Here is a 456,997-nt window from a genome sequence, read left to right on the forward strand (position 1 = left end):
GTCCTGAGTCAGGAATCCTGTTCAGATATGAGGTGAGACGTTCGAGGATCGTCGGCGGTTTTGGTCCACACGTAGGGCTTGGGATCGGTGTTCCACTGAGCGATCCAGGCTCGAATGTCCTTCTCCAAGTATAGAATCGACTTGTGTACGCCGCGGCGGATCTGCTTGGTGGTCAGTTCGGCGAACCACCGCTCGACGAGATTGAGCCAGGACGACCCGGTCGGGGTGAAGTGCAGAGAGGAACCGTGGATGCGCCAGCAGCCAGGTCTTGATCGCCGGAGTCTTGTGGGTGGCGTAGTTGTCCAATACCAGGTGAAGGTCGAGACCGTCCGGCGTCTGCCTGTCCAGAGTGATGAGGAACTTCTTGAACTCGTCGGCGCGATGCCGGCGGCACAGCGAGCCGATCACCTTGCCCGACGCCACGTCGAGGGCGGCGAACAACGTGGTGGTACCGGCCCGCACGTAGTCGTAGGTCATCCTCTGCGGCACCCCGGGGCATCATCGGCAATACCGGCTGTGACCGTTCCAGGGCCTGGATCTGCGACTTTTCGCCCACGCAGAACACCAACGCTCGCTCCGGCGGATCCAGGTAGAGGCCGACGATGTCGTGGACCTTGTCGACGAAGAACGGCTCGGTCGACAACTTGAACCCCTCGGCGGGATGCGGTTGCAGCCCGAACGCCCGCCAGATCCGCGAGACCGTCGACTGCGACAGGCCCATCTCGTTGGCCATCGTCCGCGTGGACCAGTGCGTGGCGCCCTTCGAGGTGGTCTCAAGCGCGCGTGTGACCACCTCGGCGACCTGCGCGTCGGTCACCGACCGCGGACCACCCGACCGGACATGTCCCGAGCCCGGCGATCCGACGCTCGATGAAACGAGACGCCACCGCCCCACCGCATGCGGCGTCGCGCCCAGGCGGGCGGCTACGTCCTTGTTCTACGCGCCCTCCGCACAGGCGAGGATGATCCGGCACCGCAGCGCCCATGCCTGCGGGGTCGATCGGCGCCGCACCCATCCCTTGAGGGCAGCCCGTTCGTCGTCGGACAATCTCAGCGCGGCCTTCGGCCGCCCGGTACGGGCCATCCGCCGATTCGACATTTCTGAATGAGACTTCTGACTCAGAACACTAGCCGCGCGCCGCCTCGGCTGCGGGGCGAACCGTCTTCATGGCCCGTTCGACCTCCCAGAAGGCGCGCAGCGACGCGATCCGGCCGTCGTCGTCCACGCGGTAGACGAACACCCCCTCGGCGTCGATCACGTTGCCGCCGAGGGTCGTGCGGATGGTGCCGATGTTGACGCACTCGTCGCCGCACACCAGCACGTCGTCGACGAGGAACTCGAGCTTGTCGGTGTTCGCGATGGTCATGTCGTAGAACCGCGAGATCGCCTCGCGGCCGTGATGGCCCTTGCCCTCCGGATCGAATCCGGACGGACCGACCGGGTCCTCGACGACACCGTTCTCGGCGAACAACGCGAGCCACTCGTCCTTGCGTTTACCGCTTGCCGCCGCCTGCGACGCCCGCGCGGCGACCCGGGCCGGGTGTTCCTCGCTCATGCCGATGCCTTTCCGTGGATGTACCTGTCGGCGAAACGGTGCAGGGACTCCTGCTTCGCCTCGAGGGGACTGTCGAAGCCGTGCCCGTCGAAGATCCACGGCACCACGATGATGTCGGTGACGCCGGCATCCTCGAGCTCGGCGTACCCGGCACGGCCGAACCGGTCCACGCACACCGCCTGGATCTCGAACGGATCGTCGGCGCGGCCGTGTTCGGCGCGCAGCTCCCGCAGCCGGGCGATCACCTGCACGAGGTCGTCGAACCGGATCATCGCCGAGGTCCAGCCGTCGCCCACGCGCGCCGCCCGGCGCAGCGCCACGTCGGTGTGGCCGCCGATGTAGAACGGCACGGGTTCGGTGGGGGCGGGGCTCATCTGCAGCCGGTCGAAGTCGAAGAATTCGCCGTGGTGCTCGACCATGCCGCCGCCGAGGATGAGCTTGATGACGTCGATCATCTCGTCCACCCGCTTGCCGCGCCGCGCGTACGGCACCCCGCACCACTCGAACTCCTCCGGGGCCCAGCCGATTCCCACTCCGAAGCCGAAGCGGTTACCGGTGAGGTTGGCCACCGAGCCGACCTGGCGCGCCAGCAGCACCGGGTTGCGCGAGCCGAGCTTGAGGACCTGGGTGTAGAACCGGAGTGTCGACGTGACCGCCCCCATCGCGGCCGCGGCGATCAGTGGGTCCGCCCAGGGCGTGTCCTCGGTCCACATCCGCGACCCGTCGGGGGTGTACGGGTAGTCGACGGTCTGCTTCTCCATGTAGAACAGGGAGTCGGGCAGCGCGATCGACCGGAACCCGCACTCCTCGGCGGTGCGGGCGAGGCCGGTGAGCTGGTCGAGGGGCGTCATCGCGACGCCGACGGTGAAGTCCACCACGGTCCGTGCCTATCGTTCCGGTCGGTCCGAGCCGACGACCCACATCGAGAAGTACTGCGAGCCGCCGCCGTACGCGTGCCCGAGTGCCTTGCGTGCGCCGTCGACCTGATGCTCCCCGGCGCGCTGCATCACCTGCATCGCGGCCTCGGCGAACCGGATCATGCCGGAGGCGCCGATCGGGTTGGAGGACAGCACACCGCCGGACATGTTGACCGGCAGCTGACCGCCGATGGCCGTCTCCCCGGCCTCGGTGAGCTTCCAACCGGAGCCCTCCGGGGTGAAGCCGAGGTTCTCGAGCCACATCGGCTCGAACCACGAGAACGGGACGTAGATCTCGGCGCAGTCGATCTCGGTGAGCGGGTCGGTGATACCCGCGGCCTGCCACAGCGCCGCCGCGGCCATCCGGCCTGCCTCGGGGTTGACCTGGTCGCGTCCCGCATACGTGGTCGGCTCGGTCCGCATCGCGGTGGCGTGGATCCACGCGACCCTCCGGCCCTGCGCCTCGACCGCCGCGGCCGAGTCCTCGTCGCCGATCACGACGGCGCACGCGCCGTCCGACGACGGGCACGTCTCGTCGTAGCGGATCGGATCCCACAGCATCTGCGACGCCTGCACCGACTCGAGCGTGATGTTCGGCTGCTTGAGGTGCGCGTACGGGTTCTTCGCGCCGTTGAGCCGGTCCTTCACGGCGACCATCGCGCCGATGTGCTCGGGTGCGCCCGATCGGCGGATGTAGGAGCGCACGTGCGGGGCGAAGTAGCCGCCGGCGCCGGCGCCGACCGGCATGGTGAACGGCACCGGGGTGGACAGCGCCCACATCGCGTTCGACTCGGACTGCTTCTCCCACGCCACGGCCAGCACCCGCCGGTGCACGCCGGCCTGCACGAGGCTGGCGGCGACATTGGCGGTGGACCCGCCGACCGAACCGGCGGTGTGGACCCGCAGCATCGGCTTGCCGGTGGCGCCGATCGCGTCGACCATGGTCAGTTCGGGCATCATCACGCCCTCGAACAGGTCGGGGGCCTTGCCGATCACGACCGCGTCGATGTCGTCCCAGCCGACGTCCGAGTCGGCCAGGGCGCGGTCGATCGCCTCGCGCACGAGGCCGGACATGGACACGTCGTGCCGTTTGGCGACGTAGTGGGTCTGCCCCGTGCCGAGGACAGCCGCGAGTTGCTTGGCCATGTCAGTTACGTCCCTCCAGAACGGCTACCAGATTCTGTTGCAGCACAGGACCGCTCGTCGCGTGTGCGAGGGCCCGCCCGGCCCGCCCGGCCATGATCGCCTGCGCGGCGCAGCCGATGCGCTCGAGGCCGCCGGAGAACATGGGGTTACCCGTGAGCGGGCCGCCGGTCGGGTTGACCGCCGTCGCGTCGGAGAGGCCGAGGGCCTCGCGCAGGATCAGCTCCTGATGGGTGAACGGCGCGTGCAGTTCGGCGACGTCGAACGCGGTGTCACCGCCGGTGACGGCCCGCGCGGCGGCCGACGCGGACGGCGCGGTCGTCAGGTCGCGGCCGCCGAGGTTCGGCGAGTCGATGCGATGCTCGATGCCCGTGATCCAGGCGGGGTTCTCGCACAGTTCACGGGCCCGGTCGCCGGCGGCGAGCACGATCGCGGCGGCGCCGTCGGTGACCGGCGCGCAGTCGTGCCCCCGCAGCGGATCGGCGACGTAGGGCCGGGCCAGCAGCTCCTCGACGTCGAAGTCGCCGCTGATCTGGGCGTTCGGGTTGTCCTTGGCGGCGGCCCGCGCGCGCACCGCGACCTGTGCCATGTCCTCCGCCGTCCACTTGCCGGCGTCGAGCCCGAACCGGGCCTGCAGCCCGGCGAGGGACACGGAATCGAGGCCGAGCGGGGCGACGAGGTACGGGTCGAGCTGCAGGCCGAGGACCTGACGCAGGGTGCCGGCCGACGACTTGCCGAAGCCGTACACCAGGGCGGTGTCGACCTCCCCGGTGATCAGCTTGACCCACGCCTCGTACAGCGCCCAGGCGGCGTCCATCTCGACGTGGGATTCGTTGATCGGCGGCACCGCGCCGATCGCGTCCACGGCCGAGATGAACGAGAACGCCCGGCCCGCGAGGTAATCGGACGAACCGGAGCACCAGAAACCGATGTCCGACTTGGTGATTCCCAGTTTCGAGTACAGCTCCCGGAAGCAGGGGACGAGCATTTCGACGCCGTTGGTGGTGCCGGTGGTCTCGCGCACGTGGGGTGCCTGCGCGAAGCCGACGACTGCGATGTCTGTCATGGTGGGCGCGGCTCCCTTACAGGTGGTGTTTGAAGGTCTCGTAGTCGGCGTCCGGTTCGCCGGTCGGCCGGAAGTACTCGATGTTGCGCAGCGTGTAGTCCCACTCCTCGCGCGGGCGCCACTTCGCCTCCACCCGCATGCCCATCCGGACGTCGGCGGCGTCGCACTCGAGGATCAGGTGCAGGAACGGGATGTCCGCACCGTCGAGCAGCACGTAGGCCGCGACGTACGGCGGCGTGATCTGCTGGCCGAGGAACGGCACGTTGACGATGCAGAACGTGGTGACGATGCCCTTGTCGGACACCTCGACCTGCTCCCGGGTGGGGATGCCGTCGGTGGGGTTCGCGCCGCGCGGCGGGATGTAGACCTTGCCGCCCGGTCCGGTGCGGCCGCCGATCAGCTTGCCCTCGGCCAGTGCGCGCAGGTAGTAGGACTCCTCGTAGGACGCGCTGTGCGTGTAGTGCAGATCCAGCGGCGTGATCATCATCGTCACCGGCTCGCCGGAGGCGTCCGTCCGGACCGTGACGGTCTCGGCCTCGCCCGGTTCGAAGGCTGCGATGTCACGAATGTGACCGGCGCGGTCGTCGGCCCACCGCACGCGTACCCGCATCCCGGTGCTCATGTCCTCGGGACCGGGGACGTCGACCGCGTGCAGCAGCGTCGTGTCGGCCCCGTCCAGCTGGATCAGCGCCCACGCGAACGGCCGGTCGAACGGCTGGCCCGGCAGCGGCTCGGGGTTCCACGTCCAGCTGCGCACCGTGCCGGACTGCCCCACCTCGACGAAGTCGGTGAGGGGTTCGTGGGTGACCGCGTCGAACTCCGGGGGCGGCACGAGGACGCGCCCGTCCGAGCCGCGGGCGCCGAGGATGCGCCCGTCGCGCAGGCCCGTGACGAACGCGCCGACGGTCGGCCCCGTGGATCGGGTGTAGTCGAACTTCAGGTTCAGTGGTGCGCTCAGCGGCTTCTCCGCGATCGCGCTCTTTCCCAGGCTCACAACTTCGAGTAGAACAGGTTCTAGAGACGGTGGCAAGGGTACCGTCCGAGCAGCGGTGTCCCCGGTCCGCCCCGAAAGGAATGGTGTGCAATGAAACTGGGTCTGCAACTCGGCTACTGGGGGGCGCAGCCGCCCGCGAACGCCGGCGAGCTCGTCGCCGCCGCCGAGGCGGAGGGTTTCGATGCGGTCTTCGCCGCGGAGTCGTGGGGCTCGGACGCGTTCACGCCGCTCGCGTGGTGGGGCTCGGGCACGCGGCGGGTGCGGCTCGGCACGTCCGTCGTGCAGATCTCCGGCCGCACCCCCACCAGTTGTGCCATGCACGCGATCACCCTCGACCACCTCAGCGGCGGGCGGCACATCCTGGGGCTCGGCGTGTCCGGGCCGCAGGTCGTCGAGGGGTGGTACGGCGAACCGTTCGCCAAGCCGCTCGCCCGCACCCGCGAGTACGTCTCGATCGTGCGCAAGGTGCTGGCCCGCCGGGAGCCGGTGACCAACCCGGGCCCGCACTACCCGCTGCCGTACGACGGACCCGGCGCCACCGGGCTCGGCAAGCCGCTCAAGCCGATCACGCACCCGCTGCGTGCCGACATCCCCATCTGGATCGGCGCCGAGGGGCCCAAGAACGTCGCGCTGACCGCCGAGATCGCCGACGGCTGGCTCGCCATCTACTACTCCCCGCGCCTGGCCCCGATGTACGACGAGTGGCTCGACGAGGGCTTTGCCCGGCCCGGCGCCCGGCGCACCCGCGACGACTTCGAGATCGCCGCGACCTGCCAGGTCGTCGTCACCGACGACCGCACGGGGACCATCGCCGGCCTCAAGCCCGTCACCGCCCTGTACGTCGGAGGCATGGGCACCCCCGAACTCAACTTCCATGCCCAGGTGTACCGGCGCATGGGCTACGGTGACGTGGTCGACGAGGTGACCGCCCTGTTCCGCGCGGGCCGCAAGGACGAGGCCGCCGCCGCGATTCCCGACGAGATGGTCACCGAGACGATGATCATCGGCGACCGCGACGAGGTGCGCGCCGGCGTGAAGCGCTGGTCCGACGCCGGCGTGACGATGCTGCTCGTCAGCTGCCGCGACGCCGAGCACGTGCGCTCCCTGGCGGACGTCGTGCTGCGGTAGGCGCCCGCTTCCCCCGAGCGAATGTATCGTTCACCTCCTCAGATCGACGGGATGCCACATTCGCTCGGTGGGGAGGTTGTCCACAGTCGGCGAGTTGCTCCACAGATTCGACGAATGCACGCTCCGCGGCCACACGAATCCGATCGAGCGGCGCACTGTAGGTCCATGAGAAGGGGTGAGTGGGCGGGGGATCCGGAGGCACTGGGCCGGCTGGGCGACAGCGGTGTGGTTCGCGACGCCGTGCTTCGTCGTGTCGGAGTGTCGGGGTCGGCAATTCACGAGCGGTGCCGTCCGGGTGGTCCCTGGCAACGGCTGCTGCCGGGCATCGTGATGCTCGGAAACGGACCGGCGTCGGCTCGGCAACGCACGATCGCGGCCATGAAGTACGTCGGCGACGACGCCGTACTCACCGGACGATCGGCGCTCGGAGAACATGGACTGGCGGGAGAACAATACGACGTCCACGTGCTGCTCCCGGCGAATCGTCGCGTGCAGTCGGCCGGATTCGTCCTCGTCGAGCGGACAACCCGAATTCCGGACCCTTTGATACGTAATGGCATCCGGTGTGCTCCCATCGAACGTGCCCTGCTCGACGCCGCGCGCCGGTGCACCACTCTCGATGCGACGCGGTCGTTGATCGCCTCGGCCGTCCAGCGTGGAGCGGTGTCGGTGGCAGCGCTGCAGGAGGAACTGGCGGAGGGGAGCGGGCGGGGTTCGGCTCTGCCGCGGCGGGTGCTCCGGGAGGTGGATGCCAACGTCCACTCGGTGGCGGAGGCGAAGGCCCGGGAGCTGTGGGAACGCAGCGGTCTGCCCGAGATGGTGTTCAACCGCGATGTTCTCGACTCCCGGGGCGGGTTCATCGCACGACCTGACGGCTGGATCGACGACGTCGCGATGGCCTGGGACATCGACTCCCTCGCGTGGCACCTGTCGCCCAAGGCGTACAAGGACACGATCGAGCGCCGGACCCGCATGCAGAACGCGGGCATCATCGTGCTGCCGACGATCCCGAGTGCGGTGGAGCGGTCACCGAGGCGTGTCGTCGACGACCTGCGCCGGCACTACGAGCTCGCGGCCTCTCGGCCGCGGCCCGACGTGCGACTACGGACGGTGGCACCGGGCTGAGCGAATGGACCATACCGTCGGACTACGGAGGTGAGCGATACATTCGCTCGGCCCGGGCCTCCGGCCCGTCAGGCGCCGGTGAACTTCGGGGTGCGCTTCTCGGTGAACGCGCGGGGGCCTTCCTTGGCGTCGGCGCTCTTGAAGACCTCGGCGCCGAGTTTCGCGTCGATCTCGAAGGCTTCCTCCTCGTGCATGCCCTCGGTGTCGCGGATGGTCTTCAGGATGGCCTGGACGGCGAGGGGGCCGTTGGCGGCGATGGTCCCGGCGATCTCGAGGGCCTTGGCGAGAGCCTGGCCGTCGGGGACGACGTGGCCGATCAGGCCGATCTCCTTGGCCTCGGCGGCCTTGATGTGGCGGCCGGTGAGCAGGATGTCGGCGGCGATCGTGTAGGGGATCTGGCGGACGAGCCGCACCGCCGAGCCGCCGAGGGGGAACAGGCCCCACTTGGCCTCGGAGACACCGAACTTCGCGCTCTCCCCGGCGACGCGGATGTCGGTGCCCTGGAGGATCTCGGTGCCGCCGGCGATGGCCGGGCCCTCGACCGCGGCGATCAGCGGCTTGGTGAGGCGACGGCCCTTCAGCAGTGCGGGCAGCCTGGACAGATCCCAGCCACCGCCTTTGCCCTTCCCGTCGCTTCGCTCGCCCTGCTCGAACTTGTCGCCCGGGGCCGACCGGTTCATCGCCTTGAGGTCGGCGCCCGCGCAGAACGCGCCGCCGGCGCCGGTCAGGATGGCCACCCGGATCTCCGGATCGTTGTCGACGCGGTCCCACGCCTCGGCCATGATCGCCATCATCTCGCCGGACAGGGCGTTGCGGGCCTCGGGCCGGTTCATGGTCACGATCAGGACCGAGCCGCGCTGCTCGACGAGGCAGTGCGGGGCGTCTGCCGAAATGCCGGAAACTTCCGATGCGGTGGTGGACACTGAGGACTCCTGAGGGGTTGTGAACTGGATCTCATCCGGGTCTTGTCAGAAACGGTAACACGTTCTACTTTTGTGACGTGGCCCTTAACATCGCAGACCTCGTAGAGCACGCAATCGACCTCGTTCCCGACCGCGTCGCGCTCGCGTCGGACGGACGTGAGGTCACCTACGCGCAGGTGGAGGAGCGCGCCAACCGGCTCGCCCACTATCTGCAGGAACGGGGCGTGAAGCCCGGTGACAAGGTGGGTATCTACTCCCGCAACACCATCGAAGCGATCGAGGCGATGGTCGCGGTGTTCAAGATTCGTGCCGTGATGGTGAACGTCAACTACCGGTATGTCGAGAACGAGTTGCAGTACATCTTCGACAACTCGGACATGGTCGCGCTCGTCCACGAGCGCCGTTACTCCGACAAGGTCGCCGCCGTGCTGCCGCACTGCCCGCAGATCCGCACCGTCGTCGTGGTCGACGACGGCACCGATCTCGACTACGCGAGCTACGGCGGCGTCGACTACGAGTCCGCGCTGGCTCAGGGCTCACCCGAGCGCGACTTCGGCGAACGCAGCGCCGACGACCTCTACATCCTCTACACCGGCGGCACCACCGGCAGCCCCAAGGGCGTGATGTGGCGGCAGGAGGACGTGTGGCGCGTACTCGGCGGCGGCATCAACTTCATGACGGGCGAATACGTCGCCGACGAATGGGAACTCGCAAAGACCGGTGCCGCGAGCCCGCCGCTGGTCCGATTCCCGATCCCCCCGCTCATCCACGGCGGTGCCCAGTGGGCGGTGCTGCAGTCGCTGTTCAGCGGCGGCAAGGTGATCATGCATCCCGAGTTCGACGGCCACGAGGTGTGGCGCGTCATCGAGGAGCACAAGGTCAACGTCATCTTCATCACCGGCGACGCGATGGGCCGCCCGATGCTCGACGCGCTCGAGAGCGGACGTCCGGGAACCGGTGAGAAGTACGATCTTTCGTCCCTGTTCGCGATGGCGTCGAGCGCCGCACTGTTCTCCCCGGCGCTGAAGGAACGCTTCCTGGACCTGATGCCCAACACGGTGATCACCGACTCGATCGGCTCGTCCGAGACCGGCTTCGGCGGACTCGGCATCGTCGCCAAGGGCCAGGCCCACTCGGGTGGCCCCACCGTCAAGATCGACGCCTCCACGGCCGTGATCGACGACGACGGAAATCCGGTCGAGGCCGGCTCCGGGCAGGTGGGCGTGCTCGCCCGCAAGGGCCACATCCCCATCGGCTACTACAAGGACGAGGTCAAGACCAAGGCGACCTTCCGCGAGTACCACGGCGTCCGCTACTCGATCCCGGGCGACCATGCGCGGGTCGAGGCCGACGGCACCGTCACCATGCTCGGCCGCGGGTCCGTCTGCATCAACACCGGTGGCGAGAAGGTGTTCCCCGAGGAGGTCGAGGGCGCCCTCAAGGCCCACCCGGACGTGTTCGACGTCCTCGTCGTCGGCGTGCCCGACGAGCGCTGGGGGCAGCGGGTGTCCGCCGTGATCGCGCCCCGCGCCGGTACCCGCCCGACGCTGGCCGACCTCGTCGAGGTGGCCCGCACGCAGATCGCCAGCTACAAGATTCCGCGCAGTGTCTGGTACGTCGACGCCATCAAGCGTTCGCCGGCCGGCAAGCCCGACTACCGCTGGGCCAAGGAACAGACCGAGCAGCGCCCAGCGGACGACCACCACACCAACGGCTCCGCCGCGGCGAGCTAGAAGGGACCGGGATGCACACCGATCTCAGCAGGAAATTCGGCATCCAGTACCCGATCTTCGGGTTCACCCCGTCCGAGCACGTCGCCGCCGCGATCAGCCGGGCCGGTGGTCTCGGCGTCCTCGGCTGTGTCCGGTTCAACGACCCGGACGAGCTCGACGCCGTGCTCACCTGGATGGACGAGAACACCGACGGCAAGCCCTACGGGGTCGACGTCGTGATGCCCGCAAAGGTTCCCACCGAGGGCACCGCCGTCGACCTCGACAAGCTCATCCCCGCCGAGCACCGTGCCTTCGTCGAGCGCACCCTCGCCGAGCTCGGCGTGCCGCCGCTCGACGAGTCCGCCGAACACGCGGCCGGCGTCCTCGGCTGGCTGCACTCGGTCGCCCGCGCACATGTGGACGTCGCCCTCGAGCACCGGCCTGCGCTCATCGCCAACGCGCTCGGCTCCCCGCCGAAGGACGTGATCGACCTCGCCCACGAGAAGGGGGTGCCCGTCGCGGCGCTCGCCGGGGCGGTCGAGCATGCCCGGCGGCACGTCGAGAACGGCGTCGACATCGTCATCGCCCAGGGGTACGAGGCGGGCGGGCACACCGGCGAGGTGGCCTCGATGGTGCTCTGGCCCGAAATCGTGGACGCCCTCGGCGATTCGGCGGCGGTGCTTGCCGCCGGCGGTATCGGCTCCGGGCGGCAGGTCGCGGCCGCGCTCGCGCTCGGCGCGTCCGGGGTGTGGATGGGTTCCTACTGGCTCACCACCTCCGAATACAAGCTCGGCGCTGCCGCCGACGGCCCGTCGTCGGTCCAGCGGGCCCTGCTGGGCGCGACATCGTCGGACACCGTCCGCTCGCGGATCTACTCCGGCAAGCCCGCCCGCCTGCTCAAGACGAAGTGGACCGAGGCATGGTCGAAGCCCGATGCCCCGTCGCCGCTGCCGATGCCGTTGCAGAACCTGCTCGTGAGCGAAGCCCACCAGCGGATCGCCGCCGCGGACGATCCCGAGGTCGTCGCGATGCCCGTCGGGCAGATCGTCGGCCGGATGAACGAGATCCGGCCGGTCGCGGAGATCATGGCCGAGCTCGTCGAGGGGTACGAGCGGGCCGTGGACCGGTTGAACGCAGCACGGTGACGGACCGGTGGTGACCGTCTACGATCCCTTCGATCCGCAGTTCCTGGCCGACCCCTACCCGGCCTACCGGATGCTGCGGGACGAGGACCCGGTGCACCGCCACGTCAGCACCCGGAACGGCATTCCGCCGTTCCGGGTGCTGTCCCGTTTCGAGGACGTGTGGAACGCGGTGCGCGACACCGAGACCTACTCGTCCGCTGGGGGATTGACGTTCGTTCCCGACGAGATCGGCACACTGGGTCTCGCCCCGACGATCGTCATGCTCGACCCCCCGCGGCACGGGCAGCTGCGCAGCCTGATCGCGAAGGGGTTCACGCCCCGGCGCGTCGCGGCGCTCGAGGACGCCGTGCGCGGGTTCGTCCGCGGCCGGCTCGATTCGTTCGCCGGGCGGCGCGAGGTCGATCTGCACCGCGAATTCTCCTCGACCGTACCGACGTTCGTCCTGGCGGAGATGCTCGGCGTGCCGGCGGCCGACCGGGCCCGGTTCGATCCGTGGGTCGCCGCGCTGACGGCGTTGCAGGACAGCGGATTCGACGTGGCCGCCATGAGCGCACCCGACGCCGTCGCCGAGATGTTCGAGTACTTCTCGCGCCTGATCGGCGAGCGCCGCCGCGAACCCGGCGACGACCTGATCAGCGCCCTGACCACCGTCGAGTCCGACGGCGAACTGCTCACCGACTGGGAGATCCTCGGGTTCTGCTTCGTCGTGGTGGCCGGCGGCAACGACACCACCGGAAACCTGATCTCGCACGCCGTGATGCTGCTCGACACCGATCACCGCCAGCGCGACCTGCTCGTCGACGAGCCTTCCCGGATCCCGGGCGCGTTGACGGAGACGCTGCGGCTGGAGGGATCGGTGCAGGGACTCGCGCGCACCACCACCCGTGACGTCGAGTTGCACGGGGTGACGATTCCGGCCGGGGAGAAGGTGATGATGCTCTACGGCGCCGCCAATCGCGACGAACGCGAATTCGGCGACACCGCAGAGAAGTTCGACGTCACCCGGCCGATTCCGCGGCACCTCGGATTCTCCAGCGGTCCCCACTTCTGCATCGGCTCGCACCTGGCGAAGCTGCAGTCCCGGGTTGCGCTCGAGGAGTTGCTGGCCCGGTATCCCCACGTGTCGGTCGATCCGGCATCGGGGGTGCGTCTGCAGTCGTCGTTCACCCGCGGCTGGGTGAGCCTGCCCGCCCTCCTGCGTCAGCCGAGCGTGAGGTTGTGGCGGTGAGCGGGAGTATGTCGCGGCATCGTGCGGGTGCGTCGACCAGGATCCTCCCGCTCGGAACGAGAACCTCCCTGTCACGACCCACGGACACGCCGCGCGTTCGCGACGATCGCGTTGTGGACGAACCGCGGCAGCCCGGGCGCCAGCTCCTCCCACTCGGCGGTGGCGGCGTCGCCGGAGATATACAGGGCCGCGATCTCGCAGTGCTGCTGCGGACTGCACGGGCCGAACCAGCGTTCGAGGTGGCGGCGGTGCTGCTCGGCGGCATCCATCGCTACCGGTCCGTCCGCCGGCTCGCCCGCCGCGATCGCCTCGACGAACGCTCGGATGTCGGCGGCGGCCTCGGCCTTGATCGTCTCCCAGTCCTCCCTGGTGTGCCCCGCGGCGCGGTGCGCCGCCCGCTCCCACTGGTCGTGATTCGGCCAGTCCGGCTCGGTGGCCGCGAATCGTTCGGCGAACCGGTCGGTTCCGAAGATCTCCAGTTGCTCCTCAGGGGTGAGCGATACACCCGTGCGCCGCGCCTCGAGCTCGCGATCGAGCGCCGCGAGCAGACCGATGAGGTGGTCCCGGCGCTGTTCGAGAAGCCGCCGCTGGCGGCGGAGGTGATCGTCGACGGTCGCGCCCGGATCGGCGAGCATGTCGGCAATGGCATCGAGGCCGAAGTCGAGCGCGCGATAGAACAGGATGCGTCGCAGCCGCTCGACGTCGGCGGCCGAGTAGAGGCGGTGGTTGCCGGCGCTGCGTCCATGGGGCACGAGCAGGCCGATCCGGTCGTAGTGGTGGAGCGTGCGCACCGAGACGCCGGCCATCCGCGCGACGTCCCCGACCGTGTACTCGCCGTCCACACGTCGATGATGCGCCGTCACGGCCGGTGTCGTCGCGCCGCCCGGGCGTGGGCGACGGCGAGCAGGCCGGGGACCTGTGCGGCGGTGCGCACGCCCGGGTTCAGGATCGACACCCACCCCTGCGGCGCGTACACGGGATGGGGAAGCAGGAGATCGAGGGCGGTGTAGTCCACGGCGGCGCCGTGCCGCGCGTGCCCGGCCGGCGGGTAACCCAGCAGGTCGCGGAACTCGTCGCGGCCGACCGCGACGTTGAGCCGGAACACCCCCGTCCGGTAGAGGTGGGACGCGGTGTCGAAGCCGTCGTAGTCGTGGACGACGACCGTGGCGAACGGGAACCTGCGGTCGGCGGGGGTGGTGCCGTCCGGATCGAAGAACAGGAAGGTGTCGCCCCACGCCTGCCGGGGCGCGCCGTTGTCCTCCCCGGCCGTCGTCGCCACCACCCCGGGCAGGGCCGCCGCGACGTCGATGATGTCGTCCACCGTGAGGGATCGGGGTTCGTTCGTCGTCATGGGGCGGACGCTACGACCTGACGCAACGTCAGGTTCAAGTCCTCGTGCCGGATCGCCTATCGGCCCGATCCGGTGACCTGCGGCTGCAACTCGGCAGCCAGGTCGTCGGTCAGCGGCGTGAACTCGCGCTCGCCGCGGCGGCGGACCCATACCGGGTCGGCGCAGTGCCACCGCTCGGCACTGAGCGTGCGGGTGAGGATCTTGAACGTGGCGGTGCGCGGGAAGTCCCGGCACACCCGGATCAGCGTCGGCAGCTGCTTGGGGCCGAGATCGCCCTGCGCGTCGAGGAACCCGGCGAGTGCGCCGGGGTCGAACGCGGAATCCGCGGTCGGGATGACCGCGGCCATCACCCGGTCGCCGACCTGCGGATCCGGGACCGCGTAGACCGAGACCTGCGCGAAGCCCGGGTAGCGGAGCAGGGCCCGCTCGATCGGAGCGGCCGCGATGTTCTCGCCGTCGACGCGCATCCAGCCGGAACTGCGGCCGGCGAAGTAGACGAACCCGTCGGCGTCGGCGTAGCCGAGATCGCCGCTGTGGTACCGGCCGTCGCGCACCCGCTCGGCGTCGGCCTCCGGGTTCTTGTAGTAGCCGGCGAACAGGCCGGCCCCGGCGACGTTGACGAGCTCACCGGTCGCGACGTCGGCGTTGAGGATGCGGCCGTCGGCATCGAACTCGGCGACCGGACAGGGCGATCCGGTGTCCGGGTCGAGGATCCGCACGCCCTCGGGCAGCCGTCCCAGCGCCCCGGGCGGCGCATCGGGCGCCGCGGAGATCGAGATGCCGCCCTCGGTGGAGCCGAACCCGTCGACGACCGTCGCGCCGAACCGCCGGCGGAACTCGGCGATCGCGGGTGCCGTGCCCTCGTTGCCGTACATGATGCGCAGGGGATTGTCCGCCTCGCCGGGCTCCTCCGGGGTGGCGACGATGTAGGACAACGGCTTTCCCACGTAGTTGGCGTAGGTGACGCCGAAGCGGCGCACGTCCGGCAGGAAGCCGGAGGCGGAGAACCTGCGCCGCAGGGCGATCCCGGCCCCGGCCGCCAGCGCCACCGCCCAGCCGGCCATCATCGCGTTGGAGTGGAACATCGGCATCGACACGTACACGACGTCGTCGGCGCCGAGACCGAACCGTTCCGCGAGCATCACTCCGGGGCCGGTGATCTTCTCGTGGGTGCAGCACACGGCCTTCGGGTCGCCGCTGGTGCCGGACGTGAAGATCAGCATGAACAGATCGGTCGCGGCGACGGGCGCCGGCGCGGCGGTGGAACCGGTGTGGGGAGCGAGCAGATCGGCCCACTCGGCGGAGTCGACGTCGATCAGCCGGACGCCGCCGAGGTCGAGTCCGTCCAGCAGCCGCGCGTTCGCGGCCTCGGTGAACACCACCTGGCAGTCCGCGAGCGCGATGTCGCGGGCGAGGGCCTGCCCGCGACGGGTGGTGTTCAGCCCGACCACCACCGAGCCGGACAGCGCCGCGGCGCCGAGCAGCATCGAGAACTCCGGCACGTTGTCCATGAGGATCCCGAAGTGCCGGGGTCTGCGTGGGTCGAGCAGTTCGTGCAACAGGGCGGCCCGGTCCCGGCCGGCCTGCACGTGCTCGCGCCACGACAGTGACATGTTCTCGAACTGCAGGCCACGATCGTCGACGGTGGCGAGCCGTTCGAGGAGCGCGGTCACGGTGGGGACGTCGGTCATGCCGGCATCCTGGGGCATCGCCGCGGCGGGTGGGGTGCCGGTTCCGCTGATCGGGACGCTCACGCCGGCGCCTCCGCGAGGGACGCGCCGAGGTGCCGCAGCTGCGCGGTGGCCGACCCGAGGTGGAACTCGTGGTGTTTGGCGGCCAGGAAGTACCGGTGCACGGGGTGGTCCTCGTCCAGGCCGACTCCGCCGTGGACGTGTACGAGTGTGTGCGCGACGCGGTGCCCGGCGTCGGCGGCCCAGAACGCGGCCGTGCGCAGCTCCCCGGTGTCGGGCAGCCCGGCCTCCGCGCGGAAGGCCGCCTGCCACAGGGTGAGCCGGGCGCCCTTGACGTCGATGTAGGCGTCGGCGAGCCGCTGGGCCACCGCCTGGAAGCTGCCGATGGGCCGATCGAACTGCACCCGCTCGCGGGCGTACCCGGCGGTGAGTTCGAGCGCCCGGTCGAGCACCCCGTACTGGTATGCGGCCGAGCCGAGCAGCCCGCGGTCGCGCAGCCACACGGTGACCGCGTGGCCGTCGGTGCCGAGCGCGCGGTCCCCGGGCACGGAGGCCGCGGCGAGGGTGAGCGTCCCGAGGCAGCCGAGGCCGGTGTCGTACTGGCGGGTCACGGTCACGCCGGGATCGCCGGGACGGACGAGGAGCACGGTGACGCCGTCGGGGGTCGAGGCCGGCACGAGGAACAGGTCCGCGGCGGGCGCGGCGTCGACGAGGATCTTGGTGCCGTCGACGATCCATCCGCCGTCGGCGCGACGTGCCGTGGTGGTCGGCGACGTGGGGTCGTCGTTCAGTTCCTCCTCGAGGGCGGCGGTGAGGATCTTCTCGCCGGTGGCGGCGGGTTCGCCCCAGTCGCGACGCTGCGCGTCGCTGCCGAACTCGGCGACAGCGGCGGCGGACACGACGATCGAGGACAGGTAGGGGACGGCGGCGACGCCGCGGCCGAGTTCGGTGAGGATGCTCGTCTGTTCGAGCGGTCCGAAGCCGTCGCCGCCGACGGACTCGGGCAGTGCCGCGCCGAGGATGCCCGAGGAGGCGAGCGCGTCCCACAGGGTGTGGTCGATGCGGTCGTCGGCGGCGTCGAGCCGGCGCAGGTGGTCGTTGGTGACGATCTCGGTGACGATGCGGCGGGTGAGGCCGGCGAGGTCCTGCTGCGCCTCGGTGAGGGTGAAGTCCACGGTTTGTCCCTTCCGGTGGAGTGTCAGCGCTTGGCGGGTGGCTGTCCGAGGGCGGTCATCGCGATGATGTCGCGCTGGACCTCGTTGGTGCCGCCGCCGAAGGTGAGGATCAGGGAGCTGCGATGCATCCGTTCGAGCCGGCCCCGCAGCAGCACGCCCGGGGAGTTCTGTCGCAGCGTGGCCGACGGGCCGAGGATCTCCATCAGCAGGCGGTAGGCCTCGGTGGCGAACTCGGTGCCGAACACCTTGTTCGCCGACGCCGGTGCGGGTCCGAGCGGCGCAGTGCTGGAAGCGATCTCCCAGTTCATCAGCTTCAGGTACTCGGCCTTGGCGTGGACCCGGGCCAGGTTGATCTGCACCCATTCCTGATCGAGGACGCGGCGGCCGTCGGGCAGGCGGGTGTGCTGCGCCCACGCGCGCACTTCCTGCAGCGCGGTGAGGATCGGGCCCGCGGAGGTGAGCGCGACGCGTTCGTGGTTGAGCTGGTTGGTGATCAGCGCCCAGCCGCCGTTCTCCGCGCCGACGAGCGCGGACGCCGGGACGCGCACGTCCTGGTAATAGGTGGCGCTGGTGTCGGGGCCGGCCATGGTGTGCACGGGCGTGTAGGAGAACCCCTCGGCGGTGGTGGGCACGATGAGGACGCTGATGCCCTTGTGCTTCCGGGCATTCGGATCGGTGCGGCACGCGAGCCACACGTAGTCGGCGTAGGCGATCAGGCTCGTCCACATCTTCTGGCCGTTGATCACCCACTCGTCACCGTCGCGCACGGCGGTGGTGCGCAGCGACGCGAGATCCGTGCCCGCCTCGGGCTCGGAGTAGCCGATGGAGAAGTGCAGCTCGCCGGCGGAGATCCTCGGCAGGAAGAACTCCTTCTGCTCGGGCGTGCCGAAGTGCATGATCGTGGGCGCCACCGAGTTGACGGTGAGGAACGGGACCGGCGCGCCGGCGATCGCGGCCTCGTCGGTGAAGATGAGCTGGTCCATGGCCGAACGGTTCTGCCCGCCGTACTCCTCGGGCCAGCCGAGCGTGAGCCAGCCGTCCTTGCCCATCTGCTGGACGACCTCCCGGTACACGTTGCCGGCGCCGTACTCGCCCGTGGTCGCGGCGAGCGCCTCCCGTCGTTCGGGGGTCATCAGGTCGGCGAAGTAGGCGCGCAACTGCGCGCGGAGTTCCTCTTGCTGCGGGGTGTACGCGATGTCCACGAACCGCTCCGTTCGTCGGGTAGGCAGCTGGTCGACGGCCGAGGACCGGGACCGGCTCGGCGATGTTCCCGAATCATTGCACAGAACTGAAACGCGTTCTAGCCTGGTTTTCGAGCCGTCGCGCCAGCCCGCGCGTCCGGCGCCCGATCGGTCGAGCAAGCGAGAAGCGAGGTCTGTTCATGGAGGTCAAGGTCGACTTCGATCGTTGCGAGGCGAACGGCGTGTGTGTGGGAATCGCGCCCGAGGTGTTCGATCTGAACGACGACGACGAGCTGGTCGTCACGCACCCCATCTCGCCGGAGCGGGAGGAGGACGTGCGCACGGCAATCGCCCAGTGCCCGCGTGCGGCGCTGAGCGAGGCCTGACGGCGCCCCTTGTCAGAAACGAGAACACGTTCTACATTTCCGGGGGTCGCCGGAATCCGCGGCGACCAGGAGCGCGGCGGCCCCGGGTGGGCCGCCCGATATCGCTAGGGAGAGCGCGTCCATGAGTGCAACCGGCAACGGTCTCGGCCCCGCAGGAAACGGTGCGACGGACGAGGGGGGCCTGGGTCTCGACGGCAAGGTCGCCGTCGTCACCGGCGCCGGTGCCGGGCTCGGCCGGGCGGAGGCCGTCGCGCTGGCCCGGGCCGGCGCCGCGGTGGTCGTCAACGATCTCGCGGCGACCGATGCCGTCGAGGACACTCTCGCCGAGATCCGCGACCTCGGCGCCGATGCGGCGTTCGTCGCCGGCAGCGTCGCGGAACGTGCCACGGCCGACGCGCTGCTCGCGACGGCACAGGAACGCTTCGGCGGCCTCGACATCGTCGTCAACAACGCCGGAATCGTGCGGGACCGCATGCTGTTCAACATGTCCGACGAGGACTGGGATGCGGTGATCGCCGTGCACCTGCGCGGCCATTTCCTGCTGTGCCGCAACGCGGCGGCGTACTGGCGTGGCGAGTCCAAGAAGGCCGGCGGTCCCGTCTACGGCCGGATCGTCAACACGTCCTCCGAGGCCGGCCTGCTCGGCCCCGAGGGGCAGGCCAACTACGGCGCCGCCAAGGCGGGAATCACGGCACTCACCCTCTCCGCCGCGCGGGGCCTGTCCCGGTACGGGGTGCGCGCCAACGCCATCTGCCCGCGGGCCCGCACCGCGATGACGGAGGGCGTCTTCGGTGCCGCGCCCGAGGGGGAGGTAGATCCACTGTCGCCCGAGCACGTCTCGGCACTGGTCGCCTACCTGGCGTCGCCCGCGGCGGACCGGATCAACGGCCAGGTCTTCGTCGTCTACGGCCCGATGGTCGCGCTCATGGCCGCGCCCGTCGTCGAGCAGCGCTTCGACGCGGACGTCCGGTGGACCCCGGAGAGCCTCGCCGAACGGGTCGGCGGCTACTTCGGCGACCGGGACCCCGCCCGTAACTTCTCGGCCGCGCAGGCGCTCGCCCTCTGACGTCCCACTAGGCGGTACCCGAAGTGACATGCAACGTTGTCCTTCGGTAATATCGCGCCGTCCGGGGCCGATCCGGCTAGTGTCGGCCCGACCCCGGGCTCGCGTGTCGTCCGGCGATGCGGGCGCGTGAACGCGCGGCCGGAGGCCGCTCGGAGATCGTGTAGTACCTGTTCTAGTTTTGCGTCCCGCGACGCGGTTCGCGAAGGGGCGGCCGGCGCGGTTCCCGACCGAGTTCGGTCCCGTGGACGGGCGGCGGATCCGATCTCGCGGTCCACTGAATTCCCATTTCGAACCCCGATTTTCCGCTCGACGCGAGCGCCGCCGGTTCGGTCGGTGCGGCGGGGCTCCCGCCCGCAGAGGTAGCCGTGTCACGCCGCGCCGCAGCGGTCTTTGACACGTGAACACGTTCTAGTTAGTATGACGCGGGTCACAAGCTGACCCCTCGCCGGCCTCGGCCGGCGAGCGAACCAACGGAGGAGGAGACGGTGGTAGACCTCCTCGAGGTACCGCTCCGCGCGGTCGGTGGATTCTTCGCGATGACGGGCGAGACCGCCCGGGCCGTGTTCTCCCGGCCCTTCCAGCGACGCGAGTTCGTCGATCAGGCATGGTTCGTCGCGCGGGTCTCCCTCGTGCCGACGGTCCTCGTCGCGGTGCCGTTCACCGTCCTGGTCAGCTTCACCCTCAACATCCTGCTGCGCGAGATCGGTGCCGCCGACCTCAGCGGCGCCGGCGCCGCACTCGGCGCGGTCACCCAGGTCGGCCCGATGGTCACCGTGCTCATCGTCGCCGGTGCCGGCGCCACCGCCATTTGCGCGGACCTCGCCGCCCGCACCATCCGAGAGGAGATCGACGCGATGCGCGTGCTCGGCATCAACCCGATCCACCGCCTCGTCGTGCCCCGGGTCCTCGCGTCCACCGTCGTGGCGCTGCTGCTCAACGGGCTGGTGTGCACCATCGGCATCCTGGGCGGCTTCGCGTTCTCCGTCTTCCTCCAGGACGTGAACCCCGGCGCCTTCGTCAACGGCATCACCCTGCTCACCGGCTTCGGCGAACTCGTGATCTCCCAGGTCAAGGCCGGCCTGTTCGGCATGATCGCCGGCCTCGTCGCCGCCTACCTCGGCCTCAACGTCAAGGGTGGCGCCAAGAGCGTCGGCGACGCCGTCAACCAGACGGTCGTGTTCGCCTTCATGGCATTGTTCGTGGTCAACCTTCTCGTCACCGCCGTCGGCATCAAGCTGACGGGCGGGTGACCGGCACGGCGGTGATGTAGATGGCAGTGATCTCCTGGCGCTTCCCCCGCGTGCGGCGCCGTATCGCCCGCGCCTCCGACTCCGTGGACCGGCTCGGCGAGCAGGCGCTCTTCTTCGGCAAGGCGCTCGGATACGCCCCGCGCGCGATCACGCACTACCCGAAGGAGACGGTCCGGCTGATCGCCGAGATCAGCATGGGCACCGGTGCGCTCGCCGTGATCGGCGGAACGGTCGTCATCGTCGGCTTCCTGACCCTGTTCACCGGCGGGATCATCGCCGTGCAGGGCTTCAGTTCCCTCGGCAACATCGGCGTCGAGGCGCTCACGGGCTTCTTCGCCGCCTTCATCAACGTCCGCATCGCGGCGCCCACCATCGCGGGCATCGGCCTGGCCGCCACCATCGGCGCCGGCTCGACCGCCCAGCTCGGCGCCATGCGGGTCTCGGAGGAGATCGACGCGCTCGAGGTCATGGCGATCCCGTCGATCCCGTATCTCGTGAGCACCCGCGTGATGGCGGGGATGATCGCGATCGTCCCGCTGTATTCGCTGGCGGTGATCGCCTCGTTCATCGCCAGCCGCTTCGCGACCGTCGTGCTCTACGGCCAGTCCGCGGGCGTGTACGACCACTACTTCGACACGTTCCTCATCCCCACCGACATCCTGTGGTCGTTCGTGCAGGCCATCGTCATGGCGGTCGCCGTCATGCTGATCCACACCTACTACGGCTTCAACGCCGGTGGCGGCCCGGTCGGTGTCGGCGTCGCCGTCGGCAACGCCGTGCGCGCATCCCTGATCGCCGTGGTGACCGTGACCCTGCTCATCTCGCTCGCGGTGTACGGGGCGACCGGCAACTTCAACCTGTCGGGATAGGCGCATGGACACACCTTCCTGGAAGAAGAAACTCGCGGCCCTCGGTCTCGTCGGGGGACTCACCGTCGCCGTCGCGCTGGCGCTGCTGATGTTCGCCGGTGCCTTCACCGCCACCACCCCGGTCACGGTCACCTCGGCGCGGTCCGGCCTGGTGCTGGAGCCCGACGCGAAGGTCAAGCTCCGCGGTGTCGAGGTGGGCCGGGTCCGGTCCGTCGAGCACACCCCCGACGGCGCGCTGCTGCAGCTCGCGATGGATCCCGGCCAGCTGCACCTGGTGCCGTCCAACGTGCGCGTGGCCATCGAGTCCACCACCGTGTTCGGCGCGAAGTTCGTCAATCTGCTCATGCCGGACGATCCGTCGCCGGTGCCGCTCCAGGAGGGCGCGATCATCGCGGCCGAGAACGTCACCGTCGAGTTCAACACGGTCTTCCAGCACCTGTCCGACGTGCTCGCGCAGGTCCAGCCGGAGAAGCTCAACGCCACCCTCGGGGCGATCTCCCAGGCCCTCAACGGTCGCGGCGACACCCTCGGCGCCACCCTCGTCGAGGCCGACGACTATCTCGCGACGATGAATCCCTCGCTGCCGCAACTGCAGTACGACCTCGCCGTGGCCGCCGACGTCACCAACCTGTACGCCGACGTCGCGCCCGACGTGATGAACCTGCTCGACAACGCCACCTCGATCGGCAACACCGTCGTCGACGAGCAGGCCAACCTGGACCTGATGCTGATGAACGTCACCGGCCTGGCGAACACCGGTCGCGACGTCCTCGGCGAGAACGAGGCGCAGCTGACCTCGGCGCTGGACCTGCTGACGGAGACCACGACGCTGCTCGGCGAGTACTCGCCGGAGCTGACGTGCTTCATCATCGGGCTCAACGACGCGCGAATCGCCTTCGAGCCCATGGCCGGAACCGGCAAGTACCCGGCCCTGATGCTGAGCACGAACTTCCTGGGCGGCGCCACCATGTACGACCACGAGAAGGACCTGCCGGTGGTGGGCGCGACGGGTGGGCCGAACTGCCACGGGCTGCCGGCCTTCGATCCCAAGCGCGACGGCCACGCCCCCTTCGTCGTCGCCGACACCCATCCCGTGCCGTTCCACCCGAACACCGAGACGTGGGTGCGGTACCCGACGATCTTCGGTTTCCTGTTCGGCGACATGCTCCCGGGAGGCGAGTGAGATGCCGGAGTCGCAGAGGCGGACGTGGACGCGCCCGGTGGGCCGGGCGCCGCGGGGAAGCGGGGTGATCCGGTGAGGGCCACCACGGTCAAGTTCCTCGCGTTCACCGTCGTGATGGTGCTGATCTTCGCGGCACTCGCGATCGTGTTCAGCCAGGTGCGGTTCACCGGCACGCAGACCTATCACGCGACGTTCACCGACGTGTCCGGGCTGCAGGCCGGCGACAAGGTCCGCATCGCCGGGGTGCCCGTCGGGTCGGTCGACAGCGTCGACATCGGTCGCGGCAACCAGGCCGAGGTGTCCTTCGACGTCGACGCCGAGCACACGCTGCTGGCGAGCACCAAGGCCACGGTGCGGTACGAGAACCTGGTGGGCGACCGCTACCTCGAGCTGCTCGAGGGACCGGGTACCGGCGAGACGCTGCCGGCCGGCGGCACGATCCCGGTGGCGCAGACGGAACCCGCGCTCGACCTCGACCTGCTGCTCGGCGGATTCAAGCCGCTGTTGCAGGGCCTCGACCCGCAGCAGGTCAACGACCTGTCCGGCGCGCTGCTCCAGGTCTTCCAGGGGCAGGGCGGCACCCTGGTGTCGCTGCTGGGCAACACCAACTCGTTCACGAACTCCCTCGCCGACCGGGACCGGCTGATCGGCGACGTCATCGACAACCTCAACGCCGTCCTCGCCACCATCGACGAGAACGACCAGCAGTTCACCGAGACCGTCGACCGGTTGCAGACCCTGGTGAGCGGGCTCGCGCAGGACCGCGACCCGATCGGCACCGCCATCCCGCGGATCGCGGCCGGCACCGGGGATCTCGCCTCGCTGCTGCAGAACAACCGGCCGGACCTGCAGTCGGTGATCGCCGAGACCAACCGCACCATGACGCAGCTCGACCTCGGGCGCGACGACATCAACCGGACGCTCGAGCGGCTGCCGAACGACTACAAGAAGCTCATCCGGGTGGGGGTGTACGGCAACTTCTTCCAATTCTTCCTGTGTGCCAACACGTTCAAGTTCTCGGGACCGGACGGGACCACCATCCGTTTCACGTCGGCCGAGCAGACGACCGGAAGGTGCGCGAAGATCGAATGAGTCCGATCCGTGAACGCAATCCCGTGCAGGTCGGCATCGTCGGCCTGTCCGTCGCGGCCGCGACGGTGCTCGCCGGCCTGCAGTACGACCAGCTGCAGTTCCTCTCCGGCGGCCTGACCTACTCGGCGTACTTCGCCGACGCCGGCGGTCTCGTGCCCGGCGACACCGTCACCCTCGCCGGTGTCGACGTCGGCGAGGTCACCGACGTCCGCCTCGACGACCAGCAGGTTCTCGTCGCCTTCACCGTCCGCGACGGCATCGCGCTCGGCGAGGACACCGGGGCCGACATCAAGACGAACACGGTGCTCGGCCGCAAGTCCCTCGCGGTGCAGCCCTACGGTTCGGGGACGCTCGACCCGCGCGAGCCGATCCCGCTGGCGCGCACCGACTCCCCGTACTCGCTCACCGACGCCCTCGGCGACCTCACGACATCGGTGTCGGATCTCGACACGGAGCAGATCAACGACTCGCTCAACGCGCTGTCGGATTCGCTGCAGGACACCCCACCCGAGTTGCGCGGGGCGCTCGAGGGAATGACCAGGCTGTCCCGGTCCATCAACGCGCGCGACGAGTCGCTCGAGGACCTGCTGGCCCGCGCCGAATCGGTGACCGGCATCCTCGCCGAGCGCAGCGACCGGATCAACGCCCTCGTGGTGGACGCCAACGCCCTCTTCGGGGAGCTGAGCGTGCGCCGCGACGCGATCACCGAGCTGATCGCGAACATCTCCGCGGTCTCACGGCAGCTGTCGGCGCTGGTGCAGGAGAACCAGGCGCAGATGGCTCCCACCCTGGAGAAGCTCAACGCGGTGACCGCCAACCTGCAGGCGAACAAGGAGAACATCGCCGGCGCCCTCGACGGTCTCGGCCCGTACATCAGCGCGCTCGGCGAGTCCGTGGCGAGCGGTCCGTTCTTCAACGCGTACGTGTCGAACGTCCTGCCCGCGCCGTGGTGGAAGGCCTTGGTCGACAGCACGGTCGCCCCCGAGCTGCTGCAGCAGGACCTGCAGGACATCATTCCGAAGAACCCGCCGTCGATCACGAAGGATGGCGAATGAGCACCCACACCCTCGAGGCCCCCGGGGGGCGGCCCGGAAAGCGCCGCCGCCTGCTGATACCGGTGATCGCCGGTGTCGCGGTGGTGGCCCTGGCCCTCGTCGCATTCGCCGTGGTGCTGCCCGGCTGGGGGAAGCGCACGATCAACGCCGAATTCGTCTCCACGAGCGGCCTGTACGAGGGCGACGACGTGCGCGTGCTGGGCGTGAGCGTCGGCACGATCACCCGCATCGAGCCGGGCGACGACCTGGTGCGCGTGCAGATGCAGGTCGACGACTCCGTCGACATCCCGGCCGATGCCAAGGCCGTGATCATCGCGCAGAGCCTCGTGTCCGCGCGCTTCATCCAGCTGACCCCGGCGTACTCGGGCGGCCCGCAGTTCGCCGACGACGCGACGATCCCGGTCGAGCGCACCGCCTCGCCGGTCGAATGGGACCAGATCAAGACGGAACTGATGCGCCTGTCGGAGGCGCTGGGCCCCCAGGGCCTCGACCCCCAGGGCTCGCTCGGCCGCTTCATCGATACCGCCGCCGAGAACCTCGACGGCAACGGCCTGACCGTCCGTGCCACGCTGCGCGAACTGTCCGACACCATGCACACCCTGTCGGAGGGGCGCACCGACCTGTTCGGCACCGTCCGGAACCTGCAGGCGTTCGTGTCGGTGCTCTCGACCAGCAACGAGCAGATCGTCCAGCTCGGTGGCCGGCTGGCGTCGGTCTCGGACGTCCTCGCCCAGAGCTCGGGCCAGCTCGGCACCTCGCTCGCGGACCTCGACCTCGCGGTCGGCGACGTGCAGCGGTTCGTGCAGGACAACCGGGCAGCGCTGACCGAGTCGGTGCAGCGCCTCGCCGACGCCACCGAGGTGCTCGCACGCAAGCGGCCCGAGATCGAGCGGGTCCTGCACTCCGGCCCGACGGCGCTGGCGAACTTCTACGACATCTACAAGCCCGCCCAGGGCTCGCTCACCGGTGCGCTGGCGATCAGCAACCTCGCCAACCCCGTCGAGTTCATGTGCGGGTCCGTGGCCGCCGCGGCGAACGCCACCTCCGACCGCAGCGCGGAGCTGTGCCGCCAGCAGCTCGGGCCGGTCCTCCAGTCGCTGGCGATGAACTACCTGCCGATCATGACCAACCCCATCGCCGCGGTGGAGGCGTTCCCCGACCAGATCGTGTACACCGAACCGGGTCTCGAAGCGGAAGCCGAGGCGGCGGGCCGGGGCATCGCACCCGCGGACGCCACTCCGCCGCCGGCCGGGCCGCTCTCGGATCTGCCCACCGTGACGGTTCCCCCCGACCTCGGTGCGCTGTTGCAGCCGGGAGGAGGACGATGAGCACCCGAACCCGGCACACCCGCCCGGCACGGCGGTACGCCGCCGCCGCGATGGTGGTCGCGGCGTCCCTGACGTTGACCGGATGCGAATGGGAGGGGCTCAACTCCCTCGCCCTGCCCGGCACCGCCGGGCACGGCGAGGACGCCTACCAGGTACGGATCCAGATGCCGAATGTGACCACCCTGACGCAGAACTCGCCGGTGCGGGTCGACGACGTCCAGGTCGGCAGCGTCACGAAGATCGAGGTCGAGGACTGGCACGCGCTCGTGACGGTGGCCCTCGACGGCGACGTCGAACTCCCGGCGAACGCCACCGCCAAGATCGGGCAGACCAGCCTGCTCGGCTCGCAGCACCTCGAACTGGCGTCGCCGGCGGACGAGCCGCCGCAGGGCCGGCTCGAGGACGGCGACCTGATCCCGCTCGAGCGGGCCGGGGTGTACCCGACCACCGAGCAGACGCTGTCGTCGCTGTCGGTGGTCCTCAACGGCGGTGGACTCGCGCAGATCAACGACATCACCACCGAGCTGAACGCGGCGCTGAACGGGCGGGAGGACTCGATCCGGAACCTGCTGCCGCGGCTCGACGAACTCGTCGGCACCCTCGACCGGCAGCGTGGCGACATCATCGCCGCGATGGAGGGCATCGATCGGCTCGCGTGGACGGTCGACGCGCAGAACGCCACCCTCGTCCGTGCGCTCGACGAGATGCCGGCCGCGCTGAACGTGCTGGTGGAACAGCGGCAGGACCTGACCACCGCGCTCACCTCGCTCGGCGAGATGAGCACCGTCGCCAGCCGGCTCGTCGAGAACAGCGGCGACGACCTGCAGACCAACCTGCAGGCGCTGGCTCCGACACTGCGTGCGCTCGCCGACTCGGGCAACGCGCTGACCGAGGTGCTCGGCGTGCTGCTGACCTATCCGTTCCCGCAGGCCGGCATCGACCAGGTGATCCGGGGCGACTACGCGAACCTCGCCATGACCATCGACCTCACCCTCGAACGGCTGGACCTGAACTTCCTCACCGGCACCCCGCTCGCCGGGCGCCTCGCCGGCCCGGAAGGCATCCTCGGCCGGGACGCCGGGCTGGCGGCCCAGTCCGCGGACCCCTTCCAGGCCCCGCTCCAGCAGCCGGCCGCGCAACCCGCGCCCGGCCCGGCCGCAACGCTGTCGGTCCCCGGTCTGGGGGAGATCACCGTTCCGGGGCTGCCCCCGCTGGGGGTGCCCGCGCCATGATGCTGTCGAAGTTCGTCCGGATCCAGCTCGCCATCTTCTCGGTGCTCACGGTGGTCGGGTTGCTGGTGATGTCGCTGCAGTACGTGCGGCTCCCGCAGCTGCTCGGCGTCGGCCGGTACACGGTGATCGTGGAACTGCCCTCCACCGGCGGGCTCTACCCGCACGCCAACGTCACCTACCGCGGCAACACCGTCGGGGTGGTCGACAAGGTGCAGCTGTCGCCGGCCGGGGTGGAGGCCATCCTGTCGATCGACAGCGACCGCTCGATCCCCGCCGACGTCGACGCAGCGGTCCGCAGCGTGTCCGCCGTCGGCGAGCAGTACGTGGACTTCGTTCCCCCGCAAGATGGTTCGAACGGGGAGTATCTGTCGGACGGCGACGTGATCCCGGCCGACCGGACGTCGGTGCCGCAGGAGGTGGGCGAGCTGCTCGACCAGGCCGACGTCCTGCTCGCCAGCATCAGCGACACACGGCTGCGCACCGTCGTCGACGAGTCGTTCGACGCGTTCAACGGGTCGGGGCCCGACCTGCAGCGGCTGATCGACTCGACCCGCCTGTTCGTGCAGGAGGCGAGCGCCGGCAGCGAGCAGACGAAGGCATTGCTCGATCAGCTCGGTCCGCTGCTCGACACCCAGGTCGTCACCAGCGACGCGATCCGCTCCTGGACGCGGGACATGCTGACGTTCACCGACGGGCTGCGGGCCGCCGACACCGACCTGCGGGCGGTGCTCGCGAAGGGGCCGGGCGCCGCGGCCGAGGCCGAACAGCTGCTGCAGGACCTGCGGCCGACGCTGCCGCTGCTGCTGGCCAACATGGTCGGCGTCGGGGAGGTGGGCGTGCTCTACAACGCCGGCATCGAACAGATCCTGGTGCTGTACCCGCCGATGACCACGGCGCTGATCACCGCGGCCGGCAGCGGACCGGCCGAGGACGGCGCGGTCGTCGACTTCCACCTGCAGCTGCACGATCCGCCGCCGTGCCTGTCCGGCTTCCTGCCGCCCGAACAGTGGCGCAGCCCTGCGGACACCACGATGGTGGACACCCCCGGCGAGGTGTACTGCAAGCTCCCGCAGTCGGATCCGAACGCCGTGCGAGGCGCGCGGAACCTGCCGTGCATGGAGTTCCCGGGCCGGCGCGCCCCCACCCCGGAGGCGTGCCGCAACGGGTACCAGCCCGAATACCTCGACAACCCGTGGCGCGGCGCCCCGACGCCCGTGCAGTCGGAAGGCGACATGCCGGTGCCCGCCTCGCACGCGAGCGGGACGGGCGCGGCCGCGCCCGCCGGGGTGACGGCGCGCGGCATCGACCCGGCGACGGGAACGTACATCGGTCCCGACGGTACGGTGTACCGCAACGTCGACACCGGCCCCGAGACCAGTTTGGAGACGTACATGAAGGCGCAGCAAGGCTGATGGCGGACGAAGAGACCCCCACGACATCGACGCCGGAGACCGGACCCGCCCGGCAGAGCCGGGTGCTCCCCGCGGTCGCAGCCCTGATCGTCCTCGCCCTGGTGGGCGCCGGAGTGTGGCTGTGGCTCGGCGCGACGGCCGACCGCGACCACGACGCCCGGCGGGCGGCGTACCTGCAGGCCGCGCGGCAGACCGTGCTGAATCTGACCACCATCCACCCGCAGAGCGCGGCCGAGGACGTACAGCGTCTGCTCGACGGGGCGACCGGTGACTTCAAGGCCGAATTCGAAGGACGCGAAGGGCCTTTCGTCGATGTGGTGACCAAGGCGAACGTGGACACCACCGGTGAGGTGATCGAGGCCGGAATCCAGGCCGAGGACGGCGCCTGCATGTCCTCGCTCGTGGCCGCGCGGTCGATGGTCAGCAACGCGGAACAGCCCGAACCCGAGCCCCGCGACTTCCGGCTGCGGGTGACGATCTGCGACGAGAACGGTCGGCTGCTGGCCTCGAAGGTGGATTTCGTACCATGACCGAGCATTCGAAGGACGAGGCCGTGACCCTCGAGAAGACCGACGACGCCGCGGGCGTGGAGGGCGCGGAAAGCGCTACGGCGCAGCCCGGCTCCGGGGGAGGTGCGCGCCGGATGCTGCTCGCGGCCCTCACCGCCGCGGCGATCGTGCTCGCCGGCCTCGTCGGCGTGGGCGTGTACGACAAGGTCGAGCGCGACGGCGCCGAGGCCGCCCGGACCGAGGCCCTGCAGGCCGCCGAGGAGCAGGCCGTCGCGATGCTCGCGTACGACCACGCCACGGTCGACGAGCAGGTCGCCGCCGCCTCCGACGGGCTCACCGGCGACTTCCGGGACGAGTACACGAACCTGATGAAGAACGTCATCGCGCCCGGCGCCAAGGAGAAGGCGATCACCGTGCAGGTGAGTGTGCAGGCGTCGTCGGTCGTGTCGGCCGAGGCCGATCGGGCGGTGACCCTGTTGTTCCTCAACCAGATCACCACCAGTTCCGTCAATCCCGAGGCGGTCAGCAGCGGCAGCCGCGTCCGCGTCGAACTCGAGAAGCACGACGGCCGTTGGCTGGTGAGCCGCCTGACCCCGATCTGAGCCGGGCGGACGGTCAGCGGCCGGGCAGGCGCACCATGTGCACGAAGAACCGGTCGATGTGCCGCACGGTGGCGACGAACCGGTCGAAGTCCACCGACTTGGAGACGTAGGCGTTGGCCCGCAACCGGTAGCTGCGCACCACGTCCTCCTCGGCGGTGGACGTCGTCAGCACGACGACGGGGATGGACGCCAGGTCGGGATCGGCCTTGACCGCCTCGAGCACCTGCCACCCGTCGTACTTCGGCAGGTTCAGATCGAGCAGCACCAGCACCAGCGCCGGCCGCACGGCGCCGGCGTGGGCCCCGCGCCGGTACAGGAAGTCGAGAGCCTCCGCGCCGTCCCGCACCACGTGCAGCGTGCTGCCGATCTCGTTGGCCTCGAACGACTCCCGGATGATCAGCTCGTCCCCGGCGTCGTCCTCGACGAGCAGCACGTCGAGGGAATCGGCGGGCGTGGGCATGCGTGGTGCCGGCGTCCCGGTCGTCGCCTCCTCGACGTTGCGCTCGGACGACGACCGGACACCGTAGGCTTCGCGGTCCGGTGTGCTTGTCACTCGGGCTCGCCGACCTCCGCCGGCGCGATCAGCGCCGGACCGGCCGCGCCCTGATGCGCGAGTGCGTCGAGGAAGGAGCGCGCCCACCGGTCCACGTCGTGGGCGAGGACCTGCCGGCGCAGTGCCCGCATGTGCCGCCGACCGTCCTCGCGGGACTGGTTCAGCGCCGCCTCCATCTTGTCCTTGACGTCCTCGAGGTCGTGCGGATTGCACAGGAATGCCTGGCGCAATTCCGCTGCGGCCCCGGTGAATTCGCTCAGGACGAGGGCGCCGCCGAGGTCGCTGCGGCAGGCCACGTACTCCTTGGCGACGAGGTTCATGCCGTCGCGCAGCGGCGTCACCAGCATGACGTCGGCCGCGACGAAGAACGCGATCAGCTCGTCGCGCGGAATGGGCCGGTGGATGTAGTGCACCACGGGCCGGCCCACCTCGGCGTACTCGCCGTTGATCCGGCTGACCGTCTGTTCGATGGCGCCGCGCATCTGCACGTACGACTCGACGCGCTCGCGGCTGGGGGTGGCCAGCTGCACCATCACCGTCTCGGCCGGATCCACCCGGCCCTCGGCGATCAGCTCGAGCAGCGCGTCGAGCCGGACGTCGATGCCCTTGGTGTAGTCGAGCCGGTCGACGCCGAGCATGATGTGCTTCGGGTTGCCGAGCTCCTTGCGGATCTGCTTGGCGCGGTCGCGGATCGACTTGCGGCGGGCCCGCTCGTCGAGCTGTCCGGAGTCGATGGAGATGGGGAACGCACCGACGCGCACCGCACGGAACCCGACCTGCACCACCCCGAGCTTCGAGCGCACACCCACGGTGCCGCGGGAGGTCTGATGACCGGCCAGCCGGCGCGCGAGGTACAGGAAGTTCTGGGCACCGCCGGGCAGATGGAAGCCGATCAGATCGGCGCCGAGCAGGCCCTCGACGATCTCGGTCCGCCATGGCATCTGCATGAACAGCTCCACCGGGGGGAACGGAATGTGCAGGAAGAAGCCGATGGTCAGATCCGGCCGCAGCATCCGCAGCATCTTCGGCACCAGCTGCAGCTGGTAGTCCTGCACCCACACCGTCGCGCCCTGTGCCGCCGCCTTCGCGGTCGCCTCCGCGAACCGGCGGTTGACCTCGACGTAGGTGTTCCACCACTCCCGCCGGTACTCCGGCCGGACGATGACGTCGTGGTACAGCGGCCACAGCGTCGCATTGGAGAAGCCCTCGTAGTAGTCGGCGATCTCCTGCCCGCTCAGCGGCACCGGATGCAGCTCGAGGCCGTCCTCGACGATCGGGTCGAGCTCGGCGTCGGCGACACCGGCCCAGCCGACCCACGCTCCGCGGTTGTTGCGCAGGATCGGCTCGAGCGCGGTGACGAGGCCACCCGGGCTGCGCTTCCATCGGGTCGAGCCGTCCGGAAGACGCTCGAGGTCGACGGGCAGGCGGTTCGCGACGACCACGAAGTCCGAACCACCCACGTGCATCGACTCCTCACCTGCAGCCACGTGGTGCTCCTCTGTCCTTGTTCGCCGGTATCCGCTCAGTCCGTCTTCGGGTTCGGCCCGATGCCGAGCATGGACAGCAGCATGCGGCATTCGTCCGCATCCTCCGCGTAGGCAGCGACGACACGCTGTGCCTGACGGGCCGTCTCGTCCGCGACGGGTTCGAGTTCCTCGTCGGGGATGTCGTTCTCGGTGGTGGCGTCCGCGGCCATGGTGGTTCCTCCCGGGCTGGCTGCTCCGTTCGAGCAGGTCATTCGTAGTGCGACTCTATGAGAACCGGCGACTCCGACGCCAGCCGCTCCACGAGTTAGGGTTGGCTCACTTCTGGGAGCGGGGACGGGGAACGGAGAGTTTCGTGTGGTGGGAGGCATGAGCAGCGACGGTGATCGCCGGATCGATCAGGGGAAGGAGCCGGGTCTGCGGCTGCTGCGGCACACGATTGCGAACCAGCGGGTCGCGCTGGCGATCGGCACCGCGCTGGTCTCGCTGCACCAAGTCATGGAGACCCTCGTCCCCGTCGCGATCGGGGCGATCATCGACGGACCGGTCACCAGCGGCGACGTCCCGACGCTGGTCGTCGCCCTCGCGGGCCTGGCCGCGTTGTTCGTCGTGCTCACCTACTCGTGGCGTTTCGGCGCGCGCCGGCTCGTCGCGGCGATCGAGGCCGAGTCGCACCGGCTGCGGGTCACGGTGGCGCGCCGGATCCTCGATCCGCGCGGGGTGCGCACCTCCCTGCGCATCGGGGAACTCCTGGCGGTGGCGACCACCGACGCCGGGCGGGCCGCGCAGATCCTGCACGTGGTGCCCGCCACCGCCGCGGCGATCACCGCGGTGGCCGGGGCCGCGGTGGCGCTGCTGCTCGTCGACGTCCCCCTCGGTCTGCTGGTGCTGCTGGGCACGCCTGCGATCCTCGTCGCGCTCGACCGCGCCACCCCGCTGCTGACCCGGCGGATGACCGCACAGCAGGAGGCGGTGGCGCGGGCGTCGGGCCTGGCGACCGATCTCGTCACGGGGCTCCGACCGCTGCGGGGCCTCGGTGCCGAGCCGGCCGCCGCCCGCCGCTACCGGGAGGCCAGCGCGGACGCGCTCGCCGCGACGCTCCGCGCGACCCGCGCCGCCGGCGTCTACACCGGCACCTCGGCGGCGGTGAGCGCGCTGCTGTCCGTCGCGGTCGCGGGCGTCGCGGGCTGGGCCGCGCTCGCCGGCCGGATCTCGGTCGGCGAGCTCATCACCGTCGTGGGCCTGGCCCAGTTCGTCGTCGAACCCCTCGGGACGCTCGCCGCCCTGCCGTCGTCGTGGGCCGCGTCCCGCGCCTCCGCCGACCGGCTGTCGCTGGTGCTGCACGCGCCGCCGCTGCTGCCGGCCGGAACCGGGACACCGTCGGACGGCCGCCTCGTGTTGCGCGGACTCGGCTACCGGTCGCTGCGCGGGATGGACCTGACCGTCGCGCCGGGGGAACTGCTCGGTGTCCTCGCCCACCGGCCGCAGGACGCGGAGGCCCTCGCCGACGTGCTGTCCGGGCAGGTGCCGCCGGAGGACGTCCGCGGCGAGCTGACCGTCGGGGGAGTCCCGCTCGGCGCGCTCGACCCCGTCGCCGCACGCCGGACCGTCCTCGCCGAACCGCACCACAGCGACCTGTTCGCCGGCACGCTCGCCGGCAACATCACCGCGGGCATGTGCGACCCGTCCGGGGGCATACCCCCGGAGGTGCTCCGCGCCTCCGCCGCCGGGCAGGTCGCCGACACCCACCCCGACGGTCTCGACCAGCGGATCGTCGACCGCGGCAGCAGCCTGTCCGGCGGGCAGCGACAGCGGGTGGCGCTGGCGCGGGCGCTGGCGCGGCGCGCCCCGGTACTGGTGCTGCACGAGCCGACCACCGCCGTCGACGCCGTCACCGAGCAGGCCGTCGCGGAGGGGATCGCGCGCGTCCGGCACGACGGGGGCGAGCACACGACCGTCGTCATCACCTCGAGCCCGGCGCTGCTCGCCGTCGCCGACCGCGTGGTCGTGGTCGACGACGGCAGGATTGTCGCCGCCGGCACCCACGCCGAACTGGCCGCCACACACCCCACCTACCGGGCGGCGGTGCTGCGATGACGGCGTACGAGTCCGAGCTGTTGCCGATCGCCTCCGCCGGACGGTCGTGGCGCTGGCTGGGGGCGCAGCTGCGCGCCGCGCCGGGCCGGGTCGCGCTCACCGTGGCGGTGTCCGTCGGGGCCGCGGTGGCCTCCGTGGTGCCGGTGCGCGTCCTCGGCATCCTCGTCGACCGGGTGCGCGAACAGGCGCCGATGGCCACGCTCGGGTGGGTCGTCGCGCTGATCGCAGCCGCGGCGGTCGTCGGCGGGGTGCTCGACGGCGCCGGCCTGCACCTCGTTGCGCGACTGGGCGAGACGGTGCTGGCCCGGCTGCGCGAGACGGTCCTGGCGCGGGTGCTGCGCCTGCCCACCGAGACCGTCGAACGTGCCGGGCACGGCGACGTCCTCTCCCGTGTCGGCGACGACGTCGCGGTGCTGGCAAAGGCGCTGGTCTCGGTGGTGCCGCAGCTGGTGGCGGCGCTGATGCTGGTGGTGGTCAGCGTCGCGGCCATGGTCGGGATCGACTGGCGGCTCGGGCTCGCCGGGCTCGTCGCGCTGCCGCTGTATGCGCTCGCCCTGCGCTGGTACCTGCCCCGGTCGGCGCCGCTGTACGCCGCGGAGCGGGTGGCGATGGGAGAACGGTCGCAGGCACTCGTCAGCAGCATGCACGGTGTGCGCACCGTCCGCGCCTACGGGCTCGACCCGGCCCACCTGTCCGGCATCGACGCCGCGTCGGGCCGCGCCCGCGACCTCACCGTCGGCGTGTTCGGCCTGTTCACCCGGTTCGCGGGCCGCGCCAACCGGGCCGAATTCGTCGGTCTCTCGGCGCTTCTCGTCGCCGGGTTCGTGCTGGTGCGGGCGGATGCGGTGACCGTCGGCGAGGCCACCGCGGCGGCACTGCTGTTCCACCGCCTGTTCTCGCCGCTCGGGCTCCTGCTCTTCACCTTCGACGACGTCCAGTCCGCGGGCGCCAGCCTGGCCCGCCTCGTGGGCGTCGCCGAGCTCCCGGCGCAGCCGCCGGAGCGCGACGCTCCGCGCGACGTCCGACGCGACGGTCCGCCGGCGCTGGAACTGGCCGGGGTGCGGCACCGGTACCTGCACGGGCCGGAGGTCCTGCACGGCGTGGACCTGAAGGTCGGGCCGGGGGAGACGGTGGCCCTGGTCGGGTCGACCGGCGCCGGGAAGTCGACGGTCGCCGCGGCCGCGGCCGGCGTCGTCACGCCCGCCTCGGGGGAGGTCCGTATCGACGGCCGGTCGCTCGGCGAACTCGGACCGCGGCTGCGTCGCAGCGTCGTGATCGTCAGCCAGGAGGTGCACGTGTTCGCCGGGCCATTGCTCGACGACGTGCGGCTGGCCAGGCCCGGCGCCACCGCGGACGAGGTGGAAGCGGCACTCGACGCGGTCGGGGCCGGCGAGTGGGTCCGCGCGCTCGGCGACGGCCTGCACACGGTCGTCGGCGAGGGCGGACATCCCCTGACCGCGGCCCAGGCCCAGCAGCTCGCGCTGGCGCGGGTGCTGATCGCCGATCCACCGGTGGTGGTGCTCGACGAGGCGACCGCGGAGGCCGGCAGCGCGGGCGCACGGGCCCTCGAAGCGGCCGCGGCCGTCGTGACGCGGGGACGCACCGCCCTGGTCGTGGCGCATCGGCTGACGCAGGCCGCGGCGGCGGACCGGGTCGTCGTGCTCGAGGCGGGCCGGGTCGTCGAGGAGGGACCGCACGCGGCGCTCGTCGCCGCCGGGGGCCGCTATGCGCGGCTGTGGCGGGCCTGGCAGGCCGGCGGCTGAGATGTGCTGCCAGGGCCGCGACCTGCGGTGCAGGGTAGTGTGGATCGGTCCGTTGTGCCCGTGCGGCCGTACGGCCGCACCCGTGCCACCCACCTCAGGAAGGTTTTCATGCCCATCGCGACAATCAACGGCATCCCGCTGAACTACCAGGTCAAGGGGACCGGCGACCTCGTCGTGCTGATCATGGGGACGGGCAGCCCCGGCCGGGTCTGGGACCTGCACCAGGTCCCCGCGCTGGTCCAGGCCGGCTACCGCGTCGCCACCTTCGACAACCGCGGCATCGCGCCGTCGGGGGAGAGCCTCGGCGGCATGACCATCGACGACCTGGTGGCCGACACCGCCGGACTGATCGAGCTGCTCGGCGGTCCCGCGTACGTGGTGGGCACCTCGATGGGCGCGCGTGTCGCGCAGGAGCTGACGCTGGCGCGCCCGGACCTGGTGCGCAAGGCGGTGTTCCTGGCCGGGCACGCGCGCATGGACCAGTTCCAGCTCACCCTGACCGAGGGCGAGCGGCAGCTGTACGACAGCCGTGTCGAGCTGCCCCCGAAGTACCGGGCGGCGGTCACGGCCGTGATGAACCTGTCGCCGGCGTCGCTGGCCGACCCGCACACCGCGCGGGACTGGCTCGACGTGTTCGAGTTCACCGGCGGCAAGACGTCGCCGGGCGTGCGGGCGCAGCTGGGAATGGACCGCGAGTTCGACCGTCGCGCGGCCTACCGGGCGGTGCGGGTGCCGTGCCTGGCCGTCGGTTTCGCCGACGACCGGATGATCCCGGCGTACCTGTCGCGGGAGGTCGCCGACGCGATCCCCGGCGCGAGCTACCAGGAGATCCCGGACGCCGGGCACTACGGCTACCTCGAGCAGCCGGAGGCCGTGAACAAGGTGCTGCTGGAGTTCCTGGCGAGCTGAACCTCGCCGTGGCCGGGATCGCGGCCCGTGGCGTGCCGGGTTTCACTCGCCGCCACGGCATTCCGCCGCGTGACCGAGATCCTTCGTGGGCGGTGGCGGACTCGTGAACCGGTGACACGGGTTCGGTGTCACCGGTTCACGGGTGAAAGAGGTGATCGTGTCACCTCGGTTCCGGCGGGACGCCTGCCGGGAGGGCGGGGTGCCGGGCTCGGCGTTCCGCTTCGGTGGTGCCGCCCCAGACGCCGTACCTCTGCCGGCTGTCGAGTGCATAAGCACGGCACGGGATTCGGACCGGGCAGGTGTGGCAGATCTGTTTCGCGGTGCGTTCCCGTCGTAGGCGGGCACCGCGTGGCTCGGCGTCCGGGCCGAAGAACACGGACGGCTCGACGAACCGGCAGTCGGCGCGGGCGGTCCAGTCCTCCCGCTCGTCGCGGGACGGCACGGCGAGTTCCGCGGAGGCGCGGGCGGGCGGTGTGCTCATGGTCGTCGGTGGGTGCGAGTCGACACCGCACTGTCGTGTGAGTGCACGGTCTCCCTGCCGCGTGCGCGGTGAGGAGGTGCGGGGCCGTGTCTGTCGGTAGTTGTGAACCTGTCCGGGCACGGATCCCGGCGGTCAGTGCATGTGGCTGCCGCCGTTGATGTCGACGGTGGTGCCGGTGAGGTATGCGGCGTCCTCGGAGGAGAGGAACGTGATGACCGAGGCCACTTCGCGGGTGCCGGCGGTGCGGCCGAGCGGGATGTCGCGGCAGATGGCGGCTTCCTGCTCGGGGGTGCTGCCCACCCGGATGCCGGTGTCGACCGCTCCGGGGGTGACGGCGTTGACGGTCACTCCGGTGTCTCCGAGTTCGCGGGCGAGGGACTTGGTGAAGCCGAGGACGGCGGCCTTGGCGGAGGAGTAGGGGACCTTGCCGAAGACGCCGCCGCCGCGCTGGGCGGAGACGGACGACATGTTGACGATCCGGCCCCAGCCGTTGTCGATCATCGCCGGCAGGAAGGCGCGGGTCACCAGGTAGGTGCCGGTGGCGTTGACGGCCATGACCTTGTTCCACAGTTCGAGGGTGGTGTCGAGGAACGGCACCGGTGACGTGATGCCCGCGATGTTGGCGAGGGCCCCGACGGGCGGGAGGGTTCCTGCGGCGACTTCGGCGGCGACGGCGTCGTGCGCGCGCTGGACGGAGGCCTCGTCGGCGACGTCGATGTCGTGGCCGAACGCCGGGACGGAGTAGTCGCTGCCGATCTCCGCGGCGACCTTGGCGGACTTTTCACCGTCCAGGTCGAGGACGACGACGGCCCAGCCGTCTTCGGCGTAGCGGCGGGCGGTGGCGATGCCGATGCCGCGCTCGGAGGTGGCGCCGGTGACGACGGCGGTGCGCTGGGTGGAAGACATGGGTTTCTCCTTGATGGCTGTTGATGGCTGGGTCAGGGAATGAGGGGGGAGATGAGGCGGGCCGCCTCCGCGGTGCCGGCGGGGCGCTGCGCGTCGGTGATGTCGCGGGTTTCGAGTTCGAGGCTGAAGTGGCCCGCGTATCCGAAGGCGGTGAGGGCGTCGATGCCGGCGGCGAAATCGGCGGCGCCGTTGCCGATGCCGAGATTGATGTTCCCCGGGACGGCGTCGCGCAGGTGCACATGGGTGATGCGATGGCCGAACAGGTCGACGAAGCCGACCGGGTCGCCGCCGGAAGCGACGATGTGGCTGAAGTCCATCACGATCCCGATCTCGGGGGAGAGTCGGGCGGTCAGTTGCGTGGCACGTGCGGTGTCGCAGCACAACCGGTACACGTGCAACGACTCGGTCCACAGGGCCACGCCGAACGTGTGGGCCGTGTCGGCTGCCCACTCCAATTGGGCGGCAACGGCATCGAGGTCCTCGTCCAATGACCGGACCGGGGTGTGGTCGAGGGCTCCGCACGGCAGGACCAGCGCCCGGGCCCCGACACCGGCGGTGAGGGTGAGCAGCCGATCGAGGTGACGTCTCCGCTCGTCGCGCTGTGCCGGGGTCAGGGGCAGGTTGAGGTCGCCGATGTCGCCGTTGACGCTGCGCACGCGCAGGCCCGACGCGGCCACCTCCTTGGTCACCTGTTCGACGCCGGCGGTGTCGAGCCCGAAGGGGACGTGGTCGCACACTCCCGGCAGGGCTCCGAGATCGATTTCGGCGAACCCGAGTTCGGCGATGGTGGAGAGCGCGTCGCTCAGCCCGAGGTGACGGAAGCTGATCGACGAGCAGCCGAGCCGGTCGTGGACCACGAGAACTCCTTCGAGGAAGCGGGGTGATGGGGACCACGGTAGAACGATTCACTGTCAACAGTCAACGGTCGAAGATTGACGGTTGACAGGGGCTGGTGGCGGCGGTCACACTCGGTGCACACTGTTGACAGTCGACATCCACTGCCCGATCCCCACCGGTCCTCCCGGTTCGAAGAGGAGATGTTCATGAGCACCGATGCTCTCCGGATGCGTGGTCCCGTCCACGGCACGAAAGACGCGAAACGCGTCGCGATCGGCTCCTCGGTAGGGGCGGTCATCGAGACCTACGACTTCATCGGCTTCGGCACCGCCGCTGCCCTGTACTTCGGTACCGCCTTCTTTCCCAGCGGCGATCCGGTCATCGGTACCCTCGCCGCCTTCGCCACCCTCGGTGTCGGATTCGCGGCCAGGCCCCTCGGCGGCATCCTCGGCGGACACCTCGGGGACAGGATCGGGCGCAAGCCCGTCCTGGTCGCCTCCCTCATCGTCATGGGCCTGGCCACGTTCGCGATCGGCCTGCTACCGACCTACACCCAGGTCGGACTCGTCGCCCCGGCCCTGCTGGTGACGGTGCGGATCGTCCAGGGTCTGGCCTTCGGCGCCGAGTGGGGCGGGGCGATCCTGATGAGCTACGAACACGCCCCCTGGAAGGCCAAGGGCCGCTACACCGGCATCGTCCAGGCCGGCTTCCCGGTCGGACTGCTGCTGGCGAATCTCGTCTTTCTTTTCAGCGTGCACCTCGACGGTGACTGGGCGTGGCGCGTACCGTTCCTCGCCAGCATCGTCCTGGTTGCCGTGGGCCTGATCATCCGGTCCAAGGTGCCCGAGTCGCCGGTCTTCGAAGACGTCAAGGACAGCGGCGAGATCGCCGCGTCCCCGGTGCTCGAGTCGATCAGGAAGGACTGGGGCGACATCCTGCGCGGCATCGGGCTGCGGGTCGCCGAAACCGCCGGATACGCCGTCTCGATCACCTACATGATCTCCTACCTGCACACCAACGACCTGGCCGGAAAATCCGAAACGCTCCTGGCGCTGTGCGTCGCCTCCGCGATCGGCATCGTCGCCACCTTCGCCTGGGCCGCCCTGACGGACCGCATCGGGCGGCGCCCGGTGTACCTGGGCGTGTGCGCCTTCGCCGCCCTGTTCGGCGTGCCGATGTTCCTGCTGGTCAACACCGGCCTGTTCGTCCTGATCGTCGCCACGATCGTCATCGCCTACGCGGTGTGCCAGAACGCCCTCGCCGGCGCCCAGGGTGCCTGGTTCCCCGAATTGTTCCAGGCGGCGCGGCGCGCGTCGGGCGCCTCCCTGGCCTACCAGATCTCGGCCATGGTCTCCGGCTTCACCCCGTTCGTCACCACCCTGCTCTACGTCTCTCTCGGCTGGGTCGGCCCGGCCCTGCTGTTCAGTGCCTTCGGGCTGATCGGCTTGATCACCGCCCTGCTCACCCGGGAGACCTGGGGTGCGGCCGAACGTCGCCTCGCCGACGAGGCCACCCGCTCAGAAGAACACGCCTCCGGCCCCGGCGGCGCAACGCTGCGCCACCGGTCCGGGACGGCATCGAGCACCAAGGAAAAGGAACTGCTGTGACCACCACTGCGCACGCCGGCGCCGTCCATCGCGACCGCCGCCTCGCCGCCGTCGACGAGTTCGCCTACCGTCTCAGGCACAATGTGCTCGACATGGGCCAGGAACAGGGCCAGGGCTACGTCGGACAGGCCCTCGGCGCGGCCGACATCCTGGCCACCGTCTACGCGGAGCACCTCCGGTTCCGTGCCGACGACCCGGACTGGGCCGGCCGCGACCGGTTCCTGCTCTCGACCGGCCACTACGCCATCGGCCTGTACGCAGCGCTCGCCGAGGCCGGGATCGTTCCCCGCGACGAACTGCTGACGTACGGCTCGGACGATTCCCGCCTCCCGATGTCGGGTATGTCGACCTACACCCCCGGCATGGAGATCTCCGGAGGCTCGCTCGGGCACGGTCTCCCCATCGCCGTGGGAATGGCCCTGGGTCTGCGCCACCAGGACTCGCAGGCACGGGTGTTCAACTTCCTGTCCGACGGTGAGCTCGACGAAGGTTCGACCTGGGAAGCGGCGATGAGCGCGCACCACCACCAGCTCGGCAACCTGATCGCGATGGTCGACATCAACGCCCTGCAGGCCGACGGCCCGACCGCCGGGGTACTGAGCACCGAACCCGTGCACGACAAGTGGACCGCCTGCGGCTGGCGCACCTACCGCGTCGACGGCAACGACACCGGCGCCCTGCTCGGCGCCTTCGACGAGGCCGCGGCCGGTGCCGCCGTGCGCGGCGCGCCGGCGGTCGTCCTGTGCGACACGCGAGTCGGCAAGGGCGTGCCGTTGCTGGAGACCAGGGAGAAGGCCCACTTCATGCGCATCGACGAGCACGAATGGCAGATCTGCCGCGACCAGTTGACCGCCGGATACGACCTCGAGGATGCTCGATGACCACCACCGCCCCCAAGCTCAAGACGTCGGCGATGATCGCCTCCTTCGTCGACCCCGGCCAGAAGACGACCGCCGCGCCGTTCGGCCACGCACTGGTCGCGGCGGCACGGGAGAACGACAAGATCGTCGGACTGTCCGCGGATCTGGCCAAGTACACCGACATGCACATCTTCGCCGAGGCGTTCCCGGACCGCTTCTTCCAGATGGGCATGGCCGAGCAGCTGCTGCTCGGCGCCGCCGCCGGCATGGCCGAAACCGGACTGGTGCCGTTCGCCTCGACCTACTCGGTGTTCGCCGCCCGTCGCGCCTACGACTTCCTGTGCCTGGACATCGCCGAACCGAACCTCAACGTCAACATCGTCGGCGGCCTGCCCGGCCTGACCACCGGCTACGGCCCGAGCCACCAGGCCACCGAGGACATCGCCATCTTCCGGGGCATGCCCAACCTGACGATCGTCGACCCGTGCGACTCGGTCGACATCGAGCAGGCGGTACCACAACTGGCCGCCTGCGAGGGGCCGACCTATCTGCGATTGCTGCGCGGCAAGGTCGCCACCGTCCTCGACGAGTACGACTACACCTTCGAGCTCGGCAAGGCCAAGGTGCTGCGCGACGGCAACGACGTGGTCTTCGTCGCCAGCGGCCTGATGACCATGCGGGCACTGCAGGCGGCGCAGGAGCTGTCCCGGCACAACGTCGATGTCGCCGTGGTCCACACCCCGACGATCAAACCGTTCGACGCCGCCACCGTGCTCGCCGAGATCGACACGGACCGCCTCGTGGTCACCCTCGAGAATCACACGGTCGTCGGAGGGCTGTTCGAAACGGTGGCCGCTGCCGCCGCCGAGGCGGGCCTGGGCCGGAAGATCACCCCGATCGCGCTGCCCGACCGCTTCCTCGACGCCGGTGCCCTGCCGACGCTGCACGATCGTTACGGCCTGAGCACCGACCGCATCGTCGCCCGCGTCCTGGACGAGCTGAGCTGAGCTGACGCAGTGTGGACGGGCCCGCGCCGCCGCCGGCGCGGGCCCGTATCATTGTCGACAGACTGCTGTCGACAGTCGCCCGCTGACACCGCCTGGAGGCATCAATGGCCGCACAACCTGCCGCGCTGCTCGGACTGGAGAAGACCAGTTTGCGCCAGCAGGCCGTCGCGGCTCTGCGCAGCGCGATCACCAGCGGCGCCCTCGCCCCCAGCAGCCCGCTCGTCGAAACCGAGCTGTCCGAGATGCTCCAGATCAGCCGCGGCACCTTGCGCGAGGCCATGCGCCAGCTCCAGCAGGAAGGCCTGATCTCCGCCGGCGCCCGGGGCCGGCTCTACGTGCGCCACCTCGACGCCAAGGAGATCCGCGACATCTTCGCCGTCCGCGCGGCCCTCGAAGCCCTCGCGGTCCGGGAGCTCGCCGAGCTTCCCGACCGCTCCACCGTGGTCCCGGCCCTGCGCGCGGCGCTCGACATCATGGCGCGTGCCGAGCACGATCTCGATGCGCGCATCGAGGCGGATCTGAACTTCCACCGCATCCTCTGCCGTCTGACCGGCAACGAGACACTGATGCACTCGTGGCAGTCCCTCGAAGGGTCGATCCGCATGTCCATCATGTTCGCCGGCCTGGAAAAGGCTGTCGGCAACATGGACGTCGGACGGCACAGCGCCATCGTCGACGCCATCGAAACCGGCGACTCCGACGAAGCGGCCGCCGCCGTGCGTTCCCATATGAAATGGGCTGCAGCCAACCTCGTTTCGTAGCCGGTTTCCCTCCGGTGCCGCCGGTCCGGCCGTCGTGGCGCTTCTCCGCGCCCGTTCGGGCGGTGGAGTGGTCCCCGCGCTTCGACAGGCCGCCGACGCATCCCCGCGACGAGGGGCGCGCCGGCGGCCTGTCCTGTGCGCGCGGGTGATGAATATGGGCATATGTCTTGACATATACCGGGGCTATGTGTGAGGGTCGTCACTACGGATTAGCACGTGCTAAACCGCTCGGATTACATCTGCAGACTCTTCCCTCCATCACGGTGTCGTCACGGTCGTAGAAACCGATCTCGGCGAGGCCCCCGAAGAACTCGTCCCAGTCGACGTCGCCGTCGCCGATCTTCAGGTGCTGGTGGACACGGACCGCGTTGCCGGGGGGATTGGTGATGTAGCGAAGGCCGTGCGAGGCGTGATGGTCCATCGTGTCCGCGACGTGCACCAGGCGGAGCATGTCGCCGGCGGTCCGCATGATCTCCAGCATGTTGCCGCCCATGTGATAGGTGTGGCAGGCGACGTACACCAGTCCGAAGTTCTTCGAATTGATACCGCGGATCATCCGGATGGCGGCCAGTCCGTCCTCCACGAAGTCGTCCGGGTGCGGGTCGATCCGGACGTCGATGCCCTCGCGTTCGATGATCGGGACGAGTTCCTCCATCGACCGGTAGAACGCCCGCTCGGACTCCTCGGCCTTCTCCGGCCGGCCCGAGAATTCGGTGTTCATCACGTTCACACCCAGGTCGACCGTGATCTGGATGGCGCGCTTCCAGTACCGCACCGCGGCTTCACGCGCATCCTCGTCCGGACCGGACCAGCGCAGCACGGGGAGCACGGAGGCGATGCCGACGCCCGCGTCGGCGCACGCCTTGCGGAACTTGGCCACCAGCGCGTCGTCCGCCTTCGGATGGTTGAAGAACGGGATCATGTCCACGTGCGGGGTCAGTTGCAGGTATTCGTAGCCGAGTTCGGCGACGACCCCGGGCAGCTCGAGCAGCGAGTGGGAGTGGTGGAACGGGGTGGGATCCAGTGCGATCTTCACGGCGGTCACGCTCCCGGGACGGACGCGCGGTCCACCATGTCCACGGCGACCCGCTCACCGGTCTCGAGCGAACGGACGCCGGCCTCGCACACCGCCGCGGCGGCGTAGCCGTCCCAGGCGCCGGGACCGTCGACGTAGCTGCCGGTCTCGGCGCCCGACCGTACCGCGTGCACCCAGCGCTGGATCTCGGCGTCGTAGGCGGCACCGAAACGCACCCGGAAGTCCGGCGTGATGGTGCCGCCCCAGACGCCGGGGCGGGTCTTGCGGACCAGTCCCACGTCCAGGCCGATCATCGCGGAGCCGAGCTCGCCGACGACCTCGGTGCGCACCTCGTACGCCAGGCCGGTGGTGACGAACGCCTCGACGTCGACGTGGCGGCCGGTCTCGGTGGTGAAGATGGCGATCTGCGGATCCTGCAGATCGGAGCCGGAGAGCGTGTTGGCCGTCGGCCTGATGATCTGCACGGAGGTGATCTCCTCGGCGAACAGGAACCGGGTGACGTCGACCTCGTGCACGATCGAATCCTTGACGATCATCGCGCTGTCGAAGTACGGCGGGACCGCAGGGTTGCGGTGCGCGCAGTGCATCACGAGCGGCTGCCCCAGCTCGCCCGCGACGAGGGCGGCCTTGAGCTGTTCGTACTCCGCGTCGAACCGGCGCATGAACCCGACCTGGATCAGCGTCCTGCCGAGCTGGGCCTCGCGCTTGACGATCTCGAGGGACGTCGCGGCGTCGGTGGTCAGGGGCTTCTCGCACATGACGGGCTTGCCGGCGTCGAGGCAGGCGAGCAGCTGCTTCTCGTGCGTGGGTCCCGGGGTGGCGAGCACGACGGCATCCACGTCGTCGGCGGCGATCGCGTCGAGCGGATCGGCGACGACGCGGGCGCCGGGCACGGTGGCGGCGACCTGCTCGGCCTTCTCGGTGAGGTAATCGTTGATCACGGTGACGCGCGCGCCGCTGATGCGGTCGGTGATGCGGGCGACGTGGTCGGCGCCCATCATGCCGACGCCGAGCACGGCGATGCGGAGATCGGTGTTGTCGGACATTCTCGGTGGCTCCTGACGTACTCAGACGAAGCGGACGGCTGGAATCCCGCAGGACCCCAGGTACTTTCGGGTACGCTGTGCGATCGGCAGCGGGGCGTCGACCGGGCAGGGGTACATGTCCTGCTCGACGATGGCGAACACGTCGATCCCGAGCTGCTCGACCGCCTCGAGCAGGGGCGGCATGTCCGGGATGCCGCGTGGCGGTTCGGTCATCGCGCCGAGGCGCACGGCTTCGCCGAACGGCAGGTCCTCGGCCTCGACCTTGGCGCGGACCTCGGGATCGACCTGCTTGAGGTGCAGGTAGCCGATCCGGTCGGGGTGCTTGGCGATGATCGCCAGGTTGTCGCCGCCGCAGTAGCTGATGTGACCGGTGTCGAGGCACAGGTTGACGAACTCGGGATCGGTGCCGTCGAGGAACCGGTAGACGTTCTCTTCCGTGTCGACGTGGCTGTCGGCGTGCGGATGGTACTGGGCACGCACGCCGTACTTCTCGAACATGGCCTTGCCGAGCTCGTTCATGCCGCCGGTCTTCTTGCGCCACTGCTCCGGCGTCAGGTTGCGGTCCTCGAGCACCTCGCCGGTCGCGGGATGCCGCCACATCTCCGGGATCACCACGACGTGGGTGCCGCCCACCGCGGCGGTGAGCTGGGCGACGTCCTCGATCTGGGACCACACCGCGTCCCAGGAGTCGTCCTGGTGGAGGTGCTCGAACACCGTGCCGGCAGAGAGCTTCAGGTCGCGGGCCGCGAGCTCGTCGGTGAGCTGCTGCGGCTCGGTGGGCAGGTAGCCGTAGGGGCCGAGTTCGATCCACCGGTAGCCGGCCGCCGCCACCTCGTCGAGGAAACGGGTGTAGGGCGTCTGCTGCGGGTCGTCCGGGAACCAGACGCCCCAGGAGTCGGGAGCGGAGCCGACGCGGATGGTGCTCATGTGGTGGGTGTCCTTCTCTTGGTGGGGGTCAGTTGTCGGTGGAGGACGATTCGGGCGCGGGTTCGGACGGGCGCAGGTAGGGACGCTGGACCCTCTTCCACGCCTCGTACACCTCGCGGGCCTGCTGTGTGGACTCGAGCGTCGAGGTCTCCGATACGGGTACGTCCCACCAGGATTCGCTGTCGGGTGCGCCGATGAGCGGGTCCGTCTCCACGTGGACGACGGTGGCGCGGTCGGACGCCTTCGCGGCCTCGAGGGCGTCGGCGAACTCCGCGGCGGTCGTCGCCCGCAGGACGTCCACGCCGAGGCTGGCGGCGTTGGCCGCCAGATCCACCGGCAGCACGCCGCCGTCCAGCCGGCCCCGGTCGCTGCGATAGCGGTACGAGGTGCCGAAGCGCTGCGAGCCGAGCGATTCCGACAGCGAGCCGATGGAGGCGAATCCGTGGTTCTGCACCAGCACCACGATCACCTTCACGCCCTCCTGCACGGCGGTGACGAGTTCGGTGGCCATCATCAGGTAGGAGCCGTCCCCGACCATCACGAAGACGTCCCGGTCGGGGCATGCCATCGCCACGCCGAGCCCGCCGGCGACCTCGTATCCCATGCACGAGTAGCCGTATTCCACGTGGTAGCCCTTGGGATCCCGGGTGCGCCACAGCTTGTGCAGGTCGCCGGGCATCGACCCGGCGGCGCACACCACGACGTCCCGCGGTTCCGAGATGGCGTTGACGAGCCCGATGACCTCGTTCTGGGTGAGGGCTTCGGCACCCGTCGCGACGTTCGTGCCGTGCACGCCGGGGGAGTAGACGGCGTCGACGGTCGCCTCCCAGTCGGCGGCGAGCTGCGCGACGAGGGCGCGGTAGCCGTCGGAGACGGCGTAGCCCGCCAGCGCCTCGTCGAGTGCCTCGATCGTCTCGCGGGCGTCGGCGACCACGCCGACGGCGCCCTGCTTGACCGCATCGAACGACGCCACGTTGATGTTGACGAACCGCACGTCGGGGTCGGTGAACGCGGTGCGGGACGCGGAGGTGAAATCGCTGTAGCGGGTGCCGATCCCGATCACCAGGTCGGCCTCGGCGGCCAGGGCGTTGGCGGCGGTGGTGCCGGTCGAGCCGATCGCTCCCACCGACTGCGGGTGGTCGTAGGGCAGCGAGCCCTTTCCGGCCTGGCTCTGCCCGACCGGAATCCCGGTGCGCTCGCAGAACCGCGCCAGCGCGTCCGTCGCGCGGCTGTAGACGACGCCGCCACCGGCGACGATCAACGGCCGGCGCGCCGACCGGATCGCCTCGGCCGCACGGGCCAGCGCTGCGCGCTCGGGCAGCGGGCGGCCCACGTGCCAGGTCCGTTCGGCGAACAGGGACACCGGCCAGTCGAACGCCTCCGCCTGCACGTCCTGCGGGATCGCGACGGTGGCGGTGCCGGTCTCGACCGGGTCGGTGAGGACCCGCATCGCGCCGAGCAGGGCCGCGGGCAGCTGCTCCGGCCGCCAGACCCGGTCGAAGAAGCGCGACACCGGACGGAAGCAGTCGTTGACGGTGACGTCCCCGGAGTCGGGACGTTCGAGTTCCTGCAGGACCGGAGCGCTGGCACGGGTGGCGAACGTGTCCGCCGGCAGGAGCAGCACGGGCAGGCGGTTGATCGTCGCGAGGGCGGCACCGGTGACCATGTTGGTCGAGCCCGGTCCGACGGATGCGGTCACGGCCCAGGCCTGGAGGCGGTCCTTCATGCGGGCGTAGGCGACGGCGCTGTGCACCATGGCCTGTTCGTTGCGGCCGAGCACGTACGGCAGGGAGGGCTCGCGCCCGGCGTCGAGGTCCTCGGTCTCGGCCTGCAGCAGAGCCTGGCCGAGGCCGGCGACGTTGCCGTGTCCGAAGATGCCGAAGCAGCCGGCGAAGAACGGGGTGCGCTCGCCGTCGCGTTCGACGTGCTGGGCGGCGAGGAACCGCACGGTCGCCTGCGCCACGGTCAGGCGCACGGTCTGCTCGGTGTCCGGCGTGCGGATTCCGGTGACCGCGCCGTCGCGGTCGGAGTTGATGGGCGCCACTGGTCTACTCTCCTGAGCTCTGGGGCGGGCGGCCGGTGTGGAGCGGCAGTCGGGGATCGATCTCCTGGTGTTCCCAGCTGGTGCGGAGCCAGGTGTGGGCGGGGTCGTCGCAGATGCGCCAGGCCCGTTCGGGGCCGGGTCCGGCCATCACGTTGAGGTAGTACATGTGGTAGCCGGGGGCCGCGATGGACGGGCCGTGGTAGCCGTGCGGGACGAGCACGACGTCGCCGCTGCGGACCTCCTCGAGCACCTCGATCGGCCGCTCGGGCGTGCCGTAGACCCGGTGGAAACCGAATCCTGTTGTGCCCGTCTCGCCTTCGTCGATCTCGAAGTAGTAGATCTCCTCGAGCTCGGACTCGGCGTCGGTGTTCTCGTCGTGCTTGTGGGCGGGGTAGGACGACCAGTTGCCGCCCGGGGTGATGACCTCGCACGCGATGATCGAGTCGGCGTCGAAGACATCCGCGGTGCCGAAGTTGTGCACCTGACGGCTGCAGTTGCCCGCGCCGCGCAGTTCGACGGGAACGTCGGCGGCCGGGACATACCGGAACGGCATCCGGCGGGTGGCGCGGGCACCGCAGAGCGCGAAGCGGCCACCGGCCGCGCTCGCGACCCGGAAGGAGCTGTCGACGCCGACGTAGGCGAAGTCGGTGGGGCCGTCGAAGACGCTCCGGCGGCCGGCGAGCGTCACCGTCTCGTCGGCGCAGCGCACCTCGGCGGAGCCGGACAGCGGCACGACGAGGATCTCGTCGTCGCCGGACCGGTGCTCGACGTGCTCGCCGGGGCCGAGTTCGACGACCCACAGGCTGGATTCGGACCACCCGGCGGTCTCGGGGGTGACGGCCACGGTGAACGGGGCCTCGCCGGTGGAGCGGGCGGGCAGGTAGTACTTGCTGTTCACGGCGCTCACCGCACCAGCGAGACGGCGGTCGCGACGGCGCCGGCGACGTCGTCGTCGTGCGGGTACAGCAGGGTGCGCCCGACGACGAGGCCGCGCACGGACGGCAGGCCCAGCGCCTTCTCCCAGGCGGCGAAGGCGGCGTCGGGATCGCTGGGGTCCCCGCCGAGCAGCAGGGTCGGCAGCGTGGTGGCGTCCATGACCCGCTCCATCTCGTCGACCACGGGCAGTTTCATCCAGGTGTAGGCGGAGGTGGATCCGATGCCCTGCAGGATGTGGATCGACTTGATGACCGCGTCGGGCGACAGGTCGTTGCGGACCTTGCCGTCGACGCGCCGGGAGAGGAACGGCTCGAGCATAGCGATCAGGCCGTGGTCGGCGAGTTCGTCGACGGCCCGGGCACACTCGGTCATCATCGACAGGGTGCCGGGATCGTCGAGCGCCACCCGGCAGAGCATCTTCGCGCCGTTCATGCGGTACCGGGCGGTCGACGCGGCGGTCGCGCCGGTCATCCGGTCGTCGAATTCGAAGGTGGCGCCGGCGAGCCCGCCGCGGTTCATCGAGGAGAAGACCACCTTGTCCTCGAGCGCGCCGAGCAGCACGAGGTCGTCGAGGATGTCGGAGGTGGCGAGCACGCCGTCGACGCCCGGGTCCGCCAGCGCGGTGCGGAGCCGGTCGAGCAGGTCGGTGCGGCTGTTCATGGCGGTGGGCCGGTCGCCGACGGCCAGGGCGCCGCGGGCGGGGTGGTCGGCGGCGACGATCATCAGGCGCCCGTCGCCGCGCGTCGCGGGCCGGGTGGCCCGCGCGGCCCAGGCCCGTTCGATGGCGCCCGGATCCTCGGCGCGCAGCTCGGTGATCTCGCCGTAGGTCCGCTGGGGCGGGGTCGACGGCAGGGTGGAATTCTCAGACATTGACGGCCTCCGTGGCGGTCGCGTCGGCGAGGTGGGCGACCTCGTCCGCGGTGGGCATGGCGGTGGAGCATTCGAGGCGGGAGGCCACGATGGCGCCTGCGGCGTTGGCGTAGCGCAGGGTCTTCTCGAGCGGCCACCCGGCGAGCAGTCCGTTGATCAGCGAGCCGCCGAACGCGTCGCCCGCACCGAGGCCGTTGACGACGTCCACGGGGTTGGGCGCGACGGTCACCGACTGCGAGCGGGTCTTGCCGAGCACGCCTTTCGGGCCCTGCTTGACGATCGCGAGCTCGACGCCGAGGTCGAGCAGGGCGTCGGCCGCGCGGTGCGCATTGGTCTCGCCGACGGCGATCTCGCACTCCTCACGATTGCCGACGGCGACGGTGACGTGCTGCAGTGCCCGCTGGACCTGCTCGGTGGCGGCCGCCGGGGAATCCCAGAACATCGGCCGGTAGTCCAGGTCGAGGACCGTGTGCCGGATTCGGCCGCGCGCCTCCCAGGCGGCGAAATGTGCACTGCGGCTGGGTTCTTCGGACAGTCCGGTCACCGTCGCCCAGAACAGCCGCGCGGTGCGGACGGCCTCGAGGTCGAGGTGTTCGGGCTGGATCTGCAGATCGGGAGCCGACGGACGGCGGTAGAAGTAGAGCGGGAAGTCGTCGGGCGGGAAGATCTCACAGAAGGTGACCGGGGTGGGGTAGCGGCCGTCGGTGATCAGGTGCCGGGTCCGGACGCCGAGCCGCTCGAGTTCGGCGCGGACGAACCGGCCGAACGGGTCGGCGCCGATCCCGGAAATCAGGGCGCTGCTGCGCCCGAGCCGGGCCGCGGCAACGGCCACGTTCGCGGCGCTGCCGCCGAGAAACTTGCCGAAGGTCGACACGTCCTCCAGTCCGACGCCGGTCTGGAGCGGGTAGATGTCGACGCCGCTGCGTCCGATGGCGAGCACGTCCAGCGGGCGCTCGGTCTGCGTCTGCGTGGTGGTCAAGGCTGCACTCCCGAAAGATGATGGTGGCAGTCCGCGGGGATCGCGGCGTCCACAGAAACTGTGCGCCATGTCACCGGCGCGTGTCAATGCTTTGTCCTGACATATTGACTTGCAATCAAGCGTATGTCCGTGTTCACATACACTTCAGCTGAATCCGCGGTCCGCCGGGCCGCCTCGCTGGAGATCGGAGTGGTCCGTGAGTGCACAGCTCGCAGTCGAGCTCGACCGTTCGAGCCCGGTACCGCTGTACTTCCAGCTTGCCCAGGCCATCGAAAAGGCCATCCTTGGTGGGGATCTCGCCCCCGGCGACCGGTTCGAGAACGAGCTCGCGCTGGCGCAGCGGCTCAATCTGTCCCGCCCGACCACCCGGCGCGCCATCCAGGAACTCGTCGACAAGGGTCTGCTGGTACGCAAGCGCGGGGTCGGCACGCAGGTCGTCCAGAGTCCCGTCCACCGTCCCGTGGAGCTGACCAGCCTGTTCGACGACCTCGCCCGCGCGGGGCAGACCCCCACCACGAAGCTCCTCGACTATCGGGTGGGCCCTCCGGCCGAGGAGGTCGCGCTCGAACTCAATCTCGGGCCGGACGCGGAGGTGGTGTCGATCCGCCGGCTGCGGTGTACCAACGGGGAACCGCTGGCGATCATGAACAACCACCTACCGGTCGCGATCGCGCCGGATGCGGACGAACTCGAGGATCACGGCCTCTATCAGTCGCTTCGTGCGCGCGGCGTGCACATCCGGCTGGCCCGCCAGCGCATCGGAGCGCGAGCGGCCACCCGCGAGGAGGCCGGCCTGCTCGACGAGAAGACGGGCGCGCCCCTGCTCACCATGAACCGCACCGCGTACGACGACTCGGGAACCGCCGTGGAGTTCGGTAGTCACTGCTACCGCGCGTCGCGCTACCACTTCGACACCACCGTCGTCGACCGCTGAGAACCCGCGGGCGCCTCTCGTGATGTCGTCGCGGCCGTCGTGGTGAACGCGGCAATCTCGGCGCATCTCCTCACGCTCGCGGCGCCGGCATCGGAGTCGCGGTCGCCGCGCTGACCGTCACCGTGTGCGGGGCAGCGGGGGCTGTGCGGCACCTGCCCGCCGGCGCGGAGTACTCGCTCGCCTCCGTCGTCCTGGCTCTGCTACGGGCACCGACGGTGTTCGAGAGTGCGCGGATGTCCCGCGCGCTCGGTGCCGCGGTGACCGGTTCGGCTCCCGAGCGGGTTCACCGATGACGTTCGGAACCGTTGCCGAACAGTATCTTTCGATTCCTATTCGGGCCTGGAGGCATGCGCACACCGAGGTCGAATCCGACAGCGACAGCGACGGGATCGCCCTCATCCTCGCCAACCCGGACGCGCTGGCCGCCGCCTTATCTCGGAGCGAGGGGACATTCGCACTTCAAGCTCTGTCCCGCATACCCGGTCGACCGCGTCGCGCGCCGGCCGGCGCGCGACAGGGCCCCGGACACGCGTTCGGGCGGAGGCGATCGTGTCGCCTCCGCCCGAACGTGACGGTCCTCGACGGATCCTCGAGGTCGCGGGTCCTACGCCTTGGGGACGCGGACGATGAGGGCGTCGCCCTGGCCGCCGCCGCCGCACAGGGCCGCGGCCCCGACACCGCCGCCGCGGCGGGCCAGTTCGAGCGCCAGGTGCAGCACGATCCGGGCCCCGGACATCCCCAGCGGGTGGCCCAGCGCGATGGCGCCGCCGTTGACGTTGATCCGGGCCGGGTCCAGCCCCAGCTCGCGGCCGGAGGCGATCCCGACCGCGGCGAACGCCTCGTTGATCTCCACCAGGTCCAGCCCGGCCGGGTCCAGGCCCTCCCGGGCGCAGGCCTTGGCGATCGCCCGGGCCGGCTGGGACTGCAGCGTCGAGTCCGGGCCGGCGACCACCCCGTGCGCGCCGATCTCGGCGAGCCAGGACAGACCCAACTGTTCGGCCCTGGCCCGGCTCATCACCACCACCGCGGCCGCCCCGTCGGAGATCTGCGAGGCCGACCCGGCGGTGACGGTGCCGTCCTTCGCGAACGCCGGCCGCAGCGCCGCCAGCGACTCGGCGGTGGTCTCCGGGCGGATGCCCTCGTCGGCGGTGACCACGACCGGCTCGCCGCGGCGCTGCGGGATCGACACCGGCACGATCTCCGCGTCGAACAGCCCGTCCTTCTGCGCGCGGGCCGCCCGCTGGTGGCTGGCGGCGGCGACGGCGTCCTGCTCGGCGCGGGAGACGAACCGGGTGCCGGTGTTGGCGGCCTCGGTGAGGTTGCCCATGGCCTGGTCGGTGAAGATGTCGTGCAGCCCGTCGAAGGCCATGTGGTCGCGCAGGGTCGCATCGCCGTACTTGAACCCGGCCCGGGAGTGCTCGAGCAGGTGCGGGGCCTGGCTCATCGACTCCTGGCCGCCGGCGACGACGATGTCGAACTCGCCGGCGCGGATGAGCTGGTCGGCCAGCGCGATCGCGTCGATCCCGGACAGGCACACCTTGTTCACGGTCAGGGCGGGCACGTCCATCGGGATGCCGGCGGCCACCGCGGCCTGCCGGGCCGGGATCTGGCCGGCGCCGGCGGTGAGCACCTGACCCATGATCACGTACTCGACCTGCTCCGGGGCCACCCCGGCCTTGGCGAGGGCGCCGGCGATGGCGACCCCGCCGAGGTCCGAACCGGAGAGGTCCTTCAGGGCGCCCTGCAGACGCCCCATCGGGGTCCGGGCTCCGGCAACGATGACAGAACTGGTCACGATGGGGTCTCCGATCTTGTTGTCGAGCAGTGGTATTCGACTACTTCTCTCAGACGAGCTCGTCGATGCGGATCTCGAGCGGCGCCGCGGTGGCCGCAACGACGTCGTCGACGGTCACGCCCGGCGCGAGCTCGCGCAGCGCGAGGGTCCCGTCGCCGACGACGTCGATCACCGCGAGGTCGGTGATGATCCGGTCGACGACACCCTGGCCGGTGAGGGGCAGGGAGCACGTGTCGACGATCTTCGAATTGCCGTCGCGGTCGGTGTGTTCCATGACCACGATGACGCGGCTGGCGCCGTGCACCAGGTCCATGGCGCCGCCCATGCCCTTGACCATCTTGCCGGGAACCATCCAGTTGGCCAGGTCGCCGGTCCGGGAGACCTGCATGCCGCCGAGCACGGCGGTGTCGATGTGCCCGCCGCGGATCATGCCGAACGACAATGCCGAATCGAAGAATGCGGCACCGGGATTGACGGTGACCGTCTCCTTGCCCGCGTTGATCAGGTCCGGGTCGACGTTCTCCTCGGTCGGGTACGGGCCGGTGCCGAGGATGCCGTTCTCCGAGTGCAGCGTCACCTGCACGTCCGGCGGAAGATGACCGGGGATGAGCGTCGGCAGCCCGATGCCCAGGTTGACGTACTCGCCGTCGATCATCTCCGCGGCCGCGCGGGCCGCCATCTGGTCTCGGGTCCATCCCCTGGTGCCGGTCATCGTGCCGCCCCTTCCGTTGCCTGGACTGTCCGCTTCTCGATCCGCTTGTCCTGCGGACCGGTTTCGACGATGCGCTGCACGAAGATTCCCGGCAGGTGCACCTGCGCGGGATCGAGCTCGCCGGGCTCGACGAGTTCCTCGACCTGCGCGATCGTGACCTTCCCGGCCATCGCGGCCAGCGGGTTGAAGTTCATCGCCGTCTTGTCGAAGATCAGGTTGCCGGCGGTGTCGCCCTTGACGGCGTGCACCAGCGCGAAGTCGGCGGTGATGCCCTCCTCCATCACGTACCGCTTGTCGCCGAAGGCCCGGGTCTCCTTCGGCGGGGAGGCCACGGCCACCGAGCCGTCGACGTGGTACCGCCACGGCAGTCCGCCGTCCGCGACGGGGGTGCCGACACCCGCCGGGGTGAAGAACGCGGGGATGCCGGCGCCACCGGCGCGCAGCCGCTCGGCGAGGGTGCCCTGCGGGGTGAGCTCGACCTCGAGCTCACCGGCGAGATACTGGCGGGCGAACTCCTTGTTCTCCCCGACGTAGGAGGCGGTGACCCGGCGGATCTGGCGCGCGTTCAGCAGCAGGCCCAGGCCGTGGTCGTCGACGCCGCAGTTGTTGGAGAACACCTCGAGATCGCCGACGCCGGACTCGACCAGCGCGCGGATCAAGGCGTCGGGGATGCCGCACAACCCGAACCCGCCGACGGCGATCGTCGCGCCGTCGGACACGTCCGCGACGGCGGCCGCGGGCGTGTCGAACACTTTCGTTCCCATCACAGACCCCTTCTCGAGACTTCGGTCCCTCCGGACCCCGGTGCAGGATGCGTTCATTCAATGGACGATGACGCATCGGTCGAGTACCACTACATGCTCTGTGTTTGCCGATTTCAAGGCCTTGCGAGCGGCGCATTCGAGATTGCTCGCCCATCGGAACGTCGATTTCGACGGCGTTCACTGAGTGGACGTATTCTCGTGTCATGGAGGAGGCACAGAGACCCCACGTGATCGGCCGCGTCAGCGCGCTGCTGCGCGCGATCGCCGGGCACGAGCCCACCGGCTCGTCGACCTCGGATCTGGCCCGGGCGACGAACCTCGCGCGCCCGACGGCGCACCGCCTGCTGACTTCGCTCACCGACGAGGGCCTCGTCGACCGCGACCCGAAGACCGGTCGATGGTCGCTGGGGCCCGAGCTGTACCTGCTCGGCTCGCTGGCGGCCGGCCGTTACGACATCACCGACCTCGCCCGCGACATCCTGCGCGACCTCGCACGGGAGACCGGCGAGAGCGCCTTCCTGTCCGCCCGGCGCGGGGACGAGACCGTGTGCCTCGCCAGCGAGGAGGGCAGCTTCCCGCTGCGTTCCCACGTCCTCCACGTCGGGATCCGGCTGCCCCTCGGTGTCGCGTCCGCGGGGCTCGTCATCCTGTCCCACCTGTCCGACCGCGACATCGACGAGTACCTGTCCCGTACCGACCTGACCGCCGGGTGGGGGCCGGACCACAGCCGGCAGGCCGTCGAGGAACGGATCGCCGCGACGCGCCTGGCCGGCTACTCCACCAATCCCGCCCTGCTCGTGGAGGGAAGCTGGGGGATGGGGGCCGCCGTCTTCGACCACCGGGACGCGCCGGCCTGGGCGCTGAGCATCACCGGGGTGGAGAGCCGTTTCCGCGCCGACCGTCGTCCCGAACTCGGGGAACTGCTGCTCCGGCAGGCGCATCGTCTCACCCAGTTGCTGCGCCACCGCCCCCGGCGGTCCGGGTGAGGGACGATCGTCCGGACGCGCACCCGGATCGGGCCGCCGCACCGCCCGCACTCGCGTCGCGTCAGCCCGGCCCTCGCCCCGTGAGCACCGCGCGGGCCATCTCGGCCAGCTGCGCCGGACGCTGTGCGAGGGCGTCGATGTCGACCTCCTGATCGCCCATCGCGCCGGCGCGGAACCTCGCCGCCACACCCTCCGCGATGGCTGCGAGCTTCCACAGCGCGAAGCCCTGGTGATAGCGCAGGTCGTCGAGGTCACGGCCGGTCGTGTCGGCGTACCGGGAGGCGACCGTGTCGACGTCGAGGAAACCGTCGGCGGGATCGGGCGCCCAGCCGATCACGTCGGCCGACGCCCAGGTGGCGGTGAGCCACCCGAGGTCGGCCATCACGTCGCCGATGGTCCACAGCTCCCAGTCCAGAACCGCGCGCACCTGCCCGTCGGTCCCGATCAGCAGGTTGCCCGGCCGGAAGTCGCCGTGCACCAACCCGGTCCACCGTTCGGCGGGCAGCTTCCGGGTCAGGAGCTCGTGGACGTCCCACACGGGCCCGGGACCGACACCGCCGGCGGTGAGCTGACGGCTCCAGCGCCGCAATTGGCGCTCGAGGTAGCTGCCCGGTTTGCGCAGTTGCGCCAGCGGTCCGGTCGTGGTGTCCACCGCGTGGATCACCGCGAGGGTGTCCACGATGCTGCGGGAGGCGGTCGGTCGGTTCGGCCGGGGGATCGCGGCGACCGTCTCGGCATCGTCGAGGACGATGCCCTCGACGTGCTTCATGACGTAGAAGTCCGCCCCCGTCACCGACGGGTCGGCGCAGCAGCCCGTCACCGGCGGCACCGGCACCGGGCCGCCGGCGAGCAGGTCGAGGATGCGCCACTCCCGCACGACGTCGTGGGCGGAGGAGAGCAGTTCCCCGGTCGGCGGCCGGCGCAGGACCCAACGCGTCCCCGCCTCGTCACGGACCCGGTAGGTGAGGTTGGACCGGCCTCCGGTGATCAGTTCGAAGTGCAACGGGGGTGCGACGTCCGGGAGGTGCTCGACGAACCACGCGGTGACGCGCGCTGCGTCGAGGCCGATCGGCTCGCTCGCGGCATCCACCTGAGCCATCGCGCCCTCTCTGCTCGTTCGGATCCGGTGCGGATCCCTCATGCTTACTCGCCTCGCGCACCGATCGGTACGTGCCGTGCCGGACCACCGGGGAAATTCGGGGCGCGGTCCACGCGCCCCAGACGCCGTCGGGCCCTGACCGGGTCCTCCGCCCGCCGGCGACCCGGGACTCGGGGATCGGGCAAGCCCCGTCGAGCCCGCGCCGACCGTGGCCCGGGCCGCCTGCCCCGGTCACATCCGGATGGCCCGAGCGATTGACATCACACCGCCTCGGGCGCAAACTATGCGAGCGCTCAGCAACTTGAATCTGACGTCAAGTTACGTGACTCCCTGCTGTGAAGGAGCACCCGGATGACCGACGCACCCGCCGCGGCGACCCGCGGCGTGGCCACCACCGACGACCTGGTCCTGACCGAGCGGCGCGGCCCCGTCGCCCTGCTCACCCTCAACCGGCCGACCAAGCTCAACGCCTGGAGCAACGCGCTCGAGGACCGCTACTTCGACCTGCTCGCCGAGGCCGACGACGACCCGCAGGTGCGGGCCGTCGTCGTCACCGGTGCCGGCCGCGGATTCTGCTCCGGCGCCGACCTCGACGACCTGCGCCACGTCGCCGACGCGTCGGACGACGACCTGATGCGGCCACGCCCGCGCGACTTCCCGCTGCGGGTCCGCACACCGCTCGTCGCCGCGATCCGTGGACCCGTCGCGGGACTCGGCCTGGTCGAGGCTCTCTACTGCGACGTCCGCTTCGGCGACCCGACCGCCCGGTTCACCACCGCGTTCGCGCGCCGCGGGCTCATCGCCGAGTACGGCATCAGCTGGCTGCTGCCCCGCCTCGTGGGCCACAGCCGCGCCACGGACCTGCTCCTGTCGAGCCGTATGGTCGACGCGGACGAGGCCCACCGGATCGGCCTGCTCGACCATCTCGTCACCACCGGCGACGTCGTCGACGCCGCCGTCGCCTACGCGACCGACCTCGCCGCGCACTGCTCGCCGCGGTCGATGGCGACGATCAAGCAGCAGCTGCGCGACGACGCCGACCGGTCCTACCCGGACGCGCTCGCCGCCGCGGACCGCCTGATGCGCGAGGCCTTCCGCGGTCCCGACGTCGCCGAGGGCGTCGCCAGTCACCTCGAGCGGCGCGCCCCCGCGTTCGCCGCCCTGCCCGGGAGTGCCCATGCCCCTGCGTGAAACCGTCGGCATCGACCCGGACGCGATCCTGCGCTGGTTCGGCGACCTCGGCATCGAGCACACCGCGCCGCTGACCTTCGACCGCATCGGGCTCGGGCAGTCGAACCTGACCTACCTGGTGCAGGACGGCGACGGCCGCCGGTGGGTGCTGCGGCGACCGCCGCTCGGGCACCTACTGGCGTCCGCGCACGACGTCGCGCGCGAGGCCCGCATCCTCTCCGCGCTCGAGGGCACCGACGTGCCGACGCCGAAGGTGTTCGGGCTCACCGACGATCCGGCATTCAGTGACGTGCCGCTGGTGCTCATGGAGTTCGTCGACGGACAGGTGGTGGACCGGATGTCCGTCGCCGAATCCCTGACGCCGGAGCGCCGCCGCCGGATCGGGCTGTCGCTCGCGCGGACGCTCGGCCGGATCCATGCCGTGGACCTCGAACGTACGGGGCTCGACGCCCTCGCCCGCCCCAAGCCGTATGCGGAGCGGCAGCTGCACCGCTGGGCCGGCCAGTGGGAGAAGTCGAAGACCCGCGAGCTGCCCGAACTCGACGACCTGACCCGCCGGCTCCTGGCCGCCGTGCCGCCACAGCACGAAATCACCTTGGTGCACGGTGATTTCCACCTGCGCAACGTCATCACCTCGTGCGAGAGCGGTGACGTCGTCGCCGCGCTGGACTGGGAACTGTCCACCGTCGGCGACCCCCTCGCCGACGTCGGGTCGTTGTTCGCGTACTGGCCCGAGCCGGGGGAGGACACCGGCGGCGACTTCCCCGCCTCCACCCTCGAGGGCTTCCCGAGCCGCGCCGAACTCGCCGCCGTCTACCTGGACGAGACGGGCCGCGACCCGGCGGCGCTGAAGTTCTGGCACGCGCTGGGGCTGTGGAAGGTGGCGGTGATCGCGGAGGGTGTGATGCGCCGCGCCCTCGACGAACCGCAGAACAAGGCCGCGGCCGGCACTCCCACGGTCGCGCGCATCGACGCCCTCGTCCACAAGGCCCGCGAGATCGCCGACGAAGCCGGCATCTGACGCCCCCACCACCCTCGACACGCAGGAGACGACGATGTCCCCCGACGAGCAGACGACCTCGCGCGACCTCTCCGGGCGCGTGAAACATCTTCTGGACCAGTATGATCCGAGCACGACCGGGCCGGAGGACTTCCTCGGCGCTCGGTTCGACGCGGGTCTCGCCTGGGTGCACTTCCCGCCGGGCCACGGCGGACTCGGCCTGCCGCAGAGTCACCAGGCGCAGGTCGAGGCCGAACTGGCCGCCGCCGGAGCACCCCGGCCCGCCGCGGGCCGCAACGGCATCGGCCTGGGCATGGCCGCGCCCACCATCGCGGCGTTCGGCACCGAGGAGCAGAAACGCCGGTTCCTGCGTCCCCTCTACACCGGACGGCACATCTACTGCCAGCTGTTCAGCGAGCCCGGCGCCGGCTCCGACCTGGCCGCCGTCGCGACCCGCGCGGTCCGCGACGGCGACGACTGGATCGTCAACGGCCAGAAGGTGTGGACGTCGGGCGCGCAGAACGCGCAGATGGCGATCCTGGTGGCCCGCACCGACCCGAGCGTGCCCAAGCACGCCGGCTTGACGTACTTCCTGCTGGACATGAGCGATCCGGGCGTCGACGTGCGACCCCTGCGGCAGATCACCGGCGAGGCCGAGTTCAACGAGGTGTTCCTCACCGACGTGCGGGTACCCGACGCCAACCGGCTCGGCGACGAGGGGCAGGGCTGGCGCGTCGCCACGACCACCCTCAACAACGAACGCGTCGCGATCGGCTCCGGCGCGCCCCGCGAGGGCGGCATGATCGGCAAGGTCGCCGCGACGTGGCGCGAGCGTCCCGAGCTGCGCGACCCGGCGCGGCACGACCAGCTGATGCGGCTGTGGGTGGAGGCGGAGGTGACCCGGCTGACCGGAGAACGCCTGCGCCAGCAGCTCGCCGCGGGCCAGCCCGGTCCGGAGGGCTCCGGCATGAAGCTCGCGTTCGCCCGCCTCGCCCAGACCGTGTCGGGATTCGAGGTGGAGTTGCACGGCGAGGACGGCCTCCGATACGACGACTGGACCCTGCGCCGGCCTGAGGCGGTGGACTTCACCGGCCGTGAACCCGGATACCGGTACCTGCGCGCCAAGGGCAACTCGATCGAGGGCGGCACGTCGGAGATCCTGCGCAACGTCGTCGCCGAGCGGGTGCTCGGGCTGCCGCCGGAACACCGTGTGGACAAGGATATTCCGTGGAAGGACCTGGCGCGATGACCGACCTGCTGTACTCCGACACCGAGGACGCCCTGCGGGACAGCGTCCGTCGCGTGCTCACCGATCGCTGCCCACCGTCCGTCGTGGTGACCGCGTACGACGCCGCGCCCGCCGACTTCTCGGGCGTGTGGAAGACGGTCGCCGCCGAACTCGGGCTGGCGGGGCTGCTGGTGCCCGAGTCGCTCGGCGGCGCCGGCGCGAGCACCCGCGAGGCCGCGGTCGTCATGGAGGAGATCGGCCGGGCCGCCGCGCCGGTGCCGTACCTGTCGAGCGCGGTGCTCGCCACCGTCGCGCTGCTGCGCGCCGGCGACACCGGGACCGTGCCGGCCCTCGCGGAGGGCGCCGCGACCGGCGCCCTCGTCGTGCCGTTGTCGACGGCGCCGGACGCCGCGATCACCGGGGTGCATCGCACGGCCGACGGCCTGACCGGACGGGTCACCAGCGTCGCCGGGGCACACGAGGCCGATGTGCTCGTCGTCCCCGTCGCGGGGCCGGACGGCCTCGAACTGCACACCGTCCGGTCGGACGCCGCCGGCGTCACGGTGACCCCGGTGCTGTCGCTGGACATGACCCGGCCGATCGCCGACGTCGAGTTCGCCGGGGCCGCCTCCACCCGCGTCGACGGCGGCGACGCGGCCGCCGCGGTGACCGAGGCGCTGCAGTGCGGGGCGGTGCTGCTCGCCTCCGAGCAGCTCGGGGTGGCCCAGTGGTGCCTCGAGACCACCGTCGCCTACGTCAAGGAGCGCCGCCAGTTCGGCCGCGCCGTCGGTTCGTACCAGGCGATCAAGCACCGGCTCGCCGATCTGTGGCTCGAGGTGGGCGCGGCGCTGTCGGCCGCCCGGTACGCGGCCGACGCGTACGCACGCGGCGACGACGACACCGCGATCGCGGCGGCGGTCGCCCAGTCCTACTGCAGCGACGTCGCCGTCCACGCTGCCGAGGAGTGCATCCAGTTGCACGGCGGCCTCGGCATGACCTGGGAGTACCCGGCGCATCTCTACCTCAAGCGGGCCAAGGCCGATCAGCTCGCGCTCGGCGTCCCGTCCCGGCACCGCGCCCGGCTGGCGGACCTCGTCGGCCTGCCGGTCTCGTGACCGAAACGATTGCGCTGCAACAACACACGAAAGGACAGGTGCCGCCACGATGAGCTGGTACGACGACAGGCCCTGGATGGCCCAGTACGATCCCCGCGTGACCGAGGTCGGACCCGTCCCGCGACGGACCACGCTCAAGGTGTTCGCCGACGCCGTCGCCGCCGCGCCGGACGGGCCGGCGATCACGTATCTCGGTGCGACGCTGACCTATCGGGAAGTCGACGAGCTGACCGACGGCGTGGCGGCCTACCTGCTCGAACACGGCTTCCGCAGGGGCGACCGGCTGGCCGTGTACCTGCAGAACGTGCCGCAGTTCGTCCTCGCGCTGTTCGGCGCGTGGAAGGCCGGCGGCGCGGTGGTGCCGCTGAACCCGATGTACAAGGACGAACTCGACCACATCCTCACCGACGCCGGCGTCGTCGCCGTCGTGTGCGGCGAACAGGCGTGGGCGGACCGGGTGGCGGAGCGGGCCGCCGGGGCGGGCGTGACGATCGCGCTGACCGCGAGCGAACTGGACCTGCAGACCCGGAACGACGAGCGGCTCTTCGCGGGCGTCGAGCGCCGCCGTACGCCGGGCGTCCCCGACCTACTGGAGGTCGCCCGCGAGTGGGCGGGCCGCCCCGTCCCCGATCCGGGCCTGATCCCCGACGACATCGCGCTCGTCTCCTACACGTCCGGGACGAGCGGACTGCCCAAGGGCGCCACCAACACCCACGCGAACCTCACCGTCAACTGCGTACTGCTGCGCCTGTACGACGAGATTCCGGCGGGTTCGCCGATCTTCGCTCTCGCGCCGCTGTTCCACATCACCGGGATGGTCGTCCAGTTGCTCACCGCGGTGGATCTGGCCGGTCCGCTGGTGCTGGCCTACCGCTTCGACGCCGGGGTGGTGCTCGACGTCCTGAAGCGGGAGCGGCCCGCGTTCATGGTCGGCCCGTCGACCGCGTACATGGCGCTGCTGGCGCATCCGTCGTTCTCGTCGGACGCGTTCGAGTCGCTCCTGACCCTCAACTCCGGTGGCGCGCCGCTGCCACCGGCCATCGTCGAGCGCTTCCGCGAGCGGACCGGCCTCTACATCCGCAACGGTTACGGCCTGACGGAGACCAGCGCGCCCTGTGTCGTCGTGCCCTCCGGCCGCGAGGCGCCGGTGGATCCGGACTCGGGCACGCTGTCGATCGGCCTGCCGCTGCCCACCGCGATGGTGCGCATCGTCGACGAGGACGGCAAGGACCTCGGACCGGGCGAGGTCGGGGAGATCGCCGTCGAGGGTCCCATGGTCGTCCCCGCCTACTGGAACCTGCCCGAGGCCACCGCCGAATCCATCCCGGGCGGGCGGCTGCTGACCGGTGACGTCGGCTTCATGGACGCACAGGGCTGGGTGTACGTGGTCGACCGCAAGAAGGACATGATCAATGCCTCCGGGTTCAAGGTCTGGCCCCGCGAGGTGGAGGACGTGCTCTACCGGCATCCGGCGGTCCGCGAGGCCGCGGTCGTCGGCGTGCCCGACTCCTACCGCGGCGAGTCGGTCGCTGCGTTCGTGAGCCTGCGCCCGGACCAGGACGTCGACCCGGACGAGCTGGTGGCGTGGTGCCGCGACCGGCTGGCCACCTACAAGGCCCCGCGGTCGGTCGAGATCCTGGACGAGCTGCCCAAGACCACCAGCGGGAAGATCCTGCGCCGCGAGATGCGCAGGGTCGCGTCGTCCTGACCCGAGGAGGGAAACACGTGCCGAGCATCGACGAGGTTCTGGGCCTGCGCGAAATCGCCCCGGCGACGTTCCGCGCCGACCCGGTGCCGACCGAGATGGAGCGGACCTTCGGCGGCCAGGTCGCCGGGCAGGCGCTTTCCGCGGCGGCACGGACCGTGCCGCCCGAGTTCGGCGTGCACTCGGTGCACGGGCACTTCCTGCGCCCCGGCCGGCCGCTCGACCCCACCGACTATCGGGTGGACGCCGTGCGGGACGGCGGCAGCTTCCGCACCCGGTACGTCACCGCGGTCCAGGACGGCGAGACGGTGTTCACCCTGACCGCCTCGTTCCACCGCGGCGACGACGGGTACACCCATCAGGCGGCCATGCCGGCGACGGCCGGACCGGAAGAGATCGCGGAGAACGGCCGCCCGTGGGCCGCGTGGTACGACTTCCCGGAATGGGACGACTGGGAGCGCCGCTGGCTCCCTGCGGACGAGGCCACGCCCGACGTGCCGTCGCGCCGGCGGTTGTGGATACGGCACCGCACCCCCCTGCCGGACGACCCGGTCCTGCACGCCTGCGCCCTGACGTACTGCAGCGACATGGCGCTGCTCGACATCGCCGTCCTACCGCATCCCGACAGGCCGATCCAGGGAGCGTCCCTCGATCACGCCGTGTGGTTCCTGCGGCCGTTCCGGGTGGACGAATGGCTGCTGTTCGATCAGGTGTCGCCGTCGTCCGAATCGGGGCGCGCCCTGATCCAGGGACAGATCTTCGACACGGCCGGACGACTTGTCGCCGCCGTCGCGCAGGAGGGCATGGTGCGGTTCCACACCGAGCGCGCCGCGGCGGTCGGCGCCAGACGCGCGGAAGGCCGGGCGGAATGAACCTCGCTGCACCCATCTCCGAACGCACCGCCGTCCTGGTCGACTTCGGCGGGGTGATCACCACGAGCGTGTTCGCCGCGTTCGAGGAGTTCGGCGCGACACTCGGCGATCCGGGACTGCCGCTGCGGCTGCTCGGCGGCGACCCGATCTCGCGCGGGCTGCTCGCCGAGCACGAGTCGGGGCGCATCGACGCGGAGGAGTTCGAGCAGGGCTTCGCCGAGCGGTTGCGCGCCCACGGGGCGGCCGTGACCGCGGAGGGACTCGCCGCCCGGATGCAGGCCGGGATGCGGCGCGACGACCGGACGGTGGCCCTCGTCGACGACCTCCGGGCGGCCGGCGTGCCGGTCGCATTGGTGTCCAACGCCTTCGGCCGGGACTGCTATGCCGGCTTCGACCTGGCCGCGCTCGCGGACGAGGTGGTGATCTCCGCCGAGATCGGCATCCGCAAGCCGTCGCGCCGCATCTACGCCCTCGCGTGCGAGCGGCTGGGGGTGGCGCCCGAGCAGGCCGTGATGGTCGACGACCTGCAGCAGAACCTCGACGGGGCGGCGCGGATCGGCATCGCCGGCGTGCTGCACACCGACGCCGACACCACGCGCCTCGAGCTCGCCGAGCGGTTCGGCTTCGTGACGGGACGAGTGCCCGGTCAGGTGTGAGCCGTCGGCGCGCGGGTACCCGCCACCCATGACCAACGCACAGCCCCACAGCCCCGACGCCGCGACGGTCGACGTCGCGGGTTCGCCGGACGAGTCGGTCAAGGAGACCCAGCTGCTGCAGGTGCTGACCAAGGCGGCGAACACCCTCAACGAAGCCGGGGTGCCGTTCGCGGTCGGCGGTGGATGCGCGGTGTACGCGCGCGGTGGGCCCGCGTCCGACCACGACGTGGACCTGTTCGTCCGCCCCCGGGACGTGGACGCCGCGCGGGAGGCGCTCGTCGCCGCCGGCATGCGTCCGGTCGATCCGCCCGAGAACTGGCTGAGCAAGGTCTACGAGGGGGAGCATCTCGTGGACCTGATCTTCCGCCCCAACGACCGGGACGTCGACGATTCGATGCTCGCCCGCGCCCAGTGGATGCGCATCGGCCCGACCGCGGCGCCGGTGATCAGCGGCACCGACCTGATGAGCGACAAGCTCAATGTGCTCGACGCGCACCGCTGCGACTTCGCGCCGCTGCTGCGCATCGCCCGCGCCCTGCGCGAGCAGGTGGACTGGGCCCAGGTGGCCACCGCCACGGCGGCGTCGCCGTACGCCCGCGCCTTCCTCGGCCTGCTCGCAGACCTGGGCATCATCGAACCCGGCTCGGAGGTCCGGCGATGAGTCACGAACACCCGGAGCAGGATCACCCGCAGTATGTGGTGGCGCACCTGCACCGCGCCCTGGCCGAGGATCCCCGCACCGCCGAACAGGGCGTGCGCGTCACGATCCGCGGCACCGACGTGTACCTGACCGGCGAGGTCGCCAGCGCCGCACGCCGCGACGCGCTGACCGTGGTGGTACAGGAACAGCTACCGGACGTCACCGTCCACAACGACGTGCACGTGGTCGACTCGCGCGACCCCGGAACCTCGGTGGAGGAACTGCGATGAGGATTGCCGCCGTCGGCGACGTACACCTGGCCGAGGACGCCCGCGGCCATCTGCGGCCCGCCCTCGAACACGTGCACGAGCATGCCGACGTGCTGCTGCTCGCCGGTGATCTCACCCGGCACGGCACCGTCGACGAGGCGCGCGTCGTCGCCGACGAGTTCGGCGACCTGCCGGTGCCCGTCGTCGGGGTGCTCGGCAATCACGACTACCACAGCGACGCCGCGGACGAGATCACCGAACTGCTCCGCGACCGGGGCATCGTCATGCTCGAGGGTGAGTCGGTCGTCCTCGAGGTGGGCGGGGCGCGGCTCGGTGTGGCGGGGACCAAGGGATTCGGCGGGGGTTTCGCGGGCAAGTGCGCGAGCGCGTTCGGTGAGCCGGAGATGAAGCAGTTCGCCGGGCACACCGTGGAACTGGCCGACAGGTTCCGCAGCGCCGTCGCCGAGCTCGACGGTGCCGACGTCCGCGTCGGGCTGCTGCACTACTCGCCGATCAGCGACACCCTGCGCGGCGAACCCGCCGAGATCTACCCGTTCCTCGGGTCGTATCTGCTCGGCGAACCGGTCGACGAGTTCCACCTGGACCTGGCCGTGCACGGGCACGCGCACGCCGGGTGCGAGCGCGGCACCACCCCGGGCGGCGTGCGGGTCCGCAACGTCGCGCAGCCGGTCATCCGCACCGCCTACGCGGTCTACCGGTTCGAGAACTGATCGCTGGGGCCGGTCGCGGGGTGGCGGGCCCGACACTCGACCACCCCGCGCGAGCCCTCAGGCGTCGTCGGTCATCTTCAGCACGAGCTTGCCGGTGTTCGCACCGTCGAACAGCATGTTGAGCGTGCGCCCGAAGGCCTCGGCGCCGCCGCTCTCGACCTGCTCGCGGGTGACCAGTTCGCCGCGGCGGATCCACTCCGACACCGCGGCCATGCCCTCGGGGAAGCGGTCGAGGTAGTCGAAGACGATGAACCCGGCCATGGAGGCCCGGTTCACCAGCAGGGACAGGTAGCGTGACGGCCCCGGCTGCGGGTCGGTCGCGTTGTAGCCGGAGATGGCACCGCACAACACGACTCGCGCATTCTTGCGCAGCACGGCGAGCGCCGAGTCGAGCGTCTCACCGCCGACGTTGTCGAAGTAGATGTCGATCCCGTCCGGCGCGGCGGCGTGCAGCGCCCGGCCCACGGAACCGGCCTTGTAGTCGATGGCGGCGTCGAAGCCCAGTTCGTCGGTGAGCCACGCGCACTTGTCGGGCCCGCCGGCGATGCCGATGACGCGACACCCGCTCAGTTTGGCGATCTGCCCGGCGATGCTGCCGACGGCCCCGGCGGCGCCCGAGACGAGCACGGTGTCGCCCGGCTTCATCCGCCCGACGTCGACGAGGCCGAAATATGCTGTCATGCCAGGGAATCCGAGGGCGCCCAGCCACACCGGCGGGGCCGCAAGGGATTCGTCGACCGGGACGACGCCGCTACCGTCGGAGACGGCGTAGTCGCACACCCCGAAGTGTCCCGAGACGAGTTGCCCCTCCTTGTAGTCGTCGTGCCGGGATTCGTGTACCCGGCCGACGGCATGGGCGCGCATGATCTCGCCGATCGCGACCGGCGGGATGTACGAACGGACGTCGTTCAGCCACCCCCGCATGGCGGGGTCGAGGGAGACATACTCGACGCGGACGGTGAACTCGCCGTCGGCGGGCCGCGGAACGGGTGCGGTGGTGATGTCCCAGGTGGACTCGTCGGGGCGGCCGACCGGTCGTCGCGCCAATCGGACCTGCTTGTTCACGGACGCCATGCGTATTCCTTTCGGCAGCGGAACGTCTACTGCGGTGCGGTGATTCGGACTCCTCGCGAGAATTCCGGGCAGTTGAATCCGACACCGGATTCAACTATACATGGCGGGTGACCGGGATCACCCCGGCCGTCGCGGATGCCCCGAGAAACGGAAGGTCGACATGACACGCCAGCTCGACACGGTCCCCACCGATTCCGATGCGCTCGAGGCCGCGCTCGCCGAGATCCGGCGGGTGCAGGAGGCCCACTGGCCGCCGGAGGTGCCGCGCACGGTGGAGTACCCGATCGAGGGTCGCGGGCTCGTGGACTACCTGCGGCACTGGGCGAGCGTGCGTCCCCACGCCCCCGCGATCGAGTTCTACGGTCGCACCGTCGGCTATGCCGAGTACGACGACCTCTCCGACCGGTTCGCCGGCTGGCTGCTCGCCCGCGGCGCCCGGGCCGGCGACCGCGTCGGTGTCCACCTCGGCAACTGCCCGCAGTTCCACGTCGCGATGCTCGGGATCCTCAAGATCGGCGCCGTCCACGTGCCCGTGAACCCGATGCTGCGCGAGCACGAACTCGCCCACGAGCTCGCCGACGCCGGCGTCACGATCCTGCTCACGCAGCCCGAACTGCTCCCGCTCGTGGAAGCGGTCCGGCCGCGCACCCCTGTGCGGCACGTCGCCGTCACCGCCCTCGGCGACATGCTCGCCGGTGTGGCGCCGGGGGAGGTGCCACCGCCCTTCCCGGTCGCCGATCCCGCCGTCGGCGACTGGGCGGGCATCGTCGACAGCCCCCGCGCTCCTGCCGTCGCGACCGATCCGGACGCGCTCGCCGCGCTGAACTACACCGGTGGCACCACCGGCATGCCGAAGGGCTGTGAGCACACCCAGTGGCACATGGTCTACACCGCCGCCGCGGCCACCGTCGGCGGCGGCCGCCGGGTGGGGGAGACGACGGTGGTGCTCAACTACCTGCCCATGTTCTGGATCGCCGGCGAGGTTTTCGGCATCCTCAATCCCCTCGTCAACGGCGGCACCGTCGTGCTGATGACCCGGTGGGACGCGGACGCCGCGCTGGCCCTCGTCGAGCGGCACGGAGTCACCAGCACGGTCGGCACCGTCGACAACTACGTGGAGCTGTTGGAGGCGCCCGGCTTCGACGGCAGCCGCGCCGCCAGCCTCGACAACGCCATGGCGGTGTCGTTCGTGCTGAAGCTGGATCCGGCGATCCGCCGGCGGTGGCGCGACGCGACCGGCCACACCCTGCGGGAGGCGAGCTACGGCATGACCGAGACGAACACCGCCGACACCTTCACCCTCGGCTTCCAGGACGGCGACGTCGACCTCCAGAGCGAGCCCGTGTTCTGCGGCCTGCCGGTGCCGGGCACCGACATCCTGATCGTCGACGAGACGGGCGTTCCGGTGCCGATCGGCGTGACCGGGCAGATCATCGTGCGCAGCCCCTCGGTGACGACCGGGTACTACCGCAACGCCGAGGCCACCGCGGACTCGTTCCAGGGCGCCTGGTTGTGCACCGGTGACGTCGGTCGGTTCGACGAGCGGGGCGCGCTGCACTACCTCGCCCGCAACAAGGAGATGATCAAGACCAACGGCATGAGCGTCTTCCCCGCCGAGGTCGAGGCGCTGCTGCGCATGCATCCGGACGTCGCGACGGTCGCGGTGGTCCCCAAGTCCGATCCGGACAGGGGACAGGTCGCGTTCGCGTTCGTCCAGCCGGTCCCCGGCACGGCCGTCACGGCCGAGGGGCTCGTGGCGTGGGCGCGGGAGAACATGGCCGGCTACAAGGTGCCGATCGTCGAACTCGTGGCTGCGCTGCCCATGACCGCCACCGGCAAGATCCGCAAGGGCGACCTGTTCGCGCGGGCGGAGGAGCGCAACTAGGGCGGGCCGGAGCCGGGCCGGGAGGGGTGCAGCGCAGCCTCCCCAGCCGACCTCGATGATTGGTAGGCTAACCAAACCAAGGATAGCCTGAGCTATCTTCTTGTGCGATCGATCCATCCGCGGCTGCGGCCCCAGAGCACGGAAGAGCGACCAATGACCGACCGATCCTGCAACGACAGCGGTGACTCGCCGTCGCCGGACGGCGAACCACCGGAACTCCTCGACCTCGTCGGGATCGGATTCGGGCCCGCCAATCTCGCTTTGGCGATCGCCGTCGAAGAACACAATGCCGACGCCCCGCACGATCCCGTACGGGCACGGTTCTTCGAGCGGCAACCCGCCTTCGCGTGGCATCCCGGCATGCTCCTCGAGGGCGCCACCATGCAGATCGCCTTCCCGAAGGACCTGGTCACCTTCCGCAACCCCACGAGTCCCTACACCTTCTTCGCCTACCTGCACGACCGGGGCCGGCTCGTAGACTTCGTCAACCACCAGACGTTCTTCCCGACGCGGCACGAATTCCAGGACTACCTGCAGTGGGCGGCCGGCCGCGTCGACGCCGACGTGCGCTACGGCACCGAGGTCACCGCGGTCGAGGCCGTGCACGACGAGGCAGGCATCGCCGACCGCCTCGCCGTCCACACCGCCGACGGCACCGTCGTGCACGCCCGGAACGTCGTCGTCGGCGTGGGGTTGCGGCCCCGCATCCCCGCGTGGGCCACCGAGACCGCGCGCTGCTTCCACAACCACCGGTTCCTGTTCCATCTGGCCGAGATGCCCGCGCCCGTGCACCAGCGGTTCGTCGTCGTCGGCGCCGGCCAGAGCGCCGCCGAGGTGGTGCAGTACCTGCACGGCCACTATCCGCAGGCCGAAGTGCACAACGTCTTCGCCCGCTTCGGCTACAGCCCCGCCGACGACAGTCCGTACGCCAACCGCATCTTCGACCCGGCCACCGTCGACGAACTGCACGCCGCACCCGAGGCCGAGCGGGCACGACTGCTCGCCCTGCACCGCGGCACCAACTACTCCGTCGTCGACCCCGACCTGATCACCGCGCTGTACGCGGCCGAGTACCGCGAACGCGTCAGCGGACGGCGGCGGCTGTTCATGCGGCGCGCCTCCGAGATCGCCGCGGTCACCGAGTCGACCACCGGAATCGAGGTGGACGTGCGCAGCACGATCGACGGACTCACCGACACCCTGATGTGCGACGCCGTCGTCCTCGCCACCGGGTTCGAGCCCGCCCCGCTGCCGCCCCTGCTCGGCGCCCTCGCTTCCGCGTCGTCGCCGCTGCGCACGGTCGACCGGGACTACCGGCTGCCCACCGCCGGCGACGTCCGTGCCGGGATCTATCTGCAGGGCGGCACCGAGAAGACCCATGGGTTGACGGCGTCGCTGCTGTCGAACGTGGCGATCCGGTCCGGGGAGATCCTCGGATCCGTCCTCGAGCGGCGCGGAGGAAAACTACCAGCGGGTCATGACCGGACCCCCGGGCTTGCTAGGGTACGAAAGCAGCACACCTATGCGACAAGTGAGGCGAGATGAGCACGAATCCTTTTGACGACGAAGACGGCCGCTTCTACGTCCTCATGAACGACGAGGAGCAGTACTCGCTGTGGCCGACTTTCTCCGAGGTGCCGCAGGGGTGGCGCGTGGTGTTCGGGGAGGAGTCGCGTGCAGCATGCGTCGAGTACGTGGAGAAGAACTGGACCGACATGCGGCCGAAGAGCCTGCGTGACGCCATGGAGGCAGACGAGAAGGCCCGCAACGCGGGCGCCTGACCTGCCGCGGTAACCGCGTCGACCGAGAGTCACGCCGTGGGTGCACCACCCGCGGAGTGACTCTCGTGGCGTTTCGAGCCCCGGTACGGACGCACCCGCCGGACGCGGCGCAACTGCGGCCGGCGAAGCGACCCCGCCCGCAGCACGCTCCGCGGATGCCGGACCGTGCGGGCCAGCCACTCGCCGAGCGTCACCCCTGCCGCCAGCGCGCACCCGATGCCGAACGCCGAGAACAGCGCGGTCAGCCCGAGCAGCAGTTCGCTGCCGATCACCGCGTACAGGCCCCGATACAACGACAGGCCCGGCAGCAACGGGGTGATACCGGCGACCGCCACCACCAGCGGCGGGGTCAGCGCCCGTCGCGCCATCAAGCCACCGGCGAAGCCGACCACCGTCGCGGCGGTCGCCGACGAGATGATCGGACCCACCGCGAACTCCATCGACATCAAGAACACGAGGCTGCCCACCGCACCGCCGAGCGCGGCGGCCGTCAGCGCCCGTCGCTCGGCGTAGCACGCCAGCGCGTAGAACAACGCCGACGCCGCACCGGCGAGCACCTTCACCGGCAGCGCGGTCGCCGTCGGCAGCGCATCGTTGCTGATCACCGGCAGCTCCGCGCCGAGCGCCTCCATCACCTTCAGCGCCGTCGCCACGCCGGCGATGATTCCGCCGGTCATCATCACCAGCTCGAAGAACCGCGCCGACGCGGTGATCGGTGCCCCGGTGATCGCGTCCTGCACCGAACCGACCAGCGACAGTCCCGACAGCAGCACCGTCACGCCGGCCGCGATGATCAGGCCCGGCGGCACGTCGACACCCAACGGTTCGCGCAGGTTGAACAACAGGATCGCGGGCGTCGCGGCGATGATGCCGCCGACCACGTGCTGGAAGAAGAACGGCAGGCCCATGCCGTTGAGGACGCGGTTCGTCCGGTCGATGACCGCCGTGGATGCGAACGCCATCACCGCCACGAGCGCGCCACCGCCGAGCAGGACCGAGATCGACGCGGCCATCGCCGCCCACGCGAACGTCGCCACCCAGCGGTGATACGGGTGCGGCGCCGTCGTGATCGCCAGCAGATCCTCGCGGGCCTGCGCCGGCGAGATCGCCTCCCGTCGGATGCGCCGGGTCAGCCGGTCCACCGCGGCGAGCCGCGTGAAATCCATCGACCGGTACTGCACGACGCGCATCGTGCTCGCCGGCGGCATCGTCGGCCCCCGGTACGCCGAGAGCACGATCGAGTTGTAGGTGACGTCCACGTCGCACTGGGCCAGGCCGTACGTCGCGGCGACGAAACGGACCTGCTCGGAGGTGTCGATCGCACCCGTGCCCGCGGCCAGCAGCACCTCGCCGACGCGGACGGCGACGTCGAGCGCCTCGGCGACCGTCGCGTCGTCGGTCAGGTCGATCGGCTGCAGCGGCGCCGGCGCCTCGGTGATGGTGTCGAGGGTGGCGCGACGGTCGAGGACGAGCTTCCCGAAGGCGGTTGCCAGCGTCCCCACCGTTACGTGCTCCCGTCCGTCCGGTGTTCGGCGATGCGCGCGGTAACAGCAGCCATGGATCCACCGTAACGAACCCGGGCGGTCGCATGTGGAGCGGGCGCTACCGATATGATGGGGCCGCTCGACTGCCTCCTTAGCTCAGTGGTAGAGCACTCGCCTTGTAAGCGAGCGGTCGTCAGTTCAATCCTGACAGGGGGCTCAAGACGAAGGGCTCTAGCCAGCGGAAACGCCGGCCAGGGCCCTTTGTTGTTCCGAAGGCTCACGCCACGTTGTCACGAGTTGTCACAACGGGTTGGCGGGACTGCTCACGAACTGCCAGGGCGAATGCGCCGGTTGGTGCCGTATAGGAAGTAGAACTGCGCTTCCGTCGCCTCTCTTACCGCCGCACGCTGCGCCAAGATGGACCTCGCAGCGGCTAGTCCGCCGCCCCCCACCGTTGCCGCAGCGCCTGTGAGCATCAGCGCGACCGCCGCCGGAATGCCCGATGCCGGTCCGACTGCGACTCCCAGTGCCGCCAGTCCCCCAGCCGCCACTTGGCCCCCAGGATCTAGAACAGTCCGACGAACGAGGTCGCTCAGCGACGTGTTCTCGTTGATTGCGTTCTCTATCTCATCCAGCGCAGGAGCGACCTTGATCGTCCACGCGTCTTCAATCTCATGGGCAAACTGTGGATCCTCGGGGGCGGTGTCGATATCCTTGGTGATCTCTCGGACGCCCTGCCGAAACCTGTGCAGAGGCGCATGCAACTCCTGCCGGATGTCGAGGATCTCCGACATAGTTGCGTGTTCGAAATTCGGGAGTCGGTCAAAGAGGCCGTTCGCGAGAGCGGCGTCTCGACCTCGCCGTCGAGCGGCCGGCACAGGACTGAAGATGCCGGCTTCTACGCCGAGATTCACAAGGTTGCTCGTGGCGTGATCGAACAGCGGGTACGTGACTCCTGATGTCAACGCCTCTCGGACACGAGCGAAGTAGCGGTTAGCGATACCTACGTCTTCGTCGGGACGGTTACCGACCTGGCCCACATCGACGTCGGGTAGAGGATCAAGTGTCAGCAGGCCAGCCCGCATTGCTAAGGCGAGTTCGTGGTAGCCGTACTCGGCCATGCCCTCTCGGACGCGATCTTGCAGTTCGTTGATAGCTGGCCGCATGCCATCGAACATTTGTTCTATCGCATTGCGCCGCTCTCGACGTTGAGGGCTGGTCAGTTGATTCCCTGCAGGGTAGGAACGGATGGTCCGCAGTAGGCTGTCTAGCGGCTCTACGGCGTTGGGGGCGTAGACGGGGGCCACCTGCACTAAGAGTTCAAGCATATCTAGGTCAGCGGCGTCTTCGAGAACGGCGATCGAGTGAACAAGGCTGGCCCGTGGGCTTATAAGCGTGACGGAGTCGGCATACAGCAAGGCCGCCTGTGACTGGCGGATTTCTCCCTGAAGGTGTAGCACGCCGATACTCGGCGCTGTTGCTACAGACATGTGGAGGCTTGTCTTCACGGCCTTCTGCTTCTGCCGACTTCGCCTGCGTCTGTTGCTCACCGATGGCCCCTCTCTGCTGTGTAGTTACCAACATGATGCTGAGGCCGCACTACGGACGGCTCTCTGCAGCGTTCCATGAGACAACGCCTTGCAGGCTGTGGGCGGCAGCCTTAAGAGCATCGTCCTGCGAGTGCATGTACGTACGCATCGTGAAGGCCGCGTCGGCGTGACCCAGCCATGCGGAGATCACGACGATTGGCACGCCCTGTAGGTGCATGAGGGTGCCGCAGGTATGTCGCGCGTCGTGCAACCGGATCTGCGACACGCCCGAGCGTGTGCATATTTCTCGCCAGAAATCCGAGATCGTGTCCGGGTGGTAGGGGCGGCCGGCCTCGTCGCACACCACGTACGTGCCGGGCCCGTACGCCTCACCCAGGCGGAGTCGCTCCTTGGCTTGCCGGGTGCGTGCCGCCTTCAGCGCTGCGGTCAGGGCTGGGGTGAGTGGCAGGGTGCGTGCGGAGCGGGTGGACTTGGGTTCGCCCTCCGACACCTTCCCGTTCACCGACACGCGGTTGTTGGCGATGGTGATGGTGCCGGCTTCGAGGTCGAGGTGCTCCCATTTGAGGCCGGCGATCTCGCCGCGGCGCAGCCCGGACAGGGCGAGGTGCCAGGCGTGCTCGTTGCGGTCGGTCGCCGCGACCTCGAGCAGTGTGCGGACCTCGTCCTCGGTGAAGGTGCGCATCTCCTTCTTCTGCCGTGGCACCCGGTCGACGAGGGCTGCGACGTCCCGGACGAGTTGGCCTTGCTTCACGAGCCCGGACAGCACGGAGGACAGGACGTTGAGCATCGGGTTGACGGTGTTCGCGGTCCACGCCTTGCGTGGGGTGCCGTCAGGTTTGGTGACGGTGCCGGCGAGGAGTGCGGAGACCAGGTCGTCGATGTGTCGCTTGGTCAGCTTCTGTACCGACAAGTCCCCGTACGTGTCGCGCACGGGTTGGAGGGCGTGGGTGTAGGCGCCGAGGGTGGTGGGGCGGATGCGGCGGCCGGCGAGCCAGTCGGCGCAGGCCTGCTCGACGGTGAGGGTCGAGCGGTGGACGTGGGTGCCGCGGGCTACGTCGTTCTGCAGCTCGGACAGTTTCTCCTTCGCGTCGTCGAGGTTGTCGAACCGTTTGCGGTACTGCTTGCGTCCACCGGTGACGGGGTCGGTGCCGATGTCGACGGTGAGTTGGTAGCGGACGACGGGGCGGCCGCGGACCTTGCGGGCGAGTTCGATTTTCTTGATCTGCGGGGGTAGTTGTTGGCGGGCCACGGGTGGCTCCTAGTTGTTCCAGGGCTGGCGGCGGGCCAGCTCGCGGTTGAGATATGCGCGTTCGGCCGGCGTCAGGTTGTCCAGGCGTACGGCGATCGCGTCGACGTCGACCCATAGTTCTTCGGCGAGCTCGTGATGGTCTTGTGTCCATACGAGTGCGTCGACAAGCTGGGGGAGTGGGATGAGCTTACGCGCGGACAGGATGTCCACGATGCGCTCTTCGATTGCGGACAGATAGGGGTCGGCGGGGACCGGTCCGCGTTCGATGTGGTGGATTTCGTGGGTCAGGACCCACCGTCTACTGGCTTGTCCGAGGCTCGGATCGAGGTAGACGGTGTCGCCTGTCCATGCGCCCTCGAGTCCGTCGGGAAGTACGTCTCTGCAGGTTACGCGGATGTGGGGGTGGTGCTTTCCGATGTGTCGCCACGGATGCCACCGCCGACCCTTACGTTTTCTCCCCATGTCCGAATTAGAACATGCGTTCGAACCTACCGACAGGTTTTCTACTACTGCGTGTCGGACTTCTTTCCGCGCTTGGCGGCCAGCACCTTCGTCGGGTCGAACGGCGGAGCATCATCCCCATGCTCACTGGCCACGTGTGTAGTAAGCGGATTGCGCGAGGAACAGTCGTCATCAAGCTGTGAATCTTGATCTTGACGTTTCAAGGCTGTGACGTTGTCGTCGCGACTCTCCTCCGGCTCATTCATGGGGGCTCCTGGCCGGCCGCGATCCGCGCCAGTCTTGCGGCCGTGCTTCGTGCTGCCCTCTTTCGTCCGCGGTTCCGGGACTTCTTCGATGCCTGCTCCATGCTCGTCCTCCAAGTTCGGGCGCCGCATTTGGCGCACTAGTCCGAGGAGCATCGTCCGGTTGTGAACCGAGATGGAGGAGTCCATCTTGATCACGGTCTCGAGGTCGAGACCCCCGAGGTCCGGCATGTCGATGCCCATGCTCACCAGAGCTGCTCGCGCGATCTCGGTCTCGGGGACTCCGAGGCCGGCCGCGAGTCCCTTGATCGTGGAGGCGGTGAGTGAGACGACGTCGGTGTTGCGGACTCGCGAGATGTTCGACTTGCTGAGCTTGTGCCCGCGGGCTTCTGCTCGTCGAACGACGTCGCTGTCGGACCAGTCGTTCAGCTCCCGGACTCGCTCGATCAGGGCTGCGAGTTCGTGTCTGGGCTGTTGCATGGCTTGAGCATCATTCCTGGTCGGCGTGGCGTCGAATCTGGTGGACATTGGCGAGACGATTTTGGTGGACACCTAGAACTTTCCAGATTCTCTCAGGTCTAGCCACCACCTGCGGAGCGATTCAGATTGGAGGGCTTGCGCGGTGGACACCAAGCAGCGCATACTGGCCACAATTACTGGACACAGGAGGCACAATATGAGTACAGTTGCCATGCCAACGAAGATCGGCCGGATCGGAGACCTCTACATGGAGATCAAAGACCGTGACCTGCTCGTCGAGCTGATGGAAGAGCGGGGCATCTCGCAGCGTCAGTTGGCGAAGGTTGCGGGATGGAAGTCCCACACCTATCTGCAGCGACTGATTCGAGGGGAGGTGAAGACGCTGAACACGGACCCGGCCCTGCGGATCGCCTACTACTTCGGCATCCCGGTGCACCGTCTTTTTTTCACTCGGGTGGACACAATTTCAGAACTCGAAGAACCTAAATCGAGAACCAGGGTCGCATAAGACGGCCCTTCACCTGTTGGAGCAGGTGAAGGGCCACGACACGAAAGGCATCTCAATGTCAGACCTCACTGTACCGGGCACTTACCCATCGGGTCAGTCCCCGTTCGACTCCATCCGCCAGGTCCGCGCCGACGGAATCGAGTTCTGGTCCGCACGTGATCTCATGCCGCTCCTCGGCTATGACAAGTGGGAGCGCTTCGAGGACGCCATCGACAGGGCAATCGCCTCGATGGTCGCGCAGGGCCACAGCGCCCACACGAACGCTTCCCGGCTCCGGGAACCGATCGCCAAGACGTATCGCATCAACTTCCATCTCTCCCGCTTCGCCTGCTACCTCGTCGCGATGAACGGCGATTCCCGCAAGCCTGAGGTGGCAGCCGCGCAGGCCTACTTCGCGATCCGCACCCGTGAAGCCGAGACCATGGCGCCGGCGCTCACTGGCCCCGAGCTACTCGCGCACGCAGTTCTCGAAGCGCAGCAGATGCTCGCATCGAAGGACAAGGAAATCGCTGTCCTCGACGCTCACGTCGCAGAGTTGGCACCGAAGGCTGCCTACGTCGACGAGTTCGTCGCCGACGAAGACATGCTCCGGTTCGCCACCGTCGCGTCCACGCTGGGCATGCAGGAGTCGAAGCTGCGCGAGCTGCTCATCGCAAAAAAGTGGATCTACTCCGAGACCTCGACCCGCTGGTCGCACTCGAAGGGCCGCAAGGTCACAGTCAATCGGTACTCGGAGTACGCCGACAAGAAGCGCTACTTCCAGCGCGTCGAGAACCATGAGGCCCCGCGATTCCGTGGCGAGGTCATGCACACCTTGAAGATCACCCCGGCTGGCGCCGAGGCGATCGCCCGACTGGTGCGGCGCGGCGGCGACAACGTGGTCGACCTCTTCGACGGCGGTGCAGCATGAGTGCCCAGATCGGACCGAAGCTGCTCCTCAACGCCGCCGAAGCGGCCGAGCTGCTCGGGGTCTCCGAAACCACCATCCGCGAAATGTGGAAACACGACGAACTCCCGTGCATCCGTATCGGCCGCGGCCGCAAGGTCACCCGCCAGTGGCTCGAGGACTACATCGCTGCACACATGGAGGTGGCATCGTGACCGCGCGTCTGGTGGCTGACCGTGTCGAGACGGTGGTCGAGGTCCTGGACTACCACGAGCACGGCAGCGAACGGTTCGCGCACGTGGTGATCGACGAGGCCTCGTATGGAGATGGACTCGGGGACGCCGAGTTCTGTGTGTCGCTCGACGAACTGTCGGTGATCGGCGGTGCGTCGTGACGTTCGCTCTGTGCCCGATCGTGACTATGGAGAAGATCGCCGATCATCCTGCCTCCGGCCACATGTGGTTGATGGAGCTCGCCAACGGGCGCACGCAGGTGGGGTTCGGCTACGAGATCAAGGTGCGTGCCGCATGAGCATCCGAGACGAACTCGCCCTCGCAATCTGCAAGGCGCAGTGCAACGGAGGCCGACCAGCTGGGATCGACTACGCCGCCGCCGACGCGATCCTCGCTCGCTTCGGTGTCGTCGAGCTGGATGACGACAGCGTTCCGGACGACGACGGGCAGGAATGGTTCAACGACTACGAGATCCGGGTGGACCACACTGGCCTCTACGGGCCTGAGGTCTGGATCGGCGGTCACCAGACAACTCCTGAGCAACTACGCCGGATCGCCGTCGCGTATCTCACCGCTGCGAAGCACGCGAAGGCACAGTCGTGACGGGCCCGTTCCGCGGGATCGTGTTCGCGCTACCGCCCGCGCTGCTGCTGTGGGCCGCCGGTATCGCCGCCCTCGCGCTGCTCCTCGCCCTCATCCCATGACTCCGGTTGCGCCGCTGTGGGGATGGCGGCGCAACCGGCACCAACTTCTGACAAGGACCTTCGAATGAACCTTCCGATCTACGAGCAGACGCGACGCACTGTGCCGTGCGCGCTGCTGTGCGACAACACCCCGGTGCCGGCCGACGAGCTCGAGGAGCTGGACGTCGATGTGGAGCTCGACCACCTGCCCGTGTTCGTCGGCCGTCCGAACGAACTTCCGAGCGTGTGGTGGTCCATCCTCGCGATGGTCGGCCTGGTGGGGATGCTCGCGTTCATCATGTACGCCGCGGCGGTGTCCTCATGAGCATCGACTTCGTTCCCGAACTGATCGCCCGTCCCGGCACGCGCCGCGCCACCCATGCGAAGCCGGCGATGACTGCGGAACGTCGCGCCATGCTTCGCCGCATCACCCGTCGGCATCTGAGCCACGCGGAACCCGCCGAGCAGTACGCCGCCCGCCAGTTCGCCGCAGCGACTCGTGACCACGAGATGACTGTCCTGCACGACGACGGGGTGTACAGGCACGTCCGGTTCGCGAAGCCCGGCACCGGAATGTGGTCGTGGACGCTCACCACGTGGCCAGGGCATCTGTGCATCGACGGCGACCTCGAGTCATTCACGTTCGCCCGCGAACACGACATGTTCGAGTTCTTCGCCTACGACGGCGCCCGGATCAATCCGCACTACTGGGCGGAGAAGATCACGAACGATGCCGCACGGCGGGGAACCCACACGTTCTCCGAATCGAAAGCCGTATCTGCGGTCGTACAGGACTTCCTCGCACAGCGGCACTACGTCGACGGCCCGGCGGCCGATGCATGGCTCGACCTGCGTAACCAGGTCATCGACGAGATCCACTCCTACGACAGCTCACTGTTCCATGAGGCCGTCAACCGCTGGAACTACGACGGTTACCACTTCACCGAAACCTACGAATGGGACGTGTCGGACTGGGATCACCACTACCTGATCGCCTGTCACGCCATCGCCTGGGGAATCGCCCGGTACCGCAAGGTGGTGCAGCCATGAGCGACAGGTGCGGAACGATGGCCGGCTACGCGGACCACCGCAAAAATAGCACGCCAACGTGCCGGGCATGCAAGGACGCCCGCAACGACTACCAGCGGCGCTACCGGATGTACGGGCCGCAGAAGCACGGCATCCACGGCACCTACGGCGGATACAAGCGGCACCTCAGGAACCGAACCCAGCCGTGCACCGAGTGCCTCGAAGCCCACAACGAATACCAGCAGCGGCGGCGCGCACTGACCGCCCGAAACGTGCTCGTCCCGACCGAGCTGCTCGTCGAGCTGTACCTCAGCTCACCGCCTGAGGTGCAGGTCAAGACCGAAGACATGTTGGGAGCCAAGCGCCTCGAGGTGCTGGTGCAGCGCGTGGACGAGGCCGCGGCATGAGCGGCTGGAACGATCCGGGCGCCGACCCGGCCGACGCATGGGCTGTGACGACACCGCCGCCGATCACCATCCACGACGACCGACTCATCTGGCGGCTGCGCACCGGAACCCGCATCCGCGAAGAGTCCGGTCGCACCTTCGCCGTCACCGTCAACGGCCACCTCATCAACACCGGCACCGGCACCTGGTGCGCCGTCGCCGACCTCGAACTCCCCGTGGAGGTACTCCCATGACCACCCACTACATCGCCCCGCCGCGAAACCTGTGGCAGTGCAACACCTGCAACGCGATCCGGTCCGCGAAATGCGCCCCCGCCTGCCTCGCTGGCGACCACTACGACCCGCGTGCGCACCGCGAGGCCGCCGCGGTCGCCGGGCCCGTCGAGGAGGCCCTGTGAGCCACCCCGGATGGGATGACACCGACCGGCCGAGGTTCCTTGAGTTCGATGCCGGCGCTTATGCCGACCGTCTCCACGAGGCGCAGGTCGACCGCGAGATGGGAGTCGATCTGTGAAGATGCCGAAGCTTGAGCCCGGATCGCCCGAATGGGTCCGCACCGTCACCGCCTCGAAGGTCCCTGCCATCCTGGGGATCTCGCGCTACCAGTCGCAGTACGCGCTGTGGCACGAGATGGCCGGACTCGTCGACGCGGCGCCGCTGGGGGAGCAGAAGCAGGACCTGTTCGACTACGGGCACGCCGCGGAGCTGGCCGCCGCCGAGTATTGGAAGTACCGCACCCCCGGCTGGCGTATCTCCACCGGCGAGGTGCAGTTCACCCTGCCCGATCTCGGGTTCCCGAACGCCGCAACCATCGATCGCCGCGCCTCCCGCGGCCGGGCCCGCCGCATCGTCGAAGTCAAGACCGCCCGCTCCCTGGAGGAATGGGGCGACGACGGAAGCGGCGAGGCCCCCGCCGACTACGCCGCCCAGGTCACGTGGCAGATGCTCGTGTCCGGGATCCACGAGGCCGACATCGTTCTGTGGCCCACGTACGGCATGCCGCGCATCTACCCGATCGAATGGGACCGCGAGTTCGCCGACGCAATCCTCGACCGTGTCCGAACATGGGTGGCGTCGCTACAGGCCAGCACCCCGCCGGAGCTGGACAACAGCATCACCACATACGAGTGCCTGCGACGTCTACACCCGGACATCGACCGGGACACCGAGGTCGAACTCAACGAGGACCTGGCCGCCGCATATCTGCGGGCTGTGGCCGATCAGAAGCTGATCGACGCCAAACTGCGTGCCGCGAAGATCCGTGTCCTCGACGCAATGGGCCGCGCCCAGTACGCCACCTGCCGCGGTCGCAAGATCGCCGACCGACGCAACGGCCGCGGCGACTCCATCAGCTTGTACGCCAACACCAAGACCGACTTCCTCGAAGGAGTAAGTGCATGACCACCAACGACATCGCGCACCTGGACGAGGGCGACACCGTTCCCTCGGGCGCAAGCTTCGCTGCGACCACCGACTCGAGCAAGGCGATCGACACTCTCATGTCGCACGCCAAGGCGATGGACATCGCGTACTCGCTCGCCGAAGGCATGTGCAAGACCGCGCTCGTGCCGAGCATCTACCGCGGTAAGCCCGCTGACGGCACGGCGGCGATCCTGTACGGCGCCGAGCTGGGCCTCAATCCGATCCAGTCCCTGCAGCAGATCTTCGTCGTGCACGGGGCGCCGGCGATCTACGCCCGGACGATGGTCGCCCTATTGAAGGTGAAGGGCTACCACATCTGGACCGAGGAGAGCACCGACGAGTCGGTGACGGTCTGCGGGCAGGCGCCCTCCGGCATCACCGAGTCCTCCACGTGGACGATGGACCGCGCCCGCAAGGCCGGATACGTGCCCGAGGTCGATGAGCGCACCGGGAAGTTCAAGACGAACGACAAGGGCAACCTCATCGGGAACGAGAAGTACCTCAAGGACCCGCAGGCAATGCTCTACGCCAAGGCCGCTTCCGAGGTTTGCCGCAAGATCGCACCGGACGTCCTCCTCGGTATCGCGCACACACGCGAGGACCTCGAGCTCGACCCGCCGGAGGAGGCGACCCTACAGCGCAGCGCCCCGAAGCAGCGCGGTGTTGCCGGCGCCCGGGCTGCCCTGGGCATCGCCTCGAAGCAGGGCGAAAAAGCGGACACCCCGCAGGCCAGCGAACCGCCCACGGCAGAGAAGACACCTCCGGCCGCTACCCCTGCGGACCTCAAACGCCTCGATGCCGCACTCACCGACGCTGGGATCCTCGACCAGGAGGAGCGCCGCACGTTCTTGTCGGCCCGCGTCGGCCACGAACTCCGGGCTGCTCGAGAGCTGACGCGCGACGAGGTGGCCTCGATCATCCGGTTCGTCAAGGAAGGCGAGCCAGCCGAGGCCGGTGAGCCAGCATGACCGGTCACGCAGAGAAGGCCACCGCCCTGCTGCAGGTTGCGCAGACACAGCTCGGGTCCGGGTCACGGTTCGAGGCGGTGTCGGCGGCGAGCGTGCACGCGCAGCTCGCCCAGGTCGAAGCCACTACCGGCCTCGCCACCGCCGTGCGTGACCTGACCGCGGCGCTCGTCGACGAGGAGAAGACCGTCGACCAGATCAGCACCGACGCCGTGGCGCGTGATGTGGCAGCGATCGGGGACCGCCCATGACCGGCCGCCAACTGGCCGTGTTCGCCCTCGCCGTCGGTGTGTCGGCGGCGGGGGTGGCGGTCGCCATCTTCCTGGCCGGCGACTCGATCGTCGGCGCCATCGAGAGGTCGTTCCCTCAGCGCTGGAAGGCCCTGCCATGAAGCGCCTCGCCATCGCGGCTGAAGCGATCGGCCTCACCGCCGCCGGCCTCCTCACTGCCGGCGCCCTGATCATCACCATCCTCACCCCTACCGGAAGGGGACTCATCCCATGAGCCTCGGACTCGAGAAGGCCCGCGCCGCGGCCGGCGGCTACGGCATCGCCGCCGCCTACGACGACATCGACACCGTCCTCGCCGAACGCGACTCCCTCCGCAAGGCCCTCGCCAAGGCCGACGCCGGCAAGGACGCCGCTACAGCCGAAACCGAACGCCTCGCCGGGCAGCTCGGCACCGAACAGTTCCGCACCAAGGGCTGGCGCGACCGGGCCCTGGCCGCCGAAGACCTGTCGCGGCAGCACGCCCAAGACCTGTCCGCCGCCCGAGCCGACGTCATGCGCCTGACCGCGCTGCTCGGACAGGGACTCGACCTGATCGACACCGCAACGAACGGACCCCTCGACACCGTCGACGAGGATCTTCTCGACGCACTGCGCACCGCCCTCACTGTCGCGCCCGGGGAACGGAACATCACAGCCGATGGAAAGTGCGGGCGCAACGGCGGCCAGGGAACCGGCGCCGGCCACGTCTGCGTCTGCGTCTGCATCCGAGGGATGAACCATCCATTCGACTCGGAGCGACCGCACGGATGCAGCTGTGGCGCGCTGTGGGCGGACGGTGACCGATGAGAGTCACCGACGCCAACGCTGCCATCCGCATCGGCCGGTGGGCACTCGACAACCGCGAGATCCTGCCCGACCAGGTCCGCCTCGACATCGCGCATATCGCCGAACGCGGCAGCCAGAAACTCATGGCCGGCCTCCGCGACGACGAACTCGCCACCCTCCGAGGAGCACCACGCTCATGACCTGCAAGACACCAGGCTGCAGCCGCGGCGGACAAACCCGCCGCGGCATGTGTCGCGCCTGCCACGAACGCTGGCGACTCCGCCAGCACGCATACGGACGCTTCCAGCCGCTCGTCGTCGACGCCGAACCAGCACGACGACACATCACCGCCATGCGCGACATCGGTCTCACCTGGCGCACCATCAGCAACCTCAGCGGAGTCGACCGCAAACAAGTCGCCGACCTCTGCCGAGGCGCCAAGATGACCAGCCGCGATGTCGCCGACCGCATCCTCGCCACCCGCATCCCCACCGCGGCACACGAAGTCGCCCCCGACGACGGACGCGTACCCGCCATCGGCACCACCCGCCGCATCCAGGCCCTCGTCGCGAACGGCTGGACCCAGTCCTACATCGCCGAGCAGGTCGGCATCACCGTCGCCAACATGGTGCCGCTCACCTTCGGCCGGCAGCACATGGTGCAGGCCGCCAAGGCCCGCACCGTCGCCGCGCTCTTCGAACGGCTCCAACTCGAACAGGGCCCATCTACCAGGGCCCGCAACATCGGCCGCAAGTACGGGTGGGCGTTGCCACTCGAATGGGACGACGACGCTATCGACAACCCCGACGCTACACCGATCGTGTCCCGCCGCACCAAGCGAGACGACTTCCTCGGACCCGTCATCGAACGCCGCGAGAAAGTCCTCGAGCTCACCCGCAACGGACTGTCCATCGCGCAGATTGCCGACCAGCTCGGCGTCGACCCACGGACGATCACCCGCGACAGGGGCGCCGCGGCATGACCGAATCCATCACCAGCCGAGTGGAGCCAGCGGCCGCCATCAAGGCCGCCGAACACCCACATCGACCACCATCACGTTCATGCAAGGTCTGCGACGCCCCGGCCGGCGCCGGCTCCTACTGGTGCCGTGACCGCAGGAGGTCAGGCTGAATGGGGCTCCCATGGGCGCGGCTCGACACGAACCTGCCAACGCACGACAAGGTGCTCGAGCTCGTCGGATCAAGCCCGAAAGGCAAGGCTGCGGCATTCGTTTACGTCTGTTCCCTCGCTCACGCGGTCGCAAATGGCACGGACGGCATCATCCGAAAGGCTGCTCTGCCGTTCATTCACGGCACGCCGGCCGAGGCGAAGTTGCTCGTAGTAGCGGGGCTCTGGGAAGTCGTCGAAGGCGGTGCGTACCGCATCAAGAACTACGGCACGCGACAGGCCGTCGGGTTCGCTCAACAGGCATTACACGAAACGAGGTCCGCTGCAGGGCGGAAGGGGGCAGACGTGAGATGGAACGGCTGACACCAGTTTTGCCATATGGCAAACGGCATGGCAAAACGATGGCAAACGCTGATTTGCCATTTCGACTTGACAATGGCACTAACGTACGGACGAACGGACGGACTTACGTAGATAGCTACTCACCGACAATTTCGTCTTACGAAAGCAACGCGCGCGCCCGCATACCGAAAATTTCCCCCGATGTGAGCCGATCTCGCGTACCAGTCGCCGCTTCGCGCGACCACCACACCGGCCTCCACACAGTTTTCCACAGCCTGGGGGAATCCTGATGGCCCGCAATCGCGCATCCGCCCGCAAGGCCGGCACCGCGTTCGAAACCCTCATCGCCCAAGCCCTCGCACACCACCTCGACGACGACCGCATCGAACGCCGCGCCCGCAACGGCGCCAAAGACCGCGGCGACATCGCAGGCGTACGAATCAGGGGCCAGAGGCTCGTCCTTGAGCTCAAATCCCCTGGGAAGGGTCAGCGGGTGGATCTGCCCGGCTGGACGCGTGAGGCGGCGATCGAGGCCGGTAACGACGATGCCCTCTGCGGACTGGTCGTCCACAAGCGCCACGGCACCACCAACCCACTCGAGCAGTGGGTCACCGGAACTGTCGCCGACCTCATCGCACTCATCACCGGGCACCGACCACAGGAGGACCAGCAGCCGTGACCGAACTCGACCGACCAACCCGGGCACGGCTCCTCACCGCCCTCGACAACATCGCCACCTGGCTCGCCGACGAGCTCGACACCACCATCGCCAAGCTCACCGCCCAACCCGACATGGTCGGCGGCCCAAGTGCTGACACACCACTACCCATCAACGCCGACGCCTTCGACGCCGCACTCGACCTGACCGGCACCCTCGACGACTGGATCAACCAGGTGTGCCTCACACACCACCAAATCGCCTATCCCGGACGGCTACGCATCCAGCCCGCCGCGACATGGCTGTACGACCACTACCTCGACCTAGCCCGCCACGAACGCATCCAGCAGGCCGCCCGCGAGATCATCGAAGCCCACGACCGCGTCTACCACCTCGTCGAACAGAAACGCGACCCCGCATGGAAGCAAGCTGACCCAATCGCAGCAGCAGCAACAGAACTCAATCCGAGCGGACTCGAAACGCTAGGCCGCGAACTAGGCGGCGACTACTCCACCCTCACCCGAGAACGAGTCGAATCCCTACGACGGAACGGCCACATCACACCCGTCCGCGCCATCGAAGGAATCGGAAACCTCTACAACACAGGAGATGTGCTGATCGCGCATCTGACAATTCCGATAAGGAAACGGAAGCGAGCAGCGTAAACGTTCTTAACCGACCCGCTGTGATACGCTTCGCGCGAAGCCGAGTGTGACCGCCAAGGTCCCTCGGCTTTCGTCGTCGAAAGGGGAACCGATGCAACTTCGAACCCACATCCGCATCCTGCTCCTCATCGCCACCCACCTCGGCCTCCGCCACTGACCCACACACGTCCACCCTCGACGCAGCCACAGGCGCTCGGGTGGGCACGCCCCGCACCGTCCATTGGATGGTGGCGGTGCGGGGCCACAAACCAAGAAGGACGCATGGCCACAACCACCGAACGCGGACTCGGATGGCAACACCAGAAGCAACGCGACCGACTCCTCAAAGCACACATCGACGGGACGCCGTGCTGGTGGTGCGGACTCCCGATGTACCGCGACCGCACACGCAACTGGGACCACGACCCCACATCACCTGACCGCGCATCCGGATCACTCGCAGCCGACCATAGCCACGCACGAGCCCACGACGGAACACACGCCGACCGGCTCCTCCACGGCATCTGCAACAAACAACGCCAGGACGGGCGCAACGACCACCTACGGCCCGCTATCACCGGACTCGACCCCACAACCACGGCAGACAGCGACGACCCACTCGGCATCCGCCTCCTGCCCTGGCCCTGACCAGCGCAAACACACTCAGAACCCCACCCCCGAAAATTCTCGAGGGGGAGGGGGTCTCCTGACTGGCCGCCTCAGTCAGGACTTTTTTTACGGACCGGAATTTTCTACCGGGATCGAGGAGGTGATCGCGTGCCAGACCTGGACAGTCTCGCTTCGGCCGGCCGTCGCCTCTACGCCGAGTTGCACGACGACGCCGATCCCTACTCGCTGACGGCGCTGATCGTCGAAGCTGCCCGCATCAAGGACCGTCTCGACCAGTTCGACCGAGTTCTCTGCGGCGACGTCGACTGTTGGGTGAGCCTCGTCGACGCGCGTGGCGCGGACGGCATCCTCGAGATCCGCGTGGATGGCGCACTGCAGGAGTCGAGGCAGCAGGCCAACGCACTTCGGCAACTGCTCGCCGAGATCCGCCGACAGAAGGACTCCGAGCCTGCCGGTGATGACGATGACGGCCTCGCTGATCTGTGACGATTTCCCCACCCTGACCGGCCGGCAAGAACCGCACAACCTGTCTGTCTTCAACGGTGACACCACACACGGCGAGAAGGCCGTCGAGCTCGGTCGGCGCGCTGGATCGATCGCGATGCCGTGGCAGATCAAGGCACAGCACGCAATCCTGTCGACCACGCCATATGGGCGGTGGACACACTCGACGTGCTGCCTGATCGTCCCGAGGCAGAACGGCAAGTCCGAGATCCTCATCCAGCGATGCCTGTACGGGCTGTTCAAGCTGGACGAGACCATCATCTACACCGCGCAACGGTGGAAGACCGCCCGCGACGGGTGGAAGCGGATGATGGCGCTCATCAAGAGCCGACCATGGCTGCGGAAGCGCGTCATTCGAGCTACGTGCTCGCAGGGTGAGGGCATCATCGAGCTGACATCGGGCGCGACGATCTCGTTCGGCACCCGATCGAACGACACCGGCCGCGGCCTGACCGATGTCGACTTGGTCGTCTACGACGAGGCATACAACCTGACGCCGGGCGAGATCTCCGCGATGTCGTTCGTGCAGATGGCCGCGAAGAACCCACAACGGATCTACGCCTCGTCTGCAGTGAATCAGGATGAGCACCCCAACGGAGATGTGCTTGCGTCGGTCCGTCAGCGTGGCCTGAAGCGAGAGCCGGGCCTGTATTTCGCTGAGTACATGGCGGCTGAGGGAATGCCGCGAGACTCGGAAGAAACATGGCGCTACGCGAACCCCTCGTACGGGGTCATTCAGACTGACGAGAAGATCCTCGACATCATGAAGAACCTCGCGACCCCGGCGGGACGCAAGGGGTTCGACGTCGAAGCGCTCGGCCGCGGCGATTGGCCGGCCACCGACGACAAGGCGGAGACCTGGCAAATCGTCGCCGAAGATCACTGGTCCGGGTTGCTCGACTACGCGCCGGATCTGATCGGAACGACCGGGATCGGTGTCGCGCGTGTCGGAAGCCAGTGGGCGATCTCGGCGGCCCGCCGCACCGTCGACGAGCGGATCCACGTCGAGGTCGGGTACCTGCCGATTGCACCGAACCCGGAGATCGTCGCGCTTCTCGCTCGCGTTGATGACGCGATCGAGCCGTGTGCGATCGCCACGGACAGTCGCTCGCCGGCCGCCGTGATTGAGCCGCTGATGAAGACTGCCGGGATCGAGTTGGTCAAGTCGACGACGAACCAGGCCGCGCTGATGTGCGCCGGGTTCGTCGACGACGTCGAGGACGGGCTGATCTGCCATACCGGGCAGCCGGCACTGCAACACGCACTCGAACACGCCATCAAGCGTGAGTTGCCACGAAAAGACTGGGTCATCGACCCGAACGGTGATCCGGGCGTCGCGTCGCTGCAGGCCGTCGTCTTGGCGCGGTGGGCGCTACTCACATTCGAATCCAGGGTCACTGGTGCTGCCGCGGCCCCGAGAGCACAACAGCCCACGGGCAGGGATGTCGACGAGCAGGACTCGTTCGATGCGCTGACTGTCGCATTCTGAGGAGGTTCCCATGGTCGATACGCAAACTGCGCGGCCGGTGACCGAAGTCGGGTACGTCAACGGCGACGGAACCGACTGGCAGCAGTGGGACCAGAACGAGAAAGTCCCGGAGCTGCAGTGGCCGGAGTCGGTGAATGTCTACAGTCGCATGGCTAAAGAAGACGGCCGGGTGTCGTCGCTGCTGCAGGCGATCAGTCTGCCGATCCGCGGCACAACGTGGCGAATCGACCCGAACGGCGCCCGCGACGAGGTTGTCGAGTTCATCGCCAGCGACCTCGGCCTCCCGATCGTCGGCACCGAGGCGAAACCCAGACGCACACGAGGCCGGTTCTCCTGGTCCAACCACCTGCAGCAGGTACTGCTCATGCTGCAGTACGGGCACAGCTTCTTCGAGCAGGTGTACCGGATCGACGAGAATGACCGCACCCATCTGCGCAAGCTCGCCCCCCGGCCGCAGAAGACCATCTCGAAGATCACTGTCGCCCTCGATGGCGGACTCGAATCGATCACGCAGGCACCTCCCGTGGGTCCTCTGACGGTCGCGTCGATGCTGCCGGACGGGTTCACGATCCCCGTCAACCGGCTCGTCGCATACGTCCGGGACCCGGAGGCCGGCCAATGGCAGGGCAGCTCGATTCTCCGTCCCGCGTACAAGCACTGGATCCTCAAGGACGAGTTCATGCGGATCCAGGCCGGGGCGGCTCGACGCAACGGCATGGGCGTCCCGGTCGGTACCGCATCGAAGGCCGACGACCAGGTAGAGGTCGACCACATGCACGAAATCGCCTCGAAGTTCCGGGGCGGCATGAACTCCGGTGTCGGCCTTGCCAACGGTCAGAAGCTGGAGCTGCTCGGCGTACAGGGCAACCTGCCCGACATACAGCAGGCGATCGACTACCAGGACAAGCAGATCGCACTCGCGGGTCTCGCACACTTCCTGAACCTCGACCGCGGCGGCTCGTTCGCGTTGGCCTCCGTGCTGGCGGACCCGTTCGTGCAGTCCGTGCAGGCCTTCGCCGAGACGATCGCCGATACCGCGAACGCGCACATCGTCGAGGACCTCGTCGACCTGAACTGGGGTGAGGACGAACCTGCGCCGCGGATTGTGTTCGACGAGATCGGGTCCCGGCAGGACGCCACCGCATCCGCGCTGGCGATGCTCGTGCAGGCCGGTCTGCTCGACGCCGACGACATCGTCAAGATCACGGTCCGTCAATCGCTCGGCATCCCGACCACCCCTGAATCAACCGCCGCCGGCGATCCGCGCGGCGCCACCGAAGGAGCTGGCTCGTGACTCGAGCAGCCACACCGGAGAACCAGCACCGCGACTGGTACTCGATCCGCAACGAAGACACGACAGAATCGCCGGTCGAGATCCTCATCTATGACCGCATCGGCGAGAGCTACTGGGACGACCGCACGGTCAGCGCACGCGCATTCGTCCGGGACCTGACCGCACTCGACGTCGATGCGCTGACCGTCCGGATCAACAGCCCGGGCGGAAACGTCTACGACGGCATCGCGATCCTCAATGCTCTGCGCGCGCACAAGGCCACGGTCACCGTCTACATCGACGGCATCGCCGCCAGCGCGGCGAGCTTCGTCGCGATGGCCGGCGACGAGGTCATCATGTCCCGCAACGCGGAGATCATGATCCATGACGCATGGAGCTACGCCAGCGGCGACGCCGAGGACCTACGGAAGGTCGCCGACGACCTCGACCGGGTCAGCGACAACATCGCCCGCATCTACGCCGAACGAGCAGGCACGGACGTCGAGGTATGGCGCGCCGCGATGCGCGCCGAAACTTGGTACTCCGATGCCGAGGCCGTTGAGGCAGGACTCGCTGATCGCGTCACCGCGAAGTCCGACGATGGCGATACCGCCGCCGCGAAGGCGTCGTTCGACCTGTCTGTCTTCAACTACGCCGGACGCAACGCTGCGCCGGCGCCCAGGATTCTCGCCCCTGTGGCGAGTGCCGCGCCCGAATCCTCGGCCGCGGACATCACCACCGAAAGAGGAGGTTCGGACGTGGCATTCACGGACGAGCAGACGAGCGAACTCCGTGAGGCTCTGAGCCTCCCCGAGGACGCGACACAGGAACAGATCTACGAGGCGCTGCTCGAGCGCGCCACCGCACCCGCCCCCGTCGCCGCAGCACCGTCGCTTCCCGATGGTGTCGTCACCGTCGAAGCATCTGTGCTCGACGAACTCCGCGTAGCGGCGGAGCGCGGTGCGCAGGCTCGCGCCCAGCAGGAGACCGAAGCGCGTACCGCGCTGGTCTCCGCCGCCATCAAGGATGGCCGCATCGCCTCGGCGCGCCGAGATCACTGGCTTGCGGCACTCGCCGCGGACCCCGACGGCGCCGCAGCCACCCTCGCCTCCCTCGCTCCCGGCCTCGTTCCGGTCGACGAGATCGGGCACGGCGTCGGAGTCGAGAACGCGAACCAGGACCTCGGCTGGTTCGACAGCACTTCCACGAAGGAGGCCTGATCATGGCGAACGAGAACATCGGCGTGTACGAGCCCGGCCAGGACATCTCCGGTCGTGCGTCGGCTGCCATCACCGGCAAGCGATTCCTGAAGATCTCTGGCGACCGATCCAACGGCAACGTTGCCGTCGCACACGCCGACGCCGGCGGTCGGATCTGCGGGGTCTCCGGACGCGACACCGCGGTCGGCAAGCTCGTCGACGTCAAGCGCGGCAAGGACCGGGTCACCTTCGTTACCGCCGGAGCGAACATCGCAGCGTTCGCGGAGGTCCAGGTCGGAACCAACGGTCAGGCAATTCCGAAGGACACCGGCGTGGCCGTCGGCTACGCCGTAACCGCAGCCACTTCCGGCGGCGACGCCGAGATCAGCCTCTACTGAAAGGGCAGTCACAATGACTTCTCCCGCACCCGTGGCGTACCCTCTCGGCGCGCCCACCATTTCCGGCAACAAGCTGACGGTAGACACCGCGCTCAAGCAGCCCGGTCGTATCACCAAGCGTCTTGCCGACCTGACCCTGCAGAAGTTCATCGTCGATCGGATCTTCGCGTCCAGCGGCACGTCGGTTGCCTCCGGTGCGGTGATCTACGACCAGGTCACCCGCAACGAGCTGTACACCACCCGCGACGTTGAGGAGCGCGCCGAAGGAGCGGAGTACCCGGTCGTCGGCGGCGAGCGCGGCGAGCCGAAGGTCGCGGAGGCCGAGGACTGGGGCGGCAAGTTCTGGATCTCGGACGGCGCGATCCGCCGCAACGACAAGGTGTTCTTCGACAATCAGGTCACGCAGCTCGCGAATACCATCGTGCGGAAGGTGAACTCCCGCGCCGTGGCCACGCTCGAGGCTGCGATCACCGCGCTCGGCGGTGCCGGTGTCGTCCCGGGCAACGACTGGTCCGATGTCACCCTGACTGGCACCTCGCCGACCCCGAACAACCAGCGCCCGTTCGCGGACTTCGCGAAGGTGCAGCTCGCAGCGGACATCGAGGAACTCGGCGTCACCTACGACCTGTGGCTGATCAACCCGCAGGAACATCACAACCTGCGGATCGCCTACGGCCCCGACCTCGACGAAATCCTCAAGGAGGCCGGCCTCGAGCTGTTCTCGTCGAACCGTGTCACCGCGGGCACCGGGTACGCCGTCGCGCGCGGCCAGGTCGGGTTCCTCGACTACGAGCAGGGTCTGACCACCGAGACGTGGCGCGAACAGAAGACCCGCAAGAACTGGATCCAGTCCTCGGTCATGCCGATCATGGGCGTCACCAACCCGTACTCCATCAAGAAGCTGACCGGATTGGCGGGCTGAGATGGCACGTAAGAAGATCCGAGTCGCGGTCTGGGAGTACCGCACCGATGAGGGGAAGCGGCGTCTCGCGTACTTCGGTGACACCGTCGACCTCTCAGATGACGAGATCGAGCGTGGTACCCGGGCTGGCGTGTTCGACCAACCCGAGCCGCCGGCGTCCGCCGCAGACAAGCCGGACGAGGCACCGAGTGATCCGCCCGCGGACGACCCCAAGGAACCGGAGTCGACGTCGAGCCGGCCCACCAAGCCTCGACCTACCGCGACCGCGGCGAAGTGGGCTTCGTACGCGAAGGCGATCGGAATCGACGAGGACGAGGTCGAGGCTGCACAGTCCGACAAGGACTCGCTCATCGCTCTCGTCGATGCGTTCGAGTCCGACAACTGACGTAAGGAGGAGCCGTGGCTGACTTCGTCAACACCGACGACATCGAAAGCGGCTGGCGGCCTCTCACCTCGACCGAGAAGATATGGGCAGAGCAACTGATCGCCTCCGCCTCGAAGTGGATCCGCAACCGCAAGCCCGATCTCGCCGAGGACGATCCAGACGCGCAGTTCGTTGTCATCGAGGTTGTGCGTGCTGCGCTGACAGCCGCCAAGTACGCCGGGCACGCCTCCTATGCGAAGACTGTCGGTGGGGTGACACGATCCGGCACTCTCGTCAATCCGGGCCGGTCTCTGGTGTTCACTGAGTTCCATTACCAGCTACTGGGAATCTCGCAGGTCGCGGCCCCCAAGTTCACCTTCGGGGACTGCCATGAATGAGCTCGGCAACCAGACCATCCGCGTGACCGTCCGGGAGCGCGGTAAACGGGGTGTGATGACCGAGCGGCCCGGAGGCGAGTACCCGGGCTGCTCGGTGCAGCCGGAGTCGTCTACCGAGGGTGTTCCACTCGAGCGACACGACCGGTGGGTTCTCTACGCGCCTCCAGGGTTCCCGAAGTCCACCGAGAACGTGCTCGACGTCGACGGGATCGGTCCGCGCCTGCACGTCGACGGTGAGCTGCAGACGTGGTTCGACGACGACGGGGTCCCGGATCACGTGTGGGGCTATCTCGAAAGGTGGGAGGGCAATGTCTGATCGGAAACCCGGCACGTTCCGTTTTTCGTCGAAGGACGCGAAGGCGATCATGGCGTCGAGGTCCGTTCAAGCGGCCACGGCGGGGGCAGCGAGGGTCGGTCTCGAGGCGTTCCGTCGCGAAGCTCGCCGGCACGCGAAGACTGGTCAGCTTGCTGCCCGGGTGCGTATCGAGCGGGCGCGAGGCTGGGACGGGCGGCCCGGTCACCGCATCGTCGCCTCCCGGGCCGGTAACCAGTACGCGTTGTTCGGCACCAGGCGTTCGAAGCCGGCGCGCGCGACCGAGGCCGCGATGCGCGCCATGAACCAGCGGCGGAGGTACTGATGGTTGTCGAGCTCGACGAGACGCTGTTCCCGGATATTCAAGAGGTGCTGATGGCGTACCTCGCCCCGCTGGGGGAGACGGACACCGAACCACCTGTCGAAGACGGCATCGGCATCCAGATCAACCGCACCGGCGGCGGCAACGACGGGATCAGCGACTACCCGCGCGTGCAGATCACCTGCCATCACCCGGACCCGCGTGGCGCGTCGCTCCTCGCGCGGCAGGTCGCGAACCGGATGGAGAACATCCCCGGCGTTGCGATCGACGTCGAGGGTGAGCCGAAGCCGATCTGCGTCGACTCCTGCCGGGTCGACACCCCACCGGAAGCAGAGCCGTACGACAACCCCGACGCTCGACGCGAGGTCGCGTACTACGCGCTCAGTCTGCAGAAACCCTGGCGGCGCTGACACCCCAGGTCACCCCCCATTCCTTCCTGGCTCACGACATACACGTCGTGGGCCTTTCTCATGCCCAGGAGGCATCATGGCCACATCTGTTGGCGAACTCGAGGTCGCGCGGCACCAGCGTGAGCTCATCCTCAAGCCCAACCGCATGCACATCTTCGGGATGGGCATGGACGTCGACCCGATCGAGTACATCACCGAGGGTGCGAACTCTCAGCTCGCCGAACTCCCGGATGGTGCGTGGGACTTCGGTCTCCTGCTCAAGGACGATGCGATCACGCTGACTCGTGAGATGGAGAAGTCCGACATCATGGCGGTCGGCTACTCGAATCCGATCCGCTCGGACTTCACGTCCGACATCGCGGGCCTGCAGTTCACCGGTCTCGAGGCGAACCGGTACAACATCGAGAACAACCTCGGTATGGATCTGTCGCAGATGGTCGCCGATCCGGAGACCGGTGAGATCGCGTTCGATCAGTCGGCGATCGCGGAGATCCGCCAGCAGCGTTACCTCTGCGTCGCCCAGTTCAACTCCGGGGTCGATCGGATCTACCTCGGACGCCTGTTCTATGCGGGTGAGGTCGCCGAAATGGGGGAGCAGACCCTGTCGGACGGTGAGGGGTCGCTGACGTGGCCGACCACCGTGAATGCGATGGTCGACACCGAGCACGGCGTGTCGGTGCGGCACTACTTCGGTGGCGAGGGCTGGAACCGTGTCCTCGAGGACGCGGGCTTCAAGCGTGGCGGTCTGTCGATCACCACTGCTTCTCTGCCTGCCGGCACCGTCGGCGTGGCGTACTCGCAGACCCTCGCCGTGTCTGGTGGTACGGGCACCAAGACGTGGACGCTGTCGACCGGCAACCTCCCTGCTGGTTTGACGCTCGCCTCGTCGACCGGTGGCATTTCCGGTACCCCGACCGCGGCCGGCACGTCCAACTTCACCGTGCAGGTTGTCGACAGTGCGACGTCCGGCAGTGCCCTGAAGCCGCTGTCCATTGTCGTAAACCCTTAGTAGGCCCGGGGGTTGACGAAGATCCGCCTGGCGGCGGGCTGTTCACGCTCAGTCCGCCGCCGGTGGAGTCCACTGTCACATGACCGCCCGGGCCGTGGGTGTGGAGTGAATGGAACCACGGCACGGTTCGGGCGACAGCCTCGGTTCACGCCCGCAGGCGCGCACCCGAACTGTGAACCGAATGCCAGCGATCCCAAGGGGACTAGGGGACAATCCCCTGGCTGTCCACCCACTTCACAAGGTGCCTGTCCAGGTGCTCCGCCAGCCGCTTCGCGAAGGTTCGCCATTTCCTCACGTTATCCAAGGAAAGGGAACCGTCGGTTCGGCCCGTATGTGCCACTGTTCCGCGAATCGAAACCAAATCGGCGAGCCGCCTGAGGACGTCGGCATTGCTTGCTTTGCTCCACCTGCATTTGAGAATAAGGTGATCGCCGAATAGTTCCTGGTGGAGCTTTTTCACTTGATTGGGGCCGGCGGTATTGATTCCGAAAGGTGATCCTCCGCCGGTTCCATAAATGCGGTCCCGAACGGTGTCAACCACGGTCTGTCGCCAGTCTTCTCCTGCGAGTGACCATGGGTCGGACTTGGCAGGACTGCGACTAGCCACGAACGTCCGCAACGAATTCGGGAGTTGGTCGTGAGTCGTTGCCCGCTTCACAACTTCCTCGGTTGCCCAGAGCGCACTGTCTTCCGCATAGACCTCCCATGCGGCGTAGGTGAGCAGGATGCAGGATCGAAGCAGCGGACCCTCATCGGAGCCTGGATGACCTGGTCCCGGTTGTGTTGCCTTCGGGTGGTGCGTTATGAGGTTGTCAACATCGGCGAGCGCACGTTCGATCGTCTCTAGAGCAGGTGTTTGCACATTCCCGTATCGCCACAGTTTTCTGGTTGGTTACAACACCAGGGCACTGGGTCGGACTCGCAGATCCAGGTTTGGTGTTCACCCGCCGGCGTCCCCGCATAGCGCCCATAACGCATCACTATCGGCCGTCCGAGCGCCTGACGCGAGAAGGCCCCGCCAGGGCTGTGCAATCCCGGCGGGGCCTTCGTCGTAGCCACCTCGGGGAAGGCGGCACCCCGACCCTATCGGCGCCCAATATCGCGCGCAGCAGGAGGCCCCGCCGGTGATCTCTGTGAGGAGCCGACCGGCGGGGCCGGGCCGCCGGACGGGGGGAGAACGGCGACCAAGATCAACCCTATGCAGACATCGTGAGGTCTGCAGACCTTCTGCCCGCAGCTGCTCACCATCTCCCGCACCTGAGGTCGCCACTCCCGTGGCGACCTCAGTCGTTTGTCCCCAGATTCTCCGGCGGCGTGACGTCCCGCAGACCCCGCCACGCCGCCGGTCTCTATCCCCGGGTCTGCAACCACCAGAAGAAGGGTCTGCCATGCCCACCATGAGAACCATCCGCAAGGACGACTGGAAGCCGACACCACTCGTGTCCCCCGAGGGTCGCCCCTACACCCCCGGCTCGTTCCGCGAGGATCGCGAACTCCGCAGCAAGGGGTACGTCCCCGCGCCGGTGGTCGACACGGCCACCGCAGCGCCCGACAGCGCCGCCGCAGACACAGAGGCCACCCCGGTCCCGGCGACCGATGCCCCGACCGAGACCCAGGCCAAGACCACCCGACGCAACGGAGGCGCGAAGTGAGCGCGGACAACCTCGACACCATCACCTCGATCGACACCCAGGACGTTCGCCGGTACGGCGGAGAACAGCGCGAGCCGAAGAAGCCGTTCAAGTTCCAGATCGGCGAATCGCCGACCTTCTACGTCCAGGAACCGGACGCCGACACCGTCATGGACATCGAGGAAGCCCGGACCTCCCGCAGTGTTCTGAAGCTGTTCCTCGGTGACCAGTACGACGATGTCGCCGACTTCCTCGGTCCGCAGGACCCGGACGTGCTGATCGACCTCGCGCGCGACCTGTCCAAGCACTTCGGGCTGTTCGATGCAGAGCAGGCGGTGAACCGCGCCGATCGACGGAGCCGGGATCGGCGCCGCAGCGGTCGTCGCCGCTGACAGGTGAGCGACGATAACGGGTCGGCGGCCTCGTTCTTTCGAACACTCCTCGTTGAGGCTGCCGGCCCGTTCGTCGTACATCTAGACGATGACGGGCCCGAGCTCGTCATCGAGGCGCCCGAATCGGCCGACGTCGCCTACCTCGACACCACTGTCTCCGTCCATGACCAGCTCGATCTCCTCGTCGGCGATGAACTGGCCGATGTCATCGCCGACCACTACGCCCGCCGGCCGTTCTCCGAACTCGCCGACCTCGTCGACGACATTCGCGAGCACTTCGGGATCCTCATCCCGCCGGACGCCGGATGGGCGTACCTGGTGCACGAGATCGACCGCTACGGCGCAGGGATCGAAAAGGACCTGTTCACCCTGCCCGGCGACGAAAGTCTGTACGACTGGGTCCGCGACCACCTGAACAATCCCTGGAACCGGCTGCTTCGACTGTTGCCGACGTTGCCTGAGGGCGGCTGGTACTTCGCCGCACTGGGCAATGACGACGAGCGTGCCCAGAAGATCCTCGAGATGGAGCAGCGCGGCGAGCTGCCTCCTCCGTCGAAGCGGCCGTCTCTGGTCGGTTGGACATACGAGCGGGCGAAGCTCACCGATCTTGTCGACTCGGCTCGCCGCATCGAGCATGCCGTGTGGGGAGCGTCCCCGAAGTTCAAGGGCAAGGGCGGCAAGCCGCCGCGGCCATCACCTCGTCCGCAGACTGCGCGCGATCGCGTCGAAGAGTTCCAGGCCCTCGTCGAACACGACGACATTGCCTCACAGCTCCTCGGCAGCCGCTACACGCGGCGCTACACCCCACCGGAGGTAAACGATGGCTGACCTGCAGGGTGGACAGACCTACATCAACGTCTTGCCCTCGATGGCCGGCTACTTCAAGCGGGTCCGCGCCGAGATCAAGGGCCACCCGGTCGACCACAAGATCGGCGTGGAAGTCGATCAGCGCAAGCTCGTGAAGGCGAAGTCCGATCTCGACAGTGCCACCAAGGCTGCGGCTGACGCACGACGCCGGGAATCCGCGGCGACCAAGGAAGCTGCCGATGCCGAACGGCAACTACAGGCCCTTCGCAGCAAGGGCGTCACCGACGCGAGTCGGCTCGCAGCCGCCGAAGCAAAGGTCGCCAAGGCCAAGCGCGACAGTCAGGCCGCGGCCGCGGCGCTCAATGCTGCCGAGTCGAAGCGCACATCAGCTGCGAACCGGGTCGTGCACATCGAGACCCGGATCGACGACAAGCGTGCCGAAGCCGACAGCGCGTCGCTCCTGCAGCGGCTCACCCAGCGGTTCGGTGCCGGGGGCCAGGCGGCCGGTGCTCAGTTCGTCAGCGGCGTGAGCGCCTCCATGAACTCGCATGCTCGAGGCAGCGAGGAAGGACGCAGTTTCGTGGCGGGATTCTTCTCCGCCATCGGCAGTGGCATGCGCGCAGCAGTCGCGGGTTTCGCGATCCTCAGCACCGCGGCCACCTCGGTGATCAGGAACGTCGGTACTGCAGCCACTGTGCTTGGATTCGCTGCACGTGCTGTCCGAAACCTCAGTGTTGGGTTGCTTGCAAGTACCTCGCTGCTGCGGATGATGACTGGCGCGGGCGTCGCCCGTCTTGCGGGTGCGCTGCGGCTCGCCGCCACTGCCGCCGGCATCCTCGCCCGCGATATCGGCCGGGTGACCGCCGCCCTGCTGGTGATGGCGGGCGTGGCCAAGCTGGTCGGGATCTTGACGCGCATCGGCCGTGCTCTCGGCGTGGTGACTGTCGGGTCCGCCGTTGCACTCGGTGCGGTCTCGGCGCTCGGCTCCGTGGTGGCGACCTTCGCTACCGGCCCGATGGTGTCGGGTCTGATGGCGATCGCCGCGGCTATGGGAACGGTTGCGGCGGCCGCGGCAGGCATCCTCGGGCCCGCCATCGGCGTGGCGAAGTTGGCGTTCGCTGGCCTGTCCGATGGGGCGAAGGCCTGGACCGACTCGCAGAAGAATGTGGGCGCCGCTGCTTCGAAGAGTGCGTCCGCGCTCAAGGCCGTCGAGAACGCCAAGAAGGCTCAGGCGCGCACCGCCGAGCAGGGCAACCGCCAGATCGTCTCTGCTGAGAAGCAGGTCGTCAAAGCGCAGGAAGCGGTAAAGGAGGCACAGGACGAGGTCAACCAGGCCCGCAAGGAAGCCAAGCGTGACGCCGAGGGCTACGCGCGGACCCTCGCCGGGTTGGCTCTCGACGAGGAAGGCGCCGCCCTGGCGCTGGCCGAAGCCGAGAAGAACCTACGCGAGACACGGGCCAATCCGGATGCGGACGGTCTCGACCGGTGGCGAGCGGAGCTCGGTGTCCGCGAGGCGAAGCAGGCGTTCGAGGAGATCAAGGCGACAAACGCCGAGCAGCGCGCCGAGATCGCCGACGCACAAGCCAAGGGCATCGAAGGCTCCGACCGGGTCGTCGAGGCCAAGGAGCGTGAGGTCGACGCTCAGGAGCAGCTGCGCGAGGCCCAGTCCGATCTGGCGCAGACACAGAAGGATGTGGCCCAGGCCAACATCGATGCCGCCGAGGCCGTGGCGGACGCGTACCAGAGCATGGCGGATGCGCAGCAGTCGGCAGCAGGAGACGATCCGTTCGCGGCGATGATCGGACAGCGGCTGGCACCGCTTCTGCAGGCATTCAAGAACCTGCGCGAAGAACTCACCGATCGATTCAGCTTGGCGATGGTCGGCTCGTTCACCATGCTCGGTGGGCTGCTGGACCGGTTGAAGCCGAACCTCGGTGGACTGGCCGCCACCCTCGGCACCATCGGGGCGCAGATCGCCACCTCGATCTCGAGTCCGGCCGCCGTGGCCGGCTGGGATCGGATGATCGCAGGCTCGAGAACCTTTTTCGACAGCCTCGCTCAGGGCGAAAACGGTCTGGGATCGGTGTTTTCCGGCCTGATCAGCGTTCTCGGGACCGCGGCGGAGACGTTCGCCCACACCGGAGCAGGGCTCAATGAGTGGCTGCTGGGGCTTGGTGAGAAGCTGCGGAACCTCACCGCCGACGATCTGCGCTCGTCGCTGGACGGTGTCCGGCAGACGTTCGAGAACATCGGCGCGGTGGTCGGTCCGCTGTTCGAGCTCTTCCGCGGGTTCGGGGCGGAAGCAGCGGCCGGCCTGGCACCCGGATTCGTGGCGCTGGGGCAGTCGATCAAGGACTCGATCCCGGGTCTGATGGACATGGCACGAGTGCTGATGCCTGCCCTCGGGCAGGCGCTCGCCAACCTCGCTCCGGTACTGCCCGGTCTGGTGGAGGCATTCCGTCCCTGGTCGGACGTCCTCGCCGCGGTGGCGCCGCACTTGGGCACGATCATCGAGAAGCTGGCGCCGCTTGCGCCGATGCTCCTCGCCGCTGTCATGGCGGTGAAGGTCATCGGTGTGGCGATGACCGCGTGGAATGCGGTCATGTTCGCCTCGTCCGTGGCTCAGGGTGTGTTCGCTGCCGCGACCGGGCGGTCCGCGATGTCGCTGCGTCGAAACACGATCGCCCTCGCGGCCCATCGTGCCGCGCTCGTCGCGGGTGCGGTAGCGCAGTGGGCGCTCAACGCGGCGATGAGCGCGAACCCCATCACGCTCCTCGTAATCGCGATCGCTGCTCTGGTCGGGGCACTGGTGTGGTTCTTCACCCAGACCGAGGCCGGAAAGCGGATCTGGGAGACGGTGTGGTCCGGGATCCAGGCGGCACTGTCGGCGGCGTGGGAGTTCATCCGGCCGATCTTCGAGGCGATCGGTGCAATCTTCGTGTGGCTGTACGAGAACGTCGTGCAGCCGGTGTTCACCGCCATCAAGGTCGCGCTCGCTGTGGTTGCTGCAGCGTTCATCCTGATGGGCCAGGTCGTAATGGGGATCTGGAACACCCTCGTCACGTTCTTGAAGGCGTACTGGGACAACGTCGGATCGAAGATCTTCGACGCCATCAAGGTCGCTCTGCAGGCGGTCGGCGCCTTCTTCGGCTGGGTGTGGAACTCGCTGATCAAACCTGCCTGGGAGGCGGTCGGCGCCGGTATCGCCTGGGTGTGGGAGAACGTCATCCGGCCGGCGTGGGAGGCACTGAAGGCTGCCCTCGGCGCGGTCGGTGAGTTCTTCTCGTCCGTGTGGAATTCGGTGATCAAGCCCGTGTGGGACGCCCTTGGCGCAGGCATCAAGGCGGTGATCGACAACGTCGTGACGCCTGCATGGGAGGCGATGAAGACCGCCCTCGGGAAGGTGCGTGACTTCTTCAGCGAGGTCGTGAAGGGCATCGGCGAAAAGTGGGACAGCCTGAAGAGCGTCCTCGCGAAGCCGATCAACTTCATGATCAACACGGTCTGGAACGAGGGCATCCTCAAGGCATGGAACAAGGCCGCAGGTCTCCTCGGTCTAGGACCGGCCGAACCGCTCGCAGGCATCCCGGAGCACGCCACCGGTGGTGCGATCCGCGGCCCCGGCACCGGCACGTCCGACGACGTCCTGATGTGGGGTTCGAACGGCGAGCACATGGTCACCACCGCCGAGGTCAAGGCAGCCGGCGGCCACAACGTGCTCTACGCCATCCGCGACATGATCCTGCGCGGCATCCCGTTCCAATGGAACGGCGGGCGGATCATCTCGCAGATCGGCCGCGACAACCTGAGCGCCTACGGTGCCCAGGTTGCGGCGAAGGGTCTGGGGAACGTTGATCCGCAGGGCATGTTCGACGGGATGCTGCCCGGCTACAAGGACGGCGGTGAAATCCGTCCGATGTGGCAGACGCAGCTCGAGAACGGCCACCGCGCCGCGAAGAGCCGCAACGGCAACCCGTACACCTGGGGATTCGAGGACTGCTCGGGCCTAATGTCGATGATCGCCGACGCCATCATCAACGGCGGCAACGGTTCCCGGAACTGGTTCACCGGATCCTTCCCCGGCACCCAGCCGTGGACGCCCGGCCTCGGCCAGGGCTTCTCGGTCGGCGTCTGGGACGACCCGGGCGGACCGGGTGGCGGCCACACCGCGGGCACCTTGACCGGTGTCGGGCCGTACTCGACGGTCAACGTCGAGTCGAGCGGCTCGGGCGGGGTCATGTACGGCGGCGGAGCGATCGGCGCGGACTCCCCGTACTTCGCCGGCAAACACCCCGGACTGTTCCACCTTGCGATCGGCGCGGACGGCGCGTTCGAGTCCGGCGGTGCAGGTGGCGGCGGTGGGCTGTCCCCCGAGGGGAAGCAGTCGTTCGTGCAGCGGAAGGTCGCTGACATCTTCGATTTCTTCCTCAACCCGATCAAGGCGGGTATCGGCGCTGCGATCGGAACACCTCCGCCGGAGTGGGTCGGTGTTCCTCCGGCATACCTGGACAAGGGCCGCGACATGACGTCGAGCTTCCTGTCCGACAAGGTGGCCGGCCTGGGCGACCTGCTCGGATCGGTTTGGGACAAGGCCAAGAACATCGGTGGCCTGTTCCGAGACAAGGGCGGTTGGATCCCGAACGGGCTCTCGCTCGTCCGCAACGAGACAGGCCGTCCGGAGGCGGTGCTGAACTGGGATCAGATCAAGCTCATCAAGGATCTGCTTCTGGGCGGCGACATTGCCGGTGCGCTGTCTGCAATGGGCATGCTGAACAACGCCCCTGCAGCCGAATCCGCTCCCGCAGCCGACTACAGCCAGTACGGCTACGAGCAGGACAAGGTCGAGGTCGGACCGGCGGCTGCCGCGAAGTACGCGGCAGAGATCGACTGGCTCGGCGTCGGCGCACAGATCGGAACCTCACTGCTCGCAGAGTGGGGGAACGACCTGCTCGGAATCGCCGGTTTCTCGAGCCAGTTCGAGGGACTCAACCTGGTCGACGACCGTGGTCGGGGCCGCTCGGACGAAGCTCAGGCACGCAGCGAAGCCACCTACGACGACTACAAGACCGACACGCAGGCCCCGGCCGCCACCGAACCCACGGTGGCGGCACCCACCTCCACACCCACGGAGACGGAAACGGGAACCGGTCCGGAGTCAGTTGTCGACGCGGTGAAGCGGGCCTTCGCTCCGTACGGCTGGAACGAGGGCGAGCAGTGGGCCGCCGCCGACTGGATCATCCAGAAGGAATCGAGTTGGAACCCGCTGGCACGCAACCCATCCTCGGGGGCGTTCAGCCTGTTCCAGTTCCTCGGGTCGACGAAGGACGCCTACCTGCCGGACGAGAGTCCGGATCCGTACACCCAGGGCGTGGCGGGAGCGAAGTACATCCGCGACCGCTACGGCGACCCGATCCGGGCGAAGTCGTTCTGGGAGAAGAACGGCTACTACGACCAGGGCGGCATCGCATCCGGTCGCGGTTTCATGCTCAAGGACGTCATCCGTCCGGAGCGTGTCCTCTCGCCGCGGCAGACCGAGGCGTTCGAGGCGCTGGTGCCGATGCTCGACCGAGTCCAATCGGCAGCCTCCTCGCCACGCGAGGTGATGTCGGCGGCCGAACGGTCGGCGCTCGAGCTGGCGCCGGTCGGTGGCGGCGACAACTGGAACTTCAACGGTGAGTTGTCGCCGGCGATGCGGAGGGAGATCGAGATCATGTTCAACCAGCGTGAACGCGGCAGCGGACGTAGCTCCGAGTCCAGGAGGCGCTGGTGATCGACTCGATCAGCATGGTCGGGTGGAACGGGTCGCGGCACAGGTACGGCGGCCCGTCTCGCGGGGCCCAGGACTCATGGATCCAAGGTGGTCTTGACGGTCTCTGGGTCCCCGCGCCCCGCACCCCGACCCGCACCTCCCGGGCCTACCAGCACGGTTCGACACCGAAGGTGACGAAGATCGAGGAACGCCTCCTCGACTTCCAGCTTCGGATCGAAGGACGAACACGCCGTGACTTCGAAAGGGAGTTCGCCGAACAGATGGCCGTGTGGTCGTTCGACCACGACAACGAGGTCACGACGAAGACCGCATCCGGCCGGCGCACGATCAGGCTTCGGCTCGACCGGGATCCGAAGATCGTCGGTCGGATGTCGATGCAGACCACCCGCATCGACGTCGAGATGGTTGCGGTTGCGTGCTGGCCGTACCTGACGTCGGGAACGAAGGTCATCACGTGGGAGGCCGGGCCCGGCTCCCACGTGGGGACCTTCCCGGTCTCGAATCCGACCGACGTGCCGTTGTGGCTCAAGTTCGAGGGCACCCCGGCAACGAAGTGGCTACTGCCGGACGGTCTGTCGGGTCGGATGGTGCCGATCAAAGATCAGACCTCGGGGTGGCGGGTGCAGACCCGTCAGGACTTCCAGACCCTCCGCGCGGCCGGTGCTGGGTTCGAAGTATGGAAGGCGATGCGGGGCGTGAGCTTCCTGCACGAGATCCCACCGCGCACCTCGCAGGTGTTCCTGCCCGTCGAGGTCCAGGGGTCCGCGGTTCCGGCCGAGTTGCGTATCCACATGCCGCGCTACCACGAGATGCCCTGGGGGTGATTGCCTGTGAGTTACGACCTCGACGCCGACCTCGCGGCGATCGACGCCCAGGAGCATGAGGAGGCGGCGCTCGCGCTGCTCCGCACCCGAGTCACGATCCACGATCGGAATCTGGAGCTCGTCGGGGAGGTCGAGGGCGAGTACGACGCCGACTGGGAGACGATGTGCAACGAGGTCGGTGAGGCCTCGGTCGGTCTCGATGGCCGCGACGACCTGGCGCAGTGGCTGATCGACGGTCTCTCTCTCGAGCACGACATGTTCCTGGTGTTCCGGTCGCCGTGGAAGAAGGCGTGCTTCAAGGTCTACGACATCGAGTACGACGAGGACGAGCACGGCGAAGCGATCGTGCGGCCGATGGCCCGGCACATCCTCGACGAGATGAAGCACCTGCAGTGCTGGCCCAACACGTTCGCTCCTCTGGCGGTGCAGGCCCCGAAGGTTGACTTCCAGTGGGGCAACTCGATCAAGGTGATCAAGGGCTACGCACACCGGAATCTGCTGCGTGAGCAGCAGCCCGGATGGCTGCCGGCCTTCGACATCTGGGATGCGGCGAACTGGCAGGCGAACTTCGACAACGCGAAGTGGCCGATGGTGATGGTCCCGTACATCGAGTCGCGTGACGGTGTCGGTCCGTGGTGTGCTCTCGGCTCCCGCATGGACGAATTCTGGGATCTGGTGCTGCCGACGCTCGAGGACGGTGGTCTGCAGCTGACCGCGGACTTGTGGGAGGTCGGTGATCCGCAGCCGTGCCCGTCGCACTTCATCCTCGATCGGCCGACGTTCGTGTTCGACGTGAAGAAGCGGGCCACGATCCCCGGTGTCACCGGCACGATCGCCGACCCGATCCTGGACCTGCTGCGCATCTTCGGATCCGACGGCACCTCGGACACCGTCACGATCGCTGATCCGAACGACGACCCGGACAACGCTGATCCGAACGGACCCTGGGTGATCCTCCGCCGCGGTCAGCATCGCGGACTGAAGTCGAAAATGGTGATCCACAAGCCGATCGAGCACACGATCATGACCGGCGGGAAGTCGCCGGATGCGATCAACCAGGGCGCCAAGCTCCTGTCGAACATCCTGCTCGGGTTGCTCGGCACCCTGATCGGCATGCCGTGGCTCACCCTCGGCATCTTCGACAAGGCAGTCGAAGATGTCATCTTGGCGTGGGCGAGCCTCACGAACTATCAGCGCAAGGCGAACATGGGCCGGTTCGCGCACAAGTCCGGCTTCGAAGCCGGCGGTGGCGTGGCGGTGTCCCCGTCCGGGCTGCAAACCATCCGCGTGGGGCTGCATAAGGCTCGCGGGTACGTCTCGTTCGCTGCCGAGATCGATGATGCCGCGCCCTACAGGGTGGGTCTGCATATCGATGACGGCCTGCGCTGCGGGTTCGAGATCGGAAACCGGATCTGGCTTTCGCACATCGCATCGGTACGCCAGTCCTGGTCGCGGGAGAACCCGGACCAGCCATGGGAGATCAACGTCGGCGACTACCGATCCGAGGAACTGTCCGGCACGCGCGCATTGCGCGGACTCGAAGCCATCAGCGGCGCGCTGCGCCAGCACTCGAGCGCTACCTAGACCAGGAGGTCGCATGACACCCGAAGAGCTGCAGAAGGCTCTGCCGCCCGGGATGCATCCGTACGCGTACGTGTTCATGCATCCGCCCACAAACGGGGAGGGATCGCCGGTTGCGACGTTCGAGCCGGACGAGATCAACTCCCTCGCCAGGCACATCGAACGCCTCGGATTTCGCCTGGTCGAGGAGCCTCTCGATCGGTACAACCCACCGATTACCGGGCCCATCCACCCTCACAATCCGGGGCAGTGGCAGTCGAAGAAGCTTCCGCCGCCGAACCGTCCTGACCCGTACGCGCACCTCCGCGCTCAGCTCGCCGACGCGCCGGCGCACGTGCGAGCCGAGCTGCTCCGGGAGGCGACCGACGACCCCGCGCCCGATGTCCCGCCAGAATCGAAGGAGGCGACGTGACCGAGAATGTGCTGCCGTACGACCGCAGCATCGTCCCGCAGGAGACGTTCTTCAACTGCGGCCCGGCGTCGACGCAGGTGGTGCTCAACAGCCTCGGTATCCACGTGCCCGAGCAGCAGCTGGCGCGTGAGATCGGCACCCACATCGGCGGCACCGACCACATCGGTCTGATCACCCCGATCCTGAACCGCTACACCAACGCCGGCTACTTCGCGGTGCAGATGCCGCAGGACCCGCCCACCCCGGCGCAGGTCGATCGACTGTGGCGCGACATCGTCGCCTCGATCAATGGCGGCCGCGGCGTGGTCGTGAACTGGGTCGCGCCGCCGTCGAACTACCCTCGCGGTGTGAAGGGCTCGGTGTCGCCGCGTTATCACTCCGGCACGGTCTACCACTACGTCGCGGTCATGGGATACGACGACGAGGTCATGGCGGTGTGGGTGGCCGACTCTGGGTTCCAGCCGCAGGGGTACTGGCTGTCGCTCGCGCAGCTCGCCACGCTCATCCCACCGAAGGGCTACGCCGCGGCACCGGGCCCGGTCGCACCGCCACCGGCGGCGCCGCCGCAGTCCGGGATGGATGCGAAGGTGCTCGCCCGGGCGATGGGCGATGCTGTGTCGGCGGAGCGGTACGCGAAGCTGGCACCGGCGTTCATCTCGGCGATGGTGCAAGCGAACTGCACGACGATCGAGCGGGCCGCGATGTGGTGCGCCCAGCTCGGTCACGAATCCGTCGGGCTGCGGCATATGGAGGAGATCGCCGACGGCTCCGCCTACGAGGGGCGTGCCGATCTCGGCAATACCCAGCCTGGCGACGGGCGCCGGTTCAAGGGCCGCGGTCCGATCCAGGTCACCGGACGCCACAACTACACGAAGGTCAGCGAGTGGGCACACAGCAAGGGGTACGTGCCTACGCCGACCTACTTCGTGGACAACCCCACCGCACTCGCCGACGACCGGTACGGGTTCCTCGGCGCCGTCTGGTACTGGACTGTCGCACGTCCGCAGATCAACGAGCTGTGCGACGAGCGCGACATCGTCGGGGTCACCCGCGCCATCAACGGCGGTACCAACGGTCTGCCGGATCGCACGCTGCGCTGGAACCGCTGCCTCGAGATTGGCGCAGCAGTGCTACCCACCACAGGAGGTGATGCGCCGATGAGCGCAGCCGAAGTACAGGAGATCAAGGACTTCATCGTCGCGTTCTGCGGCCCGATCGGGGCAGACGTGAAGGACAACCGGCAGCAGCTCACCGGTGCCCGCAACGACCACGAGGGCTACCCGGGCTGGCCGCAGCTCGGCGGCCGCACCGTCGTCGACGCGCTGTCGCAGGTGCTGCAGAACCAACGCAATCTGTTCGAGCAGATCGAGCAGCTGAAGAAGGGTGGTGCGTGATGACGTTCGCTGAGATCCGCAAGTTCGCTGTCGCTGCGCTCACCGCGGTTGCGGCGATCATCCCTCAGGTCCTCGGCACCCTGGCGGGGGTGATCCCGGATAACGTCGCCTCGGCGCTGACGATCATCGCAGTGACGGCCGGCGCGATCCTGGTGTGGCTGGTGCCGAACGCCCCGCAGGACCCGGTCGCGAAGGTGCGGTCGAGCATCGACAAGCTGGGCCCGCTGCTCGAGGTGATCCAGGACCGTGTGCGCCGTGAAGTGAGTGCGCGCCTGCCGCAGACCACCGCCGACATCTACCAGCCGAACGTGAACAGTACTTACCCGTCTCTGCCGCAGATGGCCGAGCCTGATTCAGGGGCGCAACCGGAACCAGACCCGTTCGTCGTGCCTCCAGTCGGTCGGTGACCCCGTGGAGGAGATCGCCGGAGTCGCCATCGCCGACCTCGGCCTGTCCGGCCTGCTGACCCTCGCCGTCCTGCTGATCCTGGCCGGCGGCCTGATCCCACGCACCCTGCACCGCACCATCGTCGCAATCCAACAGCAGCGAATCGACAAACTCGAAGAGCTACTCGGCAAGCGAGACTCACAGCTCGACCGGTTGATCTCCGGGGCCGAGAAGTCGGCGGATGCCCTCGAGAAAATCCAGGTCTCGACTGACCCGGAGAGGGACGGTGATGGGTGATGTGGTGGTTCGGGCACAAGCTTCGGCGTGAGCGCCAGCAGCTCGAGCACGCCGACGTCGCGCTCGCCCAGGAAGCCGAGCGGGAGCGCCGCGTCAATGACGTTGTGGCGCGAATCGAGGAGGCCTACCGAAGGAACCACTTCGGGGAAGCAATCGAACGGGCCATGAGCAGAAAGAGGAAGCCTGCATGATCAGGACCAGCATCGCGATCGCTGCGCTGCTCGGTATCGGCGCGATTATCGTCCTGGAACCCGAACCGGAGGCACGGCTTCTGGTCACAGCGATGACCATCCTCGCGTGGATGTTCGCGCTCAGCTACGCGGTCCGCTCCCATTGGCGCATCACCCAGGCCGGCCGATCGGTCATGGCTACCACCGTGTGCCTGGCGCTGCTAGGGACGCAGTTGATGTCGCGGTGGTGGTTCGGGCCCTACCCCGGGCACCACGAGGTGCGCGCCGTCATTCTGCTCGCCCTGGTCTTGACCATCCTGCACCGGCTTCTCGTCCTGTGGCGGATCCAGCGCGAAGGACGACCGATGGAACAGAGTGAGGATGCACGATGACCTCACCTGACGGATTCATCCCCGGCAGCACCAACACCGGCTGGGGCGACATGTCCGATATGGCCGGCGAGTTCGTCCAGGGCGGCCTGCTCGGATGGGTGATCGATCTGGCGATCCAGTGGATCAACAACATGATCGCTTCTTTGCTGGACGCGCTCGACGGAGTAACCGGAGGGATCTTCAACCTTGACGACATGGCGGACCGCTTCCGCGGGACCGAGCGCACTCTCGCGAACGAGGTCCCGCGTCTGGACAACCGCATCGACGAGATCATCATCGGCAACATGCAGGCCCAGCTCGCCACCTTCTCGGCATCGGGCACCTGGTACAAGCCGACCGACGCGAAGTACGTCACCGTCGACATCCTCGGCGGCGGGTCCGGCGGTGGGCGCTCGAACAATGGTGGCAACGGCGGATCCGGTCGAGGCGGCCGCGGCGGCTACTCCGGCGGATGGGCGCGCCTTGAGTTCGACGCCGCAGACCTCCCCAGTGAAGTGGCGATCACCGTCGGCGCCCCCGGATCAGGCGCCACATCGGACGGCGGACACGGAACCGACGGTGGCCCGTCCTCATTCGGCTCGTTCGGATCCGCAACCGGCGGCAGCTCGTCCGGTCAGGCATACGGATCCGGCGGTGCCGCCGACCGCACCTACAAGATCCGCGGCGGCAACGGTGCGTCTCTGATCTACGCCGGTGGTAATGGCCTTGCCGATCCGGGTGGCGAAGGTCCGTTTGCACCCGGCGGTGCCCGCCCCTCGGAGCAGGCCGACGGTACGGATGGAAATCCGGGTGTCAGCGCAGGGGTAGGGCAGATCGGACCCGGTTCCGGTGGGTCAGGTGGAGCTGGGAAGAACGGAACTGGCTCCGGCGGCCGTGGCGGCGCTGGCGGTTGGCCGGCCGCACCTGGAGGCGGGGGCGGTCATTACGAGACGTTCGGCTTCGCCGGCAACGGCGGCAACGGCGCAAGCGGCGCCGTCTTTGTCACCACTCGTTTCTACTGACAGGAGAGTCCCTGATGGGCACCGCAACACAGGTTGCCACCGAGGTCGGCGGATTCGCCGCCCCCGCAACGTTGTACCGGATCGACCCGCCGATGGCTGGCGCCGATCACCTGCTGATCTACACCCAGCCCAGCATCGCAGGGCAGGCCGCTCAGGTGGTCGTACTGCTGGCCACAGAGACGGGCGCGGTGGTAGGGCGTGAGGTTCGACCTCAGCCGGGTTCACATGTCTCGGGTAACCCCAGTGACGAGACGGCCCTCCAGTTGGCCGGATACATGCTGGGGAAGTGACATGGCATTGATCGACGGGCGGTACCGCATCGCCGCAGAGGACCTGGCTGTCGCACTAAATGGCAACCCTGACGACGTGTGGCTCCTCCACAAGGACGGGCGCACATCCACCTCCAGCGCCTCCGAGGTGTTGCAGGTGGACGGGTGGCCTCGGCCGCTGGTCAGAGTCAACGGTGCGCTGCAACACGTGAACACCTTCCCTGGGGGTCTTGACCAGGCTGCCGCAGTGCTCAACAGGATCATCGGCAGGTGGCTACCGATATACGGGGAGGCGCCGTAATGCTCGGTTGGAGCACGCTATACGACGACATCGAACTCAACGGCGGCGACTGGATCTTCGAACGCACCAACTCGAAAGGCGTCTTTCCATCTGACACGACCGCCGAGGTGAAGTGGGCGAACGGCGTCACCTGGGATGCCACGATCGACGGCGCCGACATGAAGTGGCGCATCGAATCCGAGGACTGCACCGCCGCGATCATCCCCGACGGCACCGGATTCGTGATCTGGGTGCACTACCCGAACTCGACGACCAGCACGACCGATGACTACCCGTGGATGCGTGGCCGCGCATACCGCACCGACATGGAGGACTGACCCATGACACTGACCGCACCCGCAGCGACCGCCAATGCGATCGCCGACTTCATCGCTGCCCGGGGGAACACCTTCTCCCTGCACACCGCCAATCCCGGCGCGGCCGGCACCGCCAACGAAGCGTCCGGCGGTGGATACGCACGGCAAACCGGCACCTACCCGGCAGCATCGGGCGGGGAGACCACGACCGACGAGATGGTATTCGACGTGTCCGCGGGCACGTACACGCACGCCTGCCGCTGGAACGGATCGACACTGATCGAGGTGATCGACAACCCGGATATCACCATCAGCCCGGCGGGTGAGGCGAAGCTGACACACAAGGTCAAGGTCAACTACACCGCGCCGGCCTGACCATGAACGGGGGTACGAGCATGGCCGTATTTCCCGGTCCCGACCGCGGCACAGCCGTGTTCCCGAGCGCCGACAGTGGAACAGCGGTGTTCCCTGGGGCCGACCGCGGTGCGGCCGCGTTCCCTCCGTACCCGAAGGCTCGTGCTGCCGCGGCCATCACGCTCGTCGACATCATCTCGACCATGGCCGCCGCCGCGGTGCTCGCCGAGGCTCACGCCGAAACAACCGTCGACGTCGAATCGACGAGCGCAGTGCTCGGCGCCGCTCACACGGTCACGGTCGTCGACGTCGAATCGAGCATCACTGCACGGACCGACGTCGCGGTGGCCACCGCGACCGTCCTCGACCTCGACTCCGCGACGACCCTCACGGCCGCGGCAGTCGCCGAGCTGGTGTCGACGATCGAGGTGAACTCCACGCCCATGGTGACGGGCGTGGCTGCGCGCGCAGTCCTCGAGAGCATCGTCGATGTCACCTCCACCGGGCGACTGGCGGGCGGGGTGACCGAGGCCGAGACGGTCGTCGACGTCACCTCGTCGATCGAGGCGGTCGCAGTGACGGCAGTCGCCGCGGCCACCGCCGTGGACGTTGCCTCGAGCATCATCCTCGCGGCCCCGTCCGTGGATGCTGCCCCGGAGACGATCGTCGACATCGACTCGACCACCACGGTCACCGGGGTGGCGGCGAGCGCGGCCGCCGTGTCGACGGTCGATGTGGAGTCGACCGGCACCGTCAAGCAAGTTGTCCCGCCGTTCCCACCGTCGGGGATGAACAAGTCCGGCAACTACACGCTGCCGTCCACGAACACCTGGCACACGGTGCCGGCGTGGGCGATCCGCAGCGGGTACCCCGACACGATCATCGCGGGCAATGGTATCGAGGTGCCCGCCGGTGTCGAGGTCGCGATCGCCGGGAAGTTGACGTTCGGATACTCGGATTCCTTCTCGGGGAACGGCATGCGCATGCGCGTGATGGCCGGAGCCACGCAGATCGGTGCGGTCGCCGGTACACCGGGCAACGGTACGGTCGCGACGCTGACGCCGTTCACGTGGAAGAACGAGACGGGTGCGACGCAGCTGATCACCGTGCAGGGCTACTCGACGTCGTCGTCGTTCGGCCGGAACATCGTCCAGGGTGGGGTGAACAGCTACCTCACGCTGGTGGCGGTGGTGCCACTCGTCGAACGCGCCGCGGACAACTTCGACGACGGCCCGGGCGGTGTGACCGGACCACTGTCCGAGGAATGGGTCACCACCGGGGGCGGAACCCTCGGCCGGGTCAACGGCCGTCTCAACGGTGTCGGTACCCCGTCGGTGCCGCTGTCGTACGCGTGGTGGCATGAGCCGATGCCGTCGGACACGCAGGTGGTGCGGACGGTGATGCGGTGGGACGGCTACGACCCCGAGCACTCCGCCTGCGGCCTGGTCGTACGGGCGAATCCGTACCAGGATCCAGTGACGAATCCGGGTGCGCAGTTCGGTGTGCAGTTCTCGTGGACGCGTTCGATCATGGCGCTGTACTACGAGGACTACGACGCGACGAATGGTTTCGTGCCGGTGACCGGCGTGGCGCAGTACGTGTCGACGTCGAAGTTCCCGGAGGGCGCACTCGTCGAGCTGCGCGCCGAAGGGAACCTGTACACCGCCCGGGTGAACGGCACGATCATGTTGCAGGGCACCGTGGAGAACAGTGTGATCCCGTTCTCCAACCGGTACGTCGGACTGACCATCCAGGACGACTCCGCTGTGCAAAACGGCGGCGGGCCCCCGGGGCGCCTCGACGACTTCCAGGCGCTCACCCCGTAGCCCCGGACGCGACTGGACGCCGGTCTGTCACAGCCCACTCCAGTGGCACCGACGTGTGCTCAGCTTCCTGGCATGGGATCGGCCCAATAGCGTTGCGCCCCCGCCCTCGTCGACGGTGGCGGCGCTTTTCGTATGTCAGGGCCTGGAATGCACCGGCGGCAGCATTGAACGGGTAAAGTCTCGGCCTGGAGCACCGGGCCGAAACCAGCTGAGCCTATCCGCCGGCAATGAGGAGAAAGACGAGAACGGTCACCACGCCGACGGACAACGAGATCACCAGCCCGCCGGTCGGTGATCTGGCATCGCCGAAGAGTGGTTCGTCGGGATCCCATTTCCACCGCCACCTGCCCACACCGTCATAGAACCGTACTGTCCGGTATGTCTGCAATGAGTAGATCTACGCACGTGGCTACGAGCGATCGTGCATTCGCACCGGCTGCCCCTGTAACGGTCGAACCAATGCCGCCGACACCACCGGTGGTGACCGCGAGTACCCCGACGCTCGACGTTGCCGCAGCAGAATCGGCCCCGCTCCAATGCCTCCGGAGCGGGGTCGATTCGTCGTGTCACCGATCTTTCAGGTCCGTCCGCGCGCCGCGGCCCGATCGGCGAGCGTTCCACTCGTCGATCGTCTCCGGCAGCACCGTGCCGCGGCGGACGGTGCCGTCGGCATTGACCGGGCCGATCACCACGTTCGGGGATGGCAGCTTGCACCGGGACAGCGTGCCGGTCTCGACACCGATGAGCTCGGCAACCTGGACACGCGACAGGTACGCCCGCGGCTGGTGGGAAAGTGGCCGGGCGGGGCCTGGATACTTGGGATATCCCGGCCCCTTCTGCTCACTTCTTACGGTGCTTTCCCGTGCGGGGCGGCTTTCGGATCTGCAGCGAGTGCCCCGGGGAGTGCGCCCGGGGCACTCGCTGGGAGATGGTCAGCTGATGTTGACGGTGACTCCGCCGGAGAACATCGAGTCGTGCAGTTCCACGGACTTCGGTTGTGCATCGACCGGCACGTCGAACACGACGATTACCGAGGCGGTGTTGCCGGGGTTGATGTCACCGACGGTGAAGTTCTCGTTGGCGTAGATCTCGGCTGCGGTGTCGTTGTTGAACTCGCGGCCTTGGGTATCGATGAGTTTCTGGTTGGAGCCGAAGTAGCCCTGTGGCTTGTCGCTGATGTTCTTCACATCGATGTGGACAAAGATGAACTGTCCCTGTGGGATCTTGTTGACGTACGGGTTTTCGCCGGCCTGGGTGATGCCCTGCTCGACGTTGGTGACGGTGAAGGCGAACTTGCCGTCGCGGGCCTCGGTGCCGATTCCTGCGGTCGGTTCGTCAGCTGCCTGCTCGGCGGTGGCGGGGCTTCCACCGGAAGCGCTGTCGCTGTTCGACGAGTTGCTTCCCGTAGTGGAGGTGGGCTTGTCCTCGTCGCCTCCGCTGGCGAGTCCGATGACGACAAACAAGGCCACTACGGCGCCGAGGATCCACGGCCACTTGCGGGATTTCTTCGGTGGCTGGGCCGGCTGCTGAGCCCCCCACTGGGGCTGAGACTGTGGGCCCGGGTGCGGCTGCTGACCATAGGGCTGCTGGGGAGGTTGAGTCATGTCTGGGTTCCGTTCAGCGAGAGAGGAGTGAGATCAGTTGGCGGACTGCCAGCGGTTGCGGCCGTCGGATCCGGGTGCGCAGACCATCGGGGTGCCCTTGCTGGTGACGCCGGTGCCGCCGCTGCAGAACGCGCCGGGGTGTACGACGTTGCCGTTCGGAGCCGACTTCGGTGCCGGCGCAGGGGCCGGTGCGGCAGGCGCAGCCGGCGCGGGGGCCGGTGCGGGAGCAGGTGCGCCACCGCAGGTCCACAGGCCGGCGCGGTTGGTGCGTGCTTCGTTCTCGGCGGTGACGAGGCGGTCCGCGGTGCGCAGTGATCCGACGGTGTAGGCGCGACCGGCGCCGTTGCGGACGGCCTTGACGGCGTAGTCGCCGTCCATGTCGTTGTCGAGGGCGACGTACCGCAGCAGATGCCCGGCACCGTCTGCGTTCGGCTGGCCAGGCTCGGGCGAGAGCTGCACGGCGATGCCGAGCAGGGCGGTGCGGGCGAAGTCCGTGGACTGGACCGACCAGCAATCGGATCCCTCGGGGGCGTCCATGCCGAGGACGCTGATAGTCAGCGTCTCACCGCTGTCGGGATGCCGGGTGACGATGGTGTCGCCGTCCAGGACGTCGACGACCTGGGTGACGCCGGGAATCTTGTACGGCTCGGCGGGGCCGGCCGAGGCTGGTGCGGCTGCCAGGGTCGCGAGTGCGGCGGCGGCCGCGGCTGTCGCGGTGGCCGCGATGATATGGGTCTTCAACTTTCGGGCTCCTAGCCTTTCGGGCTCCTAGCTGGGTACACAGTGGTACGTCGCGAACCGAGGCAGGTGCGCGTCGATTCATGATCGGGGAGACTGGTTGGTTCGTTACGTTTGCCTTTGGTGAAACTGCAGGTGACGGACAGTTAGGGGTATATGGTCCCTGGCGATGTGGGGCGAAGGTCCCGACACCCTCCGTCCCGCCCGGTAGTTCAGCCAGCCACGACGGCGGCCTCGCCCGTGCCGGCGGCCGCCACGACCGTGACGACGGAAGCGAACCGCGCCTTTGACGAAGCCGAGCGGGCACAGACGATCGTCGACGACGCCGCCAGCGTGGTCCCGAACAACTCCGTCACGGCGGCGAAGATCGTCGACGGCTCGATCGCCGACGTCGAGATCTCCGCATCGGCCGCGATCGCGCAGTCGAAGATCTCAGGGCTGACAACCGATCTCGCCGGGAAGGCGCCGACGTCGCACATGCACACGGCGGCGCAGATCGATGACTCGACGACCGTCGGGCGCGGCGTGCTCACCGCGGCGACGCAGTCGGCGGCCCGGACGGCGATCGGCGCTGGCACGTCGAGCCTGACCCTCGGCACAACCGGGACGACGGCGTGCGCTGGGAACGACGCTCGGCTCGCCGATCAGCGCGTGCCGACGGACAACTCCGGACGAGCGCGAAGATTGTCGACGGGACGATCGTCGACGGCGATATCTCGGCGGCGACCGTGATCGTCGACAACGAGCTCCAGGCCGACGGAGACGGTATGTGGGATCTCGCCGTCGCGATCACGCAGCAACACATCGAGCGGCTCGGGCGTTCGCGTGTCGCGGAAGCGGATCGGCGACGGTGGCTATACCGTTCTTCAGTCGTTCTCGACGTCGGGCTCATTCCATACCGGTGTGTCCGGGACGATCACGGGCGTCGTCGTAGAGACCGGCGATCCCTATCGGGTCGAAGCGATGCACGCGAACTTCTCGACGCGCGACATCACCACGACGACACTCACTGCGGCGTCTTCCTGAAAGTGCCAACCAGAGAGCGCGTTCCCGCCCGCGCGTGGAATGGGGCGTTCTTGATGTTCCAGTCGCGGGATCCGCTTGCAGGGCTGTCCGCGCCGATGCCTACTCTTCTATTACATGACAACTTCGACATGCCCGCATTGCCATCAGACTGTCGAAATGCGGCACGACGGCACGGAGCAGACGACAGACGAGCGCACAAGCCCGCAGGTCTTCGTGGACCATACCTTCCAGGACTTGCGGGGAGACACCTACTTTGAGAAGCCGTGCCCTGCATCCGGCAGAAACCGATTCAGCGCTGAGCACGGCTGGTAATACCCGGGGAATCAGGTCCGCGAGTCGAACGTGACAACATAAGTGCGCCCCACCCTTCAGAGGGTGGGGCGCACGATCCTTTAGGCACCATCCAGTAGGTTGAGGTGATAGCCCACGGGACAGCTAATTTCCTCCTCTCCCCACTTGTTCGGTTCCACGTGTATGACTACGTTATCCGGCGAGCTATTGAGGTCGACCTCTCTAACCACGAACTCAACCTCTTGTCCCGCATGCAGGAAGTTCGCAATATAGATGCGATAGCCGGGCTTAAGCTGCTGCACTGCGATCGGTGTCATTGCCATACCACAGGAAAGCACAACGACCGGTCTGCTGACTCCGGAATGGTTCGGCTGAGTTCGCGCCCTTACGAAGATGATGGAAGCCCAGCGGGTCTCCGGGGCGCTCGCGTGGCCGGGCATTCCCTGCTGGGGCCGCAGTTTGCGTGTGCAGCTACCGATTCTTGACCGGCTTCGCGACGGTTGACACAGTCAGGCATAACGCTGCAGCGGAGATCGCAACCATCCACAGGCCCCACCCGGCCTGAGCACCTATATCGCGGCCGAACGACTCAGTCGTTCAGGAGGTGACGTCCACGATGTCAACGATCGCGATGACTAGGCATGCAACCCCAACGGCAGTACTCAGCCATCGGTGAAGGAACCCTGCCTTGCCCCTCCGCGCGAGCCGAGTGAACAACGAAATCCTCGGAACGGAAAAGTTAGACTACACGGCTCGCAATGTAAAATCCTGCCCAATTTCGGGGATGCTTGAATACCTGCGTATTTTCATCAAATCCGACCATGCCGCCTGGACGATTCCAGCGCATGCCAAACTCTGCATAGAGCTGCTCAATATCTGAGATCGTTGCAGCTCGCATCCAAGACTGCGCTTCGCGAAGTGCGTGGCTCACGCTTTCGATATCAATGAATGAGCTATGGGCAAGGTGCCAATGAAATCGCGCCATCAACGATGGAGCCGAGGCGTCCAGCACCGGCCAGAGGGATCCAACCACAAACCTGCTTCCCGCATATAGAAAACCGGTCTGTATTCCTAAGAATTCGTCCGGAATTGTGACAGTATTTGTTTGGGCAGACTGGCAAGAGCTAAGAACTGTCAACGAACTCATCGCGTGAACCTCGTTGAGTAGATCCCGGACGGATACAGACTTGTCATCCAGTGCGATAGTCGATTCTCGAGGGTCCCAGTTATGGGCGTGGGAGTGGCCGGAGAAGTGGAGAATATCTGAATTTTCGGCCGATTCTAGGAACGGCCTCGACCTCGCATCGGTTGAATATTTGACAGAATTTTTGACTTCCCGCCAAATGTTTGCAACCAGTTCAATTTCCGAATCTGCATTCGGTAGTGTCTCCTCGTTCTCGACATTGGCGGCGCTGAACAAGGATACGGATGCATCACTTGGGGACTTTCTCAAATTATCATTGCGCAAAGTTCGGAAACTAGGTATAACAGCGACAAACGAATGCTTGTTACTGCGCGCTGAAATCGCAGAGGTGATTGGTAGAGTAGCGTAAAGCCCGCCGGTTACAATCAACAGCCCAGTCCGATCGACTGCGATCTCTTCCATCGAAGCTGCGATCTGGTTAAGCGCGGCCATCGAACGTTCGATTGAACGTGACAACTGCCCCTGCGCTCCTGGCTGCTGCGCATTCAAAAGGCCGAATTCATCTTGGGAAAACGAGCTCACGAGCCGAACGAGGTACTTCCCGCTAAATTCCTCGACGCGTCTGCCGGAAAATTTGGGACCTACATCTGTAGTCGTCCGCGCAATAATATAGGTTGCATCGGGGGAGTGAGTGAGATGCAATACAGATATATCGTTCCGCTGGAGCTCTCCGCTCGCCTCCGGGGCACGGCTCGTCAATAGGGGTGCATGAAGGACAAGACGCGTTGCTTCTAATAGGAAGAATGCCTCTTCCCACAGACCGTGATCGCACAGCTGGCACGCAATGAATCGAATTTGTGGGGGCCGCGACCGGATGAAAGGCTCAAGGCGATCCAAGTCGCGACCTGCAATAACGGAGGTGTAGTAACTGGCGATCGTGCGCAGGGCGTTCAGCGAAGGGGGGCGCTGCAGGTGTCGATTTCCCTGCCAGGCGAATTCGGTTCCAAAATAGTACCTAGATTCTGGATCTGTATCGTGGGAGTTGAGTAGCTCGTTTTCAAGAGCATTGTAATTCGCTGCGCTTTTTTCGATCACCCAGTTTAATTTCGCTCGTATGAGCCGGGCGCCTGACGCGGTTGACCAGTCAACCGACGGGTCGCGATCGATGCGGTCCGCCAGCATTTCAAGAAAATCAGTAATCTGAGCTTTGGTATTATCGTCCGCCGTCTCGCACTCGTCGACGTCGTACCAGTCCGGGCAGTTGGCGAGACCGAGGGCGGAAGGATTTGATTCCAAAATTCCTGCCACGTCGAGGGGGGAGTTCTCGGCAATGGCCCAGATGTTGTACGGTAATTCATCGATGTGATTACGGATGACCTCCTCTTTGCGTAAGGCAACTACCGCCTCGTATAGAAAAAACTCAACTTGGCCCAGCGCAATCGCTGCAGATAGGTGTTGGTACTCTCCGTGATTTTCCAGGAACGTCATGGACCGGGTCATTAGGTCTTTTGCCCGGCGTAAATTGTCCGACCGGGCTTCATTATCCCTGGTTCTTAGGCGCTTGTAGTAAAGCCCCAGGTTAAATTCGGAATGCGCCCAGTCCACTGTGTGTGGGATTTTGTGTATGAAACTGAAATCAAGGCATGACTTCGCCTCTTCAAGGTCTTCATCTGTGAGGAAGGTCTTTTCAAGTATGCAAACAGCTGCATTTGTTCGCTCGATTGCAGATTCTCTCATCAGCCCAATTCTGGCGAAGATATATGACGACTTTAATAATTGTTTTGACGCTGCATCTTTGGATTTGTCGGTGTCGGCGGACGCGTAGTTGTTCATTGCCATGCCCAAGAGGGACAAGACCTCGGCTTGGGGTGCATGCATCCGTTGTCTATGCGCATATTCGAATACGGCGCCAAGGGATCGTGCCGCGGCTTCCAGGTCGGAATTCCCTGACGCTGCTTTGATTAGATTCTTGGCCTCATCCAGTTTCTTCTTTGCGGATTCGAGTTGGCCTCCTCGTCGTGGTCGGTTTAGTTTTGTCGTGCGGCCTTTCGCAAATTGCTTCTGAAGCTCTTCCATCACACTCCCAACCTATGTCGCTCGGAGAACTTCGGACTACTTGGAGTCAGCCACTTTGATCATGCTTACGCTGAGGGCAGGTACCGTCGTCGAGCCCCCAAGGATCGTGTCGTAGGAGGAGTTCGTCAACCTGCGCTTACATGTGACGAGGTCGTCCTCGACGTTTGCGATGGCCGGCAGGGGAGTGGGCTGTGGCCGGTCCAGATCGGTAGGACGGTAGCGGCCGGCCGTACGCCCCGGCGTCCTTGTTTTCGAGGAGGAGCGCGTGCTCACGGTCGGCCCGTGCAGCCGGTTCAGCCGCCTGATCCGACGTGTCTTCACCGTGCTACGCACTGCGTGCCATGCCCACAGGACGGCGCCAGCGAGGACTAGCCCCGCGAGGGCGCCGAGGATGGTCTTCCAGAAGGTGAGGACCAAGCCGACGAGCAGGACGATCGCGAGCACCGCTATCCACTGCATGTGCACAACTCCTGTGAGTAGTTGTCGCGGCTCACGCGCCGGGGCACTTCCCGGTCGATTCTCCGTCAACCTCGAGGTCGGCGGACCAGTTGAATGACGAACCGAGGATCGTCCCGGAGGCAGCTGGGAGTGCGACGGAGATGGAGGCATCGTTCCAGCGTGGGGGGATGGAGATGTTCTCTTGGCGCGCGCCCGAAAAGACGTAGTTCGCGATGACCTCACCGTCGATCAGTTTGACTCCGCGGGTGATCGGCTGACCATTTGGGCCGGACATGGTTGCTGTGAAGGCGACAGTTCCAGTGCTGATGTCGCCGTCCCAGTGCCACGTGATGGTCTTGGCACCTGAGGGGTGGCCGGTGGCGCCGTCCTGGACGTCCACCTCAGTCAGCCCCGGATACGCCATCGGGGTGACGGCGCACTCGCTCGCATTGCCAGAGTGCTGGACCTTGCCAGGTGCGGGCGCGAGCTGCGTGGCGGCTGTCGTCGTGGTCGTCTGCGCCGCCGCCCGAGTGGTGGTGCTGGCAAGTGCGCTCGACACGGTTGTGGTTGCCCCGATCGTGGAGTCGTCGCTTTCGTCTCCGCAGGCGACAAGTAAGACGAGGGCCGGTGCGATCGCAAGGACGCGGAGTCTCATGCCCGGATCATCCCATCCGGTCTGTTTCGTGTTACCTCCTGACCTGCCCGTGCCCACCGTCGCACCGACGTGTCGGTGACACCGACCTCCTTCGCGACGGCACGGAAGGACATGGTCGTGGTGGCGAGCAGCTCAAGTGCACGTGCTCGCCGATCTTCGGGCGTCTCGACTGCCACCTCCGGTTCGACGGGCGGTGCAACCACCTCCGCGGGTATCGCGTCGTGGGCTGTGTCGACGTCGCGACCAGGTCGCGACTGTGCGTCGCGGGCAAGTTGCACCGCGAGGTGCGGTGCGACCAGCAGGCACAGCGGTGGCACTACCGACACTGCCGCGGCCGCGACCGGAGGGAGTGGTCCCGGCGGAAGGATCTGGCTGCCGACGGCGGCGGTCATCGACACTCCGGTGCCGGCGGCGAGGAGGGTCCACGCGTAGCGGCGGGATCCGGTCAGGCGGAGGACGCCGCGGGTGGCGACGATGGTGATGCCGTCGACGATGAGCGGCCACACGTGCGCGGCGTAGTCGCCGTATCCGGCGCGGAGCGCGAGGTCGACGAGCTTGGTGTACGAGAGCAGGAATGCAAGGGCGGCGATGGTGATGGTCAGGTACGCGTCGGTGCTGTGGACACGTTTCATGAAGGGATTCCTTCCGGGGAAGTGCGAACGGAATCGAGTTCGACAGGGCACGCGCGGGCGAAAGTTGTCACACAGTTGTCACAACTCGCGCACCGATGCACGGTCCTGTGCGGTGGCAGGCGCGGTAAATGCGCAGGTCACGGTGTCGCACGATGACTACCGTTGACCGCATGTTCGCCTTGTAAGCGAGCGGTCGTCAGTTCAATCCTGACAGGGGGCTCCACCAGCGGAAACGCTGCACGGCAGGTCAGGGGCCGGTTCCGGGAACGGGAGCCGGCCCTGTTCTGGTTCTTGCCCACATTCTCTCGCTCGACGCCGTCGTGGCCGGCCTGCAAGCCCGCGGGCGCGAAGCTCGTCGCGGCTCCCGTGGCGCCGCAGAGTGCGCGGTGTCAGGAGGATCGCCGGGAAATGTCGCGGTGGGATGTCGAGATCCCGAGCACGGCTCCGTCCCTGAGGTGAACACGGCCACAATGGGCTGTACCGCATCAAGGAGAACACGATGGCCAAGTACCTGCTGCTCAAGCACTACCGTGGCGCGCCCGCACCGGTCAACGACGTGCCGATGGACCAGTGGACGCCGGAGGAGATCTCCGCCCACATGCAGTACATGAACGACTTCGCCGCTCGGCTCGAGGGCACCGGAGAGTTCGTCGACGCGCAGGCGCTGTCCCCGGAGGGGACGTTCGTCCGGTACGACGGCGAGGGGCGGCCGCCGGTCACCGACGGCCCGTTCGCCGAGACCAAGGATCTGATCGCCGGCTGGATGGTGATCGACGTCGACAGCTACGAGCGGGCGCTGGAGCTGGCCGGCGAGCTGTCTGCGGCTCCGGGGGCGGGTGGGAAGCCGATTCACGAGTGGCTCGAGGTGCGCCCGTTCCTGTCCGCGCCTCCGACCGTCACGGAGTGAGGCACGGTGGATGAGACCCTGCTGCGGACCCTCACCCCCACGGTGATCGGGATCCTCGTCCGCCGCGGAGCCGACTTCGCGGCGGCCGAGGACGCCGTGCAGGACGCCCTGGTCGAAGCGGTGCGCGTGTGGCCGGACGATCCGCCGCGGGACCCGAAGGGCTGGTTGGTCGCCGTGGCCTGGCGCAGGTTCCTCGACGCCACCCGCGCCGAGTCCTCCCGGCGGCGGCGCGAGGTGCTCGTCGAGGTCGAGCCCGGGCCCGGCCCGGCCGAGGCAGTGGACGACACGCTTGCGCTGTACTTTCTGTGCGCGCACCCGTCCCTGACGCCGGCCTCGGCGGTCGCGCTGACACTGCGCGCGGTCGGCGGTCTGACCACGCGACAGATTGCGCAGGCCTACCTCGTGCCCGAGGCAACCATGGCCCAGCGCATCAGCCGGGCCAAGCGGACCCTCTCGGGTGTCCGGTTCGACCGGCCCGGTGACGTCGCCACGGTGCTGCGCGTGCTCTACCTCGTTTTCAACGAGGGCTACTCCGGCGACGTCGACCTCGCCGTCGAGGCGATCCGGCTCACTCGCCAGCTGGCGGCCATGATCGAGCATGAGGAGGTGGCGGGCCTGCTCGCGCTCATGCTGCTCCACCACGCACGGCGCCCGGCGCGGACCCGTACCGACGGCAGCCTCGTGCCGCTGGCCGAGCAGGATCGCAGCCTGTGGGACACCCGTCTGATCGCCGAGGGCGTCGACGTGCTCCAGGCAGCGCTCGCCCGCGACCGACTGGGGGAGTTCCAGGCCCAGGCCGCCCTCGCCGCGCTCCACGCCGATGCCCGCACGGCCGAGGAGACCGACTGGGTGCAGATCGTCGAGTGGTACGACGAGTTGCTGCGGTTCACCGACAACCCGGTGGCCCGCCTCAACCGCGCCGTCGCGGTCGGCGAGGCCGACGGCCCGCGGGCCGGTCTGGCCGCCCTGGCGGGGCTCGACCCCGCCCTGCCCCGCCATGCCGCCGCCGCGGCGTACCTCCACGAGCGTGCCGGTGACCTGGTGACCGCAGCACGGCTCTACACCGAAGCGGCCCGATCGGCGCCCAACCTCCCCGAACGCGACCACCTCACGCGTCAGGCTGCACGGCTGGGCGCAGAGCTCCGCCGTCGAGGCGGCCGTTCGAATCCCGGAAACAGGACCGCCAGGGTCCCCCACTACTGACACCGTGTATGCCTCTGATCGGTGCATATGGGCGTTGGAGACATCGGCCCGCCGCGGCCCGGAGGGACGTGGTCGTGACGAGCATCACTGTCATATGTGCTTTCGGGCCCTAAAATTCCCGGCGTGCTTCCCGAACCGAACGATCGTATTCTCACGTCCGTCCGAAAAGGCGCCGTGCGGCTCGGCATCGTGTGTGGGTCGCTCGCCCTCGCAACCGGACTGGCACCTCTGGCTGACGCGGATCCGGGTACCGCGGACCCACATGCCCGCCCTGCCGGGCCCGAATTCGCTCCGATTCCGAGGATCGTGGCCTCGCCGCTCATAGACACCGCCGACGAGAGGGGCGGGGACAACTACCGCGCACCGGCTCCGGCGACCCCCTTGGTGCTGCGTGCGGCCGACGACTTCGATCGCCCGGACGGCCCGCTCGGCCCGAACTGGATCACCTGGGGTGGAGGCACACTGAAGATCGTGAACGGTCATCTCGACGGCCGGGGGACTCCGTCGACTCCGTTGAGTCTTGCGTTCTGGAGTGAGCCGATGCCGAGCGAGACGCAGGTGATGCGGTGTGTGGTCCGCTGGAACGGACGCGAGCCGGAGCACTCGTCGATCGGTCCGGTGGTGCGCGCCAATCCCGGTGTCGACACCGGTGTGCAGTTCGCGTTCACCGACAGCATCATGGCGTTGTACCACGAAGATCCTGCCAACCCGAACGGGTTCACCCCCGTGGCGGGGACTCCGCAGTACGCGTCCACGTCGAGGTTTCCCGAAGGCGCAGTGATCGAGCTGCGGGCCGAGGGAGACCTGTACACAGCCCGGGTCAACGGCAAGATCGTGCTGCAGGGGACCGTGGGGGCCGACAAGATCCCGTTCACGAATCGGTACGTCGGCACGGTGATCCAGGACGACAGCCGGGAACGCGGCGGTGGCCAGCCCCCCGCTCAGCTCGACGATTGTCGGGCGTTGACCCCGTGACGTCGCATTCCTGTCTCCTTCAGCACAGGCCACGATGCCGCAGCCAACCCCTGCGCGCCGAGTTGCCGCTGTCCAACGCCCGGACGCCGCCCGGCTGTGCGAGCGGATCCGCGGCCAGCCGGAAATCGTCACCCGGGATGAGCACATGGCCCGGACAGCTCGCTCCAACGCCCTCGAAGCCACCCGCCAGGCCGACACCACCGCGGTAGCCGAGCCACTCGAGCCGCTCACCGTCGCAGCAGCTGGAAAGCACCGTCGGGTCGCTCGCCGACCGCTGCCACTCGCAACGATCGAGGGTTGATCCGGCTCGGAGAGATCATCCAGGACACGGTCGAGCGGAAAATGCACGACCCGGCCCTCATCGGCCGCGAACTCGATAGCGTCTCAGGCACCGGTCCCGCCGAGACTGGACCGATGCACCCCATCAGGTTTCGGACGGCCTTGTCACCTGTCGATAATGCTAGCCTTCGGTTCGTCGACAGCTGACGGTCCGGCACGCTGATACCGAATGCCATATCAGCGTGTCGAGTCTGCCACCGCCACTATGCCGGTTCGGCTTCGTCGCCGAGGTCGGGCGCGTGGCATGGCAGCTCGTCTCTTCCGCTTCGGTGCCGGCATCGGTGTTGGGGCCGGTCTCGTTGCGCTGGTGTGCGGCGAGTGCTTCGCCGACGGTGCGCAAGTAGGCGGTGCCGGCAGTGCGCAGTGCGTCGTATAGTCCCGCCCGCCCGGTGTCCTGCCCGACCGGCGCTATTTCCCCAGCGGTGTGCTGTGCGGAGGCTGGCGGGTCGAGGGGCACGGTCGGCTTGCCATACGCCGTGTCGGCCTTGTTCGTGGGTCATGGCAACCTCCCTGCTCGAAGCGCCGGACTGGGCGACCTGCTTGTTCTGCCCTTCTGGCGCAGGGAATGTGGACCAGCATGAGGACCGGGGAGTGCCATCTACTCACGGGAACGTAGGTTCGACATCGGTAATGCCCCGGGGCTGGCGGCCGCGTACACCGGTCCCCGGTGCGGCTGCGGTGTGTCCCCGACATCGGATACTGGGCTGTCCAGCGCGACAGCCGGAGCACACACACGGCCGTGGGTGTGGGGCGTACCGGGGCGGCGTGGCTACTCTCCGAGATATGACCCTGTGCCCCAACATATTACGATGTTCAGGCAATTGGTGCGGTGGGAGGATTGTGCCATGATCACCCCCTGGTCGGAAAGAGCAGGGCATCAGCCGGGCGACCGCGCAGTTGTGTGGGGATTTCCCCGTATCCTCGTACACCGACGTCGAAGCCGTAGTCCAGGAGATCAGGGCGCGACTGTAGATCGTGCGCTCGATGGTTGGGGTGCAGGCCTGGACCTTCGGACCCGAAGTGGAGTTCCAGGCCGCAGGCATACAACGAATTCCCCTTTTCGATCACCGGGGAAGAATTCGGCATGCTGGTGGTGATCGGGCAGTTCGCCGCGCAATTGTGGGTGGGATTACGGGTGGCGATGGGTTCGGCTGATCCGTTCCTGTGCATGCTCGCCGCGGTGGCGACGATGTGGATCATGTTCCAGACGTTCGTCGACATCAGCTGCACGGTGACGGCGGTGTTGCCGCGCTATTCTGAAACTGTCCGCAGAGGTGGCACATGGCATTGAAGGAACGGCGAACAAGCCTGATTGTTGCGTTGAAGCGGTCGAGCCGACACGCTGGAACAGGTTGCTGCGATGGCAGGCGGTGATCCGCGGGCGACTCAGCGCGACGACGCGACGGCCATCGGTGCCGAACTCGGGGCAGCGGGTTTCGAGGACGCCGAGCAGATCGGACGCGGCGGCTTCGGCATGGTCTACCGCTGTCGGCAGCGGGCCTTGGACCGTACGGTCGCCGTCAAGATCCTCACCGTGTCATTGGACGAGGAGAACCTTGCCCGGTTTCTGCGTGAGCAGCGGGCCATGGGCCGGTTGACCGGGCATCCCAACATCGTCCATGTCCTGCAGGTCGGGACGACCGACAGTGGCCGGCCCTATCTGGTGATGCCGTACTACCCCCAGACTTCCCTCGACGCATGGATCCGCCGCCAAGGTCCGTTGTCGGTCGACGACGCCCTGCGGATGGGGGTCCGGCTTGCCGGTGCCTTGGACACGACCCATCGGCTGGGAGTCTTGCACCGCGATGTCAAACCGGCGAATGTCCTTCTCACCGAGTACGGCGAGCCGGTGCTGACCGACTTCGGGATTGCCCACATCGAAGGGGGCTTCGAAACCGAAACCGGGGCGATCATCGGGTCGCCCGCATTCACCGCGCCGGAGGTGCTCAGCGGCGAGCGTCCCAGTGTGGCCTCGGACATCTACGGCCTCGGAGCGACGTTGTTCGCAGCTCTGACCGGGCACGCTGCCTTCGAACGCCGACAGGGTGAGCAGGTGGTCGCCCAATTCCTGCGGATCACCACCCAGCCGGTCCCGGATCTACGCGAAAACGGATTTCCGGATGACATCAGCCGCGCTGTTGAACGCGCCATGGACGCCGATCCCCGCCGACGCCCGAGCACTGCAGCAGCCTTTGGGCACGAGCTGCAACAAATCCAGGTGAGTCGAGGGCAGCGAGCCGACGAGATGGCGCTGCTCGAGTACAGCGGCCGGCTCCGGCCCGGATTACCCGATGCTGTGAGACCTGTCCGCCGAGTGGGGAACCTGCCCGCCGAATCGACCACCTTCGTGGGGCGCCGGCGAGAAGTTTCCGCCGCGAAGAAGAGATTGACGGCCTCCCGCGCGCTGACGCTGACCGGGATCGGTGGGGTGGGTAAGACGCGGCTGGCGCTGCGGGTCGCGACGGAGCTGCAGCCGAGCTACCGCGACGGTGCGTGGCTGGTCGAGTTGGGAGAACTCAACGACGAGGCGCTACTCGTCGATGTCGTGGCCGAGGTACTCGACGTCCGAGATTCGCCGGGTCGATCGCTGGAGGATGCAGTAGTCGACTTCGTGGCCTCGCGACAGCTTCTGCTGGTACTCGATAACTGTGAGCAGATTGTCGACGCTGCGGCGCGGCTGGCGGACCGGTTGTTGCGACACTGTCCGGATCTACGCATTCTGGCCACCAGCCGTGAACCCCTCGGTATTCGCGGTGAGGTGGTCATGCGGGTATCGCCGCTGTCGGTGCCGCCCTTGGATCAATTGGGATCGGTCCGGGAACCGCGCCGATTCGATGCGTTGAAGCTGTTCGTCGAGCGGGCAGCAGCCGCCGTGCCGGACTTCGAGTTGACCGAGTACAACCGTGCCGCTGTGGTGGAGGTCTGTACCCGGCTCGACGGACTGCCCTTGCCCATCGAGCTGGCGGCGGCCCGCATGCGGGTGATGTCTGCCGAGCAGCTCCGGCAACGCTTGGCCGAGCGGTTCACCGTCCTGACCACGGCGGAGCGGCACGTGCCCACACGACAACGGACGCTGCGTCTGTCGATCGACTGGAGCTACGATCTGTGCACGCCCGCCGAACAGCAACTGTGGCAACAGTTGTCGATCTTCGCCGGCAGTTTCGGCCTCGAGGCGGTCGAGTACCTGAGTGGCGGCACCGCGACCTCTACCGACGTTCTCGACCGGGTCACTGCGCTGGTCGACAAGTCGATCATGATTCGAGAACAGCACGATGATCAGGTTCGCTTCCGGATGCTCGAGACGATCCGGCAGTACGGTCGCGAGAAGGCTCAACAGTGTGATGAGTACCTCGGGTGGCGCCACCGCCACCGGGAGTGGTTCGAGCAGATGGTCCTGCGGGCAGAAGCGGAATGGATCAGTCCCCGGCAGCTGGACTGGATCACCTGCTTGAACAGAGAGTTGCCGAATCTGCGTGAGGCCCTCGAGTTCGCTTCGACCGAACCGGCCGCGTCCAGATCGGATCCCGCATTACGGATGGCCACCGCGCTGTTTCCGTACTGGCTGGCACGGGGGCTGCTCAACGAAGGCCGCCACTGGCTCGGACGTATGCTCATGCATCCTCTCGCCTCCAGCAATGACAGGATCGACGCCCTCTATGCCCACAGTGTTCTCGCCGAACTGCAGGGCGATTTGGCTACCGGGGCTGAGTTGGTCGAGCAGTGCAAAGCCCTGGTCCAGGGCGCGAACGACCCGCTCCTGGATGCCCGCGCCGATCACGCCGCCGGCCTTCTCGCTTTGTACAGCGGTGATCTGGTCCAGGCCTGCACGCATTTGGAGCGTGCACTCGCGGTCTTCGATGCGGAACATCACCTTTCGCGGCACGTCTGGATTCTGGTGATGCTCGGTCTCGCATACGAATTGCGCGGCGATACCGACCGAGCGATCGAGTGCCACCGGAAGGTGCTGGCCATCACCGAAGCGCACGGTGAGTTCGTGTATCGGTCCTACTCGCAGTGGGCCTTGGGTGTTGCGCTGTTCCAGGAGGGCGATCACCATGAGGCTCGGGTGATGCTCGAGCAGGCGCTCGGTGTGATTCGGCGTGTCGGCGAACCTCTGGCTGCTGCGGTATGCCTCGAGGCGCTGGCGTGGACCGAGGACGTTGAGAACCGTGCCGAACGCGCTGCCGTACTGATGGGCGCAGCGGAGTCGTTGGGACGTGCGACCGGAAGCTCATCGCTACTCTTCCGTGCGCTTGACCGCAATCATGCGGAATGCGAGAAGTCCGCGCGGATTACTCTCGGTAACAACGAATTCGAAGCCCGACTGCGCCACGGGAGAGGACTCGGGCTCGACGATGCCGTCGACTACGCTCTGGATGGCTGATCGCCTCGTCGACGGACCATCCCTTCATCTCGTTCGTGAAGCCCCCAGGTCTGTCGAGACGCGGTGGTGGATAACCGAACACCCTGCCGAGGAGGAGGCAGGGCGCTCGGCTCCGGCCGATCGCTCAACTGAGACCACGACCACCGACAGGGGAGAGGCAACCGTGGGGATGGTGGGTAGTCCGGCATCGGCTGGATCGGTCGGACCTTTCGCCAGCGGATCGACGGAGGGGCGCATCGACCAACTCTGGACGCGCTGTCAGATGGCGTGGCAGTGGCCGCCGTCGACGTGGACGGCGGTGCCGGTGATGTAGCCCGCTCGGGGCGAGAGCAGGAAGGCGGCGGTGTCACCGAACTCGTGAGCTTCGCCGACCCGACCGAGCGGGATCCGCATCCGGTCGGCCATCGTGTGTAGGTATTCCTCGACGTCGCGGCCCGCCTCGAGTGCGGGGCGCTGGATCTGGCCGCTGCGGATGACGCCGACGAGGATTGCGTTGACCCGGATCCCGTCGGGCCCGAGTTCGGTGGCGAGCGCATTGGTCATGCTCAGCCCGGCGGCGCGCAGAGGGGCACTCGGCATGGCTTTGCGTCCGGGAGTGCGGGCGCCGGTGCTCAGGACGTTGACCACGGCCCCGCGGCTGGCTCGCAGGTGCGGAAGGGCGAGGCGGATCGTCCGGGCGGCGGCGAGGAACTTCAGTTCGTAGTCCGCGATCCATTCCTCGTCGGTGATGTCTTCGAACCGGCCGCCGGTATGCACGCCGGCGGCATTGAGCAGTCCGTCGACGCGGCCCCACCGGTCGGTGGTGGCGTCGATAAGGGTGGTGAGGTCGTCGATGCGGGTGACGTCGGCGGGGACCGCGTGCACGTCGTGACCGAGGGCGGTGACGGCGTCGTCGAGTCGACGCTTGTCGCGGCCGCAGATGGTGACGTGGGCGCCTTCGGCGAGCAGCGAGCGCGCGGTCGCCAGACCAAGGCCGTCGGAGCCGCCCGTGATCACGAACGCCTTACCGTGCACACCGAGATCCATCCGTCTGCCCTTTCTCCTCGAGTTTCGCGCCCCGAGACCCGGGGTCGACGTAAGCGGTCAAACCAACTCGGAGGCGCGTCGACTCCTCTGGGACAGCTTTGCTGCGCACGCTTCGGCCAGTTTGCGCTTTGCCGTCAGCCCCAAGCCGAGCGTCGGACGTGACTGCAGCAGGGTGTGCAGTCGTAGGTAGAAGGTGTACGGCGTGACGCCGAACTGGGGAAGAATGTATTCGTCGCCCCCGCCGAAAGGGAGCCACTTGGTTGCGAAGTCGATAAACTCTTGGTCTTCGGTGGTCATCGATCTCTCCTTTCGTTCACGTTGTGCCTCGGGGCGCAACGGACCGGACGGGAAGTACTGATCCGTAGATGGATCGGCCCAGTGTGAGAAGTTCGGGCGTTCCGGCATCCAGTGGGCTGGTCTCCAGTGTTGCAAACAATCATTTGTTTTTCAATACTGCGGATTGATTCCCCTGGGTGCACTCGGCCGACGCAGGGGCGCCCTTTCGGACAGCTGCCGCTGATCGACGGGCGGATGCACAACGCGACTGTTCGCACACACTGCAGCGCAGGACTATCGCGGCGTGTCCTGCGGTCCCGCCCTCGAATCGAAGGCCCGTGCAGTGTCTGCATTGACGTGTTCAAACCCTGCTCTTCCGCCACAGGACTGACTCCCGCCGTGACCGCACCGCCGTTGCGAGGTGGGAGATCAGCGTGTCGAGGTGTCGTGCACCTTGACCACTTCCAGCATCGCCTTCACATTGGTGATCTTGATGCGGGGACGTCCGTGTTCCCTGCCTTGCTTGCGTTCGGCAGCGTCGATGGCCTGCCATCCTCGGTAGTCGACGACCTCCGGCTGTCGTTCGGTGACGAGGGCGCTCAGTTGTTCCCTGCTGCAGTCGGAAGCGGGTCCCTCCAGTGTGCCGGCGAGGAAATCCTCGAGCAATACCTTGACGGTCTCCTGGGCGCACTTCTTGTTGGTTCCGATGACGCCGGAGGGTCCGCGCTTGATCCAGCCTGCGGTGTACACACCGGTCAGGGACTCGCCGGTCTGCGGGTCGATGACCCGCCCGTCTCGATGGGGGATCGTTCCTGTGGCGTCGTCGAAGGGGACGCCGGGAACGCCTGCGCCGCGATATCCGATGGAACGCAGCACAAGACCCGTCTCTATGGTCTCCGTCCGGTCGGTGAGGCGGGCTTTGAGAGAGCCGTCGGCGGCCCGATAGAGTTCATTGTGTGCGATTTCGATGGCTTCGACATGGCCGGCGCCGAGCACCGCGGTCGGTGAAGCGAGATAGCGCAGCACGATTCGCTTGCGCGTCGGGTCGGGGACTCGGGTGGAGTACTCGCGGGCGAGCTCGGTCTTGAGCACAGTCGAGGGCTCGGCCGCGGGGTCCTCCAGCGCAGCTCTGCTGTGCTCGTCCAAGATCAGATCCTGAGAATCGACCACCACGTCGACCCCCTCGAGCGCTCCGAGAGCCAACAGCTCCGGGGTAGTGTATGCGGCTTGAACCGGTCCGCGACGACCGAGCACCAACACCTCGCGAATACGGCTGTGTCGCAGAGCGTCCAATGCGTGATCGGCGATGTCGGTTCCAGCGAGATCGTCCGGGTCGGAGACCAGGATACGTGCCACGTCCAAGGCGACGTTGCCGTTGCCGACGACGACGGCACGTTCACCGGACAGATCGAACTGCAGGTCGGCATAGTCCGGGTGACCGTTGTACCAGGCCACGAACTCGGTCGCAGCGTGACTGCCGGGCAGGTCTTCACCCGGAACGCCGAGACGACGGTCGCGTAGCGCGCCGACCGCGTAAATGACGGCGTGGTGGTGCGACATCAGCTCCGGGTGGCTCAGGTGCTTGCCGATTTCGACGTTGAGGTGAAACTGCAGAGCCGGCTTGGCTGCGGCGTTTCGGAAGAGATCGGTGACAGCCTTGGTGCGCTGATGGTCGGGAGCCACACCCGCCCGCACGAGCCCCCAGGGGGTGGGGAGCCGGTCGAACATCTCGACCTCGACGGCCCCGTGAACGTTGGTGAGCAGATCATCGGCCCCATAGCAGGCCGCCGGGCCTGAGCCGACAATCGCAACCCGCAACGGTTGGTCCTGCTCGGGCAATGCGATCGTCGATACCGAAATGTTCGGCATGCCCTTGGACTGGAGCGGGTGCTTGTCGAAATAGTCTGCGTTGATGCTGGCGTACCGCACGTCGGTCCCGGTGAGGTCCCACTCCGGGTAGATGGCGCCGACCGGGCATGCGTCCATGCACGCCCCGCAGTCGATGCACGTCACGGGATCGATGTAGAGCATCTCCGTGTTCAGGTATTGCGGGTCCCCCGGGGTGGGGCGGATGCAGTCCACCGGGCACACCGGCACGCAGGAGGCGTCGTTGCAACACGGTTGGGTGATCACATAGGCCATGACAAGTGTCCTCGGTACAACCCTGCAGAAGGGGATGGAAGTGGCGATGGATGGCTGGTCGCCATCGATGAAAGCGTGGTCGGTGACGAGTGAGTGTGTCGGAGTAGCCGGGTCAGCGCTGGAAGGTAGAGGGGGCGGGCGCGGAGACGTTGCCTTTGCTCCGCGCCCGCCCGTGTGTCCCGTCCTAATTGTCGACGAGGGCGATCGCTCCCTCGGGGCAGTTTCGCATCCCGAGTTCGGCGGCTGCCTCCTGGCCGGGCGCCACTTCGATGGTGGAACCGCGGTCGGCGTTGTAGCCTTCGTCGTCGAGTCGGTACACATCCTTGGCGAGGATGAAGCACCGTCCATGACCTGAGCACAGTGTGCCGTCGATCTCTACCTTCATCGTGATCCTCCATCACGTCGTTCATGCGTGGTTCACTACATCCACGACCGAAGTGTCCGGTCGCGCCACTGGTCGGCGCGTCTACGCCCGGAGCATGCTGGTCAGAAGACCAGGTGCAGATCCTTCATCGTGCGCAGAATTCCGGTCTCGTAGCTCGGCTCGGTTCCCGGCTTGATACCGAAATCGGGGATCCGCTTGAGCCACTCGTCGAAGGTGGCACGCAGTTCCAGTCGTGCCAAGTTCGACCCGATGCAGCGATGCTGGCCTACGCCGAAAGCGGTGTGGAGCACCGTCTGCCGGGTGATATCGATCTTCCCGGGATTTTCCACCACACGGGGATCGCGCGATGCTGTGCTGTAACCGAGCAGAACAAAATCCCCTTCCTTCATCGGCGTGCCGGCGACCTCGGTGTCTCGGGTGCAGGTGCGCCCGAGGGCAACCACCGGTGGGAAGACCCGGACGAATTCCTCCACCGCCCGTTCGATCATGTCGGGATTGTCGACAAGGGCTTCACGATCCCCCTGATGCGTGGCCAGGTGATGGATGGCACCCGCCATGACGTAGGTGGTGGTGGCGATGCCACCGAAGGTCAGGTCGACGAGAATGCTGACCCGGTCCTCCCACGGTGCAGGCTGACCGTCCTCGTACTCCACGCCGGCGGCGATGACGTCGACCAGGTCACCGCGCGGGGGCTGGTTCTTGCGGATCTCCAGGTATTGGCCGAGGTACTCGAAGACCTTCGCCATGTGTCCGGGCCGTTCCTCCGGCGGAGCGAAGGTGCCGTTCTCCACGCCGGTGACGAGCATGTCGAGGTCGTCGATCGGCACGCCGAGCACGTTCTTGAAGAAGGCCCATCCCGGTAGCTTCGATCCGAATTCGCTGACGAATTCGCATTCGCCCTTGTCGATGAATCGGTCGATGAGGGTGTTCACGTCGGCGCGGATCTGATCCTCGTACCGGGCGACGGTGGTCGGGCTCAGGTACGGGTTCAGGACCTTCCGCCATGCCGTGTGCTTGGGCGGGTCCGATTCCTCGGGCATGAGGTACGGCAGCCCCTCGGGGCGGTTCGGCATGTATCCCTTGGCGCTGCTGAAGGTACGCCAGTCCTGGCCGACCTTCCGCACGTCTTCTTGACGGGTGACCATCCAGTACCCGTTGCCGACGTTGCTGCGCACAACCGGGCACTTCGCGACCATCTCGTCGAGGATGTCGAAGAAGTGCTCGTTGAACTTCGGGTCGTCGATATCGAAGTCGTTGAACATGTCTCGTCCGAAGCGTCCCTTGAGGGACTCGACGTCCGGGGTGGTGCGCGTCTGCTCTTGAGTCATGCCTCGTTGCCTCTCTGGGTGGACTTGGCCCGACGGTCCGGGTCAAAAAACAAGTGTCTGTTTTTTCCAAGGCTAGATGCCGATCGGTGTGACGTCAACCACCCTTCGGTCAGGGTTGTGAGTGCCGGCACTCTCGGCTGCTTCTGGCGGCGCCACCATCCCTCCTCGGCCTGACGGGGTAAAGGCGGCTTCATCGTCGTCTACCCGGCTTGTGCCGAAACCTATTGACGCTGTTTGCCCCCCGCGTTACCGTCTCTGGAAACGAATGATTGTTTTCCACGGTCGTTCACCCGATGCGAGGAGGAAGAAATGTCCGGAAGGCTGGCAGGTAAGGTCGCCGTCATCAGCGGAGCGGGATCGGGAATCGGAGAGGCGACAGCGGAGGTCTTCCATCGGGAAGGTGCCAAGGTCGTGGTGGCCGATATCTCCGGAAAGCAGGAAGAGGTGGCCAAGCGCCTCGGCGAGGGCTGTATTCCGGTCCACGTCGACGTCTCCAAGTCGGCCGACGTCGAGGCGATGATCCAGGCAGCCATCACCCACTTCGGCCGTCTCGATGTGCTGTACAACAATGCAGGCATCGACGGCGACCAAGCGGCCACCGGTGAATACACCGAGGAGGCGTGGGACCAGGTGCTGAATGTGAACCTCAAAGGTGTATTCCTCGGCATGCGGCACGGCATCCCGGCAATGATCAAGAACGGTGGGGGCTCCATCATCAGTACGGCCTCGATGGCCGCCAACGTCGCCTTCGCGAACATGCCCGCCTACTGCGCGAGCAAGGCAGGCGTCGTTATGCTGACCAAGACTGCTGCCGTGGAGTACGCCAAGGACAACATTCGCGTCAACGCCATCCTGCCCGGCGTGATCGGCACCGGAATGACACCCCACCTTCCGGCCGATCTCATCCAAGGCATCAAGGACGCCACCCCGTTGAATCGCATCGCCAGTCCCTCCGAAGTGGCGAACCTTGCTCTGTTCCTCGCCTCCGACGAGTCCTCGTTCATCACCGGCGACGACATTCTCGTGGACGGCGGCTACACCCTGGTCTGAACGCGTCAGCGTCGTGACAGGGCGGCCGGGACAAGCCGTGACCCGGCCCATTGAAGGGAATGGGGCTCGGCATGCAGGCTGTGCTGCCGTCGATGATCGGTTCCGGTGGCGGGAAGATTGTCAATGTCTCCTCGGTCGCCGCGCTGATCGGCATGCAGAACACGGCCGCGTACGCCGCTGCGAAGGGAGGCATCCTCGGCCTCTCCCGCCAAGCTGCCATCCAGGACGCCTCCGAGAAAATCCGGGTCAACGTCCTCGCGCCCGGCACTATCGAGACTCCCATCCTGGGCGATATCCCGAAGGAGCTGTACGACGTGATGATCGCCGGTACCCCGGCCGGCCGACTGGGCAATCCCGACGACGTCGCATCCATGGCTTTACACCTGCACGGCTCCGGTGGTGACCTCGTCACCGGACAAACCTTCGTGGTCGACGGAGGTGGGACCGCCCACTGAGCCTGTAAATCGGCAAATGCGACGCGGTGCGCCGTGTCGGATAACGAAGTGCTACAGCGTTATCCGACACGGCGCATGGTGTCCGCGACATTCCCACCCAGGAGAACGCGACGACACACTGCGTGCAGGACCCGTCCAGAGCCAAGTTATCGAGTACGAAGTGAACGCGATGTGTACGCCCATGGTAACGAGGCCGAAGACATCACCACTGACGTCGGCAACCTGAACCACACCGGAGACCGCTGCCCCCGCGTCACATGCAGTGAGAACCAGGACCAACGAGATCCATGACTAACCGGGCGCCAAGACCAAGATCAGTCCGATGGTGAATCCTCTGCTTTCCTACGCCCGCGTGGAGTTCCGGCGCTTCCTCCAACTCAGTCGTCAGGACGGGTGAGGCAGACCCACGCGCAGGGTCTGCCTCACGTGCTCCGGCCCAAGGGGCGGAACCTGAGGGACGGTCACGGTCGCCACGGCGTGGCGATGCGTGTCGACAGCGTGGGCACTTGTGGCTGCGAACGCTATTGCAGGCCGTCGAACGCACGTCGGGCACGATTCCACAAGAATCGGTCCGGCGGGGGTACCCCCGGGCATGCGTCAGCGCGGGTACCGGGGCTTGGCAACGCACATCCCCATCCGAAAAAGCGTGCGACGAGAGGGCCGATCGGGACGGCCACGCCTGAATCAGCATCCCACCCGTGCCGTGCGGAACGGTGGAAGTCGGCGTTCCTGCCCGAGGACCGAGAGTGCAGCGACGAGGCTGGCAGCCCCCATCGCCAACCAGGCAAACGAGTACGAAGCGGTCGTGACGAGAACCCCCATTATCGAGAGTCCTACGACACCACCGCCGAAGTATGCACCTTGGACCACACCGGAGGCCGGTGCCACCGCATCGCAATACCGGCTCGTGACCCCGTGTACGAGCAGCGGGATCCACGACCAGCCGGGCACCAAGACCAAAATCAGTCGGGCGACAAATGCTCCGGGAATCCCTGACGCCAACAGAACGAAACCCCACCGCCGCCGGCCACCATCATCATCCAGGCCACGGGGAACGGGTCCGATCCCCGCCGGTCGACTATCAGAGCACACGTCAGACGGAACAGGATCGATCCACAGGCACAGGCGGCAACGACGAACGAGACGGACGCGATGTCCAGGCCGGCAGTGGGAGCGGCGATCACCACGAAGGCCGTGGCGCCGCCCAATGCCACGTTGCCGGCCAGGACCCCGGTCATCATCACCACCAGAGGGACGCAACGACACCTTCTCCAGAGCAGCGGCCGGGACGGAACGCGTCCGTTGCGATTGTGCCCCGCGTAGCCACAGCACGATCAGCGCGGCGACCAGACCCCCGATGCCGAGGGCGGACCGCCATCCGATCAGTCTCTCCAGCACCGGCGCGGTTGCTCCGGCCACCATCAGCGCCGTCACGGGACTGGCACTTGCCGCCGCGAACGCAAGCGCGCGTCGTTGGACGCGCACACCCGACATGATCACCACGTTCACTGCGGGTGTGGCCAAGGCCGGAGCGAGTCCGACCACCGCGAGTGCGAGTACCAAACCCGCACCGGAGTGCGCGGCCCAGGTGAAGACAAGACCCAGGGCGAACGCACCGAGGCCGGCGGCGCGCAGTGCTCTCACGGCGCCCATCGGTCTGCGAGTACGGCCCTCGGAAACGCGGCAACGGACGCCACCAGCCGATAGCCGGAGAACGCGAACCCGAGGACAGCTTCGTCGAGGTGCAGATCGGATGTTCTCGCCCATCGCGCTGACCAGAAGCTGGGCAGAATGCGCATGGTGTTCAGGGAGATCGCGTCCACTATGTGTCTGCTACGAATGCTCGCCGGCGACTCTACCGATACCGGAGTGTCGTCCGTGCTGCCCTCGATCAGGATTTCTTCTCGCGCCTGTGCGGGGCTTCCGCCCTCTTCGTCCAACTCGTCGTCCTTTTCACGACGGTGAGGCAGACCCGCATACAGGGTCTGCCTCACCCGGTCCCGCCGGCGGAGCTGGGGCATCCGAGCCCCGTCGGCGTGACGCTCCGCGCTGACGGGCTCGATCTCGGCGCAGTGACTCATCGCCCGTGGTGGAGGCGGGCGTGGCTGTCTCGCCGTCGCTCGCGGACACAACTCGAGATCACGAGGACCGCGGGTTGCCCGCACGCAGGGTCTGCCGCCTCAGTTGTACTTTCCGAGATAGCCCGCATCGACGGGGATAGTGGCGCCGGTGACGTACTTCGCATCGTCCGACGCCAACCATGCGACCGCACCCGAGATCGCCTCCGGCTCCATCCACGGCACCGGCAGCAGGTTCATGGCGGTGAAGGTGTCACCGAAGTCGTCGAACGTGGGATTCTCCACTCCCGGTGCGAAAGCGGACCAGATCGCGTCGTTCTGGATCATCTTCGTGTCGACGGAGCTGGGGTGGATGGTGTTGACGCGAATGAACTGGGGTGCAAACTCGTTCGCCAAGGTCCGCATGAGTCCGACGACGGCGTGCTTGCCCATGTTGTAGTGCACCTGGTTGGGGAAGCCCCGCATCCCGGCGGTCGAACTGATGATGATCACCGAGCCGCCGCGGCCGCCGTCGACGATGTGGGGAAGGGCGGCACGACACGTGTTGTAGGGTCCGTGCATCTGTACATCGATCATCTCGTGGTACGTCTGTTCGGGCATGTCGAGGAAGGGAGCGCTGGACCAGATCCCGGCGTTGGCCACGACGATGTCCAGGCGGCCGAACTCCGCGACCCCGGCATCGACGGCGGCGCGCAGAGAGTCGAGGTCCCGCACGTCTGCCGTTCGCGCCACGATCCGTCCACCGGCTTTGTCGACGAGCCGGGCGGTTTCGGCGAGGTCGTCCTGGGTCGCCAGGTCGTACGGGACGCTCGCCATGTTCGCGCAGAGATCGACGGCGATGATGTTCGCGCCCTCCTCGGCCAGGCGCACGGCGTGTGCGCGTCCCTGCCCGCGGCCGGCTCCGGTGATGAAGGCGACCTTGTCCTGCAGTCTGTTCATGTGGATCTCTCCTGGGACGATTGCTCGATGGGTGGTGTTGTTGTGAGACTGATCTGGGTGGTGACGGCGTCGTCGGCGGCTCAGCCGCCGAGGCGTGAGGGATCGATGGTCAGCGGACGCTGATAGGAGATGTCCGAACGGTCTCGGCGAGGCTGGGGACCCGTCCGCATGAGGGTCTTTGTCCGTTCCGGAAGGTTTTTCACCACTGTCATCGCGACCTGGTCGAGTTGGTCGGGGATCGAGTCGAGCGGTGCCCAGTCCCGGATGCAGGCGCGCGCGGCGATCGCCCAGTGGCCGTCGCGTTTTTCGAATCGGTCGAGGTAGCGGCCACCGCTCATGGTCAGGGGTGTTCCTTCACGGTTGAGCCCGACGAACATGTAGTACGTCTCGGTGTGGGCGACATCGCCGTCGAGCTCGCAGGTGATGTTGAAGATGGCATGTTGGTGGGACAGGTGGGTCCGGGTGTGCATGTCGATCGCCCAGTCGGCGAACTCCTCCGGGCTTCCGACGAAGACGCCGTGGTCGTCGATGGCGTCGGGATGGTAAACCGACAGCAGCAATTCGCGATCGAGCCGGTCCACCGCCCGTGAATAGGTCATCAGGCAGTCGCGGATGCTCTGCCTGTCCTGCAGCTCTCGAACCGAGGCGGCCAGCTCGGTCAGGGACGGGGTTTTCTCGATCTCGGGATTGGCGGTCATCACTGCTCCTTGTCGTCCAGCGGGGCGCATCAGGCGATCGGGTGGTCCTCGCGTACACAGGCGATGTAGTCCCGCCACACGATGCGGCCGGCGAGGACGTCCTCGCAGGTGTAATCCTGGGTAGGGGTGTCCCACCGCAGATCGGTACTGACGAACTGGAGCAGCGCTCCGAACGTGACTCGAGGCGAGAGGAACGTTTCGCTCCAGGCCGATAGGCGGGTGTCGGTGTCGATGGGTTCGCACCCGTCGGTGCGCAGGGCCTCGACCGTGCGCGGGATGTCGTCGACCAGGAACGTCATGTGGTGAAAACCCGGGCCGCGGCGGCGCATCGCTTCGGAGATGAGCGAATCGCTGCGCAGCGGCTGCATCAGTTCCAGTTTGAACCCGGGCAGCATCCAGTGCGTCAGCCGGATCCCGGTCTCGTCGTTGTCCCCGCCGCACAGGAACGTCCCGCCGATCACGTCACGGAAAAACGTTGCGGCTTCGGCCATCGACGAGACCGCGAAGGCGACGTGGTCCACCTTGGTGATCCGCTCGGCGGTCCGGCCGCCACAGACCGTGGGATCGTCACCTGTCGAGGACATCGTGGTTCCTTCCGTCGAGTTGTGGGGATCGAGTGCTGTGCCGGTTATTCCGGGGCGGGCTCTGCGGATCGTCTGGCCCGAGGACGTGTCGCCTACCGGACGGCCGTACGCGATTCCGTGTCCAGAGTCTGCGCCGCCTCGTGTAGCGCGGCTGCGTCCGCGAGTTCGGCGGTGAACTGGGTACGGGTGATCGACCACAGACGCAGAGCGGCCAGGGCCGAGATCGCGAGCGGGATCGAGGCCGCCAGGAAGATGTACTTGGGGGCAACGGATTCGGAGGCGTAGCCGGCCAGGATCGGGGTGATGATCGCGCCGATACGGCTGATACCGACCATCAGGCCGTAACCCCGAGCGCGGGCGAGCGCCGGGTACATCGGTGGTGCCATGGCGGTGTAGGAGGACACGGACACGAACACGGCCAGTCCGAGTGCGGTGGCCATGACGAGGGCGAGGGGTCCGCCCATGGTGAGGGTGAAGAGCACCAGGCTGACCACGGCCAGGCTCAGTGCCATCCAGGCGATTCGGGTGGCGAGGAATCTCAGGCCGATGAGCCCGAAGACGATCGATCCGGCGAGGCTGCCGATGCTGATGATCGTGCCGGCGATGGCGCCGTCCTGAGTGCTGCCGCTGGCGTCGGCGATCAGCTGCGGCGTCCAGGTGCCGACGAAGTAGTACGCCGCGGTGAGGAAGGCGTAGCCGATCCACAGCAGTACGGTGCGCTCGCGCAGTTCGGCGCTGAGCACCCGAGGCTTGCCGGGGGCGGGGGGAGCGACGGTGGTCGACGACTGCGGTTGCTGCTCGGTGGGGGTGTAATCCAGGCCCAGTTTCGTCGCGATGCGAGCGACCTTGTCCTGTGCCCCCGGCTTGTCGGTGGTCAGCAGGAAGGTCAAGGTCTCGGGCAGCAGAGCGGCGACCAGGACGAGTCCGAGGAAGCTGACGGCGGCCCCCACCCAGAACATCGCCTGCCATGCCCCGCCGAAGATCGACATGAGGGACACGCCGGTAAGGCCGGCGAGGGTGCTGCCCAAGGGAAATCCGACGGTGACGATGCCGATGGCGAAATTGCGGCGCGCGGCCGAGGAGTACTCCTGGGCCACCACGATCATGGTGGCGCTGATGACGCCGACACCGATGCCGGTGAGGAAGCGGCCGCCGAGCATGACCGCAGAGTTCGGTGCCAGGGCGGTCGTGACCATCGAGACGATGTTCAGGGTCAGGCCCGCCAGGATCAGAAGGCGCCGGCCGTAGCGATCTGCCAGAGGAGCGACGAAGATCGCCCCCGCCGCCATGCCGAGGAGTCCGGCACTGATCAGGTATCCCTTTTCGCTGGGGGCGGCGAAGTCTGCCGGTAGATGAGGCAGCACGAAGCCCATGGCGAAGAAATCGAAGCCGTCGAGCATGTTGCAAAACATGCACAAGACAACGATGAGCCACTGATAAGGCCTCATCTTCGTTGAATTGATCTTGCTGATGACATCCATACCTTCTGCTCCCTCGTGGAACGGTGACGGGATGATGGCGTCTACCCAGCGCGCCGTGCCCGCCGGCTCGGCGGGCACTGGGTCGGTAGCTGCGGGCCGACGGAACCGATGGGACACTGACCTCGATCGAGGTGCGCCCTGACGTTCCGTGCCCGGACGGATTCGTCCTGGACGACGGTGCTTCCACCGTGGCGGGCATCGGCCGAGCCGGACGAACGCCATAAAAAACGATTGATTGTTTTCTGCGTCACACTGTGCGCTCCCACTCGGGGAATGTCAAGAAGTTTCAAAGCGATCTGTCGACTCGGTCACCGTCCCGGAGCGGATCTCAGCGGTTCCGGATGGCGGGGTTCGAAGAGGTCCCTGCCCTTCGGCCATCGTGCTCAGCACCTCCCGGACGAGAACGGCCATGTCGTGAGCCCACACGGAGGTCAGACCGCCATCGACGGTGAGAGATTGGCCGGTGACGAATCCGGAGCGGTCACCAGCGAGGAACACTGCCACGTCGGCGATGTCCTGGACTGTGCCGGCACGACCGAGCGGGTGCAACTCGCCCAGCCGTGGGGCCAGTCGGTCGAGGAACTCGTTGTGGCGTTCGCGGCCGAGGCGGGTGGCCTGGGCGAGGATGGGGGTCAGGATGACACCGGGAGTGATGACGTTGGAGCGAATCGCGTAGCGGCCCAGTTCGTGGGAGGCGGCGCGGGCGATCTGCTCGATTCCGGCCTTGACGGCCGAGTAGGACACCGATCCGATGCCGGCCAGTGTCGTGGCGATACTCGATATCGAGACGATGCTTCCGCCGGTGCCCTGGGCCTTCATACGCTGCCCGGCATGCTTGTGCCCCAGCAACACCGATCGTAGTAACAGATCGCTGGTGCGGGTGAAGGAGTCGGCGTCGACGTCGAGCAGGCGACCCTGGCCGCCGAGTGCGCCGGCGTTGTTGACCATGATGTCGATCCGGCCGAACGTGTCGACTGCGGCGGCAACGAGAGCCTGGATGTCGGTCTCGCAGGTGACGTCGGTGTGGTGGAACACGATCGAACCGGGATGGGTGTCGGCTACTTCGGCGCCGCGGTGGTCATCGATGTCTCCGACGAGCACCACGGCGCCGTTGTCGACGAACGCTTCGGTGACGGCGCGGCCGATCCCGCCCGCGCCACCGGTGACGACGGCTACCTTGCCGTTCAGTTCTCTGCTCACGAATCCCTTTCCGATCACTCGGTCCCGCAGAACCGTCCGTATGGGCGATGTCGGCCCCCGACGGCCGGTGGCGGATCGGCGGTGCGACCTACTCGCCGACGATGATCGATTCGGTGGGACAGCCGTCGGTGCGCGACGCAGATCCTCTACCGACACCCCAGGTCACAGGCCCGCGAACAGTCGGATCCAATACCTGAGCCGAGGGCCTCATCGCCAATGCTCCATGGGCATTCCCGCTACCGGAGACCACAACACCTGCACCTCTCGATTGCCGAGCCCACCCAAATAGAGCGTCTTCAGATCCGGTCCTCCGAAAGCGATGCTGGACAGGTTGGACACACGAGACCCACGGCTGTGCGAAATCTGATCCCAGGTCAGGCGCCCCTCGGCATGGGCCGAGGCGATCGCGTCCAGCTCACTGCGATTGACGTCTTCGAACACGACGGTCCAGGTCATATCCGGTGCGATGCGGATCAGGCGGTTGGAGATGACACAGACGATCCAGAGCGCGCCCTCCGCATCGACGGCCATGCCATCGGGGAAGGTGTCTTCCGGGTAGGTGATCCGGACAGGATTACTCAACAGGCCGTCTGCCGCAACGTCGTACCGGGTGGTGCGGCAGGCAAAGGTCTCGTTGACGAAAAGGTACTTGCCGTCGGGCGAGAGCCGTAGTTCGTTCGTCCAGTTCAGCCCATCTGCCGCAACAGTGACCTTGCCATCGTGCACCAGCAGGATCTGCCCGGTGTTCTCTTCCGCGGTGAAGTGGTCGTGCTTGCGTCTCAACGAGCTGATGGTGATCCAGGCCCGGTCACCGTCCACCAGCACGAAATTGGTGCGCGGTATAGCGGTCCCGTCGAGCTCGGTCGCGAAGGGGCGGGCCTCACCACGCCGTCCGACCCGCCAGACACCCCCCGCCTTACCCATATTGGCGAACAAGAAGTCACCGTCTGCCGTCAACGCGATACCGTTCGGCCGAAAGCCCTGCGCAATCAGATCTGCCTCGACGGCGGGGCCAGTGGTCCCGTCGGGCGCGATCCGCGCGATACCGAGCGTCCAATCGCCGGTGTAGATCGAGCCATCGCTTGCTGCCAGCACGCATTCCGGCCGGTTCAGGCCACTGCCGATCTGCGACAGATCCGCCGGCTGAAACGGCTCGATTTCGGTCAGCACCATTTGTCTTCTCTCCTGATTGCAATGGAGTCAGGCCGCGATCGGAGTGCGGTCGGGATCTCCGATCGCGGCGACTCTTTGGGGGCTCAGCGGTTGCGTCGGCGTGCACCAAGCGTGACGCTGCCGCTCACAAGGCCAGGTAACCGCCATCGACGGGAATCGTGACTCCTGTGACATACGAGGACATATCGGAAGCGAGGAACACCGCCGGGCCGGCGATCTCCTGTGTCTCGCCGACACGACCGAGCGGTAGTCGTTGGAGGAACTTCTCGCCCGCTTCACCGGTCACCGTCATCAGGTCGCTCTTGATCCTGCCCGGTGCCAGTCCGTTGGCTCGACCACCTGTCGGGCCGAGCGTTCGGGCGAAATACTGGACCAGTGAGCGGACGGCAGCCTTGGACGCGCCGTAGGCGGCACTCGATCTCGGCGCCGTGAATCCGGCAATCGACGAAACGAAGATCACGCTTGCGCCCGCATGCTTCAACGTGGGCAGCAGCGCGACTGTAATGTCCCATTGCGCAGTGAGGTTCACGCCGATGACCTGATCCCACTTCTCCGCCTGATCAGGATCGTTCGGTCTGATGCGGGGCGCGATGCCCGCATTGTTCACCAGCACATCGATATTTCCGTATTGCTCGGCCATCCGAGCGCCGAAGGCATTGACGCCCTCACGGTCGCTGATGTCCAGGATCTCGGCAGAGGCCGAACCACCCGAAGCCTTGATGTCCGCAACCACGACATCTGCTGCTTCCTTGTTCCTGTCAACCACCAGGACGTGTGCGCCTTCCGAGGCCAGAGCGGTCGAGATGGCCGAACCCAGGCCGCGGCCACCTCCGGTCACTACCGCCGTCTTATCGGACAGTCGTGTCATCTGCTTCTCTCCTTTCGCGAATCAACCGGCCGGTGTGGCAAGTCGATCGATTTCTGTGTGCATTCGGTGCCTTGGCCAGCTGTAAATCCGAGACGTCGCAGGATCACGACATGACGTATCCCTTGTAGCCGTTGCGGGTCACGTCCTCGCAGTACTCCCGGAACCTGGGATTGCCCCCAACGAAGAGCAACACCTCGCGTTTGTCGCGCCCCTCGATGTTCTTGTTGATGCCGGTGAACCAGGAGTTCGTCTGCCCAAGGAGCAACTTGCCCATCAACTTCGTGCAGTAGAGCGTATAGCTTTCGGCTGCATCGGGTTCCGGCTCTATGCGTTGGACATGGTTTTCCTTTGCATGGGCCATCATTTCGCTCAGCCAGTCGACGGCGAGCGCCGAGCAGCGCGGAATGTTGCAGAAGGTGGCCCCGCTCTGCGGTCCGACAAGCAGGAAGAAGTTGGGGAAACCGGGGCATTGCATACCCATGTAGGTGGTCACGCCATCAGCCCACGCATCCTTCAGTGCCACACCGTCCGTGCCGCGGATGTCGATACGGTTCCACGCTCCCTTGACTGCATCGAAGCCCGTGGCGTAGATGATGACGTCGAATTCGTGCAGGGTCTCGGTGGTCTGGATGCCATCGGGTGTGATTCTGGTGATCGGCGTCGTGTTCAAGTCGACCAGGGAGACGTTGTCCTGGTTGTAGACCTCGTAGTAGTCGGTTTCGAGAGGCACCCGCTTCATGCCGAAGCCGTGATCTTTCGGGATCAGCAGTTCGGCGGTGCGGGGGTCCTTGACCCGCTCACGAATCTTCTGGGCCACGAATTCCGAGACGTACTTGTTGGCTACCGGATCGGACAGCACGTCCTGATACGCACCGAGCCACAGCGAGAATCCCGGGCCCTTGTACAGTTCTTCCAGCTTGGCATCGCGCTCCTCCTTCGGAACGTCGAACAGGTTCTTCGGAATGAACTCGTGCGTATAGCCGGCAATGGATGCGTCGCACTTGGCAATGAACTCGTTGTAGTGCGATTTGATGTAGTCCATCCGCTCCTGGGTCATGGGACCGTTGCCCAGAGGCGTGCACCAGTTCGGTGAGCGCAGGAACACCGTCAGGTTCTTGGCGACCTTTGCCATCTCCTGAATGACCTGCACACCCGTTGAACCCACGCCGATCACGGCTACGCGCTTGTCGGAGAAATCCAGATCGGCGGGACCGAATCCGTTCGGGTCATGCGGCCAGTTCGCGGTGTGGAAGCTTTCGCCCTTGAAGGTGTTGATGCCGGGGGCGTTGGGCATCTGGGGCGCGGACAGCGGTCCGAGGGCCGAGAAGACGAAGCGTGCAGTCACCGGAGCGCGATACTGTTGTTCGAACTCGAGTGTCCAATAGTTGTTCTCGTCGTCGAAGACGGCCTTCTTGACCCGCGCGTTGAAGATGTAGTCCTTGCGGATGTCCATGAGGTCGGCCGCGCGGTGGATGTATTCGAGTACTTCCGGTTGGGCGGCGAAGCGCTCGGACCAGTTCCACTCCTGCATGAGCTCTTCATTCCAGAAGTAGCCGTACACTTCGCTCTCCGAGTCGACCCGAGCGCCCGGATAGCGGTTGTGATGCCACACACCGCCGATGTCGTTTGACCCTTCGACGCCCAGGACGGAGTAGCCCATCTCGCGCAGTCGATAGGTCTGGTACAGACCGGTCAATCCCGCGCCGATCACCACGGCGTCGAAATCGAGTTCTTTCGTCATTGCACTTCCTCTCGTTGGCCTGGGGGCGAGCGTTCCGGGCGGCCGAACAGGCGAGCCGCTTCGCTGCGTCGATCGAGCCCCGGACCAATAACAATCGTTTGTTTTTCATGCGCCGCACGTATCCACGGATATGTGTCACGCGTATGGGGCTTGCAGGGAATTCGAGGCCGGTCAGAGCCCCATCTGCTTGGCGATGATGCTGTGCTGGATCTCGTTGGTGCCACCGCCGACCATGCCGTGCTTGGCCTCGCGGAAGTAGCGCTCCATGTCGTACTCGGGCAGCGTCGCGTAACCGCCGAGGGCCTGCATGCCGTTGGTGGCCACCCGGAAGGCGGTCTTGGCGGCGAAGACCTTGGCCATGGAGACCTCCTTGAGCGCCTTCTCTCCACGGGCCAGCTTGGTGGCGGCGCTGTAGACCAGCAGGCGTGCCGCCTCGACCTCGCACTCGTCCTCGGCCATGCGGTGCTTGAGCACTTGGAAGGACGACAGTGGCCGGCCGAACTGGGTGCGGTCCTTGGTGTAGCGGATGGTGTCGTCGAGGGCGGTGCGGGCGTTGCCGACGTAGGTGGCTGCCAGGCTCAGGCGCTCCCATTCGAGGTGGCTGCCGACGACGGTCCAGCCGTCGCCCGGCTGGCCGATGATGTTCTCCACTGGGACGCGGGCGTCGGTGAAGAAGATCTCCGTCGTGCCGAGGCTGCGGCGGACGATGGTGTCGAGTTTGCGGACGTCGACGCCCTCGGTGGTGTTGGGCACCAGGATCATGCTCAGACCCTTGTGCTTGTCCTCGGACGTGCGGGCCATGACGGCGATGACTGTGCCCGGGAGGTGGGCTCCGGAGCAGAACACCTTGTTGCCGTTGATGATCCACGAGTCACCGTCTTGAACGGCGCGGGTGCGCAGGCCGGCGGCATCGGAACCGGCATTGGGTTCGGTGATGGAGATGCTGAACTTGATCTTGCCTTCCATGAAGTCCGGCAGGTACTTCTGGCGCTGCTCGTCGGTGCCGTGGAACGCAATGTTGGTGGCGGTGAACATCGAGGTCATGATCGCCGCGGCGAAGTCGAGGCTGTACTTGGCGATGGCTTCGCAGAAGATCGCGTACATCACCGGGTCGGCTTCGAGGCCGCCGTACTGCTCCGGGATGAGCAACCCGAGCCAGCCGCGGTCGGCGATCTTCTGGTACGCCTCCTCCGGGAACTCGCGGGCCTCGTCGTGCTTGCGGATGTACTCGATCCCGACCTCACGCTCCATGAAGGCGTGGACGGTCTCGTGCCACATCTGCTGCTCGTCGGTGAAACGGAAATCCATGAGTTCTCCTGGGGTGTGACGGGGGTGATATTCGGAGGACGCTGTGGTCTTGACCACCTTAACCGCATCTGATAGCAATAAACAAGTGATTGTTTTTTCAGCACCGTCCGCCCCGGTGTTCTCAGTCGGGCACCATGGAAAGATGTGAGCGTAGATGGGTCTGCAACACACGTACCAGGGCATACGAGTCCTCGACCTCAGCGAGAACATCGCCGGTCCCCTCGCGTGCATGATCATGGCCGACCTCGGCGCCGACGTGATCAAGATCGAACGCGCCGTCGGTGGCGATTCCACCCGGCTGCTCCCGCCGCAACGGGAAGGCACCGGAACGGTGTTTTCCACAGTCAACCGCAATAAGCGCAGCGTCGCCCTCGACCTCGCCACCAGGCAGGGGCGAGACGCCGTCCTGCGCCTAGCCCGCGACGTCGATGTGGTGGTCGAGTCGTTCCGGCCCGGTGTCGCCGAGCGACTGGGCCTCGGATTCGACGACGTCACCGCCGTCAACGACCGAGTGATCTACTGTTCGATCAGCGCCTTCGGCCGCGGACGACTCGGCCATGACCGCCCCGGCTACGACGCGCTGGTCCAGGCCTTCACCGGGATCATGAGTCTGACCGGTGACCCCGATGGCCGCCCGGCCCGCACCGCCCCCTCCCTCGTCGACATCTCCACCGGGATGTGGGCCGGCATGTCGATCATGGCCGCGCTGGCCAACCGGCCCCGTCAGGACGGTCCGGTCCGCCTCGAATCCACCCTGATCGACAGCGGCCTGTTCATGATGTGCCACCAGATCATCGGCCTCGTGGCCGCCGACTTCCACCCGCAACGACTGGGATCGGCCGCCCCCAGCACCGCGCCCTACCAGGAGTTCCCCACCTCCGACGGATCGATCATGGTCGCCGCCGCCACCAACCGACTCTTCCAAAAACTCTGCTCTGCAATGGAAGCCGAGGAACTCGTCGACGATCCGCGATTCGCGACCGTCACCGATCGGGTGCACCACCGCGAGGACCTCACCACCGAACTCGAGAAGGTGTTCGTCACCCAATCGTCCGGCTACTGGCTCGCGCGCATCGCAGCCGCCGGGGTGCCGGTCGGTCCCGTCCACTCCCTCGAGGAGGCCCTCGCCCACCCATTGACCAAGGAACGCGCACTGGTGGTCGACGACCCCGCTGCCGCACAGGTGCGCCTGCCGCTCGACCAAGACCGCGACCTGCCGCTCGTCTCTCCACCGCCGCTCGGCCAGCACACCGAGGACATCCTCCGTGAGGCCGGCTTCGCCCCCGAAGAGATCCGTGCCCTCGTATCCGCCGAGAACACCCTCCCGTGAACCGGAGACCCGCCGAGATGAATCCTGACACTACGACCGAACGCCGCTTGGCGCTGGAGCAACGGTACGCCCCGTGGCGGCCGCGTACCACCGCCCAACTGTTCGACGAGGTCGCCGCCGAGTACCCCGAGCGCCCCTTCGTCCTGACCGACGACCGCACCTACACCTACGCCGACATGCACCGGTGGACCCTTCGACTCGCCGCCGGACTGATGGCGGTCGGCGTGCGGCCCGGCGACCATGTCGCCGTGGACATGGCGAACTTCGCCGACTTCATCGCACTCAAGCTGGCAATCGCCCGGATCGGCGCGGTGTCCGTCGCGGTCAACTACCTGCTCCGGCACGAAGAACTGGCCTACGTGCTGCGCCAGTCCGACGCGAGCGTGCTGATCACGATGGACGAGTTCAGAGGGCTCGACTATCTGGACTGCCTCGACCGGATCGCTCCGGGCTGGGAGGACAACGGTGGGGGAGAGGCCCTGCCGCGGCTGCGGCACGTCTTCGTCCGCGCCGTGACCTCGGACCTGCCCCGCCGCGGCGCTCCGCTGTCCTGTATCGAGGCCGCCGGTGCCTCGATCCCCGACGAGCAGGTGCTCATGGTCACCCGCGGGGTCGGCGCGCGGACCGTCTCGGACATCCTGTACACGTCCGGGACCACGGGCAAACCCAAGGGGGTCATGCTCGTTCACGATGCGGTGACCCGCACCGCCTACAGCTCGGCCTATACGCGGGCCTTCCAGGACGGGCGTCGCATCGGCTACGCCCTGCCGATGTACCACGTCTTCGGCTACATCGAGGCGATGGTGGCGGCGATGTTCGTCGGTGGTGCCGTGGCACCACAGGTGACGTTCGATCCGGCGGCCATGCTCGCGTCGGTCTCACGCCACGACATCGACGAACTCATCTGCGTGCCGACGATGACCTCCCGGCTGCTCGACGCGGCCGCCGACGGAACCTACGACCTCTCACCCCTGTCGACGATGTTCTCCTCGGGCACCGCCCACAGCCCGGAGATGTGGCAGCGCATGCTCGACGTGCTCGGCGTCGAGGAACTGTTCACCGCGTACGGGCAGAGTGAGACCACCGCGTCGACGATGTGCACGCTGCCGGGAGACGCGCTGATCCGGTTCCAGACCACCAACGGCACCGTCAAGCCCGCCGGCGCCGCCGGCGACCCCGGCCTCGGCGCTGCCGTGGCGGTGTACAAGGTCATCGCGACCGACACCGGCGCCGATCTGCCGGTGGGAGAGATCGGTGAGCTCGTGGTGCGAGGCCCGGCGGTCACCCCCGGGTACTACAACAAGCCCGCCGAGACCGCGGCGCTGTTCACCGCGGACGGGTGGATGCGCACCGGCGACCTCGGTCGCCTCGACGCAGACGGTTACCTCACGCTGACCGGTCGGATCAAGGAGTCGTACCGCTGCGGTGGTGAGCTGGTGCTCCCGTCGGAGATCGAGGCCGTGCTCAACCGCCACGAGGCGGTGAAGGTGGCACACGTGGTCGGCGTTCCGCACGAGCGCATGGGCGAAGTCGGATGTGCCTTCGTCGTGCCTGCCGACGGCGCCTCGATCCAAGAAGACGAGTTGATCGCCTATTGCAGCGATCTGCTCGCCCGATTCAAGGTGCCGGCCCATGTCCTGGTGGTCGCCGAGCACGAGCTTCCGGTCACCGTGACAGGCCGGGTGCAGAAGTTCCGCCTGGTGCAGCGGGCGACCCAAGTGCTGGCCCAACGCGTCGAAACGGTGAGATGACCATGGCCCAACCCTCCAACGACATCGTCATCGTCGGCGGTGGCCTGGCCGCCGTGCGGACCGCGCAGGGGCTGCGGACCCTGGGCTACGACGGGCCGATCCGTCTGTATTCGAACGAGTCCGAACCGCCGTACGACCGCCCGCCGCTGTCGAAGGACTTTCTGACCGGTGAACTCGACACCGACGGCCTGCATTTGCTCCACGACAAGGCCCTGGCGAGACTCGACCTCGACATCCATCTGGATTCGGAAGTCGTCGCGCTCGATCCGGCCGGCCGCCGTCTGGCCCTTGCCGACGGCACCACCGTGCCCTACGGACGCCTCGTGGTGGCCACCGGGGCGCAGGCCCGCCGATTGCCGGGGTTGTCGCCCTCAGCGCGCATCCACTACCTGCGTACCGTCGACGATGCCCGTGCGCTACGCACGGCGTTGGCCGACGCCTCCCGGATCACGGTCGTCGGAACCGGCTTCATCGGGCTCGAGGTGGCCTCGTCGGCCCGCCACCTCGGTCTCGAGGTCGACGTCGTGGCCGCCGACGAAGGACCGATGATCGGCATCGTCGGTCGCCGGCTGTCCCAGTGGCTGACAGAGCTGCACACCGCGCACGGGGTGCGCCTGACCAATTCGGTCGTGGTGTCGTCGGTGGACGAGTCCGCCACGGGGGTGACCCTCACCCTCGACGACGGCACCTCCCGCTCCTCGGACATCGTGGCCGTGGGGGTGGGCGTCGGCCGCGAGCTGCAGTGGTTGCGCGAGGCCGGGCTCGAGGTGGACCGAGGCCTGGTGTGCGACGTCGACGGCCGCACCAGCGATCCGTTCGTCTTCGGTGTCGGGGACATCGTGTGCATGCACATCGGTCCCGAGCACGAGGACCTGCAGCACTGGACGGCCGCCGCCGACAGCGCCCGCCGCACCGCCCACGCATTGATGGAGGCCGAGCACTCCCACGACCCGGGCGACGGGTTCTTCTGGACCGAGCAGCACGGCCACCGATTGCAGTTCGTCGGTGCCGGCGGCACCGACGCCGAAGTGGACGTGCTCAGTGGATCGATCGACGAGGGGAAGTTCGTCGCGCACCTGCGCTGCGGGAGCACCGTCACCGGGGTGTTCGCCTCCAACAGTCCCCGCGAATTCCTCGAGGCGCGTCTGGCCTTTCAGAAGCAGGCCGCGGCCGGCGCCGTCGGCTGACGGCGAATTCTTACGATCAGGAGGTACCTGTGAGCATCGATATCGAACGCACCCTCCCCGTAGCGGACCGGGTGGCGATCACCGAGTTGTACGCGCGCTACTCGACGTCCTTCGACACCGGGGACGTCCCAGGATGCATCGAATTGTTCACCGAGGACGGCACATTCACCGTTACGGGGCGGGAACCGGTGGCGGGCACAGCGGCACTGGCGCAGTTCTTCGCCGCCGCGGCCCAACGGTCCGCCGGCACCCATCACATCGTCAGCAACATCCTGGTGGAGAAAATGTCCACGGATCGGGCGCGGGGCAGCGCGCGCGTGCTGGCACTGCGGGTCGACGGCGAGACCGTGCGTCTGGCCGCCCTGGGGCGGTACCGCGACGAGTTCGCCAAGGTCGACGGCCGTTGGCTGATCCACACCCGGTGCGTCGACTCCGGTGTGCCGGACTCGCTCGTCGGCGCCGTCGTCGTCCGGCCCGACTAGGCGTGGGCTGCGCCGTGGCCGACGCGCACGCTCGCCAGCACGATCTCGGCCACGCCCGCAGCGACCGCCTCGGCCGGCTCCGAGCCGTCCGCGGGCAACCATTCCGGGCACCAGTTCACCATGCCGAGGACGGCGCGTACGGCGGTCGGACGATCGAGGTCGGGGGCGAATTCGCCGGCCGCTACCCCGGCGTCGATGATGTCCCGGAGCCGGTGTTCGTAGGCGTAGCGCTTGGCCACGATCCGGGTGCGCTCCGGTGGTTGGATGTGGCGCCACTGGTGGTAGACGACTCGGGCGCGGTTGACGTCTTCGGCCACGACCCGCACGTGGGCCTCGACGAAGTGCCGCAGTTGTTCGGTCGGAGTGCCGGGCAACTCGGCCACAGCGTCGAGGTACTGGTCGATGCCGCTCTCGACGAGACTGACCAGCATCGTGTGCTTGCTGTCGATGTGGGCGTACACGCTGCCCGGCTGGATTCCCAGCGCCTCGCCGAGGTCGCGCACGGAGGTACCGGCATAGCCTTGCCGGCTGAACAGACGCACCGCTGCCGCCATGAGCCGTTCCTGCTTGGTCGGTTTCTTCGGTGCCGAAGCGCGGGCACGGGACTGCCGGGGCATGGCGCCTCCTTTCGAACGGGTGGCCGTGCAGTGCGGACACCACGGCATGACACCTGATTGTTCTCTACCCGGTTTCCGACGAGTACAGCGGTCTTGTTACCGGCCTCACCTGATGTTACATTCAAAAAACAAATGATTGTTCACCGCTCCTCGGTGACTCGAACGGAGGAAGTTCGATGAAGCAATTGGCCACCCCCTTCCAGGAGTACTCACAGAAGTACGAGAACATCCGCCTCGAACGAGACGGCGGCGTCCTCCTGGTCACCGTCCACACCGAAGGCAAGAGCCTGGTGTGGACCTCAACCGCACACGACGAGCTGGCCTACTGCTTCCACGACATCGCGTGCGACCGGGAGAACAAGGTCGTCATCCTCACCGGCACCGGCCCCTCGTTCTGCAACGAGATCGACTTCACCTCGTTCAACCTCGGCACCCCGCACGACTGGGACGAGATCATCTTCGAAGGCCAGCGTCTGCTCAACAACCTGCTGAGTATCGAGGTGCCGGTCATCGCGGCGGTCAACGGACCGGTGACCAACCACCCGGAGATCCCCGTCATGTCGGACATCGTCCTCGCCGCGGAGTCCGCCACCTTCCAGGACGGACCGCACTTCCCTTCCGGCATCGTGCCCGGGGACGGCGCCCACGTGGTGTGGCCGCACGTGCTGGGCTCGAACCGTGGACGCTACTTCCTGCTGACCGGCCAGGAACTCGATGCTCGCACCGCCCTCGACTACGGCGCGGTCAACGAGGTCCTGTCCGAGCAGGAGCTGCTGCCCCGCGCCTGGGAGCTCGCCCGCGGTATCGCCGAGAAACCGCTCCTGGCCCGCCGGTACGCCCGCAAGGTGCTGACCCGTCAGCTGCGGCGGGTCATGGAAGCCGACCTGAGTCTCGGCCTCGCGCACGAAGCGCTCGCCGCCATCGATCTGGGAATGGAGTCCGAACAGTGACCAGCACAGCACCCTCGACCGTAGCCGAGACGGGGACTTTCCACGTCGACCGCTACTTCGAGGACTTCCCGGTCGGCACGGTCTGCGTCACCGGCGGTCGCACCGTGGACATGTCCGACATCTCGATGTTCGCCGGCCTGACCGGCGACCACTATCCCCTGCACACCGACGAACAGTACGCCAGCCGAACCCAGTTCGGTACCCGAATCGCGCACGGGCCCTTCACCTTCTGCATCGCGGTGGGTCTGGTGGCCCTGGCCGGCTTCTACGGCGAAGCCATCGTCGCGATGCGCGAGGTCCAGTCGATCCGTGCCCTCAAGCCGGTGCGTCCCGGCGACACCGTGCACGTCCGGGTCGAAGTGGTGGCTGCCGAACCCGCACGAAAGCCCGACCAGGGCATCCTCTCCCTCGATTACACCGTGGTCAACCAGCACGACGAGACGGTGATGACCGTCCGAATGGTGTTGCTGGCCAAGCGACGTAGCCCCTTGGAAGGCTGACACATGACACTCTCTTCGACCGATCTCGGTTTCAACCCCATGGCGGGAAGCCCTCTCGAAGCAGCTTTCGTGGGTATCGCCGAAATCCCCTCCGGGCGCTATCCGAACCGCCCCTTCATCGGCTCCCTCGTCGAGGTCGCGGTCGCCGCGGTCCGCGACGCCGGCATGCAGATCTCCGACATCGACACGGTGCTGCTGATCCCGTGCCTGCACTCCGCGGACGATCAGGCCGACCTCATCTTCTCCCGTGTGGTGGAGGAACTCGGCCTGCACGGCCGCGCCAAGGCCAGCGCCATGCTGCACTCCGGCGGATCGACCAGCGACAACATCACCCGCACCGCCGCCGGCCTGATCGCCAGCGGACAGGCCAAGAACATCCTGGTGGTCCAGGCCGACAAGTGGGGCTCCGCCCCCGTCGCGGACATGGTCGACATGCTCAGCGGCTACGGCATCCCCCGCGAGTGGGAGCGCCCCACCGGCCTGACCTTCAACGCGGTCGGCGCCCTGATCACCCAGCGATACATGGCAGCGTCCGGCTCGACTCCGGAAGAGATGGCCGCGGTATGCGTCGCCCTGCGCCAGTGGGCCCGACTCAATCCGAATGCGATGTACAAGGACAAGGACCTGACCGTCGAGCAGGTGCTCGGCTCGAAGATGGTGTGCGATCCGATCCATGCCATGGAGTGCCCGATGTTGGCCGACGGCGCCACCGCGTACGTGATGACCAGTACCGAGAATGCCCGCAAGACGCATGACCGGTGGGTCCGGATCGCCGGCTCGGGCGGCTGCGTGTCGCACTACAGCATCGGTCAGGAGAACGACCTGGCCACCATGGGATGGCGGCGGGCCGGTGAACGCGCCTACGAACAGGCCGGCTGGGGCCCCGACGACGCCGACATCGCGCAGGTCTACGACTCCTATGCGGCCGTGCTGACCATCGGCCTCGAGGGCCTGGGCCTGTGCAAGCTGCATGAGGGCGCCCGGCTGTTCGCCGCCGGGGAGTTCTCTCCCGGCGGCCGCCTGCCGGTCAACACCAACGGCGGTCTGCTCTCGGCCGGGCACACCGGCGTCGGCGGCGGCACCGCCCTGCTGGTGGAGGGCATCCGCCAGCTCCTCGGCCGCGCCGAGGACGCCCGCCAGATTTCCGATTGCCGGCGTGCCGTCTGCGGCGGCTCCGGCGGCACCTATATGGACAGCCAGGTGCTCCTGCTCGAGCGCGTGGACAAGTGAGGGACAACATGACGACTTCTCTGACCGACGAGTACTACGCCGCGCTGAGCCGAGGCGAACTGGTGATCCAGCAGTGCGGTGGATGCCACAACCCCATCATGTACCCGAAGTACGTGTGCCCCTCCTGCGGCAGCACCGATCTCGGATGGACGCCCACTCCCGGCGCGGGACAGCTGCACAGTTTCGCGATTCAGCGAGTGGGGGCTCCAACCGGATTCGAGGACGACCTGCCGTACGCCGTCGGCGTGGTCAAGCTCGATGAGGGCGTCCAGCTCCTCGCCCGTCTCCGTCCCGATGCGAACGGCGGCTGGGACGCCTATCGCTGCGACATGCGGGTCCAGTTCGACACCACCCCGGACGAAGGCCGCCATATCGCCTGGTTCCGGGCGGAATAGGAAGCCGGTGCCGTGTCTATCCCCGAGATGAACATCGCGACCTTCCTCGCCAAGTCCGCAACCCACCACCCGGATCACCCGGCCATCGTGGCCGGGGCCCGGACCGTCACCTACCGCGAGTTCTACCGTCGTGCCCTGAGCATCGGCGGCGAACTGCTCGCCCGCGGGCTGCGTCGCGGAGACCGGGTCGCCTTCGCGCTGCACAACAGTCCCGAGGTCCTCGAGACCGTCTTCGGGTGCCTGGCCGCCGGGCTGGTCGCCGTTCCGATGAACGCCCGGCTGCACCCCAAGGAGATGGGCTACATCGTCCGCTCCTCGGGAGCGAAGGTACTCATCCACGGCACCGCCTTCACCGCCCAGATCGACGAGCACCTGGGCGAATTCGACGGCATGCAGTGGCGCTTCGAGGTCGGGGGCACCGCGGGCATCGAACCGTACGACCGCCTCCTCGACTCCGGCACGCCGCTCGAGGCGCCTGTGGAGGTGACCGCCGAGGACGCGAGCTGGCTGTTCTACACCTCCGGCACCACCGGACGCCCCAAGGGCGCGACCTGGACCCACCGGACCGGCCGCGTGGTAGTGATGAACTACCTCGCCGACGTCTACAACATCGACCATGACGATGTCGTGCTGCACGCCGCACCCCTGTCGCACGGTAGCGGAATCGTCGCTCTGCCCACCATCGCCCGGGGCGCAACCAACGTCATCCTCGATGCGCTGAGCTTCTCCCCGGAACTGCTGTTCGACACCGTCGCCCGGCACAAGGTCTCCCACATCGCCTTCCTCGCCCCCACCCAGATCGTCGCGATCCTCGACAAGTACGACCCGGACCGGTTCGATCTGAGCACCGTGAAGGCAGTGTGCTACGGGGGAGCCCCGATCTACCTCGAGCACCTCAAGGCCGCTGTCGAAACCTTCGGCCCGATCTTCGCGCAGATCTACGGCCAGGGGGAAGCTCCGATCACGGTCACCGGACTGACCCGGGAGATGCACGCCCGGTTCGCGGCCACCGACGATCCCCGCCTCGGATCGGCCGGCATAGCCCGCACCGACGTCGAGGTGCGGGTGGTCGATGCCGACGGCACTCCCGTCGCTCCCGGCCAAGCCGGCGAAATCATCGTCCGTGGCGACGTCGTCATGCGCGGGTACTGGAACAATCCCGAGGCCACCGCCGAGGCGCTGCGCGACGGATGGCTCTACACCGGCGACGTGGGCACCTTCGACGACCAGGGCTACCTCTACCTTCTGGACCGGACCAAGGACATGGTGGTCTCGGGCGGCAACAACGTCTACCCCCGAGAGGTCGAGGAAGTGCTGATCACCCACCCTGCGGTGGCCAGCGTGGTGGTCTTCGGCATCCCCGACGAGTACTGGGGCGAAGCCGTGCATGCCGTGGTCGTGACCGAACCGGGCCACCAGGTCACCGCCGAGGAGCTCATCCGCTTCTGCGGGGAGAACCTGGCCGGATACAAAAAACCCAAAGCCGTGGAGTTCGTACCGGAACTCCCGGTCAGTGCCTACGGGAAGATCCTGCGCCGCGAGGTCCGCGACCGCTACTGGGCCGGCCACGACCGCAAGGTCGGCGGCGGCGCACGCGGCGTGGCGACCGCGACGCCGTAACGACCTTGGCATGCCGGGCCGCCGCGACGGCGCCACGACCCTCGCGGTGGCCCGGCCGCCTCACAGAACCAGGAGTTTGCCGTGGACAGAGTTTTCATCGCCGGCGTCGGCATGACACCGTTCGTCAGCCGCACCGACCAGACCCTCGGCGAGATGGCAGCCGCGGCCGCCGCGCAAGCCTTGACCGACGCCGCCATCGAGCCCCGCGACGTCGGCCGGGTGTATTTCGGCAACGGCGCCGCCGGCCTGCTCACCGGCCAGGAAATGATCCGAGGCCAGGTGGCGCTTCGCCACACCCCCTTGGCTGGAATACCCCTGGTCAATGTGGAGAACGCGTGCGCCTCCGGCAGCAGCGCGGTGCTCGGGGCATACGACGCCATCCGCGCCGGCCGCTGCGACGTGGCCGTGGCCATCGGCGTCGAAAAACTCTCCCACAGCGAGAAACACCGCACCTTCGCCGCCATCCGCGGCGCGACCGATGTCGCCGAACTCGACACCGATGCTGCTGCCCAGGAACTGAAGAGTTCGGCCCTGCTCGACGTCTACGCCGCCGAGGCCCGCGAGTACATCGACACCTACGGCGCCTCGGTCGAAGACTTCGCCGCCGTGGCGGTCAAGAACCGCACTCACGGCGCCCTCAACCCCCGGGCCCAGTTCGGCACCCCGCAGACGATCGACGACGTGCTCGCCGCCCGCATGATCGTCGACCCACTGACCCTGCCGATGTGCTCACCGACCACCGACGGCGCCGCCGCCGTCGTGCTCGTGTCCGAGCGCTACCGCAACCGCAACGGGGCAGGCACGTGTCAGATCCGGGGAATCGACCTGGCCTCCGGCCACGGCGCCGGCTCGGAACCGGTCGCCCGCGCTGCCCGCGCCGTCTACGACGCCACCGGCATCGGCCCCGACGACCTCGACGTCATCGAGGTTCACGACGCCGCAGCACCGTCGGAGATCCTGCAGTACAGCGAAATCGGATTGTGCGAGGACGGGGAAGGACACCTGCTGCTGCGCAAGGGTCAGACCGCCCTCGGCGGCCGTACCCCCGTCAACGTCAGCGGCGGTCTGCTCAGCCGGGGACATCCCCTCGGCGCCACCGGCTGCGCCCAGATCGTCGAACTGTTCGACCAGCTGAGCGGACGAGCCGGAGCCCGGCAGGTCGAACGCGCCGGCGTAGGGCTGGCAGTCAATGCCGGCGGATGGCTGGCGGGCGCCTACGCCACCACCGTCGCCACCCTCCTCACGCGGTGACCGTCGTCGGCACCGTCCATCCAGCACCCAAGGAGACACCAGTGCGGCAAGACCTGGAAACGCTGTACTACGAGCAGGCCGACGACGGCGTCGTCGTACTGACACTCAACCGCCCGGATCGGGGCAACGGGGTCGTGCCGGAACTGGTCCGGGACTTCGTGGAGACCTTGACGCGGCTCGAGGCCGACAAGAGTGTCCGTGCCCTCGTCCTGACCGGCGCCGGGAAGCAGTTCTCCGCCGGTGCCGATCTGAAGGCGATGAAGGACTACCTCGAACATCAGCACCGCGTCGAGCACGAACCCTACAACGCCCGGGTACTTTTCCCCCTGACCCAGCGTGTCGTCGCATCCCGGCTGCCGACGATCGCGGCGATCAACGGGGGCGCCACCGCCGGGGGCCTCGACTTCGCCCTGGCATGCGACATCCGCATCTGCTCCACCAGAGCGAAAATGGGGGAGACCTACATCAACATGGGTCTTCCCCCTGGCAACGGTGGCTCCTACTTCCTGCCGCGACTCCTCGGATCGGGCATGGCGGCGGAATTGGCGCTGACCGGGGACGTCATCGACGCGCAGCGCGCTCTCGAGATCGGGCTGGTCAACCGTGTAGTCGAACCCGAGGACCTGCTCCCCGAGGCGGTGGCGCTGGCCGGCAAGATCGCAGCCAAGTCCTGGCGCGCGGTCGAGGCCACCAAACAAGCCTTGCGCTCGACGTGGCAAGTCGACCTGGCCACCTCGATGACCAACAGCTTCTGGGCGGTCTCGGCCCTGCACTACGGGCCGGATCTGCTCGAAGGGGTCTCGGCCTTCCTCGACAAGCGTCCACCACGCTTCAACGAGGATCGGACACACGCCGCGGATTCGCCCACCGCGGATCCGGCGGCATCGGCGCCCGCTCACGCCTCACTACAGTGACGCCTCACTACAGTGACACTGTGAGCACTTCGGAACGGGCACCTGCCGCCGCCACGCGCGAAACGATCCTCGCCGCGGCGACGGCACTGTTCGGTGACCTCGACTACCCGGCCACCTCCATCCGCGACATCGCCCGGGCGGTCGACATGCTCCCGGGCAGTATCTACGCCTACGTCGAGAGCAAAGAGGCGATCTTGTACGAGATCGTCTCCACCGGGATCGACCGGTTCGTCTCTGCGGTCGAATCCATCGACCCCGCCACCGCACCGGACGAACGACTCGAACAAGCCATCCGTGCCCACATCGACATCGTCGCCGAAAACCCGCAACGGGCCCTCGTCGTCTTCCATCAATGGCGGTATCTGGGCGACGAGTCCCGTGCCCAGGTGATCGCAGCCCGGCGCCGTTACGAAGAGTTCTTCCGCACCACCATCCGCGAGGGCGCCGAGACCCAGGTATTCCGCCCTGACCTCGACGTTCGCTACGCAACCTTGACGGTTCTCGGCGCGCTGAACTGGGCGCCGGAATGGATCCACGCCGACGATCCAGCGCGTGCGGACAGCGGGCGGAAGCTGGCATACATCCTTCTCGCCGGGCTGCGTCCATTCGACGAGAATGCACCGTAGCGGTCGATGTCGCAGCAGCCGGGAAGCGGCACGAACCCGATGCTGTCGCCTTGGTAACGACTGTTTGTTTGGGTTACATTCGTAAGAAGAACTGACCGTCCCGGACGGGGAAGGGGGAGGCATGCCACCGAGACAACGGCGTAACAACAGCCGTTCCGCAAAGAGCGGCCCGGTTTCGGCTGCGGAGATCCGTGCAGCCGCCTTGGCCTTGTTCAGCGAGCGGACGTTCCCCGTCATCGGGATGCGAGACATCGCTGAGGCGGTCGGGCTGCTGCCCGGTAGTCTGTACGCCCACATCAGCAGCAAGGAAGAGTTGCTCGCCGACATCGTCACCGAGGGCATCACGAACTATCTGGTAGAACTCCGCCCCTTCCTCGAATCCCAGGATCCGGCTCCCGATCGGATGCGCGGCGCCGTCAAGGCCCACGTGAAGGTGCTGGCGAAGACCCTCGAACAGACCCGGGTCGCCTTTCATCAATGGCGGTTCCTCGGTGACGGTGCCCGAGAGCAAGTAGTCGAGCTGCGTAAGCAGTACGAGAATGTATTTCTGCAGATCTATCGGGCGGGGGTCGCGGAGGGCACCTTCCGGAAGGCGCGCAGCGAGCGCATCGCAGTGCTTGCGGTGATCGGCATGCTCACCTCCGCATCGGAGTGGTATTCACCCGAAGGTCGGCTCGGTGCCGACGAGTTCGGTGAAGCCCTGGCCGAAGCCGCAGTGGACGGGCTCGTCGCGACGAGCTGACCGGCCGAGGACGGGTTCCAACTCCGTGGTGCATATTGAGCGACACTGCTAGTCGGGTCGCGACCGAGCGCCGGCACAGCGCACCGGGCCGGCACGCCCCGACGGGAGTGCACCACGGGACCGCCGCCGAGGTGCATCGTCGGCAGCCGCTCGGCGAGTACTGGGCTGCACACTCCGAGCGGTTCCGCCGCCCCACGGCGCCGGCCCTGTCCGGGCTCACTGGCCGCAACACCCGCCTGTCTCGAGCAGAGTGGCAACTACCGGCTTGATCATGCGCATGACCGTCAAAGCGTGGGAATGTGCTCGGCTCAGGTCTCGCTGTCCGGGTGGATCGGTGACGTGCGCAGCTCGCTCTCGTCGCCCTCGGAGACCTCGAACACCTGCAGGGGCGTGTTCGGGGGAGGGGTGCCCTCGTTCCGTCCGGGCGTTGCCGCCGCGGAGGGGGCCGTCGACGACTCGATCCGCCGGCGGAGCTCGGCGAGAAGCAAGTCGGTAGGCACCCGGGTGAGATCGGGCCCGGCACCGTCTTCCGGGATCTTTGTCACCGTGACCACCCCGGCACGCTCGTGGAAACGCATCGACCGATGCGATTGTCTCAGAGCGCGTGACGGCGAGTCATCGGTTTGCGGGGTCGGTGCGACGCATCGCGCGCCGGGCCTGCTCCTCGGTGAAGTTCGGTGTCAGGCGCAATTCCTCCAGGGGGACTTCACGTTCGGTGCTGCGGACCTCGACGCGCACGGGGTCGCCGGTGGCGTCGTCGGACAGGCCGAGGGGGCCGCCGCGCTCGCCCTGGAGGTACTTGTCGCCCCACTGCATCAGCGCGAGCACCGCAGGCAACAGGTCGCGGCCCTTCTCGGTGAGGATGTATTCGTACCGTGTCCGCTGCCCGGGCTTCTTGTAGGGCCGGCGCTCGAACAGGCCCTCGGCGGTCAGTTCGCGCAGGCGTGCGGCCGCGACGGCCTCGGTGATGCCGACGCGGCGCGCGAAGTCGTCGAACCGGGTGGTGCCGTAGTAGGCCTCGCGCAGGATCAGCATCGCCGAGCGGGTCCCCACCACGTCCATCGCCTTGGCGATCGAGCACTGGGAGGCCTGCCAGGCGTCGCGATCGGCGAGGAAGCCGTCCAACCGTGCCGCATGCATGCCCCCATCCTATCTGACTTGCCAAGGCCATAGTCAGCTTCTAACCTATCTGGCTATGGAAAGCCAAAGTCAGGCCTCGGTCCGGATCGGCCCGCTCCTCGCCGTCCTCTCGGGAGCGCCCTTCGTCGCGAGCCTCGATCTGTTCGTCCTCAACGTCGCACTGGGCGACATCGGGACCAGCTACCCCGGCAGCTCGCTGGGAGAGCTCAGCTGGGTGCTCAGTGGCTACGCGATCGTGTACGCGGCGCTGCTGGTCCCGCTCGGTCGCTGGGCCGACCGCATCGGCCGCCGGCGCGGCTTCCTCGCCGGCCTCGGGCTGTTCACCGTCGCGAGCGCGGCATGTGCGCTGAGTCCGTCGCTGTGGGTGCTCGTGATCTGCCGGCTGTTCCAGGCCGTCGGAGCCGCGGCGCTGACGCCGGCCAGCCTGGGGCTGCTCGTGAGCGCGGTGCCGGAGGCGCGACGTGCCGGTGCCGTGCGGATCTGGGCGGCCACGGGTGCTGCGGCGGCGGCGTTCGGCCCGGTGGTCGGCGGGCTTCTGGTCGAGGTCTCGTGGCGCTGGGCGTTCCTGATCAACGTCCCGATCGGGATCCTGCTCCTCGCCGTCGCGCGGCGCGTCGTGCCGGACATCCGCCCGGTCGATTCCGGCACCCGCCTCGACCTGGCCGGCGCCGCTCTGCTGACGCTGGGCATCGGTGCACTCGCGCTCGGACTCGTCCAGGGGCCGGAGTGGGGCTGGGCCGACGTCCGCATCCTCGCCGCGTTCGTCGTCGCCGCCGGGGCCCTGCTGCTGTTCGCGCACGTCAACGCCCGGCACCCCGCGCCGCTGATCGAGCCGAGTCTGCTTGCGGTGCGCTCCTTCTCCTGGTCGAACGTGACCGCCCTGATCTTCAGCGCGACGTTCGCGGCCGGTCTCCTGGCCAATGTGCTGTGGGTGCAACAGGTCTGGGGATACTCCGCCCTGCGGACGGGTCTGGCCGTGGCTCCCGGGCCGCTGATGGTGCCGCTCTTCGCCGCCGTCGGGCAGGTGCTCGCGCGACGTTTCACCCCCGGCACGATCGCCGCAGCGGGATGCGTGCTGTGGGGCGCAGGCGCCGGCCTGGTCCTCGCGACGGTGGGGCCGGAGCCGGAGTATGCGACCGCGCTGCTGCCCGGCTGGCTGATCGGCGGCGTCGGCGTGGGGCTGGCCTTGCCGACCATCCTCTCGGCCGCCACGGCGCAACTGCCCCCCGCACGCACCGCCACCGGCAGCGCGATCGTCACCATGAGCCGGCAGCTCGGCACCGTGCTCGGGATCAGCGTGCTCGTCGCGATCCTCGGGGCCGGTGACGATGCGGTGTCCGCCTTCCGATTCTCCTGGTGGACGATCGCGGCGGTTGCCGTCGTCGCCGCCCTCGCCGCCGGAGGTATGACCCCCCGCCCGTCCACACCGGAAGTGAAGGTCCTGGCATGACCCATCTCGCCCCCGCCCCCTTCCCGATCGAATTCGATTCCAGCTGGCTGGGATTCGGTGGCGTGCACGGCGGACTCGTCGTCGCGGCCCTGATCCGCGCGGCCGCCGTGGAAACCGGCGCAACGCCGCTCGCCGTCTCGGCGCACTTCACCGGCCCTGTGCAGCCCGGCCCCGTCGACGTCGCGGTCGACGACGTCCGCGGCGGCCGGACCGTGAGCGCCCGGGCATCGATGCCGGACTCGGTCACCGCCCTCGTCAGGCTCGCCCGGACGGTGGGTGAAACGACCTGGCCGCGTACGGGAAGCGATTTCGGCGGCACGGATCCCGTGACGCTGCCGCCCCTGGAGATCCCGGTCGACTTCGTGCCGTTCTCGCAGTACCTCGACATCCGGCCGATCAATGCGGCCCGGCCCTTCGGCCGGGGCGACGACCCGGAATTCGAGGTGTGGATACGGCTGATGTCCGCGGTCGGGTTCGCTCCGGTCGAGCGCGCCGCGATCCTCCTCGATGCGCTGCCGCCGGGGTTGTTCGCGACGATGTCCGCACCCGTCCCGGTTCCCACGGTGGAGTTCGCGGCGCATTTCGCCCCGTCGCGTGCAGCTGCCGACGGTTGGTATCACCTGCGGCACCGAACGGTGTGGGCCACCGAGATGCTGTGCGTCGACGAGGCGGAGCTGACCGACGGCGACGGCCACCTCGTCGGTCAGGCCCGGCAGCTGCGCCGCATCCTCGGAGGCTGACGGAGGCGTCGGTGATGCACATCACGGAGTGGGACGTCGAACCGCGGGTAACACCTAGAACGTACCGCTCGATGATCTTGATGGCGTCCCCAGTGGTGCACCCTGCTGCTGCGGGAGCGTCGTTCGTCCCCGCTCATGCGAGGACGGAAGGATCGTCACTCGACACAACGGAGGTAAACATGGTTCTCGGTTCCCTCGCTGCAACGCTGTTCACGCTGCTCGCCGGTCTCGGCATCCTGCTCTGACCCACGCTCGACCCACGCCGCAAGCGCTCCGCCTCGAAGCGGGAGCGCTTGCGGCGCGCGGTCCCGGCTCGTGCCGGGCCTGTCTCGACGGCCGACGGTCAGCGGCCGTTGCCGCCTCCATTGTTGCCGCCTCCATTGTTGCCGCCCCCGTTGTTTCCGCTGTTGCTGTTGTTTCCGCCGCCGTTTCCGTTGTCGTTGCTGGGCTTTTCGGGCTTGGGAGGCTTCTCCTCCGCCGGCGGTTGCGCCGGCGCCGGGGCCGGCACGGGAAGGGTGGTGAAGACGGGCCCGGTGTCCACGGCCGAGGGGGTGGGCGAACCCACGCTGCCGACCGGTGTCGGGGCGGTGGCGGGAACGCTGCTCGTCCCCGGCGTGGCGACCGGCGGTGTGTCGCCGCCCTGACCCCAGGCCAGCAGGAGGAGGGCGACCACCGCCGCGGCGGTGAGGCCGATTGCGAGCAGGATCCGGCGGCGACCGGAGTCGGGCGCCGCGTCGAACGTCGACCGCGTCGGGACGGGTGCCGGCACGGGCGGCCCGGCAACGGTGAACCCCCGGGTCGGCGCGTGGATCACCTCGGTCACCGGATCGGCGCGGTGCGGTTCCCGCAGTGTGGCCAGGTGCGGTTCCCGCAGTGCGGCCAGGTGCGGTTCCCGCAGTGCAGCGAGCATGTCCCGGGCGCTCCCGAAGCGGTGCTCCGGTTCGCGTGCCATCGCACGCTCGATCACGGCCACGAGTGCGGGGTCGACGTCCGGTCGCGCGGTGGCCAGCGGCGGCGGCGGCCCCTGCGTGATCGCCCGCGCCAGGGCCAGCAGGTTGTCGTAGTCGTAGGGTTTCCGCCCGGTCAGCGCCTCGTACCCCACGGCCCCGGCGGCATACAGATCGTCCGTCACGCTCGCCGGTGTGCCGGAGAGCCGATCGGGGCTCAGGTAGGCGACGGTGCCGACGAGTTCACCGGTACGGGTGTAGTCCTCGCCGGCGCTCTTGGCGATACCGAAGTCGGTCACCTTCACCGTTCCGGTCTCGGTGAAGAGGATGTTGCCGGGCTTGATGTCGCGGTGGAGAATCCCGGCGTCGTGCGCCGCGGCGACCGCAGCCACCACGGCGATCAGTATCGCGCGCACTCGGTCCTCCGGCATCGGGCCGAGGGCGATCTCGTCGGCGAGGGTGCGGCCGGGCAGGCGTTCCATCACGATGTACGGAACTCCGGCGTCCTCGCCGCTGTCGTGCACCGCGACGATGTGCGGATCGGTGAGGTTCGCGGCGGCTCGCGCCTCGGCTTCGAAGCGCCGGCGCACGTCGGGCTGGCGGCCGAACTCGCCGCGCAGCACCTTCACCGCGACGGGCCGCCCCAGCCGCGTGTCCCAGCCGTCGTGGATCTCGCCCATGCCGCCGCAGCCGAGCAGGCCGCGCAACTCGTAGCGGCCGGCGAGCAGTTCGGGAACGGGCATGGTTCCAACGCTAGTGCGGTGCCGGGGGTGGTACCAGGCAAGCCTCGCCGGACGGCCGTCGTCATGCGGTCCGAGTCGTGTGGCGCGGCGGGACGCCGCCGTCCCGTGACCGGTCAGGTGGGGGTGCCGGCCGCGGCCGCGCCGCATCCGGCTGCTGCGGCGTCCCGCAGGTCGTCGACGGATACTCCCGCGACCGCCGCTGCGGCGGCCACCCCACCGAACAGGGTGCCGACCAGCCCGTGCGACGGGCGCACCCCCGCACCGGCGTGGAACAGGCCCTCGACCGGTCCCGTCGCGCCGAGGCGGGTGAACGTCTGGCTCGGGGTGAACGCCGGGCCGTACGACACGCCGCCGGTGCAGCGCATGAAGCGTTCGTCGGTGACGGGAGTCCCCGTCTCCTCGTGGACGATGGCGTCGGCCAGGCCGGGAACCGTGCGTTCGGCCGACCTCACGAGCCGGTCGCGAAGCTCGCGTCGTCTCGCGTCGTAGCGCGCTGTCGAACCGCTTCCCGGTGTTATTCCCCACCAGGTGTGCTGTGCCGGGGCCGGGCCGATCAGCTGAACGTTGGTCTGCCCGGGCGCGCACAGCCGGGGGTTCTCCGGGTCGGCGAGGCTCGCGATCCACAGGCCGGCGGACGTGGACGAGGGAAGCTCACCCGCACGGAGCGCGGCGTACTCCGCATCGAAGTCGTCCGTGTCGGTGACGAGACGGGTCGCGTTCGGATAGCCCTCGGCGGCGAGGTCCCGGTCGAGAATCAGATAGACGACGGCGAGCGGCAGGGCCAGTTCGTAGCTGCGTACCCGCCGGAGGAGCCGGGAAGGCACACGATCCGGCGGCAGCAGCGACAGATACGTCTGCTGAATATCGACCGCCGACACGACCGCGGGGGCGAGAATCTCGCGTCCGGCCCCCGGAACGGTGTCGAGCGATGCGTCCTGTGTTCGTACGCCGCGAACTCTGCCGTCGTCGACGAGAATCCGGCTCACCTCCGTGCCGAGCAGTACGTCGCCACCATGGCCGCGCACCACCTCTGCCAGGCCCTCCGAGACGACCCGCGATCCGCCTTGCGGGTACGACAGGCCCTCGAGATAGGTGTGGATCATCCGGGCCGCCACCGGCAGCGACAGCCGCGACGGCGCCACGGCCAGACTGCCTGTCGTCCAGCCGAGAAGTGCGGTGGTGAGTTGCGGGGAGGCGTGCAGATGGCGCAGGTAGCCACCGGCGGTCGCGCGTCCGTAGCGCAGCAGGCCGCGTAGCCGCCACGGCAGCTGTGGCAGCTCACGCAGGTGCGGCCGCTCCGCGATCCGTCCCAGCTCCTCGGTGAGCAGCTCGACGGTGGTGAGGAATTCGTCGATCGTGTGATGCTCTGCCGGAAATGCCTCGTACAGAGTGGCTTTGAAGGCATCCATGCCCTTCGGGACCGCCAGTTCGCGGTCGCCGTTCAGCAGCCGGAACATTCCTGCGGGATCGAACTCCCGGAACGTCACGTCCACACCCAACGGTCCGAGTGCGTGTCGCACCGGCGCCTCGGAGGTGTAATGCAGCCCGATGTCGAACTCGTATCCGTCGTGGGTGAAGGCGGACATGTGCCCACCCGGCTGGTTGCGGGCGTCGGCCACCAGTACCCGGCGCCCGGCGGCCGCCAGATATGCCGCGGCCGTGAGCCCACCGGGTCCGGCCCCGATGACGATCACGTCGTAGTCGTAACGCTCTTCCATGCTGACCTCCGGATTGCGGGGAAATCGCCGGTTCGGGGCGCCGTTCAGTGGTGCCGGATCTCGCGGGTGGACGGGTGGCCCGCCACGTTGCGGACGAAGGTGACGAACGCGGCGACGATTCCGATGATGCTGCCCACGATTCCCAGTCCCAGCGCAATGCGCACCACGAGCGGCCAGTCGAACGAGGCGTCGCCGAAGTCGAACGGGAACACCTGCCAGATCCGCAGCAGCGCCAGCAGCGCGACCGCAGTGGTGACCACGTCTCCCAGCGCCTTGAACCAGACGGGATCCCACACGAAGTACAGGAGATTGGCGATCAAGCTCGCCAGGATCGAGGCATTGACGAAGCCGATGACCGACCGGGTGCCGTCGGTGAGGAATGGTACGGCTTCCCAGCCCGGCCACACGTTGGCGGCGTACAGCACCGCCGCATTGAGGAGCACCGCGACGAGATACCCGAATCGCCGGGCGGCGACCGGGGAGCGCGGACGGGTCGTGGTGGGTGTCATGGCGACCTCCCTCGGGCAGGACCGTCTTCCACGCTAGCCCCGGCGTACGGATCCGCGTCAGGGAAGAAGGTCCCCGGCCGGCCGATGAGTTTGCCGTCGCTCGGCGGTCGGAACAGGTGCAGCATCGTTCGCAGCGGAGGAGTGAGCACCATGTTCGACCGTTCCCCAGCCTTTTCCGGCTTCGCCGTCGACGACGTTGCCGCGGCCGCGAAGTTCTACGGCGACGTCCTCGGCGTCTCCGTGTCCGAGGAGCACGGAATGCTCCACCTGCACCTCGACGGCGGCCGCGACACGTTGATCTATCCGAAGGAGGACCACACCCCGGCCACCTACACGATCCTCAACTTCCCGGTTCGCGACATCGAGAAGGCGGTGGACGAACTCGCCGCGCGCGGAATCCGGTTCGAGCGCTACGAGGGTGTCGACGGCAAGGGCATCTTCCGTCGGGTGGGCCCGCCGATCGCCTGGTTCCGGGACCCGGCGGGCAACATCCTCGCCGTCCTCGAGGTGGACGAGGCCCCGGCCGACGAACAGATCCGCGCGCTGATCGAGGAACACACCGCGGCCCGCAACGCCAAGGACGTCGATCGGCTCGCCGCGTGCTATATCCCCGGTGCGACGGTGTTCGATCTGGCGCCGCCGCTGCGCAAGTCCGCTCCCGACCCGCAGGCCTGGGCGTCGTGGTTCGCGGGGTTCGACGGCCCTCTCGACTGCGAAGTGCGGGATCTGCGCGTCGAGGCGGCCGGCGACGTCGCGTTCTGCCACGCGCTGTCGCGGCTGGGAGCGACACAGCTCGGTGGACCGCGATTCGACATGTGGTTCCGTGTCACGTTCGGTCTACGCCGCGTCGAGGGGTCGTGGCGGATCGCGCACGAGCACGAGTCCACCCCGTTCCATATGGACGGTTCCTTCCGGGCCGTCACGGACCTGCAGGAGTGACCGGCTCAGTCCGGTGGCTGCAGTTCGTGCCTGCCGCTGTTGCCCGTGCCGCCCGAGTTGCTGCGCAGCCACCGACCGGGCAGCTTGCCCGCGAGGTCGCCCAGGGGGCCCACCGCCCCGCGGAGCAGTTCGACGGTCTCCTGCAGCACGTCGATGCTGGTGCTCATCCGCAGGATGCTGGGGGTGAGCTGCGCCAGCGTCTCGGACAGCGACACGATCTGATCGAGCGGACCGCCCTTGGCGAGGAGGCGCTCGAGGGCGCCCTGTTCGGCGAGGAGGGTGTCCAGCACTCCACCCCGCTCGAGGGCCCGCTCGAGCAGGCCGCCGGGCTGGAGGGCGATGTCGACGATGCCGCCGGGGGCGGTGAGGCGTTCGACGGGCCCGCTCTCGGCGAGCAGGCGCTCGAGCGGGCCGCTGGGTGCGGTGAGACGGTCGAGGAGGCCGCCGTTCGACAGCAGGCGGTCCAGCGCCCCGTCCTCGGCGAGGATCTTCTCGAGCGGACCGCCGGGGGCGGTGACGCGGTCGAGGGCGCCGCCGGGCTCGAGGAGGCGGTCGAGGGGGCCGCCGGGTGCGGTGAGCCGGTCCACCGGCCCGCCGGGGGCGAGGAGGCGGTCCAGCGGTCCGTCGGGGCGCAGCGCCTGGCCGAGAGGACGGTCGTCGGCGGCGAGCACGGAGACCTGTTGCAGCAAGCCCAGCGGTCCCCGCGGATTCGCCACGCCGACCGCGCTCAACCCCGCGTACGTCCGGGGGGAAATCGCCAGGCGGACGGTGGCGATCGCGCCCTCCGCCACGCCCAGGGCCGAGTCCGCTGCGGCGAATCCGAGGCGGACGGGAAACGCGAGCGCGGACGCCAGACTCATGCCTGTCACTGTAACCGGCACAACAGTCCGGCTCGGCGGGACGAGCCGTTACCGAAGGTCGTCAGGAGACGCGGAGCGTTCCGACCCGTACGTACGTCTCGGTGCATCCGCAGCCGTGGGCGAGGTCGGAGCAGTCGACCACCAGCATGTGCCGCACGCGGGAGGTGTCGAAGCAGTCGGGTTCGGTGCATTCCACGGGCACCGTCGCGTGCACGACGAGGGTGCCGTGACAGTGGTCGAGATCGGATCGGCACGCCCGGCACGTCATGGGCGGGACCTCCTTCGCGGTGGCTGTCTTCGTCCCGTAATAGCATCACGCGCCGACAAGGTGGTGGACGTGCGGGGCGTGTTACGCCGGATCAGCGCCGCCTGCGCCGGGCGACGAGGGCGACGGCCAGCGCGCCGGCGATCACCCCGATCCCGGCTGCGACCCACCAGCCGGGTGTGCTGTCGGATCCGGGAACCGTCACGGCGACGGGTTCGGATGTCGCGCCCGCCGCGCCGGGCGCGCCCGAATAGACCGCCGTGATCGTGTGGCTCCCGGCGCCGGAGACGCGGTGCTCGGTGGTGGCGCGGCCGTCGACGACCGCCACCGGTGGACCCAGGTCGGTGCCGCCGTCCCGGAACAGGATCGTGCCGCCGTCGACGTCCGGTGACACCGTCGCCGTGAGCGTGACGACCGTCCCGTCGTCGACCACGTCCGGGGCGTCGACGGTGACCGTGGCGGGCACCTCGGCGGTGTCGGAGATGGTGATGGTCGCCAGCGGGCCGGCGCCGGCGTTGAGCGGACCGGTCATGGTGTCCCGCGGCGAGCAGCGGGTCGGTCCCCACTGGTTGGTGCCGAGGAACGTGGCCTGGGTGAGCGAGGTGTTGTAGTTGGCGTCGTCGTCGACCAGGCCCGCGGCACCGGCCGTGCGGAGCATCGGCGTGATCACGCCCGCGTCGCCCGCGATCATGGTCACCTCCACCGCCGGCAGCCGGAACCAGCTGTCGCCGACGGGGCTGGGGGAGCCGTCGAGCTGCAGCTGCGTCTTCGGCGCCCGGATCCCGGCCTCGCTGTCGGCACCGGACGTGGGGCTGTTGCCGATGACCTCGTTGTTTCCGGACAGGCGCAGGATCGTGCCCGCCGGGTCGGGGACGCCGTCCTCGTTCACCCGCAGCACACCGGGCGGCACGTTGTCCAGGTTGAAGGCGGTGCCGGGTACGACAGCGGCGTCGACGAACGTCGCGTTGGCGGGAATGGCGAAGTCGTTCTTCAGGCGGGAGACGCTGCGGGTGGTGGCGCCGCGGCTCGAGTCGGGGTACGCGACGGGCGCCGTCTGGATGCGGTAGGTGAACCGCTCGCCGGGACGAACCCGGGCGGGCGCGTCCACCGTGGCCGACGACCCGAGCAGCTCGTCGACGTCGATCACCGACCGCACCCGGCACGCGATGCCGAACGAGACCTCGACCTCCTCCGCGGCCGCGGGCGGGCAGACCGCGATCAGGGACACGGCGACGGCTGCGGCCGACGCCGCCCCGCGGCGCACCCACTTCGGCGACACGGCGGCTCCTCCCGGTGCGGACACGTCCATGATCCCCGATCGCCGTACTCCGACGGCCCGAATTCGGCAGGGCCGGCATACAGGAAGTTCCCAGGATTCTCGCAGCGGCATGCCAGAGCTCTCCGGGAGAATCGACGCCGTGACCGACAAGACCCCCGAAGCGCGGATCCTGATCGTCGACGACGAGCCGAGCATCGTCGAACTGCTCTCGGTGAGCCTGAAGTTCCAGGGTTTCGAGGTCGAGACGGCGGGAAACGGCGCCGAGGGACTCGACCGGGCCCGGGCCTTCCGGCCGGACGCGGTGATCCTCGACGTCATGATGCCCGGGATGGACGGGTTCGGGATGCTGCGCCGGCTCCGGGCCGACGGTTCGGACGCGCCGGTGTTGTTCCTGACGGCGAAGGACGCCGTGGAGGACAAGGTGTCCGGCCTGACCCTGGGTGCGGACGACTACGTCACCAAGCCGTTCAGCCTCGAGGAGGTCATCGCCCGGCTGCGGGTGATCCTGCGGCGGGCCGGCAAGGTGTCCGAGGACGAACGCTCGTCCCGCATCACCTTCGCCGACATCGAACTCGACGACGACACCCACGAGGTGTGGAAGGCCGGCAGGCCGGTGTCGCTCTCACCCACCGAGTTCACCCTGCTGCGGTACTTCATGGTCAACGCGGGCACGGTGCTCAGCAAGCCGCGGATCCTCGACCACGTGTGGAGCTACGACTTCGGCGGGGAGGTCGGCGTCGTGGAGTCGTACGTCTCCTACCTCCGCCGCAAGGTCGACACCGGGGACAAGCCGCTGATCCACACCCTGCGCGGGGTCGGGTACGTCATGCGGGAACCCCGCGAGTGAGCCGCATGCGGGCGCTGCCGCTGCGGTTGGCGCTGGTCGCGGCGCTGGTGTCGTTGTCGGGGCTGGGGCTGCTGGCGTCCGGGGTGGCGGTGACGTCCGCTTTGCAGGGTTCGCTCCTCGCCCGCACCGATCAGGATCTGCGCACCGCGGCGCAGACGTGGGCCAAGCCGCCCGGTGCCGGCCGCGAGCTGCCGCCGCCGGACGCCCCGAGTTCGAATCGCCCGCCGAGCCCGTTCTATGTGCGGGTCGTCGGCCCCGACGGGGTGGAGCGGTTCGTCGTCAACGACGAGTCCACGTCGCCGGCGCTGCCCGGCGAGCCGGCGGGGGAGCCGGTGACCGTGGGTTCCGTCGACGGTTCCGACGTGCGCTGGCGGGTGGTGTCGACCCGCAGCGCCGCGGGCATCGTGACCACCGTCGGGGTCACGCTGACCTCGATCGAGGAGACCGTGGATCGGCTCGTCGTGCTGCAGGTCGGCATCGGCGCCGCGGTGCTGCTCGTTCTCGGGGTGGCCGGCTACTTCGTGGTGCGGCGCAGCCTGCGGCCCCTGGTGGAGGTCGAGCGCACCGCCGTGGCGATCGCGGGCGGGGATCTGCACCGGCGGGTTCCCGAACGGGATCCGCGCACCGAGGTCGGCCGGCTGTCGGTGGCGCTGAACGTCATGCTCAGCCAGATCCAGTCTGCGTTCGCGGCGACGGCGTCGTCGGAGGAATCCGCGCGCAGATCCGAGGAGAGGATGCGACGGTTCGTCGCCGACGCCAGCCACGAGCTGCGCACCCCGCTCACCACGATCCGAGGATTCGCCGAGCTCTACCGCCAGGGCGCGAGCAGCGACACTGCGATGCTGATGGACCGCATCGAGAGCGAGTCCCGGCGCATGGGGATCCTCGTCGAGGATCTGCTCATGCTGGCCCGCCTCGACGCGCAGCGGCCGCTCGAGCGGAAGCCGGTGGACCTGCTGGCCCTGGCCGCCGACGCCGTGCACGATGCGCGGGCCGTCGCGCCCGATCGCACCGTCGGGCTCGAGGTGGTCGACGGTCCCGGTACCCCGGAGGTGCTCGGCGACGACGCGCGGCTGCGGCAGGTCCTCGGCAATCTCGTCACCAACGCCCTCACCCATACCCCGGCCGACGCCCGCATCACCGTACGGGTGGGCACGATCGGATCCGATGCGGTGCTCGAGGTTCTCGACACCGGCCCCGGCCTGAGCGAGGCCGACCGTGCCCGGGTCTTCGAGCGGTTCTATCGCGCCGACACGTCGCGCACCCGATCGTCGGGCGGCAGCGGTCTCGGACTGTCGATCGTCGCGGCGCTGGTGGCGGCCCACGGCGGCCGCGTGGAGGTGGAGTCGGCCGTGGGCGCCGGTTCCACGTTCCGGGTGCTCATCCCGCGGATGCCGGTGGAGTGACGATCCGGCCCTCGGCTACGGTGACGTAACTGACTTTCGAGTAAGGAGACGTCGCGTGGGACTGTCGGGGACGGCGCAGCGCGCCCTGCGCAACGCCTGGGCGCTGTTCGTCGGCGACGGAATCGAACCGCCGCACGCCACCGCGTCGGCCGTCGTCGCCGACGGACCGCACCGTACCCTGCGCCGCTACGGCGAGCCCGACGCGGGTGCCCCCGTCCTGCTCGTGCCCCCGCTCGCCGCGCCCGCACGCTGCTACGACCTGCGGCCCGGGCAGAGCCTCGTGCAGCACCTCGTCGACGCCGGCCGCAGCGTCCACGTCCTCGACTTCGGCACCATGGACCGTTCCGACCGGCACCTCGGCTTCGAGCACTGGGTCGACGACATCGTGCCCGAGGCGATCGCGCGGGTCTCCGAACTGTGCGGCGGCCGCGACGTCGACCTGGGCGCCTGGAGCCTCGGTGGGACCCTGTGCCTGCTCACCGCGGCCGCCCACCCCGGGCTGCCGATCCGCTCGATCACCGCGTTCGGCACGCCGATCGACTACGCGCGCATCCCCTTCCTGGGGCCGGCCCGCCACCTCGGACGCGCCCTGGGCGAGCCCGCCCTCACCGCCGTGACCCACCTGCTCGGCGGCGTGCCCGCCCCGCTGGTGCAGATCGGCTACCGGGCCACCGCCCTCGAACGCGAACTGACCCGGCCGTGGTTCGTCGCCTGCAACCTCGCCGACGCCGACACCCTGGCCCGGATGGAGGCGATCGACCGGTTCCAGGCCGACATGCCCGGCTACCCCGGCAGGCTGTTCCACCAGATGGCGATGCGCATCACGGTCGCGAACGATCTCGCGACGGGCCGGGTCCGCTTCGACGACCGGACGATCGACCTCGCCGACGTCTCCGTGCCCGTGCTCGCACTCGGCGGCAGCGACGACGTGCTCGCGCCCGTCCCGGCGGTCGAGGCGATCCGCCGGGTGCTGCCCGGCTCGCCCCACGTGCGGTTCGAGGTCGTGCCCGGCAGTCACCTCGGGCTGCTCGCCGGCCTCACCGCCCGCGGCACGTCGTGGGCGCACTTCACCGCGTTCCTCGACGACCCGTCGGCGCCGGTGCCGACGGGTCCCGGCGCGTCAGTCGGGGACGTTGTCCGCGTACCCGAGTTCTCGTAGCGCGGCCTTCAGCTTCGCCTGCGCCTCGTCGAGCGACTCCGGCGACGGGTCCTTCTCGGCCTTGCTGATGTCGAAGTCGCCGAGGTCGTACGCCGGGAAGACGTGCAGGTGCAGGTGCGGCACCTCGAGGCCCGCGACGAGCAGGCCCGCGCGCGGCGCGTCGAACGCCGAGCACACCGCCCGGCCCATGATGCGGGCGACGTCGCCGACCTTGCCCCACACGTCGGCGTCGACGCTCTGCCAGTGGTCCACCTCCTGACGCGGCACCACGAGCACGTGGCCCTGGTTCACGGGGTTGATGGTCAGGAAGACGACGACGTCGTCGTCCTGCCACACGAACCGGCCCGGCAGGTCGCCGGCGATGATCATGCTGAACACGGAAGCCATACCGGGGAGAATAGGCGGACCGCCGCGCGCGCCGCCTCTCGTATCCTCGTCGCATGTCGTCGCCGCAGCCGCCCCGGACGGGCCCGCTGCGCGCGCTCGTCGCCGACCTGATCGACCGGCACCTGCGCATCGTCGCGGCGGGGGAGCGGCGCGTGGTCGGGCTCTGCGGCCCACCCGGCGCCGGCAAGAGCACCGCCGCCGACCTGCTCGTCGGCCTCCTCCGCGACGCGGGCATACCCGCCGCGGCCGCGCCGATGGACGGCTTCCACCTGTCGAACCACCGGCTCGACGCCCGCGGCACCCGATCCCGTAAGGGTGCGCCGGAGACGTTCGACGTCGCCGGGTTCGCGGCGCTGCTGCGCCGCATCCGCGACGACCGCACGGAGACCGTCCACGCCCCCGAGTACTCGCGCCGCCTCCACGAACCGATCGCCGCGTTCCACGAGATCACCCCCGAGACCCGCGTCGTCGTTACCGAGGGCAACTACCTGCTCCTCGGCGACGGCGGGTGGGAGCGGATCCGCCCGCTGCTCGACCTCGTCGTCTACCTCGACGCACCGGGCGACGAGCTCGCCGCCCGGCTCATCCGGCGCCATCGGGCCACCGGATCCACCGCCGAGCAGGCCGCCGAGTGGGTCCGCACGGTGGATATGCCCAACGCGCGCACCGTCGCGCGGACCCGCGACCGCGCCGACCTCGTGTGGTGCCCGGTGGAGGGGAACGACCGAGGCGCGGGAGCGGCCCGCTGGAGCCGCGCGGATGCGTCGGTCCGAGGCCCCGGACCGGTCCCGTAACCTGTGCTGCGTGCGCGTACTCGTTATCGGCTCCGGTGCCCGTGAACATGCCCTCGTCCTGGCCCTGACCCGCGATCCCGGCGTGACGGCCGTGCTGGCAGCCCCCGGCAACGCCGGCATCGGCCGGATCGCCGAGCAGTTCCCGGTCGACGCCGCCTCCGCCGAGGAGGTCGTCGCGCTCGCGAAGGAACAGAACGTCGACCTCGTGGTCATCGGCCCGGAGGTTCCGCTCGTCCTCGGTGTCGCCGACGCCGTCCGCGCCGCGGGCATCGCCTGCTTCGGCCCGTCCGCCGCGGCCGCCCGCATCGAGGGCTCGAAGGCCTTCGCCAAGGACGTCATGCAGACCGCCGGGGTGCGCACCGCGCACAGCGAGGTCGTCGACAATCCGGCCGAGCTCGACGAGAAGCTCGACCGCTTCGGACCCACCTGGGTGGTCAAGGACGACGGGCTCGCCGCCGGCAAGGGCGTCGTCGTCACCACCGACCGGGCCGCCGCCCGCGACCACGCGGCGGAGATCCTCGAGAACGGGCACCCGGTGCTGCTCGAATCGTTCCTCGACGGCCCCGAGGTCTCGCTGTTCTGCCTCGTCGACGGCGAGACCGTGGTGCCGCTGCTGCCCGCGCAGGACCACAAGCGTGTCGGCGACGGCGACACCGGCCCCAACACCGGCGGCATGGGCGCCTACACGCCGCTGCCGTGGCTGCCCGAAGGCATGGTCGACACGATCGTCGAGGACGTCGTCCGGCCCGTCGCCGCCGAGATGGTCCGCCGCGGATGCGGCTTCTCGGGCCTGCTCTACGCGGGCCTGGCCATCGGCAAGGACGGCCCGGCCGTCGTCGAATTCAACTGCCGCTTCGGCGATCCCGAAACCCAAGCCGTGCTCGCCCTGCTCGAGTCGCCGCTCGGGGAGGCGCTGAACGCGGTCGCGACCGGCACCCTGGCCGAGCTGCCGCCGCTGCGCTGGCGCGACGGCGCCGCCGTCACCGTGGTGCTGGCCGCCGAGTACTACCCGGCCAGCCCGCGCACGGGCGACGTCATCACCGGGGCCGACGCCGACGGGGTCCTCCACGCCGGCACCAGGCTCGCCGACGGATCGCTGGTCTCCGCCGGCGGCCGCGTGCTCAGCATCGTCGGCACCGGCGCCGACCTGACCGCCGCCCGCGACGAGGCCTACGCCACGCTCGCCGGCATCAAGCTGCCGGGCGGGCACTTCCGCAAGGACATCGGCCTCGCCGCCGTCGAGGGCCGGATCACCGTCTGACCGTCCCCGGCCGCCGGTCGCCCCCGGGCCCGCGACTACCGTCTGGTGACGTGCGGAGCGAATCGCAGCGATCCCGGATCCAGACCTTCCACGTCATGGACGTGTGGAAGGCCGCCACCGAGCGGCAGCGCACCCACGGCGACGTGCTGAGCCTGGCGGCGGGTCAGCCGTCCACGCCGGCACCCGCCCCGGTGCTGCGCGCCACCCACCGCGCGCTCGACGACGAGCTGCTCGGCTACACCGAGACGTTCGGGATCCTGCCGCTGCGCGCGGCGATCGCGGGCTACCACCGCGACCGCTACGGCATCGACGCCGACGCCGACGACGTGGTCGTCACCACCGGATCCTCCGGGGCGTTCACCCTGCTGTTCCTGGCCGCCTTCGACGTCGGCGACACGGTCGTCGTCGCCCGGCCCGGCTACCCCGCCTACCGCAACACCCTCGCCGCGCTCGGCTGCACGGTCGTCGAGCTGGACTGCGGGCCGCACACCCGCTACCAGCCGACCGTCGAGATGCTCGAGGCCCTCGACGGTCCGATCGCCGGACTCGTCGTCGCCAGCCCCGCCAACCCGACCGGCACCATGATCGAACCGGCCGAGCTGGCCGCGCTGGCCCGCTGGTGCGACGACCACGGCGCGCTGCTCATCTCCGACGAGATCTACCACGGCATCGAGTTCGGAACGCACGGTGCGCCCGCAACGAGCTGCGCGTGGGAGACCTCCCGCGAAGCCGTGGTGATCGGCTCCGTGTCCAAGTACTTCTCGATGACGGGATGGCGGCTCGGCTGGATGCTCGTGCCGGAGGGACTGCGCCCGCCGCTGCAGCGGCTGGCCTCCAACATGACGGTGTGCCCGCCGACGATCTCCCAGTACGCGGCCGTCGACGCGTTCGGCGCGGAGGCCCGGGCCGAACTCGACGGCCACGTCGCGCGGTACGCGGCCAACCGCGAGCTGCTGCTCCGGGGCCTGCCGGAGCTGGGGATCACCGAGCTTGCGCCCGCCGACGGCGCCTTCTACGTCTACGCCGACATCGGTCACCTGCTCCCGGCCGGCGAGAACTCCACCCGCTGGTGCGCCCGGCTGCTGCAGGAGACCGGAGTGGCGCTCGCGCCCGGCGTCGACTTCGACACCGTGCACGGCGACCGGACCGTCCGGCTGTCCTTCGCCGGTTCCACCGCGGACGTGCGGGCGGCGCTGGAACGGCTGCGCGCCTGGTTGCCCACACCGTGACGAAACCCGACAGATAGGTCCTACCTGCGAGTATTCGGGCCGTTTCCCTCAGGCGTGACCACCGGGACTGGCACCATGACAAGGGTGTCGATCGCAGCCACCCCGAAGGGCGAACGGCGCCGCCAGGCGCTCGTCGAGGCGGCGGCCGACCTGATCCTCGAGGGCGGGATCGATGCCGTCCGGCACCGCGCCGTCGCGCACCGCGCCGGACTTCCGCTCGCCTCGACCACCTACTACTTCCATTCCCTCGACGACCTGATCGCGAGCGCGGTGCAGCACAACGGGCGGCGCGAGCTCGACGCGATGCGCTCGCGGGTGCAGTGCGTCCCGCCGAGCGACCGCAGCCCCGAGTCCACCGCGGACCTGATCGTCGACCTGCTCGTCGGCCCCGGCGGGGTCGGCGAGATCGAACGCGAGCGCCTCATCGCCCGCTACGAACGGTGCGTCGCCACCGCCCGGCACCCCGAACTGCGCGACGTCCAGCATGAGTTGCGCGTGCAGATCGATCAGCTGCTCACGGACCTGCTGCAGCGGTGCGGGCGCTCGGTGCACGAGCCGCAGTTGCGGCGGCTCGTCGCGGTCGTCGACGGGGCCGTGCTCGGCGCGCTCGGCGATCTCGAGCCCGATCCGCGGGCCCTCGCGCGGGGCATCCTGCCCGACGTCGTGGAGCGGGTGGCACCGCCTGCCGAACAGGAGGCGTGACGGGGCGCCGTAAACTGATGTCCTGTGAGTCGCATCCCGAACGTTCTTGCCACCCGTTATGCCAGCCCGGACCTGACAGCGCTGTGGTCGCCGGAGCACAAGATCGTGCTCGAGCGCCAGCTGTGGCTGGCGGTCCTCCGGGCGCAGGCGGAACTCGGGATCGACGTCCCGCAGGAGGCCCTGGCCGACTACGAGCGGGTGCTCGAGCAGGTCGACCTCGAGTCGATCGCGGCCCGCGAGCGCGTCACCCGCCACGACGTGAAGGCCCGCATCGAGGAGTTCAACGCCCTCGCCGGCCACGAGCACGTGCACAAGGGCATGACCAGCCGCGACCTCACCGAGAACGTCGAACAGCTGCAGATCCTGCGCTCCCTCGAGCACGTGCACGCCCACGGCGTCGCGATCGCCGCGCGGCTGGCCGACCGCGCCGCCGAGTACTCGGCGCTGGTGATGGCGGGCCGGTCGCACAACGTCGCCGCGCAGGCCACCACCCTCGGCAAGCGGTTCGCGTCCGCCGCCGACGAGCTGCTCATCGCGCTCACCCGGTTGCGCGAGCTGATCGCCCGGTACCCGCTGCGCGGCATCAAGGGCCCCATGGGCACCGCGCAGGACATGCTGGACCTGCTCGGCGGCGACGCCGGCAAGCTCGCGCGTCTCGAGGCGACGGTCGCCGAGCACCTCGGGTTCGCGAACGTGCTCACCAGCGTCGGTCAGGTCTATCCGCGCTCGCTGGACCACGACGTGCTCTCCGCGCTCGTGCAGGTCGCGGCCGGGCCGTCGTCGTTCGCGCACACCGTCCGCCTGATGGCCGGGCACGAGCTCGTCACCGAGGGCTTCCAGCCGGGCCAGGTCGGCTCGTCCGCGATGCCGCACAAGATGAACACCCGTTCCTGCGAGCGTGTCAACGGCCTGCAGGTGGTGCTGCGCGGGTATGCGTCGATGGCCGCCGAGCTCGCCGGCGCGCAGTGGAACGAGGGCGACGTGTTCTGCTCGGTCGTGCGGCGCGTCGCACTGCCCGACGCCTTCTTCGCCCTCGACGGCCTGATGGAGACGTTCCTGACGGTCCTCGCCGAGTTCGGCGCGTACCCGGCGGTGATCGAGAAGGAGCTCAACCGCTACCTGCCGTTCCTGGCCACCACCAAGGTGCTCATGGCGGCGGTGCGCGCGGGCGTGGGCCGCGAGACGGCCCACGAGGTCATCAAGGAGCATGCGGTCGCCGTGGCGCTGGCGATGCGCGAGCAGGGCCGCGAGCCGGACCTGCTGGACCGGCTGGCCGCCGACGAGCGGCTGCCACTGGATCGAGCGGCTCTCGACGCCGCGCTGGCCGACCGGTCGGCGTTCGTCGGGGCCGCGGAGGCGCAGGTCGCCACCGTCGTTGCGGCGGTGCAGGACCTCGTCGAGCAGTACCCGGACGCCGCGAAGTACACGCCGGCGCCGATCCTGTAGGGATCGTCCGGAACGGGCTGCCGGGGGATTTGTCAGATGGGGGTAGCCGAAGTGCAGGGGAGAAGATGTTGGCTGGGAAGCCGGGTAATTCCGTACGAATTCGGGATGCGGTGCGGACACGAGCCGCGCTGCTCGACGCCGCGACGGAGGTCTTCCTCCGCGACGGATACGCCGCGGCGGCGACCGAGGAGATCGTCGCCGTCGCGGGCGTGACCCGCGGGGCGCTCTACCACCACTTCGCGAACAAGCGGGACCTGTTCCGCGGCGTCGTGGAACGGATGCAGGTGGAGACCGAGGAGACGCTCGCGGCGATCGAGGGGAACGATCCGTGGGACTCGTTCACCGCGGCGGTGCTCGCCTCGCTCGACGTCGTGTACGACCCGGCGATCCGCCGATTGCTGCTCATCGAGGCTCCCGCGGTGCTGGGCTGGGCGGAGGTGCGGGAGGGGCACCGCAAGAACACCATCATGATCACCGAGCGCGCGCTGCGGGCCATCGCGCGGCGCAGCGGTGAGCCGGCCCCGCAGTCCTCGGCGCTGGCGCACATGATCGTCGCGGCCGTGGAGGAGGCCATGCTCTACCTCGCCCACAGCGACGACCCGGTCCGCGAACGGCCGGAGGTGCAGGCGCAGCTGCTGCAGCTCCTCGAGGGCGTCCGGCGGCCGGCACCCGTCCAGGAGAGTGCGTGAGCGACTGCGTGTTCTGCGCGATCGTCGCCGGCACCGCGCCGGCGAGCATCGTGCTGGACGAACCGGACGTGTTGGCGTTCATGGACATTCGCCCGTTCACACCGGGACACCTGCTGGTGATCCCGAAGCGTCACGCGTCCGGTCTCGCGCACCTCGATCCGCAGGACGGCGCGCGGGTGTTCGACGCGGGCCGGCGCATCGCCACCGCACTGCGCGCGAGTTCGCTCCCGATCGAGGGGGTCAACCTCTTCCTGGCCGACGGCGTCGCCGCCGGCCAGGAGGTGTTCCACGTACACCTGCACGTCGTTCCGCGGCGTCGCGGCGACGGGTTCGGGCTGCGGGCGGTGCCGCGCACGCCGAACCGCACCGTACTCGACGGGACCGCCGAGACGATCCGCGCGGCGCTGAGTGTGGGTTCCGATTGAGGCCGGGTGAATCCTCCGGACTCACCCGGCCAGATCGTCCGGGCCCACTTCGTCGTCACGCCACGCCGACGCGCTGACGCCCTGGCCCGACCGCAGCCACAGGATGCCAACGGTCAGGGCCGAGGCGAGCGAGCCGACGAGGACGACAGCGCGGCCGGAACGTCCGCGCCTGCGGAGCCGGCTCACCGGGGAACGGGAGGAATCGGTCACCGCACCATCCTCCCTCATCCCTGATGCGGCGGACATGTGCCCGATGGGCGCCTGCCCCGGCCGGCGACTGCATTGCCCTCGTCTCCCGGGCGCGGGAGACTGTCTGTGGACGGCGACCCGGCGAGTCGCAGGCGTTCGAGGAGGCGGTCGTGGAGTTGCAGATCGTGGCGGTCGACGAGTCGGACGACATGAACCTCGTCGGGAGATCGCCGGGATGATCGACGGGCGGCCGCCTGCCCGCGTGGAGTCGAGTTCCGACGTCGCCGACCGTAAAGCCCTGCTGCGCACGATCGGCTACAAGCTGTGAGCGGCCCCGTGCCGGACCGTCGGTAACCGGGTGCCGAGCCCGCGCGAGAGGAGACGACCGTGTCCGCTCGAAAGTCCGTACATCCGGGGATTCACGGATACGCGCGCAGCGACTTCGCGGCCGTACGGCAGGCGTTTGCCGAGAACTTCGCCCGCCGTGGGGAGTTGGGCGCTGCCTGCTGCGTCTACTACCGCGGCGAGAAGGTGGTCGATCTGTGGGGCGGGGTACGGGACAAGGCGACCGGCGAACCCTGGGAACGGGACACCATGGCGCTGGTGTTCTCCGCCACGAAGGGGATGGCCGCCATGACCGTCGCGCTGGCCCATTCCCGTGGATGGCTCGATTTCGACGAGCGCGTCTGCACCTACTGGCCCGAGTTCGCGCAGAACGGCAAGGAACGGATCACCGTCCGCCAACTGCTGGCCCACCAGGCCGGGCTGTTCGGTTTCGACGAGCCGGTGGATGTCGGGGTCATTGCCGATCCGGACCGGCTGGCCGCGATCATGGCTCGCCAGAGACCGGAGTGGGAGCCGGGGGCGCGGCAGGCCTACCACGCGATCAGCCTCGGCTTCTATCAGGGTGAACTCGTTCGCCGGGTCGACCCGCAGCACCGCACGCTGGGGCAGGTCTTCCAGGACGAGATCGCGACCCCGCTGGGGCTGGAGTTCTACATCCGTCTCCCGGCCTCCGTTCCCGACGCCCGACTTGCCCCGCTGGTGATGCGGAACCCCTTCCTGAACCTCGCTGAGCTGTCGCCGCGGCTGTTTCCGGCGTTCCTGAACAAGCGGTCGGTGTTCTACCGCTCGCTGGTCGCCAACCCGGGAACGCTCGTGGCACTGGACGCGGACACGATCTACGCACGCGATCTGGAGGCACCGTCCGGCGGAGGTGTGGGCACGGCACGCGCCCTGGCGCACGCCTACGGCGTCCTGGCCACCGGCGGTGCGGAACTCGGCATGCGCCCGGACACGCTGCACGAACTGACGGCCCCGCCGGTGCCGCCCCGGAACGGATTCCACGACGCGTGCATGCTCGGGGACATCCGGTTCTCCCTCGGTTTCATGCGCCCGAGTCCCGACTGGTCTTTCGGCGGGCCCCGGTCGTTCGGCGCGCCCGGTGCCGGCGGCTCCTTCGGCTACGCCGATCCGGATGCCGGGATCGGCTACGGCTACGTCTGCAACCGCATGGGCAAGTCTCGAAACGATCCGCGCGACGTCGCTTTACGTGCCGCGATGACCCGCGCCGTAACGTCGACCTGAGCCGGGGCGGTCGCGTACCCGGCCCCGGGGGTCGATCGAAAGACCCCTCCGGAGAAGGTGTTCGGCGGATGTCAGGCCTTCGACAGCGCCGTCGGGTGGGGTTCGGTGTCGACGCCGGGGATGCCGCGCCCGCGCAGGGAAGCCCCGGCCGTCTCTGCCACGAAGTACAGCGCGACGAGGCCGACGACGCATGCCCCCATCATGTAGAAGGCGGGCACCAGGTCGTTGCCGGTCCGTTCCACCAGCCACTCGTTGACCGCCGGTGCGGTCCCGCCGAACAGCGACGTCGAGACGTTGTAGGCGATCGCGAAGCCGGCGAAGCGCACGTGGGTGGGGAACATGGCCGGGAATGTCGCCGAGATGGTCGACAGCTGCAGGACGTACAGCAGACCGAGGACGGTGAACGCGACGATCGCCCACCCGAAGCTGATGCTCATGAGCTTGTACATGGGAACCGCGAAGAGCAGCAGGCCGCCCATCGAGATCGTCCACATCGGCTTGCGGCCGATCCGGTCGGACAGGGCGCCCGCGAACGGGATGACGGCCATCATCGCGAGCTGGCCGATCACGACGAGGAACAGCGACGCGGTGCTCGACAGCCCGATGCGGTTCTCGAGGTAGGTGGGCATGTAGCTCAGCAGGGTGTAGTTGCAGACGTTGAGGGCGACGACCAGGCCCATCAGGGTCAGGATGGGCCGCCGGTACTGCACGAGCAGGTCCTTGAACTGCGTGCCGGTGTCGTGCTCGACGGCGCCCTCGGCTTCGAGTTCCCGGAACACCGGGGTGTCGTCGAGCCTGGACCGCAGGTACAGGCCCACCAGGGCGAGCGGTCCGGCGACGAAGAACGGCAGACGCCAGCCCCACGTGCTCATGAACGCGTCGGTGGAGACCAGGTCGACGAACAACACGATGAGCGCGCCGAACGAGAACCCGCCGAGGGTGCCGAACTCCAGGAAGCTGCCGAAGAACCCGCGCTTGCGGTCGGGGGAGTACTCGGCCATGAACGTCGCGGCGCCGCCGTACTCGCCGCCGGTCGAGAAGCCCTGGATCATGCGCAGCAGAACCAGCAGCAGCGGCGCCCAGAACCCGATGGACGCGTACGACGGGACGGCGCCCAGCAGGACGGTCGCGGTGCCCATCAGGATGATCGTGAGCGCGAGCACCTGCCGGCGGCCGAGGCGGTCGCCGAGGGGGCCCCACACCAGCCCGCCGAGGGGACGGACGAGGAAGGACACGGCGAAGACGCCGAGGGTGAGCAGGGTTGCCGACTCGAGATCGTCGGGGAAGAACGCGCCGGCGATGTAGGTGGCGGTGTAGGCGTACACGCCGTAGTCGAACCACTCGGTGAAGTTCCCCATGGCAGAGGCGCTGATGGCGCGCCGTAGATGCCCCGGTGGGACCTCCTGGGGCTCACCCTTCCGGCCGGCGTTGGTGGTGCTCACGACACTTCCCTTCGTTCGGACAACCGTCCCTGCGTACCCACAGAGCGCACGCGGGATCCGGTCGATGCGACGATGGAGAGAGTTCGTTACTGTTCCGTAATTGTTCTTCTGGGGTTTCCCGCATGGTGGACGCCGCCGCGCACGGGGGTGGGGGGTGCGAGCGGTTCAGTCGTGGTGCAGCGCGCCGGCCTTCAGCGCCGCGGCGTTGATGCGGGTGAGCACGTCGTGCAGTTCCTCCAGCTCGGCCAGGCTCACGCCGAGCTTGCGGACGACCGTCTCCGGGACCGTCGCGGCCCGCGCCCGCAGGGCCCGGCCTTCGTCGGTCAGGTCGACGACGAGTTGCCGCTCGTCCAGCGGGCTGCGGGTGCGGGTGATCAACCCGGTCGACTCGAGCCGCTTGAGCAACGGCGACAGGGTGGGGGAGTCCAGCTGCAGGGCCCGGCCGATCTCCTTCACCGACATCGGGGCGTCGCCCCACAGGGCCAGCATCACCAGGTACTGCGGGTGGGTCAGGCCGAGCGGCTCGAGCACCGGCCGGTACACCGAGAGCACCGCCCGGTTGGCGACGGCGAGCGCGAAGCAGACCTGACGGTCCAGGGCGAGCGGGTCGTCCGTCGCCCTCGCCGACCCGGCTTCGACCCCGGCCGACTGCGGGCGGGCCTCCGTGCTCATGGTCTCGATGCTACCCAACCGGTGACCTGCCCATTGCCGTCGCCTCGCACCCGCTGCCGCGCACCCTCCCGGCGGCGGTGTTACGCGGCGATGACGGGATTCCGGCCGATGTGAGCTCCACGAAATGCGGCGTTGTTCCAGGGATGACCAACGCGAAATCGACTGCACGTCTACTGATTGCAGGCCGCAGCCGGGCGAGATCACCGGCGCGCCCGCCGAATCCACCGATCTCCGAGGAGAACTCAGTGACCGACATCGAGCAGACCATTGCCGACAACATCGCCAGGTCCCTGGCCGAGATCCCCCATCCGGCACTGCCCAAGGGCACCAACCTCTACGGCTCGACCAAGATCTTCCCCGACTATCGGGCCGAGGACGGCGAGTGCTACTTCACCCTCGTGCACGGCATCGCCCACGAGTCGTCGGTGAGCTTCGTCGCGGTCCTGCAGGCCACGCGCGCGCTGCGCAAGGGCTTCGAGTCGGCCATCTACTTCTACGGCACCGGAGCGATGAATGCCGTTGCCACACGCGGCTTCCCGACGACAGGTGACAACGGGTTCCCGGGTGAGCAGAACATCAACGACGCGCTGACCACCTTCATCACGGAGGGCGGCAAGGTCTTCGTGTGCCGGTTCGGCCTCGCGCTGCACGGGCACCGGGAGGAGGACCTGATCGAGGGCGCCATTCCCGCCCACCCCCTGGACGTGCAGGACGCGATCATCCACTACGCCCGCAAGGGCGCCATCATCAACTCCACCTACATGGTCTGAAGGGTGACACCATGAGCGGTCTCTCGACCCGGGTCGACCTGGCCGTCCGCGGCATCCGGTCCCTCGAGGCGCCGGTGCACAGGCGTTCCGGCGCCGGCCCGAGCGACGACGGGCACGTCCTGATCGGCGGGGTGGGCGGCGCGATCCCTATCCGGTCCGACAGCCCGTACACGGTGGACGGCACCCGGCTGCTGCTGGACGGAACGGACATGGGCCTCGACGTCGAGCCGGTGCGCCGGCCCAGGTTCTACGACCTGCAGACCGCGGACGGCGTCTCCTACGAGAAGATCGCCCGCCTGCACGGCGCCGACGTCCTGGCCACCACCGTGGTGCAGACCTGTATCCGGTACGACCCCGACCAGCGCTGCCGCTTCTGCTCGATCGAGGCGTCGCTGGCGGCGGGTTCGACGGTCGCGGTCAAACGTCCCGAGCAGCTCGCCGAGGTCGCCGCGGCCGCGGTCCACCTCGACGGGGTCACCCAGATGATCATGACCACGGGCACCTCCGCCGGGACGGACCGGGGCGCCCGCCACCTGGCCCGCTGCGTGCGCGCGGTCAAGGCGGCCGTGCCGCACCTCGCCGTCCAGGTGCAGTGCGAACCGCCCGGCGATCTCGCCACCCTCACCGACCTGCGCCGGGCGGGCGCCGACTCGATCGGCATCCACGTCGAATCCCTCGACGACGGCGTGCGCCGGCGCTGGATGCCGGGCAAGGCGACGGTTCCGCTCGCCGAGTACCGGGCGGCGTGGGCCGAGGCCGTGCGCGTCTTCGGGCGCAATCAGGTCTCCACCTACCTGCTCGTCGGACTCGGCGAGGACGCCGACGAACTCGTCGCCGGCGCAGCCGAACTCATCGCGATGGGGGTCTACCCGTTCGTGGTGCCGTTCCGGCCCCTCGCCGGCACCCTCGCCGTCGACGTCGACGGGGCGACGGCCCCCGACGCGACGCTGCTCGAGGACGTCACCCGGCGCGTCGCCGCGCAGCTGCGGGCGGCGGGCATGGCCGGCTCCGACCAGAAGGCCGGATGCGCCGCGTGCGGCGCGTGCAGCGTGCTGCAGAACGCGGGAGGCTGACATGACATCCGAATCCGGTTCCCGGACCACCGAACTGTTCGACCCCGCGGTGCTCGCCGGTCCCGCACCGGCGCCGCCGCCCGGCTTCCTCGTGCGCGCGGCGGCCCACGCCGGCGACGTGGCCGCCTACCACCGGCTGCGCCGCGAGACGTTCGTGCTCGAGCAGGGACTGTTCGCGGGCAGCGACCGGGACGACCTCGACGACGATCCCCGCACCGTCGTCCTGGTCGCTGCCGCACCCGACGGCGCCGTCCTCGGCGGGGTGCGGCTCGCCCCGGCCACCGACGGCGTGGACCTCGGCTGGTGGACCGGCAGCCGCCTGGTCGTCGACAGCCGCAGCCGCCACGGCGGCGGCATCGGCCGGGCCCTCGTCCGCGCGGCCTGCGCGTACGCCGAGTCCCACGGCGTGCTGCGCTTCGACGCGACCGTGCAGGCACCCAACGAGCCGATGTTCACCCGACTCGGTTGGGTCCGCCGGGACGACGTCGTCGTCGCCGGTGCCCCGCATGTGCTGATGCAGTGGCCGCTCGACCGCATCGAACGGCTCGTCCGGTCCACGAAATCGGTCCTGGCGCAGGTCTTGGCGCCGTTGGACCGGGATCCGGACGGGCTCGGTGGCAACGGGTTTCGTGGTGACGACGGTGCGCCCGTCCCCGGCAGCGACCTCGTCGCGGCGTGCGACGCGATCGTGCCGGCGATGGTCCAGCGCGATCCCGAGTGGGCGGGCTGGTGCGCGGCCCTGGTCAACCTCAACGACCTGTCCGCGATGGGTGCGACGCCGGTCGGGATGCTCGACGCCGTCGGCGCCCCCAACCGCTCGGTGCTCACCCGCGTGCTCCGCGGGCTGGCGCACGCCGGCCGGATGTGGAACGTGCCGATCCTCGGTGGCCACACCCAGCTCGGCGTCCCCGCCGCGCTGTCGGTCACCGCGCTCGGCGCGGCGGCCGAGCCGATCCCGGCGGGCGGTGGCTCCGCGGGCCACGACCTCCGCCTCACCGTGGACCTGCGCGGCCGGTGGCGACCGGGATACACCGGACAGCAATGGGATTCCACCTCGACGTGCACGTCCGAGGAGCTCGCGCTGCTCGGGTCCTTCGTCCGCCGCGCGCGGCCGGCGGCGGCCAAGGACGTGAGCATGGCCGGACTCGCCGGCACCGTCGGGATGCTGGCCGAAGCGAGCGGCGTCGGCGCCGTCCTCGACGTCGCGAGGATTCCCCGGCCGGCGGGCGCGACGATGGGCGACTGGATGGCGTGCTTCCCGGGCTTCGCGATGGTGACCGCGGACCGGCCCGGACGCCCCACGCCGCCGAGCGGACCGGCTGTGTCCGCGGTGTGCGGGGAACTGACCACACGACCGGGGGTCGGCCTGCGCTGGCCCGACGGCATGATCACGAACGCGGTGCACGGCACCGTCACAGGATTGGGAAGAGCATGAGCGAGATCGGAATCTCGGTCGCGGCGGCGGAATTCGGCCGCGACATGGAGCAGTCCTACGCGACGATCGCGGCACTGATCGACCAGGCCCGCGCCCGCGGCAGCGACCTGCTGGTGCTGCCCGAAGCGTGCCTCGGCGGGTACCTGCCGAGCCTCGGCGGTGGCGACGAGAGCGAGGCGGCGCGGGAGCGGCGCCTGCGCGCGCTGCCGCCGGCGCTCGCACTCGACGGACCGGAACTGCGGCGGGTCGTGGACCTCGCCGGCGACCTCGTGGTGACCCTGGGCTTCTGCGAGGCCGACGGGCCGACCCGCTACAACGCGGCCGTGACGCTGCACGGCGACGGCATCCTCGGCTCCTACCGCAAGGTGCACCAGCCGCTGGGCGAGAACCTCTGCTACGACGCCGGCGACCGCTACGCGGCGTTCGACACGCCGATCGGCCGGATGGGCATGCAGATCTGCTACGACAAGGCGTTCCCCGAGGCGGCCCGCGCCCTGGCGCTCGACGGCGCGGAGATCGTCACGTCGCTGTCCGCCTGGCCGACGGCCCGGACCGCGCAGGCCGCGGCTCTCGCGGACGATCGGTGGACGCAGCGCTTCGACATCTACGACCGGGCCCGGGCCACCGAGAACCAGGTGGTGTGGGTGGCGTCCAACCAGGCCGGCACCTTCGGGTCGCTGCGGTTCGTGTGCAGCGCCAAGATCGTCGGGCCGGGTGGGGAGATCCTGGCGACCACCGGCACCGACCCCGGCCTCGCGTCCGCCCGGCTCGACGTGCGCGCCGAACTCGACGCGATCCGCGGCGGCGGCATGTACAACCTGCGGGACCGGCGGCCCGAGGTCTACGGCGACGTGGTGGCCCCCAACCTGGTGACCGGGACGCAGCTGAGCCGCGAGCAGCGGCCGGCGTCCCTCCGCGGCGCAGGTGTGCCGGCCCATGCCTGAAATGACCTGCACGGTGCGGTGGCCCGACGGCCGCGCCGGCGAGTACTACTCGCCGTCCCTGGTGATGCACGACCATCTGACCGCGGGCGCGGAGTACGCCGTCCGGGACTTCGTCGACCGCACTCGCCTGGCCCTCACCGAGGCGAGCGAACGCGTGCGCGTCAAGTTCGGCATGTACTGCACCTCCGCGGCCGCGACACTCGCGGAGATCGAGGCGGCGGCCGGTCGTTACGAACCCGATGCCGTCGTGCGGGTGCTGGCCCTGGATCCGCCCACCGTCGACGCCGCGCCGGGCGGCGCCGGCGCAGCCCACCGACCGGAAGGAACAGTCCGATGATCGAGAACCGTGACGTCGTCGTCGTGGGCGGGGGCCAGGCCGGTCTGTCCGTCAGCTGGCACCTCGTGCAGCGGGGCATCGACCATGTGGTGCTCGAACGGGACGGCATCGCCCACGAGTGGCGCGACAGCCGGTGGGACAACTTCACCCTCGTCACCCCCAACTGGCAATGCAACCTGCCCGGCTACAGCTACCGCGGCGACGATCCGGACGGGTTCATGACCCGCGACGAGACGTACGCGTTCGTCCGCGGCTACGCCGGCACCTTCCACCCGCCGGTGCGCGAGGGCGTCGCGGTCACGTCGGTGACGCAGGCGGCCGGCGGCGGCTTCGATGTGCAGACCACCGCAGGCCCGATCCGGGCGCGGCAGGTCGTCGTCGCCACCGGCGGCTACCACGAGCCCGTGGTGCCGCGGTACGCGGAGAAGCTGCCCGCGCACCTCACCCAGCTGCACTCCTCGCGGTACAGGTCGGCGTCCGCGCTGCCGGACGGTGCGGTGCTGGTGGTCGGCAACGGGCAGTCCGGCGCGCAGATCGCCGAGGACCTCATGCTCGCCGGCCGGCAGGTCCACCTGGTGACCGGGAGCGCACCGCGGGTGGCGCGGTTCTACCGCGGGCGGGACTGCGTGGCCTGGCTGCACGACATGGGCACCTATGACGTGCCCATCGCCGAACACCCCGGCGGAACCGCCAAACGGGAGAACACCAATCACTACGTCACGGGCCGCGACGGCGGTCGCGACATCGACCTGCGGTCCTTCGCCCTCGAGGGGATGCGCCTCTACGGCAGGCTGCTCGGTGTGGACGACGGAGTGCTGCGTGTGGCGCCCACCCTCGGCGCGTCGCTCGACGCGGCCGACGCCGTGGCCGAGAGCATCAAGGACATGATCGACGACCACATCGCGCGGGAGGGCATCGACGCCCCGCCGGAGGAGCGGTACGTCCCGGTGTGGCGACCCGCCGAGGAACCCACCGGCCTGGACCTGGACACCGCCGGGATCGGCTCGGTGATCTGGTCGATCGGATTCCGGACGAACTACCGCTGGCTGCACGCCGGGGTCTTCGACGGTGCCGGTCTGCCGTGCCACAATCGGGGCGTGACCTCGGTGCCCGGCCTGTACTTCCTGGGCCTGCCCTGGCTGCACACGTGGGGATCGGGACGGTTCGCCGGAATCGCGCGCGACGCCGAACACCTCGCGGACCGGATCGAGCTCGAGGCCGGACTGCGGGCCTCGATCGGCGCCCCGGCCTGACGGGCGCCGCATGACGCGCATCGCCGCCCTGGCCGGTCACTTCGGACGCGACGTGCCGCGGGCCCTGCTCAAACTGGAGACCCTGATCGAGTCCGCGCGACGGGACCGCATCGAGCTGCTGGTGCTGCCCGACGCGTGCCTCGGCGGGTACATCTCGGACCTGCGCCGGCCCGACCCGGACGACCTGCCGCCCGCACTGTGGCGGGACGGACCCGAACTCGACGCGCTCGCCCGGATGGCGGGCGAGATGACCGTGTGCGTCGGCTACACCGAACGGGACGGGGATCTGCGGTACAACGCCGCCGCCTGCGTCACCGGCGACGGGATTCTCGGCACCCACCGCAAGGTGCACCAGCCGGCCGGGGAATTCCTCGCCTACGCGCCGGGCGACCGGTTCGAGGCCTTCGACACCCCGGTGGGCCGCATGGGGATGCTGATCGACTACGACAAGACGTTCCCCGAGTCCGCCCGCACGCTGGCGCTGGACGGCGCACGGATCGTCGCCGCGCTGTCGGCGTGGCCCGCGAGCGTCACCGACCGGGCGGCCCGGCTGCCGCAGGACCGGCAGTCCCGGCTGTTCGACCTGTACGACGCGGCCCGCGCCGCCGAGAACCAGGTCGTGCTCGTCTCGTCCAATCAGACCGGGATGCAGGGCGGCATGCGCTTCCTCGGGCAGGCGAAGATCGTCGGCCCGGGTGGCGAGGTGCTCGCCCGCACGGGCACCAAGGGCGGGCTCGCCGTCGTCGACATCGACGTCGAGGTCGAGGTGGAACGGGCCCGCCGGGTGCTGCACCACCTGGCCGAGCGGCGCGTGGACACCTATCGGGGACTGCTCGACGAGAAGGGGGACATCGGGTGAGGATCGCTCTGCTCACGTACTCCACCAAGCCGCGCGGCGGTGTCGTCCACACCCTCAATCTTGCCGAGGCCCTGGCCCGGACGGGCCACGACGTCGCCGTGTGGACGCTCGGGCGCGGCGGCGACGACGGGTTCTTCCGCGCCGTCGACCCGGCCGTGCGGGTGCGCGTCGTCCCGTTCGCCGGGGTGGAGGGGGAGGGGGTCGGGGAGCGCATCATGCGTTCGATCGCCGCGCTCGGCGCGGCGTTCACCCCCGGCAGGTACGACGTGGTGCACGCGCAGGACTGCATCAGCGCCAACGCCGTCGGAAACCGGTGCATCCGCACGATCCACCACCTCGACCGGTTCACCACGCCGCAGCTCGCCGCCTGTCACGAACGGGCCGTCGCCGAACCGTATGCGCGGATCTGCGTCTCGCGTGCGGTCGCCGAGGAGGTCCGCGCGGGCTGGGGTTTCACGCCCACGGTCATCGCCAACGGCGTCGACGCGCACCGCTTCTCGCGCGCCGAGCACGACAGGGCGGCGCGGGCCCGGTGGCGGGCGCAGCTGGGGGAGTACGTGCTGGCCGTCGGTGGCATCGAGCCCCGCAAGGGCAGCATCGATCTGGTGGAGGCGTTCGCCCTGCTGCGCCGTGAGCGGCCCGGGATGCGGCTGGTGTTCGCCGGCGGCGAGACGTTGTTCGACTACCGGCCGTACCGAGCCGAATTCGACCGTCGCTGCACGGAACTGGACGTGGATCCGACGATCCTGGGGACGGTGGCCGAGGACGCGCTGCCGGCGTTGGTCGCGCAGGCGTCGGTGTTCGCGTTCCTGTCCACGAAGGAGGGCTTCGGGCTCGCCGCGATGGAGGCCCTGGCCGCCGGAGTGCCCGTGGTGGCGCGGGATCTGCCGGTGCTGCGCGAGGTGTTCGGCGACACCGTCCGGTTCGCGTCGACGCACCGGGGGATGGCCGGCGCCCTCACCGAGCCGCCCGACGCCGCGCGGACACACCGGGGGCGGGCGCTCGCCGCGGCCCACACCTGGGACGACGCGGCGGCCGCGCACCTCGCGTTCTACCGCTCCGTCGTGCACCTGCAACCCGCGGAACACTCACGGGATGCGGCCCGGGGTCAGTGCCCGGCGGGCCGGTAGCGGCGGACCGGCCGGCCGGTGCCGCCGTATTCGAGACGCAGTTCGAGCAGGCCTGCGTCCAGGTAGTGCTCGAGGTAGCGGCGCACGCTCACCCGCGACAACCCGGCCAGCTCCGCGCACTCGGTGGCGGACAGTTCGCCGCGGGCGCGGACCGTGTCGAGGATCAGCCGGCCGGTTTCGGCGCTCAGTCCCTTCGGCAGCCGTACGGGTTCGGCGGCCTTGCCGCCGGCACCGAACAGGGAGTCGATGAACGTCTGGTCGGCGCTCGTCTGGGTCGCGAGCTCGTGCGCTCGGCGCCGGAAGTGCTCGAGCTTCTCCCGGAGCTGCGCGTACTCGAACGGCTTGACCAGGTAGTCGGTCGCTCCGCCGTGCAGGGCGCGACCGACGGTATCGATCTCCCGGGCGGCGGTGATCATGATGACGGCGACGGCGTCGCCCTCGGCGCGCAGCCGCTGAAGGACGTCGAGTCCCGACATGTCGGGCAGGTAGACGTCGAGCAGGAGGAGGTCGGGTGCGGTGGTCCGCGCGGCGTCGAGCGCCTCCGCGCCGCTGTGTGCCACCGCAACCGTGGTGAATCCCTTTGTCCGGTCCACGAATCGACGGTGGATCTCCGCGACCATGAAGTCGTCGTCCACGACGACGACCTTGTGCGTCGCCGCCTCGTCCGATCCTGGACGGTCGTGCATGGTCAGCCATCCTTACTGCGCGGGATGTGGACGGTGAACAAGGCGCCGCCGGTGACCGGGGCATCGGAGACGGTAGCCGATCCGCCGTGCTGGGCGCTGACCAGTCGCACCAGCGCCAGTCCGACCCCGCGTCCCCCGGGCGTGTCGGGTTTGGACGTGACGCCCCGGGCGAAGATCTCCTCCCGCAGGGAATCGGGCACGCCGGGACCCGAATCGGCGACCTCGACCGTGATGCCGTCGGAGTCGGTGATGCGGACGGAGATCCGCGCGTCCCGCCCGCCCTGCGACACGTCGACGGCGTTGTCGACGAGATTGCCGAGGACGGTGATGACGTCGGTGGCGAGTTCGGGGTCGAGGGCCCGCAGGCGCGAATCGGGCTCGAGGACCAGGGTCACTCCGGTCTCCGCGGCGAGCGATGTCTTCGCGATGAGCAGGGCGGCCACGGCGGGGTCGGAAATACGCTGCGTCACAGCGTCACTGATTTCCGCTCGGCGCCTGGTGAGAGTTCCGACGAAGTCGGTGACGGCGTCGTAGTCGCCGAGTTGGGTGAGCCCCGAGATGGTGTGGAGCTGATTGGCGAATTCGTGGGTCTGGGCCCGGAGGGTGTCGGTGACACTCTTGTGCGACGACAGCTGGCTCTGCAGCGACGCCAGCTCGGTGCTGTCGCGCATCGTGGTGACGGTGCCGATCCGCTGTCCCCGGCTCGTCGCGGTCCGGCGACTGAGCGCCAGCACCCGGGACGCCGTCGACAGCACGACGTCGCCGCTGTCGTCCCCGCTGAGCAGGTACTGACGGACCGCGGGTTCGAGGTCGACGTCGTCGACGCGGCGGCCGACGGCGTCCGCGGTGAGGTCGAGCAGCTCCTGTGCGCTGTCGTTGAGAACGGTGATGACGCCCTCGGTGTTCACCGCCACCACGCCCTCGCGGATGTTGTGCAGCAGCGCCTCGCGGTGGTCGGCGAGGTTGGCGATCTCGGCGATCTCGAGCCCCCGGGTGTGGGTCTTGATCCGTCGCGACAACAGCCACGAGCCGAGGAGCCCGAGCCCGGCGCCGATGCCGAGATACAGCAGCAACCGGGCTCCGGCGCTGCTGAGGAGGTCCCACAGGGACGGGTAGTCGTCGCTCACCGCCACGATCGCGAGCACGGACCCGGCCGGCGACAGGATCGGGACGTGTCCCGCGATGGCCCGACGGCCGTCGACGACCACGTCACCGGACCAGGCCCGGCCGCTTGCCACGTCGCTGGCCCCGAGTTCCGCAGCCGCGCCGAGCCGGGTCGGGTCCGACGACACGAGGACCGTGCCGTCGGCGGTCACGATCTCGGCGAGCGTCGCCCCGGACAGGTTCACGGCGCGGTCCACTTCGGGCGCGAGAACCGTGCCGGCGGACGGTGCGGACAGCAGTTCCCGCACCACGGGCGTCGAGGCCACGTTCTCGGCGACCGCGATCATCCGCTGACCCTGCAGGTCGCGGAATCCGACGGTCGACTGGTGCACCGACACCGCGGCGACCGCCAGCAGCACCACCGCCACGACGGCGAGCTGAAGGAGCAGAACCTGCCCGGCGAGGCTGCGGATACGGAGGGGACGTGGTGACCACAATGAACTCAAGTTCCGTTTCGTACTCAAGAGTGACGTGACTCACTGACGGGTTCAGTATTGCCGAAGGTCACATTTTTCGGCGAAAGAAGGAACGATGTCCAGGACAGCCGGCGGAGGCCGCGTACGTGCGGTCCTACTGCTCGTGCTCGCGGGGATTCTCGTTGCCGGATGCGGCGTCACCCGCGGCGAGGACGAGGGTCTGCACCGGGTGCGGATGATGGTTCCCAACAGCCCCGGCGGAGGCTACGACCTCACCGCCCGGACGGCGGTGAAGATCATGGAGGACGACGGCATCACCGGCCGCGTGGAGGTCTTCAACGTCATCGGCGCAGGCGGAACGGTGGCGATGGCCCGGCTCATGAACGAGGCGGGCAACGACGACCTCATGATGATGATGGGCCTCGGGGTGGTCGGCGCCGGCTACACGAACGGCTCGACGGCCCGGGTGTCCGACGCTACGGCCCTGGCCAGGATGGTCGAGGAGCAGGAGGGCATTCTCGTCCCCGCGGACTCGCCGTTGCGCACCGTCGACGACTTCGTCGCCGCGTGGCGCGCCGACCCGTCGGCGATCACGATCGGCGGTGGATCGTCACCCGGAGGTCCCGACCACCTGTTCCCGATGGAGACGGCACGTGCGGTGGGAGTGGATCCGAAGGCAGTGAACTTCGTGTCCTACGACGGCGGCGGTGATCTGCTGACCGCGCTGCTCGGCGAGAAGATCACCGCGGGCACGTCGGGGCTCGGCGAGTACGTCGACCAGATCGAGGCGGGCCAGGTCCGGGTCCTCGCGGTGTCGGGCAACGAGCGCGTTCCCGGCATCGACGCACCGACGCTCCGTGAGGCGGGCATCGATCTGACCTTCACCAACTGGCGCGGAATCCTTGCGCCGCCCGGAATTTCGGACGAGGCCAAGGCGGCAATGGTGGAGGCGCTCGCGAAGTTGCACGACACCCCGGCATGGAAGGAGGCTCTGGTGAAGAACGGGTGGAGCGACGCGTTCGCGACCGGACCGGAGTTCGAGCGGTTCCTCGAAGAGCAGGACGAGCGGGTTTCGTCCACGCTGTCCGAGCTGGGGCTGGCATGAGTACGCGGGCAGCGGCCGATGCGACGCCGGCCCGCCGGATGAAGGATCCGGCCCAGTTCGTCGTCTGCGGTGTGCTCGTGGCGGTGGGAGTCTTCCTGATCGTCGACGCGCTCACTCTGACAGCGGGTTTCGTCAAGGTCGACCCGGTGGGGCCTCGGCTGTTCCCGATGGTCGTCGGCACCGGACTCGTCGTCTGCGCGGTGGCGCTCGCAGCGGCGATCCTGTGGGGATCGACCGGCGAGGAGGACGGCGGAGAGGACGTGGACCTGTCGTCGCCCGGGGACTGGCGCACGGTCGGGCTGCTGGTCGCGTTGTTCGTCGCGACGATCGCCCTCGTCGGCCCGCTGGGGTGGGCGATCACCGGAACCCTGTTGTTCGCCGGCGCCGCGACGGTCCTGGGAAACAGGCACTACGTGCGCAGTCTCGTGATCGGGGCGGTCCTCGGGTTCGGCAGCTTCTACGCATTCTACGTCGGGCTCGGAATACCGCTGCCCGCAGGCATTCTGGACGGAATTCTGTGACATGGACACATTGACCTGGCTGCTGCAGGGGTTCGAGCAGGCGGCGACCCCGATGAACCTGCTCTACGCGTGTCTCGGTGTCCTGCTGGGGACCGCGGTCGGAGTACTGCCGGGCATCGGGCCCGCGATGACGGTGGCGCTGCTGCTGCCCGTCACCTACAACGTGAGCCCGAGCGCCGCGTTCATCATGTTCGCCGGCATCTACTACGGCGGAATGTACGGCGGGTCGACGACCTCGATCCTGCTCAACACCCCGGGGGAGTCGTCCTCCGTGATCACCGCGATCGAGGGCAACCGGATGGCGAGAGCCGGGCGCGCGGCGCAGGCCCTCGCCACCGCCGCCATCGGCTCGTTCGTCGCCGGATCGATCGGCACGATGCTGCTGGTGCTCTTCGCTCCCGCGGTGTCGCGCTTCGCCGTGACTCTCGGTGCGCCGTCGTATCTGGCGATCATGCTGCTCGCGCTGGTCGCCGTCACCGCCGTCCTCGGCAGTTCCAAGCTCCGGGGCTGCATCTCGCTGTTCCTGGGCCTCGCGATCGGACTGGTCGGAATCGACTTCCTCACCGGGCAGCCCCGCGCCACCTTCGGCATTCCGCAGCTGTCCGACGGCATCGACATCGTCGTCGTCGCGGTCGCGGTGTTCGCGGTCGGTGAGGCGCTGTGGGTGGCCGCGCACCTGCGCCGCCGCCCCGCCGAGGTCATCCCGGTCGGCCGTCCGTGGATGGGCCGCAGCGACTGGAAGCGGTCGTGGAAGCCGTGGTTGCGCGGCACCGCATACGGATTCCCGTTCGGCGCGCTGCCGGCGGGTGGTGCCGAGCTGCCGACCTTCCTCTCGTACATCACCGAGAAGAAGCTGTCGAAGCACAAGGACGAGTTCGGCAAGGGCGCCATCGAAGGCGTCGCGGGACCGGAGGCGGCGAACAACGCCTCCGCGGCGGGCACCCTCGTGCCGATGCTGTCGCTGGGTCTGCCGACCAATGCGACCGCCGCGGTGATGCTGACCGCCTTCGTGTCGTACGGAATCCAGCCCGGGCCGACGCTGTTCGAGAAGGAACCGCTGCTGATCTGGACGCTGATCGCGAGCCTGTTCATCGGCAACTTCCTCCTGCTCGTCCTCAACCTTCCCCTTGCCCCGCTGTGGGCCAAGCTGCTCCGCACGCCCCGGCCGTATCTGTATGCCGGCATCCTGTTCTTCGCCGCGCTCGGCGCGTTCGCCGTCAACCTGCAGTGGCTCGACCTCGCCCTGCTGCTGACGTTCGGCCTGCTCGGGCTCATGATGCGCCGGTTCGGTCTTCCGGTCCTGCCGTTGATCATCGGGGTGATCCTCGGGCCGCGCATCGAACGCCAACTCCGCCAGAGCTTGCAGCTCGGGGGCGGCGACTGGGGCAGCCTCGTCACCGAACCCGTCGCCATCGTCGTCTACATCGTCATCGCACTGCTGCTCGTCGCGCCGCTCGCCGCCCGGTTCGTCCACTCGCGCCGGCCTGCCGTGATTCCGGCCGGCACCCCCGGTGACGACTCCAGCGAGACCCGAGAGAAGGCCCACGCATGATCGTCGTCGGATTCACCCCGGACCGGTACGGCGGAGCCGCCGTCGACCACGGCATCGCCGAGGCCCGGTTGCGCGGCACCTCACTTCTCGTGATCAACACCTCCAGGGGCGATGCCCTCGCCGACCGGTCGTTCGCCGCCCGGGCACAGCTCGAGGCGCTGGAGGAGAAGTTGTCCGGAAGCGGCGTCGAGCACGAGATCAGGCAGACGGTCGGCGACGAGACCGTCGACGTGATCCTGGACGCCATGGAGCCCGACGAGGCGCAACTGCTGGTGATCGGGGTCCGCGACCGCACACCCGTCGGCAAGTTGCTTCTCGGCAGTACCGCCCAGCGGCTGCTGCTGTCCTGCCGCAAACCGGTGCTGGCGGTCAAGCCCGAGGAGGGGTGAGGCTCCTCGCCGCTCCGGGTAGCTCACCCGCCGAGCCCGGTGACCCGCATCGTGAGGTTGAGCCGGCCCCGCGTCATCCCCGACGCGGGGTCGGCCGTGCCGGGAAAGACTTTGGGCACACCGTGATACGCGAGTCGCGACGGACCGCCGAACACGAACAGGTCGCCGGATTCGAGCCGGACGTCGCGGTGGGGCCGGCCGCGGCTCTCGGTGTTGCCGAACCGGAAGGTGCACGCGTCGCCGATGCTGAGCGACACGATGGGGGCGTCGCTGCGTTCGTCCTTGTCCTGATGCATGCCCATGCGGGCGTCGCCGTCGTAGAAGTTGATCAGCGCGGTGTCGGGGGTGTAATCGTCGCCGGCGTGCGGGTCGTCGTACGCGGCGACGAGGGCACGCCGCCCGAGGTCGCCCAGCCGGTCCGGGAAAGGGGCGACGGGAGCGTCGTTCACGTCCACCGCGGTGCGGGTGTAACGGTACGGCGACCAGTGCCACCCGAGGCAGACGGTCTGCACCGACATCCGGCCCCCGCCAGGCAGGGCGGTGTGACGGATCGGCACGGGCCCGCGCGCCCAGTCCCGGCAGGCGGCGACGAGGCGGCGTTGCTCGTCGACGTCGAGCCAGCCGGGCACGTGCACGGCGCCCGGGGCGATCTCGACGCGGGCGCGCGGCACGGGGAACAGGGCGTCGCTCACGGGTGCCGCCTCGTCTGCCATTCCCGGTAGCGCCCCGGAAGGCACACCGCGCACGGGCGGTATCCGGCTGCGACGGCATCGGATTCGTCGGCGAAGAAGACCCGGTCCCGGACGTACCCGCCGCGGGCGATCGCCCGCAGCGCCGCGCGGCAGTCGAGGCGACCGTAGATCCGGCCGCGCCGGTGCCCACCGACGGATCCGGGGGTCGGGCTGCGGTAGGGACGCCCGTCCGCGCCGAGCAGCGTGTAGCCGGTCATCGGGCGTCGTGCAGGACGAGGCCGAGGGTGTGGCGGACGCCGGCGCGGACGGTGCTGACCCCCGTGCCGGACGGGGGAGCGGGTCCAGCCGCGCGCGGAGGGGGTGGGCCGGTCGCGGGTGGTGAAGATCAGTCCGTGACCCTGCTGCAGCACGGTGGCGGTGCCGCGGGACTGCGCGCGGGCGCGTTGCTCGACGAGGAGGAACTCGCCGCCGAGGTGGTCGTGGCCGGGCCGGTCGAGGCCGATCACCACCTGCAGCGGGAACACCAGGTCGCCGTATAGGTCGCGGTGCAGGGCGTTCCAGTCGCCGGTCGTGTAGCGCAGCAGGATGGGCGTCGGCCTGGCCTGTCCGGCGGCGTGGCAGGCGTCGAGCCAGTCGCCGAAGTCGTCGGGCCAGGGCGCCGGGTCGCCGAGCCGCTGCGCCCAGCCCCGTGCGACGGGCAGCAGCCGGTGGTAGAACGCCGCGCGCAACCGGGTGATGCCCTCGGGTACGGGGTCGCCGAAGTAGCGGTAGGTGCCCTTGCCGAAGCGGTGCCGTTCCATGTCGATCGTGCTGCGGAAGCGGCGGTCGTCGTCCCACATCGCGGCGACGCGCGCGCACTCGTCCGCGGTGAGCAGCGGCCCGGTCTGCGCGCACCCCGTCGCGTCGAGTTCGGCGACGAGCGCCGGCCAGTCCTGAGCATCGACCCGCGCGGTGAGCGAGTCGGTCCGGTTCCCGGTGGTCATGGTTCCTCCTCCGCCCGGGCTGTCCCACCCGGCCCACCGGGTAGACGTCCGTCGGGCGGGGAACGTGAGATCCGAGCGGGAGGTTGTCGCGCCGAGGGGGCGGTTGTCGGGCACGCCACTCGCACGTTGCCACAACAACCTCCCCTTCGTCGCGGGAGTCACCCGTCGGCGAGCTTGGTGAGGAGGCGGGCCAGTTCGGTGCGTTCGGGGCCGTCGAGGTGGGCGAAGAACTCGGTGGCCTCGGCGTCGCGGGCCGCGTCGAGTTCGGCGGCGATGCGACGGCCCTCGTCGGTGAGGTGGACGCACACGGCGCGACGGTCGGCGGGGTCGGCGACGCGACGGGTCAGGCCCCGGGCCTCGAGCCGGTCGATCACCTCGGTGGCCGATCGCGGCGCGATGCGCAGCGCCTTGGCGACGTCGCCGAGGCGCAGCGGCTGAGCGGAGTGGCCGACGACGTGCAGCGCGCGGTGCTCGTGCGGGGACAGTTCCCACGGGACGAGGGTGGCGTGCCAGCGGCGTCGCAGCGTGCGGGTGGCCGTCATCAGCAGGTCGCGCAGCGCCGGGTCGGTGGGGGCGTCGGACATGATGCGGATCATACCTCACTTGACGGCTGCCTCTTAGTGAGGCAACCTCAACAAGTACGTTTCGTGCCTCACGAAGGAGGTGATGGGCATGATGCAGCCTCCGCCCGGCGGCGGGCCGGGACCGATGCGGCACGCCAAGCCCGACCCGCGCGACCGCGCCCAGCTCGAGGAATCCCCCGTGAGCGTGCGCCGCATCGGCGCGCTCTTCGCGCCCTACCGCTGGCAGGTCGCGCTCGTCGTCGCGCTCATCGTGGTGTCGTCGGTGATCACGCTCGCCAACCCGTTCCTCGTCCGCACCCTCATCGACCACGCGATTCCCGACCAGGACGTGCCGTTGCTGCTCGGCGCCGTCGGCGCGATGCTCGCCGTCACCGTCGTCGCCTCGATCCTCGGGGTGGTGCAGACGTGGATCTCCACCACGGTGGGCCAGCACGTCATGCACGACCTGCGCACCCGCGTGTTCGACCACCTGCAACGGCAGTCCCTCGGCTTCTTCACCCGCACCCGCGGCGGGGAGATCCAGTCACGCCTGACCAACGACATCGGCGGCATGCAGAACGTCGTCACCTCCACCGCCACCTCGATCGCCGCCAACGTCACCACCGTCGTCGGCACGGCCGTCGCGATGGCGGTGCTCAGCTGGCGGCTGTCGCTGCTGTCCCTGCTGGTGCTGCCGCCGGCGATCTGGCTCACCCGCAAAGTCGCCCTGATGCGCCGCGAGATCACCGCCGTGCGCCAGCGTCGCCTCGCCGACATGCAGACCCAGATCGAGGAGAGTCTCTCGCTCAGCGGCGTCCTGCTCGGTAAGACCCTCGGCACCGGCCCGGCCATGTCGACACGCTTCGCCCGCACCTCCACCGAACTGGCCGACCTCGAGGTCCGTTCCCAGCTGTCCGGTCGCTGGCGCATGGCCACGATGAACATCGTCTTCGCCGCCATCCCCGCCCTGCTCTACCTCGTCGCCGGCCTGCCCGCGACGTCGGGCGGGATGACCATCGGCACCCTCGTCGCCTTCACCGGCCTGCAGGCCACCCTGTTCCGGCCGCTGATGAGCCTGCTCGACGTGGGCGTGTCGGTCACCGGTTCGCTGGCGCTGTTCAGCCGCATCTTCGAATACCTCGACCTGACCGTCGAGATCGGCGAACCCGCGAACCCGGTGCGGCTCGACCTCGACCGGATCGCCGGCGCCGTGCGGTTCGACGACGTCCGCTTCCGCTACGACGGCGCCGACCGGGACGCGCTGGCCGGCATCACCCTCGACGTGCCCGCCGGCTCACACGTCGCTCTCGTCGGCGAAACAGGTTCGGGAAAGACGACTCTCGGGTCGCTCGTCGCGCGGCTGTACGACCCCACGTCGGGGCGGGTGACGATCGACGGCGTCGACGTGCGCGACCTTCCGCTCGCCGACATCGCGAGCCTGGTCGGGGTCGTCTCCCAGGAGACGTACCTGCTGCACGCCACGGTCCGGGAGAACCTGCGCCACGCCAAGCCCGACGCGACGGACGCCGAGATCGAGCAGGCCGCCCGCGCCGCGCACATCCACGAGCTCCTGTCCTCGTTGCCGGACGGCTACGACACCGTCGTCGGGGCGCGCGGACACCGCTTCTCCGGCGGCGAGAAGCAGCGCCTCGCCATCGCCCGCACCCTGCTGCGCGACCCGCGCATCCTGGTGCTCGACGAGGCGACGAGCGCGCTCGACAACGAGACCGAACGCGCGGTGCAGCAGGCCCTGGACGCGGCCCGCCGCGGCCGCACGACCCTCACCGTCGCGCACCGCCTCTCGACGATCCGCGACGCCGACACGATCGTCGTCCTCGACCGCGGCCGCATCGTGGAGCAGGGCAGCCACGACGAACTGCTCGCCCGCGGCGGCAGATACGCCGCGCTCGCGGCCCGCACGGAACCGCAGGAAGTCGGCGTGTAAGCGGCGCTCCCCGCGGATCAGCCGGACACCGAGAGGACGCCGGTGCGCAGGCGCCGCACCGCGTCCGCCGCCGGCACCACGGCGGCGCACCGCGCCGCGAGGTAGTGCAGCGCCTCGGTGTGCTCGCGCCGGGAGAAGTCCGCGACGCCGTCCGCGACGACGAAGACCTGCACGTCCTGCATGAATCCGTCCAGCGCGGTGCTCAGGCACCCGATGTGGGCGTAGACGCCGGTGACGACGAGCTGGTCCCGGCCCCACGCGCACATCCGCTCCCGCAGGTCGGTGCGGATGAACGCGCTGTAGCGCCACTTGGTGAGCTGCACGTCGTCCTCGCGCGGCGCGAGGTCGGCGACGACGGACGTCAGGGCCGGATCGTCGGCCAGGCCGGGACCCCAGAAATCGGTGAGCAGCGCCCGCTCGGCCGGATCCTGGTCGCCGGGCTGGGCGGTGTAGACGACGGGAATGCCCGCCTCGTACGCCGACCGCCGGATCGCGTCGATGTTCGGGACCACCGTCGCCAGCGGATCCGCCGCGCGGTCGAAGGCCCGCACGAAGTACTCCTGCATGTCGTGCACGAGCAGTACCGCCCGCCGCGGGTCGATGGTCCAGTCGACGGTGTTGGCGGGCAGGTCGGTCGGCAGGGGATAGGACACGGACTTCGGCAGGGCCATCGCAGGATTCGCTTTCTGTGGTCGAGCGGAGTCGGGATCAGTGCTGCAGGGTGGCGGCGAGCGCGCGACGCAGTCCGGCGCGGCTGGTCTTGCCCACACCGGTGCGGGGGAAGGTGTCGACGAAGACCACCTTGTCGGGGATCTTGTACGCGGCCAGGCCCCGCTCGCGCAGGAAGGTCCTCAGCGCCGGGGCCTTCGGGGCCTCGCCGTCGGCGACGACGAACACACACGTGCGCTCCCCGAGGTAGGCGTCGGGCACGGCCACCACCGCGGCGTCCAGGACCCCGGGGTGGGCGAGCAGGTGGTTCTCCACCTCCTCGGCGGCGATCTTCTCGCCGCCCCGGTTGATCTGGTCCTTCGCGCGGCCCTCGACGACGACGTAGCCGTCCTCGGTCAGCCGCACGAGATCTCCGGTGCGGTAGAACCCGTCGGCGGTGAACGCCGACGCGTTGTGCCCGGGCGCGTCGTAGTAGCCGCGGATCGTGTAGGGACCGCGGGTGAGCAGGTGGCCCGTCGCGCCCGGGGCGACGGGACGGTCGGCGTCGTCGACCACCCGGATCTCGTCGTGCGGGCTGATGGGCCGGCCCTGGGTGCCGACGATGGTGGCCTCGGGGTCGTCGAGCCGGGTGTAGTTGACCAGGCCCTCGGCCATCCCGAACACCTGCTGCAGGGTGCAGCCGAGTTCGGGCGTCACGCGCGCGGCCGCCTCGGCGCCGAACTTCGCGCCCCCCACCTGCAGGACCTGCAGCGACGACAGGTCCCGGTCGATACGGGGCCGCGCCGACAGCCACGCCAGTGCGAGCGGGGGCACGAGCGACGCCATGGTGACCCGCTCGCGCTCGATCAGCGCGAAGGCGGTGTCGGGGCTCGGGTCCGGCGCCAGCACGATCGTGCCGCCGGCGTGCAGGACCCCGAGGATCCCGGGTGAGCTCATCGGGAAGTTGTGCGCCGCCGGCAGTACCACCAGCATCCGGGTGCCGGCGTCGACGCCGCAGATGCGGGCCGACTCGCGCACCGAGTACAGGTAGTCGGTGTGGGTGCGCGGGATCAGCTTCGGGGTTCCGGTGGTGCCGCCCGAGAGCTGCAGGAAGGCGACGGATTCCGCTTCGACATCGGCGAATTCGCCCGGCTCGTGCTCGCGCAGCGCGTCGAGCGGGGTGAACTCCTGGGCGTCGCCGGCGACGACCACGACCGGCGGACGGTCGAGGTTCGTGCACACCTGCCGGGCCAGGCCGCGGTAGTCGAATCCGCCGTGCTCGCCGGCGATCACGTACGCGGCGGCGTCGGTGAACCGGCAGAAGTACCCGATCTCGGCGCTGCGGTGCGCGGGCAGCGCGAACACCGGCAGCGCACCGAGCCGGAACACCGCGAAGACCACCTCGGTGTACTCGACGATGTTGGGCAGCTGCACCAGCACCCGGTCGCCCGGCCGGACGCCCGCGGCCGCGAGCCCGGTGGCGATCCGGTCCGCGGCGCCGGTGAGTTCGCGGTAGGTGAGGCGGCGTTCGGTGCCGCGGGCGTCACGGCCGACCACGGCGACGCGCTCGCCGTGGCGGTCGGCCCGCACGGACAGGAACCGGACGAACGTCTCGTCCGTCCAGTAGCCCGCGGCGCGGTAGAGTTCCGCGAACTCCTGGGGGTAGCCGGCGGTGGCAGCCAGGGGAGTCCGGGTGGCGGCGATCGTCACGGAGTTCCTTTCGATCCGGTTCAGGCGCGCAGCGTGGCGCCGCCGTCGACGTACAGGGTCTGCATGGTGATGTGGCGGGCACGGTCGGAGAGCAGGAACTCGACGGCGTCGGCGATGTCGGCAGGGTCGGCGATGCGGCCCAATGGAATCCCCACCTTGAACGAGGCGGCGTCGCCGTCGATCGCGGTGCGGGCGCCCGCGTCGTCGGCCGGATCCGGCCACAGGGACCGTTGCATCGCCGTGTCCGTGGAGCCCGGGGCGACGACGTTGGCGCGGACCCCGAACCGGGCCAGCTCGAGGCCGAGCACACGAACGATCATGTGGGCGGCGGACTTCGACGCGCCGTATGCGCCCATTCCGGCGCGGGGCACACCCGCCGAATTGGAGCCGACCGTGACGATCGCCCCGCGGCGACGCTCGCGCATCCCGCGACCGACGACGCGCAGCACGTTGATCAGGCCGGTGACGTTGACGTCGAACATCCGCTGCCACTCGGCGGGATCGGAGTCGAGCACCGACCCGGTGGTGAAGACGCCCGCGACGTGGGCCAGCGCGTCGACCGGCCCGTGCTCGGCCTCCACTCGTGCGACCGCCTCGGCGACGCCGGCCGCGTTGCACACGTCGAGACCGTGCACGGGGGCGGCCACGTCGAGCAGCGCGGCGGTCTCGGCGAGGCCGTCGACATCGCGGTCGGCGAGGACGACGCGGTGCCCGGCCTTCGCGAGGGTCAGGGCGGTGGCGCGGCCGATGCCCTGGGCGGCGCCGACGACGAGGGTGACGGACCGGCTCACCGCCGCACCCCCAGCGCCTCGAGCACCGTGCCGAACTTCGTTGTGGTCTCCGCGAGTTCGTCGAGCGGATCCGACCCGGCGACGATGCCGCCGCCCGCGTGGGTCGTGAGCGTGGTGCCGTCGGCGTCGAGGACGGCGCAGCGGATCGTCACCATCCATTCGCCGTCGCCGTCCCGGTCGGCCCAGCCGACGGCGCCGGCGTAGAAACCGCGGTCACCCTCCAGTTCCTGGATCAGCGCCCGGGCGGGGGCGGTCGGCGTGCCGCAGATTGCGGGGGTCGGATGCACGGCGAGGGCGAGGTCGAGGGCGGTGACCGACCGGTCCCGCAACCGGCCCGAGATCGGGGTGCCCAGGTGCCAGAGCTGCCGGGTGGTCGTCAGGGTCGGCGAACCGGGGATGTCGAGGTCGGTGCACAGCGGTTCGAGGCTCGCGCGCAGGGCGTCGACGACGTGGGCGTGCTCGGCGAGGTTCTTCTCCGACGCGGCGAGGCGCCGGCCGGTGCGCCGGTCGACCTCGGGGTCCGGGTGCCGGGGCGCCGAACCGGCGAGCGGATGACACGTGACGAGGTCGCCGCGGCGCCGGACGAGCACCTCGGGACTGGCCCCGACGAGGTGCCGGCCGGTCCACGGTCCCCCGGCGGCGGTGAGGTCGACGACGAATCCGTTGCCGGAGGGGTCGTTTCCGGCCAGGCGGGCGAGCAGCGACGCCGGGTCGACGGGTGCGTCCGCCCGCAGGAGCAGCGCGCGGGCCAGCACCACCTTCGCCAGGTCGTCGGCCGGGTCGCGCAGTTGCCGCAGCGCCGTGGCCACCCGGTCGAGGTGTTCGTCCTCGGTGGGCAGCGTCGCGGCGATCCGCACCGGCGGCAGCGCGACGGTGACGTCCCCGACGGGGTCCGGCTGGTGCCGCAGCGCGACGGGCGCGGTGAGGGCGGCGTGGTGGTCGGGTGCGAACGGCAGCGCGCCGACGACGGCGGCCACCGAGCCGGCGCGCAGCGCCGCCGCGGCCTCGCCGGCCGAGTCGAACCGGGCGTCGACGCCCTCCGCCACGACGGTGCCGTGCGGACGCGACAGCACGAACGGGGCGGCGGACCCGATCTGCCGCGGGGCGGCGGTGCCGATCTGCCGCGGGGCGGCGGTGCCGTGCGCGGCGACGGCCGGTGCTTGCATGTGCGCAGACCTCTCGTAGTGGTGACAGGGACGGTCGCGGTGCCGTGCACCCGACCCAGCAGAACATATACGGTTAGCCTAACCTTTGGTATCGTCACGTTTCGCGCCGGACCGGCTTCACCTCTCGTGATGCGATACGGCACAGTCGAATTCGACCGTAGAAAGGGGATCGATCGTGCCCACGTCCGGCCCGTCGACCTCGGCATTTCCGCTGACGCGGGCCCAGTCCGGCGTATGGTTCGCCCAGCAGCTCGACCCCGCGAACCCCGTCTTCAACACCGCGGAATGCGTCGAACTCCGCGGCGACGTCGACGTCGCCGCGGTGACGCGGGCGGTCCGGGAGGCCGTCGCCGAAGCCGAGGTGCTCACCGCGGCCTTCGCCGTGGAGGCCGACGGATCGGTCCTCATCCGTCCCGGCGCGCACGAGGCGCCGGAGCCCGCCGTCGTCGATCTGCGCCGCGAGCCCGAGCCGGAGGCGGCCGCCCGGCGCTGGATGGCCGGCGACCACACGCGCGTGCTGGATCCCGCCCGCGAGCCGTGCCTGCGCGTCGCCGTGCTCCGCCTCGGCGACCGGCACGCCGTCCTCTACCTGTGCATCCACCACCTGGTGATCGATGCCTACGGCTTCGGCCTGCTCACCCGGCGCATCGCCGAGCGCTACACCGCCGACGTGCTCGGGCTGCCGGTCCCACCGGCCAGGTTCGCCCCACTCGCCCCCGTCGTCGCCGAGGAAGCCGCCTACCGTGCGTCCGCGGACTTCGCCGCCGACCGGGACTTCTGGGCCGGCTACCTCGACGGCGCCGAGGACGCCGTGACCCTCGCCGACGGTCCCGGCGGCATCGCCGTCCGCTGCCGCGGCGTGCGCCTGACCCTGACCGCCGAACAGCAGCAAGGGCTCTCGCGGATCGGCAAGGCCACCGGCGCGAGCTGGGGCGACGTCGTCACCGCCGCCGTCGCCGCGTTCCTGCGCGCCGCGACGGGACGCGGCGACGTGATCGTGGGATTCCCGGTGATGAACCGGCTCGGCAGCGCCGCGACGACCGTGCCGATGTCCGCGGTCAACGTCGTGCCGCTGCGCCTGCGTCCCGAACCCGCCCGCACCCTCGCCGATCTCGTCGCCGAGGTGCGTGCCGCCGTGGCGGACTGCCGCCCGCACCACCGCTACCGCGGGGAGGACATCCAGAACGACCTGCGCCTGCCCGCGGGCTCCCGGGGCGTCGTGGGGCCGTCCGTCAACGTCAAACCGTTCGGCGACCGGCTGCGCTTCGCGGACCTGCACGCCGCGGTGCACTCCGTGGCCCGGGGCCCGCTGCAGGACTTCATGGTGACCGTGCGGCCGCTCGACCACACCGGCGGCCTCGAAGTCTGGGTGGACGCGGATGCCGACGCCTACACCGCCGACGACCTCGCGCGGCACGCACGCCGTCTCGAACTGCTCCTCACCCAGGTCGTCGCGCTCGCCGATCCGCACCGGCCGCTGGCCCGGCTGCAGATCCTCGGCGCCGGCGAGCGCCGCCGCCTCCTCGTCGAGCGCAGCGGCGACGACCTGCCGGTGCCGACGGACCTCACGCTGCCGGACCTGCTGGCCGCGCAGGTGGCCCGTGACCCGGACGCACCCGCGGTGCGCGATGCCGCCACCGCCCTGACCTTCGGTGAACTGGCCGCGCGCTCGCGCCGCCTCGCCCGTCACCTCCTGAGCCTCGGGCTCGGCCCACAGCGGCGCGTCGCCGTCGCGCTGCCGCGCCGCGCCGACACGCTGGTTGCGCTGTTCGCCGTCCTCGAGGCCGGCGCCACGTGCGTTCCGCTGGACCCCGACCATCCCGCCGAGCGGCTCGCCCACGTGCTCGCCGAGACCGCACCCGGTGTCGTGCTCACCGGCGGCGACGGCGCCGCACGTATCGCCGAGATCTCCTGCACCGCAGGCCTACCCGATCCGGTGAACCTCGACGGGCTGGACCTGTCCGGCTACGACCCCGAGCCGCTGACCCGCGCGGAACGCGGCCGCCCGCTGCACGAGCTCGACGTCGCCTACGTCATCCACACCTCCGGTTCGACCGGCCGGCCCAAGGGCGTGGAGGTCCCGCACCGCGGCGCCGTCAACCTGTTCCACAGCCACCGCGAGCGCGTCTTCTCCCGTGCCCGCGCCGAGGCCGGCCGCGACCGCCTGCGGGTCGGGCACGCCTGGTCGTTCGCGTTCGACGCCTCGTGGGGCCCGCACCTGTGGCTGCTCGACGGACACGAGCTGCGCATCGTCGACGAGGCCACCCAGCGGGACCCGCACCGGCTCGCCGAACTCGCCGGCAGCGAGGGCTGGCACTTCGTCGAACTGTCGCCCGCGCAACTCGAGCAGATCGTCGAGGCCGACCTGCTGCCCGCCGGTACCGTGCCGACGCTCGGCTTCGGCGGCGACGCCGTCACCGACGCCCTGTGGCGGCGTCTGCGTGAGCGCGACGGCGCCGCGTTCAACTTCTACGGCCCCACGGAGGGCACCGTCGACGTCCTCGTCGCCGAGGTGGGGGACGCGGCGGAACCCGTGATCGGCCGGCCGGTGGCGAACCTGCGCGCCTACGTGCTCGACGCCGCGCTGAACCCGGTCCCGGAGGGCGTGGACGGAGAACTGTACGTCGCCGGCCCCGGCGTGGTGCGAGGCTACCTCGGCGCGCCCGGCGCGACCGCGGCGCGGTTCGTGGCGAACCCGTTCGGCGACAGCGAAAGCCGCATGTACCGCACCGGCGACGTGGTGCGGTGGACCGCGGACGGCCACCTCGTCTACCGCGGCCGCCGGGACGACCAGGTCAAGATCCGTGGCTTCCGCGTCGAACTCGGCGAGGTCGAGGCGGCGCTGCAGGAGCTGCCCGGCGTCGCGCGGGCCGTCGCCGTGGCGCGTCCCGACGCGACCGGCACCGCGCGGCTCGTCGCCTACCTGGTGGGCGGCGACGGTGACCCCGCGACGGCCCGCGAGCTCGTGGCGCGGCGGCTGCCGGCGCACATGGTGCCGTCGGCGTTCGTGTTCCTCGACGCGCTGTCGCTCACCTCCAACGGGAAGGTGGACCGCACGTCGCTGCCGGAACCGGACTTCGGGGCCCTCGTCGGCGGCCGCGCGGCCGCCACCGAACGCGAACGCGTGCTGTGCGCGGTGTTCGCGGACGTCCTGGGCCTCGACACCGTCGGCGTCGACGACGACTTCTTCCTCCTCGGCGGTCACTCCCTCGCGGCGGCCAAGCTGATCGCGAAGGTCCGCGACGCGCTCGGCGTGGAACTGCCGATCCGCACCGTCTTCGACCACCCGACCGTCGAGGGGCTCGCCGCGCAGTGCCCCGACGGTGCCGCGGCCCTGCGGATCCCGCTGCGTCCGGTCGAACGCGGCGACCGTGCACCGCTGTCGGCGGGGCAGCAGCGGCTGTGGTTCCAGTTCCGGCTCGAGGGCCCGAGCCCGACCTACAACGTCCCGCTGACGCTGCGCCTGCGCGGCGTCCCCGATCCGGCGGCGCTGCACGAAGCGGTGCGCGCGGTGCTGGACCGGCACGAGGTCCTGCGCACCGTGCTCGAGGACCACGACGGCGTCGGCATGCAGCGCGTGCTCGCCGCACCCGGCGTGCCGTTCACCGCCCGCACCGTCGAGGGGGCCGACCTGGACGCGGCGGTGGCGGCCGCGGCGCGGCACGTGTTCGACCTCGAACGCGAGATCCCGATCAAGGTGATGCTTTTCGAGGGCGGATCCGCGGAGGCCGTGCTGCTGGTGCTCGTGCACCACGTCGCCGCCGACGAGTTGTCCGCCCCGATCCTGCTGCGCGAGCTCGGCGCGGCCTACGCCGCCGCGGCCGCCGGGAGTTCCTGGACGCCGGCGCCGCTGCCGGTGCAGTACGCCGACTTCGCGGTGTGGCACCGCGAGATCCTCGGCGACGGCGACGGACTCGCCGCCCGCCAGCTCGACTACTGGCGCGCCCGGCTCGACGGGATGCCGGAGGAACTCGACCTGCCCACCGACCGGCCCCGCGGCGCGACGGCCACGTTCGCGGGCGGCACGGTCGAACGGCTGGTACCGCCGCACGTGGCCGATGCGCTGCGGGCCGTCGCGCGCGGTGCGGGCGCCACGATGTTCATGCTCGTGCACACCGCGGTCGCCGTCGCACTCGCGCGCAGCGGCGCGGGGGAGGACATCCCGATCGGCTCGCCCACCGCAGGCCGCCCCGCCGCCGAACTGGACGACCTCGTCGGGTTCTTCGTCAACATGGTGGTTCTGCGGACGGACCTGTCCGGCGATCCCGCGCTCGCCGAACTGCTCGCCCGGATCCGCAGCACCGACCTCGACGCCTACGCGAACCAGGACCTGCCGTTCGACCGGCTGGTCGAGGCCCTGAACCCCTCCCGCAGCGCCGGCCGGCACCCGCTGTTCCAGGTGCTCGTGCAGCACCGCACCCCGCCGGTCGTCGACGCCTTCGCCGGCCTGGAACCGCGGGTGTCCACCGTCGACACCGGCGCCGCCCTGTTCGACCTGACCTTCGACGTGGTCGAGGACGCGGGCGTCGGCCTGCGAGTGCGGGTGGAGTACGCGCGGGACCTGTTCGACGCGGCCACCGCCGATGCGCTCTCCGCCCGCGTGGTGCGCGCCTTCGCGGCGCTCGCGAGGGATCCGCGGACCCGGCTGTCCGCGCTCGACCTGCTCGCCGACGACGAGCGCGACCGTCTCTGCTCCGGCAGCCCGTACGTATGTATGGACGACGTCGAAGACGTCGGCGTGGATACCCTGGGTGAGCTGTTCACCCGCCAGGGGCGGCGCACCCCGACCGCGACCGCGCTGGTCACTGCCACCGGGACGCTCACCTTCGGGGAACTGCACGCCCGTACCAGTCGGCTCGCGCGGCACCTGATCCGCCGCGGCGTGGGACCCGAGACGGTGGTCGGGCTGATGCTGCCGCGCGGCACCGACGCGATCGTCGCGGCCCTCGCGGTGTGGCAGGCCGGCGGCGCCTACGTCCCGATCGATCCCGGGTACCCGGCCGAGCGCATCGAACACATGCTCGCCGACTCGAGGCCCGTCCTCGTCCTCGACGAGGCCGCGCTCGCCGCGGTGGACCCCACGCTCCCGGACACCCCGCTCGAGCCGGGCGAGCATCTCGGCGCAGTCTCCGGCGACGGGGCCGCCTACGTCGTCTACACCTCCGGCTCGACCGGGCTCCCCAAGGGCGTCGTGGTGCCGCACCGCGGCGTCGTGAACCTGGTCGCGACCCAGCGGCGCCGGACCGTCGGCCGCGCGGAGGACCGGCCGCTGAGGGTGCTGCTGACCTACGCGCTGTCGTTCGACTCCTCGATCGACCCGCTGCTGTCCATGCTCGCCGGGCACACCCTGTACCTGCCGGACGCCGACCTGCTCGCCGACGCCGCCGCCACCGTCGCCTACGTGCGCACCCACCGCATCGACGCCGTCGACTGCGTACCGCTGCTCATGACCGAACTGCTCGCCGCCGGCCTGTGCGAGCCCGCGGCGCCGCACCGTCCCAGCCTGCTCGCCGTCGGCGGCGAGGCCGTGTCCGCGGACCTGTGGTCGGCGCTCGGCGCGTTCGACGGGGTACGGGCGCTGAACATGTACGGCCCCACCGAATGCACGGTCGACGCCACGGTCGCCGAGATCCGCGGGGCGCGCCCGCACATCGGGGCGCCGATCGACGGCGCCCGGGTGTACGTGCTCGACGACCGTCTGCGCCTCGTCGCGGCGGGCGTGGCCGGAGAGCTGTACGTCGGCGGGCCCGGCGTAACCCGCGGCTACCTGAACCGCCCCGGGCCGAGTGCGGCCCGCTACGTGGCCGATCCGTTCGGCGCTGCGGGCGCCCGGCTCTACCGCACCGGAGATCGGGTGCGGTGGATCGACGCGGGCGGCGACCGTCCGGTGCTCGAGTACCTCGGCCGCAGCGACGATCAGGTCAAGATCCGCGGGTTCCGCATCGAGCTCGGCGAGATCGAGGCCGCGTTGTCGGCGCACCCGGCGGTCGCGGGCTGCGTGGTCGTGGCCCGGGAGGACGAGCCGGGCCGCCGCCGGCTCGTCGGCTACGTCACCGGCGCCGGAGCAGATCCGGAAGTGGTGCGGCAGCACGTGTCCCGTAGTCTGCCCGAGCACATGGTGCCGGCCGCGATCGTGGTGCTCGACGAGTTCCCGGTCACCCCCAACGGTAAGGTCGACCGGCGGGCGCTGCCCGCCCCGGTCTTCGCGCCCGCCGGGGCGTCCCGGGCCCCGGCGAACGACCTCGAGCGGCGCCTGTGCGCGGTGGTGGCGGAGGTGCTGCGCCTGGACACGATCGGACCCGACGACGACTTCTTCTCCCTCGGCGGTGATTCCATCGTCTCGATCCAGCTCGTGTCGAGAGCCCGGGCGGCGGGACTGCGCTTCGCCGCCCGCGACGTCTTCGAGCACCGCACCCCGGCGGGCCTGGCCCGCATCGTGCAGGTCGACACGGCACCGGACGAGACGGAACGCACCGCCGCCCTGGGTCTCGTCCCGGCGACCCCGATCGTGCACGACCTCCTCGACCGCGGCGGCCCCTACCGGGGATTCGCCCAGTCCCGCCTCCTGCACGCGCCCGTCGGGGTCGACCTCGGCACCCTGGTCGCGGCGGTGGGCCGGGTGCTCGCGGTGCACGACGCCTTGCGTGCCGTGTTCGATCCGGCGGCAAGGACATTCGACGTCCGTGCCGCGGACACCGTCGATCCGGCCACGCTCGTCACGCGGGTGGACGTCCGGGGACTCGACGAGCGGTCCCGCTCGACGGTGCTGTCCGAGGAGACCGACGTCGCCTGTGCCGCCCTGGATCCCGAGACCGGTGACATGATGCGGGTGGTCTTCTTCGACGCCGGCCCAGGGCGTCCGGGCCGGATCCTGGTGGTGGTGCATCATCTGGTGATCGACGGGGTCTCGTGGCGGATCCTGGTCCCGGACCTGGCCGTCGCGTGCGAGGGCACCGAACCGGCCGGCGGGGGAACGCCGCTGCGGACCTGGGCGCGGGGGCTGCTCGACCAGGTTCCGGCGCGGCGCGGCGAACTGGGGTTGTGGCGCCGCGCCCTCGAACCGGCCGGATGCGTGCGGATCGCGGGGCGGCGGGTGGATCCCGCGCGCGACACGATGGCGACGGTCTCGCGGGTGCAGGTGCAGGTCCCGGCGTCGGTGACCGAGGCGCTGCTGACGACGGTGCCGGAGCGCTTCCGCGCCGGCGTCGACGACGTGCTGCTCACCGCGCTGGCGCTGACGGTGGGCCGGGTGTGCGGCGGTGGGGCGGTCCCGGTGGACCGGGAGGGGCACGGACGCGAGGAGCAGGTGGTGCCCGGCGCCGACCTGTCCCGCACCGTCGGCTGGTTCACCAGCCTGTATCCGGTCCGCCTCGACGTCTCCGGGGTGGATCTCGCCGAGGCGTTCGCCGGCGGCGACTGCGCCGGGGTGGCGCTCAAGCTCGTCAAGGAGCAGTTGCGGGAGATCCCGGACAACGGAATCGGGTTCGGCATGCTCCGCCATCTCGATCCCGAGTCCGGGACCGAACTCGGGGCCGCACCGGCACCGGAGATCGGGTTCAACTATCTCGGCCGGCTGACCCTCGGCGAGGGGGACGGCGGACCGTGGACGGCCGCTCCGGAGGCCGGCGTGCTCGGCGGCACCACCGACGAGGCGATGCCGGTGAGCCACGCGATCGAGGTCGGCGCCGTCACCGAGGAGACGCCGGCCGGACCGGTGCTCCGCGCGACGTGGGGTTACGCCACCGGGGTCGTGCCGGCGTCCGTCGTCGCCGAGTTGGCGCACGGCTGGGTCGCGGCGCTGTGTGCGCTCGCCGACCACGCCGCGCGCGACGACGCCGGTGGCTTCACTCCCTCCGATCTGACGCTGAGCGACCTCGACCAGTCCGAAATCGACGATTTCGCACTGGAATTCGGGTGAGTGCCTCGGCGCTGGGCCCGGAGGTGCGCCGCATCATCGATGCGGACCGTCGACAGCGGAGTAACGACGTGTTCTTCGATCGGGACGGACAGGACACCGTCCTTCCTGGGGCGTCGGTACGCTCCGGACCGCGTAGGCCACGGAGCAGTGGTCGGGGTCCTACAGGGGCAGGGGACGGTTGTCTACCACGCTTTTCATGACGAGAGTGGAGCTGAGGCGCCCGACGCCGGGGAGGGTGGCGAGGGATTCGTCGTAGAGCTTCTGGAAGGCGGGCAGGTCGCGGGTGATCACCCGCAGGAGGTAGTCGGGGTCGCCGAACAGTCGTTGCGCTTGCAGGACATGGGGTATGGCGGCGACGGCCGGTTCGAATGCCTCGAGGGTGTCGCGGTCGACGGTGCGCATGGTGACGAAGACGAGCGCCTCGAACGTCAGGCCCAGGGCGCCGGCGTCGAGCTGGGCGCGGTAGCCGGTGATCGCGCCGGAGCTCTCCAGCGCGCGTAGGCGGCGGTGGCAGGGCGAGATGCTGAGTTGGACCCGATCGGCGAGTTCGGTGACGGTGAGCCGCCCGTCTTGTTGGAGCTCGGCAAGGATCTTTTTGTCGACGTTGTCCATGTGGAAGATTTTCCCCCAATTACACGGTTCTTGTGAAAACTATGGGAACGAATTCCAGGTCGATCTCCCTAATCTCTCTATCGGGAACCGCCAGGCGTCCTGGCGGTCCGAGAGTGTGAAGGATGAGTGAGGTCATGGCGGGCGGTACCGTTGCTGCGTTCTGGGCGGTGTCGTTTCTGTTCGTGCTGACGCCGGGGGCGGATTGGGCGTACGCGATCGCGGCGGGGCTGCGGCACCGCACCGTGGTGCCCGCGGTCGGTGGGATGTTGTCGGGGCATCTGGCAATGACCGCGGTGGTGGCGACCGGCGTCGCGGCGCTGGTGGCCCGTTCGCCGTTGGTGCTGACCGCGTTGACGGCGGTCGGGGCGGCGTACCTGGTGTGGCTGGGGATCGCGATGCTCGTCAAGCCCTCGGCTCTGCCGCAGGCCGGGGCGGAGCAGGCGCCGGAATCGTGGGTGCGGCAGGCGGTCAAGGGTATGGGGACCAGCGGGCTGAATCCGAAGGTGCTTCTGCTGTTCCTGGCGCTGCTGCCACAGTTCACCGACACGGACGCGCGGTGGCCCCTCGCGGTGCAGATCGTGCTGCTGGGTGTGGTGCACACGGTCAGCTGCGCGGTGGTCTACACGGGGGTGGGGACGGGGGCGCGGGTGGTGCTGCGCACCCGCCCCGCCGCGGCGCGGGTGGTGACCTGGATTTCCGGTGCCGCGATGATCGGAATCGGTGCGGTACTGCTGATCCAGCGGGTGGTCGGATAGGACTCGGCGACAGCACGCGTTCACGTGCGGTCCGGAACGGCGCGTGCGCGCGACGCCGACCATTTCCGGGGAAACGGCACCTGCAGCGTTCCCGGCGTGACCGGGATGTGTTCGGCGGCGGCATGTAGTCGATTGTTCCGCGCGACGACGGCGCCGCCGCGGATCATCGTCTCGACCAGTTCGGCGGCGAGCGCCTCGGGTGTGAGGCACAACAACCGTGCGGCGTCGGTCAGCCAGGCGCGTGCATGCAGGTAGGGCTCGACCTCGTCGGCGGGAATGCCGCCTCGAATCATCAACGCGAAGACGAAAATTCGACGTGCGCCGTACCGCACCGCGCCGTCCGGGTCGTCGACGTGACGCTGGCCGCGACGCCGTGCACTGGCCAGTGCTCCGTCGGTGTCGGCGGGAATCGGTCCGTGCGCGGGCAGCAGCACCCGTGGCCGAAGGTCGGTCAACCGGTGCAGCGATTGCAGGGCCGTGCGGGCCGCGTCAGGGCCGTCGAGGGCACTGTCGACCCAGCCGACGTCGTAGTCGGACAGCGCGTCTCCGACCACCAGTAGTCGCTCCTCGGGCTGCCACAGCGCCAGGTGGCCGGGTGTGTGGCCCGGGGTGCGGACACCTCCCAGTCGGTGTCGCCGAGCCGGAGCACCTGCCCGTCGTCGAGCGGTTCGTCGACGGTGTACGGGGCGACCGGCTGGTCGAGGTATTCGGCGAGACAGCAGCCCGGGTCGCGTCGGGCGACGGCGTCGGCGTCCGGGGCGCCGGCCGCAATACCGGCACCCCTCGCCTGCGGTAGCGCGTTGCCGCCGACGTGGTCGGCGTGCCAGTGCGTGTTCACGACCCGGGTGAGATTGTCGCTGTGCGCGTGCACCCATTCGGCTGTCTGCTGCGCATGGCCGACGAAACCGCTGTCGACGAGCGCCGCTTCCCGCCCGTCGAGCAGAAGCAGGTTGGTATCGGGAAACGGCCGCTGCCGCCAGATCACCCAGGCGGGCAACTGCTCGTCCGCGCCGCCGTCCACCCTGGTCACCATCCCGCGGGGCGGCCCTTGAGCTGTTCCCAGTACCGACGGTGGGCGCGCCGGGACGGCTCGCTCGTCATGCCGGCGGCCAGCTCCTTGCGGTCGAGCGGGTCGCACAGGTCCGCGATGTCGCGCAGGGCGGGGGCCTGCAGGGCGCGCTTGGTGTAGGCGTAGTTCTCGATGCAGTCTTCGGGGGTCAGTTCGGCGATGGCGACGGCGCGGCCGAGCAGTTCCTCCGCCGGTACCAGCTCGTGCACGATGCCCATGGCGTGCGCCTCGGCCGAGGTGAAGATCTCGCCCTGCAAACAGGTTCGCGAGGCCACCGGTTCACCCCAGGCGTAGGCCAGCATCCGCAGATATACCGCGGGCATCGGGATGCCGATCGGCACCTCGTTGATCCCGAACCGGGCCCCGTCGGGGACGGCGACCCGGCGGTCACACACGGCGGCGGTGATCAGGCCCCCGGCGAATGCGTGCCCGTTCACCGCGGCCACCGTCGGCCGTGGATAGGTGAACAACCGCATGTTCGTCGCCCGGTAGTCCTGGAACCACGACGCGACCTCTGCCTCGTCCCCGGCGAAGAGCGGAAAGTGCTCGGCGAGATCGAGTCCGGCCGAGAACCGGGTGCCGGTGCCGGTCAGCACGACCGGGGACTGTGGGTGGTCGCGTTCGAGTCGATCGAACGCCTCGTGCAGGTCTGCGAAGAAGGCGCGGTTCTGTGCGTTGACCGGATTGGTGTTCATCGTCACGACGGCGACGCGTCCGCGGCGTTCGATGGTCCAGCTCATGTCGGTTCCTCCGTATCGAAGGTGAGTGTGTCTCGTGGTGTGGGTTTCAGGCTTCGAGCCCGAGCATGTCGATGGCGTGTTCTCGCATTTCCACCTTGCGGATCTTCCCGGTCACGGTCATGGGGAACTGGTCGACGCAGTGCACGTACCGGGGGATCTTGTAGTGCGCGAGCCGGCCTCTGCAGAATTCGCGGAGCGCCGCCGCGTCCCAAGGTGCGGCACCGTCACGCAGCCGCAGCCACACCATCAGCTCCTCGCCGTACTTGGCGTCGGGCACCCCGATCACCTGGGCGTCGAGAACGTCCGGATGGGTGTAGAAGAACTCTTCGATCTCCCGCGGGTGGATGTTCTCGCCGCCGCGGATCACCATGTCCTTGATCCGCCCGGTGATGGCGACGAAGCCCGCTTCGTCCATCACCGCCAGGTCACCGGTGTGGATCCAGCCGTCGGCATCGACCGTCTCGGCGGTCTTGTCGGGCTGGTTCCAGTAGCCGAGCATCACCGAGTAGCCCCGGACGCACAGCTCCCCGGGTTGCCCGGAGGGCACGGTCTCACCGGTTGCCGGGTCGACGATCTCGAGTTCCACGTGCGGGTGGGCCCGCCCGACGGTGGAGACCCGTCGGTCCAGGGAGTCGTTCGCCCTGGTCTGGGCGGAGGCGGGGGACGTCTCGGTCATCCCGTAGGCGATGGCCATCTCGGGGGCCCATTGGGTGACCTGCTTCATCACTTCCACCGGGCACGGCGAACCGGCCATCGCCCCGGTGCGGATCGAGGACAGGTCGTAGGAGTCGAAGCCCGGGGCATCGAGCAGGCTGATGAACATCGTCGGCACCCCGTACAGGGACGTGCATCGCTCCTCGGCACACGCGCGCAGCGTCGCCACCGGGTCGAACGCCGGGGCCGGGATGACGACACACGCGCCGTGCGTGCTGGCCCCGAGGTTCCCCATGACCATGCCGAAGCAGTGGTAGAACGGCACCGGCACGCAGATCCGGTCCTGTTCGGTATAGCCGAGGAGTTCACCGACGAAGAACCCGTTGTTGAGGATGTTGCGGTGGGAGAGGGTCGCGCCCTTGGGAAAACCGGTGGTCCCCGAGGTGTACTGGATGTTGATCGGATCGTCGGGGGTCAACCCGTCCTGCACCTCGGCGAGCCGGTCCGGCGAGGCCTGAGCGCCCCGGCGCAGCAGCGCCGCCCACTCCTCGCCGCCCAGGTGGACCACCTTCTCGAGACTCCGGCACCGGGGCGAGACCTGCACGATCATCGCCGCGTAGTCCGAAGTCTTGAACGACGGGACCGCGAACATCAGCCGGATTCCCGACTGGGTGAGGACGTACTCGAGTTCGTGGGCGCGATAGGCGGGGTTGACGGTCACGAGGATCGCGCCGACCTTCGCCGTGGCGAACTGCACGATCGTCCATTCGGCGCAGTTCGGGGCCCAGATCCCGACCCGGTCACCGAGGGTGATTCCCTCCTCGAGCAGCGCTCGTGCCAGAGCGTCGACGTCGGCCCGAAGGTCGGCGTACGTCCACCGCCGCCCGGTAGGTACGTCGACCAGAGCCTCGCGGTCGGGAAACCTCGCGACGGTCCGGTCGAAGTTGTCACCGATCGTCATCTCGAGCAGTGGCTGCTCGGCCGGACCGACGGTGTGGCTCAACCTGGTGTTCATGTGTGTTCCTCCGTTCTCGAGGAGGAATATGGCCTGGGAGAGGACCGGTGCGGGACCCCCGAAGGTAGGTCCGGCGGCCCGGCACCCACCTTCGGGGGTACGACGTTGCCACGGTGTGACGGCACTCACTAGCTTCAATGGCAGATGCGTAGTTGGAGGCCCACATGATCACGTCATTCGAATCAGGTACGCCGGTCGAACGGCGCATCCTCGCGCGCTCGCTGGAGACTCTCCGCAAGCACGCCGGAATGGACATGGTGTTCGGCGGGCCGGTGCAGCACGGCGCCGTGGCGATGGAGATCACCGACCTGACCGGCGTCCGCACCCGCTCGGCGGTGAACCTGGTGGTCCGCAACGGTGAGGGACTCGGCGGAAAGGCGCTGATGCTCGCCCGCCCGGTCTCGGTGGCCGACTACTTCTCGGCCCAGGGCATCACCCACGTGTACGACCACGCCGTGCGCCCGGAGGCGATCGAAACCCTGGCCGCCTTACCGATCATCGTCGACCGGATACCTCGCATCCTCATCTACCTGGCGGCCCGTACCCACGTGCGCCTGGGCGACCGCTGGTTCGACAGCTTCACCCCACTCGTCCGGCGACTCGAGCGCGACATCGCCGTCGAGGACGAGGTAGGGCGGCGTCTCAGCTTGATGCGGACCGATATCCAGGCCGACCGGCCGGCGCTCAGCCGCGCCGACCTGCACGACATCGCTCAGGAACTGGCGGACCTGGCCGGGCAGATCGAGGACGACGTCCTGCGTGCCCGGATCGAGGCGGTCGGGAACCGGTTCGCGCCCGTGCTGACGCCGGCTGCATCGCAGGAACCACCCACTGTGCTGCGGCCCCGCGAGATCGACGTGCTCGAACACGTTGCGCCGGGTCTGAGCAACCGGGAGATCGCCGAGACCCTCGGCCTGTTGCCCAACACGGTCAAGTCCTACCTCAAGAGCGCCATGCGCAAGCTGCACGCGAGCAACCGCGTGCAGGCGATCCTCGCCGCCCGCGAGCGCGGCCTCATCCGCTGACCCCTCTCCGCCCGCAGCCCCGCACCTCCAGCGGACATTCCCTGCCCACGACGTACCCACGAAAGCAGCTACCCGGCAACACAACCCACTTTGGGGGGTGTAGCGGTCGGTGTAACGGCGCTCACACTGCTCGTCGTACCCCAGCCCCTCCGCCAGCCGGACGGGCCCACCGAGCAGGAGATCACGATGTCCCGAACCGTCGACACGGTGACGAGCCCACCGACCACCCCGATGCGCCGCGTCGCCATTGCAAGCTGCACCGGCACCACCATCGAGTTCTACGACTTCTTCATCTATGGCACCGCGGCAGCGCTGGTCTTCCCGAAGGTCTTCTTCCCCGCCCTCGGTACCGCCGCCGGCACCGTCGCCTCCTTCGCCACCTTCGCCGTCGCGTTCGTCGCCCGCCCCCTCGGAGCCGCGATCTTCGGCCACTTCGGCGACCGGATCGGCCGCAAGAAAACGCTGGTCAGCACCCTGCTGCTGATGGGTATCAGCACCGTGCTCATCGGACTGCTCCCCGGCGCCGCCACGATCGGCGTAGCCGCACCGCTCGCGCTGATCGCACTGCGGATCACGCAAGGCCTCGCCGTCGGCGGTGAATGGGCCGGGGCGACCCTGCTGGCCACCGAATACGCCCCCACCGACAAACGGGGCCTGTACGCGGTATTCCCACAGCTGGGACCGTCACTGGCCTTCGCGTTGTCCAACGGCACCTTCCTGGCGGTCAACCTCTTCGTCGGCGAGACCTCGCAGGCGTTCCTCGACTACGGCTGGCGAATCCCCTTCATCGCCAGTGCCCTCCTCGTGCTGATCGGCCTCTACGTCCGGCTCGCGGTCGAGGAAACACCGATGTTCGCCCGGCGATCCACCCAGGCCCGCCGCGCCGGCGCCGGACCCCTCCTCGGAGTCTTCAAGAATCAGCCCCGTGAGCTGCTCCTCGCCGCCGGATCCTTGGCGATGATGTTCGCGTTCTTCTACATCGGCACCGCCTACCTCACCTCGTACGCCACTGCCACCCTCGGCCTGAGCCGCACCACAGTGCTCTCCCTCGGCCTCCTCGCCGCCGCCGTCTTCTGTGCCGCGATCATCCTGTCCGCCATCCACTCCGACCGCATCGGCCGCCGAAAAATGGTGCTCGCCTCCTGTCTCGTGGCCATCCCCGGAGGACTGGTGCTCTTCCCCCTCCTCGACACCGGCTCCCCGGTCGCGTTCCTCGCCGGCCTGGCCCTCACCCTGGCCATCATGGGCGTCTCCTACGGGCCCGCGGGCGCACTGCTGCCGGAGATGTTCCACACCGAGTACCGCTACACGGGCGCCGGCATGGCCTACGCCATCGCCGGGGTCATCGGCGGCGGCACCGCTCCCATGCTGGCCGCGCACCTCACCTCCCAGTACGGCAGCGCCGCCGTCGGGTGGATGCTCGCGGGCTTCGGTCTCCTGAGTCTGTTCTGCGCACTCATGCTGCCCGAAACCCGGCACCGCGACATGGAAGAGACCGGAACCGACGAGGACAGCCGAGCGGCCCACCCCGTTCCCGAAACCGCCTGATCCGACACCACCGACACGAGAAAGGGAAAACGATGACAGACACGATCGATGCCTGGATGCAGCACCCGACCCAGCGATGGCTGGACATGCCCTTCCTGGACTCCCTGCGCCGCTGGTCGAAGGGAACCATCCCCGAGGCCGAACCGCCGGTGTTGTGGACCCTCGACCGCATGGACGAAGCGGGCGTCGAACTGGCATGTTGAGCGCCCGGTACGCCCCGGCGGGACCGCTGATCAGCAACGACAAGGTCGGCGACATCGTCGAACGTCACCCGGGTCATCGTGGGTCACATCGGCGTGCCATGGACACATGAAGCCATTTCACTGGCCACGAAGTACCCGAACGTCTACATCGACACCTCCGCATACAAGACCTCCCGCTATCCGGCGGAGATCGTCGACTACCTCCGCGGACACGGCCGGCACAAGGTGCTCTTCGGTTCCAACCACCTCGCCTGGCCGGCACCCGACTGCCTGTCCGGGTTGGACAAACTCGAGTTCGACGAGAAGACCCGTACGGCGTTCCTGCGCGAGAACGCGATTCGCGCATTCAATCTCCCGTTCTGACCGAAGCAGACATCGCTGAGCAGTCCGGTCATCCGCCAATCGGCGGTCAACCCACACCGAGGAAGCATTTGTTCACCAATATCTTCACCGAGACCTTCGGGATCGAGCACCCCATCGTGTGCGGCGGCATGACCGCCGTCGGCACCGCGGACCTGATCAGCGCGGTGGCCAACGCCGGAGGACTCGGGTTCCTCACCGCCCTGACCCAACCCACCCCTGAGGCGCTGATCAAGGAGATCGCCCGCTGCCGCGACCTCACCGACAAGCCGTTCGGCGTCAACCTGACGATCCTCCCGACCATCCGGCCGGTGCCCTACGACGAGTACCGGGACGCCATCGTCGACAGCGGCATCACCATCGTCGAAACCGCAGGCGGCAACCCGCGACCGCACCTACCTGCGTTCAAGGCCGCCGGTGTGAAGGTGATCCACAAGGCGGTCTCGGTGAGGCACGCCCTCAAAGCCGAACAACTCGGCGTCGACGCGATCAGCATCGACGGCTTCGAGTGCGCAGGGCACCCCGGCGAGGACGACGTCCCCGGGCTCGTGCTGATCCCCGCCGCGGCCCGGGCACTGTCCATCCCGATCATCGCCAGCGGCGGAATCGCCACCGGCGCCGGTCTCGTCGCCGCCCTCGCGCTCGGCGCCTCCGCGGTGAACATGGGCACCCGTTTCATGGCGACCACCGAGGCACCCATCCACGACAACGTCAAACAGCAGATCGTCGACAACACCGAACGCGACACCGTCATCGTCTTCCGCGAGTTCCGCAACTCCGCCCGCGTCGCACGCAACTCGGTCTCCGAAGAAATCGCCACCATCTCACGCCGAACGGGTGCGACCTTCGACGACGTCGCCCACCTGGCCAGCGGTGCCCGTGGCCGCGAACAGGTGTACGGCAACGGCGACGTCGAAGGCGGACTCTGGTGGGCCAGCCAGGCCCAAGGCCTGATCCACGAGGTCGCCAGCTGTGAGGAAGTGCTCGGCTCGATACTCACCGAAGCCCGGCAGATCATCGCCGAGGAATTGCTCGGCCAGATCACCGGCTGAACCACCTTCACGATGGACCGAAGGGCGAGCGCGCCTTTCCGAAACTGCTACGAAGGCGCACGGACCGGCTACGGACCGTGCGCCTTCGTGGCCCCCTCATCCGGAGCGACGAAAGCTGTCCTCGCGTGCTGTCCCTCATGGGGCACGAGGATCGGCGCAGACAACTGTGCGCAGGACCGGGGACGTAGCGCTTGGCGCCCGCACCGAGTTCGGTTAGCCTAACCAATCAGGTCCGGGCGGGTGCCCGGCGAACAGACATGTGGGAGTAAGCGATGCGGGTTGAGGGACGGGGCCGGCTGCGCCGCGCAGCGGTGTTCGGCGCGACGGCGGTGCTGGCCGTGGGCCTGGTGGGGTGCGGCAGCGACGGTGGCTCCGGCGAGGAACCGGCCGCGGACGCCACGCGCACGTTCGAGGCGCAGAACGGGCCGATCGAGATCCCGTCCGACCCGCAGCGCATCGTCGCCTGCGGCTACGCGGTGCTACCGCTGCTCCAGGCCGACGCGAATCTCGCCGCCGCCTGCGAATGGACCCGCGAGCTCGACAACATGGACGCGGAGACCAAGGCCGCGTACGAGGCGCTGCCCAAGGTGGCGCCGGACGGGGCCGTGAGCGAACTCGACTACGAGGCCGTCGCCGCCGCCGCGCCCGACCTGATCATCATGGGCGTGCCCGCGCGCGTGCAGTCGCAGCTCGACACGGCCAAGCTCGAGGCCCTCGCTCCGGTGGTCTTCCTCGGCCTGACCAACCCCGGTGACTGGCGCGGCCTCGGTGAGCAGTACGCCGACGCCGCGAACGTGTCCGACGCCTACGGCGAGTACAAGGAGCAGTACGAGGCACGCGCCGCGGAGATCGCCGGGAAGTACCGCGGCACCCTCGGGAACCTGACCTTCGCCGGCGTCTGCAACGTGTGCGGCACCGAGCCCGGTGAGTTCTTCCGCGAGTACGCCTCGTCGTACACCACCAACCTGTTCGAGGACCTCGACCTGCAGTTCCCCGGTCAGCCCGCCAACCCCGAGGACGTGCACGGCGAGTACCTCTCCGTCGAGGAGATCGGCCGGAACCTCGGGAACGTCGACGTCATCGTCTACGGCGTCGAGGCCGACGGCTCGGTCTCGCCCGAGCTGCAGGAGCTGATGGCCTCCCCGCTGTGGCAGTCCCTGCCCGCCGTGCAGGCCGGAAATCTGGTTCCGGTCAAACATTCCCACGCCGCGACCTACGAGACCGCGCTGCTCGCACTCGATTCCATCGACGAGGCGCTCGCCGCGCTGCCCGCGAACCGGCAGCAGTAGCCCTCCCGGCACCCACGGCCCCCGCGTCCGGCGACCCGGGGGCCGTGTTCGTCGCACCTCGCACCCGTTCGTTAGGCAGATATGACCCGCACCTCCGCGCTCGAAGACATCGTTCCCCTCTCGCCGCTGCAGCAAGGCCTGCTATACCTCAGCACCGTCGCCGCGCCCGACGACACCGCCCGTGCCGCCGGAGCCGTCGAACCGGACGCCTACACCGTGCAGTCCGTGCTGCGCCTGACCGGGCGGGTGGACGAGGACACCCTGCGGACCTCCGCGCAGGCGCTGCTGGACCGGCACCCCGCCCTGCGCACGTGCTTCCGCCCCCGCAAGGACGGCCGCACCGCCGGCCTCGTCGTGCGCGGCACCGAAGCCCCCTGGCGCAGCGTCGATCTGACCGGTCTCGAGCCGGACGTCGCGGAGCGTCACCTCGCGGACCTGCTCGCCGAGGATCTACGCGACTGGTTCGACCTCACGCGGCCGCCGCTGATCCGCTGGCTGTTCGTGCGATTCGGGCCGGACGACGTGCGGCTCGTGCTCACCGCCCACCACATCGTCGTGGACGGCTGGTCCACCCCGATCCTGGTGCGCGAACTCCTCGAGATCTACGCCGCGGGCGGTGCCACCACCGGCCTGCTTCCGGTCCGGCCCTACCGCGACTACCTCGCGTGGCTCGGCAGGCAGGACCACGACGCCGCCCGCGCGTTGTGGCGCGAATCCCTCGACGGGCTCACCGAACCGAGCCTCGTCGCCCCGCCCGGCGCCACCCGGGCCACGACGCCGACCGCCGCCGTCGCCGTCGAGGTGCCGGCCGGACTCGGCGACCGGCTCACCGGCCTGGCCCGCGACGCCGGCGTCACCCTCAACACCGTCCTGCAGACCGGGTGGGCGCTGCTGCTGTCCGGGCTGCTCGGCCGCGACGACGTCGTCTTCGGCGCCACCGTCTCCGGGCGACCGCCGGAACTGGCCGGCGTCGAATCCATGGTCGGGTTGTTCATCAACACCGTGCCCGTGCGGGTGCGCCTGGATCCCCGCGCCACCGTCACCGAGCTGCTGCGGCGCGTGCAGCTGGCGCAGTCCCGCACCGTCGACCACCAGTACCTCGGCCTCGCCGAGGTACAGCGCGACGTGGGACTGGGGGAGCTGTTCGACACCCTCACCGTCTTCGAGAGCTATCCCGTGGACCGCGACGCGCTCGACCGTGCCCAGCGCGCCGGCGGGGTCACGATCGCCGCCGTCGAGGGCCGCGACGCCACCAACTATCCGCTCGTGCTCACCGCGGGCGTCGCCGACACCCTCGTCATGACCCTCGACTACCGGCCCGGCCTGTTCACCGCGGACGACGCCGCCGCCCTCGCCGGCCGCCTCGTCCACATCCTCGGTGCCCTCGCCGCCGCGCCGGACCGCCCGGCCGCCGCGCTGGACCTGCTCACCGGCACCGAACGCGGTCGCGTCCTCGGCACGTGGTCCGTCGCGCCGGCCGCGCCCTCGGACGGCACCGTCGCGGCGCTGCCCGCCTCGGCGGGTCCGGACACCCTCGCGGTGGTGTGCGGCGCCGAAGAGCGCACCTTCGCGGAGCTCGGGGCGAACTCGGCGCGGCTCGCGCGCCTGCTGATCGGGTTCGGTGTCGGACCCGACGTGCTCGTGGGCCTGGCTCTGCCACGCTCCGCCGCCACCGTGGAGGCCGTCCTCGCGGTGCTCGCCGCCGGGGGTGCCTACCTGCCGCTCGATCCGTCGTACCCGGCGGAGCGGTTGGCGCACATGGTCGCCGACGCCCGCCCCGGTGTCGTGCTCACCACCCGTGCCGTCGCCGACGAACTCGGAGCGACCCTCACCGGCAGCGGCGCGCGCCTCGTCGTGCTCGACGACCCGGACCTGCGCGCCCGGCTCGCCGCGCTGCCCGCCGCCGCGGTGGCCGACGCCGATCGTCTCCGCCCGCTCCGCCCCGGTCACGCCGCGTACGTCGTCTACACCTCCGGCTCCACCGGCCTCCCCAAGGGTGTCACCGTCACCCACGCCAATCTCACCGATCTCGTTGCCGCGCAGCGAGAGACGATCATGCGGTCGGCGTCCGGCACGTGGCGGGTGCTGCTGACCTACCCGTTCGCCTTCGACTCGGCCGTCGCCGCCCTGACCTGGCTGCTGTCCGGGCACACCCTGCACGTGCTGCCCGACGAGCACCGCACCGACACCGCGTTCGTCGTCGACTACGTGCGGACCCACCGCATCGATCATGTCGACTGCGTGCCCGTGCTGATGAGCGGACTGCTCGACGCCGGTCTGCTCGACGGTGACCGCCCCCGGCCCGCCAAGGTGACCGTCGGCGGCGAGGCAGTCGGATCGGCGCTGTGGCGGCGCCTCGGCGCCGCGGACGGCGTCGAGGCCTACAACTGCTACGGCCCCACCGAATGCACGGTCGACGCAACCTGCTCCCGTATCGCGGGAGACACCGTGACCATCGGCGGACCGACCCCCGGCACCCGGCTGTACGTGCTGGACCGGTGGCTGCGACCGGCACCGCCCGGCGTGGCCGGGGAACTGTACGTCGCCGGCGGGGGTGTCGCCCGCGGTTACCTGGGACAACCCGGCCGGACGGGGGAGCGGTTCGTCGCCGACCCGTTCACCGGCCGGGGCGAGCGGATGTACCGCACCGGCGACGTCGTGCGATGGTTGCCGGACCCGGTCGACACCGAACGCGGTGCCCTCGAATACGTGGGCCGCGACGACGACCAGGTCAAGATCCGCGGGTTCCGCGTCGAACTCGGCGAGATCGAGGCCGCGCTGGGTGCCGTGCCGGGGGTGCGTGCCGCCGTCGTCGTCGCGCACACCGACGCCCGCGACGTGCGCCGCCTGGTCGGCTACGTCACCGGAACGGCCGAGCCCGTGACCGTCCGCACCGCCGTCGCCGCCCACCTGCCCGAGTACCTGGTGCCCGCCGCGATCCTGCGGGTCCCGGAACTGCCGACCACCGCGAACGGCAAGGTGGACCGGAAGGCCCTGCCGGAGCCGGACTTCGGGGCGCTCGCCGGATCCGGTGCGCCACGCACCGCGACGGAGTCGGCGCTGTGCTCCGCGTTCGCGGAGGTCCTCGGCCTCGACCGCGTCGGCGTCGACGACGACTTCTTCACCCTCGGCGGCGATTCCATCGTCTCGATTCAACTGGTGTCCCGCGCTCGCGCCGCCGACGTCCGGATCACCGCGCGCCAGGTGTTCGAACTGCGCACCGTCGCCGCGCTCGCCGCGGCCTGCGAGTCCGACACCGGTGACGAGCAGCCGGCGCGGCCCGCCGGCGCGGCCACCGGCCCGGTGCCGCTCACCCCGATCGTGCGCGAAACCCTCGACCACGGAGGGGATCTGCGGCGCTTCGCGCAAGCCCGCCTGCTGATCGCTCCGCCCGGGCTCACCGAGGCGCACCTCGTCGCGGCCGTCGACGCACTGCTGCGCACCCATCCCATGCTCCGCTCGCGCCTGACCGTCGCCGGAGGCGACGCGGACTGGGTGGTGCCCGAGGGTATTCCGGACGCGGCGACGGCGGTGCGCCGGGTCTACGCGGCAGGTCTCGACGACGCGCGGTGGCGCGCCCTGTTCGAGGCCGAACGCGACCGCGCGCTGGCTGACCTCGACCCCGCGGCCGGGCAGATGATCCGCGTGGTGCTCCTCGACGCCGGCCCCGACGTGGCGGGCCGCGTGTTCGTCGCCGTGCACCACCTCGTCGTCGACGGTGTGTCGTGGCGGATTCTCGTGCCCGACCTCGCGGCCGCCGTCGATCGGGTGCGCCGCGGCGCCGCGCCGGACCTCGAGCCGGCCGGCACCTCCTTCCGGGACTGGGCGCTCGGGCTCACCGAAGCCGCCACGTCCGATCGCATTGCGCAGTCTCTGCCGCGCTGGCAGGAGATCGCCGAGACCACCGAACCGCCGCTGGGCGCCCGCCCGCTGGATCCGGCGCGCGACACCGTCGCCACCGCGCGGTCGCGCGAGGTGCGGGTACCCGTGGCGGTCACCGAGCAGATCCTCACCACCGTGCCCGCCGCGTACCGGGCGGGCGTCGCGGATGTGCTGCTCACCGCCCTCGCGCTGGCCGTGACGTCGGTGCGCGGCGGCGACGTGCTGCGCGTGCACCTCGAGGGCCACGGCCGCGCCGAGCACGCCGTGCCCGGCGCCGACCTCACCCGCACCGTCGGCTGGTTCACCACCCTGTACCCCGCCGTCCTCGACGTGTCCGGCATCGACCCGCACGAGGCCCTCGCCGGTACCGCGGCAGCCGGAACCGCTCTGGCCCAGGTCAAGGAGTCGCTGCGGGCCCTGCCCGACGACGGCCTCGGATTCGGGCTGCTGCGCCGGCTCGCTCCCCAAGGAACGCGGCACTTCCCGGGGTACCGGGCCCCCGACGTGATGTTCAACTACCTCGGTCGGATGACGCTCGGGGAGAACGCAGGTCAGGCGTGGACCGCCGCGCCGGAGGCGGGCGCCCTCGGCGGCGCCGTCGATCCCGGCACACCCCTCGACCACGTCCTCGACGTCAACGCCGTCACCGAGGACGGCCCCCGCGGCCCCGAGATCGTCTGCGAATTCACGGCGGCGGGCGTCCTCGACGAGGAGACCGTCGCCCTCGTCGCCGGCCGGTGGGTGGAGGCGCTCGCCGCGCTGGCCCGGCACGCCGGCACCCCCGGCGCCGGCGGACCCACTCCGTCGGACCTGACCTACCGGGGGCTGGCGCTGCCCGAACTCGCCTCGCTCACCACCGAACTCGGCCCGATCGACGACGTCGTGCCGCTCACGCCGCTGCAGCGCGGCATGTTCTTCCTCGCCGGTCTCGACGACGGCACCGGCACCGACGTGTACTCGATGCAGACCGTCCTCGATCTGCGCGGCGACCTCGACCGGGACACGTTGCGGCGCAGCGCCGTCGCGCTGCTGGACCGGCACGCGACCCTGCGCACCGGATTCCGCACGACCGCAGCCGGTGACCCCGTCGGCGTCGTTCTCCGGGATCCCGGCCTGCGGTGGACGGACGTCGACCTCACACACGACCCCACCCCCGTGACCGAATGTCACACCGCTTCGGTCAGATCGACGCGATGTGACATTCGGCCCGTCGAGGAGCGCAGCGACGACCTCGTCGCCGCCGACCGCGCCACCCGGTTCGACGTCGCGGCCGCGCCGCTGGTGCGGTTCACCCTCGTGCGCGTCGCACCGGACCGGCACCGGCTGATCTTCGCCGCCCACCACCTGCTGCTCGACGGCTGGTCGTCGCCGCTGCTGATGCAGGAACTGTTCACCCTCTACGGCGCGGGCGCCGACCCGGCGTCGCTGCCCGCGGTCCGCCCGTTCACCGACTACCTTGCGTGGCTGGGCGACCGCGACACCGACGAGGGCTTGCGCCGCTGGACCGAGGCGCTCACCGGCGTCGAGGAACCCACGCTGCTCGCCCCGGCCGGCTCGTCGCTCGACGCCACGCTGCCCGCCGAACTCTCGGTGCCGGTGCCGGCCGGCCTGGCCGCGCGGCTGCAGCGCCGCTGCCGCGACCTCGGCGTCACCGTGAACACCGCGGTGCAGACCGCGTGGGCGGTTCTCCTCGGCGCCCGGCTCGACCGCACCGACGTGACCTTCGGCGCCGTCGTGTCCGGCCGCGTCCCGGACGTTCCCGGCGTCGAGACGATGATCGGCCTGTTCATCAACACCGTGCCCGTGCGCGTCGCGCTGCGCCCCGGCGAGCCCGCCGCCGAACTGCTCCGGCGCGTCCAGGACGAGCAGAACCGGCTCCTGGATCACCAGTACGTCGGCCTCGCCGACATCCAGCGCGCCGTCGGCCTCGGCGAACTGTTCGACACCCTCATCGTGTTCGAGAGCTACCCGATCGACACCGACGCCCTCGCCCGCGCGCAGCGCTCCGGTGGTCTCGATGTCACCGACGTCCGCGGTCACGACGCCACCAACTTCCCGCTGGTGCTCGTCGCCGCACTCGACGACGAGCTCGCCCTCACCCTCGAGTACCAGCAGGCGTTGTTCACCGCCGCCGACGCCGGCGCACTCGGCCGGCAGCTCGTGCGCCTCCTCGACCAGCTCGCCGGGGAACAGTCGCTGCGCGTCGCCCAGCTCGACGTCCTCGGTCCGGCCGAGCGAGGGCGGCTGCCCGAACTCTCGTCGACCGCCCCGGCACCGTCGAACGGGCACCGCACCGTGCCCGACCTGCTCGCGGCGCAGATCGCCCGCACCCCGGACGCGGCGGCCGTCGTGTGCGGCGCCGTGCGGCTCACCTTCGCCCAGCTCGGCGCCGCGTCGGCACGTCTGGCACGACGGCTGATCGACGAGGGCGTCGGACCCGAGACGCTCGTGGGCCTGGCCCTGCCGCGCTCGGCGGACATGATGGTCGCGCTCTGCGCCGTGCACGCCGCCGGCGGCGCCTACGTGCCGATGGACCCGGCGTACCCCGCGGAGCGCCTCGCGCACATGGTCGGCGACGCGCGGCCGCGGGTCGTGGTCACGAACGGTGCCGTGGCGCAGACGCTGCGACCGGTGCTCGGTGGGGTGCCGGTGCTCGACCTCGACGACGAGACGGTCCGTGCCGACGTCGGGGCCCGCCCGGCCGCACCCGTCGCCGACCACGAGCGCACCGCACCGCTCCGACCGGAGCACCCCGTGTACGTCATCTACACGTCCGGCTCCACCGGGTTGCCGAAGGGCGTGGCGATCACCCACGCGAACCTGCTCAACCTGTTCGACAGCCACCGCGCCGACCTGTACGTGCCCACCGTGGCGGGGGCGGGCCGGACGAGCGTGGGCGTCGGGCACGCCTGGTCGTTCGGGTTCGACGCCTCGTGGCAGCCGATGCTGTGGCTGCTCGACGGCCACGCCGTGCACGTGTTCGACGAGGACACCCTGCGCGATCCCGAGGCGATGGTCGCGTACGTCGCCGAACACGAACTCGACTTCCTCGAGGTCACCCCGTCGTTCCTCGACCGCATGGTCGCCGCCGGGCTGTTCGACGGCGGACACCGGCCCGCCACGGTCGGGTTCGGGGGCGAGGCCGTCAACCCGGCGCTGTGGCGGCGGTTGCGGGAGCTGACCGACGGACGTGCGTTCAATCTCTACGGGCCCACCGAGTGCACCGTCGACTCGCTCGTCGGACAGGTCACCGACGCCGACACCCCGTGCCTGGGCCGGGCCGTGCACGGCGCCGCCGCCTACGTCCTCGACCGGATGCTGCGCCCCGTGCCGGTCGGCGTCGCGGGTGAGCTGTACGTCGCCGGATCCGGCGTGGCCCGCGGCTACCTCGGCCGCCCCGACCTGACCGGCACCCGCTTCCTGCCCGACCCGTTCGGTCCGCCGGGAACCCGCATGTACCGCACCGGCGACGTCGTGCGCCGGGCCCCGGCCGGCGACGGCCGTGTCACCCTCGAATTCCTCGGCCGCGGCGACGACCAGGTCAAGATCCGCGGCTTCCGGGTCGAGCTCGGCGAGGTCGAGGCGGCCCTGACCGCGGTGCGCGGGGTGCGCGACGCCGTCGCCGTCGCCCACACCGACGAACGCGGCGTGCGCCGGCTCGTCGGCTACGTCGTGCCCGACGGCGACGTGGACCCGGCCGTCGTGCGGGCCGTGCTCGCCGAGCGGCTCCCGGACTACATGGTGCCGGCCGCGGTGCTCGTGCTGGCCGCATTCCCCGTCACCGCCAACGGCAAGGTGGATCGGAAGGCGCTGCCGGAGCCGGACTTCGGGGCACTCGTCGGCTCGGGTGCGCCGCGCACCGAGCGGGAGGCGGTGCTGGTGGAGGTGGCCGCCGAGGTGCTCGGCCTCGACCGGGTGGGCATCGACGACGACTTCTTCGCGCTCGGCGGTGACTCGATCGTCTCGATCCAGTTCGTCTCCCGCGCCCGGGCCGCCGGGCTCCGGCTCACGGCCCGGCAGGTGTTCGAGCTGCGCACCGTCGCGGCCCTGGCCGCGGTCGACGAGACGGACACGGCCCCGGCGGCGGTGCCCGCGGTCGCCGCGACGGGCGACGTGCCGATCACCCCGATCGTGTGGGAGGCCCTCGCGTGGGGCGGCGACCTCGCCCGGTTCTCGCAGGCGCGGTTGCTCGTCGCGCCCGTCGGCCTCACCGTGGACACGCTCGGGAAGGCCGTCGCGGCGCTGCTCGACACCCATCCGATGCTGCGGTCCCGGTTCGCCGTCGCCGGGGGCCGACCCCGCTGGACCGTCCCCGAGACCGCACCGGGCATCGAGACCCTGGTGCGCCGCGTCGAGGTCGGTGAGGTCGACGACGAGCAGTGGGCGGATCGGTTCGCTGCCGAACGCGAAATCGCCTACAGGGCACTCGATCCGGAATCCGGAGTGATGGTGCAGGCGATCTTGTTCGACTTCGGGCCGCACCGCCCCGGCCGCGTGTTCGTCGCCGTGCACCACCTGGTGATCGACGGTGTGTCGTGGCGCATCCTCGTGCCCGACCTCGCCGACGCCGTCGAACAGGCCGGACGCGGCGAGACCGTCGCGCTGACGTCACCCGGCACGTCCTTCCGGGCGTGGGCGACCGGCCTCGCCGTGGCCGCGCGCTCCGAGCGGATCAGGGCCTCGCTGCCCGCCTGGCAACCCGCGGTCGACGCGGTCGAACCACCTCTCGGCGTCCGGGCCCTCGACCCGGCACGCGACACGGTCTCGGCGCTGCGCTCGACGCACGTGCGGGTTCCCGCGCCGGTCACCGAGGACGTCCTCGCCTCCGGGGCCGTGAACGACGCGCTGCTCGCGGCGCTCGCCGTGGCGGTCGCCTCGGTCCGCGGCGGCGACGTCGTGCGCGTCGAACTCGAGGGTCACGGCCGCGAGGAACAGGTCGTGCCCGGAGCCGACGTCGCGCGCACCGTCGGGTGGTTCACGTCGATGTTCCCGGTCGCGCTGAACCTGGCCGGTATCGACCCCGAGGACGCCCTGACCGGCGCGGCCGCCGCGCGCGAGGCCCGCGCGCGAGTCGCGCACGCGCTGAACGCCGTGCCCGACAACGGCATCGGCTTCGGACTGCTGCACCGCCTCGCGCCGGACCACGTCTTCGACCGCTATCGGCGGCCCCAGGTGGTGTTCAACTACCTCGGCCGGATGACGCTCGGCGAGGACACCGGCGCCCCGTGGTCGGGCGCACCCGAGGCCGTCGCGCTCGGCGGTTCCGTCGACCCGGCCACGCCGCTCGACCACGTCCTGCACGTCGACGCCGTCGTCGAGGACACCCCGGAGGGGCCCGTGCTCGACTGCGAATTCGCCGCGCCCCACGAGGTGCTCGACGAGCACACCGTCGCCGTCGTGGCCCGGCGCTGGGTCCAGGCCCTCACCGCGGCCGCCCGCATCCCCGAACCCGTTGCAACCGAGAAGGAGTGACCTCATGTCAACACAGTCCGGCATCCTGGACCGCGAGACGATCCGCACCGATATCGCACGGCTCCTCGAGATCGAGGCCGACGAACTCGACCCCGCGCTCAGCCTCGTCGACCAGGGCCTCGACTCGGTGCGTCTGATGGCGCTCGTGGAGCAGTGGCGCGGCGCCGGCGCGGATGTCGACTTCGTCTCGCTGGCCACCGAACCGCGGCTCGAGGCGTGGTACGACCTGCTCGCCCCGCGGTGACCCGGCCGTGGCCCTGATCGACAAGCTGGTCCTCGACGTCGACCCCCTGCGCACCAGCCGCGAATTCCGCTACATCTTCACCGCCCGGGTCGTGTCGCTGTTCGGCCTCGGCTTCCTCGTCGTCGCCGTGCCGCTGCAGGTGTACCGGCTTACCGGGTCCACCGCGCAGGTCGCCGCCGTGTCGGCGGTGCTCGGCGTGACCACCTTCGCCGCCACGTTCGTCGGCGGGGTGCTCGCCGACCGCTACGATCGCCGGCGCGTCATCGCCGTCGCCCGGGGCACCGCGGGCGTGGCGTTCGCGGTGCTCGCACTCAACGCGTTTCTGCCCGACCCGAAGATGTGGGTCGTCTATGTGGCGGCCGTGATCGACGGCGCGTGCGGCGGCATCTCCGCGACCGCGCTCATGGCCGTCACCCCCAGCCTGCTGCCGCGGGAGAAGATGGCGGCGGCCGGTGCGCTCATGGCCCTCACCGGCGACCTGGGCGCGATGGTCGGACCCGCACTCGGCGGGGTCGTCATCGCCGCCGGCGGAGTCGGGGTGGCCTACGCTCTCGCGGCATTCACCACCGCCGTGACCACGTTCTGCATCACCCGGCTGCCGTCCCTGCCGCCGACGCACGTCGCCGACGAGTCGCCGCTGCGCTCGGTGCTCAGCGGCTTCCGCTACGCGTCGGGGAACCGTGTCATCGGCGGCGTGCTCGTCTGCGGATTCGTGACGATGCTGCTCGCCGGCTGGTCGGTGCTCGTCCCCGAGTACGCCACCGAGGTGCTCGGCGCGGGACCGTCGGTGGTGGGGCTGCTCTACACCGCCCCGGCCGTCGGCGCGGTGATCGGCTCGCTCACCAGCGGCTGGACCGGCCACCTCCGCCGATCCGGGCAGGTGGTCTTCCTGCTCATGGCCGTCTCCGCCGCCGGGCTCGTCGGGGCGGGCCTCACCGCGACCGTCGCGGTGGCGCTGCTGGGCCTGGCCGCGCACGGCTTCGGCGACGCGCTCACCGACATCGTCCGGTACGCGACGGTCCAGAAACACACCCCCGACGAGTACCGGGGGCGCATCGCCGCGGTGTGGGCGGCGCAGGTCACCGCCGGTGCCTCCGTCGGCGCGGTGGTCGCGGGCGCAGTGGCGGCGCTGGTGCCGATCTCGGCGGCGCTGCCCGCGTACGGTGCCGTCGGGCTGGTGATCACCGCGCTGCTGTGGGCCACCTTGCGCACGCTGCGCCGGCTCGACGAGGGGACCTCGCTCGAGCGCGTCGCCTGAGCCCGTCCTGCCGAACGCCGCTGCGCCGGCACCCGTGTGCGGGTGCCGGCGCGGGCCGGTTCCGCTCGGTCGAACACGATCACGCCGCGGATGTTCTTGCCGGCGTGCATGTCCTCGTATGCCTCGGCGACCTGGTCGAGGGTGTAGCGGGTGGTGATCAGCGCGCATACCCCCGAGATCGTGAGCTACGCGGTCCGAAGGCTCGCACCGGCGTGAGACCCGCCTCGTCGTACCGCTGTTTCCGGACTCCGGCGAGGGGAATCCCGACGGCATGTCCACCAACGAACCGTTCGTGCCGTTCGAGCGCACACCCGGAGAAGAGATCGATGCTGCGCACCCCTCTGCACGCTGGATGACGAGTGACGCAGCGCAGGCCCGGGACTACGACACCTGGTTCGCCAGCCCGTGGGGCGCCCACGCCTGGGCCGTGGAGCGTGGCGCGATCGATGTGGCCCTGCCGGAGGTGGCAGGCCGCACCGTGGTCGAGATCGGCTGCGGGACCGGACGGCTCGTGTGCCATCTTGTTCACCGTGGTGCCCGTGTGCTCGGTGTGGACCTGTCGGCGGGCATGCTGGCCGTCGCGGCCGGCCGGGCACCCGGCCGGGTCGTGCGCGCCGACGCCGCCCGCCTGCCGGTGCCGGACGCTGCGGCCGACGCGGCCGTCACCGTCGCGACCCTCGAGTTCACCGACGCCGCGGCCGTGCTCACCGAGATGGCTCGCATCACTCGTCCGGGCGGGCGCATCGTCGCACTCACCCTGAACCCGACCAGCCCTTGGGGGTGGCTCGATCGGCCCACCCGCCGAGCGCCGTACTCGGACGGACGCTTTGTCACGCGGCGAGAGCTGCGCCGTCTGGGCGCTCGACACGGCCGAGCCCGGGTGCAGGGCCGGTTGTTCACCGCGGCGCATCCGCGGTTCGGGCACCGGCTCGAGCCGCCGGCGGCCCTGATCGGCCGGATCGTCCCGCAGTTCGGTGCCGTCCAGGCGCTGGTCGTCGACCGGACGCGATGAGAGGTGAGTCGCCGTCGCGACAACCATATTTCTGCAACTGGGGGGTTGCAGTCGAGGAAGAAAGGTGCAACCCTGGAGTTGCACAACCCCTACCCGAACTGGAGGCGATCATGGCCCCGCTCGACATCACCCGCACCATCGACATCGCGGCACCGGCCACCAAGGTGTGGTCCGCCCTGACCGAACCCGCACTGATCGCGCAATGGTTCGGCGACAGAATCGAATTCGACGCATCGCCCGGCGGTACCGGCACGTTCGGCTGGACGGGCCACGACGCCGGACCCTTCCGGGTGCTGGTCGAACACGTGGACGAGCCGAAGACACTGATCTACCGCTGGGCACGCGACGCGAATGTGGACCCGGTACCGGGCAACTCCACGGTCGTGCGGTTCGACCTGGCCGAGATCGACGGCGGCACCCGGTTGACGATGGTGGAGACCGGCTTCGAGGAACTCGTCGACCCGCAGTCGGCCCACGACGGCAATGTCGACGGCTGGCGTGCCGAACTCGGCGATCTGGTGGAGTTCCTGGAATCCCGGTGAACGATGTGCCGAAGGGCGTTCCAGCGGTGCTCGCGGTACTGGCCGACGAGACCCGCTGGAACATCCTCACCGCGATCGGCGCCGAGGACCTGTCCGCCAGTGCGCTCGCGGGGCGGCTGCCGGTCAGTCGTCAGGCGATCGCCAAGCACCTGACCGTGCTGGCCGACGCCGGGCTCGTGGAGTCGGTTCGGGTCGGACGGGAGATCCGCTACCGGGCGGTCGGTGCCCGGCTCGGCGAACTGGCCGGCGAGCTGGAATCGATCGGACGGCAGTGGGACCGCCGGCTCGAAGCGATCAAGCGCATCGCCGAACGTCCCTAGCCGCACGGGCGGCCGGAGCGCGGCGAGGCCCGAGCGGCGACGCGCTCGGCGAGGAGGGTGGAGCGCCGTCCCGAGGGGTTGTCCATCGACACCCTCGGGGTGGTGGTGCCGGTCGCCGCCGGCACCGACCCTGTAGTGGTCCGAGGAGAGATTCGCCTCTCCGATCGAGTACCACTGGAGGGCAGGTCGATTCATGGCGGCGAGTGGAGAGCGCAGGACCCGGGACCGGGTCCTGCGGTTCGTGACCGCAACGGGAGCGGCGACGGCACTGATCGTGGGCGGGTTCACGTCTCCGGTCGGCGCGGCCGGCTTCGCCTCGGCGGCGGGGGAGATCCCGCCGGGCCTCGAGCCCTTCTACACCCAGCAGCTCCAGTGGGGCTCGTGCGACGGCTACAGCACCGACGGATCGGACCTGGCCGGGGCCGGGCTCGAGTGCGCGCGGGTGACCGTGCCGATCGATTACGAGAACCCCCAGGGCGATACCGCGCAGATCGCCCTGTCCCGATCACGGGCGACGGGGGAGAAGGTCGGGTCGCTGCTCGTCAACCCGGGTGGACCGGGAGCGTCCGGCCTCGGGATGGCCGTCGTCGGCGCCGGCACCGAGCTCGCCGAGCGGTTCGACGTCGTCGGATTCGACCCGCGCGGCATCGGTGCGTCGACACCGCAGATCGACTGCCTGACGCCCGAGGAGACCGACGCGTGGCGGCAGGACCCCGCGGTGGACATGACCCCCGAGGGGATCGCCCGGGCGGAGCAGAACCGCCGGGAGTACGCGGCGCGCTGCGCCGAACGCACGGGCACCGACGTGCTGGCGCACGTGGGCACCCGCGACGTGGTGCGGGACATGGACGTCATCCGGGCCGTTCTCGGCGACCCGAAGCTGAACTACCTCGGCTACTCCTACGGAACCCGGCTCGGTTCGGCCTACGCGGAGGCGTTTCCCGGCAACGTGCGGGCGATGGTGCTCGACGGGGCGCTCGATCCTCAGCAGGACCCGGTCGAGGAAGCGGTGCGGCAGGCCGCCGGTTTCCAGCAGGCCTTCGACGCATTCGCCACGGAGTGCGCGACCCGCGAGGACTGCCCCCTCGGCTCCGATCCCGCGGTCGCAGTCGAGCGGTTCCGCTCGCTGGTCGATCCCCTGATCGATCGGCCGGCCGCGACGGAGGATCCGCGGGGGCTGAGCTACGCGAACGCGATCAGCGGCGTCATCGCGACCCTGTACTCGCCGGAGGGCTGGGAATACCTGCGGGACGGGCTCGCCGAACTGGTGCAGGGCCGGGGCGACACACTGCTGGTGCTGTCCGACATGTACGAGGGCCGGTTCGCCGACGGTTCGTACTCGAACTCTGCCGAGGCGATGGCGGCGGTGCGGTGCGTCGACGACGCCGCCGTGACCGACCCCGCCGTGGCCGGTGAACTCGACACCCGGTCCCGGCAGGCGGCCCCGTTCCTCGACGACGGCCGCGGCACCGGCAACGCGCCGCTCGGTGCGTGCGCCTTCTGGCCCGTGCCGCCGACGGGAGATCGGCACGCCGTGGAGGTCGACGGTCTGCCCCCGATCGTCGTGGTCTCCACCACCGAGGATCCGGCGACGCCGTATCAGGCGGGTGTGGACCTGGCGAAGCAACTGGACGCGGTGCTCGTCACGTACCGCGGAACCCAGCACGGCGTGGTGCTGAGCGGCCAGTGGTGCGTCGACCTGCCCGTCGCGCGTTACCTCGTCGATCTGGCTGTGCCGGAGGGGGATACGACATGCTGAGCCGGACCGGAGCCGATCCGTCGTGACAGACGTTCGGGGCGCCCGCGGTGGTCACCGCGGGCGCCCCGCGAATTCGGAGCCGAACGGCAGGGTTTCCCAAGGCTGCTGCCAGCTGCGCGGGTCAGTGTGGAGTCGTCCAACGGGCGGGGAACCACCTCGCCCCCGACGAGAGGACTGCGAAGTCGTGAAGGTTCTGAACACGAAGCTGGGCAAGGTCGCGGCGACGGGGACGATCGCGTTGGCCGCAGTGGGCGCCGGCGCCGGCGTCGCGAGCGCCGCACCCGGTTCGTCCCCGGTTCAGCAGCAGCCGGCGCCGCAGCACCAGCCGGCCCCGCAGCATCAGCAGCCCGGGCCGCAGGGGCACGGGTTCTGGCTGTTCGACCAGTGGGTGCCGCTGCCGTGGTGACGACTGCGCCCGTCCATCCCGGCTGAGGGTGCGCGGCGACCGTGCCGCTCCGGCGCGGTCGCCGCGTGCCGCCCTCACGCTCGTCACCGCGGCTCCGGGTCGGCGCCGGGCCGCACCCTCGGCCGACCTGGCAGACTCGATCGGGAAGGCGATGAGGAGACAGACGGTGACGGAAACGGTGGACGGCGCTGACGACGTGCAGCTGAGGCAACCACGAGTCGAGCCGGCGCAGCTCAACCTGGACCCGCCGCAGATCGCGCTCCAACGGGAGTTCCGCCGCGTCCTGATGGTCTACAAGTTCGGTATCGACGAGATGATGACCAAGATCAACATCCTCCGGGAGGAGTTCGGCTTCGCCCACGACCACAACCCGATCGAGCACGTCAAGTCGCGGCTGAAGACACCGGAGTCGGTCGTCGAGAAGGCCGTCCGCAAGGACCTGCCGCTCACCCTCGACGCGATCCGCGAGAACATCTACGACATCGCCGGCATCCGCATCACCTGCAGTTTCATCTCCGACGTCTACCGGATCTTCGACTTGATCACCGGGCAGCGCGACGTCCGGGTCGTCCAGGTCAAGGACTACATCGCACATCCGAAGCCCAACGGGTACCGGAGCCTGCACGCGATCGTCGAGGTCCCCGTGTTCATGTCCGACCGGGTGCAGCCGGTGTTCGTCGAACTGCAGATCCGCACCGTCGCGATGGACTTCTGGGCCAGTCTCGAACACAAGATCTTCTACAAGTACGACAAGGCGGTGCCCGTCGGACTGCTCGACGAACTCCGGGCAGCGGCCGCGACCGCCCGCGATCTCGACGTCCGGATGGAGGCCCTGCACGACCAGGTGCACGGGCCCGACTCGTCGCCCTGACCTCCTGCGGGGCGAGCGAATGTATCGCTCGCTACCGCTGAGGAGATGGACGATACATTCGCTCGGCCCGGGGCGGCCCGGGGCGGCGCGTCGCGCGTCGCTCGGCCCGGCTCAGGCGTCGTGCTCGGTGAAGTCCCGGTCGTGATCCGTGGTACGGCCGTACCCGGTCTCGGTCATGCCGTGCCGCCAGTAGCCGATGACGAGGGTGGACCTGCGGTCGAAGCCCGCCTCGTTCCGCAGGTACCTGCGCATCCGCAGCACAGTCGCGGATTCGGCCGAGACCCACGCGAACCGCTTCAATTCGCCGTCGGGGATCGGCACGGCGGTCGCCGCGTCGGCCAGGTGTGTGGTGGTGCCCGCGGGCGCCCCGTCGCGGTGCACCCAGCGGATCTCGATGTCGGCGGGGGAGCGCAGATCCTGCCGTTCACCCTCGTCGGCGACCTCGACGACGGCGGTGCCGCGGGCGCCCTCGGGTAGGCGTTCGAGCATGCGGCCGATCGCCGGCAGCGCCGTCTCGTCGCCGACGATCAGATACCAGTCGGCCGGGGGCGCGACGATCCCGCCGCCGCCGGCCGCCGCGATGCGGTCACCCGGACGGGCCCGCTCGGCCCAGGCGCTGGCCAGCCCTTCGTCGCCGTGCCGGACGAAGTCGATGTCCATCTCGGAGGCCGCGGGATCGAGCCGCCGCACGGTGTAGGTGCGGACCTGTGCCTTGAGCGTGGGGTCGGGCCACTCGAGGCGACGGCCGCCGGTGTTGACCGGCAGGTCGAGGTCGCCGTTCTCCCGCGGGAAGATCAGTTTGATGTTGGGCACGCGGGTCGGGTCGCTCGCGTAGACCTCGACCCCGCGGCCGGCGAACGTGACGCGGCGCATGCGGGGGGTGATGTCCTCGACCTTCGCGACTTCGATGACGCTGGGCAGCAGCCCGTCTTCGTTCGACATGACCCACACCTTAGGTGAGCCTTTCCAACCTAAGGGGTGCTGGGTGGTTCGGCGGGCCGGTTCGGCATCGTCGCGGCCGTCACCGCCAGGCCCACCGCGGCCACGAGAAGGGCGACGAACACCGGAGCCACCGCGTCGGCGAGCCGCTCCGGCTCCAAGGGGCCCGACCCGGCGACCCCGTCCGCGGCCAGCGCCGAGTTCGCCAGCGCGCCGAACACCGCGACCCCGACGGCGCTGCCGATCGATCGGGCGAACGAATACGCCCCCGTCACCACGCCCCGCTCGGCCCACGTCACGCTCGACTGCGCCGAGATCAGCGCCGGGCTCGCGATCAGGCCCATCCCGAGACCGACCAGCACGCAGCACACCGCGACGTGCCACACCGGCGATTGCTCGTCGAGCAGCGTCAGCAGACCCGTGCCGGCCAGCACCGGCACGGACCCGATCATCGCGGTGTTGCGGAACCCGATCCGCAGGTAGAACCAGCCGGAACGAGCCGCCGCGAGCGGCCAGCCGATCGTCATCGTCGACAGGGTGAATCCCGCGACCAGTGCCGTGGTGCCCAGCGACCCCTGCACGAACGCGGGCACGTAGGAGGTCAGCCCCAGCACCACGGCGCCGACGAGGGCAGCGACCGCGCTGCTGGTCAGCACCACACGACGGGCGAACACCCACGGCGGCAGGATCGGCTCCGGCGCCCGCCGCTCGACCCACACGAACAGCAGTAACAGCGTCGTGCCGGCCGCGAACACCCCGGCGCTCGGCGCCGATGCCCACGCCCACGCCTGCCCGCCCTCGAGCAGACCCAGGATCAGCAGACCCGAACCCGTGGCGAGCGTCGCGGCGCCGGCCAGATCCACCCGCCGCCGGGCGGCCGGGGGCCGTGGCTCGGCGAACGCCCGCAGCAGCACCCCCGCGGCCAGCGCACACAGCGGCAGGTTGACCCAGAAGATCCACCGCCACGACACATAGTCGGAGAACACGCCGCCGACGGCGGGGCCGACGATCGCCGACATGCCCCACACGCTCGCGAGGTAGCCCTGCGCCTTTGCGCGCTCGGCGACGGTGTAGATGTCGCCGGCGATGGTCTGCGCCATCGGCAGCACGGCCCCCGCCCCGAGACCCTGCACCGCGCGGAAGGCGATCAGTGCCGGCATGCTCCACGCCAGCGCGCACAACGCCGAGCCCAGCGCGAACAGCGCGATGCCGAACAGCAGCACGGGTTTGCGCCCGTACACGTCCGACACCTTGCCGTAGACCGGCACGAGCACGGCCTGCGTGAGCAGGTAGCTCGAGAACAGCCACGGGAACTGCGTGAAGCCGCCGAGGTCCGCGACGATGGTCGGGACGGCGGTGGCCAGGATGGTGCTCTCGAGTGCGACGAGCGCGGTGGCGAGCATCAGAGCCGCGAGAATCGGTCCGCGTTCCGAGCGCAGACCCACGTCGATCCGGGGTGCGGCCGACATCACGCTCCTGTTCGGGGTGGGGTTCCGGTCACGATCATTGTCATAGTGAACGATCCGGCGATCGGACGGGGGTGCGGTGCAGGTCGGCGCGGCGCACTAGGGTGGCAGCGTGCGTCCATCACTCCAGTCCTACCCCCACCTCGCCGGCGGCAAGGTCCGGGACCTGTATGTCATAGACGACGAGCACCTGCTCCTCGTGGCCAGCGACCGGATCTCGGCATACGACCACGTGCTCGACACCCCGATCCCCGACAAGGGCCGGGTGCTCACCGCGATGAGCGTGTTCTTCTTCAACCTGCTCGAGGTGAACCACCACCTCGCCGGGGAGCCCGACGACGAACGCATCCCCGCCGAGGTTCTCGGCCGCGCCCTCGTCGTCAAACGGCTGAAGATGGTGCCGATCGAGTGCGTGGCCCGCGGCTTCCTCACCGGGTCGGGCCTGCTCGACTACCGGAAGACCGGCGCGGTGTGCGGCGTCCCGCTGCCCGAGGGCCTCGTGGAGGCCAGTCAGCTGCCGGATCCGATCTTCACCCCGGCGAGCAAGGCCGAACTCGGCGACCACGACGAGAACATCACCTTCGAGGAGGTCGCCGACAAGGTCGGCGTGGATCTCGCCGTGAAGCTGCGCGAGGACACCCTCGACATCTACGGCCGTGCCGCGATGTACGCGGCGGACAAGGGCATCCTGCTCGCCGACACGAAGTTCGAGTTCGGCCTCGACGACGACGGCAACCTCATCCTCGCCGACGAAGTGCTCACCCCGGATTCGTCACGCTACTGGCCCGCCGAGGGCTACGAGCCCGGCAAGGTGCAGCCCAGCTTCGACAAGCAGTTCGTGCGCAACTGGCTGACGGGCCCCGAGTCCGGCTGGGACCGTGCGTCCGACACCCCGCCGCCGCCCCTGCCGCAGCACATCGTCGACGCCACCCGGGAGCGCTACATCGAAGCCTACGAACGGATCTCGGGCCTGTCGTTCGCCGACTGGTGGGGGCCGAGCGCATGACCCCGCCGATCGCCAAGCGGGTCCCGTCCGAGCGGGTCCATCACGGACACACCTTCGTCGACGAGTACGAGTGGCTCCGCGACAAGGAGAATCCCGAGGTCATCGCCCATCTCGAGGCCGAGAACGCGTGGACCGAGAAGCAGACCGCGCATCTGGCGCCGCTGCGGGAGCGGATCTTCGAGGAGATCAAGTCCCGCACGCAGGAAACCGACATGTCGGTGCCCACCCGCATGGGGGACTGGTGGTACTACGCCCGTACCGTCGAGGGCAAGCAGTACAGCATCCAGTGCCGCTGTCCGATCGCCGACCCCGACGACTGGAATCCGCCGGAGCTGGCGCCGGGTGTGGAACTGCCGGGCGAGCAGGTGCTGCTCGACGGCAATGTCGAGGCGGCCGGGCACGAGTTCTTCTCCCTCGGCGCGTTCTCGATCAGCCACGACGGGACGCTGCTCGCGTACTCGGTCGACGTCGTCGGCGACGAGCGCTACACGCTGCGGTTCAAGAATCTCGGCACCGGCGAGCTGCTCGCCGACGAGATCCCCGGGACCGCACCCGGCGCGACGTGGGCGATCGACCACAGCCACATCTTCTACCTCACCGTGGACGAGTCGTGGCGGCCGGACACAGTATGGCGGCACCGTCTCGGCACGTCCCACACCGAGGACGTCAAGGTCTTCCACGAGCCCGACGAGCGGTACTGGGTGTCGGTGGGTACCACCCGCAGCGAGAAGTATCTGATGATCTGGGTGGGATCCAAGATCACCACCGAGGGCTGGGTGCTCGAATCCGCGGATCCCACCGGCGAATTCCGGGTGTTGCTGCCGCGCCGCGAGGGCGTCGAGTACGGCGCCGAGCATGCCGTCATCGGCGGCGAGGACCGGTTCCTGGTCATGCACAACGACGTCGTCGAGGTGGTGAACGACGCGACGGGGGAGATCACTCGCGAGAAGGCGGAGAACTTCGTCCTCGCCGAGGCGCCCGTGGACGATCCGTCGGCGCTGCGCACTCTCATCGGGCACCGGCACGACGTGCGTCTCGAGGACGTCGACGCGTTCGCCGGGCACCTCGTTCTCGGGTACCGGCGGGAGGCGCTGACCCGGCTCGCGGTGTGGCCGCTGACCGCCGACGGCTACGGCGAGCTGACCGAACTCGAGTTCGACGAGGAACTCTTCGCCGTCGGCCCGGGTGCGAATCCGGAATGGCACCAGCCGATGCTGCGGCTCGGCTTCACGTCGTTCATCACCCCCAGCCGGGTCTACGACTACGTCGTGGATTCGGGAGAGCTGTTGCTGCGCAAGGCCCAGCCGGTGCTCGGTGACTTCGACCCGTCGAACTACGAACAGCGCCGGGACTGGGCGGTGGCCGAGGACGGCACCCGTATCCCGCTGTCGATCGTGACCCGCAAGGGCACGCCCGAGAACTCGCCGGCGCTGCTCTACGGTTACGGGTCGTACGAGGCCAGCATCGACCCCGGTTTCTCGGTGGCGCGGCTGTCGCTCCTCGACCGGGGCATGGTCTTCGCGGTGGCGCACGTGCGGGGCGGCGGCGAGATGGGCCGGCACTGGTACGAGAACGGCAAGACGCTGGCGAAGAAGAACACCTTCACCGACTTCGTCGCCTGCGCACGGCACCTGATCGACGCCGGTGTCACCGGCCCGGACCGGCTCGTCGCCGACGGCGGCAGCGCGGGTGGCCTGTTGATGGGCGCGGTGGCGAACCTGGCGCCGGAGCTGTTCGCCGGGATCCTTGCGAACGTGCCGTTCGTCGACCCGCTCACGTCGATCCTCGATCCGTCGCTGCCGCTGACGGTGATCGAATGGGACGAGTGGGGAAACCCCCTCGACAACCCCGAGGTGTACGAGTACATGCGCTCGTACAGCCCGTACGAGAACGTCGAGGCGAAGGACTACCCGGCGATCCTCGCGATCACCAGCCTCAACGACACCCGGGTGCTCTACGTCGAGCCGGCCAAGTGGGTGGCCAAGCTGCGCGCCACCAAGACCGGGGACGCCCCGTTGCTGCTCAAGACGGAGATGAGCGCCGGCCACGGCGGCGTGTCCGGCCGGTACGAGAAGTGGCGCGAGGTGGCCTTCGAGTTCGCGTGGGTGCTCGAGACCTCCGGGGCATACCGCGGCTGAGAACCGCCGGGGCCGAATGTCACATGCGTTCGATGTAAACGACACGGTGTGACATTCGGCCACAACGGCCACCGCTCAGCGCGGGGCGTAGCGGATCTGCGGCCGGCCGGCACGGCCGTACTCGGTGTGCCGGGAGGCGACGCCGTCGTCGGCCAGGCGCTCCAGGTACCGCCACGCCGTCACCCGCGACACGCCCACCGCGCTGCCCACCTCGGCGGCCGTCAGCGGGCGCGACGCGTCCCGCAGGCACCGGGCCACCGCATCGAGGGTTTGCGGCGCAACGCCTTTCGGGGACGAGGCGCGCGGATCGGAGGTCCGCAGCGCAGCCATCGCCCGGTCGATGTCGTGCTGGCCGGTGGCCGTGCCCGACGCGCCGAGCGCGTCGCGGTAGGCCAGGTAGTGGTCGAGCTTGTCGCTCAGGGCCGCGAAAGTGAACGGCTTGAGCAGATACAGCACGATGCCCCGGGCGACGGCGGTGCGGACGACCTCGAGGTCGCGGGCGGAGGTGACGGCGATGATGTCCGGGCTCGGGCGGATCCCGCTCATCGCTGCAGCCACGTCGAGGCCGCTCATGTCGGGCAGGCCGATGTCCAGCAACACCAGATCCACCGGCTCGGCGGTCCGCGCGGCGTCGGCGACGGCGCGCAGCGCGGCCTGCCCGGTGTTGGCGACGGCGACGACCCTGAACTGCGGCAGCCGATCGACGTAGGCGCGGTGGGCGTCGGCGATGCGTGGCTCGTCCTCCACGACGAGGACGCGAATCATCGTGCGCCGCCTCCGTGCTCGGCCTGCAGGGGGATCTCCGCGACGACCATCGAACCCAGCGACGGTTCGGTCCGCAGAGTGCCGCGGTGCCGCGCCACCACCTGCGCGACGAGGGCCAGGCCCAGGCCGTGGTGGTCCGCCTTCGTGGAGTAGCCCCGCGCCATGGCACGGGCGAGGGTTTCCGGCGACATCCCCGGCCCGCTGTCCGCCACCTCGACGATCATGTTCGAATCATCCTGCCGTATCGTCACTTCCACCCAGGGCTCGTCGACGGCCCGCGCGGCGTCGATGGCGTTGTCCACCAGGTTGCCGACGAGCGTCACCAGGTCCCGGGTGCCGAGCGGCGTCGCGCCCAGCGCGGTGTCGTCGGTGACGGTCAGCTCCACGCCGCGCTCGGCGGCGTCGTTGATCTTCCCCAGCAGCAGGGCGACCAGCGCGGGTTCCTGCACCGACGCGGTGAGCCGGTCGATGAGCTGCTGCGACAGGCGCAGCTCCTCCGTCGCAAACGCGACCGCCTCCTCGGGGCGTCCCAGTTCGACCATCGTGACGATGGTGTGCAGCCGGTTCGCCGACTCGTGCGCCTGCGCGCGCAGCGCGTCGGCGAATCCGCGCACCGAGTCCAGTTCGCCCAGCACCCTCCGCAATTCGGTGCGATCCCGCAACGTCATCACCGTGGCGATCCGTCGGCCCTCCCACTGCACCGGGCTGCGGTCGACGACCAGGACGCGGTCCTCGGTGAGAAGTACGTCGCCGCGGGCGTCCAGGTCCGAGCCGGCCACCCGCAGCGCCTCGGGCAGGTCCTTCGTCGTGACCGGGCCGTCGCCGAGGCCGAGCAGGCGCCGCGCCTCGTCGTTGACGACCTCCACACGTGCGGGCTCGTCGGTGCCGAGCACGATCAGGCCCTCGCCGATCGCGTGGAGGACCGCGTCGTGGTGCTCGTAGAGCCGGCGCAGCTCGTCCGGTGCGAGTCCGAGGGTCTGGCGGCGCAGGCGCCGGCTGACGAGCACGGCGCCGGCGGCCGCGACGGCCAGGGCCGCGGCCGACAGGCCCAGGAGGGCGGGCAGCCCACGGGCGAACTGGTCGGCGACCTTCGCGCGGGTGACGCCGACGGCGACCAGGCCGACGACGCGTTCGTCGTCGAGGATCGGCGCCACCGCCCGGATGGACGGGCCGAGCGAGCCGGCGTAGGTCTCGGTGAACGCGGTGCCGGCGAGGGCCGGTTCGATGTTGCCGCTGAACGGCAGACCGATCATCGCGGGGTCGGTGTGGGTGTACCGGGTCCGGTCCGGCGCCATCACCACGATGAAGTCGGTGCCCGTCGCCTCCCGGATCCGTTCGGTGCGCGGTTGCAGCACCGCGGTCGGGTCCGGCGTGCGCAGCGCCGCGGCCGTCGAGTCGGACCCGGCCAGGGATTCGGCGATGGCGAGGACGGTGCGGCGGGTGGCGTCGTCGCTGTCGCGGCGCTCGTCGATCCCGACGAGGACGGTACCTGCGGCGATGACCAGGGCGAGCACAGCCAGCTGCAGCACCAGCAGCTGACGTGCCACGCTCATCGACGGCCGGTGCGCGGTCGGCGGCACGGACGTACTCCTTCCGGATGCCGGTGGGTCCGCCTCGTGAGCGCGACATCACCTGAACGAAATGAACGCAATCTTCACCGGGTGAGGCTGCGCTACCACCATTTCTATCAGGAACGTGACCGCGATCACGAAGTCCCCCGAAACGTCCCATCCGAGAGGATCCGCCATGAGCACGTCCACAGACTCCCGGCCACCCGGTGCCAAGTCGCCGGCCAAGCGCAAAGACCGGACGCACTGGCTCTACGTCGGTGTCATCGTGGCGGTGGTGGCCGGCGTCCTCGTCGGCTGGCTCGCCCCGGACGTCGCCAAGTCGTTCGGCGTCCTCGGTACGATGTTCGTCGATCTCATCAAGATGATGATCAGCCCGGTCATCTTCTGCACGATCGTCCTCGGCATCGGCTCGGTGCGGGCCGCCGCCAGCGTCGGCAAGGTCGGCGGCCTGGCGATGGTGTACTTCCTCGGCATGTCCACCGTCGCGCTCGCTATCGGCCTGGGGGTGGGTAACCTGCTCGATCCGGGCAGCGGCCTGAACCTCTCTCCGGAGACCGCCGGCACCGGTGCCGCGCTGGCGGACAAGGCCCACGCCGCGGGCGGGACCATGGACTTCATCGCGTCGATCATCCCCACGTCGCTGCTGTCGGCGCTGACCGAGGGCAGCGTGCTGCAGACCCTGTTCGTCGCACTGCTGGTCGGCTTCGCGCTGCAGGCCCTCGGGAAGACCGGCGAGCCGGTCCTGCGAGGCATCGGCTACGTGCAGAAGCTCGTGTTCAAGATCCTGTCGATGATCCTGTGGCTCGCTCCGATCGGTGCCTTCGGCGCCATCGCCAACGTGGTCGGGCAGACCGGTCTCGGCGCGGTCGTCCAGCTCGGCACCCTCATGATCGGGTTCTACCTCACCTGCGTGCTGTTCGTGTTCGGTGTGCTGGGCTCCCTGCTGCGCATGGTGTCCGGGGTGTCGATCTTCAAGCTGGTCAAGTACCTGGCCCGCGAATACCTGCTGATCTTCGCGACGTCCTCGTCCGAGTCCGCGCTGCCCCGGCTCATCGCGAAGATGGAGCACGTCGGTGTCGAGCGCACCACCGTCGGCGTCGTGGTCCCCACCGGCTACTCGTTCAACCTGGACGGCACCGCCATCTACCTGACGATGGCCTCGCTCTTCATCGCCGATGCGCTCGGTTCGCCGCTGTCCCTGGCCGAGCAGCTCTCCCTGCTGGTGTTCATGATCGTCGCGTCGAAGGGCGCGGCCGGAGTGAGCGGCGCGGGCCTGGCCACGCTCGCCGGCGGCCTGCAGAGCCACCGTCCGGAGCTGCTCGACGGCGTCGGCCTCATCGTCGGCATCGACCGGTTCATGTCCGAGGCGCGCGCGGTCACCAACTTCTCCGGCAACGCCGTCGCCACCCTGCTGGTGGGAACGTGGACCGGCACCGTCGACCGCGGCCGCGTCCGCGACGTCCTCGCCGGCCGCATCCCGTTCGACGAGGAGACCATGGTCGACGACGGCCACGGTCCGGTCGCCGAGCCGAAGCCGGCCGTCGCCGCCGAGCCGGAAGAGAAGGTGCTGGCACGCGCCTGACCCGCCTCCGCGAAACCCCTTGTGGCCGAATGTCACACCGGTTCGATTAGATCGAGCCGGTGTGACATTCGGCCACAGGCGTTCGGTCAGACGTGCGTCCGGGACAGCGCGGCGAGGTGCGCCCCGACCCGCTCGACGAGGTGGTCGAAGAACAGCGGCGGGTCGGTGGCGACGACGATCTCGGCGTTCGGTTGCCGGCCCCACATGCCGGACCAGTCGGCGACGGTGGTGCCGCGGGTGAGCCGGCCGTCGAGTTCGACGTCGACCGTCGCCGGACGGGTGGTGACGGGCACCGCTCCCAGGGCGACCGCCGCCGCGAACGGATCGTGGACGTGTGCCAGGAAACCCTGATCCTGATCGCGGTGGAATTCCATGTAGAAGCGCAGGGCGTCGGACAGGTACCGCACGACCGGGTGGGACGCCTCCGAGCGCAGTCCGCGCGGATCGTCCGGCGAGAGGATTTCGGCCGGCACGCTCCCCGCGGTCTCGGCGAGCCGTCGCAGGTGTTCCGGTCGCATCGCGATGGACTCGGTGGTGTCGAGCGAGCACACGATCGGCCGACGGCCGGGCTCGACCGCGGAGAACGCGTCGAACACCGCCTTCGCGGCCTCGGGGTCCACCGCGACGTTCCACTCGGAGGTGGGTGTGGTGTTGCCCGGGTAGTTGAACGCCCCGCCCATCACGACCAGACGACGCAACCGGTGGGGGAGTTCCGGGTCGAGCCGGACCGCCAGTGCGAGATTGGTGAGCGGACCGGTGACGAGCCCGACGAGTTCGCCGGGGTGGGCGCGGGTCAGCTCCACCCATGCCTCGGCGGCGCTGCGGCCCGACGGGCCGCGTCCGGGGGCGGGCAGGTCGGCGTAACCGACGCCGCGCGGGCCGTGCGTGTCCTCGGTGGTCATCAGCGGCGCGACGAGCGGGGCCTCGGAGCCGACGGCGACCTCGATGTCCGGCCGGCCGCACACCTGCAGCCACGCCAGGTTGTTCGTGGTGACCTGCTGCACGGGCACGTTCCCCGCGGTGGAGAGCACCGCGACGATCTCCGCGTCCGGACTCGCCAGCAGGTAGAGCAGGGCGAGTGCATCGTCGATGCCGGTGTCGACGTCGGCGACGAGGCGGGTGGGTTCGGGCACCCGCCCATCCTGCAGTACGCGGCCGCGGCCCGGAACGGTCGGGGCGGGCCGGATGGGTGTGGATGCCGACCACACCGCGGACGGACGGCCGATCGCGGCTCGGGCAGTGCGAGTGCGGTCTCAGCCGACGATGCGCCGCAACTCCTCGCGGCAGCGGCGGTAGACCTCCACCGGTTCCGCGGCCTCGCCCGCGAGGGCGAGTTCGCCCCAACGCTCCCAGCTCGTGCGCCACACGGCCACGGCCGTCTCGGCGACCAGCAGGATCGTCGCCGGGTCGTAGTGCGGGAGCTGTTCGGTCAGGCGGGCCCGGAGGCGGGACGTGAGGACCTGCTCCTGCGATGCGGCGAGCGCCTGCAGGTCGGGCTCTTTCGCCAGCAGGCGCGCGACGCGCCGGTGTTCCTCCAGGTCGGGGTCGGTCTCCCGGCTCATCACCGCCTCCGCGGCGGCCTCGACGCTTCTCAGGACGGCGGCGGGATCCGGGCCGGAGACCTCCAGGGCGTCGATCACCAGGAGCAGGCGGCGCTGTCCGGGCAGGGCGGCCTGCTCCTTGGAGGTGAAGTACCGGAAGAAGGTGCGGGCCGAGATGCCGACCCGGTCGGAGATCTGCTGGACGGTGGTCTCGCGGACGCCCTGTTCCTCGAACAACTCGAGGGCAGCCCGGTGGATCTCCTGGTGGGTGTCCAGGCGGCGCCGGGTCCGCAGATCGCGGGGGATGTCGACGTTCATGCGGTCCTTCCTCAGCCGGTGTCCTGCGATTATGACCACCTCCGTCGATGCCGGCGTGCGGGCGGCGACCCGGCCGTCGCCTCGGGTTGCCGGCTCAGGAGGGCGGTGTCGTATCGACCAGGCCGGCGGGGAGCTGGCGGAACATCTCGGCGAGCTGAGGCAGGAAGTCGCGGAAGCCGCTGCTCTTGCGCCAGAACATGCCGATGCGGCGATGCGGGACGGGATCTTCGAAGCGCAGCAGCCGGATGTCCGGCGGCTGGGTGACCGGGGTGGTGACGGCCAGGCGGGGCAACAGTGTCACCCCGACCCCGGCGATCACCATCTGACGCAGGGTCTCCAGGCTCGTCGCCCGGAAGCCGTTGCGTTCGGCGGCTCCGGTCAACCGGCACACCTCGAGGGCTTGGTCCCGCAGGCAGTGACCGTCCTCGAGCAACAGAAGGCTCTCGTCCGCGATCACCGACATAGGGGCAGGTTCGGCCGTGGCGGCCAGCGGATGCGTGGCCGGGACGGCGAGCACGAAGTCCTCGGAGAACAGGTACTCCTGGTGCAGGTGTTCGTCGTTGACCGGGAGCGCCAGCACGGCGACGTCGAGGTCGCCGCCGCGGAGCCGCTCGAGGAGGTCCTCGGTCTTCTCCTCGATCAACAGCAGTTCGAGGTCGGGGAACCTCGCCCGCACCTTCGGCACGACATGGGGGAGCAGGTACGGCGCGAGGGTCGGGAACAGGCCGATGCGGAGCGTGCCCGACTCCGGGTCGGAGGACTGCCGGGCGATCTCGCGAATGTTCGCCGTCTCGCTCAGAATGATCCGGGCCCGCTCCACGATCTGCCGGCCCGCGTCGGTCAGGGTGATCTGACGCGGGCTCCGCTCGACGAGTTCGACGCCGAGTTCCTGTTCGAGCTTGCGGATCTGGGTCGACAGCGTCGGCTGACTGACGTAACAGGCCTCCGCCGCCCGGCCGAAGTGGCGGTGATGCGCCACCGCGGCCAGGTACTCGAGATCACGCAGGTTCACGAGGGACGAACTATCGGACGACCGCGGCGACCGAGTCCTCGGCCGGGGCGCTGGTGCGGATGAGATGGTCGAACGCGCCGAGCGCTGCCGTCGCTCCGGCGCCGGCGGCGATGATGATCTGCTTGTACGGCACCGTGGTGCAGTCGCCGGCGGCGAACACGCCGGGCACCGAGGTCTGGCCGCGGTCGTCGACGACGATCTCGCCGCGCGGCGACAGCTCGATCGTCCCGGTGAGCCACTCGGTGTTGGGCAGCAGGCCGATCTGGACGAAGATGCCCTCCAGTTCGAGCGTGTGCGCGGTCTCGGTGGTGCGGTCCTGATAGGTCAGGCCGGTGACCTTGTGGCCGTCGCCGAGGACCTCGGTGGTCAGCGCGCTGACGACGATGTCGACGTTCGGCAGGCTGCGCAGCTTGCGCTGCAGCACCTCGTCGGCGCGCAGCGCCGAGTCGAACTCGAGGAGCGTGACGTGCGCGACGACGCCGGCGAGATCGATCGCGGCCTCGACGCCGGAGTTGCCGCCGCCGATCACGGCGACGCGCTTGCCCTTGAACAGCGGTCCGTCGCAGTGCGGGCAGTAGGTCACGCCCTTGTTCCGGTACTCGGTCTCGCCGGGCACGTTCATCGAACGCCACCGTGCACCCGTGGACAGGATCACGCTGCGGGCGAGCAGGGAGGCGCCGCTCTCGAGCTCGACCTCGACGAGGCCGCCCTCGGTCGCAGGCACGAGCTTCGCCGCGCGCTGCACGTTCATGATGTCGACGTCGTACTGGCGGACGTGGTTGTCGAGTGCGGCGCCGAGCTTGGGGCCTTCGGTGTAGGGCACGGAGACGAAATTCTCGATCGCCATCGTGTCGAGCACCTGGCCGCCGAAGCGCTCGGCGACGACACCGGTGCGAATACCCTTGCGGGCGGCGTAGATCGCGGCCGCGGCACCGGCCGGGCCGCCGCCGACGACGAGCACGTCGAACGGGTCCTTCTCGTCGATCGCGGCCGCCGCCCGGTCCGCGGCGCCGGTGTCGAGCTTGCCGATGATCTGCTCGAGGCTCATGCGGCCCGAGTCGAACAGCTCGCCGTTGAGGTACACCGTCGGCACGGCCATCACCTGACGTCCGTCGACCTCGTCCTGGAACAGGGCGCCGTCGATCGCGACGTGCTTGATGCGCGGGTTGAGCACGCACATCAGGTTCAGGGCCTGCACGACGTCGGGACAGTTCTGGCAGGACAACGAGAAGTAGGTCTCGAAATGCAGCTCGCCGTCCAGGTCTCGCACCTGCTGCTGCAGCTCCTCGGGCTCCTTCGACGGGTAACCGCCGACCTGGAGCAGTGCAAGCGCGAGCGAGGTGAACTCGTGGCCCAGCGGGATGCCGGCGAAGCGGACCTCGATGTCGGTGCCGACGCGGCGCACCGCGAAGGACGGGCGACGCGCGTCGTCGTCGCGACGCTCGTAGGTGACCTTGTCCGACATCGCCGCGATCTCGGTGAGCAGTTCGGCGAGTTCGGCGGACTTGGGTCCGTCGTCGAGGGAGGACACGAGCTCGATCGGCAGGGTCAGCCGCTCGAGGAGGGACTTCAGTTGGCCGGCAAGCGAGGCTTCGAGCATAGGGATCTACTCCATCGACGGGGCGGAACGGTGATCGGGGCGAAGGGAACTGCGCCGGGTGGTTCGGCGCTCCGGGGGTGGCGCGGGGTCCGGCGGACCGGACCCCCGCGCCGCACTACCGGGGTGTCGAATCCGGGTGCGTCAGATCTTGCCCACGAGGTCCAGCGACGGGGCGAGGGTGTCGTCGCCCTCTTCCCACTTGGCCGGGCAGACCTCGCCCGGGTGCGACCGGACGTACTGGGCGGCCTTGACCTTGCGGACGAGTTCGGCGGCGTTGCGGCCGATGCCCTCCGCGGTGACCTCGGTGAACTGGATGATGCCGTCCGGGTCGACGAGGAAGGTGCCGCGGTCGGCCAGGCCCTCGTTCTCACGCAGCACCTCGAAGTTGGTGCTGATCTGCAGGGTCGGGTCGCCGATCATGGCGTACTTGATCTTGCCGATGGTCTCGGACGAGTCGTGCCACGCCTTGTGCGTGAAGTGGGTGTCGGTGGAGACCGAGAAGACCTCGACGCCGAGCTTCTGCAGCTCCTCGTAGTGGTCGGCCAGGTCGCCGAGCTCCGTCGGGCAGACGAAGGTGAAGTCGGCCGGGTAGAAGAAGAAGATCGCCCACTTGCCCTTGATGTCCTCGTCGGACACGGAGACGAAGCCGCCCTCCTGGTAGGCGGTCGCGGAGAAGGGCTTGATCTGCTTGTTGATCAGGGCCACGTTGAACCTCTGTTCGGTCGATATGGGTTTCTGACGTTGTGAACACTAACGACTTTCGATAGATAATGCCAATCGACCGGTCTGATTCGATTGATAGTCTGCATCTATCGGTATGATTGGTCGCGCCCGTCACCGCACCATGAAGACGGCGAGAGTTGTTCTCTCCGCTGCCGAGCGGGGCCGGCGCAGCCCTGAGGCTCAGCCCGCCTGCAGGAACGGCAGGAACGGGTAGTCGGTGTAGCCCTCGGCGCCCGGCGAGTAGAACAACGCCGGCCGCAGCTCGTTCTCCGGGTGCTCGCCGTGCCAGCGCTCGACCAGATCGGGATTGGCGATGAGCGCCCGGCCCACCGCCACGGCGTCGGCATGGGCGGCCTCGATCAGCTGCACCGCCTCCGCACGGGTGGTCGGCGACGCGAAGCCGCTGTTGGCGATCAGCCTGCCGCCGAAACGCCGGCGCAGCTCCTGCACCAGCTCACCGGCCGGGTCCGCGTGCAGCACGGACAGGTAGGCCAGATTCAGCGGGCGCACCTGCTCGAGCAGGGTGCCGTAGGTGGCCAGGACGTCGTCCCGGTCGGTTTCGTAGGCGTCCTGGATGTTGTGCTCCGGCGAGATCCGCAGCCCGACCCGGCCGGCGCCGATGGCCGATGCCACCGCCGTGACCACCTCCACGACGAAACGGGCCCGGTTCTGCGGCGAACCGCCGTACTCGTCGGCGCGCTGATTGGCGGCCGGGGAGAGGAATTCGTGCAGCAGGTAGCCGTTGGCGCTGTGGATCTCCACGCCGTCCAGCCCGGCCTCGATCGCCCGGCGGGCCGCGGCGACGAAGTCCCCGATGATCGCCCGCGCCTCCTCCGTGGTCAGCGCGTGCGGCACCGGGTACGGCTGCTTGCCCTTCTCCGTGTGCCCCACACCGTCGATCGCGATCGCGCTCGGGGCGACGACCCGCCGGCCGCCGTTCACGTCGGGGTGCGTGACCCGGCCGCCGTGCATCACCTGCAGCACGATGCGGCCGCCGCGGTCGTGCACCGCCTCGGCCACCCGCCGCCAGCCGGCCTCCTGCTCGCCGGTGACGATCCCCGGCTGGCCGACGAAGGCCTGCGATTCGTGGTTCACATAGGTGCCCTCGGCGATGATCAGCCCGGCACTCGCCCGCTGCCGGTAGTGCTCGACCACCAGGTCTCCGGGGACGCCGGAGGCGCCGGACCGCAGCCGGGTCAGTGGGGCCATGACAACGCGATTGGCGAGTTCGAGGTCTCCGAGGGTGACGGGTGTAAACAAATCCATGTCGGGCGCAACCGGGCTGGCGTACCCGCGATTCCCGAACGTGACCGACTGCGACCGGCGTCACGCCCGCCGCGACGGTTGTGCCGGGTCATGCTGCGCGCGAAGATGGTCCGATGACCGGCCACGTCGAGGTCCGGGCGTACGCCGAGCTGAACGACTTCGTGGCGCCCGAGTCGCGGGGCATCGCGGTGCGGCGGCCGTTCCGTGCCCATCAGACGGTCAAGGACGTCGTCGAGGCGATGGGCATACCGCACACCGAGGTCGATCTGATCGTGGTCGACGGCGAGCCGGTGGATTTCGCGTACCGGCCGCGCTCGGGCGCCCGCATAGCGGTCTATCCCTTGTTCGAGGCGCTCGACATCGAGCCGATCACCCGGCTGCGCCCGGTTCCCCTGCGTGACCCCCGGTTCGTGGTCGACGTCAACCTGGGCCGGCTGGCGCGTCTGCTCCGGTTGCTGGGGTTCGACGTGATCTGGACCTCCGATATGGACGACGCGGAGCTGGCGAGGATCGGGCGTGCGGATCAGCGGATCCTGCTGACCCGCGACCGGGGACTGCTCGAGCGCCGGGAGATCACCCACGGGCTGTTCGTGCACGCCGACCGCCCGCTCGAGCAGATCGTCGAGGTCGTCCGCCGGCTCGATCTCGCGGCGCGGTTCGCCCCGCTCACCCGGTGCCTGCGCTGCAACGGCCGGCTCGACCCGGTGCCCAAGGACGAGGTCCTCGATCGGCTCGAGCCGCTCACCCGCCGCTTCTACGACGAGTTCTCCCGGTGCACGGACTGCGGCCGCATCTACTGGGCCGGGTCGCATCACCGGAAGCTGGTCGCCCTCGTGCGGGAGATCGCGGCGGAGGTCTGACGTCCTCAGATGCGCACCTCGACGTCAGATGCGCAACCCGACGTCGACGATCGCCTGCGCGACGGCGCGCACCGGCGCCTGATGGCGGCGCGCGTAGGCGCGGATCAGCTCGAACGCCGCGGCCGGCGTGACGCCGCGGGCCTGGGCGGTGATGCCCTTGGCCTGCTCGACGACGATGCGGGTGTCGAGCGCGGTCTGCAGTTGCGCGGAGAGCTGCTCCTGCTGGCGCAGCTTGTCCGAGTTGACGATGTAGCCGGTGGCCATGTCGGCGAACACCTGCGCGGCGGCGAGCTCGTCGTCGGCCCATTCCCGGGGCTCGCGGCAGTAGAGGTCCAGGGCGCCGACCTTGACCTCGCCGAGCTGCATCGGGACACCGGCGACGGCGGCGATCTCCCGCCGTCGCGCCTCGGCGGCGAACTCCGGCCACAGATCGTCGCGGCGGCGCACATCGGAGACGGCGATGGTCTCGCCATGGGCGAAGGCGTGCGCGCACGGTCCGGCGGCGAATCGCTCCTGGCACCGCTCCATCGCTTCGATCTGTTCGCCGGCGGCGGTGACGAACCGGAGCCGGCCGTCGATGTGCAGAGTCACTCCCGCTCCCGACAGCTCGAGCACGGTGGTCACCTTGCGGACGACTGCGTCGAGGGCGGCGTCGACCTCGTACGGGGTGAGGAGGCGCTGCGCGAACTTCGACAGCGCAGCGACGAATTCCCTGTGCCGGTAGGCCATCACCACCCCCTGTGCCGCGCGGACGGGCCCAGTTTCCGTCGTCTGTACCGGAGTGTTCCCCGAAACGCCGAGATAATGCCGCGAAAGTCCGGATCCGGCCCGCTCCACGTCGCCGAGTGGCGTCGAGCGGCCGGATCCCTAGGATTCGATCACGCGATCCGGGCGCCGCGAGGGCGCGGACGACGGAGAAGGAGGCAGCGCGATGACCGACGAAGCCGGCGCTCGGGACGTCCCCGTCCCCGCGGCGAGACCCGAGTTCCGGTCCAGCTACCGCCACGGCTTCCTGCGGGTCGCGGCCTGCGCGACGCCGACGACGATCGTCGATCCGGCGGCCAACGCGGCGGCGGTGCTGCGGGCCGCCCGGGTCTGCCATGACGACGGGGTCGGGCTGGCGGTGTTTCCCGAGATGACGTTGACCGGGTACTCGGTCGAGGACCTGTCGATGCAGGACACCGTGCTGGAGGCGGCCGAGCGGGCGCTGGCGGAGATCGTCGCCGGCTCGGCCGGCCTGCTGCCCGTCCTGCTGGTGGGCCTGCCGCTGCGGCATCGGCACCGGATCTACAACGCCGTCGCGGTCGTGCACCGCGGCCGGGTCCTGGGGGTCGCCCCCAAGTCGTATCTGCCGACGTATCGGGAGTTCTACGAGCGCCGGCAGATCGCGCCGGGGGACGATGCGAGCGGCACGGTCCGGGTCGCCGGTCACGACGCACCGTTCGGTCCCGATCTGCTGTTCGAGGCCACCGACGTTCCCGGTCTGGTGCTCCACGTGGAGATCTGCGAGGACATGTGGGTCCCCATCCCGCCCAGCGCGGAGGCCGCCCTGGCCGGCGCGACGGTGCTGGCGAACCTGTCGGGCAGCCCGATCACCGTCGGCCGCGCCGAGGACCGTCACCTGCTGGCTCGCTCGGCGTCGTCGCGGTGCCTGGCCGCCTACGTGTACTGCGCGGCGGGATCGGGGGAGTCCACCACCGACCTGTCCTGGGACGGGCAGGCGATGGTGTACGAGAACGGGATGCTGCTCGCCGAGACCGAGCGGTTCCCGCGCGGCGAACAGCACGCGGTGGCCGACGTCGACCTCGAACTGCTGCGCAACGAGCGCACCCGCATGGGCACCTTCGACGACAATCGGCGTCATCACGCGGCCCGCCTCGACGCGTTCCGCCGTATCGCGTTCACCCTCGCGCCTCCGCTCACCGACATCGGGTTGCGGCGCCGGGTGGAGCGATACCCCTTCGTGCCGTCCGATCCGGCCCGCCTCGAGCACGACTGCTACGAGGCGTACAACATCCAGGTCGCCGGGCTCGAGCAGCGCCTGCGTGCGCTGAGTGGTCCGACGCGGGGCGGTCCGAAGGTCGTGATCGGCGTGTCGGGCGGACTGGACTCCACGCACGCGCTCATCGTCGCCGTCAAGGCGATGGACCGCCTCGGCCGTCCGCGCGAGGACGTGCTCGCCTTCACCCTCCCGGGGTTCGCGACGAGCGACCGGACCCGGGAGAACGCCCGCCGGCTGTGCCACTCGCTCGGGGTGACGCTCGAGGAAATCGACATCACCCGTGCCGCGCGCGTGATGCTGGAGGACCTGGGTCACCCGTTTGCGCGCGGCGAGCGGGTCTACGACATCACGTTCGAGAACATCCAGGCCGGGCTGCGCACCGACTATCTGTTCCGGGCCGCGAACCAGCGCGGCGGCTTGGTGCTCGGGACGGGCGACCTGTCGGAGATCGCGCTGGGCTGGTCCACGTACGGCGTCGGGGACCAGATGTCGCACTACAACGTCAACGCCGGGGTGCCGAAGACGCTCATCCAGCATCTGATCCGCTGGGTCGTCTCGTCCGGGCAATTCGACGACGAGGTCGGCGCCACCCTCGAGGCCGTGCTGGGCACCGAGATCAGTCCCGAGCTCGTCCCCGTCGAGGAGGGGGAGACGCCGCAGAGCACCCAGGCCACGATCGGTCCCTACGACCTGCACGACTTCTTCCTGTTCCAGGTGCTGCGCTTCGGGTTCCGGCCGTCGAAGATCGCCTACCTCGCATGGCAGGCCTGGCACGAGGCCGGCGCCGGGGAGTGGCCGTCCGGCCATCCCGGGCATGCCCGCCGCGAGTACGACCTGCCCGAGATCCGGCGGTGGCTGGGTGTGTTCGTCCAGCGGTTCTTCGCCTTCAGCCAGTTCAAGCGGTCCGCGATGCCGAACGGGCCGAAGGTCGCCGCCGGGGGGGTCCCTCTCACCGCGCGGGGACTGGCGTGCGCCCTCCGACGCGTCCGCGCGCATCTGGCTCGACGAACTCGATCGGGAGGTGCCGGAGGACCGGGGCGGATCAGGTTCCGAGGAACTCCGTCAGCGGTGAGACGGCTCGTCGCCCGCGCATCGCCGCCGAGATGCCGTCGAGGATGTGCTCGAGGACAGCCGCCGACGTGGCGAAGTTGATCCGCACGAATCCCGCTGCCGCGCTTCCGAAGGGTCTGCCGCCGTCGACCAGCACCCGGCCGAGGTCCCGGATCCGGCGGATCGGATCGTCGACGGGCGCGGCCGAGACATCGACCCAGCTGAGGTAGGTGGCTTCCGGCAGATGGTGGCGGGCTTCCGGCAGGTGCTCGCGCAGGACCGTGTCGACACGTCGCCGGTTGCGGTCGAGCACTCGGAGCAGCGTGTCCTGCCAGCTCTGGCAGCGTTGCCATGCGGCCAGTGTGCCGAGCACCGCCGGGGTCGATACGGTTCCGTACAGGTCGGGCGGTTCGCCGTCCCGCACGGCGAGCAACTGCTTCGACCCGTAGTGCGCGACGGCGCAGCGCAGTCCGGCGATGTTGAAGGCCTTTCCGGCCGACGTGACGGTGATCGTCCGAGCTGCCGCCTCCGGACTGATCGACGCGAACGGGATGTGCCGGTGCGGCGCGTAGATCAGCTCCGCATGAATCTCGTCGCTGACGACGAGAAGGTCGAACTCGACGGCCAGTTCGGCGATGCGGGTGAGTTCGGAACGGGTGTGGACGCGTCCGGTCGGGTTGTGCGGATCGACCAGGACGAGCACTTTCGGGCGCTCGGCGGCGAGCGACGCCCTGAGCGTCTCGAAGTCGAGCCGCCACCCGTCCTGTGTGTCGGCGAACGGGAATTCGACCGTCCTGCGGCCCATGGCCGCGATGGTGGCCAGGAACGGCGGGTAGTTCGGAGTCTGGATCACGACGGCGTCGCCGCGCTCGGTGTGCAGGTGCAGGATCAGTTGCAGGGCCTGGATGAGATCGGTCTGCTCCCGGACGTCGGCGGGGTCGACCGTCCATCCGTATCGGGACTGCATCCGCCGGGCGAATTCCGCACGCAGCGGGGTACCGCCGAGCCAATCGGGGTAGCCGAGTTCTCCCGACCGGGCCGACTCGCACAGCGCGTCCCGGATCTCGGGGGCGATCGGGAAGTCCATGTCGGCCACCCAGGCCGGTAGGGCGCCCGCGCGGACGGCACGTGCCCACTTGACCCCGGTGCGACGGACGAGATCGCCGATCTCGATATCGTCGAATCCGGGATACCGGGCCTCCGATGCCGGAGGCAATCCGGTCATCGGACGGTCCCGGAACGGGGGTCCCCCGAGCAGTCCATGCAGTGAGTGTGCCCGTGCCGCGTACCGGACGGAAGCGAACCCGAAATCCGATCCGCCTTCGTCCGCAGCTGCCCGTGCACTCCGCGAGTGGTCGATCGACGTTCGAAAGCGCCTGCCTGCCGTGCCCGTCGCGCAGCACCTGGCACGGGGTGTGGTTGACGGCGCCTGCGTGATGGGTGGAGCCTGACGACATGGCGAGGCGGTTGCCGGAGTGGGAGTTGCTGGTACCCGGGGAGGGGCCGTATGTCGGCACGATCCGGATCGAGGACGAGGCGGGGCGGCCGGTGCCGATCGCCGGCGGCGTTGCGGTGGGGGCGTGCGCGTGGCGGGCGGAGTGTCTGCATTGTGACTGGCTGGGCAGCACGGCGGTGCGGGTCGGTTCGGGCGAGGCGTTGCGTCCGGGGCGCCTGACGCGGGAAAAGCTCGAGGAGGAGTGGGTGCGCCACATCTATCGGGTGTCGGCGAAGGCGGCGGTGCTCGATGCGCTCGAGCAGCTCGACCGGTTGGCGGCCGAACAGCAGGCCCTGACCGAAGTGGTGGACGAGGGGGTACGGCGCCTGCGCGCCGAGGGTGCCTCGTGGGCGCAGGTGGGGGAGCTGGTGGGGATGACGCGTCAGTCGGCGTGGGAGCACTGGGCGGACTCGTCGGCGGCGCGCCGGCACCGCCGATGACGATTGAAGAGTGCGCGCGCCGTAATCGGGGCTGTCAGCCCCTCCTGACCCCTGACGTTGATGTGGCGGCGTGAACAGTGGAGTTCTGCGCAACGGTGAAGTGCCGGTCGGTGCCGGGGCGCTCGATTTCGTCCAGGGCGGCCACGGCGAGGTCCTCGGCGGTGATGCGGGAGGTGCCGTCCGGCTCGGTGAGCAGGGTGGTGGTTCCCCGGCGGTACGTGCCGGTGCGGGTACCGGGTTCGAGGATCGCGGGCGGGCTGAGATAGGTCCAGCGGTGGTTCGGGTGCTGGACGCAGGTGCGGAGTTGGGTGGCGCTGGCGTCGGCGATCGCTCGCCATTCGATCGGCACATAGTTCGGATCGTCGATGACCAACAGGTCGCCCTTGTGCGGTGAGCGTAAGGGCCCGGCCCCGCCGATGACGAGTAGACGGGCGCCGGCCCGGCCTGCCGCGTCCAGAACTGCGGTGGTCAGCGGTGCGATCGTCTGCTCCTGGCCGGGAGCGGCACGGACGGCGAGGATCGCGGCGTGGGCGTCGGCGAGTGCGGCCTCGAGTTGCCCGGGTGCGCCGGCATCGACAGCGAGGGGAGTGACGGCGGGGGTCGGGTGTGTACCGGGGTGCCGGGCGGCGGCGGTGACGCGGTGCCCGCGGGCGGCGGCTTCGGTGACGAGGCGCGAGCCGACCATGCCGGTGGCGCCGATGACGGTGATGTTCACGACGGGAGTCCTTTCCTCGTACGGGGACGAGGGATGACCTGTCCGGCGCCCAGCGCTGCGAGGGCGAACGCGAAGCCGACAAGTTGGAGTGCGCTGAGGGTTTCGCCTGCCACGACGACGCCGAGGACGGCGGCCACGAGTGGGGAGAGCAGTCCGAGCAGAGCCGTCGCGGTGACCGGCAGGGTGCGCAGGCCGTTGAACCAGAGGGAATAGGCAAGAAGCCCGCCGACGATGCCGAGCCAGAGGTAGCCCGCCACGGCGGGGGCGCCGATTCGGCTGGGAATCCCCTCGAACAACAGCGTCGGGGCCAGCAGCACCAGGCCTCCGGCGGTGAGCTGCCAACCTGCGAAGCCGATCGCGCTGACTTCCTCGGGCCGGCCCCACCGTTTGGTGAGAACGACGCCGATTCCCATCGCAGCGGCACCGGCCAGACCGGCGATGATGCCGGCGGGGTCGAACATCGCTCCGGGGCCCAGCACCACCAGCCCCACCCCGACCACGCCGACGACGCCCCAGCCCAGGCGCCAGAGCGAGAGGCGTTCGGACAGAACGATCACGGCGAGGACGGCGACGAGGATCGGCTGGGTCGCCCCGAGAGTGGCGGCCACTCCGCCGGGCAGTCGTTCCGCGGCGAGGAACAGCAGCGGGAAGAACAGGCCGATGTTCAAGGCGCCCAGCACCGCGGCCTTCCACCACCATGCCCCGCGCGGAAGCGTGCGGGAGAGCAGGAGGCCGAGTGCGCCTGCGGGCAGAGCGCGCATGAGCGCGGCGAACAGGGGGTGGTCAGGCGGCAGCAGTTCGGTGGTGACGAGGTAGGTCGTGCCCCACACCACCGGGGCCACGGCGGTCGCCGCGGTGAGCGCCGCACGATTCGTCACCGGGCCGGGTGACGTGGGCGGAGAAGTGGTCGTCGTAGTCACCCCACCACTGTCGTGCCCTTTCGGTTGATGAGTCCAACACATGCTTTTCATCACAACGATCGCGATGCACGATAGATGGATGGAGTTGCAGCAACTGCGGTATGTGCTCGCCGTGGCAGAGAAGAAGAACTTCACCCGAGCGGCCGAGCAGTGCTTCGTCGTCCAATCGGCGCTCAGTCACCAGATCAAGGCGCTCGAACAAGAGCTGGGCGTGCCGCTGTTCGCCCGGACCAGCCGTCGGGTCGAGCTCACTGATGCCGGGGCGGCGTTCCTGCCCGCGGCGCGGGCGAGTCTGGAGGCCGCCGAGCGTGCCGCCGCCGACGCGGCCGCGACCGTAGGGCAGATCCGTGGCCCGTTGACGATCGGTGTCATCCCCACCGTGACCGCCATCGACATTCCCGCTGCGCTGGGCGAATTCCACCGCGCTCACCCGGCGGTGAGCATCGCGCTTCGAAACGGCGGCAGCGACGAACTCGTGACCGCGATCCGCGCGGGCGAGGTCGACATCGCCGTGCTGGGCCTGCCTGACGCGACCACCCCTCACCGTGTCCGGTTCATCGAGTTGGCCCGCGAACGTCTCGTTGCCGTTCTCGCCGCTGATCATCGACTGTCGGGGCGGCGCCGCCTGCGCCTACGCGATCTGGCAGACGAGACCTTCGCGGATTTTCCCGCCGGGACGCAGGGGCGCGCACAGAGCGACCGGGCCTTCGATGCTGCCGAACTCCGGCGCGAGGTGACCTTCGAATCGATGTCTACCGATCTGATCCTCGACCTCGTGAAACAGGGCCTCGCCGTCGCGCTGCTGCCCCCCGCCTTCGTCCCCTCGAACCCGAACCTGGTCCAGGTGCCCGTCAGCGACGGGCCGACCCGAGTCGAATACCTCGTCTGGAGCGACTTCGACCCCGCGCCCGCCGCGGTGGCATTCCTGGACGCATTGCACTCTCAGATGGCATCGAATCGACTGAATTCCCAACCTATTCCGATGCGACCATCGTCCTGGGAGTCGGATGCTCAGGCGAGGACGTTGTCGCGCAGGTAGTTCGCCAGCTGGGTGCGGGACCGGACGCCGAGTTTCCGGTACAGCCGTCCCAGATGCATTTCGATGGTCTTGACGCTGAGGAAGAGCTGCTCGGCGATCTCACGGTTGGTGCCGCCGCGGGCCGCGAGCCGGGCCACCTGGAGTTCCTGCGGGGTGAGCCGGTGTCCCGCGGCAGCGGCGGGCGCGTCGACCGGCCGGCCGACAGCGCCCAGTTCCGTCGCGGCCTGTGCGGCCCACGTGCGGGCCCCGATGTGCCGGAACGCGTCGAACGCCACCTCCAGATGCTTGCGGGCGTCGCGCCGGCGCCCGGCGCGGCGCAACCGTTCGCCGTAGCACAGCGCGGTCCGGGCGGTGTCGAACGGGGACGGCGAGCGTGCGTGCAGTTGCAGGGCTTTGGTGAACCAGGTGTCGTACTCCGCGTCGTCGCCGATCAGTGCCCGGCCGCGGCAGATCAGGGCTCCGAGGGCATCGGGCAGCGCGAGTTCCGTGAGCAGCCGCAACTGTTCGCGAACCGCGTCCGGCACGTCGCGTCCTGTTCGGACGTACGCTTCGATCAGGTCTGCGGACGACGCTCGCGCGACGAGGAGACCGTCCGCGTACCCGGACGGTCGCCGGTTGGCCTCCTCCAGATGGTCGACGGCACGGTCGGGCCGATTCAGGCTCAGTTCCAGCAGCCCGAGTCCGTCCAGGGCGTCGCGATGCATCTCGCCCAGACGGGTCCTCTCGCGGATCCGCAACGAGTCGGCGGCGTGCGCCCGGCAGGCCTGTTCGTCACCGAGTTGCGCCTCGAGTTCCGCCAGGCATCCGAGCGCCGCGCAGAGCGCGAGCAAATCGTCTGTGTGGGTGGAGAGTTCGACGGCCTCGGTGGCCGCGCGACGACCGGAGTGCAGGCGTCCGAGGCGGCTGTCGGCCAGCGCCGTGACGTACAGCGCCAGGGGCAACTGCCCCCAGGCGCCCTCGGCCCGGAGCCGGTGGACCAGCGGGTCGAGCACCTGCCGCGGATCGCCGTCCTCCCCGTGCCAGGCCACCGCGCCCAGCTCCGCGAACAGGACCCATTCGACGTCGGCGTCGGTGCCCCACCGTGCGAGCGCCGCCGCATCCTGCAGCCAGCGCATCCCGTCGGAGGGGTTGCCGGACAACGACAGCGCGTTGCCGATGACGAGCGAGCCGAGGAGCGTCGTGTCGGTGTCCCGGGGCGGCGCCGATCGGATCGCCCGGCGAGCGAGCCGCAGTGCCCCCTCGGGCTCGCCGGCGACGAGTGCTCCCTCGGCCGCCATGGCCAACAGGTGGGCGCCTCGCGCCGGGTCTCGTCGACCGATGTCCGCGGCGCCCGTCTCCCACACCCGGCGTGCGATACACGCTGCGCCGGTGTGGAGTTCGACCCGTCCGCGGACGCCGGCGCTGGCGGCCCGCAGGGCCGGATCGGTGGTGTGGTCGTCGGATCGGTCCAGCAGCCGCAGCGCGGTCGTGCTGCGGCCCGCGCGCCGGGCCGCGTCGGCCGCCGCGCAGAGACGCCGGGCCGTACCCGCCTCGTCGGCGGAGAACGCGGCAGCCTGCTCCATGACGACCGCGGCGGCCGCGTACCCGCGCCGTTCCGACGTCAGCCGCGCGGACTGCTCCAGTTCCCGGGCGGTGCCCTCGTCCGGGGCGAGGGTGGCTTCGGTCAGGTGCCACGCACGTCGGTCCTGCTGCGCCGGATCGGTGAGCATCTCGGCCACTGCGCGGTGCAGCGACCGCCGCCGCGTCGGCGGGAGATCGGATACCGCGGCGCTGCGGATCAACGGATGCGGAAAGGACAACCGGCCGCCCGCGAACGACGTCAACCCGGTGTCCTCGAGCGTTCCCAGGGCACCGCCGGCGATCCCCAGGTGCGCCAGGACGGCGGACACCACCGGCAACCCGTCGTCGGCCGCCACCGCCGCGACCTGGAGGGCTCGGCGTGTCGCGTCGTCGAGCGCGGCGATGCGCGCGCCGAAGATGCGGGTCGCGGCCGACCCGGCGCGTACCGGGAGGCGCAGCGGACGGGTTCCGGTGAGTTCGTCGCACGAGAGAGTGCCCGCCAGCTCCAGCAGCGCCGACGGGTTGCCCCCCACCTGTGCGGCCGCCGCCGCCACCACGTCGTCCGGCGGGCGCCGGCCCAGGAGGGCGGCCAGCAGCTGACCGGCCGCCTCGTCGTCGAGACCCCGCACCACCGACGTCTCGACGCCGGCCGGACCCTGCGGCTCGCGGGTGGCGACCAGAATCCCGATCCGCTCGGTGGTGAGCCGCCGAGCGGCGAAGGCGACGGCGTCCAGGGTCGGCCGGTCCAGCCACTGGGCATCGTCGATCACCACCAGCAGTGCCGCGCTGCGTGCGGCCGCTGTCAAAATCCGGAAGAATCCGGCGTAGATCGCGAATCGGTCCTCCGGCCCGGGAATTTCGCGCGCGGTGGAGCCGCACAGCGCGCGCACCCTGGGCAGCGACGCGATGGGCCCCGGCACCGGCGCCAGCAGGCGTTCGAGCGCCGCGAAGGGGAACGGGGCCTCGGCTTCCGCACCCGTCACCGACAGCACGCCGAGCCCGGAGGCATGCTCGCGGGCGTAGTCGAGGAGGGCGGTCTTGCCGATTCCCGCTTCCCCGCTCAGCACCACTGCTCCACCCGCTCCCTGCCGGAGTGCGGCAAGCAGCCGATCGATGCGTGCGCATTCCGGTCCCCGCCCGAACAGCACAGCTTCACCGTAGCCCCCGGGCGGGGGCCGGGACCCTCTTCTCAACCGAAATGGAAGCATCGGGGCCGGCCTCGACCGAAACGAGACCCGTCGGTACGTGGTCATGCCCGAGTCGTCGCGATGCAGGGTTTTCCCCGTCGCCCGGCGTCGGGTTCTTCGGCGATGCTGATACACAGCCGATCCATTTCCGTGCCGTGGGCGCGTACCGGTCGCGGCACGCGATGCGAGGAGAAACACCATGAGCAGGAATACGTTTCGCGCGGCGGTAGCGGCGACCGCCATGGCCCCCATGATCGCCCTCGGCACCGGCGCCGCGACAGCGGCCCCCGCCATCCCCACCGCGCCTGCCCCGATCGCGGAATCCGTCCAGCCGGCGGTCCTCGGCCCGTTCGGTGTCGTGTGCGTTCCGTTGCTCTTCGTTCCGGTCGTCGGAGTGCCGCTGTTCGTGGTCTGCCTCGTCTGACACCGGGTCGACCCCTCGTTGCGGCGAGCCGGCCCGGCCGGCCCGCCGCAACGAGACACCCGTACCTGCCGAGATGCGCAGCCGGCATCTCGGCGGCCCCTCCCTACCGTGACGGTCGTGTACCGAGGCGACCGGTGGGTATCCCGAAGGACGGATCGCCGGCATCGGCAGGGCGCCCGGCACGGACCACGGGAGGAAACGAACAGTGACCGACTTCGGCTACACCATGCTCTGCGAGCAGTCCCGGCCGGACCACCTCGTCCGCGACGTGCAGATGGCTGAGAAGGCCGGCTTCGACTTCTCGGTGATCAGTGACCACTACAACCCGTGGCTGGAGGAACAGGGGCATTCCGGCTACGCGTGGTCCATCCTTGGGGCCGCGGCCCAGGCCACCGAGCAGATCCCGCTCATGACCTACGTGACCTGCCCGATCCTGCGGTACCACCCGGCGGTGGTGGCGCAGAAGGCGGCGACGATGCAGATCCTGTCCGGGGGCCGGTTCCGCCTCGGCCTGGGCGCGGGCGAGAACCTCAACGAACACGTCGTCGGCAAGGGCTGGCCCGCGGTGGGCACCCGTCACGAGATGCTCGCCGAGGCCGTGGAGATCATTTCGGCGCTGTTCGACGGCGGCAACGTGAACTTCCGCGGCGACTACTTCGACGTCGAGTCCGCGCACCTGTACGACCTGCCCGAGACCCGGGTGCCGATCGGCATCGCCGTGTCCGGTTCGCAGTCGTGCGCCCTCGCCGGGGAGAAGGCCGACCTGATGGTGGCGACCGAACCCGAGCCGGAGCTGACCCGGATGTTCGACGAGGCCGGGGGAGCGGGCAAACCGCGAGTCGGGCAGATCGCCGTCTCCTACGACACCGACCGCGACGCGGCGGTGCAGCGGGCGCACGAGCAGTTCCGATGGTTCGGCCTCGGCTGGAAGGTCAACCCGGACCTGCCCGCGCCGTCCTCGTTCGCGGCGGCCACCCGGTTCGTGACGCCCGAGCAGGTCGGGGCGCAACTGCCGTGCGGCGACGACATCGACGAGTACGTGGACAAGATCCGGCCGTTCGTCGACGCGGGATTCACGGAGGTCGCCCTCGTCCAGATCGGAGGTGACCGGCAGGGGCCGTTCATCCGGTGGGCCGAACAGGAACTGCTACCGGCGCTGCGCAGCCTGTTGCCGGGCTCATGAAGCGCAGCCTGTTGCCGGGCTCATGAAGCGCAGCCTGTTGCCGGGCTCGTGAAACGCCGCGCGCTCGCGGCGCGATGGTCTCGGTAGTAGTCAGTTTTCGCTGACGCCGCAGACCTCGGACCCGCATGCCGCCGCGAGCGCACCCGACGGTCGCCGGCGTCGAAGGGTGCCGAGATGAACGTCGAACCGCGGATGGCCGGGTTGCGCCAATGGCGCACCGATCGCCTCGAGGATCTCGTGGCCCAGCTCGAACGCACGACCGATCCCGCGCTGCCCTGCTTCGCGCGCGACGTCGCGCGCACCGAGCTGGCGCTGCGCCGGGAGGGCGGAACGGTGGACTGGGTGTGCCGTGTCAGGGCACAGCCGAGGTCCGACGGTCGTTCCGTGCTGCTGACCCTGGCGTTGCCCACGACGCTGTCGGAGCCGGAGGTGCGCGACGCGGCTCTGGTCCGCGCCCGCGAACTGTTCGGGTCCGACGTCGTCGTCGACAGCGTGCAGTTCGGCGACTGAGGGGTTCGCCGAGCCGGTCAGGGTCCGAGCCGGACGGCCGAGACCAGGCCGGACACCGTGGCGACGGTACCGACCGCCACGAAGCCGGTCACCATGGTGGCGACGGCCCCCGCGGAGACGACCGTGCCGAGGACGGTGCCCACGCGGGGACGCAGGCCGGAGGCCGGACGGATCGGGGCCGGCTCCTCGAGGCGTATCGAGTGGGGCGCCGCCGGAATCGTCGCGGCCGGCAGAGCGAAGAGGGGGTCGGGTCGGTGGGCGATGTTCTCGGACATATCAGTGTTTCCCCGTCCGTCGTTGACACCTTGTGCCTCCAGTGTCGCGGCGGCGGGTCTCCGGCAGATGGCCGCATTTTGAACTCTGGGTTTCGTGGAGTCGGCGTCGTCGGTCCCGGTTCCGGGGCACCGCGGGCGAGGCAGCGGCGTGGCAGTACGGTGATCCGCCCGAGTGTGCCGGCCCGCACGCGCCCGGATGCCGGTCACCGCCCCCTGCGCGGTGACCGGCCCCGCCGGTCCGCAGCATCACCCGACGTTCCGGCGCGTTGCTCCTCGGAAGAGGGGCCGGTGGCGACGCCCCGGCCGCACGAGGGCGCAGCCCGTTCGACAGCCACCATCAATCGGAACGCACCGGGGATCGTCGCGGTTCCGGAGCCGAGGTCGCGAACGGGGTGAAAGTGAGGGTGAAAACCGGGGGAGGGCGGCGGACGATGGAACGGCGCTCCGGGTGGCCGTCCCGACGGACCCGCGCACCGGTGGCCGGCCCTGCGATGCGGGCCGGCCGCCGACATGCATAATGGCCGCAGCGTTGCTGACGCCCGTGCAGGGAAAGTCCGGTCCGAGTCCGGCGCTGACCCGCAACGGTAGGCCGTCCATCCGACGGTGAGCCCGATCGCCTGCACGGGGGTGCGCGACTCCGGTATTTCGTCGTGGTCTACGAGATGGAGTCCAGCAGGGTAGCCGGTGCCCGCTGTCCGGGGTCGCTGCCGTGCCGGAGTCTGCCTCGTGCCACCTGAGCAGAGCACGAGGTCCCATGCCCGTCGACTTCCGCCGTCCCGTGCGAGACGCCGCCGCGGTTCTCGCCGCCCTGACCGTCGCCACCGCGGCCCTGTCGGGTTGCTCGCGGGGCGCAGACACCGGCGCCACCCCGCCGGCCGCGGCCTTCGGTGAACCGGTGACGATCACCAACTGCGGACGCACCGCGACCTACGACGCGCCCCCGCAGCGGATCGTGTCGATGAACGACCACGTCACCGAAACCCTGATCCAGATGGGCGTGGGGGATCGCATCGTCGGTATGGGCTACGGCGAGAAGGACGACCCGCTGCCCGAGACGGCCGAGCAGTTCCGGGCGATTCCGTCGCTGGCTGCCGAGTACCCCACGTACGAGCAGATCCGCGACCTCGACCCGGATCTGGTCGTCGGCGGGATGCGCAGCGCATTCGACGACAAGACCGGACGCGGGCGGGACGCACTCGAGCAGGCGGGTATCCGCACGTTCCTGTTCTCCGAGTACTGCGGTGCCGGCTTCTCCGATATCGCGTTGCTGGAGAACGACTTCGCCCAACTCGGCGCCCTCCTCGGTACCGAGGAACAGGCCGCGGCCCTGACCGAATCGATCACAGCGGAACTCGACGCGGTACGCGCCCGCCTGGAGCGGGCCGCCGTCGCGCCGGTGCGCACCTTCTTCTACGACTCGGGCGAAGCCGAGCCGCTCTCGGTCGGCGGCGTGGGCATCGGCAACCTCATCGCCGAATACGCCGGCGCCGACAACATCACCGCCGAAGGCCCGAAACCGTACTTCACCACCGGCTGGGAGGTCGTCGGCGAGCGCGCACCCGAGGCGATCGTCGTACTCGACTACGGCGCGACCAGCGCGGAGGACAAGATCGCCTATCTGAAGAACCAGCCGATCGTGGCCACCACGCCCGCCGTGCGCAACGATCGTTTCGTCGTCGTGCCGCTCGACGACTTCTTCGAGAGCTCGCGCATGGTCGACTCGGTCGCGACGATCGCCCGCGGACTGCACCCGGCCGCATTCACGGATCCGGAATGACCCCCGCCGGTACCCTGGCCGACGCATCGGCGCCGCACGCCGGCGCCGCGGCGCCGGCCGCGCGGGGACGGGACGGGGGCGCGGCGCGTCGTTCGCTGTGGCTGATCCTGCCGCCGCTGCTCGCCGCACTCGTGCTGGCGCTGGCGGGCGCCGTGTCGCTGGGCACGGTGAACATCCCCTTCGGCGACGTGTGGGCGATCGTCGCGCACCGCCTCGCACCGGGGGCCTTCACGCCGTGGTGGACCGCGGCGCGGGAAGCGATCGTCGTCGAATCACGCCTGCCCCGGGCGTTGACGGCCGCCGTCGTCGGTGCCGCGCTCGCGATCGCCGGGGTGGTGGCGCAGGCGGTGACCCGCAACCCGCTGGCCGACCCCTACCTGTTGGGCGTGTCCTCCGGTGCCGGGTTCGGGGTGGTGCTGGTGACGGTCCTGGGTGTCGGCAGCGGCGCACTCGGAGCGTTCACCCTGCCGTTCGCGGCCTTCCTCGGAGCCCTGTTTCCGCTCGCCGGCGCGATCGCGGTGAGTCTGCGCGCCCATGCCGTCACCGCGATCGTCCTCGTCGGCGTGGCGATGTCGATGGTGTTCTCCGCGGCGACCACCTTCACCCTGCTGGTCCTGGGTGACGACCGTCAGATCGGTACGGTGATGCGTTGGCTGGCAGGAGGATTCGGGGATGCGACGTGGTCGATGCTCGCCGCGCCGGCGCTGGTCCTGCTCACCGTCGGCGGCGGCGTCCTGCTGTGCGGCCGGCAGCTGAACCTGCTGCTCGTCGGCGACGACGGGGCGACCGCCCTGGGAATGGACGTGCGGCGGTTCCGCATCCTGATCCTGCTGGCGGTCTCTCTGCTCACCGCCGCGGCGGTGGCCGTCTCGGGGACCGTCGGATTCATCGGACTGCTGATCCCGCACATCGCCGGCCATCTCGTCGGCCGCAACACCGTCCGGCTGATACCCGTGGCGGCGGTGGCCGGGGCGCTCGCGCTGGTCCTGGCCGACATGGTCGCCCGTTCGGTCAGCGGCTCGACCGAGCTGCCGGTGGGGGTCGTCACCGGTCTGCTCGGTGCGCCCGCCTTCCTCGTCATGCTGTGGCGCAGCTACGGGCGGGCACGATGACCCGCCTGCGCGCCACCGGGGTCCGCGCGCGGCTGGGCGAACGCACCGTACTCGACGGGGTGGACCTCGACGTGGCCCCGGGCCGGGTGCTCGCCCTCGTCGGGCCCAACGGCAGCGGCAAGACGACCCTGCTGCGCGCCTGTTACCGCGCGGTGCGGGTCGGGGCCGGCGCGATCACCGTCGGCGACGAGGACGTCACGGACCTGAAGCGCCGCACGCTCGCGCGCCTCGTCGGGGTCGGCGTCCAGGAGCCGGTCTCGCTCGGTGGGACGACCGTGCGCGAATCGGTGCAGCTGGGACGCACCGCCCGGCGGGGATGGCTCGAACCGTTCGGTGACGACGACCGGGTGGTCGTCGAGGATGTGCTCGGCCGGCTCGGGCTGCTGCACCTCGCCGATCGCGACGTGCTCGCCCTGTCCGGTGGGGAACGCCAGCGTGTGTCCATAGCCAGGGCCCTGGCCCAGCAACCCCGCGTGCTCCTGCTCGACGAGCCGACGAATCATCTCGACCTGCGCCACCAGCTGACCGTGCTGGAGTTGCTGCGCAGCCTCGCCGCGGACGGGCTCGCCGTGCTGGTGACGCTGCACGACCTGCGGCTGGCGACCGCGTACTGCGATCGCATGGCGGTACTGGACCACGGATCGGTGGTCGCTGCGGGAACCCCGGAAGACGTCCTGCATCCCGCCGTGCTGGCGGGGGTCTTCGGAGTTCGTGGCCGGGTGGCTGTGGACGGCGACGGACGACGCACGCTCGAGGTCTGGGGGCTCGCCGATGCCTGACGGGCACGCCGACGCCGCGGCGCGTGCCTACGCCGCGGCCCGAACCCTGCTCGGCGACTTCGCGCACACCGTCGACGTCGGGACCGCCGTCCTTCCGGGCACGGTGACGACCGATCCGCAGTGGCTGGCCGGACGGGTATCCGACACCGGCCGCAGGTGGGACTGCAGCGACCCTCGGGTCAACGGCACGCTCTGGTGGTACTCGGCCAGTTCGACCCTGGTGGCCGGACCCGTCGCGATGCTCCTGGCCACCGGCCACGCTCCCGATCCCGACCCGGCCCGGTTGCGCTGCGTGCTGCGGGAGGACGGCTACCTCGGCGCGGTGCGTTCCTCGCGCCTGCTGCCCGGGCGCGATGCCTTTGCGCGCGCTCTCGTGCCGGCGCTGTCGGCGATCATCGCGCCGCTCGCGCGGGTGTCGGGTGCGCCGGAGCGGGCGTTGTGGGCCGTCGCGTCCGACTCGATCGCCAACCGTGCCCTCGACGCCGGGCGTGCCGCCCACCGCGTCGACGACGGGTGCACCCTCGCCGCCGCGCTGTCGCGGCCGCCGCTGCTGCCACCGCGTTTCGTCGACGTCGATCCCACCGGCAGCGTCACGGCGGCAGCTCCCGGATCGCCGGAACCGGCGGACGGGCGACGCTTCGTGCGACGCAGCTCCTGCTGCCTGATCTACCGGGCGACCGACAGCGGCAAGTGCACGAGCTGCCCGCGCCGGTCACCGGCCGACCGCGCCGCGGCGCTGGGGCGGTACGTCGCCGCGCAGGAGTAGCGGATCAGGCTGCCGCGAGCGCGATCAGCGCGATCGCCGGTGGCGTGCACTGCGCCGCGGCACCCCCGAGCCCGGCGCCGCGGGGCCGGCTCATGGCCATGCGGTCCGAGACGAACAGGGCGATCCCGGCGAGCAGCATGAACGAACACGTGTAGAGCACGAGCGCGCGTCCGACCGTGTCCTCGCCGGCCCGCCACAGGGCCACCCCCATCAGCGCGCCGGTGCCGAGGAACAGGTTGTAGAAGCCGACGTTGAACGCCCACATCCGCACCGCTGCGACGTCGCCGGTGGGGATGCGGAACAGGTCTTCGTGTATCGACGGCCGCCGGAACAGCAGCGTCTCCCACACGAAGGCGAGCAGATGCACGGCCGCGCCGACCAGCGCGGCGACCTGCGCGAGAACGATCACGACGCACCTGCCTCCGCTGCGAGCGTGACCCCGTACCGGTCGGCGACCTCTCGGAGAATCCGACCCGTCTCGTCCGGTGGACGCTCGTGCCCGAGGGCGTCGACCGCGCCGAAGAAGCCGCCCATCGAGGTCCCGGCGGCGATCAGCAGGAAGGTCGCGGCGTCGGTCAGGACGGTGAAGGAGTTCACCGTTCCCGGCGCGAGGGTGATCGTGTCCCCGGCCGCGAGCTCGTGACCGGTCGCTGCGGCACGGACCAGGATCCGGCCGCTCAGCACGTGATACGACTTGGCCCACGGTTCGGCGTGCAGCGGCGCCGGCTCGGTGCGCGGGGCCTCGACGAGGAAGAGCTCGTAGGCTCCGCCGGCGTGTGCACCGGTGGACAGGACCGTGACGGTTGCGTCGGGCAGGGTGAGGCGACGGCCCTCGCCCATCCTGCAGAGTTCGATGTTGTCGGACATGTCTGTCACGTTAGGAACCGCCCGGCCGGTGGCCCATCCCCGAAAACGGGGATGGGTACAGGTCCGCCACCAGCGCATACTGGGTTCATGCTCGAGATCCGGGCGGAGAAGGTGGGCCGCGAGGTGGTGGCGCTCGCGGCCGCGGGCGCCGATGTGACGCAGGTGCACGGGCGCGCCATCGAACTCGTCGGCCGGACGGTGCGCAGCGACCTGACGTGCTGGGCGATGATCGATCCCCGGTCCCTGACGATCGGTTCCATGACGAGCGGACCCGACCGGGTTCCGCCGGAGTATGAGCCGCTGCTCGCCGAGAGCGAGTACCGCGGGCGGGATCCCGGCACTTTCGCCGAGCTGTTCCGCAACGGCCGCAGTGCGGCCCGGGGATCCGAGCTGCCCCCGGACGAGGTGGCCCACAGTCTTCGCCACGCCGAGGTGTGGCGTCCGCTCGGGTTGGACCACGAACTGCGCGTGATCTTCCGCATCGGCGGACTGTGCTGGGGTGCGGCCGGATTCGTTCGGTCCGGGGCGGACTTCACCGACTCGGAGGTCGAGTTCCTCACGCGGGTGGCGCCGGCGGTGGCGTCGGCGACCCGCGCCGCCGTGTGCGCCACCGCCGCCTCGCGCCTGGGCGACCCGGGTCCGGCGGTCGTACTCACCGGGACCGCGGGTGAGCCGCTCGCGCTCACAGCGGCCGCCCGCGACTGGCAGGACCGATTCGACGAGATCGCGCCCGGACGGCTGGCCGTCATGGTGCGCGCCGCCGCGTTCGGGGCGCGTGCGAGCGGTTCGGGTGTGTTCCGAACGCGGATCCGCGACGCCACCGGCGGGTGGATCCTGATGCGGGCCACCGCGCTGCTGGGCGGTGCCGAACCGCAGACCGTGGTCACCATCGAGCATGCGACCGGCCTCGAACTCGCCGAGTTGCTGCTCGCCGCATACGCGCTCACCGCCCGCGAACGGGACGTGTGCCTCGAGGTGATGGCCGGATACTCGACCGCCGAGATCGCCGACCGTCGCGGTATCACTCCGAACACCGTCCACGATCACCTCAAGGCGATCTACACGAAGACCGGAGTCCGCAGCAGGGCCGAACTCACCGCCCGCCTGCGGTCCGATCGGGACCTGCGCCGAACCACAGCCGCCGGGCCGGAGTGATCGCACCGGCCGAGCGCATCTGCCAAGATCAGGCATGCCCCTGAACCGGCGGATCCTGTCCGTGCTGTGCGCACTCGGCCTCCTGACCGCCTGCACGTCGACGGACGATGCCGCGCCCGGCCCGTCCGGATCCGCCGACACCGCGGCCGCGTCGGGGACCGCATCGTCGGCCGACCTCGCGCAGGCCGAGGCCGTGGACCGGATCGTGCGCGACACCATGGCGGAGACGCACCTGAAGGCGGCGGTCGTGCGCGTCACCGTCGACGGCAGGGAGATCCTCACCCGCGCCTACGGCGAATCCACCACCGGCGTGCCGGCGACGACCGACATGCACTTCCGCAACGGCGCGGTGGCCATCTCCTACGTCGCCACGCTGCTGCTGCAACTCGTCGACGAGGGGAAGGTCCGCCTCGACGACAAGGTCTCGACGTGGCTGCCCGACATTCCGAACTCGGACCGGGTCACCCTCGGGCAGCTCGCCCAGATGACCTCCGGCTACGCCGACTACGTGCAGAATCCCGAACTGTCGGATGCGATCTACCAGGACCCGTTCCGGAACTGGACGCCCGACGAGCTCATCGCCTACGGCACCTCCCAGCCCCTCTTCTACGAGCCCGGCACCAACTGGAACTACGCGCACACCAACTACGTGATCCTCGGCCTGGCCCTCGAGACGATCACCGGCCGGCCGGTGGCGGAACTGCTGCAGGAGAAGGTACTCGACCCGCTCGGGCTGGACGGCACGACGCCGTCGCAGACGCCGGCGATCCCGGAGCCGGTGCTGCATGCGTTCAGCTCGGAACGCCGGGAGGCGCTCGGGATCCCCGCCGCGACACCCTTCTACGAGGAATCCACGTTCTGGGACCCGTCCTGGACCATCACCCGCGGCGCCGTCCAGACCACCGACATCCACGACCTGCACGACACCGCGGTCGCCGTCGGCACCGGCACGCTGCTCTCCCCGGAGTCGTACCGGGCGATGGTGTCGACGGACCTGCGCGGCCGGACCACCGCGCTGCCCGGCTGCCCCACGTGCTTCCCGCAGTCCGAGGGCTACACCTATGGCCTCGGTGTGGTGGTCACCGGCAACTGGCTGATGCAGAACCCGTTGTTCGGTGGGTACGCCGCGGTCGAGGCATACCTGCCGTCGCGGAAGATCGCCGTCGCCGTCGCCGTCACCTTCGACCCGGCGGCGTTCGACGACACCGGTGCGTACCGGAACGAGGCCGACACGCTGTTCCGTCGGATCGGTGCGCACCTCGCCCCGGACGACGCACCCCCGCCGCGGCCCACCCGGTGACGAACCCCGCCGCGGCCCACCCGGTGACGAACCCCGCCGCGGCCCACCCGGTGACGAACCCCGCCGCGGCCCACCCGGTGACTCACGCCGTCACAGCAGCCCCGACAGGCGTGCCGAGCCGTCGAAGAGGAACCGCACGAGCACCGCGTCGTCCGGGGTGACCCGCGACGCCGACCCCTGCAGGTAGAGGCCGCCGACGACGAACGCCGAACGGTCCCGGATCGGCACCGCCAGCGCGGCCCGCCCGGTCCGGCACTCCTCGCCCTCGTACGCGTAGCCCGCGGCGGCGACGGCGCGCAGTTCCTCGGCGAGGACGTCGTGGTCGCAGATCGTGTGGTCGGTCAGGCGCCGCAGTTCCGGATCGGGACGCACGTGCGGATGGTGCGCCAACATGAGCTTGCCGAGGGCGTTGGCGTGCAGGTTCTTCGCCAGCACGCCGATGGCGATGATCTCGTGGTCGGGGTCCTTGTCGACGAACCGCAGCCGCCCGGCCGCGAACGAGGCGACGTGCACCCCGAATCGGGTGTGGGTGCGCAGCTCCTCGACGACGTCGTGCAGCGTCGGCGACGGGCTCGTCTCCGCGGCCGCCTGTGCGAGCTCCGCGGTGCGACGACCCAGCGCGAAGCCGGACAGGTCCGGCACGCGGACGAGGAATCCGTCGGCCACGAGCAGGTTGAGCATGCGGTACGCGGTGGTCGGCGGCACCCCGGCGAACCTGGCGATCTCCTTCGCGGACGTGCCGGGGCCGAGCTGCGCGACGGCCTCGAGCATCCCCAGCGCCTTCTGCACCGCGCGCGGCTGCTGTCCGCTGAAGTGCGAATCGTCCGCGTGCACGGACACGTGCGCGGTCAACCCGGGTTCCCGTCGCGGGGACGGGCGTCGTCGCCGGGGTGCGGGACGTCCGGGAGGATGCGCCGCCGCCCGTCCGCGCCGATCACGAGGGTCCCCGCCCCGGGGAGGATGTCCCCGGTCTCGACCGAGTCGAACGCACCGATGGTCGTCAGGCTGCCCGGCCGGACCCGGCGCAGCACGTACTGCCACACCGTGCCGGACGCCGCGACCGCCGAGAGTGTCGCGGGCACGACCCATACGCCGTGCGCGGTGCCGTCGACGGCGATGTAGCCGAGCAGGCCCATCCCCAGGACCGAGACGAACAGCGCGGCCGCCCGCGTCACGACGGTGTGCTCGCCGATGCGGTGCAGGAATCGCAGCGACGCGACGGCCACCAGCGTGTAGGCTACGACGAGGCCGATCTCCACGACGCCGTCGAACGCCCCCGAATCCGCCCCCGCGAGGGACGCGTACAGGCACGCGCCGGCGAAACCCGCGGCGGTGAAGGAGAGCACGCCCACGTGCGGGGTGCGGAACCGGTCGTGGACACGGGCGAGGGCGCTCGGCAGCACCCGCTCGACACCCATCGAGTACAGCAACCGGGAACCCGCCTGCGCGCACCCCAGGGTCGACGCGAGCCACGAGCACGTCATGCCCGCCTGCACCGCGAGCACCACACCGACGCTCGCGCCGGACGCCGTGCCGTCGAAGTACGCGCCGACGACGACGGCGCCGTGGCCGGACAACGCGGCCCACGCCGCGAACACGAACAGGACACCGACGACGACGGGGGAGATCAGCACGGTGCGAGTGACGGTCACCAACGGCCGCTTGGCCTCCGGGCCGAAGAACGCGGCGCTCTCGAAGCCCGCCATCGACAGCACGGTGAGCATCGCGAGGAACGGCATGAGGCTCAGGGGTGCGTCCGGCAGTTCGGTGGTGGCCGTGCCCGCACCGGCCGGGGTGCCGAGCATGAGCGCCACGATGAGCACGAGCGAGCACGCCTCGACGAGCAGGATGGCGCGCGTCGCGAACCGCACGCCGCGTACCGTGATCACCGCGACGCCAACCGCCACGAGACCGATCGTGACCGACCACGGCGCGGCGCCGGGCACGTGCATGCCGAGCAGGTCTGCGATGCGGAGCAGGCTCTGTGCGGCCTGCGACATCACCGAGATCGAGATGCCGAGATAGCCCAGCAGCAGCGCCGCACCCGTGGTGAGGGTCGCGCGGGCACTCAGGCCCTGGAACACGAAGCTGTAGAGCGACCCGGCCGCGGCGAGGCGCCGCGTGAACTGCGTGATGCACAGCGCCACCAGCACCACCACGGCGGTGGTCCCCGCGATCGCCAGCAGACCGCCGACGCCCGGCCGGTGGGTCACCATCCACAGCGCGATGAACACCATCCCGGTGGCCGGCGCGATCGTCGACAGGGACTGGCCGAGCAGATCGATCGGGGTGAGCTGACGGCGGCCGAGGGCGCGCAGCGGCGAATACACCGGATCCCGATGGGTTTCGGCGTCCCGTGAGCGGGCAATCGCGGCCCGGAGTGCGGTTGTCACGATCGTCGTATCCCGTCTGTGCGTCCGTGCAGCCGGCGGTGCCGGCACCTCGGGCGGTGAAACGCCTCAGGGCGAGGGACAACGTAGCGCCGCGGTGTTACGCGACGGTTACCTCCGCGAACGACATGTGGACGGCAAGTGGGAATCCGCCCGGCGCGGCGCTGTGGCCCGCGCCACCGCACGGCCCCGTGCCCCGTGCGGACACGGTCCCCCGAGCGCCGGAGACCGTGTCCCACCTGCAGTGTCCGCATGGGGCGCGCCGCCACGGCCGGTTCCACTCGCGGTGCCCCCGGACGTTTCCCCGACGACCCGTTCGCGACGCATCCGGTGCGCACGATTGACCGGCACGATCACTCGACTGCGAAGGGGACGACCATGATCTGGGCGGTGGTTGCGGCGCTCGTCGGCGGGACGTTGTTGCTCGCCGGGGTGCCGAAGGCCGGCGATCACGAGGGGCTGGTGCGCGTCGTCCGCGGCTATCGGCTGCTGCCGCCCGTGTTGGAACGGGCGGTCGCGCGGGTGCTGCCCGCCGCGGAGATCGCCGTGGGTGCCCTGCTGGTGCTCGGTGTCGCCGGCAGTGCCGCCGCGGCTGTCGCGGCGGTGCTGTTCCTCGGCTTCTTCGTCGGTCTCACCGTGAACCTCGCGCGGGGCCGGCGCGAGCTCGACTGCGGCTGCTTCGCGTTCGGCGGCCACGGCGAGGCACCGCGCATCGGCTGGTTCCACTCCGTGCGGGCCGGTGCGTTCGCCGCCGCGTCGATCGTGCTGGCCCTCAACGGACCCGCGACGATCGCCGCGCTCCAGCAGGTGGCGGCAATCGCGCTCGCGGCGCTCGCGCTCGCCGCCGGGCTCGCGGTGGCCCAGTTGCGCTCCGTGGTCCACGTCGGGCGCCGGCCCGTCGACGAGCACCTGACCGGCGCGTCCATCGAACTGCGCGCGGTCTCTGCCGTGTCGCGCTACGGGGCCTGAAACCATTTCTTCCACAACATTTTCCGAGACAGGACGACAGATGGACACCATATTTCTCGTTGCGATCATCGTGCTGGTGGTGGCGGTCGCCGTGTTGTTCCTGATGGTGCTCGCGCTGGCCCGCGAGATCGGCCGGGTGCAGGTCCGGCTCGGCCCCCTCGGGGCCCGCATGATGGACACCGGTCCGAAAATCGAGCAGGCCGGTCCGTCCTTCCGGGGCCTCACCGACCATGTGGGCCGCACCGTCGGCGTCGGCGGCCACCGCGACAGGCCGCAGCTGCTGCTGTTCACGGCGCCCACCTGTTCCACCTGCAAGAGCCTGCTGCCCGGCATCCGGGCGATGGCCAAGGCGGAGAAGGACCTCGACGTCGTGATCGTCTCCGACGGCACACCCGAGGAACACCGGCAGTTCCTCGCCGGAAGCAACATCGGCACCGAACTGAGCTACGTCGACGGCCGCGACGTCGGCATCGCCTACCAGGTCGGCACCACCCCCTACGGGGTGATCCTCGACGAGCACGGCAAGATCCGCGCTAAGGGGCTGTGCAACCACATGGCCCAGGTCGAGAGCCTGCTCAACGCCCTCGAGACCGGCACCCCGTCGCTGCAGCACCTGCACGAACAGGCCAAGGCCCGCGCCGCCGCGAGCGCCTGAATCCCGCCTTCCCCCTGGACGAACGGAGAGATGCGTTGGAAGAGATGTACGAGAACCGGTATCCGGTCGACGAGGAGACCGTCAAGGAACAAGCCGCCTGGATGGCAGGCAAGGGCGGCTCGTTCATGAGCCGCACCGGACGCCGGATGTCGGAACAGGTGTCGCGCCGCTCGATGATCAGCCGCCTCGGCCGCTGGACGATGGGCGTGTCGGGGGTGGCGCTCATCAGTTCGCTTCCGGTGACGCGCACCGCGTTCGCGCAGGAACCCGCCCCCGAGCCCGGCCCGGAACCGCTCGTGCCCGTGTACGACGGCAAGGATCCCGCCGAGTGCGAGTACTGGCGCTGGTGCAACATGGACGGCACCTCCTGCGCTGCCTGCAACGGAGGCGGAGTGACCACGTGCGCGCCGGGCAGCAAGCCGGGCGCCGAATTCTGGGTGGGCTGCTGCACCAACCCCGACACCGGCAAGACCTACCTGATCGCCTACTACGACTGCTGCGGCGCACCGTCGTGCTCCAACGCCTTCTGCGGCGAGCCCGACATGCAGGCCGTCATGTACAACCCGGTCTCGGGCAGCTACGACCAGGAGATCATCTGGTGCGTGTCCGACGAATCCCAGTCGTACACCTGCACCATGGCCCCCATCATCGGCGAGGACTGTCAGGCCCGTCCCGCCGACCGCCCGAAGGTCGGTGCCGGATCATGACATCGCGTTCCCGCCGCCTCGTGCGTCCCGCCGCGGCCGTCGTTCCGCTCGCGCTGCTCGTCACCCTCGCCGGTTGCGGCTCGTCCGGCGACGACGCGAACACCGCCGGCGACGTCACCTATCCCACCGTCGAATTCAGCACCCCCGGCGAGGGCATCTCGCTCGGCCACGACGACCAGGAGATCGGCGACACCATCCCCGAACCGCTGCACGTCGCCGAGATCGACCCCATCCGACGTGACCAGCTCGTCGCCGTGGCAGGCGGATTCGGCAAGCTCGAGCTCGGCGTCAACGTCCTCGACCCGAAGACGGGCGTCGCCGGCAGCCGCATCGTCGTCGGCCCCGGCATCTGGGACCCCGTGATCCACGGCTTCGTCGGCGAGACCCCGTCCGATCCGGCCGTTCTCGCCGCCGAGGTGTGGCGCCCCCGCGGCTCGCGGGGGGCCGCGGACTTCACCGTCAGCACCTACTCCGGGAATCTGCTCGAGCCGGCCGAGGCGCTGCTGCCCGACGTCGCGCGCGTGCACTCGCGGCCCGGTTCCAACGCGGTCACCTCCGACGGGCGGTACTTCGTCACGTGGGACGACGGGCTCTACGGCGTCCGCGTCGTGGACCTCGAGACGAAGCAGCAGAGCGGGGCCGTGCAGATCGTCGGCTGCGGACCGTTCACCTGGACCGTGGACCACGAGATCTACAGCGTGTGCGAGGAGACCGGCGAGCTGATCCGGATCTCCGTCGGCGACGACGGCGTGCCGGCCGAGACCGCCCGGGCGAAGGTGCTGCCGGAGGACTTCGTCAGCGCCCGGAAGGTCGGGTGGGCCGCCGAGGCGCGCAAGGCCCTGCTGGTCGGGGAGAACGGCGACGTGTACGTCTTCGACTTCTCGAACGGCCTGCCGCAGGGCGCGGTGACGCCGATCGGCAACGCCGGTCAGCCCGACGGGCGGTTCGCGAGCGACGTCATCGACAACACCGGCACCCGGATCGCGATCGCCTACACCGACTCACCGATCCATCCCAGTTCCGCGCGCGGCGGCGACCTGGCCCGCATCGTGCTGTCCGACGCCGCGAACCTCGCCCCGATCCGGTCGCTGAGCCTGCAGGACCTGGGGCTGACCGACATCGCGAGCATGGCGTTCTCCGTCGACGGCGCGACGTTCTACGTCCTCGGTGGCAATCCGGAGGGTCAGGGCGAGGCGGCACAGCGCATCGTCGGGTTCGACGCCGCGACCGGGCAACAGGTCTCCTCGGCGGAGATCAGCGGCAACGTCGAGGATTTCACCGACCTGCTCACCCCCGAGGTGATCGGATGAGACAACCCGACAACGGGTTGGGCCGGCGCCGATTCCTCGCCCTGGGCTCCCTCGGAGCCGGGGCGCTGGGAATGAGCGCGCTCGGGTTCGGTGCCGCCGGCTGCGCTACCGCATCGTCCGGTACGCAGCCGGCGGCCGCCGGCTCGGACACACGATCGGCGGCGTCCGATCTCGACTACATTTCCCCGGCCGATCCGGAGATCGCCGCCGCCGAGGCCGCCCGCGGGTGGAACGGCACCGTGGCGTCGTTCGCGCTCGCCGCCGGATTCTCCACCGTCGACCTGGGCGGACGCCTGGTCGACACCTGGACCTACGGCGGGCACGCCGTCGCCCCGGAACTGCGGGTACGCAAGGGCGACCGGCTCGACGCCGTGGTGCGCAACGACCTGGACGCCGACACCACGCTCCACTGGCACGGCATCCGGATCCGCAACGACATGGACGGCGCAGCGCCCGTCACCCAGGCGGCGATCGCACCGGGCACGACGTTCGACTACAGCTTCGTCGTCCCGGACCCCGGCACCCACTGGTACCACTCGCACAGCGGCCTGCAGGCCGACCGCGGCCTGTTCGGCGCCCTGATCGTGGAGGACCCCGACGACCGCACCGGCGCCGACGCCGACGCCGTCCTGGTCCTCGACGACTGGGTCGACGGCCTGGGCACCACGCCCGACGCCGTGCTCACGGCGCTCAACCCCGCGATCTCCGGCGGTCACGGCGGCCACGGCGGGGGTGCGGCACCCGGCGCGCACCCGGCCGGCGACATGGACGTCGCCCGGCGGCTGGTGAGCGCCGGGCACGGCGACTCCGCGCCCCTCGGCGGGATGACCCAGCACATCGCGTATCCGTTGCACCTGATCAACGGTCGTCCTCCGAATGATCCCGCCCCGGTCGTCGCCGCGGCGGGACAGCGGTTGCGGCTGCGGATCGTCAACGCGGCGGCGGAGACCCCGTACCGGTTCGCGGTGGCCGGGCACGAACTCACGATCGTCGCGGCGGACGGCTTCGACGTGCAGCCCACCGTCGCCGACACGATCGTCGTCGGAATGGCGCAACGCTACGACGTCCTCGTCACCGTGAAGTCGGGCGTGTGGCCGATCGTCGCGAAGGTCGAAGGGCGGCAAGGGTATGCCTCGACGGTGCTGCGCACCCCGGATGCGGTGCCGATGGCCGACGCCGACGTGGGCGATGCGATCCCCGAACTCGGCGGCCGGCTCGTCGCGGAGAACGCGTTGCGGCCTGCCGACACCGTGCGGCTCGACCCGCGCGAGCCCGACCGGGACTACCGGATCGAGCTGATCCAGGCAGGGGACCGCTACGTGTGGGGCATGGCCGGCGCCGACGCCGGCCGCCTCGTCATGAAACAGGGTGAACGCGTGCGGATCACGATGAAGAACTCGTCCACCATGTGGCACCCCATGCACACGCACGGACACACCTTCGCGATCGGCGCGTACGGCGGGTTGCGCCGCGACACGGTCAACGTGCTGCCCGGCACCGAACTTGCGATCGAATTCGATGCCGACAATCCGGGCGAATGGATGTTCCACTGCCACAACGCCTACCACTTCGAAGCCGGCATGACCGCGAACCTGCGGTACATCCGATGAGAGGAATCGCCATGAGAAGGTCCGTCACCCTGCTCGCCGGCCTGCTGACCGCGGCGAGCCTGTCCGCGTGCGGCAGCGCCGGAGGTTCGGCCGAGCCGGCCGTCGTCGTGGAGGTGAAGAACATGGCCTACAACCCGGAGTCGGTGACGATCGAGAAGGGGCAGACCGTCGAATGGCGATTCGACGACGGCGGACTGCCGCACGACGTCGTGGGCGAGGGCCCCCTCGAGGGGGAGCTGAAGAGTGAACTCCTCACCGAGGGAACGTATTCCTACACCTTCGACGAAGCCGGCACGTTCACCTATCACTGCACGCCGCACCCGATGATGGTCGGCACCGTGATCGTCCGGGAATGACCCGGCGGCCGGGGTGGGCTGCGGCCCTGCTGCTTCCGCTCGTCACGGCCTGCGGCCCGTCCGAGCGGCCCCCGGACGCGGTGGTGGTCGTCAGCAACGTCCACTTCGCTCCGCCCGACGTGACCGTGCCGGCCGGCGGCACCGTCGAATGGCGGTTCGAGGACGGCGGGGTGCTGCACCAGGTCACGTCGGAGGGGCGGTTCGACAGCGGGATCACCGGGGGAGGCACGTACTCCCACACCTTCGACGAACCGGGAACCTACGAGTACACCTGCTCGGTCCACCGGTACATGACCGGCACCGTCACCGTCACCGAATCCTGAACCAGTCGTCCGAATCCGGAGAACACCGACCCCCTTGGAGGAAGTCATGACAGCAGTACTCACGCACGAGCCGCTGACGACGGACGTGCCGGACATTCGTCCCACCCTGCAGAAGGCCGTGCCGTCGCGCACCCGGGCGGCGCTGATCGCCGCCGCCGGCGTCGCCGGTGCCGGGGCGGCGGCGCTCCTCACGCCGTCGGGACCCGCCGCGACGACCGCCGCGGTCGTGGGTGCCGGCGCCGTCACCGCCCTGGCCGCGAACTGGTCGACGTGCGGCATGTCGGTCGCCGGCGTCGTCGCGGCTCCGAAGCAGCCCGACCGCGCGGGCTCGTCGACGCCGGTGCGCCGGCTCGGCTGGCACGCGCTCGGGTCGGTCGCGACCGGCGCCCCCACCGGTGCGCTCGTCGGCGCGCTCGGTGCGCTCGTCGCCGGATCCGTCCCGGTGACGTGGGCGCTCGTCGCGTGGGGCGTCGTCGCGTTCGCCTACGGTCTGCACGAGCTGGGTCTGGTGACGCTGCCGACGCCGATGCGCCGCCGGCAGCTGCCGCGGCACCTGCGCCGGTCGATGGCCCCGTGGAAGGTCTCGCTGCTCTTCGGCGCCATGATCGGACCCGGCTTCGTGATCTTCATCCGGTCGAGCGCGTACTACCTGCTGGTGCTCGGCGTCGCCGTGGTCGGCTCCCCGGCGCTCGGCGCCGCCCTGTTCACGCTCGTCTCGCTCGGCCGGTGCCTGCCGAGCCTGCTGGCGATCCTGCACACCCGCGGCGGCGGGTCGATGCCGGGCTTCCTGTCGGCGATGTGCGTGGTCGACCGCCGCGTGCAGACGCTGACCGGCGCCGTGCTCGTCGCCCTCGGCGCGTTCGCGGTCGTCGCCGCACTCTGACGTGCCGGTTCGCGGCGGTTTCCGGGCGCACTACCGCACCCGGGACCGCCGCGACTAACGTCGGGCGGCATGACGACTTCTCTGCAGAACATCGGCATCAACACCCTCGGCGGGGTGCCCACCTCCCTCGCCGAGTTCGACGGCCGCGCGGTCCTCGTGGTCAACGTCGCCTCCAAGTGCGGCCTGACCCCGCAGTACACGGCGCTCGAGAAGCTCGCCGTCGAGTACGCGGACCGGGGCCTGACCGTGGTCGGTGTGCCGTGCAACCAGTTCATGGGCCAGGAGCCGGGCACCGCCGAGGAGATCCGGACCTTCTGCTCCACCAACTACGGCGTCACGTTCCCGCTGATGGAGAAGATCGACGTCAACGGCGAGAGCCGGCACCCCCTCTACACCGAGCTCACCCAGCACCCCGACGCGAACGGGGAGGCCGGCGACGTGCAGTGGAACTTCGAGAAGTTCCTCGTCGCGCCGGACGGGAACGTCGTCGCCCGGTTCCGGCCGCGCACCGAGCCCGACGCCCCCGAGGTGATCGCGGCCATCGAAGCCGCGCTGCCCCGCTGACCGCGATGACCGACACCATCGATGCGCGGGCGGCCCTGTACGACGTGATCCGTGCGCGCCGCGACGTCCGCGCGGAGTTCACCGGCGAGCGCGTCGACGAGCAGGTCCTGTGGCGGGTGCTGGGTGCGGCGCACGCCGCGCCCAGCGTCGGCAACACCCAGCCGTGGGACTTCGTAGTGGTCCGCGACCCGCAGCGGCTCGCCGAGTTCGCCGACCACGTCGCCGGATGCCGTCGCGCGTTCGCGGACTCGCTGCCGGAGGAGCGGCGGCGCACCTTCGACCCCATCAAGGTCGAGGGCATCGCCGAGTCCGGCACCGGGATCGTGGTCACCTACGACCCGTCGCGGGGCGGGCAGCACATCCTCGGCCGGCACACGATCGACGACGTGGGCGTGTTCTCGGCGGTGCTGTCGATCCAGAACCTGTGGCTCGCGGCGACCGTCGAAGGACTCGGTGTCGGCTGGGTCTCGTTCTACGACGAGGCGTTCCTCGCCGACTTCGTCGGGGCGCGGACCCCGGTGCGGCCGATCGCGTGGCTGTGCGTCGGCCCCGTGACGCGGTTGCAGGAGGTGCCGGACCTCGAACGGTTCGGGTGGCGGACCGGCCGGCCCCTCGCCGACGCCGTGCATGCCGAAACCCTTCAGGTCCGCGACGCCTGACGTTCACCCGGCCCTGGCACCGTGGAGCCCATGAGCGGCCAGCTGATCGTGTCGGTGTCGGGCATCAGGGACGAAACCCGCCCGGCGGTGGACGACTTCGCCCGGGAGATGGACGCCCGCGGCGTGCCGCTGTCGCTGCTCGTCGCGCCGCGACTGAAGGATCACTACCGGCTGGCGCGCGACCCGCACACCCAGGAGTGGCTGCTCGAGCGTCGCGAGGGCGGCGACGCCATCGTGCTCCACGGCTACGATCAGGCCGCGACCAAGCGGCGGCGCGCCGAGTTCGCGGTCCTGCCCGAACACGAGGCGCGGCTGCGGTTGCTCGCCGCCGACCGGGTGCTCGAGGAGACGGGGCTGCGGACCCGGCTGTTCGCGCCGCCGCGCTGGCTCGCCTCGCCCGGGGCCGTCGCGGCGCTGCCCGCCACCGGTTTCCGGCTCCTGGCCGGCGCCGCCGGAATCCACGACCTCGACCGCGATACCGTCACCCATGCACGGGTGTTCGGCATCGGCGAGGGCGCCAAGGCCGAACCGTGGTGGTGCCGGGCGATGGTCATCGGCGCCGCCCGGGTCGCACGGCGCGGCGGGCTGCTGCGGCTGTCGATCTCCGGCAAGCAACTCGACCGGCCGGGGCCGCGGCAGGCGATGCTCGACGCGATCGACCTCGCCCTGCACCTCGAGGCGCAGCCCTCCGTCTACCGCTGGCCGCCGCGCCTGCGCACACTCGGCGCGGCCTGAGCCCGAAGATCCGCCCACACGAACCTACCCTGCAGTAGGTTGGCGGGCATGGACGCAGACGTGATCGTGGTGGGCGCCGGCCTGGCCGGGCTCGTCGCCACGGCCGAACTCATCGACGCCGGGCGCACCGTGGTGCTCGTCGACCAGGAGAACTCGCACAACCTCGGGGGACAAGCCTTCTGGTCGTTCGGCGGGCTGTTCTTCGTGGATTCCCCCGAGCAGCGCCGGCTCGGCATCCGCGACTCGTACGACCTGGCCCTGCAGGACTGGATGGGCAGCGCCGCCTTCGACCGGGAGGACGAGGACTATTGGCCGCGCCGCTGGGCGCAGGCCTACGTCGAGTTCGCGGCCGGAGAAAAGCACGCGTGGCTGAAGGAACGCGGGCTGAAGCTGTTCCCCATGGTCGGCTGGGCCGAACGCGGCGGCTACGACGCCGGCGGTCACGGCAACTCCGTGCCGCGCTTCCACATCACGTGGGGCACCGGACCGGCCCTCGTCGAGATCTTCGCCCGCAGGGTGCTCGACGGCGTCGAGCGCGGCCGGGTGATCCTGCGGAACCGGCACCGCGTCGACGACCTCGTCGTCACCGGCAACGCCGTCACCGGGGTGCGCGGAACTGTGCTCGAGCCGTCGTCGGCGGCGCGGGGCGTGGCGTCGTCGCGCGTGGCGACCGGCGAGTTCGAACTCTCGGCCGGCGCGGTGATCGTCACGTCGGGCGGCATCGGCGGCAACTACGACCTGGTGAAGAAGAACTGGCCGAAGCGGCTGGGAGACCCGCCGAAGCACATGCTCACCGGCGTGCCGGCGCACGTCGACGGGCGGATGCTCGAGATCACCGAACGCGCCGGCGGGCGCGTCGTCAACCGCGACCGGATGTGGCACTACACCGAGGGCATCACCAACTACGACCCCGTCTGGCCCAACCACGGCATCCGCATCCTGCCCGGCCCGTCGTCGCTGTGGCTCGACGCCACCGGCAAGCGACTGCCGGTGCCGCTGTTCCCGGGCTTCGACACCCTCGGCACGCTCGAGCACATCGTGCGCAGCGGCCACGACCACACCTGGTTCGTGCTCGACCAGAAGATCATCGAGAAGGAGTTCGCGCTCTCCGGCCAGGAACAGAACCCGGACCTGACCGGACGCGACATCCGCAAGGTGCTGCAGCGGGTCAAGCCCGGCGCACCCGGACCGGTGGAGGCGTTCAAGCGCCGCGGCGTCGACTTCGTCGTCCGCGACACCCTCGCCGAACTGGTGGCAGGAATGAACGAGATCACCCCGGATGCGCCGCTGGACTACGCGACGGTCAAGCAGGTCGTCGAGTCCCGCGATCGCGAGATCGCGAACAAGTACACCAAGGATCTGCAGGTCGCGGCGATGCGCGCGGCCCGCGCCTACCTGCCGGACCGGATCACCCGCATCGCCGCCCCCCACCGGCTGCTCGATCCCAAGGCCGGACCGCTGATCGCGGTCAAGCTGCACCTGCTGACGCGCAAGACGTTGGGCGGTCTCGAAACCGACCTGTCGGGCCGGGTGCTGAAGGCCGACGGCTCGGTGTTCGAGGGCCTGTTCGCCGCCGGTGAGGTCGCCGGATTCGGCGGCGGCGGGGTACACGGCTACCGCTCGCTCGAGGGCACGTTCCTCGGCGGCTGCATCTTCTCCGGCCGCGCCGCCGGGAGGGCCGCAGGCCGCTGACGCGGCCGGTGCGTCCTTTGGGCGGCTACTGCAGCCCAAAGGACGCACCGGCGGTTACGCCTCGACCGAATCCTCGGCGGGCAGCACCCGGAACTCGGTGCCCTCCGGCGCCATCTCGGAGTAACGGCCGTAGAAGATGCCGGTGGCCTGCTCCGCGACGATGCCCTGGTGGATCGGCACGGCCACCCGCGGATTGACCGCGCGCAGATAGTCCACCGACTCCCAGATCTTCAGCCACGGTGCCGCGGCGGGCAGCGCGAGCACGTCGACCTCTTCGTTCGGGATGTACAGCGAATCGCCCGGATGCAGCAGCCGCGCCGGGTTCTCGGCGTCGCCGAGCAGATAGGCGGTGTTGTCGATGACCGGCAGTTCCGGGTGGATGACGGCGTGCCGGCCTCCGGTGCCGCGCACGCGCACGTCACCGACGGTGAATGCGTCGCCCGGGAGCACGGCCTTCCAGCCGCCGCCCAGCTGAGCGGCGGTCTGCGGGTCCGCGTACAGGGCGGCCCCCGGGTTGGCCTCCACCAGCGCCGGCAGTCGCGCCGGGTCGGCGTGGTCCGGGTGCTGATGGGTGACCAGGATCGCGTCGAGCCCCGTGATGCCCTCGAAGCCGTGCGAGAAATTCCCCGGGTCGAACAGGATCGTCGCGCCCAGGTGCTCCACGAGCAGGCAGGAATGTCCGAAGTGGGTCAGTCGCATGCACCCGAGTATGGACCGTCGCGTGCCGCGGCGCGCCGAGCGATCTCGCGTCCGGGTTGCGCCGAGCGAATGTATCGTTCCGTCGGCCTACGGAGATGAGCGATACATTCGCTCGGCCCGCGGGCGGGTCAGCGCAGCTCCTCGGACCCGCTCGCTGCCTGCTGGGCGAGCGAGCGGCCCCACTGCTCGGCCCGATCCTCCTCGCCGGGCTCGAGCTTCGACTGCTTGTCGACGAGGAAGCTCTCCGGATCGGCGACGAGTTCGAACCCGTGCTTGCGCAGCTTCTTGGCGATGCCCTTGCCGGCGCGCCCGGTCAGGACGGCCGCCATGTCGATGCGCGTGTCGAACGATGCGGCCTTCCCGCCGCCGGCGGGCAGCGAATCGAGCCACTCGCGGACGCCCTCGCTCTCGGCGTCCGGCTCGAGCGTCAGCCCGCTGTCGGGTTTCTCGGCCTGCTCGACCGCGCCGTGGCGCGTCGACTCCCGGCTCATGCCGTGCGCATGCGTCGGGCCGCCTACGACCACCAGGTCGTATTCGGACAGGTTCTCCTCATGCGCCTGCGTCACGGGGACCGTGCGCACCGCGTCCGCCGGTCCCAGCCCGCGCGCGACGGCTTCCGCCACGTGACGGGTGTTCCCGAACATCGATTCGTACACCACCAGTGCTCGCATGCCGCGCCTCCTCGGCTGGGCGGAAAGTCGACGACCGTCCAACTCAGCATAGGAGCCGTCGGACCGAGCGAATGTGACTTTCCGTCGGCCTACGGAGATCAGCGATACATTCGCTCGGGTGGGTGGCGTTGTGAGGAGCTGCGAGGAGAGGATCGGGGCATGACGGATACGGTGCAGACGACCGGGGGAACGGTTCGGGGCACGCCGACCGACGGAGTGTGGGCCTTTCTGGGCATTCCGTACGCGGCCGCCCCGGTGGGGGCGGTGCGGTTCGCGGCCCCGGGCCCGGCGCCGCGTTGGGACGGTGTCCGCGACGCCACCGCGCCCGGCCCCACCTGCCCTCAGGCGCCGTACGCCGCTCCGGCGGCCGCATTGCTCGGCAACGTCATCGCACCCGGCGACGAGTGCCTGAATCTGTCCGTGTGGACACCCGATCCGGGCGCCTCCGGGTTGCCGGTGATGGTGTGGATCCACGGTGGCGCGTTCACCCGCGGCTCGAACCGGATCGACAGTTACGACGGACGCGCCTTCGCGCGCGACGGTGTGGTGCTGGTCGGCATCAACTACCGGCTCGGCGTCACCGGGTTCCTGTCGCTCGACGGCGCGCCGGACAATCGTGGCCTGCTGGATCAGCTCGCCGCGCTGCGCTGGGTGCAGGACAACATCCGGGCCTTCGGCGGCAACCCGGACAACGTGACGGTGTTCGGCGAGTCGGCGGGCGGGATGAGCGTGGCCACGTTGCTGGCCTCGCCCGCCGCGAGCGGACTGTTCCACCGCGCCGTCGTGCAGAGCGGCAACGCCACGGCCGCCTCGGACCTCGAGGACGCGCGCCGGGTGGGGGCTGTCCTCGCCGACCGCCTGGGTGTGCCGGCCACGGCCGAGGCGTTCGGGGCCCTCGCCCCGGACGTCCTGCAGGCGGCCCAGGACGCTCTCGGGCTCGACCTCGCCCAGAATCCGGACCCGGCCCGGTGGGGCGGGTCGGTGGTGCAGCGCGGCTTGGGCGTGATGAGCATGTTCCCGACGATCGACGGGGAGATTCTGCCGTCGTTGCCGATCGACGCGATCGCCGCCGGAGCGGGCACGGGTGTGCCGGTGCTGGCCGGCACGACCACGGACGAGTTCCGCTTCTTCCTGGTGCCGACCGGTATCGCCGCGGCGATCACCGACGACAACCTGCCGTTCGTCCTGCAGCGGTACGGGATCGATCCCGCGCTCGCCGACCTGTACGCGGCCCACCGGCCGGGCGCGACTCCCGGCGACGTGCTCGCCGCCGTCCTCACCGATTACGCCTTCCGGTCGGGCACGGTCACCCTGGCCGACGCGGTCGCCCGCCGCGGTGGCACGGCGTGGTTGTACGAGTTCGCCTGGCCGAGCCCGGTGCAGGATCTGCGGGCGTGCCATGCCCTCGAGATCGCGTTCGTCTTCGACCGCCTCGACGTCTCCCACCGGCTCACCGGCGATCGGCCCCCGCAGGCCCTCGCCGACGAGATGCACCGCGCCTGGGTGCAGTTCGCGACCACGGGAGGTCCGGGATGGGCGCCGATCGGTGCCTCGCGGCCGGTCCGGGTGTTCGGCGGTGAGGGTGATCCGGTGGTGGCCGATCCGCGCGCCGACGAGCTGGCGTGCTGGATCGGGTGACGTCGCAGCGGAATCCGTGACGGCAGCGCCCGCGGCGGGTAGGGCGGCCGCACGGTATCCCGGTGCCCGGAGGCGTCGCCCTCCGGGCCTTCGTCGAGTGCACCGGGCTGTGATGATGCATCGTTTCACCGAGCCGACTCCGATCGGTGCCCGGGTCGGTAACGACGGGAACACTGCTGCGCCCTCGGGTCCGCTCGCTCGGGTGCCGGCCGGTCGGCGAGGGTGGCGGGCGTGAGGATCTGGATGCTCGTCGACCTCGAACCCAGCTACGAACGGCTGCACGTCGGGGACACGATCGAGGGCACGACCGAGTGGTGCCTGCCGCACATGCTGCCGCCGGAACTGATCAGCCGGAACCTGCCCGCTCACGTCGAGCGGGTCCCGGCGAGCACGCCGGGTGGGTTCGACCGGGTCGCGCACCTCGGCGACGGGGTGTCGGCGCTGCTCCCGCCCGGATATCCGGAGGACGGGCGGGACACGGTCTCCGGCTGCCTGCTCTACGACCGCTACCTCGGTGTGTTCCACCGCACGGTGCCGACCGCGCGGGGCCGGATCGTGCGCCGGGGCTGGATCACCCAGCTCGCGAATCGCACGCCGACCCGGTATCCGGGCTGGTATTCGGTGCACCCGTCCGGGCCGCCGACGCTGTGGGAGGGCGGTGGCCGCATCCCGGCGGAGCGGACCGTCACGTGGGACTGTGTCCTCCTCGACACGCAGGGGTGCTGAGCGGCCGGGGCTACGGCTCCGGGCCGGCGACGATCTGCTCGACCCGATCGTGGAAGATCCGCCAGCGCCGCTCGTTCTCGTGCGTGAGCACCGCGCTCTGCGCCGCGAGATCGGCGGCGTGGTCGATCATTTCCGCGGCCGAGAAGACGTAACGTGGCGCGATGCGGTCCCCGGCGAGGTCCGCGCGCAGGGCGGCTGCGGTGAAGTCGATGCGTCCCAGGATCGCGACCGCCCGGTCGAGGTTGCGGGCGACGAGTTGGGCCGTCGTCGCGCACTGCCAGTCGTTGGTGACGATGCGGTGCCGTTCGGCGAGCAGGTCCGCCAGGCCCGGGTAGGCCAGCAGCGCCTCGAGCACGTCCCAGGCGGTCGCCATGGCGTCGGCGAGCCACTGCCCGGTCGTCCGGTTCGCCTCGGCGAGCGCCCCGAGGTCGGCCTTCAGTCTGGTGATCTCGGCGGGTTCGTCGCCGCTCTCCATGAACAGGATGCCGAGCGTCTCGGTGGCCCGATCGTCGTTGAGGTCGGGCGCGCCGGCGAACGGGCTCGGCGACGTCCGTTCGAGTGGTGCGACGACCGACCACCGCTCGGCGAGCGCCTTCAGGGCACGTGAGCTGCGGTGCAGCCGGATCACGTCGTGGAACGGCGATTCGGAATAGAACTTCTCGTGCTCGCGGTGGAACCGGGCGAGGTTACGCACCGTGAGCAGCAGCTGGTCCCGCTCCGCCTCCATGGCACGAGCGTGACACAGCACGACGACGCGCTGCCGGCGAATCGGAGACCTTCCGCCGGCAGCGCGTCGTGGGTGCGGGCCTCAGCGGGGGCTGAACCGCCGCAGCCGCAGGCTGTTGCTGACCACGAACACCGAGCTGAACGCCATCGCCGCGCCGGCGATCAGCGGGTTGAGCAACCCGAGCGCCGCGAGCGGCAGGGCCGCGACGTTGTAGGCGAACGCCCAGAACAGGTTGCCCTTGATGGTGCGCAGGGTGGCGCGGGCGAGCCGGATCGCGTCGGGAGCGGCCCGCAGGTCGCCGCGCACGAGCGTCAGGTCGGAGGCCTCGATCGCGACGTCGGTGCCGGTGCCCATCGCCAGTCCGAGGTCTGCCTGGGCGAGGGCGGCCGCGTCGTTGACGCCGTCGCCGATCATGGCGACGACCCGGCCCTCTTCCTGCAGCCTCTTGACCACGTCGACCTTGTCGGCGGGCAGGACCTCGGCGATGACCTCGTCGATGCCGACCTGCTTCGCGACGGTCTCGGCGGCGCTGCGGTTGTCGCCGGTGAGCAGCACCGGCCGCAGGCCGAGTTCGCGCAGATCGGCGATCGCCGACGCGGAGGTGTCCTTGATGGTGTCCGAGACGACGACGATCGCCCGGATGCGCCCGTCCCAGGCGATCCACACCGGTGTGCGGCCCTCGGCCTCGGCGGCCCCGGCGCTCCGTCGCAGCGATTCGGGCGCGGTCAGCGACCACTCGTCGCGCAGCCAGGACAGCCGGCCCGCGAGCACGGCGTGTCCGTCGACGACACCGGAAACCCCTCGTCCACCGTGGTTTTCGAAGCTTTCCACCGGCGAGAGAGCCCCGGTGGCCGCGGCCCGGTCGGCGACGGCGCGCCCGATGGGGTGCTCGGAGGCGTGCTCGAGCGACCCCGCCAGGTGCAGCGCCTCGTCCTCGGAGCCGCCGTCCGCCGCGTGCACCGCGGCCACGGCCATGCGGCCGGTGGTGACGGTGCCCGTCTTGTCGAGCACGACGGTGTCGACGCGGCGGGTGGATTCGAGGATCTGCGGTCCCTTGATCAGGATGCCGAGCTGGGCGCCGCGGCCGGTGCCGACGAGCAGTGCGGTCGGGGTCGCGAGGCCCAGCGCGCAGGGGCAGGCGATGATCAGTACTGCGACGGCAGCGGTGAACGCCGCGGTCACCGAGTTGCCCGTGAGGAGCCAGCCGGCGAGGGTGAGCAGCGACAGCCCGATGACGATCGGGACGAACACCGCCGACACCCGGTCTGCGAGCCGCTGCACCTCGGCCTTGCCGTTCTGCGCCTCTGTCACCAGCCGCGCCATCTGAGCGAGCTGGGTGTCGGCGCCGACGCGGGTCGCGCGGACCACGAGCCGGCCGCCGGCGTTGACGGTCGCGCCGACGACGGGGTCCGCGGGCCCGACCTCGACGGGCACGGGTTCGCCGGTGAGCATCGACGCGTCGACGGCGGAGGTGCCGGAGACGACGACGCCGTCGGTGGCGATCTTCTCGCCGGGACGCACGACGAACCGGTCGCCGACGGTGAGCCGGCCGATCGGGATCCGGGTTTCGGTGTCACCGTCGCCCAGCACGGCGACGTCCTTGGCGCCCATGTCGAGCAGTGCCCGCAGGGCCGCGCCCGACTGCCGCTTGGCGCGGGCCTCGAAATAGCGCCCCGCGAGAATGAAGGTGGTGACGGCGGCGGCGACCTCGAGATAGATGTGCGGCTCGGAGCTTCCGGTGGGGAGCAGGTCGAACGTCATCCGCATCCCGGTCATGCCGGCGTGGGTGAAGAACAATGCCCACAGCGACCAGAGGTACGCGGCCGTGACGCCGACGGAGATGAGGGTGTCCATCGTGGCGGCGCCGTGGCGGGCGTTGGTCCAGGCGGCGCGGTGGAACGGCAGTGCCCCCCACACCACGACGGGGGAGGCGAGGGTCAGGGTCAGCCACTGCCAGTTGTCGAACTGCAGCGCCGGGATCATCGACAGCAGTACCACCGGCACGGTGAGGACCGCGGAGACGGTCAGGCGCTGACGCCAGGCGGCGGCCTCGTCCGGTTCGGGGGCGGCCTCGGTGGCCTCCTCGGCCCGGGGCGGGGCGGGGAGCGCGGCGGTGTAGCCGGTCGCCTCGACCGTCGCGACGAGGTCGTCGGGGGCGACCCCGTGCGCATAGGTGACCTTCGCCTTCTCCGTCGCGTAGTTGACGGTGGCGGTCACGCCGTCCATCCGGTTGAGCTTCTTCTCGATGCGCGCCGCGCAGGAGGCGCAGGTCATGCCGCCGATCGAGAGTTCTACCTCGTGCACCATCTCACCCGTGGTCATGGGCGGGTCCCTTCTCGGGTCGGCGGGTCACTGCGGGGCGAGGCGGTAGTCGCCGGCCTCGTCGAGCGCGGTGGCGACGGCCTCGTCGTCGATTCCGTCGACGCTGGTCACCGTGACGGTGGAGACGCCGCCCGCGACCAGTTCGACGTGTACGTCCTCGACGCCGGGCAGGGCGCGCAGTTCCTCGGTGACGGCGCCGGCGCAGTGGCCGCAGGTCATGCCGACGACGGGGAAGGCCTGGGTGTTCATTCGGGGGTCCTCACTGCTCGGTCCGGTCGGTTCGGTGGGGTGGCTGCCGCAGCGGCAGCCGCTGGCCGTGTCGGTCAGGGGCAGGAGCCGGGTCATCGCGATTCTCCTCTGCGTGGGTGCACCCCATTTATACCCCCTAGGGGTATTGAACCGCCAGGGCGGGACGTGCTCTTCATCGAATCTTCAGGAATGCCGCGTGCCGTCGGGGCGGGACAAGGCCCGGAAAGCGGCGGGCCGGCCCGCCTTATCCTGAGAACCTCCGACAGGACCGACGGCAAGGATGTGAGGCGACACCGAGGTGAACGACGAGACTTCGGCCCGCGCCCTGTTCCCGGAATCGGATCCCACCGCGACCGCCCACCGCGCCGCCGACTGGGCGTCGACCGCGCTGGGGCCGATCGACACCTGGCCTCCCGAACTGACGGCGGCCGTGCGGACCGTCGTTCCGTCGCGGGTGCCCATGCTGCTGTGCTGGGGCCCCGAACTGGTGCAGATCTTCAACGACGCCTTCCGGCCCCTCCTCGGCGAGAAGTTTCCGGCGGCGGTCGCCCAGCGGGCCTCCGAGTGCTGGGGCGAGATCTGGGACTTCGTCGGCGCCCTCTTCGCCCAGGCGCAACGCGGGGAGCCGACCTTGTCGGAGCGGATGCAGTTGTTCATGCACCGATTCGGCTACACGGAAGAGACGTACTGGACGTTCTCCTACAGCCCCGTCCGGGCCGCCGACGGCACCGTCGCGGGCATCTTCGTCGCCACCACGGACGTCACCGAGCAGGTGCTCGCCGAGCGCCGGGCCGCCGTCCTGCGGGAACTCGGCCAGCTCTCGATGACGGAGACCGATACCGCCGACGATGCCTGCCGGGCTGCGCTCGGCCTGCTCGCCGGCCACGAGGACGATCTGCCGTTCGGCAGTGCCCACCTGTGCCGCGACGAGGTGACGGTGACGGTCGCCGAGTTCGGCACCGCTCCCGGCGCCGCGTCGGACCTGCCGGAGGTGATCGCCCGGGTCGCCGAGTCCGGCAAGGCCGAGACCGTCGCGGACCTCGGCCGCGACGGCGACACCGCGGTGGTCCTGCCGCTCCCGGTCTCCGCTGGTGGCCCGGCCGGCTCCCTCGTGCTCGGCATCAGCCGGTTCCGCGAGCTGAACGAGCAGTACCGGGTGTTCCTCGATATGGTCGCGGTCCGCGTGTCCACGGCTCTGTCCGATGCGCAGGCCTACGAGGCCGAACGCCGGCGGGCGGCCGAACTCGCCGAGCTCGACGCCGCCAAGAGCCGGTTCTTCGAGAACGTCAGCCACGAGTTCCGCACCCCGCTGACGCTGCTCCTCGGGCCGCTGCAGACCCTGCTCGACGAGCACGCCGCCGCGCTGCCACCCGCCCAGGTCGACGCCGTCGCGGCGGCGCGGCGGGCCGCCCTGCGCCTGCAGCGGCTCGTCGACATGCTGCTCGACGTTGCGCGTGGGGACGCCGGCCGGCTCGACGCCCACACCGAGCCCACCGACATCGTCGCGGTGACGCGCGAGGCCGCCGAACTGTTCCGCGACGCCGCGGACCGCGCGGGGCTCGCGCTCCTCGTCGACGTCGACAATGTGCCGACCCGGTACGTGGCGACCGACCGGGCGATGTGGACGCACATCGTGCTGAACCTGCTGTCCAACGCGATGAAGTTCACGCCGGAGGGATCGGTCGCCGTGTCCCTGCGGGGTGACGGGGCGAACCTGGTGCTGCGTGTCGCCGACACCGGCACAGGCATCGCGGAGGCCGAGCGGGGCAAGATCTTCGACCGCTTCTACCAGATCGGCGACCGGTCCGGCCGCAGCCGCGAGGGCTCGGGCATCGGGCTGTCTCTTGTCGCGCAATTCGTTGCCGCCCTGGGTGGTTCGGTGTCCGTCGACGCCGTCGCCCCGCACGGCTCGGTGTTCACGGTGACGGTGCCCGCGGTGCCGAGCGCGCAGCCGGCACCACGCGCCGCGGACGACGTCGTGGCGTCCGCCGGCGCGGCGTATCTGGGGGAGGCCGAGGCGTGGCGGCCCGTCGCGACCCCCGGCGCCGGACCGCGCGAGGGGCAACCGCGCCTGCTCCTCGTCGAGGACAACGCGGACATGCGTGACCATCTCGTCGACCTGCTCGCCGCGCAGGGTTGGCACGTCGACGTCACCGCCGACGCCGAGTCCGCGCTCGAGCGGATCCGGACGGAGGTTCCCGACCTGCTCCTCAGCGACGTCATGCTGCCCGGACGTAGCGGGTTGTCGCTGCTGCAGGACGTGCGGGGCGACGAACGGCTGGTGCGGCTGCCGGTGATCCTGCTCACGGCCCGGGCCGGATCGGAGTCCGCCGTCGAGGGGCTGCGGGCCGGTGCCGACGACTACGTCGTCAAGCCGTTCCATCCCAGCGAGCTGATCGCCCGGGTCCGCGTGCACCTGGAGATGTCGCGGCTGCGGGAGGCGTTGCTCGCCGCCGGCGAGCGCGAGGCCGCCTCGCTCCGGACCGCCTTGGACACACGGAGTGTCACGAGCCGGGCCGTGGGCCTGCTCATGGCAGCGCACCGGGTCGACGCGGACACCGCGTTCGCGCAGCTGTCGGCGATGTCGCAGGCGACGAACGTCAAGGTCCGCACCCTCGCGGCCGAGATCGTCGAGAACTTCACGGCGTCGCTCGCCGAGCCGGGGCCGCCACAGCCGTGACGGGGCCGCCGGCGTCGGGCCCTGCCGATTCCGGACCGGCTCGGGTCGGCCGGTAAACTGCGGGCTGTCCGGTGTCCGTCCCCGGGCGCCAGCACTACTACCGAGGAGCAGCACGTGGCTCGTGTCGTCGTCGAAGTCATGCCCAAGGCCGAGATTCTCGATCCTCAGGGCCAGGCCATTGTCGGGGCGCTGTCGCGACTGGGCTTCGCGGGCGTGTCCGACGTCCGTCAGGGAAAGCGCTTCGAGCTCGAGGTCGACGGCAGCGTCGACGACGCCGAGGTCGAGAAGATCGCCGAGGCTCTGCTCGCCAACACGGTCATCGAGGACTGGACCGTGCGGCGGATCGACGGTGACGCATGAGTGCCCGCGTCGGAGTCATCACCTTCCCGGGCACGCTCGACGACATCGATGCGGCCCGCGCCGTCGAACTCGCCGGCGGTGAGGCCGTCAGCCTCTGGCACGGCGACGCCGACCTGAGGGGAGTCGACGCGGTCATCGTGCCGGGTGGCTTCTCCTACGGCGACTACCTGCGCTGCGGCGCCATCGCGCGGTTCGCCCCGGTCATGGGCAAGGTCGTCGAGGCCGCTCGGGGCGGGATGCCGGTGCTCGGCATCTGCAACGGCTTCCAGGTGCTGTGCGAGGCGGGTCTGCTGCCGGGGGCCCTCACCCGCAACGAGGGCCTGCACTTCATCTGCCGCGACCAGTGGCTGAAGGTGGAGTCGAACACCACCGCGTGGACCACCCGCTACGAGGCCGGGGCCGAGATCCTGGTGCCCCTCAAGTCGGGTGAGGGCCGGTTCCAGGCCTCGGAGAAGGTGCTGGACGAACTCGAGGGTGAGGGCCGCGTGGTGTTCCGCTACGCCGGCGACAACCCGAACGGCTCCCAGCGCGGCATCGCGGGCATCTCGTCGGCGAACGGCCGCGTCGTCGGCCTGATGCCGCACCCCGAGCACGCCACCGAAGCGCTCACCGGTCCCAGCGACGACGGGCTCGGCATGTTCTACAGCGTTCTCGACGCGGTCGTCTCTGCCTGATTCCCGTTCGTGGGCAGGGTCAGGTCGAAGCGGGCACCGCGCCCCGGCCCGTCGCTCGCGGCCGTGAGATTGCCGCCGTGGGCGCGGGCGAGACTGCGCGCGATGGTCAGGCCCAGGCCGCTGCCGCCGGGGCTGCGGGCCGGATCGATCCGGTGGAACCGCTCGAACACCGCGTCGAGCTGATCCGCGGGGATGCCGTCGCCCGTGTCGCGGACCCGCACCCGCACGGCCGCCCGGTCCGCGCGCTCGCACGTGACGACCACCCGGCCCCCGGCCGGCGTGTGACGCAGGGCGTTCTCGAGCAGGTTCGCCAGGATCTGCGCCACTCGCTGCGAATCGAACCGGACCGGCGGCAGCGCCTCGGGCAGCTCCGTCCCGAGCCCGACCTGCTTGTCGGCGAACCGCGGTGCCGCGGCCGAGACCGATGCCGTCACCGCCGCGGCGAGGTCGCCCTCCTCGGGGTGCAGGGCGAGCGCGTGCTCGTCCGCGGCGGAGAGGTCGGACAGGTCCGACACGAGACGCCGCAGCCGGTCGAGCTGGTGGTGCATCACCTGCCACGAGGTGGCGTCGGCGGGCAGTACGTCGTCCTCGATGCCCTCGAGGTAGGCCTCGAGCGTGGCCACGGGTGTGCGCAGTTCGTGGGCGAGATCGTCGAGCAGCCGGCGTCGTGAGAGCTCCGTGCTGTGCAGGCGGCCCGCCATGTCGGCGAAGGCGTTCTCGAGCCGGGCGAAGTCCGCGTCGCCGGACCGGGTGATCGGCACGTCGTAGCGGCCGCGGGCGACGTGGCCCGCGGCCTCCACCAGCCGGCCCACCGGCGCGGTGATGCGGCGCACCAGGACCACGGACGTGATCGCCGCGGCACCGAGCGCGACGGCTGCCCCGGCGGCGAGCGCGACCGCCCCGGCCTGCGCGAACGCCTCCTCGGTGTGAAGGCGGACCTGCGTGTCCTCCACGCCCGCGTGGGCGAGGTGGTAATGGAACAGCGGGGCGGCCACCAGCGTCGCGACGACGGTGAGCGTCGCGGCCCCGACGAACAGCACGAGCAGTTGCGCGATCAGCAGCCGCCCGCGCAGTCCCAGCCGGTTCACCGCGCGGCCTCCATCGCATACCCGACCCCGCGCACGGTCCGGACGAAGCGCGGGGCGGCGGCATCGTCGCCGAGCTTGCGGCGCAGGGCGCGGATGTGGACGTCGACGATGTGCTCGTCGCCGAACCAGTTCGGCCCCCACACCTCGTCGATGATCTGCCGGCGTGAGAGCGCCGCCGAAGGTCGATCCGAAAGTGCCAGCAGCACATCGAATTCCGTGCGTGTCAGCTCCACCGGCGCGTCGTCGACCGAGACGGTGCGCGACACCGGATCGACGACGAGCCCGCCGATCCGGCGCGGTGCCTCCGCCGCGGTGCCACTGCGGGGCCGGCGCAGCATGGCACGCACCCGGGCGACGAGCTCCCGTGGCCCGAAAGGCTTCACGACGTAGTCGTCGGCGCCCACCGACAGGCCGATCACCTTGTCCACCTCGTCGCCACGGGCGGTGAGCATGAGCACGTACGCGTCCGAGAAGGTCCGCAGTTGCCGGCACACCTCGATGCCGTCGAATCCCGGCAGCATCAGGTCGAGCACCACGAGCACCGGGTCCGTCTGCCGAGCCAGCGCGACGGCCGTCGGTCCGTCGTAGGCGAGCGCGACCTCGAAGCCCTCCCGTTCGAGATAGCTGGCCACCACCTTCGCCAGGGCGGCTTCGTCGTCGACTACGAGGATGCGGGGGCCGGGGGTGTGCACGCGGCCAGGGTACCCAGCACTCGCGGCCGTCCGTTCCCTGTCGCGGGTCGGGTGTACAACTGGGTGGCCCTGTCCGCCGACCGAGGAGATCCCATGCCCAGCGCGGACAGTGTACGCGCGATGATGCTGGCGCTGCCCGAGGCACGTGAAGTGGTGGTGGACAGCTGGGGTGACCAACCCACGTACCGGGTGCGGAACAAGATGTTCGGCCTCCTGGGTTACGGTGCGGCCACGGTCTGCCTCAAAGCCACCGTGGACACCCAGGCGGCCCTGCTCCACGAGGATCCGGACGTGTTCCGCGCGGCCCCGTTCTTCGGGCGCTACGGCTGGATCGACGTGGTTTTCGCCGCGGTCGACACGGTCGAGTTGGCGGAACTGATCGAGGATGCGTGGCGGCTGACCGCGCCGAAGCGGGTCGTCGCGGCGTTCGATGCCCGCCGGGAACATCGCTGACGAGCGAGTGCCGCAGGGTGCCGACCATGCCTCGGGTGACCATGCCGCGGGGGACGAGGGCCGGGCGCCCCCGGCTGCCCGCCACTCGGGTTGCGGCAGAGAATTGTTCGGCGACCCGTCGACGACGGATCGGATCGCGGTGACCCCGTGAACGTGCTGCATCGCGTATCGAGCAGGCGGATCTATCGACGCGTCCGTCGTCGGGGCCGCGCGTCCAGTTCGTCGCGCAGAGTCCGGTAGGTTGCGACGTCGATCTCGCCGGAGGCGAGCCGCCGGTCCAGGATCCGGCGGGCGTCGTCGCCGGGATCCGGTGGCGCCGCCGCCCGGACCACCGCCCACACCACCACCCCGGCGAGCAACAGCCAGAACACACCCATTGCGAGGGCGGCGGCCCAGCCTGCGCCGCCGTACCAACCCATCATCGCGCACCTCCTACGACGAGTGTGCGCGCCGCCGCGTGTGGGCGGGCGTTGCGGCCGATGAAGTTTCGATGAAGGACCGGCCGGGGCGGGGCTGCGGCCCCGGACTCGGCCGATACGGCGGGTACCGTCGAATCATGTTGTGGAACAAGAGAGTAGTAGCGGCAGCGGCGGCGGTTCCGCTCGCCCTGATGATCGTGGCGTGTGGCAGCGACGAGCCGCAGCAGCAGGCGGGGACGGCGACTCCGGGCACGTCCCAGACCTCGGTGCCGGCCGGGCAGGCGCAGTTCGTCGACGCGGACGTCGAGTTCCTGCAGGAGATGTATCCCCATCACGCGCAGGCCGTGCAGATGGCCCAGGCCGTGCCCGAACGCAGCGAGGATCCGCAGCTCATCGACCTCGCCGCCCGCATCGAGGCCGCGCAGGAACCCGAGATGGAGCAGATGGTGTCGCTGCTCGACAGCTGGGGGCGGGAGGCGCCGGACGAGGACGGGATGGGTCACGGCGGCATGGGCATGCCCGGCGGGATGCCGGGAATGATGTCCGACGACGAGTGGGACTCCATGATGGGGGCCCGCGGCATGGACTTCGACCGCATGTGGCTGACCATGATGATCGTCCACCACGAGGGCGCGATCGAGATGTCGCAGACCGAGCTGGCCGAGGGCGTGAACCCGGAGGCGCGGCAACTCGCCGAGTCGATCATCGCGACGCAGCAGGCGGAGATCGACGAGATGCGCGCCATGCTCGAGCGGTAGTCGGTGCCGTGACCGGATCGTGACCGTCCCACCCCTTCCATTTATACCCCCAGGGGGTATCAATGGAGGGGTCCACGGAAACGGAAACGGATCGAGGCGGGAGCCATGACAGAGCTCGCACACCACGGACACGCTGCCCACACCACGCCGCCCGGAGCGCGCGACGCCCACCGCGCCCGGGACCGGCACGCCGGGCACGGGCCGCACGGTGAGATCTTCCGTCGCAGATTCTGGGTGAGCCTGGTCCTCGCGGTTCCGATCGTGGCGTTCAGCGCCATGTTCGCCGACCTGCTCGGCTACGCGCTGCCCGACGCCGCGTGGGCCGGATGGGTCTCGCCCGTCCTCGGCACGGTCGTGTTCGCCTACGGCGGCAGCCCCTTCCTCGTCGGCGGGTGGAACGAGCTGCGGGACCGCCGGCCCGGAATGATGCTGCTCATCGCCATGGCCATCAGCGTCGCGTTCGCGGCGTCCTGGGTGACCACGCTCGGGCTGGGCGGGTTCGACCTCGATTTCTGGTGGGAACTGGCGCTGCTGATCGTGATCATGCTGCTCGGGCACTGGCTCGAGATGCGGGCGCTGGGCTCGGCGTCGCGCGCGCTCGACGCCCTGGCCGCGATGCTGCCCGACACCGCCGAGAAGGTGACCGCGGACGGCGTCGTGCAGGTCGCCCTCGCCGACCTGGCCGTCGGCGACGTCGCGCTGGTGCGCGCCGGTGCGCGCGTCCCGGCCGACGGCACGGTCGTCGACGGGCGCGCCGACGTGGACGAGTCGATGATCACCGGCGAGTCCCGCGCCGTGCCCCGCGCCGTGGGCGACACCGTCGTCGCCGGCACGGTCGCCACCGACAGTGCACTGCGCGTCCGCATCTCCGCGGTGGGGGAGGACACCGCGCTCGCCGGCATCCAGCGCATGGTCGCCGACGCGCAGGCCTCGTCCTCGCGAGCCCAGGCGCTCGCGGACCGGGCCGCCGCCTTCCTCTTCTACTTCGCCACCGTCGCCGGCGTCCTCACCTTCGCCGTGTGGACGCTGCTCGGCAACGTCGACGAGGCCGTCGTCCGTACCGTCACGGTCCTGGTCATCGCGTGCCCGCACGCGCTGGGCCTGGCCATCCCACTCGTCATCGCCATCTCGACCGAGCGCGCCGCCCGCGCCGGCGTGCTCGTCAAGGACCGGCTGTCGCTGGAGCGGATGCGCGGCGTGGACGTCGTCCTGTTCGACAAGACCGGGACCCTGACCCAGGGGCGGCACGTCGTCACCGACGTCGTCGCCACCGCCGGCACCACCGAGGACGACCTGTTGACCCTGGCCGCCGCGGTCGAATCCGACAGCGAGCACCCCGTCGCCCGCGCCGTCGTCGCCGCCGCGGGAGGGCGAGTCATGTTGCCGACGAAGGATTTCCGCTCCCTGCCCGGCCGCGGGGTGCGGGCCGTGGTGGACGGGGCGACCGTGTTCGTCGGCGGTCCGGCCGTGCTCGCGGACCTGCGGGCGCACGTGCCCGCCGACGTCGCGGCCGCGACCGACCGCTGGGTCGCCCGCGGGGCGTCGGTGCTGCACGTCGTGCGCGACGGCACGGTGCTGGGAGCCGTCGCCCTCGAGGACGCGGTGCGCGAGGAGTCGCGGCAGGCGATCGACGCCCTGCACGCGCGCGGGGTGAAGGTCGCCATGATCACCGGGGACGCGCGGCAGGTGGCCGACGCCGTCGCCGCCGACCTCGGTATCGACGAGGTGTTCGCGAACGTGCTGCCCGAACACAAGGACGCGAAGGTCGCCGAGCTGCAGGCCCGCGGGCACCGCGTCGCGATGGTCGGTGACGGGGTCAACGACGCGCCGGCGCTGGCGCGGGCCGACGTCGGCATCGCGATCGGCGCGGGCACCGACGTCGCCGTCGAGTCGGCCGGCGTGGTCCTGGCCGCAGACGATCCGCGCGCCGTGCTGTCGGTGATCGCACTGTCGCGGGCGAGCTACCGCAAGATGTGGCAGAACCTGGCCTGGGCCACCGGGTACAACGTCGTCGCGGTGCCCCTCGCGGCCGGTGCGTTGGCCTTCGCCGGGGTGGTCCTGCCGCCTGCGGTGGCTGCCGTGCTCATGTCGGTCTCCACGATCGTCGTGGCACTGAACGCGCAGTTGCTGCGCCGGCTGGAGCTGGATCCGGCGAAGGTCGCAGCCCGGAGCTGAGACGACCGTCGCCCGACGCGACGAAAGGGGCCCCGCCGCCGTCCCGATCGGCGGCGGGGCCCCTTCTCCTGCGGTCCGGAGCGCGGCCCCCAACCGGCTCCGGCGGGCACCGCCGAATCCCCCGATCGGCCGTGCCGGGCACCACTATGCCGCACGTCGTCGCCGTTGTCTCGAGTAGCATTACGCATCTTTGCCGGGGCCGTTCGGCCGTCCCCTTCCCGGGCCGGGAAGCGCGTGAGCGCGACGGCTCACCGTGAATTCCGCCTTTCACCGGCGCGGGCGCGTCCCGGCGTGTCACGCTCGAACGATGAAGACCAAGACTGCTGTGGTGGCGGCGGTCGCCGCCCTCTTCCTGCTCACCGCCTGCGGATCCGACGACGAGACGTCCGCGCCCGAGAGCACGACCCGCCCGGCCGGCAGCGTCGCCTCCAGCGTCGTCCAACGTGCCGTCGACGCAGCGAAGTTGGGGACCTTCGTCGCAACCTTCCGGACGGGCTACCCGAACCTGGCCGACGGTCGGGACGACGCCTCCATCGAGGCGATCGTCACCGAAACCTGTCCCCTGATCGACGACGGGGCGAGCGACGAGGAGATCAACAGCCAAGTCGCGGAGCTGTCCGCCAACGGGGCGGTCACCCCCACCGATCAGCAGGTGGACCGCATCACCCAGCTCGTCCGCGCCGCCTGCTGACGGCGAACTCGGTGCCGTGGCGGCACACTCGTGTCGGTCCCGTCCGCTACCGTCCCGGCCATGGCACTGAACATCGGCATGATCACCTTCGACAGCGCCGACCCCGGCCCGCTTGCCACGTGGTGGGCCGAGCAGATCGGCGGCCGGATCGAGCAGGACAACGACGGCTGGTTCTACATCGTCGGAATGCCCGGCACCGCACAGAAACTCGGTTTCCAGAAGGTTCCGGATCCGACCCCGGGCAAGAACCGGGTCCACCTCGACCTGGTGGCGCCCGATCTCGACGCCGAGGTGCGCCGGCTCGTCGAGGCGGGCGCGGGTGAGGTGCACCGCCAGGACATGGGCGGGTTCCGGTGGGTGACGCTCACCGACCCGGACGGCAACCAGTTCTGCGTGGCGGGAGGGCACTGAGCGACGGCGGCAGCGCGGCCCCGGGGGCGGGATTCGATCCCGCCCCGTCGGCGCGGTCGCCGGCGACGCGGTGCGCTCGCGGAGACACTCCCGGTCGTGCATCACGGACGTGCCGGGGTGCGGGGTGGCGCGGCCGGGGTGTGTCGAGGCGGGTGCGGTGCGAGGATGCAGCCATGCCTACGACCACGCCCGCCGACGCACAGGGCCTGTGCAACTTCGTCGATCTGTCGCCGTCGCCGTTCCACGTGTGCGCGACCGTCGCGGCCACCCTCACCGACGCCGGCTTCACGCAGCTCACCGAGACCCAGGTGTGGCCGAGCGAGCCCGGCCGCTACTACCTGCTGCGGGGCGGCTCGTTGATCGCGTGGAGCACCGAAGGCGCCGACGGCGACCCCGCCCGCCCGTTCCGGATCGTCGGCGGCCACACCGACAGCCCCAACCTGCGGGTCAAGCAGCACCCCGACCTCGCCTCGGCAGGCTGGCAACTGGTCGGTCTCGAACCGTACGGGGGAGCATGGCTGAACTCGTGGCTGGACCGCGATCTCGGCGTCTCCGGCCGGCTCACGGTACGGGCCGGCAACGGTGCCGAGGACGTGCTCGTGCGCGTCGACCGGCCGATCCTGCGTGTCCCCCAGCTCGCCATCCACCTCTCGGAGGACCGCAAGGGCGTGCAACTGGATCCGCAGCGCCACGTCAACGCCGTGTGGGGGGTGGGCACCGCGCCGCGGTCCTTCCTCGCCTTCCTCGCCGAGGCGGTCGAGGTCGAGGCCGACGCGATCCTGGGCTGGGAGCTGATGACCCACGACCTGGCCCCGTCCACCCTGGTCGGGGCGGACGCGGACCTCGTCAGCGCGCCACGGTTGGACAACCAGGGCACCTGCTACGCCGGGACCGCGGCGCTGCTCGCCGCCGTCGGCCACGTCGCCGAGCACGGCGGCCCGGTGCCGCTGCTCGCCCTGTTCGACCACGAGGAGGTCGGCAGCATGTCCGACCGCGGCGCGTTCTCGGACCTGCTGAACACCGTGCTCGAACGGGTCGTGCTGGCCCGCGGCGGGAGCCGCGAGGACTTTCTGCGGACCATGGCCGGCTCGGTGGTGGCCTCCGGCGACATGGCTCACGCCACCCACCCGAACTACCCGGACCGCCACGAGCCCGCCCACCGCATCGCGGTGAACGGCGGCCCCGTGCTCAAGGTCAACCAGAACCTGCGCTACGCCACAGACGCCGCCGGCGCCGCCGCGTTCGCGCTCGCCTGCGATCAGGCCGGGGTGCCGCTGCAGCGCTACGTGCATCGCGCCGACCTGCCGTGCGGCTCGACGATCGGCCCCATCACCGCCTCCCGGACCGGGCTGACGACCGTCGACGTCGGGGCTCCGCAGCTCGCGATGCACTCGGCGCGCGAGCTCATGGGAGCGAAGGACGTCACCGCGTACGCCCGCGCTCTCCGGGCGTTTCTCACTCCGGCGAACTGACCGGCACGGCCCGGCATCCGGTGCCAGACTGAGGGGACAATTCGCCCGACCGCGAACGGTGGTGATCCTGTGACCGGCCCGTCGTTCCCCGACCATCTGCTCACGCTCGCCGAATGGACGGAACTGCCCGAATACGAGCAGTTCCACGTCGAGGTCTGCGAAGGGGTGCTGTCGGCGTCGCCGCGGCCCGGATACCTGCACCAGCACGTCGCGTTCGGGCTCGTCGCTCAGCTCGCCGATCAGCTGCCGAAGGAACTGGCCGTGCTCGGCGACGTGGAGGTGCTGCTCACCGAGTCCCCGCTGACGGTGCGCTGCCCGGACGGCATCGTCGTCGACCGGGCGCTGGTCGACGCCGACCCCGACCGCGCGACGGCCGCCGACGTGCGGTTGGTGGTGGAGGTCATGGCCGAGGGCAGCGTCCGCACCGATCGCGTCACGAAGTTCTCCGAGTACGCCGAGGCGCGCATCCCCGCCTACTGGATGATCGACCTCGTCGAACCCGCGACGCTGGGGGTGTTCGTGCTCGACGACGGGTGGTACCGCTACGAGGGGGAGTACACGGGCAAGGTGCTGCTTCCGGCCGCGGGTCACCGGGTGAGCGTGGATCTCGACGCGTTGACGGCGGTGCGGCCGCCGCGGGGCGTCGCACCGGTGGACGGCGCCGGGCGTGCACCCGGATAGACTGGCCGCGGCAGCGCGCGCCCGGCCTGCCGTTTCGATCCCAGAGTGAAGGGACCCGACGCCCAGTGTCACCGCAGGTGGATACCGTCACCCACGCCGCCGAAACCCCCGATGTCGCCCAGCCCTCCCGCGAGCTGGGGCTGAAGGACGACGAGTACGCCCGCATCCGCGAGATCCTGGGCCGTCGTCCCACGGACGCCGAGCTGGCCATGTACTCGGTGATGTGGTCCGAGCACTGCTCCTACAAGTCCTCCAAGGTGCACCTGCGGTACTTCGGGGAGACCACCACCGACGAGATGCGGGCGTCGATGCTCGCGGGTATCGGTGAGAACGCCGGCGTCGTCGACATCGGCGACGGCTGGGCGGTCACCTTCAAGGTCGAATCCCACAACCATCCGTCCTACGTCGAGCCGTACCAGGGCGCCGCGACCGGTGTCGGCGGCATCGTCCGCGACATCATGGCGATGGGCGCCCGCCCGATCGCGGTCATGGACCAGCTGCGCTTCGGCGCCGCCGACGCGCCCGACACCCGTCGCGTCGTCGACGGCGTGGTCCGCGGCATCGGCGGCTACGGCAACTCCCTCGGCCTGCCCAACGTCGGCGGCGAGACCGTCTTCGACGCCTCCTACGCCGGCAACCCGCTCGTCAACGCGCTGTGCGCCGGCGCGATGCGCAAGGAGGACCTGCACCTGGCGTTCGCGTCGGGCACGGGCAACAAGGTCATCCTGTTCGGTGCGCGCACCGGTCTGGACGGCATCGGCGGCGTGTCCGTCCTGGCGTCGGAGACCTTCGAGGGCGACGAATCTTCTTCCGGCCGGAAGAAGCTGCCGGCCGTGCAGGTGGGGGACCCGTTCACCGAGAAGGTGCTCATCGAGTGCTGCCTCGACCTCTACCGCGAGAAGCTCGTCGTCGGCATCCAGGACCTCGGCGGCGCCGGCCTCGCCTGCGCGACCTCCGAGCTGGCCGCCGCCGGCGACGGCGGCATGCACGTCGCACTGGAGCGGGTCCCGATGCGCGCGAAGGGAATGACGCCCGCCGAGGTGCTCTCGAGCGAGTCCCAGGAGCGCATGTGCGCCGTCGTGACCCCGGAGAACGTCGACGCCTTCATGGCCGTGTGCAAGAAGTGGGACGTGCTCGCCACCGTGATCGGCGAGGTCACCGACGGCGACCGGCTCGTCATCACCTGGCACGGTGAGACCGTCGTCGACGTGCCGCCGCGCACCGTCGCGCACGAGGGCCCGGTGTACCACCGTCCGGTGCAGCGCCCGGAGTCCCAGGACGCGCTCGTCGCGGACACCACCGCCGGACTGCAGCGCCCGCAGACTCCCGAGGAGCTGAAGGCGACCCTGCTGAAGATGATCGGCTCGCCGCAGCTGTGCAGCCGCAGGTGGATCACCGAGCAGTACGACCGCTACGTCCGCGGCAACACGGTGCTCGCCGAGAACGCCGACGCGGGCGTGGTCCGCGTGGACGAGAAGACCGGCCGCGGCATCGCGCTGGCCACCGACGCGTCGGGCCGCTACACCCAGCTGGACCCGTACGCCGGCGCGCAGCTCGCCCTCGCGGAGGCCTACCGCAACGTCGCCGTCACCGGTGCCACCCCCAAGGCCGTGTCCAACTGCCTCAACTTCGGCTCGCCCGAGGATCCGGGCGTGATGTGGCAGTTCCAGCAGGCCGTGCGTGGTCTCGCCGACGGATGCGCGCAGCTCGGCATCCCCGTCACCGGCGGCAACGTCAGCTTCTACAACCAGACCGGGGCCACCCCGATCCTGCCGACCCCGGTCGTCGCCGTGCTCGGCGTGATCGACGACGTGCACCGGCGCATCCCCACCGGCCTCGGCCTCGAGCCGGGCGAGACCCTGATCCTGCTGGGGGAGACCCGCGACGAGTTCGACGGCTCGATCTGGGCGCAGGTCGAGCACGACCACCTCGGCGGCGTGCCGCCGAAGGTCGACCTCGAGCGGGAGCGGCTGCTCGCCGAGATCCTCACCGCCGGTTCGCGCGACGGCCTGATCTCCGCCGCCCACGACCTGTCCGAGGGCGGCCTCGCACAGGCGGTCGTGGAGGCCGCGCTGGCCGGCGAGACCGGCTGCCGGATCCTGCTGCCGGAGGACGCGGATCCGTTCGTGACCCTGTTCTCCGAGTCCGCCGGCCGGGTGCTGGTGGCGGTGCCGCGCACCGAGGAGACCCGCTTCACCGGCATGTGCACGGCGCGCAACATGCCGTGGGTGCGGATCGGGGTCGTCGACGAGGGCTCCGACTCCGTCGAGGTGCAGGGCCGGTTCTCGGTCTCGATGGCCGAACTGCGAGAGGTCTACGAGGGCACACTGCCGGCATTGTTCGGGTGAGCGATGGTCGGATCCCAGGTCGATCGGCTGGCGTTGATCGAGGCCCGGCAGGGCCGGATCATCGACGCGGTCACCGAATTCGGTGACCGTCATCCCCACACCGCTCAGGCGTGGGGACTGCTGAGCCTGGATTTCACCGGCATCGCCTTCGCGGCCCTGTTCTTCTGCTGGTCGCTGACCCCGTCGCTGCTGCCCCGCGACTGGTTGTTCCAGGGCATCATCGGCGGCATCAACGTCGCCATCGGCTACGGCGTGGGGTGTGCCGTCGGCTGGGCCGGGTACCGGCTGCTGCTGGCGAACCGACCGTGGTGGCCGCCGCCGCTGCCCGTGCTGCGGGCGATCAAGGTCGCGGTCCCCGTCGCGGCCGTGCTCGCGTCGCTGGTGGCCCTGGTGTTCGCCTCGCGGCAGCAGCGTCAGCTCGCCGCGCTGATGAATGCCGAGGGCACCACCACCAGCGGGTATCTGCGGACCCTGGTGCTTGCCGCCGCCGTCGCGATCACCCTGATCGCGACCTGGCGGGGGCTGCGCGAACTCGCGGGAATCGTCGCGTGGCAACTCGTGCGGCGCCTGCGCATGCCGCCGGGTGCGGCTCGCTCGCTCGGTGCGCTGCTGGTGGTGCTGGTGGTCTTCATGCTGATCGACGGTGTGCTGGCCCGGGGTGCGTACGCGGGACTCAACGTGGTGTTCGGTCTCCAGAACAGCGAGACCCGCCCCGGGATCACCCAGCCGCTCGTGCCCGAGAAGTCCGGGAGCCCGGAGTCGTTCGCGGCGTGGGACACGCTCGGTTACCAGGGCCGCGACTTCGTCGGCCGGGGACTGAGCGCCGCGGAGCTGACCGCGATCAACGGCGCCCCGGCGAGGGAACCGATCCGGGTCTACGCCGGGCTCGAGACCGCCGACACCCCCGAGGCGCGTGCCGACCTGGTGATCGACGAGCTCGAACGCACCGACGCGTTCGACCGCGAGGTGCTCGTCGTCATCCCGACCACCGGCACCGGATGGGTCAATCCGACCGCGGCGATGATGATGGAACTGGTCCACAACGGCGACGTCGCCCTCGTCGCGTGGCAGTACTCGTACATGCCGAGCTGGATCTCGTTCCTCGCCGACCGCGAGAAGGCCGCCGCCGCCGGCGACATGCTGATCGACCGGGTGCACAACCGGTGGCTCGCCCAGGCCGCCGAGCATCGCCCGAAGCTGTACCTGTACGGGGAGAGCCTCGGAACCCAGTCGGGGGAGGGCGCTTTCGACACGCTCGCCGAGATCCGCGACACCGTCGACGGTGTCCTGTGGGTCGGTCCGCCCAACTCGAACCGCCTGTGGCGTCAGCTCGTCACCCGGCGCGACCCGGGCACCACCGAGGTCGAGCCGGTGTACGCGGACGGTCTGGTGGTGCGCTTCGCCGACAACCGCGCGTCGATCGGCGAACCCGACACTCAATGGTTGTTCCCCCGGATCCTGTACCTGCAGCACGCCTCCGATCCGGTGGTGTGGTGGTCCCCGGACCTGATCTTCAGCCGGCCGGACTGGCTGTCCGAACCGCCCGGACCCGATCGGCTGCCGCAGATGCGGTGGTTCCCGTTCGTGACGTTCTGGCAGGTCTCGGCGGATCTGACCAACGCCGCGGGGGTACCCGACGGTCACGGCCACAACTACGGCACCACGGTGCTCGACGGGTGGCTCGCGATCGCCCGGCCCGAAGGCTGGGCGGAGACCGACACCGAGCGGGTGCGGTTCGCGCTGAGCGTCATCGACGACCTGCAGGGACCGGAGAAGTGAGCCGGCCGGGACGGGCTCGCCGCCGGCCGTGGCTCGGTCCGGTCGTCGCCGCGGCGGTCGTCGGCTGGGGTGCGGTGCTGCCGGCCACGCGCCTCGGGCCGCGGGGGCGGGCCGTGCTGTCCGCAGCGGTCGGCGCCGCGGCGGTGGGTGCGGCGCGGGCCTCGGGCCTGGAACGGGCGACGCTGGGACTGGACCCGGTGCACCTGGTGTCCGGCGCCCGCTGGGGTGCGGCCGCCGCGACCGTCCCGCTCGCCGCCTACGGGGTGATGCTGGCCGTCCCGTCGCTGCGTGCCCGGCTCGTCGACGAGGCCCGTGCCGAACGTGAGGACTTCTACGAATGGGTGGGCCTGCACATTCCCTTCGGCACCGTCGCCGCCGAGGAACTCCTGTTCCGCAGCGTGCTCGCGGCGCTGCTCGGTCCGGGTGGGGCGGGGTCCGGCCTGCACGCGGCGGCCTTCGGGCTGTGGCACGTGCGGCCCGCGAGGGACGCCGGTCACCACGTGCTCGGAACCGTGCTGGTCACCGGACTCTCGGCGGTGGTCTTCGACGGGCTGCGCCGGCGCAGCGGCAGCGTCCTCGCGCCGGCACTGCTGCACCTGGCCCTCAACGCCGGCGGCGCGGTGGCCGTCCGCCTGGCCGGCCTGCCGCCCGAGGAGGACGCCGCCGCGCCGCGGCGGCGTTAGGCTGGCTCGCCGTGGCACCGCGCAGACCCGTCGACCCCGCCGAACTCCGCGCCGCCCTGCTCCGGGTCGGTCCGTGGCTGCGGGCGGAGACCGACGACGCGCCCGCCCGCACCGACCTCGCGACGGCCGTGCGCCTGAGCGCCCGTGCCCTCGAACAGGTGGCGCCCGGATCCGGCGTCGAGGTCCGGGTGCCGCCGTTCGTGGCGGTGCAGTGCATCGAGGGACCCCGCCACACCCGGGGCACCCCGCCCAACGTGGTCGAGACCGACCCGCGGACGTGGCTGCGGCTGGCCACCGGTCTCGTCGGCTTCGCCGACGCGGCCGCCGAGGGATCGCTGGACGCGTCCGGCAGCCGGGCGGGGGAAATCGCGCACTGGATGCCGCTGCTGCGGTTGTGAGTGGGGGGCTACGGGACGCCGGATGGGGCCCCGGCGGCCCGTCGGGGCGGGGCACCGTCGCGCGACCCGTAGAATGGTGTTGCCTCTCTTCTGTCCAGCCCCCAGGGAGCACCCCGGTGACCAGTGCCGATCTGTCGGTCCACACACGTAATCTCCTCGCAGCCGAGGAACCTGAGAACGAACCTCGCGAGGAGTGCGGAGTCTTCGGAGTGTGGGCTCCGGGCGAGGATGTGTCCAAGCTCACGTACTACGGCCTCTATGCGCTGCAGCACCGCGGCCAGGAGGCGGCCGGCATCGCCGTCGCCGACGGCTCGCAGGTTCTCGTCTTCAAGGATCTCGGGCTGGTGAGCCAGGTCTTCGACGAGCAGACGCTCGCCGCCATGTCCGGTCACATCGCGATCGGGCACTGCCGCTACTCGACCACCGGGTCGACCACCTGGGAGAACGCCCAGCCGATCTTCCGCACCACCGCGGCCGGCACCGGCGTCGCGCTCGGCCACAACGGCAACCTGGTCAACACCGCCGAACTCGCCCAGCGCGCCCGCGAGCTGGGCCTCGGCGAGGACCGGCGGGCGGTCACGGCGACCACCGACTCGGACATCGTCGGCGCGCTGCTCGCGCACGCCGCCGCCGACAGCACCGTCGAGCAGGCGGCCCTCGAGCTGCTGCCGACCCTGCGTGGTGCCTTCTGCCTCACCTTCATGGACGAGCACACGCTCTACGCCGCCCGCGATCCGTGGGGAATCCGGCCGTTGTGCCTGGGTCGCCTGGACCGTGGCTGGGTGGTGGCCAGCGAGACCGCCGCGCTCGACATCGTCGGTGCGTCCTTCGTGCGCGACATCGAGCCCGGCGAGCTGCTCGCCATCGACGCCGACGGCGTCCGCTCGACCCGCTTCGCGAACCCCGAGCCCAAGGGCTGCGTGTTCGAGTACGTCTACCTCGCGCGTCCGGACTCGACGATCGCGGGCCGCTCGGTGCACGCGACCCGCGTCGAGATCGGCCGGCGCCTGGCCAAGGAACACCCGGTCGACGCGGACCTGGTCATCCCGGTCCCCGAGTCGGGCACCCCGGCCGCCGTCGGCTACGCCCAGGGCTCCGGCATCCCCTACGGTCAGGGCCTGATGAAGAACGCCTACGTGGGCCGCACCTTCATCCAGCCGAGCCAGACCATCCGGCAGCTCGGCATCCGGCTCAAGCTCAATCCGCTGCGCGAGGTGATCCGCGGAAAGCGGCTCGTCGTCGTCGACGACTCGATCGTGCGTGGCAACACTCAGCGCGCCCTGATCCGCATGCTCCGCGAGGCCGGTGCGCTCGAGATCCACGTGCGGATCGCGTCGCCGCCGGTGAAGTGGCCCTGCTTCTACGGCATCGACTTCGCGTCCCCGGCCGAGCTGATCGCCAACGGCGGCGGCACCCGCGACGCCTCCGAGCTGACCGGGCACGACTTCGACGAGATGGTGGAGATGGTGCGCCGTTCGATCGGTGCGGACTCCCTCGGGTACATCTCGATCGACGGGATGATCGGCGCCACCGAGCAGCCCGCATCGCGCCTGTGCGCCGCGTGCTTCGACGGGCACTACCCGATCGCGCTGCCGAAGGAGCACGCCGTCGGAAAGAACGTGCTCGAAGGCATGCTCGGCGGGGCCGCGGGCACCGCGCCGGTGCTCGACAACGACAACGCGGACGCGTTGAGCCGCCCCTAGACCCACCCGCCGCCGCGATGGCGGCGGCCACGGTTTCGCGTCGTCGCGCGTCGGCGGTCCGACCCGGTCAGGTACCTTGAGGTGCGCGATCGGCGGGCTTCGGCGTGCGTGCGCGCGCCCGGCAGCGATGCCGACACACCTGTTCACCACAACTCGAGGCTGGAGCCGACAACCCATGACCGAGGACACAACCCCCGGAGCTTCCTACGCAGCGGCGGGCGTGGACATCGAGGCCGGCGATCGAGCCGTCGAACTGTTCGCACCGCACGCGAAGAAGGCGACCCGCCCGGAGGTGCTCGGCGGCCTCGGCGGATTCGCGGGTCTGTTCGCGCTCAAGGGTGACTACAAGGAACCGCTGCTCGCGGCGTCCACCGACGGCGTCGGCACCAAGCTCGCCGTCGCGCAGGCCCTCGACAAGCACGACACGGTCGGTCTCGACCTCGTCGCGATGGTCGTCGACGACCTCGTGGTCTGCGGCGCCGAACCGCTCTTCCTGCAGGACTACATCGCGGTCGGTCGCGTGGTGCCCGAGCGGGTGGCCGAGATCGTCGGCGGCATCGCGGCCGGCTGCGTCCAGGCCGGTTGCGCGCTGCTCGGCGGCGAGACCGCCGAGCACCCCGGCGTGATGGCCGACGGGGACTACGACCTGTCCGCCACCGGTGTCGGCGTCGTCGAGGCCGACAGGCTGCTCGGACCCGACCGGGTGCGCCCGGGCGACGTGGTCATCGCCATGGGCTCGTCGGGCCTGCACTCCAACGGATACTCGCTGGCGCGCAAGGTCCTTCTCGACATCGGCAAGATGAGCCTGACGGCACACGTCGACGAGTTCAGCCGCACCCTCGGCGAGGAACTGCTCGAGCCGACCCGGATCTACGCGAAGGACTGCCTCGCGCTGGCCGCCGAGACCGAGGTCCGTACCTTCTGCCACGTCACCGGCGGGGGACTCGCGGGGAACCTGGCCCGCGTGATGCCGAAGGGACTCGTCGCCGAACTCGACCGCACCACGTGGAGCCCGGCTCCGGTGTTCGGGCTCATCGCCCAGCGCGGCCGCGTCGAGCGGGCCGAGATGGAGAAGACCTTCAACATGGGCGTCGGCATGGTCGCGATCGTCGCGCCCGAGGACGTCGACCGGGCCCTCGCGGTGCTCACCGCGCGGCACATCGACTGCTGGACCCTGGGCACCGTGCGCAAGTCGCAGGACCAGGACGACGTGCGGGCCGTGCTGGTGGGCGACCACCCGCGGTTCTGACCCGGCGCCGGCCCGAGTCCGGCATCCGGGAACGCCCCACCCCGGAACCTCTCCATACCCGAAACACGCAGCGCCCGGGCCGTTCAGGACGGCCCGGGCGCTGCGCGTCGTGGTGATGAAGAAGTTTTCGGGATCGCCTCACCGCCCGACCGGGTCCGCAGAGCTGTGCGGGATCCGGGCGGAGGGGAGGGGTGCCCAGCGGGAGGGGGGAGTCGGTGGTCCGACTCCCCCCTCCCGTGCGTGAGGCTCGGGTCAGCGACGCCAGTCGTCGTCGTAGTCGTCGTCCCAGGCGGAACGACCGTCCGGGCCGGAACGCTGGTCCGCGAAGACCTCGTCCCGGTGCGAGTTGGGTGTACCGCCAGACAATTCCCGCTGGAGGCTCTCGAAGTCGGTGGCCGGTGAGCTGTACTTGAGCTCCCGTGCAACCTTGGTCTGCTTTGCCTTAGCCCGGCCGCGGCCCATGGCTAACCCCCTCGCGCCTTGACGGGGCGGCCTGGGGAATTTGGCGGCCCCGGTTAATTGAGTATTTTCCTGGCCACCACTCTAGCGTGCAAAAGTCGGTTCCGCCTCCACACACCTGGTTGCGGCAGTGTCCGATTGGTCTCACCCACAGGCGACCTGGGCAAATGCGGTGCCGGTGGCGCTCAGAGCACCCCGGGGATCGCCCGCACCGTGCCGACCCGGATGCCGCCGCCGAGCACCGGCTGCGAGGCGAGCTCCGCGTGGTCCTCGGACCATGTCACGCCGAGGTGGTGCAGCAGGGCGGCCGTGAGGGGGAGCCGGGCCCGCTCGTGGCCGTCGTCGATCTTGAGGGCGAACGCGGTGCCGTCCGGCAGGGCGCCCGCGTGCACGCCGTCCGCGCCGGCCTTGCACAGCAGCCCCGGCACCGCGGGCATCAGCCGGGCGTCGTCCTTGCCGCTGCCCGAGACGAGGCGCGGATGACGCCGGATCGCGTCGGCGACGGCCCGTTCCGGCGTCCCGGGCGCGGCCGTCGCCAGCCGCGAATAGGCGCGGGCGAGGTTGAACAGCGGTAGCGGCACGATCGGCAGTCCGCACCCGTCGATTCCGAGATCGGTGTCCTCCACGTCCCCGGCGAGCTCGAGGATCGTCTCGAGCACGGCCTGCTGCAGCGGATGGGCGGAGTCGAGGTAGCCCGGCTCGTCCTGCTCGGCGCGGACGGGCCAGCCGTTCGCGGCGCACGTCGCGAGCATCGCCGCGTGCTTGCCGGAGCAGTTCATGTACACCGTCCGCCGTGGGCGGCCGGCCGCGACGATCGTCGCGCGGGCCGGTTCGTTGCCCGGCAGGTCCGGCGGGCACTGCAGGTCGTCCTCGGTGAACCCGTGCCCGGCGAGCAGCGCGTGCACGAGCCGGACGTGATCCTCCTCGCCCTCGTGGGAGGCCGTCGCGATGGCCAGTTCCTCCGTCGAGCTGGGCACGAATCCGTGGCGCAGCAGGGCCACCGCCTGCAGCGGCTTGTTCGACGAACGCGGGTAGACGGGCGTGTGGATCTCTCCGAGGGCGATCCGCACCTCACCGTCCGGCCCGACCACGACGAGCGAGCCGCGGTGCACGCATTCGCGGAATCCGGACCGCACCACTTCCACGAGTTCGACGCTCAATACTCCACCTGCACCTCTCGTCCGGCGACTCGTCTGCGAGCCTTGTCGGCGACACTAGGGGACAAGTCGGCCTGCCGTTCGAGCATCACCGCGATCCGCGCCGGGTCCCGGCCGGTGAACAGCTCCCGCACGGTCACCCCGTGCTCGGGCACGTGCACGACGGTGATCCCGTCGCCCGCCTCGACCGGGCCCTCGACGATCACCTTCAGGTACGCGCCGGTGTCGCCGCGGGCCGCGAACCGCTTCACCCAGCCCGGTTCCTGCGCCCACACCCCGAACGTGCCGCACGGGGTGCGCGGTCCGGTGACCTCGAGGAGCAGGCCGGCGGAGCCGATCCGCCAGCGCTCGCCGATCACGGCATCCGACGTGGCGATCCCGCTCACGCGCAGGTTCTCGCCGAACCAACCCGCGGGCAGTTCGCGGCCGAGCTCGTCGGCCCAGCGGCGCACCTCGTCCTCGGCGTACGCGTAGACGGCCTTGTGGCGGCCGCCGTGGTGGGCGGTGTCGCACTGCCGGTCGCCGTGCAGGCCGAGCTGCCGGACCGGCACGGGCCCGGGCACGGGCCGCTTGTCGATGGCGGTGTACGGAACGCGGCGGGTGCCGCTGTGGCGGACGGCGTGCACCACGCAGACCGCCTCGACCCGGCCGGTCGGGACGTACGGGTGGCTCACCGCCCGCGGAGCCGTTCCACGGCGAGCCGGCCGGCCTGCACGGCGGCGTCGTCGGGCACCGAGTCCGGATCGATCGCCGCGGCGCAGGGTCCGGCGACGAGCGCCGTACCGACGGGAACGTTCCGCTTGACGAGGGCCAGCGCGACGGGACCGAGCTCGAAGTGGTCGACGACGGTGCCCACCCGGCCGACGGCGCGACCGTCGGCGGTCACCGGGTCGCCGGGTTCGGGCCGGCCCTCGGCGGAACCGTCGAGGTGCAGCAGGACGAGGTGCCGGGGCGGCTTGCCGAGGTTGTGCACCCGCGCGACGGTCTCCTGCCCCCGGTAGCAGCCCTTGTCGAGATGGACGGCGCCGCGCTCGGCCGGGCCGCCGATCCAGCGGGCCTCGTGCGGGATGGTGCGCTCGTCGGTGTCGAGGCCGATGCGCGGGCGCAGCGAGACGACCCGCAGCGCCTCGAACGCCCAGGTGCCCGCCGGGCGGGCACCGGCGTCGACGAGGGCGGTGAACACGTCGGCGAGCCGTTCCCGGGGTACGAGAAGGTCCCAGGCGTCGTCGGTGGGCCAGGGCATGCGCCGGACGAGCCCGCCCCCGGGCAGCGCGGCCGCGGCGTAGACGTCGGCGGGCAGGGCGTCGATGCCCAGCGCGGCCAGGACGGCGGCATCGCCGGCGTGCGGACCGAGCAGGGTGAGCACGGCCAGTTCGTTGCCGTCCCGCGGCTCGGCCTTGGACCAGAACACCATCTTGGTGAGGAACGCGAGCAGGTCCGGTCCACGCTGCGGCTCGGTGTCGATCCAGGTGACGCCGTCGAGATCGGTCTGCACGAAGTGGTGCTCGACGCGGCCCTGCGCATCGAGGCTGAGGTTCTCCGCCGAGGTGCCGTCGCGCAGCTGCGCGACGTGCTGGCTCGAGATGGTGTGCAGCCAGCTCAGGCGCTCCTCGCCGGGAACGGCGACGACGAACCGGGTCGAGCGGTCGACGACGGCCACGCCGGTGAGGGCGGCGCGCTGTTCACCGAACGGGTCGCCGTAGTGCCACGGCAGTCCCGCGTCGGGGGTGCCGGCCGGCGCAGGGACGGCGCCGGGGCGGGCAAGGAGTGGGCTGTCGGTCACGGAGGGAGTGTCGGCCACGACACCAGTCTAGGAGCGCGGGTCTGTACCGGGAGGAATGGATAGGGTGTGCGCATGGCTGAGCGGGTGCTGGTGACGCTGGACGGCGAGGTTCGGGACGCGGATGTGCCGCTGCTGCACGCGGACGACATCGGGGTGCTGCGCGGCGACGGGGTGTTCGAGACGCTCCTCGTGCGTGGCGGGCGGGCACGCACCGTCGAACAGCACCTGAGCCGGCTCGTGTCGTCCGCCGCGGCGGCGGGACTGCCGGCCCCCGAGCGCGACGACTGGCGGCTGGCGATCGAGGTCGCGATCGAGCAGTGGGACGCGGAGCGGGAGGGGGCGTTGCGCCTGGTGTACACCCGCGGCCGGGAGGGCGGGAGTGAACCGACCGCGTTCCTGTTGCTGACGCCGGTGGCCGAACGGGTGTACAAGGCCCGCAAGGACGGGGTGTCCGTGGTGACGCTCGAGCGCGGCTACTCGGTGGATCTCGCGTCGAAGGCGCCGTGGCAGCTGCTCGGGGCCAAGACCCTGTCCTACGCGACGAACATGGCGGCGCTGCGGCACGCCGAGTCGCTCGGCGCCGACGATGTGATCTACATCAGCAGCGAGGGGTACGTGTTGGAGGGGCCACGTTCGTCGGTCCTCATTGCGCGCGGCCGCACGCTCATCACTCCGCCGCCGGAGCAGGGGATCCTGCCCGGCACCACGCAGCAGGCGCTGTTCGACGTCGCGGGCGACCACAATTTCGTGGTGCGGTACGAGCCGGTCCGTCCTGCAGATCTTGTTGTGGCGGAAGGTGTTTGGCTCGTCTCGAGCGTTGCTCTGGCGGCGCGGGTGCACACCCTCGACGGGCACGCCCTGTCCCGCCGTGCCCTGGTCGGTGAGGTAGAGGCGTTGGTGGACGCCGCGGTCGAGTGAGCGCCGCCGCGGCCCGGCCGGGGGCGTGCCGCTCGCGCGATCGGAAGCATGTGTCGGTCGACACCGTCGACGCTTCTGTCCACTTCTACTACTGTTAGTAGTAACAAGGTCTCCGGCGCGTGCGGCGGATGGTCCCTTGTGCACAGAGTCCGAGGCCCCGAGCCCGCGCCCCGGATTCGGAGCCTGTCCCTGGGCGTCACCTCGGAGTAGCCATGGATGTGTTGGACCTGTCCCGGTGGCAGTTCGGCATCACCACCGTCTATCACTTCATCCTCGTCCCGCTGACCATCGGTCTCGCCCCGCTCATCGCGATCATGCAGACCATGTGGGTGGTCACGAAGAAGGACCACTGGTACCGCCTGACGAAGTTCTTCGGCAAGCTCTTCCTCATCAACTTCGCTCTCGGCGTGGCCACCGGCATCGTCCAGGAGTTCCAGTTCGGCATGAACTGGAGCGAATACTCCCGCTTCGTCGGGGACGTCTTCGGCGCCCCGCTGGCGCTCGAGGGCCTGGTGGCGTTCTTCCTCGAGTCGACCTTCCTGGGCCTGTGGATCTTCGGATGGGGCCGGCTGCCGAAACTGCTCCACCTGGCGACGATCTGGCTGGTCGCGATCGGCGTGAACGCCTCCGCGTACTTCATCATCTCGGCCAACTCGTTCATGCAGCACCCCGTCGGTGCGACGTACAACCCCGAGACCGGGCGTGCGGAGCTGACGAGCATCTGGGAACTGCTGACCAACAACACCGCGCTCGCGGCGTTCCCCCACACCGTCGCCGGGGCGTTCCTCACCGCCGGCACCTTCGTCGCGGGCATCGCCGGCTGGTGGATGGTGCGCAACATGCGGCGCGCCGCGCAGGCCGAGCCGGTCGAGGCCGACCGGCTCGAGGGTGAGGCCCGCGGGATGTTCCGCCCCGCCGCCCGCCTCGGCATGCTGGTCATGATCGTCTCCGGTGTCGCGCTCTTCGTCAGTGGCGACATCCAGGCGAAGCTCATGTTCGAACAGCAGCCGATGAAGATGGCGTCGGCGGAGTCGTTGTGCCACACCGAGACGGACCCCAAGTTCTCGGTCCTGACGATCGGCACGCACAACAACTGCGACGGTGTCATCCACGTCCTCGAGGTGCCGTTCGTGCTGCCGTACCTCGCGCAGGGCGAGTTCACCGGCGTCACCCTGCAGGGCGTCGAAGACCTGCAGGACCAGTACGAGGAGCAGTTCGGCCCCGGCAACTACCGGCCCAACCTGTTCGTCACCTACTGGTCGTTCCGCGCCATGATCGGCCTGGCCGCCGGTTCGGCCGCGCTGGCCCTGGCCGGGCTGTGGGTCACCCGCCGCGGCCGCGTCCCCGACCAGAAGTGGTTCGGCTGGTTGAGCATCCTCGCCATCCCCACGCCGTTCCTGGCCAACAGCGCCGGCTGGATCTTCACGGAGATGGGACGCCAGCCGTGGGTGGTGCACCCCAACCCGACGGGCGTGGACATGATCCGGCTCACCGTCGACCAGGGCGTGTCGAACAACTCGTCCGGCGCCGTGATCGCCTCGCTGGTGGCCTTCACCGTCGTCTACGGCGCGCTCGGCGTCGTGTGGTTCTGGCTGATCCGCCGCTACACCATCGAGGGCCCGTTGCCGCACGACGCCCACCCGCCGGGTGAGCACGACGACGAACCCGACGACACCGGCCGGCCCAAGCAGCTGTCCTTCGCGTACTAGGAGATCGGTCATGGGACTTCAAGAGGTCTGGTTCGTCCTGATCGCGGTGCTGTTCACCGGGTACTTCGTGCTCGAGGGTTTCGACTTCGGTGTCGGCATGCTGATGCCGGTGCTCGGCCGGGGCCGCACCGAGACGGCCGACACCCGCCGCCGGGTGTTGCTCAACACCATCGGACCGGTGTGGGACGGCAACGAGGTGTGGCTGCTCACCGCGGGCGGCGCGATGTTCGCCGCGTTCCCCGAGTGGTACGCGACCCTGTTCTCCGGGTTCTACCTGCCGCTGCTGCTGATCCTGCTCGGCCTCATCGTCCGGGTCGTGGCGATCGAGTACCGCGGCAAGATCGACGACCCCACCTGGCGGCGGCGCTGCGACTGGGGCATCGTCTTCGGCTCCTGGGTGCCGGCCGTGCTGTGGGGCGTGGCGTTCGCGAACATCGTCCGCGGCGTCGCCATCGACGAGAACAAGCAGTACATCGGCGGCTTCTTCGACCTGCTGAACCCGTACGCGCTGCTCGGCGGCGCGACCACCGCACTGGTGTTCGCGCTGCACGGCGCGGTCTTCATCGCCCTGAAGTCCGCCGACGAGGTGCGCGAGGACGCCGTGAAACTCGCCGCCCGGCTCGCCGTTCCGGCGGTCGTCGTGGCCGGTGCCTTCGTGGTGTGGACGCAACTCGCCTACGGCAAGACCTGGACGTGGCTCGTCGTCGGCGCCGCGGCGGCCGCGCTGCTCGCCGTCGTCGCCCTCACCCGCGCGGAGCGCGAGGGCTGGGCGTTCGTGTTCACCACCGTCGCGATCGTCGGCACCGTCGTCCTGTTGTTCGGCTCGCTGTTCCCGAACGTCATGCCGTCCACGCTCGGCGACACCCTGTCGCTGACGATCGAGAACGCGTCGTCGAGCCCGTACACGCTGAAGGTCATGACGTGGGCCGCGGTGATCGTCACCCCGGTGGTCCTGATCTACCAGGGGTGGACGTACTGGGTGTTCCGCCAGCGCATCTCCACCAAGCACATCCCGAAGTCCATCGGCCTGTCGCTCGGGACGAAATGACCGCGCCCGCCGACGCCCCGGTGCGTCCGTTCGGCTCCGCCCCCGGAGCGTCGGACGCGCCGCGGCGTCGCGGGCCGATCGACCCACGGTTGTGGCGTTACTCCGCCACCGCCCGCGGCTATCTGGCGCTCGCCGTCGTCACGGCCTCGATCAACGTCGCGATGATCGTCGTGTCCGCACTCGCGATCGGTGCGGTCCTCGCCGGGGTGCTCACCACCGGCTCCACCGACCTCGGCGCATGGCGGACCGAACTGCTGACGCTGGCCGCGGCCGTCACCGTCCGGACCTTCGTCACGTGGGTGCAGTCCCGGTTCGCGCACCGCTCGGCGAGCCGGGTCGTCGCCGAACTCGAGCACGAGGTGCTCGCGGCGGCGACCCGGTTGCCGCCGCGCGAACTCGAACCACGCCGCGACGAGATCGCCACCGTCCTCACCCGCGGGCTCGGCGGGCTCTCCGAGTACCTCACCGGGTACGTGCCGGCCCTGCTGCTCGCCGTCACGCTCACCCCGATCACCGTGGTGGTCATCGCCTTCCAGGACCTCACCTCGGCGATCATCGTCGTCGTGACGCTGCCGCTCATCCCGGCGTTCATGATCCTCATCGGGCTGCTGACCAAGGGCAAGGCCGACCGCACGCTGCGCACCATGACGACGCTGTCGGCCCAGCTGCTCGACCTGATCGCCGGTCTGCCCACGCTGCGCGCGCTCGGCCGCGAGCAGGGGCCGGCGCAGAAGGTGCGCGAACTCGGCGACGACCACCGCCGCACGACCATGTCGGCGCTGCGCGTGGCCTTCCTGTCCGGCACCGTGCTCGAATGGCTCGCCACCCTGTCCGTCGCGCTGATCGCGGTGAGCATCGGCCTGCGCCTCGTCTACGGCGACATGGCCCTCGAGGCGGGCATCGTCGCGCTGATCCTCGCCCCCGAGGCGTATCTGCCGCTGCGCACGGTGGGCGCGAAGTTCCACGCTGCCGAGGACGGCAAGGCCGCCGCCGAGCGCGCCTTCACGATCCTCGACCGTGCCCCCGCGACCACCGCGGTGTCGGAGAGCGCCGAATTCGATGCCACCGCAGCCGAACTGACGTTGACCAGCCTCAGCGTCGCGAGCCGCGACGGCTACGCCCCGTTCCGGCTCGACGCCGTGTGCCGGCCGGGCGCCGTGACCGTGCTGACCGGAGCGAACGGCTCGGGCAAGTCGACGGCGCTGCTCGCCGTCCTCGGCCTCGCCGCGCCGGTGGAGGGCCGCGTCGAGGTCGGTGGCCGTCCCGTGGTGGCCGACGACGCGTGGTGGGGGCAGGTGGCGTGGCTGCCCCAGCGGCCCGTGCTGCTCCCCGGCACGCTGGCCGACAACCTGCGCCTCACCGGCGTGGACCTCACCACCGCCGGGATCGACGACATCTGTGCGGCAACGGGATTCGACGAGGTGCTCGAGGAGCTCCCGGACGGCTGGAACACCGTCGTCGGCGCCGGCGGCAGCGGGCTGTCGCTCGGGCAGCGGCAACGGCTCGCCCTCGTCCGCACCCTCGCCGCGGACCGGCCCGTGCTGCTGCTGGACGAGCCGACCGCCCACCTCGACGACGCGACGGAAACCACGGTCCTGGCGACGGTGCGGGACCTGGCCCGTCGCGGACGCACCGTGGTGATCGTCGCGCACCGCCCGAGCATCCTGGCGGTCGCCGACACCGTCGTCCGGGTCTGCTCCCACAGCGACGCGACCTCCGGCACGGGGGAGCGGTGATGAACGATCTGCGTCGCGCGATGGCGCTGCTCGAACTGCGCCCCGGCCGGGTCGCCGCCGCCGTCGCCGCCGGCGTCGCCACCCTGGGCAGCGCCCTGGCGCTGGCGGGCCTGTCGGCCTGGCTGATCATCCGTGCGTGGCAGATGCCGCCGGTGCTGGACCTGACGGTCGCCGTCGTCGCGGTGCGGGCCCTGGGCATCTCCCGCGGCCTGTTCCGCTATCTCGAGCGGCTCGCCGGCCACGACACCGCGCTGCGCGGCACCACCGCCGCTCGCACCCGGCTCTACCGGCGCCTCGCCGACGGCGACCCGGTCGCCTCCGCCGGCCTGCGCCGCGGGGACCTGCTCGCCCGCACCGGCGCCGACGTCGACGCCCTCGGGGACGTGGTGGTCCGGGCGCTGGTGCCCATCGCCGTCGCCGCGGTCCTCGCCCTCGCCGCCGTCGGCTGGCTCGCCCTGATCTCCCCGGCCGCGGCGGCGGTCCTCGCCGTCGCGCTGCTCGTCACCGGCGTCGCGGCCCCGTGGCTGTCCGCCCGCGCCGCGGCCCGCGCCGAGGCCGACAGCGCCGCCGCCCGCGTCCGGTTCTCCCGCGACGCGGTCACCGCGCTCGACCACGCCGCCGAGCTGCGGGTCGCGGGCCTGCTCCCGCAGGCCGTCGGCCGGGCGCACCGCGCGGGCGTGGACGCGGTGCGGGCCACCGACCGCGCGGCCGTCCCCGCCGCGTACGCGGAGGCCGCCACCCCCCTCGCGGTCGGGGCGAGCGTCCTGGGGTCGCTGCTCGTCGGCATCGCGGTCTTCGCCGAGGGCGGGATGAGCCCGATGTCCCTCGGGATCCTCGTGTTGCTGCCCCTGTCCGCGTTCGAAGCCGGCGCGGCGCTGCCCGGCGCGGCCGTCACCCTCACCCGCGCCCGGATCGCGGCGCGCCGCGTCGTCGACCTGCTCGACCGCGCCGACCGGCCGGTGCCGCACGGCACCCGGCCCGTCGCGGAACCGTGCCACCTGCGTGCCGTCGATCTGCGCAGCGGCTGGCCCGGCGGACGGGACGCCGGGCCCCTCACGCTCGACCTGCCACCCGGCGCGCGCGTCGCCCTCGTCGGGAGCAGCGGCAGCGGCAAGACCAGCACACTGATGACCCTCGCGGGGTTGCTCGAGCCCGTCGCCGGGACGGTCACCCTCGGCGGCGTGCCGCTCGCCGAGCTCGAACCGGCTGCCCTGCGGCAGAAGGCCGGATTCTTCGCCGAGGACGCCCACCTGTTCGAGACGTCCGTGCTGGAGAACCTGCGGGTGGCCCGCGGCGACCTCACCGAGGCCGAGGCGCTGGACGTGCTCGGCGACGTCGGGCTGGGGGAGTGGGTGGCCGGGCTTCCCGACGGACTGCACAGCACCCTGGCCGGCGGTGCGCGGGCTGTCTCCGGGGGCCAGCGGCGCCGGTTGCTGCTCGCGCGGGCCCTCGTGTCCCCCGCACGGGTGCTGCTGCTCGACGAGCCGACCGAGCATCTCGACGCCGTCGACGGTGCGCAGTTGCAGCGGCTGCTGCTGGACCGGGACGCCGGCTTCGTCGCGCCCGAGCGCACCGTCGTCGTCGTCACGCACCAACTGCCCGGCGACACCGCGGCCGACCTCGTCGTTCGCCTGGGGAAAAACTCGTTGCCCGCGGTCTGAGCGGGGCGTACTTTCGGGCGTACACGAGAAAGGAGGTGGTCTGAATTGAAGTATCGGACACGTGAGGTGGCTGCGCGCTAGCCGCTGTCATCGACGACGGGATTGTCGACCGCTGCAGCGGCCGGCGAATACCACGCAGTCACCCGGCCCCCGAGCCTCCCGGTCCGTCCGACCGGGAATCGCCGAGACGATCCGTCCCGGCGTAGCGCTCGGGGGCCGTTCGCGTCCGTCGCTCGGGGGCCGTTCGCGTCCGTGGGCGGAGGCCGTGCGCGGGCCGCGCGACCACGTCCCTCGGCTCGGGGACCGGCGGAACGGGCCGCGTGCCCGGAGGGCGGTTCCGAAGGAGTGCCGGGCGGTCAGCCGATGTAGCGTGCCAGCCGCGCGGACATGTGCGGCTGCAGTTCCCCGTCCGCGGTGACGCGTTCCTCGACGTAGGCGAGATCGCCGCCCTCGACGATGCCGTACAGGCGCTTGGCGCCGCCGACCACCTCGCCGGACTGGCTTCGGATCACCACGTCGGTCGCCAGCTCCCAGGACGACTGGGTCAGGGCGGTGCCGTAGTACAGCTCGACGACGCCGGAGCTGTGATTGAGGAGCAGCTCGAGGGTTTCCGGATCCTCGCTGCCGGGCGCGCCGGTGCCGGAGACCCGCCAGAATCCGCTCTCCCGCCGGTCCGGGCCGCGGTAACCGCCCTCCTCGTCGAGGCGCCACGAACGGGCCTCCCACACGAGGTAGTTGCCGCCGTCGTGGGTGACCACGATCTGCTGGCCGAAGCGGTAGTCGCCGGTGCGGGGATCGTTGCCCTCGCCCTCGCCGCGCCACACGCCCACCATGGGCAGCAGCGCCAACAGCTCCGGATGCATGTCCGGGCCGAGGCGCAGGTTTGCGGTGTCGTCGGGGACGGGCAGGCCGCTCAGGATCGGGACGTTCTTGTCGGCAGTCGCCTTGGCCCGTTCGAGGGCGTCCGCGACCGCCTTGTCGCCGCTCCCGCGGACGACCTCCCGTTCCTCACCGGACTCGGCACTCACGGCTGATCGGTCACCAGACGGTAGAGGACGTACACCGCGAACCACGTGATGAGCACGGCCGCCAGGACAAGGAGAGCTTCGAAGAAGATGACCACGGCCATATCCTAGACGGCGCCCGGAGAGCGCGAAAACCGACGTCCTCACCGGGCGCGCAGTGCGGCGCGCGGGATAGTACCGTGCAGTGGGCCGTGTGGGCCCTTTCGTCCGGAAAGTCCGACTCGGAGGTCGTGTGCGCCCCATCCGTCTGCTGCTGCCGGTTGTTGCGGCGCTCGCGACCCTGTCCCTGACCGTGCCCGTCGCGGTCGCCGCCCCCGGGACGGGGTCGAGCAGCGGTTCGTCCGGGCCCGCCGTCCACCCCGACAACTACGCCCTGGAGTGCCCCGACCTGCTGATCGTCGCGGTCTCCGGCGCCACCGACTCCGAGGCCGGCCGCGATCCCGTGGTCGAGGAGTCGCGGCAGCTGTGGTCGAACTGGGTGGGCAACGTGACGGTCCCGGCCGGCGAGGCCACCGCGGACCGTCCGGGCTCGATCGGCTGGATGTACGTGCCGTACCCGGCCACCTACGGCCTGGGCCTGTTCGAGGACGTGCCGACCTATCAGGACTCGGTGGCGGCGGGCGTCGCGTCGACCAACCGCATCCTCGACGAACGCAAGAGCGCCTGCGGGGAGCGCACCCGGTTCGCGCTCGTCGGCTACAGCGTCGGCGCCGAGGTGATCGAACGGGTGAGCCGCGAACTCGGGCACCGGCCCGCCGACGCCCACGTCGCGCCGGACGACATCGCCGGGGTCGTCCTCGTCGGTGACCCGTACCGGCCGGCGGGGGTCGACTCGATGGGCGAGCCCGGTCCGCCCGGTGGCGGGTTCATGTCCTCGGAACCCGCCGACTACGGGGCGCTGGCCGACCGGGTCGTGTACTCGTGCCGGCGTTACGACGTCGCGTGCGACGCACCCGAGGACATCGCGGTGCTCGAACTGGTCCTCGGCGTGCTCGGACAGATGCGGTTCACGCTGCTGAACCCGTTGCAGACCGTCGGCGACCTGGGCGGTGCGCTGGCGGTGACGGCGGCCCGCGCGGCCGCCCACATCGTCACCCGCGACGACTGGTGGGAGTCCGACGAATCCCTCCTCGACGTGCTGCGCAAGGTCGTCGACACGACGTACCCGGTGGACCCGAGCGTCGACGTGAGCCCCGAACGGATGCGGGAGATTCTCGACTGGGCCTTGGGACCGGGCCGGCCGGTCGTGGTGGAGAAGCTGCGCGCCGAGGGAGCCGGCTTCGCCGACGACAACAGCGGCATCGTCGACCTGTTCCTCGAGCCGTACCTCCTGCTGGGCTTCATCCAGCACATCGGCTACTGGAACACGAACCCGCACGATCCCTGGTACTCGGACAGTGAGCGGATCGTCGACTGGATCGTCGCGCTCGCCGACGCCGAACGGACGGACCGGCAGCCGCAGAACTGACCACGGACGACGGCGGGCCCGTTCCCGGAGGAACGGGCCCGCCGAACGGTCTGCTACTTCGCGACCGTGACCTCGACGTGGTGGACGCCGGGGGCGGCCGGGCTCACGGCGACGTCACCGTTGCCGCGGCCGGACAACGCGCGGACCTTCCAGTCGCCGGGTGCGGCGAAGAAGCGGAAGTCACCGGTGCCGGAGGCGACGACCTCGGCGGTGAACTCACCGGTGCCGTCGAGCAGGCGCACGAAGGCACCGCCGACCGGCTGGCCGTCGGCGTCGACGACACGGCCGGTCAGGACCGTCTCCTTCTCGACGTCCACGCCCGCGGGCAGGGTCTGGGACTGAACGGGTGCACCACACATGGTCAGCGAACCTCCAACTCGATCGGGGCTCCGACGAGCGAGCCGTATTCGACCCAGCTGCCGTCGTAGTTCTTGACGTTCTTCTTGCCGAGGATCTCCTGCAGCACGAACCAGGTGTGGCTCGAGCGCTCACCGATCCGGCAGTAGGCGATGGTCTCGCGGCTGTCGTCGAAGCCCTTCGCCCGGTAGAGGGCCTCGAGGTCGTCGTCCGACTTGAAGGTGCCGTCCTCGTTGGCGGTGGTGCTCCACGGGATGTTGATCGCACCCGGGACGTGGCCGCGCTGCTGGGCCTGCTCCTGCGGCAGGTGGGCCGGGGCGAGGATCCGGCCGGAGAACTCGTCGGGGGAGCGGACGTCGATGATGTTCTTGGTGCCGATCGCGTCGATCACCTCGTCGCGGAAGGCGCGGATCGAGTAGTCCGGCTCCTGCGCCTTGTACTCGGTGGCCGGGCGGGTGACCTCGTCCTTGGACAGCGGGCGTCCGTCGAGCTCCCACTTCTTGCGGCCACCGTCGATGAGCTTGACGTCCCGGTGCCCGTAGAACTTGAAGTACCAGTACGCGTAGGCGGCGAACCAGTTGTTGTTGCCGCCGTAGAGCACGACGGTGTCGTCGTCGGCGACGCCCTTCGCGGACAGCAGGGCGGAGAACTGCTCCCGGTTCAGGAAGTCGCGACGGACGCCGTCCTGCAGGTCCTTACGCCAGTCGAGCTTGATCGCGCCCTCGATGTGCCCGCCGTCGTAGGCTGCGGTGTCCTCGTCGACCTCGATGAACACGGTCTTCGGTGCGTGAAGGTTCTGCTCTGCCCAGTCTGCTGAGACCAGGACGTCGGAGCGAGCCATGGAGTTTCCTTTCGGTGTTGACACTCTCGGTCGAGTGGAACGGTGCGGAGGGAACGGTGGTCAGGCGGCGACGGCCCGGAACCTGGCCACGAGCGGGTAGATCGCGCAACCGAGGCACACCCCGAACGCGGCGTTGAGCAGCGCGGCGAACAGCGCGAACCCGGTGGCGACGAGACCGGCGAGGTCGGCGCCGAGGAGGAATCCGAAGGTGCCCACGGCGGCGAACACGAACCCGACGAGCTGCGCGAACCGCAGCGGGGCGACCGGTTCCTTCTCGGTGGGCGCGCCCAGCCGGGGCGCGACGAGCCGCGCGAAGAGCAGGCCGTAGGGGCTGCGGCGCGGGCCGAGGGCCGCACCGGCCGCGAACACCGCGGTCTGGACGGCGAGCAGCACGCCGGCCACCGTCGTCGAGACCGTCGCGACGGCCAGGACGACGACGAGGACGGCGGTGGTGATCCACGCCGCGAACCGGGGGCCGCGGACGTCTACCTGCTGACCCTGGCGGGCGGCGGGGGCGGTGGTGGACATGAGGGGTGCTCCTGCTGGGAGGGGACGCATGGGGGCGAACCGTCGCGGTGGCAACCGCGGGGATCACACCGGTGACGGCAGCGGATGCCGCGGAGACGGTCGGGCGTCTCGGCCGGGGTGATCAGCAGCAGGTACAGCAGAAGCCGCCGAGGCGGCACAGATCGACTGTGCGGCGTCGGGTGAGCATGAGCTCTCGGCAGGTCGACACGGCAGGCAGCTTAGCCGACGTCTCGACGGATCGGGGCCCAGGGGGTGCGCAGCGGCACCAGCGCGGCCCGCAGGTCCGCCGCGGCCGGCACCCCCGAAACCCGGTACCTTTCGGTGCCGGCGGCGTCGAACAGGAACGTCGTCGGCAGCGACAGCACGCCGAGTTCCCTTGCCAACTGCGGGTTCTCGTCGATGTCCAGTTCGAGGTCGCGGGGTGCCGGCAGCCCGTCGCCGGTGGCCGCGAGGTCGGCGACCACCTGAGCGACGACCCGGCGCACCGCGGCGCACGGTCCGCACCAGTCGGCGGAGAAGTGCAGCACCACCGGCGCACTGCCGGTGCCCACGCCCACCGCGGCCAGCAGGGGGCCGGGCCCCGGCGCGGGGGCGGCCGCGACGGCGCGGACCTTGCCCGCGCGGGCCCGCAGGACGGTCCCGGTGATCAGGGCGGCAGCCACCACCACCAGCAGTACGACGACGGCGGTCACAGGCGCTGAACCTCCTCGAGGTCGATCGTGGTCTGGTGCGCCTCGCCCTCGATCACGATCGTCGAGCCGCGGGCTTCGACCGCGGTCGGGCGCACCCCGAACGGCAGGTTCTGGGGTTCGATCGTGGTGGTGAACAGGCCCAGCACCGCCGGCTTCAGCGGATCCGGCACGGTGAAGTCCGCCTGTCCCTCCGGGCCGAAGTACAGGTCCGACGCGACGATGCGCACCGTGTCGCCCTCGAGCAGCAGGTCCGCCTGGACGCTGACCTCCGCGGAGACCGGGCCGACCGGAACCGTGCCGGTGAGGACGACCCCGCCCGCGGTGGTGCGTCCGGAGCCGCCGGACCCGCCGGTGCCGTCGGACTTGTCGGCCGGGGGAGCGGACACCTGCAGGTCGGGAATGCCGTAGAGCTGACCGAGCTCGGTCGCGTCGATCATCACGCGCCCGTACAGCAGGTCCACCGGCACCGAGCGGATCGAACCGTCGAGCAGCTCGCCCGCGGCCGCATGGGCACCGATCAGGTTGGCCTCGATCGTGATGTCGCCGAGCGTCCCGCTGGGCACGCCCTGCGCCCGGATCTCCACGTTCTCGTAGCGGCCCGCCCGGGCCTGGGTCAGGAACGGGAATCCGTGGATGGTCACTGCCGGGTCCGCCGTCAGCGCCCCACCCTCCCGCAGCGACCGCGAGACCCGGTACTCGGACCACGCCGCGGCGCCGAAATCGATCAGGAGCGCGACTCCGACGAGCGTCACGAGAGCGAGGATGAGTTTGCGCACCGCACCATTGTGACGGACGGCTCGCGCCGCTTCCCGAGTGCGGTTGCCCGGTGAACGCCGTCGTGGCGTTAATCTGTAGCGCGTCGTTTACACGAGTTTCGCGCAGCCCGCGAAGAATGGAGGCACGGTGGAGCTGTTGCTGCTGACCTCCGACCCCAACCCGGACGCGGTCCTGCCCTCGCTGTCGTTACTCGCGCACTCGGTGCGCCCGGCACCGACCGAGGTGTCCTCGCTCCTCGAGGCCGGTTCCGCGGACATCGCCATTGTCGACGCCCGCACGGACCTGGCCGCGGCCCGCGGCCTGTGCCGGCTGCTCGGCAGCACCGGGTCGGCGATACCGGTCGTCGCCGTGCTCACCGAGGGCGGCCTGGTGGCGGTGAACCCGGAGTGGGGGCTGGACGACATCCTGCTGACCACCACCGGCCCCGCCGAGCTGGACGCGCGGCTGCGATTGCTGGTCGGCCGGTCCGGCGGTGCGGCGGGCCCCGAGAACACCGGCAAGATCACCCTCGGGGAGCTCTCGATCGACGAGGGCACCTACACCGCTCGCCTGCGTGGCCGCCCCCTCGACCTGACGTACAAGGAGTTCGAGCTCCTCAAGTACCTCGCGCAGCACGCCGGCCGGGTGTTCACCCGCGCGCAACTGCTGCAGGAGGTCTGGGGTTACGACTTCTTCGGCGGCACCCGCACCGTCGATGTGCACGTGCGGCGCCTGCGCGCCAAGCTCGGCCCCGAGTACGAGTCCCTGATCGGCACGGTCCGCAATGTCGGCTACAAGGCGGTGCGGCCCACCACCAAGACCGGGAAGGGCGGCTCCACCACCATCGAGTTCGAGGACGCCGAACTCGCGGACTAGGCTCGCCGTCGTGGAATTCGTCAGCCGACTGTCCGCCGAGCAGGCCGCCGAGGTGCGGGCGCTCGTCGCCCGCGCCCACGCCGCCGACGGAACGGCCCCCGTGTCCGAGCAGGTGCTGCACTCCCTCACCGGCGACGGCGACGTCCGGCACCTGGTGGCCGTCGATGCCGCCGCGATCGTCGGCTACGCCAATCTGGTCCCCGGTCACGGGGAGCACCCGGCGATGGCCGAGGTGGTCGTCGATCCGCCGCACCGCCGCCGCGGCGTGGGGTCGCGGCTCGTCGCCGCGGCCCTCGACGCCGGTGGTGCCGGCACCCGGGTGTGGGCACACGGCGACCTCGAGTCCGCGCGGGCGCTCGCGGCGCGGCTCGGCCTGACCCCGGTCCGGGAACTCCTGCAGCTGCGGCGCCCCCTCGGGGAGCCCGAGCTGCCGGCCCTGCAGGTCCCCGACGGGCTGATCCTGCGGACCTACCGCGGACCCGAGGACGACGCGGAACTGCTGCGGGTCAATGCCGCCGCCTTCGCGTGGCACCCCGAGCAGGGCCGCTGGACCGAGCGCGACGTCGCGCAGCGCCGCAGCGAGTCCTGGTTCGACCCGGCCGGGGTGTTCCTCGCCTTCGACGAGCAGGACCCGGACCGGCTCCTCGGCTTCCACTGGACGAAGGTGCACGCCGCCACGGCGGACCAGCCGGCGATCGGGGAGGTGTACGTGGTGGGCATCGATCCCGGGGCGCAGGGGCGCGGTCTCGGCCGGCTGCTCACGCTCGCCGGGTTGCGGTATCTGCGGGAACGCGGGCTCGGCGCGGTGCTGCTGTACGTCGAAGGCGACAACGACGCCGCGCTGCGCACCTACGGCCGGCTCGGATTCGAGCGATTCCACGTGGACCTCGCATACGCGAGAGCGTGAGCGGAGCACGTACCGAACGAGTCCGGCCCGTGAATGTCGTGTGACGTCGACCATACGGACTGCAGGTGTACTTTTCGCGTTCACGTCGCGTTCACCTTCGGGCGCCCAACCGTCAACCCGTCCTCATTAACTTTCCATTACGGGCCGCAGCATGCCGGTCCGGCGCCGGGATCACCCCGCGCCTGATGCCGCCGCCCGTGTCGCGGGCGTGCCGGTCGCGAATTCCGGAGGAGTACGAGTGAACCTCAAGCGCAATGGCGCCCTGCTCGGTGTGGTGGCTGCAGGTGCCCTCACCCTGGCCGCATGCGGCAGCGACAACAATGCCGCCTCGACGGACGTGGACGCGTCCGCATCGGCAGCGACGTGTGAGGGCAAGGAGACGCTGTCCGCCGCCGGGTCGTCCGCGCAGAAGAACGCGATGGACCAGTTCGTGTCCACCTACATCGCGGTCTGCCAGGAGAAGGGCAAGAACGTCAACGTCGCCTACAACCCGTCGGGTTCCGGTGACGGCCGCACCCAGTTCATCGCGAAGCAGATCGACTTCGCCGGCTCCGACTCCGCCATCAAGAGCGAGCAGGCCGCCCAGGCCGCCGAGCGCTGCGCCGGCAACCCCGCCTGGAACCTGCCGCTGGTCTTCGGTCCGGTCGCCGTCGCGTACAACGTCGAGGGCGTCGACAACCTCGTGCTCAACGGCGAGACCGTCGCCAAGATCTTCAACGGCACCATCAAGCAGTGGAACGACCCGGCCATCGCGGCTCTCAACGAGGGTGTGAGCCTTCCGGATTCGGCCATCACCCCGATCGTCCGCTCGGATTCGTCGGGCACCACCGACAACTTCCAGAAGTACCTCGAGGCCGCCTCGAACGGTGCCTGGACCACCGGCGCCGGCTCCGACTTCACCGGCGGTGTCGGTGAAGGCGCCAAGGGATCGGCCGGTGTCGCCCAGGCCGTCGCCAGCGCCCCCGGCGCGATCACCTACGTCGAGAAGTCCTTCGCCGACCAGAACAACCTGAACGTCGCACAGATCGACAACGGATCCGGCGCGGTGGAGCTGACCGACGAGACCGCGTCGAAGGCCATCGAGGCGGCGACCTTCGCTCCGACCGGTGAGGGCGACCTGACGCTCGACCTGACCTCGATCTTCGGTACGAAGGAGGAGGGGGCCTACCCGATCATGCTCGCGACCTACGAGATCGTGTGCTCCGCCGGTTACGATGCCGACACCTCCGCGGCCGTGAAGTCGTTCCTCGTCAGCGCCGCCAACGAGGGCCAGGAAGGCCTCGCCGAGCAGGGCTACGTGCCGCTGCCCGAGTCCTTCAAGGCGAAGCTCACCGAGTCGATCAACGCCATCGCCTAGCCGATGAGCGCCGCGGACCGTACCGTCAATCCCCAGCAGAGAGAGATCGCGAGCGCAGATGAGTGACGCGCCCACCAAATCCGCACCTCGCACTCCCGGGTCCGGCAGCGATGCCGGGCCCGGGGCGGGCGGTCCGCACGGCAACACCCCGGAGGCCACGATTACCACTCCAGCGCGCGGCGACAGCAAGCCGCTGACCAGGCCGGGCGACCGGATCTTCCGTTCACTGGCCTCCGGGTCCGCCGTTCTCATCTCGGTGATCATCGCGGCCATCGGCGTGTTCCTCGTCTGGCGTGCGGTGCCGGCGCTGCAGCGCAACACCGTCAACTTCCTCACCAGCCGCGAGTGGGTCACCCAGGACATCGCCGCGATGGCGTTCGGCGTCCTCGACCTGTTCCAGGTGACCGTGCTGGTGTCGTTCTTCGCGCTGGTGCTCGCGATGCCGGTCGCACTCGGCATCGCGATCTTCCTCACCTCGTACTGCCCCGAGCGCATCAAGAAGCCCCTGGCGTACGTCATCGACCTGCTCGCCGCCGTGCCGTCCATCGTCTACGGCCTGTGGGGCCTGCTGGTCCTGGCCCCCGCGATCCGGCCGCTGGCGACGTGGCTCAACGAAAGTCTCGGCTGGTTCCCGCTGTTCGCGTCCGGCTCGGGTTCCATCCTCGGCGGCGGCACCATCTTCACCGCGGGCATCGTGCTCGCCGTGATGATCCTGCCGACCATCGCCGCGGTGAGCCGGGAGGTGTTCGTGCAGACGCCGACGTCCCATATCGAGGCGGCGCTCGCTCTCGGTGCGACGCGCTGGGAGGTCGTCAAGACCACGGTGATCCCGTTCGGCAAGTCGGGCTACATCAGCGGCTCGATGCTCGGTCTCGGCCGCGCACTCGGCGAGACCATGGCGCTGTACCTGATCCTGCGCACCACGTCGCAGCCGTTCTCGTGGTCGCTGTTCGACGGCGGTGCCACCATCGCCTCGAAGATCGCCCTCGGTTACGCCGAGTTCAACAACGACATCCAGGCCGGCGCCTACATCGCCGCGGGTCTGGTGCTCTTCGTGCTGACCTTCGTGGTCAACGCCGCGGCGCGTGCGGTCGTCGCAGGAAAGAAGGACTGAAGCCATGACGACCACTCTCCTCGAGACACCGGTCAAGGGCCCCACCTTCCGGGGCGTCGGCACCCGTCGGCGCGTCTCGGATCTCACCGCCACCGTCCTGGTCACCGTGTCGGTGCTGATCGCTCTCGTGCCGCTGGCATGGGTGCTGATCACCGTGATCGTCAAGGGTCTTCCCGCCCTGACCAGCGCCACCTGGTTCACGAATTCCTTGAGCGGTCTGTCCGCGTCCGCGATGGGCGGTGGCATCTACCACGCCCTCGTCGGGACCCTGCTGCAGGGCCTGGTGTGCGCGGTGATCTCCATCCCGATCGGCATCTTCGTGGCGATCTTCCTCGTGGAGTACGGCGCCGGCACGCGACTGGGCAGGATCACCACCTTCATGGTGGACATCCTCAGTGGTGTCCCCTCCATCGTTGCCGCGCTCTTCATCTACGCACTGTGGATCGCCACCTTCGGCTTCCCGAAGTCCGCCTTCGCGGTGTCCCTGGCGCTGGTCCTGCTCATGGTTCCCGTGGTGGTGCGCAGCACCGAGGAGATGCTCCGGATCGTGCCGCAGGATCTGCGCGAGGCCTCCTACGCCCTCGGTGTGCCCAAGTGGAAGACCATCGCGCGCATCGTGATTCCGACCGCGCTGCCCGGCATCATCACCGGCGTCATGCTGGCCCTGGCCCGCGTCATGGGCGAGACCGCTCCGCTGCTGATCCTGGTCGGCTACGCGCCGTTCATCAACTTCAACCTGTTCGGCGGCGAGATGGGCAGCCTGCCCGGCGTCATGGTGGCGGAGATGAACAACCCGACCGACGCAGGCACGATGCGGATCTGGGGCGCTGCCCTGACCCTCATCCTCGTCATCGCCATCCTCAACATCGTTGCCAAGGTGGTCGGCCACTTCTCCCAGGTGCGCACCAAGTAGGTCACCTCATGTACACACCCTTCGATTTCGATACACCAATAGGGAGCCGGTAATGGCCAAGCGTCTGGACCTCAAGGACGTCAACATCTTCTACGGCAAGTTCCACGCCGTCTCCGACGTGACGCTGTCCGTGCCGCCGCGGAACGTCACCGCGTTCATCGGACCGTCGGGCTGCGGCAAGTCGACCGTGCTGCGCTCGCTCAACCGCATGCACGAGGTGACCCCCGGTGCCCGCGTCGAGGGCTCCGTGCTGCTCGACGGCGAGGACATCTACGACTCGTCCGTCGACCCGGTCGGCGTCCGCAAGACGATCGGCATGGTGTTCCAGCGCCCCAATCCGTTCCCCACCATGTCGATCCGCGACAACGTCGTCGCCGGCCTGAAGTTGCAGGGCGTGCGCGAGAAGAACAGGCTCGACGAGATCGCCGAGCGGTCGCTGCGCGGCGCGAACCTGTGGAACGAGGTCAAGGACCGCCTCGACAAGCCCGGCGGCGGCCTGTCGGGTGGCCAGCAGCAGCGCCTGTGCATCGCCCGCGCCATCGCGGTGCAGCCGGAGGTGCTCCTGATGGACGAGCCGTGCTCCGCTCTCGACCCGATCTCCACCCTCGCCATCGAGGACCTGATCGCCGAGCTGAAGCAGGACTACACCATCGTGATCGTCACGCACAACATGCAGCAGGCCGCGCGCGTGAGCGATCAGACCGCGTTCTTCAACCTCGAGGCCACCGGCAAGCCGGGCCGGCTCGTCGAGATCGACGACACCGAGAAGATCTTCTCCAACCCCACCCAGAAGGCCACGGAGGACTACATCTCCGGTCGCTTCGGCTGAGCCGGCTGCGACTTCGGCACCGCGGACGCGGAAAGGCCCCGCCCGGAAACTCCGGGCGGGGCCTTATGCCGAGTCGGGTTACTGGTCCTGCGGGTACACCGTGAGCTTGTCGACGCGCTCACGCATCGCCCGGAAATCCTCGTCGGTGGGGAGCTTGCCGGTGACCAGGAAGATCACGCGACGACCCACCTCGACGGCGTGGTCGGCGAACCGTTCGTAGAACCGGCCCAGCAGCGTCACATCCACAGCCGCGGCCACGCCGTGCTTCCACTCCCGGTCCATGAGCACGGTGAACAGGTGACGATGGAGATCGTCCATCGCCTCGTCCTCCTGGTGGAGCCGGGCCGCCCGCTCGGGGTCGCGCGTCTCGAGGATCTCCCTGGTCGCTGCGCCGAGCGAGACTGCGATGCGGCCCATCTCGGCGAAGTAGCCGTTGACCTCTTCGGGCAGAACATGATTGGGGTGCCGACGTCGCGTCGCCTTGGCGACGTGCAGTGCCAGCGCACCCATCCGGTCGATGTCGGCGACGATCTGGATGCCACTGACCACGGAACGCAGATCACCGGCGACCGGCGCCTGGAGGGCGAGGAGCGAGAAGGCCTTCTCCTCGCACTGGGTACTCAGGTCGGTGATCTTGTCGTGCTCGCCGATGACGGTCTCGGCGAGCGCCAGATCCGCCTGGAGCAGCGCCTGGGTGGCCCGCTCCATCGCAAGGCCGGCAAGGCCCGCCATCTCTCCGAGGAGATCGGCGAGCTCGGTCATCTGTTCGTGGTATACGACGCGCATAATGGCACAGACTACGGCGCAGACAAAGCCGAGTCACGAGCAGCGGGTGAACGCCGGGTGAATGGACGGGCTCGAGGTGCTGCTCAGGCGCAGGAATCGTCGCCCGCGTTGGTGATCGACAGGTCGACCGGCAGCTCGTTCTCCTCGGCGGCCTGGATCGGCACCGTCGGCAGGACCGAACCCACCTCGGTCGGAGCCGCGATGCTGCCGACGAACCCGGTGCCGAGGACGAGTTCCACGATGCCGCCGAGGTCCTGGGACTCCTGCAGCACGGCCCCCGGAACTGCGGAGGCCAGCGTCAACGCCTCGGCCTCCTGCCCGGGCGAGAAGCGGACGACGGTCTCCTTGCTCGTCCCGGAGTAGTTGCCGACGCTGTAGATCGGGAAACCGTAGGCGCCGAGTTCTTCCGCGGTCCGGGCCGCGAGGCCGGATTCGCCGGAGGCGTTGGACACCTGCACCGACACCGTCGAGGGGTCCACCGCGGTCTGTGCAGGCAGCGGGGCTGCCGGCGGCGCTGACGATTCCGGCTCGGGAACATCGCGTTTCTCGCCGGGGAGCGGTTCGTCGTCGATGATCGCGTTGAAGATCGCCTTGATGTCGTCGAGACGCGGAATCTCGTTGCCCCACTCGTTGGTTCCGGCCGTCGGCACGGTGAGGAAGGTGACGGCGCCGGCTTCGACCCGCTGCAGCGAGCGGCCGAGCCGGACGAGGGACTCGGTGTCGACGTTCTCGACGAACGTGGCGCGGGTGAACGCGTTGATGAACCCGTTCAGCTTGCCGGGGTCGAACAGGACCTTGTTCGACATGGCCGAGCGCAGCAGTGACGACAGGAACTTCTGCTGCCGGGTGATACGCCCGTAGTCGCCGTTGCCCTCCGACTCGACCTTGCGGGCCCGCACGTAGTCCAGGGCCCGGCGGCCGTCGAGGGTGTGGGTGCCCGCCGTCTCGATGATGGTGCCGAGTTCCCCGTCGACCAGGGGGGTGGGTGTGCACACCTCGACGCCGCCGACCTCGTTGACCATGCTCTCGAAGCCCGCGAAGTCGATTCCGACGAAATGCCCGATCTTCAGGCCGGACAGCTTCTGGATCACCTTCACCAGGCACTTGGGCCCGCCCAGCGCGTAGGTGGCATTGAGCTTGTCGCCCTCGGCTGCGGGGAACGTCTCCGACGTGTACTCGCCGGTGGTGCTGTCCCAGCCGCGGCACACGGGCCGCGTCACGTCCAGGTCGCGCGGAAAGGAGACGGCGACGACGCGACTGCGGTCGGCGGGGATGTTGACGAGGATGACGGTGTCGGCGCGTGCGCCCTCGGCGTCGGCGACGGTGCCGGCGCCGACCGCGCCGCTCGCCCCGGCGCGGGTGTCGGTGCCGATGATCAGGTAGGTCTCGTCGCCGGTCTGCCCGCCGGGGTCGACGATGTCGGTGGATTCGGTGTCCAGCGCCGCGATCTGGGCGAATCCGGCCTCGGTGGAACGCACGTAGCCCCACACCAGGCCGCTGCCGACGAGGGTCAGCACGGACAGCAGCGCCAGAACGGTGCGGCCCACGGTCGCGAGGCGCCGGCGTTTGCGGCGCTTGTTCAGAGCCAGCCTGCTCAGGCCGTCGCCCCCGACGGCCTGGGGCAGCGCGGGCGGCTGGTCGGGGTCGTCGCTCCGCCGTCCGGCACGGTCGTCGCGCGGGGGTGGGGGCGGCGGGCCGGTCGGCGGGGCCGCGGCCACGGGCGGGATCTTCTCGGTGGGGTCGTCGTCGACGGCCGGCGTCCGCCGCGGCCGGCCCGGCTGCGGGCCCGGCACGGCCGGTTCGGGTTCGGGGTGCCGCCCGGGCGGGCTGTCGCGCCCGACCTTGTTCATCAGCGCGGCGACGGTGACCTGATCGGGATTCTCGTCGGGGGCGGCCGAGCGGCGGGGGCGGCCGGTATCGGCGCCCCGGCCCGACGGCGCGGGTCCGGCGTCGGCGGGCGGCGCAAGACCCTCCGGACGTCGTCGCACCCGGCCGGAATGTGAGCTGCGATACCCGGAGTCGGCGATAGGACGTTCCCAGGGAGCGCGACTGTCGGGCAGGCCCGACTCGTGCTCCTCACCCACCGATTCCCTCGCCTCTCCGCGGATGTTCCGCTCTCGTACGCATCCGCCACCACGGCGATTCCGTCATGATACTGGCGGCCTCGATCCGGATCGAGGCGTCCGCCGAGCACCGGTCCGGTTCGTCCGGCCCGCACGGCGGACCCTGCGGTCAGCCGCCCGAGTGCATGACGTCGGCGCCCGCCGGCACCATGCAGTCCTCCGGGTCGTCGAGCCAGCCGTCCGGCAGTGCGACGGTACCGGGGGAGCCCTGGCGACCGCGCGGGCCCTCCGCGTCCTTCGGGAAGGGCACGGTCGGATCGAGCCGGCCGAGCAGGTCGTCCAGCTCGGCGAGACCGGACACGCGCGCCAGGGCGTTGCGCACGTCGGATCCGGCCGGGAAGCCGCGCAGGTACCAGGCGATGTGCTTGCGAATCTCACGCATGCCGCGGTCCTCGCCGTGGTGGTCGGCGAGGAGTTCGGCGTGCCGGCGCATGATGGCCGCCACCTCGCCCAGGTTCGGCGGGGTGGGCATGGGGGTGCCGTTCAGTGCGGCGCTGAGTTCGGCGAACAGCCAGGGCCGGCCGAGGCATCCGCGTCCGACGACGACGCCGTCGCAGCCGGTCTGCTCTATCATCTTCTGGGCGTCCTCGGCGGCGAAGATGTCGCCGTTGCCCAGCACCGGCACGTCGGTGACGTGCTCCTTGAGGCGGGCGATCTCGTTCCAGTCGGCCTCACCCGAGTAACGCTGCGCGGCCGTGCGGGCGTGTAGCGCGACGGCGGCGGCGCCCTCGGCCGCCGCGATCCGGCCCGCGTCGAGGTGAGTGTGATGATCGGCGTCGATGCCGATGCGGAACTTCACGGTCACCGGGATGTCGGTGCCCTCGGTGGCGCGGACGGCGGCCGCGACGATGTTGCCGAACAGCCGCCGCTTGTACGGCAGCGCCGAGCCGCCGCCCTTGCGGGTGACCTTCGGCACGGGGCAGCCGAAGTTCATGTCGATGTGGTCGGCGAGGTTCTCGTCGACGATCATCTTCGCGGCCTGGTACGTGACGTCCGGGTCGACGGTGTACAGCTGCAACGATCGCGGCGTCTCGGTGGGACCGAACGTCGTCATGTGCATCGTGACGGGGTGGCGTTCCACGAGTGCCCGGGCGGTGACCATCTCGCACACGTACAGCCCCGACGTGCTCCCCGACCGCTCGAGTTCGAGTTCGCGGCACAGGGTGCGAAAGGCGACATTGGTGATTCCCGCCATCGGCGCGAGTACGACCGGGCTGTTCAACTCGAGCGAGCCGATGCGAAGGGGTGACATGAAAAAACCTCGAAGACGGCGTGAAGAAGAAGGGCGTGCAACTGTGCCCGGCACCGAATCCGGTACCGGGCACAGGATAGCTGTTCGGGGCCGCTGCTCCCGAATCACGGAACGGCCTGGATCAGGACGCGGCCTCGTTGCGCTCGCGGCGGGCGGCCTCGCGGGCGAGGGACCGATCGCGCATCTCCTCGAACTTCACCGCCTGCTTCTCGAGATCCTCGAGGAAGGTGCCGAGCTCGTCGAGGATGCGGGCGCCCTCGGCACCGAAGTCCTCACGCTCGAAGATGCGCCACTTGCGGAGCACCGGCATGACCACCTCGTCGAGGTGCTGACGCAGGTCGTAGATGCCGTGCTTGGCCATCAGCACGCCGTTGCGGCGGAAGTTGGGCATACCGGCGCCGGGCATCTGGAAGTTCTTCAGCACGTCTGTGATCGCCGCGAGGGTCTGGTCCGGGGCGACGTCGAGGGCCGCTTCGCAGATGTTGCGGTAGAAGATCATGTGCAGGTTCTCGTCGGCGGCGATGCGCTGGAGCATCTTGTCGGCGATCGAGTCGTGGCACGCCCGGCCGGTGTTGCGGTGCGAGACGCGGGTGGCCAGCTCCTGGAAGGTGACGTACGACACCGAGTGCAGCATCCCGACCTCGTTGGGCGAGGCGAACCCGTTGGTCATGTGCTCCATGCGGGCGTTCTCGAGGGCGACGGGGTCGACACCGCGGGTGACGACGAGGTAGTCGCGCATCACGATGCCGTGGCGGTTCTCCTCGGCGGTCCAGCGGCCCACCCAGGTGCCCCAGGCGCCGTCGCGCGAGAAGCTCTCGGCGATCTCGCGGTGGTAGGACGGCAGGTTGTCCTCGGTGAGGAGATTGGTGATCATCGCGGCCTTGGCGACCTCGTCGAGCTTCGACTGCTCGGGCTCCCAGTCCACGCCACCCATGGCGGCGAAGTTGCGCCCCTCGTCCCAGGGCACGTAGTCGTGGGGGTGCCAGTCCTTGGCCATCGAAAGGTGGCGGTTGACGTTCGCCTCGGCGACGGGCTCCAGCTCGCGCAGAAGCTCCAGCTGAGTCAGAACTCGCGTCATTCCGTTTACCTCTCCATAACTGTGCGTGTCACGTACGAATTACAGCCTACGGCACCGTAGGTTCGGCACCCGTTTGTCTGTTACCTGTTCCAAGTTCGGCCGACCGGGGCCTACCCGCCGATGGGATCACTCACAGACGGCGACGTCGTTATCATACCGGGGCGCGAACGGCGTCCCGGGGCGACGCGCGGGGGCAATCCATATCCCGCCGTGACCTCAGCGCTTGCCGGCGCCGAGGAGTCCGCCGAGCAGCTCGCCCAGGCCACCCCCGTTGCCGCCGAGAACGCTGCCGAGCACTCCGTCGAGACCGCCGCCGCTTCCGGTGCCGTTCGTCGCGCTGCGCAGGAGCCCGCCCAGCAGCTCGCCCAGGCCGCCCTGGCCGCCGGAACTTCTGCCGACCTGCTCGGCCAGGTACGTCAGCACGATCGGGGCGAGGATGGGCAGCAGCCGTGCGACGAGGTCGTTGCCGCCCGCGCCGTCGGCTCGGCCCAGCGTCTGCACGACCCGGTCCTTGTGGTCGCCGAACACGTTCGCCACGATCCGGTCGCCGTCCGCGGTGTCCACGTCGGTCACGTCCACTCCACCGTCGAGCAGGGCCGGGCTCCGGTGCTGGTCGAGCGCGGACAGCAGGGACGAGGCGCCGTCCGGATGCCGTGTGTTCGCCTCGAGGCCGCCGACCAGCGTGGGCAGGGCGGCCCGCACCGCCGTCGCCGCCGTCTGCTCGTCCACGTCGAGCCGGCGGGCGATCTGGTCGACCGGAATCCGCGAGAGGAGATCGTCGAGGGAAGGCATGGGAACCGAGGGTAGCCACCGTGGTCGCCCGCTCCGGGATCCCGCGTCGGCGTTTCGGCTACGCGGACGCCCGCCGCCCCGCGATCACCGCGCACAGCAGGGCGACCCCCAACCCGCTGAGCAGTAGCACGAACCCCGTCTGGTTGGTCAGCGCGGTAGCGTGGTTGACCTGCACGTAGTCGCCGAACCGCTGATAGACCCGCACCGCGAAGGCGCCGGTCGCGACGAGGCCGATCACCACCCCGGCCCAGCCGGCCACCGCCGAGTCGAACAGGGCGGCCAGGAGCAGCAGCACGGCGGCGAGCACGAGCGGCGCCGCCAGTGTCTGATGGACGGGCAGGTCGGCTGCGCCGAGGGCGGAGACGTCGCCGGCCGCGATCCCGTCGCGCAACTCGGTCAGCGGGACGTCGGTCGGCCGGGTCCCGGCCAGCACCGGGAGAAACGAGCCGATCCCCAGGGCGACGGCGGACAGGAACAGACCCAGGTCCACGAAGCTGCGCACGCCACTCCCATCGATCGTCGGATCGGTTTTGTGAGCGACCACACCCTAACCGCAATTCGGGTGCGGCAGCAGCGCGGAACCGACGATTCGGGCGCCGTGTCGGGCTTGCGGGTACGTAATCTGAGGGGAGCGGCACACCCGGACCCGGAAGGGGAACAACGCAATGGTGGGCAACGAGACGGTGCAGCGGTCGGGGCTTCCGCCGTGGGCCAAGAAGGCCCTGTGGAGCGTCGGGGCCCTGCTCGCGCTGGTGGTCGCGTACTTCGTGCTGGCGGCATTCGTCCCCCGGTGGTGGGCGCAGCGTATCGCCGGGCTGGCCGATGCCGGCTTCGCCCGCGGGATAGCCTGGGGCCTGCTGTTCGGCCTTGTGTGCACGTTCGTGCCGTTGGCCCTGTTCGCCGCCGCATGGCGGATCAGGACGTGGCGCCGGCACCGCGTCCTGCAGGTGGTGTTCGCCGCCGCCGCCGTGGTGGTGGCGATCCCCAACCTGATGACGTTGAGCATCGTGCTGGGCAACGGGAACGCGGCCCATGCGGGGGAGCGGATCCTCGACGTCGACGCCCCCGGCTTCCGGGGCGCGACGCTCGTCGGTGCCGTCGTCGGCGTGATCGTGTTCCTGGTGTTCGCGGCCCTGAGTTACACGTACCGCAAACGCGGTCGCGACCTCGAGCGGGAGCGTGACGGGCGGGGCCGGCAGGAGCCGGAGCTACGAAGCGACCGGCCGGGCAAGGTGGCCGGCGCTCCGGAGTAACGGGCGACGACGAGCCGCCTCGTGCCGGGGCGCTCCCGTCCTTCCGGACGGACGAGGGTGTGGTGCCCCCACCAGGGCTCGAACCTGGGACCTGCGGATTAAAAGTCCGTAGCTCTACCAACTGAGCTATAGGGGCGTGGGCGCACAGTCTAGCTGCATCGCGCCGGACAACAGTATCGGACGCGCGGGCCGTTCGAAGGCTCGGGTGCGCACCCCCTGCGGCGCACCCGAGCCGCGCAAAAGCATACCACTTGGTGTGTTCTCTGCGAAGGCCGGAAAACGCCTGGTTGCGGGCGTGGGGGCCGGACGGCGGCTACAGTGGCGTCCGGGGGGGACTGCCGGTCACGTACGGAGGCACGAACCCCCCATGTCACGTCAGCAAGAGCGGGCGCGGCGCACACGCGCGGCGATCGTCGAATCCGCGGCGATCGAATTCGCCCGGCGCGGATACGGCGCCGCCTCGGTCAACGCGATCCTCGAGCACTCCGGGGCCACCAAAGGTGCGATGTACTTCCACTTCGATTCGAAGGAAGCGCTCGCCCGGGCGGTGCTCGCGGAGGGCCTCGAGCGCTACCGGGTGATCGCCGACCGGTGGCTGGACGCGCCGGGGCTCGATCCGTTCGAGCGGCTGTACGGCCTCGTCGGAGATCTCGCCGATGCCCTGCACGGCGACGTCATCATCCAGGCAGAGTTCAAGCTCGTGACCGAGCCCGAGTTCGACGCGGAGGCCAAACTGCGCGGCAGCTCGGTGTGGGGGAAGGCCGGTCACCGGCTCGCCGTCGAGGCGCAGGAAGCGGGGCTGTTCCGTGCCGGGGTCGACCTCGAACGGTTCCTGGGTGTGCTCAGTGCGTGCCTGGCCGGGCAGCGCTACTTCCACGACCTCACCGCGGAGGACGTCGACGTCCGGGCCCGGTTCGCGGAATGCCTGGACGTCTGCCTCGAGGCGACGGCTGCGCCGCAGTGGCTCGAGCGGCGGCGTGGTGCGCCGGAGTTGCGCCTCGAAGGCGAACAACCGGCGTGACCTGCTGATTTGTGAATCCGGAAACCCGTGTCCTAAGCTATCCACGCTCCCAACGGAACGCGAACCCGTTGAGGGTGCGGGTCGGAGTAATCCGGCGGGCCCCCTTCGTCTAGCGGCCTAGGACGCCGCCCTTTCAAGGCGGTAGCGCGGGTTCGAATCCCGTAGGGGGTACGCTTGCGGAAGCAGTATCACCGCATGCAGTACGGTTTGACCACAAGTGAAGAGCATGGCCCTGTGGCGCAGTTGGTTAGCGCGCCGCCCTGTCACGGCGGAGGTCGCGGGTTCGAGTCCCGTCAGGGTCGCAGAGTTGGCAATTGGCATTCGGTTCGGGTGCCGTCCGGCCAGGTAGCTCAGTTGGTACGAGCGTCCGCCTGAAAAGCGGAAGGTCGCCGGTTCGATCCCGGCCCTGGCCACCACACAATTTCATACGGTAGACCCACCGCTCGGCGGTGGGTTTTCTGTGGAAACCCCTTCGGGGGTGCACACGGCCCTGTGGCGCAGTTGGTTAGCGCGCCGCCCTGTCACGGCGGAGGTCGCGGGTTCGAGTCCCGTCAGGGTCGCTTCACGGCGAAGGCCCGGTCCCGAAACGGACCGGGCCTTCGCCGTCCCGACCGGTTCAGCCGCGGGCCCGGAGTTCCTGGCGAAGAAGCTTGCCGGACACGGTCTTCGGGATCTCGTCGATGATCTCCACCAGCCGCGGGTACTTGTACGCCGCCATTCTCTCCCTGGCGAAGGCGATCAGTTCCTCCGCGGTGACCGAATGCCCCGGACGGAGGCTGACGAACGCCTTGACCGTCTCGCCGCGGTAGCTGTCCACCACCCCCACCACCGCGGCCTCGCGCACCGCTTCGTGCTCGTAGAGCACGTCCTCGACCTCTCTCGGCCAGACCTTGTACCCACCGGCGTTGATCTGGTCCTTCTTGCGGTCGACGATGTAGAACCAGCCGTCGGCGTCCGTGTACCCGACGTCCCCGGTGTGGAGGGCACCCCCGGGCAGTGCGGTCGCGGTCTCCTCGGGCTTGTTCCAGTAGCCGGCGACCACCTGCGGGCCCGACGTGACGAGCTCGCCCACCGCACCGACGGGAAGGTCGTTGCCGTCCTCGTCGACGATCCGCACGACGGTGTCGAAGGTCGGGACTCCGACCGACAGGGCGCCGGACGCCTCGTCCACCGGAGCCCGGGTGCCGAACGGAACCGCATGCGAGGGGGAGGTGGTTTCGGTGAGGCCGTAGATGTTGTGGATGTACGTCCCAGAGAATCTGTCGAATGTGATCGAGCCGACCGCGAAGGTCGCCTGTTCCACGGCCACCGTTTCGAGGGCGACAGCGATGTGTCCGACGAGCCCGGGGCGTCCCGGCGGGTCTTCGACGGCGGAACGGCTCGCTACCCTGTACGTTCAGTTTGCACTGGACCTGGTGCGGTTCCGGCGCTGATCCGCAGGGCTGCGCCGGGTTGCACGTCGGACGAGAACATGTTCTAGAGTGAGTTCGATCTTCTGGACGGACCCGCTCCGGCGACACGACGAACGAGGTGATCTGTGCGAATAGCTCTGCTGTCGTACCGCAGCAAGCCGCACTGCGGTGGTCAGGGCGTGTACGTTCGACACCTCAGCCGCGAGCTCGCGGCGCTCGGCCACGACGTCGAGGTGTTCTCCGGCCAGCCGTACCCCGAGCTGGACGACGGGGTGACCCTGGTGAAGGTGCCCAGTCTCGACCTCTACCGCGAGGACGATCCGTTCCGCTTTCCGCACCCGCGCGAGATTCGCGACGCGATCGACCTCCTGGAGCTGGGCACGATGTGGACGGCGGGTTTTCCGGAGCCGCTGACCTTCAGCCTGCGCGCCGCCAGGCTGCTGCGGGCCCGGGCCGCCGAGTTCGACGTCGTGCACGACAATCAGTGCCTCGGCTACGGCCTGCTCCGCATCGCGGACGCGGGCCTGCCACTGGTCGCGACGATCCACCACCCGATCACCCGCGACCGGGAACTGGACCTCGCGAGCGCGCCGACGTTGCGCCGCAAGCTCACCCTGCGCCGTTGGTACGGGTTCCTGCGCATGCAGGCCCGGGTGGCGCGGCGCATCCCCACCCTGCTCACCGTCTCGAAGTCCTCCGAGGACGACATCCGTACCGCCTTCGAGATCCCCGAGGGGCGGCTGCGCACGATCCCGCTGGGCGTCGACACCGAGGTCTTCGCCCCGCCGACGGCCGAGCGCGTGCCCGGCCGCATCGTGTGCGTGGCCAGCGCGGACGCGCCGCTCAAGGGCGTCGCCAACCTGCTCGAGGCGGTGGCGAAGCTGCGCACCGAACGGCGGGTCGAGCTGGTGCTCGTCACCCGGCTCGCGCCCGGCGGGGTCACCGAGAAGCTGATCGAGCAACTGGCCATCGGCGACGCGGTGCGCACCGTCTCCGGGATCGACGACCGCGAGCTGGCCGAGCTGCTCGGTTCGGCGCAGGTGGCTGTGGTCCCGTCGCTCTACGAGGGGTTCTCGCTGCCCGCGGTCGAGGCGATGGCCTGCGCCACCCCCTTGGTCGCGAGCCGCGCCGGCGCGATCCCCGAGGTGGTCGGCGACGCGGGCATCCTCGTGCCTCCGGGGGACAGCGAACAGCTGGCCGCGGCGCTGGCGCGGGTTCTCGACGATCCCGCCGAGCAGATCCGCCTCGGGTCGGTGGCACGGGCACGCGTGCTCGAGCGATTCAGCTGGGCGGCCGTGGCCGCCCGGACCGTCCGGGCCTACCAGGACACCGTGGCGGCGCAGGCAGGAAGGACGAACACCTGATGCTGACAGTCGATTTCGACCGGCTCGGGGTCAAGCCCGGCGACCGTGCCATCGACATCGGGGCGGGCGCGGGCCGGCACTCGTTCGAGCTCTACCGTCGGGGCGCCGACGTGGTGGCGTTCGACCGCAGCGCGGAGGACATGAAGGCCGTCGGCGACATGTTCGCGGCGATGGAGCTCGAGGGCCAGGTTCCCGAGGGTGCCCTAGCCCGGGCCGAGGTGGGCGATGCCCTCGCCCTGCCCTACGACGACGAGACCTTCGACGTCGTGCTGATCTCCGAGGTGCTCGAGCACGTGCCCGAGGACGACCGTGCCATCGCCGAATTCGTGCGTGTGCTCAAGCCGGGCGGCGTCGCGGCCGTCACCGTGCCGCGGTGGCTGCCGGAGAAGATCTGCTGGGCGCTGTCCGACGCGTATCACGAGGTCGAGGGCGGGCACGTGCGGATCTACAAGGCCGACGAGCTCGCGGCCGAGCTGACCTCGGCAGGCCTGACGGTGCGCGGCCGGGAGCACGCGCACGCCCTGCACTCGCCGTACTGGTGGCTCAAATGCGCTGTGGGCGTCGACAACGACGACAACCCCCTGACGAAGGCGTATCACCGGCTCCTCGTGTGGGACCTGATGCAGGGGCCGTGGCTGACGCGCACCGCCGAGTCGTTGCTGAACCCGGTGCTCGGCAAGAGCGTCGTGTTCTACCTCGAGAAGCCGACGGTTCCCGTTGCCGGCCGCTGACTTCCGCCCCGGCGGGGCACGGCCGGCGGTTCCGGCCGTGCCGGGAGTGCTGTCCGAGGAACAGTGCCTGCACACCGCCCGCGCGATCGCCGACATGCAGGAGTCCTCCGGAGCGATCCCGTGGTTCCCCGGTGGTCACACCGATCCGTGGGACCACATCGAGTCCGCGATGGCTCTCACCGCCGCGGGGTTGCTCGAAGAGGCGGAGGCGGCCTTCGACTGGTCCCGTCGCACCCAGCGGCCGGACGGCTCGTGGCCCATGCAGTTCCGCGAGGACGCCGTCGAAAACCACGACGCCGACTCGAACTTCACCGCATACATCGCGGTGGGGGTGTGGCACCACTACCTCGTCACAGGCGACGTCGACCACGTGGAACGGCTGTGGCCGACGGTGCGGACGGCCCTCGACCATGTGCTCGAGTTGCAGGCGCCCGGCGGTGAGATCTACTGGGCACGAGGAGAACACGGCGCGGCCGACGAGGCCCTGCTGACGGGGTGCTCGAGCATCCACCACAGCCTGCAGTGCGGCCTGCGCCTCTCGGAGGTGGTCGGCGATCCCCACCCGGACTGGGAGGTCGCGTGGTATCGGCTCGGGCACGTGCTGCGCCGGCACCCGGAGGCGTTCGCGCCCAAACCGGAGTACTCGATGGACTGGTACTACCCGATCCTCGGCGGCGCGGTGCGCGGTGCGCCGGCCCGGCAACGGATCCGGGAACGCTGGGACGATTTCGTGGTCGGAGGTCTCGGAATCCGCTGCGTCGACCATCGGCCGTGGGTGACGGGGGCCGAGACCTGCGAACTCGTGCTCGCATTGGACGCGATCGGTGAGGCCACGACGGCCCGGGAACTGCTCGCGGCCATGCAGCATCTGCGCGATCCGGACGGGTCGTACTGGACCGGAATGGTTTTCACGGACGGTAAGCGCTGGCCCGTGGAGAAGAGCTCCTGGACCAGTGCCGCCGTGATCCTTGCCGCCGACGCGCTCTCACGCAGCACCGCGGGCAACGGTGTGTTCCGCGATGCCGCCGCACCCTCCGGATGGGTCGCGACCGAGAACTGCCACGAGGACTGCCGGGTGACGGTTTGAGCCGTCAGCCCGGCAGCACTCCGACGGTGCCACCGGTGCGTTCGAGCACCCGCAGCGACCCGGTCACCGACACCTCGGCGAACTCGCCGCTGCCGAGCGCGCGCAGGTAGACCTCGTACGGGGGTCGTCCGCCGTCCTTCGGGTCGGGGAACACGTCGTGGATGATCAGGGCCCCGCCGACACGCACCCAGGGAGCCCAGCCCGCGTAGTCCGCCTGCGCCGCCTCGCTGCTGTGACCGCCGTCGACGAACACGAACGCCGCCGGGGTCCGCCAGAACGCCGCGACCTGGCCCGACCGCCCCAGCACCGCGACGACGTGGGATTCGAGGTCCGCGTCGGCGAGGGTGTGGCGGAACCGGCCCACCGTGTCGAGCCGGCCGGTGTGCGCGTCGACGAGGGCCGGATCGTGGTACTCCCACCCGGGCTGGTGCTCCTCGGACCCGTGATGATGGTCGATCGTGACGATCGTGCCGCCGGTGGCCTTCGCGGCGGCACCGAGATAGACGGTCGAGCGCCCGCAGTAGGTGCCGACCTCGACACCGACACCGTCACCGAGGTAGCGCACCGCGGCGTCGTGCAGGGCCGTGCCCTCGTCGATCGGCATGAAACCCGGTGTCGCCTCGGCGAGTTCGATCATCTCCCGGGGTAGGGTGGTACGGGTCATGACGGCGGTCTCCGTTCGCTGCGGTCCGGTGGCGGGTGCTGAAGCGGCGTGTACTGACGAGCACATTACCCATCGCCGGTTCCGGTGCGGTACCCCGCGCACGGTGGGCGCCGGTCACGCGCCGTAACCGCCGTCGACGTCGAGTGTCTGCCCGGACACGAAATCCGCGCGGTCCGAGGCGAGGAACGCGACCGCCTCGGCGATGTCCTCGGCGTCGCCGAAGCGGCGCAGCGGAATGTTGTTCCGCGCGAACGACAGTGCGTGCTCGTCGAGATCGCCGGACCCGATCAGCCGGGCGGCCGTGCCGTCGGTGAGCATGCCCGGCCCCACCGCGTTCACGCGCACACCGAACCGTCCCTCCTCGGCCGCCAGGCCCCGCACGAGGGCCTCGATCGCACCCTTGGGTCCGGCCGACAGACCGTCCCGGACGGGGAACCGGCGGGTCGCGGCGGTGGTCACGGCGACGATGCTGCCCCGCGACTCCCGTAGCCGGGGCAGGGCGGGACGGACGAGGTTGAAGAACGCGCCCGCGTCGCCCACGAGCTGGTCGCGGAACTGCGCGGGCGTGACCCGGCTCAGGTGCAGCATCGGTACGTGCGGTCCCGCCGCGTAGACGAGAGTGTGCAGCGCACCGAAGGATTCGATCACCGCGTCCACGCCGCCGGCGGCCGCGGCACTGTCGCCCAGGTCCACCTGCAGCGACAGCACCTTCGCGCCGAGCGCGGACAGTTCGGTCGTCAGGGCTGCGGCGGCCGCCCCGCTGCGGCGGAACATGAACGCGACGTCGCTGCCGCGCTCGGCCAGCACCCGGCACACCGCTCGGCCGATCCCGCCGGTGCCGCCGGCCACGAGGGCCGCGCCCGGCCGGTCCGCGAAGTCCTGCACTCGTCACTCCCTGTGTTCTCGTGCCGCACGGTGAGCCGGTGGCAGGCTCACTTCGCCGCCTTGCGGCGCTCGGCGAGCACGCCGCCGATCATCGAGTCGAGCTTGGTGCCGAGCGGCCACCCCACGTAGTGGCACAGGAACAGGGCGATCTCCTTCAGCTGCTGTTCGTCGAGTTCCTCGTTGTGGAGGGCGGCGCCGACCTGGATCTCGGCCACGTCGATCAGTCCCTGTGCGGTGAGCGCACCGAGCAGCAGCAGCCGCCGGTCGCGGATACTGAGCCCGGGCCGGAACCAGATGTCGGCGAACAGGTGGTCCGCGGTGACGGCGAAGTGGTCGCCGGGCCCGTCCTGCATCTCCCAGCCGTACACCTTCGACATCATGTCCAGGCCGCGGCGGCGGCGATCGTCGGTCATATGCGTTCCTCCTGTCGGTTCCGGCTCTCGACGTCTCCGGTGCCGACGCCGAGTCCGGGTCCCAGACCGGTCAGTGCCCGCGTGGCCAGGGGCAGGTCGACGCCGAGACGGGCGCCGAGGCCGAGGGCCAGCGACAGGTCCTTCTCGCCCAGGGCGCGGACGTGGTCGAGGATCGGGAACCAGAAGTCGTCCGGCGGGATCGGTGCGGTGGTGTCCCGGAGCATGATCGCCCCGGCGCCACCGGTGATCGCGTCGGTGTGGCGGACCACCTTCCCGAGCGCGGTGATGTCCAGCCCGGCCGCCTCGGCGAGGCGCTGCGCCTCCGCGGCCGCGGTGAACGACACGAAGTGCAGTAGATTCCGGGCCAGCTTCATCCGGGTGCCCGCGCCGACCGGACCGGCGTGCACGACGAGGTCGGCGAACCGCGAGAACGGCTCGCGTACCGCGTCGAACGCCGCGTCGGAGGCGCCGACCATCACCGCGAGCCGGCCCTGCTCGGCGCCGGGGGCCCCGCCGCTGACGGGCGCGTCGACCAGTTCGACGCCGCGGTCGGCGCATTCGGCGGCGAGCTCGACGGCGGTGGTGTCGGCGATGGTCGAGTGGACCGCGATCACCGTGCCGGGCCGGGCCGTGTCGAGCAGCCCGGCGACGACGGTGCGGACCTGCGCGTCGTCGACCACGGTGACGCAGACGACGTCGCAGTCGCGCGCCAGGTCGGCGGGGTCGCCGGCGACCCGGGCGCCGGCCGCGGTGAACGGCTCGACGGCCTCGGGCCGGGCGTCGAGGACGGTGAGCCCACCCGGCCGGTCCAGCAGCCGCTTCGCCATCGGCGCGCCCATGTTGCCGAGGCCGATGTAGCCGAGCCTGGTCACGAGCGGATCACCTGGCCGCCGTCGACGTTGAAGATCTGCCCGGTGATCCAGTTCGCCTCGTCGGAGAGCAGGAACAGGCACATTCCCACCAGGTCCCCGGGCGTACCGATCCGCTTCAGCGGCAGTGTGGAGACCATGTCCGCCACCATGTTTCCCGGCGTGACGGTGCGGGTGGCCTCGGTGTCGATCGGACCCGGGGCGATCGCGTTGATGCGGATGTTCGAGCCGCCGAGTTCGACGGCCAGCTGCTGGGTCAGGCCGTTGACACCGACCTTGGCCAGGCCGTAGAAGCCGGAGTACACCCACGCGGCGGTCGACGACTGGTTGACGACGGAACCGCCGCGGTCCGTCATGTGCGGCCACGCCGCGCGGGTGATGTTGAGCGCGCCGTCCATGTTCACGCTCATGAACTTCTTGTAGTAGTCCCACGGGACGGTGAGCAGCAGGTCGAGCTTTATGCCCCCGTAGATGGCGGCGTTGTTGACGACGTGGTCGATGCTGCCGAACGTCTCGACCGTGAAGGCGGCGAGCTCGGTGGCCGAGTCGGGATCGGAGACGTCGACGGTCTTGAAGACGGCGATGCCGCCGTCGGCGACGATCTGCTCGGCGACCTGCTCGCCGCGTTCGGTGTCGATGTCCGCGACGACGACGGAGGCGCCCTCGGCGGCAAGAGCTCTGGCGTACGCCTCGCCGATTCCCTGCGCCGATCCGGTGACGATCGCGGTGCGGTCGGCGAAACGCGTTGTGCTGCGGGTCATGTTCGTCAGCCTCTCTGCTTCGCCGCCGGTTCGGCGACGAGCTTGGTCTCCAGGTATTCCTCGAATCCGGCCACACCCATCTCGCGGCCGATTCCGGACTGCTTGTAGCCGCCGAAGGGAGCGTCGGCGGCGTACCAGATGCCTCCGTTGACGCCCAGGGTGCCGGTGCGGACCCCCTCGACGACCCGGCGGACCCGGTCCTCGTCGGTGCCCCAGACGGCTCCGGACAGGCCGTAGGGGGAGTCGTTGGCGATGCGGATCGCCTCGTCGTCGCCGTCGTAGGGGAGGACCACGAGGACCGGCCCGAAGATCTCCTCCCGGGCGACGCGAGCGGTGTTGTCGACCCCGGCGATCAGCGTCGGTTCGAGGAAGAAGCCACGCCGGTGCTCGGCGGGACGGCCGCCGCCGACGACGATCGTCCCGCCCTCCTCGACGGCGAGCCGCAGGTAGCCCTCGACCCGTGCGCGCTGGTGCTCGGAGATCAGCGGACCGCACACCGTGCCGGGCTCGTTCGGGTCGCCGGGCCGGATGCCGCGCAGGGCGTCGGCGGTGACGCGGACCGCCTCGTCGTAGCGGTTCCGGGGGACGAGCAGACGGGTCGTGATGGCGCAGCCCTGCCCGGCGTGGGTACACACGGTGAAGGCGGCCATCGAGCATGCGGCTCCGAGGTCGGCGTCGTCGAGCACGATGAACGCCGACTTTCCGCCGAGTTCGAGGAACACCTTCTTCAGCGTCTCCGAGGCGGCGCGCATCACCGACCGTCCGGTGGCGGTGGAGCCGGTGAACGACACGAGGTCCACCCGCGGGTCGGTGGCGAGCAGGGCGCCGACGGCATGGTCGCTCGACGTCACGATGTTCACGACGCCCGGCGGGATGTCGGTTTCCTCGGCGAGGATCCGGCCCACGACCGCGGCGCACCACGGGGTGTCGGGCGCGGGCTTGAGCACCACCGTATTGCCGGCGGCGAGCGCGGGACCCAGCTTGGCGAAGTTGATCTGGTGCGGGAAGTTCCACGGTGTGATCGCCCCGACGACACCGACCGCCTCGCGGAGCACGTAGCGGTGGGTGGGGATGCCCATCGGCGCGGCATTGCCGAGATCCTGTTGCCACGGGTAGTTCTCGGCCAGGTCGGCGAAGTACCCGAGATCGTCGACGGGGCCCTCGAGATGGGCGGCGGAGGTGAGGAACCGGGGTGCGCCGACCTCGGCGATGGTGATCGCCCGCAGTTCCTCGATGTGGCCGCGCAGCGCATCGCGGAGCTGACGCAGGCAGCGGGCGCGGAAGGCGTGCTCGCGGGACCAGCCGGTGGTGTCGAAGGCGCGACGGGCCGCCTCGATCGCGGCGTCCATGTCGGCGGCGGTGCCGTCGGCGGCGGTGCCGAGCACCTCCGCGGTGGCCGGGTTCACGACCTCGAACGTGCCGCCGGAGCCGGGAACCAGCTTGCCGTCGACGAGCAGAGCCGAGCTGTCGCCGGGAATCAGGGACATCGGACGTTTCCGTTCTGGAGATTGGAAAGTGTCAGGTGTAGTAGGAGATTCGGATGCGCACATGGCGGGGACCGGTCGGTACGCGATGCTGACGCCTTCGCTGCGTGCCTCGGGTGCCCCTTGTCTGGACAGTTGTCTGGACTATAGTTCGGACAAGTGCGTGACGCAATGCCCCGCGTCGCCCGGCGAAGCGGCACGCGTGCGGAGGGGCCGGACGATGGGACTGGGCACGAGTCGGCGCACGGCACGACGGTCGGTCCCCGGCGTGGGTACGCCGCGGCCCCGGGCCTCGGCGGCTCCTCCGGAGCCGGCTCCCCACGGGGTCGAGTGATCGGCCCGGAGCGGGCGGGGAACGCCCGATCGCGCGGCGTGGATGGGGAGTGGTGGTCCCGCGGGGTCTACGGGCGGGCGAGTAGCGACGGCACGACGAACGCGTACAGCTTCGCCCGCAACCGGTCGAGCGAGCCCGCACTGGCGCCGAGCGCACTGATGTAGTTCATCTCGATCTCCGACAGCCATTCGTAGAGCAGGTCCAGATCGACATCGGCGCGAAGCTCTCCGGACTCCCGGGCCTCGAGCAGAATCGGCTCCCACAGTTCGCGGGTGAGTTGGACGGCACGGCCCGAGGTCGCGAGCAGGGTTGTGGCGAGTGTTGCCTCGGCGGGGGAAACGAGGAGATGGATCATCGGGTCGCGGAGGCCTCGGCGGATATTGGCGCACAGGCCCTCGACGATCCGTTCGCCGAATGTCGGGTAATTCCGGATGCGCACTCGCCACGGCTCCATGTTCATCCGTGCGCGGCGGACGATCGACGCCACAATGAGCGATTCGCGGTCCGAGAAGTAGCGGTAGACGGTCGCCCGGGACATGTTTGCAGCTCGCGCGACGTCGGCCATCGTGGTCTTCGTGATACCGAACTGTTCGAAGCATGATTCGGCGGCGACAAGGATCGCTGCGCCGACGTCCGTGGTCTCGGTGTCCGTCTTGTGTGCCACGCATGCACCATACCGCCGGGTAATCTGGATAAGACACTAGACGCCACATGTCTCATGTGCCACGCTGGGGTCATGCAGCGTGAAGACAAGATCGACCTCACTCGGCGCCTGATCGCGCACGTCGACAACAACAGCACCGACTACGCGGACGAGATGCTTCGTGTTCCGTTCTCCGTGTTCAACGACCCCGAACTGGCGAGCCTCGAGCGTGACGCCGTGCGCCGATTTCCGCACATCGTGGCGCACATCGACGAGCTGAAGAAGACCGGCGACTTCGTCACCACCGAGCTCATCGGCACGCCGCTGCTGGTGATCAGGCAGTCCGACGGCAGCGTCAAGGCGTTCTCCAACGTGTGCCGGCACCGAGGTTCCAAGGTCGAATTCGAGGAATCGGGATGCAAGCGCCTCTTCAGTTGCCCCTACCACAACTGGGCGTACGGCCGTGACGGTGCGCTGCGGGGAATGCCTCACGCCGAAGGGTTCGACGGCCTGGATCGATCGCAGTACGGGCTGGTCGAGTTCCCGTGCGAGGTGCGGCACGGGCTCGTCTGGGTCGTGCCGACGGTCGGTGCCGAACTGGACATCGCGAGGGTGCTCGGTGAGAAGCACGACGCCGAGGTCGCCGACACCGGTATTGCCACGTCGTTCCAGGTCCGCAAGGAGACCTGGAAGCTCGACATGAACTGGAAGATCGCGGTCGACGGCGTGCAGGACTCCTACCATCTGTGCCAGCTGCACACCAAGACCGTGTGCAACTTCCTCGAGGGCAACATCACGGCCTTCGATCTCGTCGACAGGTCGTGGCGAATCGTTGTGGCGCGCAAGGCGATCACGGAGGTTCGCGATGCGGATCCGGATTCCTTCGATGTCCGCGACTACTCGCTCGCGAACTACACGATCTATCCCGGCACGATGCTGGTCACCGAGCCGAATCACTTCGAGGTCTGGACCATCGTCCCCGACGTCGACGATCCCAACGTCTCGTACTGCACCATCCGGTTGCTGTCTCCGGCCGAACCCACGACTCCCCGGGAGAAGCGGGTACTCGAGAAGAACTGGGAACTCCTGATGGAGACTCTCCACGCGGAGGACTGGTTCGTCACGAAGACGATCACCGACAACGTCGCGCACGGCCAGGTGGACGAACTCGTCTACGGACGGAACGAACTGCCTGGGCAGGTCTTCCACAAGATGATCTCGGGCGATGCCGCTGCGATCGCGGAGGAGCGGCGGAAGAAGGCCGGCGTGACGACATGACCTCGCGTGAGTTGCTCGAATCGTCTCCCGCACCGGGTGTACTGCAACTGACGTTGAATCGTCCGGAGGTACACAACGCGATCTCGCTGTCGCTGCAACGGGCACTCGACGAGACGCTGACCCGTGCAGCGTGCGACGACGCCGTCCGGGTCGTGGTGATCGCCGGGTCCGGTGAGCGCGCCTTCTCTGCAGGGTACGACCTGCAGGAACTCGCGGCACTGTCGTCGGACGCGAACCTGGAGGCGATGCTCGAGCGCGAGGAACTGCTCTGGCGGTATCTCGAATTCGCCAAGCCCACGATCGCGGCAGTTCAGGGCGTGTCGTACGGCGCCGGGACACTGCTCGCTGTCTGCTCCGACCTACGGGTCGGCGGATCGTCGACACAATTCACCGTGACTGCGGCGAAGTACGGTGGTGCGAACCTGACCTGGGTGCTCGACACCTTGATCGGGGCCGGACAGACGCGAGATCTGCTCATGACCTCGCGTCCCGTCGCCGGCGACGAGGCATATCGGATGGGCCTGCTCACCCGATACGCAGGTGACGGTGACGTTCTCGGGACCGCGCTGGAGGCCGCGGCGCAGATCGCAGCGCAACCGCCCGAGGCGGTCCGGGAGATCAAATCGCTTCTGCTCGCCGGGCATGGTAAGGATCTGCGCAGCCGCTACGACCGCGAGAACGCGGTCGCACGCACCGCGCTGCGCCCTCGCCCCATCGGCGACATGTTCACGGAATTCTTCGGTGCCCGTGCGGGAACCGACTGAAAGGGGCATCATGGACGTCTCGCTACGCCCGAACGCACCGATCGATATCTGGAATCCGGACTGGAACGATCCGTTCGATCCGACAGTCGAGGCCGGCGACGAGTTCGCCGAGCTGGTCGCCGCAGTCCGTGCGGTACAGGAGGCTTTCACGCGGTCGCGTCCCGACCCTGCCGCCGCGTCGGGTATCGCCGGGACACTGCGTTCTGTTGCACAGCGATTGGAAGAACTCGAGGTAGGCGAGGACGATCAGATCGCGGGTCATCGCTGGGATCTGGCCGGTCGGGGACAGGCCCTGGCGCCGCCGCTGCACATCGACGCGGTGACGGAAACGACCGCTCGTGGGCGGGTCACGGTCGGGCGCTTCCATGCCGGTCGTTACGCGATGAACGGTGGTGTCACACCGCTGATCTTCGACGAGATCATGGCCCGGCTGGCCAATGATTCCGGACGTCCCTGGGCGCGTACGGCTTATCTGAACGTGAACTTCCGGGCGCCTGCCCCACTCGACGTCGAACTCCGTGTGGAGGCGGAGTACCTGCGACAGGACGGACGCAAGCGGTTCATGCGCGGAACCATGTACAACGGCGATGTGCTCGTCGCCGATGCGGACGGACTCTGGGTGGAACTGAAACCCGAACAGACGCTCAATATTTCCGAAGGAGGAGACGTATGAGTGGTTACTCGTTGCTCGAGGGCATGCGCATCCTCGAGGTCGCACAACTGGCGCCCGCATCGGTCGGTGGGCACCTTGCCGACCTGGGTGCCGAAGTCATCAAGATCGAATCAGGGCCGCTCGGCGATCCGGTGCGCATCGGCGGCAGCCGCGCGATCGGCGACCAGGACGGTCCGTCGTTCATGCATCTGAGGTGGAACCGGGGTAAGAAGAGCGTTGCACTCGACCTGCGGTCCCCCGAAGGCGCGCAGGCTTTCCTCGATCTCGCCCGGACGTGTGACGCGGTCGTCGAGGGCATGCGCAGCGGTTACCTCGACTGGCTCGGTGTCGGCTACGACCAGCTGCGAGAGGTCAATCCGAAGATCGTCTTCTGCACGGTCTCGGGTATGGGATCCGATGGGCCCTACAGCCGGCTCGGGACCGGGGGTCCTGTGTTCGATGCGTACGCGGGGCTGCGCGACGTGCGCACACCGGAGGAACCGCCGACCGACGGGATCGCGGGGTCCACGACTGCGCCGATCGCGATGTACGCGCTGGGTGCCTACGGCGCGATGGGCCTGCTCGCAGCGGTACATCGTGCCGATCGCACCGGTCGCGGCTGCAAGCTCGAGGTGGCGGGCATCGACGTGGCCGCGTCGTGGATGCCGGACCTGGTCGATGCCGAACTCAACAAGGATCGATCCATCCATCGCCCCACGTGGCTGCCGGACGGACGGCTGCCCGATTGGCCGCGACTCGAGGCGTACCGCACGAAGGACGACGAGGCCGTGCTGTTCGGCTCGCACGTCGACAAGTTCTGGCGCAACTTCTGCATGGCCGTCGACCGGCCGGATCTGCTTGAGATCGATCTGGCGGGTACCGATCCGGAAGCGCCGGCGCGCGCCGACCGTGTATACCGCGAGCTTCGCGAGATCTTCCTGCAGCGCACCCGCGACGAGTGGGTCGCGCTGTTCCTCGCGCACGACATCGCGGGTGGACCGGTGAACAGCGTCCGGGACATGATCGCCGATCCACACTTCGCCGGTCGCGCGAACACGTACCGCGTCGAGTACGAGGGAGTGGGTGAGCTCGAGTTCGTGGTGAGCCCGGTCCGGGTGCAGGATGAGAAGTTCGCGCCGTCGCTACCGCCGGAGCTCGGGGCGGACACAGCGGAAGTCCTCCGAAAAGTGTTAACACGCAGTGTATCCGACCATTCCGACGCGATAGGACCGATCTCGCGCGGGTAGGGGCGGCAAGGTCGGAATCCCCGCATTCTGTTGTGCCAACTATCTACAGATGTTAGATTAACTGCGACCTCGGTGACGGCGATCACACACCGCCTCGGTGGGTGATCCGGCCCGACGGTCGCGCAGCAACTCCAGACGCGCCGCCCGACGGAGGCGCGTCCGAATCGGGTGGACGGGCCCGGCGCGGGCCGCACCCCCACCGCCGTGAGCGAGAGCGGGGTACGCCGCCACGGCGAGCATGAGGAGACGACAATGAATCTGACCGATCTGGTTCGATACTGGGGCAAGACTCGTCCCGCCCAGCAGGCGATCGTGTTCGGCAACACCTCCCAGACGTGGTCCGAGGTGGACGCAGTCACCGACGCGCTGGCCCGTGGCCTCGCCGCCCGGGGCGTTCGTAAGGGTGACCGCGTCGGGGTGATGATGCTCAATCGACCGGAACTGGCGCACGTCATCCTCGCGACACTCAAGCTCGGTGCGATCAGCGTCCCGCTCAACTTCCGACTGCTCGGCAAGGAACTGGCTCCGATGCTCGTGGATTCGGCGCCGCGGGTCGTGATCGTGGAGAACGAGCTGGCTCCGTTGCTCGAGGAGGCAGCGGCCGAAACCGAGTTCGAGATCTTCGCGATCGGGGGAAGCGACCACCGTGCATACGAGACGCTGCTCGACCCCGGAAACGTGCCGGACGTTCACATCGAGGCGTCCGATCCGGCATTCATCTGCTACACCTCGGGCACCACGGGTATACAGAAGGGTGCGCTCGTCACACATCGCAGCGCACTCGCGCCCGGTATCGCGCAGGTGCTCAGCCACGGCATTTCCCGCCGCGACCGCGTGATGTGCTCGGCGCCCCTCGTCTACACCGGCTCGGTCCTGTCGATCTTCATGCAGCTCGTGGTGTTGCCGGGATCGACGATGGTGCTGCTGCGCGAGTTCGATCCGGCGATCGCCCTGGACACGTTCGAGCGTGAGCAGGTCACCGCGACCACAACAGTGCCGGTGATCTGGGAGCGCATGGCCCAGCTCCCGGACTTCGGAACCCGCAAGCTCGCGAAATTCACGTTCGCCGGCGCCGGTGGCGCACCCGTGAGCCTGGACCTGCTCGACTTCTACAACAGCCGCGGCGTGCCGCTCACCCAGGCATACGGACTGACCGAGGCCTCGGGAATGGTCTCGACGCTGTACTACGAGGACGCTCGTACCCGGCCGGGCTTCGCCGGCCTGGCCCTGGCCGGCACCCAGGTGCGCATCGGCAGCATCGCCGGTGGCTTCGCCGCACCGAACGAGGTCGGCGAGATTCTGGTGCGCGGCGAGCACGTCATGCGGGAGTACTGGAACAAGCCCGAGGCGACGGCGGACACGCTTGTCGACGGCTGGTTGCGCACCGGCGATCTGGGCCTGCAGGACGAAGGCGGCTTCCTCAAGGTCGTCGACCGCCGCAAGGACATGCTCATCTCCGGTGGACTCAACGTATACCCGGCCGAGATCGAGAAGGCGCTGCACGGCATCGACGGCTTGGTCGACCTCGCGGTGATCGGCGTCAAGGACGACCGATGGGGTGAGGTCCCGATGGTGGTGTTCCACAGTCAACGGCCGGCGGACGACATCGTCACCGACATCGCGTGCGTCGCGAGCGGGAACCTGGCCAGATTCAAGCGCCCCGCGGTGGCGCTCGCGCTCGACGAACCGCTGCCGCGCACCTTCTCGGGCAAGCTTGCGAAGGCTGTTCTCCGAGAGCGCTTTCAGACGCCGCCGGCCCATGCGATCCCGGTACCCCGAGAGGCGCAGTCGGCGGATGCCGCGACGTCCCGGTCCTGAGGTTCATTTCCCCTTCTCCGAGAGGACACGCACCGTGAGCAGTACCCGCGATGTGGACATCACCAAGATCATCGACGACTCGCCCCTGTCATCCCTGCAGAAGCGTGTCCTCGCCCTGTGCCTCGGTCTCGCGATCCTCGATGGCATCGACGCACAACTCATCGGGTTCGTCATTCCTGCCATGTCGGCGGACTGGGGACTGTCGCCCGCGTCCTTCGGCTTCGCGCTCGCGCTGAGTACCGGCGCGATGGTCGTGGGCAGCCTGCTCTTCGGGCCGCTGGCCGACCGCTACGGCCGCCGCAGGATCATCATGGTGTGCACTGTCATCTTCGCGGTGTTCACGCTCGCCACCGCGCTGGTGACCTCCATGACGGCGCTGATCGTGCTGCGCGTGATCGCGGGTCTCGGCCTCGGCGGTGTGACACCGAATCTCATCGCGATGGTGAGCGAATACAGTCCTGCCCGGATGAGGGCGACGATGGTGACCGTGACGGTCGCGGGCATGTCGCTGGGTGGCTTCGTCGGTGGTTTCGCGGCCGCGTTCCTCATCCCGAAGTTCGGGTGGCAGGCGCTGTTCGTCGTCGGTGGCGTGTTACCGCTGATCTTGATGGCTGTGGCGATGCGGTGGCTGCCGGAATCCGTGAAGTTCCTCGTTGCCCGAGGCCGCAACGAGGAGGCCGCGCACATCGTCGACGAGATCGCGCCCCACGCACGCGTCACCGCCACGGCCAGGTTCGTGCAGGACACGTCGACCGTGACGAAGTCGCCGGTGAGCGTCCTGTTCCAGGGCGGCCGCGCGGTCGACACGGTCCTGTTGTGGGGCGTGTTCGTCATCAACTTCCTGGTCATCTATTTTCTGCTCAGCTGGATGCCGACGCTGTTCGGCGAAGGCGGTCGGAGTGCATCGACCGCGTTGCTCGCCGCGTCGCTGTTCAACCTCGGCGGGATGACGGGTGCGCTGACATTCGGCCGGATCACCGACCGGATCGGCAACGGCTTCGTCGTGGTGATGGCGGGCTACACGCTCGGAGCCGTGTTCACTGCGCTGGTCGCGATGCTTCTCGGCAGCGGATGGTTGCTGCTGCTGGCGGTCTTCTTCGTCGGATTCGGCATGTCCGGTAGCTCGGCCGGCATCATCGCGATCGCAGCCACGGTGTATCCGGTTGCGGTCCGCGCGACGGGTGTCGGCTGGGCAATGGGCATCGGGCGAATCGGCTCGATCGCGGGTCCGGCGGTCGGCGCGCTTCTGATCGCGGCGGGGTTGGGTGCGCAGAGCATCTTCCTCCTCACGATCGTGCCGACGCTGCTCGCTGTCGTGACTCTCGGGGTCATGTCCATCCGGAATCGCCGAGTGCAGAGCAACCGCCGTTCCGAGACCGCTACGACACCCCACACCATGGCTGCAGCCGAATAGCCCTACGCGGTTGACGGTTATTCACCGCATGGAGTTCTGCTGGTGAATAACCGTTTGCCGTTCGTGGCCGCCGCAACAGGCTCATGTTGTGCCATTTACCTACAGATGTTAGATTGCGATGACGTCGGTGACGATCATCACATCCTGCAGAGCCCATCGCCTCTGCCGAACAGCGGACGGAGCGGACAGTGCCGGTGAAGTTGTCCTATTGCCGCCTGTGCCCCGCCTCGTGCGGGGTGCGGGTGGAGGTCGACGGCGATCGGATCCTCGGCATCGTCGGCGACGGACTGCACCCGTTGTCGGGCGGCTACTCGTGTCCGAAAGGACGTCGTGGTGGCGACTTCCATCAGGGGCCGGATCGGCTCACCACCTCGATGCGCCGCACCCCCGGCGGCAACTTCGAGCCCATCCCGGTGGAGGTCGCGATCGCGGAGATTGCCGAGCGCCTCGAAGCGATCACGGGGGAGCACGGTCCGGACGCACTGGCATTGTTCATGGGAACCCAGCAGAACTTCGCGGCGCTGACCGGCCCGATGGCGCGGGCGTGGTTCCGCACCACCGGATCCCGGAAACTGTTCTCGACCATGACGATCGATCAGTCCGCCAAGTGGATCGTGCAGTCGCGGATGGGGGAGTATCTCGGCGGGCGCCAGCGCTTCGACACCGCGGACGTGTGGCTGCTGGCCGGCACGAACCCGATGGTGTCGCTCAACGGCGGTGACGGGGACGGCGCGATCACTCAGAACCCGTCCGTGACGATCCGCAGGGCGCGCGAGCGAGGGCTGAAGCTCATCGTCGTCGATCCTCGGCGCACCGAAACTGCGGTTCGTGCGGACCTGCACCTGCAGCTCCGCCCCGGCACCGATGCCGCACTGTTCGCAGGACTGCTGCACGTGATCCTGTCCGAGGGTTGTCACGATCACGGGTTCTGCGAGCGCTTCGCAGACGGCCTCGAGGAGCTCGGCGCGGCGGTCGCACCGGCGACACCGGCGCACACCGAAGCGGTGACGGGCGTGCCGGCCGCCGATGTCATCCGCGCGGCCCGGATGTTCGCGGCGGGGCGGCGGGGCATGGCGACAACGGGCACCGGGGTGTGCATGGGCCCGCATTCCAATGTCGCCGAACACCTGGCCGCGTGCCTGAACGTCGTCTGCGGTCGGTACCTCCGCGAAGGCGAGGTGACACCCAACCGCAACGTTCTCGCACGGACGACCCCGTTGAAGGCGGAGGTTCGTCCGCCGTACCGGACCTGGGAATCCGGGTTCCGCAGCCGCATCGGCGGGATCGGCACGATGAACGGCGAGCTGCCGTCGGGCATTCTTGCCGACGAGATCCTCGAGCCGGGCGCCGACCGGGTGCGGGCACTGGTGGTCTCGGGCGGGAACCCGGCGCGGGCCCTGCCGGATCGGGAGAAGGCCGAACGTGCACTGAGCGAGCTGGAGCTCTTGGTCTGCGTCGACACGCGAATGTCCGACACCGCCCGGCTGGCCGACTATGTGATCGCGCCGACGATGGCGTACGAGCGACCCGACCACACCTTGCTGATGGAGTTCTTCTTCGCCCGGCCCTTCGCGCAATACACACCACGACTCGTGGCTCCGCCCGCAGGCGTGATCGAGGACTGGGAGTTCTTCTTCCGCCTTGCCTCTGCGGCCGGGCACACGGTGAAGTTCGCCGGGCGGGTGCTCGATCCGGACGTGCCGCCCACCTCGGACGAAATGCTCGCGATGTTCGCAGAACGCGGGCGCGTTTCCATGGACGAAGTGATGTCGGCACGACGCGGCACGCTCGCGCCTCCGGAGGAGAAGGTGGTCGGTCCGCCCGCAGAAGGAGCGTCCGAACATCGCCTCGCCCTGTGCCCGGACGATGTGAGCGCAGAAATCGCTGCTGCACTGGGTGAGTCGACGCCACAACGCGGGCTCACCATGCGGCTGACGGTGCGCCGCATGCGGGAGCTGATGAATTCGGTGGGCCGGGATGTCAGCGGGCTCGCACGCTTCGGCTACAACCCCGCACACGTGAATCCGCAGGACCTGCGGCAGCTCGGCATCGAACACGGCGACATCGTGCGCATCCGCTCGGCCCACGGCCGCATCCGGGCTGTCGCACACACCGACCCCACCGTCCGACAGGGCACGGTCTCGATGACCCACTGCTGGGGTGCGTCCGACGCCGACGCGGACCCCCGCGGAGTCGGCAGCAATGTCAACGACCTGACCGGCTACGACCGAGTCCAGAACATCAACGCGATGCCGGTGATGACTGCGGTGCCGGTGGCCGTCGAATCGGAGGTCCCCGCCGGTGCTCACTGACACTTCCGCCACGACGGTAGGCGCACGCATCTGTCCGCTGTGCGAAGCGACGTGCGGTCTGCTCTTCGAACTCGGCGGACGCACGGTGACGTCGGTGAGGCCGAACCCCGACGACGTGTTCACCGCAGGGCACAGTTGCGCGAAGGGGCTGGGCCTCGGGCAACTGGAGAACGACCCCGACGTCATCCGCACTCCGTTGATCCGCGACGGGGACGATTTCCGTGAGGCAACGTGGGACGAGGCGTTTGCCGAGATCGGTCGGCGACTGCCTCCGATCATCGCGGCGGACCCCAACAGTTGCGCTGTCTACTCGGGCAACCCGGCCGCGCACCACCTGGACCCGTCGTTCTACACGTTGCCGCTGATCTCGGCGATCGGCACCCGCAATGTCTACTCGCCCGCCAGCATCGACACTCTTCCGAAGAACTACGCGAACGCATTGCTCTACGGAACCGGGCTCGGAATGGCGGTCCCCGATATCGACCGCACGTCGTATCTGCTGATCCTGGGGTCGAATCCGCTCGTGTCGAACGGGAGCACCGTCACCGCGCCGGGAATCGGGAGGCGTTTGGAAGCGCTGCGAGAGCGCGGTGGCACCCTGGTGGTGGTCGACCCGGCGCGCACCCGGACGGCGGAGGTCGCCGACCTCCATCTCGCCATCCGGCCCGGTACCGATGCGTTTCTCCTGCTCGCACTCGTCTCGGTGATCGCGACCGAGGGGCTTGCTGCGCCCGGGCGCCTGACCGGGTACGTCGACGGATTGGACGACGTCCTTCGGCTCACAGAACAGTTCACCCCGGACGCGGTCGCGGAGATCTGCGGTATCGACGCCGACGTGATCCGCCGGATCGCACGGGATTTCGCCGCTGCCGACTCGGCCGTTGCCCATTCCCGGATGGGTTCGTGCACACAGGAGTTCGGTTCGGTCGCCAACTGGATGGTCGAGATCCTCAACATCGTGACCGGCAACCTCGATCGGCCGGGGGGCGCGATGTTCCCCGTGCCACCGGCAGGCGGTCCGACCACCTGGCCCGCCAACCCGAAGGCTCCGCTCGTGTTCGACCGATGGCGGTCGCGGGTCCGGAACATGCCGGAGGCGATGGGAGAGATCCCCGCGGTCTGTTTCGCCGAGGAAGTCCTGACCCCGGGCCCGGGACAGGTGCGGAGCCTGATCACGATCTCCGGCAACCTGGCACGGTCGTTTCCGAACAGCCACGCTGTCGAGGCCGCCCTGGCCGATCTCGAATTCATGGTGTGCATCGACGGGTACCTCAACGAGACGACCCGCTATGCCGATGTCATCCTGCCACCTCCACCGCTGACGACGCGGGGCCACCACGACCTCGCGCTCACCCACTTCCAGGTGCGCAATGTGGCCCGGTACACGGCCCCGTTGCTCGAGCCGAGTCCGGGCCAGGTCCCCGAGTGGCAGATTTTGCTGCGCCTCGCGGCAATCGTCCGTGGCGAACCGGAGCGGCCGGTCACCGAGCTCGACGACGAGGTCGCCACCACAGCGATCCGTCGCGCAGCGAAGCTCGCGGGCTGCGAACTCGACGACGTCGTACGGGCGACCGCGGGCCGCACCGGCCCGCAGCGGCTGCTGGACCTGCGGTTGCGCAGCGGCCCGTACGGCGACCGGTTCGGTGCCGTTCCCGGCGGACTGACCCTCGAACTGCTCGAACGCAATCCCAACGGCATCGACTACGGGCCGTTGCAACCGCGAATCCCCGAGGTGCTGCGGACCCCGAATGGACGGATCAACCTCGTCCCCGATGCGTTGACCGCCGACCTGCCGCGCCTGCGTGACACGCTGGCACAACCCGTGCCGGAGCTGGTCCTCGTCAACCGGCGACAGCGTCGCGGTATGAACTCCTGGCTGCACAATGCGCTGCCACAGCCCGACACAGGTCAGTGTGCGCTGTTCATGAATCCGTTCGACGCTGCCGCACGCAACCTCGTGGACGGCGACACGGTGCGTATCGCATCGAAGACCAGCGCTGTCGTCGCCGAACTGCGCATCACCGACGCGATGCGTCAGGGCGTGGTGAGCCTGCCGCACGGGTGGGGTCACGACGGCCGTGGTCTCCGCACCACTCGCTCGGCCGCTGCACCCGGTGCGAACGTCAATGCCCTGGTCGACGACACCGTGGTCGAACCGCTGACAGGCGCCCCGATCTTCAACGGTTTCCCCGTCGACGTCACCCGCGTGGAAAGGCCGCAGTCATGACCGGGGAGTCGGGTGCTCTGACCGGCACCACGATCGGTGTCGTCGGCGCCGGGATGATGGGATCGGCCCTCGCGTACACGTGCGCACGGGCCGGCGCCGACGTCGTGCTCGTTGCGCGGACCCTCGAGGGTGCGCGCCGCGGAAGGGCGTACGCCGACCGGCGCGAAATGCGTGCACTGCAGGCCGGGACGACGGATACGGCGGTCTCACAGGCGTTGCTCGCCCGCATCACGCCTACCGAACGGGTTTCGGACCTCGCGCCGGCCTCGTTGGTGGTCGAGGCCGTGGCGGAGAACGTCGCCGCCAAACAACAGGTCCTGCAGTCGGTCGAGGCCGTCACCGACCCGGGCACCTTCCTCGCGTCGACGACGTCGACCCTGCCGATCACAACCCTCGCATCCACGCTGGCACGTCCGGAGAACTTCGTCGGGATGCACTTCTTCTCGCCCGTCGACCGGATGGCGTTGGTGGAGACGATCACCGGTACGCGCACGTCGGAGACCACTCTCGCGGCATCCTTGACGTACTCACGGAAGCTCGGGAAGACGCCCATCGTGGTGCGCGACAGCCGGGGGTTCTTCACCAGCCGGGTGATGCAGCCCTATCTCGACGAGGCGATGGTCGCGGTCGGGGAAGGAATCGATCCGGTCCTCGTCGAGCGTGCGGCGCTCGAAGCGGGATACCCGGTGCCGCCATTGCAATTGCTCGACGAGATCACGTTGACCCTCAACCGCGCGGTGCAGCGAGAGAACCGAGCCGCTGTCGGGACCGCCGGCGGCGCGTGGCGGGCGACTGGTGCGGACCGTGTCCGCGACCGGATGATCGACGAGCACGGTCGAGTCGGTCGATCGGTGGGACGCGGATTCTACGAGTACGACACCGACGGCACGCGAATCGGGTTGTGGCCCGGCCTTCGCGACGTGTTCGGGACGACCCGGAGTATCCCGGTCGACGACATGCGCGACCGGTTGCTCTTCGTCGAGGTGATCGAAGCGCTGCGTTGTCTCGACGAAGGTGTGATCGGTTCCGAGGCCGACGCAGACACCGGATCCGTTCTCGGCATCGGATTCCCCGCGCACACCGGTGGGGTCGTGTCGTTCCGGCGGTCCTATACCGGTGGTGCGGAGGGATTCACGGCTCGCGCCCGCGAACTTGCCGACCGCTACGGCCACCGCTTCCTCCCGCCGGAACAGAGTTCGGAAGCACACGATCAACCGGAGTATCCATGACATACGTAGTCACCCAAGCCTGCTGCAACGACGCGACGTGTGTCGCGGTGTGTCCGGTGAACTGCATTCACCCGACTCCCGACGAAGCGCAGTACGCGCGCACCGAGATGCTCTACATCGATCCGGACACCTGCATCGATTGCGGGGCGTGCGCCGACGTGTGTCCGGTGGAGGCGATCGCGCCCGACAGCGATCTCACACCCGAGACCGAGATCTACAAGGATCTCAATGCCGCATACTTCCTGGGGAACCCGACCGTGTCCGGCCCGACGGAGGTGCCGAAGGAGCCCGTCGTCGTCGCCGAGCGGCCCGGTCCGCTGCGGGTGGCGATCGTGGGTTCCGGTCCGTCCGCCTTCTACGCTGCCGAGGAATTGCTGAAACGGCGTGACATCGACGTGGAGGTCTCCATGTTCGAGCGGCTCCCCGTCGTCGGTGGGCTCGTCCGCTTCGGTGTGGCACCGGATCATCAGACGACGAAGGCCGTCGAGCGGGTCTTCGCCCGTACCGCCGGCCGCAACGGCTTCCGCGCATTTCTCGGTGTGGAGGTCGGACGTGACCTCAGCGTCGACGAACTGCTCGACCACCACCATGCGGTGATCCACGCAGGCGGCGCTTCCGACGACCGGAAGCTCGGTATCCCGGGCGAAGACCTGCCGGGCAGCTTTGCCGCACGTGAATTCGTGGCCTGGTACAACGGGCATCCGGACTACGCCGACCGTACGTTCGATCTGTCGGGGCGTCGCGCCGTGGTGATCGGCAACGGCAATGTCGCGTTGGATGTAGCGCGGATCCTGGCACGCGATCCCGAGCGGCTCGTGCCCGGCGACATCGCGGAGCATGCTCTGGATGTACTGCGCCGCAGCGCGATCGAGGAGGTGGTGGTGCTCGGGCGCCGCGGCCCCGAGCACGGGGCGTTCACGACACCGGAACTGCTGGCGCTGGGCTCGTTGCCCGAGCTGGACGTGACCGTCCACGGCGGTTACGACGCGCCGGAGGGCGCCTCGATCAAGCTGCAGACGATCGCCGAGTACGCGCACCGGCGTCCGCAACCGGGCAGGCGGAGGATCACGCTACGCTTCCAGGCCGCGCCGGTCGAGATTCTCGGCGGCACTCGCGTCGAGGGTCTGCGGATCGCACCGTACGGCCAGGCGGGGCCCGGCGAGGACCTCGACGCGTCTCTGGTGTTGCGGTCGGTGGGGTATCGCGGCCGTCCGGTGTCGGGTCTGCCGTTCGACGCGGTCCGCGGAACGATACCCAACGTCGCAGGTCGCGTCGTCGATCCGGCCGGCAACCGTCCGATATCCGGTGTCTACGTAGCAGGCTGGATCAAGCGGGGGCCGACCGGCGTGATCGGGACCAATCGATATTGCGCAGCCGAGACCGTCGAAGCGATCGTTGCTGACCACGAACGCGCCCTCCTGTCGCGGCCGAGCCGCACGGGCGACGATCTGGCGGCGATCGTCGAGACGCGCTGTCCGGACGCGTTCGGCTTCGACGGCTGGCGGCGCATCGACCGGTACGAACGTACCGAGGGGCGTCGCCAAGGCCGTGCCCGTCGGAAACTGGTCGAGGTCGATGCGATGCGCGCCGTCGCCCATGGTGCGGACGCCCATTCGTACTTGCCTCAATAAACGACAACCTTTAGATTTAACAGGCGGGTGTGATCTGCGCCTCACCGAGGTGGGCCCGCATCGACGACACACATTCATGGAGGGCTACATGAGCGGCACCGTTGTAGACGCTTTGACCTACTGGTCTCGGTCGAAGCCGGATCTGCCCGCGATCGATTTCGACGGCGATGTCGTCAGCTACGCAGAGCTGTCGAGCTGGGCAGACGGTGTTGCGCACGACCTCGCCTCCCGTGGCGTCGCGCCGGGTGATCGAGTGGGCTTCCTCGGTGCCAACAGCCTGGAATGGGCCGTGGCCTCGCTCGGCGCCATGAAGGTCGGCGCCATCGCCGTGGGTTTCAACCAGCGCATGCTCACCGGCGAGCTCACCACCCTCGTCGACGACTGTGAACCCTCCGTGGTCTACTGCGAAGAGGCACTGCTGCCGCGACTCGAAGAGGTCCAGCAGGCACGCAACACCTTCTCGGTCGCCGTGTTCGAGAAGGATGTGCGCCCGCTGCGCGGCCGCGAACACGCGAAGTACCGCTCGCCGGTCGTCGATCTCGACACTCCCACTGCCATCGTGTTCACCAGCGGCACCACCGGGAAGCCGAAGGGTGTGATCTTCACGCACGCCACGATTGCCGGTGAGATGCACGAGTGGTCGCTGATGGAACCGATTCAGCCGAACGGTCTGCGCCCGGTACTGGTGCTGCCGCTGTTCACCGCCGCCGGCATCGTCTGGGGCATCTCGCGTGTCGTGCTGCACGGCGGAACCTTGTTCCTGCAGCCGGGATTCGACCCGTCGTCGGCGCTGCGCGTCCTCTCCGAGGACAAGGCCAACACCCTGACCGGGCCCCCGATTCTCTTCGAACAGATCGCGAAGGTGCCCGGATTTGCCGACACGGATCTGAGCCACATGATCACCGCACACGTCGGCGGTGCCCGCGTGCCTGTCGACCTGCTGCACAAGTGGCAGGCCCAAGGGGTGTCCCTGAGGCAGATCTACGGTCAGACCGAGATCGGCGGATCGGCCACCGCAATGCCGCGGGACGAAGCCGCGGAACACCCCGACAAGTGCGGGTGGGGCGGCATCTTCACGAAGATCCGGGTGGTCGACCCCGAAGGAAACGACCTCCCGCCCAACGAAACCGGTCAGATCCTGCTGCGCGGACCGGGCATGATGCCGGGATACTGGCGCAACGAGGAGGCCACCCGTGCGACTCTGATCGACGGCTGGCTCCAGACCGGCGACCTCGGCAAGCTCGACGAGAACGGCTACCTCACGTACGTCGACCGCCTCAAGGACATGATCATCTCCGGTGGCCTGAACATCTCGCCCGCCGAGATCGAGACCGTCATCAATCAGATCCCAGAGGTCGAAGAGGTCGCGGTGATCAGCGTCCCCGACGCCAAGTTCGGCGAGACGCCGGCAGCGCTGGTCAGGACGAGCGCGCAGATGAAGGAATCCGAGGTCGTCGCCTTCTGCAACGAGCGTCTCGCCGACTACAAGGTGCCGCGCTACGTCGTCTTCATGGACGAGCCGCTGCCCCGGATGCCCAGCGGGAAGATCGCGAAGCGCCAGTTGCGCGACGCCTTCGCGGATGTGCCCGACAACTACGAGAAGGTCCGGTAATCCAGTGGTGAACCCGCAGAAAGTTGCTGTCGTTACCGGCGGGGGGCGCGGCATCGGCGCGGCCATCTCGCAGCGGCTCGCCGCCGATGGATTCGCCGTCGCGGTCAACTATTCACGTAGTGCGCGCGATGCCGAGGACGTAGTCGCGAAGATCGTCGCGGACGGCGGACAGGCCGTGGCAATCCGGGCCGACATCTCGAAAGCCGCCGACGCGGAACGGCTCATCGCCGACACGACGGCCCGACTGGGTGCTCCCACCGTGCTCGTCAACAATGCGGGCATGAACAAGGCCGGTGCGGCCCGTAAGCAGTCCCCCGACGAGTTCGACGAAGTCATCGCGGTCAATCTCAACGGCGCGTTCTACTGTACACACTTCGCATTGCCCGCAATGTACGACGCAGGTTGGGGCCGTGTGGTGTTCGTGAACAGCCCGTCGGGCGGGCGCCGGCCGTCGCCCGGCATGAGTGCCTATTCCGCAGCCAAGGCCGGTCTCGTAGCCATGACCAAGACGATGGCGGTGGAGGTGGCCCGTCGCGGCATCACGGTCAACTCTGTGATGCCCGGCTTCGTCGCCACGGACATCGTGTCGTCGGGAGGCGAAGCCGGCGTGGAGGCCCTGACCAGGCACTGGCCGTCGATTCCGCCCGAGTCGATCGCCTCGACGGTGTCGTTCCTGGTGAGCGACAACGCCGCCGACGTCTCCGGTGAGGAGATCGGTGTGTGGCGGGGTGGTCCGGTCGGCGTCTGAGATGCGACCACGATGCGACCCGTGCCGATTCGATCGGCACGGGTCGCATCGTTGTTGCGTGCCCCCTGCACCCGTGCGCGTTTCTGGTAGCTCTCGCTACCAGAAACGCGCACGGTGTTGGGTAGGTGTTACACCGACACCGGGGCTCGGTCGTCGTCCTGCTTCAGGACGGACGACGACCGGGTACGGGACAGGACGGTTGCTGCGAAACCGAGCAGCGAGACGACGCAGACCAGGAGGCTGAGCCACACCGTCGTGTCGTCGAACGCCAAGGCGACTGCGATGACCGGGACGATTGCCGCGCCGAGCGCGTTGCCGGCCTCACGACCGAGACCGAGGCCACTGTAGGCGTGCTGCGTGTGGAACAACTCGATGACGTACGCGCCCATCGGACCGAAGATGGCGGCGACTCCGACCCCGTTGCCCAGTGCCATGACCACCCAGTACAGCAACGGAGGAGTTGCTGCCCCCGACAGGAGTGAAATGCCCACCCACGCGAATACGGCGCTGTAGAGGAAGCCGAACATGATCACAGGCTGTCGTCCGACACGATCCGACAGTGCTCCGAAGAGCGGGATCAGAACGGTATTCGTGAGTTGCGCAGCGATCAGACCGACCAGTACTTCGGTTCTACCGAAACCGAGCTGGTTGGTGCCGAAGGTGCCCATGAACACGATGTAGAAGTAGCCGATACCGGTCTGTCCGATGGTCATCACAAGGACGGTCAGAAGGGCGCGCGGCTGCTGTCGGATCACATCGAGAATGGGACTCTTCGACAGGGCGTCGGATTCCTTGATCTCGCGGAACGCGGGCGTCTCGGGCAGGGCACGACGGAGCCACAGGCCGTAGGCGAGGATCACGACGCTGAGCAGGAACGGAATGCGCCAGCCCCACGCGAGGAAGGCCTCTTGGGACATCAGGGCGGACACCAGGAGGAGCGACAAGGTTCCGAGCACGCCACCGAGTGCCGCGCCCATGCCGGGGAGGGAGCCGAGCAACCCACGCTTCTTCTCGGGTGCGAACTCGACGGCGACGAGGGCGGCACCGCCGTACTCACCGCTGGCCCCGATACCCTGGAGAATGCGCAGGAAGACCAGCAGAGCCGGTGCAGCCCATCCGATCTGCGCGTAACTGGGCAGAAGCCCGACGAGGAGGGTTGCCCCTCCCATCAGCAGCATCGTGAAGACCAGGATCTTCTTGCGTCCGATGCGGTCACCGAGGCTGCCGAGAATCACGCCACCTACCGGGCGGACGAGGAAGCCGACCGCGAACGTGGCGACCGCCTGTAGTGTTCCCAGGAACGGGCTCGAGCCGGTGAAGAACACGCTGGCGAAGACAATCGACGCCGCCGAGGCGTAGAGGCTGAAGTCGTAGTACTCGAGCAGGGTTCCTACGAAGGCGGCACGGCTTGCGCGTCGTGAGTCCGCGCGGGAGGGCCCGGAGGTCGTGTTCGGGGGAGGGCCTGCAGCCGCGGTCGTACGTTCGGTCATGCGAAACCTCGATGTGAGTGATGGGCGATCTGCCCGAATGATGTAGTGACGGAAACCACATTAAGCTATAGGCATTAGATTTGTCTATCGGGGTCCGTTGTGCCCGCGCCGTGTGACATCGACGTTGATGCCGGTGAGGTGCGACTGATTGCTGAGGACGTCGTATCCGTCTTTCCCGATGGGGGAGAGTCTGTTCACGTTCGCACCGGGCTGGCGCCGCGCCACCTCGAGGCTGCGAGCGGAGCTCTGACCCCATCCGTGTGTCATCGCGACCACGCCCGGCTTGAGGGCCTCGTCGTATGCCAGTACCGCGTCGACCGACCCGTAACGGTTGTGGACGGTGACGTCGTCACCGGCTACCAGTCCGCGCCGCTCCGCGTCGGCCGGGTTCATCCACAGGGGATTATTCTGGTGCACTCCTTGTTTCAGTACCGGAAGGTTGTGCAGCCAGCTGTTCACCATGTACAGGGTGCGGCGTGTGATGAGCTTGAGCTGGTCGGCACTCTCGGTGGACAACTCCTCGAGAATGTCCTCGGCGGTGCGGTATGCGCGCCGGAAAATTGCCGGGCAGCAGTCGATCAGGCCGTCGTCGTGCTGCACTGCGATGGTGAACACGTGCGACGGGTCCGCCTCGGGCAACACCGCGGTCTGGCAAGGCATTTCCTTCAGCCGCTCGATACTCAGGCCCGAGTCGCGCATGGCGGCATCCGCGTTGGCGAGGGGGTCGGGATCGGGACTGTCGAGCAGCGTCTCCACGCCCATCTCCTGCTGGATTCGTGACAGGATCCACCAGTCGTCGCGCCGGTCGCCCCTCGGCGGTACCACCGCGGGGGTGTACTGCACGTAGGGCTCCATCGCGACGCCCATCGTGTTCAGGAAGTTGAGGTCCTCGTGTTCGAGCCAATCCGTGGCGGGGAGAACGTAATCCGCCATCTCGCCGGTGACCGTGCGGTACAGGTCGATCGTCACGATCAGTTCCAGGTCTTTCAGGGCGCGGCGCAGGCGCTCTTCTCCGCCTACCGACAACAGCGGGTTACCGGAGATGACGATCAACGCTCTGATCGGATCATCCCGAGTCTCGATGTACTCCGACAGCATTGCTGCGGGCAGATCCCCACTGACAGTGCGGACCTCGCCCACGTTGTTATGGAAGAACGGATTCTCGCGCTTGCGCTTCGAATTTTGCACGACGTCGGTCATGCCGCGGGAGTAGATGTTGCCGCCTCGGCGGCCGAGGTTGCCGGTGAAGAGACTGATCATGTTGAGCATCCAGTACGCCAGCGTGCCCTGGCGTCCCTGGTTCACGCCGGTCGCCATGTAGATGCTGGCGGTGGGGGCGGTGCAGAAGTCCTCGGCGACCTTCCTGATGACGTCGGCCTCGATGCCGGTCGCCGCCGTTACTCGCTCGACGGGATACCCCCGGAGGAAATCGAGCAGCCCGTCGATGTTGCGTGCATGCTTCTCCACCGCGGTGCGGTCGTACCCGATCCGGAACACGATCTCGTGCAGGATCGCCGCGAGGAAGTAGAAGTCGGAATCGGGTTTGATCAGCAGCACGTCACCGGTGTCCGGTCCCGACGACTCGATCCGCCGCGGGTTGACGAACAGGACGGTCCCTCCGCGCTGCTTGACCGCCTTGATCTTGGCCATCGGGTTCGAGATGTGCATGAGGGTCATGTGCGAGACGAGGGGGTTGCTGCCGAGACACAGGAAATAGTCGGTGTGCAGCAGATCCGGGATCGGATGCGCCATCGACGCCCCGTAGATCGCCTCGCTTGCAGCGTATTTTGCAGAGGTATCCTGGGTGCCGGCGCTGAAACGCATCCTGGTGTCGAAACCACGCGCGAGTGCCGCCGCGTTGGCGTAGTAGGTGCCGTTGAACGCCGACGGGTTGCCTTGGTAGACGGCGAGCGCGTTGCGCCCGTACCGCCGGCGGATGTCCCCGAGCTTGTCGGCGATCTCGCGTACCGCATCGTCCCAGTCGATCGGTACGAAGTCGCCGACCTCCTCGTGGCGAGGATTCGTGCGCTTGAGCGGGCGGTCGAGGCGGTTCGGATCGTCGTGGACCTGGAGGAAGTGCACACCCTTGTGGCAGGCGAATCCCTGGTGGATCGGGTGATCCTTGTCCGGCTGCAGTGAGACTACCTGGTCGTCCCGGACGTCTGCGACGAGACCGCACCCCGGTTCGCAGATGCGGCAGAACGTGTGGACCCGGCGCGTCGTCACCTGGTCAACCGCCCACGGCGGCTGCGCAAGTCGATGCCGCCCACGGCGGCTGCGCGAGTCGATGCCGCCTGCGCCTCGTCCCGATAGTTGGACGGCCACTTCTTGCCCAGGGTCAGTCCCCCGTCGACTCCGAGGGCCTGGCCCGTGACGAACTCGGAGTCGTCCGAGGCGAGGAACGCCGCGGCGTGCGCAAGGTCCTCGGGTTCGCCGGCTCGCGGGATGGGCTGGAACGTCGTCAGGCTGCCCCGTACGGCGTCGACGCTGCGGTCGAGTGCTTCGTCCTCGAGTCCCGCACCGTGGCCTACGATGCGGGTGGCGACTCCTCCGGGGACCAGTGCATTGACGCGGATCCGGAATTCGGCCAGCTCCACGGCCGCGGTCCGGGTCAGTTGGAGCACGGCGGCCTTCGCGGCGCTGTAGGGATGCGGTCCGAATCCGGTGCGCACGCCCGCGACGCTCGAGACGTTGACGATGCTGCCGGAGCCCTGGTCGCGCATCACGCGCGCGGCATGCTTGGTTCCGAGGAACACGCTGCGTGCGAGCACGGCGAACCCGTCTTCCCATTCCTCGAGGGAGGTGTCCTCGAGGAATGTCCAGGCACCGACGCGGCCCGCGTTGTTGACCATGCAGTCGAGCCGTCCGAACCGGTCGACCGCCAGCGCGACGGCGGCCTCGACCTCGGATTCGGTGCGTACATCGGTGTGCAGGTAGGCACCGCGGGGACCGAGGGCGGCAGCAACGGTCTCCCCGCGAGCGTCGTCGATATCCGCGACGATCACACGCGCCCCGCGCTCGACGAACACGTGAGCAGTGGCTGCGCCGATTCCGCTCGCGGCTCCCGTCACCACGGCAACCTTGCCGTCGAGGTTCGTCATGGTGGACTCCTTCGGTTGTGCTCGCCGGTTCCTCGAGCTTTAATCTAAAGCCATTAGTCTTCTTCTGTCGAATCCTTCGTCCCTGGGGAGAGCCATATGTCCGATGCGACACCGATCCTGACCGAGCGGCCGCGGCCGGGCATTCTCCTGATTCGCCTCAATCGCCCGGACGAGCTCAATGCCATGAACGTCGACCTCATCGACGCGCTGCACGAGGTGCTCGCCGAGGTGCGGGACGATTCGACCACCCGCGCGATTGTGCTCACCGGTGAAGGACGTGCCTTCTGCGCAGGTCTGGATCTGCGCGGATACGGAATCCCGCAGGGTGCGACCGAGGGGGAGGGTCGCGCGCAACTCGGACTGCGGGTGCAGAAGCACATCGCGGGTCTCGTCGATGCATTCCGCGGTGCGCGGCCACCGATCATCGCGGCCGTCAACGGGGCCGCGGCGGGCGGCGGAATGTCACTCGCCCTCATGTCCGACATACGCATCGTGTCCGAATCCGCGGTGTTCCATGCCGCGTTCATTCGCCGCGGCCTGTCCAACTGCGACATCGGAATGAGCTGGCTCCTGCCCCGCATGATCGGCTTCTCCCGGGCTGCGCAGATCATGCTCACCGGCAGGTCCATCGACGCCGCCGAAGCCGAACGGATCGGGCTCGTCTCGTCCGTCGAACCCGCCGACAAGCTGCTCGACGTCGCGCTGGACACCGCCGGGGCCATCGCACAGAACAGCCCGTTCGGCGTCTGGATGACCAAGGAAGTGATGTGGTCGAACCTGGAGGCGCCCAGCATGCGCGCTGCAATCGACCTCGAGAACCGTACGCAGATCCTCAGCTCGTTGACGCGCGATCACAAGGAAGCCGTCGTCTCGTTCCTCGAGAAGCGGCCGCCGGCGTTCCAGAATCACTGACCGGCACCGATTGATTCGACGACACACCGAAGAGGCAGTGAAAGCAGCATGAGAGTTGGAATCGCCGCAGGGTATTGGGGTTCGGGCCCGCCGCGCAATGTCGAACGGATGCTCGCCGAGGCCGAAGCGCTCGGGGTCGACAGCTTCTGGACCGCCGAGACCTACGGGTCCGACGCGCTGACACCTCTCGCGTGGTGGGGTGCGCAGACGTCGAGGATCAAGCTGGGGACGTCGGTGTGCCAGATGTCGGCGCGCACACCGACGGCGCTGGCGATGGCCGCGCAGACCCTCGATCACCTCAGCGGTGGTCGCGTGATCATCGGCATCGGCGCGTCCGGGCCGCAGGTCGTCGAGGGCTGGTACGGGCAGCCCTACCCGCGACCTCTCGAACGCACCCGCGAGTACATCGAGATCATGCGGCAGGTGTGGGCGCGTGAGGAGCCGGTGACCTACTCGGGACGGCACTACCAGCTGCCGCTCCAGGGCGGCTCCGGACTGGGGAAGCCGCTCAAGTCGATCGTCCACCCCCTGCGTAACGACGTCCCCGTCTACATGGGCGCCGAGGGCCCGAAGAACGTGGCGCTCGCCGCCGAGATCGCCGACGGCTGGACGCCGCTGTGGTTCTCGCCCAAGAGCGACGAGTTCTACCGCACGGCACTCGCCGAAGGCTTTTCGCGTGAGGGAGCGCGCCGCACCGCCGACGACTTCGAGGTTGCGAACGTGTGCTGGCTCCTCGAGAACGACGACGTGGAGAAGGCCGCCGCCCGGCTCAAGCCGACGGTCGCGCTCTACGCCGGCGGTATGGGGGCCAAGGGTGCCAACTTCCACAACGACGTGTTCGCCCGCATGGGGTGGGGCGAGGTGTGCGCCGAGATCCAGGAGCTGTACCTGAGCGGGCGGCCCGAGCTCGCCGCACAGGCCGTGCCCACCGAGATGGTCGAGGACGTCGCCCTGGTCGGTCCCGCGGACAAGATCATCGAAGAGATCGAAACCAAGTGGAAGTCCACGTGCCTGACCACCCTCATCCTCGGTGGGTGGCCGAAGCCGGAGAACCGCGAGCGCATTCTGGAGGCAGTGCAGTCGTGACCCTCGATCCGAGAACCCCGATCCTGGTCGGCACCGGCCAGGTCGACGAACGCGGCCGCGGCGTGGAGCCCGTCGATCTCATGGTGCGCGCGGCGCGCGAGGCCGCTGCCGATGCCGGGTCCGCGCGCCTGCTCGAACTGGTCGACTCCGTCCGCGTGGTCGGGCTCCTGTCCTGGCGTTACCGCGACCCGGGCGCACTCGTCGGCGAGCGCATCGGCGCGACCGTACGGCACACCGGTTACTCCGGAAACGGTGGGAGCACGCCGCAGGTGCTGGTCAACGGTTCCGCCGAGGACATCGCCGCTGGCCGCGCCGACGTCGTGCTCATCGGTGGCGCCGAATCCTGGCGGACCCGCATGAAGCTGCGGGCGCAGAAGCAGCGACCCGAGTGGAGCGTGCAGGACGAGTCGGTGCCCGCCGCCGAGATCATGGTCACCGATGTGCCGATGGCGGACGAGAGCGAACGCCGGATCGGTCTGGACCGGCCCTCGTACGTCTATCCGCTGTTCGAGCAGGCGCTGCGGGTCTCGGCGGGACGCTCCCTCGAGGAGCACCGCGAGTTCATCGGGGGCCTGTGGTCGCGGTTCAGCAAGATCGCGGCAACGAACCCGAATGCGTGGGTGCAGCGGGAGTACACCGCGGCGGAGATCGCGACACCGTCGCCCGAGAACCGGATGATCTCCACGCCCTACACCAAGCTGCTGAACTCGAACAACATGGTCGATCAGGGCGCGGTGCTGCTGATGTGCTCGGTCGAGACGGCCGCCCGGCTCGGTATCCCGCGGGAGAACTGGGTCTTTCCGCAGTCCGGCACCGAATCGCACGATACGTATGCGATCGCCGAACGGGGTGCCCTCGACGGGTCACCGGCGATTCGCATTGCGGGGGCGCGGGCTCTCGAGCTCGCGGGTATCGGGCTGGACGATGTCGCGCACGTCGATGTGTACTCGTGTTTTCCGTCGGCGGTACAGGTTGCGGCGAACGAGCTGGGGTTGGCGCTGGATGATCCGGGTCGGCCGCTGACCGTGACCGGTGGTCTGACGTTCGGGGGTGGCCCGTGGAACAACTACGTGAGCCATTCGATCGCGACCATGGCGAAACGGGTGCGTGAGTCCCCGGGTTCGTACGGTCTGGTGACCGCCAACAGCGGCTATCTCACGAAGCACGCCATGGGCGTGTACCGGACGGAACCTCCCGCCGGAGGATTCCGGCGGCTGGACGTGCAGGCCGAGGTGGCGGGGCAGCCCACGACCGCCGCGCTCATGTCCTACGCGGGCACGGCGTCGGCGGAGTCGTGGACCGTGGTGTACGGCCGCGACGGTTCGCCGGAGCGTGGTTTCCTCGCGGCACGCACTGCCGCAGGGGAGCGAACCCTCGCGGCGACCACGGACGCCGAGGATCTCGCGCGCCTCACGGAGGGCGATGTTGCAGGTCAGCACGTTTCGATCACGGAGGACGGGCAGTTCCACTTCGCGCGACGTTGACGGCATTTATCTAACGACATAAGGTTATTGCACTGACGGACACGACAGGCTCGTGTCACGAATCGAGGAGTTCACAGATGTCTGTCGAAGACTTTCGTGCACTGTACGAACAGCATGTCGGCTACGTTGTCGCCGGAAACATGAAGGCCGCTCTCGCCGACATGGTGCGAGAGAACATTCCGCAGGTCTTCGACGGAATCGACACCCCCCGCGAGGCCACGAAAGGCTTCGAGATCAAGGACGTGCGCGCCGAGGGCGACCGGATGGTGGGCGAGACCGTCTACGACATGGGCGACCGTTCGATCGGGCTGCGCTCCATCTGGGAGCTCCACGACGGACGCTGGCTCGCGGCGAAGCTCGAGAACTTCCCCGCCGGAACGGAGGCGAACGCATGACCGCAACAGAACTCGCGACCGAACCGTGGGGACCCGCGCCGGACGGACTCGATCAGCCGTACTGGGACGGTCTCCTTGCCGGTGAGCTGCGCCTTCAGCGCTGCAGCGATTGCCGCACGTGGATCTGGGGGCCGCAGGCCATTTGCGGTCACTGCCACAGCTTCGACCTCGGATGGGAAACCGTCGAGCCGGCCGGCACCGTCTACAGCTGGAATCGCAGCTGGTACCCGTACATGGACGAATATGCCGAGCGGTTGCCGTACGTGACGGTGCTCGTCGAACTGCCGCACGCCGGTGGCCGACGGGTGCTGGGCATTCTCGCAGACGACATCGACGCGAACCCCGAGATCGGCGACCGGGTCGTCGGAGTCTTCGAGCGGACCGAGGGCGCCGCCTGGCCGTTGCTGCGCTGGCGCCGGGCCGATTCGATCGTAGAGGGAGAAATGCGATGAGCGCCAACATCATGCGCGGCGCGACGGCCGTCGTCGGCGTCGCCGAACAGCATTACAAGCGCGGCGAAGCCCCGCACAGCGAGAAGCGCATGACTCTCGAGGTCATCCTCCGGGCGTGTGCCGACGCGGGTATCAACCCCCGCGAGATCGACGGCTTCGTCTCCTACGCGGGCGGCGCCAACGACGGCGCCATCATCGGCGGCGCACTGCTGATCGACGAACTGCGTTGGTCGAACATGATGTGGGGTGGGGGCGGCGGCAGCGTCGCAGCGGCCATCACGAATGCGGCCACTGCGATCGCCACCGGTCAAGCCGAGTGTGTTGTGGTCTATCGCGCGATGACGCAGGCGGATACGGGTCGGCTCGGATACGCGAAGTACCACTACGGCAGTCACTTCCTCGCGCACGGCATCGGCTCGCCCGCGCAGATCTGCGCGATGCGCACCCAGCGGATGCTCGAGCACGGCGGGGTGCCGCGGTCGGCCATGCGATCCCTGGTCCTCGCGTCGTACCAGCACGCGCAGAGCAACCCGACGGCGCAGGGTTACGGACGCCCACTCGACGAGGAGACCTACGAGGATTCGCGGTTGATCGCAGAGCCGTTCCACCTGTTCGACTGCTCCCGTGAAAGCGACGGTGCGGTCGCGCTGGTGCTCGTCTCGGCCGAGCGGGCGAAGACCTTGCGTCCCGACCCGGCGTATCTACTGGCAGGCGCGCAAGGTGCACCGGGCGGATACTCGGAACTGATCGACAACGATCTCGGCGAGCAGTACATGACCGCCGGATTCGGCCCGGCCAACAACGGAAAACCCGGTGTCGCCGAAAGGCTTTGGTCTGCAGCCGGTCTCGGACCGGATGATGTCGACGTGGTCCAGGTCTACGAGAACTTCAGTGGTCCTGCTGTCGCGGCACTGATCGATCACGGCCTCTGTCCGCCGGGGGAGGCTGCCGGCACCTTCATGACCGTCGAGAACCTCACCGCGCCGAACGGCAAACTGCCCATCAACACCAGCGGCGGCAACCTCGCCGATTCGTTCATCAACGGTCTGAACCTCGCGGTCGAAGCGGTCCGGCAGATCCGCGGCACCTCGACCAACCCGGTGGAGGGCGCGAAGACCTCCCTGTTCATCGGCGGCCCGATGGCGCCGTTGGTGAGCTCGGTGCTGTTCGGCCACGAAGACACCCTCTGACCGCCACGTCCGAAAGGCACGACATGAACGACCGTGACACCAATAGTCTGGACCGGAGCGAGCTGTTCATCGGCGGACGGTGGGTAGCGCCGAAGTCCGGTGGCGGCGTGGACGTCATCGAGGCGGCCACCGAGAAGGTGCTGGGTACCTCCGCTCTCGCGTCCGACGCCGACATCGATGCGGCCGTCGCGGCCGCGCGTACCGCCCTGACGGGTCCGTGGAGCAGGCTGACCAACGTCGAACGGGCCGACCTGCTCGACACGTTCGCGGCCGCCCTCAAGTCACGTGGTCGCGACACGTCCCGGCTGGTGAGCCGCGAGAACGGCATGCCGATCGCGCTGTCGGGCGGTGTGAACGGTTTCGGCCCCGCGGCGATGCTCTCGTACTACGCAGGTCTGATCCGCGAAGCGTCCAACGAGGACGTGCGGCCGAGTGCATTCGGCGGTCGCACCGTCGTGCGCCGCGAGCCCGTGGGCGTGGTCGCGGCAATCACGCCGTGGAACTACCCGCAGCCGCTCGCTGCGATGAAGCTCGCTCCCGCGCTCGCGGCGGGATGCACGGTGGTGCTCAAGCCCGCCCCCGAGACCGCACTCGATGCGTTCGCCTTCGCCGACGCCGCGCTCGAGGCGGGCCTGCCCGACGGTGTGGTCAACGTCGTCCCCGCCGACCGCGACGCCGGTGCCTACCTGGTTTCGCACCCGGGCGTCGACAAGGTGGCGTTCACCGGGTCCACCGCGGCAGGTCGCGCGATCGGGGCGGTCTGCGGTCGGCTGCTGCGGCCGGTCACGCTCGAGCTCGGCGGCAAGTCCGCGGCGATCGTCACCGAGCACGCCGATCTCGACGTCTTCGCGAAGAACCTGCTCGAGGTGTCGCTGGTCAACAACGGCCAGACCTGCCACGCGAGCACCCGGATCCTCGCCCCGCGCTCGCGGTACGACGAGGTCGTGGACGCGGTCACCGAGACCGTGCGGGCACTGACCGTCGGTGATCCGCTCGACAAGGCCACCAACGTGGGTCCGCTGGTCTCGGCCGCGCAGCGCGACCGCGTCCTCGGCTACATCGCTTCGGGCCGCGCCGACGGCTACCGCATCACCACCGGCGGCGGCGTCCCTGCCGACCAACCGCTGGGGTGGTTCGTCGAGCCGACCGTGTTCGCCGACGTCGACAACTCCGCGCGCATCGCGCAGGAGGAGATCTTCGGTCCGGTGCTGACCATCACCGCGTACGACGGTGAGAACGAGGCAGTTGCCATCGCCAACGACTCGGAGTACGGACTCGGCGGCACGGTCTGGACCACAGACGAACAGCACGGCCTCGACCTCGCGGCGCGGATTCACAGCGGCACAGTCGGAGTGAACTACTACGCCCTCGATCTGGACGCGCCGTTCGGCGGCGTCAAGTCGTCGGGGCTGGGCCGCGAGCTCGGCCCGGAGGGACTGGCACCGTACTTCACCGCGAAGTCGGTGTACTTCGGAACTCGCTGACCAGAGCCAGGTCTCGCGGCGAGCACACACTATTGGAGCACAAGATGGCACTACCTCTGCATGGTGTCCGGGTACTGGAACTGACGGACGGATTCGGCGACACCGCGGGCCGGTTCCTCGCCGACCTCGGGGCCGAGGTCGTCCGAGTCGAACTGCCCGGAGGCTCGCCTTCGCGCTCGGCGCACCCGGTCCGGAACGGCGTGAGCGTTCCGTTCGCGCTGCGCAACGCGAACAAGCTCGGCGTCACGCTCGATCTCGAGGAGGACGAAGGCCGGGACCGGTTGCGCGCCCTCGCGCGGCGCTCGGACATTCTGCTGGAGTCGTTCCCCCCGGGCTTCCTCGCTGCGCGCGGCGTGGGTACTGCGGACCTGTGCCGGGCCAATCCCGCGCTCGTGGCCGTGTCGATCACCGGTTTCGGTCAGGACGGTCCGTATCGCGACTGGGCGGCGACAGAGCCGGTCCTGTATGCGCTCAGCGGTGTATTGTCGCGTTCCGGTGAGCCGGGGGAGCAGCCTCTGCTGCCGCCCGACGGGCTGATCGACGAGTCGGTAGGCGTGCACACGGCGTGGTCGGCGCTACTCGCCTACTTCGACCGGTTGCACACCGGACGTGGCCAGACCGTCGACATCTCGGCGTTCGAGGTCATCGTGCACGGCTTCGATCCCGGATTCGGTGTGCAGGGCTCCGCTGCCGCCGGCCGTTCCGAGGACTTCCCGCGGGGCCGGCCCGACGCCGCCAACTTCTACCCGGTCTATCGCTGCGGCGACGGGCAGGTGCGCATCTGCCTGCTCGCGAAGCGGCAGTGGCGGGCGATGTTCGAATGGCTCGGTGAGCCGGAGGAATTCGCGGATCCGACATACGACACCATTCCCGCGCGATTCGCTGCGTCCGCTCGCCTCAATCCGCTCATCGAACAGCTGTTCAGCACCTATACCCGCGACGAACTCGTCGTCGAAGGTGCGGCCCGGGGCATCCCGATCGGTGGTCTCAACACCGTGTCGGAGGTCTTGACGACCGAGCATTTCGATGCGGCCGGTACGTTCGTCGATACCGAGATCTCACCCGGCGTCACCGCGCGAGTCCCGTCCGGGTACGCGAAGGTCGACGGGCAGCGAGCCGGAGTGCGCATGCGTGCGCCAGAACTCGGTGAGCACAACGACACGGTGTTCGGGTCCGACATCGACGGGGCTCACGATCCGATTCCCGCACTGCAGCGCGAACCGGGTGGGCGGCCGTTCGAGGGTCTTCGGGTCCTCGATATGGGTGTCGTGGTGTTCGGTGCTGAACTCGGGCGCCAGTTCGCGGACAACGGCGCCGACGTCATCAAGATCGAGAACTCGAACTTCCCGGACGGATTGCGTCAGTCGAAGCGGGGTGCGGCCCTCGCCGCGTCCGTGGCGTGGGGCCACCGTAACCGCCGCAGCCTCGGACTGAACCTGCGCAGTCCCGAAGGCATCCGCATCTTCAAGCGGCTGGCCGCCGAAGCGGACATCGTGCTCGCCAACTTCAAGCCCGGCACTCTCGCCTCGATGGGGCTCTCGTACGACGAGCTCGCCGCGATCAATCCGCGCATCATCGTGTCCGAGAGCAGCGCCTTCGGCAGTGTCGGCCCGTGGAACAAGCGGCTCGGCTACGGACCGCTGGTACGGGCAGCCTGTGGTGTCTCGGCGCTCTGGCGGTACTCGGACACCACTGATGCACTGTGCGACGGCTCGACTGTCTACCCCGATCACATCGCCGGACAGGTCACCGCAACCACGATTCTCGCCACGCTGATCCACCGGCTGCGGACCGGGCGTGGCGCCGCGATCGAGGTCGCTCAGGCCGACACCGCGATCGTGCAACTGGGTAGCCAGCTCGTCGCGGAACATCTCGACCCTGGGTCGATCGGCGCCCCGGGAAATTCCGATCCGTACTCGGCGCCCTCCGGGGTGTACCCGTGTGGAGGTGACGACGAGTGGTGTGTCGTCACCGTCCGCGACGACACGGACTGGGCGAGGCTGTGCGGTGTAGTCGGCCGGCCCGACCTCGCCGACGACCCTCGTTTCGCCACCGCCGAGCTCAGGATCGACCACCGCGCCGAGGCCGACGAGGTGCTGACGGAGTGGCTGCTGCGGCACACGCCGACCGAGGCGATGGAGACTCTGCAGGCGGCTGGAATACCGGCCGGGGCCATGATCCGGTTGCCGGAGCTGCTCACCAACCCTCAGCTGATCGCGCGCGGTGCGTACACCGAGCTCGAACACGAGCTGCTTCCGGCGCCGCTCCCGACCGCGAAGCAGGTGGCGCACTTCGCGACGTTGCCGGACTGGCCGCTGCGGCAGGCGCCCCTGGCCGGTCAGCAGACACGTGAGATCTGCGAGAGAGTGCTCGGGCTGAGCACAGTCGAGATCGATTCGCTCGTGCGCGACGGCGTGCTGCAACCGCCCGCCGACGATCCGGCGCTGTCGCCGGTTCCCTCCACTGTGTGACACAGCCGAGAAGGTCCCCGGAGCTTCCTCCGGGGACCTTCTACTGTTCGGGCCGACTTCCTGCGACCGGGTCGAGCGGGATCAGCGCGTCGACGGCGTGAACGTGATCGGCAGCTTCTCGCATCCACGGACCTGGGACGAATGGAAGACCGCGGGATTGTCCGGAACGAGCGCGTAGTCGGGAATCCGCTTGTGAATCTCCTCCATGGCGAGCCTCAGCTCGAGCCGCGCGAGATGGGAGCCGAGGCAGCGATGCGGGCCGGCGCCGAACCCGATGTGGCGGTTGGGGTGCCGTTCGATCTGCAGCTCGTCAGGGTTGTCGAACTCGTCGTCGTCACGGTTGGCGGAGGTCATCAACACCAAGAGTTGGTCGCCGGCCTTGATCGAGACACCACCGATCTCGGTGTCTCGGGTCGCACGCCGGCCGCCGCTCGTGGCAGTCTCGATCCGCAGGATCTCTTCCACCGCCGACGGAATCAGCGTCGGGTCGTCAAGGATCGCCTCGCGCTGCTCGAGATTACGAGACAGGTGGATGAGTCCCCAGGCGAGAGCGCCTTGGACGGTGTGGAGTCCCGCGACGAGAAGCAGGAAGAACATCCGGCACAGTTCCTCGTCGGTGAGCTGCCTGGGTGTTCCTTCGACGTCGAGTGGGGTGTTGATGATCTGCGCCGTGAGGCTCCCGGAGTTGTCGTCGCCGGAGCGGACCCGGGCGACCACCTGCCCGAAGTACTCGTAGATCTCGCCGGCGGCCTTCGCGCGGGCCTCGGCCGATTCCTCCTCGCTCGCGCCGGGGATGCCCTGGAGCGTGATGTCGGTCCACTCCGTGAATTGCGGTGCGTCGCTCAGTGGCCACCCCATGAGCGCAAGGAAGATCCGCGTCGGCAGTTCGTGTGCGAACTCGGAGATGAACTCGCACTCGCCCTTTTCTGCGAAGTCGTCGATCAGCGCGGTGATGATGCCCCGGATCTCGGGCTCGAGCGCCTTCATTTGCTTGGGACTGAACAGCGGCTGAAGTGCCTGCCGATAGTAGCTGTGTTCGGGCGGGTCGAGTTCGAGTGGAAGGAATTTACCCTGCGCGGCATTGAGCAGGTTGTTCGGGAAGCTCGAGAACGTCTCCGGATCCTGGAGCACCTGGAGTGCCTCGCTGTATCGGGTGACGACCCAGTGTCCGCCGTGATGTGGGGAGTAGAGGACCGGCCCTTGCTTGCGTAACGCAGCGACACGCTCCTGGAACACATCGGCCGGCACGGCCAGGGACGGGTCGTACACATCGAAGTCGGTGATCAGATGTGCGGGAATTTCGATCTGTGTCGTGATCATCGGCGATCCTTCGCGAGGGGAGTGATCCGGAGAGCGCCTCGGCGGGGAGGGGTCTTCCGGGGAGTCAGGTGATGTGGCGCTGTGACGAGCGCGGGCTGACGTGGGGAGGGGCGATTGCCTTGGGACGACGGTAGATCAGTCGTTTCCGACCGGTCAACAGCGTATGTGCTCATGTCTGCGTTTCGCAGGGGAATTGCTGTCGCGCAGTCGGTGCCCGCTTGACCGATTAACCGATAGCATTTAGATTGATCGGTGTGATGCGCAGCACTCGCGTGCTGCGGGTGGGGCGCGTATCACACGTAGCACGCGGTGCTTCCCTGTTCGTGTCCGTGAACTGAAATCTGTTGTGGGACAGAACGTACTGTCTGCAATCCCGGCGCCGTTCGTCGTCGCAGAATTGTCTCCCGGAGGGGCAAACATGGGCTTTCGTCGCGTAATCGCAGTCGAACGCAAGGGCGCGGCCGTGCTCGTCGCCGACGAGCAGATCGAGAGGCTGGACGCCGCCGGAATCGACCCCATCTGGCGAACCGACTCCGATCCCGAGGTCCCCAATTCCGGTGAAGTACCGGACGCCGTCGGATTTCCGGATCCGGGCGGAGTGTGGGTGATCGGCTGGGTGCTCGAGCCTGGTCGCATCGGCGACAGCGACAACGGAATCGTCGTCATGGACGACGAGGATCCGGGGTTTCATCGGACGGATTCCGTGGACGTGCACGTCCTTCTCGAGGGTTCGCTCGTGCTCGAACTCGACGACGGTGTGGAGATCGAACTGAATCCCGGCGACACGGTGGTGATCAACGGGAACAGGCACCGATGGCACAACCGAGGAGAACGGACCGCTCGGGCCATCGTCACCATCTGCGGCGCGTCACGCAATGACCGACAGGAGAACTGAAATGGAATCGGCAACCGAGAACACCGGGTCGAACGTGAACTATGCGCCGGCTGCGAGGAAGGCTCCGCTCCGGTGCGGAGTGTTCCTTCCGCCGTACCACAATCCCCGCCGTAACCCCACGATGGCGATCGAACAGGATCTCCGCCATGTCGAGGATCTCGATCGGCTCGGTTTCCACCAGGTGTGGTTCGGCGAGCATCACAGCGGTGGATACGAGGTCGGTCCGTCACCGGAACTGATGATCGCGGCAGCTGCACAGCGCACCGAGCGCATCGAGCTGTGCAGCGGTGTCATCTCTCTCCCGTACCACCATCCGTTGATGGTGGCCGACCGAATCACGTTCTTGGATCACATGACTAGAGGACGCATCAGGATCGGTGTCGGGCCGGGCGCGCTCGTGGCCGACTCGCAGATGATGGGCATGGACTACAACCTTCTGCGGCCGCGGATGGAGGAATCCCTCGACGCCATCCTGGAACTGCTCGAGACACCGGGGCCGGTCGACCGGAAGACCGAATGGTTCTCCCTCGAGGATGCCCGAGTGCAGCTGGGCCCCTATTCGTACCCCGGCGTGCCGATCACCGTCGCGGCGGCGATGTCCCCGTCCGGACCCAAGCTGGCCGGCAAGTACGGACTCGGTCTGCTGTCCATCGGTGGCACCAGTGACAAGTCGTTCGAATTGCTCGAGCAGACGTGGGGTATCACGACCCACGAGGCGAACGAGCACGGTCGGACGGTCGACCGCGGTGACTGGGCGATCGTCGGCAACATCCACATCGCCGACACCTTCGAGCAGGCCGTCGAGGACACCCGGTACGGGCTGCGCGACTTCATGGATTACCGCCACGTCGTCACCCCGATGAAAATGATCGAACCCGGCGAAGAAGTCGCGCACGAGGAACTGGTCCGGCGCGTCAACGAGTCCGGATACGGCTGCATCGGCGATGCGAACGACGCCATCGACTACATCCAGAAGATCATCGACCGCACCGGCGGCTTCGGCACCTTCCTCGCGACAGCACACGACTGGGCCGACACCGAGGCCACCTCACGCATGTACCGCATCCTCATGCGCGACGTCATGCCGCGCTTCACGGGCGCCTGCGAACCGCTGCTGAACTCCTATCACTGGACCCAAGCGCGCAAGGACGGCTTCAGTGAGCGATTCGCGACCGGCATCAGCCAAGCGACGCAGGACTACGAGCGTGTGAAGAGCGCGCGGTAGTCGATCCGGCAAGACCCCGCTCAACACCGTTATCCGACAGCAGGAGAATCGATGACCTCACTCGACGGAAAAGTAGCAATCATCACCGGCGGAGCTCGCGGCCAGGGTCGCGCCCACGCGCTCACGCTTGCCGCTGCCGGCGCCAGGATCGTGGTGTGTGACGTCGCCGCACCGATCAAGAATGTGCAGTATGCACTCGCGACACCGGGGGACCTCGAGGAGACGATCCAGCTGGTCAAGGAAGCCGGGGGTGAGATTGCCGGCATGCAGGCGGATGTGCGAAGCAGTGCGGACATGAAGGCTGTCGCAGATCTTGCGGTATCGCAATTCGGAAGGATCGACATCCTGCTGGCGAACGCCGGAATCCACGATCACTGCGAGTCGACGATCGAGATCGAAGACGACGCGTGGCAGACGATGCTCGACGTCAACCTCACCGGAGCGTGGAAGGCGTGCAAGGCTGTCGTACCGGTGATGATCGAGGGTGGTCGAGGCGGATCGATCGTGATCACCTCGTCGGTCGACGGACTCGGCGCTTCTCCCTCGTGGGGGCACTACGGCGCCGCGAAGCACGGACTCCAAGGCTTGAAGGACACACTCGCGTTCGAGCTCGCCGATCACAACATCCGCGTCAACACGGTCAACCCCACAGGGGTCAATTCGCCCATGGCGGAGGGACTGTCGAAGGTGTTGCCACACGTGGTGCGGAAGTGGAAGCACAACGACCGCACGAATCTGCTCGACGTGATGATGCTCGAACCACAGGATATCTCCGACGCCGTGCTGTGGCTCGTGTCCGACGGCGCGAAGTACGTGACCGGGATCGACCTGCCGATCGACGCGGGCTACCTGACCAAGCACTGACCGACCGGACTTTCTGCGACACCCGCCCGTAGGGCGAAGGAGCGATATGCCGATTCACGAAAGCGGTGCGATCCGATGACACCGGGTCCCGGGGTGGCCCGCGAGTTCCCGGCCACCGTCCTGGCCGGTCCGTACGCGGACGGCCTGGACCTGCCGTATTGGGAAGGTCTGCGGGCGGGTGAGCTGCGGCTGCAGAGATGCGGCCGGTGTGGACTGTGGATCTGGGGACCACGCTGGATGTGCGGACAGTGCCGGGCGTTCGACCCGGCATGGGTCGCCGTGGAACCGGTCGGACGGGTCTTCTCGTGGTCGCGGACCTGGCACCCCTTCATCCCGGAGCTGGCCGGCGAACTGCCGTACGTCACGGTTCTCGTCGAGCTCCCGCACGCCGGGGGGCGACGAGTGCTCGGTCTGCTGGCGGAGAACGACGATGCGGACATCGCCATCGGTGACTCGGCTGCGGGAATCATCCAGCAACCTGCCGACTCGCCCTGGCCGGTGCTCCGCTGGCGCCTCGCGAGTACTGCGAACGGGACCGAACGGGGAGACGAGCGATGACCGGCTCATTTCTCCGCGGTGCCGCAGCCGTCGTGGGCGTCAGCGAATTCCACTACAAACGAGGCGAATCGCCCGACAGCGAACTTCGGATGACGTTGCGCGCCATCGTCGAGGCTGCTGCCGAGGCCGGGGTGTCGCCCCGCGAGATCGACGGCTTCGTCTCGTACGGCGGCGGTGACAACGACGGGACCGTCGTGGGTGCGTCACTGATGTCGCACCGGATCCGCTGGTCCACCATGATCTGGGGTGGTGGCGGTGGTGGTGCCGCCGCGGCGATCACCAACGCGGCGGTCGCTATCGCAGCGGGCCAAGCACAGTGCGTGGTCGTGTACCGCGCCATGGCACAGCGGGATTCCGGCCGCCTCGGATATGCCAAGCACCATTTCGACGGTCACATGCTCCCGCACGGAGTCGGATCCCCCGCCCAGGCCTGCGCACTGCGCACCCAGCGGATGCTCGAGCACGACGGCGTCCCGGAATCCGCGATGAGGTCCCTGGTTCTCGCCGACTACAAACATGCGCAGCAGAATCCGGCTGCCGCGGCGTTCGGGCGTCCTCTCGACGAGTCGACCTACGAAGCCTCGCGGATGATAGTCGAGCCGTACCGGCTCTACGATTGTTCTCGTGAGAACGACGGAGCCGTTGCTCTGATCCTCGTCGCTGCCGAGCGCGCCGAGAAGCTCCATCCGAATCCGGCCTACGTGCTGGCCGGCAGTCAGGGCGCGGTAGGGGGCTACGCCGTCGACACGGAGAACGATCTCGACTACACCTCGGCGGGATTCTCCGGGGCGGCGGGGGTCGCGGAGAGTCTGTGGGCAGATGCCGACCTCGGTCCCGACCAGGTCGATGTCGTCCAGGTCTACGAGAACTTCAGTGGTTCCGGGGTGGCCGCGCTGATCGATCACGGGCTGTGCCCACCCGGCGCCGAAGCCGGCAAGGTCATGACCCTCGAGAATCTGACGGCTCCGCACGGACTGCTCCCGGTGAACACCAGCGGGGGCAATCTCGCAGATTCGTTCGTCAACGGGATGGGGCTGGCAGTCGAGGCCGTGCGCCAGGTGCGCGGAAGCTCGGCAAACCAGGTGCCCGGGGCGAAGGTGTCCCTGTTCATCGGCGGGCCCATGGCCGCACTCTCGAGTTCGGTACTTCTCTGCACGCGCGACGTGCTGTGAGCTGAAAGGAAGCAGGACATGAGCACCGACACCGACACCGACATCGATGGCGTCTCGATCGCCCAGCGGATCGTCGGGGCCTGGGAACTCGTCGAGTACTCGACAACCTCCGATACGGGAAAGGTCGACTACCCGCTGGGTCCCGAGGCTCGCGGACTGATCATCTACTCGGCGGACGGGTACATGTCGGCACAGATCATGCGTTCCGGCCGAACCCTCTACCGGACGCGCAACGTGCACAGCGGCGAGATGGGCGAACGAAGCGAGGCCGCCGGGGGGTACCTCGCCTATTCGGGTCCCTACCGTGTCGACGAGGACAACTCCGCTGTCTGGCACGAGATGGCGGTATCGCTGTTTCCGAACTGGATCGGCGACGACCAGAAGCGGTACGTGCGCTTCGAGGGTGACGTGATGACCCTGTCGTCGGATCCGCTCGTGTTCCGCACCACCACGCTGTCTCCGGCACTGGTCTGGCGACGGATCACACCCCGCGCGGTACGGACGGCGCCATGAGCCCGATGCAGCTCGTTCCTGCAGGCGAGATCCGGGTGCACATCGCACCGGCCAGATGAGAGGACGACACGTGTCGACTCGAGTGGACAGCAGCACCGGCCCGGCAACGGACACTCGGGCGCTCCGCGACGTCTTGGGACATTTCTGCTCCGGTGTGACGGTGGTGACGGCGATGGTAGGCGACGAACCGGCCGGATTCACCTGTCAGTCGTTCTCGGCGCTGTCGCTGGATCCGCCCCAGGTCCTGCTGTGCCCGAGCCGGCGTTCGACGAGCTGGCCGGCGATTCGTACCGCCGAGACGTTCTGTGTCAACGTACTTTCCTCGGGCCAACACGCTCTCAGTGACCGCTTTGCGAAATCGGGGGGCCGGAAATTCGACGGAGTGCGGTGGCGCCCGGCCGAGGGCGGCGCGCCGATCATCGGCGGGGTGGCAGCGTGGTTCGAGGTGGCGCTGGCTGCGGAGCACGACGGTGGCGATCACCTCATCGCGGTTGCCGACCTCCTCGGCTTCGGGTCCGATCCGACCACGCAGCCACTGGTTTTCCATCGGAGTCGATACGGCGGGGTTGTGGAACTGAGTCTCGGGTCGATCGAAAGGGGGACGTGATGGGACGACCGGCAAAGCCTCTGATCAGCCGGAGTTCGACGATCGCGGCAAGCATCGAGATCATCGACACCGAAGGTATGGCTGCGTTCAGCCTGCCGCGCGTGGCCAAACACCTGAACGTGAAAACCTCCTCGCTGTATCACCACTTCGCCGATCGCCGTGAGCTCATGACAGAGGTGGCGAAGGAGCTCATGACCGGGGCCACGGTGCCCGAGTATTCGTCGGATACCGACTGGGTGGAATGGTTCGTCGAACTCAGCCTCAACTACCGCGACGCGATTCTCCGCCATCCCAATGCCGCTCTCGTGCTGGTGCAGTTTCTTCCGCGCGACGTCCTCACGAGAACGTACGAAATGTGTGCCCGAATCCTCGAGGACGGGGGCGTACCGGCGCGCCTGCACGTGGTGATCCTGGACGGACTGGAGAAACTGGCACTCGCCACCACTCTGAGCGATCTCATGCGCGACCCGGTCGGCAGCACGGAGGTCTTCCCGAATGTCGACGAGCGGAGACACCCGACGCTCACCCGCGCGCTGGCAGCCAACCGATGGTCGTCGCGCGAGCTCTTCGTGGTAGCGATCCGAGGATTCCTCGCCGGTGTGATGGGTGTGGCCACCGCACCGGTGAGCGACGAAGGTCTGCGGGACCTCGTCGGATCGTAAGCGGTAAGCCGTTGCTTCTTATGCCTTCTCGGTGACGAGCAGCTCGGTGTACCGGTGAATTCTGTCAACTCGATGATACGGAGTAAGCCATCGTGACCCTTGATCTGTACGTGGACGGCACGTGGAGTGCCTCCACGAGCGCGGAGCGTATCGACGTCGTCAACCCGACCACCGAGGAACGCATAGGGGATGTCCCCGCCGGGGCTGCCGCAGATGTCGATGTGGCGGTGGCTGCCGCGCGGCGGGCCTTGGAGCAGTGGTCACAGACCGCGCCGCACACGCGGGCGGAGTTCGTCTCGCGTCTGGCCGACGAACTGGAGCGGCGACAGGAGGAGATCACCGATATCGTCGTCGCCGAGGTCGGCACCCCACGCAGGGTGGCGCGTTGGGCCCAGATCGGACTGGGTATCGTCGACCTGCGTGAGGCCGTGACCGCGGCGAGGGACTTCCCGTGGGAAGAACAGCTCCGCAACTCCCTGATCGTGCGTGAGCCTGTCGGGGTGATCGGGTGTATCACGCCCTGGAACTACCCGTTGCACCAGATCACCGCCAAAATCGGGGCTGCGCTCGTGACCGGGTGCACGGTGGTCGTCAAGGCCAGCGAGGTTGCCCCGTTCACCGCCCACGCCCTGGCGGAAGCGGTCGACGCTGCCGGAGTTCCGGCCGGCGTATTCAATCTGGTTCACGGGTACGGTCCGATCGTCGGCGAGGCCATCGCCATTCATCCGGACATCGATATGGTCAGCTTCACGGGATCGAACTCGGTCGGCAAGCGAGTCCTCGAACTGGCCGCCGGGACAGTGAAGCGGGTGTCGGTCGAACTGGGTGGAAAGAGCGCCGCTGTGCTGCTCGACGACCTCAGCGACGAGGAGTTCGGTAAGGCCGTGCCGCACACCGTGCGTGCCTGCTACATGAACGGCGGACAGTCCTGCAATGCGCAGACTCGTTTGGTCGTACCGCGCTCCCGCCTGGCCGAGGCGGAGAAGCTCGCCGCGAAGGCGGCCGCGGCATATGCGCCCGGCGATCCCGCCGACGGCGACACGAAGCTCGGACCCATGGTTACCGCATCTCAGCGTGAGCGGGTCCTCGACTACATCCGTGCCGGCGTCAAGGAGGGCGCAAAGCTCGTCGCCGGGTCGGTCGACGCACCGGCCCGTACCGGATTCTTCGTCGAACCGACCGTGTTCTCGGAGGTGGACCCGGACAGCACGATCGCTCAGGAGGAGATCTTCGGTCCGGTGCTGTCGATCATCGCGTACGACACACCCGAGCAAGCGATCGAGATCGCGAACGGCACGATCTTCGGTATCGCCGGCGCTGTGTGGTCCGGCGACCCCGAGCGCGCGAAGTCGGTTGCGCGCAGGATGCGTGCGACGCAGATCGAGGTCAACGGTGGAAAGTTCAACGGCGCTGCGCCTTTCGGCGGATTCAAGCAATCCGGCCTTGGGCGTGAGGGCGGGGCATTCGGCCTCGAGGAGTTTGTCGAAATCAAGAGTCTGCAGCTCTAGCGACGTTCTTGCGGGGACCGCCGCGGTCCCGCGAAGGAGTGAGCACGATGGTCTACACCGATCTTCCGTACGACGAGGCGACGAAAGCGGGTTTTGCCCGGGCGTTGTTCGATCACCTCGACCACGACACCACCGATATGGCGCCGGAGATCCTCGAGGTCGATCCGCGCGTCTACACCGATCCGGAACTGGCGGCTCGCGAGCGCAGAGAGCTGTTCGGATATGTGCCGATCATCGCGGCGCACAGCACCGAATTGCCCGGCAACCACGACTTTGCGACGGTCCAGTTGCCGAACAACGAGATTGTTCTCGTTCGGCAGGCGGACGGTGGGGTTCGTGGGTTCGTGAACACCTGCCGGCATCGAGGCGCCCGGCTCGTTCCCGAGGAGAGGGGTTCGAAGCGCATCTTTTCGTGCCGCTACCACGGGTGGGCGTATGGGAGCGATGGCAGTCTGCGGTCGATCGCGGACGAGCCGACGTTCGGTAGGGTCGATCGTCGCTGCATGAGCCTGCTGGAGGTTCCGGTCGAGGAGCGACATGGTTTCGTCTGGGTCGTCGACTCCGCCGCGGGTGATCGAACGATCGACATCGCGGAGTGGCTCGGCCGGGAGTTCGACGAGTCCCTCGCCGCCATGGAGATGGACAAGTACCACTGCCATATCGCCCAGAACTTCGATGTGGACATCAACTGGAAGGTCTTGATGGATGCCTTCCTCGACGGCTACCACATCACCTCGACCCACGCCGGAACTGTTGCGCCGTACTTCTACAACAACGCGCAATCCTGGGAACCCATGGGCAGGCACGGACGAATGGTCACGGCACGCAAGAGCATCGACACGGTGCGAGGTGTCGCGCCCGCGGACGCCCCGATCGACCGGCACATCACCGTTGCGCACTTTCTGATGCCCAATATGTCGGTGCTGCGTCAACCGGATCATCTGGAGGTGCTCAACTTCGTCCCTGCTCCGGGCACGCCCGTCGGGGCTCGGATGCAGATGCGTCTTCTCACTCGGGAACCTGCCGTGACGGACGAGCAGAAGGCGCGGTGGGACAAGAACTGGAACATTCTGATGGCGGTACTTCGAGAGGAGGACCTCGTCGTCAACGAGGGTCTGCAGAAGGCCGTTACGAACACGGACATCGGACCGATCTACTTCGGGCGAAACGAGATTGCCAATCAGCATTTTCATCAGTGGATGGCGCGTGCGTTCGAGGATTCGAGGAAGTGGGGCTGAGCTCCGAAGTGCTCATTCCGGGCTTGTCGCCAGTACCGATAGACATTAGATTATTGCCCGTGTGATGCAGGGCATACCGCGGTGGTAAAGAGCGTCTCCCGCAGCCCCGCAGCCCCGCACCTCGACGGTCGCGATGGGCTTGCAATCGAACGATTCTGCCCCGTTGTCGACACACGTCGACAACCGCCACTCGCGCGTTCGTCGGCATCGAACCCAGATACCCCACAACCCGAAGGAACCAACATGTCGCAGATCTCCGGCCCGGGGAAGGAAAGGGCCGTCTCGGGTGCCCGATCCGTGGTCCTCACCTGCTTGGCCATCACCATCCTCGATGGTGTCGACCTCATCATGTTCGGCGCGGTGCTTCCGACGTTGCTGGAAATCGAACAGTGGGGGATCACCACCGCCTCGGCAGGGTTGATCGGCAGCTTGTCGCTGTTCGGAATGATGGCCGGCGCAATGCTGGCCGGCTACCTCACAGACCTCGTCGGCCGGCGACCGATCGTGCTCGCTTGCATTGTGAGCTTCAGTCTGTTCACCGGGTTATGTGCCATTGCGCCGAATCTCGAGACCTTCGGCCTCTTCCGGTTGCTTGCCGGCCTCGGCTTCGGCGGAGCCCTCCCCACCCTGATTGCGCTCACCCAGGAATACGTCAAGGTAGACCGACGGCAGTTCTACAACGGCGTCATCCAAACCGGTTTTCCCATCGGCGGGTGCGTGGTCGCCATCGCCGCCATCTTCATGATCCCTGCCTTCGGCTGGGAATCGATGTTCGCAGTGGGTGGCCTCCTTGGGGTCGTGTTGTTCGTCATCGCATACCGAAGCCTGCCCGAATCGATCGCTTTCCTCGTGAGCAAGGGCCGGCACGATGAGGCCCGCGCGTTGACGCAGCGTTACTCGGTTGATCACGGTGCCGAATCCGGCCTGGCCCTGGAGGAGTCGAGAACCGCGAATGCCGGTTCCAAGTCGGGTCTCAAGCTCCTGTTCGCACCCGGATACAGGATCGCGACGATCATGTTTCCGCTCATCACCTTCTTCGGCCTTCTCGTCTCGTACGGCATGAACACCTGGATTCCTCAGATGCTGAGGGCCTCCGGCTACGATCTCGGGTCCGCGTTGACGTTCCTGCTCGCCTTCAACATCGGTAGCGGGTTCGGCATGGTGGTCATCACCGGTCTGGCTGATCGATTGGGATCGCGTCCGGTGATCTCGGTGAGCTTTGTCGGGGGAGCGATCGCAGTGTCCGCCCTGACCCTGCAGCCGGCACAGGCACTCGTGTTCGGGTTGGTTCTGCTGATCGGCTTCTGTGCGTCCTCCACGACGGGTGTTTACGGATTCGTCGGGGTCTTCTACCCGGCCGCCGCGCGTGGCACAGCGCTCGGACTGGCGGTGGGGCTGGGCCGGTTGGGTGGTGTCTGCGGGCCCATTCTCACCGGAATGATCATGAGCTCTGCGCTCGGAGCGGACTGGGCCTACTACGCCTTCGCGTTCGCTGGAGTGGCTGCCGCAGTGCTGGTGTCGTTGGTTCCCCGAAGGACCAATGCCATGCATCGGACGGACGCGCCTGTCGAAAAGGCCGCGGAGCCTGCCTGATCGATTCCGAAACGTGAGGGGGCTGGGGGACGGAGGCGCGCACGTAGCCTTCGTCTGCGACCCGAACTTCGCGACGTTCCTGCTGTGTCGCACTGGGCGGCTCTATCGACAGCAGGCGACCGGCATCAGGGCTCCGGCGGTTGTGTAACCTACGTACGTTAGATATTGTGGTGTGATGTCGCCCACATCCGGCCGGCGCTCCCGAGTCTCTCGGTCGACGAGGGCGGACAGGGGTGTCACCGACCGTACCGATGGCGCAGAAGGGCCGACCGCTATGAGAATGAAGACGAGATTGACCTGCCCGTGTGGAACCGTGGTCACGGGCACGGATGAAGACGACCTCGTTGCGAAGGCCCGGTCGCACCTGAGCGAGTCACATCCCGGAATGGAGTACTCGCGCGATGAGATTCTCTTCATCGCGTACTAGCAGTGTCGCGTACCGGCAGTGTTTCGCCAATGGTCAAGCGGCTGTTCATCAACGACATCGATGCGGTGAGGAGTCGATTCCCGCGCAAGGGTCCTCGACACGTCGATCCGGCTCGGCTGATTTACAAAGAACGATTGACGTATCACTTCTCATGTATGTAAGATGAATCACATAACGGTGCGAACCCTGTAGGGAAGTCGCCGTCCTCCAGCATCTTCCATCCCTCTGTTACATGTTCGAGCTGAGGAGCTTTGATGAAACTCGAAGGTAAGGTCGCGCTGATCACCGGTGCCGGGTCCGGGTTGGGACGCGAGGCGTCGCAGTTGTTCGCGTCGGAGGGCGCGAAGATCGCGGTGGTCGATATCGATCCGGAGCGTGCGAAGGGCACGGTCGAGTTGGTCGAGCAGCAGGGTGGTTCGGCGATCGCGGTCACCGCCGATGTACGCGTCGAGCAGCAGGTGGTCGATGCGGTGGCGGCGACGGTGGCGGCGTTCGGCAAGCTCGACATCGCGTGGGCCAATGCCGGGATCGTCTCGCGCGGTGGTGTGCCGTCCGTTGCGGGCGGTGAGCAGGTCGAGTTCCAGGATCTGACGGACGCGGACTGGCAGGACGTCATCGGGGTGAACCTGTCCGGCGTGTTCTACACCGCGAAGGCGGCGGTGCCGGCGTTGCGGGCCAATGGTGGCGGTGTCATCCTGGCAACCTCGTCGGCGGCGTCGTTCGTGGCGTACCACAGCATCGCAGCGTATTCGGCGACGAAGGCCGGTGTGAACGGGATGGTTCGCGGTCTGAGCCTGGATCTGGGCAAGTACGGGATCCGGGTGAATGCGATCGCCCCGACGCACGGGATGTCGCCGAACTTCCTGGCGCCGGCCGGTACTCCGGTGGTGGGGCAGTCGTACGAGGAGGTCGCCGGTCCGTGGGACCCGAGTGTCTCGCCGATTCCGCTCAAGCTCAATCGTCCGCCGTCGCTGAAGGACAATGCGCGGGCTGCGTTGTTCCTCGTGTCGGACGAGTCGGCATACATATCCGGTGTCACCCTGCCGACCACCGACGGCGGCACCTTGTCTCGTGTGGCGATGATGTTCCCCGAAGACGGGAACAACCCGCCGCCGATGGTCACCGGCGAGGAATGACGATGACTGCCCACGACACGGAAGCGCAGTCAGGCACGCGCCGACTCGTCGTGGATCGGTCGGCGTGCGCCGGGCACGGCCTCTGTTACGGCCGCGCCCCCGAAATCATCGACTGCGACGATGCCGGATACCCGGTGCTCGTGCAGGAAACGCTCAGGACCGAGGAGCACATCGTGGCGGCCGAGGAGGCCGTCGCGATGTGCCCCGAACGAGCCCTGAGCCTCGAAACACTCTGACTTCTCGAGCAACACAGACCCTTCGAACGGGGCGATCAGCATGACCATCACCGACGAAATGTCGACACCTGTCGTCGACTTCGACATCTACGACCCGTCGCTCACGGACCCGGTGGACACCGTGCAGGAGAAGGTCGCCGAACTCGCGGCCAAAGGCCCTGTCGTCTACTCGACCGCGCACGGCGGCCACTGGATCGTCACCCGGTACAGGGAGCTCCACGAGGTCCTCCGCGACCCGGAAACCTTCTCGAGTTACCCGAACAACCTCGTCAATGCCGGGGACGGCAAGTTTCTGCCGCTCGAGCTCGACCCGCCGGAGCACACCGGATATCGGGTGGCCCTGCAGCCGCTGTTCTCCCCGAACCGGATGAAGGCGCTGTCCGAGCAGATCCGGGGCGTGGTCAACGAACTGATCGACAGTTTCGCGGGCAAGGGTGAGGCGGAGTTCATCGCCGACTTCGCGCACGAGCTGCCTACCCGCGTCTTCCTCGCGTTGATGGACTGGCCACTCGAGGACGCCCCGATACTCACCGAGGCCACCGACACCGCCCTGATGGGCAAGCCCGGCGCCAGCGAGGACGAGTCGGCGAAGGCACGCGCCGAGGCAGCCCAGCAGATGTTCGCCTACTTCCAGAAGATCGTCGACGAGCGTCGCGCGAACCCCGGTGAGGATGTCACCTCCGCACTCATCCGCACCGAGGTCGACCTCGAGGACGGCAAGCGACTGCTCACCGACGAAGAGCTGACCCGCATGTTCTTCCTCCTGCTCATCGCAGGTCTGCACACCGTTCAGGGATCGCTGGCCTGGGCCGTGATCCACCTGGTGAACAATCCTCGTCAGCGCGCCGCGCTCATCGAGGACGACTCGCTGATCCCGAACGCCGTCGAGGAGGTCCTGCGGATCGAGGCTGCAGTGAGTATGGGCCGCCGTGCGACCCGCGACGTCGAACTCGGCGGGGCGAAGATCAAGGCCGGCGACCAGTTGCTGCTGGTGCTCTGTTCGGCCAACCGCGACGGAAGCGAATTCGAGGATCCCGACGAGTTCGTGATCGACCGGTCACCGAACCGGCACCTGACATTCGGTGCCGGTCCGCACCGGTGCCTGGGCTCACATCTGGCCCGCATCGAACTGTCGATCGCGCTCGAGGAATTGCACCGCCGGATTCCGGACTACGAACTCGTCGAATCCGATCCGCCGATCCTGCACGCAACGCAGGTGCGGGGCTGCTTGCGGCTTCCGATCAGGTTCACACCGACGACCTGAGCGTCGGATCGGTAGGTTCCATGGATTCAGAAGGGTGCAACGCGTTGACTGCCAGTAACGTATCCGAGGATCTGCTCGTCGACTTCGACGTGTACGACCCAGCTCTCGCCGCTCCGGTCGATGTCTTCCAGGAAAAGGCCGCCGAACTCCGTGCCCGCGGACCGATCGTCTACTCCCCGCACCACGGTGGGCACTGGATCGTCACGCGGTACGCGGACATCTTCCGCATCCTGCGCGATGCCGAGACGTTCTCCAGCTATCCGAACAACCTGGTCGATGCCGGCCAGGGCAAGTTCATCCCGGTCGAGATCGATCCGCCCGAGCACACGCAGTATCGTCAGGCGCTCCAGCCACTGTTCGGTCCGGCGCGGATGAAAGAGCTCGAGCCGAGGATCCGCGAGATCATCAACCAACTGATCGACGGCTTCGCGGACTCCGGCCGGTGCGAATTCGTTGCCGAGTTCGCGCATGCGCTGCCGACTCGTGTCTTCCTCAGTCTCATGGGCTGGCCTCTCGACGATGCCGAACAGTTCACGGAGTGGACGGATATTGCGCTCCAGGGGATTCCGGGAGCCGGCGAGGAGGAATCCGCCCGTGCCCGGGCAGAAGCGGCAACGAACGTGTTCGAGTACTTCGGTGCATTCGTGGATCGGGTGCGTTCCGGGCAGGAGGACTCGGAGAGCGTCACCGCACAGATCATCGATACCCCGATCCGGATGGACGGAGTCGAGCGGCACCTCACTGACGAGGAACTGCGCCGCATGTTCTTCCTGCTGCTCATTGCCGGACTGCACACGGTGCAGGGTTCACTCGGTTGGGCCATGGTGCACCTTGCGAACAACCCGGTGCAACGGCAGGCGCTCATCGACGACAGCAGCCTGGTGCCGGACGCAGTCGAGGAGATCCTCCGCATCGAAGCCGCCGTCAGCATGGGCCGGCGGGCCACCCGCGATGTCGAGATCGCCGGCGTCAACATCAAGGCCGACGATCAATTGTTGCTCCTGCTGTGTGCGGCCAACCGCGACGAAGCCGAGTTCGACAATCCGGACGCGTTCGTGATCGATCGTGGCCCGAACAGGCATCTGTCGTTCGGCGCAGGGCCGCATCGGTGCCTCGGGTCTCACCTCGCCCGCCTCGAGCTCACCTTGGCGATGGAGGAGATACATCGGAGAATCCCCGACTACGCGCTGGTCGACAGTGATCCGCCGTTGATGCACGGCACGTCGGTGCGTGGTTGCGTGCGGCTACCGCTCACGTTCACACCGGAATCGCGAAGCTGACACGAGGAAGGGGACCCGATTCGATCGGGTCCCCTTCCTCGTGTGCCGGGGCTCAGGCCTTCAGCAGATCACGGTGGATGATTTCCTTCATGATCTCGTTGGTGCCACCATAGATCCGCTGGATGCGGGCGTCGATGAAGGCCTTCGCGACCGGGTATTCCATCATGTAGCCGTAGCCGCCGTGGAACTGCACACCGGCGTCGATCACACGGCCCTGCAACTCGGTGGCCCACAGCTTCGCCTTGGACGCGTCGACCGCGGTGAGCGTGCCCTTGTTGTGTTCCCGGACGCAGCGATCGAGGTAACTGCGTAAGACCTCCACCGCCGTCTGCAGTTCCGCGAGAGTGAAGCCCATTCCCTGGAACTCGCCGATGCGCTTGCCGAAGGCGGTGCGTTCCTTGACGTAGTCGAGTGTCCAGCTCATGACGGCCTCGGCGGACACCTGCGCGGCGATGCCGATACCGAGCCGCTCCAGCGGAAGGCTCTGCATGAGGTAGCCGAAGCCCTGCCCCAGCTCGCCGAGCACATTCTCCTTGGGAACGCGGACATCCTCGAAGAACAACTCGGCCGTGTCCTGGGCGTGCAGACCGACCTTGTCGAGCTTGCGGCCGCGGGAGAACCCGGGCGTTCCGTCTTCGACCACGAAGAGGCTGAACCCTCGCGAACCGGCTGCGGGGTCGGTCTTGGCGAAGACGATGACGAGGTCGGCCAGGATGCCGCTCGTGATGAACGTCTTGGACCCGTTGAGGACCCAATGGTCGCCGTCGCGCACTGCGGTGGTGGTGATGCCCCGCAGGTCGCTGCCGGCGGCCGGTTCGCTCATCGCGATCGCGCCGATCGTCTCGCCCGTGACGAATCCGGGCAACCACCGCTGCTTCTGCTCATCGGTGGCATGGCGGAGCAGGTAGTTGAGGACGATGTCGTCGTTGGTCGAGAACCCGGACTGCAGCGCGGACGCGCCCACCCGCGCAATCTCGGACTGGATCACGACGCGAAAGCGGTAATCGAGCTCGCCGGGCCCGCCGTACTGCTCAGGGACGCTCAGGCCCAGCAGTCCTTGCTTACCCGCGGCGAGCCAGGTTTCCCGGTCGATGAGCCGGTCGGCGTCCCACTTCTCGAGATTTGGGACGACGTGCTTGTCGACGAAGCTCCGCACGGAGTCGCGAAACAGTTCGTGGTCGTGTTCGAAGAGATCGCTCTCCATGTAATCCTCCTGATGCGGGGCGCCCGCAGGCGCCCCGCTGTGGTGTTCGGTGTCAGTTCTCGCCGACGAGTTTCTGGATCTCGCGGCGGAAGACCTGGTTGGCAACCTCGTTGCGGCCCAGGAGCATGTTGCCGGCGTTCGCGCTGTCCATGGCGACCTGCGAACCACGCAGGATCGGGAAGTCCTCGTTGTGGAGGACCGCGATCAGGATCTCGACGTTCTTGTCCCAGATCCGATTCCAGCGCTCCTCGGTCATGCCGCTGTCTTCGAGCGTCGGTGCGATCAGACGGATCTCCATGTGGCAGCGCTGCGGATCGCTCCGGTGGGGGCGGAAGGTGAGCAGCTGGAAATGGTCGGGCTGCTTGAGCAGGGTGCTGTTGGGACCCACCAGGTGGCTTTCCGTCACGTGCTCGGCGAGGCTGCGATCGCCGGGGTCTTCCTCGATCCACCGGTCGATGGTCTTGCGGAGATTGAGGAACCGGCAGTGATGTCCGAAGTCCTCGAAGGCCATGACGTTGGTGTGGATGTGCTTGGCGGCGGTGTTCGGGTGCGCGTACTGGATGTGGTAGCCGTCGAGGAACGCGTCCTGCATCAGCTTCCAGTTGACGGGCTCGTCGAAGCGCTGAACTCGGGTAGTCACCATTTTGTCCATGCCGTAGGACCCCATGATCGAGTCCATCTCGGGGCCGAGCCAGTCTGCGACATCGATGGTGGCGTCGGCGTCGTCGACAACCCAGACGAATCCGTGACGTTCCTCGGTCGGGAGTTGCACGAGGTTCCGTTCGGAACGGTCTGCGTCACCGAACGTGTTGTCGCGGGTGATGGTGCGCAGCGCGCCGTCGGTGTCGTAGGACCAGCGATGGTACGGGCAGGAGAACAGGCGGCAACGGCCCTTCTCCTCCTTCTCGACCATCGCGCCGCGGTGACGACATTGGTTCACGAGGGTTTTGACGCTGCCGTCGCGCTGACGGACGACGATGACATTGTTCCGCGGCAACTGGAGGGTGACGAAATCGCCCGCGCGGGGGATCTCGGAGCCGTGGATGATGATCGACGGAACCCGGCCGAAGACACGCTCGCGTTCGAGCTTGGCGATCTCCGGATCGGTGAACTCGACGGGTTCGAACCACGTGACGTGCTCGAATTCGTCGGTGGTGTCGTTGCGCAGATGGTCGAGAGCGCGGCGAATGCGTTCCTCGCGGGGAATTCCGACCTCTGTCATGGCTGCCCTCCAGGCGGTGGTTCGGATCGATGACGCTAAATCTAACTCAAGTAGTTTTAAGTGTAAACCCCGGACCGGTTGCGGGTGGCGCTCCGGCCGTTGCGGCCCTATACCGATCGGCATTAGATTTATGAGAACTGACCCGCAGATGAGGAGCGAACAGGATGATCTCGTATCAGTGGTGTTCGGAACTGGATTCCGGCGATCGGGACGAGGTGCTGGCTCTTGTCGCCGCGGCCGCCGAGTACGACGAGGAAGCCGGGTTCTCGCGGATCCACCCCGGTGATGTGACCTCGACGAGTCGCGACGGCGTCCGCGTCTCCCATCTGCCGATCAAGGCGCGCAAGGACCTGAGCGCGCGCGACGACGCGCCGCTGGTGATTGTGGCGTACCTGCACCTGCAGGTGGACGGCGAGGGGCTGGGTACCGTGCAGTTCGTCGTCCATCCGGACTACCGGTCGCGCGGTGTGGCCACGATGCTGGTCGAGGAGATCGGCCTGGGCACGACAGCGGACGGCGGCTGGGAGCGCACCGGTGCGGTGGCTCTGCGCTGCTGGGCGTACAGCACGCACCCCGCGTCCGAACGTCTCGCGCGACGGTTCGGCATCCCGGCGGTGGGCAGGCTGTGGACGTTGTTCCGCCACCTGTCCGGCCCGTTCGCGATCCCGCTCGACGAGGTCGCGGCGCCCGAGGGCATCACGACGGGCGACGCGCATCCGCTCGGTGATCCGGCGGTGTCGCGGGCGATCGACGAGGTGCTGGACGCGGCGTCGCTCGTACCCGCGCAACGCGAGCGCCTCGCCGACGAGATCCGCCTCGGTTCCGGCAATGTGCTGGTCGCAACCGACTCTTCGGGAGCGAAGGTGGGGTTCGTGTGGTCCGATCCGGCGCTGTCCACCCACCTCGAGTTGGATGCGGCGTCGGTCCGGGCGCTCGTGCTCACGGAGACCGCCCGCGGGGCGGGCCTCGGGATGACGCTCCTCACGATGGCACTCGGGGCGCTGCGCGACGCGGGGGCCCAGATCGCCCTGATTCGTATCGACCCGGACGACGCGGGGGCGGTGCGCATGTGCCGGTTGATGGCATTCGAGCAGGAGGGGGAACATTCCTGCTACCAGGTCGGCGAGTGGGCCGAGGCGCCCAGCTTCCGAGTCCGCCCGGGTGAGACGAGCGACGAATCTTGTCCGACGTTGACCTAAAGGGTTTAGGCAACTACCGTCTGTGGTGCGCCTCACACTGATGTGTGGGTCCCCAACTTCACTACGTTCCCACGCACGGGCGCTTGCCCGCCCGGAGCTGGGGCGTGCAATCGGAGGAGAACACTCATGGGTCGACTCGAAGGCAAGGTCGCTTTCATCACCGGTGCGGCGCGAGGCCAGGGGCGCTCGCACGCCGTCCGGCTCGCCGAAGAGGGGGCATCCGTCATCGCGATGGACATCTGCGACCAGATCCCCACGGTCTTCTATCCGATGGCGACCAGCGACGACCTTGCCGAGACCGAGCGGCTGGTCAAGGAGGCCGGAGGCTCGATCGTCGCGTCCATTGGAGACGTCCGCAACATCGAGGATGTCCAGCGGGCCTACGACGCGGGCATCGCACAGTTCGGCAAGGTCGACATCGTGCTGCCGAACGCCGGCATCATGCCGGTGATCGGTCCCGGTGAACAGCGCCAGGCATGGCACGACGCAATCGACACCATGCTCACCGGGGTATGGCACGTGCTCGAGGTGACGGTGCCGCACCTCGTCGAACGGGGGGAGGGCGGGTCGATCATCATCACGAGTTCTGCGGCCGGCCTGACGAGCATCGGGCTGAACACCCTCCCCGGTCAGGTCGGGTACAGCGCCGCCAAGCACGGTGTTGTCGGTCTCATGCGGATCTACGCGAAACAGCTTGCCCCGCACAGTATTCGGGTGAACACTGTGCACCCTACCGGCGTGAACACGCCTATGGTGGCGAACGCGGAGTACGGCGAGTTCGTCAACTCCCATCCCGAGGTTGCCGCCGACGAGTCGTACAAGAACCCGATGCCGGTCGAATTGATCGAGGCCGTCGACATCAGCAACGCGATCGTCTACCTCGCCTCCGACGAGGCTCGTTACGTCACCGGTGTCACGTTCCCGGTCGACGCCGGCTACAACATCCGCTGAAGCGAAGGAGCTTTCACATATGACCACCACCGAAGCCTCGACGGGTACCACCCCGTCGATCGCCGACCGCGAACAGGTTTTCATCGGCGGCCGCTGGGTCGATTCGACCGGCGGCGAATGGGTCGACGTCGTCGACTCGTTCACCGAGGAGAAGGTCGCGCGGGTGCGCACCGCCACGGTCGAAGACGTCGCCAAAGCGGTTGCCGCAGCGCGTGAATCGTTCGACAAGGGCGAGTGGTCGTCTCGCAGCATGGCAGAGCGCGCCGATGTCGTCGACGCCATCGCCGACCGCCTCGAACGGCGGGTGGACGAGCTCACCCCGATCGGGGTCATCGAGGTCGGCGTGCCTGTGAGCGTCAGCCGGCCGACCCAGGAGATGGTCGGCGGGTTGTTCCGTGCGGTGGCCGCTGTGGCCCGCACGTTCGAGACCACCGAGGAGCGTCCGCGCGCAGCGGGCGGTGTCTCGCGCATCGTGAAGGAACCGACGGGCGTCGTTGCCGCGATCATCCCGTGGAACGGCCCGGTCGGCACGATCGCGTTCAAACTCGCCCCGGCGCTGGCCGCGGGCTGCTCGGTCGTGCTCAAGACCGCACCGGAGGCACCGCTCTCGCCGTCGGTGTTCGCGGACATCATCGCCGAGCTGGTCGCCGAAGGTCGCATTCCCGAGGGGGTCGTCAGCGTGCTGTGCGCCGACCGCGAGGTGTCGGAGACGCTCGTGACCAACCCCGACGTCGACCACGTCACCTTCACCGGCAGCACCGCGGCGGGCCGGCGCATCATGTCGCTGGCCGGCGAGCGCATCGCGCGTGTCTCGCTCGAACTCGGCGGCAAGTCCGCGGCGATCATCCTCGACGACGCCGACATCAACCATGTGGTGCAGACGCTCCCCATGGGGGGCTGCATGCAGTCCGGTCAGGCGTGCATCGCCCTCTCGCGCGTGCTCGTCTCCCGCAAGCGTCACGACGAGGTGCTCGAGGTCCTGAAGGCCGCGTATGGCGCGTTGCCGATCGGCAACCCGTGGGAGCCGACCAATTTCCTCGGCCCGCTCGCGTCGAAGCGACAGCAGGATCGCGTCCTGGGATACATCGACATCGCGAAGGAGGACGGCGCGAAGGTCGTGCTCGGCGGCGGTCGACCGGAGGGATTCGACAAGGGCTTCTTCGTCGCACCGACACTGCTCGACAACGTCGACCCCGACTCCCGGATCGCGCAGGAAGAGGTCTTCGGTCCGGTCATCTCGGTGATCACCTACGAAGACGAAGAGGACGCCATCGCGATCGCCAACAACTCGATGTACGGGCTGTCGGGTGCGGTGTACACGGAGGACATCGACCACGGGTTCGAGGTTGCGCGGCGCATCCGCACCGGCACCATCAGCGTGAACACCGCGACGATGGACTTCACCCTGCCGTTCGGCGGCTATAAGCAGTCCGGCGTGGGCCGTGAGGGCGGCCTCGAAGGTCTCGAGGAGTTCTTCGAGATCAAGACCGTCCACATGCCCGCTCCGGCCCGGTAGGACCGACGACGACGCCCCGCGATTCGATCCGCGCGGCGTCGTCGTTGCGTCGTGGGTGGTCGTACGACTGCCGATCAGGTCAGTGGGCCGACACGCTCAGTGGGCCGACACGCTCAGTGGGCCGACGCGCTCAGTTGGCTCTTGTCCGCGATCTCTACCTGAGCGTTGCGCACCACGCCGTGGAGGAAGCTGCGGATCATCTCCTCGAACAACTGCCGGGAGGTCATCTCGTTCTCGGCGAGAGCTCGCGCCAGCAGCGGCTGCGACTCCGGGTCGACGTTCGGGAAGATCGTGTTCTTCGTACTCGGCTTGCGCATCGCCTCGGTGAGCACTGCGCCCAGCGTCAAACGCTCCATGCCGTCGAGAATCTGGACGTGCAGGCGGGCCGGCACGCCGGACTCCTCCAGGAATCGGGCAGTGTCCTCGTAGGTGCCGATCAGCAGATCACGCGGAAGATACTGGAGCAGGATCGGCGCGGCATTGCGGTGCTTGAGGATCGACTGACGCAGATTCATGCTCAGCGTCACGAAGTACTCGGGCCAGTCCGGGCCGGGCCTGCGGCGTGGCAGGGTGCCGGCGCCGGCAATCTGTCGCGCGACAGCCTGGAGGATCTCCGACTTGTCGGCGAAGTGGTGGTAGAGGGAGGGCGCCCGTACCCCGAGGTGCTTCGCCAGCCGCGGCAGGCTGAAGGCATCGAGTCCCTCGGAGTCGATGATCTCGATGGAAGCCGCCACCGCGGACGCGCGACTGATGAGAGGCTTCGACGGTCGGGCCATCATCTACTTTCAGCTCGTGCGGTCCGCCGGGCGGGTCTGCCCGGCGGGTGACCTATAGATGCTATCTGTTCCGGTCCGGCCGGTGGTTACGCCGTGAGGACGGCCTCGTCGAGGAACTCGACCAGGCCGCGGCTCAACACGTCGTTGTCGTCGCCGCCCACCATGTGCCCGGCACCGCCCACGTCGATGTACCGCGCCCCGGGGATCAGTTCCAGGAGTTCGCGCGCACCTTCGATGCTGACGACGTCGGACTGGGCACCACGAATCAGGAGGGTCGGAACCGCGACGGCGCGCGCCGCGGCCCGGGCCCGCTCCTCGCGCTCCGCGGCAGCATCCGGAAGGTTCGTCCGATGCGACAGCATCCGCGGATCCCAGTGCCAGTACCAGCGACCGTCTCGCTCGCGCATGTTCTTACGCAACCCCTCCACCCGCGGCGGACGGCTCCGGTGCGGGTTGTACGCGATCACGGCGTCGAGCGCGTCGTGCAGGCTGTCGAAGCCCGCCAGTCCCGCGCGCATGAATCCGGTGATCTTGGCCAACCCCTCGGGTTCGGCCTTCGGGGTGATATCCACCAGCACCAGCGCGCGGGAGAGCCCCGGATTGTCTCCTTCGGCGACGAGTGAGGCCATACCGCCCATCGACGCTCCCACGAGCACCGGTGGCTCACCGAGTTCGTCGACGATCGTGCAGATGTCGCGCGCGTGTGCGTCGGAGCTGTAGTCGCCGTCGTCGGCCCATCCGCTGTGGCCGTGCCCGCGCGCGTCGATCGCGTATGAGCGCCATCCTTGTTCCGAGAGGCGGATTCCGGTGCGCTGCCACGAGTGCCTCGTCTGCCCGCCGCCGTGCAACAGCAGGACGGTCCCCTTCCGCTCGGACGGGGGCTCCCAGACATCGGCGACCAGGGAAACGCCGTCGCCCCGAAGTGTGGTCACGGTGCTGGAGATCGTCATCGTTTCGCCCTTCGTCGTCGGAGTCAGTGTCCGGAAGTCCCACCGTCGACGGCGAGCGTCGACCCGGTGATGTAGCCGGAAGCACGGCTGGCGAGGAACACGACGGCGGCGTCGATCTCGCGCTGCGTGGCGGTGCGACCGAGCGAGCAGCCGCGCAGGAACTCCTCGAGGGTATCCGACGACATCTCGGCGATCAGGTCGGTCTCGACGAAACCCGGCGCGATCGCGTTCACGCGGATCCCTTTTCGCTGCGACCACTGATGGGACAGATCGCGGGTGAGGCCGACGAGACCGGCCTTGCTCGCGGCGTAGGCGGCCTGGGGGAGCACCGACTTGACCAGCCCGAGCATGCTCGCGATGTTGACGATGCTCGAGCCCGGCTTCATCACGCGTCCGCATGCTTGCGCTGCCCAATACGCGCCGAGCAGATTCACGTCCAGCACGGAACGGAAATCCTCGGGTCGCTCGCGCGTCGCGGGTGCGGAATGGGTGACGCCGGCGTTGTTGATCAGGATGTCGAGCCGACCGAACTCGGCGACCGTGGCCCGGGCGAGGGCGTCGCACTGCTCGGGGTCGGTGACGTCGGTGGGGACGATGAGGCAGCGTCGGCCGGTGGCCTCGATCGTGTGGCCGACGGCGTCCAGCTTCTCGCGACGGCGTGCGGCGATCACCACGTCCGCCCCGGCCTCCGCGAGGGCGCGCGCGAACCCTGCTCCGAGGCCGCTGCCGGCGCCCGTGACGACGGCGACGGACCCGTCGAGCCTGAAGAGGTCGAGGATCGAGCCGGTGTCGTGTGCGGTATCTGTCGAGGTCATGTGGCTGCTCCCGGTGCTGCGTGTCATGGGGTTCGTCTGTGGGCCTTGCGTCCCTTAAAACTAATTACTTAAGATTAGAGCGTAGGTGATGTCCAGGGGAACGGAAACACTGATGGCCGGAAGCGCCGATGTGGAGCAGGGCAAGATGCAGGTGATCGGCAAGGACGCACTTGCAGACGGCGTCGTGGCGGTGCGGTTCGCCGATCCCGACGGGGGGACCGTCCCCGCATGGGAACCCGGATCGCACATCGACGTCATCATCGACGAGTCGACGGTCCGGCAGTACTCGCTGTGCGGCGACCCGGCCGACGACACCTGCCTGACTGTGGCGGTCCTCCGTGAGGAGAACGGACGCGGCGGCTCGCGGTGGATCCACGACTCGCTGCAGGTCGGCGACCTCGTCAGCATCGCCGGCCCCCGCAACAACTTCAGCCTCGAGCCCGCGCAGTCGTATCTCTTCGTCGCGGGCGGAATCGGCATCACGCCGATACTTCCGATGGTGCGGGCGGCCGACGCGGCCGGCGCCGACTGGAGGCTCCTGTACGGCGGACGTACCCGCGCGAGCATGGCTTTCGCGGACGGCCTCGTCGCCCGGTATCCCGGCCGGGTCGAGCTCCGGCCTCAGGACGAATGCGGGCTCCTCGACCTGGCGGCAGCGCTCGACGCCCTCGGGGACGGCACCGGTGTCTACTGCTGCGGGCCGGAACCACTGCTGCACGCCATCGAGAACGAGTGCCGCAACCGCTCGGGTGTCACCTTGCACGTCGAACGGTTCGCCGCGAAGGAGCGGCCGGCCGACGCCGTCGACGGGGCATTCGAGGTGGAACTCCGGCAATCGGGCAAGACGATCACTGTCGACTCGGGCGAAACACTGCTCGACGCGGTGCTCCGCTCGGGCGTCGATTCGCCGTTCTCGTGCCGCGAGGGAACCTGCGGTACGTGCGAAGCCACTGTGCTGGAAGGAATTCCGGATCATCGCGACTCCGTCCTCACCGAGGACGAGCAGGCGGAGAACGACTGCATGATGATCTGCGTATCCCGCAGCTGCACCCCCAAGCTCACTCTGGATCTGTAGATCGGCCCATGGTGACCCTCCGTCTCGCCACTGCGCGAACGCGTGTGCGCACACCTGCCGTCTCGCCCGGTGTGCTGATCCCGGTGCTCTGCTTCGTCGTGATGATCACCTCGGTCATGCAGACCGCCGTCGTGCCGCTGATGCCCGATATCGCGGCGCAGCTCGGGGTGGGTACGAATGCGGTGGGATGGATCGTCACCGGGAATCTTCTGACGGCCACAGTCTGTACGCCGCTGCTGGGCAGGCTCGCCGACCGACGTGGACCACGAAGAGTGCTGCTGGGCATCCTGGGAGTGGTGCTCGTCGGTTCGTTGCTGTGTGTCGCGTGGGACTCGTTGCCGGTACTCATCGCAGGGCGAGCGCTGCAGGGGACGTCGTTCGCGCTGTTTCCGATCGGAGTCGCTGTGCTGCGCAGCGCTCTCGGGCCGTATCGGCTCACGGCGGCGCTCGGCATCATGTCGGGAACGATGAGCGTCGGCGGCGGTGCGGGAATGATCGCCGCCGGACTGCTGTACAGCGACGGCGACGACTATCGTCGCGTGTTCTGGCTGCTGGTGGCGCTCGCGGTGATTGCAGCTGCACTTGCGTGGGCGGTCGTTCCCGGTTCGCCCGGTTCCGGGACCGGATCCGGATCCGATCTCTGGGGTGCGGTCGGGCTCGCGGTCGGCCTGTCCGCACTGCTTCTGGCGCTCGCGCAGGGCGGGACGTGGGGCTGGGTGTCCGTGCCGACGATCGGTTGTGTCGTCGCGGGTGTGCTCGTGCTTGCCGCCTGGTACCGGCACGAGCGGCGATCCGATGCGCCGCTGGTGGCCCCAGCCCTCCTGACCGCACGTGCGGTGGCGCCCGCCCACCTTGCCGCGTTCCTCGTGGGAATCGCGATGTTCGTGCAGTTCCTGGCCACAGCCGTGTTCGTGCAGGCCGCCCCGGAGGAAGCGGGGTACGGGTTCGGTGCTTCGGTGCTCGAGACGAGCCTGCTGTACCTGCTGCCCGGGCAGGTTGTCGGCATCTCCGCGGCTGCGGTGAGCGGGTTTCTCGTGCGGAGGTTCCGCGCCGAGCGGGTGCTGATGGTGGCGTGCGCTATCGGCGTGTGTGGGTTCGCATTTGTCGGGTTCGCCCACGACCGCCCGTGGCAGGTGATCGTTGCGGTGGCGGTCCTCAATGTTTTCGTCAGCGTTGCCTACGGCGCCCTGCCGGCAATGCTCGTCGAGCATGTGTCGCTGCACGACACCGGTGTTGCGAACGGCATCAACGCCATCGCACGGACATTCGGCAGTTCGCTGGCGAGCGCGCTGGTGGGGATGCTCCTCGCGACGATCACGATCGCGGGTGCCGACATTCCCTCCGAGCGTGCGTTTGTGGCCGCATTCGTGATCGGCGGTGTGGCCGCGCTTGCCGCCGGGTTCGTCGCCGGTGCGAGCCGCCCTTTGCAATTTACAAAATTTGATTGACGTCTCATGAGTGAGCCTATAGCCTGAGGTGTACGCGATATGAGGACCCGCGCTCCTCTCGCGCTGAAAATTCTTGTACACAAAACAGATTCGTATTCTCTCGGTCAAGGAAGGCAAGGGACACATGGCTGCCACCGTCGGCTCGGCCCTGTATTGGTGGGCGAAGACCAAGGGGGAACAGAACGCGATCATCGTTGCCGGTGAGGCTCTGACCTACCGTGAACTCCAGGACTGGTCCAGCCGCGTCGCTCGTGAGATCGTCGACCGGGGCATCAAGCCGGGTGAGCGTGTCGGAGTGCTCGGCCCGAATTCGGTGACGTGGCCCGTGGTGGCACTCGGCGTACTCAAGGCCGGTGCGGTGCTCGTCCCGCTGAATCCCCGGTTCAAGCCGGCGGAACTCCGCAAGGTCGTCGATGACGCGGGTGCCGTCCTGGTCATCGCGCCGGAACAGTTCTCCGCAACGGTCGCCCAGGCGCGTGACCTCGGCGATCCCTTCGACACGTTCGGGTTCACCGACATCGCGGCGCTGCGGGAAGGGGAGCGCGACGACTTCCGCGTCGACCTCGCGCCCGACGACCCCACAGCACTTCTGTTCACCAGTGGCTCCACGGGGTTGTCGAAGGGCGTCATCTGCACCAATCGGACTCTGCTCAACATCGTGTTCGAGGCCACCCTCACCGAGGAAGGCTTCCGTCCGGGTTCCACGTCGCTGCTGGTGTTGCCGCTCGTGTTCACCCCGGGCCTCGTGTGGGGGCTGGTCATGTCCACGGTGCTCGGTGGCACGCTCATCATCGAGAAGGAACTCGATCCCGGTCGTGCCGCGGCACTGCTCGGTGAGCACAAGGTGCAGGCTCTGTTCGGGGTTCCGCTGATCTTCGAAGCGATCTCGCGGTCGCCCGAATTCGAGAAGGCCGACCTGTCGTCGCTGCGCACCGCGATCGTCGGCGGCGCGGCAGTCGCACCGGCCCTGTTGAAGCGGTGGGCCGACAAGGGCGTCGCGCTGCGTCAGATCTACGGCATGACCGAAGCCGGCGGCGTCGCGACTGCGACTCTCGTCTCCGAAGCCTTCGACCACCCCGACACCTGCGGGTCCGGCTCGATCTTCACCGAGACGAAGGTGGTCCGCACCGACGGCACCGACGCAGAGCCCGGCGAAGAGGGGGAGATCCTGCTGCGGGGACCCGGCGTGACCCCCGGCTACTGGAACGATCCGGAGTCGACGGCGTCCGCGTTGCGCGACGGCTGGCTGCACAGTGGGGACCTGGGCACCCTCGACGAGGGCGGGCGCGTCAAGTTCGTCGACCGCCTCAAGGACCTCATCATCACCGGCGGCATCAACGTCTCGCCCGTCGAGATCGAGCGTGTCATCAGTGGGATCCCGGGTGTCGAGGAGGTCGCGGTCATTGCCGCGTCCGACGAGCGTTTCGGCGAGACGCCCGCGGCGATCGTCACTGTGAAGGACGGGGTCGACGCGGCAACGATCGTGGAATACTGCGACCGTTTGGTCGCCGACTACAAGGTTCCGCGCTACGTCGTGATCCGGGACGAGCCGCTGCCCCGGCTCCCCAGTGGCAAGCTGTCGAAGACGGCGATCCGGTCCGAGTACCGGGACGTCTCCGAACGATTCGACAAGGTGCGCTGACGCACCCGTCGCGCAGAAAGGAGCCCTCGTGGCTCGGACCGGAACCGACGACGCGGTGATCCTCGAGCGGCACGGAGAGATCGCCGTCGTGCGCTTGAACCGTCCCGATCGGCTCAACGCGTTCACCAATGCGATGTGCTACCGGCTCATCGAGATCTTCGACGAGACCGACACCGACGACGAAGTACGCGCGGTTGTGCTCACCGGAACCGGCCGCGCGTTCTGCGCGGGCGCCGATCTCGCCGCAGGCGGCGACACGTTCGTCCTCGGCGACGATCCGGAGACCGGTGGAGCCCCCGCCGACACGGGTGGTCAGGTGACGCTGCGGATCTACCGTTCCCTGAAGCCGGTGATCGCGGCGATCAACGGGCCTGCAGCAGGCGTCGGCGTCACGATGACGCTTCCGGCCGACATCCGCATCGCCTCGGATACGGCCAAGTTCGGTTTCGTGTTCACTCGCCGCGGCTTGGTGCCGGAGGCATGCTCGACGTGGTTCCTCCCGCGGGCGGTCGGAATCTCCACCGCCGTCGAATGGACGGTCGGCGGCAAGATGGTGCCGGTCACCGAAGCTCTCGACCGGGGTCTGGTACGTGAGGTCGTGCCCGCCGATCAGGTACTGGATCGCGCACTCGAGGTCGCCCGGGAACTGGTTTCGGGCACGTCGCCGGTATCGGCGGCACTGACCCGTCAGCTGATGTGGCGGATGCTCGGCGCGTCGGAACCCGAGGTTGCGCACCGCGCCGAGTCGATCGGCATCTATGTCCGGGGCTCCTCCGACGACGTGCGCGAAGGTGTCGACGCCTTCCTCGAAAAACGTGATCCGAAGTTCCCTGATCGCGTCTCGGATGGACTGCCGGATCTGTTCGAGTGACACTGGTGCCGCGTCGGACGCTCCGTGCCACAGTCGCGGGCCCGATGCTTGACAATGGTCATTACTTGTATCATTGCCCGTAGGAGTCGGTGAGGACGAGTTCGGGGGTGCGACATGGCGCGACGGCGGGCGAACGTCCTCAGTGAGAACGCAGAGGTGGCGCGAGGGCAGATACTGAAGGCTGCCGAGTCGATGTTCCAGCGGTACGGGCTCACGAAGACCACGATGGACGACATCGCCAAGGAGGCCGGCGTTTCGCGGCCGACCGTCTACCGCTACTTCGGTGACCGCGACACGCTGATCACGGCCTTGATCGAGTTGCGGTCGCGCCGGCTGTTCGACAAGGCTCGTGCGTTCCTGAGGGAACGGACGACGTTCGCGGAGCAGATCGTCGACGGCCTGATCTTTCTCGTCGACCGTGGTCGCCACGATCCGATCGTCCGCTTGATCGTCAGCCCCGAACACATGGACATGGCGACGGCTCTGATCGGCAGCACCGGACTGGCGGTCCGGCTGACCCAGGAGATGTGGGCGCCGCTGCTCGACGAGGCCCGGGAACGAGGTGAGATCCGCGAAGGCCTCACCGACGAGGAGATCTGCCAGTGGATCGCGCTGGTGCAGCTCATCCTGGTCGGGCGGATGGATTTCGGCTCCGAGGGGGACCCGGAAAACAGACGGATGCTCACCAACTTCCTGCTTCCGGGAATCGTGACGGAGGAGGCGGCGGAACAGCTGCGGTCCGGTGGGGCAGCTGCTACTCCGACCCACTGAAGATCGCGGGTACGGAGTGGTAGACCCCGGACGCCGAACCGGGTAATGGCTCAGCGCGGCAGCGGAGTCACCCCCGCCGCCGCGAAGGCTCCCGCGACCACGTTCTCGTAGATGCGGTCGAGGTCGAGTTCGTCGCCGAGGAAGCCGCTGCGCACGATCGTGGCGAACCCGTGCATCGCGGTGAACAGGCTCACCGCGGCCTCGAGCGTGTCCTCCTCCGGCACCCCGCAGGAGGCGAGCATCGAGCGGAGCGCCCTGTTCGCGTCGAGGGCCGCCGCGATCAGGGCGCTGCGCTCGATCGGTTCCGTCGTCAGCGTCTGGTAGCGGTGCGGATGCTCGGCGGCCCACGCACGATGTGCATCGATCAGGGTGCGCAGGCCCTCCGGCCCGCTGCGCCCCATCGCCACCTCGCGCAGCCGCTCACCGAGGTCGGCCATCGTCCGCACCTGGATCTCGCCGCGGACGTCGTCGAGACCACGGACGTGGTTGTAGAGCGAGGCGGTGACGATGCCGAGGCGGCCGGCGAGGGTGCTCATTGTCAGCTGCTCCCAGCCCGACTCGTCCACCGCCTCCAGTGCCGCCTCGATCACCTTCTCGCGGCTGAGGTTTCGACGGCGCATCGGCCTCTTCTTCTCGGTTTCCATCCGCCCATCCTACGGGTCTTCCATTTCAAACGAATGTGTGTAGCTTATAAACGACGATCATTCGTAAACAAGTGCGAGGTGGTCCCGTGACGGCATCACGTATCGACCTGAAGAACCCCGATCTCTACACCGAGGGGGTACCCCACGACTTCTTCGCCGAGCTGCGGCACGGCTGCCCGGTCTACCGGCAGGACGAGGAGGACGGACCCGGCTACTGGGCGGTGACGCGCCATGCGGACGTCACCGCGGTCTCCCGCGACAGCGCGACGTTCTCGTCGGCGCTCGGCACGACCCAGATCGACGAGTTCGACGACGAGACGCGCCTCAAGCAGGCGGCGATGCTCGTCAACCTCGATCCGCCCGCGCACACCCGGCTGCGCCAGCTCGTCAGCCGCGGCTTCACGCCCCGGATGGTCCGGACGCTCGAGGGGCACATCCGGGACATCTGCAACCGCATCGTCGACGATCTGATCGAGCGGGGCCGCGACGGCGCGGTCGTCGACTTCGTGCCGGTGGCCGCCGCCCCGCTTCCGCTCGAGGTGATCGCCGCCCTGCTCGGCGCACCCACGGAGGACGTCGGCAGGCTCTACGACTGGTCCAATCGGATGATCGGGTTCGACGATCCGGAGTACGGCAACACCCAGGCCGACGGGGAACTCGCCGCCGCGGAGATCTTCTTGTACGCCAACGAGATCGCCGCGGCGCGCAGGGTGGAGCCGCGCGACGACATCGTCTCCCGGCTCGTCCGGCCGGACGAGAACGGTGACACGCTGACCGAGATGGAGTTCGACATGTTCTTCGTGCTGCTGGTGGTGGCCGGGAACGAGACGACGCGCAACGCCACCGCCGGCGGCATGCAGGCCTTCATCGACCATCCGGATCAGTGGCGCCGCCTGCAGGCCGAGCCGGAACTCGCCGCCGGCGCGGTCGAGGAGATCCTCCGCTGGGTCACCCCGGTGATCGGGTTCCGCCGCACGCCGACGTGTCCGGCGACGATCGGTGACCAGCCCGTCGAGGCGGGGGACAAGGTGGTGGTCTACTACCCGAGCGCGAACCGGGACGAGGACGTCTTCGAGGACCCGCACGTCTTCGACATCGGCCGGACCCACAACCCGCACGTGGCGTTCGGGGGCACCGGGGTGCACTTCTGCCTGGGCGCCCACCTGGCGCGCCTGGAACTGCGCATCCTGTTCGAGACCCTGGCGCGCCGGATCGAGCGCATCGAGCCCGCAGGGCCGGTCCGGCGGCTGCGCTCGAACTTCATCAACGGCATCAAATCCATGCCCGTACGGGTGTATCCGAAGGTCTGAAGCGAATTCGGGTGGGTGGGACCATTGCCTCGGACAGGCGACCGTAGTAATGTCCAGACACGTGTCCAGAAATGTGAATCTCGAATCCACCCGCCGCCGTCTCACCGAGAAGCAGGCCGACACCGTGGACCGTCTGACGCGCGCTGCCGTCGAGGTCCTGCGGGAAGAGGGGTTCGCAGGACTGACCGTACGCAACGTCGCCGCTCGGGCCGGTGTCGCACCGGCCACCGCCTACACCTACTTCTCGTCCAAGGAGCACCTCGTCGCCGAGGTGTTCTGGCGCCGGCTCGCCGCCTCGCCCGAACCCGAGGCGGCCACGACCGACCGGGTCGACCGCGTGGTCGCGGTGCTGCGCAACGTCGCGCTGATGATGGCCGACGAGCCCGAACTCGCCGGCGCGGTCACCAGCGCGCTGCTCGGCCGCGACCCCGACGTCGAACACCTGCGCGCCCGCATCGGCCTCGACATCCGGGACCGGCTCGCCACGGCCCTCGGCCCCGACGCCGATCCCGACGAGATCGAAGCGCTGGAAATGCTCTACGCCGGCGCCCTCGTCCGGGCGGGCATGGGGTACGAGACCTACGAGAAGATCGCCGATCGGCTGGAGACCTCCGCCAAACTTCTATTGGAGTAGCGCATGACCCAGGCTTCGCTCGAACCGCTCCTGTTCGATCCCTACGACTACGGCTTCCATGAGGACCCGTATCCGATCTACCGGCGCCTGCGCGAGGAGGCGCCGCTCTACCGCAACGACGACCTCGGCTTCTGGGCCCTGTCCCGGCACGCCGACGTCGTCGCGGGCTTCCGCGACCACACCCGGCTCTCCAGCGCGAACGGGGTGTCCCTCGACCCGGCGGCCTACGGCCCCCACGCCCACAAGGTCATGTCGTTCCTCGCGATGGACGACCCCCGCCACATGCGCATGCGCCGGCTCGTCTCCAAGGGCTTCACCCCGCGCCGGGTCGCCGACCTGCGCGGCCGCATCCTCGAGCTGACTCTCCACTACCTCGACACCGCCTTGGACAAGGACGAATTCGACTGGATCGCGGACTTTGCGGGCAAGCTCCCGATGGACGTCATCTCCGAACTGATGGGCGTGCCCGAGGCCGACCGCGCCGAACTGCGCCGGCTGGCGGATCTGGTGGTCCACCGGGAGCGGGGCGTACTCGACGTGCCCGTCGCGGCGATGGAGGCGTCGCTGAACCTCGTCGGCTACTACGCGGACATGCTGGCGCAGCGCCGCGCCCACCGGAGCGAGGACCTCACCTCGGCCCTGCTCGACGCCGAGGTCGACGGAGACCGCCTCGAGGACGACGAGATCATCGGCTTCATGTTCCTGATGGTCGTCGCGGGCAACGAGACCACCACCAAACTGCTCGGCAACGCACTGTACTGGGGCGCGAAGAACAAGACCGAGGTGGCCCGCGTCCTCGGCAACCCGGACGCAGCCCCGGGCTGGGTGGAGGAGACGCTGCGCTACGACACCTCCAGCCAGATCGTCGCGCGCACTGCCGCCACCGACATCGACGTGCACGACAGCACCATCCGCGCGGGCGACAAGGTGCTGCTGCTCATCGGTTCGGCCAACCGTGACGCCGAGGTGTTCGAGGATCCCGACACCTTCCGCATCGGCCGCGACAGCGCGTCCAAGATCGCCAGTTTCGGTGGCGGCGTGCACTTCTGCCTCGGTGCCCACCTTGCGCGCCTCGAGGCGAACATCGCGCTCGAACAGTTCGCCGCGCGCGTCGCCGACTACGACGTCGACTTCGACCGCTGTGAACGCGTCCACTCCACCAACGTCCGAGGCCTCGCGGCCCTGCCCGTAGAGGTGACCCGGCGACATGCCTAGATTCGAACCCAATCCGCCGCGCCGGCCCGCGATCGTCAGCGGCGCCTCCTCCGGCATCGGTACGGCCACCGCCTTCGCGCTCGCCGCCCTCGGTCACCCGGTCGCCCTCGGTGCGCGGCGCGTCGAACAGTGCGAGGCCCTCGCGGAGAAGATCCGCGGCGAGGGCGGCGAGGCCGTCGCGCACTTCCTCGACGTGGCGTCCACCGAATCGGTCGACGAGTTCGTCGCCGCCGCCGAGAAGGCCCTGGGTCCCACCGAGATCGTCCTGTCCGGCGCCGGTGACATGGATTTCCGGCTCGTGCACGAGATGGATCCGGACCGGTTCGAGTTCCAGGTGAACGTCCATCTCGTCGGCACGCAGCGTCTCGCCCATCGCGTGCTGCCGGGGATGATCGAACGGCGCCGCGGCGACTTCGTCGTCATCGGTTCGGACTGCGCCGACGTCGCGCGGCCCCGCATGGGCGCCTACGTCGCCGCCAAGACGGGCCTCGAGGCGCTCGTGCGTCAGATGCGGATGGAACTCGAGGGCACGGGGGTTCGCGCGTCGGTGGTGCGTCCCGGCCCGACACAGACCGGGATGGGACTCGATGCCCCCGCGGAGATCATCGAGCCGCTGATCGCCGACTGGACCAGATGGGGCTTCGCCCGGCACTCCTACTTCCTCCGCGCCTCCGAGATCGCGAACGCCGTCGTCGCCGTCGTCTCGGCCCCGCGCGGAACCCACCTGGTGCTGACCGAAGTGCAGCCGGAAGCGCCTCTGCAGAAGGATTCTCGGGGAAAGGACCCTGAATGACCACGATCACCACCCCCACGCGCGTCTCGGGGGGCGAGCACGAACACGGCCACCTCGAGGAACTGCGCACCGACCCGATCGGCCTGATGCAGCGAGTCCGCGAGGAGTGCGGCGACGTCGGCGCCTTCCAGCTCGCCGACCGCAACGTCGTGCTGCTCTCCGGGGCTCGGGCCAACGAGTTCTTCTTCCGCTCCGCCGATGAGGACCTCGACCAGCAGGCCGCGTACCCGTTCATGAAGCCGGTCTTCGGGGAGGGCGTGGTCTTCGATGCCAGCCCCGAGCGCCGCAAGGAGATGCTGCACAACTCCGCGTTGCGCGGCGAGCAGATGAAGGGCCATGCCGCCACGATCGAACGCGAGGTCCGTGACATCGTCGCCGGGTGGGGTGACGAGGGTGAGATCGACCTGTTGGAGTTCTTCGCGGAGCTGACCATCTACACGTCCTCGGCCTGCCTGATCGGCAAGAAGTTCCGCGACCAGCTCGACAGCCGGTTCGCGAGCCTCTACCACGACCTGGAGAAGGGCACCGACGCCCTCGCCTTCGTCGACCCCTACGCGCCCATCGAGAGCTTCCGTCGCCGCGACGAGGCCCGCCGCGGGCTGGTCGCCCTCGTCGAGGAGATCATGGTCGACCGCATCGCGAACCCGCCCCAGGGCAAGGAGGATCGCGACATGCTCGACGTCCTCGTCTCCATCAAGGACGAGAACGGCAAGGAGCGGTTCAGCGCGGACGAGATCACCGGCATCTTCATCTCGATGATGTTCGCCGGCCACCACACCACGTCGGGGACGGCGGCATGGGCGTTGATCGAGTTGCTGCGCAATCCGGAGTACCTGCGCGGGGTCACCGACGAACTCGACGTCCTCTACGCCGACGGTGAGGGCGTGAGTTTCCATGCGCTGCGGCAGATCCCGATGCTCGAGTCGGTACTCAAGGAGACGCTGCGGTTGCACCCGCCGCTGATCCTGCTGCTGCGCGTCGCGCGCGGCGAGTTCGAGGTCGAGGGGTACCGGATCGGCGAGGGCGACCTCGTCGGCGCTACCCCGGCGATCTCCAACCGCATCCCGGAGGACTTCCCCGAGCCCGATGCCTTCGATCCGGGCCGTTACCTCGATCCGCGGCAGGAGGACATCGTCAACCGCTGGACCTGGATCCCGTTCGGGGCCGGCCGGCACCGGTGCGTGGGAGCGGCGTTCGCTCTCATGCAGCTCAAGGCGATCTTCTCGGTCCTGCTGCGCGACTACGAATTCGAGATGGCTCAGCCGGCCGACACCTACCGCAACGACCATTCCAAGATGGTGGTGCAGCTCGCGCAGCCGTGCGCCGTGCGCTATCGCCGTCGCACCCGGATGTAAGGACTCGCGCCGTGAAAGTGGAAGCAGACCTCGATCTGTGCCAGGGCCACGCGATGTGCTCGCTGGAGGCACCGGACGTCTTCGACGTTCCCAAGCACGGCAAGGTCCGGATCCTGATGAACGACATACCCGAAAAACTCTGCGGCGACGTCCGATCCGCCGTACGGTACTGCCCCACCCGAGCCCTCCGCATCGTCGAGGACTGATCCAGAGGAGACAAGTCATGGCACCCTTCGACCGAGCAGAACTCGACGAGATGATCGAGCGCTGGATCGAGGCCAACAAGAAGGCCGAGGCAGCCGGTGACTGGAAGTCCTTGGCCGACATGTACACCGAGGACGCGACCTACGGCTGGAACTACGGTCCCACGGACGACTTCATGGCCGTCGGGCGCGAGGAGATCCGCGAGCTCGCGCTCGGCCAGGAGATGGCCGGCCTGGAGGGCTGGCAGTATCCCTATCAGCGGTTCGTCGTGGACGAGCGGACCGGCGACGTCATCGGCTTCTGGAAACAGGTCGCCGACGCCACCCGCGACGACGGGTCGCACTACGAGGTGCACGGCTTCGGCGGCAGCTGGTTCCGCTACGGCGGGAACTTCCGATGGTCCTGGCAGCGTGACTTCTTCGACTTCGGGAACGTCTCCCACCTCTTCCTGGAGATGATCACGGGCAACGCCCTGTCCGACGGCATGAACAAGCGGATCGAACGGTCGACGTCGACGAAACGTCTTCCCGGCTGGTATCCGGCCGGACAGGCGCCGGTTCCGCTGTGGTGAGCCCGGTGAACGTCCGCGACTCCTTCGCGGCGCTCTCCCGGGCCGACCTCGCCGTCCTCGTCCCCGAACTGCTCCTGTGCGGTCAGCTCATCGACCGCTCCGGGATGGCGCACCTGATCTCGGCGTTCGGACGGGAGGGAATGACCGAGGTCGCCGTCGAGGAGTGGCAGGCGTCGAGCCCGTGGTATACCCGGCGCATGCAGCGGGCCCTGCGGTACGAGGGCGACGGTGTCGAGACGATCTTCAAGGGGCTGCAACTCGACATCGGCGCGCCCCCGCAGTTCATGGACTTCCGGTTCCGCGTCGACGACCACGACCACGGTGAGTTCCGGCTCGACCACTGCGGCGCGCTCATGGACGTCGAACCGATGGGCGACGCGTACGTGAAGGCCATGTGCCACGACATCGAGGACCCCACGTTCGACGCGACCGCCCTTGCCACCAACCCGCACGCCCGGGTGCGGCCGATCCACCGGCCGCCGCGCCGGCCGGCCGGCCGCCATCCGCACTGCGCGTGGACGGTGACGATCGACCCGTCGCACGTTCCACCGCAGGCCGCGCCCCACACCGAGGCGATCGGGCGTACCGCGGCCGTCGCAGTGGAACTCAGCGCGATCGACCCGGCGGACGAGGGACTCGGCGACTATTCCGGGCCCCTGCTCTCCGACCTGCGGTTCGCGGACTTCTCGCACTCGGCCCTGGTGCGGATCGCGGAGGAGGTGTGCCTGCAGCAGCATCTGCTCACACTGGGTTTTCTCATCGGCGTGCGCAAACGCACGGACGAGGACGCCGCGCTGGCCCTCACCCGCAAGCAGTTGACCGGCATCGCCGGGCTGGCGTCCGAGCGGATACGCGACGCCCTCGGCCTGCCGCGTGACTTCGAGGGACTGGCGACGGTGCTGTCGGTCCACCCCGTGTTCGCGCCGAGGCAGTACGTCCAGCGCGACATCCGGTGGGAGCCGGACAGACTGCGCCTGCGCCTCGGGCGAGCCGGGGGTGCCGACGCGGACGGGTCGTGGCCGACTCTGGTCGACGGGCACCACCTCGAGCCGCTGCAGGCGCTGGTGCGCGGCGTCGACCCGCACTTCACCGCGCACGTGGTGTCCGAGGACGCACACGCGCTCACCGTCGAGGTGATCCGCGACGCCGAACCCGCGAAGGAATGCGGCGAGGTGGCGATCACCCGCTTCAGCACCGGCGCGAACTTCACGTTCGCCGATCGCGGAATCCCCCTGCCGCTCACCGTCGTCTGAGCGTCCCATCCATTCCCACCCCCACCCCCACGCGCCCCCAGGTGAGCGAATGTATCGTTCTGTCGGCCTGAAGAGGTGAGCGATACATTCGCTCGGGTGGCTGCGTGCAGTCAGGGCGGGCAGCAGTTCCCTTCTCTACCAAGGGATTACGCTGCAGCCCGACGGTGAGCGTTTCGCGCAGAGTGTGTCGTCGCGCATCGACTACGACCTGCTCGCCACCGAACACTTTCCCCGCGTGGCGCGGACGCTGCGCCTGCAGACCATCCCCGACGATCTGCTGAACCACGAGCGTTACCGCTCGTCGAGGCAATTCCTCGACCGGGTCGCCGAGGAGGGCTTCGAGCCACTCCGTGTGCCGATGCCCATCGACTGGGAGTTCGCCCGGCGGGAGCTGGCCGGCGAACTGGCGCCGTCGTACACCAACGGCGACCTGATCTACGGCGTGAACAACGGCGGCAAGTTCTCCGTCGACGTGACGTACCTGGCGGAGGCCGAGGCCACGGGTTACGTCCGCATCGAGACGCTGCACCGGGTCAACGACATCGAGCGCGGACGGGACGGCACGCGGATCGCGCATACGGACCGGACTCCACGGACGGTGTGGTACTCGAACGCAAGCGCATCGTCGCCGACGCGCTGTTTCTCGGTGCCGGACCACCGGGTACCACAAAGCTTCTCGTCAAGGCGCTCGCGAAGGATCTGATCCCGGATCTGCCCGACGCCGTGGGAACGGGATGGGGCAACAACGGAGACCGCGTGTTCTCGGTGACGACCACGCTGCTCGGTCCGGGTGCATGGCAGGGCGGTCCCGCGTGCGTCGGCTTCAAGGACCTCGGGAATCCGGCCGGTCCGCTCATGATCGTCACCGGCCCGGTGCCGTTCCCGGCCGACCTGCTTCTGAGCACCCCGAACCGGCCGAATGTCACATGGGTTCGATTCGATTGAACCCATGTGACATTCGGCCACACAACGGGATTCGGGAACGCTCAGTTCTCGGCGGCGGCGGCGACGCCGGCGCGACGGCCGAAGAAGCTGCTGTCCCCGAGCGACGTGCCGCTCGCGTAGCCCCCCGCACACACGCCGGAGGTGCACCGGCCCGCGGCGAACAGGCCCGGGATCGGTTCGCCCGAGACGTGCAGGACCTCCGAGTTCACGGTGGTGCGCAGGCCGCCGAGGGTGAAGCCCGCGGTGCAGTTGCGCAGGTCCAGGGCCGCGACGGGGGTGCCGATCGGCGTGACCCACTCCGGCTTCTTCCCGAGGACGGGATCGGTGCCGGCCGCGGCGTGCCGGTTGTACACCTCGACGGTGGCCTGCAGCGTGCCCTCCGGCAGGCCCATGTCGGATTCGAGTTCGGCGACGGTCTCCGCCGCCCACTTCGGCGGGAACCGGAAGTACGGGGTGGAACTCGTCGTCGTGCAACCTTCCTCGTATGCCGCCTCGTCGATGATCAGGTACGCCTGGTTGTCGTTCTCGAGGAGGGTGAGCTGCCCGATGCGTCCCGGGTAGGTGTCCTCGGGAACGTACCGCTGGCCGCGGCCGTTGACGAGGATGCCGCGCGCCATCAGCTGCGGGTCGGCGAAGAACGCCACCTCGGTGGCGTTCATGTGCGCGAGGTCGGCGCCGAGGGCCTGGGCCATCCGGATGGAGCAGCCGTCGTGCTCCTCGATCGCGGCGCCCGGGCGGCCGATCAGCTGCGGGGCGAACGAGGTGACCATCGCCTCGTTGTAGGCGAAGCTGCCGGTGGTGAGCACGACGCCGCGCCGCGCCCGCACAAAGACCTCGTTCCCGTACTTCTTGGCGGCGATCCCGACGACCCGGTCCGTGTCGTCGACAATCAGCCGCTGCGCCCGGATGTCGAAGACGGATGTCACGCCGAGGGATTCTGCCGTCTCGGCGAGCGGCTTCATCAGCATGTACCCGCCGCCCTGCTCACCGGTGCGCTTGTTGCTCATCTGCGGCACATGGCCGCGCGGGGCGGGTGTGGCGATCTCGTTGAACGGCGCGGAGTTCTCGCCCCCCGAGTACATCAGACCGTCGTCACCGGGGATCTCCCATCCGGGCTCGCCCCAGAACGCCGGTTTGAAGACCACTCCGTTGTCGGTGAGCCAGTGGTAGTGCTCGACGCTGCCGTCGCAGTATTCCGAGATCTTGGCCTCGTCGGCGCCGGGGCCGAGAGCGGCGAGCATGAATCTCTTCATGTTCTCCGGGGTGTCCTCGAACCCGAGCTCGCGCTGCAGCGGGGTGCCGCCGCCGAGGTAGACGATTCCCCCGGACAGGGAGGCGGCACCGCCCCAGCCGCCGGTGCGTTCGAGGATCAGCACGTCGGTGCCGGCCCGCGCGGCCTCGATGGCGGCCGAGACGCCGGCGATGCCGTAGCCGGCGACGACGATGTCGGCTTCGTGGTCCCAGGCGGTGACCTCTGCGGCACGGAGCGGGCGGAAGGGAGCTGTGGTCATGGAGGTGTTTCCTTCTCGGTCGTGACCGTCAGCGGGTCGGTTCCAGCGTGGCGGCGAGCTTGTCCAGGTAGGCGAGGATCTCGTCCTCCGAGCGGTCGGGCAGGCCGAACATCACTTCGGTCACGCCGAGGTCGCGCCACTGCTGGAGCTTGGCGGGGTCGGGCCGGCCGGCGAGGACGACGATCTCCGGGGCGCCGGCGCGGCCGGCCTCGGCCCAGGTGGCGCGCAGCCGCTCGACGTTGTCGTCGATGTCGCGTTCGATCGGGGTGGTGATCCAGCCGTCGGCGGAGCGGGCGATCCACGCGAAGGTGCGCTCGCTGCCGCCCGCGCCGATCAGCACCGGTGGGCGGGGCTGCTGGATCGGCTTGGGCCAGGCCCAGCTCGGGCCGAACGAGACGAACTGCCCGTCGTAGGAGGCTTCCTCCTCGTTCCACAGCGCCTGCATCGCCTCGAGGTATTCGCGCAGGGCGGTACGCCGCTTGCCGGGAGGTACGCCGTGGTCGGCGAGTTCCTCGGCGTTCCAGCCGAAGCCCGCGCCGAGGACGACGCGCCCGCCGGAGAGGTGGTCGAGGGTCGCGACGGTCTTGGCCAGCGTGATGGGGTCGTGCTCGAGGGGCAGGGCGACCGAGGTGCCCAGCCTGATGGTCGAGGTGACGGCCGCGGCGAGTCCGAGGGCGACCCACGGGTCGAGGGTGCGGCGGTACCGGTCGTCGGGCAGCGTCGCGTTGCCGGTGCTGGGGTGTGCGGATTCGCGGCGCACGGGGATGTGGGTGTGTTCGGGGACGTAGAACGCGTCGAAGCCGCGTTCCTCGGCCGCTCGGGCGGCCGTCTCGGGCCGGATACCGCGATCGCTGGTGAACAGGGTGATGCCGTGACGCACGGAAGCTGCCTCCCTACTTGTCGGGTCCCCGCAACTGTAACGCGTTCTAGTGATTGGTGGAACCCGTTCCAGACACCTGTCCATTTTTTCGGTCAGGTCCCGGCGCCGGCCCGGGGAAGGCGCACTACGCTGGCGGGCAGGCGTACGAAAGGTGAGGACGATGGCGGAGCCGAGTGCAGCATCCCGAACGAAGGCGCGGTCCGCTTCGCTTCTCGGCGCGGACCTGAAGCCGGCCCAGCGCGCCCGCTACCTGAGGATCATCGAGGCCGCGAAGGAACTGGCCTCCGAGGGCGGATACGACGCGGTCCAGATGCGTGCCGTCGCCGAACGGTCGGGCGTGGCGCTGGGCACCGTGTACCGCTACTTTCCGTCCAAGAACCACCTGCTGGTGGTGGCGATGGTGCTGCTGTTCGAAGATCTGAGCAACAGGTTCGGCGACACCGACATCCCCGGCGACTCGGCTCACGAACGGATCATGTCGGTGCTGCACGGCTACATCGGCCGGCTCGAGAGCGACCACAACCTCTACGACGCGCTCGTGCGTGCGGCGATGTTCGCGGACGCCTCGTCGTCGGCCGAGCTCGACCGGCTCGGAGCGATCATCACCGGGATGTACGCCCGGGCGGCCGGGGTCGAGGTGGTCAGCGAGCAGCTCCTCAACGCGGTGCACGTGATCGCGGACGTGTGGATGTCGAACCTGGTGAGCTGGGCCGCCGGTCGGGCCACGGCGGATCAGGTGATGGCGCACATGGACAGCGTGGTGCGGCTCGTGTTCGACCGGCTGGAGAAGCTGCAGGCGATCGGCTGACGCAGCGGATCAGGCGGGAACCTCCACGATGCCCACGGTCGGGAGGAAGAAGCACGACGTCTCGCCGTTCTGCACCGTGCCGAACACGGCGGCCAGGACAGTTCCCGAGCCGGTCGCGACCGGTGCCGCGCGGACTCCGCCGAGCGGGACCGCGCCTGCGAAGAAGTTCTGCACCGCGGCGGCGACGAGGGGCTTGGCGAACTCGGGCAGGCCGCCGGGCACGGCGAGGGCTGCGGCCTCGGCGATGGTGCCCATGGGCACGAACCCGCCCTGGAAGGTGTTGACGTTGAACCAGGCGACCTGCATGCCGGTGGTGTTCCCGCTGTCCTTCTCGACGCCCATGGGCACGAAGGCGAACAGGGTTTCGCCGGGATCGACGGCATTGACGGGACCGACCATCGGGATGTTCAGGTTGGGCCACGGGCCGGGAGCCGCGCCGGCGACGGCGGGGGCGATACCGAGCGGCAGGCTGCCGCCCTCGGTGCAGAAGGGCGCGCCGGTGGGGTAGAGGAACGGTTCGATGCCGAGGCCGCGCAGGAACTCCACGGCGTCCTCGTAGGCGGAGAGCGGCGAGTTCTCGGCGACGTCGGTGGCACCGCCGCGGGCGGAGCCGATGGCCTCGGCGGCGGCGAGCGCGAGTGCATCGGCGCCCGGCTGGGCCCGGAGCGTCTCGAGGGCGCCGAGGAGCGGGTCGGGCGCCGGCGCCGCGGCGACTGCGGGGTCCGCGGGGGGTTCGGCGGCCGCGACGGTCGGCAGCGCCAGAGCAGCGGCCACGGTGAGGGAGGCTGCGGCGGTGAGCCGGCGCAGCCTGCGCCGGGTGGTCCTGGTGGTCATGCTTCGCTCCTGTACGTGGTCGGAACCGGAACACCCTTCGCCCCGGAGTCGTGCGACGGCTCCGGGGCGGAGACCCATGGGTCTGGTGTTACTCGTGTGACTCATGGTGTTGGTGGGATCTAGCAGACCACAGGAAGAACAGACCGGCCAGTCCGGCGCGGCGTGGCGTTATTCAAACGAAACGAGTTGTGGCCGGTTCGAGACCGGACATTTCAGTCGTGGTGGGGTTCAACCGGCGTCTGCCCCGACGTCTCGTCCGGATTCCGGCGCAGATGCAGCAGGCTGACGGTGAGACCGCCCCACACCAGCCCCAGCGCGACGAGCATCATCCCGATCGCAGATCCACTCACAGTCTCTCTCCCGCTTCCGTCGATTCGGTATGCGCCAGCTCGGCGTCGGTCAGGCCCCACGGTGCGAAGGACAATGCCACCGCGATCACGATCACCAGCGCCTGCACGCCCCACCCGAACGTCATGACGAGTGCATCCGGCAGGTCGTTGTAGCCCTCCCGGCTCCGATCCACGATCTCGCTGATCAGCATGTAGCCGAGCACGATGGGTGTGAGGACGCCGGCGAAGACCCGCCAGAGCAGGCCTACCCGGAACGACGACACCGAGTTGAGATGGTCCTGCAGTTCGGGCAGCCGGCGCAGCCCCCATGCGAGCACCACGAGCGTCGCGAAGGCGACCCCGACGATGCCGAACTGGTTGGCGAAGCGGTCGACCACGTCGAGGGTGTTCAGGCCGGTGGTGGTCGGGAACAGCAGCAGCGAGGTGACGCTTGCGACGCCACCGACGATCAGGACCGCCGGCACGCGGGTGAGGCCGGTCTTGTCCTCGACGGCCGACACGCACACCTGGATGATGCTGATCAGCGACGTGAAACCGGCGAAGACGAGCGAGCCGAAGAACAGCAGGCCGAACAGGGAACCGCCGGGCATCTCCGAGACGATCGTCGGGAACGCGATGAACGCCAGCCCGATACCGCCGCTGACCACCTCGTCGACGGCGACGCCCTGCGCCTGTGCCATGAAGCCGAGCGCCGAGAACACGCCGATTCCGGCGAGGATCTCGAAGCTCGAGTTCGAGAAGCCGACGACGAGACCGGAGCCCGTGAGGTTGGTCCGGTGCTTGAGGTACGACGAGTAGGTGACCATGATGCCGAACGCGACGGACAGCGAGAAGAAGATCTGCGCGTAGGCGGAGATCCACACCCCGGTGTCGGTCAGCGCCGACCAGTCCGGCCGGAAGAACGCGTCGAGACCGGTGGCGGCGCCGTCGAGGGTCAGCGCCCGCACCACCATGCCGGCGAACAGCACCAGCAGCAACGGCACGAAGAACCGGTTCGCCGCGCCGATGCCGCGCTGCACGCCCAGACCCAGGATGACGAGCACCACGAGCCAGATCCCGAGCAGCGGCCACGCCACGCCCGGGACGAAGTCGAGGCCGAACGTGGCGTCCGCGTTCATCTGCAGGAAGTCCTGCAGGAAGAAGGTCTCCGCGTCGTCGCCCCATGCCTGCGTGGCCGAGAAGAACGTGTAGCGCAGCGCCCACGCGATGATCACCGCGTAGTACACGCCGATGACGAAGCAGATGCCCACCTGCCACCAGCCGAGGCTCTCGGTGGCGCGCTTGAGGCGGTGGAACGCCAGCGGCGGCGACCCGCGGAACTTGTGACCGATCGCGTAGTCGACGAACAGCAACGGGATGCCCGCGGTCAGCAGGGCCACCAGATACGGCACGATGAACGCACCGCCGCCGTTCTCGTACGCGATGTACGGGAAACGCCAGATGTTGCCCAGCCCGACCGCCGAGCCGATGGCGGCGAGAATGAACACCGACCGGCCGGACCAGACCTCTCTCTTGCGCACCGCTGCGTCCTCTGTCACTGACGTACCTTTCCTCGGTTACAGACTGTCGACGCTAGCACCCCCGCGGCTGCCTCGCGGCTGATCCGGGAGGGCGGACGCGGTGTGTCGGAGCGGAGCTCAGTCCCGCCACAGTTTGTCGAGTTCCGGACCCGGTTCCTCGTCCGGCGGGGCGCCGCGGTAGCGCAGGGCGAAGATCACCCAGCCGATCGACGCGATCATCAGGAAGCTCACGAGCCGGTATACGACGACGGCGGCCAGGGCCTGCGCGCCGGTCATCCCGCTGGCCGTCAGCGCGGGCACGAGCACGGCGTCCATCACCCCGAGCCCGGCCGGCAGGAGGGGGATTGCGCGGCTGGCGGCAGTACCGGCGGCGTACGCGACGGCGATACCGGCCAGGCTGGGCTTGCCGCCGATCGCGTACGCGGCGAAGGCGAGGCACGCACCGTCGCACAGCCAGTTGAACAACGACCAGCCGAACGCGCGCGCGGCGTGGGTGCGGTCGAGCTGGACCGCCTGGAGCTGCGCCACGATCCGCTTCCAGGCGCGGGCGCCGGCCCGCGCGGGCTTCTTGCGCAGGCGGTTCACGCCGCGCAGCGCGATGATGCCGATCGACTCGAACGCATCCGGCCGGCTTGCCGCGTACTGCACGAGCACCACGAACGCCGCGAATCCGCCGAGGGAGAAGATGAGCGAGAACGGGTTGGTGGTGGCACCGACGAGCAGCGCGCCGACCAGGCCGAGCAGCGCCAGGCCCGCGGCCTGCAGCAGACCGGCCATCACCAGCTGCCAGGTGGAGACGACGGGGCTGGCCCCCCACTTGCGCATCTGCCGGTAGGTGAAGGTGGTGGCCACCACGGGTCCGCCGGGCAGGGTCACGCTCATCGAGTTCGCCGCGTACGCCACCGACAGGGACTGGCGCTGCGTCACGGTGACCCCGGCCGCGGACAGCAGGGTGCGCTGTACCCGGGCAAAGCTCGACATCTCGGTCAGCGCGGCCAGGATCGCCGCGCCCACCCACCACCAGCGCAGGTCGCCGAGGCTGCCGACGCTGGTCTTCAGTTCCGGCCAGACGAGAACGACCTCCACGGTGAGGACGACGACGAGCACGAGGCCGAGCAGCCACTTGAGGCGCCGGCGCCGGGTCGGCGACATTCCGCCGTTGCCGTTGCCGTTGCCGTTGCCGTTGCCGTTGTCTCTTCCGTGGCTCGGGGTGTGGTCGTGTTCGCCCACGGACGCGCCCCCGTTCTCACCCGCATCGGTCATGTGGTCGTGGGCCAGTTCGCCAGCGTCTTCCGGTACAGGTCCTCGACCTCCGCGACCCGTGTGCCGAGCTCGTCGAGGGTCCAGTCGCTCACGTCGATGGGATCGAGGACCACCACGTCGACGGTTCCCGGCCGCAGCACCGTGGAGTGCTTCCACAGCACCTCCCCGGCGTTGCGGATCACCACCGGCACGATCGGCACGCCCGCCTGCATCGCGATGTGGAACGCGCCCTTCTTGAACCGGCCGATCTCCGGGGTCAGGGAGCGGGTGCCCTCCGGCGCGATGATCACCGAGGTGCCCTCGCGCAGCGTGTCGACCACAGGACCGAGTGCGGCCTTCGCCTGCTCGGTGTTGGCCCGGTCCACGAACGCCGCACCGACGAAGCGGAGCACCAGCCCGAACAGCGGGTCGCTGGCCATCTCCTTCTTCGTGACCCCCGTGAAGCTGTGCCGCAGCACCCGCGCCATGATCACCGGATCGAGCTGGCTCTGATGGTTGAAGATGAACACCGCGGGGCGATGTGACCAGGCGTTGGCCTCGTTCCGAATGTTCACGTCGATGCCGGCGAGCGCGAGGGGCACCTCGCCGGTGAGGGTGGCGATCGAGTCGAGCGCCACCTTCTTGTTGCGGTTGAGCAGGCCGAGGCCGACGCCCGTCCACACCGAGCCGAACAGCCCGCCGTACGCCGCGAGGGTGCGGATCACCTCCTTGGTGCCCGGCGTTCCGCGCGGCCTGAATCGCAGGATCGGCCAGCCTTGCTCGGCGGCGGTGCGCTCGAGGTTCCGGTCCGGATTGGTCGGCGTCGGATTGCCCATCGTGGCGAGGAAGTCGGCGTCCTCGCCCCCGTTGGAATACGTGTAGCTCTGCTCGCGATCGATGTTGTTCGCCTCCGCGAACGCCACCACGGCCTGCGCTTTACCGCTGCGCCACAACGACTTCCCGTCCACACGGCCCGTGAGCACCCCGTCGCGCACCTCGAGGGGGCTGAACAGGACGTGCTCGACGCCGAGCGCATCCGCCGTCGCCTGGATCTGGTAGCGCGACGCCGAGGACGCGATCACCACCGTGTGCCCCGCCGCCTGATGCGCCCGGATGAGCTGCCACGCCTCGGGATAGATGTGGCCGGCGATCGTGGAGGCGAACAGCCGGCGCCCGATCTCGTACAGCTCCTCCTCGGTGTGCCCGCCCCACGCCTTGAACGCCACCGCGACGAACCGCTCGAAGTCCGCCTCGGTGTCGTGGCCGCGCAGGCCGTTGAGCATGGTTGCGGCGAGTTCGGCGGCGCCGACCTTCCCGGCGAGCAACCGGTCGCGGAAGAAGTGCAGACCGGAGAAGCCGTGGACGATGGTGCCGTCGAAGTCGAAGAATGCCGCGATCTCCGGACCCTTCGGCCCGGTACGCACGCGCTCGAGCGCTTCCTCGAGGATCACCGCTCCGCCTTTCTGTTGGATACGTCGAGAGACTCGGCGAGCCGGACCCGCTCACCCACCGCCAGCAGCTGTGCCGCGAACTCCTCCCGCTTCTGCCGAATCTCCTCGCCCCCACGTTCCAGCAGCCCGCGGTTGGCGGCAAGCTGTAACGCCGTCGTGAACAGTTCCGACGAGACCGATTCGGGTCCGAACAGCCGGCCCTGCAGCAGCATCTGCCGGCCGACCGCGACGCACTCGTCCAGGAACGCCTTGCGGTCGACCTGCAGGGACGGGTCGCGCCGCGCGAGCCGCTCGGCGACGACGAGCTGCGCGTCGAAGAAGGACCGCAGAGCTCGGTGCACCATGAAGAACCCGGTTTCGAGGAGCGCGGCCAGCGCGAGTTCCACGTCCGGCAAGGCGTTGCGCCAGGACGGCATCAGCAGGGCGATCTCGTCGCGCATGTCGGCCTCGAACCGGTCCCGGTCGGGGAAGAAGAACTCGAACTTGAGCAGGTCGCGCGCCGCCTTGGCCTCCTCCCACGCCGCCCGCACCGGGTCGAGGCCCGGATTGGCGTGCGCGTGGAGGATGGCCAGCTCCATCAGGGCACGGTTGACGAACCAGTGCACGCCGCTGTTGCGATAGAACGCCGCGACCAGGTGCTGCCCGGGCTGGATCGCGTAGACCGGCTCGTCCCCGCCGGCGTAGGTGGTGACCACACCGGCATCGCTCAGCGAGGCGAGGACGTTCGCGAGGCCGCCCTCGATGTCGAGGACGCCGAGTTCGCCCTGGGGTATCCCGCGGGCGTCGATGTACCGGCGCACCGGCGCGATCACCGACCGCACCTCGTCCAGGGTCAGCGCCCGGTCCCGGACGCCGAGCAGAGCGAGGGTGACCAGGCAGTTCACCGTGACCGGGGTGTGGCAGTTGATGCCCACGGCCACCTCGAACGCGACCTTCTGCAGCGCCTTGCGGCTGCGCTCGCTCCCGGGCTCGGCCGGCTCCCCGGACAGCTCGGGATCCCCGCTCGTGGCGAGCTGCGAGCGCATCGACAGCGGTTCGCCGAACCGCACGTACACGTTGCCCGCACGGCGCCGCTGATTGCGCGCGTACCGGGCCAGCCAGGCCAGGCCCTCGGGCTTCTTCTGGGCGCCCGTCTGTTCGGCCGCGACGGCCGCGACCTCGGCGAGCCCCTCGTAGGTGATGGACACCGGCACGAGCATCGCGTCCTCGACCCGGCCGCTCCGGATGGCGTTGGCCACATAGTTGAGCAGGCCGTAGCGGGGCGCGCGGAGTTTGCCGGTGCGGGTGCGGCCACCCTCGAAATACCATTCGAGGTTGAACCGCTTGGTCAGCAGATACGCGAAGTACTCCTCGAGCGCCGCCTTGTAGACGGCGTCGTCGCCGAAGCTACGGCGGATGAAGACGGTGCCGGTGCGCCGGGCGATCGGGCCGATCGGCCAGAACGTCAGGTTGGCGCCACCCATGAGGTGATTCCGCGGAAAATCGTTCCGGGCCAGCACGTCGCCGAGCACGAACGCGTCCGCGTAGGACCGGTGCGACGGCAGGAACACCAGCGGATACCGCCGGTTGACGTCGCGCAGGCTCCGCAGCCCGGATTCGTCGGCGTGCACGGTCCATGCCGCGGAGTGCAGCGGGCGCATCATCTCGGTGAACAGGTCGGTCACCAGCCGGGACTGGACGGCGACGAGTTCCCCGAGGGCGGACGTCGCTCGTAACCGGACCTCCTCGGGCGCGATGTTGTGCTCGGTGCTGATCGCGTCGAGCCGCCGCCGGAACGACGCCGAATCCATGATCTGCTCCGCCACCAGCCTCGGCACCTTGTACCGGTCGCCGATGACGGCACGCTCGGCCCGGTCGAGGCCCACCACCGCGCGGTGCGTCACGAACCGGGCGAACGACTCGGGTGCCGGGTCGCCGTCCTCGGCCAGGTGCCGGGCCCGCAGCTCGCTCAGCCGCGCCGGCTCGGCGAGAACGATCCGATACCGGTCGGGGGACCGCCCGACCAGCCACTTCTGCAGGAGCCGGTTCGGGCTGCGCGGGTTGGTCAGCGCCACGACGTCGGAGAACCGGACCCGGCGCTCGCCGTCCCGGGCCTCCGGCAGCCACACCACCCCGACGGGGAGCACGAGGGGATCGTCGTCCCGGTTCACGAGATCGCGCGCGAGCCGGCGCGGGTCGAGTTCCATCTCCTCGACCGGTCCGTCGGCGCGGTACTCCTTCGGCACCCGGTTCGACCGCAGCCAGCTCGCGATCAGCTTGCGCTCGATCGGTGTCGTCGTCTCGGCGACGACCACCGTCGGTTGTCTCCCGGATTCCGAGCCTCGCCCGTTCGTGCTCATGTCACCCCATTCCCGGATAGCCCGAGTGAAACGTACCGCGTCTCCGGCACCGGCTCCGGTGCAACCACACGAGAGACCTTCGGCACTTCTGCCGGCGCGCGATCCGGTCCACCCTGAGGCAAGGTGGGCAGCGTACCGACGTTCGACAAGCCTCATCGGGGAGGAACTCCGTGACCGGCACCGACCGATCCGAACCCGCATACGCGGCGATCCGCGAGACCCACACCTCGGTGGTGTTCTTCGTCGGGGGCCGCGTGCACAAGCTCAAGAAGCCACTCGATCTCGGGTTCCTCGACAACCGGACCCGGCAGGCGCGGGAGCGGGCCTGCCACCGTGAGGTCGAACTCAACCGGCGTCTCGCCCCGGACGTCTACCTCGGCGTCGCCGACGTGCGCGGGCCCGACGGGCAGGTGTGCGAGCACCTCGTCGAGATGCGCCGGCTGCCCGACGACCGGCGGCTCGCCGCGCTGGTGCAGCGGGGCGAGCCCGTCGCCGGGGTCGTCACCGCCGTCGCGCGGCAGGTCGCGGCCCTGCACGCCGCGTCGCCGCGCGATCCGGCCATCGACCGGTGTGCCACGGCGCAGTTCCTCGACGGATTGTGGCGCGAGAGCCTCGACCACCTCGACCGCCTGCCCGTCGGGGCCGAGGCCGGCGACGCGCTCACCGCGATCCGGGACATGGCCGGCCGCTATCTCGCGGGCCGCGAACGGGTGCTCGACGAGCGGATCGCCGCCGGGCGGGCCGTCGACGGCCACGGTGATCTGCTCGCCGACGACATCTTCTGCCTCGACGACGGCCCCCGGATCATCGACTGCCTCGAGTTCGACGACCGGCTGCGCTACGGCGACGCCGCACTCGACATCGCCTTCCTCGCGATGGATCTCGAACGGCTCGGCGGCGAGGCGGCGGCGCGGCAGCTGCTGCCCGCCTATGCCGAGTTCTCCGCCGACGCGTTCCCGCCGTCGCTGATGCACCATTACATCGCGTACCGGGCCGTGGTCCGGGCCAAGGTCGCCGCGCTGCGGCACGAACAGGGTGACGAGCACTCGCGCGCCGGCGCGCTCGCGTTCCTGGACCAGACGCGGCGCAACCTCGACCGGGGCCGCGTCCGCCTCGTCGTCGTCGGAGGTCTGTCCGCCACCGGCAAGACCACCGTGGCCCATCTCGCCGGGCAGCACCTGGGTGCGACCGTGCTGCGCAGCGACGTGGTCCGCAAGGAACTGGCCGGTCTCGCCCCGACCGCCGATGCGACCGCCGCCGTCGGTGCCGGGCTCTACAGTGCCGCCCACACCGACGAGACCTACGGGGAGGTGCTGCGCCGCGCCGTCGTCGCGCTCACCCACGGCGAGTCGGTCGTGCTGGACGCGACGTGGCTCACCGAGGCTCGTCGCGCGGCGGCGCGTGCGGTTGCGGCCGCCGCGACCGCCGACCTCGTCGAGATCGAGTGCCGGGCGGACCCGGCGGTGCTGGTCCGCCGCATCGTGGCCCGGCGCGAGCGGGGCGACGACGCGTCCGACGCCACGCCCGCCGTCCTGGACGAGCAGCTGCACGTGCGCGACGAGTGGCCCACGGCTCGCGTCGTGGACACGAGCGACGGCGCCCTCCCCGATGCCGCGTGGCTGGAGCGGGAACTCGGTCCGGGACCGTGGTGAGGACAGGCTCGCATTGCTACCGCGGCGCGCGGAATCGCCCTAGCCTGGCGGCATGTCGACCGATCCTTCCCTCAATCACGCCGACGTCGAGCCGCACTCCGGAGGCATCTCGGCGAAACTGAACTGGTTGCGCGCCGGCGTGATGGGCGCGAACGACGGAATCGTCTCCACGGCCGGCCTCGTCGTCGGTGTGGCCGCCGCCACCACCGACGAATCGACGATCCTCACAGCGGGTTTCGCCGGGCTCGCGGCCGGCGCGGTGTCGATGGCCCTGGGGGAGTACGTGTCGGTCAGCACGCAGCGTGACACCGAGCGGGCGCTGCTGCACAAGGAACGTCGCGAGCTCGAGGAGATGCCGGACGCCGAACTCGAGGAGCTGACCGCGCTGCTCGAGGGCAAGGGAATGTCGAGGGCGACGGCGCGCTCCGCGGCGAAGGAGATGACCAAGCGCGACGCGCTGGCCGCGCACGCCGAGGTCGAACTCGGCATCGATCCCGAGGCGCTGGCCAATCCGTGGGCCGCGGCGTTGTCGTCGGCGGTCTCGTTCACAGTCGGCGCCCTCGTGCCGCTGCTCGTGATCGTGCTGCCCCCGGCGAGCTTGCGGATCCCCGTCACGTTCGTGTCGGTGCTCGTGGCGCTGGCCCTGACGGGTTCGGTCAGCGCGTGGCTCGGCGGCGCGCGCCGCGGCCGGGCGACGTCCCGCGTGGTGATCGGCGGTGCGCTCGCGATGATCGTGACGTACGCGGTGGGTATGGCGTTCGGGACCGTGACGGCCTGAGCCGGTGCCGCCCGGCGACGGGCGGCACCGGCCGGTGGTCATTTCTTGCGGCTGATCATGATCGGGCAGGGCGCGTTGTGCAGCAGGTTCTGGCTCACCGACCCGAGCAGTGCCCCGGTGAACTGGCTGCGGCCGTGGCTGCCCACCACGACGAGCTGTGCGTCCTCGAGCTGGCGCAGGATCACCTTCGCGATGGGGCCCCGGTCCACGACGCGGCGGACCTCCACGTCGGGGAACTTCTCGTGCCAGCCGGCGAGAGTCTCGGACAGGACCGCGGATTCGGACTCACCCACCGCCTCCCAGTCCACCAGCGTCGCGACCGTGCCGACGCCGAGGGCGGCGTCCCCGATCCAGGAGTGCACCGCGACCAGCGGCACACCGAACAGCGAGGCGTACTCGAAGGCGTGCCCGACCGCGGCCGTCGACAGCTCGCTGCCGTCGACGCCGACGACGATGGGCCGGGTGTCCGGCAGCGGTCGTGCTGTGTCGCCGCGCCACACCACCACCGGGCACGGGGCGTGGTTGGCCACGCGCAGCACGGTCGAGCCGAGCAGGAAGTTCTCCACGGCGTTGGCGCCGGTGGCGCCCATCACCACGAGGCGGGCGTCCTCGGCGGCCTCGAGCAGCGAGTTGGCGGCGGGGCCCGGACCGATGAAGCTCTGCACCTCGAGATCCGGATGGTCGGAGCGGACCACGTCGGTGACGTTCGACAGGATCGCTTCGCCGTCCTCCCGGAGCTGGTCGACCATCTGCGCCTGGATGAGCACCGCGGCCTCGCTGTAGAAGATGCCCTCGCTGGGCAGCGAGTGCACCAGGTGCAGGGGCGCGCCGAGACGAGCGGCGAGGGCGGCCGCCCACCGGGCCGCACTCGTGGCGACGGCGGAACCGTCCACGCCCGCTACGACGGCATTCCGGTTGGCAAGTGTGCTCATTCGAACTCCTTCTCGGTGCATTCTCCGCGCTCGGGGGCGCATGTCGAGTGTTTCACGGAACCAGGACCGCCGCGCCGCCGAAACGCCCCGCGGACAGGTCCTCGAGCGCGCGGTCGGCACGGTCGAGCCCGTACGCGGTGGTGGTGACGCGCAGGCGGTGTTCGTTCGCGAAGCCGAGGAACTCGTGTGCGTCGGAGCGGGTGTTGGCCGTGACGCTGCGCACCTGGCGTTCGCGGAACAGGTGCTGCTGGTAGTTCAGCGGGGGCACGTCGCTGAGGTGGATGCCGGCGACGGCGAGCGTGCCGCCGGCGTCCAGTGCGGCGAGAGCGGTGGGCACCAGTTCCCCGGCGGGGGCGAACAGGATCGCCGAGTTCAGCGGCTCGGGCGGCTCGTCGTATGCGCCCTGCGCGGAGGCCGCGCCGAGTTCGAGGGCGAGCCGCCGGGCGGTCTTGCCGCGGGTCATGACGTGCACGCGGGCGCCCCGGGCGAGGGCGACCTGCGCGGCGAGGTGGGCGCTGCCGCCGAAGCCGTACAGGCCGAGCACGCCGCCGTCCGGAACCTCGGCGCGCAGCAGCGCCCGATAGCCGATGATGCCGGCGCACAGCAGGGGGGCGAGTTCCGCGTCGGCGTACCCGGACGGCAGCGTCAGTGCGAAAGCGGAAGGGACGGTGGCATATTCGGCGTAACCGCCGTCCGCGTCCCAGCCCGTGTAGGTGGAGTTCGGGCACAGGTTCTCGTCCCCGCGCAGGCAGTACCGGCACCGGCCGCACGTGCTGCGCAGCCACGGGATGCCCACCCGGTCGCCTACCCGGTGCTCGCCGAGGTCGCCACCGACCACCTCGCCGACGACCTCGTGGCCGGGGATGACGTGCGGCCGGTGCACCGGCAGGTCGCCCTCGCTCACGTGCAGGTCGGTACGGCACACCCCGCACGCGAGGACACGCACCAGCAGTTCCCCGGGCGCCGGTTCGGGAATCGGTTCCCGGACCGGCCGCAGCGGATGCTCCGCCGCGGGGCGTGGGATGTCGACACGCCATGCTCGCATCTCTCCAGGGGTGCTCATGCGCGCCTCCTTCCGTCGTCCGGGCTCAGCATGCCCTTTCTCGGCGGTGGTCGGCCAGGGGACAAGGACCCGGTCGGCAGTGGTTCACTTCCACAGCGGTTTCGCCGCCCGCCGCGCCCGCTTCCACGCGCGTTCGAGCTGCGCGACCTGCGCTTCACCGATCTCGAGTTCGCGCTGGTAGGCGATCCCGAGGCCGAAGCTCGACTCGGCGGTGTGGTCCTGCTCGGAGACCATGTCGAGCAGGTGCTCGCGGGCGACCACCGAGTCCTGGAATTCGCCGAGCAGATCCTGGAAGTCGTCGAAGTGATCGAGGGCGCGCTGGGCGCGCTTGCGATGCAGCGGCCGCAGCACCTCGATGGCGTAGCGCATCCGCTTGGCGCCCTTGCGGGCCCGATGGACGAGTTCGTCCCGCTCGGCGTGCGTGGCTGCCTCCCCGGCGTTGCGGACCCGGCGCGAGACCTTCTTCGCGAGGCGGGCGAGGGCGCGGTCGAGGTCCTTCGGGCGAACCTGTCGTCGCTGCTCGCCGGGACCGGATCCGACTGCCCCCCTCGCCAGCCCGTCGATCAGTGCGTCGAGCGAACCCAGCAGGGCCGCGTAGCGGTCCGAGTCGAGGGTGCCGACGGCCTCGAGCCGGGCCGCGTCCGACCGGGCGGAGAAGTACTCGTCGATGCGGGCGCGGATGGCCTCGCGCTGCGCTTCCACGGGCACCTCCGCGACGCGGTCCACGATGCGCTCCCACTGCACCTCGAGGTCGCGCGAGGGGCTGAGTTTCCTTCCCGTCCAACGTAGTTCGTCGACCAGGCTGTCGTCGATCGCGAAGGTTCCCGCATACGTCTGCAGGGCACTGCGGATCCGGCGCAGGGCCTTGCGCATGCTGTGGACGGCGTCCGGGGCGTCCCGGCGCACGCCGATCTCGGCGAGCTCGAGGGTGCGCAACTCGCCGCGCAGGTAGTCGCGCAGGTGCCCGGCCGGGCCGGGCACCGGCTCCTCGGTGGGCAGCAGATCGGCGAGCGCCCGATGCAGCTTGGAGGGATTCGGGGCGCGCTCGATTCCGGCGGCGGTCAGCCGATCCTCGACGGCATCGAGCAGATCGGTTCCGGCCGAGGCGAGCTCGACCTCGATCTCGCGCCACCGCTGCGGCTCGCTGCCCTCCCCTCGGGTCGCGACGACGTCGTCGACGACGATCTCGGCGAGGGCCCGCCCCTCGTCGTCGATCAGGCGGTGGCGCCACCGCTGCGTGTTCAGCACCGCCGCGAGCGCGACGGGACGCGCACGGCGCACCCCGTGCAGGAGGGCGAGCAGTTCGGCCGGTGGCCGGGCGGTGTCGTCGCCGAGGGGGAAGCGCACCTCGGTCCGGGTGTCCGTGCCGGCCGGGAGCTTCACGTGCCAGCCGGCGTCGTGACCCCCCTCGCGGCGGCGCAGGGTGATCCCGGCGCGCAGCAGTCGCAGATCGTCGGTGTCGTAGTACCGCGCCGACAGCTGCTGGAGGTCGGGTTCGGGGTGTGCGGCGACGCCGGGCAGGCCCGACAGGTCCGGCAGCTGCTGCGCGTGCCCGACCGCGTACTTGCGTTCCGATTCCTGAACCGCGTCGATCCTGGGCGGCGTGGTCATGCGATCCGACTCCTGTTCCGGCGGTTGCCCTGCGTGTCCTCGTCGCGCTCGTCGGCGGCGTTCGTCAGACCACTCTGCCACCCCGGCACCGACCTGTGCCCGTCGCACGTGATCGCCGCATCGGCCCGGCTGCGGCCGGCCCGGGAGCGGGGCCCTTCGACTCTGTCCGACCGCGTGCCCGTCGGGCGATCATCGAATAACCTGGGCCGGGGAGGACACAGATGAGGATTCTGGTGACGGCGGCGAGCAGGCACGGCTCCACCACGGAGATCGCCACGGCGCTCGCGGCCGCCCTGCGCGACAAGGGAGCGCACGTCGACGTCGTCGCGCCCGAGCAGGTCGACGCCGTGGACGGCTACGACGCGGTGGTCCTCGGCAGCGCCGTCTACCTCGGGCACTGGTTGCATCCCGCCAAGACCTTCGTCGATCGGCACGCCGGCGCGCTGCGGGAGCGCGCCGTGTTCCTGTTCTCCTCGGGCCCGATCGGCGACCAGGACCGCCCCGTGAACAGGCCGTACGACGCCTCCCTGGCGACGGAGCGCACGGGCGCGCGCGAGCACCGGATGTTCGCGGGGAAACTGGATCCGGAGGTGCTCGGCGCCGGCGAACGCGTGGTTGCCCGCATGACCGGAGGACGCACCGGAGACTTCCGGGACTGGGACGCGATCGGGACCTGGGCCGCGCAGATCGTCGAGTCCGTGGAGCGGCATGCGGTCGAGTCGAGCGGCTGGGGGAGAGACAACGATGGTTACTGAGATCCGGCCGGACACCGCGGCGATCCGGGATGCGGTCGAGTCGGCGTGCCGGGCGCCGTCCCTGCACAACAGCCAGCCGTGGCGTTGGGAGTGGACGGGCGAACGGCTCGAACTGTATGCCGTCGCCGAGCGCATGCTCGGCCACACCGATCCGAGCGGCCGGCAGCTGGTTCTCGGCTGCGGAGCGGCGCTGCACCACGCCCGCGTCGCGCTGTCCGCCGCGTCGTGGATCCCCACCGTGACCCGGCTTCCGGATCCGTCGCGACCGGACCTGCTGGCCGTTCTCGACTTCGACCGGCCCCACACGGTCGACGCCCGTGACGCCGCCCTCGCCCTCGCGATCGGCGCCCGGCACACCGACCGGCGGCCGTTCGCGGCGCCCACGACCCTGCGCGAGAGCCTGGTGGATCTGGAGAACGCCGCCCGCCGGGAGGGGGCGTCGCTGTCGATCCTCGACGCCGAGGCCCGCTCGGACCTCGCGCGGGCGTCGGAACTGAGCGCGGCGATCCGCGAGGGCGACGAGGCCTACCGGCAGGAGCTGGCCTGGTGGACCGGTCGCGCGGAGCCCGGCGACACGGGCGTGCCGGCGTCCGCGCTGCTCGACGACGAGGCCGCCGGGGACATCGATGTGGGACGGCGGTTCCCCACGGGCGCAGGAACTCTGGACACTGCGCAGCCGAAGGCGGACGCGTCGGCGCTGGCGGTGCTCAGCACCCGGGCCGACGAGCGGATCGACTGGCTGCGGGCGGGGGAGGCGATGTCCGCGGTACTGCTCGAGGCCACCGCGGCGCATCTGGCGACGTGCCCGCTCACCCACGTGACGGAGATCGAGGCCAGCCGCGGCATCGTGCGCACGGCGACGGCGCGGACCGGGGAGGTCGCGGGATTTCCCCAGGTGGTGATCCGGTTGGGGGCCCGCAGCGCGCGGGGACTGCCCACCACGTCGCGACGTCCGGTCGACGAGGTCTTCGTCGACCGGAGCGGACGGGACGGATAGCCGCCGGCAACCGGCCGAGTGGGATCAGTCGGACGGGTTGCGGTACTTGTCGGCGAGTTCCCGGGCGCGTTCCCACGGCGACCAGTTCACGTCCCGGCCCTCCAGCTGGGCCTCGAGCACCTCGAACCCGGCGTGCCAGTCGGCGCCGTGCGCGTAGGCCGAGTCCTCGTCCTCGACGGTGTGCGTGAGCGTCAGCCAGCAGCCCCCGGACCCGTCCGGCACCAGTTCCCAGTGCAGGACCTCGGCGTCCCACATGTACTCGAGGATGCGCCCGGGATGCACGGAGATGACGGTCCCCGTGGCGGTGTGGTCGGCGGGCAGCCCGAGGCGCTCGGCCTGCTGCTCGGTGGCATGGAAGACGAGCTGGGCACCGGGGGTGAGGTCCAGTTCTACGCGGGCCGGGAACCAGGCGCGTAGGTACTCGGGGTCGGTGATGACCCGCCATACGCGGTCCGGGGGATGGGCGAAGGCGTGCTGGAAGCGCAGGGCGACGCGGCCGTCGTAGGTGCGCGAGACGGTGCCGTTATCCATGGGGTCCTCCAAGACGTGAGCCCGTGCGATCAACGGGGTCCTGGTGTGCTGTGCCTCCATGCTGCCAGGTTTCGGGCGCTGGCGAAGCGGGTCCGTCGACCTGTATACGGATCGTCGAACTCCACCGCGCGGGCCAGCAACTGCAGTGGTCGTGAATAGTCTTGGGGCGCAACGTCATATACATCGGGATACAGGTTGTCCCCGAGGATCGGCAGGCCGAGCGAATTCATGTGCACGCGCAACTGGTGCGTCTTGCCGGTGCGGGGCAGCAACCGGTAACGGCCCAGCCCGGCGTCCGTTTCGAGCAGTTCGACGCGGCTGAGGGCGTTGATCTCACCCCGCACCTCCCGCGCCTGCAACACGCCGCGCTCCTTGACGATGCGGCTGCGCACCTCGCGCGGAAACCGCATCCCGGGCACGTGCCGGGCCACGGCCTCGTACTCCTTGTCGACCCGGCGGGCATCGAAGAGCGACTGGTAGGCCCGGCGCGCACCGGCGTGGACGGTGAAGACCAGCACGCCCGCCGTGAGCCGATCGAGCCGATGGGCCGGGCTCAGCTCCGGCAGGTCGAGTTCCCGGCGCAGCCGCACCAGCGCCGTCTCGGCCACCCACGACCCACGCGGTGTCGTCGCCAGGAAGTGCGGCTTGTCCACCACCAGCAGATGCTCGTCGCGATGCAGGACAGCGATCTCGAACGGCACCCGCTCCTCGACCGGCGGATCGCGGTACAAGTACACGAATCGGCCTGCCGCGTACGGGGTGTTCCCGGTGATCGCCGCGCCGGCACCGTCGACGACCTCACCGGCCGCGACCTTCTCCTGCACGCGCGCCGCGTCGGCGGGGAAGCGCGCCAGCAGAAACTCCGCCACCGTCGCCCAGGAGCCGCCGTCGGGCAGGCGCAGGCGGGTCGGATTCAGGCCGTCGCGGACGGGCAGCGGGGCACGGCGCACACCCGCACGGTAACTGTTTCCGCCAACCGACCGCGCGGCGACCGCAGGATGGCGACACTGGTGGCGGAAGAACCGGACGGAACGGGACAAGGAGCGGGCGATGAATGATGCGCCGATCGTGGTCGGGGTCGACGGATCGGCGCCGGCGCGCGCCGCGCTGCGGTGGGCGGCCGGCGAGGCCGTCTCCACGGGGGCGCCGCTGCTGCTCGTCTCCAGCGCGAACGCCGGCGGGATCGGCGCCTCGTCGCCGTTCGTCGACGAACTGCGATTCACCGCGCGACGGAACCTGGCGTCCGCCGCGGAGACCGTGGAACGCGAGCACCCCGAGCTGTCCGTACGCACCGAACAGTCGAGCCTGGTGGCCGCACAGGCGCTGCTCGGGTATTCCGGTCGGGCACGGATGCTCGTCCTCGGCCGGCGCGGTCTCGGCGAGTTCACCGGCGGACTGGTCGGATCGGTGACCTCCGCGGTGGTCGCGCACGCGCACTGTCCCGTCGCGGTGATCCCCGGGCCCGACGAGAGCGGACGGGGCGCGGACGGCCCCGTCGTGGTCGGTGTCGACGGCTCGCCGGCGAGCCTGCACGCCCTCGACGTCGCGTTCGAGGCCGCAGACCGCTACAAGGCGCCGCTGGTGGCGGTGCACGCATGGTCCGACCGAGACCTCGTCGACGTCGTCGCCGGCACGCCCGGAGCCACCTGGGAGGACGTCGACCAGCAGGAGAGCGTCGTGCTCGCCGAGTCCCTCGCCGGCCGCACGCAGGACTATCCGAACGTCGACGTGGAACGGGTCGTCGTGCGGGACCGCCCGGTGCGCCACCTGCTCGAGCGGGCGGAGAACGCCCGGCTGCTCGTCGTCGGCAGCCGCGGCCGCGGCGGCTTCGAGGGCATGCTGCTCGGCTCGACGAGCCGGGCGCTGCTGCACACGACGCCGTGTCCGCTGCTCGTGGTCCGGCGCGACTAGGGAGACCCGGGTCGGGTCTGCTCGTCCGGCGGCGGTGTGCGGCGGATGGGCAGGCCCAGCGCGCTGCGATCGCAGGCCCGCACCAGGTCCGTCGCCGTGACGATGCCGACCAGTCGTTCGCCCGACACGACGGCCACGAGGTCGAGCCCCGGCCGCAGCAGCACCCGGCTCGCGACCTCGGCGAGCGACGCGTCGGCGGGCACCCGCGCCGCCGCGGGCAGCGGCCGGGCCCGGTCCGAGACCGCGACGACCGTGCGCTCGCCCTCCGGGACGGGCGTCAGGTCGGACAGCGACACCACCCCGGTGGGCCGGTGGCCGTCGTCGACGACGGGGAAGACCCGGTGGTGCGAGCCGCGGGCCGCGACGGCGAGGAGCTGCGCCACGCTCCAGCGCGCGGGGGCGGCCACCGGCGACGGCGTCATGACGTCGCCGACCCGGGTGTCGCCGAGCTGATGCCGCAGCGACGCGTTCGCGAGCTCGGCGTTGGCCGCGGTCCGCAGGAACCAGCCGAGGAGCATCAGCCACAGGCCGCCCGCGCTGCCGAGGGCGAGCGTCTCGGCGGCGCCGAGCAGGATCAGCGCCAGCCCCACCGCGCGGCCGGAGCGCGCGGCGCCGCTCGCGGCCGCGAGGCGGTCGCCGGTGCGGCGCCACAGCACCGCCCGCACGACCCGTCCGCCGTCCAGCGGCGCACCCGGCAACAGGTTGAACACGGCCAGCACCAGGTTGGTCGCGCCGAGCCAGCCGATCGTCGCGGTCACCAGCTCCGGGACGGGCGGGCCGAGGAACGAGGCCGCCGCCAGCGCGACGACGCCGATCCCGACGCTCGTGAGCGGTCCGGCCAGCGCGATACGCAGATCGGCTTTCGGGTTCGGGGGTTCGTCGCGCAGCTCGGAGACGCCGCCGAGCAGCCACAGCGTGATCCCGTCCACCCCGACTCCGTAGCGGCCCGCCACCACCGAGTGCGCAAGTTCGTGGGCGAGCAGCGACACCAGCAGGCCCACCGCCGCGGCGACGCCCGCGATCCAGAACTGTGCGGGGCTCGGACCGCTGATCCGGGCGGGCAGGATCGCCCCGGCAAGCAGCCACGACAGCAGCCCGAGCGTCGCGAGCAGCGACCAGTGGGCCCGGATCTCTATCCCCGTGACCCGGCCGAGCCGGATCGATCCGCGCAGCATCGTCACACCCCCGGACGGCAGATCATGGTCGGGCACGGCGCGTGGTGCAGCAGCGCCTGACTCGTCGAGCCCAGGAGCAGGCCGCCGAGCAGTCCCCGGCCGTGGCTGCCGACGACGCTCAACTGAGCGTGCGTCGCCAGCCGCAGCAGCAGGTGCCGGGCGCCGATCTGCTCGACGATCTCGGTGACCGGCACGTCCGGGTACCGCTCGCGCTGCCCGGCGATGCACTCGGACAGCAACGCCGTCTCCTCGGCCTCGACGACTGCCCAGTCGATCAGTTCGAGCGCCGAGGTGCGGCCCGCCACCTCCCCGGCACCCCACGCGTGCGCGGCGAGGACGCCGACCCCGAGCGCCGCGGCCATGTCGAACGCGGCGGTGACCACCGGGCCGGCGTCCTCGCTGCCGTCGATGCCGACCAGCACCGGCCGGCGGTCCGTGCCCGGTTCGG

439 protein-coding genes, 6 tRNA genes, 7 pseudogenes and 1 riboswitch (2 of these 453 running past the window's edge) are annotated in these 456,997 nt (G+C 69.3%); of the genes and pseudogenes, 286 read left to right on the plus strand and 166 right to left on the minus strand.

Translation table 11 applies throughout. The features are described from left to right. From KZJ41_RS04180 to KZJ41_RS04205, 6 genes and pseudogenes are all read right to left on the minus strand, one after another. Positions 1-1,084 (minus strand): annotated as a pseudogene (locus KZJ41_RS04180) (IS630 family transposase); it reaches 5 nt to the left of the window's first position. 43 nt (positions 1,085-1,127) lie between these two features. Continuing rightward, positions 1,128-1,556: a nuclear transport factor 2 family protein gene (locus KZJ41_RS04185; protein WP_065923042.1), complete on the minus strand. Its 429-nt coding sequence runs from the start codon at positions 1,554-1,556 to the stop codon at positions 1,128-1,130. After that, positions 1,553-2,431 carry a TIGR03619 family F420-dependent LLM class oxidoreductase gene (locus tag KZJ41_RS04190; protein WP_050036270.1) on the minus strand — a complete coding sequence of 293 codons (879 nt, stop codon included), beginning with the start codon at positions 2,429-2,431 and terminating at the stop codon, positions 1,553-1,555. The genes KZJ41_RS04185 and KZJ41_RS04190 overlap by 4 nt, the downstream gene beginning before the upstream one ends. A gap of 12 nt (positions 2,432-2,443) precedes the next feature. Then, positions 2,444-3,619, minus strand: a complete 1,176-nt coding sequence (locus KZJ41_RS04195; RefSeq protein WP_006937825.1) for a thiolase domain-containing protein — start codon at positions 3,617-3,619, stop codon at positions 2,444-2,446. A gap of 1 nt (position 3,620) precedes the next feature. Beyond that, complete coding sequence (locus KZJ41_RS04200) at positions 3,621-4,682, minus strand: thiolase domain-containing protein (RefSeq protein ID WP_006937826.1); 1,062 nt, start codon at positions 4,680-4,682, stop codon at positions 3,621-3,623. A gap of 16 nt (positions 4,683-4,698) precedes the next feature. Continuing rightward, the gene (locus tag KZJ41_RS04205) at positions 4,699-5,676 is read right to left on the minus strand and encodes a Zn-ribbon domain-containing OB-fold protein (RefSeq protein WP_006937828.1); all 978 of its coding nucleotides are present in this window, start codon (positions 5,674-5,676) and stop codon (positions 4,699-4,701) included. Between the two features lie 90 nt (positions 5,677-5,766). On the opposite strand from KZJ41_RS04205, the gene KZJ41_RS04210 reads away from it, so the two are divergent. Continuing rightward, positions 5,767-6,804: an LLM class F420-dependent oxidoreductase gene (locus KZJ41_RS04210; protein WP_006937830.1), complete on the plus strand. Its 1,038-nt coding sequence runs from the start codon at positions 5,767-5,769 to the stop codon at positions 6,802-6,804. 165 nt (positions 6,805-6,969) lie between these two features. Then, the gene (locus tag KZJ41_RS04215; RefSeq protein WP_029541024.1) at positions 6,970-7,929 is read left to right on the plus strand and encodes a hypothetical protein; all 960 of its coding nucleotides are present in this window, start codon (positions 6,970-6,972) and stop codon (positions 7,927-7,929) included. Positions 7,930-7,997: 68 nt separating this feature from the next. Here the strand turns inward: KZJ41_RS04215 and KZJ41_RS04220 are convergent, their stop codons facing one another. After that, positions 7,998-8,852 carry a crotonase/enoyl-CoA hydratase family protein gene (locus tag KZJ41_RS04220; RefSeq protein ID WP_185713879.1) on the minus strand — a complete coding sequence of 285 codons (855 nt, stop codon included), beginning with the start codon at positions 8,850-8,852 and terminating at the stop codon, positions 7,998-8,000. Between the two features lie 77 nt (positions 8,853-8,929). Here KZJ41_RS04220 and KZJ41_RS04225 point away from each other — a divergent pair, with 77 nt between their 5' ends. Genes KZJ41_RS04225 through KZJ41_RS04235 form a run of 3 tightly spaced genes read left to right on the plus strand, consistent with a single transcriptional unit; the run spans position 8,930 to position 12,937 of the window. Beyond that, entirely contained in the window at positions 8,930-10,585 is a 1,656-nt protein-coding gene (locus KZJ41_RS04225; protein ID WP_072634281.1) for an acyl-CoA synthetase, read from the plus strand. An 11-nt stretch (positions 10,586-10,596) separates the two neighbouring features. Continuing rightward, a complete protein-coding gene (locus KZJ41_RS04230; RefSeq protein ID WP_043797477.1) occupies positions 10,597-11,709 on the plus strand; it encodes a nitronate monooxygenase family protein in 1,113 nt (370 codons plus the stop codon). Positions 11,710-11,719: 10 nt separating this feature from the next. Continuing rightward, positions 11,720-12,937, plus strand: a complete 1,218-nt coding sequence (locus KZJ41_RS04235) for a cytochrome P450 (RefSeq protein ID WP_251550233.1) — start codon at positions 11,720-11,722, stop codon at positions 12,935-12,937. A gap of 71 nt (positions 12,938-13,008) precedes the next feature. Here the strand turns inward: KZJ41_RS04235 and KZJ41_RS04240 are convergent, their stop codons facing one another. Genes KZJ41_RS04240 through KZJ41_RS04260 form a run of 5 tightly spaced genes read right to left on the minus strand, consistent with a single transcriptional unit; the run spans position 13,009 to position 18,356 of the window. Next, the gene (locus KZJ41_RS04240; RefSeq protein WP_006937844.1) at positions 13,009-13,779 is read right to left on the minus strand and encodes a MerR family transcriptional regulator; all 771 of its coding nucleotides are present in this window, start codon (positions 13,777-13,779) and stop codon (positions 13,009-13,011) included. 17 nt (positions 13,780-13,796) lie between these two features. Beyond that, positions 13,797-14,288: a DUF6194 family protein gene (locus KZJ41_RS04245; protein ID WP_006937846.1), complete on the minus strand. Its 492-nt coding sequence runs from the start codon at positions 14,286-14,288 to the stop codon at positions 13,797-13,799. Between the two features lie 56 nt (positions 14,289-14,344). Then, the gene (locus tag KZJ41_RS04250; RefSeq protein WP_251550944.1) at positions 14,345-15,979 is read right to left on the minus strand and encodes a long-chain-fatty-acid--CoA ligase; all 1,635 of its coding nucleotides are present in this window, start codon (positions 15,977-15,979) and stop codon (positions 14,345-14,347) included. A gap of 59 nt (positions 15,980-16,038) precedes the next feature. Further along, the gene (locus KZJ41_RS04255; RefSeq protein ID WP_006937849.1) at positions 16,039-17,154 is read right to left on the minus strand and encodes an acyl-CoA dehydrogenase family protein; all 1,116 of its coding nucleotides are present in this window, start codon (positions 17,152-17,154) and stop codon (positions 16,039-16,041) included. Between the two features lie 23 nt (positions 17,155-17,177). After that, positions 17,178-18,356 (minus strand): acyl-CoA dehydrogenase family protein, encoded by a 1,179-nt coding sequence (locus KZJ41_RS04260; RefSeq protein WP_029541042.1) that lies wholly within the window; start codon positions 18,354-18,356, stop codon positions 17,178-17,180. Between the two features lie 179 nt (positions 18,357-18,535). Here KZJ41_RS04260 and KZJ41_RS04265 point away from each other — a divergent pair, with 179 nt between their 5' ends. The 12 genes from KZJ41_RS04265 to KZJ41_RS04320 all read left to right on the plus strand — a co-directional run bounded on the left by KZJ41_RS04265 (position 18,536) and on the right by KZJ41_RS04320 (position 30,319). Then, the gene (locus KZJ41_RS04265; RefSeq protein WP_029541045.1) at positions 18,536-18,721 is read left to right on the plus strand and encodes a ferredoxin; all 186 of its coding nucleotides are present in this window, start codon (positions 18,536-18,538) and stop codon (positions 18,719-18,721) included. Positions 18,722-18,842: 121 nt separating this feature from the next. Continuing rightward, positions 18,843-19,787: a 3-oxoacyl-ACP reductase gene (locus KZJ41_RS04270; RefSeq protein WP_029541047.1), complete on the plus strand. Its 945-nt coding sequence runs from the start codon at positions 18,843-18,845 to the stop codon at positions 19,785-19,787. Between the two features lie 485 nt (positions 19,788-20,272). Beyond that, positions 20,273-21,037, plus strand: a complete 765-nt coding sequence (locus tag KZJ41_RS04275) for an ABC transporter permease (RefSeq protein WP_006937862.1) — start codon at positions 20,273-20,275, stop codon at positions 21,035-21,037. Positions 21,038-21,057: 20 nt separating this feature from the next. Then, complete coding sequence (locus KZJ41_RS04280) at positions 21,058-21,906, plus strand: ABC transporter permease (protein ID WP_006937864.1); 849 nt, start codon at positions 21,058-21,060, stop codon at positions 21,904-21,906. A 4-nt stretch (positions 21,907-21,910) separates the two neighbouring features. Then, positions 21,911-23,089: an MCE family protein gene (locus KZJ41_RS04285; RefSeq protein ID WP_251550235.1), complete on the plus strand. Its 1,179-nt coding sequence runs from the start codon at positions 21,911-21,913 to the stop codon at positions 23,087-23,089. A gap of 72 nt (positions 23,090-23,161) precedes the next feature. Next, the gene (locus KZJ41_RS04290) at positions 23,162-24,181 is read left to right on the plus strand and encodes an MCE family protein (protein ID WP_006937869.1); all 1,020 of its coding nucleotides are present in this window, start codon (positions 23,162-23,164) and stop codon (positions 24,179-24,181) included. Further along, positions 24,178-25,236 (plus strand): MCE family protein, encoded by a 1,059-nt coding sequence (locus tag KZJ41_RS04295; protein ID WP_006937871.1) that lies wholly within the window; start codon positions 24,178-24,180, stop codon positions 25,234-25,236. Before KZJ41_RS04290 ends, KZJ41_RS04295 begins: the two co-directional genes overlap by 4 nt. Continuing rightward, positions 25,233-26,564 carry an MCE family protein gene (locus tag KZJ41_RS04300; protein ID WP_006937873.1) on the plus strand — a complete coding sequence of 444 codons (1,332 nt, stop codon included), beginning with the start codon at positions 25,233-25,235 and terminating at the stop codon, positions 26,562-26,564. The genes KZJ41_RS04295 and KZJ41_RS04300 overlap by 4 nt, the downstream gene beginning before the upstream one ends. Beyond that, complete coding sequence (locus tag KZJ41_RS04305) at positions 26,561-27,796, plus strand: MCE family protein (protein ID WP_251550237.1); 1,236 nt, start codon at positions 26,561-26,563, stop codon at positions 27,794-27,796. Before KZJ41_RS04300 ends, KZJ41_RS04305 begins: the two co-directional genes overlap by 4 nt. After that, a complete protein-coding gene (locus KZJ41_RS04310) occupies positions 27,793-29,208 on the plus strand; it encodes an MCE family protein (RefSeq protein ID WP_251550239.1) in 1,416 nt (471 codons plus the stop codon). Before KZJ41_RS04305 ends, KZJ41_RS04310 begins: the two co-directional genes overlap by 4 nt. Continuing rightward, positions 29,208-29,738 carry a hypothetical protein gene (locus KZJ41_RS04315; protein WP_050034586.1) on the plus strand — a complete coding sequence of 177 codons (531 nt, stop codon included), beginning with the start codon at positions 29,208-29,210 and terminating at the stop codon, positions 29,736-29,738. Before KZJ41_RS04310 ends, KZJ41_RS04315 begins: the two co-directional genes overlap by 1 nt. Then, positions 29,735-30,319, plus strand: a complete 585-nt coding sequence (locus KZJ41_RS04320; RefSeq protein ID WP_029541061.1) for a hypothetical protein — start codon at positions 29,735-29,737, stop codon at positions 30,317-30,319. Before KZJ41_RS04315 ends, KZJ41_RS04320 begins: the two co-directional genes overlap by 4 nt. A gap of 13 nt (positions 30,320-30,332) precedes the next feature. Here KZJ41_RS04320 and KZJ41_RS04325 read toward each other — a convergent pair whose 3' ends face one another. Genes KZJ41_RS04325 through KZJ41_RS04335 form a run of 3 tightly spaced genes read right to left on the minus strand, consistent with a single transcriptional unit; the run spans position 30,333 to position 32,568 of the window. After that, entirely contained in the window at positions 30,333-30,872 is a 540-nt protein-coding gene (locus tag KZJ41_RS04325) for a response regulator (protein ID WP_251550241.1), read from the minus strand. Beyond that, a complete protein-coding gene (locus KZJ41_RS04330) occupies positions 30,869-32,338 on the minus strand; it encodes a trehalose-6-phosphate synthase (RefSeq protein WP_164528090.1) in 1,470 nt (489 codons plus the stop codon). Before KZJ41_RS04330 ends, KZJ41_RS04325 begins: the two co-directional genes overlap by 4 nt. Positions 32,339-32,394: 56 nt before the next feature. Continuing rightward, complete coding sequence (locus KZJ41_RS04335; protein WP_006937887.1) at positions 32,395-32,568, minus strand: hypothetical protein; 174 nt, start codon at positions 32,566-32,568, stop codon at positions 32,395-32,397. 157 nt (positions 32,569-32,725) lie between these two features. Between KZJ41_RS04335 and KZJ41_RS04340 the strand changes: the two genes are divergently transcribed. The 3 genes from KZJ41_RS04340 (at position 32,726) to KZJ41_RS04350 (ending at position 37,125) form a co-directional block, all read left to right on the plus strand. Then, complete coding sequence (locus tag KZJ41_RS04340; protein WP_044476042.1) at positions 32,726-34,453, plus strand: ABC transporter ATP-binding protein; 1,728 nt, start codon at positions 32,726-32,728, stop codon at positions 34,451-34,453. Then, on the plus strand, positions 34,450-36,216 hold the full coding sequence (locus KZJ41_RS04345; RefSeq protein WP_102799836.1) for an ABC transporter ATP-binding protein: 1,767 nt from the start codon (positions 34,450-34,452) through the stop codon (positions 36,214-36,216). The genes KZJ41_RS04340 and KZJ41_RS04345 overlap by 4 nt, the downstream gene beginning before the upstream one ends. Before the next feature lie 108 nt (positions 36,217-36,324). After that, positions 36,325-37,125 carry an alpha/beta fold hydrolase gene (locus KZJ41_RS04350; RefSeq protein WP_006937895.1) on the plus strand — a complete coding sequence of 267 codons (801 nt, stop codon included), beginning with the start codon at positions 36,325-36,327 and terminating at the stop codon, positions 37,123-37,125. A gap of 160 nt (positions 37,126-37,285) precedes the next feature. Here the strand turns inward: KZJ41_RS04350 and KZJ41_RS04355 are convergent, their stop codons facing one another. The 3 genes from KZJ41_RS04355 to KZJ41_RS04365 all read right to left on the minus strand — a co-directional run bounded on the left by KZJ41_RS04355 (position 37,286) and on the right by KZJ41_RS04365 (position 39,369). Beyond that, the gene (locus tag KZJ41_RS04355) at positions 37,286-37,606 is read right to left on the minus strand and encodes a WhiB family transcriptional regulator (RefSeq protein ID WP_306430608.1); all 321 of its coding nucleotides are present in this window, start codon (positions 37,604-37,606) and stop codon (positions 37,286-37,288) included. A 132-nt stretch (positions 37,607-37,738) separates the two neighbouring features. Then, a complete protein-coding gene (locus tag KZJ41_RS04360; protein ID WP_006937897.1) occupies positions 37,739-38,512 on the minus strand; it encodes an SDR family NAD(P)-dependent oxidoreductase in 774 nt (257 codons plus the stop codon). 32 nt (positions 38,513-38,544) lie between these two features. Continuing rightward, the gene (locus KZJ41_RS04365; RefSeq protein WP_050034588.1) at positions 38,545-39,369 is read right to left on the minus strand and encodes a sugar phosphate isomerase/epimerase; all 825 of its coding nucleotides are present in this window, start codon (positions 39,367-39,369) and stop codon (positions 38,545-38,547) included. 186 nt (positions 39,370-39,555) lie between these two features. Between KZJ41_RS04365 and KZJ41_RS04370 the strand changes: the two genes are divergently transcribed. The 4 genes from KZJ41_RS04370 to KZJ41_RS04385 all read left to right on the plus strand — a co-directional run bounded on the left by KZJ41_RS04370 (position 39,556) and on the right by KZJ41_RS04385 (position 43,584). Beyond that, positions 39,556-40,956, plus strand: coding sequence for an MFS transporter (locus KZJ41_RS04370; protein ID WP_065923542.1), 1,401 nt, complete (start codon positions 39,556-39,558; stop codon positions 40,954-40,956). Then, positions 40,953-41,837, plus strand: coding sequence for a transketolase (locus tag KZJ41_RS04375; RefSeq protein WP_006937900.1), 885 nt, complete (start codon positions 40,953-40,955; stop codon positions 41,835-41,837). The genes KZJ41_RS04370 and KZJ41_RS04375 overlap by 4 nt, the downstream gene beginning before the upstream one ends. After that, the gene (locus KZJ41_RS04380; RefSeq protein ID WP_065923033.1) at positions 41,834-42,823 is read left to right on the plus strand and encodes a transketolase family protein; all 990 of its coding nucleotides are present in this window, start codon (positions 41,834-41,836) and stop codon (positions 42,821-42,823) included. Before KZJ41_RS04375 ends, KZJ41_RS04380 begins: the two co-directional genes overlap by 4 nt. A gap of 104 nt (positions 42,824-42,927) precedes the next feature. Next, positions 42,928-43,584 carry a GntR family transcriptional regulator gene (locus KZJ41_RS04385; protein ID WP_065923032.1) on the plus strand — a complete coding sequence of 219 codons (657 nt, stop codon included), beginning with the start codon at positions 42,928-42,930 and terminating at the stop codon, positions 43,582-43,584. Positions 43,585-43,786: 202 nt separating this feature from the next. On the opposite strand, the gene KZJ41_RS04390 is transcribed toward KZJ41_RS04385, so the two are convergent. The 7 genes from KZJ41_RS04390 to iolC are packed head-to-tail and all read right to left on the minus strand — an operon-like array spanning position 43,787 to position 51,422. Next, a complete protein-coding gene (locus KZJ41_RS04390) occupies positions 43,787-44,620 on the minus strand; it encodes a sugar phosphate isomerase/epimerase family protein (RefSeq protein WP_065923541.1) in 834 nt (277 codons plus the stop codon). Positions 44,621-44,625: 5 nt separating this feature from the next. After that, positions 44,626-45,666 carry a Gfo/Idh/MocA family protein gene (locus KZJ41_RS04395; RefSeq protein WP_065923031.1) on the minus strand — a complete coding sequence of 347 codons (1,041 nt, stop codon included), beginning with the start codon at positions 45,664-45,666 and terminating at the stop codon, positions 44,626-44,628. Positions 45,667-45,687: 21 nt separating this feature from the next. Further along, positions 45,688-46,593 (minus strand): sugar phosphate isomerase/epimerase, encoded by a 906-nt coding sequence (locus KZJ41_RS04400; protein ID WP_065923030.1) that lies wholly within the window; start codon positions 46,591-46,593, stop codon positions 45,688-45,690. A 28-nt stretch (positions 46,594-46,621) separates the two neighbouring features. After that, complete coding sequence (iolD, locus tag KZJ41_RS04405; protein ID WP_065923029.1) at positions 46,622-48,637, minus strand: 3D-(3,5/4)-trihydroxycyclohexane-1,2-dione acylhydrolase (decyclizing); 2,016 nt, start codon at positions 48,635-48,637, stop codon at positions 46,622-46,624. 4 nt (positions 48,638-48,641) lie between these two features. Then, complete coding sequence (iolB, locus tag KZJ41_RS04410; RefSeq protein WP_065923540.1) at positions 48,642-49,535, minus strand: 5-deoxy-glucuronate isomerase; 894 nt, start codon at positions 49,533-49,535, stop codon at positions 48,642-48,644. 5 nt (positions 49,536-49,540) lie between these two features. Next, a complete protein-coding gene (locus KZJ41_RS04415) occupies positions 49,541-50,443 on the minus strand; it encodes a hypothetical protein (protein WP_006937913.1) in 903 nt (300 codons plus the stop codon). After that, the gene (gene iolC / locus KZJ41_RS04420; protein ID WP_029541107.1) at positions 50,436-51,422 is read right to left on the minus strand and encodes a 5-dehydro-2-deoxygluconokinase; all 987 of its coding nucleotides are present in this window, start codon (positions 51,420-51,422) and stop codon (positions 50,436-50,438) included. Before iolC ends, KZJ41_RS04415 begins: the two co-directional genes overlap by 8 nt. Positions 51,423-51,618: 196 nt before the next feature. Here iolC and KZJ41_RS04425 point away from each other — a divergent pair, with 196 nt between their 5' ends. Then, positions 51,619-52,356, plus strand: coding sequence for a GntR family transcriptional regulator (locus tag KZJ41_RS04425; protein ID WP_006937917.1), 738 nt, complete (start codon positions 51,619-51,621; stop codon positions 52,354-52,356). A gap of 604 nt (positions 52,357-52,960) precedes the next feature. Here KZJ41_RS04425 and KZJ41_RS04430 read toward each other — a convergent pair. Genes KZJ41_RS04430 through KZJ41_RS04440 form a run of 3 tightly spaced genes read right to left on the minus strand, consistent with a single transcriptional unit; the run spans position 52,961 to position 55,627 of the window. Next, positions 52,961-54,151: an acetyl-CoA C-acetyltransferase gene (locus KZJ41_RS04430; RefSeq protein WP_065923028.1), complete on the minus strand. Its 1,191-nt coding sequence runs from the start codon at positions 54,149-54,151 to the stop codon at positions 52,961-52,963. A gap of 49 nt (positions 54,152-54,200) precedes the next feature. Further along, the gene (locus KZJ41_RS04435; protein WP_065923027.1) at positions 54,201-54,863 is read right to left on the minus strand and encodes a CoA transferase subunit B; all 663 of its coding nucleotides are present in this window, start codon (positions 54,861-54,863) and stop codon (positions 54,201-54,203) included. Continuing rightward, complete coding sequence (locus tag KZJ41_RS04440) at positions 54,860-55,627, minus strand: CoA transferase subunit A (RefSeq protein WP_029541161.1); 768 nt, start codon at positions 55,625-55,627, stop codon at positions 54,860-54,862. Before KZJ41_RS04440 ends, KZJ41_RS04435 begins: the two co-directional genes overlap by 4 nt. Positions 55,628-55,830: 203 nt before the next feature. Here KZJ41_RS04440 and KZJ41_RS04445 point away from each other — a divergent pair, with 203 nt between their 5' ends. Continuing rightward, positions 55,831-56,613, plus strand: coding sequence for an IclR family transcriptional regulator (locus KZJ41_RS04445; RefSeq protein ID WP_043801479.1), 783 nt, complete (start codon positions 55,831-55,833; stop codon positions 56,611-56,613). A gap of 61 nt (positions 56,614-56,674) precedes the next feature. Here KZJ41_RS04445 and KZJ41_RS04450 read toward each other — a convergent pair whose 3' ends face one another. Beyond that, the gene (locus tag KZJ41_RS04450; RefSeq protein ID WP_065923026.1) at positions 56,675-57,712 is read right to left on the minus strand and encodes a phosphotransferase family protein; all 1,038 of its coding nucleotides are present in this window, start codon (positions 57,710-57,712) and stop codon (positions 56,675-56,677) included. Between the two features lie 351 nt (positions 57,713-58,063). Here KZJ41_RS04450 and KZJ41_RS04455 point away from each other — a divergent pair, with 351 nt between their 5' ends. The 10 genes from KZJ41_RS04455 to KZJ41_RS04500 are packed head-to-tail and all read left to right on the plus strand — an operon-like array spanning position 58,064 to position 67,119. Then, positions 58,064-58,903 carry an enoyl-CoA hydratase-related protein gene (locus KZJ41_RS04455; protein WP_065923025.1) on the plus strand — a complete coding sequence of 280 codons (840 nt, stop codon included), beginning with the start codon at positions 58,064-58,066 and terminating at the stop codon, positions 58,901-58,903. Beyond that, positions 58,890-59,924: a phosphotransferase family protein gene (locus tag KZJ41_RS04460; RefSeq protein ID WP_006942877.1), complete on the plus strand. Its 1,035-nt coding sequence runs from the start codon at positions 58,890-58,892 to the stop codon at positions 59,922-59,924. Before KZJ41_RS04455 ends, KZJ41_RS04460 begins: the two co-directional genes overlap by 14 nt. 34 nt (positions 59,925-59,958) lie before the next feature. Continuing rightward, positions 59,959-61,152: an acyl-CoA dehydrogenase family protein gene (locus tag KZJ41_RS04465; RefSeq protein ID WP_029541170.1), complete on the plus strand. Its 1,194-nt coding sequence runs from the start codon at positions 59,959-59,961 to the stop codon at positions 61,150-61,152. Further along, positions 61,149-62,246: an acyl-CoA dehydrogenase family protein gene (locus KZJ41_RS04470; RefSeq protein ID WP_006942879.1), complete on the plus strand. Its 1,098-nt coding sequence runs from the start codon at positions 61,149-61,151 to the stop codon at positions 62,244-62,246. The genes KZJ41_RS04465 and KZJ41_RS04470 overlap by 4 nt, the downstream gene beginning before the upstream one ends. Before the next feature lie 49 nt (positions 62,247-62,295). Then, positions 62,296-63,954 (plus strand): AMP-binding protein, encoded by a 1,659-nt coding sequence (locus tag KZJ41_RS04475; protein ID WP_251550244.1) that lies wholly within the window; start codon positions 62,296-62,298, stop codon positions 63,952-63,954. A gap of 17 nt (positions 63,955-63,971) precedes the next feature. Continuing rightward, entirely contained in the window at positions 63,972-64,823 is an 852-nt protein-coding gene (locus KZJ41_RS04480; RefSeq protein WP_065923023.1) for an acyl-CoA thioesterase II, read from the plus strand. Continuing rightward, the gene (locus KZJ41_RS04485) at positions 64,820-65,479 is read left to right on the plus strand and encodes an HAD family phosphatase (RefSeq protein WP_006942885.1); all 660 of its coding nucleotides are present in this window, start codon (positions 64,820-64,822) and stop codon (positions 65,477-65,479) included. The genes KZJ41_RS04480 and KZJ41_RS04485 overlap by 4 nt, the downstream gene beginning before the upstream one ends. Before the next feature lie 28 nt (positions 65,480-65,507). Further along, positions 65,508-66,140 carry a nucleotidyltransferase gene (locus tag KZJ41_RS04490; protein ID WP_029541180.1) on the plus strand — a complete coding sequence of 211 codons (633 nt, stop codon included), beginning with the start codon at positions 65,508-65,510 and terminating at the stop codon, positions 66,138-66,140. Beyond that, positions 66,137-66,409: a BON domain-containing protein gene (locus KZJ41_RS04495; protein WP_006942889.1), complete on the plus strand. Its 273-nt coding sequence runs from the start codon at positions 66,137-66,139 to the stop codon at positions 66,407-66,409. The genes KZJ41_RS04490 and KZJ41_RS04495 overlap by 4 nt, the downstream gene beginning before the upstream one ends. Continuing rightward, positions 66,406-67,119 carry a metallophosphoesterase gene (locus tag KZJ41_RS04500; protein WP_006942891.1) on the plus strand — a complete coding sequence of 238 codons (714 nt, stop codon included), beginning with the start codon at positions 66,406-66,408 and terminating at the stop codon, positions 67,117-67,119. The genes KZJ41_RS04495 and KZJ41_RS04500 overlap by 4 nt, the downstream gene beginning before the upstream one ends. Before the next feature lie 57 nt (positions 67,120-67,176). Here the strand turns inward: KZJ41_RS04500 and KZJ41_RS04505 are convergent, their stop codons facing one another. Then, on the minus strand, positions 67,177-68,193 hold the full coding sequence (locus tag KZJ41_RS04505; RefSeq protein WP_006942896.1) for an NADP-dependent oxidoreductase: 1,017 nt from the start codon (positions 68,191-68,193) through the stop codon (positions 67,177-67,179). 160 nt (positions 68,194-68,353) lie between these two features. On the opposite strand from KZJ41_RS04505, the gene KZJ41_RS04510 reads away from it, so the two are divergent. The 3 genes from KZJ41_RS04510 to KZJ41_RS04520 all read left to right on the plus strand — a co-directional run bounded on the left by KZJ41_RS04510 (position 68,354) and on the right by KZJ41_RS04520 (position 71,859). Further along, on the plus strand, positions 68,354-70,078 hold the full coding sequence (locus tag KZJ41_RS04510; RefSeq protein ID WP_065923022.1) for an AMP-binding protein: 1,725 nt from the start codon (positions 68,354-68,356) through the stop codon (positions 70,076-70,078). A 153-nt stretch (positions 70,079-70,231) separates the two neighbouring features. Continuing rightward, positions 70,232-71,623, plus strand: a complete 1,392-nt coding sequence (locus KZJ41_RS04515; RefSeq protein ID WP_065923021.1) for a lysine N(6)-hydroxylase/L-ornithine N(5)-oxygenase family protein — start codon at positions 70,232-70,234, stop codon at positions 71,621-71,623. Beyond that, complete coding sequence (locus KZJ41_RS04520) at positions 71,620-71,859, plus strand: MbtH family protein (protein ID WP_003936798.1); 240 nt, start codon at positions 71,620-71,622, stop codon at positions 71,857-71,859. Before KZJ41_RS04515 ends, KZJ41_RS04520 begins: the two co-directional genes overlap by 4 nt. 29 nt (positions 71,860-71,888) lie before the next feature. Here the strand turns inward: KZJ41_RS04520 and KZJ41_RS04525 are convergent, their stop codons facing one another. Beyond that, a complete protein-coding gene (locus KZJ41_RS04525) occupies positions 71,889-73,361 on the minus strand; it encodes a threonine/serine exporter ThrE family protein (RefSeq protein WP_006942907.1) in 1,473 nt (490 codons plus the stop codon). A 127-nt stretch (positions 73,362-73,488) separates the two neighbouring features. Here KZJ41_RS04525 and KZJ41_RS04530 point away from each other — a divergent pair. Continuing rightward, positions 73,489-73,560: transfer RNA gene (locus tag KZJ41_RS04530), tRNA-Thr, on the plus strand. Between the two features lie 106 nt (positions 73,561-73,666). Here the strand turns inward: KZJ41_RS04530 and KZJ41_RS04535 are convergent. The 4 genes from KZJ41_RS04535 to KZJ41_RS04550 all read right to left on the minus strand — a co-directional run bounded on the left by KZJ41_RS04535 (position 73,667) and on the right by KZJ41_RS04550 (position 77,374). Beyond that, positions 73,667-74,851: a hypothetical protein gene (locus KZJ41_RS04535; protein ID WP_251550247.1), complete on the minus strand. Its 1,185-nt coding sequence runs from the start codon at positions 74,849-74,851 to the stop codon at positions 73,667-73,669. 91 nt (positions 74,852-74,942) lie between these two features. After that, positions 74,943-76,142 (minus strand): site-specific integrase, encoded by a 1,200-nt coding sequence (locus KZJ41_RS04540; RefSeq protein WP_251550248.1) that lies wholly within the window; start codon positions 76,140-76,142, stop codon positions 74,943-74,945. Positions 76,143-76,151: 9 nt separating this feature from the next. Further along, on the minus strand, positions 76,152-76,352 hold the full coding sequence (locus tag KZJ41_RS04545) for a hypothetical protein (protein ID WP_251550251.1): 201 nt from the start codon (positions 76,350-76,352) through the stop codon (positions 76,152-76,154). Between the two features lie 296 nt (positions 76,353-76,648). Continuing rightward, positions 76,649-77,374 carry a hypothetical protein gene (locus KZJ41_RS04550; protein ID WP_251550253.1) on the minus strand — a complete coding sequence of 242 codons (726 nt, stop codon included), beginning with the start codon at positions 77,372-77,374 and terminating at the stop codon, positions 76,649-76,651. 148 nt (positions 77,375-77,522) lie between these two features. Here KZJ41_RS04550 and KZJ41_RS04555 point away from each other — a divergent pair, with 148 nt between their 5' ends. The 34 genes from KZJ41_RS04555 to KZJ41_RS04720 all read left to right on the plus strand — a co-directional run bounded on the left by KZJ41_RS04555 (position 77,523) and on the right by KZJ41_RS04720 (position 96,516). Then, entirely contained in the window at positions 77,523-77,834 is a 312-nt protein-coding gene (locus KZJ41_RS04555; protein WP_251550255.1) for a helix-turn-helix transcriptional regulator, read from the plus strand. A 55-nt stretch (positions 77,835-77,889) separates the two neighbouring features. Beyond that, positions 77,890-78,744: a phage antirepressor KilAC domain-containing protein gene (locus KZJ41_RS04560; RefSeq protein ID WP_251550946.1), complete on the plus strand. Its 855-nt coding sequence runs from the start codon at positions 77,890-77,892 to the stop codon at positions 78,742-78,744. Next, positions 78,741-78,935, plus strand: a complete 195-nt coding sequence (locus KZJ41_RS04565; protein WP_168579096.1) for a helix-turn-helix domain-containing protein — start codon at positions 78,741-78,743, stop codon at positions 78,933-78,935. The genes KZJ41_RS04560 and KZJ41_RS04565 overlap by 4 nt, the downstream gene beginning before the upstream one ends. Beyond that, positions 78,932-79,114: a hypothetical protein gene (locus KZJ41_RS04570; protein WP_251550257.1), complete on the plus strand. Its 183-nt coding sequence runs from the start codon at positions 78,932-78,934 to the stop codon at positions 79,112-79,114. The genes KZJ41_RS04565 and KZJ41_RS04570 overlap by 4 nt, the downstream gene beginning before the upstream one ends. Next, positions 79,111-79,251, plus strand: a complete 141-nt coding sequence (locus tag KZJ41_RS04575; RefSeq protein ID WP_251550259.1) for a hypothetical protein — start codon at positions 79,111-79,113, stop codon at positions 79,249-79,251. Before KZJ41_RS04570 ends, KZJ41_RS04575 begins: the two co-directional genes overlap by 4 nt. Further along, positions 79,248-79,556, plus strand: coding sequence for a hypothetical protein (locus KZJ41_RS04580; RefSeq protein WP_251550261.1), 309 nt, complete (start codon positions 79,248-79,250; stop codon positions 79,554-79,556). Before KZJ41_RS04575 ends, KZJ41_RS04580 begins: the two co-directional genes overlap by 4 nt. 165 nt (positions 79,557-79,721) lie before the next feature. Next, positions 79,722-79,961 carry a hypothetical protein gene (locus tag KZJ41_RS04585; RefSeq protein ID WP_168579100.1) on the plus strand — a complete coding sequence of 80 codons (240 nt, stop codon included), beginning with the start codon at positions 79,722-79,724 and terminating at the stop codon, positions 79,959-79,961. Next, on the plus strand, positions 79,958-80,686 hold the full coding sequence (locus tag KZJ41_RS04590; RefSeq protein ID WP_251550263.1) for a hypothetical protein: 729 nt from the start codon (positions 79,958-79,960) through the stop codon (positions 80,684-80,686). The genes KZJ41_RS04585 and KZJ41_RS04590 overlap by 4 nt, the downstream gene beginning before the upstream one ends. Then, positions 80,683-81,072: a hypothetical protein gene (locus KZJ41_RS04595; protein WP_251550265.1), complete on the plus strand. Its 390-nt coding sequence runs from the start codon at positions 80,683-80,685 to the stop codon at positions 81,070-81,072. Before KZJ41_RS04590 ends, KZJ41_RS04595 begins: the two co-directional genes overlap by 4 nt. After that, positions 81,069-81,305 carry a hypothetical protein gene (locus KZJ41_RS04600; RefSeq protein ID WP_168579103.1) on the plus strand — a complete coding sequence of 79 codons (237 nt, stop codon included), beginning with the start codon at positions 81,069-81,071 and terminating at the stop codon, positions 81,303-81,305. The genes KZJ41_RS04595 and KZJ41_RS04600 overlap by 4 nt, the downstream gene beginning before the upstream one ends. Then, a complete protein-coding gene (locus KZJ41_RS04605; protein WP_168579104.1) occupies positions 81,302-81,469 on the plus strand; it encodes a hypothetical protein in 168 nt (55 codons plus the stop codon). The genes KZJ41_RS04600 and KZJ41_RS04605 overlap by 4 nt, the downstream gene beginning before the upstream one ends. A 118-nt stretch (positions 81,470-81,587) precedes the next feature. Then, positions 81,588-82,472 (plus strand): YqaJ viral recombinase family protein, encoded by an 885-nt coding sequence (locus tag KZJ41_RS04610; protein WP_251550267.1) that lies wholly within the window; start codon positions 81,588-81,590, stop codon positions 82,470-82,472. Next, positions 82,469-83,461, plus strand: a complete 993-nt coding sequence (locus KZJ41_RS04615) for a hypothetical protein (RefSeq protein ID WP_251550269.1) — start codon at positions 82,469-82,471, stop codon at positions 83,459-83,461. Before KZJ41_RS04610 ends, KZJ41_RS04615 begins: the two co-directional genes overlap by 4 nt. Beyond that, complete coding sequence (locus KZJ41_RS04620; protein WP_168579107.1) at positions 83,458-83,709, plus strand: hypothetical protein; 252 nt, start codon at positions 83,458-83,460, stop codon at positions 83,707-83,709. The genes KZJ41_RS04615 and KZJ41_RS04620 overlap by 4 nt, the downstream gene beginning before the upstream one ends. After that, on the plus strand, positions 83,706-83,849 hold the full coding sequence (locus KZJ41_RS04625) for a hypothetical protein (RefSeq protein ID WP_168579108.1): 144 nt from the start codon (positions 83,706-83,708) through the stop codon (positions 83,847-83,849). Before KZJ41_RS04620 ends, KZJ41_RS04625 begins: the two co-directional genes overlap by 4 nt. Positions 83,850-83,958: 109 nt before the next feature. After that, positions 83,959-84,534 carry a hypothetical protein gene (locus tag KZJ41_RS04630; RefSeq protein ID WP_251550271.1) on the plus strand — a complete coding sequence of 192 codons (576 nt, stop codon included), beginning with the start codon at positions 83,959-83,961 and terminating at the stop codon, positions 84,532-84,534. Beyond that, on the plus strand, positions 84,531-84,713 hold the full coding sequence (locus tag KZJ41_RS04635) for a hypothetical protein (RefSeq protein WP_168579110.1): 183 nt from the start codon (positions 84,531-84,533) through the stop codon (positions 84,711-84,713). The genes KZJ41_RS04630 and KZJ41_RS04635 overlap by 4 nt, the downstream gene beginning before the upstream one ends. After that, positions 84,710-85,495: a helix-turn-helix domain-containing protein gene (locus tag KZJ41_RS04640; RefSeq protein ID WP_251550273.1), complete on the plus strand. Its 786-nt coding sequence runs from the start codon at positions 84,710-84,712 to the stop codon at positions 85,493-85,495. Before KZJ41_RS04635 ends, KZJ41_RS04640 begins: the two co-directional genes overlap by 4 nt. 200 nt (positions 85,496-85,695) lie before the next feature. Further along, complete coding sequence (locus KZJ41_RS04645; RefSeq protein WP_251550275.1) at positions 85,696-86,004, plus strand: hypothetical protein; 309 nt, start codon at positions 85,696-85,698, stop codon at positions 86,002-86,004. Between the two features lie 268 nt (positions 86,005-86,272). Then, on the plus strand, positions 86,273-86,662 hold the full coding sequence (locus KZJ41_RS04650; protein ID WP_251550277.1) for a hypothetical protein: 390 nt from the start codon (positions 86,273-86,275) through the stop codon (positions 86,660-86,662). Beyond that, on the plus strand, positions 86,659-87,306 hold the full coding sequence (locus tag KZJ41_RS04655) for a hypothetical protein (protein ID WP_251550279.1): 648 nt from the start codon (positions 86,659-86,661) through the stop codon (positions 87,304-87,306). The genes KZJ41_RS04650 and KZJ41_RS04655 overlap by 4 nt, the downstream gene beginning before the upstream one ends. A 261-nt stretch (positions 87,307-87,567) precedes the next feature. Further along, complete coding sequence (locus KZJ41_RS04660) at positions 87,568-87,933, plus strand: hypothetical protein (protein WP_251550281.1); 366 nt, start codon at positions 87,568-87,570, stop codon at positions 87,931-87,933. 129 nt (positions 87,934-88,062) lie between these two features. Then, positions 88,063-88,401 (plus strand): hypothetical protein, encoded by a 339-nt coding sequence (locus KZJ41_RS04665; protein ID WP_168579116.1) that lies wholly within the window; start codon positions 88,063-88,065, stop codon positions 88,399-88,401. Next, a complete protein-coding gene (locus KZJ41_RS04670) occupies positions 88,373-89,908 on the plus strand; it encodes a hypothetical protein (protein WP_251550283.1) in 1,536 nt (511 codons plus the stop codon). The genes KZJ41_RS04665 and KZJ41_RS04670 overlap by 29 nt, the downstream gene beginning before the upstream one ends. Positions 89,909-89,918: 10 nt before the next feature. Beyond that, positions 89,919-91,202, plus strand: a complete 1,284-nt coding sequence (locus KZJ41_RS04675) for a DUF935 domain-containing protein (protein WP_251550285.1) — start codon at positions 89,919-89,921, stop codon at positions 91,200-91,202. Continuing rightward, positions 91,199-92,401 carry a head maturation protease, ClpP-related gene (locus KZJ41_RS04680; RefSeq protein WP_251550287.1) on the plus strand — a complete coding sequence of 401 codons (1,203 nt, stop codon included), beginning with the start codon at positions 91,199-91,201 and terminating at the stop codon, positions 92,399-92,401. Before KZJ41_RS04675 ends, KZJ41_RS04680 begins: the two co-directional genes overlap by 4 nt. A gap of 2 nt (positions 92,402-92,403) precedes the next feature. Further along, positions 92,404-92,778, plus strand: coding sequence for a capsid cement protein (locus KZJ41_RS04685; RefSeq protein WP_251550289.1), 375 nt, complete (start codon positions 92,404-92,406; stop codon positions 92,776-92,778). 13 nt (positions 92,779-92,791) lie between these two features. Continuing rightward, positions 92,792-93,700 (plus strand): major capsid protein, encoded by a 909-nt coding sequence (locus KZJ41_RS04690; RefSeq protein ID WP_251550291.1) that lies wholly within the window; start codon positions 92,792-92,794, stop codon positions 93,698-93,700. Position 93,701: 1 nt separating this feature from the next. Beyond that, on the plus strand, positions 93,702-94,085 hold the full coding sequence (locus KZJ41_RS04695) for a hypothetical protein (protein WP_251550293.1): 384 nt from the start codon (positions 93,702-93,704) through the stop codon (positions 94,083-94,085). A gap of 14 nt (positions 94,086-94,099) precedes the next feature. Beyond that, positions 94,100-94,462: a phage Gp19/Gp15/Gp42 family protein gene (locus KZJ41_RS04700; protein WP_251550295.1), complete on the plus strand. Its 363-nt coding sequence runs from the start codon at positions 94,100-94,102 to the stop codon at positions 94,460-94,462. Next, entirely contained in the window at positions 94,455-94,778 is a 324-nt protein-coding gene (locus KZJ41_RS04705; RefSeq protein ID WP_251550297.1) for a hypothetical protein, read from the plus strand. Before KZJ41_RS04700 ends, KZJ41_RS04705 begins: the two co-directional genes overlap by 8 nt. Then, the gene (locus KZJ41_RS04710) at positions 94,771-95,100 is read left to right on the plus strand and encodes a hypothetical protein (protein WP_251550299.1); all 330 of its coding nucleotides are present in this window, start codon (positions 94,771-94,773) and stop codon (positions 95,098-95,100) included. Before KZJ41_RS04705 ends, KZJ41_RS04710 begins: the two co-directional genes overlap by 8 nt. Further along, positions 95,100-95,507 carry a hypothetical protein gene (locus KZJ41_RS04715; protein WP_251550301.1) on the plus strand — a complete coding sequence of 136 codons (408 nt, stop codon included), beginning with the start codon at positions 95,100-95,102 and terminating at the stop codon, positions 95,505-95,507. The genes KZJ41_RS04710 and KZJ41_RS04715 overlap by 1 nt, the downstream gene beginning before the upstream one ends. A gap of 76 nt (positions 95,508-95,583) precedes the next feature. Beyond that, positions 95,584-96,516, plus strand: coding sequence for an Ig domain-containing protein (locus KZJ41_RS04720; RefSeq protein WP_251550303.1), 933 nt, complete (start codon positions 95,584-95,586; stop codon positions 96,514-96,516). A gap of 202 nt (positions 96,517-96,718) precedes the next feature. Here KZJ41_RS04720 and KZJ41_RS28575 read toward each other — a convergent pair whose 3' ends face one another. Further along, positions 96,719-97,378: a HEPN domain-containing protein gene (locus KZJ41_RS28575; protein ID WP_373566462.1), complete on the minus strand. Its 660-nt coding sequence runs from the start codon at positions 97,376-97,378 to the stop codon at positions 96,719-96,721. A gap of 526 nt (positions 97,379-97,904) precedes the next feature. Here KZJ41_RS28575 and KZJ41_RS04725 point away from each other — a divergent pair. From KZJ41_RS04725 to KZJ41_RS04810, 18 genes are all read left to right on the plus strand, one after another. Continuing rightward, positions 97,905-98,168, plus strand: a complete 264-nt coding sequence (locus KZJ41_RS04725) for a hypothetical protein (protein WP_251550305.1) — start codon at positions 97,905-97,907, stop codon at positions 98,166-98,168. Further along, positions 98,165-98,539 carry a hypothetical protein gene (locus tag KZJ41_RS04730; RefSeq protein WP_251550306.1) on the plus strand — a complete coding sequence of 125 codons (375 nt, stop codon included), beginning with the start codon at positions 98,165-98,167 and terminating at the stop codon, positions 98,537-98,539. The genes KZJ41_RS04725 and KZJ41_RS04730 overlap by 4 nt, the downstream gene beginning before the upstream one ends. A gap of 3 nt (positions 98,540-98,542) precedes the next feature. Continuing rightward, complete coding sequence (locus KZJ41_RS04735; RefSeq protein WP_251550307.1) at positions 98,543-99,367, plus strand: hypothetical protein; 825 nt, start codon at positions 98,543-98,545, stop codon at positions 99,365-99,367. Continuing rightward, positions 99,360-105,116 carry a transglycosylase SLT domain-containing protein gene (locus tag KZJ41_RS04740; protein WP_251550308.1) on the plus strand — a complete coding sequence of 1,919 codons (5,757 nt, stop codon included), beginning with the start codon at positions 99,360-99,362 and terminating at the stop codon, positions 105,114-105,116. Before KZJ41_RS04735 ends, KZJ41_RS04740 begins: the two co-directional genes overlap by 8 nt. Before the next feature lie 170 nt (positions 105,117-105,286). After that, complete coding sequence (locus KZJ41_RS04745) at positions 105,287-105,940, plus strand: hypothetical protein (protein WP_251550309.1); 654 nt, start codon at positions 105,287-105,289, stop codon at positions 105,938-105,940. Between the two features lie 6 nt (positions 105,941-105,946). Continuing rightward, positions 105,947-107,524, plus strand: a complete 1,578-nt coding sequence (locus KZJ41_RS04750; RefSeq protein ID WP_251550310.1) for a hypothetical protein — start codon at positions 105,947-105,949, stop codon at positions 107,522-107,524. Positions 107,525-107,537: 13 nt separating this feature from the next. After that, the gene (locus KZJ41_RS04755; protein WP_251550311.1) at positions 107,538-107,933 is read left to right on the plus strand and encodes a hypothetical protein; all 396 of its coding nucleotides are present in this window, start codon (positions 107,538-107,540) and stop codon (positions 107,931-107,933) included. Further along, on the plus strand, positions 107,930-109,327 hold the full coding sequence (locus KZJ41_RS04760) for a C39 family peptidase (RefSeq protein WP_251550312.1): 1,398 nt from the start codon (positions 107,930-107,932) through the stop codon (positions 109,325-109,327). Before KZJ41_RS04755 ends, KZJ41_RS04760 begins: the two co-directional genes overlap by 4 nt. Further along, on the plus strand, positions 109,327-109,734 hold the full coding sequence (locus KZJ41_RS04765; protein WP_251550313.1) for a hypothetical protein: 408 nt from the start codon (positions 109,327-109,329) through the stop codon (positions 109,732-109,734). The genes KZJ41_RS04760 and KZJ41_RS04765 overlap by 1 nt, the downstream gene beginning before the upstream one ends. 4 nt (positions 109,735-109,738) lie before the next feature. Then, a complete protein-coding gene (locus KZJ41_RS04770; protein WP_168579137.1) occupies positions 109,739-110,011 on the plus strand; it encodes a hypothetical protein in 273 nt (90 codons plus the stop codon). Continuing rightward, complete coding sequence (locus tag KZJ41_RS04775; protein WP_251550314.1) at positions 110,008-110,202, plus strand: hypothetical protein; 195 nt, start codon at positions 110,008-110,010, stop codon at positions 110,200-110,202. Before KZJ41_RS04770 ends, KZJ41_RS04775 begins: the two co-directional genes overlap by 4 nt. After that, positions 110,199-110,573: a hypothetical protein gene (locus KZJ41_RS04780; protein ID WP_168579138.1), complete on the plus strand. Its 375-nt coding sequence runs from the start codon at positions 110,199-110,201 to the stop codon at positions 110,571-110,573. The genes KZJ41_RS04775 and KZJ41_RS04780 overlap by 4 nt, the downstream gene beginning before the upstream one ends. Continuing rightward, the gene (locus tag KZJ41_RS04785) at positions 110,570-111,574 is read left to right on the plus strand and encodes a hypothetical protein (protein WP_168579139.1); all 1,005 of its coding nucleotides are present in this window, start codon (positions 110,570-110,572) and stop codon (positions 111,572-111,574) included. Before KZJ41_RS04780 ends, KZJ41_RS04785 begins: the two co-directional genes overlap by 4 nt. Before the next feature lie 14 nt (positions 111,575-111,588). Continuing rightward, positions 111,589-111,864: a hypothetical protein gene (locus KZJ41_RS04790; RefSeq protein WP_251550315.1), complete on the plus strand. Its 276-nt coding sequence runs from the start codon at positions 111,589-111,591 to the stop codon at positions 111,862-111,864. A gap of 1 nt (position 111,865) precedes the next feature. Further along, positions 111,866-112,144, plus strand: coding sequence for a hypothetical protein (locus KZJ41_RS04795; RefSeq protein WP_251550316.1), 279 nt, complete (start codon positions 111,866-111,868; stop codon positions 112,142-112,144). Then, a complete protein-coding gene (locus KZJ41_RS04800; RefSeq protein WP_168579142.1) occupies positions 112,144-112,461 on the plus strand; it encodes a hypothetical protein in 318 nt (105 codons plus the stop codon). Before KZJ41_RS04795 ends, KZJ41_RS04800 begins: the two co-directional genes overlap by 1 nt. A 3-nt stretch (positions 112,462-112,464) precedes the next feature. Then, entirely contained in the window at positions 112,465-112,815 is a 351-nt protein-coding gene (locus tag KZJ41_RS04805) for a hypothetical protein (RefSeq protein WP_251550317.1), read from the plus strand. A gap of 86 nt (positions 112,816-112,901) precedes the next feature. Next, positions 112,902-114,620 (plus strand): hypothetical protein, encoded by a 1,719-nt coding sequence (locus tag KZJ41_RS04810; RefSeq protein ID WP_251550318.1) that lies wholly within the window; start codon positions 112,902-112,904, stop codon positions 114,618-114,620. A 566-nt stretch (positions 114,621-115,186) separates the two neighbouring features. Here the strand turns inward: KZJ41_RS04810 and KZJ41_RS28425 are convergent. The 3 genes from KZJ41_RS28425 to KZJ41_RS04820 form a co-directional block, all read right to left on the minus strand. Further along, positions 115,187-115,312 (minus strand): hypothetical protein, encoded by a 126-nt coding sequence (locus tag KZJ41_RS28425; protein WP_256997138.1) that lies wholly within the window; start codon positions 115,310-115,312, stop codon positions 115,187-115,189. 240 nt (positions 115,313-115,552) lie between these two features. After that, positions 115,553-116,224, minus strand: a complete 672-nt coding sequence (locus KZJ41_RS04815; RefSeq protein ID WP_251550319.1) for a DUF4352 domain-containing protein — start codon at positions 116,222-116,224, stop codon at positions 115,553-115,555. 33 nt (positions 116,225-116,257) lie between these two features. Further along, positions 116,258-116,965: a thermonuclease family protein gene (locus tag KZJ41_RS04820; RefSeq protein ID WP_251550321.1), complete on the minus strand. Its 708-nt coding sequence runs from the start codon at positions 116,963-116,965 to the stop codon at positions 116,258-116,260. 237 nt (positions 116,966-117,202) lie between these two features. On the opposite strand from KZJ41_RS04820, the gene KZJ41_RS04825 reads away from it, so the two are divergent. Continuing rightward, entirely contained in the window at positions 117,203-117,694 is a 492-nt protein-coding gene (locus tag KZJ41_RS04825; RefSeq protein WP_251550323.1) for a hypothetical protein, read from the plus strand. Positions 117,695-117,787: 93 nt separating this feature from the next. Beyond that, positions 117,788-117,988 (plus strand): hypothetical protein, encoded by a 201-nt coding sequence (locus KZJ41_RS04830; RefSeq protein ID WP_251550325.1) that lies wholly within the window; start codon positions 117,788-117,790, stop codon positions 117,986-117,988. 1,030 nt (positions 117,989-119,018) lie between these two features. Here the strand turns inward: KZJ41_RS04830 and KZJ41_RS04835 are convergent. The 4 genes from KZJ41_RS04835 to KZJ41_RS04850 are packed head-to-tail and all read right to left on the minus strand — an operon-like array spanning position 119,019 to position 123,224. Then, a complete protein-coding gene (locus KZJ41_RS04835) occupies positions 119,019-121,499 on the minus strand; it encodes a CHAT domain-containing protein (protein WP_251550327.1) in 2,481 nt (826 codons plus the stop codon). A 36-nt stretch (positions 121,500-121,535) separates the two neighbouring features. After that, the gene (locus tag KZJ41_RS04840; protein WP_251550329.1) at positions 121,536-121,958 is read right to left on the minus strand and encodes a hypothetical protein; all 423 of its coding nucleotides are present in this window, start codon (positions 121,956-121,958) and stop codon (positions 121,536-121,538) included. A gap of 31 nt (positions 121,959-121,989) precedes the next feature. Beyond that, complete coding sequence (locus KZJ41_RS04845) at positions 121,990-122,592, minus strand: hypothetical protein (RefSeq protein ID WP_251550330.1); 603 nt, start codon at positions 122,590-122,592, stop codon at positions 121,990-121,992. Continuing rightward, entirely contained in the window at positions 122,589-123,224 is a 636-nt protein-coding gene (locus tag KZJ41_RS04850) for a DUF2637 domain-containing protein (protein WP_251550332.1), read from the minus strand. Before KZJ41_RS04850 ends, KZJ41_RS04845 begins: the two co-directional genes overlap by 4 nt. A gap of 499 nt (positions 123,225-123,723) precedes the next feature. On the opposite strand from KZJ41_RS04850, the gene KZJ41_RS04855 reads away from it, so the two are divergent. From KZJ41_RS04855 to KZJ41_RS04865, 3 genes are all read left to right on the plus strand, one after another. Beyond that, on the plus strand, positions 123,724-124,131 hold the full coding sequence (locus KZJ41_RS04855) for a YciI family protein (RefSeq protein ID WP_006942909.1): 408 nt from the start codon (positions 123,724-123,726) through the stop codon (positions 124,129-124,131). A gap of 6 nt (positions 124,132-124,137) precedes the next feature. Then, entirely contained in the window at positions 124,138-125,334 is a 1,197-nt protein-coding gene (locus KZJ41_RS04860) for an RNA polymerase sigma factor (protein ID WP_006942910.1), read from the plus strand. Between the two features lie 306 nt (positions 125,335-125,640). After that, on the plus strand, positions 125,641-126,309 hold the full coding sequence (locus KZJ41_RS04865; protein WP_232334117.1) for a hypothetical protein: 669 nt from the start codon (positions 125,641-125,643) through the stop codon (positions 126,307-126,309). Positions 126,310-126,328: 19 nt separating this feature from the next. On the opposite strand, the gene KZJ41_RS04870 is transcribed toward KZJ41_RS04865, so the two are convergent. After that, complete coding sequence (locus tag KZJ41_RS04870) at positions 126,329-126,562, minus strand: hypothetical protein (protein ID WP_146034312.1); 234 nt, start codon at positions 126,560-126,562, stop codon at positions 126,329-126,331. A 1,074-nt stretch (positions 126,563-127,636) separates the two neighbouring features. Between KZJ41_RS04870 and KZJ41_RS04875 the strand changes: the two genes are divergently transcribed. Further along, complete coding sequence (locus KZJ41_RS04875) at positions 127,637-127,939, plus strand: FtsW/RodA/SpoVE family cell cycle protein (protein WP_081637032.1); 303 nt, start codon at positions 127,637-127,639, stop codon at positions 127,937-127,939. Positions 127,940-128,008: 69 nt separating this feature from the next. After that, positions 128,009-131,032, plus strand: a complete 3,024-nt coding sequence (locus tag KZJ41_RS04880) for a protein kinase (RefSeq protein ID WP_006942917.1) — start codon at positions 128,009-128,011, stop codon at positions 131,030-131,032. A gap of 258 nt (positions 131,033-131,290) precedes the next feature. Here KZJ41_RS04880 and KZJ41_RS04885 read toward each other — a convergent pair whose 3' ends face one another. The 5 genes from KZJ41_RS04885 to KZJ41_RS04905 all read right to left on the minus strand — a co-directional run bounded on the left by KZJ41_RS04885 (position 131,291) and on the right by KZJ41_RS04905 (position 136,189). After that, positions 131,291-132,058, minus strand: coding sequence for an SDR family NAD(P)-dependent oxidoreductase (locus tag KZJ41_RS04885; protein ID WP_006942918.1), 768 nt, complete (start codon positions 132,056-132,058; stop codon positions 131,291-131,293). 57 nt (positions 132,059-132,115) lie between these two features. Then, positions 132,116-132,355 carry a hypothetical protein gene (locus KZJ41_RS04890; RefSeq protein WP_044476293.1) on the minus strand — a complete coding sequence of 80 codons (240 nt, stop codon included), beginning with the start codon at positions 132,353-132,355 and terminating at the stop codon, positions 132,116-132,118. Between the two features lie 408 nt (positions 132,356-132,763). Further along, positions 132,764-134,476, minus strand: coding sequence for an FAD-dependent oxidoreductase (locus tag KZJ41_RS04895; protein WP_251550334.1), 1,713 nt, complete (start codon positions 134,474-134,476; stop codon positions 132,764-132,766). A gap of 184 nt (positions 134,477-134,660) precedes the next feature. Next, positions 134,661-134,861 (minus strand): ferredoxin, encoded by a 201-nt coding sequence (locus KZJ41_RS04900; RefSeq protein WP_006942920.1) that lies wholly within the window; start codon positions 134,859-134,861, stop codon positions 134,661-134,663. 101 nt (positions 134,862-134,962) lie between these two features. Next, positions 134,963-136,189, minus strand: coding sequence for a cytochrome P450 (locus KZJ41_RS04905; protein WP_006942921.1), 1,227 nt, complete (start codon positions 136,187-136,189; stop codon positions 134,963-134,965). Between the two features lie 309 nt (positions 136,190-136,498). Between KZJ41_RS04905 and KZJ41_RS04910 the strand changes: the two genes are divergently transcribed. Next, entirely contained in the window at positions 136,499-137,239 is a 741-nt protein-coding gene (locus KZJ41_RS04910) for an SDR family NAD(P)-dependent oxidoreductase (RefSeq protein WP_006942922.1), read from the plus strand. A gap of 59 nt (positions 137,240-137,298) precedes the next feature. Continuing rightward, the gene (locus tag KZJ41_RS04915; protein WP_006942923.1) at positions 137,299-137,694 is read left to right on the plus strand and encodes an SDR family NAD(P)-dependent oxidoreductase; all 396 of its coding nucleotides are present in this window, start codon (positions 137,299-137,301) and stop codon (positions 137,692-137,694) included. A gap of 962 nt (positions 137,695-138,656) precedes the next feature. Here KZJ41_RS04915 and KZJ41_RS04920 read toward each other — a convergent pair. The 11 genes and pseudogenes from KZJ41_RS04920 to KZJ41_RS04965 form a co-directional block, all read right to left on the minus strand. Then, positions 138,657-138,941 (minus strand): hypothetical protein, encoded by a 285-nt coding sequence (locus KZJ41_RS04920; protein ID WP_006942924.1) that lies wholly within the window; start codon positions 138,939-138,941, stop codon positions 138,657-138,659. Between the two features lie 40 nt (positions 138,942-138,981). Beyond that, positions 138,982-139,461: pseudogene (locus KZJ41_RS28580) on the minus strand (hypothetical protein); the annotation flags it as partial. A 413-nt stretch (positions 139,462-139,874) separates the two neighbouring features. After that, positions 139,875-140,711: a mycofactocin-coupled SDR family oxidoreductase gene (locus KZJ41_RS04925; RefSeq protein WP_006942926.1), complete on the minus strand. Its 837-nt coding sequence runs from the start codon at positions 140,709-140,711 to the stop codon at positions 139,875-139,877. 80 nt (positions 140,712-140,791) lie between these two features. Continuing rightward, positions 140,792-141,409 (minus strand): nuclear transport factor 2 family protein, encoded by a 618-nt coding sequence (locus KZJ41_RS04930; RefSeq protein ID WP_006942927.1) that lies wholly within the window; start codon positions 141,407-141,409, stop codon positions 140,792-140,794. Between the two features lie 29 nt (positions 141,410-141,438). Then, positions 141,439-141,993 (minus strand): VOC family protein, encoded by a 555-nt coding sequence (locus tag KZJ41_RS04935; protein WP_006942929.1) that lies wholly within the window; start codon positions 141,991-141,993, stop codon positions 141,439-141,441. A gap of 92 nt (positions 141,994-142,085) precedes the next feature. Then, the gene (locus KZJ41_RS04940) at positions 142,086-143,474 is read right to left on the minus strand and encodes an MFS transporter (RefSeq protein ID WP_232334114.1); all 1,389 of its coding nucleotides are present in this window, start codon (positions 143,472-143,474) and stop codon (positions 142,086-142,088) included. A 276-nt stretch (positions 143,475-143,750) separates the two neighbouring features. Continuing rightward, positions 143,751-144,674 (minus strand): SDR family NAD(P)-dependent oxidoreductase, encoded by a 924-nt coding sequence (locus KZJ41_RS04945; RefSeq protein WP_044476301.1) that lies wholly within the window; start codon positions 144,672-144,674, stop codon positions 143,751-143,753. A gap of 207 nt (positions 144,675-144,881) precedes the next feature. Beyond that, positions 144,882-145,847, minus strand: a complete 966-nt coding sequence (locus KZJ41_RS04950; RefSeq protein WP_006942934.1) for an SMP-30/gluconolactonase/LRE family protein — start codon at positions 145,845-145,847, stop codon at positions 144,882-144,884. 124 nt (positions 145,848-145,971) lie between these two features. Next, positions 145,972-146,715: an SDR family NAD(P)-dependent oxidoreductase gene (locus KZJ41_RS04955; protein WP_006942936.1), complete on the minus strand. Its 744-nt coding sequence runs from the start codon at positions 146,713-146,715 to the stop codon at positions 145,972-145,974. A gap of 103 nt (positions 146,716-146,818) precedes the next feature. Next, the gene (locus KZJ41_RS04960) at positions 146,819-148,456 is read right to left on the minus strand and encodes an NAD(P)/FAD-dependent oxidoreductase (protein WP_006942944.1); all 1,638 of its coding nucleotides are present in this window, start codon (positions 148,454-148,456) and stop codon (positions 146,819-146,821) included. A 171-nt stretch (positions 148,457-148,627) separates the two neighbouring features. After that, positions 148,628-149,764, minus strand: a complete 1,137-nt coding sequence (locus KZJ41_RS04965; protein WP_006942948.1) for an acyl-CoA dehydrogenase family protein — start codon at positions 149,762-149,764, stop codon at positions 148,628-148,630. A gap of 154 nt (positions 149,765-149,918) precedes the next feature. On the opposite strand from KZJ41_RS04965, the gene KZJ41_RS04970 reads away from it, so the two are divergent. From KZJ41_RS04970 to KZJ41_RS04985, 4 genes are read left to right on the plus strand one after another with little or no spacing between them, the layout of a single operon-like run. Next, positions 149,919-151,094, plus strand: coding sequence for a CaiB/BaiF CoA-transferase family protein (locus tag KZJ41_RS04970; protein ID WP_006942951.1), 1,176 nt, complete (start codon positions 149,919-149,921; stop codon positions 151,092-151,094). A 17-nt stretch (positions 151,095-151,111) separates the two neighbouring features. Further along, entirely contained in the window at positions 151,112-152,845 is a 1,734-nt protein-coding gene (locus KZJ41_RS04975) for a class I adenylate-forming enzyme family protein (protein WP_044476297.1), read from the plus strand. A 2-nt stretch (positions 152,846-152,847) separates the two neighbouring features. Further along, entirely contained in the window at positions 152,848-154,032 is a 1,185-nt protein-coding gene (locus KZJ41_RS04980; protein ID WP_006942957.1) for an NAD(P)/FAD-dependent oxidoreductase, read from the plus strand. Between the two features lie 29 nt (positions 154,033-154,061). Continuing rightward, the gene (locus KZJ41_RS04985; RefSeq protein ID WP_006942960.1) at positions 154,062-154,514 is read left to right on the plus strand and encodes a nuclear transport factor 2 family protein; all 453 of its coding nucleotides are present in this window, start codon (positions 154,062-154,064) and stop codon (positions 154,512-154,514) included. On the opposite strand, the gene KZJ41_RS04990 is transcribed toward KZJ41_RS04985, so the two are convergent. After that, positions 154,511-155,131 carry a TetR/AcrR family transcriptional regulator gene (locus KZJ41_RS04990; protein ID WP_006942961.1) on the minus strand — a complete coding sequence of 207 codons (621 nt, stop codon included), beginning with the start codon at positions 155,129-155,131 and terminating at the stop codon, positions 154,511-154,513. The genes KZJ41_RS04985 and KZJ41_RS04990 overlap by 4 nt on opposite strands. Positions 155,132-155,307: 176 nt before the next feature. Here KZJ41_RS04990 and camK point away from each other — a divergent pair, with 176 nt between their 5' ends. The 9 genes from camK to KZJ41_RS05035 all read left to right on the plus strand — a co-directional run bounded on the left by camK (position 155,308) and on the right by KZJ41_RS05035 (position 163,359). After that, complete coding sequence (gene camK, locus KZJ41_RS04995; RefSeq protein ID WP_006942964.1) at positions 155,308-156,081, plus strand: 6-oxocamphor hydrolase; 774 nt, start codon at positions 155,308-155,310, stop codon at positions 156,079-156,081. Next, positions 156,078-156,581 carry a MaoC/PaaZ C-terminal domain-containing protein gene (locus KZJ41_RS05000; protein ID WP_006942965.1) on the plus strand — a complete coding sequence of 168 codons (504 nt, stop codon included), beginning with the start codon at positions 156,078-156,080 and terminating at the stop codon, positions 156,579-156,581. Before camK ends, KZJ41_RS05000 begins: the two co-directional genes overlap by 4 nt. A 3-nt stretch (positions 156,582-156,584) precedes the next feature. Then, entirely contained in the window at positions 156,585-157,811 is a 1,227-nt protein-coding gene (locus KZJ41_RS05005; RefSeq protein WP_065923018.1) for a thiolase family protein, read from the plus strand. Between the two features lie 8 nt (positions 157,812-157,819). Then, positions 157,820-158,206: a Zn-ribbon domain-containing OB-fold protein gene (locus tag KZJ41_RS05010; RefSeq protein WP_006942967.1), complete on the plus strand. Its 387-nt coding sequence runs from the start codon at positions 157,820-157,822 to the stop codon at positions 158,204-158,206. Positions 158,207-158,218: 12 nt separating this feature from the next. Then, the gene (locus KZJ41_RS05015) at positions 158,219-159,826 is read left to right on the plus strand and encodes a class I adenylate-forming enzyme family protein (protein ID WP_006942969.1); all 1,608 of its coding nucleotides are present in this window, start codon (positions 158,219-158,221) and stop codon (positions 159,824-159,826) included. Positions 159,827-159,907: 81 nt separating this feature from the next. After that, entirely contained in the window at positions 159,908-161,077 is a 1,170-nt protein-coding gene (locus KZJ41_RS05020) for a thiolase family protein (RefSeq protein ID WP_006942971.1), read from the plus strand. Positions 161,078-161,118: 41 nt separating this feature from the next. Continuing rightward, positions 161,119-161,991, plus strand: a complete 873-nt coding sequence (locus tag KZJ41_RS05025; RefSeq protein ID WP_065923017.1) for an enoyl-CoA hydratase/isomerase family protein — start codon at positions 161,119-161,121, stop codon at positions 161,989-161,991. A 20-nt stretch (positions 161,992-162,011) separates the two neighbouring features. After that, the gene (locus tag KZJ41_RS05030) at positions 162,012-162,617 is read left to right on the plus strand and encodes a TetR/AcrR family transcriptional regulator (RefSeq protein WP_065923539.1); all 606 of its coding nucleotides are present in this window, start codon (positions 162,012-162,014) and stop codon (positions 162,615-162,617) included. A 121-nt stretch (positions 162,618-162,738) separates the two neighbouring features. Then, entirely contained in the window at positions 162,739-163,359 is a 621-nt protein-coding gene (locus KZJ41_RS05035) for a TetR/AcrR family transcriptional regulator (RefSeq protein ID WP_161996384.1), read from the plus strand. A gap of 308 nt (positions 163,360-163,667) precedes the next feature. On the opposite strand, the gene KZJ41_RS05040 is transcribed toward KZJ41_RS05035, so the two are convergent. Together KZJ41_RS05040 and KZJ41_RS05045 are read right to left on the minus strand one after the other, a co-directional pair. Further along, positions 163,668-163,937, minus strand: coding sequence for a hypothetical protein (locus KZJ41_RS05040; RefSeq protein WP_221776578.1), 270 nt, complete (start codon positions 163,935-163,937; stop codon positions 163,668-163,670). A gap of 37 nt (positions 163,938-163,974) precedes the next feature. Beyond that, positions 163,975-164,499: a helix-turn-helix domain-containing protein gene (locus KZJ41_RS05045; RefSeq protein ID WP_006942980.1), complete on the minus strand. Its 525-nt coding sequence runs from the start codon at positions 164,497-164,499 to the stop codon at positions 163,975-163,977. Between the two features lie 55 nt (positions 164,500-164,554). Here KZJ41_RS05045 and KZJ41_RS05050 point away from each other — a divergent pair, with 55 nt between their 5' ends. After that, entirely contained in the window at positions 164,555-165,949 is a 1,395-nt protein-coding gene (locus KZJ41_RS05050; RefSeq protein ID WP_006942981.1) for an MFS transporter, read from the plus strand. Next, positions 165,946-166,689, plus strand: coding sequence for an acyl-CoA thioesterase II (locus KZJ41_RS05055; protein WP_006942982.1), 744 nt, complete (start codon positions 165,946-165,948; stop codon positions 166,687-166,689). The genes KZJ41_RS05050 and KZJ41_RS05055 overlap by 4 nt, the downstream gene beginning before the upstream one ends. Positions 166,690-167,032: 343 nt before the next feature. Here the strand turns inward: KZJ41_RS05055 and KZJ41_RS05060 are convergent, their stop codons facing one another. From KZJ41_RS05060 to KZJ41_RS05070, 3 genes are all read right to left on the minus strand, one after another. Then, entirely contained in the window at positions 167,033-168,379 is a 1,347-nt protein-coding gene (locus KZJ41_RS05060; protein ID WP_050034603.1) for a serine/threonine-protein kinase, read from the minus strand. Between the two features lie 113 nt (positions 168,380-168,492). Further along, positions 168,493-170,097, minus strand: coding sequence for an NAD(P)/FAD-dependent oxidoreductase (locus KZJ41_RS05065; RefSeq protein WP_065923016.1), 1,605 nt, complete (start codon positions 170,095-170,097; stop codon positions 168,493-168,495). Positions 170,098-170,141: 44 nt separating this feature from the next. Beyond that, positions 170,142-170,606 (minus strand): hypothetical protein, encoded by a 465-nt coding sequence (locus tag KZJ41_RS05070; protein ID WP_050034604.1) that lies wholly within the window; start codon positions 170,604-170,606, stop codon positions 170,142-170,144. Positions 170,607-170,756: 150 nt separating this feature from the next. On the opposite strand from KZJ41_RS05070, the gene KZJ41_RS05075 reads away from it, so the two are divergent. Continuing rightward, a complete protein-coding gene (locus tag KZJ41_RS05075; RefSeq protein WP_043801617.1) occupies positions 170,757-171,545 on the plus strand; it encodes a nuclear transport factor 2 family protein in 789 nt (262 codons plus the stop codon). A gap of 5 nt (positions 171,546-171,550) precedes the next feature. Here KZJ41_RS05075 and KZJ41_RS05080 read toward each other — a convergent pair whose 3' ends face one another. The 3 genes from KZJ41_RS05080 to KZJ41_RS05090 form a co-directional block, all read right to left on the minus strand. After that, positions 171,551-172,405, minus strand: coding sequence for a hypothetical protein (locus KZJ41_RS05080; RefSeq protein ID WP_029541220.1), 855 nt, complete (start codon positions 172,403-172,405; stop codon positions 171,551-171,553). Positions 172,406-172,466: 61 nt separating this feature from the next. After that, on the minus strand, positions 172,467-172,673 hold the full coding sequence (locus tag KZJ41_RS05085; RefSeq protein WP_006942989.1) for a hypothetical protein: 207 nt from the start codon (positions 172,671-172,673) through the stop codon (positions 172,467-172,469). Positions 172,674-172,764: 91 nt separating this feature from the next. Next, positions 172,765-173,949 (minus strand): Ig-like domain-containing protein, encoded by a 1,185-nt coding sequence (locus tag KZJ41_RS05090; protein ID WP_050036273.1) that lies wholly within the window; start codon positions 173,947-173,949, stop codon positions 172,765-172,767. 109 nt (positions 173,950-174,058) lie between these two features. On the opposite strand from KZJ41_RS05090, the gene KZJ41_RS05095 reads away from it, so the two are divergent. The 3 genes from KZJ41_RS05095 to KZJ41_RS05105 are packed head-to-tail and all read left to right on the plus strand — an operon-like array spanning position 174,059 to position 177,361. Then, positions 174,059-174,796, plus strand: coding sequence for a response regulator transcription factor (locus tag KZJ41_RS05095; RefSeq protein ID WP_170914022.1), 738 nt, complete (start codon positions 174,059-174,061; stop codon positions 174,794-174,796). Beyond that, positions 174,793-176,202: a cell wall metabolism sensor histidine kinase WalK gene (locus KZJ41_RS05100; protein ID WP_065923015.1), complete on the plus strand. Its 1,410-nt coding sequence runs from the start codon at positions 174,793-174,795 to the stop codon at positions 176,200-176,202. Before KZJ41_RS05095 ends, KZJ41_RS05100 begins: the two co-directional genes overlap by 4 nt. Before the next feature lie 55 nt (positions 176,203-176,257). Next, entirely contained in the window at positions 176,258-177,361 is a 1,104-nt protein-coding gene (locus KZJ41_RS05105; protein ID WP_043801495.1) for an alpha/beta fold hydrolase, read from the plus strand. Here the strand turns inward: KZJ41_RS05105 and KZJ41_RS05110 are convergent. Further along, complete coding sequence (locus tag KZJ41_RS05110) at positions 177,323-177,748, minus strand: HIT family protein (protein WP_029541228.1); 426 nt, start codon at positions 177,746-177,748, stop codon at positions 177,323-177,325. The two genes, KZJ41_RS05105 and KZJ41_RS05110, sit on opposite strands and share 39 nt — an antisense overlap. 53 nt (positions 177,749-177,801) lie before the next feature. Between KZJ41_RS05110 and KZJ41_RS05115 the strand changes: the two genes are divergently transcribed. The 7 genes from KZJ41_RS05115 (at position 177,802) to KZJ41_RS05145 (ending at position 184,294) form a co-directional block, all read left to right on the plus strand. Then, entirely contained in the window at positions 177,802-178,542 is a 741-nt protein-coding gene (locus tag KZJ41_RS05115) for a nucleoside/nucleotide kinase family protein (RefSeq protein ID WP_050034606.1), read from the plus strand. Positions 178,543-178,552: 10 nt separating this feature from the next. After that, positions 178,553-179,803 carry a phosphoribosylamine--glycine ligase gene (gene purD / locus KZJ41_RS05120; RefSeq protein ID WP_029541231.1) on the plus strand — a complete coding sequence of 417 codons (1,251 nt, stop codon included), beginning with the start codon at positions 178,553-178,555 and terminating at the stop codon, positions 179,801-179,803. Positions 179,804-179,853: 50 nt separating this feature from the next. Then, complete coding sequence (locus KZJ41_RS05125; RefSeq protein WP_029541234.1) at positions 179,854-181,032, plus strand: pyridoxal phosphate-dependent aminotransferase; 1,179 nt, start codon at positions 179,854-179,856, stop codon at positions 181,030-181,032. 84 nt (positions 181,033-181,116) lie between these two features. Then, positions 181,117-181,734, plus strand: coding sequence for a TetR/AcrR family transcriptional regulator (locus KZJ41_RS05130; protein WP_029541237.1), 618 nt, complete (start codon positions 181,117-181,119; stop codon positions 181,732-181,734). Between the two features lie 24 nt (positions 181,735-181,758). Next, positions 181,759-183,180 (plus strand): adenylosuccinate lyase, encoded by a 1,422-nt coding sequence (gene purB, locus KZJ41_RS05135; protein WP_043801500.1) that lies wholly within the window; start codon positions 181,759-181,761, stop codon positions 183,178-183,180. A gap of 110 nt (positions 183,181-183,290) precedes the next feature. Further along, positions 183,291-183,869, plus strand: coding sequence for a TetR/AcrR family transcriptional regulator (locus KZJ41_RS05140; protein ID WP_006931853.1), 579 nt, complete (start codon positions 183,291-183,293; stop codon positions 183,867-183,869). Beyond that, positions 183,866-184,294, plus strand: coding sequence for an HIT family protein (locus KZJ41_RS05145; RefSeq protein ID WP_006931860.1), 429 nt, complete (start codon positions 183,866-183,868; stop codon positions 184,292-184,294). The genes KZJ41_RS05140 and KZJ41_RS05145 overlap by 4 nt, the downstream gene beginning before the upstream one ends. 21 nt (positions 184,295-184,315) lie before the next feature. Here the strand turns inward: KZJ41_RS05145 and KZJ41_RS05150 are convergent, their stop codons facing one another. Continuing rightward, complete coding sequence (locus KZJ41_RS05150; RefSeq protein WP_029541253.1) at positions 184,316-184,504, minus strand: hypothetical protein; 189 nt, start codon at positions 184,502-184,504, stop codon at positions 184,316-184,318. A gap of 199 nt (positions 184,505-184,703) precedes the next feature. On the opposite strand from KZJ41_RS05150, the pseudogene KZJ41_RS28585 reads away from it, so the two are divergent. Continuing rightward, a pseudogene (locus KZJ41_RS28585) lies at positions 184,704-184,811 on the plus strand (adenosine-specific kinase); the annotation flags it as partial. 59 nt (positions 184,812-184,870) lie between these two features. After that, positions 184,871-186,070, plus strand: a complete 1,200-nt coding sequence (locus KZJ41_RS05160; protein WP_251550336.1) for a serine hydrolase — start codon at positions 184,871-184,873, stop codon at positions 186,068-186,070. Positions 186,071-186,141: 71 nt separating this feature from the next. Here the strand turns inward: KZJ41_RS05160 and KZJ41_RS05165 are convergent, their stop codons facing one another. Next, entirely contained in the window at positions 186,142-187,428 is a 1,287-nt protein-coding gene (locus KZJ41_RS05165) for an MFS transporter (protein WP_232334203.1), read from the minus strand. 249 nt (positions 187,429-187,677) lie between these two features. Beyond that, entirely contained in the window at positions 187,678-188,184 is a 507-nt protein-coding gene (locus KZJ41_RS05170; RefSeq protein WP_050034609.1) for a MarR family winged helix-turn-helix transcriptional regulator, read from the minus strand. 245 nt (positions 188,185-188,429) lie between these two features. Between KZJ41_RS05170 and KZJ41_RS05175 the strand changes: the two genes are divergently transcribed. Genes KZJ41_RS05175 through KZJ41_RS05210 form a run of 8 tightly spaced genes read left to right on the plus strand, consistent with a single transcriptional unit; the run spans position 188,430 to position 195,985 of the window. Beyond that, on the plus strand, positions 188,430-188,954 hold the full coding sequence (locus KZJ41_RS05175) for an MSMEG_0572/Sll0783 family nitrogen starvation response protein (RefSeq protein ID WP_006931869.1): 525 nt from the start codon (positions 188,430-188,432) through the stop codon (positions 188,952-188,954). Between the two features lie 11 nt (positions 188,955-188,965). Next, on the plus strand, positions 188,966-190,027 hold the full coding sequence (locus tag KZJ41_RS05180) for an MSMEG_0568 family radical SAM protein (RefSeq protein ID WP_050034610.1): 1,062 nt from the start codon (positions 188,966-188,968) through the stop codon (positions 190,025-190,027). A 1-nt stretch (position 190,028) separates the two neighbouring features. Then, complete coding sequence (locus KZJ41_RS05185) at positions 190,029-191,462, plus strand: MSMEG_0567/sll0787 family protein (protein WP_050034611.1); 1,434 nt, start codon at positions 190,029-190,031, stop codon at positions 191,460-191,462. Continuing rightward, entirely contained in the window at positions 191,459-192,406 is a 948-nt protein-coding gene (locus KZJ41_RS05190; RefSeq protein ID WP_006931873.1) for a carbon-nitrogen hydrolase family protein, read from the plus strand. The genes KZJ41_RS05185 and KZJ41_RS05190 overlap by 4 nt, the downstream gene beginning before the upstream one ends. Beyond that, positions 192,399-192,743, plus strand: coding sequence for an MSMEG_0570 family nitrogen starvation response protein (locus tag KZJ41_RS05195; protein ID WP_065923013.1), 345 nt, complete (start codon positions 192,399-192,401; stop codon positions 192,741-192,743). The genes KZJ41_RS05190 and KZJ41_RS05195 overlap by 8 nt, the downstream gene beginning before the upstream one ends. Next, positions 192,740-193,996 carry an MSMEG_0569 family flavin-dependent oxidoreductase gene (locus KZJ41_RS05200; protein ID WP_029541279.1) on the plus strand — a complete coding sequence of 419 codons (1,257 nt, stop codon included), beginning with the start codon at positions 192,740-192,742 and terminating at the stop codon, positions 193,994-193,996. Before KZJ41_RS05195 ends, KZJ41_RS05200 begins: the two co-directional genes overlap by 4 nt. Positions 193,997-194,006: 10 nt before the next feature. Beyond that, on the plus strand, positions 194,007-194,855 hold the full coding sequence (locus KZJ41_RS05205) for a carbon-nitrogen hydrolase family protein (protein WP_006931879.1): 849 nt from the start codon (positions 194,007-194,009) through the stop codon (positions 194,853-194,855). Continuing rightward, the gene (locus tag KZJ41_RS05210) at positions 194,852-195,985 is read left to right on the plus strand and encodes an MSMEG_0565 family glycosyltransferase (protein WP_065923012.1); all 1,134 of its coding nucleotides are present in this window, start codon (positions 194,852-194,854) and stop codon (positions 195,983-195,985) included. The genes KZJ41_RS05205 and KZJ41_RS05210 overlap by 4 nt, the downstream gene beginning before the upstream one ends. Here KZJ41_RS05210 and KZJ41_RS05215 read toward each other — a convergent pair. Together KZJ41_RS05215 and KZJ41_RS05220 are read right to left on the minus strand one after the other, a co-directional pair. Further along, positions 195,964-196,671 carry a response regulator gene (locus KZJ41_RS05215; RefSeq protein WP_029541286.1) on the minus strand — a complete coding sequence of 236 codons (708 nt, stop codon included), beginning with the start codon at positions 196,669-196,671 and terminating at the stop codon, positions 195,964-195,966. The genes KZJ41_RS05210 and KZJ41_RS05215 overlap by 22 nt on opposite strands. 2 nt (positions 196,672-196,673) lie before the next feature. After that, positions 196,674-198,299 carry an ATP-binding protein gene (locus KZJ41_RS05220; protein ID WP_065923011.1) on the minus strand — a complete coding sequence of 542 codons (1,626 nt, stop codon included), beginning with the start codon at positions 198,297-198,299 and terminating at the stop codon, positions 196,674-196,676. A 67-nt stretch (positions 198,300-198,366) separates the two neighbouring features. Here KZJ41_RS05220 and KZJ41_RS05225 point away from each other — a divergent pair, with 67 nt between their 5' ends. From KZJ41_RS05225 to KZJ41_RS05240, 4 genes are read left to right on the plus strand one after another with little or no spacing between them, the layout of a single operon-like run. Continuing rightward, positions 198,367-199,356: a tripartite tricarboxylate transporter substrate binding protein gene (locus tag KZJ41_RS05225; RefSeq protein ID WP_006931886.1), complete on the plus strand. Its 990-nt coding sequence runs from the start codon at positions 198,367-198,369 to the stop codon at positions 199,354-199,356. Further along, positions 199,353-199,877 (plus strand): tripartite tricarboxylate transporter TctB family protein, encoded by a 525-nt coding sequence (locus KZJ41_RS05230; protein WP_006931888.1) that lies wholly within the window; start codon positions 199,353-199,355, stop codon positions 199,875-199,877. Before KZJ41_RS05225 ends, KZJ41_RS05230 begins: the two co-directional genes overlap by 4 nt. A gap of 1 nt (position 199,878) precedes the next feature. Next, the gene (locus KZJ41_RS05235; protein ID WP_006931890.1) at positions 199,879-201,429 is read left to right on the plus strand and encodes a tripartite tricarboxylate transporter permease; all 1,551 of its coding nucleotides are present in this window, start codon (positions 199,879-199,881) and stop codon (positions 201,427-201,429) included. Then, positions 201,426-201,818, plus strand: coding sequence for a universal stress protein (locus KZJ41_RS05240; protein ID WP_029541295.1), 393 nt, complete (start codon positions 201,426-201,428; stop codon positions 201,816-201,818). The genes KZJ41_RS05235 and KZJ41_RS05240 overlap by 4 nt, the downstream gene beginning before the upstream one ends. Positions 201,819-201,841: 23 nt before the next feature. On the opposite strand, the gene KZJ41_RS05245 is transcribed toward KZJ41_RS05240, so the two are convergent. From KZJ41_RS05245 to KZJ41_RS05260, 4 genes and pseudogenes are all read right to left on the minus strand, one after another. Continuing rightward, complete coding sequence (locus KZJ41_RS05245) at positions 201,842-202,531, minus strand: alpha-ketoglutarate-dependent dioxygenase AlkB (RefSeq protein ID WP_065923010.1); 690 nt, start codon at positions 202,529-202,531, stop codon at positions 201,842-201,844. Further along, a complete protein-coding gene (locus tag KZJ41_RS05250; protein ID WP_050034615.1) occupies positions 202,507-202,767 on the minus strand; it encodes an Ada metal-binding domain-containing protein in 261 nt (86 codons plus the stop codon). The genes KZJ41_RS05245 and KZJ41_RS05250 overlap by 25 nt, the downstream gene beginning before the upstream one ends. Continuing rightward, positions 202,764-203,493 (minus strand): annotated as a pseudogene (locus KZJ41_RS05255) (2OG-Fe(II) oxygenase). Before KZJ41_RS05255 ends, KZJ41_RS05250 begins: the two are co-directional and overlap by 4 nt. A 158-nt stretch (positions 203,494-203,651) precedes the next feature. Beyond that, positions 203,652-204,089, minus strand: coding sequence for a MarR family winged helix-turn-helix transcriptional regulator (locus KZJ41_RS05260; protein WP_006931898.1), 438 nt, complete (start codon positions 204,087-204,089; stop codon positions 203,652-203,654). Between the two features lie 76 nt (positions 204,090-204,165). On the opposite strand from KZJ41_RS05260, the gene KZJ41_RS05265 reads away from it, so the two are divergent. Further along, positions 204,166-206,001 carry an ABC transporter ATP-binding protein gene (locus KZJ41_RS05265; RefSeq protein ID WP_180987026.1) on the plus strand — a complete coding sequence of 612 codons (1,836 nt, stop codon included), beginning with the start codon at positions 204,166-204,168 and terminating at the stop codon, positions 205,999-206,001. Positions 206,002-206,018: 17 nt separating this feature from the next. On the opposite strand, the gene KZJ41_RS05270 is transcribed toward KZJ41_RS05265, so the two are convergent. From KZJ41_RS05270 to KZJ41_RS05285, 4 genes are read right to left on the minus strand one after another with little or no spacing between them, the layout of a single operon-like run. Further along, entirely contained in the window at positions 206,019-206,672 is a 654-nt protein-coding gene (locus tag KZJ41_RS05270; RefSeq protein WP_251550340.1) for an isochorismatase family protein, read from the minus strand. Between the two features lie 37 nt (positions 206,673-206,709). After that, a complete protein-coding gene (locus KZJ41_RS05275) occupies positions 206,710-208,359 on the minus strand; it encodes a (2,3-dihydroxybenzoyl)adenylate synthase (protein WP_006931905.1) in 1,650 nt (549 codons plus the stop codon). Positions 208,360-208,379: 20 nt separating this feature from the next. Then, positions 208,380-209,150: a 2,3-dihydro-2,3-dihydroxybenzoate dehydrogenase gene (locus tag KZJ41_RS05280; RefSeq protein ID WP_006931907.1), complete on the minus strand. Its 771-nt coding sequence runs from the start codon at positions 209,148-209,150 to the stop codon at positions 208,380-208,382. Further along, positions 209,147-210,316, minus strand: coding sequence for an isochorismate synthase MenF (locus KZJ41_RS05285; protein ID WP_029541313.1), 1,170 nt, complete (start codon positions 210,314-210,316; stop codon positions 209,147-209,149). Before KZJ41_RS05285 ends, KZJ41_RS05280 begins: the two co-directional genes overlap by 4 nt. Before the next feature lie 175 nt (positions 210,317-210,491). Between KZJ41_RS05285 and KZJ41_RS05290 the strand changes: the two genes are divergently transcribed. After that, positions 210,492-218,234 (plus strand): non-ribosomal peptide synthetase, encoded by a 7,743-nt coding sequence (locus tag KZJ41_RS05290; protein WP_065923009.1) that lies wholly within the window; start codon positions 210,492-210,494, stop codon positions 218,232-218,234. A 159-nt stretch (positions 218,235-218,393) separates the two neighbouring features. On the opposite strand, the gene KZJ41_RS05295 is transcribed toward KZJ41_RS05290, so the two are convergent. Next, positions 218,394-218,846: an Lrp/AsnC family transcriptional regulator gene (locus KZJ41_RS05295; protein WP_006931915.1), complete on the minus strand. Its 453-nt coding sequence runs from the start codon at positions 218,844-218,846 to the stop codon at positions 218,394-218,396. A gap of 122 nt (positions 218,847-218,968) precedes the next feature. On the opposite strand from KZJ41_RS05295, the gene KZJ41_RS05300 reads away from it, so the two are divergent. Beyond that, positions 218,969-219,601 carry a LysE family translocator gene (locus tag KZJ41_RS05300; protein ID WP_306430609.1) on the plus strand — a complete coding sequence of 211 codons (633 nt, stop codon included), beginning with the start codon at positions 218,969-218,971 and terminating at the stop codon, positions 219,599-219,601. A gap of 20 nt (positions 219,602-219,621) precedes the next feature. Here KZJ41_RS05300 and KZJ41_RS05305 read toward each other — a convergent pair whose 3' ends face one another. The 4 genes and pseudogenes from KZJ41_RS05305 to KZJ41_RS05320 all read right to left on the minus strand — a co-directional run bounded on the left by KZJ41_RS05305 (position 219,622) and on the right by KZJ41_RS05320 (position 223,079). Then, positions 219,622-220,056 (minus strand): hypothetical protein, encoded by a 435-nt coding sequence (locus tag KZJ41_RS05305; protein WP_198163317.1) that lies wholly within the window; start codon positions 220,054-220,056, stop codon positions 219,622-219,624. 21 nt (positions 220,057-220,077) lie between these two features. Beyond that, a pseudogene (locus tag KZJ41_RS05310) lies at positions 220,078-220,634 on the minus strand (MBL fold metallo-hydrolase); the annotation flags it as partial. Beyond that, positions 220,628-221,410 carry an enoyl-CoA hydratase/isomerase family protein gene (locus KZJ41_RS05315; protein ID WP_065923007.1) on the minus strand — a complete coding sequence of 261 codons (783 nt, stop codon included), beginning with the start codon at positions 221,408-221,410 and terminating at the stop codon, positions 220,628-220,630. The pseudogene KZJ41_RS05310 and the gene KZJ41_RS05315, both read right to left, overlap by 7 nt. Positions 221,411-221,456: 46 nt before the next feature. Then, a complete protein-coding gene (locus tag KZJ41_RS05320; RefSeq protein ID WP_251550342.1) occupies positions 221,457-223,079 on the minus strand; it encodes an AMP-binding protein in 1,623 nt (540 codons plus the stop codon). Positions 223,080-223,243: 164 nt separating this feature from the next. Here KZJ41_RS05320 and KZJ41_RS05325 point away from each other — a divergent pair, with 164 nt between their 5' ends. The 15 genes from KZJ41_RS05325 to KZJ41_RS05395 all read left to right on the plus strand — a co-directional run bounded on the left by KZJ41_RS05325 (position 223,244) and on the right by KZJ41_RS05395 (position 244,322). Further along, complete coding sequence (locus tag KZJ41_RS05325) at positions 223,244-224,104, plus strand: LuxR C-terminal-related transcriptional regulator (RefSeq protein WP_251550344.1); 861 nt, start codon at positions 223,244-223,246, stop codon at positions 224,102-224,104. A gap of 186 nt (positions 224,105-224,290) precedes the next feature. Beyond that, positions 224,291-225,652, plus strand: coding sequence for an MFS transporter (locus KZJ41_RS05330; protein ID WP_065923004.1), 1,362 nt, complete (start codon positions 224,291-224,293; stop codon positions 225,650-225,652). 32 nt (positions 225,653-225,684) lie between these two features. Continuing rightward, entirely contained in the window at positions 225,685-225,855 is a 171-nt protein-coding gene (locus KZJ41_RS05335; RefSeq protein ID WP_232334113.1) for a hypothetical protein, read from the plus strand. Positions 225,856-225,933: 78 nt separating this feature from the next. Then, entirely contained in the window at positions 225,934-226,218 is a 285-nt protein-coding gene (locus KZJ41_RS05340; protein WP_065923003.1) for an amidohydrolase family protein, read from the plus strand. Positions 226,219-226,286: 68 nt separating this feature from the next. Continuing rightward, positions 226,287-227,267: a nitronate monooxygenase family protein gene (locus KZJ41_RS05345; RefSeq protein ID WP_065923002.1), complete on the plus strand. Its 981-nt coding sequence runs from the start codon at positions 226,287-226,289 to the stop codon at positions 227,265-227,267. A 272-nt stretch (positions 227,268-227,539) separates the two neighbouring features. Further along, positions 227,540-228,556: an ABC transporter substrate-binding protein gene (locus KZJ41_RS05350; RefSeq protein WP_006931919.1), complete on the plus strand. Its 1,017-nt coding sequence runs from the start codon at positions 227,540-227,542 to the stop codon at positions 228,554-228,556. A gap of 81 nt (positions 228,557-228,637) precedes the next feature. After that, positions 228,638-237,910 carry a non-ribosomal peptide synthetase gene (locus KZJ41_RS05355; protein ID WP_251550346.1) on the plus strand — a complete coding sequence of 3,091 codons (9,273 nt, stop codon included), beginning with the start codon at positions 228,638-228,640 and terminating at the stop codon, positions 237,908-237,910. Positions 237,911-237,914: 4 nt separating this feature from the next. Continuing rightward, positions 237,915-238,154: a phosphopantetheine-binding protein gene (locus KZJ41_RS05360; protein WP_065923000.1), complete on the plus strand. Its 240-nt coding sequence runs from the start codon at positions 237,915-237,917 to the stop codon at positions 238,152-238,154. Between the two features lie 7 nt (positions 238,155-238,161). Next, on the plus strand, positions 238,162-239,412 hold the full coding sequence (entS, locus tag KZJ41_RS05365; protein WP_029541337.1) for an enterobactin transporter EntS: 1,251 nt from the start codon (positions 238,162-238,164) through the stop codon (positions 239,410-239,412). Positions 239,413-239,683: 271 nt separating this feature from the next. After that, on the plus strand, positions 239,684-240,424 hold the full coding sequence (locus KZJ41_RS05370; RefSeq protein WP_232334111.1) for a class I SAM-dependent methyltransferase: 741 nt from the start codon (positions 239,684-239,686) through the stop codon (positions 240,422-240,424). Positions 240,425-240,534: 110 nt separating this feature from the next. Then, positions 240,535-240,966, plus strand: a complete 432-nt coding sequence (locus tag KZJ41_RS05375) for an SRPBCC domain-containing protein (protein WP_006931928.1) — start codon at positions 240,535-240,537, stop codon at positions 240,964-240,966. Continuing rightward, positions 240,963-241,286 (plus strand): metalloregulator ArsR/SmtB family transcription factor, encoded by a 324-nt coding sequence (locus tag KZJ41_RS05380; protein ID WP_006931930.1) that lies wholly within the window; start codon positions 240,963-240,965, stop codon positions 241,284-241,286. Before KZJ41_RS05375 ends, KZJ41_RS05380 begins: the two co-directional genes overlap by 4 nt. 193 nt (positions 241,287-241,479) lie before the next feature. Further along, a complete protein-coding gene (locus tag KZJ41_RS05385) occupies positions 241,480-243,045 on the plus strand; it encodes an alpha/beta hydrolase (protein ID WP_065922999.1) in 1,566 nt (521 codons plus the stop codon). Positions 243,046-243,229: 184 nt separating this feature from the next. Beyond that, the gene (locus tag KZJ41_RS05390) at positions 243,230-243,451 is read left to right on the plus strand and encodes a hypothetical protein (protein ID WP_006931934.1); all 222 of its coding nucleotides are present in this window, start codon (positions 243,230-243,232) and stop codon (positions 243,449-243,451) included. A gap of 178 nt (positions 243,452-243,629) precedes the next feature. Next, a complete protein-coding gene (locus tag KZJ41_RS05395; RefSeq protein WP_081636925.1) occupies positions 243,630-244,322 on the plus strand; it encodes a GTP pyrophosphokinase family protein in 693 nt (230 codons plus the stop codon). A gap of 111 nt (positions 244,323-244,433) precedes the next feature. On the opposite strand, the gene KZJ41_RS05400 is transcribed toward KZJ41_RS05395, so the two are convergent. Beyond that, a complete protein-coding gene (locus KZJ41_RS05400) occupies positions 244,434-245,264 on the minus strand; it encodes a siderophore-interacting protein (RefSeq protein ID WP_065922998.1) in 831 nt (276 codons plus the stop codon). A 29-nt stretch (positions 245,265-245,293) separates the two neighbouring features. Beyond that, a complete protein-coding gene (locus KZJ41_RS05405; RefSeq protein ID WP_065922997.1) occupies positions 245,294-246,730 on the minus strand; it encodes an MFS transporter in 1,437 nt (478 codons plus the stop codon). A 109-nt stretch (positions 246,731-246,839) separates the two neighbouring features. Between KZJ41_RS05405 and KZJ41_RS05410 the strand changes: the two genes are divergently transcribed. Continuing rightward, positions 246,840-247,733, plus strand: a complete 894-nt coding sequence (locus KZJ41_RS05410; protein WP_006931941.1) for a phosphoribosylaminoimidazolesuccinocarboxamide synthase — start codon at positions 246,840-246,842, stop codon at positions 247,731-247,733. Continuing rightward, complete coding sequence (locus KZJ41_RS05415) at positions 247,730-249,871, plus strand: S9 family peptidase (protein ID WP_037201420.1); 2,142 nt, start codon at positions 247,730-247,732, stop codon at positions 249,869-249,871. Before KZJ41_RS05410 ends, KZJ41_RS05415 begins: the two co-directional genes overlap by 4 nt. Positions 249,872-249,946: 75 nt before the next feature. Here KZJ41_RS05415 and KZJ41_RS05420 read toward each other — a convergent pair whose 3' ends face one another. Both KZJ41_RS05420 and KZJ41_RS05425 read right to left on the minus strand, forming a co-directional pair. After that, a complete protein-coding gene (locus KZJ41_RS05420) occupies positions 249,947-250,636 on the minus strand; it encodes a response regulator (RefSeq protein ID WP_006931945.1) in 690 nt (229 codons plus the stop codon). Continuing rightward, on the minus strand, positions 250,633-252,189 hold the full coding sequence (locus tag KZJ41_RS05425) for a sensor histidine kinase (protein ID WP_065923536.1): 1,557 nt from the start codon (positions 252,187-252,189) through the stop codon (positions 250,633-250,635). Before KZJ41_RS05425 ends, KZJ41_RS05420 begins: the two co-directional genes overlap by 4 nt. Positions 252,190-252,382: 193 nt before the next feature. Between KZJ41_RS05425 and KZJ41_RS05430 the strand changes: the two genes are divergently transcribed. After that, entirely contained in the window at positions 252,383-253,789 is a 1,407-nt protein-coding gene (locus KZJ41_RS05430; protein WP_006931951.1) for a C4-dicarboxylate transporter DctA, read from the plus strand. An 86-nt stretch (positions 253,790-253,875) separates the two neighbouring features. Here the strand turns inward: KZJ41_RS05430 and KZJ41_RS05435 are convergent, their stop codons facing one another. From KZJ41_RS05435 to KZJ41_RS05460, 6 genes are all read right to left on the minus strand, one after another. Continuing rightward, on the minus strand, positions 253,876-254,922 hold the full coding sequence (locus KZJ41_RS05435; RefSeq protein ID WP_029541357.1) for a nucleoside hydrolase: 1,047 nt from the start codon (positions 254,920-254,922) through the stop codon (positions 253,876-253,878). Between the two features lie 120 nt (positions 254,923-255,042). After that, the gene (locus KZJ41_RS05440) at positions 255,043-255,648 is read right to left on the minus strand and encodes a TetR family transcriptional regulator (protein WP_006931956.1); all 606 of its coding nucleotides are present in this window, start codon (positions 255,646-255,648) and stop codon (positions 255,043-255,045) included. Positions 255,649-255,742: 94 nt separating this feature from the next. Beyond that, the gene (locus KZJ41_RS05445) at positions 255,743-256,660 is read right to left on the minus strand and encodes a LysR substrate-binding domain-containing protein (protein ID WP_006931958.1); all 918 of its coding nucleotides are present in this window, start codon (positions 256,658-256,660) and stop codon (positions 255,743-255,745) included. A gap of 10 nt (positions 256,661-256,670) precedes the next feature. After that, positions 256,671-258,260, minus strand: coding sequence for an alkyl hydroperoxide reductase subunit F (gene ahpF, locus KZJ41_RS05450; protein WP_006931961.1), 1,590 nt, complete (start codon positions 258,258-258,260; stop codon positions 256,671-256,673). Between the two features lie 141 nt (positions 258,261-258,401). After that, positions 258,402-258,965, minus strand: a complete 564-nt coding sequence (ahpC, locus tag KZJ41_RS05455; RefSeq protein ID WP_050034622.1) for an alkyl hydroperoxide reductase subunit C — start codon at positions 258,963-258,965, stop codon at positions 258,402-258,404. A 198-nt stretch (positions 258,966-259,163) separates the two neighbouring features. Next, on the minus strand, positions 259,164-260,249 hold the full coding sequence (locus tag KZJ41_RS05460; RefSeq protein WP_251550348.1) for an alkene reductase: 1,086 nt from the start codon (positions 260,247-260,249) through the stop codon (positions 259,164-259,166). Between the two features lie 113 nt (positions 260,250-260,362). Here KZJ41_RS05460 and KZJ41_RS05465 point away from each other — a divergent pair, with 113 nt between their 5' ends. Then, the gene (locus KZJ41_RS05465) at positions 260,363-261,109 is read left to right on the plus strand and encodes a Mut7-C RNAse domain-containing protein (RefSeq protein ID WP_050034623.1); all 747 of its coding nucleotides are present in this window, start codon (positions 260,363-260,365) and stop codon (positions 261,107-261,109) included. Positions 261,110-261,133: 24 nt separating this feature from the next. Here the strand turns inward: KZJ41_RS05465 and KZJ41_RS05470 are convergent, their stop codons facing one another. Beyond that, a complete protein-coding gene (locus tag KZJ41_RS05470) occupies positions 261,134-261,838 on the minus strand; it encodes a GAF and ANTAR domain-containing protein (protein ID WP_206530702.1) in 705 nt (234 codons plus the stop codon). Positions 261,839-262,040: 202 nt separating this feature from the next. Between KZJ41_RS05470 and KZJ41_RS05475 the strand changes: the two are divergent. Further along, positions 262,041-264,183: pseudogene (locus tag KZJ41_RS05475) on the plus strand (NAD(+) synthase). Here the strand turns inward: KZJ41_RS05475 and KZJ41_RS05480 are convergent. After that, entirely contained in the window at positions 264,154-265,386 is a 1,233-nt protein-coding gene (locus tag KZJ41_RS05480) for a MalY/PatB family protein (RefSeq protein WP_029541366.1), read from the minus strand. The pseudogene KZJ41_RS05475 and the gene KZJ41_RS05480 overlap by 30 nt on opposite strands. A 230-nt stretch (positions 265,387-265,616) precedes the next feature. On the opposite strand from KZJ41_RS05480, the gene KZJ41_RS05485 reads away from it, so the two are divergent. Next, a complete protein-coding gene (locus KZJ41_RS05485) occupies positions 265,617-266,096 on the plus strand; it encodes a hypothetical protein (protein ID WP_006931977.1) in 480 nt (159 codons plus the stop codon). Between the two features lie 34 nt (positions 266,097-266,130). Here the strand turns inward: KZJ41_RS05485 and KZJ41_RS05490 are convergent, their stop codons facing one another. Both KZJ41_RS05490 and KZJ41_RS05495 read right to left on the minus strand, forming a co-directional pair. Next, positions 266,131-266,811, minus strand: a complete 681-nt coding sequence (locus tag KZJ41_RS05490; RefSeq protein ID WP_065922995.1) for an NAD(P)-dependent oxidoreductase — start codon at positions 266,809-266,811, stop codon at positions 266,131-266,133. Then, positions 266,808-267,773 (minus strand): EamA family transporter, encoded by a 966-nt coding sequence (locus KZJ41_RS05495; protein WP_251550350.1) that lies wholly within the window; start codon positions 267,771-267,773, stop codon positions 266,808-266,810. The genes KZJ41_RS05490 and KZJ41_RS05495 overlap by 4 nt, the downstream gene beginning before the upstream one ends. Positions 267,774-267,810: 37 nt before the next feature. On the opposite strand from KZJ41_RS05495, the gene KZJ41_RS05500 reads away from it, so the two are divergent. Beyond that, positions 267,811-268,770 carry a LysR substrate-binding domain-containing protein gene (locus KZJ41_RS05500; protein WP_251550948.1) on the plus strand — a complete coding sequence of 320 codons (960 nt, stop codon included), beginning with the start codon at positions 267,811-267,813 and terminating at the stop codon, positions 268,768-268,770. Here KZJ41_RS05500 and KZJ41_RS28480 read toward each other — a convergent pair. Continuing rightward, positions 268,743-271,538, minus strand: a complete 2,796-nt coding sequence (locus tag KZJ41_RS28480) for an AAA family ATPase (RefSeq protein ID WP_269465941.1) — start codon at positions 271,536-271,538, stop codon at positions 268,743-268,745. The genes KZJ41_RS05500 and KZJ41_RS28480 overlap by 28 nt on opposite strands. A 178-nt stretch (positions 271,539-271,716) precedes the next feature. Between KZJ41_RS28480 and KZJ41_RS05515 the strand changes: the two genes are divergently transcribed. The 3 genes from KZJ41_RS05515 to KZJ41_RS05525 all read left to right on the plus strand — a co-directional run bounded on the left by KZJ41_RS05515 (position 271,717) and on the right by KZJ41_RS05525 (position 273,634). Next, complete coding sequence (locus tag KZJ41_RS05515; protein ID WP_157127591.1) at positions 271,717-271,941, plus strand: hypothetical protein; 225 nt, start codon at positions 271,717-271,719, stop codon at positions 271,939-271,941. 205 nt (positions 271,942-272,146) lie between these two features. After that, entirely contained in the window at positions 272,147-273,124 is a 978-nt protein-coding gene (locus KZJ41_RS05520) for an LLM class F420-dependent oxidoreductase (RefSeq protein ID WP_083662398.1), read from the plus strand. Positions 273,125-273,298: 174 nt separating this feature from the next. Next, positions 273,299-273,634 (plus strand): hypothetical protein, encoded by a 336-nt coding sequence (locus tag KZJ41_RS05525; protein ID WP_029541385.1) that lies wholly within the window; start codon positions 273,299-273,301, stop codon positions 273,632-273,634. Between the two features lie 17 nt (positions 273,635-273,651). On the opposite strand, the gene KZJ41_RS05530 is transcribed toward KZJ41_RS05525, so the two are convergent. Further along, on the minus strand, positions 273,652-273,909 hold the full coding sequence (locus tag KZJ41_RS05530; protein ID WP_006932002.1) for a hypothetical protein: 258 nt from the start codon (positions 273,907-273,909) through the stop codon (positions 273,652-273,654). 516 nt (positions 273,910-274,425) lie between these two features. Then, a riboswitch (cobalamin riboswitch) is annotated at positions 274,426-274,545 on the plus strand. Between the two features lie 118 nt (positions 274,546-274,663). On the opposite strand from KZJ41_RS05530, the gene KZJ41_RS05535 reads away from it, so the two are divergent. The 4 genes from KZJ41_RS05535 to KZJ41_RS05550 are packed head-to-tail and all read left to right on the plus strand — an operon-like array spanning position 274,664 to position 278,343. Beyond that, positions 274,664-275,686 carry an ABC transporter substrate-binding protein gene (locus KZJ41_RS05535; RefSeq protein ID WP_065922991.1) on the plus strand — a complete coding sequence of 341 codons (1,023 nt, stop codon included), beginning with the start codon at positions 274,664-274,666 and terminating at the stop codon, positions 275,684-275,686. After that, positions 275,683-276,798: an iron ABC transporter permease gene (locus KZJ41_RS05540; RefSeq protein ID WP_006932005.1), complete on the plus strand. Its 1,116-nt coding sequence runs from the start codon at positions 275,683-275,685 to the stop codon at positions 276,796-276,798. The genes KZJ41_RS05535 and KZJ41_RS05540 overlap by 4 nt, the downstream gene beginning before the upstream one ends. Beyond that, on the plus strand, positions 276,795-277,577 hold the full coding sequence (locus KZJ41_RS05545) for an ABC transporter ATP-binding protein (protein WP_065923534.1): 783 nt from the start codon (positions 276,795-276,797) through the stop codon (positions 277,575-277,577). The genes KZJ41_RS05540 and KZJ41_RS05545 overlap by 4 nt, the downstream gene beginning before the upstream one ends. Next, complete coding sequence (locus KZJ41_RS05550; RefSeq protein ID WP_232334110.1) at positions 277,570-278,343, plus strand: (2Fe-2S)-binding protein; 774 nt, start codon at positions 277,570-277,572, stop codon at positions 278,341-278,343. The genes KZJ41_RS05545 and KZJ41_RS05550 overlap by 8 nt, the downstream gene beginning before the upstream one ends. Positions 278,344-278,347: 4 nt before the next feature. Here the strand turns inward: KZJ41_RS05550 and KZJ41_RS05555 are convergent, their stop codons facing one another. Together KZJ41_RS05555 and KZJ41_RS05560 are read right to left on the minus strand one after the other, a co-directional pair. Beyond that, positions 278,348-278,752, minus strand: a complete 405-nt coding sequence (locus KZJ41_RS05555) for a DUF1304 domain-containing protein (protein ID WP_006932010.1) — start codon at positions 278,750-278,752, stop codon at positions 278,348-278,350. Then, positions 278,749-279,210 (minus strand): hypothetical protein, encoded by a 462-nt coding sequence (locus KZJ41_RS05560; RefSeq protein ID WP_043801529.1) that lies wholly within the window; start codon positions 279,208-279,210, stop codon positions 278,749-278,751. The genes KZJ41_RS05555 and KZJ41_RS05560 overlap by 4 nt, the downstream gene beginning before the upstream one ends. An 87-nt stretch (positions 279,211-279,297) precedes the next feature. Between KZJ41_RS05560 and KZJ41_RS05565 the strand changes: the two genes are divergently transcribed. Together KZJ41_RS05565 and KZJ41_RS05570 are read left to right on the plus strand one after the other, a co-directional pair. Then, positions 279,298-280,365: a helix-turn-helix transcriptional regulator gene (locus KZJ41_RS05565; protein ID WP_065922989.1), complete on the plus strand. Its 1,068-nt coding sequence runs from the start codon at positions 279,298-279,300 to the stop codon at positions 280,363-280,365. 34 nt (positions 280,366-280,399) lie between these two features. Next, a complete protein-coding gene (locus tag KZJ41_RS05570; protein WP_065922988.1) occupies positions 280,400-281,665 on the plus strand; it encodes a serine hydrolase in 1,266 nt (421 codons plus the stop codon). A 90-nt stretch (positions 281,666-281,755) separates the two neighbouring features. On the opposite strand, the gene KZJ41_RS05575 is transcribed toward KZJ41_RS05570, so the two are convergent. Beyond that, positions 281,756-282,517, minus strand: a complete 762-nt coding sequence (locus KZJ41_RS05575; RefSeq protein WP_006932018.1) for an IclR family transcriptional regulator — start codon at positions 282,515-282,517, stop codon at positions 281,756-281,758. Then, entirely contained in the window at positions 282,514-283,995 is a 1,482-nt protein-coding gene (locus KZJ41_RS05580; RefSeq protein ID WP_084648670.1) for an APC family permease, read from the minus strand. The genes KZJ41_RS05575 and KZJ41_RS05580 overlap by 4 nt, the downstream gene beginning before the upstream one ends. Before the next feature lie 438 nt (positions 283,996-284,433). Here KZJ41_RS05580 and KZJ41_RS05585 point away from each other — a divergent pair, with 438 nt between their 5' ends. The 12 genes from KZJ41_RS05585 (at position 284,434) to KZJ41_RS05640 (ending at position 294,518) form a co-directional block, all read left to right on the plus strand. Continuing rightward, positions 284,434-285,024 (plus strand): MauE/DoxX family redox-associated membrane protein, encoded by a 591-nt coding sequence (locus KZJ41_RS05585; RefSeq protein ID WP_306430610.1) that lies wholly within the window; start codon positions 284,434-284,436, stop codon positions 285,022-285,024. Positions 285,025-285,064: 40 nt separating this feature from the next. Continuing rightward, the gene (locus KZJ41_RS05590) at positions 285,065-285,679 is read left to right on the plus strand and encodes a redoxin domain-containing protein (protein ID WP_065922985.1); all 615 of its coding nucleotides are present in this window, start codon (positions 285,065-285,067) and stop codon (positions 285,677-285,679) included. A 44-nt stretch (positions 285,680-285,723) separates the two neighbouring features. Continuing rightward, the gene (locus KZJ41_RS05595) at positions 285,724-286,386 is read left to right on the plus strand and encodes a methylamine dehydrogenase light chain (RefSeq protein ID WP_029541405.1); all 663 of its coding nucleotides are present in this window, start codon (positions 285,724-285,726) and stop codon (positions 286,384-286,386) included. Next, positions 286,383-287,696 carry a hypothetical protein gene (locus KZJ41_RS05600; RefSeq protein WP_065922984.1) on the plus strand — a complete coding sequence of 438 codons (1,314 nt, stop codon included), beginning with the start codon at positions 286,383-286,385 and terminating at the stop codon, positions 287,694-287,696. Before KZJ41_RS05595 ends, KZJ41_RS05600 begins: the two co-directional genes overlap by 4 nt. Further along, complete coding sequence (locus KZJ41_RS05605; RefSeq protein WP_029541409.1) at positions 287,693-289,306, plus strand: multicopper oxidase family protein; 1,614 nt, start codon at positions 287,693-287,695, stop codon at positions 289,304-289,306. The genes KZJ41_RS05600 and KZJ41_RS05605 overlap by 4 nt, the downstream gene beginning before the upstream one ends. A gap of 11 nt (positions 289,307-289,317) precedes the next feature. Beyond that, positions 289,318-289,662 (plus strand): plastocyanin/azurin family copper-binding protein, encoded by a 345-nt coding sequence (locus tag KZJ41_RS05610; RefSeq protein WP_029541412.1) that lies wholly within the window; start codon positions 289,318-289,320, stop codon positions 289,660-289,662. Further along, positions 289,659-289,985, plus strand: a complete 327-nt coding sequence (locus KZJ41_RS05615; RefSeq protein ID WP_006940361.1) for a cupredoxin domain-containing protein — start codon at positions 289,659-289,661, stop codon at positions 289,983-289,985. The genes KZJ41_RS05610 and KZJ41_RS05615 overlap by 4 nt, the downstream gene beginning before the upstream one ends. A 46-nt stretch (positions 289,986-290,031) precedes the next feature. Further along, a complete protein-coding gene (locus KZJ41_RS05620; protein WP_006940359.1) occupies positions 290,032-290,868 on the plus strand; it encodes a hypothetical protein in 837 nt (278 codons plus the stop codon). A gap of 69 nt (positions 290,869-290,937) precedes the next feature. Further along, entirely contained in the window at positions 290,938-291,432 is a 495-nt protein-coding gene (locus tag KZJ41_RS05625; RefSeq protein WP_006940357.1) for a glutathione peroxidase, read from the plus strand. A 5-nt stretch (positions 291,433-291,437) separates the two neighbouring features. Continuing rightward, the gene (bluB, locus tag KZJ41_RS05630; RefSeq protein WP_050034634.1) at positions 291,438-292,091 is read left to right on the plus strand and encodes a 5,6-dimethylbenzimidazole synthase; all 654 of its coding nucleotides are present in this window, start codon (positions 291,438-291,440) and stop codon (positions 292,089-292,091) included. 30 nt (positions 292,092-292,121) lie between these two features. Beyond that, positions 292,122-292,826 carry a DUF2334 domain-containing protein gene (locus KZJ41_RS05635; protein ID WP_029541421.1) on the plus strand — a complete coding sequence of 235 codons (705 nt, stop codon included), beginning with the start codon at positions 292,122-292,124 and terminating at the stop codon, positions 292,824-292,826. A gap of 48 nt (positions 292,827-292,874) precedes the next feature. After that, on the plus strand, positions 292,875-294,518 hold the full coding sequence (locus tag KZJ41_RS05640; protein ID WP_006940350.1) for an FAD-binding dehydrogenase: 1,644 nt from the start codon (positions 292,875-292,877) through the stop codon (positions 294,516-294,518). Between the two features lie 54 nt (positions 294,519-294,572). Here the strand turns inward: KZJ41_RS05640 and KZJ41_RS05645 are convergent, their stop codons facing one another. Together KZJ41_RS05645 and KZJ41_RS05650 are read right to left on the minus strand one after the other, a co-directional pair. Next, positions 294,573-295,217 (minus strand): MBL fold metallo-hydrolase, encoded by a 645-nt coding sequence (locus KZJ41_RS05645; RefSeq protein WP_006940348.1) that lies wholly within the window; start codon positions 295,215-295,217, stop codon positions 294,573-294,575. A 128-nt stretch (positions 295,218-295,345) separates the two neighbouring features. After that, positions 295,346-295,888 carry a flavodoxin domain-containing protein gene (locus tag KZJ41_RS05650; protein WP_029541426.1) on the minus strand — a complete coding sequence of 181 codons (543 nt, stop codon included), beginning with the start codon at positions 295,886-295,888 and terminating at the stop codon, positions 295,346-295,348. Positions 295,889-296,047: 159 nt separating this feature from the next. Between KZJ41_RS05650 and KZJ41_RS05655 the strand changes: the two genes are divergently transcribed. Further along, positions 296,048-297,526 carry a carboxylesterase/lipase family protein gene (locus KZJ41_RS05655; RefSeq protein WP_065922983.1) on the plus strand — a complete coding sequence of 493 codons (1,479 nt, stop codon included), beginning with the start codon at positions 296,048-296,050 and terminating at the stop codon, positions 297,524-297,526. Between the two features lie 231 nt (positions 297,527-297,757). Beyond that, complete coding sequence (locus KZJ41_RS05660; protein WP_251550352.1) at positions 297,758-298,252, plus strand: hypothetical protein; 495 nt, start codon at positions 297,758-297,760, stop codon at positions 298,250-298,252. A gap of 10 nt (positions 298,253-298,262) precedes the next feature. On the opposite strand, the gene KZJ41_RS05665 is transcribed toward KZJ41_RS05660, so the two are convergent. The 3 genes from KZJ41_RS05665 to KZJ41_RS05675 all read right to left on the minus strand — a co-directional run bounded on the left by KZJ41_RS05665 (position 298,263) and on the right by KZJ41_RS05675 (position 301,646). Continuing rightward, positions 298,263-298,979 carry a hypothetical protein gene (locus tag KZJ41_RS05665; RefSeq protein WP_006940340.1) on the minus strand — a complete coding sequence of 239 codons (717 nt, stop codon included), beginning with the start codon at positions 298,977-298,979 and terminating at the stop codon, positions 298,263-298,265. Between the two features lie 81 nt (positions 298,980-299,060). Further along, positions 299,061-301,301 (minus strand): cation-translocating P-type ATPase, encoded by a 2,241-nt coding sequence (locus KZJ41_RS05670; protein ID WP_050034636.1) that lies wholly within the window; start codon positions 301,299-301,301, stop codon positions 299,061-299,063. A 27-nt stretch (positions 301,302-301,328) separates the two neighbouring features. Further along, positions 301,329-301,646: a heavy-metal-associated domain-containing protein gene (locus KZJ41_RS05675; RefSeq protein ID WP_006940337.1), complete on the minus strand. Its 318-nt coding sequence runs from the start codon at positions 301,644-301,646 to the stop codon at positions 301,329-301,331. 202 nt (positions 301,647-301,848) lie between these two features. Between KZJ41_RS05675 and KZJ41_RS05680 the strand changes: the two genes are divergently transcribed. The 3 genes from KZJ41_RS05680 (at position 301,849) to purQ (ending at position 305,264) form a co-directional block, all read left to right on the plus strand. Continuing rightward, the gene (locus KZJ41_RS05680; RefSeq protein ID WP_029541438.1) at positions 301,849-304,230 is read left to right on the plus strand and encodes a PAS domain-containing hybrid sensor histidine kinase/response regulator; all 2,382 of its coding nucleotides are present in this window, start codon (positions 301,849-301,851) and stop codon (positions 304,228-304,230) included. A gap of 114 nt (positions 304,231-304,344) precedes the next feature. Then, entirely contained in the window at positions 304,345-304,590 is a 246-nt protein-coding gene (gene purS, locus KZJ41_RS05685; RefSeq protein WP_006940332.1) for a phosphoribosylformylglycinamidine synthase subunit PurS, read from the plus strand. Then, a complete protein-coding gene (gene purQ, locus KZJ41_RS05690; RefSeq protein ID WP_006940330.1) occupies positions 304,587-305,264 on the plus strand; it encodes a phosphoribosylformylglycinamidine synthase subunit PurQ in 678 nt (225 codons plus the stop codon). The genes purS and purQ overlap by 4 nt, the downstream gene beginning before the upstream one ends. Here the strand turns inward: purQ and KZJ41_RS05695 are convergent. Together KZJ41_RS05695 and KZJ41_RS05700 are read right to left on the minus strand one after the other, a co-directional pair. Beyond that, positions 305,231-306,352 (minus strand): cell wall metabolism sensor histidine kinase WalK, encoded by a 1,122-nt coding sequence (locus tag KZJ41_RS05695; RefSeq protein ID WP_006940328.1) that lies wholly within the window; start codon positions 306,350-306,352, stop codon positions 305,231-305,233. The two genes, purQ and KZJ41_RS05695, sit on opposite strands and share 34 nt — an antisense overlap. Further along, entirely contained in the window at positions 306,349-307,044 is a 696-nt protein-coding gene (locus KZJ41_RS05700; protein ID WP_006940326.1) for a response regulator transcription factor, read from the minus strand. The genes KZJ41_RS05695 and KZJ41_RS05700 overlap by 4 nt, the downstream gene beginning before the upstream one ends. A 93-nt stretch (positions 307,045-307,137) precedes the next feature. On the opposite strand from KZJ41_RS05700, the gene KZJ41_RS05705 reads away from it, so the two are divergent. Continuing rightward, positions 307,138-307,497: an MmcQ/YjbR family DNA-binding protein gene (locus tag KZJ41_RS05705; RefSeq protein ID WP_006940324.1), complete on the plus strand. Its 360-nt coding sequence runs from the start codon at positions 307,138-307,140 to the stop codon at positions 307,495-307,497. Positions 307,498-307,679: 182 nt separating this feature from the next. Here KZJ41_RS05705 and KZJ41_RS05710 read toward each other — a convergent pair whose 3' ends face one another. Next, positions 307,680-307,919, minus strand: coding sequence for a hypothetical protein (locus KZJ41_RS05710; protein WP_029541442.1), 240 nt, complete (start codon positions 307,917-307,919; stop codon positions 307,680-307,682). A gap of 134 nt (positions 307,920-308,053) precedes the next feature. Between KZJ41_RS05710 and KZJ41_RS05715 the strand changes: the two genes are divergently transcribed. The 12 genes from KZJ41_RS05715 (at position 308,054) to purM (ending at position 322,264) form a co-directional block, all read left to right on the plus strand. Then, complete coding sequence (locus KZJ41_RS05715; protein ID WP_044476156.1) at positions 308,054-308,674, plus strand: DUF305 domain-containing protein; 621 nt, start codon at positions 308,054-308,056, stop codon at positions 308,672-308,674. 105 nt (positions 308,675-308,779) lie between these two features. Beyond that, complete coding sequence (locus tag KZJ41_RS05720) at positions 308,780-310,849, plus strand: copper-translocating P-type ATPase (protein WP_006940317.1); 2,070 nt, start codon at positions 308,780-308,782, stop codon at positions 310,847-310,849. Between the two features lie 325 nt (positions 310,850-311,174). Next, positions 311,175-311,540, plus strand: coding sequence for a hypothetical protein (locus KZJ41_RS05725; RefSeq protein WP_065922979.1), 366 nt, complete (start codon positions 311,175-311,177; stop codon positions 311,538-311,540). Positions 311,541-311,600: 60 nt separating this feature from the next. Beyond that, entirely contained in the window at positions 311,601-311,951 is a 351-nt protein-coding gene (locus KZJ41_RS05730) for a VOC family protein (protein WP_029541452.1), read from the plus strand. 173 nt (positions 311,952-312,124) lie between these two features. Then, entirely contained in the window at positions 312,125-313,423 is a 1,299-nt protein-coding gene (locus KZJ41_RS05735; RefSeq protein WP_065922978.1) for a M18 family aminopeptidase, read from the plus strand. Between the two features lie 69 nt (positions 313,424-313,492). Next, on the plus strand, positions 313,493-314,104 hold the full coding sequence (locus KZJ41_RS05740) for a Uma2 family endonuclease (RefSeq protein WP_029541454.1): 612 nt from the start codon (positions 313,493-313,495) through the stop codon (positions 314,102-314,104). Between the two features lie 65 nt (positions 314,105-314,169). Next, positions 314,170-316,452, plus strand: coding sequence for a phosphoribosylformylglycinamidine synthase subunit PurL (gene purL / locus KZJ41_RS05745; protein ID WP_050034640.1), 2,283 nt, complete (start codon positions 314,170-314,172; stop codon positions 316,450-316,452). A gap of 3 nt (positions 316,453-316,455) precedes the next feature. Continuing rightward, entirely contained in the window at positions 316,456-318,231 is a 1,776-nt protein-coding gene (locus KZJ41_RS05750) for an alpha/beta-hydrolase family protein (RefSeq protein ID WP_065922977.1), read from the plus strand. Beyond that, positions 318,228-318,914: a CPBP family intramembrane glutamic endopeptidase gene (locus tag KZJ41_RS05755; RefSeq protein ID WP_043801589.1), complete on the plus strand. Its 687-nt coding sequence runs from the start codon at positions 318,228-318,230 to the stop codon at positions 318,912-318,914. The genes KZJ41_RS05750 and KZJ41_RS05755 overlap by 4 nt, the downstream gene beginning before the upstream one ends. 11 nt (positions 318,915-318,925) lie before the next feature. Further along, positions 318,926-319,312 carry a sterol carrier family protein gene (locus tag KZJ41_RS05760; RefSeq protein WP_065922976.1) on the plus strand — a complete coding sequence of 129 codons (387 nt, stop codon included), beginning with the start codon at positions 318,926-318,928 and terminating at the stop codon, positions 319,310-319,312. 116 nt (positions 319,313-319,428) lie between these two features. Next, positions 319,429-321,015 (plus strand): amidophosphoribosyltransferase, encoded by a 1,587-nt coding sequence (purF, locus tag KZJ41_RS05765; RefSeq protein ID WP_006930220.1) that lies wholly within the window; start codon positions 319,429-319,431, stop codon positions 321,013-321,015. Between the two features lie 175 nt (positions 321,016-321,190). Beyond that, a complete protein-coding gene (gene purM, locus KZJ41_RS05770; protein WP_006930215.1) occupies positions 321,191-322,264 on the plus strand; it encodes a phosphoribosylformylglycinamidine cyclo-ligase in 1,074 nt (357 codons plus the stop codon). A gap of 252 nt (positions 322,265-322,516) precedes the next feature. Here purM and KZJ41_RS05775 read toward each other — a convergent pair whose 3' ends face one another. The 4 genes from KZJ41_RS05775 to KZJ41_RS05790 form a co-directional block, all read right to left on the minus strand. After that, positions 322,517-322,726, minus strand: a complete 210-nt coding sequence (locus KZJ41_RS05775; protein ID WP_006930206.1) for a DUF3073 domain-containing protein — start codon at positions 322,724-322,726, stop codon at positions 322,517-322,519. Between the two features lie 182 nt (positions 322,727-322,908). Beyond that, the gene (locus KZJ41_RS05780; protein ID WP_043801593.1) at positions 322,909-323,883 is read right to left on the minus strand and encodes an asparaginase; all 975 of its coding nucleotides are present in this window, start codon (positions 323,881-323,883) and stop codon (positions 322,909-322,911) included. Then, complete coding sequence (locus tag KZJ41_RS05785) at positions 323,880-324,554, minus strand: MOSC domain-containing protein (RefSeq protein ID WP_006930202.1); 675 nt, start codon at positions 324,552-324,554, stop codon at positions 323,880-323,882. Before KZJ41_RS05785 ends, KZJ41_RS05780 begins: the two co-directional genes overlap by 4 nt. Further along, entirely contained in the window at positions 324,551-325,681 is a 1,131-nt protein-coding gene (locus tag KZJ41_RS05790; RefSeq protein WP_043801598.1) for a folate-binding protein YgfZ, read from the minus strand. Before KZJ41_RS05790 ends, KZJ41_RS05785 begins: the two co-directional genes overlap by 4 nt. Positions 325,682-325,735: 54 nt before the next feature. Here KZJ41_RS05790 and KZJ41_RS05795 point away from each other — a divergent pair, with 54 nt between their 5' ends. From KZJ41_RS05795 to cydC, 5 genes are all read left to right on the plus strand, one after another. Then, positions 325,736-326,581 carry an aminodeoxychorismate lyase gene (locus KZJ41_RS05795; protein WP_029541472.1) on the plus strand — a complete coding sequence of 282 codons (846 nt, stop codon included), beginning with the start codon at positions 325,736-325,738 and terminating at the stop codon, positions 326,579-326,581. Between the two features lie 212 nt (positions 326,582-326,793). Further along, positions 326,794-328,290: a cytochrome ubiquinol oxidase subunit I gene (locus KZJ41_RS05800; protein ID WP_006930196.1), complete on the plus strand. Its 1,497-nt coding sequence runs from the start codon at positions 326,794-326,796 to the stop codon at positions 328,288-328,290. Between the two features lie 10 nt (positions 328,291-328,300). Further along, the gene (cydB, locus tag KZJ41_RS05805; protein ID WP_065922975.1) at positions 328,301-329,338 is read left to right on the plus strand and encodes a cytochrome d ubiquinol oxidase subunit II; all 1,038 of its coding nucleotides are present in this window, start codon (positions 328,301-328,303) and stop codon (positions 329,336-329,338) included. Beyond that, positions 329,335-331,074, plus strand: coding sequence for a thiol reductant ABC exporter subunit CydD (gene cydD / locus KZJ41_RS05810; protein ID WP_065922974.1), 1,740 nt, complete (start codon positions 329,335-329,337; stop codon positions 331,072-331,074). Before cydB ends, cydD begins: the two co-directional genes overlap by 4 nt. Then, positions 331,074-332,735: a thiol reductant ABC exporter subunit CydC gene (cydC, locus tag KZJ41_RS05815; protein WP_029541479.1), complete on the plus strand. Its 1,662-nt coding sequence runs from the start codon at positions 331,074-331,076 to the stop codon at positions 332,733-332,735. The genes cydD and cydC overlap by 1 nt, the downstream gene beginning before the upstream one ends. 356 nt (positions 332,736-333,091) lie before the next feature. Here the strand turns inward: cydC and KZJ41_RS05820 are convergent, their stop codons facing one another. Beyond that, positions 333,092-333,763 carry an FABP family protein gene (locus KZJ41_RS05820; RefSeq protein WP_029541483.1) on the minus strand — a complete coding sequence of 224 codons (672 nt, stop codon included), beginning with the start codon at positions 333,761-333,763 and terminating at the stop codon, positions 333,092-333,094. Between the two features lie 229 nt (positions 333,764-333,992). Between KZJ41_RS05820 and KZJ41_RS05825 the strand changes: the two genes are divergently transcribed. Continuing rightward, on the plus strand, positions 333,993-335,228 hold the full coding sequence (locus KZJ41_RS05825; protein WP_065922973.1) for a cutinase family protein: 1,236 nt from the start codon (positions 333,993-333,995) through the stop codon (positions 335,226-335,228). A gap of 53 nt (positions 335,229-335,281) precedes the next feature. Here the strand turns inward: KZJ41_RS05825 and KZJ41_RS05830 are convergent, their stop codons facing one another. From KZJ41_RS05830 to KZJ41_RS05850, 5 genes are all read right to left on the minus strand, one after another. Continuing rightward, positions 335,282-335,587 carry a DUF1416 domain-containing protein gene (locus KZJ41_RS05830; RefSeq protein WP_029541490.1) on the minus strand — a complete coding sequence of 102 codons (306 nt, stop codon included), beginning with the start codon at positions 335,585-335,587 and terminating at the stop codon, positions 335,282-335,284. A gap of 2 nt (positions 335,588-335,589) precedes the next feature. Further along, a complete protein-coding gene (locus tag KZJ41_RS05835) occupies positions 335,590-336,426 on the minus strand; it encodes a sulfurtransferase (RefSeq protein ID WP_006936411.1) in 837 nt (278 codons plus the stop codon). A 60-nt stretch (positions 336,427-336,486) separates the two neighbouring features. Further along, complete coding sequence (locus KZJ41_RS05840; RefSeq protein WP_029541494.1) at positions 336,487-336,954, minus strand: DUF4395 domain-containing protein; 468 nt, start codon at positions 336,952-336,954, stop codon at positions 336,487-336,489. 218 nt (positions 336,955-337,172) lie between these two features. Further along, positions 337,173-337,646: a thioredoxin family protein gene (locus tag KZJ41_RS05845; RefSeq protein ID WP_006936409.1), complete on the minus strand. Its 474-nt coding sequence runs from the start codon at positions 337,644-337,646 to the stop codon at positions 337,173-337,175. Beyond that, the gene (locus KZJ41_RS05850; RefSeq protein ID WP_050034647.1) at positions 337,643-338,422 is read right to left on the minus strand and encodes an LmeA family phospholipid-binding protein; all 780 of its coding nucleotides are present in this window, start codon (positions 338,420-338,422) and stop codon (positions 337,643-337,645) included. Before KZJ41_RS05850 ends, KZJ41_RS05845 begins: the two co-directional genes overlap by 4 nt. Before the next feature lie 127 nt (positions 338,423-338,549). Between KZJ41_RS05850 and KZJ41_RS05855 the strand changes: the two genes are divergently transcribed. The 6 genes from KZJ41_RS05855 (at position 338,550) to pstB (ending at position 344,398) form a co-directional block, all read left to right on the plus strand. After that, entirely contained in the window at positions 338,550-339,278 is a 729-nt protein-coding gene (locus KZJ41_RS05855; protein ID WP_006936407.1) for a response regulator transcription factor, read from the plus strand. Positions 339,279-339,288: 10 nt separating this feature from the next. After that, complete coding sequence (gene mshD, locus KZJ41_RS05860) at positions 339,289-340,185, plus strand: mycothiol synthase (RefSeq protein ID WP_050034648.1); 897 nt, start codon at positions 339,289-339,291, stop codon at positions 340,183-340,185. 238 nt (positions 340,186-340,423) lie between these two features. Beyond that, positions 340,424-341,542, plus strand: coding sequence for a phosphate ABC transporter substrate-binding protein PstS (gene pstS, locus KZJ41_RS05865; RefSeq protein ID WP_006936405.1), 1,119 nt, complete (start codon positions 340,424-340,426; stop codon positions 341,540-341,542). A 58-nt stretch (positions 341,543-341,600) separates the two neighbouring features. Next, positions 341,601-342,656 carry a phosphate ABC transporter permease subunit PstC gene (gene pstC, locus KZJ41_RS05870; protein WP_006936404.1) on the plus strand — a complete coding sequence of 352 codons (1,056 nt, stop codon included), beginning with the start codon at positions 341,601-341,603 and terminating at the stop codon, positions 342,654-342,656. 4 nt (positions 342,657-342,660) lie between these two features. Beyond that, positions 342,661-343,569, plus strand: a complete 909-nt coding sequence (gene pstA, locus KZJ41_RS05875) for a phosphate ABC transporter permease PstA (RefSeq protein WP_029541511.1) — start codon at positions 342,661-342,663, stop codon at positions 343,567-343,569. A 52-nt stretch (positions 343,570-343,621) separates the two neighbouring features. Further along, positions 343,622-344,398, plus strand: a complete 777-nt coding sequence (gene pstB, locus KZJ41_RS05880; protein ID WP_006936402.1) for a phosphate ABC transporter ATP-binding protein PstB — start codon at positions 343,622-343,624, stop codon at positions 344,396-344,398. A 78-nt stretch (positions 344,399-344,476) separates the two neighbouring features. Here the strand turns inward: pstB and phoU are convergent, their stop codons facing one another. From phoU to KZJ41_RS05910, 6 genes are all read right to left on the minus strand, one after another. Then, positions 344,477-345,184, minus strand: a complete 708-nt coding sequence (gene phoU, locus KZJ41_RS05885; RefSeq protein ID WP_010593878.1) for a phosphate signaling complex protein PhoU — start codon at positions 345,182-345,184, stop codon at positions 344,477-344,479. Between the two features lie 83 nt (positions 345,185-345,267). Continuing rightward, positions 345,268-347,268 (minus strand): LCP family protein, encoded by a 2,001-nt coding sequence (locus KZJ41_RS05890; protein ID WP_029541514.1) that lies wholly within the window; start codon positions 347,266-347,268, stop codon positions 345,268-345,270. 148 nt (positions 347,269-347,416) lie between these two features. After that, positions 347,417-348,559, minus strand: coding sequence for a tRNA dihydrouridine synthase DusB (dusB, locus tag KZJ41_RS05895; protein WP_065922972.1), 1,143 nt, complete (start codon positions 348,557-348,559; stop codon positions 347,417-347,419). Positions 348,560-348,680: 121 nt separating this feature from the next. Continuing rightward, positions 348,681-349,637 (minus strand): acyl-ACP desaturase, encoded by a 957-nt coding sequence (locus KZJ41_RS05900; RefSeq protein WP_006936396.1) that lies wholly within the window; start codon positions 349,635-349,637, stop codon positions 348,681-348,683. A 216-nt stretch (positions 349,638-349,853) separates the two neighbouring features. Next, a complete protein-coding gene (locus KZJ41_RS05905; protein WP_251550356.1) occupies positions 349,854-350,429 on the minus strand; it encodes a DUF937 domain-containing protein in 576 nt (191 codons plus the stop codon). Positions 350,430-350,487: 58 nt separating this feature from the next. Continuing rightward, the gene (locus KZJ41_RS05910; RefSeq protein ID WP_072634426.1) at positions 350,488-350,931 is read right to left on the minus strand and encodes a hypothetical protein; all 444 of its coding nucleotides are present in this window, start codon (positions 350,929-350,931) and stop codon (positions 350,488-350,490) included. Between the two features lie 163 nt (positions 350,932-351,094). Here KZJ41_RS05910 and KZJ41_RS05915 point away from each other — a divergent pair, with 163 nt between their 5' ends. Beyond that, the gene (locus tag KZJ41_RS05915) at positions 351,095-351,682 is read left to right on the plus strand and encodes a hypothetical protein (protein WP_251550358.1); all 588 of its coding nucleotides are present in this window, start codon (positions 351,095-351,097) and stop codon (positions 351,680-351,682) included. A 60-nt stretch (positions 351,683-351,742) separates the two neighbouring features. On the opposite strand, the gene KZJ41_RS05920 is transcribed toward KZJ41_RS05915, so the two are convergent. Beyond that, positions 351,743-351,818: transfer RNA gene (locus tag KZJ41_RS05920), tRNA-Lys, on the minus strand. Positions 351,819-352,049: 231 nt separating this feature from the next. Here KZJ41_RS05920 and KZJ41_RS05925 point away from each other — a divergent pair. The 5 genes from KZJ41_RS05925 to KZJ41_RS05945 all read left to right on the plus strand — a co-directional run bounded on the left by KZJ41_RS05925 (position 352,050) and on the right by KZJ41_RS05945 (position 353,263). Beyond that, complete coding sequence (locus KZJ41_RS05925) at positions 352,050-352,703, plus strand: TetR/AcrR family transcriptional regulator (RefSeq protein WP_006936388.1); 654 nt, start codon at positions 352,050-352,052, stop codon at positions 352,701-352,703. 98 nt (positions 352,704-352,801) lie between these two features. Beyond that, positions 352,802-352,874: transfer RNA gene (locus KZJ41_RS05930), tRNA-Glu, on the plus strand. Positions 352,875-352,931: 57 nt separating this feature from the next. Then, positions 352,932-353,005: transfer RNA gene (locus KZJ41_RS05935), tRNA-Asp, on the plus strand. 37 nt (positions 353,006-353,042) lie between these two features. After that, positions 353,043-353,119, plus strand: a tRNA-Phe gene (locus tag KZJ41_RS05940). A 70-nt stretch (positions 353,120-353,189) separates the two neighbouring features. Continuing rightward, positions 353,190-353,263, plus strand: a tRNA-Asp gene (locus KZJ41_RS05945). 56 nt (positions 353,264-353,319) lie between these two features. On the opposite strand, the pseudogene KZJ41_RS05950 reads toward KZJ41_RS05945, so the two are convergent. Further along, positions 353,320-354,048, minus strand: a pseudogene (locus KZJ41_RS05950) (AMP-binding protein); the annotation flags it as partial. 192 nt (positions 354,049-354,240) lie between these two features. Here KZJ41_RS05950 and KZJ41_RS05955 point away from each other — a divergent pair. Genes KZJ41_RS05955 through KZJ41_RS05965 form a run of 3 tightly spaced genes read left to right on the plus strand, consistent with a single transcriptional unit; the run spans position 354,241 to position 357,297 of the window. After that, positions 354,241-355,479 carry a glycosyltransferase family 4 protein gene (locus tag KZJ41_RS05955; RefSeq protein ID WP_006936381.1) on the plus strand — a complete coding sequence of 413 codons (1,239 nt, stop codon included), beginning with the start codon at positions 354,241-354,243 and terminating at the stop codon, positions 355,477-355,479. Beyond that, positions 355,479-356,210 carry a class I SAM-dependent methyltransferase gene (locus tag KZJ41_RS05960; RefSeq protein ID WP_006936380.1) on the plus strand — a complete coding sequence of 244 codons (732 nt, stop codon included), beginning with the start codon at positions 355,479-355,481 and terminating at the stop codon, positions 356,208-356,210. Before KZJ41_RS05955 ends, KZJ41_RS05960 begins: the two co-directional genes overlap by 1 nt. Next, positions 356,197-357,297, plus strand: coding sequence for a prenyltransferase (locus tag KZJ41_RS05965; RefSeq protein ID WP_037200535.1), 1,101 nt, complete (start codon positions 356,197-356,199; stop codon positions 357,295-357,297). Before KZJ41_RS05960 ends, KZJ41_RS05965 begins: the two co-directional genes overlap by 14 nt. Before the next feature lie 4 nt (positions 357,298-357,301). Here KZJ41_RS05965 and KZJ41_RS05970 read toward each other — a convergent pair whose 3' ends face one another. The 7 genes from KZJ41_RS05970 to KZJ41_RS06000 all read right to left on the minus strand — a co-directional run bounded on the left by KZJ41_RS05970 (position 357,302) and on the right by KZJ41_RS06000 (position 363,371). Then, positions 357,302-357,961 (minus strand): class I SAM-dependent methyltransferase, encoded by a 660-nt coding sequence (locus tag KZJ41_RS05970; RefSeq protein WP_006936377.1) that lies wholly within the window; start codon positions 357,959-357,961, stop codon positions 357,302-357,304. A gap of 114 nt (positions 357,962-358,075) precedes the next feature. Continuing rightward, a complete protein-coding gene (locus KZJ41_RS05975; protein ID WP_084648669.1) occupies positions 358,076-358,846 on the minus strand; it encodes an SDR family NAD(P)-dependent oxidoreductase in 771 nt (256 codons plus the stop codon). A gap of 47 nt (positions 358,847-358,893) precedes the next feature. Beyond that, on the minus strand, positions 358,894-359,259 hold the full coding sequence (locus KZJ41_RS05980) for a carboxymuconolactone decarboxylase family protein (protein WP_251550360.1): 366 nt from the start codon (positions 359,257-359,259) through the stop codon (positions 358,894-358,896). Then, positions 359,256-360,131 (minus strand): NAD(P)-dependent oxidoreductase, encoded by an 876-nt coding sequence (locus KZJ41_RS05985; RefSeq protein WP_029541571.1) that lies wholly within the window; start codon positions 360,129-360,131, stop codon positions 359,256-359,258. The genes KZJ41_RS05980 and KZJ41_RS05985 overlap by 4 nt, the downstream gene beginning before the upstream one ends. Next, positions 360,128-360,889 (minus strand): SDR family oxidoreductase, encoded by a 762-nt coding sequence (locus KZJ41_RS05990; protein ID WP_065922970.1) that lies wholly within the window; start codon positions 360,887-360,889, stop codon positions 360,128-360,130. The genes KZJ41_RS05985 and KZJ41_RS05990 overlap by 4 nt, the downstream gene beginning before the upstream one ends. Positions 360,890-360,894: 5 nt before the next feature. Further along, positions 360,895-362,376 (minus strand): aldehyde dehydrogenase, encoded by a 1,482-nt coding sequence (locus tag KZJ41_RS05995; RefSeq protein ID WP_050034655.1) that lies wholly within the window; start codon positions 362,374-362,376, stop codon positions 360,895-360,897. A gap of 398 nt (positions 362,377-362,774) precedes the next feature. Beyond that, positions 362,775-363,371 carry a TetR/AcrR family transcriptional regulator gene (locus tag KZJ41_RS06000; RefSeq protein ID WP_029541579.1) on the minus strand — a complete coding sequence of 199 codons (597 nt, stop codon included), beginning with the start codon at positions 363,369-363,371 and terminating at the stop codon, positions 362,775-362,777. Positions 363,372-363,443: 72 nt separating this feature from the next. Here KZJ41_RS06000 and KZJ41_RS06005 point away from each other — a divergent pair, with 72 nt between their 5' ends. The 12 genes from KZJ41_RS06005 (at position 363,444) to KZJ41_RS06060 (ending at position 380,282) form a co-directional block, all read left to right on the plus strand. Continuing rightward, entirely contained in the window at positions 363,444-364,628 is a 1,185-nt protein-coding gene (locus KZJ41_RS06005; protein ID WP_006936358.1) for a Rieske 2Fe-2S domain-containing protein, read from the plus strand. Further along, the gene (locus KZJ41_RS06010) at positions 364,625-365,392 is read left to right on the plus strand and encodes an enoyl-CoA hydratase/isomerase family protein (protein WP_065922969.1); all 768 of its coding nucleotides are present in this window, start codon (positions 364,625-364,627) and stop codon (positions 365,390-365,392) included. The genes KZJ41_RS06005 and KZJ41_RS06010 overlap by 4 nt, the downstream gene beginning before the upstream one ends. A 10-nt stretch (positions 365,393-365,402) precedes the next feature. After that, on the plus strand, positions 365,403-366,065 hold the full coding sequence (locus KZJ41_RS06015) for a PaaI family thioesterase (RefSeq protein ID WP_065922968.1): 663 nt from the start codon (positions 365,403-365,405) through the stop codon (positions 366,063-366,065). Beyond that, positions 366,062-367,291: a CaiB/BaiF CoA-transferase family protein gene (locus KZJ41_RS06020; protein WP_065922967.1), complete on the plus strand. Its 1,230-nt coding sequence runs from the start codon at positions 366,062-366,064 to the stop codon at positions 367,289-367,291. The genes KZJ41_RS06015 and KZJ41_RS06020 overlap by 4 nt, the downstream gene beginning before the upstream one ends. 252 nt (positions 367,292-367,543) lie before the next feature. Further along, positions 367,544-369,109, plus strand: coding sequence for a class I adenylate-forming enzyme family protein (locus KZJ41_RS06025; protein ID WP_006936345.1), 1,566 nt, complete (start codon positions 367,544-367,546; stop codon positions 369,107-369,109). Between the two features lie 34 nt (positions 369,110-369,143). Further along, positions 369,144-370,523, plus strand: a complete 1,380-nt coding sequence (locus KZJ41_RS06030) for an MFS transporter (RefSeq protein ID WP_065922966.1) — start codon at positions 369,144-369,146, stop codon at positions 370,521-370,523. 188 nt (positions 370,524-370,711) lie between these two features. Next, positions 370,712-372,835, plus strand: a complete 2,124-nt coding sequence (locus tag KZJ41_RS06035) for a molybdopterin-dependent oxidoreductase (protein ID WP_065922965.1) — start codon at positions 370,712-370,714, stop codon at positions 372,833-372,835. After that, positions 372,825-375,062: a molybdopterin-dependent oxidoreductase gene (locus KZJ41_RS06040; protein ID WP_065922964.1), complete on the plus strand. Its 2,238-nt coding sequence runs from the start codon at positions 372,825-372,827 to the stop codon at positions 375,060-375,062. Before KZJ41_RS06035 ends, KZJ41_RS06040 begins: the two co-directional genes overlap by 11 nt. Next, on the plus strand, positions 375,059-376,291 hold the full coding sequence (locus tag KZJ41_RS06045; RefSeq protein ID WP_050034660.1) for a 3-hydroxyacyl-CoA dehydrogenase family protein: 1,233 nt from the start codon (positions 375,059-375,061) through the stop codon (positions 376,289-376,291). The genes KZJ41_RS06040 and KZJ41_RS06045 overlap by 4 nt, the downstream gene beginning before the upstream one ends. Next, positions 376,288-377,922 (plus strand): FAD-dependent oxidoreductase, encoded by a 1,635-nt coding sequence (locus KZJ41_RS06050; protein WP_065922963.1) that lies wholly within the window; start codon positions 376,288-376,290, stop codon positions 377,920-377,922. The genes KZJ41_RS06045 and KZJ41_RS06050 overlap by 4 nt, the downstream gene beginning before the upstream one ends. 88 nt (positions 377,923-378,010) lie before the next feature. Continuing rightward, the gene (locus tag KZJ41_RS06055; protein ID WP_050036282.1) at positions 378,011-379,534 is read left to right on the plus strand and encodes a class I adenylate-forming enzyme family protein; all 1,524 of its coding nucleotides are present in this window, start codon (positions 378,011-378,013) and stop codon (positions 379,532-379,534) included. Between the two features lie 7 nt (positions 379,535-379,541). After that, the gene (locus tag KZJ41_RS06060) at positions 379,542-380,282 is read left to right on the plus strand and encodes an SDR family NAD(P)-dependent oxidoreductase (RefSeq protein ID WP_029541609.1); all 741 of its coding nucleotides are present in this window, start codon (positions 379,542-379,544) and stop codon (positions 380,280-380,282) included. A 128-nt stretch (positions 380,283-380,410) separates the two neighbouring features. Here KZJ41_RS06060 and KZJ41_RS06065 read toward each other — a convergent pair whose 3' ends face one another. The 3 genes from KZJ41_RS06065 to KZJ41_RS06075 all read right to left on the minus strand — a co-directional run bounded on the left by KZJ41_RS06065 (position 380,411) and on the right by KZJ41_RS06075 (position 384,873). Next, positions 380,411-381,772 (minus strand): MFS transporter, encoded by a 1,362-nt coding sequence (locus KZJ41_RS06065; RefSeq protein WP_029541610.1) that lies wholly within the window; start codon positions 381,770-381,772, stop codon positions 380,411-380,413. Positions 381,773-381,856: 84 nt separating this feature from the next. Further along, positions 381,857-383,998 (minus strand): molybdopterin-dependent oxidoreductase, encoded by a 2,142-nt coding sequence (locus KZJ41_RS06070; RefSeq protein WP_065922962.1) that lies wholly within the window; start codon positions 383,996-383,998, stop codon positions 381,857-381,859. After that, positions 383,995-384,873 carry a glucose 1-dehydrogenase gene (locus KZJ41_RS06075; RefSeq protein WP_029541613.1) on the minus strand — a complete coding sequence of 293 codons (879 nt, stop codon included), beginning with the start codon at positions 384,871-384,873 and terminating at the stop codon, positions 383,995-383,997. Before KZJ41_RS06075 ends, KZJ41_RS06070 begins: the two co-directional genes overlap by 4 nt. A 96-nt stretch (positions 384,874-384,969) precedes the next feature. Here KZJ41_RS06075 and KZJ41_RS06080 point away from each other — a divergent pair, with 96 nt between their 5' ends. From KZJ41_RS06080 to KZJ41_RS06115, 8 genes are all read left to right on the plus strand, one after another. Beyond that, the gene (locus KZJ41_RS06080) at positions 384,970-385,785 is read left to right on the plus strand and encodes an enoyl-CoA hydratase/isomerase family protein (RefSeq protein ID WP_006936325.1); all 816 of its coding nucleotides are present in this window, start codon (positions 384,970-384,972) and stop codon (positions 385,783-385,785) included. A 48-nt stretch (positions 385,786-385,833) separates the two neighbouring features. Continuing rightward, complete coding sequence (locus KZJ41_RS06085; protein WP_029541618.1) at positions 385,834-386,871, plus strand: LLM class F420-dependent oxidoreductase; 1,038 nt, start codon at positions 385,834-385,836, stop codon at positions 386,869-386,871. After that, positions 386,868-388,355, plus strand: coding sequence for an acetyl-CoA acetyltransferase (locus KZJ41_RS06090; protein ID WP_065922961.1), 1,488 nt, complete (start codon positions 386,868-386,870; stop codon positions 388,353-388,355). Before KZJ41_RS06085 ends, KZJ41_RS06090 begins: the two co-directional genes overlap by 4 nt. A 77-nt stretch (positions 388,356-388,432) precedes the next feature. After that, positions 388,433-388,750 carry a hypothetical protein gene (locus KZJ41_RS06095; protein WP_029541620.1) on the plus strand — a complete coding sequence of 106 codons (318 nt, stop codon included), beginning with the start codon at positions 388,433-388,435 and terminating at the stop codon, positions 388,748-388,750. Next, positions 388,747-389,202 (plus strand): Zn-ribbon domain-containing OB-fold protein, encoded by a 456-nt coding sequence (locus tag KZJ41_RS06100; protein WP_006936317.1) that lies wholly within the window; start codon positions 388,747-388,749, stop codon positions 389,200-389,202. Before KZJ41_RS06095 ends, KZJ41_RS06100 begins: the two co-directional genes overlap by 4 nt. Then, entirely contained in the window at positions 389,199-390,392 is a 1,194-nt protein-coding gene (locus KZJ41_RS06105) for a hypothetical protein (protein ID WP_006936315.1), read from the plus strand. Before KZJ41_RS06100 ends, KZJ41_RS06105 begins: the two co-directional genes overlap by 4 nt. Positions 390,393-390,415: 23 nt before the next feature. Beyond that, the gene (locus tag KZJ41_RS06110; protein ID WP_065922960.1) at positions 390,416-391,876 is read left to right on the plus strand and encodes an aldehyde dehydrogenase; all 1,461 of its coding nucleotides are present in this window, start codon (positions 390,416-390,418) and stop codon (positions 391,874-391,876) included. A gap of 44 nt (positions 391,877-391,920) precedes the next feature. Continuing rightward, complete coding sequence (locus KZJ41_RS06115) at positions 391,921-394,347, plus strand: CaiB/BaiF CoA-transferase family protein (RefSeq protein WP_006936308.1); 2,427 nt, start codon at positions 391,921-391,923, stop codon at positions 394,345-394,347. A gap of 81 nt (positions 394,348-394,428) precedes the next feature. Here the strand turns inward: KZJ41_RS06115 and KZJ41_RS06120 are convergent, their stop codons facing one another. Next, the gene (locus tag KZJ41_RS06120; protein ID WP_050034668.1) at positions 394,429-395,667 is read right to left on the minus strand and encodes a cytochrome P450; all 1,239 of its coding nucleotides are present in this window, start codon (positions 395,665-395,667) and stop codon (positions 394,429-394,431) included. A 418-nt stretch (positions 395,668-396,085) separates the two neighbouring features. Here KZJ41_RS06120 and KZJ41_RS06125 point away from each other — a divergent pair, with 418 nt between their 5' ends. From KZJ41_RS06125 to KZJ41_RS06200, 16 genes are all read left to right on the plus strand, one after another. Further along, the gene (locus KZJ41_RS06125; RefSeq protein ID WP_006936304.1) at positions 396,086-396,562 is read left to right on the plus strand and encodes a cupin domain-containing protein; all 477 of its coding nucleotides are present in this window, start codon (positions 396,086-396,088) and stop codon (positions 396,560-396,562) included. 1 nt (position 396,563) lies between these two features. After that, positions 396,564-397,787 (plus strand): LLM class flavin-dependent oxidoreductase, encoded by a 1,224-nt coding sequence (locus tag KZJ41_RS06130; RefSeq protein ID WP_006936303.1) that lies wholly within the window; start codon positions 396,564-396,566, stop codon positions 397,785-397,787. Positions 397,788-397,838: 51 nt separating this feature from the next. Then, on the plus strand, positions 397,839-398,651 hold the full coding sequence (locus KZJ41_RS06135; RefSeq protein WP_006936302.1) for a mycofactocin-coupled SDR family oxidoreductase: 813 nt from the start codon (positions 397,839-397,841) through the stop codon (positions 398,649-398,651). Positions 398,652-398,726: 75 nt separating this feature from the next. Beyond that, entirely contained in the window at positions 398,727-399,209 is a 483-nt protein-coding gene (locus KZJ41_RS06140) for a Zn-ribbon domain-containing OB-fold protein (RefSeq protein WP_029541633.1), read from the plus strand. Then, entirely contained in the window at positions 399,206-400,381 is a 1,176-nt protein-coding gene (locus tag KZJ41_RS06145; RefSeq protein ID WP_043799815.1) for a transporter, read from the plus strand. The genes KZJ41_RS06140 and KZJ41_RS06145 overlap by 4 nt, the downstream gene beginning before the upstream one ends. An 18-nt stretch (positions 400,382-400,399) precedes the next feature. Continuing rightward, a complete protein-coding gene (locus KZJ41_RS06150) occupies positions 400,400-400,894 on the plus strand; it encodes a lipocalin-like domain-containing protein (protein ID WP_043799817.1) in 495 nt (164 codons plus the stop codon). Between the two features lie 70 nt (positions 400,895-400,964). Continuing rightward, positions 400,965-401,501, plus strand: a complete 537-nt coding sequence (locus tag KZJ41_RS06155) for a flavin reductase family protein (protein ID WP_043799818.1) — start codon at positions 400,965-400,967, stop codon at positions 401,499-401,501. Next, on the plus strand, positions 401,501-402,163 hold the full coding sequence (locus KZJ41_RS06160; RefSeq protein ID WP_043799821.1) for a TetR/AcrR family transcriptional regulator: 663 nt from the start codon (positions 401,501-401,503) through the stop codon (positions 402,161-402,163). The genes KZJ41_RS06155 and KZJ41_RS06160 overlap by 1 nt, the downstream gene beginning before the upstream one ends. A 92-nt stretch (positions 402,164-402,255) precedes the next feature. Beyond that, complete coding sequence (locus KZJ41_RS06165; RefSeq protein WP_251550362.1) at positions 402,256-403,671, plus strand: aldehyde dehydrogenase family protein; 1,416 nt, start codon at positions 402,256-402,258, stop codon at positions 403,669-403,671. Positions 403,672-403,718: 47 nt separating this feature from the next. Then, positions 403,719-404,909, plus strand: coding sequence for an SRPBCC family protein (locus tag KZJ41_RS06170; RefSeq protein WP_006936291.1), 1,191 nt, complete (start codon positions 403,719-403,721; stop codon positions 404,907-404,909). A 243-nt stretch (positions 404,910-405,152) separates the two neighbouring features. Next, positions 405,153-406,502, plus strand: coding sequence for an MFS transporter (locus KZJ41_RS06175; RefSeq protein ID WP_206003465.1), 1,350 nt, complete (start codon positions 405,153-405,155; stop codon positions 406,500-406,502). Between the two features lie 280 nt (positions 406,503-406,782). After that, positions 406,783-406,929: a DUF1059 domain-containing protein gene (locus tag KZJ41_RS06180; protein WP_185713938.1), complete on the plus strand. Its 147-nt coding sequence runs from the start codon at positions 406,783-406,785 to the stop codon at positions 406,927-406,929. Positions 406,930-407,183: 254 nt separating this feature from the next. Beyond that, entirely contained in the window at positions 407,184-408,065 is an 882-nt protein-coding gene (locus KZJ41_RS06185; protein ID WP_251550364.1) for an SDR family NAD(P)-dependent oxidoreductase, read from the plus strand. Between the two features lie 2 nt (positions 408,066-408,067). Next, complete coding sequence (locus KZJ41_RS06190) at positions 408,068-408,301, plus strand: ferredoxin (protein WP_006936280.1); 234 nt, start codon at positions 408,068-408,070, stop codon at positions 408,299-408,301. A 40-nt stretch (positions 408,302-408,341) separates the two neighbouring features. Then, the gene (locus KZJ41_RS06195; protein WP_251550366.1) at positions 408,342-409,565 is read left to right on the plus strand and encodes a cytochrome P450; all 1,224 of its coding nucleotides are present in this window, start codon (positions 408,342-408,344) and stop codon (positions 409,563-409,565) included. Between the two features lie 20 nt (positions 409,566-409,585). After that, on the plus strand, positions 409,586-410,845 hold the full coding sequence (locus tag KZJ41_RS06200) for a cytochrome P450 (RefSeq protein WP_050034670.1): 1,260 nt from the start codon (positions 409,586-409,588) through the stop codon (positions 410,843-410,845). 52 nt (positions 410,846-410,897) lie between these two features. On the opposite strand, the gene KZJ41_RS06205 is transcribed toward KZJ41_RS06200, so the two are convergent. Together KZJ41_RS06205 and KZJ41_RS06210 are read right to left on the minus strand one after the other, a co-directional pair. After that, positions 410,898-412,049, minus strand: a complete 1,152-nt coding sequence (locus KZJ41_RS06205) for an acyl-CoA dehydrogenase family protein (protein ID WP_251550368.1) — start codon at positions 412,047-412,049, stop codon at positions 410,898-410,900. 52 nt (positions 412,050-412,101) lie between these two features. After that, positions 412,102-413,271, minus strand: a complete 1,170-nt coding sequence (locus tag KZJ41_RS06210; RefSeq protein WP_006936272.1) for an aromatic ring-hydroxylating dioxygenase subunit alpha — start codon at positions 413,269-413,271, stop codon at positions 412,102-412,104. Positions 413,272-413,435: 164 nt separating this feature from the next. On the opposite strand from KZJ41_RS06210, the gene KZJ41_RS06215 reads away from it, so the two are divergent. The 3 genes from KZJ41_RS06215 (at position 413,436) to KZJ41_RS06225 (ending at position 416,937) form a co-directional block, all read left to right on the plus strand. Beyond that, positions 413,436-414,470: a GNAT family N-acetyltransferase gene (locus tag KZJ41_RS06215; RefSeq protein WP_251550370.1), complete on the plus strand. Its 1,035-nt coding sequence runs from the start codon at positions 413,436-413,438 to the stop codon at positions 414,468-414,470. Positions 414,471-414,596: 126 nt separating this feature from the next. Continuing rightward, positions 414,597-415,421, plus strand: a complete 825-nt coding sequence (locus KZJ41_RS06220; RefSeq protein ID WP_006936270.1) for a mycofactocin-coupled SDR family oxidoreductase — start codon at positions 414,597-414,599, stop codon at positions 415,419-415,421. Positions 415,422-415,440: 19 nt separating this feature from the next. After that, positions 415,441-416,937, plus strand: coding sequence for an aldehyde dehydrogenase (locus KZJ41_RS06225; RefSeq protein WP_029541665.1), 1,497 nt, complete (start codon positions 415,441-415,443; stop codon positions 416,935-416,937). Between the two features lie 113 nt (positions 416,938-417,050). Here the strand turns inward: KZJ41_RS06225 and KZJ41_RS06230 are convergent, their stop codons facing one another. From KZJ41_RS06230 to KZJ41_RS06240, 3 genes are all read right to left on the minus strand, one after another. Next, entirely contained in the window at positions 417,051-417,713 is a 663-nt protein-coding gene (locus tag KZJ41_RS06230; RefSeq protein ID WP_050036283.1) for a TetR family transcriptional regulator, read from the minus strand. Between the two features lie 86 nt (positions 417,714-417,799). Beyond that, a complete protein-coding gene (locus KZJ41_RS06235; protein WP_050034672.1) occupies positions 417,800-418,663 on the minus strand; it encodes an alpha/beta fold hydrolase in 864 nt (287 codons plus the stop codon). A gap of 23 nt (positions 418,664-418,686) precedes the next feature. Next, positions 418,687-419,478 (minus strand): SDR family NAD(P)-dependent oxidoreductase, encoded by a 792-nt coding sequence (locus KZJ41_RS06240; protein ID WP_251550372.1) that lies wholly within the window; start codon positions 419,476-419,478, stop codon positions 418,687-418,689. 112 nt (positions 419,479-419,590) lie between these two features. On the opposite strand from KZJ41_RS06240, the gene KZJ41_RS06245 reads away from it, so the two are divergent. From KZJ41_RS06245 to KZJ41_RS06265, 5 genes are all read left to right on the plus strand, one after another. Continuing rightward, the gene (locus KZJ41_RS06245; protein WP_251550374.1) at positions 419,591-420,553 is read left to right on the plus strand and encodes a PDR/VanB family oxidoreductase; all 963 of its coding nucleotides are present in this window, start codon (positions 419,591-419,593) and stop codon (positions 420,551-420,553) included. A 71-nt stretch (positions 420,554-420,624) separates the two neighbouring features. Continuing rightward, positions 420,625-422,001 (plus strand): MFS transporter, encoded by a 1,377-nt coding sequence (locus KZJ41_RS06250; protein ID WP_251550376.1) that lies wholly within the window; start codon positions 420,625-420,627, stop codon positions 421,999-422,001. Positions 422,002-422,125: 124 nt separating this feature from the next. Then, on the plus strand, positions 422,126-423,643 hold the full coding sequence (locus KZJ41_RS06255; protein ID WP_029541679.1) for a class I adenylate-forming enzyme family protein: 1,518 nt from the start codon (positions 422,126-422,128) through the stop codon (positions 423,641-423,643). A gap of 28 nt (positions 423,644-423,671) precedes the next feature. Next, positions 423,672-424,514: an enoyl-CoA hydratase-related protein gene (locus KZJ41_RS06260; protein ID WP_029541682.1), complete on the plus strand. Its 843-nt coding sequence runs from the start codon at positions 423,672-423,674 to the stop codon at positions 424,512-424,514. 114 nt (positions 424,515-424,628) lie between these two features. Next, positions 424,629-425,285 (plus strand): TetR/AcrR family transcriptional regulator, encoded by a 657-nt coding sequence (locus KZJ41_RS06265; RefSeq protein WP_050034674.1) that lies wholly within the window; start codon positions 424,629-424,631, stop codon positions 425,283-425,285. Between the two features lie 50 nt (positions 425,286-425,335). Here the strand turns inward: KZJ41_RS06265 and KZJ41_RS06270 are convergent, their stop codons facing one another. Then, entirely contained in the window at positions 425,336-425,929 is a 594-nt protein-coding gene (locus KZJ41_RS06270) for a TetR/AcrR family transcriptional regulator (RefSeq protein WP_050034675.1), read from the minus strand. An 86-nt stretch (positions 425,930-426,015) separates the two neighbouring features. Between KZJ41_RS06270 and KZJ41_RS06275 the strand changes: the two genes are divergently transcribed. The 10 genes from KZJ41_RS06275 to KZJ41_RS06320 all read left to right on the plus strand — a co-directional run bounded on the left by KZJ41_RS06275 (position 426,016) and on the right by KZJ41_RS06320 (position 434,209). Next, positions 426,016-427,239 (plus strand): cytochrome P450, encoded by a 1,224-nt coding sequence (locus tag KZJ41_RS06275; protein WP_006936251.1) that lies wholly within the window; start codon positions 426,016-426,018, stop codon positions 427,237-427,239. A 73-nt stretch (positions 427,240-427,312) separates the two neighbouring features. Next, positions 427,313-427,873 (plus strand): TetR/AcrR family transcriptional regulator, encoded by a 561-nt coding sequence (locus tag KZJ41_RS06280; protein WP_006936248.1) that lies wholly within the window; start codon positions 427,313-427,315, stop codon positions 427,871-427,873. Positions 427,874-427,876: 3 nt separating this feature from the next. After that, a complete protein-coding gene (locus KZJ41_RS06285) occupies positions 427,877-429,088 on the plus strand; it encodes a cytochrome P450 (protein ID WP_006936246.1) in 1,212 nt (403 codons plus the stop codon). Then, positions 429,081-429,881, plus strand: coding sequence for an SDR family oxidoreductase (locus KZJ41_RS06290; protein WP_050034676.1), 801 nt, complete (start codon positions 429,081-429,083; stop codon positions 429,879-429,881). Before KZJ41_RS06285 ends, KZJ41_RS06290 begins: the two co-directional genes overlap by 8 nt. After that, on the plus strand, positions 429,878-431,236 hold the full coding sequence (locus KZJ41_RS06295) for a cytochrome P450 (protein WP_185713803.1): 1,359 nt from the start codon (positions 429,878-429,880) through the stop codon (positions 431,234-431,236). Before KZJ41_RS06290 ends, KZJ41_RS06295 begins: the two co-directional genes overlap by 4 nt. Before the next feature lie 11 nt (positions 431,237-431,247). After that, positions 431,248-431,442: a ferredoxin gene (locus KZJ41_RS06300; RefSeq protein ID WP_251550378.1), complete on the plus strand. Its 195-nt coding sequence runs from the start codon at positions 431,248-431,250 to the stop codon at positions 431,440-431,442. Between the two features lie 17 nt (positions 431,443-431,459). Further along, positions 431,460-432,011, plus strand: coding sequence for a nuclear transport factor 2 family protein (locus KZJ41_RS06305; protein WP_231771938.1), 552 nt, complete (start codon positions 431,460-431,462; stop codon positions 432,009-432,011). A gap of 5 nt (positions 432,012-432,016) precedes the next feature. Next, positions 432,017-433,264: a hypothetical protein gene (locus KZJ41_RS06310; RefSeq protein WP_006936235.1), complete on the plus strand. Its 1,248-nt coding sequence runs from the start codon at positions 432,017-432,019 to the stop codon at positions 433,262-433,264. Positions 433,265-433,448: 184 nt separating this feature from the next. Then, entirely contained in the window at positions 433,449-433,967 is a 519-nt protein-coding gene (locus KZJ41_RS06315) for a hypothetical protein (protein ID WP_251550380.1), read from the plus strand. A 53-nt stretch (positions 433,968-434,020) separates the two neighbouring features. Continuing rightward, positions 434,021-434,209, plus strand: a complete 189-nt coding sequence (locus KZJ41_RS06320) for a hypothetical protein (RefSeq protein WP_251550382.1) — start codon at positions 434,021-434,023, stop codon at positions 434,207-434,209. A 41-nt stretch (positions 434,210-434,250) separates the two neighbouring features. Here KZJ41_RS06320 and KZJ41_RS06325 read toward each other — a convergent pair whose 3' ends face one another. Both KZJ41_RS06325 and KZJ41_RS06330 read right to left on the minus strand, forming a co-directional pair. After that, positions 434,251-435,720, minus strand: coding sequence for an FAD-dependent oxidoreductase (locus KZJ41_RS06325; protein ID WP_029541694.1), 1,470 nt, complete (start codon positions 435,718-435,720; stop codon positions 434,251-434,253). 28 nt (positions 435,721-435,748) lie between these two features. Continuing rightward, positions 435,749-436,600: an LLM class F420-dependent oxidoreductase gene (locus KZJ41_RS06330; protein WP_050034679.1), complete on the minus strand. Its 852-nt coding sequence runs from the start codon at positions 436,598-436,600 to the stop codon at positions 435,749-435,751. 160 nt (positions 436,601-436,760) lie between these two features. On the opposite strand from KZJ41_RS06330, the gene KZJ41_RS06335 reads away from it, so the two are divergent. Further along, positions 436,761-437,408, plus strand: coding sequence for a TetR family transcriptional regulator (locus tag KZJ41_RS06335; protein ID WP_006936229.1), 648 nt, complete (start codon positions 436,761-436,763; stop codon positions 437,406-437,408). A 9-nt stretch (positions 437,409-437,417) separates the two neighbouring features. Here KZJ41_RS06335 and KZJ41_RS06340 read toward each other — a convergent pair whose 3' ends face one another. The 6 genes from KZJ41_RS06340 to KZJ41_RS06365 all read right to left on the minus strand — a co-directional run bounded on the left by KZJ41_RS06340 (position 437,418) and on the right by KZJ41_RS06365 (position 445,144). Continuing rightward, positions 437,418-438,242 (minus strand): hypothetical protein, encoded by an 825-nt coding sequence (locus KZJ41_RS06340; RefSeq protein WP_006946975.1) that lies wholly within the window; start codon positions 438,240-438,242, stop codon positions 437,418-437,420. A gap of 212 nt (positions 438,243-438,454) precedes the next feature. After that, entirely contained in the window at positions 438,455-438,592 is a 138-nt protein-coding gene (locus KZJ41_RS06345; protein WP_072634473.1) for a methionine/alanine import family NSS transporter small subunit, read from the minus strand. Continuing rightward, positions 438,589-440,130, minus strand: a complete 1,542-nt coding sequence (locus tag KZJ41_RS06350; RefSeq protein WP_006946971.1) for a sodium-dependent transporter — start codon at positions 440,128-440,130, stop codon at positions 438,589-438,591. The genes KZJ41_RS06345 and KZJ41_RS06350 overlap by 4 nt, the downstream gene beginning before the upstream one ends. Positions 440,131-440,229: 99 nt before the next feature. Then, positions 440,230-441,375: a YbhN family protein gene (locus tag KZJ41_RS06355; RefSeq protein ID WP_180987106.1), complete on the minus strand. Its 1,146-nt coding sequence runs from the start codon at positions 441,373-441,375 to the stop codon at positions 440,230-440,232. Next, positions 441,372-442,805 (minus strand): HAD-IB family hydrolase, encoded by a 1,434-nt coding sequence (locus KZJ41_RS06360; RefSeq protein WP_050034680.1) that lies wholly within the window; start codon positions 442,803-442,805, stop codon positions 441,372-441,374. The genes KZJ41_RS06355 and KZJ41_RS06360 overlap by 4 nt, the downstream gene beginning before the upstream one ends. Further along, entirely contained in the window at positions 442,802-445,144 is a 2,343-nt protein-coding gene (locus KZJ41_RS06365; protein ID WP_065922957.1) for a glycerol-3-phosphate 1-O-acyltransferase, read from the minus strand. Before KZJ41_RS06365 ends, KZJ41_RS06360 begins: the two co-directional genes overlap by 4 nt. Before the next feature lie 170 nt (positions 445,145-445,314). Here KZJ41_RS06365 and KZJ41_RS06370 point away from each other — a divergent pair, with 170 nt between their 5' ends. Continuing rightward, the gene (locus KZJ41_RS06370) at positions 445,315-446,796 is read left to right on the plus strand and encodes an AAA family ATPase (RefSeq protein WP_065922956.1); all 1,482 of its coding nucleotides are present in this window, start codon (positions 445,315-445,317) and stop codon (positions 446,794-446,796) included. A gap of 52 nt (positions 446,797-446,848) precedes the next feature. Continuing rightward, positions 446,849-447,574, plus strand: a complete 726-nt coding sequence (locus tag KZJ41_RS06375; protein WP_006946958.1) for a VIT family protein — start codon at positions 446,849-446,851, stop codon at positions 447,572-447,574. 38 nt (positions 447,575-447,612) lie between these two features. Here the strand turns inward: KZJ41_RS06375 and KZJ41_RS06380 are convergent, their stop codons facing one another. The 3 genes from KZJ41_RS06380 to KZJ41_RS06390 form a co-directional block, all read right to left on the minus strand. Next, a complete protein-coding gene (locus KZJ41_RS06380; RefSeq protein ID WP_044476559.1) occupies positions 447,613-448,506 on the minus strand; it encodes a universal stress protein in 894 nt (297 codons plus the stop codon). Between the two features lie 52 nt (positions 448,507-448,558). Next, positions 448,559-449,551: a zinc-binding alcohol dehydrogenase family protein gene (locus KZJ41_RS06385; protein WP_065922955.1), complete on the minus strand. Its 993-nt coding sequence runs from the start codon at positions 449,549-449,551 to the stop codon at positions 448,559-448,561. 102 nt (positions 449,552-449,653) lie between these two features. Beyond that, positions 449,654-451,180: a CYTH and CHAD domain-containing protein gene (locus KZJ41_RS06390; RefSeq protein WP_043799845.1), complete on the minus strand. Its 1,527-nt coding sequence runs from the start codon at positions 451,178-451,180 to the stop codon at positions 449,654-449,656. A gap of 221 nt (positions 451,181-451,401) precedes the next feature. Here KZJ41_RS06390 and KZJ41_RS06395 point away from each other — a divergent pair, with 221 nt between their 5' ends. Continuing rightward, positions 451,402-451,935: a flavodoxin domain-containing protein gene (locus KZJ41_RS06395; protein WP_006946953.1), complete on the plus strand. Its 534-nt coding sequence runs from the start codon at positions 451,402-451,404 to the stop codon at positions 451,933-451,935. Then, on the plus strand, positions 451,925-452,932 hold the full coding sequence (locus tag KZJ41_RS06400; protein WP_044476558.1) for a nitroreductase family protein: 1,008 nt from the start codon (positions 451,925-451,927) through the stop codon (positions 452,930-452,932). Before KZJ41_RS06395 ends, KZJ41_RS06400 begins: the two co-directional genes overlap by 11 nt. A gap of 24 nt (positions 452,933-452,956) precedes the next feature. Here KZJ41_RS06400 and KZJ41_RS06405 read toward each other — a convergent pair whose 3' ends face one another. Both KZJ41_RS06405 and KZJ41_RS06410 read right to left on the minus strand, forming a co-directional pair. After that, complete coding sequence (locus KZJ41_RS06405) at positions 452,957-453,463, minus strand: SRPBCC domain-containing protein (protein ID WP_006946948.1); 507 nt, start codon at positions 453,461-453,463, stop codon at positions 452,957-452,959. Positions 453,464-453,492: 29 nt separating this feature from the next. Then, a complete protein-coding gene (locus tag KZJ41_RS06410) occupies positions 453,493-454,413 on the minus strand; it encodes a pseudouridine synthase (protein WP_006946943.1) in 921 nt (306 codons plus the stop codon). 100 nt (positions 454,414-454,513) lie between these two features. On the opposite strand from KZJ41_RS06410, the gene KZJ41_RS06415 reads away from it, so the two are divergent. Next, on the plus strand, positions 454,514-455,374 hold the full coding sequence (locus KZJ41_RS06415; protein WP_029541723.1) for a universal stress protein: 861 nt from the start codon (positions 454,514-454,516) through the stop codon (positions 455,372-455,374). Here KZJ41_RS06415 and KZJ41_RS06420 read toward each other — a convergent pair. Together KZJ41_RS06420 and KZJ41_RS06425 are read right to left on the minus strand one after the other, a co-directional pair. Further along, positions 455,371-456,549 (minus strand): site-2 protease family protein, encoded by a 1,179-nt coding sequence (locus KZJ41_RS06420; protein WP_251550384.1) that lies wholly within the window; start codon positions 456,547-456,549, stop codon positions 455,371-455,373. The two genes, KZJ41_RS06415 and KZJ41_RS06420, sit on opposite strands and share 4 nt — an antisense overlap. A 2-nt stretch (positions 456,550-456,551) precedes the next feature. Next, positions 456,552-456,997 carry the end of a universal stress protein gene (locus KZJ41_RS06425; RefSeq protein WP_029541725.1) on the minus strand. 454 nt of this gene lie beyond the right edge of the window, so only the last 446 of its 900 coding nucleotides appear in the window; its start codon lies off the right edge, out of view; its stop codon occupies positions 456,552-456,554.

Origin of the sequence: Rhodococcus sp. 11-3, from assembly GCF_023704055.1 — a bacterium.
GTDB lineage: Bacteria > Actinomycetota > Actinomycetes > Mycobacteriales > Mycobacteriaceae > Rhodococcus > Rhodococcus aetherivorans.

Bases quoted from the DNA above. Each gene is read 5' to 3' on its own strand.
- KZJ41_RS04185 (WP_065923042.1), bottom strand. From the start codon at position 1,556: ATGAGCGAGGAACACCCGGCCCGGGTCGCCGCGCGGGCGTCGCAGGCG.
- KZJ41_RS04195 (WP_006937825.1), bottom strand. From the start codon at position 3,619: ATGGCCAAGCAACTCGCGGCTGTCCTCGGCACGGGGCAGACCCACTAC.
- KZJ41_RS04200 (WP_006937826.1), bottom strand. From the start codon at position 4,682: ATGACAGACATCGCAGTCGTCGGCTTCGCGCAGGCACCCCACGTGCGC.
- KZJ41_RS04210 (WP_006937830.1), top strand. From the start codon at position 5,767: ATGAAACTGGGTCTGCAACTCGGCTACTGGGGGGCGCAGCCGCCCGCG.
- KZJ41_RS04215 (WP_029541024.1), top strand. From the start codon at position 6,970: ATGAGAAGGGGTGAGTGGGCGGGGGATCCGGAGGCACTGGGCCGGCTG.
- KZJ41_RS04230 (WP_043797477.1), top strand. From the start codon at position 10,597: ATGCACACCGATCTCAGCAGGAAATTCGGCATCCAGTACCCGATCTTC.
- KZJ41_RS04245 (WP_006937846.1), bottom strand. From the start codon at position 14,288: ATGACGACGAACGAACCCCGATCCCTCACGGTGGACGACATCATCGAC.
- KZJ41_RS04250 (WP_251550944.1), bottom strand. From the start codon at position 15,979: ATGACCGACGTCCCCACCGTGACCGCGCTCCTCGAACGGCTCGCCACC.
- KZJ41_RS04265 (WP_029541045.1), top strand. From the start codon at position 18,536: ATGGAGGTCAAGGTCGACTTCGATCGTTGCGAGGCGAACGGCGTGTGT.
- KZJ41_RS04270 (WP_029541047.1), top strand. From the start codon at position 18,843: ATGAGTGCAACCGGCAACGGTCTCGGCCCCGCAGGAAACGGTGCGACG.
- KZJ41_RS04280 (WP_006937864.1), top strand. From the start codon at position 21,058: ATGGCAGTGATCTCCTGGCGCTTCCCCCGCGTGCGGCGCCGTATCGCC.
- KZJ41_RS04285 (WP_251550235.1), top strand. From the start codon at position 21,911: ATGGACACACCTTCCTGGAAGAAGAAACTCGCGGCCCTCGGTCTCGTC.
- KZJ41_RS04295 (WP_006937871.1), top strand. From the start codon at position 24,178: ATGAGTCCGATCCGTGAACGCAATCCCGTGCAGGTCGGCATCGTCGGC.
- KZJ41_RS04300 (WP_006937873.1), top strand. From the start codon at position 25,233: ATGAGCACCCACACCCTCGAGGCCCCCGGGGGGCGGCCCGGAAAGCGC.
- KZJ41_RS04305 (WP_251550237.1), top strand. From the start codon at position 26,561: ATGAGCACCCGAACCCGGCACACCCGCCCGGCACGGCGGTACGCCGCC.
- KZJ41_RS04310 (WP_251550239.1), top strand. From the start codon at position 27,793: ATGATGCTGTCGAAGTTCGTCCGGATCCAGCTCGCCATCTTCTCGGTG.
- KZJ41_RS04315 (WP_050034586.1), top strand. From the start codon at position 29,208: ATGGCGGACGAAGAGACCCCCACGACATCGACGCCGGAGACCGGACCC.
- KZJ41_RS04320 (WP_029541061.1), top strand. From the start codon at position 29,735: ATGACCGAGCATTCGAAGGACGAGGCCGTGACCCTCGAGAAGACCGAC.
- KZJ41_RS04330 (WP_164528090.1), bottom strand. From the start codon at position 32,338: ATGCACGTGGGTGGTTCGGACTTCGTGGTCGTCGCGAACCGCCTGCCC.
- KZJ41_RS04335 (WP_006937887.1), bottom strand. From the start codon at position 32,568: ATGGCCGCGGACGCCACCACCGAGAACGACATCCCCGACGAGGAACTC.
- KZJ41_RS04340 (WP_044476042.1), top strand. From the start codon at position 32,726: ATGAGCAGCGACGGTGATCGCCGGATCGATCAGGGGAAGGAGCCGGGT.
- KZJ41_RS04345 (WP_102799836.1), top strand. From the start codon at position 34,450: ATGACGGCGTACGAGTCCGAGCTGTTGCCGATCGCCTCCGCCGGACGG.
- KZJ41_RS04350 (WP_006937895.1), top strand. From the start codon at position 36,325: ATGCCCATCGCGACAATCAACGGCATCCCGCTGAACTACCAGGTCAAG.
- KZJ41_RS04355 (WP_306430608.1), bottom strand. From the start codon at position 37,606: ATGAGCACACCGCCCGCCCGCGCCTCCGCGGAACTCGCCGTGCCGTCC.
- KZJ41_RS04360 (WP_006937897.1), bottom strand. From the start codon at position 38,512: ATGTCTTCCACCCAGCGCACCGCCGTCGTCACCGGCGCCACCTCCGAG.
- KZJ41_RS04370 (WP_065923542.1), top strand. From the start codon at position 39,556: ATGAGCACCGATGCTCTCCGGATGCGTGGTCCCGTCCACGGCACGAAA.
- KZJ41_RS04380 (WP_065923033.1), top strand. From the start codon at position 41,834: ATGACCACCACCGCCCCCAAGCTCAAGACGTCGGCGATGATCGCCTCC.
- KZJ41_RS04385 (WP_065923032.1), top strand. From the start codon at position 42,928: ATGGCCGCACAACCTGCCGCGCTGCTCGGACTGGAGAAGACCAGTTTG.
- KZJ41_RS04395 (WP_065923031.1), bottom strand. From the start codon at position 45,666: ATGTCCGACAACACCGATCTCCGCATCGCCGTGCTCGGCGTCGGCATG.
- KZJ41_RS04400 (WP_065923030.1), bottom strand. From the start codon at position 46,593: ATGAGCACCATCCGCGTCGGCTCCGCTCCCGACTCCTGGGGCGTCTGG.
- KZJ41_RS04415 (WP_006937913.1), bottom strand. From the start codon at position 50,443: ATGTCTGAGAATTCCACCCTGCCGTCGACCCCGCCCCAGCGGACCTAC.
- KZJ41_RS04435 (WP_065923027.1), bottom strand. From the start codon at position 54,863: ATGACCGGCACCAGGGGATGGACCCGAGACCAGATGGCGGCCCGCGCG.
- KZJ41_RS04440 (WP_029541161.1), bottom strand. From the start codon at position 55,627: ATGGGAACGAAAGTGTTCGACACGCCCGCGGCCGCCGTCGCGGACGTG.
- KZJ41_RS04445 (WP_043801479.1), top strand. From the start codon at position 55,831: ATGGAGGAGGCACAGAGACCCCACGTGATCGGCCGCGTCAGCGCGCTG.
- KZJ41_RS04450 (WP_065923026.1), bottom strand. From the start codon at position 57,712: ATGGCTCAGGTGGATGCCGCGAGCGAGCCGATCGGCCTCGACGCAGCG.
- KZJ41_RS04455 (WP_065923025.1), top strand. From the start codon at position 58,064: ATGACCGACGCACCCGCCGCGGCGACCCGCGGCGTGGCCACCACCGAC.
- KZJ41_RS04460 (WP_006942877.1), top strand. From the start codon at position 58,890: ATGCCCCTGCGTGAAACCGTCGGCATCGACCCGGACGCGATCCTGCGC.
- KZJ41_RS04465 (WP_029541170.1), top strand. From the start codon at position 59,959: ATGTCCCCCGACGAGCAGACGACCTCGCGCGACCTCTCCGGGCGCGTG.
- KZJ41_RS04470 (WP_006942879.1), top strand. From the start codon at position 61,149: ATGACCGACCTGCTGTACTCCGACACCGAGGACGCCCTGCGGGACAGC.
- KZJ41_RS04475 (WP_251550244.1), top strand. From the start codon at position 62,296: ATGAGCTGGTACGACGACAGGCCCTGGATGGCCCAGTACGATCCCCGC.
- KZJ41_RS04485 (WP_006942885.1), top strand. From the start codon at position 64,820: ATGAACCTCGCTGCACCCATCTCCGAACGCACCGCCGTCCTGGTCGAC.
- KZJ41_RS04490 (WP_029541180.1), top strand. From the start codon at position 65,508: ATGACCAACGCACAGCCCCACAGCCCCGACGCCGCGACGGTCGACGTC.
- KZJ41_RS04495 (WP_006942889.1), top strand. From the start codon at position 66,137: ATGAGTCACGAACACCCGGAGCAGGATCACCCGCAGTATGTGGTGGCG.
- KZJ41_RS04500 (WP_006942891.1), top strand. From the start codon at position 66,406: ATGAGGATTGCCGCCGTCGGCGACGTACACCTGGCCGAGGACGCCCGC.
- KZJ41_RS04505 (WP_006942896.1), bottom strand. From the start codon at position 68,193: ATGGCGTCCGTGAACAAGCAGGTCCGATTGGCGCGACGACCGGTCGGC.
- KZJ41_RS04510 (WP_065923022.1), top strand. From the start codon at position 68,354: ATGACACGCCAGCTCGACACGGTCCCCACCGATTCCGATGCGCTCGAG.
- KZJ41_RS04515 (WP_065923021.1), top strand. From the start codon at position 70,232: ATGACCGACCGATCCTGCAACGACAGCGGTGACTCGCCGTCGCCGGAC.
- KZJ41_RS04520 (WP_003936798.1), top strand. From the start codon at position 71,620: ATGAGCACGAATCCTTTTGACGACGAAGACGGCCGCTTCTACGTCCTC.
- KZJ41_RS04550 (WP_251550253.1), bottom strand. From the start codon at position 77,374: ATGTCCACCAGATTCGACGCCACGCCGACCAGGAATGATGCTCAAGCC.
- KZJ41_RS04555 (WP_251550255.1), top strand. From the start codon at position 77,523: ATGAGTACAGTTGCCATGCCAACGAAGATCGGCCGGATCGGAGACCTC.
- KZJ41_RS04560 (WP_251550946.1), top strand. From the start codon at position 77,890: ATGTCAGACCTCACTGTACCGGGCACTTACCCATCGGGTCAGTCCCCG.
- KZJ41_RS04565 (WP_168579096.1), top strand. From the start codon at position 78,741: ATGAGTGCCCAGATCGGACCGAAGCTGCTCCTCAACGCCGCCGAAGCG.
- KZJ41_RS04580 (WP_251550261.1), top strand. From the start codon at position 79,248: ATGAGCATCCGAGACGAACTCGCCCTCGCAATCTGCAAGGCGCAGTGC.
- KZJ41_RS04585 (WP_168579100.1), top strand. From the start codon at position 79,722: ATGAACCTTCCGATCTACGAGCAGACGCGACGCACTGTGCCGTGCGCG.
- KZJ41_RS04590 (WP_251550263.1), top strand. From the start codon at position 79,958: ATGAGCATCGACTTCGTTCCCGAACTGATCGCCCGTCCCGGCACGCGC.
- KZJ41_RS04595 (WP_251550265.1), top strand. From the start codon at position 80,683: ATGAGCGACAGGTGCGGAACGATGGCCGGCTACGCGGACCACCGCAAA.
- KZJ41_RS04600 (WP_168579103.1), top strand. From the start codon at position 81,069: ATGAGCGGCTGGAACGATCCGGGCGCCGACCCGGCCGACGCATGGGCT.
- KZJ41_RS04605 (WP_168579104.1), top strand. From the start codon at position 81,302: ATGACCACCCACTACATCGCCCCGCCGCGAAACCTGTGGCAGTGCAAC.
- KZJ41_RS04610 (WP_251550267.1), top strand. From the start codon at position 81,588: ATGCCGAAGCTTGAGCCCGGATCGCCCGAATGGGTCCGCACCGTCACC.
- KZJ41_RS04615 (WP_251550269.1), top strand. From the start codon at position 82,469: ATGACCACCAACGACATCGCGCACCTGGACGAGGGCGACACCGTTCCC.
- KZJ41_RS04620 (WP_168579107.1), top strand. From the start codon at position 83,458: ATGACCGGTCACGCAGAGAAGGCCACCGCCCTGCTGCAGGTTGCGCAG.
- KZJ41_RS04625 (WP_168579108.1), top strand. From the start codon at position 83,706: ATGACCGGCCGCCAACTGGCCGTGTTCGCCCTCGCCGTCGGTGTGTCG.
- KZJ41_RS04630 (WP_251550271.1), top strand. From the start codon at position 83,959: ATGAGCCTCGGACTCGAGAAGGCCCGCGCCGCGGCCGGCGGCTACGGC.
- KZJ41_RS04635 (WP_168579110.1), top strand. From the start codon at position 84,531: ATGAGAGTCACCGACGCCAACGCTGCCATCCGCATCGGCCGGTGGGCA.
- KZJ41_RS04640 (WP_251550273.1), top strand. From the start codon at position 84,710: ATGACCTGCAAGACACCAGGCTGCAGCCGCGGCGGACAAACCCGCCGC.
- KZJ41_RS04650 (WP_251550277.1), top strand. From the start codon at position 86,273: ATGGCCCGCAATCGCGCATCCGCCCGCAAGGCCGGCACCGCGTTCGAA.
- KZJ41_RS04660 (WP_251550281.1), top strand. From the start codon at position 87,568: ATGGCCACAACCACCGAACGCGGACTCGGATGGCAACACCAGAAGCAA.
- KZJ41_RS04670 (WP_251550283.1), top strand. From the start codon at position 88,373: ATGACGATGACGGCCTCGCTGATCTGTGACGATTTCCCCACCCTGACC.
- KZJ41_RS04675 (WP_251550285.1), top strand. From the start codon at position 89,919: ATGGTCGATACGCAAACTGCGCGGCCGGTGACCGAAGTCGGGTACGTC.
- KZJ41_RS04685 (WP_251550289.1), top strand. From the start codon at position 92,404: ATGGCGAACGAGAACATCGGCGTGTACGAGCCCGGCCAGGACATCTCC.
- KZJ41_RS04690 (WP_251550291.1), top strand. From the start codon at position 92,792: ATGACTTCTCCCGCACCCGTGGCGTACCCTCTCGGCGCGCCCACCATT.
- KZJ41_RS04695 (WP_251550293.1), top strand. From the start codon at position 93,702: ATGGCACGTAAGAAGATCCGAGTCGCGGTCTGGGAGTACCGCACCGAT.
- KZJ41_RS04705 (WP_251550297.1), top strand. From the start codon at position 94,455: ATGAATGAGCTCGGCAACCAGACCATCCGCGTGACCGTCCGGGAGCGC.
- KZJ41_RS04710 (WP_251550299.1), top strand. From the start codon at position 94,771: ATGTCTGATCGGAAACCCGGCACGTTCCGTTTTTCGTCGAAGGACGCG.
- KZJ41_RS04715 (WP_251550301.1), top strand. From the start codon at position 95,100: ATGGTTGTCGAGCTCGACGAGACGCTGTTCCCGGATATTCAAGAGGTG.
- KZJ41_RS04720 (WP_251550303.1), top strand. From the start codon at position 95,584: ATGGCCACATCTGTTGGCGAACTCGAGGTCGCGCGGCACCAGCGTGAG.
- KZJ41_RS04725 (WP_251550305.1), top strand. From the start codon at position 97,905: ATGCCCACCATGAGAACCATCCGCAAGGACGACTGGAAGCCGACACCA.
- KZJ41_RS04740 (WP_251550308.1), top strand. From the start codon at position 99,360: ATGGCTGACCTGCAGGGTGGACAGACCTACATCAACGTCTTGCCCTCG.
- KZJ41_RS04755 (WP_251550311.1), top strand. From the start codon at position 107,538: ATGACACCCGAAGAGCTGCAGAAGGCTCTGCCGCCCGGGATGCATCCG.
- KZJ41_RS04765 (WP_251550313.1), top strand. From the start codon at position 109,327: ATGACGTTCGCTGAGATCCGCAAGTTCGCTGTCGCTGCGCTCACCGCG.
- KZJ41_RS04780 (WP_168579138.1), top strand. From the start codon at position 110,199: ATGATCAGGACCAGCATCGCGATCGCTGCGCTGCTCGGTATCGGCGCG.
- KZJ41_RS04785 (WP_168579139.1), top strand. From the start codon at position 110,570: ATGACCTCACCTGACGGATTCATCCCCGGCAGCACCAACACCGGCTGG.
- KZJ41_RS04790 (WP_251550315.1), top strand. From the start codon at position 111,589: ATGGGCACCGCAACACAGGTTGCCACCGAGGTCGGCGGATTCGCCGCC.
- KZJ41_RS04795 (WP_251550316.1), top strand. From the start codon at position 111,866: ATGGCATTGATCGACGGGCGGTACCGCATCGCCGCAGAGGACCTGGCT.
- KZJ41_RS04800 (WP_168579142.1), top strand. From the start codon at position 112,144: ATGCTCGGTTGGAGCACGCTATACGACGACATCGAACTCAACGGCGGC.
- KZJ41_RS04805 (WP_251550317.1), top strand. From the start codon at position 112,465: ATGACACTGACCGCACCCGCAGCGACCGCCAATGCGATCGCCGACTTC.
- KZJ41_RS04815 (WP_251550319.1), bottom strand. From the start codon at position 116,224: ATGACTCAACCTCCCCAGCAGCCCTATGGTCAGCAGCCGCACCCGGGC.
- KZJ41_RS04835 (WP_251550327.1), bottom strand. From the start codon at position 121,499: ATGGAAGAGCTTCAGAAGCAATTTGCGAAAGGCCGCACGACAAAACTA.
- KZJ41_RS04840 (WP_251550329.1), bottom strand. From the start codon at position 121,958: ATGCAGTGGATAGCGGTGCTCGCGATCGTCCTGCTCGTCGGCTTGGTC.
- KZJ41_RS04845 (WP_251550330.1), bottom strand. From the start codon at position 122,592: ATGAGACTCCGCGTCCTTGCGATCGCACCGGCCCTCGTCTTACTTGTC.
- KZJ41_RS04850 (WP_251550332.1), bottom strand. From the start codon at position 123,224: ATGAAACGTGTCCACAGCACCGACGCGTACCTGACCATCACCATCGCC.
- KZJ41_RS04855 (WP_006942909.1), top strand. From the start codon at position 123,724: ATGGCCAAGTACCTGCTGCTCAAGCACTACCGTGGCGCGCCCGCACCG.
- KZJ41_RS04880 (WP_006942917.1), top strand. From the start codon at position 128,009: ATGGCAGGCGGTGATCCGCGGGCGACTCAGCGCGACGACGCGACGGCC.
- KZJ41_RS04885 (WP_006942918.1), bottom strand. From the start codon at position 132,058: ATGGATCTCGGTGTGCACGGTAAGGCGTTCGTGATCACGGGCGGCTCC.
- KZJ41_RS04890 (WP_044476293.1), bottom strand. From the start codon at position 132,355: ATGACCACCGAAGACCAAGAGTTTATCGACTTCGCAACCAAGTGGCTC.
- KZJ41_RS04895 (WP_251550334.1), bottom strand. From the start codon at position 134,476: ATGGCCTATGTGATCACCCAACCGTGTTGCAACGACGCCTCCTGCGTG.
- KZJ41_RS04900 (WP_006942920.1), bottom strand. From the start codon at position 134,861: ATGAAGGTAGAGATCGACGGCACACTGTGCTCAGGTCATGGACGGTGC.
- KZJ41_RS04905 (WP_006942921.1), bottom strand. From the start codon at position 136,189: ATGACTCAAGAGCAGACGCGCACCACCCCGGACGTCGAGTCCCTCAAG.
- KZJ41_RS04910 (WP_006942922.1), top strand. From the start codon at position 136,499: ATGTCCGGAAGGCTGGCAGGTAAGGTCGCCGTCATCAGCGGAGCGGGA.
- KZJ41_RS04915 (WP_006942923.1), top strand. From the start codon at position 137,299: ATGGGGCTCGGCATGCAGGCTGTGCTGCCGTCGATGATCGGTTCCGGT.
- KZJ41_RS04925 (WP_006942926.1), bottom strand. From the start codon at position 140,711: ATGAACAGACTGCAGGACAAGGTCGCCTTCATCACCGGAGCCGGCCGC.
- KZJ41_RS04930 (WP_006942927.1), bottom strand. From the start codon at position 141,409: ATGACCGCCAATCCCGAGATCGAGAAAACCCCGTCCCTGACCGAGCTG.
- KZJ41_RS04935 (WP_006942929.1), bottom strand. From the start codon at position 141,993: ATGTCCTCGACAGGTGACGATCCCACGGTCTGTGGCGGCCGGACCGCC.
- KZJ41_RS04940 (WP_232334114.1), bottom strand. From the start codon at position 143,474: ATGGATGTCATCAGCAAGATCAATTCAACGAAGATGAGGCCTTATCAG.
- KZJ41_RS04950 (WP_006942934.1), bottom strand. From the start codon at position 145,847: ATGGTGCTGACCGAAATCGAGCCGTTTCAGCCGGCGGATCTGTCGCAG.
- KZJ41_RS04955 (WP_006942936.1), bottom strand. From the start codon at position 146,715: ATGACACGACTGTCCGATAAGACGGCGGTAGTGACCGGAGGTGGCCGC.
- KZJ41_RS04960 (WP_006942944.1), bottom strand. From the start codon at position 148,456: ATGACGAAAGAACTCGATTTCGACGCCGTGGTGATCGGCGCGGGATTG.
- KZJ41_RS04965 (WP_006942948.1), bottom strand. From the start codon at position 149,764: ATGGATTTCCGTTTCACCGACGAGCAGCAGATGTGGCACGAGACCGTC.
- KZJ41_RS04970 (WP_006942951.1), top strand. From the start codon at position 149,919: ATGGGTCTGCAACACACGTACCAGGGCATACGAGTCCTCGACCTCAGC.
- KZJ41_RS04975 (WP_044476297.1), top strand. From the start codon at position 151,112: ATGAATCCTGACACTACGACCGAACGCCGCTTGGCGCTGGAGCAACGG.
- KZJ41_RS04980 (WP_006942957.1), top strand. From the start codon at position 152,848: ATGGCCCAACCCTCCAACGACATCGTCATCGTCGGCGGTGGCCTGGCC.
- KZJ41_RS04990 (WP_006942961.1), bottom strand. From the start codon at position 155,131: ATGCCCCGGCAGTCCCGTGCCCGCGCTTCGGCACCGAAGAAACCGACC.
- camK (WP_006942964.1), top strand. From the start codon at position 155,308: ATGAAGCAATTGGCCACCCCCTTCCAGGAGTACTCACAGAAGTACGAG.
- KZJ41_RS05005 (WP_065923018.1), top strand. From the start codon at position 156,585: ATGACACTCTCTTCGACCGATCTCGGTTTCAACCCCATGGCGGGAAGC.
- KZJ41_RS05010 (WP_006942967.1), top strand. From the start codon at position 157,820: ATGACGACTTCTCTGACCGACGAGTACTACGCCGCGCTGAGCCGAGGC.
- KZJ41_RS05035 (WP_161996384.1), top strand. From the start codon at position 162,739: ATGCCACCGAGACAACGGCGTAACAACAGCCGTTCCGCAAAGAGCGGC.
- KZJ41_RS05040 (WP_221776578.1), bottom strand. From the start codon at position 163,937: ATGCGTTTCCACGAGCGTGCCGGGGTGGTCACGGTGACAAAGATCCCG.
- KZJ41_RS05045 (WP_006942980.1), bottom strand. From the start codon at position 164,499: ATGCATGCGGCACGGTTGGACGGCTTCCTCGCCGATCGCGACGCCTGG.
- KZJ41_RS05050 (WP_006942981.1), top strand. From the start codon at position 164,555: ATGGAAAGCCAAAGTCAGGCCTCGGTCCGGATCGGCCCGCTCCTCGCC.
- KZJ41_RS05055 (WP_006942982.1), top strand. From the start codon at position 165,946: ATGACCCATCTCGCCCCCGCCCCCTTCCCGATCGAATTCGATTCCAGC.
- KZJ41_RS05060 (WP_050034603.1), bottom strand. From the start codon at position 168,379: ATGCCCGTTCCCGAACTGCTCGCCGGCCGCTACGAGTTGCGCGGCCTG.
- KZJ41_RS05065 (WP_065923016.1), bottom strand. From the start codon at position 170,097: ATGGAAGAGCGTTACGACTACGACGTGATCGTCATCGGGGCCGGACCC.
- KZJ41_RS05070 (WP_050034604.1), bottom strand. From the start codon at position 170,606: ATGACACCCACCACGACCCGTCCGCGCTCCCCGGTCGCCGCCCGGCGA.
- KZJ41_RS05075 (WP_043801617.1), top strand. From the start codon at position 170,757: ATGTTCGACCGTTCCCCAGCCTTTTCCGGCTTCGCCGTCGACGACGTT.
- KZJ41_RS05080 (WP_029541220.1), bottom strand. From the start codon at position 172,405: ATGAGTCTGGCGTCCGCGCTCGCGTTTCCCGTCCGCCTCGGATTCGCC.
- KZJ41_RS05085 (WP_006942989.1), bottom strand. From the start codon at position 172,673: ATGACGTGCCGGGCGTGCCGATCCGATCTCGACCACTGTCACGGCACC.
- KZJ41_RS05095 (WP_170914022.1), top strand. From the start codon at position 174,059: ATGCCAGAGCTCTCCGGGAGAATCGACGCCGTGACCGACAAGACCCCC.
- KZJ41_RS05110 (WP_029541228.1), bottom strand. From the start codon at position 177,748: ATGGCTTCCGTGTTCAGCATGATCATCGCCGGCGACCTGCCGGGCCGG.
- KZJ41_RS05115 (WP_050034606.1), top strand. From the start codon at position 177,802: ATGTCGTCGCCGCAGCCGCCCCGGACGGGCCCGCTGCGCGCGCTCGTC.
- KZJ41_RS05165 (WP_232334203.1), bottom strand. From the start codon at position 187,428: ATGGGGAACTTCACCGAGTGGTTCGACTACGGCGTGTACGCCTACACC.
- KZJ41_RS05170 (WP_050034609.1), bottom strand. From the start codon at position 188,184: ATGAGCACGGAGGCCCGCCCGCAGTCGGCCGGGGTCGAAGCCGGGTCG.
- KZJ41_RS05180 (WP_050034610.1), top strand. From the start codon at position 188,966: ATGAGCGGTCTCTCGACCCGGGTCGACCTGGCCGTCCGCGGCATCCGG.
- KZJ41_RS05185 (WP_050034611.1), top strand. From the start codon at position 190,029: ATGACATCCGAATCCGGTTCCCGGACCACCGAACTGTTCGACCCCGCG.
- KZJ41_RS05190 (WP_006931873.1), top strand. From the start codon at position 191,459: ATGAGCGAGATCGGAATCTCGGTCGCGGCGGCGGAATTCGGCCGCGAC.
- KZJ41_RS05195 (WP_065923013.1), top strand. From the start codon at position 192,399: ATGCCTGAAATGACCTGCACGGTGCGGTGGCCCGACGGCCGCGCCGGC.
- KZJ41_RS05200 (WP_029541279.1), top strand. From the start codon at position 192,740: ATGATCGAGAACCGTGACGTCGTCGTCGTGGGCGGGGGCCAGGCCGGT.
- KZJ41_RS05205 (WP_006931879.1), top strand. From the start codon at position 194,007: ATGACGCGCATCGCCGCCCTGGCCGGTCACTTCGGACGCGACGTGCCG.
- KZJ41_RS05215 (WP_029541286.1), bottom strand. From the start codon at position 196,671: ATGCACGACCGTCCAGGATCGGACGAGGCGGCGACGCACAAGGTCGTC.
- KZJ41_RS05225 (WP_006931886.1), top strand. From the start codon at position 198,367: ATGTCCAGGACAGCCGGCGGAGGCCGCGTACGTGCGGTCCTACTGCTC.
- KZJ41_RS05230 (WP_006931888.1), top strand. From the start codon at position 199,353: ATGAGTACGCGGGCAGCGGCCGATGCGACGCCGGCCCGCCGGATGAAG.
- KZJ41_RS05235 (WP_006931890.1), top strand. From the start codon at position 199,879: ATGGACACATTGACCTGGCTGCTGCAGGGGTTCGAGCAGGCGGCGACC.
- KZJ41_RS05240 (WP_029541295.1), top strand. From the start codon at position 201,426: ATGATCGTCGTCGGATTCACCCCGGACCGGTACGGCGGAGCCGCCGTC.
- KZJ41_RS05245 (WP_065923010.1), bottom strand. From the start codon at position 202,531: ATGGCAGACGAGGCGGCACCCGTGAGCGACGCCCTGTTCCCCGTGCCG.
- KZJ41_RS05250 (WP_050034615.1), bottom strand. From the start codon at position 202,767: ATGACCGGCTACACGCTGCTCGGCGCGGACGGGCGTCCCTACCGCAGC.
- KZJ41_RS05260 (WP_006931898.1), bottom strand. From the start codon at position 204,089: ATGATCCGCATCATGTCCGACGCCCCCACCGACCCGGCGCTGCGCGAC.
- KZJ41_RS05265 (WP_180987026.1), top strand. From the start codon at position 204,166: ATGATGCAGCCTCCGCCCGGCGGCGGGCCGGGACCGATGCGGCACGCC.
- KZJ41_RS05270 (WP_251550340.1), bottom strand. From the start codon at position 206,672: ATGGCCCTGCCGAAGTCCGTGTCCTATCCCCTGCCGACCGACCTGCCC.
- KZJ41_RS05285 (WP_029541313.1), bottom strand. From the start codon at position 210,316: ATGCAAGCACCGGCCGTCGCCGCGCACGGCACCGCCGCCCCGCGGCAG.
- KZJ41_RS05295 (WP_006931915.1), bottom strand. From the start codon at position 218,846: ATGGACAACGTCGACAAAAAGATCCTTGCCGAGCTCCAACAAGACGGG.
- KZJ41_RS05300 (WP_306430609.1), top strand. From the start codon at position 218,969: ATGAGTGAGGTCATGGCGGGCGGTACCGTTGCTGCGTTCTGGGCGGTG.
- KZJ41_RS05315 (WP_065923007.1), bottom strand. From the start codon at position 221,410: ATGAGCTGGACCATCGAACGCCGCGGACGCGTCGCCGTCGTGACGATG.
- KZJ41_RS05320 (WP_251550342.1), bottom strand. From the start codon at position 223,079: ATGAACACCAGGTTGAGCCACACCGTCGGTCCGGCCGAGCAGCCACTG.
- KZJ41_RS05325 (WP_251550344.1), top strand. From the start codon at position 223,244: ATGATCACGTCATTCGAATCAGGTACGCCGGTCGAACGGCGCATCCTC.
- KZJ41_RS05330 (WP_065923004.1), top strand. From the start codon at position 224,291: ATGTCCCGAACCGTCGACACGGTGACGAGCCCACCGACCACCCCGATG.
- KZJ41_RS05335 (WP_232334113.1), top strand. From the start codon at position 225,685: ATGACAGACACGATCGATGCCTGGATGCAGCACCCGACCCAGCGATGG.
- KZJ41_RS05350 (WP_006931919.1), top strand. From the start codon at position 227,540: ATGCGGGTTGAGGGACGGGGCCGGCTGCGCCGCGCAGCGGTGTTCGGC.
- KZJ41_RS05355 (WP_251550346.1), top strand. From the start codon at position 228,638: ATGACCCGCACCTCCGCGCTCGAAGACATCGTTCCCCTCTCGCCGCTG.
- KZJ41_RS05360 (WP_065923000.1), top strand. From the start codon at position 237,915: ATGTCAACACAGTCCGGCATCCTGGACCGCGAGACGATCCGCACCGAT.
- KZJ41_RS05370 (WP_232334111.1), top strand. From the start codon at position 239,684: ATGTCCACCAACGAACCGTTCGTGCCGTTCGAGCGCACACCCGGAGAA.
- KZJ41_RS05375 (WP_006931928.1), top strand. From the start codon at position 240,535: ATGGCCCCGCTCGACATCACCCGCACCATCGACATCGCGGCACCGGCC.
- KZJ41_RS05385 (WP_065922999.1), top strand. From the start codon at position 241,480: ATGGCGGCGAGTGGAGAGCGCAGGACCCGGGACCGGGTCCTGCGGTTC.
- KZJ41_RS05400 (WP_065922998.1), bottom strand. From the start codon at position 245,264: ATGTCGAACGAAGACGGGCTGCTGCCCAGCGTCATCGAAGTCGCGAAG.
- KZJ41_RS05405 (WP_065922997.1), bottom strand. From the start codon at position 246,730: ATGTCGGCCGCACCCCGGATCGACGTGGGTCTGCGCTCGGAACGCGGA.
- KZJ41_RS05415 (WP_037201420.1), top strand. From the start codon at position 247,730: ATGACCCCGCCGATCGCCAAGCGGGTCCCGTCCGAGCGGGTCCATCAC.
- KZJ41_RS05420 (WP_006931945.1), bottom strand. From the start codon at position 250,636: ATGATTCGCGTCCTCGTCGTGGAGGACGAGCCACGCATCGCCGACGCC.
- KZJ41_RS05425 (WP_065923536.1), bottom strand. From the start codon at position 252,189: ATGAGCGTGGCACGTCAGCTGCTGGTGCTGCAGCTGGCTGTGCTCGCC.
- KZJ41_RS05430 (WP_006931951.1), top strand. From the start codon at position 252,383: ATGAGCACGTCCACAGACTCCCGGCCACCCGGTGCCAAGTCGCCGGCC.
- KZJ41_RS05440 (WP_006931956.1), bottom strand. From the start codon at position 255,648: ATGAACGTCGACATCCCCCGCGATCTGCGGACCCGGCGCCGCCTGGAC.
- ahpF (WP_006931961.1), bottom strand. From the start codon at position 258,260: ATGCTCGAAGCCTCGCTTGCCGGCCAACTGAAGTCCCTCCTCGAGCGG.
- KZJ41_RS05460 (WP_251550348.1), bottom strand. From the start codon at position 260,249: ATGGATTTGTTTACACCCGTCACCCTCGGAGACCTCGAACTCGCCAAT.
- KZJ41_RS05465 (WP_050034623.1), top strand. From the start codon at position 260,363: ATGACCGGCCACGTCGAGGTCCGGGCGTACGCCGAGCTGAACGACTTC.
- KZJ41_RS05470 (WP_206530702.1), bottom strand. From the start codon at position 261,838: ATGGCCTACCGGCACAGGGAATTCGTCGCTGCGCTGTCGAAGTTCGCG.
- KZJ41_RS05480 (WP_029541366.1), bottom strand. From the start codon at position 265,386: ATGACCGGATTGCCTCCGGCATCGGAGGCCCGGTATCCCGGATTCGAC.
- KZJ41_RS05485 (WP_006931977.1), top strand. From the start codon at position 265,617: ATGGCGAGGCGGTTGCCGGAGTGGGAGTTGCTGGTACCCGGGGAGGGG.
- KZJ41_RS05495 (WP_251550350.1), bottom strand. From the start codon at position 267,773: ATGTGTTGGACTCATCAACCGAAAGGGCACGACAGTGGTGGGGTGACT.
- KZJ41_RS05500 (WP_251550948.1), top strand. From the start codon at position 267,811: ATGGAGTTGCAGCAACTGCGGTATGTGCTCGCCGTGGCAGAGAAGAAG.
- KZJ41_RS28480 (WP_269465941.1), bottom strand. From the start codon at position 271,538: ATGCTTCCATTTCGGTTGAGAAGAGGGTCCCGGCCCCCGCCCGGGGGC.
- KZJ41_RS05515 (WP_157127591.1), top strand. From the start codon at position 271,717: ATGAGCAGGAATACGTTTCGCGCGGCGGTAGCGGCGACCGCCATGGCC.
- KZJ41_RS05525 (WP_029541385.1), top strand. From the start codon at position 273,299: ATGAACGTCGAACCGCGGATGGCCGGGTTGCGCCAATGGCGCACCGAT.
- KZJ41_RS05530 (WP_006932002.1), bottom strand. From the start codon at position 273,909: ATGTCCGAGAACATCGCCCACCGACCCGACCCCCTCTTCGCTCTGCCG.
- KZJ41_RS05535 (WP_065922991.1), top strand. From the start codon at position 274,664: ATGCCCGTCGACTTCCGCCGTCCCGTGCGAGACGCCGCCGCGGTTCTC.
- KZJ41_RS05540 (WP_006932005.1), top strand. From the start codon at position 275,683: ATGACCCCCGCCGGTACCCTGGCCGACGCATCGGCGCCGCACGCCGGC.
- KZJ41_RS05545 (WP_065923534.1), top strand. From the start codon at position 276,795: ATGACCCGCCTGCGCGCCACCGGGGTCCGCGCGCGGCTGGGCGAACGC.
- KZJ41_RS05550 (WP_232334110.1), top strand. From the start codon at position 277,570: ATGCCTGACGGGCACGCCGACGCCGCGGCGCGTGCCTACGCCGCGGCC.
- KZJ41_RS05560 (WP_043801529.1), bottom strand. From the start codon at position 279,210: ATGTCCGACAACATCGAACTCTGCAGGATGGGCGAGGGCCGTCGCCTC.
- KZJ41_RS05565 (WP_065922989.1), top strand. From the start codon at position 279,298: ATGCTCGAGATCCGGGCGGAGAAGGTGGGCCGCGAGGTGGTGGCGCTC.
- KZJ41_RS05570 (WP_065922988.1), top strand. From the start codon at position 280,400: ATGCCCCTGAACCGGCGGATCCTGTCCGTGCTGTGCGCACTCGGCCTC.
- KZJ41_RS05585 (WP_306430610.1), top strand. From the start codon at position 284,434: ATGATCTGGGCGGTGGTTGCGGCGCTCGTCGGCGGGACGTTGTTGCTC.
- KZJ41_RS05590 (WP_065922985.1), top strand. From the start codon at position 285,065: ATGGACACCATATTTCTCGTTGCGATCATCGTGCTGGTGGTGGCGGTC.
- KZJ41_RS05595 (WP_029541405.1), top strand. From the start codon at position 285,724: ATGTACGAGAACCGGTATCCGGTCGACGAGGAGACCGTCAAGGAACAA.
- KZJ41_RS05600 (WP_065922984.1), top strand. From the start codon at position 286,383: ATGACATCGCGTTCCCGCCGCCTCGTGCGTCCCGCCGCGGCCGTCGTT.
- KZJ41_RS05605 (WP_029541409.1), top strand. From the start codon at position 287,693: ATGAGACAACCCGACAACGGGTTGGGCCGGCGCCGATTCCTCGCCCTG.
- KZJ41_RS05610 (WP_029541412.1), top strand. From the start codon at position 289,318: ATGAGAAGGTCCGTCACCCTGCTCGCCGGCCTGCTGACCGCGGCGAGC.
- KZJ41_RS05615 (WP_006940361.1), top strand. From the start codon at position 289,659: ATGACCCGGCGGCCGGGGTGGGCTGCGGCCCTGCTGCTTCCGCTCGTC.
- KZJ41_RS05620 (WP_006940359.1), top strand. From the start codon at position 290,032: ATGACAGCAGTACTCACGCACGAGCCGCTGACGACGGACGTGCCGGAC.
- KZJ41_RS05625 (WP_006940357.1), top strand. From the start codon at position 290,938: ATGACGACTTCTCTGCAGAACATCGGCATCAACACCCTCGGCGGGGTG.
- bluB (WP_050034634.1), top strand. From the start codon at position 291,438: ATGACCGACACCATCGATGCGCGGGCGGCCCTGTACGACGTGATCCGT.
- KZJ41_RS05635 (WP_029541421.1), top strand. From the start codon at position 292,122: ATGAGCGGCCAGCTGATCGTGTCGGTGTCGGGCATCAGGGACGAAACC.
- KZJ41_RS05640 (WP_006940350.1), top strand. From the start codon at position 292,875: ATGGACGCAGACGTGATCGTGGTGGGCGCCGGCCTGGCCGGGCTCGTC.
- KZJ41_RS05645 (WP_006940348.1), bottom strand. From the start codon at position 295,217: ATGCGACTGACCCACTTCGGACATTCCTGCCTGCTCGTGGAGCACCTG.
- KZJ41_RS05650 (WP_029541426.1), bottom strand. From the start codon at position 295,888: ATGCGAGCACTGGTGGTGTACGAATCGATGTTCGGGAACACCCGTCAC.
- KZJ41_RS05655 (WP_065922983.1), top strand. From the start codon at position 296,048: ATGACGGATACGGTGCAGACGACCGGGGGAACGGTTCGGGGCACGCCG.
- KZJ41_RS05665 (WP_006940340.1), bottom strand. From the start codon at position 298,979: ATGGAGGCGGAGCGGGACCAGCTGCTGCTCACGGTGCGTAACCTCGCC.
- KZJ41_RS05670 (WP_050034636.1), bottom strand. From the start codon at position 301,301: ATGACCACGGGTGAGATGGTGCACGAGGTAGAACTCTCGATCGGCGGC.
- KZJ41_RS05675 (WP_006940337.1), bottom strand. From the start codon at position 301,646: ATGACCCGGCTCCTGCCCCTGACCGACACGGCCAGCGGCTGCCGCTGC.
- purQ (WP_006940330.1), top strand. From the start codon at position 304,587: ATGAGTGCCCGCGTCGGAGTCATCACCTTCCCGGGCACGCTCGACGAC.
- KZJ41_RS05705 (WP_006940324.1), top strand. From the start codon at position 307,138: ATGCCCAGCGCGGACAGTGTACGCGCGATGATGCTGGCGCTGCCCGAG.
- KZJ41_RS05710 (WP_029541442.1), bottom strand. From the start codon at position 307,919: ATGATGGGTTGGTACGGCGGCGCAGGCTGGGCCGCCGCCCTCGCAATG.
- KZJ41_RS05715 (WP_044476156.1), top strand. From the start codon at position 308,054: ATGTTGTGGAACAAGAGAGTAGTAGCGGCAGCGGCGGCGGTTCCGCTC.
- KZJ41_RS05720 (WP_006940317.1), top strand. From the start codon at position 308,780: ATGACAGAGCTCGCACACCACGGACACGCTGCCCACACCACGCCGCCC.
- KZJ41_RS05730 (WP_029541452.1), top strand. From the start codon at position 311,601: ATGGCACTGAACATCGGCATGATCACCTTCGACAGCGCCGACCCCGGC.
- KZJ41_RS05735 (WP_065922978.1), top strand. From the start codon at position 312,125: ATGCCTACGACCACGCCCGCCGACGCACAGGGCCTGTGCAACTTCGTC.
- KZJ41_RS05750 (WP_065922977.1), top strand. From the start codon at position 316,456: ATGGTCGGATCCCAGGTCGATCGGCTGGCGTTGATCGAGGCCCGGCAG.
- purM (WP_006930215.1), top strand. From the start codon at position 321,191: ATGACCGAGGACACAACCCCCGGAGCTTCCTACGCAGCGGCGGGCGTG.
- KZJ41_RS05775 (WP_006930206.1), bottom strand. From the start codon at position 322,726: ATGGGCCGCGGCCGGGCTAAGGCAAAGCAGACCAAGGTTGCACGGGAG.
- KZJ41_RS05795 (WP_029541472.1), top strand. From the start codon at position 325,736: ATGGCTGAGCGGGTGCTGGTGACGCTGGACGGCGAGGTTCGGGACGCG.
- KZJ41_RS05800 (WP_006930196.1), top strand. From the start codon at position 326,794: ATGGATGTGTTGGACCTGTCCCGGTGGCAGTTCGGCATCACCACCGTC.
- cydB (WP_065922975.1), top strand. From the start codon at position 328,301: ATGGGACTTCAAGAGGTCTGGTTCGTCCTGATCGCGGTGCTGTTCACC.
- cydD (WP_065922974.1), top strand. From the start codon at position 329,335: ATGACCGCGCCCGCCGACGCCCCGGTGCGTCCGTTCGGCTCCGCCCCC.
- cydC (WP_029541479.1), top strand. From the start codon at position 331,074: ATGAACGATCTGCGTCGCGCGATGGCGCTGCTCGAACTGCGCCCCGGC.
- KZJ41_RS05830 (WP_029541490.1), bottom strand. From the start codon at position 335,587: ATGTGTGGTGCACCCGTTCAGTCCCAGACCCTGCCCGCGGGCGTGGAC.
- KZJ41_RS05835 (WP_006936411.1), bottom strand. From the start codon at position 336,426: ATGGCTCGCTCCGACGTCCTGGTCTCAGCAGACTGGGCAGAGCAGAAC.
- KZJ41_RS05840 (WP_029541494.1), bottom strand. From the start codon at position 336,954: ATGTCCACCACCGCCCCCGCCGCCCGCCAGGGTCAGCAGGTAGACGTC.
- pstC (WP_006936404.1), top strand. From the start codon at position 341,601: ATGAGTGACGCGCCCACCAAATCCGCACCTCGCACTCCCGGGTCCGGC.
- pstA (WP_029541511.1), top strand. From the start codon at position 342,661: ATGACGACCACTCTCCTCGAGACACCGGTCAAGGGCCCCACCTTCCGG.
- pstB (WP_006936402.1), top strand. From the start codon at position 343,622: ATGGCCAAGCGTCTGGACCTCAAGGACGTCAACATCTTCTACGGCAAG.
- phoU (WP_010593878.1), bottom strand. From the start codon at position 345,184: ATGCGCGTCGTATACCACGAACAGATGACCGAGCTCGCCGATCTCCTC.
- dusB (WP_065922972.1), bottom strand. From the start codon at position 348,559: ATGTCACCCCTTCGCATCGGCTCGCTCGAGTTGAACAGCCCGGTCGTA.
- KZJ41_RS05900 (WP_006936396.1), bottom strand. From the start codon at position 349,637: ATGACGCGAGTTCTGACTCAGCTGGAGCTTCTGCGCGAGCTGGAGCCC.
- KZJ41_RS05905 (WP_251550356.1), bottom strand. From the start codon at position 350,429: ATGCCTTCCCTCGACGATCTCCTCTCGCGGATTCCGGTCGACCAGATC.
- KZJ41_RS05915 (WP_251550358.1), top strand. From the start codon at position 351,095: ATGGTGGGCAACGAGACGGTGCAGCGGTCGGGGCTTCCGCCGTGGGCC.
- KZJ41_RS05925 (WP_006936388.1), top strand. From the start codon at position 352,050: ATGTCACGTCAGCAAGAGCGGGCGCGGCGCACACGCGCGGCGATCGTC.
- KZJ41_RS05960 (WP_006936380.1), top strand. From the start codon at position 355,479: ATGCTGACAGTCGATTTCGACCGGCTCGGGGTCAAGCCCGGCGACCGT.
- KZJ41_RS05970 (WP_006936377.1), bottom strand. From the start codon at position 357,961: ATGACCCGTACCACCCTACCCCGGGAGATGATCGAACTCGCCGAGGCG.
- KZJ41_RS05980 (WP_251550360.1), bottom strand. From the start codon at position 359,259: ATGACCGACGATCGCCGCCGCCGCGGCCTGGACATGATGTCGAAGGTG.
- KZJ41_RS05990 (WP_065922970.1), bottom strand. From the start codon at position 360,889: ATGACCCGCAGCACAACGCGTTTCGCCGACCGCACCGCGATCGTCACC.
- KZJ41_RS05995 (WP_050034655.1), bottom strand. From the start codon at position 362,376: ATGTCCCTGATTCCCGGCGACAGCTCGGCTCTGCTCGTCGACGGCAAG.
- KZJ41_RS06005 (WP_006936358.1), top strand. From the start codon at position 363,444: ATGCAGCGTGAAGACAAGATCGACCTCACTCGGCGCCTGATCGCGCAC.
- KZJ41_RS06010 (WP_065922969.1), top strand. From the start codon at position 364,625: ATGACCTCGCGTGAGTTGCTCGAATCGTCTCCCGCACCGGGTGTACTG.
- KZJ41_RS06015 (WP_065922968.1), top strand. From the start codon at position 365,403: ATGGACGTCTCGCTACGCCCGAACGCACCGATCGATATCTGGAATCCG.
- KZJ41_RS06020 (WP_065922967.1), top strand. From the start codon at position 366,062: ATGAGTGGTTACTCGTTGCTCGAGGGCATGCGCATCCTCGAGGTCGCA.
- KZJ41_RS06025 (WP_006936345.1), top strand. From the start codon at position 367,544: ATGAATCTGACCGATCTGGTTCGATACTGGGGCAAGACTCGTCCCGCC.
- KZJ41_RS06045 (WP_050034660.1), top strand. From the start codon at position 375,059: ATGACCGGGGAGTCGGGTGCTCTGACCGGCACCACGATCGGTGTCGTC.
- KZJ41_RS06050 (WP_065922963.1), top strand. From the start codon at position 376,288: ATGACATACGTAGTCACCCAAGCCTGCTGCAACGACGCGACGTGTGTC.
- KZJ41_RS06055 (WP_050036282.1), top strand. From the start codon at position 378,011: ATGAGCGGCACCGTTGTAGACGCTTTGACCTACTGGTCTCGGTCGAAG.
- KZJ41_RS06065 (WP_029541610.1), bottom strand. From the start codon at position 381,772: ATGACCGAACGTACGACCGCGGCTGCAGGCCCTCCCCCGAACACGACC.
- KZJ41_RS06075 (WP_029541613.1), bottom strand. From the start codon at position 384,873: ATGACGAACCTCGACGGCAAGGTTGCCGTGGTGACGGGAGCCGCGAGC.
- KZJ41_RS06080 (WP_006936325.1), top strand. From the start codon at position 384,970: ATGTCCGATGCGACACCGATCCTGACCGAGCGGCCGCGGCCGGGCATT.
- KZJ41_RS06085 (WP_029541618.1), top strand. From the start codon at position 385,834: ATGAGAGTTGGAATCGCCGCAGGGTATTGGGGTTCGGGCCCGCCGCGC.
- KZJ41_RS06095 (WP_029541620.1), top strand. From the start codon at position 388,433: ATGTCTGTCGAAGACTTTCGTGCACTGTACGAACAGCATGTCGGCTAC.
- KZJ41_RS06100 (WP_006936317.1), top strand. From the start codon at position 388,747: ATGACCGCAACAGAACTCGCGACCGAACCGTGGGGACCCGCGCCGGAC.
- KZJ41_RS06105 (WP_006936315.1), top strand. From the start codon at position 389,199: ATGAGCGCCAACATCATGCGCGGCGCGACGGCCGTCGTCGGCGTCGCC.
- KZJ41_RS06110 (WP_065922960.1), top strand. From the start codon at position 390,416: ATGAACGACCGTGACACCAATAGTCTGGACCGGAGCGAGCTGTTCATC.
- KZJ41_RS06115 (WP_006936308.1), top strand. From the start codon at position 391,921: ATGGCACTACCTCTGCATGGTGTCCGGGTACTGGAACTGACGGACGGA.
- KZJ41_RS06120 (WP_050034668.1), bottom strand. From the start codon at position 395,667: ATGATCACGACACAGATCGAAATTCCCGCACATCTGATCACCGACTTC.
- KZJ41_RS06125 (WP_006936304.1), top strand. From the start codon at position 396,086: ATGGGCTTTCGTCGCGTAATCGCAGTCGAACGCAAGGGCGCGGCCGTG.
- KZJ41_RS06130 (WP_006936303.1), top strand. From the start codon at position 396,564: ATGGAATCGGCAACCGAGAACACCGGGTCGAACGTGAACTATGCGCCG.
- KZJ41_RS06135 (WP_006936302.1), top strand. From the start codon at position 397,839: ATGACCTCACTCGACGGAAAAGTAGCAATCATCACCGGCGGAGCTCGC.
- KZJ41_RS06140 (WP_029541633.1), top strand. From the start codon at position 398,727: ATGACACCGGGTCCCGGGGTGGCCCGCGAGTTCCCGGCCACCGTCCTG.
- KZJ41_RS06145 (WP_043799815.1), top strand. From the start codon at position 399,206: ATGACCGGCTCATTTCTCCGCGGTGCCGCAGCCGTCGTGGGCGTCAGC.
- KZJ41_RS06150 (WP_043799817.1), top strand. From the start codon at position 400,400: ATGAGCACCGACACCGACACCGACATCGATGGCGTCTCGATCGCCCAG.
- KZJ41_RS06160 (WP_043799821.1), top strand. From the start codon at position 401,501: ATGGGACGACCGGCAAAGCCTCTGATCAGCCGGAGTTCGACGATCGCG.
- KZJ41_RS06170 (WP_006936291.1), top strand. From the start codon at position 403,719: ATGGTCTACACCGATCTTCCGTACGACGAGGCGACGAAAGCGGGTTTT.
- KZJ41_RS06175 (WP_206003465.1), top strand. From the start codon at position 405,153: ATGTCGCAGATCTCCGGCCCGGGGAAGGAAAGGGCCGTCTCGGGTGCC.
- KZJ41_RS06180 (WP_185713938.1), top strand. From the start codon at position 406,783: ATGAAGACGAGATTGACCTGCCCGTGTGGAACCGTGGTCACGGGCACG.
- KZJ41_RS06185 (WP_251550364.1), top strand. From the start codon at position 407,184: ATGAAACTCGAAGGTAAGGTCGCGCTGATCACCGGTGCCGGGTCCGGG.
- KZJ41_RS06190 (WP_006936280.1), top strand. From the start codon at position 408,068: ATGACTGCCCACGACACGGAAGCGCAGTCAGGCACGCGCCGACTCGTC.
- KZJ41_RS06195 (WP_251550366.1), top strand. From the start codon at position 408,342: ATGACCATCACCGACGAAATGTCGACACCTGTCGTCGACTTCGACATC.
- KZJ41_RS06200 (WP_050034670.1), top strand. From the start codon at position 409,586: ATGGATTCAGAAGGGTGCAACGCGTTGACTGCCAGTAACGTATCCGAG.
- KZJ41_RS06205 (WP_251550368.1), bottom strand. From the start codon at position 412,049: ATGGAGAGCGATCTCTTCGAACACGACCACGAACTGTTTCGCGACTCC.
- KZJ41_RS06210 (WP_006936272.1), bottom strand. From the start codon at position 413,271: ATGACAGAGGTCGGAATTCCCCGCGAGGAACGCATTCGCCGCGCTCTC.
- KZJ41_RS06215 (WP_251550370.1), top strand. From the start codon at position 413,436: ATGATCTCGTATCAGTGGTGTTCGGAACTGGATTCCGGCGATCGGGAC.
- KZJ41_RS06220 (WP_006936270.1), top strand. From the start codon at position 414,597: ATGGGTCGACTCGAAGGCAAGGTCGCTTTCATCACCGGTGCGGCGCGA.
- KZJ41_RS06225 (WP_029541665.1), top strand. From the start codon at position 415,441: ATGACCACCACCGAAGCCTCGACGGGTACCACCCCGTCGATCGCCGAC.
- KZJ41_RS06230 (WP_050036283.1), bottom strand. From the start codon at position 417,713: ATGGCCCGACCGTCGAAGCCTCTCATCAGTCGCGCGTCCGCGGTGGCG.
- KZJ41_RS06235 (WP_050034672.1), bottom strand. From the start codon at position 418,663: ATGACGATCTCCAGCACCGTGACCACACTTCGGGGCGACGGCGTTTCC.
- KZJ41_RS06240 (WP_251550372.1), bottom strand. From the start codon at position 419,478: ATGACCTCGACAGATACCGCACACGACACCGGCTCGATCCTCGACCTC.
- KZJ41_RS06245 (WP_251550374.1), top strand. From the start codon at position 419,591: ATGGCCGGAAGCGCCGATGTGGAGCAGGGCAAGATGCAGGTGATCGGC.
- KZJ41_RS06255 (WP_029541679.1), top strand. From the start codon at position 422,126: ATGGCTGCCACCGTCGGCTCGGCCCTGTATTGGTGGGCGAAGACCAAG.
- KZJ41_RS06265 (WP_050034674.1), top strand. From the start codon at position 424,629: ATGGCGCGACGGCGGGCGAACGTCCTCAGTGAGAACGCAGAGGTGGCG.
- KZJ41_RS06270 (WP_050034675.1), bottom strand. From the start codon at position 425,929: ATGGAAACCGAGAAGAAGAGGCCGATGCGCCGTCGAAACCTCAGCCGC.
- KZJ41_RS06285 (WP_006936246.1), top strand. From the start codon at position 427,877: ATGACCCAGGCTTCGCTCGAACCGCTCCTGTTCGATCCCTACGACTAC.
- KZJ41_RS06290 (WP_050034676.1), top strand. From the start codon at position 429,081: ATGCCTAGATTCGAACCCAATCCGCCGCGCCGGCCCGCGATCGTCAGC.
- KZJ41_RS06295 (WP_185713803.1), top strand. From the start codon at position 429,878: ATGACCACGATCACCACCCCCACGCGCGTCTCGGGGGGCGAGCACGAA.
- KZJ41_RS06305 (WP_231771938.1), top strand. From the start codon at position 431,460: ATGGCACCCTTCGACCGAGCAGAACTCGACGAGATGATCGAGCGCTGG.
- KZJ41_RS06325 (WP_029541694.1), bottom strand. From the start codon at position 435,720: ATGACCACAGCTCCCTTCCGCCCGCTCCGTGCCGCAGAGGTCACCGCC.
- KZJ41_RS06335 (WP_006936229.1), top strand. From the start codon at position 436,761: ATGGCGGAGCCGAGTGCAGCATCCCGAACGAAGGCGCGGTCCGCTTCG.
- KZJ41_RS06340 (WP_006946975.1), bottom strand. From the start codon at position 438,242: ATGACCACCAGGACCACCCGGCGCAGGCTGCGCCGGCTCACCGCCGCA.
- KZJ41_RS06355 (WP_180987106.1), bottom strand. From the start codon at position 441,375: ATGACCGATGCGGGTGAGAACGGGGGCGCGTCCGTGGGCGAACACGAC.
- KZJ41_RS06365 (WP_065922957.1), bottom strand. From the start codon at position 445,144: ATGAGCACGAACGGGCGAGGCTCGGAATCCGGGAGACAACCGACGGTG.
- KZJ41_RS06375 (WP_006946958.1), top strand. From the start codon at position 446,849: ATGTCGACCGATCCTTCCCTCAATCACGCCGACGTCGAGCCGCACTCC.
- KZJ41_RS06380 (WP_044476559.1), bottom strand. From the start codon at position 448,506: ATGAGCACACTTGCCAACCGGAATGCCGTCGTAGCGGGCGTGGACGGT.
- KZJ41_RS06385 (WP_065922955.1), bottom strand. From the start codon at position 449,551: ATGCGAGCATGGCGTGTCGACATCCCACGCCCCGCGGCGGAGCATCCG.
- KZJ41_RS06390 (WP_043799845.1), bottom strand. From the start codon at position 451,180: ATGACCACGCCGCCCAGGATCGACGCGGTTCAGGAATCGGAACGCAAG.
- KZJ41_RS06395 (WP_006946953.1), top strand. From the start codon at position 451,402: ATGAGGATTCTGGTGACGGCGGCGAGCAGGCACGGCTCCACCACGGAG.
- KZJ41_RS06400 (WP_044476558.1), top strand. From the start codon at position 451,925: ATGGTTACTGAGATCCGGCCGGACACCGCGGCGATCCGGGATGCGGTC.
- KZJ41_RS06405 (WP_006946948.1), bottom strand. From the start codon at position 453,463: ATGGATAACGGCACCGTCTCGCGCACCTACGACGGCCGCGTCGCCCTG.
- KZJ41_RS06415 (WP_029541723.1), top strand. From the start codon at position 454,514: ATGAATGATGCGCCGATCGTGGTCGGGGTCGACGGATCGGCGCCGGCG.
- KZJ41_RS06420 (WP_251550384.1), bottom strand. From the start codon at position 456,549: ATGCTGCGCGGATCGATCCGGCTCGGCCGGGTCACGGGGATAGAGATC.